The organism is Pseudomonas sp. S2_B07 (assembly GCF_054668435.1).
The window spans coordinates 3,812,756-4,271,373 of sequence record NZ_CP162769.1 but is presented as its reverse complement, the minus strand read 5'-3'; the positions used below and the strand labels follow the sequence as shown (position 1 = coordinate 4,271,373).

Annotated in this window: 416 protein-coding genes, 1 tRNA gene, 1 rRNA gene, 1 other RNA gene, 3 pseudogenes and 1 riboswitch (2 of these 423 running past the window's edge); of the genes and pseudogenes, 203 read left to right on the top strand and 219 right to left on the bottom strand. The window is 59.9% G+C overall.

What is annotated here, in order from left to right:
- Both AB4N43_RS19610 and tyrS read right to left on the bottom strand, forming a co-directional pair.
- Positions 1 to 163: ribosomal RNA gene (locus tag AB4N43_RS19610) — 16S ribosomal RNA — on the bottom strand (it extends 1,374 nt beyond the left edge of the window).
- A gap of 507 nt (positions 164 to 670) precedes the next feature.
- Positions 671 to 1,870 (bottom strand): tyrosine--tRNA ligase, encoded by a 1,200-nt coding sequence (gene tyrS, locus AB4N43_RS19605; RefSeq protein ID WP_027926761.1) that lies wholly within the window; start codon positions 1,868 to 1,870, stop codon positions 671 to 673.
- A 213-nt stretch (positions 1,871 to 2,083) separates the two neighbouring features.
- On the opposite strand from tyrS, the gene AB4N43_RS19600 reads away from it, so the two are divergent.
- On the top strand, positions 2,084 to 3,496 hold the full coding sequence (locus AB4N43_RS19600; RefSeq protein ID WP_027926760.1) for a peptidoglycan DD-metalloendopeptidase family protein: 1,413 nt from the start codon (positions 2,084 to 2,086) through the stop codon (positions 3,494 to 3,496).
- A 3-nt stretch (positions 3,497 to 3,499) separates the two neighbouring features.
- The gene (locus AB4N43_RS19595) at positions 3,500 to 4,591 is read left to right on the top strand and encodes an anhydro-N-acetylmuramic acid kinase (protein WP_027926759.1); all 1,092 of its coding nucleotides are present in this window, start codon (positions 3,500 to 3,502) and stop codon (positions 4,589 to 4,591) included.
- 69 nt (positions 4,592 to 4,660) lie between these two features.
- Here AB4N43_RS19595 and erpA read toward each other — a convergent pair whose 3' ends face one another.
- Positions 4,661 to 5,011, bottom strand: a complete 351-nt coding sequence (erpA, locus tag AB4N43_RS19590; protein WP_007947969.1) for an iron-sulfur cluster insertion protein ErpA — start codon at positions 5,009 to 5,011, stop codon at positions 4,661 to 4,663.
- A 168-nt stretch (positions 5,012 to 5,179) separates the two neighbouring features.
- Positions 5,180 to 6,214 (bottom strand): N-acetyl-gamma-glutamyl-phosphate reductase, encoded by a 1,035-nt coding sequence (gene argC, locus AB4N43_RS19585; protein WP_027926758.1) that lies wholly within the window; start codon positions 6,212 to 6,214, stop codon positions 5,180 to 5,182.
- Positions 6,215 to 6,349: 135 nt separating this feature from the next.
- Between argC and hemJ the strand changes: the two genes are divergently transcribed.
- The 6 genes from hemJ (at position 6,350) to coq7 (ending at position 10,866) form a co-directional block, all read left to right on the top strand.
- Positions 6,350 to 6,778: a protoporphyrinogen oxidase HemJ gene (hemJ, locus tag AB4N43_RS19580; RefSeq protein WP_027926757.1), complete on the top strand. Its 429-nt coding sequence runs from the start codon at positions 6,350 to 6,352 to the stop codon at positions 6,776 to 6,778.
- Positions 6,779 to 6,811: 33 nt separating this feature from the next.
- The gene (locus tag AB4N43_RS19575) at positions 6,812 to 7,780 is read left to right on the top strand and encodes an NAD(P)H-dependent flavin oxidoreductase (RefSeq protein WP_027926756.1); all 969 of its coding nucleotides are present in this window, start codon (positions 6,812 to 6,814) and stop codon (positions 7,778 to 7,780) included.
- Between the two features lie 92 nt (positions 7,781 to 7,872).
- Positions 7,873 to 8,859, top strand: a complete 987-nt coding sequence (locus AB4N43_RS19570) for a DUF805 domain-containing protein (RefSeq protein WP_410921279.1) — start codon at positions 7,873 to 7,875, stop codon at positions 8,857 to 8,859.
- A gap of 61 nt (positions 8,860 to 8,920) precedes the next feature.
- On the top strand, positions 8,921 to 9,709 hold the full coding sequence (locus AB4N43_RS19565) for an SDR family NAD(P)-dependent oxidoreductase (protein WP_027926754.1): 789 nt from the start codon (positions 8,921 to 8,923) through the stop codon (positions 9,707 to 9,709).
- 62 nt (positions 9,710 to 9,771) lie between these two features.
- Positions 9,772 to 10,110, top strand: a complete 339-nt coding sequence (locus AB4N43_RS19560) for a histidine triad nucleotide-binding protein (protein WP_027926753.1) — start codon at positions 9,772 to 9,774, stop codon at positions 10,108 to 10,110.
- Between the two features lie 108 nt (positions 10,111 to 10,218).
- On the top strand, positions 10,219 to 10,866 hold the full coding sequence (gene coq7 / locus AB4N43_RS19555) for a 2-polyprenyl-3-methyl-6-methoxy-1,4-benzoquinone monooxygenase (RefSeq protein WP_027926752.1): 648 nt from the start codon (positions 10,219 to 10,221) through the stop codon (positions 10,864 to 10,866).
- A gap of 118 nt (positions 10,867 to 10,984) precedes the next feature.
- On the opposite strand, the gene speD is transcribed toward coq7, so the two are convergent.
- Complete coding sequence (gene speD / locus AB4N43_RS19550; RefSeq protein ID WP_027926751.1) at positions 10,985 to 11,776, bottom strand: adenosylmethionine decarboxylase; 792 nt, start codon at positions 11,774 to 11,776, stop codon at positions 10,985 to 10,987.
- A gap of 238 nt (positions 11,777 to 12,014) precedes the next feature.
- Positions 12,015 to 12,437, bottom strand: a complete 423-nt coding sequence (locus tag AB4N43_RS19545; protein WP_007941657.1) for an OsmC family protein — start codon at positions 12,435 to 12,437, stop codon at positions 12,015 to 12,017.
- 237 nt (positions 12,438 to 12,674) lie between these two features.
- On the opposite strand from AB4N43_RS19545, the gene crp reads away from it, so the two are divergent.
- The gene (crp, locus tag AB4N43_RS19540) at positions 12,675 to 13,319 is read left to right on the top strand and encodes a cAMP-activated global transcriptional regulator CRP (RefSeq protein WP_027926750.1); all 645 of its coding nucleotides are present in this window, start codon (positions 12,675 to 12,677) and stop codon (positions 13,317 to 13,319) included.
- On the opposite strand, the gene AB4N43_RS19535 is transcribed toward crp, so the two are convergent.
- The 4 genes from AB4N43_RS19535 to AB4N43_RS19520 all read right to left on the bottom strand — a co-directional run bounded on the left by AB4N43_RS19535 (position 13,316) and on the right by AB4N43_RS19520 (position 16,633).
- Complete coding sequence (locus tag AB4N43_RS19535) at positions 13,316 to 14,017, bottom strand: lipoate--protein ligase family protein (protein WP_027926749.1); 702 nt, start codon at positions 14,015 to 14,017, stop codon at positions 13,316 to 13,318. The two genes, crp and AB4N43_RS19535, sit on opposite strands and share 4 nt — an antisense overlap.
- Positions 14,018 to 14,147: 130 nt before the next feature.
- The gene (gene trpC / locus AB4N43_RS19530; RefSeq protein WP_027926748.1) at positions 14,148 to 14,984 is read right to left on the bottom strand and encodes an indole-3-glycerol phosphate synthase TrpC; all 837 of its coding nucleotides are present in this window, start codon (positions 14,982 to 14,984) and stop codon (positions 14,148 to 14,150) included.
- Positions 14,981 to 16,030: an anthranilate phosphoribosyltransferase gene (trpD, locus tag AB4N43_RS19525; RefSeq protein ID WP_027926747.1), complete on the bottom strand. Its 1,050-nt coding sequence runs from the start codon at positions 16,028 to 16,030 to the stop codon at positions 14,981 to 14,983. Before trpD ends, trpC begins: the two co-directional genes overlap by 4 nt.
- A 9-nt stretch (positions 16,031 to 16,039) precedes the next feature.
- Positions 16,040 to 16,633 (bottom strand): aminodeoxychorismate/anthranilate synthase component II, encoded by a 594-nt coding sequence (locus AB4N43_RS19520; RefSeq protein WP_007906885.1) that lies wholly within the window; start codon positions 16,631 to 16,633, stop codon positions 16,040 to 16,042.
- Positions 16,634 to 17,043: 410 nt separating this feature from the next.
- Between AB4N43_RS19520 and estP the strand changes: the two genes are divergently transcribed.
- Complete coding sequence (gene estP / locus AB4N43_RS19515) at positions 17,044 to 18,954, top strand: esterase EstP (protein ID WP_027926746.1); 1,911 nt, start codon at positions 17,044 to 17,046, stop codon at positions 18,952 to 18,954.
- 177 nt (positions 18,955 to 19,131) lie between these two features.
- Here the strand turns inward: estP and trpE are convergent, their stop codons facing one another.
- From trpE to AB4N43_RS19465, 10 genes are all read right to left on the bottom strand, one after another.
- On the bottom strand, positions 19,132 to 20,613 hold the full coding sequence (trpE, locus tag AB4N43_RS19510; RefSeq protein WP_027926745.1) for an anthranilate synthase component I: 1,482 nt from the start codon (positions 20,611 to 20,613) through the stop codon (positions 19,132 to 19,134).
- A 71-nt stretch (positions 20,614 to 20,684) separates the two neighbouring features.
- Positions 20,685 to 21,503, bottom strand: coding sequence for a phosphoglycolate phosphatase (locus AB4N43_RS19505; protein ID WP_027926744.1), 819 nt, complete (start codon positions 21,501 to 21,503; stop codon positions 20,685 to 20,687).
- A complete protein-coding gene (rpe, locus tag AB4N43_RS19500; protein ID WP_460151835.1) occupies positions 21,500 to 22,174 on the bottom strand; it encodes a ribulose-phosphate 3-epimerase in 675 nt (224 codons plus the stop codon). The genes AB4N43_RS19505 and rpe overlap by 4 nt, the downstream gene beginning before the upstream one ends.
- Positions 22,175 to 22,291: 117 nt before the next feature.
- Positions 22,292 to 23,440 (bottom strand): iron-containing alcohol dehydrogenase, encoded by a 1,149-nt coding sequence (locus tag AB4N43_RS19495; protein WP_059182079.1) that lies wholly within the window; start codon positions 23,438 to 23,440, stop codon positions 22,292 to 22,294.
- A gap of 221 nt (positions 23,441 to 23,661) precedes the next feature.
- Entirely contained in the window at positions 23,662 to 24,486 is an 825-nt protein-coding gene (locus tag AB4N43_RS19490) for an ABC transporter permease (RefSeq protein ID WP_027926741.1), read from the bottom strand.
- A 12-nt stretch (positions 24,487 to 24,498) separates the two neighbouring features.
- Positions 24,499 to 25,746 (bottom strand): ABC transporter permease, encoded by a 1,248-nt coding sequence (locus AB4N43_RS19485; RefSeq protein WP_027926740.1) that lies wholly within the window; start codon positions 25,744 to 25,746, stop codon positions 24,499 to 24,501.
- 198 nt (positions 25,747 to 25,944) lie between these two features.
- On the bottom strand, positions 25,945 to 26,988 hold the full coding sequence (locus AB4N43_RS19480) for an ABC transporter substrate-binding protein (RefSeq protein ID WP_027926739.1): 1,044 nt from the start codon (positions 26,986 to 26,988) through the stop codon (positions 25,945 to 25,947).
- Positions 26,989 to 27,035: 47 nt separating this feature from the next.
- On the bottom strand, positions 27,036 to 28,160 hold the full coding sequence (locus AB4N43_RS19475; RefSeq protein WP_460151834.1) for an ABC transporter ATP-binding protein: 1,125 nt from the start codon (positions 28,158 to 28,160) through the stop codon (positions 27,036 to 27,038).
- A gap of 325 nt (positions 28,161 to 28,485) precedes the next feature.
- Entirely contained in the window at positions 28,486 to 29,127 is a 642-nt protein-coding gene (locus AB4N43_RS19470; protein WP_172825925.1) for a response regulator, read from the bottom strand.
- Positions 29,128 to 29,184: 57 nt separating this feature from the next.
- Positions 29,185 to 31,581 carry a PAS domain-containing sensor histidine kinase gene (locus tag AB4N43_RS19465; protein ID WP_194940400.1) on the bottom strand — a complete coding sequence of 799 codons (2,397 nt, stop codon included), beginning with the start codon at positions 31,579 to 31,581 and terminating at the stop codon, positions 29,185 to 29,187.
- A 73-nt stretch (positions 31,582 to 31,654) separates the two neighbouring features.
- Between AB4N43_RS19465 and AB4N43_RS19460 the strand changes: the two genes are divergently transcribed.
- Positions 31,655 to 32,647, top strand: coding sequence for an alpha/beta hydrolase family protein (locus tag AB4N43_RS19460; protein ID WP_460151833.1), 993 nt, complete (start codon positions 31,655 to 31,657; stop codon positions 32,645 to 32,647).
- A 140-nt stretch (positions 32,648 to 32,787) separates the two neighbouring features.
- On the opposite strand, the gene AB4N43_RS19455 is transcribed toward AB4N43_RS19460, so the two are convergent.
- Genes AB4N43_RS19455 through AB4N43_RS19445 form a run of 3 tightly spaced genes read right to left on the bottom strand, consistent with a single transcriptional unit; the run spans position 32,788 to position 35,244 of the window.
- Positions 32,788 to 33,555, bottom strand: coding sequence for a TerB family tellurite resistance protein (locus AB4N43_RS19455; RefSeq protein WP_460151832.1), 768 nt, complete (start codon positions 33,553 to 33,555; stop codon positions 32,788 to 32,790).
- A gap of 1 nt (position 33,556) precedes the next feature.
- Positions 33,557 to 34,228, bottom strand: a complete 672-nt coding sequence (gene murU / locus AB4N43_RS19450; RefSeq protein ID WP_027926733.1) for an N-acetylmuramate alpha-1-phosphate uridylyltransferase MurU — start codon at positions 34,226 to 34,228, stop codon at positions 33,557 to 33,559.
- Complete coding sequence (locus AB4N43_RS19445; protein ID WP_027926732.1) at positions 34,225 to 35,244, bottom strand: aminoglycoside phosphotransferase family protein; 1,020 nt, start codon at positions 35,242 to 35,244, stop codon at positions 34,225 to 34,227. The genes murU and AB4N43_RS19445 overlap by 4 nt, the downstream gene beginning before the upstream one ends.
- 130 nt (positions 35,245 to 35,374) lie before the next feature.
- On the opposite strand from AB4N43_RS19445, the gene AB4N43_RS19440 reads away from it, so the two are divergent.
- The 11 genes from AB4N43_RS19440 to AB4N43_RS19390 all read left to right on the top strand — a co-directional run bounded on the left by AB4N43_RS19440 (position 35,375) and on the right by AB4N43_RS19390 (position 49,488).
- Positions 35,375 to 38,185 carry an LPS-assembly protein LptD gene (locus tag AB4N43_RS19440; protein WP_460151831.1) on the top strand — a complete coding sequence of 937 codons (2,811 nt, stop codon included), beginning with the start codon at positions 35,375 to 35,377 and terminating at the stop codon, positions 38,183 to 38,185.
- Entirely contained in the window at positions 38,160 to 39,482 is a 1,323-nt protein-coding gene (surA, locus tag AB4N43_RS19435; RefSeq protein WP_460151830.1) for a peptidylprolyl isomerase SurA, read from the top strand. Before AB4N43_RS19440 ends, surA begins: the two co-directional genes overlap by 26 nt.
- On the top strand, positions 39,479 to 40,468 hold the full coding sequence (gene pdxA, locus AB4N43_RS19430) for a 4-hydroxythreonine-4-phosphate dehydrogenase PdxA (RefSeq protein WP_027926729.1): 990 nt from the start codon (positions 39,479 to 39,481) through the stop codon (positions 40,466 to 40,468). Before surA ends, pdxA begins: the two co-directional genes overlap by 4 nt.
- Positions 40,465 to 41,283 carry a 16S rRNA (adenine(1518)-N(6)/adenine(1519)-N(6))-dimethyltransferase RsmA gene (rsmA, locus tag AB4N43_RS19425; protein ID WP_027926728.1) on the top strand — a complete coding sequence of 273 codons (819 nt, stop codon included), beginning with the start codon at positions 40,465 to 40,467 and terminating at the stop codon, positions 41,281 to 41,283. Before pdxA ends, rsmA begins: the two co-directional genes overlap by 4 nt.
- Before the next feature lie 123 nt (positions 41,284 to 41,406).
- Positions 41,407 to 41,787, top strand: a complete 381-nt coding sequence (gene apaG / locus AB4N43_RS19420; RefSeq protein ID WP_027926727.1) for a Co2+/Mg2+ efflux protein ApaG — start codon at positions 41,407 to 41,409, stop codon at positions 41,785 to 41,787.
- Positions 41,787 to 42,704, top strand: a complete 918-nt coding sequence (locus AB4N43_RS19415; protein WP_460151829.1) for a symmetrical bis(5'-nucleosyl)-tetraphosphatase — start codon at positions 41,787 to 41,789, stop codon at positions 42,702 to 42,704. Before apaG ends, AB4N43_RS19415 begins: the two co-directional genes overlap by 1 nt.
- Positions 42,701 to 43,030, top strand: a complete 330-nt coding sequence (gene glpE / locus AB4N43_RS19410; protein WP_027926725.1) for a thiosulfate sulfurtransferase GlpE — start codon at positions 42,701 to 42,703, stop codon at positions 43,028 to 43,030. Before AB4N43_RS19415 ends, glpE begins: the two co-directional genes overlap by 4 nt.
- A 297-nt stretch (positions 43,031 to 43,327) precedes the next feature.
- Entirely contained in the window at positions 43,328 to 45,250 is a 1,923-nt protein-coding gene (locus tag AB4N43_RS19405) for a PrkA family serine protein kinase (RefSeq protein ID WP_010467160.1), read from the top strand.
- A gap of 114 nt (positions 45,251 to 45,364) precedes the next feature.
- The gene (locus AB4N43_RS19400; RefSeq protein ID WP_007947798.1) at positions 45,365 to 46,636 is read left to right on the top strand and encodes a YeaH/YhbH family protein; all 1,272 of its coding nucleotides are present in this window, start codon (positions 45,365 to 45,367) and stop codon (positions 46,634 to 46,636) included.
- Positions 46,633 to 48,195 carry a SpoVR family protein gene (locus tag AB4N43_RS19395; RefSeq protein ID WP_027926724.1) on the top strand — a complete coding sequence of 521 codons (1,563 nt, stop codon included), beginning with the start codon at positions 46,633 to 46,635 and terminating at the stop codon, positions 48,193 to 48,195. Before AB4N43_RS19400 ends, AB4N43_RS19395 begins: the two co-directional genes overlap by 4 nt.
- A 63-nt stretch (positions 48,196 to 48,258) precedes the next feature.
- On the top strand, positions 48,259 to 49,488 hold the full coding sequence (locus AB4N43_RS19390) for a multifunctional CCA addition/repair protein (RefSeq protein WP_027926723.1): 1,230 nt from the start codon (positions 48,259 to 48,261) through the stop codon (positions 49,486 to 49,488).
- Positions 49,489 to 49,571: 83 nt separating this feature from the next.
- Here the strand turns inward: AB4N43_RS19390 and folK are convergent, their stop codons facing one another.
- Positions 49,572 to 50,090 (bottom strand): 2-amino-4-hydroxy-6-hydroxymethyldihydropteridine diphosphokinase, encoded by a 519-nt coding sequence (folK, locus tag AB4N43_RS19385; protein ID WP_460151828.1) that lies wholly within the window; start codon positions 50,088 to 50,090, stop codon positions 49,572 to 49,574.
- The gene (gene folB / locus AB4N43_RS19380; protein WP_027926721.1) at positions 50,081 to 50,437 is read right to left on the bottom strand and encodes a dihydroneopterin aldolase; all 357 of its coding nucleotides are present in this window, start codon (positions 50,435 to 50,437) and stop codon (positions 50,081 to 50,083) included. Before folB ends, folK begins: the two co-directional genes overlap by 10 nt.
- A 74-nt stretch (positions 50,438 to 50,511) precedes the next feature.
- On the opposite strand from folB, the gene plsY reads away from it, so the two are divergent.
- The gene (plsY, locus tag AB4N43_RS19375) at positions 50,512 to 51,081 is read left to right on the top strand and encodes a glycerol-3-phosphate 1-O-acyltransferase PlsY (RefSeq protein ID WP_027926720.1); all 570 of its coding nucleotides are present in this window, start codon (positions 50,512 to 50,514) and stop codon (positions 51,079 to 51,081) included.
- A 23-nt stretch (positions 51,082 to 51,104) separates the two neighbouring features.
- Here plsY and tsaD read toward each other — a convergent pair whose 3' ends face one another.
- Positions 51,105 to 52,130, bottom strand: a complete 1,026-nt coding sequence (tsaD, locus tag AB4N43_RS19370; RefSeq protein WP_027926719.1) for a tRNA (adenosine(37)-N6)-threonylcarbamoyltransferase complex transferase subunit TsaD — start codon at positions 52,128 to 52,130, stop codon at positions 51,105 to 51,107.
- A gap of 199 nt (positions 52,131 to 52,329) precedes the next feature.
- Here tsaD and rpsU point away from each other — a divergent pair, with 199 nt between their 5' ends.
- The 6 genes from rpsU (at position 52,330) to AB4N43_RS19340 (ending at position 61,244) form a co-directional block, all read left to right on the top strand.
- Complete coding sequence (gene rpsU / locus AB4N43_RS19365) at positions 52,330 to 52,545, top strand: 30S ribosomal protein S21 (protein ID WP_002551877.1); 216 nt, start codon at positions 52,330 to 52,332, stop codon at positions 52,543 to 52,545.
- A gap of 482 nt (positions 52,546 to 53,027) precedes the next feature.
- Entirely contained in the window at positions 53,028 to 55,004 is a 1,977-nt protein-coding gene (gene dnaG, locus AB4N43_RS19360) for a DNA primase (protein ID WP_410921268.1), read from the top strand.
- A 67-nt stretch (positions 55,005 to 55,071) separates the two neighbouring features.
- Entirely contained in the window at positions 55,072 to 56,919 is a 1,848-nt protein-coding gene (gene rpoD, locus AB4N43_RS19355) for an RNA polymerase sigma factor RpoD (protein WP_027926717.1), read from the top strand.
- 122 nt (positions 56,920 to 57,041) lie between these two features.
- Entirely contained in the window at positions 57,042 to 60,788 is a 3,747-nt protein-coding gene (locus AB4N43_RS19350) for a bifunctional diguanylate cyclase/phosphodiesterase (RefSeq protein ID WP_460151827.1), read from the top strand.
- A gap of 15 nt (positions 60,789 to 60,803) precedes the next feature.
- A tRNA-Ile gene (locus AB4N43_RS19345) sits at positions 60,804 to 60,880 on the top strand.
- A 106-nt stretch (positions 60,881 to 60,986) separates the two neighbouring features.
- Complete coding sequence (locus tag AB4N43_RS19340; protein WP_460151826.1) at positions 60,987 to 61,244, top strand: hypothetical protein; 258 nt, start codon at positions 60,987 to 60,989, stop codon at positions 61,242 to 61,244.
- A 73-nt stretch (positions 61,245 to 61,317) separates the two neighbouring features.
- Here the strand turns inward: AB4N43_RS19340 and AB4N43_RS19335 are convergent, their stop codons facing one another.
- Positions 61,318 to 61,698, bottom strand: a complete 381-nt coding sequence (locus tag AB4N43_RS19335; protein WP_460151825.1) for a hypothetical protein — start codon at positions 61,696 to 61,698, stop codon at positions 61,318 to 61,320.
- A 253-nt stretch (positions 61,699 to 61,951) separates the two neighbouring features.
- On the opposite strand from AB4N43_RS19335, the gene AB4N43_RS19330 reads away from it, so the two are divergent.
- Entirely contained in the window at positions 61,952 to 62,737 is a 786-nt protein-coding gene (locus AB4N43_RS19330; protein ID WP_460151824.1) for a hypothetical protein, read from the top strand.
- 254 nt (positions 62,738 to 62,991) lie between these two features.
- Here the strand turns inward: AB4N43_RS19330 and AB4N43_RS19325 are convergent, their stop codons facing one another.
- The 7 genes from AB4N43_RS19325 to AB4N43_RS19295 form a co-directional block, all read right to left on the bottom strand.
- Complete coding sequence (locus tag AB4N43_RS19325; protein WP_460151823.1) at positions 62,992 to 63,267, bottom strand: hypothetical protein; 276 nt, start codon at positions 63,265 to 63,267, stop codon at positions 62,992 to 62,994.
- A gap of 11 nt (positions 63,268 to 63,278) precedes the next feature.
- Positions 63,279 to 63,587 carry a hypothetical protein gene (locus AB4N43_RS19320; RefSeq protein WP_460151822.1) on the bottom strand — a complete coding sequence of 103 codons (309 nt, stop codon included), beginning with the start codon at positions 63,585 to 63,587 and terminating at the stop codon, positions 63,279 to 63,281.
- A gap of 397 nt (positions 63,588 to 63,984) precedes the next feature.
- Complete coding sequence (locus AB4N43_RS19315; protein ID WP_460151821.1) at positions 63,985 to 65,163, bottom strand: tyrosine-type recombinase/integrase; 1,179 nt, start codon at positions 65,161 to 65,163, stop codon at positions 63,985 to 63,987.
- Positions 65,164 to 65,459: 296 nt separating this feature from the next.
- Positions 65,460 to 65,846: a hypothetical protein gene (locus AB4N43_RS19310; protein ID WP_460151820.1), complete on the bottom strand. Its 387-nt coding sequence runs from the start codon at positions 65,844 to 65,846 to the stop codon at positions 65,460 to 65,462.
- Between the two features lie 328 nt (positions 65,847 to 66,174).
- Positions 66,175 to 66,393, bottom strand: coding sequence for a helix-turn-helix transcriptional regulator (locus AB4N43_RS19305; protein ID WP_460151819.1), 219 nt, complete (start codon positions 66,391 to 66,393; stop codon positions 66,175 to 66,177).
- A gap of 149 nt (positions 66,394 to 66,542) precedes the next feature.
- The gene (locus AB4N43_RS19300; RefSeq protein ID WP_460151818.1) at positions 66,543 to 66,965 is read right to left on the bottom strand and encodes a hypothetical protein; all 423 of its coding nucleotides are present in this window, start codon (positions 66,963 to 66,965) and stop codon (positions 66,543 to 66,545) included.
- Positions 66,962 to 68,329 carry a tyrosine-type recombinase/integrase gene (locus AB4N43_RS19295; RefSeq protein ID WP_460151817.1) on the bottom strand — a complete coding sequence of 456 codons (1,368 nt, stop codon included), beginning with the start codon at positions 68,327 to 68,329 and terminating at the stop codon, positions 66,962 to 66,964. The genes AB4N43_RS19300 and AB4N43_RS19295 overlap by 4 nt, the downstream gene beginning before the upstream one ends.
- Positions 68,330 to 69,025: 696 nt before the next feature.
- On the opposite strand from AB4N43_RS19295, the gene AB4N43_RS19290 reads away from it, so the two are divergent.
- The 11 genes from AB4N43_RS19290 (at position 69,026) to AB4N43_RS19240 (ending at position 80,777) form a co-directional block, all read left to right on the top strand.
- Positions 69,026 to 69,694, top strand: a complete 669-nt coding sequence (locus AB4N43_RS19290; protein WP_410921266.1) for a hypothetical protein — start codon at positions 69,026 to 69,028, stop codon at positions 69,692 to 69,694.
- 176 nt (positions 69,695 to 69,870) lie between these two features.
- The gene (locus AB4N43_RS19285) at positions 69,871 to 70,332 is read left to right on the top strand and encodes an Lrp/AsnC family transcriptional regulator (RefSeq protein WP_027926714.1); all 462 of its coding nucleotides are present in this window, start codon (positions 69,871 to 69,873) and stop codon (positions 70,330 to 70,332) included.
- 221 nt (positions 70,333 to 70,553) lie between these two features.
- Complete coding sequence (locus tag AB4N43_RS19280; protein WP_027926713.1) at positions 70,554 to 72,236, top strand: flavin monoamine oxidase family protein; 1,683 nt, start codon at positions 70,554 to 70,556, stop codon at positions 72,234 to 72,236.
- Positions 72,237 to 72,248: 12 nt separating this feature from the next.
- Positions 72,249 to 73,043, top strand: coding sequence for a carbon-nitrogen hydrolase family protein (locus AB4N43_RS19275; protein WP_027926712.1), 795 nt, complete (start codon positions 72,249 to 72,251; stop codon positions 73,041 to 73,043).
- Positions 73,044 to 73,091: 48 nt separating this feature from the next.
- Entirely contained in the window at positions 73,092 to 75,515 is a 2,424-nt protein-coding gene (gene pqqF / locus AB4N43_RS19270) for a pyrroloquinoline quinone biosynthesis protein PqqF (protein WP_460151816.1), read from the top strand.
- Between the two features lie 155 nt (positions 75,516 to 75,670).
- Positions 75,671 to 75,745, top strand: a complete 75-nt coding sequence (gene pqqA, locus AB4N43_RS19265; protein ID WP_009045898.1) for a pyrroloquinoline quinone precursor peptide PqqA — start codon at positions 75,671 to 75,673, stop codon at positions 75,743 to 75,745.
- A 76-nt stretch (positions 75,746 to 75,821) separates the two neighbouring features.
- Complete coding sequence (gene pqqB, locus AB4N43_RS19260; RefSeq protein ID WP_027926710.1) at positions 75,822 to 76,733, top strand: pyrroloquinoline quinone biosynthesis protein PqqB; 912 nt, start codon at positions 75,822 to 75,824, stop codon at positions 76,731 to 76,733.
- A 74-nt stretch (positions 76,734 to 76,807) separates the two neighbouring features.
- Positions 76,808 to 77,560 carry a pyrroloquinoline-quinone synthase PqqC gene (gene pqqC, locus AB4N43_RS19255; RefSeq protein WP_027926709.1) on the top strand — a complete coding sequence of 251 codons (753 nt, stop codon included), beginning with the start codon at positions 76,808 to 76,810 and terminating at the stop codon, positions 77,558 to 77,560.
- Positions 77,557 to 77,832 carry a pyrroloquinoline quinone biosynthesis peptide chaperone PqqD gene (gene pqqD, locus AB4N43_RS19250; RefSeq protein ID WP_027926708.1) on the top strand — a complete coding sequence of 92 codons (276 nt, stop codon included), beginning with the start codon at positions 77,557 to 77,559 and terminating at the stop codon, positions 77,830 to 77,832. Before pqqC ends, pqqD begins: the two co-directional genes overlap by 4 nt.
- Entirely contained in the window at positions 77,825 to 78,979 is a 1,155-nt protein-coding gene (pqqE, locus tag AB4N43_RS19245; protein ID WP_177327636.1) for a pyrroloquinoline quinone biosynthesis protein PqqE, read from the top strand. The genes pqqD and pqqE overlap by 8 nt, the downstream gene beginning before the upstream one ends.
- A complete protein-coding gene (locus AB4N43_RS19240) occupies positions 78,945 to 80,777 on the top strand; it encodes a S9 family peptidase (RefSeq protein WP_460151815.1) in 1,833 nt (610 codons plus the stop codon). Before pqqE ends, AB4N43_RS19240 begins: the two co-directional genes overlap by 35 nt.
- Before the next feature lie 104 nt (positions 80,778 to 80,881).
- Here AB4N43_RS19240 and AB4N43_RS19235 read toward each other — a convergent pair whose 3' ends face one another.
- Positions 80,882 to 81,040, bottom strand: a complete 159-nt coding sequence (locus tag AB4N43_RS19235; protein WP_007904205.1) for a YqaE/Pmp3 family membrane protein — start codon at positions 81,038 to 81,040, stop codon at positions 80,882 to 80,884.
- A 205-nt stretch (positions 81,041 to 81,245) separates the two neighbouring features.
- Complete coding sequence (locus AB4N43_RS19230; RefSeq protein WP_460151814.1) at positions 81,246 to 82,481, bottom strand: aspartate aminotransferase family protein; 1,236 nt, start codon at positions 82,479 to 82,481, stop codon at positions 81,246 to 81,248.
- 169 nt (positions 82,482 to 82,650) lie between these two features.
- Here AB4N43_RS19230 and AB4N43_RS19225 point away from each other — a divergent pair, with 169 nt between their 5' ends.
- The gene (locus tag AB4N43_RS19225) at positions 82,651 to 83,580 is read left to right on the top strand and encodes a LysR family transcriptional regulator (protein WP_460151813.1); all 930 of its coding nucleotides are present in this window, start codon (positions 82,651 to 82,653) and stop codon (positions 83,578 to 83,580) included.
- A gap of 228 nt (positions 83,581 to 83,808) precedes the next feature.
- Here AB4N43_RS19225 and AB4N43_RS19220 read toward each other — a convergent pair whose 3' ends face one another.
- From AB4N43_RS19220 to bioB, 11 genes are all read right to left on the bottom strand, one after another.
- A complete protein-coding gene (locus AB4N43_RS19220; protein ID WP_059182061.1) occupies positions 83,809 to 85,587 on the bottom strand; it encodes an acyl-CoA dehydrogenase C-terminal domain-containing protein in 1,779 nt (592 codons plus the stop codon).
- A 188-nt stretch (positions 85,588 to 85,775) separates the two neighbouring features.
- Positions 85,776 to 87,572: an acyl-CoA dehydrogenase C-terminal domain-containing protein gene (locus AB4N43_RS19215; RefSeq protein WP_460151812.1), complete on the bottom strand. Its 1,797-nt coding sequence runs from the start codon at positions 87,570 to 87,572 to the stop codon at positions 85,776 to 85,778.
- A 90-nt stretch (positions 87,573 to 87,662) separates the two neighbouring features.
- The gene (locus AB4N43_RS19210; protein ID WP_027926701.1) at positions 87,663 to 88,952 is read right to left on the bottom strand and encodes a GGDEF domain-containing protein; all 1,290 of its coding nucleotides are present in this window, start codon (positions 88,950 to 88,952) and stop codon (positions 87,663 to 87,665) included.
- Positions 88,953 to 89,098: 146 nt separating this feature from the next.
- Positions 89,099 to 91,240, bottom strand: coding sequence for a cytochrome-c peroxidase (locus tag AB4N43_RS19205; protein ID WP_081744034.1), 2,142 nt, complete (start codon positions 91,238 to 91,240; stop codon positions 89,099 to 89,101).
- Positions 91,241 to 91,710: 470 nt separating this feature from the next.
- Positions 91,711 to 93,516 carry a phenylacyl-CoA dehydrogenase gene (locus tag AB4N43_RS19200; RefSeq protein ID WP_027926699.1) on the bottom strand — a complete coding sequence of 602 codons (1,806 nt, stop codon included), beginning with the start codon at positions 93,514 to 93,516 and terminating at the stop codon, positions 91,711 to 91,713.
- Between the two features lie 278 nt (positions 93,517 to 93,794).
- Positions 93,795 to 94,091, bottom strand: coding sequence for a pyrroloquinoline quinone biosynthesis protein PqqE (locus tag AB4N43_RS19195; protein WP_460151811.1), 297 nt, complete (start codon positions 94,089 to 94,091; stop codon positions 93,795 to 93,797).
- A 107-nt stretch (positions 94,092 to 94,198) separates the two neighbouring features.
- On the bottom strand, positions 94,199 to 94,879 hold the full coding sequence (gene bioD / locus AB4N43_RS19190; RefSeq protein ID WP_027926697.1) for a dethiobiotin synthase: 681 nt from the start codon (positions 94,877 to 94,879) through the stop codon (positions 94,199 to 94,201).
- Positions 94,876 to 95,688, bottom strand: a complete 813-nt coding sequence (bioC, locus tag AB4N43_RS19185; RefSeq protein ID WP_027926696.1) for a malonyl-ACP O-methyltransferase BioC — start codon at positions 95,686 to 95,688, stop codon at positions 94,876 to 94,878. Before bioC ends, bioD begins: the two co-directional genes overlap by 4 nt.
- Positions 95,681 to 96,412: an alpha/beta fold hydrolase gene (locus AB4N43_RS19180; RefSeq protein ID WP_194940419.1), complete on the bottom strand. Its 732-nt coding sequence runs from the start codon at positions 96,410 to 96,412 to the stop codon at positions 95,681 to 95,683. Before AB4N43_RS19180 ends, bioC begins: the two co-directional genes overlap by 8 nt.
- Entirely contained in the window at positions 96,405 to 97,583 is a 1,179-nt protein-coding gene (gene bioF / locus AB4N43_RS19175; RefSeq protein WP_460151810.1) for an 8-amino-7-oxononanoate synthase, read from the bottom strand. The genes AB4N43_RS19180 and bioF overlap by 8 nt, the downstream gene beginning before the upstream one ends.
- A gap of 174 nt (positions 97,584 to 97,757) precedes the next feature.
- Entirely contained in the window at positions 97,758 to 98,813 is a 1,056-nt protein-coding gene (gene bioB, locus AB4N43_RS19170) for a biotin synthase BioB (RefSeq protein WP_010467114.1), read from the bottom strand.
- A 92-nt stretch (positions 98,814 to 98,905) separates the two neighbouring features.
- Between bioB and AB4N43_RS19165 the strand changes: the two genes are divergently transcribed.
- From AB4N43_RS19165 to rarD, 5 genes are all read left to right on the top strand, one after another.
- The gene (locus AB4N43_RS19165; protein WP_460151809.1) at positions 98,906 to 99,646 is read left to right on the top strand and encodes a double zinc ribbon domain-containing protein; all 741 of its coding nucleotides are present in this window, start codon (positions 98,906 to 98,908) and stop codon (positions 99,644 to 99,646) included.
- Between the two features lie 184 nt (positions 99,647 to 99,830).
- Positions 99,831 to 100,595 carry a TOBE domain-containing protein gene (locus tag AB4N43_RS19160; RefSeq protein WP_059182057.1) on the top strand — a complete coding sequence of 255 codons (765 nt, stop codon included), beginning with the start codon at positions 99,831 to 99,833 and terminating at the stop codon, positions 100,593 to 100,595.
- A 57-nt stretch (positions 100,596 to 100,652) separates the two neighbouring features.
- Positions 100,653 to 102,554, top strand: a complete 1,902-nt coding sequence (locus tag AB4N43_RS19155; RefSeq protein WP_460151808.1) for a PhoX family protein — start codon at positions 100,653 to 100,655, stop codon at positions 102,552 to 102,554.
- A gap of 118 nt (positions 102,555 to 102,672) precedes the next feature.
- Positions 102,673 to 103,647: a serine/threonine protein kinase gene (locus AB4N43_RS19150; protein WP_059182055.1), complete on the top strand. Its 975-nt coding sequence runs from the start codon at positions 102,673 to 102,675 to the stop codon at positions 103,645 to 103,647.
- Between the two features lie 206 nt (positions 103,648 to 103,853).
- A complete protein-coding gene (gene rarD / locus AB4N43_RS19145) occupies positions 103,854 to 104,741 on the top strand; it encodes an EamA family transporter RarD (protein ID WP_027926688.1) in 888 nt (295 codons plus the stop codon).
- Positions 104,742 to 104,956: 215 nt separating this feature from the next.
- Here the strand turns inward: rarD and AB4N43_RS19140 are convergent, their stop codons facing one another.
- Positions 104,957 to 105,475, bottom strand: coding sequence for a glycine cleavage system transcriptional repressor (locus tag AB4N43_RS19140; protein ID WP_027926687.1), 519 nt, complete (start codon positions 105,473 to 105,475; stop codon positions 104,957 to 104,959).
- A 537-nt stretch (positions 105,476 to 106,012) separates the two neighbouring features.
- On the opposite strand from AB4N43_RS19140, the gene AB4N43_RS19135 reads away from it, so the two are divergent.
- The gene (locus AB4N43_RS19135) at positions 106,013 to 108,190 is read left to right on the top strand and encodes a malate synthase G (RefSeq protein ID WP_460151807.1); all 2,178 of its coding nucleotides are present in this window, start codon (positions 106,013 to 106,015) and stop codon (positions 108,188 to 108,190) included.
- Positions 108,191 to 108,383: 193 nt separating this feature from the next.
- Here the strand turns inward: AB4N43_RS19135 and AB4N43_RS19130 are convergent, their stop codons facing one another.
- A complete protein-coding gene (locus tag AB4N43_RS19130; RefSeq protein WP_027926685.1) occupies positions 108,384 to 108,845 on the bottom strand; it encodes a response regulator in 462 nt (153 codons plus the stop codon).
- A gap of 253 nt (positions 108,846 to 109,098) precedes the next feature.
- Here AB4N43_RS19130 and AB4N43_RS19125 point away from each other — a divergent pair, with 253 nt between their 5' ends.
- From AB4N43_RS19125 to AB4N43_RS19090, 8 genes are all read left to right on the top strand, one after another.
- The gene (locus AB4N43_RS19125; RefSeq protein ID WP_027926684.1) at positions 109,099 to 111,039 is read left to right on the top strand and encodes a putative nucleotidyltransferase substrate binding domain-containing protein; all 1,941 of its coding nucleotides are present in this window, start codon (positions 109,099 to 109,101) and stop codon (positions 111,037 to 111,039) included.
- Positions 111,036 to 111,743: a 3'-5' exonuclease gene (locus AB4N43_RS19120; RefSeq protein ID WP_027926683.1), complete on the top strand. Its 708-nt coding sequence runs from the start codon at positions 111,036 to 111,038 to the stop codon at positions 111,741 to 111,743. Before AB4N43_RS19125 ends, AB4N43_RS19120 begins: the two co-directional genes overlap by 4 nt.
- Before the next feature lie 222 nt (positions 111,744 to 111,965).
- Positions 111,966 to 112,484, top strand: coding sequence for an RNA polymerase sigma factor (locus tag AB4N43_RS19115; RefSeq protein ID WP_027926682.1), 519 nt, complete (start codon positions 111,966 to 111,968; stop codon positions 112,482 to 112,484).
- Positions 112,481 to 113,452, top strand: a complete 972-nt coding sequence (locus tag AB4N43_RS19110) for a FecR domain-containing protein (RefSeq protein ID WP_460151806.1) — start codon at positions 112,481 to 112,483, stop codon at positions 113,450 to 113,452. Before AB4N43_RS19115 ends, AB4N43_RS19110 begins: the two co-directional genes overlap by 4 nt.
- Positions 113,453 to 113,606: 154 nt before the next feature.
- Positions 113,607 to 116,033, top strand: a complete 2,427-nt coding sequence (locus tag AB4N43_RS19105; protein ID WP_460151805.1) for a TonB-dependent siderophore receptor — start codon at positions 113,607 to 113,609, stop codon at positions 116,031 to 116,033.
- Between the two features lie 73 nt (positions 116,034 to 116,106).
- Entirely contained in the window at positions 116,107 to 117,237 is a 1,131-nt protein-coding gene (locus AB4N43_RS19100) for a PepSY-associated TM helix domain-containing protein (protein ID WP_027926679.1), read from the top strand.
- Positions 117,234 to 117,413, top strand: a complete 180-nt coding sequence (locus tag AB4N43_RS19095) for a hypothetical protein (RefSeq protein ID WP_027926678.1) — start codon at positions 117,234 to 117,236, stop codon at positions 117,411 to 117,413. The genes AB4N43_RS19100 and AB4N43_RS19095 overlap by 4 nt, the downstream gene beginning before the upstream one ends.
- 76 nt (positions 117,414 to 117,489) lie before the next feature.
- Positions 117,490 to 118,119: a glutathione S-transferase family protein gene (locus tag AB4N43_RS19090; RefSeq protein ID WP_027926677.1), complete on the top strand. Its 630-nt coding sequence runs from the start codon at positions 117,490 to 117,492 to the stop codon at positions 118,117 to 118,119.
- Between the two features lie 210 nt (positions 118,120 to 118,329).
- Here the strand turns inward: AB4N43_RS19090 and creD are convergent, their stop codons facing one another.
- The 4 genes from creD to rloA2 form a co-directional block, all read right to left on the bottom strand.
- Positions 118,330 to 119,700, bottom strand: a complete 1,371-nt coding sequence (gene creD, locus AB4N43_RS19085) for a cell envelope integrity protein CreD (protein WP_027926676.1) — start codon at positions 119,698 to 119,700, stop codon at positions 118,330 to 118,332.
- Between the two features lie 134 nt (positions 119,701 to 119,834).
- Entirely contained in the window at positions 119,835 to 121,253 is a 1,419-nt protein-coding gene (creC, locus tag AB4N43_RS19080; protein ID WP_194940425.1) for a two-component system sensor histidine kinase CreC, read from the bottom strand.
- Positions 121,253 to 121,933 (bottom strand): two-component system response regulator CreB, encoded by a 681-nt coding sequence (gene creB / locus AB4N43_RS19075; protein WP_460151804.1) that lies wholly within the window; start codon positions 121,931 to 121,933, stop codon positions 121,253 to 121,255. Before creB ends, creC begins: the two co-directional genes overlap by 1 nt.
- A 74-nt stretch (positions 121,934 to 122,007) precedes the next feature.
- The gene (rloA2, locus tag AB4N43_RS19070; protein WP_027926673.1) at positions 122,008 to 122,514 is read right to left on the bottom strand and encodes a retropepsin-like aspartic peptidase RloA2; all 507 of its coding nucleotides are present in this window, start codon (positions 122,512 to 122,514) and stop codon (positions 122,008 to 122,010) included.
- 191 nt (positions 122,515 to 122,705) lie between these two features.
- Here rloA2 and AB4N43_RS19065 point away from each other — a divergent pair, with 191 nt between their 5' ends.
- Positions 122,706 to 123,593, top strand: coding sequence for an acyltransferase (locus AB4N43_RS19065; RefSeq protein WP_027926672.1), 888 nt, complete (start codon positions 122,706 to 122,708; stop codon positions 123,591 to 123,593).
- A 1-nt stretch (position 123,594) separates the two neighbouring features.
- On the opposite strand, the gene AB4N43_RS19060 is transcribed toward AB4N43_RS19065, so the two are convergent.
- Positions 123,595 to 124,149 carry a DUF2780 domain-containing protein gene (locus AB4N43_RS19060; protein ID WP_460151803.1) on the bottom strand — a complete coding sequence of 185 codons (555 nt, stop codon included), beginning with the start codon at positions 124,147 to 124,149 and terminating at the stop codon, positions 123,595 to 123,597.
- Between the two features lie 461 nt (positions 124,150 to 124,610).
- Between AB4N43_RS19060 and AB4N43_RS19055 the strand changes: the two genes are divergently transcribed.
- Complete coding sequence (locus AB4N43_RS19055; protein ID WP_027926670.1) at positions 124,611 to 124,994, top strand: DUF3757 domain-containing protein; 384 nt, start codon at positions 124,611 to 124,613, stop codon at positions 124,992 to 124,994.
- 45 nt (positions 124,995 to 125,039) lie between these two features.
- Here the strand turns inward: AB4N43_RS19055 and fdhA are convergent, their stop codons facing one another.
- The 8 genes from fdhA to AB4N43_RS19015 all read right to left on the bottom strand — a co-directional run bounded on the left by fdhA (position 125,040) and on the right by AB4N43_RS19015 (position 135,137).
- Positions 125,040 to 126,239, bottom strand: a complete 1,200-nt coding sequence (fdhA, locus tag AB4N43_RS19050) for a formaldehyde dehydrogenase, glutathione-independent (protein ID WP_460151802.1) — start codon at positions 126,237 to 126,239, stop codon at positions 125,040 to 125,042.
- 207 nt (positions 126,240 to 126,446) lie between these two features.
- A complete protein-coding gene (purU, locus tag AB4N43_RS19045) occupies positions 126,447 to 127,304 on the bottom strand; it encodes a formyltetrahydrofolate deformylase (protein ID WP_027926669.1) in 858 nt (285 codons plus the stop codon).
- Positions 127,305 to 127,495: 191 nt separating this feature from the next.
- A complete protein-coding gene (locus AB4N43_RS19040; protein WP_460151801.1) occupies positions 127,496 to 128,128 on the bottom strand; it encodes a sarcosine oxidase subunit gamma in 633 nt (210 codons plus the stop codon).
- A gap of 128 nt (positions 128,129 to 128,256) precedes the next feature.
- Positions 128,257 to 131,274 (bottom strand): sarcosine oxidase subunit alpha, encoded by a 3,018-nt coding sequence (locus AB4N43_RS19035; protein WP_027926667.1) that lies wholly within the window; start codon positions 131,272 to 131,274, stop codon positions 128,257 to 128,259.
- Positions 131,271 to 131,600, bottom strand: coding sequence for a sarcosine oxidase subunit delta (locus AB4N43_RS19030; RefSeq protein ID WP_007947734.1), 330 nt, complete (start codon positions 131,598 to 131,600; stop codon positions 131,271 to 131,273). Before AB4N43_RS19030 ends, AB4N43_RS19035 begins: the two co-directional genes overlap by 4 nt.
- Before the next feature lie 14 nt (positions 131,601 to 131,614).
- The gene (locus AB4N43_RS19025; RefSeq protein WP_007947735.1) at positions 131,615 to 132,865 is read right to left on the bottom strand and encodes a sarcosine oxidase subunit beta; all 1,251 of its coding nucleotides are present in this window, start codon (positions 132,863 to 132,865) and stop codon (positions 131,615 to 131,617) included.
- 23 nt (positions 132,866 to 132,888) lie between these two features.
- Positions 132,889 to 134,142: a serine hydroxymethyltransferase gene (gene glyA, locus AB4N43_RS19020; RefSeq protein ID WP_027926665.1), complete on the bottom strand. Its 1,254-nt coding sequence runs from the start codon at positions 134,140 to 134,142 to the stop codon at positions 132,889 to 132,891.
- A gap of 284 nt (positions 134,143 to 134,426) precedes the next feature.
- A complete protein-coding gene (locus tag AB4N43_RS19015) occupies positions 134,427 to 135,137 on the bottom strand; it encodes a TraX family protein (protein ID WP_027926664.1) in 711 nt (236 codons plus the stop codon).
- 133 nt (positions 135,138 to 135,270) lie between these two features.
- Between AB4N43_RS19015 and AB4N43_RS19010 the strand changes: the two genes are divergently transcribed.
- Both AB4N43_RS19010 and AB4N43_RS19005 read left to right on the top strand, forming a co-directional pair.
- The gene (locus tag AB4N43_RS19010) at positions 135,271 to 136,311 is read left to right on the top strand and encodes a threonine aldolase family protein (RefSeq protein ID WP_027926663.1); all 1,041 of its coding nucleotides are present in this window, start codon (positions 135,271 to 135,273) and stop codon (positions 136,309 to 136,311) included.
- A gap of 264 nt (positions 136,312 to 136,575) precedes the next feature.
- A complete protein-coding gene (locus tag AB4N43_RS19005; protein ID WP_027926662.1) occupies positions 136,576 to 137,400 on the top strand; it encodes an SDR family oxidoreductase in 825 nt (274 codons plus the stop codon).
- A 105-nt stretch (positions 137,401 to 137,505) separates the two neighbouring features.
- Here AB4N43_RS19005 and gbcB read toward each other — a convergent pair whose 3' ends face one another.
- The gene (gbcB, locus tag AB4N43_RS19000; protein ID WP_027926661.1) at positions 137,506 to 138,606 is read right to left on the bottom strand and encodes a glycine-betaine demethylase subunit GbcB; all 1,101 of its coding nucleotides are present in this window, start codon (positions 138,604 to 138,606) and stop codon (positions 137,506 to 137,508) included.
- A gap of 281 nt (positions 138,607 to 138,887) precedes the next feature.
- Here gbcB and gbcA point away from each other — a divergent pair, with 281 nt between their 5' ends.
- The gene (gene gbcA, locus AB4N43_RS18995; RefSeq protein WP_027926660.1) at positions 138,888 to 140,183 is read left to right on the top strand and encodes a glycine-betaine demethylase subunit GbcA; all 1,296 of its coding nucleotides are present in this window, start codon (positions 138,888 to 138,890) and stop codon (positions 140,181 to 140,183) included.
- A 775-nt stretch (positions 140,184 to 140,958) separates the two neighbouring features.
- On the opposite strand, the gene AB4N43_RS18990 is transcribed toward gbcA, so the two are convergent.
- The 8 genes from AB4N43_RS18990 to AB4N43_RS18955 form a co-directional block, all read right to left on the bottom strand.
- Positions 140,959 to 142,125, bottom strand: a complete 1,167-nt coding sequence (locus AB4N43_RS18990) for a retropepsin-like aspartic protease (RefSeq protein ID WP_460151800.1) — start codon at positions 142,123 to 142,125, stop codon at positions 140,959 to 140,961.
- A gap of 131 nt (positions 142,126 to 142,256) precedes the next feature.
- Complete coding sequence (locus AB4N43_RS18985) at positions 142,257 to 142,823, bottom strand: GNAT family N-acetyltransferase (protein WP_027926658.1); 567 nt, start codon at positions 142,821 to 142,823, stop codon at positions 142,257 to 142,259.
- Between the two features lie 125 nt (positions 142,824 to 142,948).
- Complete coding sequence (gene etfB, locus AB4N43_RS18980; RefSeq protein WP_027926657.1) at positions 142,949 to 143,719, bottom strand: electron transfer flavoprotein subunit beta; 771 nt, start codon at positions 143,717 to 143,719, stop codon at positions 142,949 to 142,951.
- 15 nt (positions 143,720 to 143,734) lie between these two features.
- A complete protein-coding gene (gene etfA / locus AB4N43_RS18975) occupies positions 143,735 to 144,955 on the bottom strand; it encodes an electron transfer flavoprotein subunit alpha (protein WP_027926656.1) in 1,221 nt (406 codons plus the stop codon).
- Entirely contained in the window at positions 144,955 to 146,904 is a 1,950-nt protein-coding gene (dgcB, locus tag AB4N43_RS18970; RefSeq protein WP_460151799.1) for a dimethylglycine demethylation protein DgcB, read from the bottom strand. Before dgcB ends, etfA begins: the two co-directional genes overlap by 1 nt.
- Positions 146,905 to 147,066: 162 nt before the next feature.
- Positions 147,067 to 149,127 carry a dimethylglycine demethylation protein DgcA gene (dgcA, locus tag AB4N43_RS18965; RefSeq protein ID WP_027926654.1) on the bottom strand — a complete coding sequence of 687 codons (2,061 nt, stop codon included), beginning with the start codon at positions 149,125 to 149,127 and terminating at the stop codon, positions 147,067 to 147,069.
- 15 nt (positions 149,128 to 149,142) lie between these two features.
- On the bottom strand, positions 149,143 to 149,673 hold the full coding sequence (locus tag AB4N43_RS18960) for a DUF5943 domain-containing protein (RefSeq protein WP_007947752.1): 531 nt from the start codon (positions 149,671 to 149,673) through the stop codon (positions 149,143 to 149,145).
- A 164-nt stretch (positions 149,674 to 149,837) separates the two neighbouring features.
- Positions 149,838 to 150,815 carry a dipeptidase gene (locus AB4N43_RS18955; RefSeq protein ID WP_008033250.1) on the bottom strand — a complete coding sequence of 326 codons (978 nt, stop codon included), beginning with the start codon at positions 150,813 to 150,815 and terminating at the stop codon, positions 149,838 to 149,840.
- Between the two features lie 234 nt (positions 150,816 to 151,049).
- Here AB4N43_RS18955 and AB4N43_RS18950 point away from each other — a divergent pair, with 234 nt between their 5' ends.
- From AB4N43_RS18950 to AB4N43_RS18935, 4 genes are all read left to right on the top strand, one after another.
- Complete coding sequence (locus AB4N43_RS18950) at positions 151,050 to 151,451, top strand: lysozyme inhibitor LprI family protein (RefSeq protein WP_027926653.1); 402 nt, start codon at positions 151,050 to 151,052, stop codon at positions 151,449 to 151,451.
- A gap of 213 nt (positions 151,452 to 151,664) precedes the next feature.
- Entirely contained in the window at positions 151,665 to 151,919 is a 255-nt protein-coding gene (locus AB4N43_RS18945; protein WP_027926652.1) for a type II toxin-antitoxin system RelE family toxin, read from the top strand.
- On the top strand, positions 151,903 to 152,226 hold the full coding sequence (locus AB4N43_RS18940) for a helix-turn-helix domain-containing protein (RefSeq protein WP_027926651.1): 324 nt from the start codon (positions 151,903 to 151,905) through the stop codon (positions 152,224 to 152,226). Before AB4N43_RS18945 ends, AB4N43_RS18940 begins: the two co-directional genes overlap by 17 nt.
- Before the next feature lie 32 nt (positions 152,227 to 152,258).
- Entirely contained in the window at positions 152,259 to 152,675 is a 417-nt protein-coding gene (locus AB4N43_RS18935; RefSeq protein ID WP_027926650.1) for a DUF3010 family protein, read from the top strand.
- Between the two features lie 136 nt (positions 152,676 to 152,811).
- Here the strand turns inward: AB4N43_RS18935 and AB4N43_RS18930 are convergent, their stop codons facing one another.
- A complete protein-coding gene (locus tag AB4N43_RS18930; protein ID WP_027926649.1) occupies positions 152,812 to 153,771 on the bottom strand; it encodes a GlxA family transcriptional regulator in 960 nt (319 codons plus the stop codon).
- Positions 153,772 to 153,979: 208 nt separating this feature from the next.
- On the opposite strand from AB4N43_RS18930, the gene choX reads away from it, so the two are divergent.
- The 6 genes from choX to AB4N43_RS18900 all read left to right on the top strand — a co-directional run bounded on the left by choX (position 153,980) and on the right by AB4N43_RS18900 (position 159,447).
- Positions 153,980 to 154,924: a choline ABC transporter substrate-binding protein gene (gene choX / locus AB4N43_RS18925; protein WP_027926648.1), complete on the top strand. Its 945-nt coding sequence runs from the start codon at positions 153,980 to 153,982 to the stop codon at positions 154,922 to 154,924.
- Between the two features lie 103 nt (positions 154,925 to 155,027).
- Entirely contained in the window at positions 155,028 to 155,915 is an 888-nt protein-coding gene (locus AB4N43_RS18920; protein ID WP_027926647.1) for a beta-keto acid cleavage family enzyme, read from the top strand.
- A 136-nt stretch (positions 155,916 to 156,051) separates the two neighbouring features.
- Positions 156,052 to 157,017, top strand: coding sequence for an L-carnitine dehydrogenase (locus tag AB4N43_RS18915; RefSeq protein ID WP_027926646.1), 966 nt, complete (start codon positions 156,052 to 156,054; stop codon positions 157,015 to 157,017).
- A gap of 123 nt (positions 157,018 to 157,140) precedes the next feature.
- Entirely contained in the window at positions 157,141 to 157,617 is a 477-nt protein-coding gene (locus AB4N43_RS18910) for a thioesterase family protein (protein ID WP_460151798.1), read from the top strand.
- A gap of 14 nt (positions 157,618 to 157,631) precedes the next feature.
- The gene (locus AB4N43_RS18905) at positions 157,632 to 158,795 is read left to right on the top strand and encodes a gamma-butyrobetaine dioxygenase (RefSeq protein WP_460151797.1); all 1,164 of its coding nucleotides are present in this window, start codon (positions 157,632 to 157,634) and stop codon (positions 158,793 to 158,795) included.
- Positions 158,796 to 159,183: 388 nt separating this feature from the next.
- A complete protein-coding gene (locus AB4N43_RS18900) occupies positions 159,184 to 159,447 on the top strand; it encodes a hypothetical protein (protein WP_027926643.1) in 264 nt (87 codons plus the stop codon).
- Between the two features lie 87 nt (positions 159,448 to 159,534).
- Here the strand turns inward: AB4N43_RS18900 and gbdR are convergent, their stop codons facing one another.
- A complete protein-coding gene (gene gbdR, locus AB4N43_RS18895) occupies positions 159,535 to 160,638 on the bottom strand; it encodes a choline metabolism transcriptional regulator GbdR (RefSeq protein ID WP_027926642.1) in 1,104 nt (367 codons plus the stop codon).
- Positions 160,639 to 161,178: 540 nt separating this feature from the next.
- Positions 161,179 to 162,555 carry an L-serine ammonia-lyase gene (locus tag AB4N43_RS18890; protein ID WP_027926641.1) on the bottom strand — a complete coding sequence of 459 codons (1,377 nt, stop codon included), beginning with the start codon at positions 162,553 to 162,555 and terminating at the stop codon, positions 161,179 to 161,181.
- Between the two features lie 435 nt (positions 162,556 to 162,990).
- Between AB4N43_RS18890 and AB4N43_RS18885 the strand changes: the two genes are divergently transcribed.
- The 3 genes from AB4N43_RS18885 (at position 162,991) to choV (ending at position 166,025) form a co-directional block, all read left to right on the top strand.
- The gene (locus tag AB4N43_RS18885; RefSeq protein WP_027926640.1) at positions 162,991 to 163,938 is read left to right on the top strand and encodes a choline ABC transporter substrate-binding protein; all 948 of its coding nucleotides are present in this window, start codon (positions 162,991 to 162,993) and stop codon (positions 163,936 to 163,938) included.
- Positions 163,939 to 164,004: 66 nt separating this feature from the next.
- Positions 164,005 to 164,850, top strand: a complete 846-nt coding sequence (choW, locus tag AB4N43_RS18880; protein WP_027926639.1) for a choline ABC transporter permease subunit — start codon at positions 164,005 to 164,007, stop codon at positions 164,848 to 164,850.
- Positions 164,847 to 166,025 (top strand): choline ABC transporter ATP-binding protein, encoded by a 1,179-nt coding sequence (choV, locus tag AB4N43_RS18875; RefSeq protein WP_027926638.1) that lies wholly within the window; start codon positions 164,847 to 164,849, stop codon positions 166,023 to 166,025. Before choW ends, choV begins: the two co-directional genes overlap by 4 nt.
- Before the next feature lie 199 nt (positions 166,026 to 166,224).
- On the opposite strand, the gene AB4N43_RS18870 is transcribed toward choV, so the two are convergent.
- Positions 166,225 to 168,174, bottom strand: coding sequence for a BCCT family transporter (locus AB4N43_RS18870; protein WP_231986537.1), 1,950 nt, complete (start codon positions 168,172 to 168,174; stop codon positions 166,225 to 166,227).
- Between the two features lie 378 nt (positions 168,175 to 168,552).
- On the opposite strand from AB4N43_RS18870, the gene betI reads away from it, so the two are divergent.
- The 9 genes from betI (at position 168,553) to yccS (ending at position 182,490) form a co-directional block, all read left to right on the top strand.
- Positions 168,553 to 169,146 carry a transcriptional regulator BetI gene (betI, locus tag AB4N43_RS18865; protein WP_027926636.1) on the top strand — a complete coding sequence of 198 codons (594 nt, stop codon included), beginning with the start codon at positions 168,553 to 168,555 and terminating at the stop codon, positions 169,144 to 169,146.
- A 108-nt stretch (positions 169,147 to 169,254) separates the two neighbouring features.
- On the top strand, positions 169,255 to 170,727 hold the full coding sequence (gene betB / locus AB4N43_RS18860) for a betaine-aldehyde dehydrogenase (RefSeq protein WP_027926635.1): 1,473 nt from the start codon (positions 169,255 to 169,257) through the stop codon (positions 170,725 to 170,727).
- 171 nt (positions 170,728 to 170,898) lie between these two features.
- Positions 170,899 to 172,602, top strand: a complete 1,704-nt coding sequence (betA, locus tag AB4N43_RS18855) for a choline dehydrogenase (protein ID WP_027926634.1) — start codon at positions 170,899 to 170,901, stop codon at positions 172,600 to 172,602.
- 285 nt (positions 172,603 to 172,887) lie between these two features.
- Entirely contained in the window at positions 172,888 to 174,330 is a 1,443-nt protein-coding gene (locus AB4N43_RS18850) for a TldD/PmbA family protein (RefSeq protein WP_460151796.1), read from the top strand.
- On the top strand, positions 174,330 to 175,667 hold the full coding sequence (locus AB4N43_RS18845; protein WP_460151795.1) for a TldD/PmbA family protein: 1,338 nt from the start codon (positions 174,330 to 174,332) through the stop codon (positions 175,665 to 175,667). Before AB4N43_RS18850 ends, AB4N43_RS18845 begins: the two co-directional genes overlap by 1 nt.
- A 157-nt stretch (positions 175,668 to 175,824) precedes the next feature.
- On the top strand, positions 175,825 to 177,252 hold the full coding sequence (gene mdtD / locus AB4N43_RS18840; RefSeq protein WP_027926631.1) for a multidrug transporter subunit MdtD: 1,428 nt from the start codon (positions 175,825 to 175,827) through the stop codon (positions 177,250 to 177,252).
- A gap of 183 nt (positions 177,253 to 177,435) precedes the next feature.
- Entirely contained in the window at positions 177,436 to 178,821 is a 1,386-nt protein-coding gene (gene dbpA, locus AB4N43_RS18835) for an ATP-dependent RNA helicase DbpA (RefSeq protein WP_059183049.1), read from the top strand.
- A gap of 84 nt (positions 178,822 to 178,905) precedes the next feature.
- Positions 178,906 to 180,084: a BaiN/RdsA family NAD(P)/FAD-dependent oxidoreductase gene (locus tag AB4N43_RS18830; RefSeq protein ID WP_027926629.1), complete on the top strand. Its 1,179-nt coding sequence runs from the start codon at positions 178,906 to 178,908 to the stop codon at positions 180,082 to 180,084.
- Positions 180,085 to 180,306: 222 nt separating this feature from the next.
- Positions 180,307 to 182,490 (top strand): YccS family putative transporter, encoded by a 2,184-nt coding sequence (yccS, locus tag AB4N43_RS18825; protein WP_027926628.1) that lies wholly within the window; start codon positions 180,307 to 180,309, stop codon positions 182,488 to 182,490.
- Between the two features lie 25 nt (positions 182,491 to 182,515).
- On the opposite strand, the gene AB4N43_RS18820 is transcribed toward yccS, so the two are convergent.
- Entirely contained in the window at positions 182,516 to 183,253 is a 738-nt protein-coding gene (locus AB4N43_RS18820; RefSeq protein ID WP_027926627.1) for a substrate-binding periplasmic protein, read from the bottom strand.
- A gap of 256 nt (positions 183,254 to 183,509) precedes the next feature.
- Here AB4N43_RS18820 and AB4N43_RS18815 point away from each other — a divergent pair, with 256 nt between their 5' ends.
- Positions 183,510 to 183,962 (top strand): GNAT family N-acetyltransferase, encoded by a 453-nt coding sequence (locus AB4N43_RS18815; RefSeq protein WP_027926626.1) that lies wholly within the window; start codon positions 183,510 to 183,512, stop codon positions 183,960 to 183,962.
- A 97-nt stretch (positions 183,963 to 184,059) separates the two neighbouring features.
- On the opposite strand, the gene AB4N43_RS18810 is transcribed toward AB4N43_RS18815, so the two are convergent.
- From AB4N43_RS18810 to AB4N43_RS18800, 3 genes are read right to left on the bottom strand one after another with little or no spacing between them, the layout of a single operon-like run.
- Positions 184,060 to 184,356: a winged helix-turn-helix domain-containing protein gene (locus AB4N43_RS18810; RefSeq protein WP_027926625.1), complete on the bottom strand. Its 297-nt coding sequence runs from the start codon at positions 184,354 to 184,356 to the stop codon at positions 184,060 to 184,062.
- Positions 184,357 to 184,381: 25 nt separating this feature from the next.
- Positions 184,382 to 184,873, bottom strand: a complete 492-nt coding sequence (locus AB4N43_RS18805; protein ID WP_027926624.1) for a M48 metallopeptidase family protein — start codon at positions 184,871 to 184,873, stop codon at positions 184,382 to 184,384.
- A gap of 45 nt (positions 184,874 to 184,918) precedes the next feature.
- On the bottom strand, positions 184,919 to 187,042 hold the full coding sequence (locus tag AB4N43_RS18800; RefSeq protein WP_027926623.1) for a putative bifunctional diguanylate cyclase/phosphodiesterase: 2,124 nt from the start codon (positions 187,040 to 187,042) through the stop codon (positions 184,919 to 184,921).
- Positions 187,043 to 187,365: 323 nt separating this feature from the next.
- On the opposite strand from AB4N43_RS18800, the gene AB4N43_RS18795 reads away from it, so the two are divergent.
- Both AB4N43_RS18795 and AB4N43_RS18790 read left to right on the top strand, forming a co-directional pair.
- Positions 187,366 to 188,034 carry a polysaccharide lyase family 7 protein gene (locus AB4N43_RS18795; protein ID WP_027926622.1) on the top strand — a complete coding sequence of 223 codons (669 nt, stop codon included), beginning with the start codon at positions 187,366 to 187,368 and terminating at the stop codon, positions 188,032 to 188,034.
- A gap of 627 nt (positions 188,035 to 188,661) precedes the next feature.
- Positions 188,662 to 188,955 carry a hypothetical protein gene (locus AB4N43_RS18790; RefSeq protein WP_059182039.1) on the top strand — a complete coding sequence of 98 codons (294 nt, stop codon included), beginning with the start codon at positions 188,662 to 188,664 and terminating at the stop codon, positions 188,953 to 188,955.
- Positions 188,956 to 189,068: 113 nt separating this feature from the next.
- Here the strand turns inward: AB4N43_RS18790 and AB4N43_RS18785 are convergent, their stop codons facing one another.
- The 7 genes from AB4N43_RS18785 to tkt all read right to left on the bottom strand — a co-directional run bounded on the left by AB4N43_RS18785 (position 189,069) and on the right by tkt (position 195,907).
- Positions 189,069 to 189,305 carry a ubiquitin-like protein gene (locus AB4N43_RS18785; protein ID WP_059182038.1) on the bottom strand — a complete coding sequence of 79 codons (237 nt, stop codon included), beginning with the start codon at positions 189,303 to 189,305 and terminating at the stop codon, positions 189,069 to 189,071.
- 348 nt (positions 189,306 to 189,653) lie between these two features.
- Positions 189,654 to 190,718 (bottom strand): class II fructose-bisphosphate aldolase, encoded by a 1,065-nt coding sequence (fba, locus tag AB4N43_RS18780; protein ID WP_007975467.1) that lies wholly within the window; start codon positions 190,716 to 190,718, stop codon positions 189,654 to 189,656.
- 128 nt (positions 190,719 to 190,846) lie between these two features.
- Positions 190,847 to 191,179: an MliC family protein gene (locus AB4N43_RS18775; RefSeq protein WP_059182035.1), complete on the bottom strand. Its 333-nt coding sequence runs from the start codon at positions 191,177 to 191,179 to the stop codon at positions 190,847 to 190,849.
- Between the two features lie 56 nt (positions 191,180 to 191,235).
- Positions 191,236 to 191,457 carry a hypothetical protein gene (locus tag AB4N43_RS18770; protein WP_027926617.1) on the bottom strand — a complete coding sequence of 74 codons (222 nt, stop codon included), beginning with the start codon at positions 191,455 to 191,457 and terminating at the stop codon, positions 191,236 to 191,238.
- Between the two features lie 34 nt (positions 191,458 to 191,491).
- Entirely contained in the window at positions 191,492 to 192,655 is a 1,164-nt protein-coding gene (locus tag AB4N43_RS18765; RefSeq protein WP_027926616.1) for a phosphoglycerate kinase, read from the bottom strand.
- Positions 192,656 to 192,672: 17 nt separating this feature from the next.
- Positions 192,673 to 193,734: an erythrose-4-phosphate dehydrogenase gene (gene epd, locus AB4N43_RS18760; protein ID WP_027926615.1), complete on the bottom strand. Its 1,062-nt coding sequence runs from the start codon at positions 193,732 to 193,734 to the stop codon at positions 192,673 to 192,675.
- 175 nt (positions 193,735 to 193,909) lie between these two features.
- Positions 193,910 to 195,907, bottom strand: coding sequence for a transketolase (tkt, locus tag AB4N43_RS18755; RefSeq protein ID WP_027926614.1), 1,998 nt, complete (start codon positions 195,905 to 195,907; stop codon positions 193,910 to 193,912).
- Positions 195,908 to 196,180: 273 nt separating this feature from the next.
- Between tkt and AB4N43_RS18750 the strand changes: the two genes are divergently transcribed.
- The 4 genes from AB4N43_RS18750 to AB4N43_RS18735 all read left to right on the top strand — a co-directional run bounded on the left by AB4N43_RS18750 (position 196,181) and on the right by AB4N43_RS18735 (position 200,749).
- Positions 196,181 to 197,176 (top strand): ArsR/SmtB family transcription factor, encoded by a 996-nt coding sequence (locus AB4N43_RS18750; protein ID WP_027926613.1) that lies wholly within the window; start codon positions 196,181 to 196,183, stop codon positions 197,174 to 197,176.
- An 18-nt stretch (positions 197,177 to 197,194) separates the two neighbouring features.
- Entirely contained in the window at positions 197,195 to 198,385 is a 1,191-nt protein-coding gene (gene metK, locus AB4N43_RS18745) for a methionine adenosyltransferase (protein WP_008033298.1), read from the top strand.
- A gap of 197 nt (positions 198,386 to 198,582) precedes the next feature.
- Entirely contained in the window at positions 198,583 to 200,256 is a 1,674-nt protein-coding gene (gene ligB / locus AB4N43_RS18740; protein ID WP_059182031.1) for an NAD-dependent DNA ligase LigB, read from the top strand.
- Between the two features lie 97 nt (positions 200,257 to 200,353).
- Positions 200,354 to 200,749 carry a DUF1090 domain-containing protein gene (locus AB4N43_RS18735; protein ID WP_027926610.1) on the top strand — a complete coding sequence of 132 codons (396 nt, stop codon included), beginning with the start codon at positions 200,354 to 200,356 and terminating at the stop codon, positions 200,747 to 200,749.
- Between the two features lie 57 nt (positions 200,750 to 200,806).
- On the opposite strand, the gene AB4N43_RS18730 is transcribed toward AB4N43_RS18735, so the two are convergent.
- Positions 200,807 to 201,256, bottom strand: a complete 450-nt coding sequence (locus tag AB4N43_RS18730; protein WP_027926609.1) for a c-type cytochrome — start codon at positions 201,254 to 201,256, stop codon at positions 200,807 to 200,809.
- A 127-nt stretch (positions 201,257 to 201,383) separates the two neighbouring features.
- Here AB4N43_RS18730 and mltA point away from each other — a divergent pair, with 127 nt between their 5' ends.
- Positions 201,384 to 202,568, top strand: coding sequence for a murein transglycosylase A (mltA, locus tag AB4N43_RS18725; RefSeq protein WP_027926608.1), 1,185 nt, complete (start codon positions 201,384 to 201,386; stop codon positions 202,566 to 202,568).
- Positions 202,569 to 202,689: 121 nt separating this feature from the next.
- On the opposite strand, the gene AB4N43_RS18720 is transcribed toward mltA, so the two are convergent.
- Positions 202,690 to 203,073 carry an MAPEG family protein gene (locus AB4N43_RS18720; protein WP_027926607.1) on the bottom strand — a complete coding sequence of 128 codons (384 nt, stop codon included), beginning with the start codon at positions 203,071 to 203,073 and terminating at the stop codon, positions 202,690 to 202,692.
- Between the two features lie 39 nt (positions 203,074 to 203,112).
- Entirely contained in the window at positions 203,113 to 203,946 is an 834-nt protein-coding gene (locus AB4N43_RS18715; RefSeq protein ID WP_027926606.1) for an EamA family transporter, read from the bottom strand.
- 219 nt (positions 203,947 to 204,165) lie between these two features.
- On the opposite strand from AB4N43_RS18715, the gene AB4N43_RS18710 reads away from it, so the two are divergent.
- Entirely contained in the window at positions 204,166 to 205,335 is a 1,170-nt protein-coding gene (locus tag AB4N43_RS18710; protein WP_027926605.1) for an MFS transporter, read from the top strand.
- A 115-nt stretch (positions 205,336 to 205,450) separates the two neighbouring features.
- On the opposite strand, the gene AB4N43_RS18705 is transcribed toward AB4N43_RS18710, so the two are convergent.
- Together AB4N43_RS18705 and AB4N43_RS18700 are read right to left on the bottom strand one after the other, a co-directional pair.
- Positions 205,451 to 206,335 (bottom strand): formate/nitrite transporter family protein, encoded by an 885-nt coding sequence (locus AB4N43_RS18705; protein WP_027926604.1) that lies wholly within the window; start codon positions 206,333 to 206,335, stop codon positions 205,451 to 205,453.
- Positions 206,336 to 206,517: 182 nt separating this feature from the next.
- Complete coding sequence (locus tag AB4N43_RS18700; RefSeq protein ID WP_027926603.1) at positions 206,518 to 206,922, bottom strand: acyl-CoA thioesterase; 405 nt, start codon at positions 206,920 to 206,922, stop codon at positions 206,518 to 206,520.
- A gap of 189 nt (positions 206,923 to 207,111) precedes the next feature.
- Positions 207,112 to 207,214, top strand: a riboswitch (S-adenosyl-L-homocysteine riboswitch).
- Between the two features lie 23 nt (positions 207,215 to 207,237).
- On the opposite strand from AB4N43_RS18700, the gene ahcY reads away from it, so the two are divergent.
- The 4 genes from ahcY (at position 207,238) to AB4N43_RS18680 (ending at position 212,725) form a co-directional block, all read left to right on the top strand.
- Positions 207,238 to 208,647: an adenosylhomocysteinase gene (gene ahcY, locus AB4N43_RS18695; RefSeq protein ID WP_027926602.1), complete on the top strand. Its 1,410-nt coding sequence runs from the start codon at positions 207,238 to 207,240 to the stop codon at positions 208,645 to 208,647.
- A gap of 191 nt (positions 208,648 to 208,838) precedes the next feature.
- On the top strand, positions 208,839 to 209,684 hold the full coding sequence (gene metF / locus AB4N43_RS18690) for a methylenetetrahydrofolate reductase [NAD(P)H] (RefSeq protein ID WP_027926601.1): 846 nt from the start codon (positions 208,839 to 208,841) through the stop codon (positions 209,682 to 209,684).
- Positions 209,685 to 209,808: 124 nt separating this feature from the next.
- Positions 209,809 to 210,624 carry a substrate-binding periplasmic protein gene (locus AB4N43_RS18685; RefSeq protein WP_027926600.1) on the top strand — a complete coding sequence of 272 codons (816 nt, stop codon included), beginning with the start codon at positions 209,809 to 209,811 and terminating at the stop codon, positions 210,622 to 210,624.
- Between the two features lie 223 nt (positions 210,625 to 210,847).
- Positions 210,848 to 212,725 carry a DEAD/DEAH box helicase gene (locus tag AB4N43_RS18680; RefSeq protein ID WP_027926599.1) on the top strand — a complete coding sequence of 626 codons (1,878 nt, stop codon included), beginning with the start codon at positions 210,848 to 210,850 and terminating at the stop codon, positions 212,723 to 212,725.
- 250 nt (positions 212,726 to 212,975) lie between these two features.
- Here AB4N43_RS18680 and AB4N43_RS18675 read toward each other — a convergent pair whose 3' ends face one another.
- The 3 genes from AB4N43_RS18675 to AB4N43_RS18665 form a co-directional block, all read right to left on the bottom strand.
- Positions 212,976 to 213,569 (bottom strand): YceI family protein, encoded by a 594-nt coding sequence (locus tag AB4N43_RS18675; RefSeq protein ID WP_027926598.1) that lies wholly within the window; start codon positions 213,567 to 213,569, stop codon positions 212,976 to 212,978.
- Between the two features lie 31 nt (positions 213,570 to 213,600).
- Positions 213,601 to 214,152, bottom strand: coding sequence for a cytochrome b (locus tag AB4N43_RS18670; protein ID WP_027926597.1), 552 nt, complete (start codon positions 214,150 to 214,152; stop codon positions 213,601 to 213,603).
- A 262-nt stretch (positions 214,153 to 214,414) separates the two neighbouring features.
- A complete protein-coding gene (locus AB4N43_RS18665) occupies positions 214,415 to 216,157 on the bottom strand; it encodes a flavin monoamine oxidase family protein (protein WP_027926596.1) in 1,743 nt (580 codons plus the stop codon).
- 223 nt (positions 216,158 to 216,380) lie between these two features.
- Between AB4N43_RS18665 and AB4N43_RS18660 the strand changes: the two genes are divergently transcribed.
- Positions 216,381 to 217,787, top strand: a complete 1,407-nt coding sequence (locus AB4N43_RS18660) for an adenosylmethionine--8-amino-7-oxononanoate transaminase (RefSeq protein ID WP_059182028.1) — start codon at positions 216,381 to 216,383, stop codon at positions 217,785 to 217,787.
- A gap of 129 nt (positions 217,788 to 217,916) precedes the next feature.
- Complete coding sequence (locus AB4N43_RS18655) at positions 217,917 to 218,636, top strand: 16S rRNA (uracil(1498)-N(3))-methyltransferase (RefSeq protein WP_027926594.1); 720 nt, start codon at positions 217,917 to 217,919, stop codon at positions 218,634 to 218,636.
- A 103-nt stretch (positions 218,637 to 218,739) separates the two neighbouring features.
- Here AB4N43_RS18655 and AB4N43_RS18650 read toward each other — a convergent pair whose 3' ends face one another.
- The 3 genes from AB4N43_RS18650 to AB4N43_RS18640 are packed head-to-tail and all read right to left on the bottom strand — an operon-like array spanning position 218,740 to position 221,299.
- On the bottom strand, positions 218,740 to 219,642 hold the full coding sequence (locus AB4N43_RS18650; protein WP_460151794.1) for a transporter substrate-binding domain-containing protein: 903 nt from the start codon (positions 219,640 to 219,642) through the stop codon (positions 218,740 to 218,742).
- A 37-nt stretch (positions 219,643 to 219,679) separates the two neighbouring features.
- On the bottom strand, positions 219,680 to 220,030 hold the full coding sequence (locus AB4N43_RS18645; protein WP_059182026.1) for a RidA family protein: 351 nt from the start codon (positions 220,028 to 220,030) through the stop codon (positions 219,680 to 219,682).
- A 27-nt stretch (positions 220,031 to 220,057) separates the two neighbouring features.
- Positions 220,058 to 221,299: a D-amino acid dehydrogenase gene (locus tag AB4N43_RS18640; RefSeq protein ID WP_027926591.1), complete on the bottom strand. Its 1,242-nt coding sequence runs from the start codon at positions 221,297 to 221,299 to the stop codon at positions 220,058 to 220,060.
- A 109-nt stretch (positions 221,300 to 221,408) separates the two neighbouring features.
- Here AB4N43_RS18640 and AB4N43_RS18635 point away from each other — a divergent pair, with 109 nt between their 5' ends.
- Entirely contained in the window at positions 221,409 to 222,326 is a 918-nt protein-coding gene (locus AB4N43_RS18635) for a LysR family transcriptional regulator (RefSeq protein ID WP_027926590.1), read from the top strand.
- Between the two features lie 44 nt (positions 222,327 to 222,370).
- Here AB4N43_RS18635 and trhA read toward each other — a convergent pair whose 3' ends face one another.
- Positions 222,371 to 222,988 (bottom strand): PAQR family membrane homeostasis protein TrhA, encoded by a 618-nt coding sequence (gene trhA, locus AB4N43_RS18630; RefSeq protein ID WP_027926589.1) that lies wholly within the window; start codon positions 222,986 to 222,988, stop codon positions 222,371 to 222,373.
- 152 nt (positions 222,989 to 223,140) lie between these two features.
- On the opposite strand from trhA, the gene AB4N43_RS18625 reads away from it, so the two are divergent.
- Positions 223,141 to 224,055, top strand: coding sequence for a LysR family transcriptional regulator (locus AB4N43_RS18625; RefSeq protein ID WP_027926588.1), 915 nt, complete (start codon positions 223,141 to 223,143; stop codon positions 224,053 to 224,055).
- A 113-nt stretch (positions 224,056 to 224,168) separates the two neighbouring features.
- Here AB4N43_RS18625 and madM read toward each other — a convergent pair whose 3' ends face one another.
- From madM to pilG, 15 genes are all read right to left on the bottom strand, one after another.
- Positions 224,169 to 224,933: a malonate transporter subunit MadM gene (madM, locus tag AB4N43_RS18620; protein ID WP_027926587.1), complete on the bottom strand. Its 765-nt coding sequence runs from the start codon at positions 224,931 to 224,933 to the stop codon at positions 224,169 to 224,171.
- A gap of 1 nt (position 224,934) precedes the next feature.
- Positions 224,935 to 225,351, bottom strand: a complete 417-nt coding sequence (madL, locus tag AB4N43_RS18615) for a malonate transporter subunit MadL (RefSeq protein WP_027926586.1) — start codon at positions 225,349 to 225,351, stop codon at positions 224,935 to 224,937.
- A 64-nt stretch (positions 225,352 to 225,415) separates the two neighbouring features.
- Positions 225,416 to 226,327, bottom strand: a complete 912-nt coding sequence (gene mdcH, locus AB4N43_RS18610) for a malonate decarboxylase subunit epsilon (RefSeq protein ID WP_194940442.1) — start codon at positions 226,325 to 226,327, stop codon at positions 225,416 to 225,418.
- Positions 226,324 to 226,944 carry a malonate decarboxylase holo-ACP synthase gene (locus AB4N43_RS18605; protein ID WP_410921232.1) on the bottom strand — a complete coding sequence of 207 codons (621 nt, stop codon included), beginning with the start codon at positions 226,942 to 226,944 and terminating at the stop codon, positions 226,324 to 226,326. Before AB4N43_RS18605 ends, mdcH begins: the two co-directional genes overlap by 4 nt.
- Entirely contained in the window at positions 226,938 to 227,741 is an 804-nt protein-coding gene (gene mdcE, locus AB4N43_RS18600; protein WP_460151793.1) for a biotin-independent malonate decarboxylase subunit gamma, read from the bottom strand. The genes AB4N43_RS18605 and mdcE overlap by 7 nt, the downstream gene beginning before the upstream one ends.
- Positions 227,738 to 228,589 (bottom strand): biotin-independent malonate decarboxylase subunit beta, encoded by an 852-nt coding sequence (locus AB4N43_RS18595; protein WP_194940445.1) that lies wholly within the window; start codon positions 228,587 to 228,589, stop codon positions 227,738 to 227,740. The genes mdcE and AB4N43_RS18595 overlap by 4 nt, the downstream gene beginning before the upstream one ends.
- A complete protein-coding gene (locus AB4N43_RS18590; protein WP_027926581.1) occupies positions 228,582 to 228,881 on the bottom strand; it encodes a malonate decarboxylase subunit delta in 300 nt (99 codons plus the stop codon). Before AB4N43_RS18590 ends, AB4N43_RS18595 begins: the two co-directional genes overlap by 8 nt.
- Positions 228,881 to 229,738: a triphosphoribosyl-dephospho-CoA synthase gene (locus tag AB4N43_RS18585; RefSeq protein WP_194940446.1), complete on the bottom strand. Its 858-nt coding sequence runs from the start codon at positions 229,736 to 229,738 to the stop codon at positions 228,881 to 228,883. The genes AB4N43_RS18590 and AB4N43_RS18585 overlap by 1 nt, the downstream gene beginning before the upstream one ends.
- Positions 229,738 to 231,408, bottom strand: coding sequence for a malonate decarboxylase subunit alpha (mdcA, locus tag AB4N43_RS18580; protein ID WP_027926579.1), 1,671 nt, complete (start codon positions 231,406 to 231,408; stop codon positions 229,738 to 229,740). Before mdcA ends, AB4N43_RS18585 begins: the two co-directional genes overlap by 1 nt.
- A 236-nt stretch (positions 231,409 to 231,644) precedes the next feature.
- Positions 231,645 to 232,103, bottom strand: coding sequence for a chemotaxis protein CheW (locus AB4N43_RS18575; RefSeq protein WP_460151792.1), 459 nt, complete (start codon positions 232,101 to 232,103; stop codon positions 231,645 to 231,647).
- Complete coding sequence (locus tag AB4N43_RS18570; protein WP_460151791.1) at positions 232,096 to 237,996, bottom strand: Hpt domain-containing protein; 5,901 nt, start codon at positions 237,994 to 237,996, stop codon at positions 232,096 to 232,098. Before AB4N43_RS18570 ends, AB4N43_RS18575 begins: the two co-directional genes overlap by 8 nt.
- Positions 237,997 to 238,045: 49 nt before the next feature.
- On the bottom strand, positions 238,046 to 240,103 hold the full coding sequence (locus tag AB4N43_RS18565) for a methyl-accepting chemotaxis protein (protein ID WP_027926576.1): 2,058 nt from the start codon (positions 240,101 to 240,103) through the stop codon (positions 238,046 to 238,048).
- A 68-nt stretch (positions 240,104 to 240,171) separates the two neighbouring features.
- Positions 240,172 to 240,705 (bottom strand): chemotaxis protein CheW, encoded by a 534-nt coding sequence (locus AB4N43_RS18560; RefSeq protein WP_027926575.1) that lies wholly within the window; start codon positions 240,703 to 240,705, stop codon positions 240,172 to 240,174.
- A gap of 10 nt (positions 240,706 to 240,715) precedes the next feature.
- The gene (gene pilH, locus AB4N43_RS18555; RefSeq protein WP_027926574.1) at positions 240,716 to 241,081 is read right to left on the bottom strand and encodes a twitching motility response regulator PilH; all 366 of its coding nucleotides are present in this window, start codon (positions 241,079 to 241,081) and stop codon (positions 240,716 to 240,718) included.
- A 57-nt stretch (positions 241,082 to 241,138) separates the two neighbouring features.
- Entirely contained in the window at positions 241,139 to 241,543 is a 405-nt protein-coding gene (gene pilG / locus AB4N43_RS18550; RefSeq protein ID WP_027926573.1) for a twitching motility response regulator PilG, read from the bottom strand.
- Positions 241,544 to 241,768: 225 nt separating this feature from the next.
- Here pilG and gshB point away from each other — a divergent pair, with 225 nt between their 5' ends.
- The 7 genes from gshB (at position 241,769) to AB4N43_RS18515 (ending at position 247,776) form a co-directional block, all read left to right on the top strand.
- A complete protein-coding gene (gene gshB / locus AB4N43_RS18545) occupies positions 241,769 to 242,740 on the top strand; it encodes a glutathione synthase (protein ID WP_027926572.1) in 972 nt (323 codons plus the stop codon).
- A 105-nt stretch (positions 242,741 to 242,845) separates the two neighbouring features.
- Positions 242,846 to 243,745, top strand: coding sequence for an energy transducer TonB (locus tag AB4N43_RS18540; RefSeq protein WP_027926571.1), 900 nt, complete (start codon positions 242,846 to 242,848; stop codon positions 243,743 to 243,745).
- 103 nt (positions 243,746 to 243,848) lie between these two features.
- Complete coding sequence (locus AB4N43_RS18535) at positions 243,849 to 244,421, top strand: YqgE/AlgH family protein (RefSeq protein ID WP_310261941.1); 573 nt, start codon at positions 243,849 to 243,851, stop codon at positions 244,419 to 244,421.
- Entirely contained in the window at positions 244,421 to 244,858 is a 438-nt protein-coding gene (ruvX, locus tag AB4N43_RS18530; protein WP_007945492.1) for a Holliday junction resolvase RuvX, read from the top strand. The genes AB4N43_RS18535 and ruvX overlap by 1 nt, the downstream gene beginning before the upstream one ends.
- Positions 244,859 to 244,957: 99 nt before the next feature.
- Positions 244,958 to 245,461: a bifunctional pyr operon transcriptional regulator/uracil phosphoribosyltransferase PyrR gene (gene pyrR, locus AB4N43_RS18525; RefSeq protein ID WP_410921226.1), complete on the top strand. Its 504-nt coding sequence runs from the start codon at positions 244,958 to 244,960 to the stop codon at positions 245,459 to 245,461.
- A gap of 27 nt (positions 245,462 to 245,488) precedes the next feature.
- Positions 245,489 to 246,508, top strand: coding sequence for an aspartate carbamoyltransferase catalytic subunit (locus AB4N43_RS18520; RefSeq protein ID WP_027926568.1), 1,020 nt, complete (start codon positions 245,489 to 245,491; stop codon positions 246,506 to 246,508).
- Entirely contained in the window at positions 246,505 to 247,776 is a 1,272-nt protein-coding gene (locus AB4N43_RS18515) for a dihydroorotase (protein ID WP_059182019.1), read from the top strand. The genes AB4N43_RS18520 and AB4N43_RS18515 overlap by 4 nt, the downstream gene beginning before the upstream one ends.
- 87 nt (positions 247,777 to 247,863) lie before the next feature.
- On the opposite strand, the gene AB4N43_RS18510 is transcribed toward AB4N43_RS18515, so the two are convergent.
- The gene (locus AB4N43_RS18510) at positions 247,864 to 248,295 is read right to left on the bottom strand and encodes an NINE protein (RefSeq protein WP_027926566.1); all 432 of its coding nucleotides are present in this window, start codon (positions 248,293 to 248,295) and stop codon (positions 247,864 to 247,866) included.
- 250 nt (positions 248,296 to 248,545) lie between these two features.
- Here AB4N43_RS18510 and AB4N43_RS18505 point away from each other — a divergent pair, with 250 nt between their 5' ends.
- On the top strand, positions 248,546 to 249,163 hold the full coding sequence (locus tag AB4N43_RS18505) for a C40 family peptidase (protein ID WP_027926565.1): 618 nt from the start codon (positions 248,546 to 248,548) through the stop codon (positions 249,161 to 249,163).
- Positions 249,164 to 249,295: 132 nt separating this feature from the next.
- Here the strand turns inward: AB4N43_RS18505 and AB4N43_RS18500 are convergent, their stop codons facing one another.
- The gene (locus AB4N43_RS18500; RefSeq protein ID WP_027926564.1) at positions 249,296 to 250,330 is read right to left on the bottom strand and encodes a type IV pilus twitching motility protein PilT; all 1,035 of its coding nucleotides are present in this window, start codon (positions 250,328 to 250,330) and stop codon (positions 249,296 to 249,298) included.
- A 57-nt stretch (positions 250,331 to 250,387) separates the two neighbouring features.
- Here AB4N43_RS18500 and AB4N43_RS18495 point away from each other — a divergent pair, with 57 nt between their 5' ends.
- From AB4N43_RS18495 to AB4N43_RS18450, 10 genes are all read left to right on the top strand, one after another.
- Entirely contained in the window at positions 250,388 to 251,074 is a 687-nt protein-coding gene (locus tag AB4N43_RS18495) for a YggS family pyridoxal phosphate-dependent enzyme (protein WP_027926563.1), read from the top strand.
- Between the two features lie 35 nt (positions 251,075 to 251,109).
- Positions 251,110 to 251,928, top strand: a complete 819-nt coding sequence (gene proC, locus AB4N43_RS18490; RefSeq protein WP_027926562.1) for a pyrroline-5-carboxylate reductase — start codon at positions 251,110 to 251,112, stop codon at positions 251,926 to 251,928.
- 24 nt (positions 251,929 to 251,952) lie between these two features.
- Positions 251,953 to 252,540: a YggT family protein gene (locus AB4N43_RS18485; RefSeq protein WP_027926561.1), complete on the top strand. Its 588-nt coding sequence runs from the start codon at positions 251,953 to 251,955 to the stop codon at positions 252,538 to 252,540.
- Positions 252,540 to 252,836, top strand: coding sequence for a DUF167 domain-containing protein (locus tag AB4N43_RS18480; protein WP_027926560.1), 297 nt, complete (start codon positions 252,540 to 252,542; stop codon positions 252,834 to 252,836). Before AB4N43_RS18485 ends, AB4N43_RS18480 begins: the two co-directional genes overlap by 1 nt.
- 182 nt (positions 252,837 to 253,018) lie before the next feature.
- Positions 253,019 to 254,158 carry a homoserine O-succinyltransferase MetX gene (metX, locus tag AB4N43_RS18475; RefSeq protein WP_027926559.1) on the top strand — a complete coding sequence of 380 codons (1,140 nt, stop codon included), beginning with the start codon at positions 253,019 to 253,021 and terminating at the stop codon, positions 254,156 to 254,158.
- 7 nt (positions 254,159 to 254,165) lie between these two features.
- Positions 254,166 to 254,786, top strand: a complete 621-nt coding sequence (gene metW, locus AB4N43_RS18470) for a methionine biosynthesis protein MetW (RefSeq protein ID WP_027926558.1) — start codon at positions 254,166 to 254,168, stop codon at positions 254,784 to 254,786.
- Between the two features lie 26 nt (positions 254,787 to 254,812).
- A complete protein-coding gene (locus AB4N43_RS18465; RefSeq protein WP_027926557.1) occupies positions 254,813 to 255,247 on the top strand; it encodes a DUF4426 domain-containing protein in 435 nt (144 codons plus the stop codon).
- The gene (gene rdgB, locus AB4N43_RS18460; protein ID WP_194940449.1) at positions 255,244 to 255,840 is read left to right on the top strand and encodes an RdgB/HAM1 family non-canonical purine NTP pyrophosphatase; all 597 of its coding nucleotides are present in this window, start codon (positions 255,244 to 255,246) and stop codon (positions 255,838 to 255,840) included. The genes AB4N43_RS18465 and rdgB overlap by 4 nt, the downstream gene beginning before the upstream one ends.
- A complete protein-coding gene (gene hemW, locus AB4N43_RS18455) occupies positions 255,837 to 257,042 on the top strand; it encodes a radical SAM family heme chaperone HemW (protein ID WP_460151790.1) in 1,206 nt (401 codons plus the stop codon). The genes rdgB and hemW overlap by 4 nt, the downstream gene beginning before the upstream one ends.
- A gap of 22 nt (positions 257,043 to 257,064) precedes the next feature.
- On the top strand, positions 257,065 to 257,388 hold the full coding sequence (locus AB4N43_RS18450; RefSeq protein WP_027926554.1) for a DUF3392 domain-containing protein: 324 nt from the start codon (positions 257,065 to 257,067) through the stop codon (positions 257,386 to 257,388).
- Positions 257,389 to 257,513: 125 nt separating this feature from the next.
- On the opposite strand, the gene trmB is transcribed toward AB4N43_RS18450, so the two are convergent.
- The 4 genes from trmB to AB4N43_RS18430 all read right to left on the bottom strand — a co-directional run bounded on the left by trmB (position 257,514) and on the right by AB4N43_RS18430 (position 259,766).
- Positions 257,514 to 258,239 carry a tRNA (guanosine(46)-N7)-methyltransferase TrmB gene (gene trmB / locus AB4N43_RS18445; RefSeq protein ID WP_027926553.1) on the bottom strand — a complete coding sequence of 242 codons (726 nt, stop codon included), beginning with the start codon at positions 258,237 to 258,239 and terminating at the stop codon, positions 257,514 to 257,516.
- A 9-nt stretch (positions 258,240 to 258,248) separates the two neighbouring features.
- Positions 258,249 to 259,043 (bottom strand): thiazole synthase, encoded by a 795-nt coding sequence (locus tag AB4N43_RS18440; protein WP_027926552.1) that lies wholly within the window; start codon positions 259,041 to 259,043, stop codon positions 258,249 to 258,251.
- A 60-nt stretch (positions 259,044 to 259,103) separates the two neighbouring features.
- A complete protein-coding gene (thiS, locus tag AB4N43_RS18435) occupies positions 259,104 to 259,304 on the bottom strand; it encodes a sulfur carrier protein ThiS (protein WP_007897898.1) in 201 nt (66 codons plus the stop codon).
- 90 nt (positions 259,305 to 259,394) lie between these two features.
- Positions 259,395 to 259,766, bottom strand: coding sequence for a DUF423 domain-containing protein (locus AB4N43_RS18430; protein WP_027926550.1), 372 nt, complete (start codon positions 259,764 to 259,766; stop codon positions 259,395 to 259,397).
- Positions 259,767 to 259,840: 74 nt separating this feature from the next.
- Between AB4N43_RS18430 and mtgA the strand changes: the two genes are divergently transcribed.
- On the top strand, positions 259,841 to 260,563 hold the full coding sequence (gene mtgA / locus AB4N43_RS18425; RefSeq protein ID WP_027926549.1) for a monofunctional biosynthetic peptidoglycan transglycosylase: 723 nt from the start codon (positions 259,841 to 259,843) through the stop codon (positions 260,561 to 260,563).
- Positions 260,564 to 260,688: 125 nt separating this feature from the next.
- On the opposite strand, the gene rpoH is transcribed toward mtgA, so the two are convergent.
- From rpoH to ftsY, 4 genes are all read right to left on the bottom strand, one after another.
- Positions 260,689 to 261,543, bottom strand: coding sequence for an RNA polymerase sigma factor RpoH (gene rpoH / locus AB4N43_RS18420; protein WP_007897890.1), 855 nt, complete (start codon positions 261,541 to 261,543; stop codon positions 260,689 to 260,691).
- 112 nt (positions 261,544 to 261,655) lie between these two features.
- Positions 261,656 to 262,678, bottom strand: a complete 1,023-nt coding sequence (gene ftsX, locus AB4N43_RS18415) for a permease-like cell division protein FtsX (RefSeq protein ID WP_027926548.1) — start codon at positions 262,676 to 262,678, stop codon at positions 261,656 to 261,658.
- Positions 262,675 to 263,346 carry a cell division ATP-binding protein FtsE gene (gene ftsE, locus AB4N43_RS18410; protein ID WP_027926547.1) on the bottom strand — a complete coding sequence of 224 codons (672 nt, stop codon included), beginning with the start codon at positions 263,344 to 263,346 and terminating at the stop codon, positions 262,675 to 262,677. Before ftsE ends, ftsX begins: the two co-directional genes overlap by 4 nt.
- Positions 263,343 to 264,854: a signal recognition particle-docking protein FtsY gene (gene ftsY, locus AB4N43_RS18405; protein ID WP_460151789.1), complete on the bottom strand. Its 1,512-nt coding sequence runs from the start codon at positions 264,852 to 264,854 to the stop codon at positions 263,343 to 263,345. The genes ftsE and ftsY overlap by 4 nt, the downstream gene beginning before the upstream one ends.
- A 345-nt stretch (positions 264,855 to 265,199) precedes the next feature.
- On the opposite strand from ftsY, the gene AB4N43_RS18400 reads away from it, so the two are divergent.
- From AB4N43_RS18400 to AB4N43_RS18380, 5 genes are read left to right on the top strand one after another with little or no spacing between them, the layout of a single operon-like run.
- A complete protein-coding gene (locus AB4N43_RS18400) occupies positions 265,200 to 266,555 on the top strand; it encodes a M16 family metallopeptidase (RefSeq protein ID WP_027926545.1) in 1,356 nt (451 codons plus the stop codon).
- The gene (locus AB4N43_RS18395) at positions 266,548 to 268,038 is read left to right on the top strand and encodes a M16 family metallopeptidase (RefSeq protein WP_027926544.1); all 1,491 of its coding nucleotides are present in this window, start codon (positions 266,548 to 266,550) and stop codon (positions 268,036 to 268,038) included. The genes AB4N43_RS18400 and AB4N43_RS18395 overlap by 8 nt, the downstream gene beginning before the upstream one ends.
- Positions 268,038 to 268,649 (top strand): 16S rRNA (guanine(966)-N(2))-methyltransferase RsmD, encoded by a 612-nt coding sequence (gene rsmD, locus AB4N43_RS18390; RefSeq protein ID WP_460151788.1) that lies wholly within the window; start codon positions 268,038 to 268,040, stop codon positions 268,647 to 268,649. Before AB4N43_RS18395 ends, rsmD begins: the two co-directional genes overlap by 1 nt.
- A 55-nt stretch (positions 268,650 to 268,704) precedes the next feature.
- Positions 268,705 to 269,703, top strand: coding sequence for a hydrolase (locus AB4N43_RS18385; RefSeq protein ID WP_059182015.1), 999 nt, complete (start codon positions 268,705 to 268,707; stop codon positions 269,701 to 269,703).
- A gap of 3 nt (positions 269,704 to 269,706) precedes the next feature.
- Positions 269,707 to 270,537, top strand: a complete 831-nt coding sequence (locus AB4N43_RS18380) for an AraC family transcriptional regulator (RefSeq protein ID WP_460151787.1) — start codon at positions 269,707 to 269,709, stop codon at positions 270,535 to 270,537.
- A gap of 50 nt (positions 270,538 to 270,587) precedes the next feature.
- Here the strand turns inward: AB4N43_RS18380 and AB4N43_RS18375 are convergent, their stop codons facing one another.
- Both AB4N43_RS18375 and AB4N43_RS18370 read right to left on the bottom strand, forming a co-directional pair.
- Positions 270,588 to 271,442 (bottom strand): sulfurtransferase, encoded by an 855-nt coding sequence (locus AB4N43_RS18375; protein ID WP_059182014.1) that lies wholly within the window; start codon positions 271,440 to 271,442, stop codon positions 270,588 to 270,590.
- 33 nt (positions 271,443 to 271,475) lie between these two features.
- Positions 271,476 to 272,147 (bottom strand): TetR/AcrR family transcriptional regulator, encoded by a 672-nt coding sequence (locus AB4N43_RS18370; protein WP_027926539.1) that lies wholly within the window; start codon positions 272,145 to 272,147, stop codon positions 271,476 to 271,478.
- A gap of 146 nt (positions 272,148 to 272,293) precedes the next feature.
- Here AB4N43_RS18370 and AB4N43_RS18365 point away from each other — a divergent pair, with 146 nt between their 5' ends.
- The 5 genes from AB4N43_RS18365 to AB4N43_RS18345 all read left to right on the top strand — a co-directional run bounded on the left by AB4N43_RS18365 (position 272,294) and on the right by AB4N43_RS18345 (position 277,000).
- Positions 272,294 to 273,724: a coniferyl aldehyde dehydrogenase gene (locus tag AB4N43_RS18365; protein WP_059182013.1), complete on the top strand. Its 1,431-nt coding sequence runs from the start codon at positions 272,294 to 272,296 to the stop codon at positions 273,722 to 273,724.
- 28 nt (positions 273,725 to 273,752) lie between these two features.
- A complete protein-coding gene (locus tag AB4N43_RS18360; protein WP_027926537.1) occupies positions 273,753 to 274,298 on the top strand; it encodes a hypothetical protein in 546 nt (181 codons plus the stop codon).
- 157 nt (positions 274,299 to 274,455) lie between these two features.
- Positions 274,456 to 276,051 (top strand): GMC family oxidoreductase, encoded by a 1,596-nt coding sequence (locus AB4N43_RS18355; protein ID WP_027926536.1) that lies wholly within the window; start codon positions 274,456 to 274,458, stop codon positions 276,049 to 276,051.
- 115 nt (positions 276,052 to 276,166) lie between these two features.
- The gene (gene coaD / locus AB4N43_RS18350) at positions 276,167 to 276,646 is read left to right on the top strand and encodes a pantetheine-phosphate adenylyltransferase (protein ID WP_007945531.1); all 480 of its coding nucleotides are present in this window, start codon (positions 276,167 to 276,169) and stop codon (positions 276,644 to 276,646) included.
- 102 nt (positions 276,647 to 276,748) lie between these two features.
- Positions 276,749 to 277,000: a YfhL family 4Fe-4S dicluster ferredoxin gene (locus AB4N43_RS18345; RefSeq protein WP_007945532.1), complete on the top strand. Its 252-nt coding sequence runs from the start codon at positions 276,749 to 276,751 to the stop codon at positions 276,998 to 277,000.
- Positions 277,001 to 277,140: 140 nt separating this feature from the next.
- Here the strand turns inward: AB4N43_RS18345 and AB4N43_RS18340 are convergent, their stop codons facing one another.
- From AB4N43_RS18340 to AB4N43_RS18330, 3 genes are read right to left on the bottom strand one after another with little or no spacing between them, the layout of a single operon-like run.
- A complete protein-coding gene (locus AB4N43_RS18340) occupies positions 277,141 to 277,464 on the bottom strand; it encodes a hypothetical protein (protein ID WP_059182012.1) in 324 nt (107 codons plus the stop codon).
- 54 nt (positions 277,465 to 277,518) lie between these two features.
- Positions 277,519 to 278,331, bottom strand: coding sequence for a bifunctional DNA-formamidopyrimidine glycosylase/DNA-(apurinic or apyrimidinic site) lyase (gene mutM, locus AB4N43_RS18335; RefSeq protein ID WP_460151786.1), 813 nt, complete (start codon positions 278,329 to 278,331; stop codon positions 277,519 to 277,521).
- Positions 278,332 to 278,359: 28 nt separating this feature from the next.
- Positions 278,360 to 279,175: an HDOD domain-containing protein gene (locus tag AB4N43_RS18330; RefSeq protein WP_172825965.1), complete on the bottom strand. Its 816-nt coding sequence runs from the start codon at positions 279,173 to 279,175 to the stop codon at positions 278,360 to 278,362.
- A gap of 229 nt (positions 279,176 to 279,404) precedes the next feature.
- Here AB4N43_RS18330 and AB4N43_RS18325 point away from each other — a divergent pair, with 229 nt between their 5' ends.
- The 5 genes from AB4N43_RS18325 (at position 279,405) to ilvD (ending at position 286,371) form a co-directional block, all read left to right on the top strand.
- Positions 279,405 to 280,601 (top strand): class I SAM-dependent rRNA methyltransferase, encoded by a 1,197-nt coding sequence (locus AB4N43_RS18325; protein WP_007945535.1) that lies wholly within the window; start codon positions 279,405 to 279,407, stop codon positions 280,599 to 280,601.
- A gap of 424 nt (positions 280,602 to 281,025) precedes the next feature.
- Complete coding sequence (locus AB4N43_RS18320; RefSeq protein ID WP_460151785.1) at positions 281,026 to 282,105, top strand: SagB family peptide dehydrogenase; 1,080 nt, start codon at positions 281,026 to 281,028, stop codon at positions 282,103 to 282,105.
- Positions 282,102 to 283,079, top strand: coding sequence for a diiron oxygenase (locus tag AB4N43_RS18315; RefSeq protein WP_059182010.1), 978 nt, complete (start codon positions 282,102 to 282,104; stop codon positions 283,077 to 283,079). Before AB4N43_RS18320 ends, AB4N43_RS18315 begins: the two co-directional genes overlap by 4 nt.
- A gap of 37 nt (positions 283,080 to 283,116) precedes the next feature.
- The gene (locus AB4N43_RS18310; RefSeq protein ID WP_256218516.1) at positions 283,117 to 284,256 is read left to right on the top strand and encodes an MFS transporter; all 1,140 of its coding nucleotides are present in this window, start codon (positions 283,117 to 283,119) and stop codon (positions 284,254 to 284,256) included.
- 273 nt (positions 284,257 to 284,529) lie between these two features.
- Complete coding sequence (gene ilvD, locus AB4N43_RS18305) at positions 284,530 to 286,371, top strand: dihydroxy-acid dehydratase (RefSeq protein WP_027926529.1); 1,842 nt, start codon at positions 284,530 to 284,532, stop codon at positions 286,369 to 286,371.
- 186 nt (positions 286,372 to 286,557) lie between these two features.
- Here the strand turns inward: ilvD and AB4N43_RS18300 are convergent, their stop codons facing one another.
- Complete coding sequence (locus tag AB4N43_RS18300) at positions 286,558 to 287,613, bottom strand: HAD family hydrolase (protein ID WP_027926528.1); 1,056 nt, start codon at positions 287,611 to 287,613, stop codon at positions 286,558 to 286,560.
- 242 nt (positions 287,614 to 287,855) lie between these two features.
- Here AB4N43_RS18300 and AB4N43_RS18295 point away from each other — a divergent pair, with 242 nt between their 5' ends.
- A complete protein-coding gene (locus AB4N43_RS18295; RefSeq protein ID WP_059182009.1) occupies positions 287,856 to 289,247 on the top strand; it encodes an L-cystine transporter in 1,392 nt (463 codons plus the stop codon).
- 122 nt (positions 289,248 to 289,369) lie between these two features.
- Here the strand turns inward: AB4N43_RS18295 and AB4N43_RS18290 are convergent, their stop codons facing one another.
- Entirely contained in the window at positions 289,370 to 289,882 is a 513-nt protein-coding gene (locus AB4N43_RS18290; protein ID WP_059182008.1) for a dihydrofolate reductase, read from the bottom strand.
- Between the two features lie 85 nt (positions 289,883 to 289,967).
- Here AB4N43_RS18290 and AB4N43_RS18285 point away from each other — a divergent pair, with 85 nt between their 5' ends.
- On the top strand, positions 289,968 to 291,347 hold the full coding sequence (locus AB4N43_RS18285) for a DUF2868 domain-containing protein (RefSeq protein WP_460151784.1): 1,380 nt from the start codon (positions 289,968 to 289,970) through the stop codon (positions 291,345 to 291,347).
- Positions 291,340 to 292,716 (top strand): GTPase/DUF3482 domain-containing protein, encoded by a 1,377-nt coding sequence (locus AB4N43_RS18280; protein ID WP_460151783.1) that lies wholly within the window; start codon positions 291,340 to 291,342, stop codon positions 292,714 to 292,716. The genes AB4N43_RS18285 and AB4N43_RS18280 overlap by 8 nt, the downstream gene beginning before the upstream one ends.
- A 119-nt stretch (positions 292,717 to 292,835) precedes the next feature.
- Here the strand turns inward: AB4N43_RS18280 and AB4N43_RS18275 are convergent, their stop codons facing one another.
- The 7 genes from AB4N43_RS18275 to AB4N43_RS18245 form a co-directional block, all read right to left on the bottom strand.
- The gene (locus AB4N43_RS18275; RefSeq protein WP_027926523.1) at positions 292,836 to 293,393 is read right to left on the bottom strand and encodes a phosphonate degradation HD-domain oxygenase; all 558 of its coding nucleotides are present in this window, start codon (positions 293,391 to 293,393) and stop codon (positions 292,836 to 292,838) included.
- Positions 293,393 to 294,526 (bottom strand): TIGR03364 family FAD-dependent oxidoreductase, encoded by a 1,134-nt coding sequence (locus AB4N43_RS18270; RefSeq protein WP_460151782.1) that lies wholly within the window; start codon positions 294,524 to 294,526, stop codon positions 293,393 to 293,395. Before AB4N43_RS18270 ends, AB4N43_RS18275 begins: the two co-directional genes overlap by 1 nt.
- A 122-nt stretch (positions 294,527 to 294,648) precedes the next feature.
- Positions 294,649 to 295,674, bottom strand: a complete 1,026-nt coding sequence (locus AB4N43_RS18265) for a putative 2-aminoethylphosphonate ABC transporter substrate-binding protein (protein ID WP_027926521.1) — start codon at positions 295,672 to 295,674, stop codon at positions 294,649 to 294,651.
- 53 nt (positions 295,675 to 295,727) lie between these two features.
- A complete protein-coding gene (locus tag AB4N43_RS18260; RefSeq protein ID WP_460151781.1) occupies positions 295,728 to 297,452 on the bottom strand; it encodes a putative 2-aminoethylphosphonate ABC transporter permease subunit in 1,725 nt (574 codons plus the stop codon).
- A complete protein-coding gene (locus AB4N43_RS18255; RefSeq protein ID WP_460151780.1) occupies positions 297,452 to 298,528 on the bottom strand; it encodes a putative 2-aminoethylphosphonate ABC transporter ATP-binding protein in 1,077 nt (358 codons plus the stop codon). The genes AB4N43_RS18260 and AB4N43_RS18255 overlap by 1 nt, the downstream gene beginning before the upstream one ends.
- Before the next feature lie 145 nt (positions 298,529 to 298,673).
- Complete coding sequence (locus tag AB4N43_RS18250; protein WP_460151779.1) at positions 298,674 to 299,537, bottom strand: LysR family transcriptional regulator; 864 nt, start codon at positions 299,535 to 299,537, stop codon at positions 298,674 to 298,676.
- A gap of 16 nt (positions 299,538 to 299,553) precedes the next feature.
- Positions 299,554 to 301,815: a heavy metal translocating P-type ATPase gene (locus AB4N43_RS18245; RefSeq protein WP_194940458.1), complete on the bottom strand. Its 2,262-nt coding sequence runs from the start codon at positions 301,813 to 301,815 to the stop codon at positions 299,554 to 299,556.
- An 85-nt stretch (positions 301,816 to 301,900) separates the two neighbouring features.
- On the opposite strand from AB4N43_RS18245, the gene cadR reads away from it, so the two are divergent.
- Positions 301,901 to 302,350 carry a Cd(II)/Pb(II)-responsive transcriptional regulator gene (gene cadR / locus AB4N43_RS18240; protein ID WP_027926516.1) on the top strand — a complete coding sequence of 150 codons (450 nt, stop codon included), beginning with the start codon at positions 301,901 to 301,903 and terminating at the stop codon, positions 302,348 to 302,350.
- A 121-nt stretch (positions 302,351 to 302,471) separates the two neighbouring features.
- Here the strand turns inward: cadR and AB4N43_RS18235 are convergent, their stop codons facing one another.
- From AB4N43_RS18235 to AB4N43_RS18225, 3 genes are all read right to left on the bottom strand, one after another.
- On the bottom strand, positions 302,472 to 303,443 hold the full coding sequence (locus AB4N43_RS18235) for a thymidylate synthase (RefSeq protein ID WP_027926515.1): 972 nt from the start codon (positions 303,441 to 303,443) through the stop codon (positions 302,472 to 302,474).
- A 50-nt stretch (positions 303,444 to 303,493) separates the two neighbouring features.
- Positions 303,494 to 304,306, bottom strand: a complete 813-nt coding sequence (gene lgt, locus AB4N43_RS18230; RefSeq protein ID WP_059182002.1) for a prolipoprotein diacylglyceryl transferase — start codon at positions 304,304 to 304,306, stop codon at positions 303,494 to 303,496.
- A 128-nt stretch (positions 304,307 to 304,434) separates the two neighbouring features.
- The gene (locus AB4N43_RS18225; RefSeq protein ID WP_460151778.1) at positions 304,435 to 305,169 is read right to left on the bottom strand and encodes a sulfite exporter TauE/SafE family protein; all 735 of its coding nucleotides are present in this window, start codon (positions 305,167 to 305,169) and stop codon (positions 304,435 to 304,437) included.
- A gap of 123 nt (positions 305,170 to 305,292) precedes the next feature.
- On the opposite strand from AB4N43_RS18225, the gene AB4N43_RS18220 reads away from it, so the two are divergent.
- Positions 305,293 to 306,039: an NRDE family protein gene (locus tag AB4N43_RS18220; protein ID WP_027926512.1), complete on the top strand. Its 747-nt coding sequence runs from the start codon at positions 305,293 to 305,295 to the stop codon at positions 306,037 to 306,039.
- Between the two features lie 114 nt (positions 306,040 to 306,153).
- Here AB4N43_RS18220 and ptsP read toward each other — a convergent pair whose 3' ends face one another.
- Together ptsP and AB4N43_RS18210 are read right to left on the bottom strand one after the other, a co-directional pair.
- Positions 306,154 to 308,433, bottom strand: coding sequence for a phosphoenolpyruvate--protein phosphotransferase (gene ptsP / locus AB4N43_RS18215; protein WP_027926511.1), 2,280 nt, complete (start codon positions 308,431 to 308,433; stop codon positions 306,154 to 306,156).
- Positions 308,434 to 308,455: 22 nt separating this feature from the next.
- On the bottom strand, positions 308,456 to 308,935 hold the full coding sequence (locus tag AB4N43_RS18210) for an RNA pyrophosphohydrolase (protein WP_007945562.1): 480 nt from the start codon (positions 308,933 to 308,935) through the stop codon (positions 308,456 to 308,458).
- Positions 308,936 to 309,078: 143 nt separating this feature from the next.
- On the opposite strand from AB4N43_RS18210, the gene AB4N43_RS18205 reads away from it, so the two are divergent.
- On the top strand, positions 309,079 to 309,735 hold the full coding sequence (locus AB4N43_RS18205) for a histidinol-phosphatase (RefSeq protein ID WP_027926510.1): 657 nt from the start codon (positions 309,079 to 309,081) through the stop codon (positions 309,733 to 309,735).
- 121 nt (positions 309,736 to 309,856) lie between these two features.
- Here the strand turns inward: AB4N43_RS18205 and AB4N43_RS18200 are convergent, their stop codons facing one another.
- Together AB4N43_RS18200 and ilvA are read right to left on the bottom strand one after the other, a co-directional pair.
- Positions 309,857 to 310,282: a DUF2269 domain-containing protein gene (locus tag AB4N43_RS18200; protein ID WP_027926509.1), complete on the bottom strand. Its 426-nt coding sequence runs from the start codon at positions 310,280 to 310,282 to the stop codon at positions 309,857 to 309,859.
- Between the two features lie 39 nt (positions 310,283 to 310,321).
- Entirely contained in the window at positions 310,322 to 311,836 is a 1,515-nt protein-coding gene (gene ilvA / locus AB4N43_RS18195; protein ID WP_027926508.1) for a threonine ammonia-lyase, biosynthetic, read from the bottom strand.
- Positions 311,837 to 312,248: 412 nt separating this feature from the next.
- Here ilvA and rpiA point away from each other — a divergent pair, with 412 nt between their 5' ends.
- Positions 312,249 to 312,923 carry a ribose-5-phosphate isomerase RpiA gene (gene rpiA, locus AB4N43_RS18190; protein ID WP_027926507.1) on the top strand — a complete coding sequence of 225 codons (675 nt, stop codon included), beginning with the start codon at positions 312,249 to 312,251 and terminating at the stop codon, positions 312,921 to 312,923.
- Between the two features lie 131 nt (positions 312,924 to 313,054).
- Here the strand turns inward: rpiA and AB4N43_RS18185 are convergent, their stop codons facing one another.
- From AB4N43_RS18185 to AB4N43_RS18170, 4 genes are all read right to left on the bottom strand, one after another.
- A complete protein-coding gene (locus AB4N43_RS18185; protein WP_410921206.1) occupies positions 313,055 to 313,972 on the bottom strand; it encodes an SdiA-regulated domain-containing protein in 918 nt (305 codons plus the stop codon).
- A 103-nt stretch (positions 313,973 to 314,075) separates the two neighbouring features.
- Positions 314,076 to 315,002: an SdiA-regulated domain-containing protein gene (locus AB4N43_RS18180; RefSeq protein WP_059182001.1), complete on the bottom strand. Its 927-nt coding sequence runs from the start codon at positions 315,000 to 315,002 to the stop codon at positions 314,076 to 314,078.
- Between the two features lie 207 nt (positions 315,003 to 315,209).
- On the bottom strand, positions 315,210 to 315,875 hold the full coding sequence (locus tag AB4N43_RS18175; protein ID WP_027926504.1) for a fumarylacetoacetate hydrolase family protein: 666 nt from the start codon (positions 315,873 to 315,875) through the stop codon (positions 315,210 to 315,212).
- 36 nt (positions 315,876 to 315,911) lie between these two features.
- Positions 315,912 to 317,306, bottom strand: a complete 1,395-nt coding sequence (locus tag AB4N43_RS18170) for an FAD-binding oxidoreductase (protein ID WP_027926503.1) — start codon at positions 317,304 to 317,306, stop codon at positions 315,912 to 315,914.
- A gap of 204 nt (positions 317,307 to 317,510) precedes the next feature.
- Between AB4N43_RS18170 and serA the strand changes: the two genes are divergently transcribed.
- Positions 317,511 to 318,740, top strand: coding sequence for a phosphoglycerate dehydrogenase (gene serA / locus AB4N43_RS18165; RefSeq protein ID WP_027926502.1), 1,230 nt, complete (start codon positions 317,511 to 317,513; stop codon positions 318,738 to 318,740).
- Positions 318,741 to 318,802: 62 nt separating this feature from the next.
- Here serA and AB4N43_RS18160 read toward each other — a convergent pair whose 3' ends face one another.
- The gene (locus AB4N43_RS18160) at positions 318,803 to 319,228 is read right to left on the bottom strand and encodes a DUF4399 domain-containing protein (RefSeq protein ID WP_027926501.1); all 426 of its coding nucleotides are present in this window, start codon (positions 319,226 to 319,228) and stop codon (positions 318,803 to 318,805) included.
- 135 nt (positions 319,229 to 319,363) lie between these two features.
- On the opposite strand from AB4N43_RS18160, the gene AB4N43_RS18155 reads away from it, so the two are divergent.
- Positions 319,364 to 319,948 (top strand): transporter substrate-binding domain-containing protein, encoded by a 585-nt coding sequence (locus AB4N43_RS18155; protein ID WP_410921205.1) that lies wholly within the window; start codon positions 319,364 to 319,366, stop codon positions 319,946 to 319,948.
- A 122-nt stretch (positions 319,949 to 320,070) separates the two neighbouring features.
- Here the strand turns inward: AB4N43_RS18155 and AB4N43_RS18150 are convergent, their stop codons facing one another.
- Both AB4N43_RS18150 and AB4N43_RS18145 read right to left on the bottom strand, forming a co-directional pair.
- The gene (locus AB4N43_RS18150; RefSeq protein ID WP_027926499.1) at positions 320,071 to 320,556 is read right to left on the bottom strand and encodes a 2-thiouracil desulfurase family protein; all 486 of its coding nucleotides are present in this window, start codon (positions 320,554 to 320,556) and stop codon (positions 320,071 to 320,073) included.
- A gap of 2 nt (positions 320,557 to 320,558) precedes the next feature.
- The gene (locus AB4N43_RS18145) at positions 320,559 to 321,191 is read right to left on the bottom strand and encodes a 2OG-Fe(II) oxygenase (protein ID WP_027926498.1); all 633 of its coding nucleotides are present in this window, start codon (positions 321,189 to 321,191) and stop codon (positions 320,559 to 320,561) included.
- Positions 321,192 to 321,299: 108 nt separating this feature from the next.
- Here AB4N43_RS18145 and AB4N43_RS18140 point away from each other — a divergent pair, with 108 nt between their 5' ends.
- Positions 321,300 to 322,052, top strand: a complete 753-nt coding sequence (locus AB4N43_RS18140; RefSeq protein WP_027926497.1) for a DUF2059 domain-containing protein — start codon at positions 321,300 to 321,302, stop codon at positions 322,050 to 322,052.
- A 104-nt stretch (positions 322,053 to 322,156) separates the two neighbouring features.
- Here the strand turns inward: AB4N43_RS18140 and bipL are convergent, their stop codons facing one another.
- Complete coding sequence (bipL, locus tag AB4N43_RS18135) at positions 322,157 to 323,104, bottom strand: phospholipase BipL (RefSeq protein ID WP_194940461.1); 948 nt, start codon at positions 323,102 to 323,104, stop codon at positions 322,157 to 322,159.
- Positions 323,105 to 323,200: 96 nt separating this feature from the next.
- Here bipL and AB4N43_RS18130 point away from each other — a divergent pair, with 96 nt between their 5' ends.
- On the top strand, positions 323,201 to 323,779 hold the full coding sequence (locus AB4N43_RS18130; RefSeq protein WP_027926495.1) for a DUF6436 domain-containing protein: 579 nt from the start codon (positions 323,201 to 323,203) through the stop codon (positions 323,777 to 323,779).
- 103 nt (positions 323,780 to 323,882) lie between these two features.
- Positions 323,883 to 326,294: a penicillin acylase family protein gene (locus tag AB4N43_RS18125; protein WP_460151777.1), complete on the top strand. Its 2,412-nt coding sequence runs from the start codon at positions 323,883 to 323,885 to the stop codon at positions 326,292 to 326,294.
- Between the two features lie 96 nt (positions 326,295 to 326,390).
- Here the strand turns inward: AB4N43_RS18125 and AB4N43_RS18120 are convergent, their stop codons facing one another.
- A complete protein-coding gene (locus AB4N43_RS18120; protein WP_027926493.1) occupies positions 326,391 to 327,356 on the bottom strand; it encodes a GlxA family transcriptional regulator in 966 nt (321 codons plus the stop codon).
- Between the two features lie 338 nt (positions 327,357 to 327,694).
- Between AB4N43_RS18120 and AB4N43_RS18115 the strand changes: the two genes are divergently transcribed.
- Positions 327,695 to 328,336, top strand: coding sequence for an HD domain-containing protein (locus AB4N43_RS18115; RefSeq protein ID WP_027926492.1), 642 nt, complete (start codon positions 327,695 to 327,697; stop codon positions 328,334 to 328,336).
- A gap of 142 nt (positions 328,337 to 328,478) precedes the next feature.
- On the opposite strand, the gene AB4N43_RS18110 is transcribed toward AB4N43_RS18115, so the two are convergent.
- The 8 genes and pseudogenes from AB4N43_RS18110 to AB4N43_RS18075 form a co-directional block, all read right to left on the bottom strand.
- Entirely contained in the window at positions 328,479 to 329,369 is an 891-nt protein-coding gene (locus AB4N43_RS18110) for an ABC transporter permease subunit (protein WP_027926491.1), read from the bottom strand.
- Entirely contained in the window at positions 329,366 to 330,247 is an 882-nt protein-coding gene (locus tag AB4N43_RS18105) for an ABC transporter permease subunit (protein WP_172825964.1), read from the bottom strand. The genes AB4N43_RS18110 and AB4N43_RS18105 overlap by 4 nt, the downstream gene beginning before the upstream one ends.
- Positions 330,248 to 330,282: 35 nt before the next feature.
- Complete coding sequence (locus AB4N43_RS18100; protein WP_027926489.1) at positions 330,283 to 331,425, bottom strand: ABC transporter ATP-binding protein; 1,143 nt, start codon at positions 331,423 to 331,425, stop codon at positions 330,283 to 330,285.
- A gap of 73 nt (positions 331,426 to 331,498) precedes the next feature.
- Positions 331,499 to 332,596, bottom strand: a complete 1,098-nt coding sequence (locus AB4N43_RS18095; protein WP_027926488.1) for a polyamine ABC transporter substrate-binding protein — start codon at positions 332,594 to 332,596, stop codon at positions 331,499 to 331,501.
- 245 nt (positions 332,597 to 332,841) lie between these two features.
- Positions 332,842 to 333,939, bottom strand: a complete 1,098-nt coding sequence (locus AB4N43_RS18090; RefSeq protein ID WP_027926487.1) for a polyamine ABC transporter substrate-binding protein — start codon at positions 333,937 to 333,939, stop codon at positions 332,842 to 332,844.
- A 183-nt stretch (positions 333,940 to 334,122) separates the two neighbouring features.
- The gene (locus tag AB4N43_RS18085; RefSeq protein ID WP_027926486.1) at positions 334,123 to 335,487 is read right to left on the bottom strand and encodes an aspartate aminotransferase family protein; all 1,365 of its coding nucleotides are present in this window, start codon (positions 335,485 to 335,487) and stop codon (positions 334,123 to 334,125) included.
- Between the two features lie 58 nt (positions 335,488 to 335,545).
- On the bottom strand, positions 335,546 to 336,904 hold the full coding sequence (locus AB4N43_RS18080) for a glutamine synthetase family protein (protein ID WP_027926485.1): 1,359 nt from the start codon (positions 336,902 to 336,904) through the stop codon (positions 335,546 to 335,548).
- 111 nt (positions 336,905 to 337,015) lie between these two features.
- A pseudogene (locus tag AB4N43_RS18075) lies at positions 337,016 to 337,306 on the bottom strand (gamma-glutamyl-gamma-aminobutyrate hydrolase family protein); the annotation flags it as partial.
- A 278-nt stretch (positions 337,307 to 337,584) separates the two neighbouring features.
- Here AB4N43_RS18075 and AB4N43_RS18070 point away from each other — a divergent pair.
- Positions 337,585 to 338,961, top strand: coding sequence for a glutamine synthetase family protein (locus AB4N43_RS18070; RefSeq protein WP_017341358.1), 1,377 nt, complete (start codon positions 337,585 to 337,587; stop codon positions 338,959 to 338,961).
- Between the two features lie 227 nt (positions 338,962 to 339,188).
- Positions 339,189 to 339,827 (top strand): TetR/AcrR family transcriptional regulator, encoded by a 639-nt coding sequence (locus AB4N43_RS18065; RefSeq protein ID WP_059181995.1) that lies wholly within the window; start codon positions 339,189 to 339,191, stop codon positions 339,825 to 339,827.
- 143 nt (positions 339,828 to 339,970) lie between these two features.
- Here the strand turns inward: AB4N43_RS18065 and AB4N43_RS18060 are convergent, their stop codons facing one another.
- From AB4N43_RS18060 to AB4N43_RS18020, 9 genes are all read right to left on the bottom strand, one after another.
- The gene (locus AB4N43_RS18060; RefSeq protein WP_003229256.1) at positions 339,971 to 340,186 is read right to left on the bottom strand and encodes a TOBE domain-containing protein; all 216 of its coding nucleotides are present in this window, start codon (positions 340,184 to 340,186) and stop codon (positions 339,971 to 339,973) included.
- A gap of 107 nt (positions 340,187 to 340,293) precedes the next feature.
- On the bottom strand, positions 340,294 to 341,100 hold the full coding sequence (gene ssuB, locus AB4N43_RS18055) for an aliphatic sulfonates ABC transporter ATP-binding protein (RefSeq protein WP_059181994.1): 807 nt from the start codon (positions 341,098 to 341,100) through the stop codon (positions 340,294 to 340,296).
- A complete protein-coding gene (gene ssuC / locus AB4N43_RS18050; RefSeq protein WP_460151776.1) occupies positions 341,097 to 341,879 on the bottom strand; it encodes an aliphatic sulfonate ABC transporter permease SsuC in 783 nt (260 codons plus the stop codon). Before ssuC ends, ssuB begins: the two co-directional genes overlap by 4 nt.
- Positions 341,880 to 341,887: 8 nt before the next feature.
- Positions 341,888 to 343,036 carry an FMNH2-dependent alkanesulfonate monooxygenase gene (ssuD, locus tag AB4N43_RS18045; protein WP_027926481.1) on the bottom strand — a complete coding sequence of 383 codons (1,149 nt, stop codon included), beginning with the start codon at positions 343,034 to 343,036 and terminating at the stop codon, positions 341,888 to 341,890.
- Between the two features lie 26 nt (positions 343,037 to 343,062).
- Complete coding sequence (locus tag AB4N43_RS18040) at positions 343,063 to 344,028, bottom strand: sulfonate ABC transporter substrate-binding protein (RefSeq protein ID WP_027926480.1); 966 nt, start codon at positions 344,026 to 344,028, stop codon at positions 343,063 to 343,065.
- Between the two features lie 89 nt (positions 344,029 to 344,117).
- A complete protein-coding gene (gene ssuE / locus AB4N43_RS18035) occupies positions 344,118 to 344,711 on the bottom strand; it encodes an NADPH-dependent FMN reductase (RefSeq protein ID WP_027926479.1) in 594 nt (197 codons plus the stop codon).
- 260 nt (positions 344,712 to 344,971) lie between these two features.
- The gene (locus AB4N43_RS18030) at positions 344,972 to 345,610 is read right to left on the bottom strand and encodes a peroxiredoxin (RefSeq protein ID WP_027926478.1); all 639 of its coding nucleotides are present in this window, start codon (positions 345,608 to 345,610) and stop codon (positions 344,972 to 344,974) included.
- Positions 345,611 to 345,902: 292 nt separating this feature from the next.
- Positions 345,903 to 347,243, bottom strand: coding sequence for an OprD family porin (locus AB4N43_RS18025; protein WP_027926477.1), 1,341 nt, complete (start codon positions 347,241 to 347,243; stop codon positions 345,903 to 345,905).
- 405 nt (positions 347,244 to 347,648) lie between these two features.
- Positions 347,649 to 348,977, bottom strand: a complete 1,329-nt coding sequence (locus tag AB4N43_RS18020; RefSeq protein WP_027926476.1) for an OprD family porin — start codon at positions 348,975 to 348,977, stop codon at positions 347,649 to 347,651.
- Positions 348,978 to 349,340: 363 nt separating this feature from the next.
- Here AB4N43_RS18020 and tauA point away from each other — a divergent pair.
- Positions 349,341 to 349,553, top strand: a pseudogene (gene tauA, locus AB4N43_RS18015) (taurine ABC transporter substrate-binding protein); the annotation flags it as partial.
- A gap of 191 nt (positions 349,554 to 349,744) precedes the next feature.
- On the opposite strand, the gene argA reads toward tauA, so the two are convergent.
- Positions 349,745 to 351,043, bottom strand: coding sequence for an amino-acid N-acetyltransferase (gene argA, locus AB4N43_RS18010; protein WP_027926474.1), 1,299 nt, complete (start codon positions 351,041 to 351,043; stop codon positions 349,745 to 349,747).
- A 205-nt stretch (positions 351,044 to 351,248) separates the two neighbouring features.
- On the bottom strand, positions 351,249 to 352,412 hold the full coding sequence (gene argE, locus AB4N43_RS18005; RefSeq protein ID WP_027926473.1) for an acetylornithine deacetylase: 1,164 nt from the start codon (positions 352,410 to 352,412) through the stop codon (positions 351,249 to 351,251).
- 156 nt (positions 352,413 to 352,568) lie between these two features.
- Here argE and AB4N43_RS18000 point away from each other — a divergent pair, with 156 nt between their 5' ends.
- Positions 352,569 to 353,936, top strand: a complete 1,368-nt coding sequence (locus AB4N43_RS18000) for a CYTH domain-containing protein (protein ID WP_059181989.1) — start codon at positions 352,569 to 352,571, stop codon at positions 353,934 to 353,936.
- 56 nt (positions 353,937 to 353,992) lie between these two features.
- Here the strand turns inward: AB4N43_RS18000 and AB4N43_RS17995 are convergent, their stop codons facing one another.
- A complete protein-coding gene (locus tag AB4N43_RS17995) occupies positions 353,993 to 354,457 on the bottom strand; it encodes an Lrp/AsnC family transcriptional regulator (RefSeq protein ID WP_027926471.1) in 465 nt (154 codons plus the stop codon).
- Between the two features lie 126 nt (positions 354,458 to 354,583).
- Here AB4N43_RS17995 and AB4N43_RS17990 point away from each other — a divergent pair, with 126 nt between their 5' ends.
- The 3 genes from AB4N43_RS17990 to AB4N43_RS17980 all read left to right on the top strand — a co-directional run bounded on the left by AB4N43_RS17990 (position 354,584) and on the right by AB4N43_RS17980 (position 357,188).
- Positions 354,584 to 354,922, top strand: coding sequence for a hypothetical protein (locus AB4N43_RS17990; RefSeq protein ID WP_027926470.1), 339 nt, complete (start codon positions 354,584 to 354,586; stop codon positions 354,920 to 354,922).
- Between the two features lie 90 nt (positions 354,923 to 355,012).
- Entirely contained in the window at positions 355,013 to 356,797 is a 1,785-nt protein-coding gene (locus AB4N43_RS17985; protein WP_460151775.1) for a GspE/PulE family protein, read from the top strand.
- A 73-nt stretch (positions 356,798 to 356,870) separates the two neighbouring features.
- The gene (locus AB4N43_RS17980) at positions 356,871 to 357,188 is read left to right on the top strand and encodes a DUF2388 domain-containing protein (protein ID WP_027926468.1); all 318 of its coding nucleotides are present in this window, start codon (positions 356,871 to 356,873) and stop codon (positions 357,186 to 357,188) included.
- Between the two features lie 85 nt (positions 357,189 to 357,273).
- On the opposite strand, the gene gcvP is transcribed toward AB4N43_RS17980, so the two are convergent.
- Complete coding sequence (gcvP, locus tag AB4N43_RS17975; RefSeq protein ID WP_027926467.1) at positions 357,274 to 360,147, bottom strand: aminomethyl-transferring glycine dehydrogenase; 2,874 nt, start codon at positions 360,145 to 360,147, stop codon at positions 357,274 to 357,276.
- A gap of 153 nt (positions 360,148 to 360,300) precedes the next feature.
- On the opposite strand from gcvP, the gene AB4N43_RS17970 reads away from it, so the two are divergent.
- Complete coding sequence (locus AB4N43_RS17970) at positions 360,301 to 361,440, top strand: DegT/DnrJ/EryC1/StrS family aminotransferase (protein WP_027926466.1); 1,140 nt, start codon at positions 360,301 to 360,303, stop codon at positions 361,438 to 361,440.
- A 53-nt stretch (positions 361,441 to 361,493) separates the two neighbouring features.
- Here the strand turns inward: AB4N43_RS17970 and gcvH are convergent, their stop codons facing one another.
- The 9 genes from gcvH to AB4N43_RS17925 form a co-directional block, all read right to left on the bottom strand.
- Positions 361,494 to 361,877, bottom strand: coding sequence for a glycine cleavage system protein GcvH (gcvH, locus tag AB4N43_RS17965; RefSeq protein ID WP_059181987.1), 384 nt, complete (start codon positions 361,875 to 361,877; stop codon positions 361,494 to 361,496).
- 50 nt (positions 361,878 to 361,927) lie between these two features.
- On the bottom strand, positions 361,928 to 363,010 hold the full coding sequence (gcvT, locus tag AB4N43_RS17960; protein WP_027926464.1) for a glycine cleavage system aminomethyltransferase GcvT: 1,083 nt from the start codon (positions 363,008 to 363,010) through the stop codon (positions 361,928 to 361,930).
- A 156-nt stretch (positions 363,011 to 363,166) separates the two neighbouring features.
- Complete coding sequence (locus tag AB4N43_RS17955) at positions 363,167 to 364,783, bottom strand: ABC transporter permease (RefSeq protein ID WP_027926463.1); 1,617 nt, start codon at positions 364,781 to 364,783, stop codon at positions 363,167 to 363,169.
- A 140-nt stretch (positions 364,784 to 364,923) separates the two neighbouring features.
- Positions 364,924 to 365,925 (bottom strand): extracellular solute-binding protein, encoded by a 1,002-nt coding sequence (locus tag AB4N43_RS17950; protein ID WP_027926462.1) that lies wholly within the window; start codon positions 365,923 to 365,925, stop codon positions 364,924 to 364,926.
- A gap of 155 nt (positions 365,926 to 366,080) precedes the next feature.
- Positions 366,081 to 367,298: a 2-octaprenyl-3-methyl-6-methoxy-1,4-benzoquinol hydroxylase gene (locus tag AB4N43_RS17945; protein WP_177327633.1), complete on the bottom strand. Its 1,218-nt coding sequence runs from the start codon at positions 367,296 to 367,298 to the stop codon at positions 366,081 to 366,083.
- A 9-nt stretch (positions 367,299 to 367,307) separates the two neighbouring features.
- On the bottom strand, positions 367,308 to 367,793 hold the full coding sequence (locus AB4N43_RS17940; RefSeq protein WP_027926460.1) for a DUF4442 domain-containing protein: 486 nt from the start codon (positions 367,791 to 367,793) through the stop codon (positions 367,308 to 367,310).
- Positions 367,786 to 368,973: a 2-octaprenyl-6-methoxyphenyl hydroxylase gene (ubiH, locus tag AB4N43_RS17935; RefSeq protein WP_027926459.1), complete on the bottom strand. Its 1,188-nt coding sequence runs from the start codon at positions 368,971 to 368,973 to the stop codon at positions 367,786 to 367,788. The genes AB4N43_RS17940 and ubiH overlap by 8 nt, the downstream gene beginning before the upstream one ends.
- Entirely contained in the window at positions 368,970 to 370,304 is a 1,335-nt protein-coding gene (pepP, locus tag AB4N43_RS17930) for a Xaa-Pro aminopeptidase (RefSeq protein WP_027926458.1), read from the bottom strand. The genes ubiH and pepP overlap by 4 nt, the downstream gene beginning before the upstream one ends.
- 27 nt (positions 370,305 to 370,331) lie before the next feature.
- Entirely contained in the window at positions 370,332 to 370,892 is a 561-nt protein-coding gene (locus tag AB4N43_RS17925) for a YecA/YgfB family protein (protein ID WP_027926457.1), read from the bottom strand.
- 127 nt (positions 370,893 to 371,019) lie between these two features.
- Between AB4N43_RS17925 and AB4N43_RS17920 the strand changes: the two genes are divergently transcribed.
- From AB4N43_RS17920 to AB4N43_RS17905, 4 genes are all read left to right on the top strand, one after another.
- Positions 371,020 to 371,229, top strand: a complete 210-nt coding sequence (locus AB4N43_RS17920) for a TIGR02449 family protein (RefSeq protein ID WP_007942437.1) — start codon at positions 371,020 to 371,022, stop codon at positions 371,227 to 371,229.
- The gene (locus tag AB4N43_RS17915; RefSeq protein WP_007942435.1) at positions 371,226 to 371,543 is read left to right on the top strand and encodes a cell division protein ZapA; all 318 of its coding nucleotides are present in this window, start codon (positions 371,226 to 371,228) and stop codon (positions 371,541 to 371,543) included. Before AB4N43_RS17920 ends, AB4N43_RS17915 begins: the two co-directional genes overlap by 4 nt.
- Before the next feature lie 30 nt (positions 371,544 to 371,573).
- Positions 371,574 to 371,752: non-coding RNA, 6S RNA (gene ssrS, locus AB4N43_RS17910), on the top strand.
- 86 nt (positions 371,753 to 371,838) lie between these two features.
- The gene (locus tag AB4N43_RS17905; RefSeq protein ID WP_027926456.1) at positions 371,839 to 372,444 is read left to right on the top strand and encodes a 5-formyltetrahydrofolate cyclo-ligase; all 606 of its coding nucleotides are present in this window, start codon (positions 371,839 to 371,841) and stop codon (positions 372,442 to 372,444) included.
- Positions 372,445 to 372,479: 35 nt separating this feature from the next.
- Here AB4N43_RS17905 and AB4N43_RS17900 read toward each other — a convergent pair whose 3' ends face one another.
- Positions 372,480 to 372,635 (bottom strand): hypothetical protein, encoded by a 156-nt coding sequence (locus AB4N43_RS17900; RefSeq protein ID WP_172825923.1) that lies wholly within the window; start codon positions 372,633 to 372,635, stop codon positions 372,480 to 372,482.
- Between the two features lie 200 nt (positions 372,636 to 372,835).
- On the opposite strand from AB4N43_RS17900, the gene AB4N43_RS17895 reads away from it, so the two are divergent.
- The 4 genes from AB4N43_RS17895 (at position 372,836) to AB4N43_RS17880 (ending at position 378,230) form a co-directional block, all read left to right on the top strand.
- On the top strand, positions 372,836 to 373,285 hold the full coding sequence (locus AB4N43_RS17895) for an EVE domain-containing protein (RefSeq protein ID WP_027926455.1): 450 nt from the start codon (positions 372,836 to 372,838) through the stop codon (positions 373,283 to 373,285).
- A 132-nt stretch (positions 373,286 to 373,417) separates the two neighbouring features.
- Positions 373,418 to 374,383 carry an HlyD family secretion protein gene (locus tag AB4N43_RS17890; RefSeq protein ID WP_027926454.1) on the top strand — a complete coding sequence of 322 codons (966 nt, stop codon included), beginning with the start codon at positions 373,418 to 373,420 and terminating at the stop codon, positions 374,381 to 374,383.
- The gene (gene rbbA / locus AB4N43_RS17885) at positions 374,380 to 377,112 is read left to right on the top strand and encodes a ribosome-associated ATPase/putative transporter RbbA (RefSeq protein WP_460151774.1); all 2,733 of its coding nucleotides are present in this window, start codon (positions 374,380 to 374,382) and stop codon (positions 377,110 to 377,112) included. Before AB4N43_RS17890 ends, rbbA begins: the two co-directional genes overlap by 4 nt.
- The gene (locus tag AB4N43_RS17880; RefSeq protein ID WP_027926452.1) at positions 377,112 to 378,230 is read left to right on the top strand and encodes an ABC transporter permease; all 1,119 of its coding nucleotides are present in this window, start codon (positions 377,112 to 377,114) and stop codon (positions 378,228 to 378,230) included. Before rbbA ends, AB4N43_RS17880 begins: the two co-directional genes overlap by 1 nt.
- Positions 378,231 to 378,359: 129 nt before the next feature.
- Here AB4N43_RS17880 and AB4N43_RS17875 read toward each other — a convergent pair whose 3' ends face one another.
- Entirely contained in the window at positions 378,360 to 378,767 is a 408-nt protein-coding gene (locus tag AB4N43_RS17875) for a flagellar basal body-associated protein FliL (protein ID WP_027926451.1), read from the bottom strand.
- Between the two features lie 150 nt (positions 378,768 to 378,917).
- Here AB4N43_RS17875 and AB4N43_RS17870 point away from each other — a divergent pair, with 150 nt between their 5' ends.
- Positions 378,918 to 379,895, top strand: coding sequence for an NADPH:quinone oxidoreductase family protein (locus AB4N43_RS17870; protein ID WP_027926450.1), 978 nt, complete (start codon positions 378,918 to 378,920; stop codon positions 379,893 to 379,895).
- 400 nt (positions 379,896 to 380,295) lie between these two features.
- Positions 380,296 to 381,645, top strand: a complete 1,350-nt coding sequence (glpT, locus tag AB4N43_RS17865; protein ID WP_027926449.1) for a glycerol-3-phosphate transporter — start codon at positions 380,296 to 380,298, stop codon at positions 381,643 to 381,645.
- Here glpT and AB4N43_RS17860 read toward each other — a convergent pair.
- Positions 381,621 to 382,289, bottom strand: coding sequence for a gamma-glutamylcyclotransferase (locus tag AB4N43_RS17860; protein ID WP_460151773.1), 669 nt, complete (start codon positions 382,287 to 382,289; stop codon positions 381,621 to 381,623). The genes glpT and AB4N43_RS17860 overlap by 25 nt on opposite strands.
- Positions 382,290 to 382,587: 298 nt before the next feature.
- Here AB4N43_RS17860 and AB4N43_RS17855 point away from each other — a divergent pair, with 298 nt between their 5' ends.
- Complete coding sequence (locus AB4N43_RS17855) at positions 382,588 to 383,064, top strand: sn-glycerol-3-phosphate transporter (protein ID WP_460154218.1); 477 nt, start codon at positions 382,588 to 382,590, stop codon at positions 383,062 to 383,064.
- Between the two features lie 14 nt (positions 383,065 to 383,078).
- Here AB4N43_RS17855 and AB4N43_RS17850 read toward each other — a convergent pair whose 3' ends face one another.
- The 6 genes from AB4N43_RS17850 to AB4N43_RS17825 form a co-directional block, all read right to left on the bottom strand.
- Positions 383,079 to 384,047 (bottom strand): CDP-6-deoxy-delta-3,4-glucoseen reductase, encoded by a 969-nt coding sequence (locus AB4N43_RS17850; protein WP_059181982.1) that lies wholly within the window; start codon positions 384,045 to 384,047, stop codon positions 383,079 to 383,081.
- The gene (gene ubiD / locus AB4N43_RS17845; protein WP_007942423.1) at positions 384,047 to 385,513 is read right to left on the bottom strand and encodes a 4-hydroxy-3-polyprenylbenzoate decarboxylase; all 1,467 of its coding nucleotides are present in this window, start codon (positions 385,511 to 385,513) and stop codon (positions 384,047 to 384,049) included. The genes AB4N43_RS17850 and ubiD overlap by 1 nt, the downstream gene beginning before the upstream one ends.
- A gap of 69 nt (positions 385,514 to 385,582) precedes the next feature.
- Positions 385,583 to 387,586 (bottom strand): acyltransferase family protein, encoded by a 2,004-nt coding sequence (locus tag AB4N43_RS17840; protein ID WP_460151772.1) that lies wholly within the window; start codon positions 387,584 to 387,586, stop codon positions 385,583 to 385,585.
- A gap of 148 nt (positions 387,587 to 387,734) precedes the next feature.
- Positions 387,735 to 388,994 carry a transcription termination factor Rho gene (gene rho / locus AB4N43_RS17835; RefSeq protein WP_007942421.1) on the bottom strand — a complete coding sequence of 420 codons (1,260 nt, stop codon included), beginning with the start codon at positions 388,992 to 388,994 and terminating at the stop codon, positions 387,735 to 387,737.
- A gap of 247 nt (positions 388,995 to 389,241) precedes the next feature.
- On the bottom strand, positions 389,242 to 389,571 hold the full coding sequence (gene trxA / locus AB4N43_RS17830) for a thioredoxin TrxA (RefSeq protein WP_003206727.1): 330 nt from the start codon (positions 389,569 to 389,571) through the stop codon (positions 389,242 to 389,244).
- Positions 389,572 to 389,691: 120 nt separating this feature from the next.
- Positions 389,692 to 390,399 (bottom strand): FadR/GntR family transcriptional regulator, encoded by a 708-nt coding sequence (locus AB4N43_RS17825; RefSeq protein WP_027926444.1) that lies wholly within the window; start codon positions 390,397 to 390,399, stop codon positions 389,692 to 389,694.
- A gap of 256 nt (positions 390,400 to 390,655) precedes the next feature.
- On the opposite strand from AB4N43_RS17825, the gene AB4N43_RS17820 reads away from it, so the two are divergent.
- The 5 genes from AB4N43_RS17820 to ppx all read left to right on the top strand — a co-directional run bounded on the left by AB4N43_RS17820 (position 390,656) and on the right by ppx (position 395,249).
- A complete protein-coding gene (locus AB4N43_RS17820) occupies positions 390,656 to 391,441 on the top strand; it encodes a transporter substrate-binding domain-containing protein (RefSeq protein WP_027926443.1) in 786 nt (261 codons plus the stop codon).
- A 21-nt stretch (positions 391,442 to 391,462) separates the two neighbouring features.
- On the top strand, positions 391,463 to 392,131 hold the full coding sequence (locus AB4N43_RS17815; RefSeq protein ID WP_027926442.1) for an amino acid ABC transporter permease: 669 nt from the start codon (positions 391,463 to 391,465) through the stop codon (positions 392,129 to 392,131).
- Complete coding sequence (locus AB4N43_RS17810) at positions 392,128 to 392,778, top strand: amino acid ABC transporter permease (RefSeq protein ID WP_027926441.1); 651 nt, start codon at positions 392,128 to 392,130, stop codon at positions 392,776 to 392,778. Before AB4N43_RS17815 ends, AB4N43_RS17810 begins: the two co-directional genes overlap by 4 nt.
- A complete protein-coding gene (locus tag AB4N43_RS17805; protein WP_027926440.1) occupies positions 392,765 to 393,502 on the top strand; it encodes an amino acid ABC transporter ATP-binding protein in 738 nt (245 codons plus the stop codon). The genes AB4N43_RS17810 and AB4N43_RS17805 overlap by 14 nt, the downstream gene beginning before the upstream one ends.
- Before the next feature lie 244 nt (positions 393,503 to 393,746).
- Entirely contained in the window at positions 393,747 to 395,249 is a 1,503-nt protein-coding gene (gene ppx, locus AB4N43_RS17800; RefSeq protein ID WP_027926439.1) for an exopolyphosphatase, read from the top strand.
- Between the two features lie 86 nt (positions 395,250 to 395,335).
- Here the strand turns inward: ppx and ppk1 are convergent, their stop codons facing one another.
- Together ppk1 and hemB are read right to left on the bottom strand one after the other, a co-directional pair.
- Complete coding sequence (gene ppk1 / locus AB4N43_RS17795; protein WP_059181977.1) at positions 395,336 to 397,564, bottom strand: polyphosphate kinase 1; 2,229 nt, start codon at positions 397,562 to 397,564, stop codon at positions 395,336 to 395,338.
- 18 nt (positions 397,565 to 397,582) lie between these two features.
- Positions 397,583 to 398,596, bottom strand: a complete 1,014-nt coding sequence (gene hemB, locus AB4N43_RS17790; protein WP_027926437.1) for a porphobilinogen synthase — start codon at positions 398,594 to 398,596, stop codon at positions 397,583 to 397,585.
- 476 nt (positions 398,597 to 399,072) lie between these two features.
- On the opposite strand from hemB, the gene AB4N43_RS17785 reads away from it, so the two are divergent.
- Positions 399,073 to 399,705 carry a DedA family protein gene (locus AB4N43_RS17785; protein WP_027926436.1) on the top strand — a complete coding sequence of 211 codons (633 nt, stop codon included), beginning with the start codon at positions 399,073 to 399,075 and terminating at the stop codon, positions 399,703 to 399,705.
- Here AB4N43_RS17785 and AB4N43_RS17780 read toward each other — a convergent pair.
- On the bottom strand, positions 399,686 to 400,921 hold the full coding sequence (locus tag AB4N43_RS17780; RefSeq protein ID WP_027926435.1) for a sterol desaturase family protein: 1,236 nt from the start codon (positions 400,919 to 400,921) through the stop codon (positions 399,686 to 399,688). The two genes, AB4N43_RS17785 and AB4N43_RS17780, sit on opposite strands and share 20 nt — an antisense overlap.
- 115 nt (positions 400,922 to 401,036) lie before the next feature.
- On the opposite strand from AB4N43_RS17780, the gene elbB reads away from it, so the two are divergent.
- Complete coding sequence (gene elbB / locus AB4N43_RS17775; RefSeq protein WP_027926434.1) at positions 401,037 to 401,705, top strand: isoprenoid biosynthesis glyoxalase ElbB; 669 nt, start codon at positions 401,037 to 401,039, stop codon at positions 401,703 to 401,705.
- Positions 401,706 to 401,760: 55 nt separating this feature from the next.
- Here elbB and AB4N43_RS17770 read toward each other — a convergent pair whose 3' ends face one another.
- Both AB4N43_RS17770 and AB4N43_RS17765 read right to left on the bottom strand, forming a co-directional pair.
- The gene (locus AB4N43_RS17770; protein WP_027926433.1) at positions 401,761 to 402,216 is read right to left on the bottom strand and encodes a YaiI/YqxD family protein; all 456 of its coding nucleotides are present in this window, start codon (positions 402,214 to 402,216) and stop codon (positions 401,761 to 401,763) included.
- Between the two features lie 107 nt (positions 402,217 to 402,323).
- Positions 402,324 to 404,222, bottom strand: coding sequence for an FTR1 family protein (locus tag AB4N43_RS17765; protein WP_027926432.1), 1,899 nt, complete (start codon positions 404,220 to 404,222; stop codon positions 402,324 to 402,326).
- Positions 404,223 to 404,390: 168 nt separating this feature from the next.
- Here AB4N43_RS17765 and AB4N43_RS17760 point away from each other — a divergent pair, with 168 nt between their 5' ends.
- From AB4N43_RS17760 to AB4N43_RS17745, 4 genes are read left to right on the top strand one after another with little or no spacing between them, the layout of a single operon-like run.
- On the top strand, positions 404,391 to 405,788 hold the full coding sequence (locus AB4N43_RS17760; protein ID WP_194940471.1) for a COG3014 family protein: 1,398 nt from the start codon (positions 404,391 to 404,393) through the stop codon (positions 405,786 to 405,788).
- A 12-nt stretch (positions 405,789 to 405,800) separates the two neighbouring features.
- Complete coding sequence (locus AB4N43_RS17755) at positions 405,801 to 406,172, top strand: YcfL family protein (protein ID WP_460151771.1); 372 nt, start codon at positions 405,801 to 405,803, stop codon at positions 406,170 to 406,172.
- A 23-nt stretch (positions 406,173 to 406,195) separates the two neighbouring features.
- Complete coding sequence (gene lpoB, locus AB4N43_RS17750; protein WP_027926429.1) at positions 406,196 to 406,786, top strand: penicillin-binding protein activator LpoB; 591 nt, start codon at positions 406,196 to 406,198, stop codon at positions 406,784 to 406,786.
- Positions 406,787 to 406,789: 3 nt separating this feature from the next.
- The gene (locus AB4N43_RS17745) at positions 406,790 to 407,533 is read left to right on the top strand and encodes a hypothetical protein (RefSeq protein WP_027926428.1); all 744 of its coding nucleotides are present in this window, start codon (positions 406,790 to 406,792) and stop codon (positions 407,531 to 407,533) included.
- Positions 407,534 to 407,589: 56 nt separating this feature from the next.
- Here the strand turns inward: AB4N43_RS17745 and rhtB are convergent, their stop codons facing one another.
- From rhtB to AB4N43_RS17730, 3 genes are all read right to left on the bottom strand, one after another.
- Positions 407,590 to 408,222 carry a homoserine/homoserine lactone efflux protein gene (gene rhtB, locus AB4N43_RS17740; RefSeq protein WP_027926427.1) on the bottom strand — a complete coding sequence of 211 codons (633 nt, stop codon included), beginning with the start codon at positions 408,220 to 408,222 and terminating at the stop codon, positions 407,590 to 407,592.
- 246 nt (positions 408,223 to 408,468) lie between these two features.
- Entirely contained in the window at positions 408,469 to 409,050 is a 582-nt protein-coding gene (locus AB4N43_RS17735) for a mechanosensitive ion channel family protein (protein ID WP_027926426.1), read from the bottom strand.
- Positions 409,050 to 410,960 (bottom strand): ATP-binding cassette domain-containing protein, encoded by a 1,911-nt coding sequence (locus AB4N43_RS17730; RefSeq protein ID WP_027926425.1) that lies wholly within the window; start codon positions 410,958 to 410,960, stop codon positions 409,050 to 409,052. The genes AB4N43_RS17735 and AB4N43_RS17730 overlap by 1 nt, the downstream gene beginning before the upstream one ends.
- A 50-nt stretch (positions 410,961 to 411,010) precedes the next feature.
- On the opposite strand from AB4N43_RS17730, the gene AB4N43_RS17725 reads away from it, so the two are divergent.
- The gene (locus AB4N43_RS17725; protein ID WP_027926424.1) at positions 411,011 to 411,475 is read left to right on the top strand and encodes a TIGR02444 family protein; all 465 of its coding nucleotides are present in this window, start codon (positions 411,011 to 411,013) and stop codon (positions 411,473 to 411,475) included.
- Here AB4N43_RS17725 and AB4N43_RS17720 read toward each other — a convergent pair.
- Positions 411,472 to 412,635 carry an AlgP family protein gene (locus AB4N43_RS17720; RefSeq protein ID WP_027926423.1) on the bottom strand — a complete coding sequence of 388 codons (1,164 nt, stop codon included), beginning with the start codon at positions 412,633 to 412,635 and terminating at the stop codon, positions 411,472 to 411,474. The genes AB4N43_RS17725 and AB4N43_RS17720 overlap by 4 nt on opposite strands.
- Positions 412,636 to 412,827: 192 nt before the next feature.
- Between AB4N43_RS17720 and AB4N43_RS17715 the strand changes: the two genes are divergently transcribed.
- Entirely contained in the window at positions 412,828 to 413,493 is a 666-nt protein-coding gene (locus AB4N43_RS17715) for an FKBP-type peptidyl-prolyl cis-trans isomerase (protein WP_027926422.1), read from the top strand.
- Positions 413,494 to 413,552: 59 nt separating this feature from the next.
- Here the strand turns inward: AB4N43_RS17715 and AB4N43_RS17710 are convergent, their stop codons facing one another.
- From AB4N43_RS17710 to AB4N43_RS17675, 8 genes and pseudogenes are all read right to left on the bottom strand, one after another.
- The gene (locus AB4N43_RS17710; RefSeq protein ID WP_027926421.1) at positions 413,553 to 414,011 is read right to left on the bottom strand and encodes an Rsd/AlgQ family anti-sigma factor; all 459 of its coding nucleotides are present in this window, start codon (positions 414,009 to 414,011) and stop codon (positions 413,553 to 413,555) included.
- Positions 414,012 to 414,188: 177 nt separating this feature from the next.
- On the bottom strand, positions 414,189 to 414,740 hold the full coding sequence (locus AB4N43_RS17705) for a disulfide bond formation protein B (RefSeq protein ID WP_027926420.1): 552 nt from the start codon (positions 414,738 to 414,740) through the stop codon (positions 414,189 to 414,191).
- A gap of 355 nt (positions 414,741 to 415,095) precedes the next feature.
- Positions 415,096 to 416,334, bottom strand: coding sequence for a heme biosynthesis protein HemY (locus AB4N43_RS17700; RefSeq protein ID WP_027926419.1), 1,239 nt, complete (start codon positions 416,332 to 416,334; stop codon positions 415,096 to 415,098).
- Positions 416,331 to 417,485: a uroporphyrinogen-III C-methyltransferase gene (locus AB4N43_RS17695; protein ID WP_027926418.1), complete on the bottom strand. Its 1,155-nt coding sequence runs from the start codon at positions 417,483 to 417,485 to the stop codon at positions 416,331 to 416,333. Before AB4N43_RS17695 ends, AB4N43_RS17700 begins: the two co-directional genes overlap by 4 nt.
- Before the next feature lie 16 nt (positions 417,486 to 417,501).
- Positions 417,502 to 418,269: a uroporphyrinogen-III synthase gene (locus tag AB4N43_RS17690; protein WP_027926417.1), complete on the bottom strand. Its 768-nt coding sequence runs from the start codon at positions 418,267 to 418,269 to the stop codon at positions 417,502 to 417,504.
- Entirely contained in the window at positions 418,266 to 419,207 is a 942-nt protein-coding gene (hemC, locus tag AB4N43_RS17685; protein WP_027926416.1) for a hydroxymethylbilane synthase, read from the bottom strand. Before hemC ends, AB4N43_RS17690 begins: the two co-directional genes overlap by 4 nt.
- A gap of 138 nt (positions 419,208 to 419,345) precedes the next feature.
- Positions 419,346 to 420,092 (bottom strand): LytR/AlgR family response regulator transcription factor, encoded by a 747-nt coding sequence (locus tag AB4N43_RS17680; RefSeq protein WP_027926415.1) that lies wholly within the window; start codon positions 420,090 to 420,092, stop codon positions 419,346 to 419,348.
- Positions 420,089 to 420,205, bottom strand: a pseudogene (locus AB4N43_RS17675) (sensor histidine kinase); the annotation flags it as partial. The pseudogene AB4N43_RS17675 and the gene AB4N43_RS17680, both read right to left, overlap by 4 nt.
- Positions 420,206 to 420,551: 346 nt before the next feature.
- On the opposite strand from AB4N43_RS17675, the gene argH reads away from it, so the two are divergent.
- On the top strand, positions 420,552 to 421,946 hold the full coding sequence (gene argH / locus AB4N43_RS17670; protein ID WP_027926414.1) for an argininosuccinate lyase: 1,395 nt from the start codon (positions 420,552 to 420,554) through the stop codon (positions 421,944 to 421,946).
- 133 nt (positions 421,947 to 422,079) lie between these two features.
- Here argH and AB4N43_RS17665 read toward each other — a convergent pair whose 3' ends face one another.
- Positions 422,080 to 422,739, bottom strand: coding sequence for a glutathione S-transferase family protein (locus AB4N43_RS17665; RefSeq protein ID WP_460151770.1), 660 nt, complete (start codon positions 422,737 to 422,739; stop codon positions 422,080 to 422,082).
- A 124-nt stretch (positions 422,740 to 422,863) separates the two neighbouring features.
- Between AB4N43_RS17665 and AB4N43_RS17660 the strand changes: the two genes are divergently transcribed.
- The 3 genes from AB4N43_RS17660 to AB4N43_RS17650 all read left to right on the top strand — a co-directional run bounded on the left by AB4N43_RS17660 (position 422,864) and on the right by AB4N43_RS17650 (position 426,656).
- A complete protein-coding gene (locus AB4N43_RS17660; RefSeq protein WP_027926412.1) occupies positions 422,864 to 423,148 on the top strand; it encodes a hypothetical protein in 285 nt (94 codons plus the stop codon).
- A gap of 226 nt (positions 423,149 to 423,374) precedes the next feature.
- A complete protein-coding gene (locus AB4N43_RS17655; RefSeq protein ID WP_027926411.1) occupies positions 423,375 to 423,620 on the top strand; it encodes a TIGR02647 family protein in 246 nt (81 codons plus the stop codon).
- Between the two features lie 192 nt (positions 423,621 to 423,812).
- Complete coding sequence (locus AB4N43_RS17650) at positions 423,813 to 426,656, top strand: class I adenylate cyclase (protein WP_059181969.1); 2,844 nt, start codon at positions 423,813 to 423,815, stop codon at positions 426,654 to 426,656.
- Between the two features lie 6 nt (positions 426,657 to 426,662).
- On the opposite strand, the gene rnk is transcribed toward AB4N43_RS17650, so the two are convergent.
- The 3 genes from rnk to cyaY all read right to left on the bottom strand — a co-directional run bounded on the left by rnk (position 426,663) and on the right by cyaY (position 427,888).
- Positions 426,663 to 427,073 (bottom strand): nucleoside diphosphate kinase regulator, encoded by a 411-nt coding sequence (gene rnk / locus AB4N43_RS17645; RefSeq protein ID WP_027926409.1) that lies wholly within the window; start codon positions 427,071 to 427,073, stop codon positions 426,663 to 426,665.
- Between the two features lie 259 nt (positions 427,074 to 427,332).
- Entirely contained in the window at positions 427,333 to 427,551 is a 219-nt protein-coding gene (locus AB4N43_RS17640; RefSeq protein ID WP_027926408.1) for a DUF1289 domain-containing protein, read from the bottom strand.
- A 4-nt stretch (positions 427,552 to 427,555) separates the two neighbouring features.
- Positions 427,556 to 427,888 (bottom strand): iron donor protein CyaY, encoded by a 333-nt coding sequence (gene cyaY, locus AB4N43_RS17635; RefSeq protein ID WP_027926407.1) that lies wholly within the window; start codon positions 427,886 to 427,888, stop codon positions 427,556 to 427,558.
- Positions 427,889 to 428,202: 314 nt separating this feature from the next.
- Here cyaY and lptM point away from each other — a divergent pair, with 314 nt between their 5' ends.
- The 6 genes from lptM to AB4N43_RS17605 are packed head-to-tail and all read left to right on the top strand — an operon-like array spanning position 428,203 to position 432,819.
- Positions 428,203 to 428,379 (top strand): LPS translocon maturation chaperone LptM, encoded by a 177-nt coding sequence (gene lptM, locus AB4N43_RS17630; RefSeq protein ID WP_032833701.1) that lies wholly within the window; start codon positions 428,203 to 428,205, stop codon positions 428,377 to 428,379.
- Between the two features lie 9 nt (positions 428,380 to 428,388).
- A complete protein-coding gene (gene lysA / locus AB4N43_RS17625) occupies positions 428,389 to 429,636 on the top strand; it encodes a diaminopimelate decarboxylase (protein ID WP_027926406.1) in 1,248 nt (415 codons plus the stop codon).
- Positions 429,637 to 429,640: 4 nt separating this feature from the next.
- Positions 429,641 to 430,471, top strand: a complete 831-nt coding sequence (gene dapF / locus AB4N43_RS17620) for a diaminopimelate epimerase (RefSeq protein WP_027926405.1) — start codon at positions 429,641 to 429,643, stop codon at positions 430,469 to 430,471.
- A 13-nt stretch (positions 430,472 to 430,484) separates the two neighbouring features.
- Positions 430,485 to 431,210: a DUF484 family protein gene (locus tag AB4N43_RS17615; protein ID WP_027926404.1), complete on the top strand. Its 726-nt coding sequence runs from the start codon at positions 430,485 to 430,487 to the stop codon at positions 431,208 to 431,210.
- A 2-nt stretch (positions 431,211 to 431,212) separates the two neighbouring features.
- Positions 431,213 to 432,112: a tyrosine recombinase XerC gene (gene xerC, locus AB4N43_RS17610; RefSeq protein ID WP_008040629.1), complete on the top strand. Its 900-nt coding sequence runs from the start codon at positions 431,213 to 431,215 to the stop codon at positions 432,110 to 432,112.
- On the top strand, positions 432,109 to 432,819 hold the full coding sequence (locus tag AB4N43_RS17605; protein WP_460151769.1) for an HAD family hydrolase: 711 nt from the start codon (positions 432,109 to 432,111) through the stop codon (positions 432,817 to 432,819). Before xerC ends, AB4N43_RS17605 begins: the two co-directional genes overlap by 4 nt.
- Before the next feature lie 195 nt (positions 432,820 to 433,014).
- On the opposite strand, the gene sutA is transcribed toward AB4N43_RS17605, so the two are convergent.
- From sutA to glnK, 4 genes are all read right to left on the bottom strand, one after another.
- On the bottom strand, positions 433,015 to 433,338 hold the full coding sequence (sutA, locus tag AB4N43_RS17600) for a transcriptional regulator SutA (RefSeq protein ID WP_008050867.1): 324 nt from the start codon (positions 433,336 to 433,338) through the stop codon (positions 433,015 to 433,017).
- A 103-nt stretch (positions 433,339 to 433,441) separates the two neighbouring features.
- Positions 433,442 to 433,867: a secondary thiamine-phosphate synthase enzyme YjbQ gene (locus AB4N43_RS17595; RefSeq protein ID WP_008030499.1), complete on the bottom strand. Its 426-nt coding sequence runs from the start codon at positions 433,865 to 433,867 to the stop codon at positions 433,442 to 433,444.
- 213 nt (positions 433,868 to 434,080) lie between these two features.
- Positions 434,081 to 435,418, bottom strand: coding sequence for an ammonium transporter (locus AB4N43_RS17590; protein WP_027926392.1), 1,338 nt, complete (start codon positions 435,416 to 435,418; stop codon positions 434,081 to 434,083).
- A gap of 37 nt (positions 435,419 to 435,455) precedes the next feature.
- Positions 435,456 to 435,794 carry a P-II family nitrogen regulator gene (gene glnK / locus AB4N43_RS17585; RefSeq protein ID WP_002555808.1) on the bottom strand — a complete coding sequence of 113 codons (339 nt, stop codon included), beginning with the start codon at positions 435,792 to 435,794 and terminating at the stop codon, positions 435,456 to 435,458.
- Between the two features lie 420 nt (positions 435,795 to 436,214).
- On the opposite strand from glnK, the gene AB4N43_RS17580 reads away from it, so the two are divergent.
- Entirely contained in the window at positions 436,215 to 436,475 is a 261-nt protein-coding gene (locus AB4N43_RS17580) for an accessory factor UbiK family protein (protein ID WP_046032213.1), read from the top strand.
- 413 nt (positions 436,476 to 436,888) lie between these two features.
- The gene (locus AB4N43_RS17575; RefSeq protein WP_460151768.1) at positions 436,889 to 437,416 is read left to right on the top strand and encodes a BRO-N domain-containing protein; all 528 of its coding nucleotides are present in this window, start codon (positions 436,889 to 436,891) and stop codon (positions 437,414 to 437,416) included.
- On the opposite strand, the gene AB4N43_RS17570 is transcribed toward AB4N43_RS17575, so the two are convergent.
- Complete coding sequence (locus AB4N43_RS17570; RefSeq protein ID WP_460151767.1) at positions 437,413 to 437,691, bottom strand: HigA family addiction module antitoxin; 279 nt, start codon at positions 437,689 to 437,691, stop codon at positions 437,413 to 437,415. The genes AB4N43_RS17575 and AB4N43_RS17570 overlap by 4 nt on opposite strands.
- 314 nt (positions 437,692 to 438,005) lie before the next feature.
- On the opposite strand from AB4N43_RS17570, the gene AB4N43_RS17565 reads away from it, so the two are divergent.
- The 3 genes from AB4N43_RS17565 (at position 438,006) to AB4N43_RS17555 (ending at position 443,011) form a co-directional block, all read left to right on the top strand.
- A complete protein-coding gene (locus AB4N43_RS17565) occupies positions 438,006 to 438,431 on the top strand; it encodes a hypothetical protein (protein WP_460151766.1) in 426 nt (141 codons plus the stop codon).
- Positions 438,428 to 441,130, top strand: a complete 2,703-nt coding sequence (locus AB4N43_RS17560) for a P-loop ATPase, Sll1717 family (RefSeq protein WP_460151765.1) — start codon at positions 438,428 to 438,430, stop codon at positions 441,128 to 441,130. The genes AB4N43_RS17565 and AB4N43_RS17560 overlap by 4 nt, the downstream gene beginning before the upstream one ends.
- Before the next feature lie 387 nt (positions 441,131 to 441,517).
- On the top strand, positions 441,518 to 443,011 hold the full coding sequence (locus AB4N43_RS17555) for a YifB family Mg chelatase-like AAA ATPase (protein WP_460151764.1): 1,494 nt from the start codon (positions 441,518 to 441,520) through the stop codon (positions 443,009 to 443,011).
- A gap of 6 nt (positions 443,012 to 443,017) precedes the next feature.
- On the opposite strand, the gene AB4N43_RS17550 is transcribed toward AB4N43_RS17555, so the two are convergent.
- Complete coding sequence (locus AB4N43_RS17550; protein WP_027926387.1) at positions 443,018 to 444,232, bottom strand: aldose 1-epimerase family protein; 1,215 nt, start codon at positions 444,230 to 444,232, stop codon at positions 443,018 to 443,020.
- Positions 444,233 to 444,499: 267 nt separating this feature from the next.
- Here AB4N43_RS17550 and AB4N43_RS17545 point away from each other — a divergent pair, with 267 nt between their 5' ends.
- The 9 genes in view from AB4N43_RS17545 to AB4N43_RS17505 are tightly spaced (at most 47 nt apart) and all read left to right on the top strand, a layout consistent with a single transcriptional unit that may run on beyond the window.
- Entirely contained in the window at positions 444,500 to 445,885 is a 1,386-nt protein-coding gene (locus AB4N43_RS17545; protein ID WP_460151763.1) for an SrfA family protein, read from the top strand.
- 17 nt (positions 445,886 to 445,902) lie between these two features.
- Positions 445,903 to 448,968, top strand: a complete 3,066-nt coding sequence (locus AB4N43_RS17540) for a virulence factor SrfB (RefSeq protein WP_059181964.1) — start codon at positions 445,903 to 445,905, stop codon at positions 448,966 to 448,968.
- Positions 448,965 to 451,676, top strand: a complete 2,712-nt coding sequence (locus tag AB4N43_RS17535) for a putative virulence factor (RefSeq protein WP_027926384.1) — start codon at positions 448,965 to 448,967, stop codon at positions 451,674 to 451,676. The genes AB4N43_RS17540 and AB4N43_RS17535 overlap by 4 nt, the downstream gene beginning before the upstream one ends.
- 3 nt (positions 451,677 to 451,679) lie before the next feature.
- A complete protein-coding gene (locus AB4N43_RS17530; RefSeq protein ID WP_027926383.1) occupies positions 451,680 to 452,717 on the top strand; it encodes a hypothetical protein in 1,038 nt (345 codons plus the stop codon).
- Positions 452,717 to 454,708, top strand: coding sequence for a vWA domain-containing protein (locus tag AB4N43_RS17525; protein ID WP_027926382.1), 1,992 nt, complete (start codon positions 452,717 to 452,719; stop codon positions 454,706 to 454,708). Before AB4N43_RS17530 ends, AB4N43_RS17525 begins: the two co-directional genes overlap by 1 nt.
- Positions 454,709 to 454,718: 10 nt before the next feature.
- The gene (locus AB4N43_RS17520) at positions 454,719 to 455,420 is read left to right on the top strand and encodes an ABC transporter ATP-binding protein (RefSeq protein WP_460151762.1); all 702 of its coding nucleotides are present in this window, start codon (positions 454,719 to 454,721) and stop codon (positions 455,418 to 455,420) included.
- A complete protein-coding gene (locus AB4N43_RS17515) occupies positions 455,404 to 456,627 on the top strand; it encodes an ABC transporter permease (protein ID WP_027926380.1) in 1,224 nt (407 codons plus the stop codon). Before AB4N43_RS17520 ends, AB4N43_RS17515 begins: the two co-directional genes overlap by 17 nt.
- Positions 456,617 to 458,161 (top strand): SUMF1/EgtB/PvdO family nonheme iron enzyme, encoded by a 1,545-nt coding sequence (locus AB4N43_RS17510; protein WP_460151761.1) that lies wholly within the window; start codon positions 456,617 to 456,619, stop codon positions 458,159 to 458,161. Before AB4N43_RS17515 ends, AB4N43_RS17510 begins: the two co-directional genes overlap by 11 nt.
- Before the next feature lie 47 nt (positions 458,162 to 458,208).
- Positions 458,209 to 458,618 carry the 5' portion of a hypothetical protein gene (locus AB4N43_RS17505; protein WP_027926378.1) on the top strand. Its footprint extends 325 nt past the window's final position, so the window shows 410 of its 735 coding nt (coding positions 1-410); it begins with the start codon at positions 458,209 to 458,211; the stop codon falls past the right edge of the window.

The window sequence follows — 458,618 nt, the reverse complement described above, 5'->3', positions numbered from 1 at the left end:
GCGTCCGTTTCCGAGCGTTATCCCCCACTACCAGGCAGATTCCTAGGCATTACTCACCCGTCCGCCGCTCTCAAGAGAAGCAAGCTTCTCTCTACCGCTCGACTTGCATGTGTTAGGCCTGCCGCCAGCGTTCAATCTGAGCCATGATCAAACTCTTCAGTTCAAACATCTTTGGGTTTTTAAGAAACCCTAAACTTGGCTCAGCAATCGTTGGTTACATCTTTGATTTCTCGCGGAGTAACTTGTGATGCTGATAATCTTGTTGACTATCAGTCTGACTCCACAAGCACCCACACGAATTGCTTGATTCAGTTGTTAAAGAGCGGTTGGTTAAGATCTTTCGTCTCAACCGAGGCGCGCATTCTACAGCAGCCTCTGTTGCTGTCAAGCGGTTATTTTCAGAAGTTTTCAAAGTTTCGCTTGGAAATCTTTAACAACTTCAACCACTTGCGCTTCCGATCACTCGGTAGCGGGAGGCGAATTCTACAGCGTTACACGCTGCTGTCAACACCTCTTTTTCAACTCCTTTCGCGCTTCGATGACCTGAAGCCGCTTGCTGCCGAAAACTGCGTAACTCTTTGTTTACCAAGGAGTTTTCCGTTTCGACTGCGCCGGAAGTGGGGCGAATTATAGACATCCAGAATCTGCCGTCAAGCAATGATTTGCAGCTTTACTCGGATTTCAGCGTAATACGCGCAAATGACTTCTTACCGGCCTGACAAACGTGCGTCGCGCCCAGTACGTATATAAAGGTGCGATCAACCACCTCACCATCTATACGTACACCGCCAGCATTCAACAGGTCACGCGCCACCGCCGAATTCTTCACCAAACCTGCCTTATTAAGAACAGCCGCAATCGGCATATCTTCAGCAGCAGTCAATTCGATCTCAGGCAGATCATCCGGCAGCTCACCCTCCTTCATACGATTGCCTGCTCCACGGTGAGCATTGGCCGCAGCCTCCTCTCCATGGAAACGCGCAACAATCTCTTCAGCCAGCTTGATCTTGATGTCGCGCGGGTTCGCACCAGCCTCGACATCGGCACGGAATACATTGATCTCTTCCATGGAGCGGAAGCTGAGCAATTCGAAGTAACGCCACATCAGTGCATCCGGAATGGAAACCAGCTTGCTGTACATGACACCCGGCGCTTCCTGGATACCGACGTAATTGCCCAGAGACTTGGACATCTTCTTCACGCCATCCAGGCCTTCGAGCAACGGCATAGTCAGAATGCACTGCGGCTCTTGACCGTACCCGCGCTGAAGCTCGCGCCCCATCAACAGGTTGAACTTCTGATCGGTACCGCCCAACTCGACATCTGCACGCAGCGCGACCGAGTCATAACCCTGAACCAGCGGATAGAGGAACTCATGAATCGCGATGGGCTGATTGGTTGTATAGCGCTTGTCGAAATCGTCGCGCTCGAGCATGCGCGCGACCGTGTACTGCGAAGTCAGGCGAATGAAGTCGGCCGGCCCCATCTGATCCATCCAGGTGGAGTTGAACGCAACTTCGGTTTTAGCCGGATCAAGAATCTTGAAGACCTGGGTCTTGTAGGTCTCGGCATTCTCGAGGACCTGCTCGCGGGTAAGCGGCGGACGAGTCGCACTCTTCCCGCTCGGATCACCAATCATTCCGGTGAAGTCACCGATAAGGAAGATCACCTGATGCCCCAGCTCCTGGAACTGGCGCAGCTTATTAATAAGCACGGTGTGACCCAGGTGCAAATCCGGCGCAGTCGGATCGAAGCCAGCCTTAATACGTAGCGGTTGGCCACGTTTGAGCTTCTCGATCAGCTCGGACTCGACCAACAGTTCTTCCGCACCACGTTTAATCAGCGCTAGCTGCTCTTCAACCGACTTCATAACAGACCCGCAAGGCTCGAATTCAAAGGGGACCAACCATACAAGATCACGCGTCAAATACAAAGTTTGGCCGGCGCAATGACGCCAATCCGCCGGCAGAGTGTCCGCGGACTTGCTTCAGAGATGATTTGGTTATATTTTATACAGTTATTTCATCTTCATCATGTCATTCATCTTTTCCAATTCATCTTTTTTCAAAGTCAAAAATCACTTATGACCAAAGAATCGTCTAAAGCGCCACCGCTTTACCCGAAGACCCACCTGCTCGCAGCAAGTGGCATCGCCGCTCTGCTGAGCCTGGCGCTTCTGGTATTCCCTTCCAGCGATGTTGAAGCCAAAAAGACCACCCTGAGTCTTGAACTGGAAACCCCTGCTGATCAACTGTCACAAGAACAAGACGCTGCAGAGGCTGCTCAAGCCACAAATGAACCCGTAGCCTCCCCTTTCGCGCAGATCGAAAACGCCGCCGAAGAACCGCAGGAAACCGCTCAGGCCGCGCCTGTGGTCGAAGAAAAGAAGGCTCCAAACCATAGGGAAGTGATCGTCTCCAAAGGCGATACGCTCTCCACACTGTTTGAGAAAGTTGGCCTCCCGGCCGCTGCGGTGCATGAAATCCTCGCCAGCGACAAGCAAGCCAAGCAGTTCAGTCAGCTTAAACATGGGCAGAAGCTCGAATTCGAACTGGACCCTAAAGGCCAGTTGACCAACCTGCACAGTAAGATCAGCGACGTCGAAAGCATTACCCTGACCAAGAATGACAAGGGTTATGTGTTCAACCGCATCACTGCCAAGCCCACCGTGCGTTCCGCCTACGTTCATGGCGTCATCAACAGCTCGTTGTCGCAATCCGCCGCTCGCGCCGGACTGTCCCACAGCCTGACCATGGACATGGCCAGCGTGTTTGGCTACGACGTCGACTTCGCCCAGGATATTCGCCAGGGTGACGAGTTCGATGTGATCTACGAGCAAAAAGTCGTCAACGGCAAGCCTGTCGGCAACGGCCCGATCCTTTCCGCACGTTTCACCAACCGCGGCAAGACCTACACCGCTGTGCGTTACATCAACAAACAAGGCAACAGCAGCTACTACACGGCTGACGGCAACAGCATGCGCAAAGCGTTCATCCGTACCCCGGTTGATTTCGCCCGCATCAGTTCGAAATTCTCCATGGGCCGCAAGCACCCGATCCTGAACAAAATTCGCGCCCACAAAGGCGTTGACTATGCAGCACCACGGGGCACGCCAATCAAGGCTGCCGGCGACGGTAAAGTATTGTTGGCCGGTCGCCGCGGCGGCTATGGCAACACCGTGATCATCCAGCACGGCGCCACCTACACCACGCTGTATGGCCACATGCAAGGCTTCGCCAAAGGCGTGAAGACTGGAGGCACGGTTAAACAGGGCCAGGTCATCGGCTTCATCGGCACCACCGGGCTCTCCACCGGCCCGCACTTGCACTATGAGTTCCAGGTCAACGGCGTTCACGTCGATCCACTGGGCCAGAAGTTGCCAATGGCCGATCCGATCGCCAAGGCTGAGCGCTCGCGCTTCCTCGCGCAGAGCCAGCCGCTGATGGCGCGCATGGATCAAGAGAAGGCCACCCTGCTGGCTTCGAGCAAGCGCTAAGCCATGACGCTCTATATTGGTGTGATGTCCGGAACCAGTCTCGATGGCCTGGACATCGCGCTGGTTGAGCTCTCCCCGGCGATCAAACTGATCGCCACGCACTACATTCCCATGCCGGAGTCCCTGCGCACCGAGCTGCTTGGCTTGTGCGCCAGCGGCCCGGACGAGATTGCCCGCTCCGCCATCGCCCAACAAAACTGGGTAAGACTGGCGGCCCAGGGCATTCACTCCCTGCTCGATCAACAAAACCTGAAGCCCGAAGACATTCGCGCGATTGGCAGCCACGGCCAGACCATTCGCCACGAACCGGCGCGCGGCTTTACCGTGCAGATCGGCAACCCCGCCCTGCTGACCGAGTTGACCGGCATCACCGTAGTCAGTGACTTCCGCAGCCGCGATGTGGCCGCAGGCGGGCAAGGTGCTCCGCTGGTTCCCGCCTTCCACGAAGCCTTGTTTGATGAAAGCGCAGGTCATCGCGCGGTGTTGAATGTGGGCGGATTCAGCAACCTTAGCCTGATTGAACCCGGTAAACCGGTTGCGGGTTTCGACTGCGGTCCGGGCAATGTGCTGCTGGATGCCTGGATTCACCAGCAGCGCGGCGACAACTTCGATCGTGACGGCCAATGGGCCGCCAGCGGCAACGTCGAACCGGATCTGCTCAATGAATTGCTCAGCGATCCCTTCTTCGTGACCAAAGGCCCAAAAAGTACTGGCCGCGAAGTGTTCAACCTGCCCTGGCTGACACAGCATTTGTCGAAGCTACCGACCTTCGCCGCCGAAGACGTGCAAGCCACGCTGCTCGAACTCACCGCGCTGACCATCGCTGAGTCACTGCAACACGCCCAGTCGAACACTCAAGAACTGCTGGTCTGCGGCGGCGGCGCGCACAATACGACGCTGATGAAGCGCTTGGCCGGCTTGCTGCCGAATGCGCAAGTCAGCAGCACCGCCACTCACGGTGTAGACCCCGACTGGGTTGAAGCCATGGCTTTCGCCTGGCTGGCCCATTGCTGCCTCGAAGGCATCGCCGCCAACCGCCCAAGCGTCACCGGCGCCCGCGGCCAGCGCGTACTCGGTGCGATCTACCCCGCATAAACCCCAGACAGCAAAACGCCGCATAACCCACAAGGTCCTGCGGCGTTTTACAGTGTGCTGAAGGTGCGATCAGATCGAGAATGAAGAACCGCAGCCACAGGTAGTGCTGGCGTTCGGGTTCTTGATCACGAAACGCGAACCTTCCAGACCTTCCTGATAATCCACCTCGGCGCCTGCCAGGTACTGGAAGCTCATCGGGTCCACGACCAGGCTCACGCCCTCGCGCTCGACGATGGTGTCGTCATCGGCCACTTCTTCATCGAAGGTGAAGCCGTACTGAAAACCTGAACAACCGCCGCCCGTAACGAATACGCGCAGCTTCAAGCGATCATTCCCCTCTTCATCGACCAGGCTCTTCACCTTGTGCGCGGCACCGTGGGTGAATTGCAAAGCCGTGGGGGTGAAGGATTCGACGCTCATGCTGACTATCTCCCGGCGTTACGCCGCCATAATGCGTGATGACGCGCATTATCCGCTTCTCCTAGAAAATCGGTCAACTATTGTTACGGTATATCAATCAAGCAAACTGTCCGACCAGAATGCAAAAAGGCCCATTCAATGGGCCTTTTTGCTCTCCGCGATTGCGCCTTACGGCAGCATGCCGGCGTGGGATAAGCCGAAGCGCTCGTCCAGGCCGAACAGAATGTTCATGTTCTGCACCGCCTGACCCGACGCGCCTTTGACCAGGTTGTCGATCACAGACAGCACGACGACCAGGTCGCCATCTTGCGGACGATGCACGGCAATACGGCACACATTGGCCCCGCGCACGCTGCGGGTTTCCGGGTGGCTGCCGGCTGGCATTACATCGACGAACGGTTCATTGGCGTAGCGCTTTTCAAACAACGCTTGCAGATCGACTGAGCGATCCACGACGGTTGCGTAAAGCGTCGAGTGAATGCCGCGAATCATTGGCGTCAGGTGCGGAACGAAGGTCAGGCCGACGTCCTTGCCTGCTGCACGACGCAGCCCTTGGCGGATTTCCGGCAAGTGACGGTGACCTTTCACCGAATAAGCCTTCATGCTTTCCGACGTTTCGGAGTACAGCGATCCTACAGAGGCGCCACGACCCGCTCCGCTGACACCGGATTTGCAGTCAGCGATCAAGCGCGTGGTATCCGCCAGGCCCGCTTCGAGCAGTGGCAGGAAACCCAATTGGGTAGCGGTCGGGTAGCAACCTGGCACCGCGATCAGGCGAGCCTCCTTGATCTGTTCACGATTGACTTCCGGCAAACCGTAAACCGCCTCTTCCAGCAGTTCCGGAGCACCGTGCGGCTGGCCGTACCACTTGGCCCACTCAACAGAGTCCTGCAGACGAAAGTCCGCTGACAGGTCGATGACCTTGGTCCCGGCTGCCAGCAGTTCGCCCGCCAACGCATGGGCAACGCCGTGTGGTGTGGCAAAGAACACCACGTCGCAAGCACCCAATGTCTTGATGTCCGGAACGCTGAACGCCAGGCCGTCGTAATGGCCTCGCAGGTTCGGGTACATGTCGGCCACGGCCAGGCCAGCCTCGGATCGGGAAGTGATCACTACCACTTCAGCTTGCGGATGCTGTGCCAACAGACGCAGCAGTTCGACACCGGTGTAACCCGTGCCGCCGACGATACCGACCTTGACCATAAACCTGCCCTCAACGAACCCACTGGAAAGCCGTCGATAATAGGGTGCGTATCGTCCTGCGACAACCGGCAAGGTGACGTGCGGCCGCTCAAGCCTCTACTATCCGGGCTACCGTGAACCTGGGAATAACTAAAAATGCTCTATTTGTGGCTCAAAGCGTTTCATATCGTCAGCATGGTCTGCTGGTTTGCCGGCCTGTTCTACCTGCCGCGCCTGTTCGTCTATCACGCACAGAGCGAGGACACGGTCAGCAAGGAACGCTTCAGCGTCATGGAGCGCAAGCTGTACCGAGGCATCATGGGCCCGGCGATGATCGCCACCCTGATCTTCGGCATTGCGCTGATCGCCCTCAATCCGAGCATCTTCAGTCAAGGCGCATGGATTCACGCCAAACTGACCCTGGTGGTGATCCTGATCGGCTACCACCACATGTGCGGTGCGCAGGTGAAGCGCTTTGCCCGTGGCGAAAACACCCGCAGCCATGTCTTTTATCGCTGGTTCAATGAAGTCCCGGTTCTGATATTGCTGGCTATCGTCATTCTGGTCGTCGTTCGGCCGTTCTAACTTTAATACGCACCACTTTCCGGGGTACTTCCAATGTCGCTGCCCGCTCTGCTCGAACAACGTTTGCGTCTGCCGGTCGTGGCTGCGCCGATGTTCCTGATTTCCAATCCGCAATTGGTGCTCGCCTGCTGCCGTAATGGCGTGGTGGGCAGTTTCCCCGCGCTCAACCAGCGCGAGAGCAGCGGGTTCAAGGCCTGGCTGGAAGAGATCGAGGCAGGCCTGGCGATACTGGAGAACCCGGCCCCTTATGCGGTCAACCTGATCGTCCACAACAGCAACCCACGCCTGCAAGCGGACCTGGCGATCTGCATCGAGCACAAAGTGCCGATTGTGATTACCAGTCTCGGTGCAGTGAAAGAAGTGGTCGACGCCGTGCACAGCTATGGTGGCCTGGTGTTCCACGACGTGACGACTCGCCGCCACGCGGAAAAAGCCGCCGAGGCTGGTGTGGACGGGTTGATCGCCGTGGCTGCGGGCGCCGGTGGCCACGCTGGCACCTGGAGTCCGTTCTCGCTGATTGCCGAAATTCGTCAGTTCTTCGACAAGACGCTGTTGCTGGCCGGCTGCCTGAACCATGGCCACGAGATTCTCGCGGCACAATTGCTCGGTGCGGATTTGGCCTACTTCGGTACGCGATTTATCGGCACCACTGAAAGTCATGCGCCTGACGCATACAAAGAAATGTTGCTGACTTCCAGGGCGGCGGACATCGTCCATACTCCTGCGGTGTCCGGCATACCGGCAAGTTTCATGCGCCAAAGCCTGGAAGCCGCCGGTTTCGACATGGCGGCCTTGCAAAACAAGGGTGAGGTCAACTTCGGTTCCAAACTGAAACCGGTCAGCGACGAAGCCAAAGCCTGGAAAACCGTGTGGTCTGCGGGTCAGGGCGTTGGGGAAATCGATGATTTGCCGAGTGTCGATCAATTGGTCGCACGGCTGGACGCGGAATACCGCAAGGCACTGGATCTGGCGGCACAGCTGCCAAAACGCTGGCCGCGCTGAGAGGAAAGTTTTGGCCAGCCCAACCCGGCTGGCCTTACACTCTGTAGCTGCAACACTTCTAACTCAAACACTCGCGACAAGGATGCCTCGCAATGAGCGAAAACCGTTTCAAGATCGTATTCGACGGCGCTCTGCTGCCAGGCGTCGACCTCACGACCGCCAAGCAGAATCTCGCCGCGCTGTACAAAAGCGAAGTCGCTGCGGTTGAACGGCTGTTCACCGGCAAGACCGTCACGCTCAAGCAGGATCTGTCGCACGTCGACGCACAAATTTACCTGCAGGCGCTGACGAAAACCGGCATCAATGCACGGATCGAAAGCGAGTCATCTATCGAGCTGAACCTGGCCGACGCGCACGAACACGCTCCCGCCAGGCCCCAGCCTGTCTTCGCCGAACCAGCCTCCCCCTACGCTCCGCCTCAGGCCAGCGTCGGCGAAAGCCTGCCGGCGTTCGCCACACTTAAGCCGTTCAGTGTCGAAGGTCGCATCGGACGCTTGCGTTATCTGGCGTGGACGATGGCCCTGACCCTTGTCTTGCTCGCCGTCGGTTCGGTCCTGGCCATCCTGGCGTTCGCGATTATCAGTGCCGATTCGACGGCAGGCTTGATCATCGGCGGTCTGGTCGCGTTCATTCTGTTCATTGCAGTGGCGGTCGTCAGTATCCAGTTCAGTGTTCAACGCTTGCACGACATCGGCTGGTCCGGCTGGCTATGGCTGTTGAACCTCGTCCCGTTCGTAGGCAGTTTCTTCCCGCTGGTGATTATGGTCGCCCCAGGCACCAACATCGCCAACCGCTACGGCCCGCCACCTCCGCCCAATACTACGGCGGTCAAAGTGCTTTCTTCGTTGTGGGTTGTGTTTATCGCCATCGTCATCGTGGGAGCTCTGGCCGGCGGTTACAGTGCGATTCAGGAAGAATACGAAAGCACCACGACAAGCAGCTACGACAGCGGCTCGGTGACCACCGAAGACGTTGAAGTCGAACCGGCCGAAGCAGCCGAAGCAGCCGAACCCGCACCGGATTCTGCAGACGATGAAGCCGAAGAAGCCCCGGCCCCTGTAGACTCTGCGAAAGAATAAACAGCGCTCCCCGCCCGTGACACCTGCGTCGCGGCGCGGAGCTGTTGCGATGGAGAACTGCATGACCCGTTACGCTCTGATCACTGGCGCTTCCAGCGGTATCGGCCTGGCGATGGCCGAAGCGCTGGCCCGCCGTGGCCGCAGCCTGATTCTGGTGGCCCGACAGCGTGATCAGCTGGAAAGTATTGCGATTGAACTGACTCAACGTTTTGGCGTGGAAGTGCTGTTCCGTGCCTGTGACCTTGGCGAGCCACTACGCCTGTCGGGCTTTCTGCTGGAACTGGAGGAAGGTGACCGGCAGATTGATCTGCTGGTCAACTGCGCCGGCATGGGCACCTGCGGTCCCTTTCTCGCTCAAGACTGGATGACCGAGCAGGACCTGATCGAAGTGAACATTCTGGCGCTCACCCGCCTCTGCCACGCCATCGGAAATTCCATGGCCTTGCAGGGTGGCGGGCAGATCCTCAATGTCGCCTCGGTCGCTGCGTTCCTTCCCGGCCCGTGGATGAGTACCTACTACGCGAGCAAGGCGTACGTGCTGCATTTTTCCGAAGGCTTGCGCGTCGAACTGAAGAAATGCGCGGTCAAGGTCTCGGTGCTGTGCCCCGGCCCGACGCGCACCGGTTTCTTCCGTACCGCGCAATTGGACACTGGCAAACTGACCAACAGCAAAATGCTCATGAGTCCTGAAGAAGTGGCGCTCTATACCGTACGCGCCCTGGAGAAAAATCGCGCCATCATCATCCCCGGCCGACGCAACCGCTGGCGCGCCTTCCTGCCACGGCTCGGCTCGCGCTGGCTGAATCGGACTATCGCCGGCATGGTCAACAAGGTTTACTGCCCACGCTGAATGGTCCTTCGGTAAAACCATGGGTACACTCAGGCCAGCCAAAAACAACGGAGAAAACAGCTGTGGATACTCTGTTCACCAAGATCATCAACCGGGAAATCCCGGCCAAGATCATTTACGAGGACGACCAGGTACTGGCCTTCCACGATATCGCCCCACAGGCACCTGTGCATTTTTTGGTGATCCCAAAGAAACCGGTGCGCACCCTTAACGAACTCACCGAGGACGACAAGGCGCTGGCCGGGCATATTCTGTTCACCGCACAGCGTCTGGCGCTGGAACTGGGTTGCGAAAAAGGTTTCCGCGTTGTCATGAACTGCAATGAAGAAGGTGGGCAGACTGTCTATCACATTCATATGCACGTGCTGGGTCAGCGTCAGATGCACTGGCCGCCGGGCTGATTGCCGGCTGCTCCAGGGGAGTGGCCAGCCACTCCCGCATGACCCAGCTCAAACCTTCCCCGGCCGATTGGGTTAAACTGGCCGCCGAGATTTTTCCCGGAGGTCAGCATGACTACCCAACGTCACTACTCGCCGATTGACCGTCTTCTGCTGCAAGCCGATGCCGCCATGCGCACCCTGCTGCCCTTCAGTGGCCAGCCTTACCGCCCGTCGCCGGCCATCGTCCAGCCCGATGCAAAATTGAGCGATGAGGACACCCGGCACGTTGCCGGCCTGATGCGCATCAACCATACCGGTGAAGTCTGCGCCCAGGCGTTGTATCAAGGGCAAGCCCTGACCGCCAAGCTCCCGCATGTGCGCGCCGCCATGGAACATGCTGCCGAAGAAGAAATCGACCATCTGGTCTGGTGCGAGCAACGCATTCATCAGTTGGGCAGCCATACCAGCATTCTTAACCCGCTGTTCTACGGCATGTCCTTCGGGATTGGCGCAGTGGCCGGGTTGATTAGCGACAAAGTCAGCCTCGGTTTTGTTGCCGCTACTGAACATCAAGTGTGCAAGCACTTGAATGAACACCTGGAGCAATTGCCGGCGGAGGACGAAAAGTCCCGGGCGATTCTTGAGCAGATGCGTATTGATGAAGAACATCACGCTGAGAGTGCGCTGGATGCGGGCGGGTTCCGTTTTCCGGCACCGGTGAAGTTCGGGATGAGTTTGTTGGCCAAGGTGATGACCAAGAGTACTTATCGGATCTGATAGATGCACTGCCCCGGAGGGCCCTATCGCGAGCAGGCTCGCTCCTACAGGGTTCTTCGTTTCAGCCATAAAAAAGGCGACTGCCGTGAGGGAGTCGCCTTTTTTGTGTTCGAGAATCTTACGCCATATTGCGTGCGTAGAAGATTTCGAGCATTTCGTGCTTCACACGCTCAGTCACCTGGGCACGTTGCTCAGAGGACAGGTTGCTGGTGGCGTCACCGAACAGGTAGTTATCCAGTTCGAAGTTCTTCAACAGCATTTTGGTGTGGAACAGGTTTTCCTGGTACACGTTCACGTCGGTCATCTGGTACGCGTCGCGGGTGTCGTCGGACAGGTAGTTCTGGATCGAATTGATCTCGTGGTCGATGAAGTGCTTTTTGCCTTCAACGTCACGGGTGAAACCGCGCACACGATAATCCACGGTCACGATGTCCGAATCGAACTGGTGAATCAGGAAGTTGAGTGCTTTCAACGGTGAGATGACACCACAGGTCGACACGTCAATGTCCACACGGAACGTTGCAATACCGTCCACCGGATGGATTTCCGGGTAGGTGTGCACCGTGATGTGGCTCTTGTCGAGGTGGGCCAGGATAATTTCAGGCAGCGGGCCCGGGGACTCTTCGATCTGGCTGTCGGTCGGGGTTACCGGCTCTTCAGAGATCAGAATCGTGACGCTGGCGCCCTGTGGTTCGTAGTCCTGACTGGCAATGTTCAGGATGTTGGCACCAATGATATCGACAACTTCCGTGAGGATCTGCGTCAGGCGTTTCGCGTTGTACTCTTTATTGATGTACTCAACGTAAGCCTGTTGGTCTTGCGGGGTTTCCGCGTAGCAGATGTCATAGATGTTGAAGCTCAAGGTCTTTGTCAGGTTATTGAACCCGTGGAGCTTGAGTTTGCTTTTCACCGTTAAAAACTCTCTATGTATTGCGGCCTGGCCGCGTGATCAAGCATGCCCGTCAAATGCGAACAACGCACCTGCGTAGGACGGTTAACACCTCTTCGCGATGGCGATTTTGGTTGTCAGTTCGGGGGCGCGGCCTGTCGGTTGACGGACCACTACCCTGAAAAAAGTGGCGCATTATGCAGACGTCAGCTTGGGTTCGCCAGAGTCTGCACCGCTTTTATGATAGTTGAATGTCGGCTCAACCGAGTTCGATGATCTCGTAGTCGTGGGTAATCGCCACGCCAGCGGCGCCCAACATGATCGAGGCCGAGCAATACTTCTCCGCCGACAGCTCAATGGCGCGCTTGACCTGGGCTTCTTTCAGCCCGCGGCCCTTGACCACGAAGTGCATGTGAATCTTGGTGAAGACCTTCGGGTCCTCGGTCGCACGCTCGGCTTCAAGGAAGGCTTCGCAGCTTTCAACGGCCTGACGGGACTTCTTGAGGATGCTGACCACGTCGAAATTGCTGCAACCGCCGACACCCAGCAGGAGCATTTCCATCGGCCGGACACCCAGGTTGCGACCGCCGGCATCGGGCGGACCGTCCATGACCACGACATGACCGCTGCCGGATTCACCGAGGAACATGGCTTCGCCAGCCCATTGGATGCGTGCCTTCATCGCCAAGACTCCACTGTCTAAAAAAGGGACGCCAGCTTAGCACAGGGCCCCTGATTGACAGCGTTTCACCTTCCTAGGACGCAGGTGTCCAAGCCGTAGGTAAATTCTCAAATATTGCAGGAAGTGTCTGTTAAGCTGACGCCAATTCGCTGGCGCATAGCCAGCTTTGCCTCGACCCTAGTCAGCAGCTCATAAGAAAACCAAACACACACCGTGACGTCTTTTCGGGATACAACCATGGTTGCTATTACCCCAATACCCAAAATCAAAAACCTCGACAAGCTGTTGATGCATTGCCAACGCCGTCGCTATGCGGCCAAGAGCAACATCATTTGCGCGGGTGATCGCTCGGAAACCCTGTTTTTCATCATCAAAGGCTCGGTCACGATCCTGATCGAGGACGACGATGGTCGTGAAATGATCATCGCCTACCTGAACGCCGGGGACTTTTTCGGTGAGTTGGGTCTGTTCGAACAGGCTGGCCTGGAACAGGCACGCAGCGCCTGGGTGCGCGCGAAGATCGAATGCGAAGTCGCGGAAATCAGCTACGCGAAATTCCGCGAGCTGTCCCAGCAAGACCCGGACATTCTTTACGTCCTCAGCGGACAAATCGCACAACGTCTGCGCAACACCACGCGCAAGGTCGGCGACCTGGCGTTCTTCGATGTGACCGGACGCGTCGCTCGTTGCCTGCTGGAACTGTGCAAGCAGCCGGATGCGATGACTCACCCGGACGGCATGCAGATCAAAGTGACCCGCCAGGAAATCGGACGGATTGTCGGTTGCTCGCGTGAAATGGTCGGCCGCGTGCTCAAGGATCTGGAGGAACGCAACCTGGTGGACGTCAAAGGCAAGACCATGGTGGTCTTCGGTACGCGCTAAGCCTTGAACAGGTCTGCCAGCAATTGGCGATAAAGCGCGTCGAGCCGCCCGAGTGCATCGGGCGCGGCGAACTTCTCATGCAGGGCGATGTGGCTTTCGGCGCGAACCCGCTGTTCCAGGCCGCAGGCTTCATTGAAACGATTGACCGCCGCAACCATCGATTCCCGCTCGTTATCCAGCAACAACGCACCATGCACCAATCCCACCGGACGCGTGCCGCCCTTGCTCTGGCGCCAACGCTGAGCTGTGCCGACCATCTTGCGGCCATCAAGGTTGACGTTGAAACGGCCATCGCAGAACGCGCCTTCGATTTCGCCGAGGGACGACACGCCGCCCAGCTCATCCAACAACTGGCAGATAGGATCGCAGAGTCGGTGATAGGCGGTTTCGATGCGGTTTTGGTCGCCTTCGCTGCGTGGCGGTGCGTAGACCAATGCGATGTTGAGGGTGGATGCCGATTGCGGCACGGGCTCACCGCCGGTTTCACGCAAGAGCACGGGCCAACCGGCAGCGGCCGAGACTTCGCACGCAGCTTCGAAACCGGATAAGCGGTTCAGGCGTCGGGGCATGACCAGGGCGCGGTCATTGGGTTGCCAGAACAGCAGGCCTAATTCCGAATCTCCGGTGCAGACCGCTGCCAGCAAGTCTTGTTCGGCTTGCAGGCCGGCTTCGACAGTCAAAGAGACGATTGAGGTCATAAGGCATTCCGTTGGACTTGAAGTCTGAGGTGCTATTTATGCCGCCATCGCGAGCAAGCTCGGCTCCTACATGGGTTCTCCTGCAGGAGCCGAGCTTGCTCGCGATAGGGTCGACTCGGTCTGCGTGTAATCAGTCGAGTGTAGAACCACTCACCGCAGTACCGCGCTCCGGAAAGAACAGTCGCTGCAACTCGGTCCCCGGGCTTTCGGCACGCATGAACGCTTCGCCGACCAGGAACGCATACACGTCGCTGATTTCCATCAATTCGACATCCGCACGGTTGAGGATGCCGCTTTCGGTAATCACCAGGCGATCACGAGGGATGCGCGGCAACAGGTCGAGGGTGGTTTCCAGGCTGACATCGAACGTGTGCAGGTTGCGGTTGTTGATGCCGACCAGCGGAGTGTCGAGGGTTTTCAAGGCCCGCTCCAGCTCGTCGCCGTCGTGAACTTCTACCAGCACATCGAGGCCGACACCTTTTGCCACGGCAGCCAGCTCGGCCATTTTCACGTCATCCAGTGCGGAGACGATCAACAACACGCAATCGGCGCCCAGCGCACGGGCTTCGACGATCTGATAAGGATCGATCATGAAATCCTTGCGGATCACCGGCAGTTTGCACGCCGCCCGGGCTTGTTGCAGATACGCATCGGCGCCCTGGAAGTAATCGATATCGGTCAGCACCGACAAACACGTCGCGCCGCCCTTCTCGTAGCTTTCGGCGATGTCGGCAGGAACGAAGTTCTCGCGGATCACGCCCTTGCTCGGCGAAGCTTTCTTGATTTCGGCAATCACCGCCGGTTGCTTGCGCTTGGCCTGCGCCAACAATGCCTGGGCGAAACCACGGGGTGCATCGGCCGCCTTGGCCAGACTTTCCAGCTCGGCCAGGCTCACACGAGCGCTACGCTCGGCGACTTCCTGGACCTTGCGCGCCAGAATGTTTTCCAGAACCGTCGGTACACTCATCCCTCATTCTCCACTCGAAATACCGCGGTAAATGCACCCAACTCCTCGAGTTTCTCCCGAGCAAGACCGGTGTGCAGCGCGTCGTGCGCCAGGGCAACGCCCTCTTTCAAACTGGTGGCATGGTCAGCGGCATACAGGGCGGCACCGGCATTGAGCATGATCATTTCGGCGGCTTTCAGACCGCTTTCGGTTTTGCGTTTGCCCAACGCATCGCGAATCAATTCCAGCGAGGCCGCCGGGCTTTCCACGGCCAGGCCATGCAGGCTCTGGCTCTTCATGCCCAGGTCTTCAGGCTCGACCCAATACTCGCTGATCTGGTCGTTCTTCAATTCCGCCACGAAGGTCGGCGCGGCCAGGCTGAATTCGTCCAGGCCATCTTTCGAATGCACCACCAGCACGTGCTTGCTGCCCAATCGCTGCAGGACTTCGGCCAATGGCCGGCACAGCGCCTGGTTGAACACGCCCACCACCTGATGTTTCACACCGGCCGGATTCGTAAGCGGGCCGAGCATGTTGAACAAGGTACGCAGGCCTAGATCCTTGCGCGGACCGGCGGCGTACTTCATGGCGCTGTGGTGAGTCTGGGCGAACATGAAACCGATGCCGACGTTGTCAATGCAACGCGCGACTTGAACCGGAGTCAGGTTCAGGTAGATCCCCGCCGCTTCCAGCAGATCGGCGCTGCCGCTTTTGCCCGAGACCGCACGGTTACCGTGCTTGGCCACGGTGCAACCGGCCGCCGCAACCACGAAAGCGGAAGCGGTCGACACGTTGAAAATGTTGGCACCGTCACCGCCGGTGCCGACCACGTCGACGACGCTGTCGAGGGTCTTGAGTTCGACCTTGTCCGCCAGCTCGCGCATGACCGACACGGCGCCGACGATTTCGTCGATGCTCTCGCTCTTCATGCGCATGGCCATCATGAATGCGCCGATCTGCGCATCTGTGCATTGGCCGGTCATGATTTCGCGCATCACATCACGCATTTCATCGGTGCTGAGGTCGAGGTGATCGACGATACGGCCCAGGGCTGTCTTGATATTCATGAAAGGTCCTTAGCGCGTGCCGCCGGTTTGTTTGAGGAAGTTAGCGAACAGTTCGTGGCCCTGCTCGGTCAGGATCGACTCAGGGTGGAACTGCACGCCTTCGATGTTCAGGGTTTTGTGGCGCAGGCCCATGATCTCGTCGACCGAGCCGTCTTCAAGCTGGGTCCAGGCGGTCAGCTCCAGGCAGTCGGGCAAGGTTTCACGCTTGACGATCAGCGAATGGTAGCGGGTGACCGTCAATGGACGATTCAGGCCTTCAAATACGCCCTTGTCCTCGTGGAATACCGGGCTAGTCTTACCGTGCATCACTTGACGGGCGCGCACCACATCACCACCAAAGGCCTGGCCGATGGACTGGTGGCCGAGGCAGACGCCAAGAATCGGCAGCTTGCCGGCGAAATGCTTGATCGCTTCAATCGATATCCCCGCTTCGGTCGGGGTGCAAGGACCGGGGGACACCACAATGCGCTCTGGGTTGAGGGCTTCGATTTCAGCGATGGTCAGTTCATCGTTGCGCACGACTTTGACCTGGGAGCCGAGCTCACCGAGGTACTGCACAACGTTGTAGGTAAAGGAGTCGTAGTTATCGATCATCAGCAACATGGCGTTTTTGAACCTCTTGAATTCACTGACTTTAAAGACAGCCTTCGAATGATTGACCCGCAGAGCGCTGCGCTTTGTCAGGTGCCGGGGTAGCGCCAGCAAAGCGGCATTTCAAACGGGTAAAGAAGGCAAAGCGGTACAGGTCCGGCGGAACCGGCAAAAGAATTCAGGCGCGCCAACGCCAGCGGGCGTGTGCCTTGATGACTTGATCCAGGAGTTTACTGATGATCAACACGGGGAAGGTCTCATTCATACGTCTCGGCACAGTAACTTAGCTGGGCAGAGCGTGCAATATGGCCGGGGCTGCTGCTCGCGAAACTCTCAAAGGCTTCGCGACGGATGGCAAAAGGCCGGACGTTTTTGGTACTGTCGTTTCGTTCTCCTAAAACAATAAATAAACGGACTTGCTCATGATCAAACAGACGTTGTTTGTACCGCTCGCAGGATGCTTGCTCGCCATGGCCTGCGCTCAAGCGTACGCCGCACCGAATCCGTACACCCATTTCGTCGTCTTCGGCGACAGCCTCAACGATGCCGGCACCTTTGCCGACACCGGCGGGCCTGCCGGAGCGACTCAGCGGTATACCAACCGGACGGGACCGGTTTATCTGGATGGCAGCGGCGAAGTCCGCTCGCTCAACTCCACGCAGATTCTCGGTGGCAAACTGGGGTACACCGCGGACCAGACCGCTTCATCGTCTTCGGCGGTGCGCGCCAGCAATGGCCAGCCCGATGGCAACAACTGGGCCGTCGGCGGTTATCGCACCGATCAGATTCTCGATTCGATCACCAGCACGTCCGCCACCGGCGATCGCACCCGTGCCGGATACTTGCCATCGAACAACTTCCGGGCTGACCCGAACGCGCTGTATTACCTGTCGGGTGGCGGCAACGACTTCCTGCAAGGGCGCGTGACCAGCCTGCCCCAGGCCAGCGCCGCCGCCGATCGACTGGCCAACAGCGTGCAGACGCTGCAAACCGCCGGAGCCAAATACATCATGGTCTGGCTGCTGCCCGACATCGGCCTGACGCCGGCAATCAACGGCAGCCCGCTGCAAGCGTTCACCTCACAGCTCAGCGCCCAGTTCAACACGGAGCTGGTGAGCAGACTGCAGAACATCAATGCCGAAGTGATCCCGCTGAACATTCCGGTGTTGCTCAATGAGGCGTTCGCCAATCCGGCGCAGTTCGGCTTGGCGACGGACCAGAACCTGACCGCGACCTGCTTCAGCGGTAGCGGCTGCACCGAGAACACCCGTTACGGCATCAACAGCGCCACCCCCGACCCGACCAAGCTGATCTACAACGACTCGGTGCACCCGACCGAAGCCGGGCAACGCCTGATTGCCGATTACGCGTATTCGCTGTTGTCGGCGCCGTGGGAGCTGACGCTGCTGCCGCAAATGGCCCAAGGCACCTTGCGCGCGCACCAGGATGAACTGCGCAACCAATGGCTGGCCGATTGGGAAAACTGGCAAGGCGTCGGCCAATGGCGCGCCATTGTTTCCGGCGGTGGCCAGCATCAGGACTTTGATGGTCAGGACAGCGTCGTCAGCGCCGACGGCAATGGTTACAACCTGAACATCGGCGGCAGCTATCGCCTCGACGATGCCTGGCGCGTGGGCGTGGCGGCCGGTTTCTATAACCAGAAACTCGAAGCCGGGACGAACGACTCCGACTACAAGCTCAACACTTACCTGGGCACCGCATTCGCCCAATACCAACAAAATCGTATATGGGCTGACATGGCGTTGACCGCCGGGCATCTGGACTACGACAGCCTCAAGCGTAAATTCCAGCTGGGCGCCAACGAGCGCAGCGAGAAAGGCGACACCAGTGGCTTCGTCGAAGCCTTCAGCGCCCGCATCGGCTATGACATCGCCCAACAGGCCAGCAGCCCTTGGCACCTGTCGCCGTTTGTCAGCGCCGACTTCTCCAAGGTCAAAGTCGATGGTTATTCAGAGGACGGCAATGATTCCACAGCGCTGACCTATGGCGATCAGGACAGTATTTCTCGCCGCCTCGGCATCGGTTTGCAGGGCAAATACCAGATCACCCCACAAACCCAGGTATTCGGTGAAATGGCTCACGAGCGTGAGTACAACGACGATACCCAGGACGTGGCGATCAACCTCAACACCCTGCCAAACAACCAGTTCACGCTGGAAGGCTACACCCCGCAAACCAACCTGAACCGGGTGAACCTGGGGGTGAGCCACAACCTCACCAAGGAACTGGCACTGCGCGCCAGCTATAACATTCGCAAGGATGACGACTTTACCCAGCAAGGGATTAATTTAGGGGTTGCGTTGGACTTCTAACTCGATCGGCCATAAAAAACGCGGCGCCTTCACAGGCGCCGCGTTTTTTTGGGTGTTCGCACGCCCCCTTGTAGGAGTGAGCCTGCTCGCGATGGCGATAGGCCAGGCGACATCTATGTTGGCTGTGCTGGCCTCATCGCGAGCAGGCTCACTCCTACAGGGAAGTATTGCGTGGACTCAGGTGTCCGGGGTTTGTTCGGCCAGGGCCACGGCGCGGAACATCGCGCGGCGTTTGTTCAGGGTTTCTTCCCACTCCAGCGCCGGTACCGAGTCGGCCACGATGCCGCCACCGGCCTGCACGTGCAGTTCGCCGTTCTTGATTACCGCCGTGCGAATCGCAATCGCGGTGTCCATGTTGCCGTTCCAGGCAAAGTAACCGACCGCGCCGCCGTAGACGCCACGTTTTACCGGTTCCAGTTCGTCGATGATTTCCATCGCACGAATCTTCGGCGCACCGGACAACGTGCCCGCCGGCAGGATCGCCCGCAGCGCGTCCATCGCCGTCAGCCCGGCCTTCAACTGCCCGGTGACGTTGGACACGATGTGCATCACGTTGGAATAACGCTCGATGACCATTTTCTCGGTGAGTTTCACCGAACCGATTTCCGAGACCCGACCGGTGTCGTTACGGCCCAGGTCGATCAGCATCAAGTGCTCGGCGATCTCCTTGTCGTCGGACAGCAGGTCTTTTTCCAGCGCCAGGTCGGCTTCTTCGTTGGCCCCGCGTGGACGGGTGCCGGCAATCGGGCGCACGGTGATCAGGTTGTCTTCGACCCGCACCAGCACTTCCGGCGAACTGCCGACGACATGGAAGTCGCCGAAGTTGAAGAAGTACATATAAGGCGTCGGGTTGAAGCAACGCAGCGCCCGGTACAGATCGATCGGTGCAGCCTTGAAGTCGATCGACATGCGCTGGGACGGCACGACCTGCATGCAGTCGCCGGCCAGGATGTATTCCTTGATGGTGTCGACGGCTTTTTCGTAATCGTCCTGGGTGAAACTCGAACGGAACACCGGATCAGCCGACTGCTGTTTGCTGAAATCCAGGCCACGGCGCGGCGTGATCGGCTGGCGAAGTTTTTCCAGCAGTTCTTCCAGACGTTCCAGGCCATGCTCGAATGCACCGTCTTGCGCCGGGTCGGCCAGCACAATCGCGTGCATCTTGCCGGCGAGGTTGTCGAACACCACCACCGCGTCGGAGACCATCAGCAGAATGTCCGGCACGCCCAGTGGATCCGGGTTCGGGCATTTGCCCAGACGCTTCTCCACATACCGCACGCAGTCATAACCGAAGTACCCCACCAGGCCGCCGTTGAAGCGCGGCAGACCGGCGATGGTCGGCACGTTGTAGCGGGCCTTGAAGGTTTCGACGAACGCCAGCGGGTCTTCCACGTCGTGGCTTTCGGTCTCGATGCCGTCGACGGTCACGCTGACGTGATGGTCATGCACGCGCAGCACGGTGCGGCATGGCAGGCCGATGATCGAGTAACGGCCCCACTTCTCCCCGCCCTGAACCGATTCCAGCAGGTAGGAGTTCGGCTCGTCGGCCAGTTTCAGGTAGATCGACAGCGGCGTGTCGAAGTCAGCCAGGGTTTCGCAGGCAAGCGGGATGCGGTTGTAGCCGGCAGCGGCCAAACGCAGGAATTCTTCGCGGATCATGGGGTAGCCTCGTGGCTTGAGGGTCTAACAGTCAGGTATGCAAACGCGCCGGTAGGCCGGCCAGGAACAAGTCAGGCGCGCCAACGCCAGCGGGCCAGGGCCTTGATGACTTTCATCCAGAGTTTGCGAGTGACCACCACGATGGCGTTTCCAGCAGGGGGTTGAACAGCGTCGGGCAACGTTATCTCAGCGGCCGGATCCAGGCAACCGGGAATTAGCTTGCGCAGATCGTCGATCACCAGCGCCGGCGATTCTTCGGCAATCGGCCGGCCATGGTTGTAGCCATAACTGAGCGCCACACACTTGACCCCTGCCGCTTTCGCCGCCAGCACATCGCTGCGCGAATCGCCGACGAACAAGGACTGCGAGGCCGGAATGTTGGCCATTTTCATCACGAAAAACAGCGCGGCCGGGTCAGGTTTCTTCTGCGGCAAGGTATCGCCGCCGATGATCCATTTGAAGTAGCGGCCGATTTTCATCTGATCCAGCAGCGGCGCGACGAAGCGTTCCGGCTTGTTGGTGATCAGCGCCATTTCCACGCCTTGTTTATTCAGCCACTTGAGGGTGTCACGCACACCGGGGTAAACCACGGTCAGCTCATGGCTCGCGCCATAGGCCTGCATGAAGATCTCCAGCGCGTGTTCAGCCTCGACGTCATCAACCGTCGAGTGCTCGATGTCACCCGCCAGCGCACGACGCACCAATACCGGCGCGCCGTTACCGACCCATTCCCGCACCGACTCGAGGCCGGCGGGTTTGCGGCCCAGCTTGAGCAGCATGTGATCCACAGCCGCTGCGAGGTCCGGGACCGAATCGATCAACGTGCCATCCAGATCGAACATCACCAGCCGCGGCAGACGCCCCGGGAACAGCTGCTCAAAGCCACTCATGGGCGAGCCAGCGCCAGTTCGGCACGCATCTTCTCGATCACTTCCTGATAGTTCGGCGCGTTGAAAATCGCCGACCCTGCGACGAAGGTGTCCGCGCCCGCCGCAGCGATTTCACGAATGTTGTTCACATTGACGCCACCGTCGATTTCCAGGCGGATGTCACGCCCCGAGGCGTCGATCAAGGCGCGCGCCTGGCGCAGCTTGTCGAGGGTGCTGGGGATGAATTTCTGCCCGCCGAAGCCTGGGTTGACGCTCATCAGCAAGATCATGTCGACCTTGTCCATCACGTATTCGAGCACACTCAGCGGGGTTGCCGGGTTGAACACCAGGCCCGATTTGCAACCGCCCTCGCGGATCAGTTGCAGGGAACGGTCGACGTGCTGTGAGGCCTCCGGGTGGAAGGTGATGTAGGTCGCGCCGGCTTCGATGAAGTCACCGACGATGCGGTCCACCGGGCTGACCATCAGGTGCGCGTCGATCGGCGCGGTCACGCCGTACTTGCGCAGCGCCGCGCACACCATCGGGCCGATGGTCAGGTTCGGCACATAGTGGTTGTCCATGACATCGAAGTGCACGAAGTCGGCACCGGCGGCCAGGACGTTGTCCACTTCTTCACCCAGGCGGGCGAAGTCGGCGGAGAGAATCGACGGAGCAATGACGAAGGGCTGCATGACGCACCTTTTTTGAGCAGAATCACGATGGCGCGCATTGTATACCTCATAGTTTGGCGCGCGCACTGTGACCGCGATGATTGGGGCTGCCTTCGATCAATTTGCGCTGGCAGCGCTCTAGTACGCTGCCCGGTAGATCTTCTCGATATCGACGGCGCTCAATTTGCGAGGATTATTGCGCATCAGGCGCTCGATCCCCGCCGCTTCTGCGGCCATGGCCGGGATCGCATCTTCGGGAACACCGAAACTGCGCAGGCCCAACGGGATTTCTACCGCAGTGCACAGAGCCGTCATCGCCTCCACGGCTTTGTCCGCCGCTTCGTTGGCGCTCAAATGAGCGGTCTTCACCCCCATGGCCTCGGCAATATCCTGCATGCGCTCGACACAGGCCATCTTGTTCCAGGTCATGACATAGGGCAGCAACAAGGCGTTGCTGACACCATGTGCAATGTTGAAACGTCCGCCCAGTGGATACGCCAACGCATGCACCGCACCGACCCCGGCATTGCCGAACGCCATGCCCGCCATCAGGCTGGCGGTGGCCATGTCTTCGCGCGCTTGCAGGTTGGACGGATTGGCATAGGCCTTGGGCAACGCCTTGGCGATCAGCTTGATGGCGCCGATGGCCAGGGCGTCGGTAATCGGCGAGGCGTTGACGGACAGGTAGGATTCGATGGCGTGCACCAGCGCGTCGACGCCACTGGCGGCGGTGACACTGCGCGGACAGGTCAGGGTCATTTGCGGACTGACCAGCGCCACGTCTGGCAATAGATAGTCGCTGACGATGCCTTTTTTCAGCTGCGCGACCTTGTCGGAAAGGATCGCCACGTTGGTGACTTCCGAACCGGTGCCGGCAGTAGTCGGGATCGCGATCAGCGGCGGCCCCTTGCGCGGCACCTGATCGATGCCGAACAAATCTTCCAGCGCACCGTGGTAACCGGCATACGCCGCCACGCTCTTGGCGATGTCGATGGCACTGCCGCCGCCCAGACCGATCAAGCCGTCATGCCCGCCGTCGCGGTATACCCGCATGCAGTCTTCGACGATGGCAATTTCCGGGTCTGGCAGCACCCGGTCGAATATCTCGTAGGACCGGCCCCCCAGCTGCGCCAGCGCCAATTCGACCGTGCCGGACTTGACCAGCGCGGCATCGGTGACGATCAGCGGGTTGTCGACATCCAGACGGGTCAGTTCAGCGGCGAGCTGCTCGATGGCACCTGCGCCGGTGATCAGTTTGTGAGCGATTTTGAAAGAGGAAAGACTCATCGTGCGCAGCCTCTTATAGATAGGGGAGCTGGGCACAATAGTAGCTGGGGATTGGGGTTTGTCTGCTATTCGGGTCGTGAATGACCAACGATCTCGAACACCGCACAAAACCAATGTGGGAGCGAGCTTGCTCGCGATGACTGACTAACATTCAACATTGATGTCGACTGATAGTCCGCTATCGCGAGCAAGCTCGCTCCCACAGGGGATGGTGTGTGGCGTTAGACCTGGGCGGTGCGCAGTTTTTCGCTGCGACCGCGCAGCCATTCCAGGGTCAGCAACAGGATCACCGAGAAGGCGATCAGCAATGTCGCTGCGGCGGCGATGGTCGGGCTGAGGTTTTCGCGGATCCCGCTGAACATCTGCCGTGGCAAGGTCGCTTGCTCGGGGCCGGCGAGGAACAACGTCACCACCACTTCATCGAACGACGTCGCGAAGGCAAACAGCGCCCCCGAAATCACGCCCGGCGCAATCAGCGGCAACGTCACCCGGCGAAACGCGGTCAGTGGCGAAGCACCCAGGCTTGCCGCGGCGCGCACCAGATTATGGTTGAACCCCTGCAAGGTCGCCGACACCGTGATGATCACAAACGGCACACCCAGCACCGCGTGCACCACGATCAGCGAGAAGAAGCTGTTGCCCAACCCCAGCGGGGCAAAGAACAGGTAACTCGCCACACCGATAATCACCACCGGCACCACCATCGGCGAAATCACCAGCGCCATGACCAGCGCCTTGCCGGGAAAATCACCGCGGGTCAGGCCAATCGCCGCCAGCGTCCCGAAGACCATCGCCAGCACCGTCGCCGCCGGGGCGACAATGATGCTGTTCTTCAATGCACGCATCCATTCGGCCGAGGCAAAGAAGTCCTGGTACCAGTGCAGCGAGAAACCTTGCAGCGGGTACACGAGGAAACTGCCCGAGTTGAACGACAGCGGAATGATCACCAGCACCGGCAGAATCAGAAACAACAGGATCAAGCCGCAGAGAATCCGCAAGCTGTAGAACCACACCCGCTCAACGGGCGACATATAAGGACTCAGCATTTCGTTCTCCCCTTAGCTCAGGCGCAGGCGACTGGCGCCCACCAGCCAGCTGTAAATCAGATAAAGCACCACGGTCGCCAGCAACAGCAGCCCACCGAGTGCGGTCGCCATGCCCCAGTTGATGCTGGTGTTGGTGTAGAAGGCGACGAAGTAGCTGACCATCTGATCGTTCGGGCTGCCCAGCAACGCCGGGGTGATGTAGTAGCCGATGGCGAGGATGAACACCAACAGGCAACCGGCGCCGACACCGGCATAGGTCTGCGGGAAGTACACCCGCCAAAAGCTGGCGAACGGGTGGCAGCCGAGGGAAATCGCTGCGCGCATGTACGTCGGCGAGATGCCTTTCATGACGCTGTAGATCGGCAGGATCATGAACGGCAGCAGAATGTGCACCATGGAGATGTAGACCCCGGTGCGGTTGAACACCAGTTCCAGCGGTTTATCGATGATGCCCATGGCCATCAGGCCGCTGTTGATCAGCCCGCCCGATTGCAGCAACACGATCCACGCAGCGACGCGCACCAGGATCGAGGTCCAGAACGGCAGCAGGACCAGAATCATCAACAGGTTGCTTTGACGCGATGGCAGGTTCGCCAGCAGGTAAGCCAATGGATACGCGAGCAGCAGGCAGATCACCGTAATGATCAGGCCCATCCAGAAGGTCCGGGCGAAGATGTCGAGATAGATCGCCTGGTCAGGTGTGGCCGGGGCGATTTCACCGAGGTCATCGATACGATGATCGACCGCCGCCAACAGGTAGAAAGGCGTGATGCTGCTGGCGTTGCGGCGCACCGCTTGCCAGTAGGCCGGGTCGCCCCAGCGTTCGTCGAGACCTTCCAGTGCTTCTTTATAAGAGGCCGGCTCGGTGGCAAACGGCAAGGCGCGGGCGGTTTTGGTCAGCAGGCTGCGGTAGCCGGCCAGTTCCATGTTCAGGCGCTTGGACAAATCGCCCAGGGTTTGATTCTTGCGGGCTTCGGCGAGGTCTTCGCTGGCCGCTTTGTAAACCGGTTCAGCGGGCAGGCCTCGGCCGTCCCAACTGGCGATGGCGGACACGGTGCGCGGCATACCGCCGACCACTTCCGGGTTGCCCACGCTTTTGTAGAGCAGCGCCACGATCGGCACCAGGAACACCAGCAACAGAAACAGCACCAGCGGCGCGATCAAGGCCTGGGCTTTCCAGCGGTTGACCCGCTCGGCGTGCCGGAGTCGCTGCTTCAAGGTGGGGTCAGTGCCCGCGTTCAGGGGAATGGCGGTGGCCATGGCGTACTCCGGAAATCTTTGATCGTTACAGAGGCGGTAAACACCGCCTCGAACTTTTAGTACTGATCGTTCCCACGCTCTGCATGGGAACGCATCCAGTGACGCTCTGCGTCACAGGGACGCGGAGCGTCCCGGGCGGCATTCCCACGCAGAGCGTGGGAACGATCATCCGGCGAACCGTCGTCCTGTGCGACTCGCTTACTTCGCAGCCCAGGAATTGAAGCGCTGTTCCAGTTGCTCGCCGTTGTCAGCCCAGAAGCTGACGTCGATCTGCACCTGGTTGGCGATGTTTTCCGGGGTGGTCGGCATGTCTTTCAGGACATCCTTGGACAGCAACGGCACGGCTTGGGTGTTGGCCGGGCCGTAAGCGATGTTTTCCGAGTAGGTCTTCTGCTGCTGCGGCATCACCGAGAAAGCGATGAATTTCTTCGCCGCTTCAGCGCGTGTCTTGTCCAGGCCTTTTGGAATCGCCCATGCGTCGAAGTCATAGATGCCGCCGTTCCACACGACTTTCAGGTTGCTTTCTTTCTGCACGGCAGCGATCCGGCCGTTGTAGGCCGAGCTCATGACCACGTCACCGGAAGCGAGGTACTGCGGCGGTTGTGCACCGGCTTCCCACCACTGGATGTTTGGCTTCAGCTCATCGAGCTTCTTGAATGCGCGGTCCTGACCATCCTTGCCGGCCAGTACTTTGTAGACGTCTTTGGGCGCAACGCCGTCGGCCATCAGAGCGAATTCCAGGGTGTACTTGGCGCCTTTACGCAGGCCACGCTTGCCCGGGAATTTCTTGGTGTCCCAGAAATCCACCCAGCTGGTTGGCGCGGAAGCCAGTTTGTCGGCGTTGTAGGCCAGCACGGTCGACCACACGAAGAAACCCACGCCGCACGGCTGGATAGCACCTTTGACGTAGTCTTCGGTTTTGCCGAACAGCTTCGGATCCAGCTGCTCGAACATGTCTTCGTCGCAACCACGGGACAGTTCTGGCGATTCAACTTCTACCAGGTCCCAGGACACGCTCTTGGTGTCGACCATGGCTTTGACCTTGGCCATTTCGCCGTTGTACTCGCCCGCCACGATCTTGCCGTTGCCTGCCGCTTCCCACGGTGCGTAGAAGGCTTTGACCTGCGCCGCCTTGTTCGCCCCGCCAAAGGACACCACAGTCAGGTCCGGACCCGCCGCCATCGCGTGTGCCGCACCGATCATGCCCATGACCAGGGCGGTGAATTTCAGGGATCTCAACATTTATTGTTCTCTCCACGTGCAGGGTTGGTGTTGGTATTGCGGGGGCGTTAGTGCGCCTCTAGAAGTGGGTCGAGCGCGCGAACGTGTTCGACCTGCCAGCCAAGCGGTACCACGTCGCCGACAGCCAGCGCGGGATCGAGCTCGGCAATCGGTTGTTTCACGAAGAAGTCGGTCTTGCCGCAGACTTCCAGGCGAACCCGGACGTGATCGCCCAGATAGATGAATTCCGCCACCCTCCCTGAGAAGCGGTTGACGCATGACTCGCTTGAACCGTTGAGGCTGATGCGCTCGGGACGAATCGACAGCGTGACCGGCTCACCGGTCTTGCCGACGTTGACCGCCAGCGCTTCAACTTTTTCGCCGCGACTCAGTTCAACGATGCAGCGATCACCGGTCTGACTGTGCAGGCGGCCGTTAAGGCGGTTGTTCTCGCCGATGAAGTTGGCGACGAAGGTGTTTTTCGGTTCTTCGTAAAGGGTGCGCGGCGGTGCGATCTGCTGGATCTCGCCCTGGTGGAACACCGCTACCCGGTCGGACATGGTCAGGGCTTCGCCCTGGTCGTGGGTCACGTAAACCACGGTCACGCCGAGGCGCTGATGCAGGTGCTTGATCTCCATCTGCATGTGTTCGCGCAGTTGTTTGTCGAGTGCACCAAGGGGTTCGTCCATCAACACCAGCTGCGGTTCGAACACCAAGGCACGGGCCAGCGCTACACGCTGTTGCTGACCACCGGACAGTTGTGCCGGATAACGCTGAGCAAAGGCGTCGAGCTGGACCATGCTCAGGACTTTTTTGACCTTGTCGCTGACGTCGCTTTTGTTCAGGCCACGCACGGTCAGCGGGAACGCGAGGTTCTCGGCGACGGTCATGTGCGGGAACAACGCGTAGTTCTGGAACACCATGCCGATGTCACGCTTGTGTGGCGGCACGTTGTTGATGGAACGCCCGGCCAGCAGGATTTCGCCTGCGGTCGGTGTTTCGAAACCGGCGAGCATCATCAGGCTGGTGGTCTTGCCGGAACCGGACGGCCCGAGCAAGGTGAGGAATTCGCCTTTGCGAATGTCCAGGTTGAGGTCTTTGACGATCAGGTTCTCGCCGTCGTAGCTTTTCTGCACTCCACGAAAGCTGACCAGAATGTCACTGACCCCTGCGCTTGAATCGACCTGGCTCATACCCACACCTTTGTTATTGATGACTGCTGTGGGACTAAGCCTAGTGGACCCTGCCGACCACGCAAATCGGGGCGCAGGAGAGAATCGCCTCAGCCGTATGGAAGGTTTGGGGTAGGGATCGCCCTACAAGGATGGCGCGTTTTGACAAACGCAGCTGCAAGCTTTCAGCTACAAGCCGCAAGAACAGGAAGAGGCGGGGCTCCAGGCATGTCGCAAATGGATATGGCGATGCTTCACCCGTTGTAGGAGCACAGCTTGCTGGCGATGGCGATCTCAAGGACGCCATCGCCAGCAAGCTGTGTTCCTACAAGGGGTAACAGGGCTTTTAGAGGAGTTTGTGCTCCATCGCGTACTTCACCAGTTCCGCCAGGGACGTAATGTTGAGCTTCTGCATCAACCGCGCCTTGTGGGTGCTGATGGTTTTGCTGCTCAGGGCCAGTTGCTGGGCGATGTCATTGACGTTGACGCCCTGGGCCAGGCGTTCGAACACCGAAAACTCGCGTTCCGACAGCAATGAATGCAACGGCCGCGAATCGGTCAGGCCGACTTCGAACACCATGCGGTCAGCGAGGTCCGGGTCGATGTAGCGCCCGCCCGCCGCCACTTTACGGATCGCGGTCAACAGCAGCGCCGGATCACTGTCTTTGGTCGCGTAACCCGCAGCACCGACCTTCAACGCCCGCGCGGCCATTTGCGCTTCGTCGTGCATCGACAACACGAGGATGGCGGGCGGATTGTTCAGCGCACGAATCCGCGGAATCGCCTCCAGGCCATTCACGCCTGGCATGGAGATGTCGAGCAATACCACCTCGCACGGCACATGCCGCAAGGTTTCGAGCAACTGTTCACCATTGCTCGCCTCCCCCACCACCAGCAAATCCTTGGCCAGGCCGATCAACTGCTTGATGCCTTCACGGACGATGGTGTGGTCTTCGGCTACCAGTACACGGATCACGTTCTTCTCCATTCTTTTTATTTCAGAGCCAAGATGTATCGCGAGCAAGCTAAAACACCACAAAAACCATCAGACTGCATCCAGCGGCACCCGCACACTCAGGGTCGTACCCTCCCCCGGTTCACTCTCAAGCGACAACCGCCCACCCATGATCAACACCCGCTCACGCATGCCCACCACCCCGAAGGAGGTCGGCCTGCCCGTCGCGGCAACAAATCCTACGCCATCATCACTGACGGTCAGGCACAACTCGTCGCCTTCCAGCGCCAGCGACAGTTCAACAGTATGCGCCTGGGCATGGCGCATGACATTGGTCAGGGCTTCCTGAAGGATCCGGAACAAGCCAATCGCCTTGGCATCGCTAAGCACCGGCAGATTCTCCGGCACCTGCACCAGACACGGAATCTGCGTGCGCGCCTCGAAACGCCGGGCCTGCCACTCGATGGCAGAAGCGATGCCGGCATCGAGAATCGGTGGTCGCAGCGCCGTGGCCACGTCGCGCACCAATTGGAACAACTGAGCGATCAAGCGCTTCATGCTGTTCAAGCGTTCGTGCAGGCCCGGGTCGAGTTGCGCGTAGGCCAGTTCGCACATCGACGTTTCCAGTTTGAGCACGGTCAGCATCTGACCCAGCTCGTCATGAACCTCCCTGGCGATGCGCGCCTTTTCTTCTTCGCGCACACTTTCCAGGTGAGCCGACAATTCACGCAACTGTTCGCGGGAGCTGGCCAGTTCCAGCTCAATACGCTTGCTCTCGCTGATGTCCCAGACGATCCCGTCCCAGACGTAGGCGCCATCTTCGAGCTTACGGGTGATGGCCTTGATCTCGGCCCAGCGTTGTTCGCCCGAACGGGTCAGGATCCGTCCTTGCCACGACCAGTCACTGTCAGTGTCCAGCGCATGGTCCTGCGTCTGGTGATAGCTGGCCTTGTCGTCCGGGTGCACCAGACTGCGCAGGCCTTTGTCGCGATGGGCCAGGGTGGCCGGTGAGTACCCCACCAGGGTTTCACTGCCTTCACTGATGTAGGCAAAGTCGATCTGCCCCGTCACCGGTGCGCGCTCCAGGCGAAAGACCAGTCCCGGAACGTTGGCCGCGATCCCCTGCAAACGCGCCTCGCTTTCCTGCAAAGCGGCCAGCGCGCGGCGGCGTTCGGTAACGTCGTTGAGGTAGACCACCAGGTATTCGCCATCACGAAAGCGCATGAAGCTCAACGAGACATCCGTCGGCAAAATACTGCCATCGGCCCGCACGCAGTGGGTTTCGAAGCTTTGCGGCCCTTCGTCACTGGCCCGTGCGCGCTTCCACAGATTCAACCAGCGGTCCATGTGCAGGCCGGGTTCGAAGTCAATCAGCGGCCGGTCGATGATCCCGCCCGGAGCGTAGCCGAGCATGTTTTCGGCGGCACGGTTGGCGTAGCGCACATGGCTGTCCCAGTTGACCCAGAGAATACCGACGGTGCTCTGATCGATGGAAAACTGCGTCAGGCGCAACGCCTCTTCGCTGGCCTCGCGCAACGCAATGTCTTCACGCGCAGCCAACAGACGCGCCTCCAGACTGTGCTGTTGCCGCCGCTGCCAAAACACGATGGCCATGCTGCTCAACAGCATGACGGCAAACAGCAGGCATAGGTTTTGCCAGAAACCGGGGGACTCGGTGAGTCGCGGGTACTTGGGTTGTAGCCATTGGTTGTGCAGTTGTTCCAGGTCCTTGGCCGGAATTGCCCGTAGCGCGCTTCCGACGATACTCGCCAGTTCCGGCCAATCCCGGCGAGTAGCCACGCGCAGCAATTGTGGCAGGCCGATGTCGCCCACCACGACCAGGCCGGCGAACTCCGGTTCGGCGGACAAACGCCCCAGTTGCGCCTCGTCGACCACGGCGTAACCCGCCTGTTGACTGAGCAACAGTTGCAGCGCCTGACGCTCGATGGGCACGCCTTGCAGGTTCAGATGGGGATAGTTGCTGCGCAGATAATCGGCGGTCGCGCTGGGCATGCGCACCGCGACGCGGGTCTGGCTGTCGAGCTTCTCCAGTTCCACGACACCGGTGCCTTTTTCATCACTGACCACCAGTTGCGGAACCCGCATGTACGGGTCGGTAAATTGCCACAGGCGCAAACCGGCCGGGGTTTGCGTCAGGCCCACGGCGATGTCGATTTCCCCCTCGCGCGCGGCGTCTTCCAGTTGCGCGACGTCCGGGAAATTTCTCCAGCTGAGCTCGACCTTGAGCGCACTGGCCAACCATTTCATCAGCTCGACGTTGACCCCGGACAAACGCTGCAAGCGGCGATCGTATTGAGCATAAGGCGCCTGCAACACCACGCCGACGCGCAATTCGTCATGGGCTGCGAGCCATTGTTGTTGCTCGGGTGACAAGGCCGCGGCATGCCCCGGCGGCGCGGAAGCCGCCCACCCCATCAAGGGAAACCACAAGCAGCCGATAACCCACAGGCAGCGTAAACGCATCATCGAAATCTCACACACTGACAAACACTGACTAACCCATTAGGCTGCCGGAATCACTTCTGGCCTGGAATATCCGATGCCCCCTGTCTACCGCCTGGCACTGCCAGCATTGTGCCTGTCGCTGATCTTGCCTTGTGCCTTTTCTGTCGAGGCCGCCGACCCGGCCCCTGCCACGGCAGAAAAACCCGCAGAAGAAAAACCGGTCGAACGCCAGCCACTGCCTGAGCGTAGTCAGGAAGAAGCGACAGCACTTGAGCGAAAAGTCCCCGCTCAGGAACAGCAACAGCTGCAAGCCGGCACCGATACTTTTCTCGCCCTGTGGAAGCCGGCCAACACCCCCGAGCCAAAGGGCGCGGTGATTATCATCCCGGGCGCTGGTGAAACTGTTGACTGGCCGCAAGCAATCGGTCCTTTGCGCCGTCAATTGCCGGACGCCAAATGGAGCAGCCTGAGTATCACCTTGCCGGACCTGCAAAGCGACGCCATTGCGCCACGCATCGTCGAAGTCGCGCCGGCGCCCAAAGCGCCGGAGACCGCCAGCAAGGACTCCACCACCGCGGCGCCTATCGAGCAGGCCGCCGGTGGTGAAGCGGAAGTGGCTGACAAGGCCGTCGCCGAAACAACCGAAGATCAGGCCAAGGCCGACGCCGAGCGCATCTTCGCGCGCATCGACGCCGCCATCGCTTATGCCGAACAGCAAAGTGCTCGCAGCATTGTCGTGCTGGGCCATGGCACTGGCGCTTACTGGGCAGCGCGTTATCTGAGCGAGAGACAGCCCTCGCAAGTGGAAAAGTTTGTGATGGTCGCGGCCCAGACACCGGTAACAGCAAAGCCTGAACTGGCCGAACTGACGCCGACTTTAAAGCTGCCGACTGCGGACCTTTTCTATGTGGATAAGCCGCTGGATCGCAAAGCGGCGCTGGAACGCCTGCAGGCCAGCAAACGGTTGAAGTCGTCGGCGTTCAGTCAGGTGGCACTCAAGGCGTTACCGGGGAATGCCAAGGCTGAGCAGGAGCAATTGGTGCGCCGGGTGCGCGGTTGGTTGAATCCGCAGAACGTGGCGGACTGATAGACCGCAGTGCCCTCATCGCGGGCAAGCCACGCTCCCACAGGATTTGAGTCGCACGCAACTTTTGCTATCGACATAAAACCTGTGGGAGTGTGGCTTGCCCGCGATGAGGGCATAACGGGCGACAGATCTCTTTCCTGCTACCGAAAATCCCGCCGCTCACGAATCAACGTATAAGCCGCATGCAATTCACGCGTCTTGTCCGTTGCCTCACGTACCTGCAACGCCGTCGCCCCGCTGCCGGCGATCTTGTCCGGGTGATGTCGACTCAGAAGGCGTCGATAAGCGCGTTTGATCTGCGCCGGCTCGCTGGTTGCAGACACCCCCAACAGCCGCAACGCATCCTGATAGGTGATCGCGCTGCTGACTTGCGCCCGCTTGTGCTGCTCATAATCGGCGGCCAGCGCCTGAACCTGATGCGGCGTCCAGCCCAGCCACTTACCCCACTGGGCGATCAGCTCGCGCTCATGACTGCCGGCACGACCATCGGCCCAGACCATCCGCCAACAGGCGCGCAATACACCTTCCGCCGCATGCGGCTGAGCACTCAAGCGTCGCAGATAGCCGCGTAACCGGTCATTGCCGGACTTGCCGCGATTGAACGCGGCAATGGCACGACGCTGCGCCGAATCTGTCATATCCAGAGCACGCATTTCCTGGCGGGCCTGCTGAATATGGCCATCCACTACTCGCCCGTCACTCTTGGCCAAGCGCCCCAACAACACGAATAGCAGCTCGTCATTGCGCAGCATCGGACGACCGCCGAGCTTTTCAAGCAAGTGCCCAACGCTTTGCAGGTGCAAGCGCCGATCCAGCGCCTGCCCCAACAAGGCGCCGAGCATGGCCCCCGGAATGCTGGCGATGGCAAAGCCTGCTCCGGCTCCGATCAGAGTCCCTGGCCACAGCATCTCAGCGGCTCGCTTCTATCAGGGTTTCAACGTCGGCCAGGCGTTGGTGCGTACCGACATCCACCCATTGACCTTTCAGGCGTTCACCCGTCACTTGCCCATCGGCCATGGCCTTGCGCAACAGCGGTGCAAGCTTGAAGGCTCCGTCCGAACAGCCGTCGAACAGGTGCGGATGCAGCACTGCGATGCCGCTGTACGTCAGGGTCGTCGTCTCCGGCCGACCGTCGTGCACATGCCCGTCGAGCAACGTGAAATCGCCCGTCGGGTGATGGGCCGGGTTATCCGCCAGCACCAGGTGAGCCAGCCCGTTGATGGGCTGATGCAGCACGCTGAAGTCGTAGTCGGTCCAGATGTCACCATTGACCACCACAAAGGCCTCGTCCCCCAGCAACGGCAATGCGCGGAAAATCCCGCCGCCGGTTTCCAGGGGCTCGCCTTCCGGCGAGTACTGAATGCTGACGCCATAGCGCGAACCGTCGCCCAGATAATCTTCGATCTGCTGACCGAGCCAGGCGTGGTTGATCACGATCTCGGTGAACCCGGCCGCCGCGAGGGCGCGCAGGTGGTACTCGATCAATGGCACGCCGCCGGCGCGAACCAGCGGTTTGGGGGTGGTCAGGGTCAACGGGCGCATGCGCTCGCCCTTGCCGGCCGCCAGAATCATTGCCTTCATGCATTCGCTCCGGCACGCAGACTCAGCAGCAACACATCCAGCTCGGCCAGTTCAGGACGGCGGGCGATCACGGCATCTATATAGGCAAAGAAGCGCGGCACGTCGGCGAGGTAGCGCGGCTTGCCGTCGCGATGGCAGATGCGGGCGAAGATGCCGATGACTTTCAGATGACGCTGCACGCCCATCAGGTCGCTGGCTCGCAGGAACTCTTCGAAGTCCGGCTGAACCGGAATATCGAGGGCGCCGGCTTGCTGCCAGTAAGTTTCGAGCCAGCCACGCACACGCTCTTCAGGCCAGCTGAGGAAGGCGTCCTTGAACAGGCAGGTCACGTCGTAGGTCACAGGACCGTACACCGCGTCCTGGAAATCCAGTACGCCCGGATTCGGTTCGCTGAGCATCAGGTTGCGTGGCATGTAGTCGCGATGCACCAAGACTTTGGGCTGGGCCAGGGCGCTGTCGATCAACAGATCGGTGACGTTTTGCCAAAGCATTTTCTGCGCCGCGTCGAACTCGATGCCCAACGCGTGTTTCACGTACCAGTCCGGGAACAGTTCCAGCTCGCGACGCAACAGTGCGACGTCATAACTCGGCAATGGCGCAACCATCGGCAACTGCTGAAAAGCCAGCAGTGCTTGCAGGGCATCGTTGAACAAATCGTCGGCATTTTCGCTGTCGATCACGTCGAGATAAGTCTTGTTGCCCAGGTCATTGAGCAAAAGAAAACCGCGCTCGAGGTCTTCGGCATAAATTTTCGGCACATTTATTCCGGATTTCGCCAGCAAAAAAGCGATATCCACGAAGGGTTTGCAGTTTTCCTGGGGCGGTGGCGCGTCCATCACAATGAAACTTTTGCCCTCGCCTTCCCAGCGGAAATAGCGCCGAAAACTCGCGTCGCTACTGGCCGCGGTCAACGTGGCCGGGGGTACGGCGCCCCAGCCCTGTTCTGCAAAGAGAATCGCCAACTGCTCATCGAGCCAAACTTTCAGGTGTTGCAAACGTACATCTTGGTCAGGCATTGCAAGGGTCTCCGACGGCGCTAGCCGTCAAGCGGGTCATGCTTTATTATCCAGCATCTTTTTCAGACCATCGAGAGGCGTGCGGCCCACACCGCGGGCAGATGGCACGCAGGAAGCCCGGACTAATAAGATGGCATTGAAATCCCCCGCGTTTCGTAAAAAATTTCCGTTGTTGGTTACCGGCAGTCTGCTGGCCCTGCAACCCCTAGCCACTTCATTCGTGGTCGCCGCGGAACAGTATGACTGCTCAGTCTCTGCTTCGGGTGCCTGGAACTGTGCGCCAAAATCGCCCGCGGCGGCATTGCCACCGCGCCCTGTCCATGAGGGCAGCGCCGTCTCCGCCACTGGCGAAGCGGCAGCCGAGAGCGGTTCCAGCGAAAGCACCGAAGCCAAGCCTGTACTCGTTACCGAGTCCAAGGGCCGCGGTATGAAGTCGCGTAGTGCAGACTACAGTCACCTCGACTGGGTTCCACGCGAGAACCTCACTGCCGCGCAACTGGCCGAAACCGGTCCTTATTGCTCTGGTTCCTATATCGAACCGATTCGTCCCGGCATGAATGACAAGACGAATAAAAGTGACGCACCGACCTTTATCGGCGCCAAGGCCTCGCGCTACAACACCGAAGATCAGATCGGCACACTGGCCGGTGACGTCGTATTGCGTCAGGGCAGCATGCAGGTCGAGTCCGACGAGGCCAGCCTGTATCAGGCCGAAAGCCGCGCCGAACTCACTGGCGACGTACGCATCCGCGACAACGGCGCACTGATCGTCGGCGACCACGCCGACGTGCAGCTCGACACCGGTGAAGCCAAGGTCGACAACGCCGAATACGTGATGCACAAATCCCGTATCCGCGGTAACGCGCTGTACGCCAAGCGTGCCGAAAACGCGATCATCCGCCTCAAGGATGGTACGTACACCACGTGCGAACCGAACAGCAACGCCTGGCAGCTCAAGGGTAACAACATCACCCTGAACCCGGCGACCGGCTTCGGCACCGCGACCAACGTGACACTGCGGGTCAAGGACATTCCTGTCCTGTACACGCCGTACATCTACTTCCCGATCGACGACCGTCGCCAGTCGGGCTTCCTGCCGCCGACCATCGGCACCGGCAGCGATACCGGCTTCATGCTGGTCACCCCGTATTACTTCAACCTGGCACCGAACTACGATGCCACGTTGTACCCGCGTTACATGGAAAAGCATGGCTTGTTGATGGAAGGCGAATTCCGCTACCTGACCAAGTCCAGCGAAGGTCAGTTCGGTGGGGCGTACCTCAATGATGAGGATACCCAACGCGACAAGCAGACCGACTTCCAGAAAGAACGCTACATGTATAACTGGCAGCACAAGGGTGGTCTCGATGAGCGTGTCCTCACGCAAGTCGACTACACCAAGATCAGCGATCCTTATTACTTCCAGGATCTGCAGACTGATCAGATTGGCGTGAAAAGCGCTGACTTCGTGAACCAGCAGGGTTCCGTTACCTACCGTGGTGACGACTACACCGCCCGCGTCAACGCTCAGGCGTATCAGCTGGCGACTGTTACCAGCATCACGCCGTATGACCGTTTGCCGCAGATCACCTTCAACGGTGCACTGCCTTATCATCCAGGCGGCCTGGATTTCAGCTACAACACTGAAATCGTGCGGTTCGATCGAGACCTGAACAAAGGCACGTACACCGACGAAGACGGCAACGTGTCCCCACGCCTTGACACCAACGTTCAAGGCCTGGCCCGTGCCAACGGCGATCGCCTTAACCTGGCTCCAGCCGTCAGCCTGCCGCTGGACTGGACGTATGGTTTCGTGAAACCGACGCTCAAGTACCAATACACCCAGTACCAGCTGGATCTGGACAGTATCGGCAAAAGCCAGATCGTGGCTCAGGATCAAGCCGCCGCTGCAGCCGGGACCAAAAACTTTAATGGCAATTTCGGCAGCAACCAGAACCGTGGCGTGCCGATTGCCAGCATCGACAGTGGCCTGTACTTCGATCGCAACACTCAATGGTTCGGCAAGAACTATCGCCAGACCCTTGAACCACGCCTGTTCTACCTCTACGTTCCCGAGGAGAATCAGGACGATATTCCGGTGTTCGATACCAGCGAATACACCTTCAGCTACGCATCGCTGTTCCGTGACAACCGCTTCTCTGGCGCCGACCGTATCGGCGACGAGAACAAACTGTCGTTGGGCATCACCAACCGCTGGATCGAAGACGACGGCTTTGAACGTCAACGCATCAGCGTAGGCCAGGCCATGTACTTCAAGGACCGCGAAGTCCAGTTGCCGGGCATCAATCCAAAAACCCGTGCCGATGCCCAAGCCAACGTTTCGCCGTATGCCCTGGAATACGAATACCGCTGGAACCGCGACTGGCGCACCACGGCCGACTACAACTGGGACCCGGACAGCCACAGCCCTCGCTCGGGCAGTGCGATGTTCCACTACCAGCCTGAAGACAACCCGAACAAGGTCGTCAACGCCGGCTATCGCTATCGTAACGACCAGGTGATCTACAACCAGAACACCGGTCAATGGCAGTTCGGCGGTGACTACGGCACCCCTGGCACGCCTGGTTTCGTCAAGGACTACTACAAGATCGAGCAACACGACTTCTCGGTTATCTGGCCGGTCGTGCCTCAGTGGAACGTTATCAGCCGCTGGCAGTATGACTACAACCGTAACCGTACCCTGGAAGCATTCGGTGGTTTCGAGTACGACAACTGCTGCTGGAAACTGCGCCTGATCAACCGTTACTGGGTTTCCTATGACGAATTCAGTCAGGACGCACCGCAAAATGAAAAAGGCGACCATGGCGTCTTCCTACAAATCGTTCTGAAAGGTCTCGGCGGCCTCACCGGCGCCAAAGTAGAGAGCTTCCTCGACAAAGGCATCCAAGGTTATCGTGAACGTGAAGACCAAGCTTTCTGATTGTCTGCGCCCGCTGCTGCTGGGCGCGCTGTTCCTGGGTACCGCGGCTAATGCCGCCGTACAGTCCATCGATAAAGTGGTGGCTATCGTCGACAACGACGTGGTCATGCAGAGCCAACTGGACCAACGCGTTCATGAAGTTCAGGCAACCATTGCCAAGCGTGGCTCCGCCGTGCCGCCAGCCAGCGTGCTGGAGCAGCAGGTGCTTGAGCGTCTGATTGTCGAAAACCTGCAATTGCAGATCGGCGAACGTTCGGGCATCCGCATTACCGATGAAGAACTGAACCAGGCGGTGGGCACCATTGCCCAGCGTAACAACATGTCGGTCGATCAATTCCGTGCCGCGCTGGCTCACGACGGTCTGTCTTACGACGACGCCCGTGAACAGATTCGCCGTGAAATGGTCATCAGCCGTGTGCGTCAACGCCGTGTGGCCGAGCGCATCCAGGTGTCTGAACAGGAAGTGAAGAACTTCCTCGCCTCCGACCTTGGCAAGATGCAATTGTCTGAGGAGTTCCGTCTGGCCAACATCCTGATTCCTACGCCGGAAAGTGCCAACTCCGACGCGATTCAGAATGCTGCCAAACAGGCTGACGCGATTTACCAGCAACTCAAGCAAGGCGCTGACTTCGGTCAGTTGGCCATCGCGAAGTCTGCCAGCGAAACTGCACTGGAAGGCGGCGACATGGGCTGGCGTAAAGCCGCTCAATTGCCACCTCCATTTGATCGCATGTTGAGCACCATGTCGGTGGGCGAAGTTACCCAGCCAATGCGCACACCGGGTGGCTTCATCATCCTGAAGATTCTCGACAAGCGTGGCGGTGCAACCCAGACGCGAGATGAGGTGCACGTGCGCCACATCCTGGTCAAACCAAGCCCGATTCGCGACGAAGCGAAAACCAAGGCCCTGGCCGAGTCGCTCTACTCCCGTATCGAAGCCGGTGAAGACTTCAGCGAACTGGCGAAAAGCTACTCCGAAGATCCGGGTTCTGCCCTCAACGGCGGCGACCTGAACTGGATCGACCCGAACGCACTGGTGCCCGAGTTCCGCGAAGTAATGGCCAAGACCCCGCAAGGTCAGCTGTCCAAGCCATTCAAGACCCAATACGGCTGGCATGTTCTGGAAGTGCTGGGCCGCCGCGCCACCGACAGCACCGCCCAGGCTCGCGAGCAACAGGCGATGACCGTACTGCGTAACCGCAAATACGACGAAGAGCTGCAAACCTGGCTGCGTCAGATCCGTGACGAAGCGTACGTAGAAATCAAACTCCCTGGTGCAAGCCAGGCAGCGCAGTGAAACCCAAGCGTTTCGCGCTGACACCCGGCGAACCGGCCGGCATAGGTCCCGACCTGTGCCTGCTGCTCGCCTCGCACGCCCAGCCACATCCCCTGATTGCCATTACCAGCCGCGACCTGCTCCTTGAGCGGGCCGCGCAGCTGGGTGTGGTTGTCGATCTGCTGCCGGTAACGCCGGACAGCTGGCCGGATGTGCCTGCGCCAGCGAACAGTTTGTATGTCTGGGACACACCGCTCAATGCGCCGGTCATCGCCGGCCAGCTGGACAAGGCCAATGCCGCTTTCGTCCTGGAAACCCTGACCCGTGCCGGCCAGGGCTGCCTGGACGGGCACTTCGCCGGAATGATCACCGCCCCCGTGCACAAGGGTGTGATCAACGAATCCGGGATCGCCTTTTCCGGCCACACGGAATTCCTCGCTGACCTGACCCATACAGCCCAAGTGGTGATGATGCTGGCCACGCGTGGACTGCGGGTAGCACTGGTCACCACGCACCTGCCCCTTCGCGAGATTGCCGATGCGATCACACCGGAGCGCCTGGAGCGGGTCACACGAATTCTGTACGCCGACCTGCAAGAAAAATTCGGCATCGCCCAGCCACGCATCCTGGTCTGCGGGCTTAACCCGCACGCCGGTGAAGGCGGACACCTGGGCCATGAAGAAATCGACATCATCGAACCTACATTAGAGCGCCTGCGCGGTGAAGGCATGGACCTTCGTGGCCCCCTGCCCGCCGACACTCTGTTTACCCCCAAATATCTGGAGCACTGCGACGCAGTGCTGGCGATGTACCACGACCAGGGCCTGCCCGTGCTGAAATACAAAGGCTTCGGCGCGGCAGTCAATGTGACCCTCGGCTTGCCGATCATCCGCACCTCGGTCGACCACGGCACCGCCCTGGACCTGGCCGGCAGCGGAAAAATCGACACCGGCAGCCTGCAAGTCGCCCTGGAAACCGCCTACCAGATGGCCGAGACCCGTTTATGACCGAGCATTACCAACACAAGGCGCGCAAACGCTTTGGCCAGAACTTCCTGCACGATGCAGGTGTTATCGACCGAATCCTGCGCTCCATCCATGCCAAGGCCGAAGACCGCGTGCTGGAAATCGGCCCGGGCCAGGGTGCCCTGACTCAAGGCCTGCTCAACAGCGGCGCACAACTGGACGTAGTGGAGCTGGACAAGGACCTGGTCCCGATCCTCAATCAGCAGTTCGCCAGTCGAAGCAACTTCAGCCTGCATCAGGGTGATGCGCTGAAGTTCGACTTCACCAGCCTGAATGCTGCGCCGGGCAGCCTGCGCGTGGTCGGTAACCTGCCGTACAACATCTCTACACCGCTGATTTTTCACCTGCTGCATAACGCCAGCCTGATCCGCGACATGCACTTCATGCTGCAAAAAGAAGTGGTCGAGCGCATGGCGGCGGGTCCTGGCGGCGGTGACTGGGGCCGCCTGTCGATCATGGTTCAGTACCACTGCCGGGTCGAACATCTGTTCAACGTCGGCCCGGGCGCGTTCAACCCACCGCCCAAGGTTGATTCGGCCATCGTGCGCCTGGTGCCTCACGCGGTACTGCCGCATCCGGCCAAAGACCACAAATTGCTGGAGCGCGTCGTTCGCGAAGCCTTCAACCAGCGCCGCAAGACCCTGCGCAACACCCTCAAGTTACTGCTGAGCAATGCCGAGATCGAAGCCGCCGGCGTCGATGGCAGCCTGCGTCCCGAGCAACTCGACCTGGCCGCCTTCGTGCGCCTGGCCGACAAGCTCAGCGAGCAAGCCCTGAACCCGCCCGCCGCCGACTGACAGGTGACGAGCGTTATCGGGTAGGACGCCAGACGCGATGTCTGGTTTACTACCCGGTACTTGGCCTAGACTGAACTCCATCAGCTACGCCCCGCGTCCCGCTTCGTTTTTAAGGCCTCTTGCATGTCCGATCCTCTTTATCAGGTCGACGTCAGCGTCGTCACCCGCTATCTGGCAGAACAATCGCAACCCGAGCAAAACCGCTTTGCTTTTGCGTACACCATTACCGTGCACAACAACGGCAAGCTACCGGCCACACTGTTGTCGCGGCACTGGGTCATCACCGACGGTGACGGGCATGTCGAGGAGGTCAAGGGTGCGGGCGTCGTAGGCTTGCAGCCGCTGATCCTGGTCGGCGAAAACCACACCTACAGCAGCGGCACGGTCATGACCACCAAGGTCGGCACCATGCAAGGCACCTATCAGATGATTGCCGGCGACGGTAAGCATTTCGACGCCGTCATCGCTCCATTCCGCCTGGCGGTGCCCGGAGCCTTGCACTAATGGCAACGTACGTCGTTGGTGACTTGCAGGGCTGCCTCGAGCCCCTGCAATGCCTGCTTGAGCAAGTCGCTTTCGATCCGGCCAAGGATCGTCTCTGGCTGGTGGGCGACCTGGTCAACCGCGGCCCGCAGTCGCTGGCAACCTTGCGCTTTCTCTATGGCATTCGTGAATCGCTGGTGTGCGTACTGGGCAACCATGACCTGCACCTGCTGGCCGCCGGGTACAACATTGAACGCCTGAAGAAAGCCGACACCCTGCGCGAGATCCTCGAAGCGCCAGATTGCGCGGAGCTGCTGGAGTGGCTGCGCCAGCAAAAGCTCATGCACTACGACGAACAGCGCGATATCGCACTGGTGCACGCCGGCATTCCACCGCAGTGGTCATTGCGCAAAGCCTTGAAGTGCGCCGCCGAAGTTGAAGAGGCCCTGCGCGACGACAACCGCATCGCCCCGTACCTCGACGGCATGTACGGCAACGAACCGGTAAAATGGGATAGCGACCTCAAGGGCGTGACCCGCCTGCGCGTCATCACCAACTATTTCACCCGCATGCGTTTCTGCACCAGCGAGGGCAAACTCGACCTCAAGAGCAAGGAAGGCGTCGGCACAGCGCTACCAGGCTACAAGCCATGGTTCACGTACAAGGAACGCAAGACCAAGGGCCTGAAGATTATCTTCGGCCACTGGGCGGCCCTCGAAGGCAACTGTGACGAACCGGGGATCTTCGCGCTCGACACCGGTTGTGTCTGGGGTGGAGCCATGACCCTGATGAACGTCGACACCTTCGAGCGCCTGCAGTGCCAATGCAACGATCAGGGCCACAGTGAACCCGCCGTCACTCCCCCCTTACCGAACAAACCCCAGCCAGCGCCCCGCGCTAGGCTGCGCTATCAGCCGAGCCACAGGAGCCCGCCATGAGCGAATTCAAACGTATCCCCCCGGAACAGGCACAAGCCCTGCGCGAACAAGGCGCAGTGGTGGTCGACGTCCGCGATCCGCAAACCTATGCCGCGCTGCACATCAGCGGCTCGAAGCATCTGGACAATCATTCCCTGCATGCCTTTATTCAGGGTGCAGACCTGGACGCGCCGACCGTAGTGGTCTGCTACCACGGCAATTCCAGCCAGGGTGCCGCCGCCTACCTCATCAGCCAGGGCTTCTCCGACGTCTACAGCATGGACGGCGGTTTTGAGCTGTGGCGTACGACGTATCCTGCGGAAACCGCGCAAGGTACCTCCGAATAATTTTTTTGTAACCTGCGAGCCCCCGCCCCCCGTGGGCTCGCGCGGTGGCAGACGAACGGTCTGCCACAACTAATTGCGTATCTCGCCTTTACCTCCCGAATTAGCAACTATCCTTAAGCGCAGGCCATCCAAAACAGGGGAGAGCCGGTACACCGGCGCGCGGGTCATCGGGAGTAGCTTTCGGAGTAGTCAGCTCCGTTAGAGTTCTGGGGGGTAAACAGCGACCGCCTGTTCGGTTGCTGCCAGCATCGACTGAGTGATCCGGCGTCGGCTCCACGTATCGAGCGAGGTGACGTCATGAGTATCTTTAGCCACTTCCAACAACGCTTCGAGTCCACACGCCAGGAAGAACTCTCGCTGCAAGAGTATCTTGAGCTGTGCAAACAGGACCGCAGCGCCTACGCCTCCGCAGCCGAGCGTCTATTGCTGGCCATCGGAGAACCGGAGCTGCTCGACACCTCGACCAACTCGAGACTGTCGCGAATCTTTTCCAACAAGGTGATCCGCCGCTATCCGGCCTTTGAAGACTTCCATGGGATGGAAGAATGCATCGACCAGATCGTGTCGTATTTCCGCCATGCGGCTCAGGGCCTGGAAGAGAAGAAACAAATCCTCTATCTGCTCGGCCCCGTCGGTGGCGGTAAATCGTCCCTGGCCGAGAAGCTGAAACAACTGATCGAGAAAGTGCCCTTCTACGCGATCAAGGGCTCACCGGTATTCGAGTCGCCCCTCGGTCTGTTCAACGCCACTGAAGATGGCGCGATCCTCGAAGAAGACTTCGGCATTCCGCGGCGCTACCTCAACACCATCATGTCGCCATGGGCCACCAAGCGCCTGGCCGAGTTCGGCGGCGATATCAGCCAGTTCCGCGTAGTGAAACTCTATCCGTCGATTCTCAATCAGATCGCCGTGGCCAAAACCGAGCCGGGAGACGAGAACAACCAGGACATCTCGGCACTGGTGGGCAAGGTCGATATCCGCAAACTGGAGGAATACCCACAGAACGACGCCGACGCTTATAGCTACTCGGGCGCACTGTGCCGGGCCAACCAGGGCCTGATGGAATTCGTCGAAATGTTCAAGGCGCCGATCAAGGTGCTGCACCCATTGCTGACGGCTACCCAGGAAGGCAACTACAACAGTACCGAAGGCCTCGGCGCGATTCCGTTTACCGGGATCCTGCTGGCCCACTCCAACGAATCGGAATGGCACACCTTCCGCAACAACAAGAACAACGAAGCGTTCATCGACCGGATCTACATCGTCAAAGTACCGTACTGCCTGCGGGTCAGCGACGAAGTGAAGATCTACGACAAACTGCTGTTCAACAGTTCCCTGGCCAAGGCCCATTGCGCGCCCGATACCTTGAAGATGCTCGCCCAGTTCACCGTGCTCTCTCGCCTCAAGGAGCCGGAAAACTCGAACATCTACTCGAAAATGCGCGTGTATGACGGTGAAAACCTCAAGGACACTGATCCGAAGGCCAAGTCGATCCAGGAATACCGCGACAACGCCGGTGTCGACGAAGGCATGAACGGTCTCTCGACCCGATTCGCGTTCAAGATCCTGTCGAAGGTCTTCAACTTCGATCCGCACGAAATCGCCGCCAACCCGGTGCACTTGCTGTACGTGCTGGAACAACAGATCGAACAGGAACAGTTCCAGGCCGAAACCCGCGAACGCTACCTGCGCTTCCTCAAGGAATACCTGGCACCGCGCTACATCGAGTTCATCGGCAAGGAGATCCAGACCGCCTACCTCGAATCGTACAGCGAATACGGCCAGAACATCTTCGATCGCTACGTGCTGTACGCCGACTTCTGGATCCAGGACCAGGAATACCGCGACCCGGAAACCGGCGAAATCCTCAACCGAGTGGCCCTGAACGAAGAACTGGAGAAAATCGAAAAACCGGCCGGCATCAGCAATCCGAAGGATTTCCGCAACGAAATCGTCAACTTCGTCCTGCGCGCCCGGGCCAACAACAACGGCAAGAACCCGACCTGGCTCAGTTACGAAAAACTGCGGGTGGTTATCGAGAAGAAAATGTTCTCGAACACCGAGGACCTGCTGCCGGTCATCAGCTTCAACGCCAAGGCCAGCAAAGAGGACCAGCAGAAGCACAACGACTTCGTCACACGGATGGTCGAGCGCGGCTACACCGACAAACAGGTACGGCTTCTTTCCGAATGGTACCTACGGGTCCGGAAATCGCAATGACGCAGCGGCAAGCCATAAGCTACAAGCGGCAAGAAAAAGCGCGTAAGCCCTGACATCCGGGCAGCTTCTACTTGCAGCTTGTAGCTCACAACTTGAAGCCGCCCGGAGGGCCCTATGAGCTATGTGATCGACCGACGTCTCAATGGCAAGAACAAGAGCACGGTGAACCGTCAGCGGTTTCTGCGACGTTACCGTGATCACATCAAAAAGGCTGTCGAAGAGGCGGTCAGCCGGCGCTCCATTACCGACATGGAACACGGCGAACAGATCAGCATTCCTGGCCGCGATATCGACGAGCCGGTGCTTCACCACGGCCGTGGCGGCAAGCAAACCGTCGTGCACCCCGGCAACAAGGAATTCACCAGCGGCGAGCACATTGCCCGCCCGCCCGGAGGGGGCGGTGGCAGAGGCCCCGGCAAGGCAGGCAACTCGGGCGAAGGGATGGACGAGTTTGTCTTCCAGATCACCCAGGAGGAATTCCTCGAATTCATGTTCGAGGACCTCGAGCTGCCGAACCTGGTCAAACGCAACCTGACCGGTACCGACACCTTCAAAACGGTACGCGCAGGGATCAGCAACGAAGGCAACCCATCGCGCATCAACATCATTCGCACCTTGCGCTCGGCCCATGCACGGCGCATTGCCCTGTCCGGCAGCAGCCGCGCCAAGCTGCGTGAAGCCAAAGAGGAACTGCTGCGACTCAAGCAGGAAGAACCGGACAATTTCGGCGATATCCAGAAAATCGAAGCCGAAATCGAAAAACTCAGCGCACGGATTCATCGCGTGCCGTTTCTTGATACGTTCGACCTCAAGTACAACCTGTTGATCAAGCAGCCCAACCCCAGCTCGAAGGCCGTGATGTTCTGCCTGATGGACGTGTCCGGCTCCATGACCCAGGCGACGAAGGACATCGCCAAGCGCTTTTTCATCCTGCTGTACCTGTTTCTCAAGCGTAACTACGACAAGATCGACGTCGTGTTCATCCGCCACCACACCAGCGCCCGGGAAGTGGATGAAGAAGAGTTCTTCTATTCACGCGAAACCGGCGGCACCATCGTCTCCAGTGCCTTGAAGCTGATGCAGGAGATCATGGCCGAGCGCTATCCGAGCAATGAATGGAATATCTACGCCGCCCAGGCGTCCGACGGCGATAACTGGAACGACGATTCACCGATCTGCCGCGACATTCTGATCAACCAGATCATGCCGTTCGTGCAGTACTACACTTACGTTGAGATCACCCCGCGCGAACATCAGGCCCTGTGGTTCGAGTACGAACGCATCGCCGAAGCCTTCTCTGACACTTTTGCCCAGCAGCAACTGGTCTCGGCCGGGGATATCTACCCGGTCTTCCGTGAACTCTTCCAGCGCAGGTTAGTGACATGACCGCCAAAGAGCAGAAGCGCCAACCCATTTCCACCGGCTCCGAATGGACGTTCGAGCTGATCCAGGCCTACGACAAGGAAATCAGTCGCCTGGCGGCTCGGTATGCCCTCGATACTTACCCTAACCAGATCGAAGTGATCACCGCTGAACAGATGATGGACGCCTACGCTTCTGTCGGGATGCCGTTGGGCTATCACCATTGGTCCTACGGCAAGCACTTCCTCAGCACCGAAAAATCCTACAGCCGTGGGCAGATGGGGCTGGCCTACGAGATCGTGATCAACTCCGATCCGTGTATTGCTTACCTGATGGAAGAAAACACCATCTGCATGCAGGCATTGGTCGTGGCGCATGCCTGCTATGGGCACAACAGCTTTTTCAAAGGCAATTACCTGTTCCGCACCTGGACTGACGCCAGTTCGATCATCGATTACCTGGTGTTCGCCAAGCAGTACATCATGCAGTGCGAGGAACGCCACGGCATCGACGCCGTGGAGGACTTGCTCGACTCCTGCCACGCGTTGATGAACTACGGCGTCGACCGCTACAAACGCCCTTATCCGATTTCCGCGGAAGAAGAACGGCGTCGGCAAAAGGATCGGGAAGAGCATCTGCAGAAACAGATCAACGACCTGTGGCGCACCATCCCCAAAGGCGCGGACAAGTACAGCGACAAGGACAATGCACGCTTCCCCGCTGAACCTCAGGAAAACATCCTGTACTTCATCGAAAAACACGCGCCGCTACTGGAACCGTGGCAGCGGGAAATCGTGCGGATCGTGCGCAAGATCGCGCAATATTTTTATCCACAGCGTCAGACCCAGGTGATGAACGAAGGCTGGGCCACGTTCTGGCACTACACGTTGATGAACGACCTGTACGACGAAGGCCTGGTCACCGACGGGTTCATGATGGAGTTCCTGACATCCCACACCAGCGTGGTGTTTCAACCCGGTTTTGACAGCCCTTACTACAACGGAATAAACCCTTACACCCTGGGGTTCGCGATGTACCGGGATATCCGGCGCATGTGCGAGAACCCCACCGACGAAGATCGCCACTGGTTCCCGGAAATTGCCGGCACCGACTGGCTGTCGACCATCAAGTTCGCCATGAGCAGCTTCAAGGATGAGAGTTTTATCCTGCAGTACCTGTCACCGAAAGTGATCCGCGACCTGAAGTTGTTCAGCATTCTCGATGACGACCAAAAGGATGACCTGCTCGTACCCGCGATCCACGATGAAGAAGGCTACCGCATCATCCGTGAAACCCTGGCGGCGCAGTACAACCTGGGCAATCGCGAGCCTAACGTGCAGATTTACAGCATCGACCGGCGTGGAGATCGCTCCCTGACCCTGCGTCACCAGCAACACGACCGCAAGCCGCTGGGCGAATCCACCGAGGAGGTGCTCAAGCACCTGCACCGGTTGTGGGGCTTCGATATTCACCTGGAAACGCTGCAAGGGGATCAGGTGATGAAAACCCACCATGTACCCCCCAGAAGCGAGCACAGCGAAGGGGATTACGGCCGACTGGACTTGGCCGTCATTCATCTTTGAGCCTGTTTGAACCTCCGCAAGTTCGACGCAACGGTTATTCTGTCGAGCTAACGGAGGTTTTTTATGCAGATTTATAAAGTCGGTGGCGCAGTACGTGATCGCCTGCTCGGCAAACCTGTCACCGATATCGATTGGGTGGTGGTGGGCGCCACGGCCGAAGAAATGCTCGCCAATGGCTTTCGGCCGGTGGGTGCGGACTTTCCGGTATTTCTTCATCCGAAAAGCGGCGAGGAATACGCCCTCGCCCGCACCGAACGCAAAAGCGGACGCGGTTATGGCGGCTTTACCTTCCACGCCAGCCCCGAAGTCACCCTCGAAGAAGACCTGATTCGCCGGGACCTGACGATCAATGCGATGGCCGAAGACGATCAGCAAAACCTGACCGACCCTTACCATGGCCAGCGTGATCTTGAAGCGCGCCTGCTCCGTCACGTTTCCCCCGCGTTCGCCGAAGATCCACTCCGTGTCCTGCGTGTTGCTCGCTTTGCCGCGCGTTATGCGGCGCTGGGTTTCACGGTTGCTCCCGAGACACTTGGGTTGATGCGCGAACTCAGCGAATCCGGTGAACTGGAAGCCCTGACTGCGGAACGCAGCTGGAAAGAAATCTCCCGGGCATTGATGGAAGATCAGCCGCAGGTGTTCATTGAAGTGCTACGCGAATGCGGTGCATTGAAAGTGTTGATGCCTGAAGTCGACGCGCTGTTTGGCGTTCCACAGCCCAAAGCTCACCACCCGGAAATCGACACGGGCGTGCACACGTTGAGCGTGCTTGAGCAATCGGCACTACACAAACAACCGCTGACCGTGCGTTGGGCCTGCCTGCTGCACGACCTCGGTAAAGGGCTGACCCCCGAGGAAGAATGGCCACGCCATATTGCTCATGAACACACAGGCCTGAAGCTGATCAAAACGGTCAATGAACGCTTCAAGGCGCCGAAAGACTGTCAGGAACTGGCATTACTGGTCGGCCAATATCACACCCACGGCCATCGCGCCCTGGAGCTGAAACCTTCGACCTTGCTGGAGTTGCTGCAAAGCTTTGACGTTTACCGCCGGCCGCAGCGGTTCGAAGAGTTCATCAGCGCGTGCGAGATGGACGCGCGCGGGCGCAAAGGGCTGGAGCTGAGAAGTTATCCACAGGCGGATTATTTGCGCGGGGCGGCGACGGCAGCTCGGAGTGTGGCGGTTCAGCCGCTGCTGGAGAAAGGATTCAAGGGGCCGGAGCTGGGTGAGGCGATCAAGCGTGAACGGCTTAAAGCGTTGAAAGCCTACAAGGAGGAGGCGTCTACCTGAAAGCATCGCGGGCAAGCCCTGCTCCCACAGGATTTAGGTGACCCCTGTAGGAGCCGAGCTTGCTCGCGATGGCGTTATCCGCCTCACAACAAATTCGAAGGGGTCAACGGCTTGCCGCGCCATTCAAAAGCCACCGGCGCCAACACCTGATCAATGTGCGCTTCACTCCACAAGGTCGCAAAGCTTTTGCCTACGCCCGGATGCACACGATCCGGCGCAATCAGCGATAACGGCCACAACACAAAAGCGTTCTTCAGAATCTCTGCCCGCGGCAAGATCAATCCATCGAAATTGCCCACCAGATCACCAAACAACAGGACGTCGATGTCCAGCGGCAAACCCTTGCGGTCCGGCGCATAACGACCATTGTCCGCCTCGATGAACTTCAATCGGCGGTCCAGCTCCATCAGCGGCAGATCGGTATACGCCGACACCACGAAATTGAAAAACGGCCCGCTCTTGATGCCCACTGGCTGGCTTTCGAAGACAGCCGAGCAGCGGATATCCACCAAAAACGCCGCCAAGGCGTCCAGCCCCGCCTGCAAATGGGTTTCACGCTCGATATTGCTACCGAGCCCGAGGTACACCTGAGTCAGCGACATCCGCGCTCGATCTCCACGCCCACACCGCCCTTGGCAGCCGGGACAGCGCCAGGCTTGGTCAGCTTGAGACGCACCCAGGTGATCTTGAATTCACTCATCAGCACTTCGACCAGACGCTCGGCGAAGGTCTCGACCAGTTGATACTGCGCCTGCTCGGCAAACGCCTGGATGCGCGACGAAACGCTCGCGTAATCGAGCGCCAGGGTCAGGTCATCACCGGCGGCGGCTGGGCGATTGTCCCAGGCGAAGCTCAGATCAAGACGCAGGCACTGTCGGATGCCTCGCTCCCAGTCGTAGGCACCAATTACGGTGTCGACTTCCAGGCCCTCGATAAACACTCTGTCCAAGCACTTTTCTCCGCTGCACGACAAGGGCGCAATGCGCCGTTAGAATCAGGGCGTCCTCGCCCGGAATAGTTAGCATGTTTTGGTTACTGGCGATCCTCGCCTACCTGCTCGGCTCTCTGTCCTTCGCCATTTTGCTCAGCCGCCTGACCGGGAATCCCGATCCGCGAATGAGTGGCTCGGGCAATGCCGGCGCCACCAACATGTTGCGCCTGGCCGGCAAAAAACTTGCCGTCCTGACCTTGCTTGGCGACCTCTGCAAAGGCTTGCTGCCCGTGCTGATCGCCGGCCTTGCGGGCCTTTCGCTGCAAGAACAGGCCTGGATTGGCATCTGCGCCGTCATCGGCCATCTGTTTCCAGTGTATTTCCGCTTTCGCGGCGGCAAAGGTGTCGCCACCGCTGCCGGCATGCTGCTGGGGCTTTACCCGCCTGCGGCACTGCTGGCGGTCTGCGCCTGGCTGCTGACGTTCTACCTGACCCGCACCAGCTCACTCGCTGCACTGATTGCCACACCGCTGACCCTGCCGTTGCTTGCCTGGCAGGAACCGGCGGCCTTGCTGCCCATGAGCGTGCTCACCGGGCTGATTGTCTGGCGTCATCGCGGCAATCTACGCGACCTGTTTGCCGGGCGCGAACGGCATTTTTAAATACCGGACGCGAGCGCGGCTCATCACAGCGCCGACAATTGCTCCATCGGCCAACGAGCCTGAACGCTAATGGCCAGGCTTTCATGCTGGCCGGCCTGCAAGCGCTGGCATCCGGCAAACGCGATCATTGCGCCATTGTCGGTGCAGAACTCCGGACGGGCGTAAAACACATCGCCCTTCATGTCGCCGAGCATTTTTTCCAGCGAGGTGCGCAGCGCCTTGTTCGCGCTGACGCCCCCTGCGATGACCAGGCGCTTCATGCCCGCTTGTTTAAGGGCTCGCTTGCACTTGATGGTCAAAGTCTCCACCACGGCCTGCTGGAACGCCAGAGAGATGTCGCAACGGGCTTGCTCGCTGTCGTCCCCGGCACTGACGCTTTGCTGCCAGGTGTTCAACGCGAAGGTTTTCAAGCCGCTGAAGCTGAACGCCAGACCCGGGCGATCGCACATCGGACGCGGAAACGTGAACCGCCCCGCAACGCCTTGCTCGGCAAGGCGCGCGATTTCCGGGCCGCCCGGGTAATTGAGCCCCATCATCTTCGCGGTCTTGTCGAAAGCCTCACCGGCGGCATCGTCCAGTGTCTCGCCCAACAGCGTGTACTGGCCGATTCCGTCGACCTGAACCAGCTGCGTATGGCCACCGGACACCAACAAAGCGACGAACGGGAATTCTGGCGGTTGCGTCTCCAGCATCGGCGCCAGCAAGTGGCCTTCCATGTGATGCACGCCCAAGGCCGGAATACCCCAGGCAAAGGCCAGCGCCTGGGCACAGGACGCGCCCACCAGCAACGCACCGACCAGGCCAGGACCCGCGGTGTAAGCGATGGCGTCGATCTCGGTCGGCACGCAGTCAGCTTCGGCCAACACCTGACGAATCAAGGGCAGCATGCGTTTGACGTGGTCGCGCGAGGCCAGCTCCGGCACCACGCCGCCATAGGCCCGGTGCAGGTCGATCTGGCTGAACAGTGCGTCGGCCAACAGCCCGCGTTCACTGTCATATAATGCGACACCGGTTTCGTCGCAGGAGGTTTCTAATCCCAGTACTAGCATGGGTTTGCGCCTTATTTAGGCTGAATTCGAAGGCGCGCATAATAGTCGCCACGTGATGCCCCGACCAGCGGTTTTCGATCAGAGGCTTTGCATTCCAAGCGATGAGGGGTTAACATCCGCAACCCTTAAAAACCGACGTCTTCAAGTGCTCTTTTGCCGCGAGGATGTTGACCCCGGTAATGAATGAAGGTAGCTCTGGATGCCAGCCGTCAAAGTAAAAGAGAACGAACCCTTCGACGTAGCTCTGCGTCGTTTCAAGCGCTCCTGCGAAAAAGCCGGTGTACTGGCTGAAGTTCGTAGCCGCGAATTTTACGAGAAGCCAACTTCTGAGCGTAAGCGCAAAGCAGCAGCCGCTGTTAAGCGTCACGCGAAGAAAGTTCAGCGCGAACAGCGCCGCGCCGTTCGTCTGTACTAATACACAGACGATCGTAGCAAGCTTCTGCCAAGCCCGGCTCCAAGCCGGGCTAATGGCATTTGCGTAAAACGCTTGATGCTTCACCGTCGAAGCCGCAGATGCGACCGAGACAAATCTGCTTCACAGCGTCAGACCTGGCTCTTTTGCCAGCGGTGCACGTCTTTTCTGACGAGCCTTCCAAGGCTACTGACGAGCACACCCACTGATTCCTCTCACGACGATCAGCCCAAGGCACCTGCTTGCGTGCCCGCTTATTGAGCTATCCGAGGCCATCGACAGGCCGCAGCGGACTCAGCGCAACACTTTCAAACAGTCGATTACTGATTGGTATTAACGTCAGTGGATTTTCGGCAGATACACTCCCCGATAGCGATTACGCAGACGACACCGGTCGAGCCGCATCTTTTGCGCGCCTCAAGCAACGACCCACGTTCGGCCGCCCTTCGTTATAGGTCCCTTTCAGCGCAGATGACGAGAACGCCATGGCCGGGCTAATTCCCCAGAGCTTCATTGACGACCTTCTGAACCGCACCGACATCGTCGATGTGGTCAGCTCGCGCCTGCAAATGAAAAAGGCCGGCAAGAACTACACCGCTTGCTGCCCGTTCCACAAAGAGAAAACCCCGTCTTTCAGCGTCAGCCCTGACAAACAGTTCTATTACTGCTTCGGTTGCGGCGCTGGCGGAAACGCCCTCGGCTTCATGATGGACCACGACAACCTGGATTTCGTCCAGGCCGTTGAGGAACTGGCCAAAGCCGCCGGCATGGAAATCCCCCGCGAAGAAAGTGGCCGGCCGCACAAACCGCGACAACCAACCGATTCGCCGCTGTATCCGCTGCTCACTGCCGCTGCCGATTTTTACCGTCAGGCACTGAAAAGCCATCCATCACGCAAAGCTGCAGTGGATTACCTGAAGGGCCGTGGACTGACGGGAGAGATCGCTCGCGACTTCGGCCTCGGCTTTGCTCCGCCAGGCTGGGACAACCTGTTCAAACACTTGAGCAGCGATACCCTGCAACAAAAAGCCATGGTCGACGCCGGCCTGCTGATCGAGAACGCCGAAACCGGCAAACGCTATGACCGCTTCCGCGATCGAGTGATGTTCCCGATTCGTGACAGCCGCGGGCGCATCATCGCTTTCGGTGGCCGGGTACTGGGCGACGACAAGCCGAAATACCTGAACTCACCGGAAACCCCGGTATTCCATAAAGGCCAGGAACTCTACGGCCTTTATGAAGCGCGCAAGAACAACCGCAACCTCGACGAAATCATCGTCGTCGAAGGTTATATGGACGTCATCGCCCTCGCCCAGCAAGGCTTGCGCAATGCCGTGGCGACCCTGGGCACCGCCACCAGCGAAGAGCATTTGAAGCGACTGTTTCGCGTCGTGCCTAACGTGCTGTTCTGTTTTGACGGCGACCAGGCCGGCCGCAATGCTGCCTGGCGCGCACTGGAAGCGACACTGCCCTGCCTGCAAGACGGGCGGCGCGCACGTTTCCTGTTCCTGCCGGAAGGCGAAGACCCGGATACGCTGATCCGCTCCGAAGGCACGGATGCGTTCCGTGCGCGAATCAACCAGCACGCGCAGCCTTTGGCAGATTATTTCTTCCAGCAGTTGACCGAAGAGTCGGACCCACGCTCGCTGGAGGGCAAAGCCCACATGGCCACCCTTGCCGCGCCGCTGATCGACAAAGTCCCGGGCGCGAATCTGCGCATCCTGATGCGTCAGCGCCTGACCGAAATTACCGGCCTCAGCGGCGAAGCGGTGAGCCAACTGGTGCAAAGTGCCCCTCAGGATGCGCCACCGGCATACGATCCGGGCATGGATTACGACGCCATGCCGGACTACAGCGACTACCATCAGCCGCAGTCACAAGATATGTATGTGCCGCAGCAGGAGTGGACGCCGAAGAAACCCGGCGCCAGCGGCAAGAAATGGGACAAGAAACCGTGGGACAAGAACGGCAAGCGCGCAGATCGTGACCAACCGAGCACCCCGCGCACACCGATTGCTGTCGAAGCGCCCACGCTGATCGCGCTGCGCACCCTCATTCATCATCCGGACCTGGCTGGCCGGGTAGAAACCGCCAACCATTTTGCCAATGAGAGCAATACCTACGCACAACTGCTCGTGGCCCTGATCGAGGCGGTGCAAAAAAATCCTAAGCTAAACTCAATTCAGCTAATGGCACGCTGGCACGGGACCGAACAGGGACGATTACTCAAAGCATTGGCAGAAAAGGAATGGCTGATTGCAGGTGATAACCTTGAACAACAGTTTTTAGACACCATTACTAGGTTATCGGCCGCTCAACACACGGATAGCCTGGAAGTACTTATCAGGAAAGCCAGACAGCCGGGATTGACCCCGGAGGAAGCAAATCAGATCGCAAATCAGATGCGCGACCTATTAAAACGCAATATGGCTGTATCAAACCCGACCTCAACTGGCGCGTGAGGTCATAGCTCAGGTATAATCCTCGGCTTGTTTTTTGCCCGCCAAGACCTTCAGTGGATAGGGTGTTATGTCCGGAAAAGCGCAACAGCAGTCTCGTATCAAAGAGTTGATCACACTTGGTCGTGAGCAGGGTTACCTGACTTACGCGGAGGTCAACGACCACCTGCCGGAGGATATTTCAGATCCGGAACAGGTGGAAGACATCATCCGCATGATCAATGACATGGGGATCAACGTATTCGAGGTTGCGCCAGATAAGGATTCCCTTATGCTGGCCGACGCCGATACTGACGAAGCCGCGGCCGAAGAGGCAGCAGCAGCGTTGGCAGCGGTCGAGACCGACATTGGTCGCACCACCGACCCAGTGCGCATGTACATGCGTGAAATGGGTACGGTAGAGCTCCTCACACGTGAAGGCGAAATCGAAATCGCCAAACGTATTGAAGAGGGCATCCGTGAAGTGATGGGCGCAATTGCGCACTTCCCTGGCACGGTTGATCATATTCTCTCCGAGTACACTCGCGTCACCACCGAAGGTGGCCGCCTGTCCGACGTCCTGAGCGGTTATATCGACCCGGACGACGGCATTGCGCCGCCTGCTGCAGAAGTGCCACCGCCGATCGATCCGAAAGCCGTGAAAGCGGACGACGACACCGACGACGATGACGCCGAAGCAACGGATGACGAAGAAGAAGCCGAAAGCGGTCCGGATCCGGTCATCGCAGCCCAGCGTTTTGGTGCTGTCTCCGATCAGATGGAAATCACCCGCAAGGCGCTGAAAAAGCACGGTCGTGGCAATAAGCTGGCAATCGCCGAGCTGTTGATCCTGGCTGAGCTGTTCATGCCGATCAAACTGGTTCCGAAGCAATTCGAAGGCCTGGTCGAGCGTGTTCGCAGTGCCCTGGATCGCCTGCGTCAGCAAGAGCGCGCGATCATGCAACTTTGCGTTCGTGATGCCCGCATGCCGCGTGCCGACTTCCTGCGCCAGTTCCCGGGCAATGAAGTTGACGAAAGCTGGACCGATGCACTGGCCAAAGGCAAAAGCAAATACGCTGAAGCCATTGGTCGCCTGCAGCCGGACATCATTCGTTGCCAGCAGAAGCTGACCGCGCTGGAAACCGAAACCGGTTTGACGATCGCCGAGATCAAGGACATCAACCGTCGCATGTCGATCGGTGAGGCCAAGGCCCGCCGCGCGAAGAAAGAGATGGTTGAAGCGAACTTGCGTCTGGTGATCTCCATCGCCAAGAAGTACACCAACCGTGGTCTGCAATTCCTCGATCTGATCCAGGAAGGCAACATCGGTTTGATGAAAGCGGTAGACAAGTTCGAATACCGCCGCGGCTACAAATTCTCGACTTATGCCACCTGGTGGATCCGTCAGGCGATCACTCGCTCGATCGCCGACCAGGCCCGCACCATCCGCATTCCGGTGCACATGATCGAGACGATCAACAAGCTCAACCGTATTTCCCGGCAGATGTTGCAGGAAATGGGTCGCGAACCGACCCCGGAAGAGCTGGGCGAACGCATGGAAATGCCTGAGGACAAGATCCGCAAGGTATTGAAGATCGCTAAAGAGCCGATCTCCATGGAAACCCCGATCGGTGATGACGAAGACTCCCATCTGGGTGACTTCATCGAAGACTCGACCATGCAGTCGCCAATCGATGTCGCCACCGTTGAGAGCCTTAAAGAAGCGACTCGCGAAGTCCTGTCCGGCCTCACTGCCCGTGAAGCCAAGGTTCTGCGCATGCGCTTCGGTATCGACATGAATACCGACCACACCCTTGAGGAGGTTGGTAAACAGTTCGACGTGACCCGTGAACGGATTCGTCAGATCGAAGCCAAGGCACTGCGCAAGCTGCGCCACCCGACGAGAAGCGAGCATTTGCGCTCCTTCCTCGACGAGTAATAACAGAACCCCCGGCCCAGGCCGGGGGTTTTGCTTTATGCAGATTAAATCCCTCGCACCTCCCCCCTGCCGCCTAGCCCGTCTACACTCGAAGCATTCCCCCGAGCCATAACGAGACCGTTATGCCCAGACTGCCGACCGTGCTTTTTTTGCTGTCGCTGATGACCTGGACCGCAACGGCTGGCGCGCTGACTCTGACTGATGACGAACGTAGCTGGCTGACCGCACACCCGGATTTGCGCCTGGGCGTGGACGCGTCGTGGCCGCCATTTGAGTTCCGCGATGAACAGGGCCGCTATCAGGGCCTGGCGGCGGACTACATCAATGTGATCCGCCAACGCTTGGCCATCAATCTCACGCCCATCGAACCGGTCAGCTGGACAGTTGTGCTGGAACAGGCCAAGCAAGGCAAACTGGATATTTTACCGGGCATCATGTCGACCCCGGAGCGCCAGTCGTACCTGTCGTTTACTCGCCCCTATCTCGACTTCCCCATTGTCATCCTGGCCCATGTCGGCGGCGCGCAACCGCACAAACTCGAAGACCTTTACGGGCTGAAGATCGCCGTGGTGGAAAACTATGCGCCCCATGAGCTGTTGCGCACCCACCACCCCGACCTGAATCTGGTGCCGATGCCCAATGTGAGCTCGGCGTTGCAAGCATTGGCCACCGATGAAGTGGACGCCGTGGTGGGCGATCTCGCGTCCAGCGTCTGGAGCCTTCGCCAGCTCAAACTCGAAGGGCTTTATGTCAGCGGCGAAACCCCCTACCGCTATCAACTGGCAATGGCCGTGCCTCCCGGCAACAAGGTGCTGGTCGGCATTCTGGACAAAGTGCTGGCGGACATGAGCCCAAGTGAAATCAGCGCCATCCAGGAACATTGGGTGGGCAACGTCCTGGATCATCGAACCTTCTGGTCGGATTTACTGGTCTACGGCTTGCCGGGGCTGCTGTTTCTGACGGTCATGCTGGCCGTGGTCATCCGGATCAACCGTCGACTGAGCTCTGAAATTGCGCGCCGGGTCGACCTCGAACAGGAACTGCGCAGCAGCGAGTACCACTATCGCGGGCTGGTAGAGAGTTTGTCGGCCATCGCCTGGGAAGCACGGATCAGTGATTTCACCTACAGCTACGTCTCACCCCATGCCGAAGAGCTCCTCGGTTATCCCCTGTCTCACTGGCTGATTCCGGGCTTCTGGCGCAACATCATCCACCCCGCGGACCTGACCCGGGCGCAGGCTTTCTGCGATCACGAAGTACTGGCCGGGCGCGATCACAGCGTCGATTACCGGGTCATTACCGCTGATGGTCGCTGCCTGTGGGTGCGCGATATCGTCAGCCTGATCGAGCACGGCCATGAACCGATCATGCGCGGGCTGATGATCGATATCAGTGATGCCAAGCGCACAGAAGAAGCGTTGAGTCTGTCCGAGCAAAAATTTGCTTCGGTCTTCCAGCAATGCCCGGACATTCTGGTGATCGCCCGACTGTCCGACGGCTGCCTGCTGGAAGTGAACAAAGCGTTCGAAGAGCAAATCGGCCTCAGGGCCGAAGACGTCATCGGCCAGACCGCCACCGACCTCAACATCTGGGGCATTCCCGGCGTAGGGCCGGGTCTGTTGCAGCGATTGCAGGCCGGCAGCATCCGCAACCTGGAGATGCCTTTTCGCCGCAGTAACGGCCACGTGTTCACCGGCCTGATTTCCGCCGAGCCTTTCGATCTCGACACCACCCCAGCCCTGGTGGTGGTGGTGCGCGATATCAGTCAGCTCAAGGAAACCCAGCAACAACTGCAAACCTCCGAAGAGAAATTTGCCAAGGCCTTCCACGCCTCCCCGGACGGATTGTTGTTGTCGCGCCAGAGCGACGGGTTGCTGCTGGAGGTCAATGAAGGTTTTAGCCGCATCACCGGCTTCAACAGTGCAATGTCCGTTGATCGATCAGCCCTGGACCTCGGGATATGGGTCAACCTCAACGAACGCAAACAGATGCTCGACCTGTTGCACCGGGATGGCTTCGTCCGCGATTTCAGTTGCCACATCCGCCGCAGCGACGGGCAAATTCGTCTCTGCGAAGTGTCGAGCCGTCCTTTGCCTATTGGCGATGAAGACTGCATGTTGACCATTGCCCGGGACATCACCGAGCGGCACCTGATGCAGGAAAAGCTGCAACAGGCCGCCACCGTGTTCGAAAGCACGGCCGAGGGTGTGCTGATCACCGACACTCAACAGCACATCAGCGCCGTCAATCGCGCGTTTACCGAGATTACCGGCTACAGCGAGAGCGAAGCACTGGGCCACACCCCTCGCCTGCTTGCCTCGGGCCTTCACGACAGCGCGTTTTATGCGGCGATGTGGCACCAACTGACTGCAGAAGGCCACTGGCAAGGCGAAATCTCCAACCGCCGCAAGAATGGCGAGCTTTACCCGAGCTGGCTGACCATCAGCGCCGTGCGCAACCGGGACAAGTTCATCACCCACTTTGTAGCGGTGTTCGCCGACATTTCCAGCCTCAAACACGCTCAGGCCAAACTCGATTACCAGGCGCATCACGACCCGTTGACCGGCCTGCCAAACCGCACACTGTTCGAGAGCCGACTGCAGACCGCCCTAAACACCCAACAGGAAAATGGTGGCCAGGGCGCCGTGCTGTTCCTCGACCTGGACCGCTTCAAACACATCAACGACAGCCTCGGCCACCCGGTCGGCGACCTGCTGCTCAAAGGCATCGCGGTGCGCCTCAAGGAGCAGTTACGCGATATCGATACCGTCGCGCGCCTGGGCGGTGACGAATTCATCATCTTGCTGCCGGGCCTGCAACAGAACAGTGATGCCGACAACATCGCGACGAAGTTGCTCAATTGCTTCGGGGCGCCGTTCCAGGCCGGTGAACACGAGTTTTTCATCAGCGCCAGTATTGGCACCAGCCTGTACCCCAAGGACGGCTGCGACGTCGCCACCCTGGTCAAGAACGCCGACGCCGCGATGTACCGCTCCAAGGCCAAGGGACGAAACCGGGTCGAAAGCTACACGCGCGACCTCACCGCACAGGCCAGCGAACGCGTGGCCCTGGAACATGAATTACGCCGCGCCATCGAGCGCAACGAACTGTTCTTGCACTACCAACCGAAAATCAGCCTCGACGACCATCGACTGGTCGGCGCCGAAGCGCTGATTCGCTGGTATCACCCGACCTTCGGCATGGTGCCGCCAGAACACTTCATTCCCCTGGCAGAAGAAAACGGCATGATTCTGCAAATCGGTGACTGGGTGCTCGAAACCGCCTGCCGGCAAATGAACGAGTGGAATCAGGTGTATGAATGCCTCGGCCCGCTCTCGGTCAACCTCGCAGGCGCCCAATTGCGTCAACCCAACCTGCTGGGACGGATCGAGCAACTGCTCAAGGACAGCCATCTGCAGCCCGGTTTTCTGCAACTGGAGATTACCGAAAACTTCATCATGAGCCAGGCCGAAGAAGCGCTCGAGGTGTTGCACCAACTCAAACAGCTGGGCGTGCAACTGGCCATCGACGACTTCGGTACGGGCTATTCATCCTTGAGCTACCTCAAGCGCCTGCCGCTGGATATTCTCAAGATCGATCAATCGTTCGTCCGCGGCCTGCCTGACGATCCGCATGATGCAGCCATCGTTCGCGCGATCATCGCCCTGGGCCGCAGCATGCAATTTACCGTCATCGCCGAGGGTGTGGAGACCCTGGCCCAACAGGAATTCCTCGCCGCCGAAGGCTGCGAACAGATCCAGGGTTACATCGTGAGTCCGCCTCTTCCCGCCGACGAATTCGCCGCGACGTTTCTTCGTATGGCCGTATCGGATTTTTCGGATAGCACAGCCGAGAAACCGTCGCTATAATCCGCGGCCTACTGAGGGCCTATAGCTCAGTTGGTTAGAGCAGAGGACTCATAATCCTTTGGTCCACGGTTCAAGTCCGTGTGGGCCCACCATACAAATCAACAACTTAGGTCAACCATTGCGGTTGGCCTTTTTTGTTTCCGATGACTTTGTAAGCACTTTGTAAGCACTTGGCGAAAAAAGCGGATCTTTAGCGGGGTGCGCACCAGTGCACTGTCGATCTGTTCGCATCCCTTGATTGAGGTACAGCAATTGAGAAGTCTGAAGCCATTCGAACTACGACTGAAACAGGATATTGATGCGCTTACCGAAGCCGAACGCATGAAGCTCAACGACTGGCAACGGGACTTTCTACAAGGTATTACCGAACAGCTTGAAGCTGAAACGCCGCTAACGCCTAGACAACAGATGTTCACCCTGGAAACACTGAAGCGCGTAAAGGGGCAAACCCGTTAACGACCCGGCCAACTCGCCGTTATTCAACACCCGATAAACACTGGTCGGCTGCATCGTCGCGCCCTCACTGGCGTTAGAACTGGGGGCCGGTGCATTGGCCGTTGAGCATCTGGCCATAGCAGGTTGCCATCGGTTGCGCTGCACCGGTACTGCCATGACACACACCATTGATCACAGCGCCGATGCAATCATGTTCGCGGTATACCGGTTGGCCGTACTGCTGCTGCGTCTGCATTTGCTGTTGCATCGGAGTTGTTTGTTGCGGCAAATCGAGCGAATCGACCCATTGCAAGTAGTCTTGGCGAGCATCTATCAGTTCGGCGCAACCGGCCGTGGACATTAATGCCAACGCCAGCAGGAATGGCGTAAGTTTGTGCATGTTGGCTCCCTTTGGGGTGAAGGCACCCAGGTTAATGAAGTGCTCCGTGATTGGCGGCTTGCTGATCTTGCTCATGCTGGCCCCTGGTTTGCTCGATGGCGTGGGCCCGATTGCGACCACCTGAAATACCCAGATTCTACCGGCGCGGGATCGCCACGACGCTGACATGGCGCAACGCGGAAGGACAATCGGCATGCAGGCGACGAAACGCTTGGAATCGAAAAAGGTGGGAGCAGGTGCAGCCCGGGGAATGGGCCGATAGCAATGCATGACCTATGTCACACTGGAACCAACAAACGAACGACTTCATTGTGTACGCGGAGTGAAAATGAAGGCTATCCCCGAAAACCTATCATTGCTCCACGCTGGCGAAGAGGATCTATGGGCTCAAGCCGTCAAAATCATCGAAAACGACACTGACTTATCAATCCATGTCGAGCTGATTGAGCGGGTAATGGACTTAATTCAGTTCTTTGTCCGAGAACATGTGGCTGATGACGCAGATCAAGAAACCATTCAACTATTAGGTATTCGCTTATTCAACGGCCTTGGCTCCGCGTTCCGCCTGATGACAGGAGGTTACTTTCAAAACGCAGCCATGATTCAGCGCGATCTTTTAGAAACAGTATTTCTACTCAACTATCTACATTTGCATCCAGAAAAAATCGTCACTTGGCGTACGGCGGACGAACGGACACTCATGAAGGAGTTCGCTCCTAAGGTCATTCGCAACGCCTTGGATAAACACCAAGGTGCCACCGAAAAGAAGCGTGCGTCGGCTTACAAGCTGTTCTGTGAATTGGCGACTCACCCAACTTATAAGGGGTTCCAAATGTTGGGACCAAAAGGTTTGGGGGCTCACTGCGGGCCGTTCCTAGATCCGCTGTCGCTGAAGGCACTCATTGAAGAACAGGCAAAACTAGGGATTCAGGCTGGCGAGTCGTTTACGGTATTTTTCCCTACCGTGACGTTGGCTGATGTAGAAAACAAGCTGCATTTCATGGAAGGTTCACGCGAGTGGATAGAGCGCTTTTACAATATTGCTTGCGACCCCTCAGAGCTTGCAGAAATACGCAGACGACTCAACGAAATTCGAGCGTGTAAGCCGAAATAGCCGCTGCCCCGACAGACAGTCCGCACCAGGAGTCGAGCAGGCAGACCCCGCGACCAGAAACAACAGCAGACAACTCAGAAGGTATCGCATGGAATCCCCTCGGTTATCGAATTCCAGCCCGTTACGAAGACACCTTCCAGCCATCGGCATCGACACCGACATTCACCGGGATCGACACTGACCTCCAACAGGATCGACACCGACGAAGACACCGACAACCACCGGTGGTCGACACCGACGAAGAAACCCTTTGCCTAGTCGTCGTCCGTCGTCCGGCTAGTAGTTACGACGTCGCCCGGATAGATAATCCGGTGGACTATTTTGGTGATGGGCTCATACCCGATCTTTTCAATCAGCTCTACCGACCTCAGGTTAGGCGTCAGCCGCGCCCTGATTATCCTGGCCGCATAGAGTTGCAGCGGCGTCAGAGCGAGCTTTCCAGCCGCGTGCTTTAACAGGGCTTTCTCAATCCTATCGGCCAGCTTCTTGTTAACCACGGCCTGACTGTCGGCTGTTTTTTTGGTCGTCATGGGCGCGCCTCTCAGTTGAGTTTGGTGGTGTAACCTTCGGCGGGCATCCCGTTCGCCCAAGCCTGTTCCCTATCCTCTGGCGGCCCCGGATCAATCACGTATCGCTCAACCTTTGGCCAAGCCGGTGGCGGACTCTCATCAATCACCGTTATCGCCTTGAGTGTCGGACTGGTCTTGTCCAACACATCCCGCAAGGCCGTAACCTGTGTGGCCGATAGATCGATCTTCCCGAAAAAGAAGTCTGTCAGTTTTTTCATTGCCGCCTTTGTTTTGCGGGCGTCAATTTCAAACTGGGTTCGCCCAGTCTTTCGTGCCGTCATAAGCCACCTCTTGCGCCGTTGAATGGCGCCCCAATATCGGTTTTTGGCACGACGCAGGCCCGTTTAGCCCGGATATTGCCCACTCGACGCCTCTAGAATGCGGTTCTCCCGGGTCGTGACCCCGAAAAAACCCCATAACTGCACACGTGAAAATTGTTCTTCTAAATGGCATATTTCCCGATATTGCCCCCTTTTTCAGTACCGTTTCCGGCACTTTCAGAAAGTGACGACCTTCGCTGAAACCCACGGCCTGCATGGTTAAACCGAAAATATCGTTGTAATCCAGCGCGGAGAACACGTACCACTTCCAACGCTGTTTCTGAAAACCCCGGAAAACCTTCAAAAAACCCTCAAAAAATCTCCTGAAAATTCTCCTGCTATCCCACCTGCGCCGACGTCAGGCCAGCCCGCACTCGGACAACCGAACATGCCACTTCACCAGCGACAGCCTCATCAAATCCCGCATATCCATCTGCCGATAAACCTGCTGCTTCTTAGCGTGCGCATGATTCAACAACGCCTCACCCACCAACCAATCCACCCCCAACTCGCCCCAACACGTCGCCGCCAACTTGCGGAAATCATGGCTAGACCATGCACCACCGCCCAACTTACGAATCCACAACCCGGCTTCCGTTGAACTGATCGGCTTACCCGCCACCCCGGGAAATAGGTACACGCTCCGCACCTCGCCCAAGACCAACCGGTAACGCGACAACAACCCCAGCGCCGCATCCGTCAACGCGCACTCATGCGGTGAACCCGTCTTCGTCGTCTCGGCACGCACCACCAGCAACCGTTCTTCAATCTTGAAATCAACCCAGCGCAATTGCCGGGTTTCACCCACCCGCAGCCCGAACAGCAACATCAACAGCGCCAACATTGCCGCCGCAGGATCGCTCACAAACCGTGACACCAACGTCGGCACCAACAACGGCAACTCCGTATCCCGCAGCCGACCTAACCGGGGCTCTATCTTGTCCAGCTTGTAACTCGAAAACAGCACCCCAACCAACGGATCAACCTCAAGCTTCTCGGCCTCCAGCGCACTGCGCAGCGCCGCGTGCAACATCACAAACATCTGCCGGATATAACTCACCGCGAACTTCTTCTCGTTCGGCTCTATCAACCGTTCAAACACCAGCCGCTTACTCAAATCATCAACCCGAACCCCCGCCAGCGCAGGCAGCAACCGAGTGCGAATCACTGACTTGATCACGGTCTTGCGCGCCTTCGACAAGCCAGCCTTTCCACTCTGGCGCCGTTCGTACCACTCCAGCACCTGACCCACGGTATCCATGTCACCCACAGGCACGCGCCCATCACCGCCGTTCAACAAACTGACCCGGCACAGCGGAAACCGCTTGAACATCGCCGCGCATCCCATCTCGGGCCAGCTCGCCACCTTCGACCACTTGCCACCGTGCAACACCGACCACGCTCCCTGCTTCCGATCATTCAAAAACCTGAACCGAAGAGTCGGGTAACGACTATCGCGCAAATCCAAAAACCCCGAATTCGCGCCCAAATCACGGATAAACACATCCGAAAGCTGCAAATATTTCGTTTTACTCATGCTTCCTCCAGAACGAACGGTGCAGGTTGGCGTTGTCGGCCTCGCGCACGTATGTACGACACACCACCGCTCTAACGCGCTTCGCTTGTTGGCTGTCAGCCAGCACAGCGCCCGTGCCGGTCACTGCACTGTCAGCCACCGTGATTGTGTTACCGCGCCTTGTCTTCGACTTGGAATGAAAAGCAGCAGCGCCGCAACGGCTTGCGACCGCGAAGCGGGCTGCACAAGCCGCGCCTTGAATCCCCCTTGGGGGGTTTGGGGGGGGCTCTTCTCTTCTCTTCTCTTCTCTTCTCTGGTCACGCTGCTGTCACGCTGCTGTCACGCTCAGTGCGTGACATCTTCTCGCGATGGTTTTTCTGCCTCTTCCCGTCTACGGCGCGCTTCTTGGCCGACTGCCCGTTGTGCCGGTTGAAGTTCGGAATCAAAATTCCGTCGCCTTCATCAATCAACCAGTCCACTTTTTCCATCGCTGCCGCAAACCCGTCACGGCGCACAAAACGGTCAATCCAGTTTTTTGTCACGCCAACAATGTGACCATCGCGTGACTGAGCATTGGCCCATGACCAGAAGTGAAGAAGCATCCCGACAACCTCGAACTCAGAACAATCCAGACTGGCGGCAATGCCGATAACAGCGGGATCAGTCGCGAGATCAACACGAACCTTGATCCAGTCACCCGCCATGGCTCATCCCTCGAACCAGACCATGGCGGTGCAAAATGAAAGTGCTATGCGAATGCGCCGACGACAGCAGCAGGTCGCCATCGGCGAGCCAGACGGCGAAGCCAGTGCGGTGACCCGGCTTGTCGCCAATTGCGGAAAAACGAAAAATTCTGCCAGCAGGCACGGGAGCACCCGCAGTTGACCCGCCTGGGGCCTTTATCTCGTCGTGGGGGATCATCGAACAGCCCTCGATAATTGTCGAAGGCCGGAAAAAACGCGACAATCAGCGTGCTTACCACCACTTGGCGGGGGTGATTGGCACAGCCGGACACGCTCACGTCCGGCTTTTTTATGCGACTGATTTAATCGGGCGCGCTACGTCCAGCAGAGCGCGTACATCAGCAGTCGGCCACGCCAGCCGACCACCAATGCGGACACACTTCACCGGCCCATCATTCCGAATGGCCCAGTTACGTAGGGTTTGCTGCTTACGATTGAGAAAGTGCGCGGCCTCAGCCGTTGTTAGGATTGGACGGTCGATTGCGTCCAAGGCTTGAAAGGTGTCCATGTGCTGCTCCCGATGGCTAGCCGATTTGTCCGGCTCTCGGGTTCATCATTATCCGCACCAAAACATTCAGGTCCACAAGGTAGCGGACAAGTACCCTAGGGGTAGGTGTCCGCTATCTGTTTGACGAGTACCCCAGAGGTGTGTTTCCGCTATGTTTTTTTCGTCAAAGTCTGCTTGGCGCGTCTGCCTTTCCTTCCCAAACTGTCAGTCATGTCCTTTGGGTCTGCACTAGCTAGCTTTTCTATCGTCCCTTCAGCCCTCAAGAGCTTATCGACTGCCAGAGTTTGCGAACGCTCATACTCCTGAAGCACTTTCAGCAGTTGTAACCCGGTCTTTTGACTAATCAAAAAACGCATAAGCAAACACATGGCTTCGCAGTCAACTTGGTCAATAACCGCGCCGCTGCCCATTTGATAAATGATTAAGTCCCACAGCTCGTACAACCCCCCAATTGTCAGGAAAGGCTCAAATTTTGGGAGTAGAGTTCCATCAAAATCAAGCGGCAGCGTCAATTCAACACTCGCAGCCATGGCTTCCAGCCGTACCACCATGGTTTGTTGTTTGCCAGTCACTGCACAACCCTCAAGCGCTGGCCATCAACGACCGGCAGCGGCACCCCTGCCTGCTCCAGCAGCCACACCTCGAAGCGCTCATGATGCAGGCGCAGCAGGTCAAGCGGGCGAACCTTGTAGTGCCGCTCCTGAGTCGCACTAGGTTTGTGGCCACCGATCTGTGCAATGACGCCTGACGGCAGCTCCAGCCACTCAGACAGACTCACAAACGAACGGCGCAGGTCATGCGGTGTTACCGACACACCGGCAACAGCACAGGCGCGGTCAAGCGCATGGTTGGCTTCGGATATGCGCCCGGTCGTGCTGGCAGGACTTGAGAATACCCATTGATTGCGCCGAGGCAGATCACTCAGCAGGCGTTCGACATAGGGCGTCATCGGAATTGTTCGGGTGCCGTCACGGCCACCCTTGCTGGCATCCTTGTCGCGGATGGTCAGGCTGTGCCACTTCCAATCAATGTCCGACCACTTCAAGGCCAGCAGCTCGCCTGGGCGCGAACCAATCAGAAGCAGCGTTTGCAGGTAGGCACTGATAACGATATTTTCGATGCCACGCACAGCAGCAAACCACGCTGGCAGTTGCTCCTTCAGCAGACAGCCCTGCTTTGCCTCGGCACGCCCCAAACGATCTTTGGCGCGCTTGGTGATGACCTGATCGCCAGCCACCACGGCCCGATACTTTGGCTCATCAGCGGCCCAGCGCAGGAATGCCTTTAGGCAACGCATGGCCAGCCTTGCGCGAGTTGGCCTAGTTGCGCCTTCCTGGGCTGCCCAGCGCTCCAGTGCCTCGCCACTCAACGCCGACAACGGCAACCCCATCAGAGAATGCAGCGGACCGGCGACCGTTTCACCGGCACCGCGCTTGCGCTTTTCGCCACCAGCCTTGGCCAACTGCACATGGTCTTGGTAATGAGCATCGCCCCAGTGCGAACGACGGTCGGCAAGGTAGTCGGTCCAACCATCGGCTAGCGTGACTGTCTCCAGGCGGGCCTGCTCAACCACAGCAACGGCAGCAGCCTCGTTGTCTTTTTTCAATTGCCGGGGATCGCGGCCTTGATCCAGCTCGGTTTGGAACGTGCGCGCCACCTTCTCGGCATCGCCGATGCTTTTACCCGGCCAATCACCGATGGTGATCCGAACAACCTTACCCAAGTAGCGGCCTTGCCAGATGAATGCCTTTTTGCCCGCAGTTACGCGGACAGCCAACCCTGCTTGGTCGGCGCTCCAGTAGAAATCCTGACCACCGACAGCGGCTGGCGGTATCAGGTCATTGATGCGCTTAACCGTTAGCCCGAATCGCTTTTTCTGCCCCATAACACCCCCGAATCTTTGTAAGCACTTTGTAAGCATCCGACCAAGATACATCGGTATGCAGATCAACAAAAGCGAATGGCAAAGCCCCGCCACTACTGGGATTTAAACCATATTCTATCAACGTTTCAGGGTATTTTGGGATAGCCATTTTGCAGGACTCATAATCCTTTGGTCCACGGTTCAAGTCCGTGTGGGCCCACCATATGAGTCAACAAGTTAGGCCAACCATTGCGGTTGGCCTTTTTTGTTTCCGATGATTTTGTAAGTACTTGGCGAAGCCGAACGCCTGAAGCTCAACGATTGCAGCAGGACTTCCTGCGAGGCATCACCGAACAACTTGAAGCTGAAACGCCGCTAACGCCCAGGCTGCAGACACTCACCCTCGAAACGCTTAAGCGCATAAAGGGGCAAACCCGTTAACGACCTGGCCAACTCGCCGTTATCTCGTTTCAGCGTGAACATGGTCAGCTTCTCGGGCTTGCTTGGGTAAGGCGTTGATTGACGATGTGGTGACGGTGCTTTCGCCGCGACCTGCGCGGACCACGACGGAATCCGAGTAACAGCACTCAACAGGATGGTGCCTCGATCATTCGGGGCCGTCAGTTCATCGTCACGGTGTGTCGCGACTCACCCTCCGATAGGCGACATGGCACTCACTGCTGGCCAATCACCATCAACGTTGTGTATGGTCGCGTCTCATCGTCGAAGGATGACGTTCGACTCAATCGAGACAAAAGGAATTTGCAGATGAACAAAGCCATTTCTTCCAGCCTGTTTACAGCATTGATTGTTGTAGCCAGCCCTGCGATTGCCCAAGCAAAAGCCAGTGTCGCCGATGTTTTTAATGGAAAAATGTTGGGCACCAATCTGCGTCACTTTGAATCGGTTGCCGGCGTCGCACGTGAGAGCTTGGGCGATCATCACTCTTATGAGATTCAAGGCTGCCAAATCACGGCGACTGCCGGTGGCGGCACGATCAGTGAACTGCGCATGGAGCTTTCGTCGACCTGCCAAGCCGATTTGAAGTCCTTCATTGGTGAATCGTTCGCTCCGGCTGCCAACAAGCCCCTGACCTTCGGTAACTTCCAGCAAGCGGCTGGGGACCTGAATTTCTACGCGGACTGCCTGACCATGTGCGGCAACGCTGCCGATCCGTCGGTTTTTGCAAAATGGGACGGCCCGCGAGCAGTGGACTTTCGTCAGGTGTTGCTGGAAGTTGTGCTGGTCAGCGATCAGGCGCTAAAGGCCTCTAACCAGTGGCAGGCCAGCATGACCAAGGTCAAGGGCGAAGATTTTGTAACAGACACCCGCTTCAACTGTGAGAGAGATTTCGACGCGCAGGCACAGCAAAGCTTTTCCGCTGTGCAAGTCACTGCGATTACCATCGGTACTGAACTGCCGACTCCTGGCTGCTGAATTGGCCAATCAGAAAAGCCGCGCAAATGCGCGGCTTTTTCATGCCCGTGATTCAGCCGTCACTTGGGCAATGTCTATGCAATCACATAGCCCAAGTTCGAATATCGCCCACAAGCGTCGCGCCAAACGAGCCTGTAACATGTTCAACCATTGTTCCACGCCACTGGAGACGCCCCTTGCCTGACACACGCCCACCGGTTCTTGACGAGATCGACCGCCAGTTGATCGCCGCCCTGCAGATCAACGCCCGCGAGAGCGTGGCCATGCTGGCCCGGCAATTGGGTATCGCTCGCACGACCGTCACCTCACGATTGGCGCGACTGGAAAAGACCCGGGTCATCACCGGTTATGGGGTGCGCCTCGGTCAGCGCGTGGTGGATGGCGGATTGCAGGCGTACGTCGGGATTACCGTGCAACCGCGCTCGGGCAAGGAAGTGCTGCGTCGGCTCAGTGCGATGGCGCAGGTTCAGCAGTTGTGTGCCGTGAGTGGCGAATTTGATTATGTGGCGTGGCTGCGGACTGACTCGCCAGAGCAGCTGGATCAGTTGCTGGATCAGATCGGCAGTGTGGATGGGGTGGAGAAGACGACGACGTCGATTATTTTGAGTAGCAAGATTGATCGGGGGCAGCCGGTTTGAGCGTTTGCCGATAGCTGTTTGGTGTCTGGAAGGGCCTCATCGCGAGCACGCTCAGCCCCCACATTGACGGTGTGTAGCATTCAATCGTCATTCTGATCAAACAATTATCAAAACGACGACACATTGCGTCTTATTAACGTGTTCTACGCTCACTAGAATGGCTGCCATCTTTTCCTATACTCAGACGCGCATCCTGCGTCGGGTCGCCAGCAAGGTCAGCCATGAACAAGAACAATCGCCATCCTGCAGACGGTAAGAAACCAGTCACCATTTTCGGTCCGGATTTTCCTTTCGCCTTCGACGACTGGATCGAACACCCGGCTGGCCTGGGCAGCATTCCTGCGCACAACCACGGTGCCGAAGTAGCGATTGTCGGCGCGGGCATCGCCGGTTTGGTGGCGGCCTACGAGTTGATGAAGCTGGGCTTGAAACCCGTCGTCTACGAAGCCTCGAAGATGGGCGGTCGTCTGCGCTCCCAGGCGTTCAACGGGACCGATGGAATCATCGCCGAATTGGGCGGGATGCGCTTCCCGGTATCGTCTACCGCGTTCTATCACTACGTCGACAAACTCGGCCTGCAGACCAAGCCTTTTCCGAACCCGCTGACGCCCGCGTCGGGCAGCACGGTGATCGACATCGAAGGCAAAACCCATTACGCACAGAAACTGGCGGATCTTCCTGCACTGTTCCAGGAAGTGGCTGACGCCTGGGCGGATGCACTGGAAGCCGGTTCACAGTTCGCCGATATCCAGCAAGCGATCCGTGACCGTGACGTGCCGCGCCTCAAAGAATTGTGGAACACCCTGGTTCCGCTGTGGGACGACCGCACCTTCTACGACTTCGTCGCGACCTCAAAAGCCTTCGCCAAACTCTCGTTCCATCACCGCGAAGTGTTCGGTCAGGTCGGCTTCGGCACCGGCGGCTGGGACTCTGACTTCCCGAACTCGATGCTGGAAATTTTCCGGGTGGTGATGACCAACTGCGATGATCACCAGCACCTGGTCGTCGGCGGCGTCGAACAAGTCCCGCAAGGCATCTGGCGCCATGTGCCAGAACGCTGCGTGCACTGGCCAGAAGGCACCAGTCTCAAGTCTTTGCACCGAGGCGCGCCGCGCTCCGGGGTTAAAAAAATCGCCCACGCCGCTGACGGTCGTTTCGCGGTCACCGACAACAACGGCGACACCCGCGAATACGCCGCTGTACTGACCACGTGCCAGAGCTGGCTGCTGACCACTCAGATCGAATGCGACGAAACCCTGTTCTCGCAAAAGATGTGGATGGCCCTCGACCGCACCCGCTACATGCAGTCGTCGAAGACTTTCGTGATGGTCGACCGCCCGTTCTGGAAGGACAAGGATCCGGAAACCGGACGCGACCTGATGAGTATGACCCTCACCGACCGCCTGACCCGTGGCACCTACCTGTTCGACAACGGTGACGACAAGCCCGGCGTGATTTGCCTGTCGTACTCGTGGATGAGCGACGCGCTGAAGATGCTCCCGCATCCGGTGGAAAAACGCGTGAAACTGGCGTTGGACGCGTTGAAGAAGATCTACCCGAAAGTCGACATCGCCGCGCGTATCATCGGCGATCCGATCACCGTGTCGTGGGAAGCCGACCCGCATTTCCTTGGGGCCTTCAAAGGCGCCCTGCCCGGCCACTACCGCTACAACCAACGGATGTACGCACACTTCATGCAGGACGACATGCCGGCCGAGCAACGCGGGATTTTCATCGCCGGCGACGACGTTTCATGGACGCCGGCCTGGGTTGAAGGCGCGGTGCAGACCTCGCTCAACGCGGTGTGGGGCATCATGAAACACTTCGGCGGTGAAACTCACGCCGAGAACCCGGGTCCGGGTGATGTGTTCAACGAGATCGGTCCGATCGCCCTGCCCGAGTAAGAGGAATCCGAAATGCGCGTAGCCCTTTACCAATGTCCACCGCTGCCCCTGGACGTCGCCGGCAATCTGCAACGCCTGCATCAACTGGCGCTGGAGGCCAAAGGTGCCGACCTGTTGGTGGTGCCGGAGATGTTCCTGACCGGCTACAACATCGGCGTCGATGCGGTCAGCATCCTCGCCGAGGTGCACAACGGTGAGTCGGCGCAGCAAATTGCGCGCATTGCCAAGACCGCCGGGATTGCCATCTTGTATGGCTACCCGGAGCGCACCGAGGACGGGCAGATCTACAACGCCGTGCAGTTGATCGACGCCCACGGTGAGCGGTTGTGCAACTACCGCAAGACGCACTTGTTCGGCGACCTCGACCACTCGATGTTCAGCGCCGGGCAGGATGATTTTCCGCTGGTGGAGCTCAACGGCTGGAAGCTTGGCTTCCTGATTTGCTACGACATGGAGTTCCCGGAAAACGCCCGGCGCCTGGCCCTGGCCGGTGCCGAGCTGATCGTGGTGCCGACGGCGAACATGATTCCCTTCGACTTCGTCGCCGACGTCACCGTCCGCGCCCGCGCTTTCGAGAATCAGTGCTACGTGGCCTACGCCAATTACTGCGGCCATGAAGGCGAGATCCACTACTGCGGCCAGAGCAGCATCGCCGCACCGGATGGCAGTCGCATCGCTCAGGCCGGCCTGGATGAAGCGCTGATTGTCGGCGAACTGGATCGTCAATTGATGGCCGATTCACGCGCGGCCAATCGCTACTTGATTGATCGTCGTCCCGAGCTTTATGGCGACCTTAACAAGCGCTGATCCCCTGTAATCCGCTAGCATTAGCGCTTCTCTGTACTGGAAGTGCTCATGCCTGCGCTGAATCACCCCCGCCCCCACACTGAAACCCTGGCTAACGGCTTGCGGGTGACGCTGCGTCATGCCCCGAATTTGAAGCGCTGTGCGGCGGTGCTGCGCGTCGCGGCGGGCAGTCACGATGTGCCACTGGCGTGGCCCGGTCTGGCGCACTTTCTGGAGCATTTGCTGTTTCTCGGCACCGAGCGCTTTCCTGCAGGCCAGGGATTAATGGCCTACGTTCAGGGACATGGCGGTCAGGTCAACGCACGAACCAATGAGCGCACAACCGACTTCTTTGTCGAGTTGCCGACTCAGGCGTTTGCCGGTGGGCTGGAGCGTCTGTCAGACATGCTCGCTCATCCGCGTATGAATGCGGACGATCAGTTGCGGGAACGGGAAGTGCTGCACGCCGAGTTCCTCGCCTGGTCGCAGGATGCGGTGGCGCAACAGCAATTGGCGTTGTTCGATGGGCTTTCTTCGACGCATCCCTTGCGCGGCTTTCATGCCGGCAACCGCGATAGCCTGCCGGTGCCACAGCCTGAGTTTCAGCAAGCGTTGCAGGATTTCCATCAGCGGTTCTACCTCACCGGACAGATGACACTGAGCCTGGCCGGACCGCAGACTCTCGATGAGCTGCGTGAGATGGCTCAGCGTTTCGGCACCGGGATTCCAGTCGGGCAACGAGTCCCGCAACAAGCACCTGACGCGCTGATGAACGCTTCGCAAACAACTTATCACCAGGCTGGCGAGCGCCGGCTGGATCTTCTGTTCGCGTTCGAAGCGTTACCTGAGTCATCGCCTGAGGCACTGGCATTTCTATGTCATTGGCTGAACGCCAAGAAACCCGGTGGGCTGGTGGCGACACTGCGAGAACAGGGTCTGGCCGACAGCCTGAACGCTGCGCCGCTGTATCAATTCGCCGGGCAAGCCTTGCTGCACATTGAATTCCAAAACGCTCAATCGGAAAGCGTGATTCGCCAAACACTTCTCGACTGGCTGGGCTTTTTTGCCTCCCATCAAGACTGGGCGGGCTTGCGCGAAGAGTACGCGGCCATGCTGCAACGCCAGCAGCAAGTCAGCGGTGCCTTGCAGTTGGCCCAACGGGACAGTGAGCAACTGGAGACCGGGTTATCCGCGCAGGGCGTTCTTGCTCTGAAAGACATCCTGAAGAAAATCGGTGCTGTGGATAACTTCAGCGGCGAATGGCAACTGCCGACGCCTAATCCGTTTTTACGCAGCGAAACGCCCGCGGCCAATGCCGGGCTGATTCGCGGCCAGACCAGCAAACACCGTGGTCTGCGCACGTTTGCCCAGGACCGCTCACGCAGTCGTCGTGAAAACTCCCCGATGCAGTTCAGTTCGGCGCTGCCAGATAACACCGATGAAGGCGCGATTTATCTGCGCTGGCGACTCGACTTCACACCTCTTGCCAGTCTTCAGTCGACATTGGAGAACCAGTTGAAACCTTTGCGCAAAGATGCGCATCAGGCCGGTGTCGACTTTTCCTTCAGCGCATCAGGCAAAGAATGGCTGCTGAAGATGACCGGGCTACAGGCACCGATGCCAACTGTCCTCGAACACGCATTGAAAGTGCTGACCACGCCAACAGCAGATTTCTCACAGAATGAACCGCCAAACACCCCATTGATGCCGATCAAGCAACTGCTGAAGGCGCTGCCTGGTCTTTGCCTTGAACCCGCGGCTGACTCAGGGGATTTGCAGCAGCTTTGGTCGAACGCACGTTGGGAAGGTCTGGCCGTTGGCCTGTCGGCACAGACCCAAGCGGCGATGGGTTTGGCCCTGAGCCGCGTGCCCGGTGTTGCGGATCAACCATCGGCGCCGCCCTCGATCAACGCGCAGCGTCTGTGGACAACTGTCGACGCTGACTCCAGCGAACACGCGCTGTTGCTGTTCTGTCCGACCGCCACGCAGGACATCGCCGACGAAGCCGCCTGGCGCCTGCTCGCGCACCTGTGCCAGACACCGTTCTATCAGCGCCTGCGGGTGGACTTGCAACTGGGCTATGCCGTGTTCAGCGCCTTGCGCCAGATCCATGGGCAGACCGGGCTTCTGTTCGGCGTGCAATCACCGAGCGTTGCACCGGCTGGGTTGCTGGAACACATCGAACACTTTCTAAGCGACTTGCCAGGCATGATCGAAGGCATGGACGAGGCGACGTTCACCCCCCAACGTCAATCCCTGGCAAACCAATTAGACCTGAACACTCTGCCTGTCCCTCAGGCCGCAGAACTGCTCTGGCAGGGCAAACTGGCTGGCCACTCGTCGGATTATCTGGAGCGTTTGCCTGAAACCATTTTGCTGATCGATCGCGACGCATTACTGGGCGCGGCAAAGCGATTGAATCAAGCGCTCGGCGGATGGCGCTGCCTGGCCAGCGGCCCAAGCCCGAGCGCGGTTTGGCAAGCGACAAAATGATCATTACAGGCGCTGCAATTAGCTTTCTCAAAGTTTCACGGGCAACCACGCTGTAATTTTGAGTAACATAGCAACCTAACTATCTGAACATCTCCGGCTGGAGGTGGACTATATGTATAGACCTCAACTGTCCCATCACCTGAAGGAGCGCTCCCATGTCCTGGTCCAAACCCGCTTACACCGACCTGCGTATCGGCTTTGAAGTCACCATGTACTTCGCAAGCCGCTAATCTTTTTGTATCGCAGTGCCAACGCCTCGGCTCGCCGAGGCGTTTTTATTTTCAGTTTTCGAATGATGGAGCGGCCATGTTTGTCCAGATTCTAGGTTCCGCCGCCGGCGGCGGTTTCCCCCAGTGGAACTGCAACTGCGTGAACTGCGCCGGTTTTCGCGATGGCAGCCTGAACGCCAAGGCGCGGACCCAATCGTCCATCGCCATTTCCGATGATGGCGTGAACTGGGTGCTGTGCAACGCTTCGCCGGACATTCGCGCCCAACTCCAGAGTTTCGCCCCGATGCAACCGGGCCGGGCCCTGCGCGACACCGGCATTAGCGCGATCATCCTGATGGACAGCCAGATCGACCACACCACCGGCCTGCTCAGCCTGCGCGAAGGGTGTCCGCATCAGGTCTGGTGCACCGACATGGTCCATGAAGATTTGAGCACCGGTTTTCCGCTGTTCACCATGCTGACCCACTGGAACGGTGGGCTGGACTGGAACCGGATCGAGCTTGACCGCAGTTTCAGCATTGCGGCCTGCCCGAACCTGCGTTTCACCCCGCTGCCGCTGCGCAGCGCCGCCCCGCCCTATTCACCACACCGTTTCGATCCGCACCCCGGCGACAACATCGGCCTGATCGTTGAAGACCTGAGCACTGGCGGCAAGCTGTTCTACGCACCGGGGCTGGGCAAGGTCGACGCGCCGCTGCTCGAGATCATGGCCGGCAGCGATTGCCTGCTGGTGGACGGCACAATGTGGGACGACGACGAAATGCAGCGCCGTGGCGTCGGCACTCGCACCGGTCGGGAAATGGGCCATCTGGCACAGAACGGCCCCGGCGGCATGCTGGAAGTGCTGGAGCAATTACCCAAGCAACGCAAGGTGCTTATCCACATCAACAACACCAATCCGATTCTGGATGAGGATTCGCCGGAGCGTGCCGAGCTGGTTCGGCGGGGTGTTGAAGTGGCGTATGACGGCATGAGTATTGTGCTTTAAGAGTCGAGACCGCTTTGCTCGCGATGAGGCCGGCACAAGCGCTACACACCTACGGTCATACCCGGAGAACCGCAATGACCAACACCCCAATGTCCCCCGCCGAATTCGAGGCCGCCCTGCGCGCCAAAGGCGCCTATTACCACATCCATCACCCCTACCACGTGGCGATGTATGACGGTCGGGCGACCCGTGAGCAGATCCAGGGCTGGGTCGCCAACCGGTTCTACTATCAGGTGAACATTCCCCTGAAAGACGCCGCGATCCTCGCCAACTGCCCGGACCGCGAGATCCGTCGCGAGTGGATTCAACGCCTGCTCGACCACGACGGCGCCCCCGGCGAAGACGGCGGCATCGAAGCCTGGCTGCGTCTGGGCCAGGCCGTCGGCCTCGACCCGGATCAGTTGCGCTCCCAGGAACTGGTCCTGCCCGGCGTGCGTTTCGCCGTGGATGCCTACGTCAACTTCGCCCGCCGGGCCAGTTGGCAGGAAGCCGCCAGCAGTTCGCTGACCGAACTGTTCGCACCGCAGATCCACCAATCGCGCCTGGACAGTTGGCCACAGCATTACCCGTGGATCGACCCGGCCGGCTACGAGTATTTCCGCACTCGCCTGGGCCAGGCGCGTCGCGATGTGGAACACGGTCTGGCGATCACATTGCAGCACTACACGACGCGGGAAGGCCAGGAGCGCATGCTGGAAATTCTCCAGTTCAAACTGGACATTCTTTGGAGCATGCTCGATGCCATGAGCATGGCCTACGAACTGAAACGCCCGCCGTATCACAGCGTGACCGAACAACGGGTCTGGCACAAAGGAATCACCTTATGAGTTTCGACCGCAGCAAGACCCCGACCTGGCGTACCGGCTACCGTTTCCAGTACGAACCGGCGCAGAAAGGCCATGTGCTGCTGTACCCGGAAGGCATGATCAAACTCAATGAAAGCGCCGCGCTGATCGGCGGCTTGATCGACGGCGAACGCGATGTCGCTGCGATCATTGCCGAACTGGACAAGCAGTTCCCCGGCGTGCCCGAGCTCGGTGAAGACATCGAGCAATTCATGGAGGTCGCCCGTGCTCAGCACTGGATCGAACTTGCCTGATTCCGCGTCAGGCACGTTACCGCCCAAACCGGAAATCGGCCTGCCGCTGTGGTTGCTGGCCGAGCTGACCTACCGCTGCCCGCTGCAATGCCCGTACTGCTCCAATCCGCTGGACTTCGCCGAGCAAGGCAAAGAACTGAGCACAGAGCAGTGGATCAAGGTGTTCCGCGAAGCGCGGGAGATGGGCGCGGCGCAGTTGGGCTTTTCCGGTGGTGAACCGCTGGTGCGCCAGGACCTCGCCGAGTTGATTGCCGAGGCGCGCAAGCTGGGTTTCTACACCAACCTGATCACCTCTGGCATCGGCCTGACCGAACAGAAAATCAGCGACTTCAAGAAGGCCGGCCTGGACCATATCCAGATCAGCTTTCAGGCCAGCGATGAGCAGGTGAACAACCTGCTGGCCGGCTCGAAAAAAGCCTTTGCGCAGAAGCTGGAAATGGCCCGCGCGGTGAAAGCCCATGGCTATCCGATGGTGCTGAATTTCGTCACCCATCGGCACAACATCGACAAGATCGACCGCATCATCGAGCTGTGCATCGCCCTTGAGGCGGACTTCGTCGAGCTCGCCACCTGCCAGTTTTACGGTTGGGCGCAGCTCAACCGGGTCGGCCTTTTACCGACCAAGGAACAACTGGTCCGAGCCGAACGCATCACCAATGAATATCGCGCCAAGCTCGAAGCCGAAGGGCATCCGTGCAAGTTGATTTTCGTCACGCCGGACTATTACGAAGAGCGGCCGAAAGCCTGCATGAACGGTTGGGGCAGCATCTTTCTGACGGTCACGCCGGACGGCACCGCCCTGCCCTGCCATGGTGCCCGGCAGATGCCGGTGCAGTTTCCCAACGTGCGCGACCACAGCATGCAGCACATCTGGTACGACTCGTTTGGCTTCAATCGCTTTCGCGGTTACGACTGGATGCCCGAACCTTGCCGTTCCTGTGACGAGAAAGAAAAGGACTTCGGCGGCTGCCGCTGCCAGGCGTTCATGCTCACGGGTGATGCGAGCAATGCCGACCCGGTGTGCAGCAAATCCGAACATCACGGCGTGATCCTCAAGGCCCGCGAAGAAGCCGAGCACGCGACCCAGACCATTGAACAACTGGCCTTTCGCAATGAACGAAACTCACGCCTCATCGCAAAAAGCTGAGCCCTTCAGCGCGGCTAAAGCTGTCGCTGCCGGTGTCGATTTTGCCGAGTTGCAGGTCGGCCGCAATGGCTTGTTCTGGAACGAATACCGGCCTGAAGACGCCGCCTGCCGGATCTGGCATTGGCGCGATGGCCAGGCACATTGCCTGACCCCCGCGGGTTTCAGCGTACGCAGTCGGGTGTACGAATATGGCGGTGGCGCGTTTTGCCTGACCGATGACGGGATAGTGTTCGTCAACGAGGCGGACCAGCAGTTGTATCGGCAATCGCTGAAGGGTGAAACGCCCGAAGGGCTGACCTCAGGCGGATGCCGTTTCGGTGACCTGCAATTCGCCAACGGACAGGTTTTAGCGGTTGAAGAGAACCACGACCGGCATCGATTGGTGGCGATTGATGTGAAGGACGGCACGCGTCACCTGTTGGCAGAAGGTGCCGACTTCTATGCAGCGCCAACCCTGAGCCCAGACTCGCAACGCCTCGCGTGGATCGAGTGGAGCCGGCCGGATCAGCCCTGGACCGCGACGCGGCTGATGGTTGCCGAACGTCAGAGCGATGGCGGGTTTGCATCGCCACGCTGCGTGGCTGGCGAGGGTGTTCAGGAATCACTGCAACAGCCTCGATTCGATAACAGTGGTCGACTGCTTTGTCTGACGGACCGTGGCGGTTTCTGGCAGCCATGGGTGGAGTCTGCAGACGGTTTGAGCCCATTGCCCTGTGCCGCAGCGGATCATGGGCCGGCGCCCTGGCAACTCGGTGGTTGCACCTGGCTGCCTTTGGGTGAAGACAACTACCTGGCCAGTTGGACCGAACAGGGTTTCGGCCGCCTGAGTCTTTGCGGTGAAACCACCGAAGAGTTCACCGGTGACTACAGTCGCTTCCGCCATCTGGCACTGGATGAGCAGTTCATTTATTGCATCGCTGCATCGCCAATCAGTTCATCGGCGGTGATCGCCATCGACCGCCACAGCCGACAGGTCAAGGTACTGGCCGGCGGGATTGCCCCGTTACCCGCCGAGCTGATCAGCGTCCCGCAAACCCTGTGCTACCCGAGCGGTTCAGGTGAAGCCCACGGTTTCTACTATCCAGCAATGAACGGGGATGCAACGCCGCCGCTGGTGGTGTTCATTCACGGCGGCCCAACATCGGCGTGCTACCCGATGCTCGATCCGCGCATTCAATACTGGGCGCAACGCGGTTTTGCCGTGGCCGATCTCAACTACCGAGGCAGCAGCGGCTATGGTCGGGCTTATCGCCAGGCACTGCATTTGAGTTGGGGCGACGTCGATGTTGAAGACGCCTGTGCGGTGGTCGCCCATCTCGCCGAACGTGGATTGGTCGACGGTGGAAAGGCGTTCATTCGCGGCGGCAGTGCTGGCGGCTACACCACTCTTTGTGCGCTGGCGTTTCAGAAGGTGTTCCGCGCCGGCGCCAGTTTGTACGGCGTCAGCGATCCCGTGGCATTGGGGCGTGCCACACACAAATTCGAAGGCGATTATCTGGACTGGCTGATTGGCGATCCGGTGCTGGATGCTGAGCGCTATGCCGCGCGCACGCCGCTGCTGCATGCGAGCAACATCAGCGTGCCGGTGATTTTCTTTCAAGGGGAACTGGACGCCGTGGTCGTGCCGCAACAGACCCGAGACATGGTTACGGCGCTGCGGGACAACGGCATTCTGGTTGAAGCGCATTACTACGCAGACGAACGCCATGGCTTTCGCAAGGCGGGCAATCAGGCGCATGCGCTGGAGCAGGAGTGGTTGTTTTATCGGCGGGTGATGGAGCTTGGGGACACTGCCTGATTAGCAGCGCGAGCAAGCTCGCTCCCACAGGGATTTCTGTACACCTTAGATCCAATGTTGGAGTGAGCCAGCTCGCGATAGCGGCCTATCTGACCCAGCAAACCTCAGCGCTTGGCGATGATATAAACCGCATGCACGATCCCCGGGATATAACCGCACAACGTCAGCAGAATATTCAGCCAGAACGCGCCGGCGAATCCGACTTGCAGAAACACACCCAATGGCGGCAATAGTATGGCGATGATGATTCGAATAAAGTCCATGGGGCAGCTCCTGATGGGAAGTGGCTCGTGTGAGCCCTACAGTTAATCGACCTGTGCCGTTCGTCAGGGTTCAGTCCCTTCCCCCTTCAGCCAAAACTTCGCCGTGCTTTGCAGACAAAAAAACGCCCCACGCGAAAAGAATCAAACGTGGGGCGATGCGTTATTACCGCGAGACGGTTCTGGAATGTGCGTGGGACAGCTCTGATCAGACCGCAATCCCTTTACGGCACTGCAATTGCGCGGTGCGTACACGGGAGAAGGCGCGAGTCAGGCGCAGAAGCATTTCGTCGATGTTGGCGTTGCTGACCGTCAGTGCGGGGGTGAAGCGCAGGCAGTCGGGTTGCGGGGCGCTGAGCAACAGGCCTTCGTACAGCGCAGCATTGACCACGGCGTCGGCCGAATCGTCCGACAGCGTCAGCCCCCAAAGCAGCCCTTGCCCACGCAATTCGCCGTGGCCATAACGATGAGCCAGACGCCCGAGGCCTTCACTCAGGTGCTGCCCGGCTTCCCTGACATGCTCAAGAAATCCCTTGTCCTGCACGCTGTCGAGTACCGCCAGCCCGGCCGCTGTCATCAGGGCATTGCCGTGATGGGTGCCGCTCAATTCGCCGATCTCGAAACAGCAGGCCTTGCCTCGCGCCAGCAACGCAGCGAGCGGCACGCCACCGCCCAGCCCTTCGCCGAGGACGACAATATCTGCCCGAACGCCGTAGGACTGTTCTGCGAGTAAGGCGCCGCAACGCCCGATACCGCTTTGCACTTCGTCGAGAATCAGCAGAATCCCCAGCTCACGACACAGGCGCTCCACACCCTTGAGGTAATGCTCGGTGGCCGGGATCACTCCCGCCGCGTTCTGGATCGGCTCAAGCATGATGGCTACGGTCCCGGCGTCGACCGCTGCATGCATTGCCGCCAGATCATTGAAGGGAACGGGGTGAAAATCCGCCAGCGTTCCGAAACCACGGCCTGGGCAGCCGTTGCCGACCATGATGATGCGCGAAGCCCCACCGCGATAGCGTTGGCCCCACTTACACGCCAGTTTGATCGCCGCATCACACGCTTCGCGGCCACTGTTGAGCAGGTACGCCTGATCGCTGCCAGTGGCGCTGCAGAGGCGCCCGGCAAGGTTGAGCATGCCGCGATTGTGCACAGCAAAACCGGGATTGATCAGTGATTGAGCCTGTTGCGAAATCACCTGGACCACTGCCGAGGGACTGTGCCCCAGGCTGTTGGGCCCCCCACCTTGAGTGAAATCCAGGTAAGCGCGGTCATCGCTGTCCCACAACCAGGAGCCTTGACCACGCACGAAAATCTGTTTCGGCCGCTCGACGCTGGGCATCAGGTACTCGCTGGAAAGATTGTCGCGGTGGGATGGCTGGAAAGTGTCCACCGCCAGGTCATCAAGACTCGGCGGATTACGCCGCAAATTGAACAGATTCATCCAAAAAAACCTCGATTGAGGTTTTTTGCCTTACCTATGCAAACACCTTCGGCGCAAACGATATTCATCGCGTTCTATGGCCCTGTAAGCCTTGTGAATGCGGTTAGACTAGGCGCTTGCACGGCCTTGAGCCATTTCGATTTCCGAGTATTTTCGATAAGCGCACCTTATGGATTTCAAGCAACTGCGTTATTTCGTCGCGGTCTACGAAGAAGGCCACGTCGGCCGGGCCGCCGAGCGGCTTTCAATCTCTCAGCCGGCGTTGTCCCAGCAGATTCGCCATCTGGAACAGAACCTCGATGTGAGCCTGTTTGAGCGCAGCAGCAAACGCCTGTTGCCCACCCTGGCCGCTCACACCTTGTATAACCACGCAGTGCCACTGCTCGACGGCATGCAGCGGGCACGCGAGGCATTGGGCAATTTCAAGGGACAGGCGCTACGCACATTGGCCATCGGTGTACTGCAAACCGTGCACACCAGCCTGGTGCCGCAGATGCTCGAACGCGTGCGCAAGGCTCAACCGCACCTGGTGGTGCAGATCTACGAACTGACCGGGCTGGAAATCGAGCGACGACTGCTTAATGGTTCGCTGGACATCGGCATCAGCTACCTGCCGCCGCGTCAGCCAGGGTTGCATGGCGTGATGCTGTACGAAGATGAACTGACCCTGGTCATCCCCGCCGATCACCCGCTGCGCGAATTCAAGAAAGTCTCCATGAGTCAGGCCGCCGAATTACCGATGCTGTTGCTGGGAGAAGAGTTCCAGGTGCGACAGATCTGGCAGACGCAACTGGCCAGCCTCGGCAGGCGCCCGCAGGTGCAGGCTGAGTTGAACAACATGGCGGGGATTCTCGACAGCTTGCCACATACCCGGCTGGCAACTGTGCTGCCCGGGCGCTCGCAAAAGGCGCTCGGCAATAACGAACTGCTGTGGAAACCGCTGACTGAGCCGCGGGTGCCGCTGAAAGTCGGATTGGTCTGCCGGGATGTACAGCGGCAACAGACCTCGATGGCCTTGTTACGCACGCTGCTGGAGGACGTGATGAACGGGCCCGAGGAACGCTTGAACAGCTCGAAAACCCTCGACGGGTTGAGCTGAACACTTTTCTGCGGGCAAAAGAAAACCCCGCCGAAGCGGGGCTTTGCAGACTGTTTCCCTGACATCCATTTCACTCCGCCGTCCTGGCAGAATCCTACGTGTCCGTGTTGTTGCTTTGCGCTTCCTGCGCGACGTCCATGTGAAGTAGATTAGCTGTGGATCCAATCTACGCCTATGGGAAAACAGCAGCACGTCATGTAAGAGAATGCTTACATGACGTCACATCTGTCAGAACTGCGCAGCATCCAGCAAAAACAGTGACTCGCTACCCGCCTTCACCGACGCGCTCAACGAGTGAATGCGTGGCAACAGACGGGCGAAATAGAAGCGCGCCGTGCCCAGCTTGCTGGCGTAAAAATCGTCCTGCTCTTCTTTACCCTGCGCGGCTTTGGCCATCAACGCCCACATGTAGGCGTACGCCACGTAACCGAAGGTTTGCAGGTACTCGACCGACGCCGCGCCGATTTCATTCGGATTGTTTTTCGCGCGGTCGAGCAACCACGCAGTCAGCTCGTCGAGGGTGGTCACGGCGTCGTTCAGCGGCTTGGTGAACTCGGCCAGATCGGCGCTGGCGGTCGCGGTGAAGTGACGGATCTCGTCAGCGAACAAGTTATAGAAAGCCCCGCCGGTACCGACAATCTTGCGCCCGACCAGGTCCAGCGCCTGGATGCCGTTGGTGCCTTCGTAAATCTGGGTGATGCGCACGTCGCGCACCAATTGTTCCTGGCCCCACTCACGGATGTAACCGTGGCCGCCAAACACCTGCTGGCCGTGGACGGTGGTTTCCAGACCGAGGTCGGTCAGGAACGCCTTGGCCACTGGGGTCAGCAACGCCACCAGATCTTCAGCGCGCTTGCGGGTGGTCGCGTCTTCACTGAACTTGGCGGTGTCCAGTTGCATGGCGACGTAAGTCGAGAAGGCACGGCCGCCTTCGTTCGAGGCTTTCATGGTCAGCAGCATACGACGCACGTCCGGGTGGACGATGATCGGGTCGGCGACTTTGTCTTTGTTCTGCGCACCGGTTGGCGAACGGCTTTGCAGACGATCGCGAGCGTATTCAACGGCGTTCTGGTACGAGCGCTCACCGGTGGCCAGGCCCTGGATACCGACACCCAGACGCTCGTAGTTCATCATGGTGAACATCGCCGCCAGGCCTTTGTTCGGCTCGCCGACCAGATAACCCACAGCTTCGTCGAAGTTCATCACGCAAGTCGCGGACGCCTGGATGCCCATCTTGTGTTCGATCGAACCGCAGTTCGCCGGGTTGCGTGCGCCCAGGCTGCCGTCGGCATTGACCCTGTACTTCGGCACCAGGAACAGCGAAATGCCTTTCGGACCAGCCGGTGCGTCCGGCAGTTTGGCCAGCACCAGGTGAATGATGTTTTCGGTCAGGTCGTGCTCGCCACCGGTGATGAAGATCTTGGTGCCGCTGACTTTGTAGGAACCGTCGGCCTGAGGTTCAGCCTTGGTGCGGATGATCCCCAGGTCAGTACCGGCGTGTGGCTCGGTCAGGCACATGGAACCGGCCCAGATGCCGGCGTACATGTTCGGCAGGTACGCGGCTTTCAGCTCGTCACTGGCGTGGGCGTTGATCGACAGGCAGGCGCCGGCCGTCAGCATCGGGTACAGACCGAACGATAGGCTGGCGGAGTTGACCATTTCTTCGACCTGAGCCGAAACAGCCTTGGGCATGCCCATGCCGCCGTAGGTCGGATCACCGCCGACGCCAACCCAACCGCCTTCAGCGTAAGTCTGATAAGCCTGTGGGAAACCTGCCGGCGTGGTGACGGCACCGTCCGCCCAATGGCAACCTTCTTCGTCAGCTGCACGGCTCAGGGGCGCGATGCTTTTGCTGGTGACTTTGCCGGCTTCTTCAAGAATGGCTTCGACGGTTTCCGCATCAACGGTCTCGGCCAGCGCGGGCAGTTCGGCCCACAGTTTGGTGACCTCGAAAACTTCATTGAGAACGAAGCGCATATCGCGCAGCGGCGCTTTGTAGTCAGCCATGGCAAACCTCGCAAGATCTAAACAGGTGATTCGTAGGGTGGTGCATTCGTTGGGTCCGAGTGTAACCCAACAACTTTTACGACACATAGGGTCAGCCCATGACCGTTTTGTAATGATTGGTCATTGACTATCGGGTCATAAAAAAAGCCCGCGGTTACGCGAGCTTTCTTTGTTGCTCATCTAAAAGGCTAAAGTGCAAACAACTCCGCCGGCAATTTCATCAGGCAATCACTGCCCGCTTCGATGGCGGCCCGATGAGCGGCTGTGCGTGGCAGCAATCGCTTGAAGTAAAACTCGTTGGTCGCGAGTTTGCTCTGGCAATAATCGGCATCACCGCTCCCCGCATCGAGTTGCGTCTGAGCCACCAGCGCCATGCGCAGCCACAGGTAGCCGAGGATGATGTAACCGCTGTACATCAAGTAGTCCACGGATGCCGCGCCGACTTCGTCCGCATTCTTCATCGCGGCCATGCCGACCTGGGTGGTCAGCTCGCCCCACTGCTGATTCAGCGTGTTGAGTTGCGCCACATAGCTGCCAAGCTGCGGGTGTTCAGCGTTCGCCGCACAGAACTTATGGACGATTTTGGTGAAGCCACGCAGCAGTTTGCCCTGACTGCCGAGCACCTTGCGCCCGAGCAAATCCAGCGCCTGGATACCGTTGGTGCCTTCGTAGATCGGCGCAATCCGGCAGTCGCGGACCAACTGTTCCATGCCCCATTCACGAATGAACCCGTGCCCGCCAAACACCTGCATGCCATGGTTGGTCACTTCCAGCCCGGTATCAGTCATGAAGGCCTTGCAGATCGGCGTCAGGAAGGCCAGCAGGTCTTCGGCGTCCTGGCGAGCGCTTTCATCCGCGCTCAGGTGCGCCACGTCCAGCAACTGCGCGGTGAAGTAAGTCAGTGCTCGGTTGCCCTCGTTGAAGGCTTTCATGGTGAGCAACATCCGACGCACGTCCGGGTGGACGATGATCGGGTCGGCGGCTTTCTCCGGTGCTTTCGGGCCGGTCAGGGAGCGCATTTGCAGGCGGTCGTTGGCGTATTTGATCGCGCCCTGAAAGCTCGCTTCACCCAGACACAAACCCTGCATCCCGGTGCCGAGGCGCGCGTGGTTCATCATGGTGAACATGCAGTTCAGGCCTTTATTCGGCTCCCCGATCAAGAAACCCTTGGCGCCATCGAAGTTCAGGACGCACGTCGCCGAAGCCTTGATGCCCATCTTGTGTTCGATCGAACCGCAGGAAACGCCATTGCGCTCGCCCGCCTCACCCTCGGCATCGGGCAGGAATTTAGGCACGATAAACAGCGAGATGCCGCGGGTGCCCGCCGGCGCGTCCGGCAGTTTCGCCAGCACCAGGTGAATGATGTTGTCGCTCATGTCGTGCTCGCCGGCGGAGATGAAAATCTTGCTGCCGGAGATCGCGTAGCTGCCATCGGCTGAAGGCACGGCGCGGGTCTTGATAATGCCCAGGTCGGTGCCGCAATGGGCTTCGGTCAGGCACATGGTACCGGTCCATTGGCCCGCAGTGAGTTTGCTCAGGTAGGTGTTTTTCTGGTCTTCGGTGCCGTGGGCGTGGATCGCCGACATCGCGCCGTGGGTCAGGCCCGGGTACATGCCCCACGAGGTGTTGCTGGAACCGACCATTTCGCTGATCACCAGACCCAACGAACTCGGCAAGCCCTGGCCGCCGTATGCCGGGTCCGCCGCCAGACCATGCCAGCCGCCCTCGACGTATTGTGCGAAAGCCTGCTTGAAGCCTGTAGGCGTTGTCACCACGCCATTGTCGAAATGGCAGCCCTCTTCGTCACCGCTGCGATTCAATGGGGCCAGAACGTTCTCACAGAACTTCGCGCCCTCTTCGAGGATGGCGTTGATCATGTCCGGGCTGGCCTCGGAGGCGCCCAGCGCAGCGTAGTTGCTGTGGAAGTCGAAGACGTGGTCGATCAGAAAGCGCATGTCGCGCAGGGGAGCTTTGTACTCAGGCATGGTCGTTTCTCCGTCAGCAGAGGCTTCAAACCTACTGCCGGCCACCACGCCTCACAATCACAGTCCAGACGCTGAATGCGCCATCATCACTCAACCCGCGGCGGCGTCCATTCGCACGGCGCCACGACGGGTCTGACCGAACGCCACCACGCAGTTTCGTCCGGCGCCCTTGGCGCTGTAGAGCGCTTCGTCCGCCGACTTGAGCACCTTTTCAGGGGTGCGCTGCTCGACGCGTTCGGCGACACCGATGCTGACCGTGACCGACACACTTGAAGCCCCAGGACCCGAGCGACGCTGACGACCTTGCTGGTCGTCCTGAGGCCGGTTGTCCTGATTGCGCAGCTGAATATTGTAGGTCGCGATGGATTCGCGGATGACTTCCAGGTGCGGCATGCACTCTTCGAGCGTCTTGCCTGCGAACACCAGCGCAAATTCCTCACCGCCGTAACGATAGGCCCTACCGCCGCCGCCGATTTTCGACAGTTTGCTGGCGACCAGTCGCAGCACTTGGTCGCCGACATCGTGACCGTGAGTGTCGTTGAATTTCTTGAAGTGATCGACGTCGCTCATGGCCAGCACGTAATTACGCCCCAGGCGCTGCATCCGCTCGTTCAAGGCGCGCCGGCCCGGCAGACCGGTGAGTTCGTCGCGGAAGGCCATTTGGTAGGCCTCATGGGCGACCGCCGCGGCAATCATCAGCATCACCTGACTGCACATGATGTTGAGGGTAAACGGAAGAATGAAGGTTTTCGGCAGCGCCCAGAACAACCCGAGCAAACCCACCAGTTGAGCGGCATGCAACGGTCGCGGGTTGCGCCAGTATTGCCAGCTCAGCAACAGGAACGACGCGAGGAACACCGGATAAGACAGCTGGATCAGGCTCATCCAGGCGCCATGCAGCGCTGGCCAGCGGATTTCCGACAGCCACATCAGCAAAGCCTGTGGGTAACTTTGCTCCAGCCCCAACGCGACACTGCCGACGGCCAGCAATACCGCGAAGCGCGCCACCATGTCCTGAAACAAATGCGTGCGTTCCTGCCAGGCCCCGAACACCCCGAACAACAGCGGCAGCAACAGGCAACACAGATGGAAAACCACGGCGGCGTCTTCACGGACTTTGCCGTTGTCGCGGTAATAGTCGGTCTGGGTATCGAGCAAAAAGTAGGCGATGTACACCGTGACCATCAGAAACAGCTCGCGCTGACGTCGGTAAACCGCGCAATACGCACCACCGAGCAACAGCACCAACGTCGGCAGGACGTTGAACAGCGAGGTGAAGAATACGTTCAGTTCCTTGATGTAGGCAGCCGCAAGCCCCGCAAGTAAAAGCAGTAACGACGGTAGGAAATGGCTGAAACGCACAGCGGAAGAACGCGGCAAGGGTAAAGCTCCGACCGTCACGACAATAGATGGCATTGTGCCCACCTACTGTAACGGCAGAAACGTCGACTTACTGAGCGAAATGTCAGGTTTTTTTAGCGGGTGCATGACTGGCCGCGAACAGCGCGGCCAGTCACCTCAGTCCATCAGAGGTCGTTGTAGAACGGCAACAGTGGCCCTTCCGTAGCCGGGCGCCCTTCCGCACCGACCGGTTTGAGTGTAATCAGCGCATCTGCCGCTTGTCGGGTAGTGATTTTTGGACTGACGGGCTTCAACGTCACGGCGTTTTCATCACCAATATGGCCTTGTGGAATGACCAGCGACGGATGATCGAAAGGCGCCTGTTCCCACGCCACGCGCGGATCGGTCAGCCCGACTTCCATGAACTTGACCAGTGCATCCACTTCATCAGGCGTCAGGTTCAGGGCGGTCATGTCCGGATCAAGGTTGGAGGTGTTGTGCTGATTCACACTCGGATGATCAAAGCCGCTGGTGTTGTTCGCTTCCGAGCCGCGCCGGTCGCCACCGCGGTTGTAGAACTCGACGACCTGCTTGAGCGTCGAGCGGCTGCCGTTGTGGAAGTACGGCCCGGTCAGCGCGATGTTGCGCAGCGTCGGGGTTTTGAAGGCGCCATCCACCGCATCGTGGAAGCCGACATTAGGTTTGAGCGTCGAATCGCAGGGTAATCCCGTGCTCAGTAGCGCTTCGAAGGTGCACACATCCACGTCCAGTGGATCCGGCACATGGATGCCCTGCAACTGGGTGTTGTATTCGCGAGTAAACGACAGCGGGTTGCCCCATGCATCAGATCCGCCGAGCCCCAGGTCTTCCGACGTCGGGCGCACACCGGTGTTGTAGAAGCCGTTGTCGTACAGCGCGGTGAGGTTGTCAGCCATCAGCATCCGTTCGATCCGCTCACGGGGATGGAACAGCAAGCGGCTGGCAGCGTTGGTCAGCTCTGCACCGCCGTGACAATTGACGCACTTGCCTTTGCCAAGGAACAGGTTCATGCCCTCGACCTGCTGCGCATTCATCGCCTGCTGATTGCCTTGCAAATAAGCATCCACGGGAGCCTGGTCGGAGATCAGGGTGGATTCGTACATCTGAATCGCCAGTCCGAAGAACAGCGGGAAGTTGGCCTCCATCTGAGTGTACGGCGCGCCGCCGAGCGAAACCTGTTGTGTGGCGTTCCACAGCCGAGGCTGGAAAGCGGCCTTGATCAATTCTCTGTAGGTCGGGCGGCGGGCACCGGAAACCGGGCCGAGTACAGAGTCGGCGGATGAAATCCGCTGCTGCTTGAGCATCAGCGTGTCGAGCATGCGTCGGCCAATGTCGGCGAAGGTGCGTCCGCCGCAGGACATCTCCACAGGGCTACCCGGTGGGCCGACAGCCTGCGAGGCGGCAGAGGCATCGTTGAGGGCCAGCCGAACTTTGGTGGCCACCCCGCTGCGATCGCTGGTGACGAAAATCCCGGCATCAGGGTCGCGATTACCGAACGGCGAAAAGCCGTTGAACACGTTGTTAGCCCGACCGTCCCAGAAGTTGCGTACGTTGAACGCGGCGTTGATCACCGTCGGGGCATTGCGTCCGGTGCTGCGCCGCACATTGATACCGCCGACCTGGAACACGCCGTCCGGTTGCTGTGTGCATTTGTCGAAGCGCGGTTGATTCGGCTTGACGAAGTTGGCGTCGAACACCCCTTGCGAGCCGACCACATCGTCGGTCGAATAGACAATCGGCGAGTTGCGATCCAGCGGATCGGCCAGCACGTGGGTCGGAAAGTCGGTTTTTTTCAGCGTGTAGTTCGGGCCGCCCTTGCCGGCGGACAGGGTCGCATAAGAAGGGACGTCGCCAGGAATATCGGAGGCTACAAACGGTTTGTTGAAGATCGACGAAACGTTGGCATGGGTGCTGGCCTGGCCTGGGTTGATCTGATTGGTGATCCGGTGATCGACACCCGCATGAAAGTGGCAGGAGGCACACGCCGTCGAACCGTCACTGCCGATCTCCATGTCCCAGAACAGCGCCTTGCCCAGGAGAATCGCCGCCGAGCGATTGAGCACGTAATCAGTCATGAGGTCGACTTTGCGCCCGCCTTCGGTGCCGGAAGGGTCAGGGGGTGTCATGCCGTGCAGCGTCTGCAGGGAAGGGACTTCCGGCACGGGCAGATCAACTTCCGCCGCCGTCGCCGCGAAAGCATTTTTGGCGGACAGACTGATAACGAGCAGCCCGCAGACGATCACGCAGGGCAGACGGACAGTTCGAACAAAAAGACTCAAGTTCACCATGATGACACCCCGATTCAGTGATGGAGTTGCCGGGCATGAGGCGTCACTCAACTGGCAAAGTTAGACTTTGTCGTCGCCGAAGTTGAAACGCTATGGGAGGCACCGTAGCAGGCGCTTAATCGAACTGTAGCTGTTACAAAAGATTTCAACAGCAAAAACACGAATTAATTCTGAGCTTTTATACAAGCCTCAACTTTGGTGAAAATCCCCCATTACCGGGGGGCAATCCCCCAGCCACAGTGGGCCTCACCGCCAAAGCCCACGTACCTGCGAGACCTTGAACCTTGGCCCCGTAATTGCAAACAAAGTTATTTTACTTATTTGACACCGAAAACAATTGCGCCCAGTTAGTTAACTAGACACAAAGGTTTAGTTGCACTACTCGCGAGCGCCTACTGTTTACACAACGCAAAAAAAAACCGCCACTCCCGAAGGAGCAGCGGTTTTTTTTGAAGCAACTGCGTTAAGGCTTAGTAGCCCAGGTCGAAGTTCTCTTCTTTCATGTCCATCAGGTTGTTGGCGCCCGACAGCATGGTTGCAACGTGAGTGCGGGTACGCGGCAGGATGCGCTGGAAGTAGAAGCGCGCAGTCTGCAGCTTGGCGGTGTAGAACGCCTCTTCGGAAGTGCCGGTAGCCAGTTTCTCGGCAGCCAGACGCGCCATGTCAGCCCAGAAGTAGGCCAGGCAGGCGTAACCGGAGTACATCAGGTAGTCCACGGAGGCCGCGCCCACTTCTTCGCGATCCTTCATGGCAGCCATACCGACCTTCATGGTCAGCTCGCCCCATTCTTTGTTCAGTGCAGCCAGCGGTGCGACGAATTCCTGAACGGCTTCGTTGCCTTCGTTGGTCTGGCAGAACTTGTGGACGATCTTGGTGAAGCCTTTCAGGGCCTCGCCTTGGGTCATCAGCACTTTACGGCCCAGCAGGTCGAGGGCCTGGATACCGGTGGTGCCTTCGTACAGCATCGAAATGCGGCTGTCACGAACGTTCTGCTCCATGCCCCACTCGGCGATGAAGCCGTGGCCGCCGTAGATTTGTACGCCGTGGTTGGCCGATTCGAAACCGACTTCAGTCATGAAGGCTTTGGCGATTGGCGTCATGAAGGCCAGCAGTGCGTCGGCTTTCTTCTTCTCTTCTTCATCCACGCCGTACTTGACGATGTCGACTTGCTTGGCGGTGAAGTAAACCATTGCACGGTTGCCTTCGGCGAATGCCTTCATGGTCAACAGCATGCGACGTACGTCTGGGTGAACGATGATCGGGTCGGCGGCCTTTTCCGGCGCTTTCGGGCCAGTCAGCGAACGCATTTGCAGGCGATCACGCGCGTATTTCAGGCCGCCCTGGAAGCCGATCTCGGCGTGAGCCAGACCTTGCAGCGCGGTGCCCAGACGTGCGGTGTTCATAAAGGTGAACATGCAGTTCAGGCCTTTGTTCGCCGGGCCGATCAGGAAACCGGTGGCCGCGTCGAAGTTCATCACGCAAGTCGCGTTACCGTGGATGCCCATTTTGTGTTCCAGGGAACCACAGCTCACCGCATTGCGTGCGCCGATCGAACCGTCTGCGTTCGGCATGAACTTCGGCACGATGAACAGCGAAATGCCTTTGGTGCCAGCCGGTGCGTCCGGCAGGCGGGCCAGTACGATGTGGACGATGTTATCGGCCATGTCGTGTTCACCGGCCGAGATGAAGATCTTGGTGCCGGAGACTTTGTAGGAACCGTCGGCCTGAGGTTCGGCCTTGGTGCGCAGCATGCCCAGGTCGGTGCCGCAGTGCGGTTCGGTCAGGCACATGGTGCCGGTCCACTCGCCGGATACCAGTTTGGTCAGGTACGCGTCTTGTTGCTCAGGCGTGCCGTGTTCGGAAATGGTGTTCATTGCGCCATGGGACAGGCCAGGGTACATGCCCCACGACCAGTTGGCCTCGCCAACCATTTCGCTGACAGCCAGACCCAGAGACTCCGGCAGGCCTTGGCCACCGTGCTCTACATCGTGCGCCAGACTAGGCCAGCCGCCTTCGACGAATTGCTTGTAGGCTTCTTTGAAACCCGTCGGGGTTTTAACGCCAGACTCGCTCCAGGTGCAGCCTTCGGTGTCACCCACGCGGTTCAGCGGAGCCAGTACCTGCTCACAAAACTTGGCGCCTTCCTCGAGAATGGCGTCAACCATGTCCGGAGTTGCGTCCGCACAAGCCGGAAGGCTCTGATAGTGCGCTTCGTAGCCGAGCAGTTCGTCACGAACGAAGCGAATATCACGCAAGGGGGCCTTGTAGTCAGGCATAGCGATAAACCTCTGCTGATGTAACCGGGAATGAACGACCGCGTTGATTTGTTGTGGCGGTCAAACAGTTGTTTGAAACATACGTTTACGCCCAAATCTTGTCAAGCGTCGATCTTTGGCCGTTTGTCATCGACTCATCGATCTGCCGGACACGCAGCAGCGCACCACCGATGCTCAAGCAAAGGTGCCGTGTAGAAAAGATTAGTTGAGGGAGAAGGACTTACGCAGAAAAACGCCGCGAAAAATCGCGGCGTTCAGAAAGCGGATTCAGCGAGGGATCACGCGAATGTATCGATCAACGTTCCGAGCATTTCGTCTGAAGCCTTGGCGACTTTAGCGCCCGCTTCCACCTGAAATTTGCCTTGGGTCATCTCGACGACATTACTGGTCAGGTCGGATCGCTGACTGCGATCAACCGAACGCAGGCGATCCACCTGAACTTCGGAAGACTGGCTGGTCACCGACCGTTCGATGGTATTGCTGGCGATCTGTCCGGCCGCTTGATCGACGCGGTTCTGCCCTGTCTGAATGGTGCTCAGACCCGCATAAAAAGCAGTGTTACCTGAAATCTGCATGGGAGAACTCGTCCGGCAAGAGGATCAATAGCGGGCATTGAATCAGACATGATGGCAAAACGCCCGACAAAAACACTAATGGCACTGTGCCTTGTGATAGCTAAAACCTAGTCCAGCAAATCCAGCTGCAAATGCTCCGCCACGGATTCAGCGGTGACCGCCTTGAGTTTCGGCACCCGCCCAAGGCACGGCGCGGGGATTCGCTCGGCGAGTGTCGCGAGGTTCTCCTCCAGCCGCGAGGTTTTGGGATCAATGATATTGGCCACCCAACCCGCCAGCTGCAATCCATCCTGGGCAATCGCCTCGGCCGTCAACAGCGCATGATTGATGCAACCCAGGCGCACACCGACCACCAGAATGACCGGCAAACCCAGCGCCATCGCCAGGTCAGACAAATTGTCCTGATCCGCCAACGGCACACGCCATCCGCCCGCCCCTTCAATCAGGGTGAAATCCGCCTGCATGTCGAGAATCGCGCGCATGGGCGTCAACAGCGATTGCACCGTCAGCGCCACGCCAGCTTCGCGCGCGGCCAGGTGCGGCGCGATGGCTGGCTCGAACGCCACCGGGTTGACCTGTGCATACGTCAACGGCAACGAGCACTCGGCCAACAGCGCCAGCGCATCGGCGTTGCGTAACCCCTTGGACGTCACGTCGCAGCCCGAGGCAACCGGCTTGCCAGCCGCCGTGCTCAAGCCTGCCGACCGTGCGGCATGCAACAAGCCGGCGGCCACGGTGGTCTTGCCGACATCGGTGTCAGTGCCGGTGATGAAATAGGCTGCGCTCATAAAGGCTTCTCCAACACGGCATAGACCACCTGATAAGTCGCCGGCAAACCTTCGGCCTGACGAAACTGCTCATACGCCTCGATCAAACCGAGGATCCGCGCCCGGCCAGTCAAACCACCCGGCCGCCCAGGGTTCAGGTTGTGCGCACCCAATGCCTTGAGTTCATGGGTCAGGCTGCGCACATCCGGGTAATGCAACACATGAGGACGGGTTTGCAGGCTGACGGTTTTCAAGCCGCTGGCCGCACACAGTTGCTGATAAACACCCAACTCGCGGAATCGATTGACGTGGACCATGCCATCGACCTGACGCCAACTGTCACGCAGCTCAAACAACGTCCCTACACAAAGACTAGCAAACGCGAAAATCCCGCCCGGTTTCAGCACACGCTGCGCTTCGCTCAGCACCGAGCCGAAGTCCGCGCACCACTGCACGGCAAGACTGGAGAAGATCAGGTCACAGGTCGAATCCTGCAGCGGCAAGCGTTCCGCATCACCTGCGATGAAGTGGGAGGCCCCCCCCAACGGCCGGGCGTGATTGAGCATGCCTTCGGCGATGTCGAGTGCGACGCCGTGACTGGCCGGAAAACGCTCACCCAGCGCCCGACTGAAATAGCCGGTGCCGCAGCCCAGGTCGAGCCAGCGACCCGGGACAAAATCCGCGGGCAAGCGACTCAACAACTGGCTGCCGACATCACGTTGCAACTCGGCCACGCTGTCATAACTCGCCGCGGCACGGGAAAAAGAGGCCGCCACCTGGCGCTTGTCGGGCAATCCGCCGGACAAGTTGTGAAGGGATAAATCAGTCATCACCGGACTCATGCAAAAAGGCCTGAATCGCCCCCGCCACACCGTGAGGGTCTTCCAGAAGAAACGCGTGGCCGGCCTGTTCAATCAGACCGATTTCGACATCCGGCAGCAGCGCCAGCAAGTCCCCCGCCGCTTCGGCCGGGACCAGGCCGTCGAGGCCGGCGAACAAGTGCAGTTGAGGGCCGCGAAACGCCTGCAAAGCTTGACGGGTATCCAGTTGTGCGAGGACTTCCAGCCCCCTCATCAATATCGATGCAGAAGCGTTTGGCGCGCCAGCGAGCAATAACCGCGACAGGCCACGCGAGTCTACGGCCCCTTGTGCGCACAGCAACGAAAACCGTTTCAACGTCATGCGCGGATCAGCCTTGCAGCCAGCCAGGAAGGCATCGAACGTCTCGCCGGGCATCGCGCTCGGCCATTGCTCATGGGCGACAAACGAAGGATTACTCGCCAGGGTCAGCAAGCCGCAGCAACGATCACCACGACGTGCCGCCAATTCGGCCGCCAGCATGCCGCCCAAGGACCAGCCGCCGAGCCAGGCATCCTGAGGCACTGTCGCATCGAGTTCATCGAGCCACTCTTCCAGATCGCTCGACTCCAGTTCCGGCAGCGGCTCGATCTCGACGCGCAGGTGTTCATCCAACCCCTGCAAGGCCGCCGCCAACGGTTCCAATGGCGAAATCCCGAGGCCCCAACCGGGCAACAGAATCAATCGATCACGCATGGCTTGGCTCCGGTTTCAGCTGGGCAAAACAATCGGCCAGTCCATCTAACAATAGTTGCACCTGGTCTTCGCTATGCGCGGCGGTCAGCGTCACCCGCAAGCGGGCGCTGCCGGTGGGCACGGTCGGCGGACGGATCGCGGTCACCATCAAGCCGCGCTCACGCAACATCTGCGACAGTCGAACCGCACGCCCGGCATCGCCGATCATGATCGGCTGGATCGGCGTGAAACTGTCCATCAGCTCCAGGCCGATTTGCTCGGCGCCTTGGCGGAACTGGCGGATCAACGTCTTCAGATGCTCACGTCGCCAATGTTCGGTGCGCAGCAGTTCGAGGCTTTTCAGTGTCGCGCAAGCCAGCGCCGGTGGCTGGCTGGTGGTGTAAATGTAGGGTCGGGCGAACTGGATCAGGCTTTCGATCAACTCTTCGTTGCCCGCGACAAAAGCCCCAGCGGTACCGAACGCCTTGCCCAGCGTACCGACCAACACCGGTACGTCTTCCTGACTGAGACCGAAATGCTCGACGATCCCTCCGCCATTGGCACCCAACGGACCAAAGCCGTGAGCGTCATCGACCATCAGCCAGGCGCCTTTGGTCTTGGCTTCGCGCGCCAGTGCCGGCAGGTCGGCAATGTCGCCGTCCATGCTGAACACGCCGTCGGTGACCACCAGCGTATTGCCGGTGGCTTTCTCCAGGCGTTTGGCCAGGCTGTCCGCGTCGTTGTGCAGGTAGCGGTTGAAGCGCGCGCCGGACAGCAGACCGGCATCCAGTAACGAAGCATGATTGAGCCGGTCTTCGAGCACCGTATCGCCCTGCCCGACCAGCGCGGTGACCGCGCCGAGATTGGCCATGTAACCGGTGGTGAACAGCAACGCACGCGGGCGTCCGGTCAGATCAGCCAGGGCTTCTTCCAGTTCATGGTGCGGGGTGCTGTGACCGATGACCAAGTGCGACGCCCCGCCACCCACACCCCAGCGAGCCGCACCGGCGCGCCAGGCTTCGATCACTTGCGGGTGATTGGCCAGGCCCAGGTAATCGTTGTTGCAGAACGCGAGCAATGGTTGGCCATCGACCACCACTTCAGGGCCTTGAGGGCTGTCGAGCAGCGGGCGCTGGCGGTAGAGATTTTCGGCACGGCGGGCAGCAAGGCGTGCGGCGAGATCGAAAGACATGCAGGCCTCGGGCGGTCAGTTCACATGAATAAAAGTGAATGCGGTCCCTGTGGGAGCAAGCTTGCTCGCAATTGCGGTGCCGCATTCAACATTGATGTCGACTGACCTGGCGCCATTGCGAGCAAGCTCGCTCCCACAGTGTTTTGCATTCCTTCAGAGGAATCGGTGGAGGCTTCAAACAGCCGCGTTATAGAACTGCTCGCTGCTCTTCTGCTCAACCAGCGCCTGCTCAATCGCAGCCTGATGCACCTCGTCCGCGTGCTCTTCGCGCGCTTCCGGCAGAATCCCCAGGCGCGAGAACAGTTGCATGTCCTTGTCAGCCTGCGGGTTGGCGGTGGTCAGCAGTTTTTCGCCGTAGAAAATCGAATTCGCGCCAGCGAAGAACGCCAGGGCCTGCATCTGTTCGTTCATCGCTTCGCGGCCGGCGGACAGGCGTACGTGGGATTGCGGCATCAGGATGCGGGCAACGGCGAGCATGCGGATGAAGTCGAACGGATCGATGTCTTCGGCATTTTCCAGCGGCGTGCCAGCAACTTTCACCAGCATGTTGATCGGCACCGATTCCGGATGCTCCGGCAGGTTGGCCAACTGGATCAGCAGGTTGGCGCGGTCATCGAGGGACTCGCCCATGCCGAGGATGCCGCCGGAGCAGATCTTCATCCCCGATTCACGCACGTAAGCCAGGGTTTGCAGGCGCTCGCTGTAGGTGCGGGTGGTGATGATGCTGCCGTAGAACTCAGGCGACGTATCGAGGTTGTGGTTGTAGTAGTCGAGGCCGGCGTCGGCCAGCGCAACGGTCTGGTCCTGATCCAGGCGACCAAGGGTCATGCAGGTTTCCAGGCCCATGGCCTTCACGCCTTTGACCATTTCCAGCACGTACGGCATGTCTTTGGCCGACGGGTGTTTCCACGCCGCGCCCATGCAGAAACGGGTCGAGCCGATGGCCTTGGCGCGAGCAGCCTCTTCGAGGACTTTCTGCACTTCCATCAGTTTTTCTTTTTCCAGGCCGGTGTTGTAGTGACCGGACTGTGGGCAATATTTGCAATCTTCCGGGCAGGCGCCGGTCTTGATCGAGAGCAGCGTGGAAACCTGGACGCGATTGGCGTCGAAATGCGCGCGGTGCACCGTCTGTGCCTGGAACAACAGGTCGTTGAATGGCTGAACGAAGAGTGCTTTGACTTCGGCCAAAGACCAGTCATGACGCAGGGTTGCAGAGGTGCTGGCGCTCATGGGCGTTTCCTTTGTTTTATGCTTGGCAAGCGGCTGGGGGATGGAATACCCACAGACGCGACACGGATGTTCGGCATATTTAAGGAAGACTCATGCGCTGTCAACCACGATACGATGGACCGGTTTACATCTGGTTAAAAAACATACAGCGCTGTTTGCTCTGTGCTGAACCGGCCGAGGAGCAGACTCCGATCTGCATGGCCTGCGAAACGGAGTTGCCGTGGCTGGGCGACCACTGCCAGACCTGCGCCCTGCCCTTGCCCGGCACAGGTTTGACCTGCGGTCAGTGCCTGAAACAGCCACCCGCTTTCGAGCGAGTCGCCGCGCCGTGGTCGTACAGCTTTCCGCTGGACACGCTGATCACGCGCTTCAAGCATTCGGCAAAATGGCCATTTGGCCGCCTGCTCGCCGATCTTCTCGCGCAATACCTGCAACATCGCTTCGACGAAGACCTGAATCGGCCCGACGCACTGGTTCCGGTGCCGCTGGCCGCTAAACGACTGCGCCAACGGGGTTTCAATCAAGCCGCGATGCTCGCCCGCTGGCTCGGCGGCCATCTGGACATTCCTTGCGACGAAACGCTGCTGTTGAGGATTCAAGACACCAGCGCACAGCAGGATTTGAATGCCGAGGCCCGCAAGAAGAACCTGTGCAACGCGTTCGCCCTGACACCCGGCGCGCAGATCAAGGGGCGCCATTTGGCGTTGGTGGACGACGTGCTGACCACCGGCGCCACCGCACAAGCCCTCGCCCGGCTGCTGATGGACGCAGGAGCGGCGCGGGTTGACGTCTACTGCCTGGCCCGCACACCCAAACCGGGCGACACGGCTTAACCCGCGAACACAAAACCTGTAGGAGTGCGCCTGCTCGCGATAGCGGTGAGTCAGGCGTCATCAATGGTGAACGTCCAACCGCCATCGCGAGCAGGCTCACTCCTACAGGGATTGCGACCTGACTTGACTACCGAGTTGCAAGCGGCCAACGTCTTCTCAATTGTCACAGCCAAAGCGCCTCGTCATGTCCTTGCCTACGTTGTTGTCCCAGCACATTGTCCGTCGTCCGCAGCGCATCGCGTTGCTGCAACACGTCGCCGAACAAGGCTCGATCACCCGCGCCGCTAAAAGCGCGGGCCTGAGCTACAAGGCAGCATGGGACGCCATCGACGAGCTGAACAACCTGGCGCAGAAGCCGTTGGTGGAGCGCAGCGTCGGCGGTAAGGGTGGCGGTGGTGCCAAACTTTCCAGCGAAGGCTTGCGCGTGTTGCGCCTTTATCAAAAGCTGCAAGTCCTCCAGGCCCAGGTGCTGGAGGCCGCCGAAGATGCCAGCGATCTGGACCTGCTCGGCCGCCTGATGCTCAGAACCAGCGCGCGCAATCAACTGCACGGCCGGGTTGTCGAGATCGAAGCTCAGGGACGCAACGACCGGATCCGGCTCGAACTGGCCGAAGGCTTGAATATTGATACGCAGATCACCCACGACAGCACCCTGCGCCTGGAGCTGGAAACCGGCACCGAGGTGGTCGCCCTGATCAAGGCCGGTTGGCTGGACGTGCTGGCTATCGAGCAACACGCAACACCCGGCAACAATTGCCTCAAGGGCATTATCGAAGAAATTCTCGACGCCGAAGACGGGCCCAGCGAAGTGCGCATCAGCCTGCCCAATGGCCAGACGCTGTGCGCCTTGGCCGAGCCACTGCACTTGCGAACCCAAGGGCTGACCACTGACAAACCGGTGCTGGTGCAGTTTTTACCCTCCAACGTCCTGTTGGGTACTCCGCTCTGAAACAAAAGCGTCATGTCCGCTCACTAAGGTGACTGCAAAAACCGCAGGGAGCCTGATGTGAGCCTATTAGAAGAAAACCAGTCCACCGACCTCGAAAAAATGGTCGGCCTCAGCCGTCGCGGTTTCATCAGCGCCGGCGCCCTTTGCGGTGCCGCCATGTTCCTCGGGGGCAACCTGCTGAGCCGCAGCGTCATGGCCGCGAGTGTCAGCGCCGGCACCAGCAAACTGTTGGGTTTCGACAGCATCCCCGCCGCCACCAGCGACGCCATTACCTTGCCGGCCGGCTACAAGTCCTCGGTGTTGATCAGCTGGGGCCAGCCTCTGCAAAAAAACGGTCCGGCCTTCGACCCGAGTGGCAACGGCACGGCCGAGCATCAGGAAGTCCAGTTCGGTGACAACAACGACGGCATGAGCCTGTTCGAATTTCCCGGTGAAAAAGACCGGGCGCTGATGGCAATCAACAACGAATACACCAACTATCGCTATCTCTACGCACATGGCGGCATGCCGCAGTCGGCCGAAGAAGTGCGCAAGGCACTGGCCTGCGAAGGCGTGTCGGTGATCGAAGTGCAGCGCAAGAACGGCCAGTGGCAGTTCGTCCAGGGCTCGCGCTACAACCGTCGTATTCACGGCAACGCGCCGATCAGCCTGAGTGGCCCGGCTGCTGGCCATGAACGGGTGAAAACCAGCGCTGACCCGCATGGCAAAAATGTCCTCGGCACCTTCCAGAATTGCGCCAACGGCAAGACGCCATGGGGCACGTACCTGACCTGCGAAGAGAACTTCACCGACTGCTTCGGCAGCAGCAATGCCGAGCAAAAATTCGACGCGGCGCAAAAACGCTACGGCGCGGTGGCGGCCAGTAAAGAGATCAACTGGCACCAGCACGACGAACGTTTCGACCTGGCGAAAAACCCGAACGAACTCAACCGTCACGGCTGGGTGGTGGAAATCGACCCGTTCGACCCGCAATCAACCCCGGTCAAGCGCACGGCCCTGGGCCGCTTCAAGCATGAAAACGCCGCCCTGGCAGAAACCCATGACGGCCACGCCGTGGTGTACATGGGCGACGACGAGCGCGGCGAGTTCATCTACAAGTTCGTCAGCCGCGACAAGATCAACCACAAAAACCCCAAGGCCAACCGCGACCTGCTCGACCACGGCACCTTGTACGTGGCGCGCTTCGATGCCGGCGACGGCAATGCCGATCACCCGAAAGGCAAAGGTGAGTGGGTGGAGCTGACCCACGGCAAAAACGGCATCGACGCCAGCAGCGGTTTTGCTGATCAGGCCGAAGTGCTGATCCATGCACGTCTCGCTGCCAGCGTGGTGAAAGCCACGCGCATGGACCGCCCGGAATGGATCGTGGTCAGCCCCAAGGACGGCCAGGTTTATTGCACCCTGACCAACAACGCCAAGCGCGGTGAGGATGGCCAACCAGTGGGCGGGCCAAACCCGCGCGAGAAAAACGTCTACGGGCAGATCCTGCGCTGGCGCACCGACCGCGATGATCATGGCTCGAAAAGCTTTGCCTGGGACCTGTTTGTGGTCGCCGGCAACCCGGGCGTCCACGCCGGCACGCCGAAGGGTGGCTCGTCGAACATCACGCCGCAGAACATGTTCAACAGCCCGGATGGCTTGGGTTTCGACAAGGCCGGGCGGTTGTGGATTCTCACTGACGGCGACTCGAGCAATGCCGGTGATTTCGCCGGGATGGGCAACAACCAGATGCTATGTGCCGACCCGGTGACCGGGGAGATTCGCCGGTTCATGGTCGGGCCGATTGGTTGCGAAGTGACGGGGATCAGTTTCTCGCCAGACCAGAAGACGTTGTTTGTCGGGATTCAGCACCCGGGGGAGAACGGGGGGTCGACATTCCCGGAGCATCTGCCGAATGGCAAACCGCGGTCTTCGGTGATGGCGATTTCCCGTGAAGATGGCGGGGTCGTCGGCGCCTGATCAACGTCCCCCCTAAGGATCGTTCCCACGCTCGCGTGGGAACGATCCCCCTAAAGAAGCCCGGTCTGCGCTACCATGCTTGGCCGGACGCGGCAGCCTGCTGCGCGCAGGAGTCAGCATGGCCCACCCGTTTGCAACCCTCACCCCAGACCTCGTGCTCGATGCCGTCGAAAGCATCGGCTTTCTCAGCGACGCGCGCATCCTGGCGCTCAACAGCTACGAGAACCGCGTCTATCAAGTCGGCATCGAAGACTCCGAACCGCTGATCGCCAAGTTCTACCGCCCGCAGCGCTGGACCAACGAAGCGATTCTCGAAGAGCACCAGTTCACCTTCGAACTCGCCGAGTGCGACGTGCCAGTGGTGGCGCCGATGATTCACAACGGCGCCAGCCTGCACGAACACAAGGGCTTTCGTTTCACCCTGTTCCCGCGCCGCGGTGGCCGTGCGCCAGAGCCGGGCAATCTCGATCAACTCTATCGCCTGGGTCAGTTGCTCGGTCGCCTGCACGCCGTGGGCTCCACCAAACCGTTCGAGCACCGTGAAGCGCTGGGCGTGAAGAACTTCGGTCACGATTCGCTGACCACCTTGCTCGAAGGCAATTTTGTCCCCAAGAGTTTGTTGCCCGCCTACGAGTCCGTGGCCCGCGATCTGCTCAAGCGAGTGGAAGAGGTCTACAAGGCCACGCCGCACCAGAACATCCGCGTGCACGGCGATTGCCACCCCGGCAACATGATGTGCCGTGACGAAATGTTCCACATCGTCGACCTCGATGACTGCCGCATGGGCCCGGCGGTGCAGGACATCTGGATGATGCTCGCCGGTGACCGCCAGGAGTGCCTCGGCCAATTGTCGGAATTGATGGACGGCTACAACGAGTTTCACGATTTCGATCCGCGGGAACTGGCGTTGATCGAACCGCTGCGCGCCTTGCGCCTGATGCACTACAGCGCCTGGCTCGCCCGCCGCTGGGACGACCCGGCGTTCCCGCACAGTTTTCCGTGGTTCGGCAGCGAGCGGTATTGGGGTGACCAGGTGTTGGCGTTGCGTGAGCAACTTGCAGCCCTGAACGAAGAACCCCTCAAACTTTTCTGACTCGCACAGTTCCCACCTGTGGGAGTGAGCCTTATCGCGATGGCGGCGAAATATTCAGCACATCAGTGGCTGACACACCGCTATCGCGAGCAGGCTCACTCCTACAGGGACTGTGTTCACAATTGCCCAACCTATTCAGGCAGGACATTCGTAGACAAATCTCCTTACAATCCCTTCTTTGTTAGCTGCCTAAGCAAGGATTCTGCATGCAAGCTGCCAACCCGCGTCGCGGGTACATTCTGGGCCTGAGCGCCTACATCATCTGGGGATTGTTCCCGCTCTATTTCAAAGCCATCGCCAATGTACCCGCCGTGGAGATCATCATCCATCGCGTGTTGTGGTCCGCGTTGTTCGGCGCCTTGTTGCTGATGGTCTGGAAACATCCCGGCTGGTGGCGCGAGTTGCGCGACAACCCGAAACGCCTGGGGATCCTGGCCTTGAGCGGCACGCTGATCGCGGCCAACTGGCTGACTTACGTGTGGTCGGTGAACAACGGGCGGATGCTTGAGGCCAGCCTCGGTTACTACATCAACCCGCTGGTGAACGTGTTGCTGGGGATGTTGATCCTCGGCGAACGCCTGCGGCGCATGCAATGGCTGGCGGTGGGTCTGGCGGCGGTCGGCGTGGCGCAACAGGTGTGGCAAGTCGGCAGCCTGCCGTGGGTGTCGCTGGTGCTGGCGCTGACGTTTGGATTCTATGGATTGATCCGTAAACAGGCACCGGTCAAAGCGCTGCCCGGTCTGGTAGTGGAAACCTGGATGCTGGTGCCGATTGCGGTCGCTTGGCTGCTGTTCAACCCGACGGCGGCCAGCGCGCAACCCGAGTTCTGGACCACCTCCGAAGCCTGGTGGCTGGTGGCCGCCGGCCCGGTCACGCTGGTGCCGCTGATCTGTTTCAACGCCGCCGCACGGCATATACCCTACACAACTTTGGGATTCCTCCAGTACACGGCGCCGACGTTGGTGCTGTTGCAAGCCGTACTGCTGTTTGGCGAAAAGCTGTCGTCCAGCACGCTGGTTGCGTTCATCTTTATTTGGGCAGGCCTGGCGGTGTACAGCGTTGATGCGTGGATAAGTTTGCGTCGTCGCAGCTGATCAAAAAACACACAAACCTCTACAGGCCACGTCTTCCGTGGCCTGCATCGATCCTTCCCAAGGTTATCCACAGCGTGATCCCCGCTGTTTGTGCGCAACTTGTTGAAACTGATGGTTTTTTGATCAGACCCTGAAGAAGCCCGGCCGGCGTGGGCTGGCGGGCTGTCTCTACAGGTTATCCACAGGCAGGTGCACGTTTAACTTGGATAACCCTTTCACGGTTCACTGCGCAGCACCAGTTCGACCATCAAATCGTCCGCCAGGGTTTCCAGGCGCGACTGCAATACGTCCAGCGACAAGGTCAGTGGCACGGCGAGGATTGCTTCAGCGTGGAACAGCGGCTCGCTGCTCATCGGCGCCGGGCGCACTTCTGTGACCAATCTTTCCAGGTTCACACCCTGCTCGCTGAGCAGACGGGTGATGTCACGCACGATCCCCGGACGATCGTTGCCCACCAACTCCATCGCAATCGGCTTCCAGGTGCAGGATTGTTCGATGCCGCTTTCGGCAATCAATACGCGTATGCCTTGGGCGGACAACGCCTGCAGGGCATCGACCAATTCATCGTAGGCCTCGGCCGGCACCCCCACCCGAAGAATCCCGGCGAACTGCCCGGCCATGCGCGACATACGGCTTTCCAGCCAGTTGCCGCCGTGTTCGGCAATGCACTGGGCGATGCGCTCGACCTGCCCAGCCTTGTCCGGAGCAAACACTGTGAGTACGAGGTGGTCCATGGCGCAGCCCTCTTTTGTTATAGAAACAGAAGTATAGGCAAGGGCTGATACTGCGTTGATTCGTCTGACGCCATCGCGAGCAGGCTCACTCCTACAACGTCTTGCGCGATCCTGTAGGAGTGAGCCTGCTCGCGATGGGAGCGCCGCTGAAGATCCTGTCAATAACAAATCGTGTACAACTTTTTATATTTAACTGGAACAATCCAATGGTTTTTTGAGAACATCCCGTTCCCCGACATGACTGCAATGCGTCATGGGGTCGCAGAACGACGTAATTAGTCTAATTTTCACAAGCGCAATTCATCATGTAGTATGCCGCAGCGCGCACTACATAACGTTGGATCGATGTCTGCCACCGGCACACTCGCAACCCTGAAAAGCCCTGTCAGCAAGGCCTACAAGCCGTTGATCGGACCGAACCCAGCCGCCCGCAAGGGCATGTACTGGCGGACGGGTTTGTGGTTTAAATGGCCTGAGGCTTCATTGTCAAAATTGAAGAGCTGAAAAGCGAAATAGCTGAGCAGAGTGAGGCAAGCAATGACTGAACACGTTCAAGTCGGTGGCCTGCAGGTCGCCAAAGTCCTGTTCGACTTCGTGAACAACGAAGCCATTCCCGGTACCGGCCTCACCGCCGATAAGTTCTGGGCCGGTGCCGACAAGGTCATTCACGACCTGGCCCCGAAGAACAAAGCCCTACTCGCCAAACGCGATGATTTCCAGGCTCGTATCGATGGCTGGCACCAATCCCGTGCCGGTCAACCACACGACGCTGTGGCTTATAAAGCCTTCTTGCAAGACATCGGTTATCTGCTGCCAGAAGCAGCCGATTTCCAGGCAACGACGCAAAACGTCGATGACGAAATCGCCCGCATGGCCGGTCCGCAACTTGTGGTTCCGGTCATGAACGCCCGTTTCGCGCTCAACGCCTCGAACGCCCGCTGGGGTTCGCTGTATGACGCGCTCTACGGCACCGACGCCATCAGCGAAGCTGACGGCGCGGAAAAAGGCAAAGGCTACAACAAGGTTCGCGGCGACAAGGTGATTGCCTTCGCTCGCGCCTTCCTCGACGAAGCCGCGCCATTGGCAGCCGGCTCCCACGTCGATTCCACCGGCTACAAAATCGTTGACGGCAAACTGGTGGTCGCCCTTAAAGGCGGCAGCAACACCGGCCTGCGCAACGACGCTCAGCTGATCGGTTTCCACGGCGATGCGGCCGCACCGACCGCGATTCTGCTGAAGAACAACGGCCTGCACTTCGAAATCCAGATCGATGCCAGCACCCCGGTCGGCCAGACCGATGCTGCCGGCGTCAAAGACATCCTGATGGAAGCCGCACTGACCACCATCATGGACTGCGAAGACTCCGTCGCCGCTGTCGATGCCGATGACAAAGTGGTGATCTACCGCAACTGGCTCGGCCTGATGAAGGGCGACCTGTCGGAAGAAGTCTCCAAGGGCGGTCAGACCTTTACCCGCACCATGAACGCTGATCGCACTTACACCGGTGTCGATGGTAAAGAACTGAGCCTGCACGGTCGTTCGCTGTTGTTCGTGCGCAACGTCGGTCACCTGATGACCATCGACGCGATTCTCGACAAGGGCGGCAACGAAGTGCCGGAAGGTATCCTTGACGGTCTGGTGACCAGCCTTGCCGCGATCCACAGCCTCAATGGCAACAGCTCGCGCAAGAACAGCCGCACCGGGTCGGTCTACATCGTGAAGCCGAAAATGCACGGCCCGGAAGAAGCCGCGTTCACCAACGAGTTGTTCGGTCGCATCGAAGACGTACTCGGTCTGCCGCGCAACACGCTGAAAGTCGGGATCATGGACGAGGAGCGCCGCACCACGGTCAACCTCAAGGCCTGCATCAAGGCTGCCAGCGAGCGCGTGGTGTTCATCAACACCGGTTTCCTCGACCGTACAGGCGATGAAATCCACACCTCCATGGAAGCCGGCCCGATGGTGCGCAAGGCCGACATGAAGGCCGAGAAGTGGATCGGTGCCTACGAGAACTGGAACGTCGATATCGGTTTGAGCACCGGCCTGCAAGGTCGCGCGCAGATCGGTAAAGGCATGTGGGCGATGCCCGACCTGATGGCGGCGATGCTCGAACAGAAAATCGCCCACCCGCTGGCCGGCGCAAACACTGCCTGGGTTCCATCGCCGACCGCCGCAGCGCTGCACGCGTTGCACTACCACAAGGTCGACGTGTTCGCCCGTCAGGCCGAACTGGCCAAACGTGCCCGTGCTTCGGTGGACGACATCCTGACCATCCCATTGGCGGTGAACCCGCAATGGACCGCAGAACAGATCAAGAACGAACTGGACAACAACGCCCAGGGCATTCTCGGTTATGTGGTGCGCTGGATCGACCAGGGCGTGGGTTGCTCGAAAGTACCGGACATCAACGACATCGGCCTGATGGAAGACCGTGCGACGCTGCGGATTTCCAGCCAGCACATCGCCAACTGGCTGCGTCATGGCATCGTCACACATGACCAGGTCATGGAAAGCCTCAAGCGCATGGCGCCGGTGGTTGACCGCCAGAACGCCAACGACGCGCTGTATCGTCCGCTGGCACCGAACTTCGACAGCAACATCGCCTTCCAGGCGGCGGTCGAACTGGTGGTTGAAGGCACGAAGCAGCCAAACGGCTACACCGAGCCGGTCCTGCACCGTCGTCGCCGCGAGTTCAAGGCTGCCAATGGCCTGTAACTAGTCGCCGATGCCGGACAAAAAAAGGCCCTGATCTTTCGATCAGGGCCTTTTTATTTGCGAATGCATTCCCTTGTAGGCGTGAGCCTGCTCGCGATGGCGGTGTGTCAGTAAACTTTTATATCGCCTGACACTTCGCTATCGCGAGCAGGCTCACTCCTACAGGGGGGATGCGTGATTCAGAGAGGACTACTTAAGGCTTGATTCCCAGCTCACGCTTGACCAGTCCCAACAACATCTCGGTGTCGATAGGCTTGAGCAAGAAATCCACCACACTCAAATGCATCGCCTCAATGGCGTCTTTCACGTCAGCGTCGCCGGAAACGATGATGATGGGCAAGGCCGCCCGAACCGACTCTCGGACCTGACGGATAAGGTCCAGGCCATCGACATTGCCCATACGCAAATCAGTGATCACCAGACCGATTGAAGGCTTTCTCACTTCGTCTTCCGCAACCAGCAACTTGAGTGCGCTTTCACCACTGGCAGCGGTGATGCAGCGAATACCGTCCAACGCAAGAATCTCCGACAACAACTCACGCGCGTCTTTATCGTCGTCAACGATCAGCACCCGCTGCGCCGGCAAATCGGGTTCGAGCATGACGGCACTCAGCGCCTCGCGCTCGGCATCACTCAAAATATCGTGGTCGGACATGGCGTTCTCTACGTTTTCAATGCAATCCCCTAGCTCAATCGTCAGACACCGCTAAGCAGACCATCAATGTGCACTTCGTCGGAAAGTATTTCTATAGCCAATGTAGGAGGTTTTTCCCACATTTGCGTCAGACATTTCCTAACTTCCGACACCTGCATGGCCTACCTAGACTTACGTCCAATGGGCACCCCGCACGCAGGGGCGGACGATGACAGCGTCATCCGACAACAACAATTCAAAAAAGACTGCGGTAATGGTTATGAGTAAAACGGACGCCTTCACACAGGCAGGGAAAACCGCCGTATTGCAAAACATCCAGGGCACTTTGCAATTCCTTCAGCGGTTCCCGCCCTTCAATCAGATGGAACACGCTCACCTGGCGTACCTGGTTGAACAATGCCAGCTGCGTTTTTATGCCCCCGGCGACAGCATTATCAAGCCCGCCGATGGCCCGGTTGAATACTTCTACATCGTCAAACAGGGCCGCGTCGTCGGTGAGCGCCCGCACACGGCCAAAGGCGGCACCGAAACCACGTTCGAAATCACCACCGGCGAGTGCTTCCCCCTCGCCGCGTTGTTGGGTGAACGTGCGACCCGCACCGAACACCTCGCCGCCGAAGACACCTTTTGCCTTCAGCTAAACAAGCTGGCGTTCATCAAACTGTTCGCGCTTTCCAGCACCTTTCGCGACTTTGCCCTGCGCGGCGTCAGCAGTCTGCTGGATCAGGTCAACCAGCAAGTCCAGCAAAAAGCCGTGGAAACCCTCGGCACGCAGTACTCGCTGAACACACGCCTGGGCGAATTGGCCATGCGCCACCCGGTGACCTGCAGCCCGGCGACGCCGCTGCGTGAAGCGGTGACGCTGATGCACGAGCAACAGGTCGGCAGCATCGTCGTGGTCGATGAACACAAAGCCCCGCTGGGAATCTTCACCCTGCGCGACCTGCGCCATGTGGTGGCGGCCGGTACCAATGACTTCAATGAAACGATCGAGCGGCACATGACCCAGGCGCCGTTTTTCCTGTCGCCGGACCACAGCGCTTTCGACGCGGCCATCGCCATGACCGAGCGGCACATCGCTCACGTCTGCCTGGTGAAAGATCAGCGCCTGTGCGGCGTGGTCTCGGAACGTGACCTGTTTTCCCTGCAACGGGTGGATCTGGTACACCTGGCACGGACGATTCGCAGCGCCCAGCGCATCGAAAACCTGGTGCTGATGCGTGGCGAGATCGGCCAACTGGTCGAGCGCATGCTGGCTCACGGCGCCTCGTCGACGCAGATCACCCACATTATTACGCTGCTCAACGACCACACCGTGTGCCGGGTGATCGAGCTGACCCTCGCCGATAAAGGTGACCCCGGTGTGCCGTTCAGTTGGTTGTGCTTCGGCAGCGAAGGCCGCCGTGAGCAAACGCTGCATACCGATCAGGACAACGGCATTCTGTTCGAGGCCCGAGACGCCGCGCACGCTGCCGAGATTCGCGGCAAGCTGTTGCCTATTGCCCAGCAGATCAACCAGAGCCTGGCGCTCTGCGGCTTCACGCTGTGTAAGGGCAACATCATGGCTGGCAACCCGGAGTTGTGCTTGTCGCGGGCCGAATGGGCGCGACGGTTTGCGGCGTTTATCCGCGAGGCGACGCCGGAGAACCTGCTGGGCTCGAGCATCTATTTCGACCTGCGCGTGGTCTGGGGCGACGAACAAGGGTGCGAGCAACTGCGTCGCGGGATCCTCGAGCAGGTCGCCGATAACCGGCTGTTCCAGCGGATGCTGGCCGAGAACGCCTTGCGCAATCGTCCGCCCGTGGGGCGTTTCCGTGAGTTCGTACTGGCGCGCAAGAACGGTGAAAAAGCCACGCTGGACCTCAAGGTGCAGGGCCTGACACCATTCGTCGATGGCGCACGGTTGCTGGCATTGGCCCACGGGATCGAGACCAACAATACCCTGGAGCGTTTTCGCCAACTGGTGGCCAAGGAAATCATTCAGCCGCTGGACGGTGCCGCCTATGAAGAGGCGTACCACTTCATTCAGCAAACCCGTATGCAGCAACATCAGCTGCAAACGCGGGAGAACTTGCCCTACTCCAACCGGGTCGATCCGGACAGCCTCAATCATCTGGACCGGCGGATCCTGCGGGAATCCCTGCGCCAGGCGCAACGCCTGCAAAGCAGCCTGGCCCTGCGGTATCAGCTATGAGCCTGTTTTCATGGCTGCGCCCGGCCACGCCGCTGCTGACGGAGGAGTTGCAGCAACGACTCAAGCGCTTGCCATCGGTGACCGAGCTGGGTGAATGCAGCCTGCGTGAACAGCGCTGGGTGGTGCTCGACCTGGAAACCACCGGGCTCAACCTGAACAAAGATCGGGTGTTGTCCATTGGTGCCGTGGTGATCGAGGACGGCGCCATCGACTTCAGCCAGCAGTTCGAACGCACGCTGCAGTGCGCCGACCTGAAGCTCGCGCCCAGCATGCTGATTCATGGCCTCGGCCCCAGCGCCATTGCGGCCGGCAGCGATCCGGCGCAAGCCTTGCTCGACTTCATGGAGTTCCTCGGCGACAGCCCGGTGTTGGCGTTTCATGCGCCGTTCGATCAGCACATGCTGGGCCGCGCGCTGAAAGACCACTTGGGCTACAAGTTGACTCATCCGTTTCTGGACGTGGCAGACATCGCCCCGCTGCTGTGCCCTCAGGCGCACATTCGCGAGGCCGGTCTGGATGAGTGGATCGACTGGTTCAAACTGGAAGTGTTCGAGCGACATAACGCCAGTGCCGACGCGTTGGCGACGGCTGAGTTGGCGTTGATCCTGTTTAGCCGGGCGCGGCAACAGCAGATTCATAGTCCGTTGAACTTGCAGCAGCGGTTGAGTCAGTGGAAACGCCGGCAACATGCGCCGTCCTTTTAACTATGCAGTGACTTTTCTGGTCTCATCGCGAGCAAGCTCGCTCCCACAGGGATACTCGGTCACCTGTGGGAGCGTGGCTTGCCCGCGATGAACGATAACGCGGTCGAACTGCATGCCTACCGCCACAATTCGCCCGACCAGCGCCAATTGCTTACCTTCCCCGCCTCTGCCACAATCGCGAACAATTCTCGTTAGTTAACACTTCCCAATCGGTGATGCTGCGTGTCGTCAATCCAAAGCCCCCACAGTGAGCTCGTTGGTGCGTTATATCGCGACCACCGCGGTTGGCTATTGGCCTGGCTGCGACGTAACGTGGCGTGCCCGCAGCGTGCCGAAGACCTGAGCCAGGACACCTTTGTACGGTTACTGGGCCGCGATGAGCTGAAAGAACCTCGCGAGCCGCGGGCGTTTCTGGTGGCGATTGCCAAAGGCCTGCTGTTCGACTACTTCCGCCGCGCCGCGCTGGAACAGGCCTACCTCACCGAACTGATGCTGATCCCCGAAGGCGAACAACCGTCGATCGAGGAGCAGCAGTTAATCCTCGAAGACCTCAAAGCCATTGACCGTTTGCTGGGTCAGCTGTCGAGCAAGGCTCGCGCCGCGTTTCTCTATAACCGCCTCGACGGCCTCACCCATGCCGAAATCGCCGAACGACTGGGCGTCTCGGTGCCGCGTGTCCGGCAATACCTGGCCCAGGGGATTCGTCAGTGCTACATCGCGTTGTACGGTGAACCGGTATGAGCCCGGTCAGTTCCAAACCCGTGTCGGCCAAGGTGCTGGATGCAGCGATTGCCTGGCAATTGTCCCTCGACTCCGGCAGCCCGGTGGAGCGCGAAGCGTTCAGCCAGTGGCACGCAGCCCACGAGGAACATGCCCGCGCCTGGCGCCAGTTGGGCATGCTCGACCAGCGTTTCAGCGTCGCCAACGGCCCGGCCCGTACGGCATTGCTGCAATCACGTGAAAGCATTCGCCGCCGCGTGCGCAAACTGGGCAGCGGCGTGGCCAGTGTTATCGCAGTGATCGGGCTGGCCTTGTTTGCCGGTGAGCGTTATCTGCCCCTCGACTACTGGCTGGCCGACCAGCGCACCGCCACGGGCGAGCAGCGCACCCTGCGCCTGGCGGATGGCACGCTGCTCAACCTCAACACCCACAGTGCCGTGGACATCCGTTTTGATGAGAAGCGGCGGCGGATCATCCTTCAGGAAGGCGAAATCCTCGTCGAAACCGGTCATGGCGATGCCCGACCGTTTATCGTCGAAACCCGCGAAGGTAGCATGCGCGCCCTCGGGACGTTGTTCCTGGTCAAGCGCGAGGAAGAAGGCACACGTCTGAGCGTGTTGAAGTCCGCTGTCGCCGCGCATCCCGAGTCGAGCGCTGAAGAACAGATTCTGCAAGAAGGTCAGCAAGTGCTGATGCGCAGCAATGGCCTGGGACCGATTGTCGCCGTGAATGCCGGCGCCGATGCGTGGACTCGCGGCATGCTGGTGGTCGATAACGCGCGCCTGAAAGACCTGGTGCACGAACTCGGCCGGTATCGGCCCGGGCACCTGGGGGTTGCACCCGAGATTGCCGACCTGCGGATCACCGGCAGCTTCCCGCTGCACGACACCGATAAAGCCTTGAGCGCCCTGTTGCCGACCCTGCCGGTGCAGATCGAACAGCACACGCCGTGGTGGGTGACGGTGGCGAAGGCTGACGCCCGGCCTTAAGTGATGATCGCTCCACACTCTGCGTGGGAACGATCATGTCGACAGATCAGCACCCGATTTCTGAATCGAAATTATTTTCATCCAGCCCTATCACTTTTCAATTCTCGTCCGGCACCTAAGCAATTGAGAAATGTTTCCATTCAGGAGCCGCCGTATGTCCCGTTCGCTGAACACCTTGTTGCGCCCCAGTCTGCTGGCAATTGCCATTGCCCTTTGCGCCCCTCTGGCCAGCACTCAGCTGATCGCCGCTGAACAGGCCTCCAGTGTTCACGCCTACAACCTGCCGGCCGCGCCATTGGCCAGCACCCTGAACCAGATCGCCAGCCAGGCCGGCCTGGCGCTGTCGCTGAATCCATCCCTGGCCGCAGGCAAGACCTCGGCGCCGGTGAAGGGGCAGTTCGACGCGGCCGCCGCCCTGCGTGAAGCCTTGCGCGGCACCGGTCTGCAACTGGAACAGAGCAGCGCCGGCACGTACAGCCTGGTCGCCATTCCCGAGGGCACACTGGCCCTGCCGGAAACCGCGGTCATTGGTGTGGAAAATACCGAAAGCGCCTGGGGCCCGGTAGACGGCTACCTCGCCAAACGCACCGCCGCTGGCACCAAGACCGATACCGCGCTGGTCGAAGCACCGCGCTCGATTTCCGTCGTGACTCGCGAGCAAATGGACGACCGCAACGTCCAGAACCTCGATGACGCCGTACGCTACATGCCCGGCACCACCGCCAGTAGCTACGGCAGCGACACCCGCGCCGACTGGTTGCGCGTGCGTGGTTTCGAACCGACCCAGTTCCTCGACGGCCTGCCCCTGCCTAAAGGCGTGTACGCCAACCCGAAACAGGAAACCTGGAACCTCGATCGCCTCGCCGTGCTGCGCGGCCCGGCGTCTTCAGTGTACGGCCAGACCCCGCCGGGCGGCCTGCTTGACATGGTCAGCCGCCGCCCATCAGCGGTGGATAGCCACGAGATCGAGGTGCAATACGGCAGCGACAACCATCGCCAGATCAACTTCGCCAGCACCGGCAAGATCGATGACGAAGGCCAGTTTCTCTACGGATTGAGCGGCGTGGTGCGCGACAGCGATACGCAGATCGACCACGTCGAGAACAAGCGCTACAACATCGCACCGAGCCTGACCTGGAACATCGACGAAGACACCCGGTTCACCCTGCTGACCCAGTTCACCCGTGACGATACCGGCATCACCAGCCAGTTCCTGCCGGTGCAAGGCACCAAAATCGACATGCCGTTCGGCGATATTTCCCATCACAAGAACCTCGGTGATCCGGACTGGGAATACTACGACCGCACCTACTACGCGCTGGGCTATGCGTTCGAACATCGTCTGAACGACGTGTGGCAATTCCGGCAGAACCTGCGTTACACCAAGTCGGACCTGTCGTTCCAGGCCGTCACCGTTGGCTCGTATCCGTTCACCCAGGTGGATGACGCCGGCAACGTGGGCCGCTCCACCACCAGCGTCGAAGAAGACATCAGCCAGTTCGCCGTGGACAACAACTTCCAGGCCGACTTCGCCACCGGCGAAGTGAATCACACCGTGCTGCTGGGTCTCGACCACCAGCGCAGCAACACCAACTACCTCTCCATTTTCGGCAGCGCACCGCCGATCAACGTCAACAACCCGATCCATGGCTTGCCGATCGAGCGTCCGGACCGTTCCACCGCGTTCTACGACTATGACCAGAAGACCTACCAGACCGGCCTGTACGTGCAGGACCAAATGGCCCTCGATCAATGGCGCCTGACCCTCGGCGGCCGTGAAGACTGGGTGCACACCGGCACCAAGTTCTTCAACAAGGGCGATGCCACCAACACCGAGCGCGACAAGAATTTCAGCGGCAACGCGGCGATCAGCTATGTGTTTGATTCGGGCTTTGTGCCGTACCTGTCGTACGCCGAATCCTTCCAGCCGACCACCGGTGCAGCGGCCTCGTCCACTGAATCGTTCAAACCCACCGAAGGCAAACAGTGGGAACTGGGCATCAAGTACCAGCCGCCCGGCAGCAATACCCTGCTGACCGCTGCAATCTACGACCTGACCCAGAAAAACGTCTCCGTCACCACCACCGTCGGCGCCACGCCAATCACCAGCCAGACCGGTGAAGTCAAAGTCAAAGGCCTGGAACTGGAAGCAGTTTCCGACGTGACCGAAAACCTCAAGCTCATCGCCGCGTACACCCTGGCCAAATCCGAAGTGCAGGATGGCGACTTCAAAGGCAATCGCCTGCAGCTGATGCCTAACCAACAGGCCTCGCTGTGGACTGACTACACCTGGCACAACGGCGTGCTGGACGGCTTCGGCGTAGGCGCTGGCGTTCGCTACACCGGCAATACCTACGGTGACCAGGCCAACACCGAACTGGGCAAGGCAGATGCCTACACCGTGTTCGACGCCGCCGTTCATTACGACCTCGGCCGCCTGGACAACACCCTGAAAGGTGCGTCCCTGGCGCTGAACGCCACCAACCTGTTCGACAAGGACTACATCTCGACTTGTGACAGTTTCTACTGCTACTACGGTGACCAGCGCAGCGTCGTCGCCAGTGCAACCTACAAGTGGTAATCGTCTGACCTGACATGCCCCACAACCAGGCCGTCCTCTTCAGGACGGCTTTGGTATTTCTGAAGGCCTGGAAATGAAAAGTAAAACAATTCGCCGCTGGTCCTTCGTCCACACCTGGACCAGCCTGATCTGCACGGTCTTGCTGCTGATGCTGGCATTGACCGGGTTGCCGTTGATCTTCCACCACGAGATCGACCATCTGCTGGGCGATGCCGCCGAGTTAAAGTCGATGCCGGCGGACACGCCGAGGCTGGACTTGCAGCAGTTGGTGCAGGCGGCTGAAAAGCACCGCCCCGGCGAAGTCATGCAGTATTTCGGTTTTGAGGACGACGAGCCCAACGGCGCCGTTACGATCATGGCGGCAACCGCCGGCACCGAGCCGAACGCCTCGCACACCTTCATGCTCGATGCCCGCACCGGTGAAGCCGTGGAAATGCCCTCGGCCAATGGCGGTTTCATGATGGTCATGCTGCGCCTGCATGTGGACATGTTTGCCGGTCTGCCGGGCAAGTTGCTGCTGGCGTTCATGGGGTTGATGTTTGTGGCGGCCATCATTTCCGGGACGGTGCTGTATTTGCCGTTTATGCGTCGTTTGAAGTTCGCCACCGTGCGCCAGGACAAATCCACCCGCCTGCGTTGGCTGGATCTGCACAACCTGATTGGTGTGGTCACACTGACCTGGGCGCTGGTCGTCGGCGTCACCGGCGTGATCAGCGCCTGTGCCGACCTGCTGATTGCTGCCTGGCGCAACGACAGCCTGACCGCGATGGTCGCGCCGTACCGCGACGCGCCACCACTGACGCACCTCGCACCGGCGAGCCGTCTACTCGACATTGCCACGGAGGTGGCACCGGACATGACGCCCGATTTCATCGCCTTCCCTGGCACGCGGTTTTCCAGCGAACACCATTACGCGGTGTTCATGAAAGGCAGCACCCACCTGACATCGCATTTGCTGACACCGGTGCTGATCGACGCCAGTACCCTGCAAGTCACCGCGGTGGCTGAAAGACCGTGGTACATGGACGCCATGGGCATGTCGCAGCCCCTGCACTTTGGCGACTACGGCGGCCTGCCGATGAAGATCCTGTGGGCGACCCTCGACGTGCTGACCATCCTCGTGCTCGGCAGCGGGGTTTACCTGTGGGTGGTGCGGCGCAAAGCGGCAAAACCTGTGCTCGAACCTGCCGAGGCTCATGCATGAAGCGCAGGCAATCGAACTTCTGGAAGGTCTTCGGCACGCCCGCGTTCATCGCCTTGCTCAGCGCCGCCGGATTGTTCGCCGCGCTGTTGGGTGATGGCGTGTGGGACGCCCTGAGCTGGCTCGGCCTGGGCGTGCCCGCCTTCTTTGCCCTGCGCGGCCTGCTGCAACGCCACTGAACTATGTAGGAGCGAGCTTGAGCTATCGGGTCAACGCGCTATGCTGCCCGACACTGCCACCGACCGAGACGTTGCCATGTCCGCCCCCAGCATGACCCTGTACCACAACTCGCTATCGCCCTTCGTTCGTAAAGTCATGGTGCTGCTGCACGAGACCGGTCAGACCGGCCGCGTGGCGTTGCAGGACTGTGTGCTCACGCCGGTCAACCCGGACCAGTCACTCAACGAAGACAACCCGCTGGGCAAAATTCCCGCCCTGCGCCTGGCCGACGGCAGTGTCATCCATGACAGCCGGGTGATCCTCGATTACCTCGATCACCAGCACGTCGGCAACCCGCTGATTCCGCGCGAAGGCTCGGCCCGCTGGCGGCGCCTGACCCTGGCCTCCCTGGCCGACGGGATCATGGACGCGTCGGTGTTGGTTCGTTACGAAATGGTCCTGCGCGACCCGCAGAAGCACTGGGACGAGTATCTGGATGCCCAGCGCGACAAGATTCGTCGCGGGTTGGCATTGCTCGAAAAAGACGCGATTGCCGAGCTGACCAGCCATTTCGATGTGGCGGCGATCAGCGTGGCCTGTGCGCTGGGCTACATCGACTTGCGCCATCCGGATCTGGAATGGCGCGAGGCGAATCCGCAGTTGGCGGCGTGGTATTTCGAGGTAAGTCAGCGGCCTTCGATGTTGGCGACGATGCCTAAGGTTTAGATTTTCGCTGACTGCACTGGCCTCATCGCGAGCAAGCTCGCTCCCACATTTGTTCTTTGGTGTGCGCAGATTTTGTGTTAACTGGAGATCCCCTGTGGGAGCGAGCTTGCTCGCGATGGCACCACACCGAATCCACCGGAAACAGCTCAAAAATCAGCGTCGCCAATACCTCCCCTTCACGCTGATCCTCACGCAACCCAATCGACCGGCTCATTCCACCGCCCCCAGATCAAACACCATCGGCTTGGCGCTTTTCTGCCCGATCCCGTACCAGTCCAGCTTGCGGGTCAGCACCATGAACACCCCGAGCAACCCGAACAGCAACAACGAGCCCATCAGCAACGCGTAATCCTCGGCACTCAGCAAGCCATAGAGCAAGCCGTACAACGCCGCCAACCCCGCCGAAAAACTCAAGCCATGGCGCACGCTGCGCAGCACATGGCAGACATAGAACCCGATCAACAACACACAGCCCGCCGACGACAACAGATACGCCAGGGCAAAACCAATGTGCTCGGACAGCGACAGCAACAACAGATAGAAGAACGCCAAAGCCACGCCGACCAACGCGTATTGCACCGGGTGCACCGCCAGGCTTTTCAGCACTTCGAACAGGAAGAACCCAGCGAAGGTCAGGACGATAAACAGCAAGGCGTATTTGATCGCCCGATCACTCTTCAGATATTGATCCACCGGATCGATAAAGCTCACGCCGAAACTGCGCCCGTTGTACGCCTCGCAACCACCGCCGGACACACAACTGCTCAGCGCTTCTTGCAGGTTGGTGGAGAAAAACGAGGTCTGCCAGTTGGCCGTAAAACCTTGATCGGTGACTTCACGCTGGGCCGGCAGGTAGTTGCCGATGAAGCTCGGATGCGGCCAGTTCGCGCTCAGCGAGACTTTGCTGGTCTTGCCCACCGGCAAAATTTGCAACTGCCCGGTGCCCTGCAACCGCAGGTCAAAACCGAAGGCCAGTTCCGTGACTTGTTTTGTGTCCAGCGCCGGCAGGGTTACGTGTACGCCTTCACCCAGCCAACCCACCTGACTGCCCGGAACGAAGTCCAGCGTCTGGCCATTCAGGTCCAGCTTCAACGCATTTTCGATGCCACGAATGTCGCTGATACCCACCGCCAGGAACGGCTGGTCGAACCGGTAATCCGCGAAGTCTTCCTTGATGCCCCATTGCGCCGGCACCGAGAAATGCCCGCTGATGTGGTTTTCCGCGTGGAACAGGCGCGCCTCGTAAATGCCTCGCGAGCGCAGCTCGGTCTGGATCTGGCCATCGAGCTCGAAACGCTCTGGCAGGAAGTACAAACGACCGCGCTCTTCGCCGATGTCCTGGTAGCGCTGGTTGGTTTTCTCGTTGAGCTTCCAGGTGCGCACCACTTTGCGATACGGCACCACCATCAGCGGGCCGCTCAGTTGCTGGCTGAAACTTGCGCTGCGGGCGATGTCTTCGAGTACACCGTCACGCCGTTGCTGGCGGTCCTGGATGAGGCCGTTGATCATCAAGAGCGGAATCAGTAGCAACAAAATCAGAAGGGCAATGGCCCCGAGTTTTAGGGTCAGGCTGCGGTTCATGGGACTCTCCCTGTTTGGATGGGGAGAGTCTGGGAGGGCTGTGTGGGGGATTTATGGGGGGAATGTGGAGATTATGTGGAGACTGCACCGCCCCCTGTGGGAGCGAGCCTGCTCGCGATGGCAACGACTCGGTCCTAAACCAGGCGCAACCTGACCTCAACACCACCTTCGACATTGCCAATGCTCAATGTCCCGCCATGCAACTGGACCACTTCTTCGACAAAATTAAGCCCCAGCCCAGTGCTTTTGCGACCACTGTCCGGACGCGGCAATGAGTAAAACCGCTCGCTCAGACGCGGCAAGGCATAGTCAGGAATCGCCTCCGCCTGGTTAAACAGCCTGAACTCAATCTGCTCCCCAATTCGCTCGGCGCTAAAACGCAGCACACCCTGAACCGGGGTGAAATCCAGCGCATTCTCCAACAAATTCCCCAACGCCTGACGCAACAGAAACGGCTCACCGGTTAGCGTCAGGTCCGCCGAAATCCGTTGCTCCACACGCAACTGCTTACCCTCGATCCGAGCCGCCTGAGCCTTCAACACTTCATCCACCAACCCGGCCAACGGCACCGCTACCCGTTCCTCCAGACCTTGCCGCTGTTCGACTTGAGCCAGGTTCAGCAGCCGCTCAATCAACTGCTGCATCCGCACACTTTCGCTATCGATATTGCTGACGAACCGCTGCTGCTGCGCCAACGGCATCTCGCCTTGCAGCAATTCCGCCGCCCCGCGAATCGCCGCCAACGGGCTCTTCAACTCATGGGTCAGCGTGTGCACATAACGCTCGACGTAGGCCTTGCCTTCGAGCTGCGTGCGCATGTGCTCCACCGCTGTCGCCAGTTGCTCCAGCTCACCGCCGCGATAATGCGGCACCTCGACCCGACGGCCGTCACTCACCGCTTGCGCATACGCGGTCAACCGGCGCAGTGCCGCGCTCAACCACCATGACAACAACGCTCCGAACAACAGACCAAGACCGATCAACCCGGCGCCATAGGCCAGCAATCTTCGTTCGGTGCGATCGACGTAAGGCTGCAACGAGCTGTTGGGCTTGGCCACGGTGACCACGCCGATGATCTGGCCGTTGTCGCGGATCGGTGCACCGACGTGCATCACCGAAGAGTGGGCGTCGTTCGGGTCGCTACGCGTGGAGCGAGCGCCGTATTCGCCGCGCAGGGTCAGGTAAACGTCATTCCAGCGCGAGTAATCCTGCCCCACCGCCGCCCCGCTGGAGTCCAGCACCACGATGCCTTTGGCGTCGGTGACGTAGATGCGGTGATTGACCTGATTCTTCGACAAGCCCCAGATGCTGGCTTTCGGTTGCCGCTCGCCGTAGGCCTTGAGCAACTCGGGCCAGCGATTCTGGTTGAGGGTCCCGGCCTTGAAGTCGTCGCGCAGGATTTCGGCCATCAGGTTGGCCGTGTCGACCAGGGTTTCTTCGGTGGACTGGCGCACACCGGGGCGGATTTCTTCCATCACGGTGTTGAGCACGAAGTAACCGGTCAGGCCGATGAACAACACATAGACCAGAAAAATCCGGATCCCCAGCGGCATCAGCTGTGCCCCGGGCTGTAGCTGTAGCCGAGGCCGCGATGGGTCTGGATCGGCTCCGCGTCTGCCCGTACCAGACGCAATTTGGCGCGCACGCTCTTGATGTGGCTGTCGATGCTGCGCTCGTAACCGGCATCGGCGGCGATGCCCCGCGCATCCAGCAATTGCTCGCGACTGAACACCCGCTCGGGTTGTTCCAGCAGGCATTGCAGCAGGCGGAATTCGTGACGGGTCAGGCTCAGCGGCTGACCGCGATAATTGATTTGCACCCGTTCGTTGTCGATCCGAAACAACGCCGATGAGGATTCGGCCACCGTCCTTGGCGCCATGCGTTTGAGAATGGCCCGGACCCGCGCGGCGACTTCCCGCGGGCTGAACGGCTTGACCACGTAATCGTCGGCACCGATTTCCAGGCCGACCACACGATCGATTTCGGCATCGCGGGCACTGAGAAAAATCACCGGCACTTCGCTGAAACGGCGCAATTGCTTGCAGGTCTCGAAGCCGCTGATGTCGGGCAAACCAATGTCGAGAATGATCAAATCGGCTGGCATGGCACGCTGATGATCCAGCGCTGCCGCGCCCAGGCTCAGCCAGGTCGTGGTGAAGCCTTCACCCTGTAACGCGAAAACCAGGGTGTCGGCAATCGCCGCTTCGTCTTCGACAATCAAGATATGAGGCATGGCGTCCTGGCCCGGTTATGAAGTGGGCGAACGGTGCCCCAAGGCTCACGTCACGTCAATGAGACCACTTGAATTCAGCAATCGGGTTTGTCGGCGGTAAAACGGCGTGCCGGGTTCACCGCCGCGCCGAATTCACGCAAGGCTTTGGCGCCGATCAGCAAAGGGTAGTTGAAGCTGCTGCGGTCGGTCAGGTTGACCTCGACGGTGCGCTTGACGTTGCCCAGGCACAGCTCCAGATCGACCACCGGACGCTTGGTGGGCTCGGTCGCCTCCTTGTCATCGTCCTCTTCTTCGGAACGGGTCTTGATCTTGCTGATCCGCGCGACCTTGTGTTCGTAGACCTTGTTGCTGGCGTCCTTGGTGGCAAGGCGAAAACGTACCCAGTCTTCGCCGTCGCGGGTGAAGGTTTCGATGTCCTTGGCCGACAGCGACGCGGTCAGGGCACCGGTGTCCATCTTGGCCTTGAGCACTTCGCCGCCGATTTCCGGCAGCGCGATGTATTCGTAACGCCCGTACAGGGTCGGCTCGGCGGCCAGGACTGGCAGGGCCACCAGGGAAAGCAGTGCGAGGATCGATTTCACGTAATGGGCATCCATAAGGAGTGGGCAGCGGGATTTTAGACCGTTGTCGAGTAGATCGTTCCCACGCTCTGCGTGGGAGCGAGCGTGTCGCAAGATTAACGCCCCAAAGGTGAAACATTCGTCACCCCCGATTTGGCCTCCCGCCCGAAGCTGCTTATCATGGCGCGCCCACATGATCCCAAGAGTTACTTATGCGCCGCCTGCTCACCGGCTGTTTCGTCACCCTGCTGCTGTTGCTCAACACCCTGGTCCTGATCGGGCCGCTGATGGTGTTTGCCCTGCTCAAACTGGTCCTGCCCGGTCGCTATCGCGACTACGCCTCATGGGCCGTGATGTGGATCGCCGAGACCTGGGCCGAGATCGACAAACTGATCTTCCGTCTATGCATCCCGACCCGCTGGGACATCCGCGGCGGCGAAGGCCTGCGCGTCGACACGTCTTACCTGGTGATCAGCAACCATCAATCCTGGGTTGATATCCCGGCGTTGATCCAGACCCTCAACCGGCGCACGCCGTTCTTCAAGTTCTTCCTCAAGAAAGAGCTGATCTGGGTGCCGTTCCTGGGGCTGGCATGGTGGGCGCTGGATTACCCGTTCATGAAGCGTTACACCAAGGCCTACCTGGCCAGGCACCCGGAGTTGGCCGGCAAGGATCTGGAGATCACCAAAGCGGCGTGCGAGCTGTTCAAGCGTCAGCCGGTGACGGTGGTCAACTACCTCGAAGGCACTCGCTACACCGCCGCGAAAAGCGCCCAGCAGCAATCACCCTTCACTCACCTGCTTCGGCCCAAGGCAGGCGGCGTGGCGTTTGTGCTGGCGGCATTGGGCGAACAGCTGGATGCCGTGCTCGATGTGACGGTGGTGTATCCGCAACAGGCGATTCCGGGGTTCTGGGATTTGATCAGCGGTAATGTGCCGAGGGTCATCATCGACATCAAGACCCGCGAACTAGACCCCGCGCTGTGGCAAGGCGATTACGAAAACGATCCGCTGTTTCGCGAAAAAATCCAGAACTGGGTCAACCAGCTCTGGATCGAAAAAGACCAGCGTATCGACGCATTGCGCGCCGAGCGCCGTTGAATCAACTGCCGGTGCCAGCGCCCCAGATCCCGCCCAGGCTTTCCAGCAACGAGCCACCAACGCCCTGCTGACCGAGGTATTGCAACAGCACCGGGGCAAACTGGCCGATCATGCCGCTGTCCATGCCCAACTCGCTAAAAGCGTTGTTCAGATCATTGGTGTTCTTCACGGCACCCAAGGCATTGTCCAGACCGGCCGCCTTGCCGGAAGACCCAAGCAGGCCGGCCAGCGCGCCCAGCTCACCGCCGCCGGACAACTTGTCGATGCCCGGAACGCTTTTGGCCAGTTCCGAGTAATCGGTCGAGCTCAACTGATTCTTCGCCAGCCCCAGCATCGCCCCAGTCCCGCCGACGGCCTGTTGAGGTGTCACGTTCAATTGGCTGAGCGCGCTCAACAAACCGGCCGTTTCTGAAGTCGGCGCCGCGGCGGCGGCTGTATTACCGCCCTGCATGCTTGAGGCCGCTTTAGTCACGTCGTCCAGGCTGAACCCGGCGAAGACCGGGCTGGCCGCAAGGGTCATCAGCGAAGCCAGTGCCAAACCGCGTGAAATCTTCATCCAGACATCCTCTTGTGCCATGAAAACCGCCTGTGAGCGGACGGGAAAACTGCCGGTTTGACCGGGGTTTTGGCGGTGTTGTTCCTGCTGGCGTTGCCATTTTTTTCGCTGTAACTAAGCAAGACCAGTAGCAATGAAAACATCAATGTCTGTCTCAAATTATAAAAAGGTTATTTATTACGCCGAACCTTCATAAAAAACTGTTAGATCTGACAGTAGCCAACCACCATCGCACAACTTAATCTCCCAGTTGCAGGGGATACCGTAACGTATAACATCGTCCCAGGTGATAACGGCCGGTACTACGCGACAAACATTCAAATAGTTAGACGCAAAAAACCCAATTAACTTGAGTTAGCTCTGACAGTCGGCACTTAGCTACCTGCCTATAACTTCACAACTCCACAGCACTCAACATTACTTGTGTGCCGCATGGACATTAAACACACAAGGATAGCGTTTTGCGCACAACTATTATTTCAAGCACCTTTGCGATTCTGACCATCAGCAACTTCGCCTACGCAGACACCTGTCCTGATCCATCAACTTTCAAACAGGCAGACAACGTTTTTACCGCAAAAGACAAGTCGGGCCGGATCTGGAAAGGTGAGTACTGGCAGACCGAAGCCCCCTCTTTCAGCTTCGAAAGCGCGGCCTACATCACCGAAGACGAAGGCGAGGACGGCCTCCCCATGACCGTCAGTCAAATGAGCTGTCGCTACGGGAAAATAGCGATGGTTCTCGATAATGTGAAAGATTGGAAGCCAGCACCTGGAGTTTGGGACAAATCAAATCACTGCACGAAGTCCATCAGCGAGTGCTCATTCAACAGCAGCAATAAATAAAAAAGGGCGACATCTCTGTCGCCCTTCTCCCGTCTTGCGTAACGCTTACGCCGCGCTGAACAGTTTGTGCGGATCGATCACAAACTTCTTCGGCACGCCCGCATCGAACTCGCCGTAACCACGTGGCGCGTCATCCAGGCTGATGACTTCCACGCCAACGATGTCGGCAATGTGAATGCGGTCCCACATGATCGCCTGCATCAGTAGGCGGTTGTACTTCATCACCGGCGTCTGGCCGGTGTGGAAGCTGTGGGATTTGGCCCAGCCCAGACCAAAGCGAATGCTCAGGCTGCCCATTTTCGCGGCGGCATCTACAGCACCCGGATCTTCAGTCACATAGAGGCCTGGAATACCGATTTTACCGGCGACACGAACCACCCCCATCAGCGAGTTGAGCACGGTGGCAGGGGCCTCGTGTTTCACGCCGTCATGGCCGTGACCGCGAGCTTCGAAGCCTACGGCGTCGACAGCGCAATCCACTTCCGGCTCGCCCAGCAGCGCAGCGATTTGTTCGTGCAGCGGCGTGTCCAGGGACAGGTCGGCGATTTCAAAACCCTGTGCCTTGGCGTGCGCCAGGCGAACGGTATTGACGTCACCGATGATCACCACTGCCGCGCCCAACAGGCGAGCGGAAGCGGCGGCTGCCAGACCGACCGGACCGGCACCCGCGATGTACACGGTGCTGCCTGGGCCAACACCCGCCGTCACGGCGCCGTGGTAACCGGTGGGCAGGATGTCGGAGAGGCAGGTCAGGTCGCGGATTTTTTCCATCGCGCGATCGCGATCCGGCAGTTTCAGCAGGTTGAAGTCGGCGTACGGCACCATCGCGTATTCGGCCTGGCCGCCGGTCCAGTCGCCCATATCGACATAACCATAAGCACCGCCCGGACGGGCCGGGTTGACGCTGAGGCAGACACCGGTGTGCATCTCTTTGCAGGAACGGCAGCGCCCGCAAGCGACGTTGAACGGTACGGACACCAGATCGCCGATTTGCAGGTTTTCGACGTCGCTGCCCTTCTCGATGACTTCGCCGGTGATCTCGTGGCCGAGCACCAGACCGGTCTGAGCGGTGGTACGGCCGCGCACCATGTGCTGGTCGGAACCACAGATGTTGGTGGAAACCACACGCAGGATGACAGCGTGATTAATCTTCCTGCCGCGCGGGTCCTGCATTTTCGGATAGTCGATTTTCTGTATTTCGACTTTGCCATTGCCGAGATACACCACACCACGATTGCCAGACATGCTTTCACCTCGCTGTTGTTTTTATGTAGCGGTCGCGTCGCCATGGAGCGGCGGCGCGTTGATTGCTCGGGTTATTGCCTGTGTGTCTTTGCTTTGTCTGTTGGGGCCTCATCGCGGGCAAGCCCGCTCCCACAGTGGCAGCGGTTGACCACAAGACTTGTGAACGACACAAAACCCTGTGGGAGCGAGCTTGCTCGCGATAGCAATCTAGAGAACGACGGTGCGATTGGCGTTCAAAAATACTCGTCGTTCAATGTGATAACCCACCGCCCGCGCCAGGGTCAGCCCTTCGATATCCCGCCCCTTGGCGATCAGGTCTTCCGGGTAATGACTGTGGTCCACCGCCTCCACGCCCTGGGCAATGATCGGCCCCTCGTCCAGGTCGTTGTTGATGTAATGCGCCGTCGCGCCAACCAGTTTCACGCCCTTGTTGTAGGCCTGGTGATACGGCTTGGCGCCCTTGAAACCGGGCAGCAGGGAGTGATGGATGTTGATCGCCTTGCCGTCGAGTTTGCGGCACAGCTCTGGCGACAGGACTTGCATGTAGCGCGCAAGAATCACCAGTTCGGCGCCGGACTCTTCGATCACCTGCCATACCTGACGCTCCTGCGACGGCTTGTCGTTGGGGTCCAGCGGGAAGTGGTAGTACGGAATCTGGTGCCAGTCGGCCAGCGGCTTGAGGTCGGGGTGGTTGGAAACCACGGCGGCCACGTCCATCGACAACTGGCCGATGCGCTGGCGATAGAGCAAGTCGTTGAGGCAGTGATCGGCCTTGGAGACCATGATCACCACTTTTGGCCGGTAGTTCGGTGGTGTCAGTTCGAAGACCATGCCGAAGGCTTTGCCACGTTCTTCCAGTCCGGCGCGGAAGGCTTGCTCGTCGAAGCCTTCGGGCTGACGGAATTCCACGCGAATGAAGAAGCGGCCCGAGAGCCGGTCATCGAAGGAGTGGTGCTCGGTGACGTAGCAGCCCTGCTCGAACAGAAAGCGGGTCACCGCGTCCACGGTGCCGAGGACGCTGGGGCAGTCGGCGGTCAGAATCCATGTGTCTGGGGCGCGGCTCATAGTGCGGTGACTCCTGTTCGAAAATACCTACACGGCTGCGAAGACCTGTGGCGAGGGAGCTTGCTCCCGCTGGGTTGCGAAGCGACCCCAAAATCAGCGACCGCACTCACTCAGGAGGAATGCGGGCTCAGGTTTTACGACTGCTGCGCAGCCGAGCGGGAGCAAGCTCCCTCGCCACAGGGGAACGATCATTAAGCCTGGACGCTCAGGCCGTATTCAGCGGCCGCATCCTGCAACCACAACCACCAGTAATCCGAGAAGCTGCGGCGGATCAGCAGTTCCCAAGTGTCTTCAGCGGTATGGCGAATCACCAGTTGCGACTTGGCGAACACCGTGCCCACGGCCTTGCCCACCGGGAAGCTGTTGGGGTGCACGTCGTAGCTGGTGGATTTCATCAGCACCTGGCGCACGTTCGGGCCGCTCAGTTCGAGGATCTGCTGGCCGCCGCTGACATTGGTGATTGCAATGTGCAAGTCGCCCAGCGCTTCACGCAGTTTTTGCTCGGTGGCAAATTCTTCACCGGTCGGCACGATCAGCAGCCATTCATCCGGTCCCATCCATTGCAGGCTGGTTTCGCCTTTGATGACGACGGTCAGCGCACCCGGCAATTCGATGCCAAGCGCCTTGTGTACGCCGGCGGCAAACGCAGCATCGTGGCCATCGCCACGGATGGTCAGGTGGCCGAGGAGTTTCTTCTCACGCACGGTCACGCCGGCGTTTTTGCGGCCCTTGCCCGCCAGGCTGGCGAGGTCGGCATGATGCAGCGACGACTCGGCCTTGGCCCCGGTGGTTGGGCGTTGTTGGTAAACATTGGCTGCGGTCATAAAGCACCTTTCCTGAATTCGTTTCCCTGTGGGAGCGGGCTTGCCCGCGATGGGAGCAACTCGGTCTGCCTGAGGCACCGCGTTATCGTTCATCGCGGGCAAGCCACGCTCCCACAGGTTCTGTGGTGTCAGATGTTCTGGCGATCACCCTTAGGATCGAAGAACACCGAAGAAACAATTTCCGCCTCGATCACGCTGCCATCCGCCAGCGGTGCGAACACACGCTCACCGATACGCTTCAACCCGCCTTTCACCACGCCCATGGCAAATGAATAGCCCAGGGAGTTGTGCAAGTAGCTGGAGGTCACGTGGCCAACCATGGTCATCGGGATCGCTTGCTTGGTGTTGAACACCAGTTGCGCACCTTCCGGCAGCCATTTGGTCGGATCGATCGGCTTCAGGCCCACCAGTTGCTTGCGTTGATCACGCACGCAGTCTTCGCGGTTCATGCCACGCTGACCGATCCACGAGAACGGTTTGGTGCGACCGACGCACCAGCCCATGTTCAAGTCATCCGGCGTCATCGAGCCGTCAGTGTCCTGGCCGACAATGATGAAACCCTTCTCGGCCCGCAGAATGTGCATGGTCTCGGTGCCGTACGGCGTCAGGTTGTATGGCTTGCCGGCCTCGACGATTTTCTCGAGCACGCCCATGGCGTAGTCGGCTTGCACGTTGACTTCGTACGACAGCTCACCGGTAAACGAAATCCGGAACACCCGCGCCGGCACACCACCGACCAGACCTTCTTTCCAGGTCATGAACGGGAAGGCTTCGTTGCTCAGGTCGATGTCGGTGACGTGGCTGAGCAGCTTGCGGCTGTTCGGCCCGGACAGGGTCATGGTTGCCCAGTGATCTGTCACGGAGGTGAAGTACACCTTCAGCTCCGGCCATTCGGTCTGGTGGTAGATTTCCAGCCATTGCAGCACGCGTGCAGCGCCGCCGGTGGTGGTGGTCATCACGAAATGGTTGTCGGCGAGGCAAGCGGTGACGCCGTCGTCGAAGACCATGCCGTCTTCTTTGCACATCAGGCCGTAGCGCGCCTTGCCTACGTCGAGCTTGGTCCAGGCGTTGGTGTAGATGCGGTTGAGGAACTCACGGCAATCCGGGCCCTGGATATCGATCTTGCCCAGGGTCGACGCATCCAGCAGACCAACACTGTCGCGCACGGCTTTGCATTCGCGTTTCACTGCGGCATGAATGTCTTCACCGCTTTTCGGGAAGTACCACGGACGTTTCCACTGACCGACATCTTCAAACTCAGCGCCGTTTTTCACGTGCCAGTGATGCAGTGCGGTGTGACGGACCGGCTCGAAGATGTGCCCACAGTGACGACCGGCCACGGCGCCGAACGTCACCGGCGTGTAGTTCGGGCGGAACATGGTGGTGCCCATCTGCGGGATGGTCACGTTCAGCGAACGGGCAGCGATGGCCAGGCCGTTGACGTTGCCGAGCTTGCCCTGGTCGGTACCGAAGCCCAGTGCGGTGTAGCGTTTGACGTGCTCGACCGACTCGAAGCCTTCGCGGGTCGCCAGTTCGATGGCGGCAGCGGTGACGTCGTTTTGCAGGTCGACGAATTGCTTCGGCGCCCGTGCGGTGGCTTTTTCGTGGGGCACCTGGAACAGCGCCAGCGTTGGCTCTTCCAGACGGCTCAAGGCTTTTGGCAGTACGCCTTCGACCGTTTGGAACCCGGCTTCGGCAGCGGCGCGAGCGCCCCCTTCAAAACCGTCGGCCAGGGAATCGCCGAGGCCGTAGACACCGTTGATACCACCGACGCACACGCGTTTTTGCGGTGCTTCGCCCGGTACGAAACCGAGGATGTCTTCGCGCCAGATCGGCTTGCCACCCAAGTGCGACGCCAAGTGAACCACCGGGCTGTAACCACCGGAGCTGGCAACCAAGTCGCATTCGAGCCACTCGCCAGGACTGGTCACGGCGTGTGCTTTGACATCAATCGCCGCCACACGAGCCGCCGTCACGTGCTTGCTGCCACGGGCTTCGATCACGGCGCTGCCGGTCAGGATGCGGATGCCTTTGGCACGTGCTTCTTCAACCAAAGCGCCACGAGGATTGCTGCGGGCGTCGGCGATAGCGACGACTTGCAGGCTGGCGTCGAGCCAGTCCAGAGCAACGCGGTAGGCGTGATCGTTGTTGGTCGACAGCACCAGTTTTTTGCCCGGTGCCACGCCGTAGCGGCGCACGTAAGTCGACACAGCACCAGCAAGCATGTTGCCCGGCACGTCGTTGTTGCCGTAGACCAGCGGACGCTCGTGCGCGCCGGTCGCCAGCACGACACGTTTGGCGCGAACGCGGTGGATGCGCTGACGCACCTGGCCAATCGGAGCACGGTCGCCGAGGTGATCGGTCAGGCGCTCGTGGATGGTCAGGAAGTTGTGGTCGTGGTAACCGTTGACCGTGGCGCGCGGCAACAGCAGCACGTCCGGGGTGTCTTTCAGTTCGGCGATGACGCTGGCGATCCATTCGGCAGCAGGCTTGCCGTCGAGGCTTTCGCGGGAGTCGAGCAGGCTGCCGCCGAACTCTTCCTGCTCATCGGCGAGAATCACTCGGGCACCGCTGCGCGCAGCAGCCAGTGCAGCCGCCAGGCCAGCAGGGCCAGCGCCGACGATCAGCACGTCGCAGTGCTGGTTCATATAGTCGTAGGTGTCCGGATCGTTCTCGGTTGGCGAGCGGCCAAGACCGGCGGCTTTACGAATGTACTTCTCGTAAGTCATCCAGAACGATTGCGGGTACATGAAGGTTTTGTAGTAGAAGCCCGGTGGCATCAGCTTGCCGCCGACCTTGCCGAGAATCCCCATCATGTCGTTGTTCACGCTTGGCCAGCCGTTGGTGCTGGTGGCGACCAGGCCTTGATACAGCGCTTGTTGCGTGGCGCGTACGTTGGGGATCTGCGTGGCTTCAGTCGCGCCGATCTGCAGCACGGCGTTTGGCTCTTCAGCGCCCGCCGCGAAGATGCCGCGCGGACGGGAATACTTGAAGCTGCGACCGATGATGTCGACGCCGTTGGCCAGCAGTGCAGCGGCCAGCGAGTCGCCTTCAAAGCCTTTGTAGCTCTGGCCGTTGAAGGTGAAGTTCAGCACTTTGTTGCGGTCGATCCGTCCACCGTTGGACAGGCGATTGATCTGGCTCATACCTTAGCTCCCAGAGCCTGCGCGGCCGCTTTCGGACTTTCAGTCTTGTCGGTGAACTGCGGCTTGGTGCCGATCTTGTAGGTCTCGAGAATCTCGTAGGTCACGGTGTCGCGGGTGACGTTGAAGTACTGACGGCAACCGGCAACGTGGTCCCACAACTCGTGGTGCAGGCCGCGAGGGTTATCGCGGAAGAACATGTAGTCGCCCCACTCCTCGTCGGTGCAGGTGGTCGGGTCCAGTGGGCGCGGGATGTGCGCCTGGCCGGATGCATGGAATTCCTCTTCGGAGCGCAGTTCGCCGCAGTGAGGACAGAAGATATGCAACATGGGGATTTCTCCTGTTAGTGGGCAACCGCAGCAGCGCCGTGTTCATCGATCAACGCACCGTTGTGGAAACGGTCGATGGAGAAAGGTGCAGCCAATGGGTGCATTTCACCCTTGGCCAGACTCGCGGCAAACACGTTGCCCGAGCCAGGTGTCGCCTTGAAGCCACCGGTACCCCAACCGCAGTTGAAGAACATGTTCGGTACCGGCGTTTTCGAAATGATCGGGCAGGCATCCGGCGTGGTGTCGACGATGCCGCCCCACTGCCGGTTCATGCGGACGCGCGACAACACCGGGAACATCTCGACGATGGCCTGGATGGTGTGTTCGATCACCGGGTACGAACCGCGCTGGCCGTAGCCGTTGTAGCCGTCGATACCGGCGCCGATCACCAGGTCGCCCTTGTCGGACTGACTGATGTAACCGTGTACGGCGTTGGACATGATCACGCTGTCGATAATCGGCTTGATCGGCTCGGACACCAGCGCTTGCAGCGGGTGCGATTCGATCGGCAGACGGAAACCGGCGAGTTTGGCCATGTGCCCGGAGTTACCGGCAGTGACCACACCGACGCGCTTGGCGCCGATGAAGCCCTTGTTGGTTTCAACACCGATGCACACGCCGTTTTCCTTGCGGAAACCGATCACTTCGGTCTGCTGGATCAGGTCCACGCCCAAGGCGTCGGCGGCACGGGCAAAGCCCCAGGCCACGGCATCGTGACGGGCCACGCCGCCGCGACGCTGGACGGTCGCGCCCATCACCGGGTAGCGGGTGTTTTTCGAGCAGTCGAGGTACGGAATCTCGTCGGCTACTTGTTTGGCATCGAGCAGTTCACCGTCCACGCCGTTGAGGCGGTTGGCACTGACCCGACGCTCGGAATCACGAATGTCCTGCAGGGTGTGGCACAGGTTGTAAACGCCGCGCTGGGAGAACATCACGTTGTAGTTCAGGTCCTGGGACAGGCCTTCCCACAGTTTCATCGCGTGTTCGTACAGGTGCGCCGACTCGTCCCACAGGTAGTTGGAGCGAACGATGGTGGTGTTGCGCGCGGTGTTACCGCCGCCCAGCCAGCCTTTCTCGACCACGGCCACGTTGGTGATGCCGTGTTCCTTGGCGAGGTAGTAGGCGGTCGCCAGACCATGCCCGCCACCGCCGACGATGACTACGTCATAGACCTTTTTCGGGGTCGGCGTGCGCCACATTTTCTGCCAGTTTTCGTGATGGCTGAGGGAGTGTTTGAAGAGGCCGAAGCCCGAGTAGCGTTGCATAGTCATTTACTCCAAAACCGCGCTCAGCGATAAACCGGGAAGTCCGCGCACAGGGCCGATACTTGCTGCGCAACATTGGCCTCGACATCGGCATCGCCGAGGTTGTCGAGGATGTCGCAGATCCAGCCGGCCAACGTGACGCACTGGGTCACCTTGAAGCCGCGCGTGGTCACCGCCGGGGTGCCGATGCGCAGGCCGGAGGTGACGAACGGCGACTGTGGATCATTCGGGACAGCGTTCTTGTTCACAGTGATGTGGGCGCGACCGAGTGCTGCATCCGCGTCTTTGCCGGTGAGGCCCTGACGGATCAGGCTGACCAGGAACAGATGGTTATCGGTACCGCCGGACACTACATCGTAGCCGCGTTTGATAAACACGCCGGCCATGGCCTGGGCGTTGTCGATCACTTGTTGTTGGTAAGCCTTGAAGCTCGGCTCCAGCGCTTCCTTGAAGCACACCGCTTTACCAGCGATCACGTGCATCAGCGGGCCGCCCTGGGCACCCGGGAAAACGGCGGCGTTGAGCTTCTTCTCGATTTCTTCGTTGGCCTTGGCCAGGATCAGGCCGCCACGTGGACCGCGCAGGGTCTTGTGAGTGGTGGTAGTCACCACATCAGCGTACGGCAGCGGATTCGGGTACAGACCAGCAGCGACCAGACCGGCAACGTGCGCCATGTCGACGAACAGCAGCGCACCGACCTTGTCGGCGATCTGACGGAAACGTGGGAAGTCCAGAGTCTTGGAGTAAGCCGAGAAGCCGGCAACGATCATTTTTGGCTTGCATTCGACGGCCAGGCGCTCGACTTCGTCGTAATCGATCAACCCGGTTTTAGTGTCGATGCCGTACTGCACGGCGTTGTACAGCTTGCCCGAGGACGACACTTTGGCGCCGTGGGTCAGGTGACCACCGTGGGCCAGGCTCATGCCGAGGATGGTGTCGCCTGGCTGGATCAGCGCCAGATACACAGCACTGTTGGCCGAAGAGCCGGAGTGCGGCTGGACGTTGGCGTAGTCGGCACCGAACAGTTGCTTGGCGCGTTCGATGGCCAGGGCTTCAACCTTGTCGACGTGCTCGCAGCCACCGTAGTAGCGCTTGCCCGGATAGCCTTCGGCGTATTTGTTGGTCAGGCCACTGCCTTGCGCTTCCATGACGCGTTTGCTGGTGTAGTTCTCTGACGCGATCAGCTCGATGTGATCTTCCTGACGTTGCTCTTCGGCATTCATCGCCGCCAGCAGTGCATCGTCGTAACCCTGGATCTGGTCTTGCTTGCTGAACATCGCGTCTCTCCCAGCGGCATCTATGCGCCATTCGTCTCGGTAAGGCACTGGTGTTTCGACAGTGCCCTTTGGATGCGATGGTATGACCGGCGCAGACAGGCCAAATGCCTACGGACGCCACGCAAAGGTGCGTTTACGACATGAGCCGAAATGCCTGACCGGACACGGTCCCCGAACCACCAGAGATCCCTGTGGGAGCGAGCTTGCTCGCGATGGCGGCGGGTCAGTCGATATCCCTGTTGAATGACAAACCGATATCGCGAGCAAACCCGCTCCCACAGCGGTCAGGTGACGATTTGGCGGACGAGTAGCAACAGGAAAAAATGCAGCGGATAGAGGGCATAGGCCCAACGCCGCATCGGCAGTGGATGAATGCCTTTGGCATGTCGCAAAAGCAGCGTCCCCAACAGTGGCGCAATCAGACAAGCGGCGATGCCTGGCACCGCAGCACTATTGCCCAGCTTCGCGGCTTGAATCAGCACCCGCCATTCATTGGCCGCCAGGCACACCAGCCCCGGCAGCAGCGCGAAATACCAGGGACGCCGGATCACCAGCAACATCGCCAGCGGCAACAACACCCCGAAGAAACCAAACATCAGTCGCTCCGGGAACACTGCCGCCAGCGTCAAAGCGGCGACCGCCAACAGTCGCGATTGCAGCGTCGGGTGCTGCCAGCCCCGCGCGACCAACAGCCCAAGCGCCAACGTGGGCAACACGTTCAAGGTGTCGGGATCAGGAATGTACAACCTGTAAGGGATCTCACTGATGGCACTGAACAGCAGCAACCAGCCCAGATAACGCCACTGATGGGGCACTTCCCGTGCACGGGAAACATTCACCGCCATCGCCAGACAGAACCACGGAAACGCCAGCCGCCCCGGCACATACAGCAGATCGACGGAATAACCGACATATCGCAGGTGATCGAGCACCATGCTCAACAGCGCCAGCCACTTGAGCAGATCCAGTGCCCCATCCCGTTGAGTCATGTGCATAATTGCCCGTCGTCTTTGTATTTTTCTGTCAGACGCATCGCGTGTGCTCCCCGGATGATCTTCGGTAAAGTGCGCACCATCATTGACCACGAGTCGCTTCACCATAGGCGTCTCGACCACGGAAAGCAGGGCCATGACCGATAAGAGCCAACAATTCGCCAGCGACAACTATTCCGGTATCTGCCCTGAAGCCTGGGCGGCCATGGAACAGGCCAACCACGGCCACCAGCGCGCATACGGCGACGATGAATGGACCGCTCGCGCGTCCGACGATTTCCGCAAACTGTTCGAAACCGACTGCGAAGTGTTCTTCGCCTTCAACGGCACCGCCGCCAACTCGCTGGCCCTGTCGTCGCTGTGCCAGAGTTACCACAGCGTGATCTGCTCGGAAACCGCCCACGTCGAAACCGACGAATGCGGCGCACCGGAATTCTTCTCCAACGGCTCCAAACTGCTGATCGCCCGCACTGAAAACGGCAAGCTGACCCCGGAATCGATCCGCGAAGTCGCTCTCAAGCGCCAGGACATTCACTACCCGAAACCGCGCGTCGTGACCCTGACCCAGGCCACCGAAGTCGGCAGCGTCTACACCCCGGAAGAAATTCGCGCCATCAGCGCCACCTGCAAAGAGCTGGGCCTGAACCTGCACATGGACGGCGCGCGGTTCTCCAATGCGTGTGCGTTCCTCGGCTGCTCCCCGGCAGACCTGACCTGGAAGGCCGGCGTAGACGTATTGTGCTTCGGCGGTACGAAAAACGGCATGGCGGTCGGCGAGGCGATTCTGTTCTTTAACCACAAGCTGGCTGAAGACTTCGACTACCGCTGCAAACAGGCCGGTCAACTGGCCTCGAAGATGCGCTTCCTCTCGGCCCCGTGGGTCGGGATTCTGGAAAACGACGCCTGGCTCAAATACGCCCACCACGCCAACCGCTGCGCACAGTTGCTGGCCGAACTGGTGAGCGACATCCCGGGCGTGGAACTGATGTTCCCGGTGCAGGCCAACGGCGTGTTCCTGCAACTCTCGGAACCGGCCATCGCCGCACTGACCGCCAAGGGCTGGCGCTTCTACACCTTCATCGGCAACGGCGGCGCACGCTTCATGTGCTCGTGGGACACCGAAGAAGAACGCGTACGCGAACTGGCCGCCGACATCCGCGAAGTCATGTCCCGCTGATTCCTTCAAACAGCAACCCGATCCCCTGTGGCGAGGGAGCTTGCTCCCGCTCGGCGGCGCAGCCGTCGTAGAACCAGCCAATGCGGTCTGCCAGACAGACCGCATTCTCAGTATTCGGGGCCGCTTCGCAGCCCAGCGGGAGCAAGCTCCCTCGCCACAAAACCCCTTTCCCCCTCCCCTGATCACTCACCCTGAAACTCTTGGTCTACATTGATTGGCGAGCCATTTCTATCCGCTCAGACAATAATAATCAGGAGCGTACGCATGTCCTTACAAGGCAAAACCCTGTTCATTACCGGTGCCAGCCGTGGGATTGGTCGTGAGATCGCGCTGCGAGCTGCGCGGGATGGGGCCAACATTGTGATTGCGGCCAAAAGCGCCGAGCCGCACCCGAAGTTGCCGGGCACGATTTTCAGCGTGGCGCAGGAAGTTGAGGCAGCGGGAGGCAAGGCGCTGGCCTTGCAGGTGGATGTGCGCGACGAAGATGCCGTGCGCAACGCGCTCGCCCAGGCCAACGAACATTTCGGCGGCATCGATGCGCTGATCAACAACGCCGGGGCGATCAAGCTGACCGGGGTTCAACACATCGAACTCAAGCGCTTCGACCTGATGCACCAGATCAACACCCGCGCCGTGTTGCTGTGCAGCCAGGCTGCCCTGCCCTATCTGAAAAAAACCGGTGGGCACATTCTCAACCTGTCGCCGCCGCTGAACCTGGCGACCCAATGGTTTGCCCAGTACAGCCCCTACACCGTGACCAAATACGGCATGAGCATGCTGACGATTGGCATGAGCGAGGAATTCAAAAATTACGGCATCAGCGTCAATTCGCTGTGGCCACAGACCATGATCGCCACCGCCGCTATTGAGTTTCAGCTTGGCTCACGGGAATCGTTCAAGCATGCGCGAACGCCCGAAATCATGGCCGATGCCGCCCACGTCATTCTGGACAGCAGCGGTCGCAGCATCACCGGGCGATTGCTGATTGATGAGGAGATTCTACGGGAGCATGGCGTGACCGAATTCGATCACTACCGCTTTGAGCCCGGCACCAACGACAAGCTGATGCCCGACTTATTCGTGGACTGAAACACAAACCACTGTGGGAGCGAGCTTGCTCGCGATGACGCCGGAACATTCAACATTGATATTGACTGATCCACCGCTATCGCGAGCAAGCTCGCTCCCACAGGTTTAGAACTCGATACGCACGTCGCCCTTCGGCACGCTGCAGCACGACAGGATGAACCCTTCGGCTTCGTCTTCCTCGGTAATCCCGCCGTTGTGGTCCATCTCGACCTCGCCACCCAGCTTCATCACCTTGCACGTACCGCAAATCCCCATCCCGCACGCTTTCGGTATCAACAGCCCAAGCTTGGCCGCAGCCGCGTGCACCGTTTCGCCCGGCGCCACACGAATGCTTTTGCCGGAGGCGGTGAATTCCACCTGATGCAGGTCTGCCACGTCGATTTCCGGTGCATCCGCCGCTTGCTCGGCTTGCTCCACGGCGTCTGCGCGGGCTTCCGGTGGCGTCGCACCGAACGATTCCTCGTGGTAACGCGACATGTCGAAACCGGCGGTCTCGAGCATGCGCTTCACCGCATTCATGTAGGGCGTCGGGCCGCAGCAGAAGACTTCGCGTTCGAGGAAGTCCGGCGCCATCAATTCGAGCATCTTGTGGTTCAGGTAACCGCGATAACCGGCCCACGGTTCGCCAAGACCATGCTTCTCGCAGATCAGGTGCAGGCTGAAGTTGTCGATCCGCGACGCCATGTGTTCCAGCTCGCGGTGGTAAATGATGTCTTTGGGCGAGCGGGCGCTGTGGATAAACACCATGTCGACGTTGCCGTTGGTGTCATAGAACCAGCGCGTCATGGACATGACCGGCGTGATGCCGACACCACCGCTGAGGTAGAGCACCTTCGGCGCGGTGAAGTCCATGGCGTTGAACAGCCCGACCGGGCCATGCACCGCCAGCTCCTGACCTTCATGCAGAGTGTCGTGCAGCCAGTTCGAGACCTTGCCGCCGGGCACGCGCTTGATCGTCACCGAGAAGCTGTAAGGCACCGATGGCGAGCTGGAAATGGTGTAGGAGCGCATGATCGGCACGCCGTCGATTTCCAGCTCCAGGGTGACAAACTGCCCCGGCTTGAAAAAGAACAGGATCGGCTGGTCAGCCATAAAGCAGAAGGTGCGCACATCCCAGGTTTCCTGGATGACTTTGACGCAACGGACGATGTGACGACCATTGGCCCAGGTCTGGGTCGTTACCGGATTCAGGAAGCTGTTGGACATGCTGTTCTCCACCGCCGATGCTCGGCCTTATGTTGGCGATTCTGCGTAACGTGCGAACCACCCATTTACCTATCTGCGACATTCACATACTTATCGCGACCAAGCCCCAACTACCGGGGGTTGCGCGTCGGGAACAGAGTGGGCCATGTCGCTCGTAGATAAGGTTCCGGGCAACGCCGGCCCCACACTCGCCCCATACCAAGACACATCCTTTACACCTTGCGTAGCAAACCTGATCAGCCACTTTCGCGGCCACGCAGATGGCCTTGAGGAAATACACGATGGACGTCACCACTACCCTGAGCCTGGGCGATCCACTGGAACCCGCACGCAAGGCCACCGCGCAGATGCTGCAAGAGCGCGAGCGGACTTTCTCGCTGCCGCAGCCGTTTTACTCTGACGAGCGGCTGTTTGATATCGACATGCAGGAAATCTTCCAGAAAGAATGGTTGATCGCCGGCATGACCTGCGAGATCCCGACCAAGGGCAACTACCTGACCCTGCAAGTCGGCAAGAACCCGATCATCGTGATTCGCGGCGCCGACGGCGTGGTGCATGCGTTCCATAACGTCTGCCGCCACCGCGGTTCGCGTCTGTGCACCAGTGAAAAAGGCAAGGTCGCCAAACTGGTCTGCCATTACCACCAGTGGACGTATGAACTGGACGGCCGCCTGCTGTTCGCCGGCACCGAAATGGGCGCCGACTTCGACATGAAGCAGTACGGCCTCAAACCGGTGAACGTGAAGACCGCCGGTGGTTACATCTTCATCAGCCTGTCGGAGAACCCGCCGGCCATTGATGACTTCCTGTCGACGTTGAGCCATTACATGGAACCGTACGACATGGAAAACACCAAGGTGGCGATCCAGACCAACCTGTACGAAAAAGCCAACTGGAAACTGGTGCTGGAAAACAACCGCGAGTGCTACCACTGCAACGCATCGCACCCGGAACTGTTGAAAACCCTGCTGGAATGGGACGACGTCACCGACCCGCGCGCCGACCAGGCCTTCAAGGACCACGTCGCCGCCTCCGCCGCTGCCTGGGAAGCCGAGAAGATCCCGTACGCCCACGCCAGTTTCGGCCTGCGTAACCGTATCGTGCGCATGCCGCTGCTCAAAGGCACCGTGTCGATGACCATGGACGGCAAACAGGGCTGCGCCAAGCTCATGGGCCGCATCAAGAACCCCGACCTGGGCTCGATGCGCATCCTGCACCTGCCGCACTCGTGGAACCACTGCATGGGCGATCACATCATCGTCTTCACCGTGTGGCCGATCAGCGCTCAGGAAACCATGGTCACCACCAAGTGGATCGTGCACAAAGACGCAGTCGAAGGCGTGGACTACGACGTAGAACGCATGCGCAAAGTGTGGGATGAAACCAACAACCAGGACCGTCGTCTGGCAGAAGAAAACCAGCGCGGCATCAACTCCACGGCGTACCAGCCTGGGCCTTACTCCAAGACCTATGAGTTTGGCGTGGTGAACTTTGTGGATTGGTACAGCGAGCGTTTGCTGAACAACCTCGGGGCTGAGCCGGCACCGTACCTCAAAGGCGTTCCTGTTCAAGGCTGACAGAGCTAAAAGCATCGCGAGCAGGCTCACTCCTACAGGGATTTGTGACCGACACAGATCAAATGTAGGCGCGAGCCTGCTCGCGATGGCGCCCTCCCCAACAACCCATCCTTCCCCGCCCCCGATACCCCTTCCCCGATTCAGAACTGTACGAAATATGATCTATTCCGTTCAGCGCTATGCCCTACGCACCTCCCAGCCTTCCACAAACAAGTTATCCACACCTCCACCCACAGCTATTGGGGACAAGTGTGGTTTTACACAAAACTTTCTCCACATAAACCGAAGAAAATCCGTGACTTATCCAGAAGCCTGGTTTTTAACAGTCGCTGGTTATTTTTTGATCGAAAGCTTGTGGGGCACGTTCTACGTGGCCTGCAGAGGATGGCAAACACCTTATCCACAGAAGCGCCAACAGACTTTGGGGGCAACTTCTGCACATCTGTGGAAAACCGCTGAAAGCCGCGATAAATAGGGGTATTCGGCATGTTTAGCGGTCCAAACCCATGATTTGATCATTTTTTAACCAATCACCCGAATCGCCCGGTTTATATAGCTTGTAGCGGTTAGCAAACATCTTATCCACAGAAGCGCCAACAGAGATTGGGGGCAAGTATTGAACAGTGAGAAACCTTATCCACCGCAAAAAGCCTGTAAAAACCGCACGTTAGGTTGGTTGTTTTTTGTACGAAGGCTTACAGGCCTTGATTTGCATAGGTCGTAGCGAGGGGCGAACACGTTATCCACAGAAGCGCTAACAGGCTTTGTGGGTAAATCAGATTTTATTCAGGCACGAGCGACCCGAAAGCGGGTCCAGGTTCAATTCATAGTCATTGAATGCCCGCCACCCGAGCAAAATCGAAGGCACGTACTGCCCGGACACCAAAGACGGAGGAATGGTGAAGCCTGGATAGTATTTGTAGGTGATTGCCCGGACGTCGCCAGACAAATCCAACTCGCCTTTGAACGTCTGGTGTCGCGAGTTTTCGGCGACGTGAACAGGCAAGTCACCGGGGGAGGCCGACGTCAAGTAATCCACATTACCTGTATCAAGAATCGCCAGCGTCGCCCGACGATCCAGCCGTGCAGCAATGGTCAGTCGTTGATTGATGTCTGCGCGCGAATAGGTCACCGGCGAATCGCACCGTGCGAGAGGTTGCGCGTTGAGTTCCAGGGTTTTTTTCGTGAGCTTCAAACGCCCCAGCTTGCCGACCAGATCCAGTCCTAACAAGTTATCCCGGTCACTGACAAACACCAGGACGTTGCGGAACTCGCTCCCGCCGACCGTCAACGAATGAAAAACCCCGAGCTTGGCCGACAGGTCATGTTCGCCATAAAACGTGCTGTAGCCGTAATGGGAGTCGGTTAACAGCGTGATGCCCATGCGCTTCGCAGTTTCGGCGTTGACCCGGGTTTGCGGTGCGCCGGTATCGACAATAAAGCGTGAAGAGACGCCATTGGCAGCTTTGACGTCGATGTACGGCAGCACTTCGTCCGTGACGTAACCGTCACTGGGGAGCGGATAAACCGTAAGGACTTCATGCCGTTTGGTACTGGACACCGAAAAATCGCCGACCGCGCGCAGGGTCGCGATCGATTGACGGCCAAACATGGAGAACAGGACGTTGAGCTCGGGGTCACTCGCAATGGCCTGAGCATGGCGGCGCTTGATTGCCAGATAGTAATCAGGCAATTGATTGGCGGCTTTGGCCTCGAACATGCGGGCGAACACGGACACTGAACAGTTGAGATTGTTTGTAGCGTCCACGACCTTGTCGCAGCGCTGGCGCAGTTGGGCCAAGGAGGCTGTTTGCCCTTGGTCCGACTCCAGCCACTGATAAAAATCCTGATCGGCTTCAGTGTTGGCAGCCGCCATCAACCCGGCCGGCACGCACATCACCCCACAGAGCAACCAGGCCGCACGCCAACGCAACGCCTTCATGTTCAACCCACGCCTGAAAACGGGTTTTACGACTCAGCGCTGAACGTCTGAAAGCTCCGTGAACCGTGCTGCACCCTTAACCAGCGCACAGCAAAACTGTAGTTCACCGAGCGGTAGGGCGGAAAGCAGCCCTACGGCCGGTACATCAGATAGGCTTCGCCTGTGACCCGGATCATCGGGTGGGGCGTGATCTGGCAGGTGTCGACGATACGGAAGCCATGCCGCTCGTAAAACCGCCGGGCGCCGGTATTGGCCGCATAGTCGATCAGGCTCAGGCCATTGAGGCCCAACTGGTTGGCGCGGTCGTAGGCGTAAGCGAGGAATTGTTTGCCCAGGCCCTGGTTCCGCCAGCCCTCATGCAGCGCCAGGCTGGAAATGTAGAGGGTGTCGGGGATTTCCAGGGTGGCGTACGGCGCCAGTACCGGGTCGGTGACGGGCGCCGCCATCGGGTCATGGCGCATCACGTAGCTGTGCATCATCCCGATGACCTCCCCGTTTGCCTCGGCGATCAGGCAATTTTGCCAGGAGAAGTCCACATCGTCGCGGGCATAGCGCAGGGCACCAACGTCCAACAGGTCCTGGCCGGGCTCTGCCATCTGGCTCCAGATGTAATCCGAAGCGCCCTCTGATGAAATCTGGAACAAGCGAGCAATCTCCCGCGCATCCGCGCGCAGGGCCGAACGAAATTCAACAGTCATTGTTTTTCCTTGTGGGAGCGAGCCTGCTCGCGAAGGCGGACGGACATTCAAGATAAATGTCGACTGAACCACCGCGATCGCGAGCAGGCTCACTCCTACAGTTTTAGAGGTGTGGGGGTGATCGGTTAGCGGACCACGCCTTCTTCGATCAGCAATTTGAGAATGGCCTCGGCCCCCGCTTGCGCCGTAACGCCTTTGAGCACCTGCCCGCCGCCGCCACTGGCCTTGGCTGTCGCCGCTTTCATCCGGTCGGCGCCGCTCTTGGCCTTGATCACCTTGAGGCGTTTAGGCCGGGGTTTGGCCGGTTGCAACGTGGCGACCGCCAACAGTTCATCGTCGATCACTTCGACATCATCGGCTTGCAACACGCCACGCCGGGCCGGGCCGTAAGCGCTTTGCCGAGGCTTCGGTGCAGCGTTATCCACCGTCGCGAGAAACGGCAGGCGCACTTTCAAGCGACGACGTTGACCCCGCGGCAAGGCTTGAAGCACCAGCGCCGAATTGCCGTCGATGGATTCCACCTGCGCCAAACCGACCACCAGCGGCCAGCCGAGACTTTCCGCCAGCAGGAACGGCAACATGCCCGAGCCTTCACCGGTTTCCGCCTGACTGCCGGTCAGCACGACTTGCGCCCCGGCATCGCGCAAATAAGCGGTCAACGCCGGCAAGGCATCGGCGCCTGACGGTTGTTCCAGCACCTGCAACTGCTCCAGGCCCATGCCCAGATAAGCGCGCAGCGCCGGTTCCGCGACGTCGCCGGCATGCAGCACTTGCAGGTTATCCCCAGCCAGTTGCAGGCCCAGTTCCACCGCTCGCGCATCCTGCTCCGCGCGACGTGGCCGGCCGGAGGTCGGGTGGGCGCCGATGGACACCAGGCTGATGATTTTCGTGCTCATAACCCTTTCCTTCCCTTAAGCCGCATCGCGCTTGGCGTCGTTGCGGTAAGCCGCTACCGCATCGATCAAGGCTTGAAGAATCTCGGCGCTCTCGCCGATCACCGACAGGTCGGCCCGTTTGATCATGTCGCAGCCAGGGTCGAGGTTGATCGCCACCACCTTGTCGCAGGCACCGATGCCTTGCAGGTGCTGGATTGCCCCGGAAATGCCCACCGCCACATAAACCCGTGCGGTGACCCAGGTGCCGGACGCGCCGACCTGACGGTCGCGCGCCATGAACCCATCGTCCACCGCCACACGGGACGCGCCTTCGGTGGCGCCCAGCGCCTCGGCGGTCCTGTGGAAAAGTCCCCAGTCCTTGACCCCGTTGCCGCCGGAGAAGATGAACTCGGCTTCGGCCATGGGAATGGCCGCCGGGTCCACCGCTACCGCGCCCAAGTCTTCGATGCGCGACAGGCTACGTGCCACGGCTGTGGATAACTCCACCGGCAGTGCTTCGTGACGGGTTTCGCTGACCGGTTCGGCGCATTCGGCCGCCGCCAGAATCAAGCGTGCAACCGGGCGCGCAAGGTCTTGCAACCCCGCACCGGCGCGGCCGATGCATTCCTCGTCCTTGACCTGCCAGACCCGCGTGGCCGGGCGTTCGCCCAGTGCGGCGGCAAAGCGCCGACCGAGTTCACCGCCACCGCTACGACTGTCCGGCAACAACCAATGACGTGGGTTGAACTGGTTATCCACAGCCCGCAGGCCCTGGACTCGTTGTTCCGGTGCATAACCGCTGAATTCTTCGCCTTCCAGCACCAGCAAGCGATCAACGCCCGCCGTCGCAAAGGCGTTTTCCTTGTGTTCACCGAAGACCACGGCCAACACCGCACCGTCCGTGCCAGCCAACTGATGAGCCAGGCCGAGCAAGTCGCGGTCGTGGCTGCTCAGGCGGCCGCCGACCATGTCCGGCACCACGCTGATGTAGAACGCCGGGGCCGGCACTTGATGCAGCGGCAATTGCACTTCAACAGCAGCCGTGCGCTTGGTCGCGCCGCCCTGCTGAGCGCCACTGCGGTCAATGCGCTTGATCCCGTTGGGACCGATAAAACCGATGCCGTGCAGATTCTTGCGGATGACCCCGTTGGGCCCCATCCAGCTGTGTTGCGCCGGTTGCATGGCCGCGTGCAGCGGGTGCAGACGGTTACGCGCAATCCATTCGGCGCGTGGGTCGCGGCGGATAATGTCGCTCATCAGTGGGCCTCCGCAGGTTCACGTTTGGCCGGTGCAGTCGGCTTGCCTGGCGCGGCGTCTTCGAGCAGCGCGTCGGCCACCAGTTCGGCGATGTCCTTGATCAACGGACGCGGCTCGACCACGCCTTCGAGCATCGCCGTGCACTGTGGACAACCCACGGCTACCAGCTCGGCGCCGGTCTCGCGGATGTCTTCCATGCGCATGTCGGGAATCCGCTGCTTACCCGGAATGTCGGTGATCGGCGCGCCGCCACCACCGCCACAGCAGCGCGAGCGGAACCCGGAACGTTGCATCTCTTTGACTTCGATACCCAACGCACGCAGCACTTCGCGCGGCGCCTCGTATTCGCCGTTGTAGCGGCCGAGGTAGCACGGGTCGTGATAGGTCACGCTGCTGCCTTTGTGCTGACCAAGGTTCAGGGCGCCAGCACCGATGATTTCGGCCATGTAAGTGCTGTGGTGCTGGACGAGGTAGTTACCGTCGAAGGCACCGTACTCGTTTTTCAGCACGTGGAAACTGTGCGGGTCGCAGGTGACGATGCGGTTGAAGCTGTATTTGGCCAGGGTCTGGATGTTGCGTTTGGCCAACAGCTGGAACGTTGCTTCGTCGCCCAGACGCCGGGCCACGTCACCGCTGTCGCGCTCTTCCAGGCCGAGCACCGCGAAGTCGACCTTGGCCGCTTTCAGCACTTTGACGAAGGCGCGCAGGGTGCGCTGGTTGCGCATGTCGAAGGCGCCGTCGCCGACCCAGAACAGCACATCGACGGATGTCTTCTCACTCATCAACGTCAGGTTCAGGTCCGCCGCCCAGTTCATCCGCCCGCCCGGCGCAAAGCCGCCCGGGTTGTCGGTGGCGATCAGGTTTTCCAGGACTTCGGCGCCCTTGTTCGGGGTCGCGCCTTTTTCCAGAGTCAGATGGCGGCGCATGTCGACGATGGCGTCGACGTGCTCGATCATCATCGGGCATTCCTCGACGCAGGCACGGCAAGTGGTGCAGGACCACAGGGTTTCAGCGTCCACCAGACCGTTGACGATCGGTTGATGCGGATTGCCCGCGTGCTCACCAATGGCTTTGCCTGGATACGGGCTACCGGCGAATTTCGCATCGGTGCCACCGGCCAGGCCGACGACCATGTCCTGAATCAGTTTTTTCGGGTTCAGCGGCTGGCCGGCGGCATAGGCCGGGCACGCGGCTTCGCATTTACCGCACTGCACGCAGGCGTCGAAGCCGAGCAGTTGGTTCCAGGTGAAATCCTTGGGTTTTTCCACGCCCAGTGGCGCAGTCGGATCGTTCAGGTCCAGCGGTTTCAAACCGGTGGAACGGCCGCCGTTAAAACGCTCGGCGCGACGGTGCCAGGCCAGGTGCAAGGCACCGGCGAAGGCGTGCTTCATCGGCCCGCCCCAGGTCATGCCGAAGAACAGTTCGCTAACGCCCCACAGCACGCCGACACCGAGGATCGCCGCCACCAGCCAGCCACCGAAGTTTTCCGGAAGGATGCCGGCGACCGGCAGGGTCAACAGGAAAAACGATGCCGAGAACGCCAACAGGCTTTTCGGCAGGCGCATCCACGGGCCTTTGGACAAGCGCGCCGGCGGGTTGCGTCGACGCAGGTAAACGAAGATCGCACCGACGAACATCACGGCCGTCATCAACAGCAGCGCGTAACCGAGGATGCGGTTATGCAGGCCGAAACCGTGCACCAGAATCGCCAGCACAATGGACGCCACCGCACCACCGGCCGTGGCGACGTGGGTGTTGGCGATGTATTTGTCCCGCGCGACGACATGGTGCAAATCGACCATGTAGCGCTTGGGCATGGCGAACAGGCCGCCGATCAGGTCGACTTTCGAGGCTCGGCCCCGGCGCCACATGGCCACCCGCCGCAACGCGCCCAGGACCGCAAGGCCCAGGGCGGCGAACAACAGGATTGGAAGAAGGGTGTTCAACATGGTGGAGCTCCCAAAGACCTCGGGGTCTTGCAGGTCGAGATGCCTGACTCGGTTCCTGTGGGAGCGGGCTTGCCCGCGATTGCATTTTGTCAGTCACATCTGCATTGACTGACCCACCGCTATCGCGGGCAATCCCGCTCCCACAGGGTCATGTGCAAGCCGTTAGAAATCCTTGCACAACCGCAGCGCGTCGTAGATCGCCGCATGGGTGTTGCGTTGCGCCACGCAGTCGCCGATGCGGAACAGCAAGTAGCCATCGCCCGCCTCGCTCAACGAAGGTTGCGGCTTGATCGCGAACAGGGCTTCGATGTCCATCTGGCCTTTGTTGCGCGAGCCTTCCTTCAGGGCATAGTAGATTTCTTCGTCCGGACGCACGCCGTTTTCGACGACGACCTGGTCCACCACCCGCTCCTCTTTGGCGCCGGTGTATTCGTTTTCCAGCACCGCCACCAACTTGTCGCCTTCGCGGTAGACCTTCTCCAGCATCATGTCCCCGGTCATGATCACTTCTTTGGGGTACATGCTGCGGTAGTACGTCGGGAACGAGGTGCCGCCAATCGCCACGCCCGGCTTGATGTCGTCAGTGACAATCTCAACCTGGCTGCCCTTGTCGGCGAGGAAGTCGGCGGTCGACATCCCGGTGAACTCGCAAATGGTGTCGTAGACCAGCACGTTCTTGCCCGGCGCCACTTTGCCGTCGAGGATGTCCCAGCTGCTGACCACCAGGCCTTCAGCCGCGCCCCAATGCTCGTTCTGCTCCAGGAACGGATGACCGCCGACAGCGAGTACCACCACGTCCGGACGCAGGTCGAGAATGGTCGCCGCATCCGCCGCCACGCCGAGGCGCAGGTCGACTTTCAAACGTGCCAGCTCCAGCTGGAACCAGCGGGTGATACCGGCGATCTGGTCCCGTTGCGGGGCTTTCGAAGCGGTGGTGATCTGGCCGCCAATGAATTCTTTCTTCTCGAACAGGGTCACGTCGTGGCCACGTTCCGCCGACACGCGCGCCGCTTCCATCCCGGCAGGACCGGCACCGACCACCACGACTTTGCGCTTCACACCGGTCGACTTCTCGATGATGTGCGGCACGCCCATGTATTCACGGGAGGTCGCGGCGTTCTGGATGCACAGCACGTCCAGGCCCTGGTACTGACGGTCGATGCAGTAGTTGGCGCCGACGCATTGTTTGATCTGGTCGACCTGGCCCATTTTGATCTTGGCGATCAAGTGCGGGTCGGCAATGTGGGCACGGGTCATGCCGACCATGTCGACGTAACCGCCTTCCAGAATACGGGTCGCCTGGTTCGGGTCCTTGATGTTCTGCGCGTGCAGGACCGGGGCCTTGACCACTTCCTTGATACCGGCCGCCAAATGCAGGAACGGCTCCGGTGGATAACTCATGTTGGGGATAACGTTGGCCAAGGTGTTGTGGGTGTCGCAACCCGAGCCCACGACACCGATGAAGTCGATCATGCCGGTGTCGTCGTAGTACTTGGCGATCTGTTTCATGTCCTCGTGGGACAAGCCGTCCGGGTGGAATTCATCACCGCACAGACGGATGCCGACGCAGAAGTCCGGACCGACTTCCTTGCGTACCGCTTTAAGGACTTCCAGGCCGAAACGCATGCGGTTCTCGAAGCTGCCGCCCCATTCGTCGGTACGTTTGTTGACGCGTGGGCTCCAGAACTGGTCGATCATGTGCTGGTGCACGGCGGACAGTTCGACGCCATCCAGGCCACCGGCCTTGGCCCGCGCTGCGGCGCTGGCGTAGTTGCCGATCACCCGCCAGATTTCTTCCGGCTCGATGGTTTTGCAGGTCGCGCGGTGCACCGGTTCACGGATGCCCGATGGCGACAGCAGGGTTGGCCAGTGCTCGCCGTCCCAGCGCGAACGACGGCCCATGTGGGTAATCTGGATCATGATCTTGGCGCCATGCTTGTGCATGGCATCGGCCAGGTTCTGGAAATGCGGAATGATCCGGTCGTCGGCCAGGTTGACCGACTTCCACCAGCCTTGCGGGCTGTCGATGGCCACACTGGAGGAACCGCCGCAAATCGCCAGGCCGATCCCGCCCTTGGCTTTCTCTTCGTAATACTTGACGTACCGGTCGGTGGTCATGCCGCCGTCGGTGGCATAGACCTCGGCGTGCGCGGTGCTGAGCACGCGGTTACGGATGGTCAGTTTGCCGATCTGGATCGGCTGGAACATTGCTTCGAAAGCCATGGCAGGGTCCTCGACTTACAACGGCTTGACGGTGAACAAACCGTCGTCGTGGCCTTCTTCGGAGCCACCGTAGACTTGCTCGGCAACCGTACGGATCTTGCTGCCGCGGGCTTGCAGAATCTGGTCCATGGCACCGGCAAACCAGCCCGTGAACATGTAGTCGACCTTGCGCCCGACCTTGCCATAGACGTAGACGAACGCCGAGTGTTCGAGCTTGACGCTGGCAGTGCCTTTGTCGAGGTCGATGTCCTGGATCTTGAACAGCCCCCAGCCGCGTTGCGACAGGCGCTTCATGTAGTGCTCGAACACCGCGACGCCTTCCAGGCCGTGGCATTCGGCTTCTTTTTCACACCAGTGCCAGGCGGATTTGTAGCCGGCCTTGTAAAGGATTTCGGCGTAGGCTTCGGCGCCCAGCACTTCCTCGATGCCCATATGGTTGTTGACGAAGAAGTGACGCGGTACGTACAGCATTGGCAGGGCGTCGGAGGTCCAGACACCGGTTTCGCTGTCGACTTCGATTGGCAATTGCGGGGCGATCTTGGCCATGGAAACTTAACTCCAGAAAAATTCGTTGTGCTGTTGTCCCGTAGCAGCTGTCGAGCCTGCGAGGCTGCGTTGGGCTGCGAAGCGGCCCCCGAGGGCGGTCCTGCGGACCGCAACGCAGCCTCGTACCTCGGCAGCTGCTACAGGAATCGTTGTTTGAAAGGGGTTTACTCGCCCCAGACATCCTTGAGGACGTTGACCCAGTTCTCGCCCATGATCTTGCGCACCACGCGCTCGGAATGACCGCGCTTGAGCAAGGTTTCGGTCAGGTTCGGGAACTCGCCGACGGTGCGGATGCCCAGCGGGTTGATGATCTTGCCGAAGCTGGTCAGGCGGCGGGCGTAGCCCTTGTCATGGGTCAGGTATTCGAAGAAGTCCTGGCCATGGCCCTGGGTGAAGTCGGTGCCGATGCCGATGGCGTCTTCGCCGACGATGTTCATGGTGTATTCGATGGCTTCGGCGTAGTCGTCGATGGTCGAATCGATGCCCTTGGCCAGGAACGGCGCAAACATGGTCACGCCGACGAAACCGCCGTGATCGGCGATGAACTTCAGTTCTTCGTCGGACTTGTTGCGCGGGTGGATTTTCAGACCCGACGGCAGGCAGTGCGAGTAGCACACTGGCTTCTTCGATTCGAGAATGACTTCTTCGGAGGTTTTCGAGCCGACGTGGGACAGGTCGCACATGACGCCCACACGGTTCATCTCGGCGACGATTTCACGGCCGAAACCCGACAGGCCGCCATCGCGCTCGTAGCAACCGGTGCCCACCAGGTTCTGGGTGTTGTAGCACATCTGCACAATGCCGACGCCGAGCTGCTTGAACACCTCGACATAGCCGATCTGGTCTTCAAACGCGTGAGCATTCTGGAAGCCGAACAGGATGCCGGTCTTGCCCTGCTCCTTGGCCTTACGGATGTCGGCGGTGGTGCGCACCGGAATCACCAGGTCGCTGTTCTCGCGGATCAGCTTCTGACTGGCGGCGATATTATTGACGGTGGCCTGGAAGCCCTCCCACACCGACACGGTGCAGTTGGCTGCGGTCAGACCGCCCTTGCGCATGTCTTCGAACAGTTCACGGTTCCACTTGGCGATAATCAGCCCGTCGATAACGATACTGTCGGCGTGCAATTCGGCTGGGCTCATCAGGCTGTCCCCTATTAGCAATTCATGCGCCGAATCGTGTGCCGGCGCTTTGGGGCCAGCATATGCCTGAGGGACGGGGCAGCCGGGTGCAAAAACGACAGGGGGTTTGCCGAAAGCGTCAATCCGCGACAAAGGGTCGCCGCGGGGCACGATTGCCCACCTGTTCAAGGGCCTGCGCATGGGCCAGAATTCGCGGCATTACTGAATGCACTATTGGATTGAGGCGGCGACGCAATGAAATCGATCTTCCTGGCTCTGGCACTGATAGCGACCGGCGTACACGCGGCAGAAGAGTCCGACGACAACCCCTGCGACAAAGTCGAAAACGACGTCCAGACCCTCGAATGCTCGGCCTTTAGCCGAACCACCGCCGAAGACCTGCTCAAAGAAAACTACCAGGGCCTGGCCGAACGCATGCAAACGGCCTACGGCAAGAACCCGGCACAACTGGCCGACATCACCGCCAAACTCAAAGCCGCCCAACAGCAATGGCTGAAGACCCGGGATGCGGATTGCGCGGTTGAAGCGTTTCCGGCGACCAGTGGTAGCAAGGCATTCACCATTGCGCAGAATGATTGCGTGGCGCGGATGAGTGATGAGCGGTCGGAGTTTTTGGAGTCGATTGGGCAGGAGTGACGCTGTATTTCCGTCAGAAGCTGGCACCTTCGCCGGCTTTCGATTCTCAAGAGATGCTGTTTCCTACAAACCTTGCTGACTGAACCTACAGCACTCCCTACACCTCGCAGCAGACCCTATTGCCTGGGTAACATCCCGACATGCTTCGTTAATTGGCCGAGAGAGAAATATAAGTAACGATTGGAAAATCTTATAAAAGACTTATATTCTCCCATGAACAGCATTCACTGGACTCGAAAGGCCGTTAAGCAGCTTCTGAAATTGCATTCCGTTCACCAGATCCAGGTTCGTGATGCCGTCACGGTGCTGACTGACATGCCTGATATAGGCAATGTCAAAGCACTGGTCGGTCATGACTACGCCTATCGACTTCGAGTGGGTAACTATCGAGTCATGTTCGACTGGGATGGCGCAATCAAAGTGGTCAGTATTCAAGAGGTCAAAAAACGCGATGAACGCACCTACTGACGTTCAAATCATCAATGACGCAGAGGGGAATCCTGCGTTTGTGGTCATTCCCTATGCGCAATATGTGGCGCAGAAGATTGAGCCCGATCTGATTCCCCATGAAGTGGTCAGCCGCATCGTCGATGGCGCGACGCCGATTCGCGCCTGGCGTGAGCACCTGAACCTTACACAGGATGAGGTGGCCAAACGCATGGGCATTTCTCAACCTGCTTTTGCCCAGCAAGAGACTGTAGCGAAGCCTCGCAAGGCCACCCGCGAGAAAATTGCCGCGGCGTTTGGCATCACGGCTAATCAACTTGAGCTGTAGGCTGCACACAACCATTTGTGAAAGGGATCGAAATGAAAATCTGCGGCATCGAAATCAAAGGCAGCGAAGCGATCATTGCCGTCGCGTCCCTGGACGGTCAGACGCTGAGTCACGTAGCCCTGCCCACCAAGAAAATCGCCCTCGACGATGACGACGAAGCCGCGAACGTCAAAGTCTTCGCCGCTCAGGTGGCGTCGTTTGTACGCGAGAACTCCATCGACCGGATCGCGATCAAGAAGCGCAGCAAGAAAGGCGAGTTCGCCGGTGGACCGACCACGTTCAAGATCGAGGGTGTGTTTCAGCTGCTGGAAAATTGCGAGGTGACACTGCTGTCGCCGCAGACGATCAATGCGCAGAGCAAGAAGCACAACGTGGAACTGCCGGCGACGCTGAACAAGTATCAGCATGAAGCCTACAAAGCAGCCTGCTCGGCTTTAATGAAGAAATAAGATCCACACCAAATCATAACTGTGGGAGCGAGCCTGCTCGCGAAAGCGGTGGGTCAGTCGACATCAATGGCGGCTGACAGATTGCATTCGCGAGCAGCCTCGCTCCCACAGGTTTTCTTGTTGTTGGAATCTGTGCTCAGACCAGCTCTCGCCCATCCCCTAGCCGTCGGCGATCCTCGCGCGGGCACCGCGCAAACTTCGCCCGATAGCTGCGGGTGAAATACGACGGCGATTCAAAACCGCACGCAATGCTCACCTCCAGCACACTCATGTCCGTCTGTCGCAGCAACTGCCGGGCCTTCTCCAGCCGCAAGCGCAGGTAGAAATTGCTCGGCGTGTCGTTCAGGTGCAACCGAAACAGGCGCTCCAACTGGCGCCGCGTCACCTTGATCGATTCGGCTAACTCAAGCGTACTCAGCGGTGGTTCGCTGTGCTGCTCCATCTCCCCAATCACATGCACCAACTTCTTGTTGCTGATGCCATAGCGCGTGGCGACTTCCATGCGCTGGTGGTCTTTGCGCGGGCGGATGCGCCCGAGCACGAATTGTTCGCTGACCTGGATCGCCAGTTCCGGGCCATGGGCCTGGGCGATCAGGTCGAGCATCAGGTCGATGGAGGCGGTGCCGCCGGCCGAGGTGATGCGGCGGCGGTCGATTTCGAACAGCTCCTGGGTGACGCTCAGCTGTGGATACGATTCCTTGAACGCGTCGATGGCTTCCCAGTGCAGCGTCAGGCGATGGCCGTCGAGCAGGCCGGCCTCGGCGAGAATGAAGCTGCCGGTGTCGATGGCGCCGAGGGTCACGCCTTCGTTGTCCAGCCGGCGCAACCAGTGTTCCAGCGCCGGGGTAGCGAATTTCAGCGGTTCGAAACCGGCGACCACCAACAGGGTTGCACCTTTCTTCAGCGGCTCCAGCGCCGCGTCGGCGTTGACCGACATGCCATTGCTGGCCAGCACCGCCCCGCCGTCGGCGCTCAATACATGCCAGCGATACAGCTCGCCGCGAAAGCGATTGGCGACCCGCAGCGGCTCGATGGCCGAGATAAATCCAATCGCCGAGAAACCCGGCATCAACAAGAAGTAGAAATCCTGGGACATGGAGCGCACTCGATAGGCGGGTAACGTCAGGGCGGGTAGCGTTTGACGTTGATACGCCACTTGCAAGCGGCATTCAAGAGGACAGGTCGCTGCAGTGCAAGAGCTGGTCGCCGTGGTGCGCTTTCATGGGGGCTTAGCTGCGTAACTTGGCATCACCGGCGCATCAGACACCGGAACTCACAATAAACGAACTGCCGAGGAACCTGAGATGAAACGACTGATCAGCAGCTGTGTTCTTGCACTCAGTGGTACCGCTTTGCTGAGCGCCAGCGTCATGGCCGCCGAACCCGCATCGTGCCAGAACGTACGCATGGGCGTAGTGAACTGGACCGATGTAATCGCCACCAGCGCCATGACCCAGGTCCTGCTCGATGGCCTCGGCTACAACACCAAACAAACCAGCGCGTCCCAGCAAATCATCTTCGCCGGGATCCGCGACCAGCGCCTGGACTTGTTCCTCGGCTACTGGAACCCGCTGATGACCCAGACCATCACCCCGTTCGTCGATGGCAACCAGGTCAAAGTGCTGCAAGCCCCGAGCCTGAAAGACGCTCGCGCGACCCTCGCCGTACCGACGTACCTCGCCGACAAGGGCCTGAAAACCTTCGCCGACATCGCCAAGTTCGAGAAGGAACTGGGCGGCAAGATTTACGGCATCGAGCCTGGCTCGGGCGCCAACACCCAGATCAAGGCGATGATCGCCAAGAACCAGTTCGGCCTCGGCAAATTCCAGCTGGTCGAGTCCAGCGAAGCCGGCATGCTGGCCGCCGTGGATCGCGCCGTGCGCCGCAACGAGGCCGTGGTGTTCTTCGGCTGGGCGCCGCACCCGATGAACGTCAACGTGAAGATGACCTACCTCACCGGCAGTGACGACGCCCTCGGTCCAAACGAAGGCATGGCCACGGTCTGGACCGTCACCGCGCCGAAATACGCCGAGCAGTGCCCGAACATCGGTCGCTTGCTGAGCAACCTGACCTACACCGCCGAAGACGAGAGCCGGATGATGCAGCCGCTGCTGGATCACAAGGACGCCTTCGAGTCGGCCAAGCAATGGCTGAAAGATCACCCGCAAGACAAGCAGCGCTGGCTCGAAGGCGTGACCACCTTCGATGGCAAACCAGCGGCTGAAAACCTGCAACTGACCAGTAAATAAATCCTGGAACCGAACCACCGATTCGCAGCCCGAGCGGGCTGCGAACGGGACTATTACGTCCGGCTTTTCTCCTGAAAAACACTCGCCTGTAAGGAACCGCCCAATGAACCACGACGTCATCATCACCTGCGCACTCACCGGTGCTGGCGACACGACCAGCAAGAGCCCACACGTGCCGGTCACCCCGAAACAAATCGCCGCCGCCGCCGTGGAAGCCGCCAAGGCCGGTGCCACCGTGGTCCACTGCCACGTGCGCAACCCCGAAACCGGCAAGTTCAGCCGTGACGTGGCGTTGTACCGTGAAGTGATGGAGCGCATCCGCGAGGCCGACGTTGACATCATCGTCAACCTCACCGCCGGCATGGGCGGCGACCTGGAAATCGGCGCCGGCGAGAACCCGATGGAGTTCGGCCCGAACACCGACCTGGTCGGCCCGCTGACCCGCCTGGCCCACGTCGAAGAGCTGCTGCCGGAAATCTGCACCCTCGATTGCGGCACCCTGAACTTCGGCGATGGCGACACCATTTACGTGTCCACCCCGGCCCAGCTACGTGCCGGCGCCAAACGCATTCAAGAGCTGGGCGTGAAAGCCGAGCTGGAAATCTTCGACACCGGTCACCTGTGGTTCGCCAAGCAGTTGATCAAGGAAGGCCTGCTCGACGACCCGTTGTTCCAGCTGTGCCTGGGCATCCCGTGGGGCGCACCGGCCGACACCACCACCATGAAAGCCATGGTCGACAACCTGCCGGCCAATGCCGTGTGGGCAGGCTTTGGTATCGGTCGCATGCAGATGCCGATGGCAGCGCAAGCGGTGCTGCTCGGCGGCAACGTTCGGGTGGGTCTGGAAGACAACATCTGGCTGGACAAGGGTGTACTGGCGACCAACGGCCAACTGGTCGAACGCGCCGGCGAAATCCTCAGCCGCCTCGGCGCCCGGGTTCTGACGCCGGCGCAAGGCCGGGAAAAAATGGGCCTGACCAAGCGCGGTTAACCCAAACCCTCTCTCTGTAGGAGCCGAGCTTGCTCGCGATTGCGGTATCCCGGCCGCAAAAATGTGCCGGATTTACCGACGCCATCGCTCGCAACTCGACTCCTACGGGACCACCGAATTCTTTCAGGACGTCGCCATGACTTTTATCACCGAAATCAAAACCTTCGCAGCCCTGGGCAGCGGTGTCATCGGCAGCGGCTGGGTGTCCCGCGCGCTCGCCCATGGCCTTGACGTGATCGCCTGGGACCCGGCGCCCGGTGCCGAAGCCGCCCTGCGCAAACGCGTCGCCAACGCGTGGGGCGCACTGGAGAAACAAGGCTTGGCGCCTGGTGCTTCTCAGGATCGCCTGCGCTTTGTCGCGACGATTGAAGAATGCGTACGCGATGCGGATTTCATTCAGGAAAGCGCCCCCGAGCGCCTCGATCTGAAACTGGAACTGCACAGCAAAATCAGCGCCGCCGCCAAGCCCAATGCCTTGATCGGCTCGAGTACTTCTGGCCTGTTGCCAAGCGAGTTCTACGAGAGCGCAACCCACCCGGAACGCTGTGTGGTCGGCCACCCGTTCAACCCGGTCTACCTGCTGCCGCTGGTGGAAGTGGTCGGTGGCAAAAACACTGCGCCCGAAGCCGTTCAAGCGGCGATGAAAGTGTATGAATCCCTAGGCATGCGTCCACTGCATGTGCGCAAGGAAGTGCCCGGCTTTATCGCCGACCGCTTGCTCGAAGCGCTCTGGCGTGAGGCGCTGCACCTGGTGAACGATGGCGTGGCAACCACCGGTGAAATCGACGACGCGATTCGGTTTGGCGCGGGGTTGCGCTGGTCATTCATGGGCACGTTCCTGACCTACACGCTGGCCGGCGGTGACGCCGGGATGCGCCACTTCATGGCGCAGTTCGGTCCGGCGTTGCAGTTGCCGTGGACCTATTTGCCAGCGCCGGAGCTGACCGACAAATTGATCGATGATGTGGTGGATGGCACCACTGATCAGTTAGGCACGCACAGCATTTCGGCGCTGGAGCGCTATCGTGATGATTGCCTGCTGGCGGTGCTGGAAGCGGTGAAGACCACCAAAGAAAAGCATGGGATGGCCTTCAGCGAGTAATGAACTGGCAGGACTGGCCCCATCGCGAGCAAGCTCGCTCCCACAGGTTTTGCGCAGTCCTTGTGGGAGCGAGCTTGCTCGCGATAGCGGCAGCCCGATCTCCCTATATTCTGGATCCTCATCATGCCCACCCTCACCACCTACCAAACACGCATCATCCCCGACTGGGTCGACTACAACGGCCACCTGCGCGACGCTTTCTACCTGCTGATCTTCAGCTACGCCACCGACGCGCTGATGGATCGCTTAGGGCTCGACAGCAACAACCGCGAAGCCAGCGGCCACTCGCTGTTCACCCTCGAACTGCACCTCAATTACCTGCACGAAGTGAAGCTCGACGCCGACGTCGAAGTGCACACGCACATCATCGGTCACGACAGCAAACGCCTGCACCTCTACCACAGCCTGCATCGGGTCGGTGACGACAAGGAGCTGGCCGGCAACGAGCAAATGTTGCTGCACGTCGACCTTGCCGGGCCGCGATCCGCGCCCTTCAGTGAACTGTCGCTGAGCAAGCTGCAAGCCATCGTCGCCGAGCAGACTGACTTGCCCACCCCCGAGTACATTGGTCGAGTGATCGCTTTACCCCAAAAAAAATAACAAGGAGATCGCCATTGAACACCGCCGCCGCTTTTGCCGACTTCCGTACCTACCCGTTGATCAGCGCGTTGACCGCCGTGCACACCCTGGCGGACCGAATTCAAGTGAGCTGGGCGGACGGTCGCGTCAGCCCCTTTCATCATCAGTGGTTGCGCGACAACTGCCCCTGCCCGCAATGCGTCTATACCGTGACCCGCGAGCAAGTGCTGGAAATCGTCGATGTCGCCGAAACCCTGTTGCCCTCCGACTCTCGCGTCGATGCTGAAGGTTGTCTCTGCGTCGATTGGCAGGACGGCCATCTCAGCCGCTTCGACCCCGGCTGGCTGCGCGCCCATGCCTATGACGATGAATCCCGCGCCGAACGGGAGGCGCGTAAACCCAAGGCCAGGCTGTGGCAGCAGGATTTGCAGCTGCCGGTGTTCGATTACCAGGCATTGATGAATGACAACGACGCCCTGCTGCAATGGCTACTGGCAGTGCGCGATATCGGCCTGACTCAAGTGCGCGGCGTACCCACTGAACCGGGCTCGCTGAAGCTGATCGCCCAGCGGATTTCCTTCATCCGCGAGAGCAATTTCGGCGTGCTGTTCAACGTGCAATCCAAGGCCGATGCCGACAGCAATGCCTACACCGCTTTCAACCTGCCGTTGCACAGCGATCTGCCGACCCGGGAGCTGCAACCAGGGCTGCAATTCCTGCATTGCCTGGTCAATGATGCCGACGGTGGCGAGAGTATTTTTGTCGACGGTTTTGCCATCGCCGATGCCTTGCGCAATGAGGACCCCGAGGCGTTTAAAAGTCTCTGTGAAATCCCTGTGGAGTTCCGCAACAAGGACCGTCACAGCGACTACCGTTGCCTGGCGCCGATCATCGCGCTGGATGCACGGGGGCAGGTGTCGGAAATCCGCATGGCGAACTTCCTGCGCGGACCGTTTGATGCGTCGGTGGAGCAGATGCCCGGGCTGTATCACGCTTACCGGCGGTTCATTGCGATGACTCGGGAAGCACGGTTTCGGGTGATGACGCGGCTGAGCCCGGGCGAGCTGTGGTGTTTTGATAACCGTCGTACGCTGCATGCGCGCAATGCGTTTGATCCCGCCAGTGGCGCCCGGCATTTTCAGGGGTGCTATGTCGACCGTGATGAGTTGTTGTCGCGGATCCTGGTGTTGCAACGCTAGACCGCGTCATCGTTCATCGCGAGCAGGCTCACTCCTGCCGTTGACCGGGTTCTTTCAGAGGAATACGGTTGAGTGTAGGCGTGAGCCTGCTCGCGATGGCTTAAATCCAGACACCCCATCCCGCCCTGATTCACAGGCAAAAAAAACCCCGATCAAGCCGTGACAGGATCGGAGCTGAGGAGGGTACTGTTGAGGAGCCGTTGCGCGAGGGTGACCAAACCTTCGTGTTGCCAGCTGAGTCCAGTGTGCCCACTCCCTTGATTCACAAGTTAGCCGAAAACGACATGCTCATAGGTATTGCGGCCATTGCGACAAATCGCCCTTGCCGCCACTTCGTCCCCCTACCAGAATCGAGCCAAGACACCGTTCCCTGAAGAAGGATTGCGTCATGATGTACGCCGATTTGATCGACCAGGAAGACCTGTTGGGCCAGCTGAAATCGTTGGGTTTTCAAGTGCCGAGCGGTGCCACAGCCGAACAGGCTTGCGAGTGTGCGGTAAGGGGATTGGACGATGCCCGGGCATATGAACTGCGCAAGATGGTCAAGAATATGTACACCAGCAGCGCGACCATCCTGCCGGCAGTGCGTCAGGCGATCGACAGGCAATTGCTGCCAGCGTTGGCGGAGTATCAACAGAGCCCTAGAACCTGATAAACCGCCATCGCGGGCAAGCCCGGCTCCTACAGTACAGCGTGATCCTGTAGAAGCCGGGCTTGCCCGCGATGAAGCCAGCGCGGTCTAGAGCCGTACGCTAGCGAAAGTCGACTCGTTACGCGCCTGACTCAACGCCGACAACGGCCCCGACAATGGCGACAGCACCAGTGCTTGCGGCAGCGGCATCATCGCCACCTGTTGCGTGGTGTTGGAACCTACGCGCTCGTCACGCGGCGGAATGCCGAAGTATTCGCGGTAGCACTTGGAGAAGTGCGGCGTCGACACGAAACCGCACACCGATGCCACTTCGATGATCGACATCGGCGTTTGCTTGAGCAACTGCCGGGCGCGGATCAGGCGCAGCTTCAGGTAGTAGCGCGACGGCGAGCAGTGCAGGTATTTCTGGAACAGGCGCTCAAGCTGTCGACGCGAAACGGCGACGTACACCGCCAGTTCGTCGAGGTCGATCGGCTCTTCCAGATTGGCTTCCATCAGCGCAACGATTTCCTGCAATTTCGGCTGGTTGGTCCCGAGCATGTGCTTGAGTGGCACACGCTGATGGTCCTGCTCGTTGCGGATGCGTTCGTAGACAAACATTTCCGAGATCGCGGCGGACAGTTCACGGCCGTGATCGCGGCTGATCAGGTGCAGCATCATGTCCAGTGGCGCGGTGCCGCCGGAGCTGGTGAAACGGTTACGGTCGAGGGTGAACAAGCGGGTACTCATGGCCACACGCGGGAAAGCTTCCTGCATCGAGGCCAGGCATTCCCAGTGCACGCTGCAATCGAAACCGTCCAGCAGGCCGGCGCAGGCCAGGGCCCAGCTGCCGGTGCATACCGCGCCGAGGCGACGGGACTGACGCGCCTGGCTTTGCAGCCACGACACGTGTTCACGGGTAACGGTGCGCTGGATGCCGATACCGCCGCAGACGATGATGGTGTCCAGGGGTGGGGCTTTGTGCATGGAGCAGTCGGGGGTGATCTGCAGACCGTCACTGGCCCAGACCTGGCCGCCATCGACGGTGAGTGTGGACCAGCGATACAGCTCGCGGCCGGACAATTGGTTGGCCATGCGCAGGGGTTCAACTGCGGAGGCCAGAGAAATAAGCGTGAAATTGTCCAACAGCAGAAAGCCGATGGATTGAGGCGCACGGTTCTGGGGTTGAGCCCCGGAGTTGGACGTCGTCATCGCGGTATCTCCTCACACAAAGCGGGTGATGGCCTCAGGCGGAGGCTCTTGTTATTGCCATCGTTCTCGCGTGGGAGACGGGCTTTGTAATGACAGAGCAAATGCCATGCCTAAAATTGAATGCGCGTTCAATAACTCCTGAAAACGACGTCGCGACATGTCTATATAAGCCGCGCGGCGACGGGTGGATATAAGTGCCATTATCGGCGATAGACGCCCTGCCTTGCGGGGCGTGAGCAAATCGGTAGCACTTGTGGGAACAGGGCTGCGAGGTGCCGGGACAGAGTGTCACCGCAAGCACGGGTGACGAGTGGTCAGGGCCGGTTTGGATCCCTGTGATTCGGAAAGGGGCTTATCTGTAAGCGACGCGCTAAAAGGTGGCGTGTTTTGAATCGGGTGTTCATTTAGCGCGCAGTTTTGACTGGTCTGACGCCATCGCGAGCAAGTTCGCTCCCACAGGGATTTGTGGTGCGCATCAGTTTTTGAATACACAACAAATCCTGTGGGAGCGGGCTTGCCCGCGATGGCGTCAACTCGGTCTCAACACTCCACCGCGCTCACCGCCAACCCACCCCGCGATGTCTCTTTATATTTGTCATGCATATCCGCGCCGGTATCACGCATGGTGCGGATCACCCGGTCCAGCGAGATAAAGTGCTGACCATCCCCACGCAGCGCCATCTGCGCCGCGTTGATCGCTTTCACCGCGGCAATCGCGTTGCGCTCGATGCACGGCACTTGCACCAGTCCACCCACCGGGTCGCATGTCAGGCCGAGGTTGTGTTCCAGGCCGATTTCCGCCGCATTGCACAACTGCTCCGGCGTGGCACCGAGAATCTCCGCCAGCCCCGCTGCCGCCATCGCGCAAGCCGAACCCACTTCGCCCTGGCAACCGACTTCGGCGCCGGAGATCGAGGCGTTCTTCTTGCACAGAATGCCCACCGCCGCAGCACTGAGGAAATAGTCGACCACGTTGGCGTCCGTCACCGCCTCGCTGAACTTCATAAAGTAGTGCAACACCGCCGGAATGATCCCCGCCGCGCCGTTGGTCGGCGCCGTGACCATGCGCCCACCCGCGGCGTTCTCTTCGTTGACCGCCAGCGCAAACAGGTTGACCCACTCCATGGCGCTCAAGGTCGAGCCGATCACATTGGGCTTGCCCAGTTCCTGCAGGCTACGGTGCAACTTCGCCGCGCGACGGCGCACATTCAGGCCGCCGGGCAGGATGCCTTCGTGCTTGAGGCCCTGGTCGACGCAATCCTGCATGGCACGCCACAACTTCATCAGACCGGCGCGGATTTCCTCTTCACTGCGCCAGACCTTCTCGTTCGCCATCATCAATTCAGCCACGCGCAGGTTGTGCGTCTGGCACAGGCTCAACAGTTCGACGGCGCTGGAGAAATCGTACGGCAACACGGTGCGGTCCAGATCGACCACGCCGCTGGACGCCTGGGCCTCATCCACGACAAAACCACCGCCGACGGAATAGTAGGTGTCGCGATGCAGCTCACCGTGATCGCCTTCGACGATCAGGGTCATGGCATTGGGGTGGAACGGCAGGTTTTCGTCGATCAGGCGCATGTCCCGCGCCCAAATGAACGGCACCGACAAGCGACCGTCGAGCAGCAACATGTGGGTTTCACGCAGGGTTTCGATGCGAATGCCGATTTGCGACGGATCGATCGCATCCGGCCATTCGCCCATCAGGCCCATGATGACGGCATTGTCGCTGCCGTGACCGATGCCGGTGGCCGACAGCGAACCATAAAGTTGAACTTCGACCCGTCGCACCTGCTCCAGTAGATGCTTGTCCCGAAGCGACTCGACAAACAGCGCGGCGGCCCGCATAGGCCCCACGGTGTGCGAACTGGAAGGACCGATGCCGATTTTGAACAGGTCGAAAACACTGATAGCCATTACTGCCGAACTCCTGGATGTGCCGACTCCAGACGCAAAGGCGCCCAGTGGCGGAGCTGCTACGCTCAAGCTGCAATCCGCCGAGATGGCCGCATCATCAGGCTTTTGTCATGTCGTTCGACGTCTCACACCGACGCACTCATGCCCACCAACGCCGCAGGGCGGCGACGCAATGTTTTCGCCGTTTTTTAGCGGATCAGAGGGGAAAAGAGGGCTGAAAAAAGCTGTAAACGACGTCACCGACACTGGATGCGACCCTCCCTGTACTGGTTACGACGCACCCTGTAGGCGTCAGATTTTCACTGGTACATGATCGTATCGACTCGATTGCAAGGCGCCGTGGTAGAGCTGTCTCCAAAACGCCATCCAACCGCAACCTATAAGTGCGGTGGTCCAGTCGGAACACTGCCAAAAAAAACACCAAGGAGTCCATCCATGAAAGGTTCCCCGTCGTTGTTGTTGGCCGCCATGCTGAGTCTGCCGTTACTGGCTCACGCTGCAGAACCCGCTCAGTGCAGTACCGTAAACTTCTCCGATGTCGGCTGGACCGACATTACCGCGACAACCGCTACCACCAGCGTCGTGCTCGACGCCCTCGGCTACAAGACCAAAACCACGATGATTTCCGTGCCGGTGACCTACAAGTCCCTGGCCGACGGCAAGAACATGGACGTCTTCCTGGGTAACTGGATGCCGACCATGGAAAACGACATCAAGGCCTACCGCGATGCCGGCACCGTCGATGTGGTGCGCACCAACCTGACCGGCGCCAAGTACACCCTCGCCGTGCCGCAAGCGTTGTACGACAAAGGGCTGCATGACTTCGCCGACATCGCCAAATTCAAGAAAGAGCTCGACGGCAAGATCTACGGCATCGAGCCAGGTAACGACGGTAACCGCCTGATCCAGAGTATGATCGACAAGAACGCCTTCGGCCTTAAAGACGCTGGTTTCAAAGTGGTCGAGTCCAGCGAAGCCGGCATGTTGTCGCAGGTCGATCGCGCGCAGAAGCGCGACACCGCCGTGGTCTTCCTCGGCTGGGCGCCGCACCCGATGAACAAGCGCTTCAAGATCCAGTACCTCACCGGTGGTGACGACTTCTTCGGCCCCGACTTCGGCGCCGCCACCGTGGCAACCAACACCCGCAAGGGTTACACCCAGGAATGCAGCAACGTCGGCCAACTGCTGAAGAACCTGGAATTCACCGTCGACATGGAAAGCTCTCTGATGGGCAACATCCTGGACGACAAGATGAAGCCTGACGCGGCCGCCAAGGCCTGGCTCAAAAAGAATCCACAGGTCCTCGATACCTGGCTCGCTGGCGTGACCACCATTGACGGTAAACCAGGCCTGGAGGCCGTGAAAGCCAAGCTCGCGCAGTAATCGCTTACGCCGGACGGCTTCGGCCGTCCGGGCTGTTTATTTCCTTGCATGCGGACGTTCACTACCATGCTGATTGATCAGAAAATCCCTTTAGGCCAGTACATCGCGGGCTTCGTTGAATGGTTGACGCAACACGGCGCCAACACCTTCGACGCAATCGCCGTGACACTGGAAACGATGATCCACGGCGTGACTTTTGCGCTGACCTGGTTCAACCCGCTGGCATTGATCGGCCTCATCGCACTACTGGCACACTTCATTCAACGCAAGTGGGGACTGACGGTTTTCGTCATCGCCTCCTTCCTGCTGATCCTCAACCTGGGGTACTGGCAGGAAACCATGGAAACCCTCGCCCAGGTGCTGTTCGCCACCCTGGTCTGCGTGGTCATCGGCGTGCCGTTGGGCATCGTCGCCGCGCACAAACCGATGTTCTACACATTGATGCGTCCGGTGCTCGATCTGATGCAGACCGTACCGACCTTCGTGTACCTCATTCCTACCCTGACCCTCTTCGGTCTGGGTGTGGTCCCGGGCTTGATCTCGACGGTAGTGTTCGCGATTGCCGCGCCTATCCGCCTGACTTACCTGGGCATTCGCGATGTACCGGAAGAATTGATGGACGCTGGCAAGGCCTTTGGCTGCTCGCGACGTCAACTGCTCTCACGGATTGAATTGCCCCACGCCATGCCAAGCATCGCGGCCGGCATTACCCAGTGCATCATGCTGTCGCTGTCGATGGTGGTGATCGCGGCACTGGTAGGCGCCGACGGCCTGGGCAAACCCGTGGTCAACGCACTGAACACTGCTGATATCGCCCTGGGCTTCGAAGCGGGCCTGGCGATCGTATTGCTGGCGATCATGCTCGACCGTATCTGCAAACAACCCGACGCCAAAGTAGGGGGTGACGCATGAGCATTATTCGCTTCGATAACGTCGACGTAATCTTCTCCAAAGATCCACGCGAGGCACTCAAACTGCTGGATCAAGGCATGACCCGTAACGAGATCCTGAAAAAGACCGGGCAGATCGTTGGTGTGGAAAAGGCCAGCCTGGACGTCGAAAAAGGTGAAATCTGCGTACTGATGGGCCTGTCCGGCTCCGGCAAGTCCAGCCTGCTGCGCTGCATCAACGGCCTCAACACCGTCAGCCGCGGCAAGCTGTTCGTCGAGCACGAAGGCAAGCAGATCGACATCGCCTCCTGCACCCCGGCAGAACTGAAAATGATGCGCACCAAACGCATTGCGATGGTGTTCCAGAAGTTCGCCCTGATGCCTTGGTTGACCGTTCGTGAAAACATCAGTTTCGGCCTGGAAATGCAGGGGCGTCCCGAGAAGGAACGCCGCACATTGGTGGACGACAAGCTTGAGCTGGTGGGCCTGACCCAATGGCGCAACAAGAAACCCAACGAGCTTTCCGGCGGTATGCAGCAACGTGTGGGCCTGGCCCGCGCACTGGCGATGGACGCCGACATTCTGCTGATGGACGAACCGTTCTCGGCACTCGACCCGCTGATCCGCCAGGGCCTGCAAGACGAATTGCTGGAACTGCAACGCAAGCTGAGCAAGACCATCGTGTTCGTGAGTCACGACCTCGATGAGGCCCTGAAGCTCGGCAGCCGCATTGCGATCATGAAAGACGGCCGGATCATTCAGTACAGCAAGCCGGAAGAGATCGTGCTGAACCCGGCGGACGACTACGTGCGGACCTTCGTCGCGCACACCAACCCGCTGAACGTGTTGTGCGGCCGCAGCCTGATGCGCACGCTGGACAACTGCAAGCGCATCAACGGTTCGGTGTGCCTCGATCCGGGCGGCGATTCGTGGCTGGACCTGGCTGAAGGCAACACCATCAAGGGCGCCCGCCAGAACGGCGCGAGCCTGGACCTGCAGAACTGGATTCCAGGGCAAGCGGTGGAAGGTCTGGGTCGTCGGCCGACGCTGGTGGACTCGAACATCGGCATGCGCGATGCGTTGCAGATTCGTTATCAGACCGGCAACAAACTGGTGCTTCACGACAACAACAAAGTGGTCGGGATTCTCGGCGACAGCGAGCTGTATCACGCGCTGCTCGGCAAGAACCTGGGGTAAGGCAGCAGACACAAAAACGCCGCGAGAGGATCGCGGCGTTTTTGTTTATCGGGACATCGGGTCAAGCTGCTTTGCTAGTGATGGCCCCTTCGCGGGCAAGCCCGCTCCCACAAGGACGGTGACAATCCTGTGGGAGCGGGCTTGCCCGCGATGGATAGGACGCGGCGTTTCAGACTGAAATACCGCGTCCTATCAAGGTTTAGCTATAGACACGGCCAAGGAGCTGCCGATGGCTTTCAAACTGATCGAGCACATCACGGGTGATCTGATCCTGGGTGAAGCCCATCAAGTCGTAATCCTGGCTGCCGTTGTGCAGGTACACCTCGGCGCGGTAGTAGCGTGCGCGCGGTTCATCAGCGCTTTCAGCCGACGCCGTGTCACTCGCCGCCGCCAGATAGCCGTCCAGGCTCACTTCGTAGACAAAAGGGTTGCCCTCTTCCATCTCGATCCGCACGCCCATGCAGCGTTTCGACTTGCCCAGCAACGTCTGCACATCCAGACCCTGACCGCGCAATTGCACCGCCGCATCTTCCAGCGCCGGGCTGACTTGTTTGTCCATGAAACGCTGAACAATCGACTGGTTCGGTTGCAGGTCCAACTGAGTCAAACGCTCGCTGAAACCACGACGACCGCGCGCAGCCAACTCCGCTTGCTCCTGCTCGATCTGCACATCCTGGCGCATGGCCTTGTGCAAGCCGAACATGAAGAACACCAGCACCACCGAGAACGGCAAACCGGCCAGCACCACCATGGTTTGCATGGCTTCGAAGTTACCGGCGAACAGCAGGCCGATGGTCACCAGGGTAATCACCGCCGACCAGAAAATCCGCAGCCAGTGCGGCGCATCTTCGTCGACATTACCGCCCTTGCACGAAAGGTTGGCCATCATCACCGCGCCGGAATCCGCCGGGGTCAGGAACAGCACAAAACCGACAAAAATCGACACGCCGATCACAACCTTCGACGCCGGGTAATGCTCAAGCAACTGGTAGATCGCCATGGACGGCTGTTCGAGCGCCGTCTTCCCCAGCTCCACCGCCCCATGGTTCATCACCAGGTCGAGGGCCGAGTTACCGAAGATCGACAGCCACGCCAGGGTGAAGCCCAGCGGAATCAGCAGCACGCCGGCCACCAGTTCACGCACCGTGCGACCACGGGAAATACGCGCGATGAACATGCCCACAAATGGCGCCCAGGAAATCCACCAGGCCCAGTAGAACAGGGTCCACAGGCCCAACCAGCGGTCGGACTTCTCACTGTCGCCTTCGTACACATAGAGGTCGAAGGTCTTCAGGACCACGCCGTTCAGGTAGTCGCCGATGTTCTGCACGAAGCCGTTGAGCAGGTGCAGGGTCGGGCCGAACAACAGGACAAAAATCAGCAAACCGCTGAACAGCACGATGTTCAGGTTGGACAAACGGCGGATACCGTTTTCCACACCGGACACGGCGGCGATGGTCGCCACGGTGCTCATCACAATGATCACGATCAGCAGGTTGGTGTTGCTGTGCTCCATGCCGAACAGGTTTTCCAACCCGGAAGACACTTGCAGCGAACCAATCCCCAGGTTCGTCACCAGCCCCAGCAAGGTCACGAACATGCCAAAGCCGTCCACCGCATGACCGGCCGCGCCTTTGACCCAACGCTCGCCCACCAGCGGATACAACGCCGAACGCAGCGCCAGCGGCTGGTTGTGGCGGTAGGCAAAGTAAGCCACGGCCAGACCGACCAGTGCGTAGATCGCCCAGCCATGCAGGCCCCAGTGCAGGAACGTCAGTTGAACGGCCTGACGGGCGGCCATGTTGCTCGCGGCCACGCCTTCGGGCGGGTTGAAGTAGTGGTCCAGCGGCTCGGAGGCACCGAAGTACAGGAGCGAAATGCCGATACCCGACGAGAACAGCATCCCCGCCCAGGCGCCGTAGCTGAAGTCCGGGGTATCGTCCTTGCTGCCCAGTTTCAGTTTGCCGTAGGACGAAAACGCCAGGCCCACCACAAACACCAGGTAAGCGGCGATCACCACCATGTAGTACCAGCCGAAGCTGCGGGACAACCAGGCCTGGGCAATACCGAGCACTCTGCCGGCCTCTTGCGGGGCGATGATCAGAATGGCGGTCAACAACAGGATCAACGCGGTAGAGGTGTAGAACACCCAACCGTTGACCGTCACCTTATCGGGTGGGGTCTTTATAAGAGAGGCAGAACTCATGGCACAGATGCTCCAGGCAGTGCGAGAGAAGAACACAAGGCAACGCGGTACCCGACTAATCGGTTAGTGGGCAGCCGACCGACGGGTGATATAAAGACACCCCGAAAAAAGCCCGAAGCCCGGAACGCCAAGGCGTAGGGGTTTCGAGCCGTTTTGGATGTCGGTTTATCGTCATTTACACGTAGGAAAAATCTGTAAGCAGCGACGAATTGTCGCAGATCTTATTCTTTGTTGATTGAACGTTCAATCAAAACAAAATAGACTGGCCCTCAAACCGATGGACGTCTTACGTCCGCCGGAAGGCCTAAGGAGATGTGCAAGATGCCCAAGGTCGGTATGCAACCCATCCGCCGCCAGCAATTGATCGAAGCCACCTTGCTGGCCGTCGATCAGGTCGGTATGGGGGACGCCAGCATTGCGCTGATCGCCCGTTTGGCCGGTGTCTCGAATGGCATCATCAGTCACTATTTTCAGGACAAGAACGGCCTGATCGCTGCCACGGCGCAGTACCTGATGAGTGTACTCAGCGAGAACGTCACCGCACGCCGTCAGGCGCTGACAGATGACAGCCCGCGGGCGCATCTGCAGGTGATCATCGAAGGCAACTTCGACGCCAGCCAGGTCAATGGCCCGGCAATGAAAACCTGGCTGGCCTTCTGGGCCACCAGCATGCACCACCCGTCTTTGCACAGGTTGCAGCGGATCAACGATCACCGTCTGTATTCCAACCTGTGCTGCCAGTTCCGCCGCGTATTGCCGCTCGATGATGCGCGCAGTGCAGCCCGTGGCCTGGCAGCGTTGATTGACGGTTTGTGGTTGCGCGGCGCGCTGTCGGGAGATGCTTTCGACACCGAGCAGGCGCACCGGATCGCTTACGAATACATGGATTTCCAACTGGCCAAGCGGGTGAGTTAGAGCACACACAAAACGCTCAATCCCCGAACCGCCACTGACCCGCGTGCCAGCGCAACACGGCACGCCCAGTGGTTAACGCCAACTAACTTATGCACTTGCGAGGACTTTATGGCCCGTTTCGAACTGCAAAAACTCTACATCGATGGCGGTTACTCCGACGCCAGCAGCGACGCCACTTTCGAAGCCATCAACCCGGCTAACGGTGAAGTCCTCGCAACAGTACAACGCGCGACCAAGGAAGACGTTGAGCGTGCTGTGGTCAGCGCCGAAAAGGGCCAGAAAATCTGGGCCGCGATGACCGCCATGGAGCGTTCGCGCATCCTGCGTCGCGCCGTCGACATCCTGCGCGAGCGCAACGATGAACTGGCCGCCCTGGAAACCCTGGACACCGGCAAGTCGTTCTCCGAAACCAAGTACGTCGACATCGTCACCGGCGCTGACGTGCTGGAGTACTACGCAGGTCTGGTCCCGGCCATCGAAGGCGAGCAGATTCCGCTGCGCACCACCTCGTTCGTCTACACCCGTCGCGAGCCGCTGGGCGTCGTGGCCGGTATCGGCGCGTGGAACTACCCGATCCAGATCGCCCTGTGGAAATCCGCACCGGCCCTGGCGGCCGGTAACGCGATGATCTTCAAGCCAAGCGAAGTCACGTCCCTGACGACCCTGAAACTGGCCGAGATCTATACCGAAGCAGGCTTGCCAGCCGGCGTGTTCAACGTACTGACCGGCAGCGGCCGTGAAGTCGGCACCTGGTTGACCGAACACCCACGCATCGAAAAAATCTCTTTCACCGGCGGCACCGACACCGGCAAGAAAGTCATGGCCAGCGCTTCTGCCTCGTCGCTGAAAGACGTGACCATGGAACTGGGCGGCAAATCCCCGCTGATCATTTTCGACGACGCCGACCTTGATCGCGCCGCCGACACCGCGATGATGGCCAACTTCTACAGCTCCGGCCAGGTCTGCACCAACGGCACTCGCGTGTTCGTACCGAGCCACCTGAAAGCCGCTTTCGAAGCCAAGATCGTTGAACGCGTAGCGCGCATCCGCGTCGGCAACCCGGAAGACGAGAACACCAACTTCGGTCCTCTGGTCAGTTTCGCCCACATGGAAAGCGTGCTGGGCTACATCGCCAAAGGTAAGGAAGAAGGCGCTCGCGTGCTGTGCGGCGGCGCTCGTCTGACCGACGGCGAATTCGCCAAAGGCGCATTCGTGGCCCCGACCGTGTTCACCGACTGCACCGACGAGATGACCATCGTGCGCGAAGAAATCTTCGGCCCGGTGATGAGCATCCTGACCTACGAAACCGAAGAAGAAGTGATCCGTCGTGCCAACGACACCGACTTCGGCCTGGCCGCTGGCGTCGTCACCAAGGACCTGAACCGCGCTCACCGCGTGATTCATCAACTGGAAGCCGGTATCTGCTGGATCAACGCCTGGGGCGAGTCCGACGCGAAAATGCCAGTTGGCGGTTACAAGCAGTCGGGTGTTGGCCGTGAGAACGGCATCAGCTCGCTGAACAACTTCACCCGCATCAAATCGGTACAGGTCGAACTGGGCGATTACGCCTCGGTTTTCTAAGGCGGTATTTGCTTCGCCTGCGAGATCGCTATCGCAGGCAAACCAGCTCCCACAGGTTTGGCGTCGTTCGCCAAATCTGCGGTGCCCCCCGATCCCTATGGGAGCGTGGCTTGCCCGCGATCGAGTGCGAAGCACTCGCTGACCTGACCAACTTCAAAGAGGGTGCATTCAATGTCCCAAGAATTCGATTACATCATCATCGGTGCCGGTTCGGCCGGTAACACCCTGGCGACCCGTCTGACTGAAGACGAAGGCGTCACCGTCCTGCTGCTCGAAGCCGGCGGCCCGGACTACCGTTTCGACTTCCGCACGCAGATGCCGGCCGCCCTGGCGTTCCCGCTGCAAGGCCGTCGCTACAACTGGGCATACGAAACCGATCCAGAGCCACACATGGACGGTCGCCGGATGGAATGCGGTCGCGGCAAGGGCCTCGGTGGTTCCTCGCTGATCAACGGCATGTGCTACATCCGCGGCAACGCGATGGACTACGACAACTGGGCCAAGTTGCCAGGCCTGGAAGACTGGGATTACCTGAACTGCCTGCCGTATTTCCGCAAAGCCGAAACCCGCGACATCGGCCCGAACGACTACCACGGTGGCGACGGCCCGGTCAGCGTGACCACGCCGAAAGCCGGCAACAATCCGCTGTTCCACGCCATGGTTGAAGCCGGCGTGCAAGCCGGTTACCCGCGCACCGAAGACCTCAACGGTTACCAGCAGGAAGGCTTCGGCCCGATGGACCGTACCGTGACGCCGAACGGCCGTCGCGCCAGCACCGCTCGCGGTTACCTGGACGTCGCCAAGAAGCGTTCGACCCTGACCATCGTCACCCACGCCCTGACCGACAAGATCCTGTTCGAAGGCAAGCGTGCGGTCGGCGTGCGTTACCTGATCGGCGCCGCCGAAGAGCGCGTTGAAGCCCGTGCCCGCAAAGAAGTGCTGCTGTGCTCCGGCGCCATCGCGTCGCCGCAGATCCTGCAACGCTCCGGTGTCGGCCCGGCCGAACTGCTGAACAAGCTCGACATCCCGGTGGTCCATGACCTGCCAGGCGTCGGCGAAAACCTGCAGGATCACCTGGAGCTGTACCTGCAATACGCTTGCACTCAACCGGTCTCGCTGTACCCGTCACTGCTCTGGTACAACCAGCCGGCCATCGGTGCAGAGTGGCTGTTCAACGGCACCGGCATCGGCGCCAGCAACCAATTCGAAGCCGGCGGTTTCATCCGTACCCGTCCGGAATTCGATTGGCCGAACATCCAGTACCACTTCCTGCCGGTCGCGATTAACTACAACGGCAGCAACGGTGTGAAAGAGCACGGCTTCCAGGCGCACATGGGTTCCATGCGTTCGCCGAGCCGTGGCCGTATTCAAGCGAAGTCGAAAGACCCGCGCGAATACCCGAGCATCCTCTTCAACTACATGGCCACCGAGCAGGACTGGCAGGAATTCCGCGACGGCATCCGCCTGACCCGTGAAATCATGCAGCAACCTGCGCTGGATGCTTTCCGTGGCCGCGAAATCAGCCCGGGCATCGACGTGCAAACCGATGAGCAGCTCGACAAGTTCATCCGCGAACACGCCGAAACCGCGTTCCACCCGTCCTGCTCGTGCAAGATGGGTACCGACGAAATGGCCGTGGTTGATGGCGAAGGCCGTGTGCATGGCATGCAAGGTCTGCGTGTGGTCGATGCCTCGATCATGCCGATCATTACCACCGGCAACCTGAACGCGCCGACGATCATGATCGCCGAGAAAATCGCCGACAAGATCCGTGGCCGCCAGCCGCTGCCGCGCAGCAAGGCTGCCTACTTCGTGGCCGGTGATGCACCGGTGCGTGGCAAGCCGATGCGTGATGTGAGTCCTACGGCGCAGTAAGACCGTTACACTGCGTCGCGGCCAATCGCGGGCAAGCCCGCTCCCACAGGTTTTCGGTTGGATTGCAGATATGTGATCAAACCTGAACCCTGTGGGAGCGGGCTTGCCCGCGATGGGTCCTACCAGACAACACATCCCTGGCTGACACACCGACGTAATCCTTTCCTACACCGCTCCACCCTTGATATCGCTCCCCGCACAGGCCTAATCTAGCGCCACGCAAACGTTTCACCTCCCCCTTCGCAACACCGCAACACCGCCACTCCATACCAAGGAGGTTCCCGAATGTTCGATTTCCACCCCCAGCTCAAGCAGCGCTTCGCTGCCTTGCGCACGGGCGCTGAATTCTTTTCGCTGCGTTATGTGCGCGAGTCCGGCCAATACCTGTCGGTGCGCAAGAATGTCGCCGAACCTCCCAGCCTGAGCCGTGATGAAGGCGCGATGCTGACCGTGCGCATCAACGGCGTCGAAGCCTACGCCGCGACCAACGACCTGTCGCAACACGGCCTGCAATCGGCCCTCGACCGCGCCGAGCAACAAGCCCGCCGACTCAAGCCCCACGCGCTGCTCGACCTGCGCGACCAAACCGTCTCCAGCGACCGCGCCGACTATTTTTCGCCCAACCTCGACCAGCCTTTCCCGTCCCTGAGTGATTGCTACCAATTGCTCGGCGCCGAATCTGCGTCCGTGCCCAAGGACGAGCGGCTGGTGAACTGGCAGGTCAGCATCGGCATCACCCACGTCGAGCAGATCTACCTCAACAGCGCCGGTGCCGAACTGCGCCAGGCCCAACGTTTCGTCTACCCGGGCCTCGACGTCACGGCCTATGACGGCAGCGACAGCCAGACCCGCAGCCTTGGCCGCGAGAACTTCGGCCAGCAGGGCGGCGCGGATGTGATCAGCCGGTGCGGCTTGATCGGCGCCGGCCCGCAAGTCGCCGATCAGGCGCTGCAATTGCTGCTGGCGCCGAACACCCCGCAAGGCCCGCGCGACCTGCTGCTGATGCCCGACCAGATGATGCTGCAGATCCACGAATCCATCGGCCACCCGCTGGAACTGGACCGCATCCTCGGCGATGAGCGCAATTACGCCGGCACCAGTTTCGTCAAGGCACAAGACTTCGGTCATCTGCAATACGGCTCGAAACTGCTCAACGTGACGTTCGACCCGGACATCCCCGAGCAGCTCGCCAGCTACGGTCATGACGACGACGGCACGGCCGCGAGCAAGCAATTCCTGATCAAGGAAGGTGTGTTGCTGCGCCCATTGGGCGGCGCGCTCTCGCAATTTCGCGCGGGCATGACCGGTGTCGCCAACAGCCGCGCCTGTGGTTGGAACCGTCCACCGATCGACCGCATGGCCAACCTCAACATCGAGCCCGGCGATCAACCGCTGGCGCAACTGATCGGCAACATCGAGCACGGCATCATGATGTCCACCAACCGTTCCTGGTCCATCGACGATGCGCGCAACAAGTTCCAGTTCGGCTGCGAATGGGCGCAGTTGATCGAAAACGGCGAACTCAAGGGCGTGGTGAAAAACCCGAACTACCGGGCGATTTCCGCGCAGTTCTGGAAAAGCCTCAGCGCCGTCGGCGACGCCAACACCGTCAAGGTCCTGGGCACGCCGAACTGTGGCAAGGGCGAACCGAACCAGGTGATCCGCGTCGGCCACGCGTCGCCAGCCTGTGTGTTCAGCAACGTGGATGTGTTTGGGGGAGACGCCTGATGAGTACGTCGAAAAATCAGGCCGATGGCTTCAAGGCCTTGGTCAACTGGCTACGCGACGCCATTGGCGAGCCGGAACAATTCACCCTCAGCTACGCCGCCGAGTCATCGGCCTTCGTGCGTTTCAACCACGCCAAGGTGCGCCAGGCCGGGCAGGTGCAGCAAGCGAGCATCGGCCTCAAGCTGATCAACGATGGCCGGCATGCCGACCTCGACATCACCTTGGCTGGCGACCCGGAAGTGGACCTGCAGCGTCTGGCCGAAGGTCTGCAACAGTTGCGCGAAATTCTGCCGTTGCTGCCGCAGGATCCGTACCTGCTGATCAACCACAACAGCTGGCAGAGCAAGAATGTGCAGGAACATCCACTGCCGGACACCGGGCAGGTGGTCGCTGAAATCACTCAGGCCGCGGAAGGGCTGGACCTGGTGGGCTTCTATGCGGCGGGCCCGATCAGTCGCGGTTTCGCCAGCTCTTCGGGTGCGTTTGGCTGGCATCAGGCCAACAGTTTCAACTTCGACTTCAGCCTGTTTCATGAAAATGGTCAGGCCGTGAAAGCCAGCTATGCCGGACATGACTGGAGCAGCGAAGGGTTTGCCAAGCGCTTCGCTCTGGCGCGCGAGCAACTGGCGTTTCTCGGTCGGCCGTTGCGCACGCTGGCACCGGGTCAGTACCGCGCCTACCTCGCACCGGCAGCCCTTGAAGAAATCATGGGCATGCTCGGCTGGGGTGGTTTTTCAGCGCAGTCGATTGCCAGCAAAACCAGCCCACTGCAAAAGCTGTATGCGGGGGACAGTGCGTTCAGCCCGCAGGTGTCCATTGATGAAAAAGTCAGTGGCTCGTTGAGCCCGGCATTCTCCGGCGAAGGTTATCCCCGCAGTGATCTGGGGTTGATCGTCGAAGGCAAAGCCGGCGCGCAAATGGTCAGTTCCCGCAGCGCGGCGGAATACGGCTTGACTGCCAACGGGGCGGGCGGTGGGGAGATGCCCAGTGCATTGAACATGGCGGCCGGGACGTTGCCTGAAGCCGAAATCCTCAAGCAACTGGGCACGGGGTTGTACATCAGCAACCTCTGGTACCTGAACTACTCCGACCAACCGGGGGCACGCATGACCGGGATGACCCGGTTTGCGACGTTCTGGGTCGAGAACGGCGAGATTCAGTCGCCGGTGAGCACCATGCGTTTTGATGACAGCGCCTACAGCTTGCTGGGTTCGCAGTTGGAGGCGTTGACCGAGGAGCGCGAGTTGTTGCTGTCGGCGAGTACCTACAGTCAGCGGGCCACAGCTTCGGCGTTATTGCCGGGCGCACTCATCAGTAAACTCACCTTGACCCTGTAAACACAAAACCCCTGTGGGAGCGGGCTTGCCTGCGAAGAGGCCATCAGCCTCAGCATTAATGTTGACTGACACACCGCCTTCGCGGGCAAGCCCGCTCCCACAGAGATTGTGGCTTGCAATGACCTTGCATTAACAACTCCAACCCGCAAGAGGTCCCATGCCCAACCGCCCGCCTCTCGACGCTGTCACCGCCCGCTGGGTGCCGTGGGTCGTCGCCATCGCGTTTTTCATGCAGTCCCTCGACGGCACCATCCTCAACACCGCACTGCCCGCCATGGCCCGCGACCTGGCGGAAGATCCGTTGCGGATGCAGGGCGTGATCATCGCCTACATGCTCACCGTCGCCTTGCTGATCCCCGCTTCCGGCTGGATCGCCGACCGTTTCGGCACCAAGAAAATATTCTTCGGCGCGATCCTTCTGTTCAGCCTCGGTTCGTTGCTTTGCGCCTTTTCGACGAGCCTGAGCCTGCTGATCGGTGCCCGGATCATTCAGGGCCTGGGCGGTGCATTGATGTTGCCGGTTGGGCGCCTTGTGGTGCTGCGCGCTTACCCGCGTTCGGAACTGGTGCGGATCATGGGGTTCATCACCATTCCCGGCTTGCTCGGCCCCTTGATCGGCCCAACCATGGGCGGCTGGATGGTGGAGTACCTGACCTGGCACTGGATCTTCCTGATCAACCTGCCCGTCGGGTTGGTCGGTTGCTACGCCGTGTGGAAATTCATCCCGGACCTACGCGGCACCGAGCGCACCCGTTTCGATAGCCTTGGGTTCGTGCTGTTCGGCGCGGCGATGATTCTGATCACCGTCGCCATGGAAGGTCTGGGCGAGCTGCACCTGCCCCACCTGCGCGTGATGCTGTTGTTGTTCGCTGGCATGGCCTGTCTGGCGGCGTACTGGTTACGCGCCGGGCATACTGAAAACCCGCTGTTCGCGCCGTCACTGTTCAAGACCCGGACCTTCGCCGTGGGCATCCTCGGCAACCTGTTTGCCCGCCTCGGCAGCGGCGCCCTGCCCTTCCTCGTGCCCTTGCTGCTGCAAGTGGCGCTGGGGTATTCGCCGTCACAGGCGGGGATGAGCATGCTTCCGCTGGCGGCGGCGGCGATGGTTGCCAAGTGGGTCGCACGTCCGCTGATCGAGCGGTTGGGCTATCGCATCGTGCTGACCGGCAACACCCTGGCGCTGGGCATCATGCTCGCGAGCATGGGCCTGGTCAGCGAACAGACACCGTACTGGCTGCTGCTGTGCCTGCTGGCGATTCTCGGGGCGATCAACTCGCTGCAATTCACCGCGATGAACACCGTCACCCTGATCGACCTCGACGATGCCAGCGCCAGTAGCGGCAACAGCCTGTTGTCGGTCGTCGCGCAATTGTCCCTGAGCCTGGGCGTTGCCTGCGCCGGTGCGTTGCTCGGCGGCTTTACCGCCGAGATCGGAAACGATGGCGTGGAAACGGTGTTGGGCGCGTTCCAGCTGACGTTTGTCACGGTCGGAATCATGGCCATGCTGGCGGCCACGATCTTTTCCCAGCTCTCACCAACGGACGGCCGACGGATGGTCACCCGCGAGCACGATATAGAACACTGACCTGTAGCCGCTGACGAGGCACGAGGCTGCGTTGCGCGTCCGCAGGACCGCCCTCGAGGGGCCGCTTCGCAGCCCAACGCAGCCTCGTGCCTCGACAGCTGCTACGGCTATTCGTCCAGAATTTGCAGGTAGATAGAGCGAGACTGGTACACTGCGCGACATTTTGTTTTGCAGGCCAGTCCCGTGACCACCATCGCCACCGCTTTTAATACTTTGCCGCTGTCCGCCGCCATGCTGGCTAACCTCGACTCCCTCGGTTATGCCCAGATGACGCCGATCCAGGCGCAAAGCTTGCCGGTGATCCTCAAGGGGATGGACCTGATCGCCCAGGCCAAGACCGGCAGCGGCAAGACCGCCGCCTTCGGTATCGGCCTGCTGAACCCGATCAATCCGCGCTTCTTCGGTTGCCAGGCACTGGTCATCTGCCCGACGCGCGAGCTGGCGGACCAGGTCGCCAAGGAACTCCGTCGTCTGGCCCGCGCCGAAGACAACATCAAGATCCTGACCTTGTGCGGCGGCGTGTCCTTCGGCCCGCAGATCGGCTCGCTGGAACACGGCGCGCACATCATCGTCGGCACCCCGGGCCGTATCCAGCAGCATTTGCGCAAAGGTTCGCTGGTTCTGCATGGCCTGAACACGCTGATCCTCGACGAAGCTGACCGCATGCTCGACATGGGTTTCTACGATTCCATCGAAGAAATCATTGCCCAGACCCCGGAACGTCGCCAGACCCTGTTGTTCTCGGCCACGTACCCGTCGGGCATCAAGCAACTCGCCGCGAAATTCATGCGCAACCCTCAGATCGTGAAGGCCGAGGCGTTCCATGACGACACTCAGATCGAGCAGCGTTTCTACGAGATCTCCCCGGATGACCGCATGAGCGCGGTGACCAAGGTCCTTGGCCACTTCCGCCCGGCGTCCTGCGTGGCGTTCTGCTTCACCAAGCAGCAGGTTCAGGAAACCGTTGATCACCTGACGTCCAAAGGCATCTCGGCCGTCGGCCTGCATGGCGATCTGGAACAGCGTGATCGCGATCAAGTGCTGGCCATGTTCTCCAACCGCAGCACCTCGGTACTGGTCGCCACCGACGTCGCCGCGCGCGGTCTGGACATCGATGCGCTGGACATGGTGATCAACGTCGAGCTGGCCCGTGACTCGGAAATTCACATTCACCGTGTCGGCCGTACCGGCCGCGCTGGCGAGAAAGGCATTGCGATCAGCCTGGTTGCACCGTCTGAAGCGCACCGCGCCCAAGCCATCGAGCAACTGCAGAAGGCGCCGTTGAACTGGGACCAGGTGGACAACCTCACGTCCCAGGGCGGCGGTCCACTGCTGCCGGTCATGAGCACGCTGTGCATCGGCGCTGGCCGTAAAGACAAGGTTCGTCCGGGTGACATCCTGGGCGCACTGACTGGCGATGCCGGCATTCCGGGCGCCCAGGTTGGCAAGATCGCGATTTTCGACTTCCAGGCCTATGTGGCCGTGGAGCGCGGGATCGCCAAGCAGGCCTTGCAACGCCTGAATGACGGCAAGATCAAAGGCCGTTCGCTGCGCGTTCGTATCCTGTAAGAACAACGCACTTCCCCTGTGGGAGCCGGCGCAACGCCGGCTCCCACAGTTTGTTTTGTGGTGACACACCAAGAGGACACCGTTTTGCGCTCTACCGAAGTCGTGATCATTGGCGCTGGCGCCGCAGGGTTGATGTGTGCGCTGACCGCCGCCGGGCGCGGGCGCAAGGTGATGTTGCTCGACCATGCGAACAAGGCTGGCAAGAAAATCCTGATGTCGGGCGGTGGCCGCTGCAATTTCACCAACATGTACACCGAACCTGGCAATTTCCTCTCGCAGAACGAACACTTCTGCAAATCCGCACTGGCGCGCTACACCCAGTGGGATTTCATCGGCATGGTCGCCAAACATGGCGTGCCGTATCACGAGAAAAAGCTCGGGCAGTTGTTTTGCGATAACAAATCCAGCGACATCCTCGAGATGCTGCTCAACGAGTGCGATCAGGTGGGCGTCAGCCTGCACCTGGACACCTCGATCCAGACCATCGAAAAGCTCGAAAGCGGTTACCTGCTGGACACCACGATGGGCCAGATCACTTGTGAGTCTTTGGTCATCGCCACAGGCGGACTGTCGATCCCGACGCTGGGCGCGACCGGTTTCGGTTATCAGGTTGCCAAACAGTTCGGCCACCAACTGCTGCCAACCCGCGCCGGCCTTGTGCCGTTCACCATTACCGATCAGTTGAAAGAGCTTTGCACCGAGCTGTCAGGCACGTCGGTGGATTGCCTGGTGAGCTGCAACGAGCAGAGTTTCCGCGAGAACATCCTGTTCACTCACCGCGGCCTCAGCGGCCCGGCGATTTTGCAGATTTCTTCGTTCTGGGAATCTGGCGACACGGTCGAGATCAACCTGATGCCGGACCACAACGCGCATGAGTGGCTGCAACAGCAGCAAGCCGAACGCCCGAACAGCGAACTGAAAACCCTTCTGGGGGAAATCTTCACCAAGAAGATGGCCAATCTGCTGGCGGACAACTGGTTCGTGTCCAAACCGATGAAGCAGTACACCCACGCGGAAATCGCCGACATCGCCGAAAAACTGGCGAGCTGGAAAGTGGTGCCGGCCGGTACCGAAGGCTATCGCACGGCGGAAGTGACCCTGGGCGGCGTCGACACCCACGAAGTGTCGTCCAAAACCATGGAATCGCTGAAAAGCCCCGGCCTGTACTTCATCGGCGAAGTGCTCGACGTGACCGGGCATCTGGGCGGCTTCAACTTCCAGTGGGCCTGGGCCTCAGGCTACGCTGCCGCGCAGTACGCCTGAAGCAACACAAAATCCATGTAAGAGTGAGCCTGCTCGCGCTAGCGGTGTAACAGTCGACAGAGATGTTGAATGTAGCGTCCTCATCGCGAGCAGGCTCACTCCTACATTGACCCTGTGTGATATCAAGGAACAGATTTTGCTGTCAGATGTGATCGACGCCATTGCGTCGGCGTCATTACTGGCTCAATTTAGCGTCATTGCCTCGGAAGGCCTTCGCACTTCATGTCATCGACTCCTCTCAGTCAGTCTCTGCGTCGCCTCTGGGCGCTGGATAAATTCAGCTACAGCGTGCGGGTGTTCATCGCCCTGACCGGCAGCATGGCGGTCTGTTGGTATCAGGATGAAATGGGCCTGCTGATCCCGTTGTTCCTGGGGATCATCGCCAGCGCCCTGGCCGAAACCGACGACAGTTGGCAGGGCCGCCTCAATGCGCTCGCCGTGACACTGGTGTGCTTCAGCGTCGCCGCGTTCTCCGTCGAACTGCTGTTCCCCTACCCCTACCTCTTCATCATCGCCCTGGCCCTCGCCAGTTTCGGCCTGACCATGCTTGGCGCCCTCGGCGAACGCTATGGCGCCATTGCCTCGGCGACGCTGATTCTGTCGGTCTACACGATGATCGGCGTGGACCAGCGCGGTGGCGCCGTCACCGACTTCTGGCATGAACCGGTGCTGCTAGTGGCCGGTGCGGCCTGGTACGGTTTGCTGTCAGTGCTGTGGCAGGCAATGTTTTCCAACCAGCCAGTGCAGCAGAGCCTGGCGCGGTTGTTCCGTGAGCTGGGTTTCTACCTGAAGCTGAAATCGTCGCTGTTCGAGCCGATCCGGCAGATGGACGTTGAAGCCCGGCGCCTGGAACTGGCCCAGCAGAACGGTCGGGTGGTGGCAGCGTTGAACGCCGCCAAGGAAATCATTTTGCACCGGGTCGGCAACGGACGGCCGGGCTCGAAAGTCAGCCGCTACCTGAAGCTGTACTTCCTCGCCCAGGACATCCACGAGCGCGCCAGTTCGTCACACTACCCCTACAACGCACTCGCCGAGGCGTTTTTCCACAGCGACGTGCTGTTCCGCTGTCAGCGCCTGCTGCGTCAACAAGGCAAGGCGTGCCGCGCCTTGGCCGAATCGATCCAGATGCGTCAGCCGTTCGTCTACGACGCAAGCTTCGCCGAAGCCCTGGGCGACCTGAACGCCTCCATCGAACACCTGCGCATCCAGAGCAACCCAGCCTGGCGCGGCCTGTTGCGCTCGTTGCGGGCGCTCACGGCCAACCTCTCGACACTCGACCGCTTGCTCAGCGACGCGAGCAACCCGGACGCCCTGGCCGATGCCACCGACAGCAGCCTGCTCGACCGTTCGCCGCGCAGCCTCAAAGATGTGTGGATACGCTTGCGCACACAACTGACGCCAACGTCGCTGCTGTTCCGCCATGCACTGCGTTTGCCCCTGGCGCTGAGCATCGGCTACGGCATGGTGCATTTGATTCACCCCTCGCAAGGCTACTGGATCATCCTCACCACGCTGTTCGTGTGCCAGCCGAACTACGGCGCTACCCGACGCAAACTCGGCCAGCGGATCATCGGCACGGCGATCGGCCTGACCTTGGCCTGGGCACTGTTCGATCTGTTCCCGAATCCGCTGATTCAGTCGTGCTTCGCCATCGCCGCTGGCGTGGTGTTCTTTATCAACCGCACCACCCGCTACACCTTGGCCACGGCCGCGATTACCTTGATGGTGCTGTTCTGCTTCAATCAGGTCGGCGACGGGTACGGACTGTTTCTGCCGCGACTGCTCGATACGTTGCTCGGCAGCCTGATCGCCGGGCTGGCGGTGTTCTTGTTCCTGCCGGACTGGCAGGGCCGACGCCTGAACAAAGTGCTGGCCAACACCCTGACCTGCAACAGCATTTACCTGCGCCAGATCATGCAGCAATACGCCGCCGGCAAAAGTGACGACCTGGCCTATCGCCTGGCTCGACGCAACGCGCACAACGCCGACGCAGCATTGTCGACGACGCTGGCCAACATGCTCATGGAGCCTGGGCACTTCCGAAAAGAAGCGGATGTCGGGTTTCGTTTCCTGGTGCTGTCGCACACCTTGCTCAGCTATTTGTCCGGGCTGGGCGCGCACCGTGAAACGGCGCTACCGGCGGATGTTCGCGAGCAGTTGATTGAGGGTGCCGGCGTGAGCCTGGCAGCGAGCATCGATGAGATCGCCCAAGGCCTGGCGAGCAAAACGCCGGTGGCGATTCAGAGTGATGAAGAAGAGGCCCTGGCCAATTCGCTTGAGCAGATGCCCGATGAAATCGATGAAGGGCAACGGTTGGTGCAGACGCAGTTGGCGTTGATTTGTCGGCAACTGGGGCCGCTGCGAACATTGGCGGCGCATTTGATCAAAGACACCAGTGAGGCTTGAGACTTGCGGAGGCATCGGATCAGCCTCACATCCCATGCTGTTTCATCAACCGCTGATAACTGCCATCCGCCTTCATCTCGGCAATCTCACGGTCAAACCCGGCAACGATCTGCTCATGCTGCGGGTTCTTCAGACTGACCAAAATATGCAGGCTGTTCTCACTCAACGGCTTGGGCAGAAACTCCACCGCATTACGCACTTTGGATGATTCACGCGCCAGGTAATAACGGGCGACGTACTCATCTTCCAGCGTCAACTTGACCCGGTCCGCCGCGACCATGCGCACGGCCATGGAAAAGTTATGCACCGGGACTTTCTGCAGTGATGCGTCGTCATCGAACTCTGGCGAATAGGCGTAGCCGCGCACGATCGCAATCGGATAGGTGTGCAGTTGCTGCAAGTTGTTGTATTCGATCGGCGAATCTTTGCGTTTCAGGAAGCGCACACGATTCACCAGATATTCGCCGGAGAACTGGCCCAGCTTGGTGCGATCAGCGGTGTACCAGGCGTTGACCAGCACGTCATAACGCCCCTCGCCTACACCCAATAACGCTCGGGCCCAGGGCACCTGCTCGAAATCACTGGCATAGCCTGCGCGTGCCAGCGCGGTCGTGACGATGTCCGTCGCCAAACCGCCGTTGACCAGCGTCGCGTCGGTAAAGGGCGGCCAGGCGTCGGCGACCAGTCGCAGCTTTTCCGCTGCCGCGCCTTGTGTCAGCCACAGCAATACGATCAAAGCAGAAGCTCGATGCAATCGCGGCATGCTAGAAAATCCTTAGCGAGCGGGTAGCCCGACGTGTTTTTCAGCCCAAACTCCAAGACCCGTGTACCGGCAGCCAGGTACTCAACATTAGCTCATTGAAGCCATTGCACAGCGCGTCATCGAAGATTACACAAAGAAGACGGCGCCGCGCGAAATGAATGATGGCATTTTGGCCTTTGTCACAGATTTCCCCGCCATAAAGACAATGATCCTCAGGACGCTTAGTATCGAGCGACGATGCTCAAGGAAAGTGAATATGACAATTGACTGGATCTGCAAACACCACAGCGATTTGGGCAAGGAACAGCTGTACGCCATTCTGCAACTGCGCTCAGAGGTGTTCGTCGTCGAGCAGAAATGCGTCTATCAAGACATCGATGGCCAGGACCTGGAAGGTGACACCTGCCATTTGATGGCATGGGAAGAGAATCGGCTGGTGGGTTACCTGCGATTGCTCGATCCGCAGCTACAAGGAGGAGATGTGGTGATTGGCCGGGTGATCGTTGCCCCGACGGCCCGTGGCACCGGGATTGGGCATGAGCTGATGGCGCAGGCGTTGAAGCAGGCTGAGAAACATTGGCCGGACATGCCGGTTTACCTGTCGGCCCAGGCGCATTTGCAGGGGTATTACGGGAAGTACGGGTTTGTGGTGGCGGGTGAGGAGTATGTCGAGGATGGCATTCCGCACATTGGGATGCGTCGGCCTTAAGGGCCCCATCGCGAGCAAGCTCGCTCCCACAGGGATCACCTCAATCCTGTAGGAGCCAAGCTTGCTCGCGATGGCATCAGCTGCAACACCGCAAAAGCTAGGGGTACTCAAGCACCTCTTTGATCTGCCGCAAATTCCGCTCGATCCACCCCCGATCAATCGCCCCCCACTCACGAATCCGATAACGCCCCGCATGATTGCGCGCACCTTCTTCCTGTTCGAACTCGCAAATGATGTCCAGGTCCGCCAACGCCGCAATCGTGTCCTGCGCCGTGCGCCGGGGCATGCCGGTGACTTCGGTCAAGGCCGGGACGCTGCTCGCCAGCCCGCTGTCGATCAAGTACGCCACGTACAACCGGCGGTAAAAACTGCTCTTGGTCTTGCTGACTTCCATTCAAACACTCCCGGCCGTTGATCCGTTATTGCATGTCCCGCCAGGTCAGGTACACCCGCAGGTCAAACTCCACCTGGTGATAGCCAGGCAGCATGTGTTCGCAGAGTTTGTAGAACGCTTTGTTGTGATCCGACTCTTTAAAGTGCGCCAGCTCATGCACCACGATCATTTTCAGAAACTCCGAAGGCGCTTCCTTGAACAGCGAGGCCACACGGATTTCTTTCTTGGCCTTGAGCTTGCCGCCCTGCACCCGCGAGATCGTGGTGTGCAAGCCAAGGGCGCGATGCGTGAGGTCCAGACGGTTATCGAACAACACTTTGTCGATGGCTGGAGCATTGCGCAGGTATTCCTGCTTGAGATCCAGCGCGTAGGTGTACAGCGCCTTGTCGCTCTGCACACCGTGCTTTTCCGGGTAGCGCTTGGTCAGGTAATCGCCCAGCCGATCGTCGGCGATCAACTGGCGCACTTGATCCTGCAATGCAGCAGGATAGGCCTGGAGGTATTTCAACGCGGTCATTGGGGCGGCAACACGAATCACGAAAAGGTCGCCAGTGTAGCGAATTCAACTGTTCAGTGCGCTCCAGTCGAACGGCTGCACAAAGTCGCCGACATCCTCGGCCATCATCGGTCGCGCCACCAGAAAACCTTGCACGTACTCACAGCCATTCGCTTGCAGCCATTGGTACTGCGCAACGGTTTCCACCCCTTCGGCGATCACCAGCATTCCATATTGCTTGCACAGGTCGATCACAGTGCGCACCAGGGCGGCATCCCTTGAGGACTCGGGCAGCCGGGAGATCAAATGCCGGTCGAGCTTGAGCGTGTCCAGTTCCAGGTCCCGCAGATGCGCCAGCGAGCAGGGCCCGGAACCAAAGTCATCGAGAGCCACCCGCACCCCAAGATTGCGCAGCAGACGCAGGGTCTTATGGGTTTCTTCCGGGTTTTGCATCAGCGCTTCTTCCGTTACTTCGACTTCCAGATGACGCGGTTGCAGGCCATGGCGCTCCAGCACCTGGCGCAACTCGGTGACCAGGTTGGGCATGCCGAACTGAGTGCTGCTCAGACTGACGCCGAGCACCAGATCTTCGGCAAACAGGGTTTCCCAGGCCTTTCGCTGCCCGGCTCCACGCTGGTAAATCCAGCTGCCCAGCCGACTGATCAGTCGCGCCTCTTCCAGCAACGGCAAAAACAGCCCCGGCGGCACATCGCCGACACTCGGGTGCTGCCAGCGCAGCAACGCCTCGAACCCGCGAACCTGTCCATTGGCAATGGACACTTGAGGTTGGTACACCAAATTGAAATCACGGTTTTCGATGGCCGTGCGCACGCTCTCTTCGAGCATCAGCCGCGAACGCGCCCGGCCGTTCATCTCGTGATCGTAGAAACGGTACTGCTGACGGCCCGCGCGCTTGGCTTCGTACATGGCAATGTCCGAGGCCCGCAACAAACCGTCGAGGTTCGCCCCGCAATCCGGAAACGTCGCAATCCCGATGCTGGCGCCCAAAGTGATTTCCAGTCCATCAATCTGCTGACAGATGGATACCCGCTCGATGAGTTTTTCCGCAATCTTCGCCGCCTGCTCGGGAAACTCCAGGTCCAGCAGCGCCGTAAATTCATCGCCGCCCATCCGCGCCAGAATGTCGAACGGCCGCAAGCAGGCCTTCAACTGCTCGGACACCCAGCGCAGCACGCGGTCGCCGGCATCGTGGCCGAGGGAGTCATTGACCCGTTTGAAGCCGTCGAGGTCCAGGTACAGCAGCACCCAGGCGCTGTCGGTGCGTTCACCGCGCAGCAACAGGTTTTCCACGGTCTGGTAGAAACCCCGACGATTGAGCAGGCCGGTCAATGGATCGGTCACGGCCTGGAACTCCAGCTGCTGATGCAGGTGGCGCACCACCGACATGTCCAGCACCGTCACCACCATCGCGTGCTGCTCCGCAGGCAATGGCGCGCATGACAGCGCCACCGGCACCTGTTGGCCGGGCGCAGTACGCAACAGCGCATCATGCAGGCGCAAAGTCTCGCCGCGCCGGTAACCGGTATAAATTTCGGATTCCAGCCAGACCGGGATGTGCGGTTTTTGCAGGAAGTCCAGAAAATCCCTGCCTTGCAGCTCCTGCACCGTTGCGTTCAGCAGCCGCGACATCGCCGGGTTGGCAAATTGGATAACCCCGTCCTCACTCACCACCAGAATGCCTTCGGCCGCGTTCTCCAGCACCGAGGCATTAAACGCGCGTGCGACTTCCAGGTCGTGGCTCAAGCGCTGCAAGGCACGGCGATTGCGCTGGTGTTCCAGCAGGGCCTGGACTTTAGGCTTGAGGATTTGCGGATCGAACGGTTTGAACAGGTAATCCACCGCGCCGCTGGCGTAGCCCTTGATCACCGCGTCCGGGGATTGTTCGTTGGCGGTGAGGAAGATGATTGGTGTAAGGCGGGTTCGCTGGCTGCCGCGCATCAGGCGCGCGACTTCAAAACCGTCCATGCCCGGCATTTGCACATCGAGCAGCACCAGGTCGACATCGTGTTCGAGCAAAAGGTTTAGCGCTTCAAAGCCGGAGGCCGCGGTCATCACCTGCCAGTCCTGGCGCTGAAGCAACGCGCGCATGCTGATCAGGTTTTCAGGGTAATCATCGACGATTAAAAGGACCGAGTTGCCTTCGGCTGGCGTGGGTTGCGCGCATTCCATGCTGCTTCTCTTGTTCGGGGACGTCAGGCCGGTTTCTCGTGAAAACCGGACAAATACTAGGCCTTCACTCTAGACCGGGATCCACAAAAGCAGAAGCCATCAGAGCGCCATCATTTAACTAACGCGTTCATTTGCCGACTAACGGTCGGTCCTGAAAGCCCCGAAAACCGGGAAAGATGGCATTTCGACAGGACGTTGACGCCAAATCTCTGCCGGATGGGCATTAACAAAGTGGCCTCGTACGCTTATAAAGACCGCCCCCCGATGCGCGGGCTAGAGCTTCTGGCACGCGCGTGCAGCAAAAATTTGTGGAAGCTTTGTCTATGATCGATCTCGCAACCTGGAACCTCAGCGTTCCCGTTGGCAATCCGCCGTATACCGTTGAAACCGCCAAACTGGTGGACGGCTTCAAGGACCAATACTTCCACTCAGACACCGGCACCTTGTTTTTCTGGGCACCCGTCACCGGCTCTAAAACAGCCAATGCAAAGTATCCCCGCACTGAACTTCGAGAAACCTACAGCAACGGCACCCTGAAAAACTGGCTCTACCCGGACGCCGACAACTCCCTGCGGGCGACGCTGGCGGTGAATCAGGTACCGAGTTCAGGAAAGATCGTTATTGGCCAGATCCATGCGTATGAAAGCCAAAGACCGATGGTGAAGGTCGAGTATCAGTACAAGACCAGCACCGCCACCGGCAACATCGTTGCCAAAGTGCGCATGCATCCGGATGACGATGAAGGTCGGGTGATCACCATCGCCACCGGGGTGAAACTTGATCAGGAGTTTTCCTACCTCATCCACCTGAGCCCCGGCGGTGCATTGGGCATCAGCGCGGCTGGCTACCAGTGGGACACCAACATCAGCGCGACGTGGCGCGACAAGCCGCTGTATTTCAAGGCCGGGGTCTATGTGCAAGACCACACCGGGTACACCAGCGAAGGCGGGAAAGTGACGTTCAGCAAGCTGGATATTGATCACGACAAGTAAAAACACCGCATCCCCTGTAGCAGCTGTCGAGCCTGCGAGGCTGCGTCCGAGGACGAAGTCCTCGCAATCCCGGTAAACCCCGCCCGCCTGAATGAATACGTTGCCTGATAGACGACTGCTGCGCTGCTGAACTCAGTCTTGCACGCTCGACAGCTGCTACCGACCAACTGAGCGTCCGAAAAACTTGTAGGACGCCTCCGGCCGTGGCGAGGGAGCTTGCTCCCGCTGGGCGGCGAAGCAGCCCCAAACCCTGCCACTCCTTTCCCACAGACACGCCACACCGCCCGGTTTACGGAAGCTGCCCCGCCGAACGGGAGCAAGCTCCCTCGCCACAATGACCGCATGCACGTCCTACAGCCCGGTTGTGAATGCCGAAATTGCTGCCTAAAGTTGGCCTGTCGCTGACCATTGTTGGCGATAGGGTTTCGCAGCCCTAGCGAGTTAGATCCACAACCGTCAAAATACGGCGCGGCAACTTTGCCTGTGCTCTTTTTATGGCGGCTGTGCGTGGGAGACCATCTGGTCTGCCGGGTCTTAACTCCTCGGTCTGCGAACCCGCGCGCAGTTGCCACCCAATTTGTTTCGCAGCAGACGGTGGCAAATTCTTTTTTGAGTTAAGGATTTTCCATGAGCAATCAGCAACCGCCACGCCGCTTTACCCCAATGTCCCAGCTGTCCACCGACTATCCCATCCTTCTCATCGACAGCGACGCCCCGCTACGCGAACTCCACAACTGCGTCAGCGAACGTCTCAACGCCGTCCTCAAGTACCTGAACCTGATGGCCTGCACCAGCCTCCCCGATTACGCCGAAAACGATATCAACACCGTCACCAACATTGCGCGAATCCTGGTCCAGGATATCGCTGACGTGTTTGGGGTAATCGAGCAGCGAGAGTTCGAATTACCTAAAGTTCGCTAGCAAATATTCACGCAATAAAAACCCGCGCATAGCGGGTTTTTATTAAAGGCACAAACACCAAATCTTAATACTTAAAACTCGAAGCTCGCCAACAACACTCAAACAACGCCTACTCAACGGAGGACCAACTGCAGCGTCGAGTTTGAAGCAATATTGTAATCAGCCAACGTAAGGCCATCCTCCAGTTGTCTTCCGGAGAAAATCAAACGCTGCTGATCTGGAGGAACTCCTGTTTTACCCTGACACTTCGCTTTTACGTTTTCGATCGAGTCAGATGGTTCAACCTCCAAGGTAAACTTCTGGATCACGTTTGTTGCACTGCCCTGCACTTGCTGAACTGAAATCTGCATATCTTCTCCCAGAAAATTAATTCAGAACCAAGCGGGTAGACCACGAGCACTGATCTCCTCATTAAATTCACTCCGCCGTCGAGTTACACGCAGACAATAGGTCGCAATCAGAGTTAAATCACCTGTAACAAATAACAGCTTTTAATATCAATTTGCGATAATAGTGATAACTTATAAACAGACAACCAACAGACACCCCCCGCACTAATGAATACTTGCCCGCCAACTCACAACCCGTTAAACCTTATTGAAAACTGGAAGCAGGTCTGAGGCCGCGAGCTAACACGGAAAATAATAAAAAAACCCGCCTCTCGGCGGGTTTTTTATGCAACTAAAACACTAAAGGCCTTAGTTAACCTTGGCGTTCAACTCACCCTTCAAGTAACGCTGATACATGCCTTCCAGCGAGATCGGCTTGATCTTCGAAGCATTACCCGCAGTACCAAAGGCTTCGTAACGAGCGATACACACATCACGCATCGCAGTGACGGTCGCGCCGAAGAACTTGCGAGGGTCGAACTCGCTCGGGTTGGTGGCCATCAGGCGACGCATCGCACCGGTCGACGCCAAACGCAGGTCAGTATCAATGTTGACCTTGCGCACGCCGTGCTTGATGCCTTCGACGATCTCTTCAACCGGCACGCCGTAGGTTTCTTTGATGTCGCCGCCGTACTGGTTGATGATCGCCAGCCACTCTTGCGGAACCGAAGAGGAACCGTGCATCACCAGGTGGGTGTTCGGGATGCGCTTGTGGATTTCTTTGATGCGGTCGATGGCCAGCACGTCGCCGGTAGGTGGCTTGGTGAATTTGTACGCGCCGTGGCTGGTGCCGATGGCGATGGCCAGGGCATCAACCTGAGTGCGTTTGACGAAGTCAGCGGCTTCTTCCGGGTCGGTCAGCATCTGGCTGTGATCCAGAACGCCTTCGGCGCCGATGCCGTCTTCTTCACCGGCCATGCCGGTTTCCAGCGAACCCAGGCAGCCCAGCTCGCCTTCTACCGAAACGCCGCAGGCGTGAGCCATGGCCACGGTTTGTTGGGTAACACGGACGTTGTAGTCGTAGTCGGTCGGAGTCTTGCCGTCTTCGCCCAGGGAACCGTCCATCATCACCGAGCTGAAGCCCAGTTGGATGGAGCGCTGGCAGACGTCAGGGCTGGTGCCGTGGTCCTGGTGCATGCACACCGGGATGTGCGGGAATTCTTCGATCGCCGCCAGGATCAGGTGGCGCAGGAACGGGGCGCCGGCGTATTTGCGAGCACCGGCCGAAGCCTGGACGATCACCGGAGAGTCAGTCTTGTCAGCGGCTTCCATGATGGCGCGCATCTGCTCAAGGTTGTTGACGTTGAAAGCTGGAACGCCGTAGCCGAACTCGGCTGCGTGGTCCAGCATCTGGCGCATGCTGATAAGTGCCATTGTGTGTGTCTCTCCCGGTTTGGGTCGTTAATCGTGCCAGCCTGCCGTAGCGGCGGCGGCTATTCAAGTTATTGCAGATCGGGGGTAAAGCCCGGGCTGCGAATTCGGGTGTTGCCTGAATCTGTCAATTACTGCGCTTTACAACCGCGGCCAATCAAATCATTGGTGGCGACCCAGTAAACCAGGCCTTCCTCACCTTTTATGTGAAACGCCAGCATGTCATTGCTGTACAGCGAACCTTCGGCGCCCGGCTCCTGCTTCAAGCGGTACACCTGATCGGCCCCGCCGAGGCGCACGTCGACTTCCTTGCGGCTGTCGTCGGTGTAGCGCCACAGCACTTTGGCCTGGCTGTCACAGGTCCAGGTGGTCCAGTTATCCACGGGGGCGGACGACTGGAACAGGTTCAACTGAGCGCAACCGGCCAGCAACGCCAACGCCGTAACGGCGATAAAACCTTTCATCCATGTTCCTCGACTGACGGCGCACGCCGCCAGCCCTGAGTAATGAGTCAGACCCGTCAAGGACAACCATGTTCCTTGGCGGGTGTCTGTGTCTCGTATTTATCCAGGCCATCGGGACCGGAACGCTTGTTTAGCACAGGATTGGTTTCCGCTTGCCAGTCGGCCTGGTAGCAGCCTTTTTCCTGCGACTGCGGCGCAGGCTCCGGCGTGGCTTTCGGGTTACTTCCGCAAGCCGCCAGCATGCCCGCTGCGATCAACAGCGTTAACGTCTTGACCATGTAAACACTCCTTTGCCTGGTCAAATGGGCGGCCTCAGGCCTTCGCCCGGCTTTCCAGGACTTCAACGGCTGGCAGCACTTTGCCTTCGACGAACTCGAGGAAAGCGCCGCCGCCGGTAGAAATGTAGGAGATCTGATCCGCAACGCCATATTTATCAATGGCCGCCAGGGTGTCGCCGCCGCCAGCGATGGAGAACGCCGAGCTTTCGGCGATGGCCTGGGCCAGCACTTTGGTGCCGTTGCCGAACTGGTCGAATTCAAACACGCCAACCGGGCCGTTCCACAGAATGGTCTTGGACGACTTCAGCAGCTCGGCGAAATTCGCTGCGGTCTGCGGGCCGATGTCCAGGATCATGTCGTCGGCAGCCACATCAGCGATCAGCTTGACGGTAGCGGTCGCGCTTTCAGCGAATTCCTTGGCAACCACAACGTCCACCGGCAATGGCACGCTGACTTTGGCAGCGATTTCGCGAGCGGTGTCCAGCAGGTCCGGTTCATACAGAGACTTGCCGACCGGGTGACCGGCAGCGGCCAGGAAGGTGTTGGCAATGCCGCCGCCAACGATCAACTGGTTGCAGATCTGGCTCAGGCTGTTCAACACGTCGAGTTTGGTCGAGACCTTGGAGCCGGCAACGATGGCAGCCATTGGCTGGGCCGGGGCGCCGAGGGCTTTGCCCAGTGCGTCCAGCTCGGCGGCCAGCAACGGGCCAGCGGCAGCGACTTTGGCGAACTTGGCCACGCCGTGGGTCGAACCCTCGGCACGGTGCGCGGTGCCGAAGGCGTCCATCACGAATACGTCGCACAGGGCGGCGTATTGCTGGGCCAGTTCGTCAGCGTTCTTTTTCTCGCCTTTGTTGAAGCGCACGTTTTCGAACAGCACGATGTCGCCGGCTTTCACGTCGACGCCGCCCAGATAATCAGCGACCAGCGGCACTTCGCGGCCCAGGGCCTTGCTCAGGTAGTCAGCGACTGGCTTGAGGCTGTTCTCGGCCGAGAATTCGCCTTCGGTCGGACGGCCAAGGTGCGAGCAGACCATCACGGCCGCGCCTTTCTCCAGGGCCAGCTTGATGGTCGGCAGCGAGGCCAGGATTCGCGCATCGCTGGTGACAACACCGTCCTTGACTGGGACGTTGAGGTCTTCGCGGATCAGTACGCGCTTACCTTGCAGATCGAGGTCGGACATCTTCAACACGGTCATGGGTCGCAATTCCTGAATTACTGTTTTGGAGAAGCTGTTGGAGTAGCTGTTTGCAGATAGTGTTCTGCAACGTCCAGCATTCGGTTGGCAAACCCCCATTCGTTGTCGAACCAGGCCAGGATGTTCACCAGCCGCGGGCCGGAAACTCGAGTCTGACTGGCATCGACGATCGCCGAATGTGGGTCATGGTTAAAATCACAACTGGCGTGAGGCAACTCGGTATAGGCCAGCAAGCCTTTGAGCGGGCCACTGGTGGCGGCCTCGCGCAGAATCCGGTTGACCTCGGTGGCGTCGGTGTCGCTGACGGTCTGCATCGTAATGTCGAGGCAAGACACGTTAACCGTCGGCACTCGTACGGCTTTGGCCTGAATTCGCCCGGCAAGTTCCGGCAGCAGGCGTTCGATGCCGCGCGCCAGACCGGTGGACACCGGGATCACCGACTGGAACGCCGAACGGGTACGGCGCAGGTCTTCGTGATGGTAGGCGTCAATCACCGGCTGATCGTTCATCGCCGAGTGAATGGTGGTGATCGACACGTATTCCAGGCCGATGGCCTGATCCAGCAGACGCAACAGCGGCACGCCGCAGTTGGTGGTGCAGGACGCGTTGGACACCAGCAGTTCGTCGCCGGTCAGGCAATCCTGGTTCACGCCGTAGACGATGGTGGCGTCGACATCCGCCTCGCTGGCCATCGGCTGGGAAAACAGCACGCGCGGCGCGCCGGCGTCGAGGAACCGCTGGCCGTCTTCACGGGTGTGATAAGCGCCGGAGCACTCCAGCACCAGATCAACGTCCAACGACGCCCAATCGATGCCTTCGGGGGTAGCACTGCGCAGGACCTTCACGCAGTCGCCATTAATATGCAGACAATCGCCCTCAACCCGCACTTCGCCGGGAAAACGCCCGTGAGTGGAGTCGAAGCGTGTCAGGTATTCGATGCTGGCCATGTCAGCCAGATCGTTGATCGCGACAATTTCAAACCCGGCCTTTTCGCCTCGCTCAAACAACGCACGCAAGACGCAACGACCAATCCGGCCGTAGCCGTTGAGTGCAACTTTGTAAGGACGCGGTTGAGGCATGGGGTTCTCGATTACCGTGGTGAAACCGTTAGCGTGGTGTTGCCCGAACCACCGCTTTCGCGGGCAAGCCCGCTCCCACAGGTTCGTTGGTGTACACAACATGTGTGAGCAACCGAAAACACTGTGGGAGCGGGCTTGCCCGCGAAGGCGTCGCTCAGGCGACACCTGATCCGGATCAGTCTTCCAGCAGCTCTTCAGCCTGACCCAGGATGTTTTCCAGGGTGAAACCGAACTCTTCGAACAAGGCAGGCGCAGGCGCCGACTCGCCGTAGGTGGTCATGCCGATCACGCGACCTTCCAGGCCCACGTACTTGTACCAGTAGTCCGCGTGAGCGGCTTCGATGGCGATACGGGCGCTGACTTGCAACGGCAGAACCGCTTGCTTGTAGTCGGCGTCCTGAGCATCGAACACGCTGGTGCAAGGCATCGAGACAACGCGCACTTTGCGACCCTGTTCGGTCAGCTTGTCGTAAGCCTGAACCGCCAGGCCGACTTCGGAACCGGTGGAGATCAGGATCAGCTCAGGCTCGCCGTCGCAGTCCTTCAACACGTAACCGCCACGGGCGATGTCGGCGATTTGCAGGGCGTTGCGATCCTGGTGCTGCAGGTTCTGACGCGAGAAGATCAGCGCCGAAGGGCCGTCCTTGCGTTCCAGTGCCAGCTTCCAGCACACGGCCGATTCAACGGCGTCGGCCGGGCGCCAGGTGTCAAGGTTCGGCGTGCTGCGCAGGCTGGTCAGTTGCTCGATTGGCTGGTGAGTCGGGCCGTCTTCGCCCAGACCGATGGAGTCGTGGGTGTAGACGAACACCACGCGCTTCTTCATCAGCGAAGCCATGCGTACTGCGTTGCGCGCGTATTCCATGAACATCAGGAAGGTCGCGCCGTAAGGCACCAGACCGCCGTGCAGCGCCACGCCGTTCATGATCGCGCTCATGCCGAATTCGCGAACGCCGTAGTACATGTAGTTGCCGCTGGCGTCTTCAGCCGTAACACCTTTGCAACCTTTCCACAGGGTCAGGTTGGAACCGGCCAGGTCAGCGGAGCCGCCCAGCAGTTCAGGCAACAGCGGGCCGTAGGCATTCAGTGCGTTCTGGCTGGCTTTACGGCTGGCGATGGTTTCGCCCTTGGCCGCGACTTCAGCGATATAAGCCGAGGCGTTTTCAGCGAAGTCAGCCGGCAGCTCGCCGCTCAGGCGACGCACCAGTTCGTTGGCCAGTTCAGGGAATTCAGCGGAGTAAGCAGCGAAACGCTGATCCCACTCGGCTTCAGTCGCGCGACCGGCTTCCTTGGCGTCCCACTCGGCGTAGATGTCAGCTGGAATTTCGAAAGGTGCGTAGTTCCAGTTCAGTGCCTTGCGGGTCAGAGCGATTTCCGCGTCACCCAACGGGGCGCCGTGGCAGTCTTCTTTGCCTTGCTTGTTCGGCGAACCGAAACCGATGGTGGTCTTGCAGCAGATCAGGGTTGGCTGATCGCTTTTGCGCGCGGTTTCAATCGCGGTCTTGATCTCTTCCGGGTCATGACCGTCGACGTTGCGGATCACTTGCCAGTTGTAGGCTTCGAAACGCTTCGGCGTGTCGTCGGTGAACCAGCCTTCGACTTCGCCGTCGATGGAGATGCCGTTGTCATCGTAGAAAGCGATCAGCTTGCCCAGGCCCAAAGTACCGGCCAGGGAGCCGACTTCGTGGGAAATGCCTTCCATCATGCAACCATCACCCAGGAACACGTAGGTGTGATGGTCGACAACGTTGTGGCCCGGACGGTTGAACTGCGCCGCCAGGACTTTTTCTGCCAGGGCAAAACCGACGGCGTTCGCAAGGCCTTGGCCCAGTGGACCGGTGGTGGTTTCAACGCCTGGCGTGTAGCCGAATTCCGGGTGACCCGGGGTGCGGCTGTGCAGCTGGCGGAAGTTTTTCAGGTCATCGATCGACAGGTCGTAGCCGGTCAGGTGCAGCAGCGAGTAGATCAACATCGAACCGTGGCCGTTGGACAGCACGAAGCGGTCACGGTCGGCGAACGATGGATTGCTCGGGTTGTGCTTCAGGTAGTCACGCCAAAGTACTTCGGCGATATCCGCCATACCCATAGGGGCACCGGGATGGCCGCTGTTGGCTTTTTGCACGGCATCCATGCTGAGGGCACGAATGGCGTTGGCACGCTCACGACGGCTGGGCATCGCTGTTCTCCTGCGGATATTGAATCGAGAGTGAATAAAACGAATCGGAAAAAAGGCGAGCATTTTCCCTCACCGGGCCGCCTCGGGGCAATGACAGATAGTCATCTGGAGGCGTTTTTCCATGTGATAACGGCGGTTTCGACGGGTGAAACCTTTCCGCTGTCCGTTTGTTGACAGAACCTAACGTCGAGAAGTGCTATCTATCGAGCAATATCAAAACTTTTTGATATTGCTCTTGCAGTGATTTCGACCCGTCACTAGACTGCTGGCCTTATGAATTTACGCGTGCCTTCCATTCAACATGACGATTGCGACGAGCTGGCGGCCCTCTGCAAGGCCGGCGGCGACCCTCTGCGTCTGAATGTATTGCGCGCCCTGGCCAACGATTCGTTCGGTGTGCTGGAACTGGCGCAGATCTTCGGCATCGGCCAATCCGGCATGAGTCATCACCTCAAGGTCTTGGCCCAGGCCGACCTGGTGGCGACCCGCCGTGAAGGCAACGCGATTTTCTACCGTCGTGCGCTGCCCCACACCGACCTGCTGGGCGGCAAGCTGCACGCCGCCCTGCTGGAAGAAGTGGACAACCTGACCCTGCCGACTGATGTGCAGTCGCGGATTGGTCAGGTGCACGGGCAACGAGCGGCGGCCAGCCAGGACTTTTTCTCACGAGTTGCGGAGAAATTTCGCGCCCAGCAAGACTTGATCGCCGGCCTGCCGCAATACCGCGAAAGCGTGGTGGCCTTGCTCGACAAGCTGGGTTTCGGCAAAGGCGCCACGGCCATTGAAGTCGGCCCCGGTGACGGCGAATTTCTGCCGGAACTGGCGCGCCGTTTCGCTGAAGTCACTGCGCTGGACAACAGCCCGGCGATGCTCGAACTGGCGCGCCAGGTCTGCGAACGTGAAAAGCTGGCTAACGTCAGCCTGCAATTGGCCGATGCATTGAACGGTGTCAGTCTTCAGGCCGATTGCGTTGTACTGAACATGGTATTGCACCATTTCGCCGCGCCGGCCGAAGCGCTCAAGCACATGGCCGACTTGCTGCAACCGGGCGGTAGCCTGCTCGTGACAGAGTTATGTAGCCACAACCAGAGTTGGGCCAGGGAGGCCTGCGGTGATCTCTGGTTGGGGTTTGAACAGGACGATTTGGCCCGTTGGGCCACCGCTGCGGGACTCGTTCCCGGGGAAAGCCTCTATGTAGGCTTACGTAATGGTTTCCAGATCCAGGTCCGCCATTTTCAGCGACCGGCTGGCGACACTCACCATCGGTAAATTCAGGAAAACATCGAGATGAGCGAATACTCCCTCTTCACCTCCGAGTCCGTGTCTGAAGGACATCCGGACAAAATCGCCGACCAGATTTCCGATGCGGTGCTGGACGCCATCATTGCTGAAGACAAGTTCGCCCGTGTGGCGTGCGAGACTCTGGTAAAGACCGGCGTTGCAATCATCGCCGGTGAAGTGACCACGTCGGCCTGGGTCGATCTGGAAGAAATCGTGCGTAACGTCATTCTGGACATCGGCTACAACAGCTCCGATGTCGGCTTCGACGGCGCCACTTGCGGTGTGATGAACATCATCGGCAAGCAGTCCCCAGACATCAACCAGGGTGTTGACCGTGCCAAGCCTGAAGATCAGGGTGCCGGCGACCAGGGCCTGATGTTCGGCTACGCGAGCAACGAAACCGACGTGCTGATGCCAGCACCGATCACCTTCTCGCACCAGCTCGTTCAACGCCAAGCCGAAGCCCGTAAATCCGGCCTGCTGCCTTGGCTGCGCCCGGACGCCAAGTCGCAAGTGACTTGCCGCTACGAAGGCGGCAAGGTTGTCGGTATCGACGCCGTTGTTCTGTCGACCCAGCACAACCCTGAAGTGTCGTACAAAGACCTGCGCGAAGGCGTGATGGAGCTGATCGTCAAGCACGTACTGCCTGCCGAGCTGCTGACCAAAGACACCCAGTTCCACATCAACCCGACTGGCCAGTTCATCATCGGTGGCCCGGTTGGCGACTGCGGCCTGACCGGTCGCAAGATCATCGTCGACAGCTACGGCGGCATGGCTCGCCATGGTGGCGGCGCGTTCTCCGGTAAAGACCCATCGAAGGTTGACCGTTCGGCCGCCTACGCCGGTCGTTATGTGGCCAAGAACATCGTGGCTGCCGGCCTGGCCGAGCGCTGCGAGATTCAGGTTTCCTACGCGATTGGTGTTGCCCAGCCTACGTCGATCTCGTTGAACACCTTCGGCACCGGCAAAATCAGCGACGACAAAATCGTCAAACTGGTTCGCGAAGTATTCGACCTGCGTCCATACGCAATCACCACCATGCTCGACCTGCTGCACCCGATGTACCAGGAAACCGCTGCGTACGGCCACTTCGGTCGCACCCCGGCGACCAAGACCGTGGGCGAAGACACCTTCACCACGTTCACCTGGGAAAAAACCGACCGCGCCGACGACCTGCGTTCGGCTGCCGGTCTGTAAGACTTCCCCGGCGGTACCCAAAGCCCTGCACGGTTCGCCGTGCGGGGCTTTTTATTGTCTTTCGCTTTGCACCGAGTCGCTGCCATCGCGAGCAGGCCCGCCCGGTCACCCCTGAAACACCAGGCAAAACACCCACCCTTCCCGCCCGAAAATATTGACTAGCCTTCCAGCATCCCACTTGAGCAAGGATGCTCACGATGCTTCTACGCCTGATGCCCGCTGTCTTCCTGACCGTGTTTTGCCTGAGCTCAAACGCTGCCGACTGCCCCGACTGGCCACCCGCACGCGCCTTGGACGAAATCACCGCCCTGCAAAAACAAATCGATTTCTGGGACGACCACTACCACCGGGGAGGACGCTCGCTGGTCGCCGATGAAATCTACGATCAGTCCCGCGCACAATTGATTGAATGGCGTGAGTGCTTTGACTTGGGTCTCGCACCCGAACCCTTGCGCACTGCCGCTGGCAAGATCGCCCACCCCATCGCCCACACCGGCCTCGACAAACTCCGCGATGGACAGACTGTGGAAAACTGGCTGCGCGGTCGCGAAGACATCTGGGTACAACCCAAAGTCGATGGCGTGGCCGTGACACTGACCTATCGCAACGGCTTGCTGCATCAGGCAATCAGCCGTGGCGATGGCATCAATGGCCAGGACTGGACGGCCTCGGCTCGCCTGATCCCCGGTATCCCCCGGCAACTCGCACAACCCGTGGACATACTGGTGCAAGGCGAACTCTATTGGCAGCTGACCGACCACATACAAGTCAAGGCCGGCAGCCAAAATGCCCGCTCCACCGTAGCCGGTCTGATGGCACGCAAGGTACTCGCGCCTGAACAAGCCGCCGGTATCGGATTGTTTGTCTGGGACTGGCCACAAGGTCCGACCCATTTGCCTGAACGAATAGCGGCTCTGGATGGGCTGGGGTTCCCAGGCACTTTGCCCTATAGCCAACCGGTCAGGACAATGGCTGATGCGCAACGCTGGCGCGATCACTGGTATCGCTCGCCGCTGCCGTTTGCCAGCGACGGTGTCGTCCTGCGCCAAAGCCTGCGCCCCTCGGCCGAACGCTGGCAGGCGAAATCACCCTTTTGGGCCGTCGCCTGGAAATACCCTTTCGCGCAGGTACTGGCCGAGGTGCGAACAGTCGACTTCAAGGTTGGGCGCACCGGGCGAATCACACCGGTACTGAACCTGAAACCGGTGACGCTCGATGACCGACAGATCAAACGCGTGAGCGTCAGCTCCTTGCAGCGCTGGGAGAAACTGGACATCCGCCCCGGCGATCAGGTGTCCATCAGCCTGGCCGGACTGACCATTCCCAGACTCGACAGCGTTGTACTGCGCAGTACCGAACGGGCTGAGGTGAGCGTCCCGCTGGCAGCCGACTTCCATCATTTGAGTTGCTGGCAGCCGACGCCGGGGTGTGAAAGCCAATTCCTCGCACGACTAACCTGGCTCAGCGGCAAGCAGGGGCTGGCTTTGCCCCATGTCGGCCCCGGCACCTGGGAGAAACTTTTAGAAACAGGCCGTCTGAATAGCCTTCTGGATTGGTTGACCTTCGATGCTCAAGAGCTTGCTACCATTAACGGCTTCGGCGAACGCAGCAGCGCTCGTCTTTTGAACAGTTTCAACAGTGCTCGACAGCGTCCCTTCAGTCGTTGGCTGAAAGCCTTGGGTTTACCACCGATGGGGCAGGCGCAGCTTGCCGATTCATGGCAGGCAATGGCGAACCGAAACACCGAACGATGGCAGGCTGAAGCCGGTATCGGCCCGGGACGTGCGGCGCAATTGAGCGCGTTTTTCCGCGACCCGCAGGTCCTGGCCTTGAGTGAAACATTAAGGGTTGCCGGGATTGACGGTTTCTAGAGACCTACAATCCACGGCAGCCGGGAACCCCCAGGGGCCGATGCGCTCCAACGCCCATTGCCACACCGACCCGCTTGCCTTTGCGCATGGAGCTTTTATGAAATTTCTTTCACCGCTAGCCCTGTTGACCCTCTGCAGCGTGCTGGCCGCTCCACTGATGGCGGCCGAAGAAGCGCCGGAACTGACCGGCTGCGCAGCCAAGAAACAGGGCATCATCAACCAGATCGAACTGGCCAAGTCACACGGCAACGCCGATCAGCAAGCTGGCCTGGAAACCGCCTTGAGCGAAGTCACGGCGCATTGCACCGACGCCTCGCTGAAGAAAGAACGGGAAAACAAAGTCCTCGACGCCAAGCATGAAGTCAGCAAACGTCAGGCCGACCTCGACAGCGCCATGAAAAAAGGCGACCCCGACAAGATCAACAAACGCAAAGACAAACTCGCCGAGTCCCGCAAGGAATTGCAGGACGCACTCGACGAACTGGATAAGTAGCTCGGTAGTGATGGTTCCCACGCAGAGCGTGGGGAACGATCAATTAGCCAGCGAGAATCAATGATCCCGAAACTGTTTATGGCAAGCACTGCAGGCATCTTCGACTTTCTGCACCGCCGGCCCCAGGTTGCTGGCCTTGTAAGGTTGAACCTGGCTGGCGATCACCAATTCACCGGTGGCGGCTTCAAGGTTGCGGGACATTTCCTGAAAACGAGCCTGCTGTTGCCAGACGTTGTCCTTGGCGCTGGTGTGATCTTCTTCGCGCACCTGTGGAAAATGTTTCCACGGCTCATGGGACAGCGCATCGAGTTTCACGGCGCCGTCGGCGAATTTCTGACCATCAAACGGAATGCGGCCACGCAACATGCCGCCCAGGTCTTCGCCGGTCTTGAGCATCTGCTTGAAAATCGCCTTGCGCTGACCCAGCGGCGAATTCGGATCGACACCGCCGCAAGCGGACAACGTCAGGCAGGCCAGCAATACAACAGAAAGTCTTTTAAGAGTCATGGTGGCTTCAGGTCACGGGAACGGCCGCCAGTATCCTCGCGTCATCGACAAAGACCAATAGCCCTATTATCAATACGGGTTGTTTGAGCGCATGGAGCACTCAGGCAACCGGCAAAGGAATTACTCCATGAACAGCCGTTTCAAGGCATGGCGTCACCACCTCGCGTGGACTCTTCCAATGGTGGCCGTCCTCGCCGGCTGCACCGGCGGCGATAACAACAAGCCAAAAACCCATGCACTCGCTACCTATTCCAGTGCCACCTGGGAAGCGCTGCCGGCGGTGTCCGACAGCGATCTGGTCGCCGGCTTCGGTTCGTGGCGCAGCGCGTGCACCCGGCTCAAGGCCGACCCGGTCTGGGGTGCAACCTGCACCGCCTCCGCCAACGTGCCGCAAACCGCCACCGATATTCGCGATTTCCTCAAACAGAATCTGGACGTCTATGGCCTGCGAGCCGCCAATGACAACCCCAACGGCTTGATCACCGGCTACTACGAACCGGTCTACCCCGGCAGCTTGACCCAAACCGCAGCAGCAAATATCCCGGTGTATGGCGTACCCGAAGACATGATCATTGTCTCGTTGGACAGCCTCTACCCGGAACTCAAGGGCAAGCGCCTGCGCGGTCGACTGGAAGGGCGAGTGCTCAAGCCTTATGACGATGCGGCAACTATTGAGAGCAAAGGGGTCAAGGCCCCGGTGGTGGCCTGGCTGACCGATCCGATGAACCTGCAATTCCTGCAAATCCAGGGCTCGGGGCGTATTCAGCTCGATGACGGTCGCCAGCTGCGCATCGCTTACGCCGACCAGAACGGCCATCCGTACCGTCCCATCGGCCGCTGGCTGGTGGAGCAAGGCGAGCTGAAGAAAGAAGACGTGACCATGGGCGCGATCAGCCATTGGGCCAAGGCCAACCCGACGCGCATTCCCGAACTGCTCGGCAGCAACCCCAGCTATGTGTTTTTCACCCGCAACCCGGACAGTAACGAAGGACCGCGCGGCTCGTTGAATGTGCCGCTCACTGCCGGCTTTAGCGCGGCGGTGGACCGCAAGGTCATTCCGCTGGGCAGTCTGTTGTGGTTATCCACCACCAAACCGGATGGCACTGCACTGGTTCGCCCGGTGGCGGCTCAGGATACCGGCGGCGCGATTGCCGGCGAAGTACGTGCGGATCTGTTCTGGGGCACAGGCGAGGCGGCCGGGCAATTGGCCGGGGACATGAAGCAGCAGGGGCAGATCTGGATGTTGTGGCCTAAAGGTGCGGCGTTGCCACAGGTGCCTCAGGTAGCTGATGCGGCGAACACCAAACCCTGAGATGTGCATGGGCAATTAGATAGCTATCGCGAGCAGGCTCACTCCTACAATTGATCTTCAGTGATCACAAACCTTGTAGGCGTGAGCCTGCTCGCGATGAGGCCAGCAAAATCACCGACTTTTAAACAGACACCACAAAGAAACTCACAATCAACCCCATCCCCACAAACCACACCAACGACCGCAATACCGCCCAGTCCGCCAGGTAGCAAATGATGTACAGCAACCGGCTGGTGATGAACAACACCGACAGCACATTGATCGTCACCAGCTCGGCATTGCCAGCCAGGTGCGCCACGATCACCGCTGCCGCGAACGCCGGGGTCACTTCAAAACTGTTCAGTTGCGCAGCATGCGCGCGTCGAGCCAAACCATTGAGTGACTCGAGAAAGTCCCGGGGATCATGGTTGTCTCTCAGCCCATACCGACCACCGGCCTTGGCAATCGCCGTGCAGACATAAGGCAGGAAAATCGCGATCAAAATGCACCACAGCGCAACCGTCATAAAGCAGTCCTTTCTTCAGTTTGGAAATTCGGGTTTCGGTTAAAACTTCATCACCAGGATGCCGATCAGCACCAGCCCACAGGCTAAGAGCCGTGGCCGACCGAAAGGTTCTTTCAGATAGCGCATGCCGAACAGCACCACCAGTATTACGCTGATCTCACGCAACGCCGCCGCTTCGGCAATCGAGCCCAGCTGCATGGCCCACAGCACCAAAGCGTAACTGAACAACACGCAAAACCCGACCGCCAGCCCCAGCCGCCATTGCTCCCGCCAGAACAGCATGAACGCCGGCCGCTTGCGCACCAGCGCCAGCAACGGAAATGGCCAGGCACTCAGCAACGTGACCCAGACCAGGTAATCCAGCGGGTGTGACCAGCGCCGCAACGCCTGGCCGTCAATGAACGTGTAGCAGCCGATGCACAGACCGATCAGCGCCACCACCGGCAGCATCGACCACGGCAAACGTGCGCCGCCACCGCCCTGCCACAGCAGGCACAGCATGCCGAACGGGATCAGCAGGATTCCGAAGATCTGCTGATTCGTCAGCACTTCCCCGGCAAAGATCAGTGTCAAGGCCAGCACCACCAACGGCGACAGCCCGCGCATCAAAGGATAGACCAGCCCCAGATCACCGACCCGATAGGCCTGAATCAGCAGATAGCGATACAGCAATTCGAACGCCGCCGAGGCTAGAATCCACGGCCAGATGTCGATGGGCGGCACGTTCACAAACGGCAGCATCACGGCGACAAACAACATCGCCACGCTGTCCATGCAGGCCACCACCAACAAACGTTCGGCACTGAATTTGATCAGGGTATTCCACGCCGCATGCAACAGTGCCGCGACTAACACCAGTGCTGTTGCAAGCACGGCCTACTCCTTCATTTGTTTTTTATTTCCGGCGGGACGCGCCCGGATAATTGATTCGCGATATGTCAGCAGCTGTTTATACTGCAAGCGACCACGCCGCACTCAGTTGCGCACAGACTAATTCCAAAAATTTCTGCCCAAGCCCGCTCTCACCGAGAACGGTCATCGGCATGCGTATGCCTGATCAAAGCGTCAAGACTACCGACAGAGACCTTGCGCATGCCACTCGCCTTGCTTGCCCTCGCTGTTGCCGCATTCGGCATCGGCACCACTGAATTCGTCATCATGGGCCTGCTGCCCGACGTCGCTCGCGACCTCGCCGTCAGCATTCCACACGCCGGCCTGCTGATCACCGGCTACGCCCTGGGCGTGGTGTTCGGCGCGCCGATCCTTGCGGTCGGCACGGCCAACATGCCGCGCAAGGCAACATTGCTGGGGATGACGCTGATGTTCATCCTCGGCAACGTCCTGTGTGCCCTGGCGCCGAACTACGCCACCTTGATGGCGGCTCGCGTGGTCACTGCGTTGTGCCACGGTGCGTTCTTCGGCATCGGTTCGGTGGTCGCGGCCGGTCTGGTCGCACCGAACAAACGGGCGCAAGCCATTGCGATGATGTTCACCGGCCTGACGCTGGCCAATGTGCTGGGCGTGCCCTTGGGCACCGCGCTTGGGCAGTACGCCGGCTGGCGCTCGACCTTCTGGGCGGTCTCGGTGATTGGTGTGATTGCCGCCATCGCACAATGGCTCTGGCTGCCGAAACACATCGCCATGGACAAGGCCAATCTGGCCAGCGAGTTCAAGGTGCTGGGCAAGGTCAATGTGTTGCTGGCGCTGGGCATGAGCGTGCTGGCGTCGACCAGTCTGTTCAGCGTGTTCACTTACATCGCGCCAATCCTGCAAGACATCACGGGCGTCAGCCCGCATGGCGTGACCATCATGTTGCTGTTGTTTGGCGTCGGCCTGACCGCTGGCAGCATGCTCGGCGGTCGACTGGCGGACAGTCGCTTACTGCCTTCGCTGGTGGGCATGGCGCTCGCTGTGCTGGTGGTGCTGGCGGCATTCACGCAGACCAGCCATTCGGTGATTCCTGCGGCAATCACGCTGGTGCTGTGGGGCATTTTTGCGTTCGCCCTGTGCCCGATTCTGCAGCTGCTGATCATCGATCAGGCACACGAAGCGCCCAACCTCGGCTCGACGCTGAATCAGAGCGCGTTCAACCTCGGTAACGCAGCGGGCGCGTGGATTGGTGGGCTGGTAGTTGCCAGTGGCGCCGACCTGGCGGACTTGCCGTGGACCGGCGCGCTGGTCAGCGGTTTGACGGTGCTGACGGCGTTGTTCTTTATTTACCTGCAGCGTCGGAGTGCGGCTGCGGTGAATGTGTCCGGCTGAATAGCTGCATCGTTTCGCACACGGCTATCGCGAGCAGGCTCACGCCTACAGGGACCGCGTCCTTCCCTTTAGAAGTGAGCCTGCTCGCGATGAAGTTGACGCGGTACACCTGTCTTTACTTCTCTTCGCGTCCGCGTGAATCCGGCGCCTGATCGGCACCCTTCTTTGGCGGCCCACTCTCGCTGCGAATCTGCGCATGACTGATCAGCGCAAAGATGCAGCTGCCGCCGATGATATTCCCCGCCAGCGTCGGCCCGGCGAACACCAGCCAGAAATCCTTCCACGGCAACTCGCCGGCAAACACCAGGTACGACACCTCGGCCGAACCGACCACGATGTGAGTGAAGTCACCCAGCGCCATAAGGTAGGTGATGAGGATGATGATCCACATCTTCGCGCTCTCCATGGACGGAATCATCCAGACCATGGTGGCGATCATCCAGCCCGAAACGATGCCCTTGGCGAACATCTGGCTGGCGTGGTTTTCCATGACTTTGCGGCCGATTTCGAGGAAGGCCAGGTCGGTTTTGCTGTCGAAAATCGGCAGGTTCAGCATCACGTAGGCCACCAGCAACGTGCCGCACAGGTTGCCTCCCAGCACTACCGTCCACAGGCGCAGTAATCGGCCGAAGTTGTTCAGTGTGGGTTGGGTCATGACCGGCAACACGGCGGTCAGGGTGTTTTCGGTGAATAACTGCTGGCGGGCGAGGATCACCGCAAGAAAACCGGCGCAGTAGCCAAAACTGGCGATCACCTTGAAGTGCTCGCCGTCCGGCAGCCGCGAGTTGAGCAATCCCATGGCCATCAGCGACAGGCCCATGGTCAGGCCGGCGGCCAGCGCCGACCACCACAACGCAGCGATGCTGCGCTCGAGTTCCTGGTCACCCTGTGTCCGAATGATTTCGTGCAGTACGGCCGCACGGGGCGGCTGGTTTTTGTCGACGTCGTGCTGTTCTTCAGCCGAGAGGTTCGGGGTCTTGCCGTCTTTTGGGGTGTCCATAGCGTTCCTGAACCGGTGGCGTGTCATGTAGGTACGACACGCGCGATTCGGCGCTGTTCAGTGTTCGAATAAACGAAGCCATTTCCGCAGGAGCCGAGCTTGCTCGCGATGGCGTCATTCGCATCACCGCCGAAACCGACGTGAATCGATCGCGAGCAAGCTCGGCTCCTACAGGGCTCGCATTACTCGCTCGCCACATCATCCTGAAACTGATCTTTGACGTACTTGATCTCGGTACGCCCGTGCGGTGCAGGCAAGCCGTCTTCGCCCAGATTGACGAACACCATCCTCTCTACTGTCAGGATGCTTTTGCGAGTGATTTTGTTGCGCACTTCGCAGGTCAGCGTGATGGAGGTGCGACCGAACTCGGTGGCGGTAATGCCCAGCTCGATGATGTCGCCCTGGCGAGAGGCGCTGACAAAATTGATTTCGGAAATGTACTTGGTGACGACGCGCTGGTTGCCCAGCTGAACGATGGCATAGATCGCCGCTTCTTCGTCGATCCAGCGCAACAGGCTGCCGCCAAACAGCGTGCCGTTGGGGTTGAGGTCTTCAGGTTTAACCCATTTGCGGGTGTGGAAATTCATAGGGGGCTCCGGGTTCGAGGCGTTTGAGCGCTAGGGTTCTGCCCCCAGCTTCAAGTTTTAAGCGACAAGCTGCAAGTAAAAGCAGATTCGCTGTTACTTGCCGCTTGTAGCTTGTCACTTGCCACTAGCCGGACAAAGAAAGCTATAATCGCCACCGATTTAGAACGGCGACTGCCGTTTTCCCGCCACCTGTCCGAGGGGCGCTGCAGCAGGTTCGACCTGTCAGGCTCGGATGGGGCGTTGCTTGGTCGTTATCGACCAGACACTAAACGCACAACGGCGCCCATTCGCATACATTACGAATGGAGGCTCATCATGAGCGCTGTTATCACGCCTGCAGATTTTAACGATTACAAAGTGGCCGACATGTCCCTGGCTGCCTGGGGCCGTCGCGAAACCATCATCGCCGAATCCGAAATGCCTGCCCTGATGGGTCTGCGCCGTAAATACGTCGGTGAGCAGCCACTCAAAGGCGCGAAAATCCTCGGCTGCATCCACATGACCATTCAGACTGCCGTGCTGATCGAAACCCTGGTTGCCCTGGGTGCCGAAGTACGTTGGTCGTCCTGCAACATTTTCTCGACTCAAGACCAGGCCGCTGCCGCTATCGCTGCTGCCGGTATCCCGGTTTTCGCCTGGAAAGGCGAGACTGAAGAAGAGTACGAGTGGTGCCTGGAGCAAACCATCCTCAAAGATGGCGCGCCTTGGGATGCCAACATGATCCTCGACGACGGCGGCGACCTGACTCAACTGCTGCACGACAAGTACCCACAGGTTCTGGACCGCGTCCACGGCGTGACCGAAGAAACCACCACCGGCGTTCACCGCCTGCTGGACATGCTGGCCAAGGGCGAGCTGAAAATCCCGGCCATCAACGTCAACGACTCGGTAACCAAGTCCAAGAACGACAACAAGTACGGCTGCCGTCACAGTCTGAACGACGCGATCAAGCGCGGTACCGACCACCTGCTATCCGGCAAGCAAGCGCTGGTCATCGGTTACGGTGACGTGGGCAAGGGCTCCGCTCAGTCCCTGCGTCAGGAAGGCATGATCGTTAAAGTCTCCGAAGTTGACCCGATCTGCGCCATGCAAGCCTGCATGGATGGCTACGAGCTGGTTTCGCCGTTCATCGACGGCATCAACGACGGCACCGAAGCAAGCATCGACAAAGCGCTGCTGGGCAAGATCGACCTGATCGTGACCACCACCGGTAACGTCAATGTTTGCGACTCGAACATGCTCAAAGCCCTGAAGAAGCGTGCTGTTGTCTGCAACATCGGTCACTTCGACAACGAAATCGACACCGCTTTCATGCGCAAAAACTGGGCGTGGGAAGAAGTGAAGCCACAGGTTCACAAAATCCACCGCACCGGCCCGGGCGCTTTCGACGCTCAGAACGATGACTACCTGATCCTGCTGGCCGAAGGCCGTCTGGTTAACCTGGGTAACGCTACCGGTCACCCGAGCCGCATCATGGACGGTTCGTTCGCCAACCAGGTGCTGGCGCAGATCTTCCTGTTCGGCCAGAAGTACGCCGACCTGTCGCCAGCCCAGAAAGCCGAGCGCCTGACGGTTGAAGTACTGCCGAAGAAACTCGACGAAGAAGTGGCCCTGGAAATGGTCCGCGGTTTCGGCGGCGTTGTGACTCAACTGACCAAGACCCAGGCCGACTACATCGGCGTGACCGTCGAAGGTCCGTTCAAGCCGCACGCTTACCGCTACTAAGAAACAGCAGCTGCGAGCTTTAAGCTTCAAGCGGCAAGCAAGGTCAAAAGCCGAACTTGCCGCGCGAAGCTAGAGAGCTCTGCCCCTATTCCAAAACAGTTTCAGGCAGCAGGCTCCAGGCACAAGAGATCAGCGCACCTCCGCTTCTCTTGCAGCTCACAGCTTGCAGCTTGTAGCTGGAGGTGCCCTCCATGTCCCAAGACCGTCGCTACAGCTTCGAGTTCTTCCCTACGAAGACCGACGCTGGGCATGAAAAGCTGCTTGCCACTGCTCGTCAGCTGGCCACGTATAACCCCGATTTCTTCTCCTGCACCTATGGCGCTGGCGGTTCGACCCGTGATCGCACCCTCAACACCGTGTTGCAGCTCGAAAGCGAAGTCAAAGTCCCTGCCGCACCGCACCTGTCTTGCGTCGGCGACAGCAAGGACGACTTGCGCGGCCTGCTGGCTCAATACAAAGCAGCCGGCATCAAGCGTATCGTTGCCCTGCGCGGTGACCTGCCTTCGGGCATGGGCATGGCCAGCGGCGAAATGCGCCACGCCAATGACCTGGTCGAATTCATTCGTGAAGAGACCGGCGATCATTTCCACATCGAAGTCGCCGCTTACCCGGAAATGCACCCGCAAGCGCGCAATTTCGAAGACGATATCGCCAACTTCGTGCGCAAGGCCAACGCTGGCGCGAATAGCGCGATCACCCAGTACTTCTTCAACGCCGACAGCTACTTCTACTTCGTCGAGCGTGTACGGGCAGCGGGCGTGAACATCCCGATCGTGCCGGGGATCATGCCGATCACCAACTACAGCAAACTGGCGCGCTTCTCTGACGCCTGTGGCGCAGAAATCCCGCGCTGGATCCGTAAACAGCTGGAAGCCTACGGCGACGACACCCAAAGCATTCAAGGCTTTGGTGAGCAAGTCATCACCGAAATGTGCGAACGCCTGCTGCAAGGTGGTGCACCGGGCCTGCACTTCTACACACTGAATCAGGCTGAAGCGAGTCTGGCGGTGTGGAACAACCTGAAGTTGCCGCGCTGAAACAGTGCAAAACCCCGAAAAGGCTCTGGCGAAATCCAGGGCCTTTTTTATGGAAGATGCCTTGCGCCAGAGCTTCTGGATCCAGTTTCTGGCTCTTTATGATTTCTCGTCGTAATCTCAAGCCATGCCCCTGATTTCGCGATGTCTGACCGTGCTGCTTTTTACTTGCCTGAGCTTCGCCGCCCGGGGCGAGAAGCTGCGCATTGTCACCGAACCGTGGGCGCCTTACGTCTACGAGGAAGACGGCAAAGCCCTGGGACTGGATTACGAAACCACCGCCATCGTCTTTAAACGCCTGGGGATCGAAGTGGACTGGCAGTTCCTGCCGTGGAAACGCTGCCTGTCGATGCTCGAAACCGGTCAGGCAGACGGCGCGCTGGACATTTTCCACAGCGATGAGCGTGACGCGACGCTGCTCTACCCCGGGGAACCGCTCTCGGAAGTCGAATTCGTGATGTTCTACGCCAATGACCGGCCCCATCCGTTTCGTACCCTCGACGACCTGAAAGGCCTGACCATCGGCACCTCGCCGGGCTATCTCTATAGCAAGGATTTCAGCGACTCAACGCTGTTCATCCGCGAGCCGGCGCCGACCCATGAAGCCAACTTCGGCAAGCTGGTACGTGGACGGATCGACCTGTTAATCACTGATCGCCGGGTTGGCCAGCATTTGCTCGATGAATTGGGTATCCGCGGCAGCATCACTGAAAACCCGACCGTTATCAGCCACCAGAGCCAGTTTCTGGCAGTACGCAAAAATGCCGGCATGGACCTGCTGGTGCAGCGTTTCGGTGCCGAACTCAAGCGTTTCAAACGCGAGCCCGCCTACGCGGAGTTGAGCGCCCGTTATGGCACCGATCCTGGCCCCGATGTGAAAGCCACCACCGCCACTTCGGCCACCATAAAAACCGTTGAGCAGCAGGAAAGCGGCGCGCAGTGATTGCTCTGTTATACTCCGGCCTTCCCGCCAGGCTCACGCCCGGACGCTCGGACTTGTTCAAGGCATCTCGATCCCGCTACAGCGCAGCTTTTCAGCCCGCGCGAGCGCTCCAGACGAGCTTTCAAGGCCCAGCAGGACCGGACGGGATTGCGTTCCTCTTAAACGCCATTCGCGCCAGGCAAGACTCCCATTGGGCCAAGCCCTAACTAAAACAGGATTACTCATGTCCTTTGCTTCCCTCGGTCTCTCCGAGGCTTTAGTCCGCGCCATCGAGGCAGCGGGCTATACCGAGCCTACTCCGGTGCAACAGCGGGCCATTCCCGCCGTGTTGCAAGGTCGCGACCTGATGGTTGCGGCTCAGACAGGTACTGGTAAAACCGGTGGCTTCGCCCTTCCGATCCTGGAACGGCTGTTCCCTAACGGTCACCCGGACAAATCCCAGCGTCACGGCCCGCGCCAACCGCGCGTCCTGGTCCTGACCCCTACTCGCGAACTCGCGGCTCAAGTCCACGAGAGCTTCAAGGTCTATGCCCGTGACCTGAAGTTCGTCAGCGCCTGCATCTTCGGCGGCGTCGGCATGAACCCGCAGGTTCAGGCCATGTCCCGTGGTGTTGACGTGCTGGTGGCCTGCCCTGGCCGCCTGCTCGACCTCGCCGGCCAAGGCAGCGTCGATTTGTCCCACGTGGAAATCCTCGTGCTGGACGAAGCCGACCGCATGCTCGACATGGGCTTTGTCCATGACGTGAAAAAGGTCCTGGCCCGCCTGCCGGCCAAACGGCAGAACCTGCTGTTCTCGGCGACGTTCTCCAAGGACATCACCGACCTCGCCGGCAAGCTGCTGCACAACCCGGAACGCATCGAAGTCACGCCGCCGAACACCACGGTCGAGCGTATCGAACAGCGCGTATTCCGCCTGCCAGCCAACCACAAGCGTTCGCTGCTGGCCCACCTGATCACCGCAGGCGCCTGGGAACAGGTGCTGGTGTTCACCCGCACCAAGCACGGCGCCAACCGCCTGGCCGAGTACCTGGACAAACATGGCCTCAGCGCCGTTGCGATCCACGGCAACAAGAGCCAGAACGCCCGCACCAAAGCCCTGGCCGACTTCAAGGCCGGTGAAGTGCGCATCCTGGTCGCCACCGACATCGCCGCTCGCGGCCTGGACATCGACCAGTTGCCACACGTGGTCAACTTCGAACTGCCGAACGTCGACGAAGACTACGTGCACCGTATCGGCCGTACTGGCCGTGCCGGTCGTTCGGGCGAGGCGATCTCGCTGGTCGCTCCGGACGAAGAGAAGCTGCTGAAAAGCATCGAACGCATGACCAAGCAGAAGATTGCCGACGGCAACCTGATGGGCTTCGACTCCAGCGCCGTAGAAGCCGAGAAACCTGAAGTTCGCGAGCGTCCGGATGTGCGTAACCCGCGCAACCCACGTGGCCCGCGTGGCGACGGCCCGAACGGCACCGGTGGTGGTGGCGGTCGCAAGGACAAAGGCAAGGACAAGGGCGGCAAGGAAAAACCTGCCGCCACTGGCCGTGGCGATCGCCCGGCCCGTGAACACAAGCCACGCGAAGGCACTCCGGCGCGCGAGCAACAGCGTCCGGCGCCACGCGCTGCCGCGGCTGACCGTGCTCCAGACGAGTTCCTGGACGACGATATCGATAACTTCGGTAACCGCGTTGATTACGTCCCTCAAGCCAAACCGGCTCAGGGCCGTGGTCGCCGTCCGGGTGCTCCGGCACAAGGCACGACGGCTGGTGCAGGTGCTCCGCGCACCGGCGGCAAGCCTCAGGGTCGCCAAAGCGGTCCGCGCAGCAGCGACGGCGCCACCACCGGCACGCCGCCGGCCAAGCGCAGCGGTCCACGCAGTGGCGCTCCACGTGACGGTCAGGCCCGTCGCGAAGAAGGCCGCAACCGTCGCCCGGCCCGTGACGATCAGCCGCGTTCGGAACCGGCCGTGCAAAACCCGCGCGGTCCAGCGCCGAAGATCATTCACAAAGAGTCGAAAACTGATCGTTTCCCGACTCCCGAGCAACTTGATCAACTGCCAGGCCGTCCGCGTGGCGAAAAACCAGCGTTGCTGACCCGCAATCGCTAAGTTATCGCCGCAATGAAAAATGCCCCTGATCTCACGATCCGGGGCATTTTTTTAGCCTGATGAAAAACCCTGTGAGAGCGGGCTTGCCCGCGATGGCGTCAGTCCAGCCAACACCTATGTTGCCTGATCCACCGTAATCGCGGGCAAGCCCGCTCCCACAATGTTTCGCATTGTCTGAACAGGTTTTGGTGGGCAATAAAAAACGCCCCCGACCGTGAGGTCGGGGGCGTTCTTATGTCTGCGGCGAAAATTACTTCGCTTTCACACCTTCAAAGGTGACGTACAGATCAACCGCGTCGGACTGTGGACCCAGGTCCATCATCTTGCCGAAATCAGAACGCTTGATGCTGGTGGTGCCTTCGAAGCCGGCACGGTAGCCGCCCCATGGATCCTTGCCTTCACCCAGGAAAGTGGCCTTGACCACAACTGGTTTGGTGACACCCGCAATGGTCAGGTCGCCGGCCACGTCGGCAGTGACTTTACCGTCGGCGTTTTTGCCGGTGGTTTTAACGCTGGTGGACACGAAGGTGGCTTTAGGGAAATCAGCCACTTTCAGGAAGTCTTTGCTGGAGATGTGCTTGTCACGCTCAGCATTGTTGGTGAAAACGCTCGCCGTGTTCACGTTGAACTCGATCTTGCTGTCTTCTGGCTTGGCAGCATCAAAGCTGAACTTGCCGTCGATGTCCTTGAAAGTACCGGTGATGTAGCTGTAACCCAGGTGGCTGATCTTGAAGTCGACGAAGGCGTGCTGGCCAGTTTTGTCGACGACGTAGTCAGCAGCCATTACGTTGGCGGACAACAGGGCAGAACCGATTGCCAGAGCGGCGAGAGTCTTTTTCAACATGTCTTGTATTCCTTGAGGGCTAAGTTGAACGTCAGGCTTTGCGACCCAGCATTCGTTTCAGGGTCACATCACGGTCGATAAAGTGGTGCTTCAATGCTGCCAACGCATGGAGACCGGAAAAAATTACCAATGCCCATGCCAGGTAGAGATGAATCGCACCTGCGTTATCTGCCTGGTCCGGTAGCCCGGAAACCAGTGCAGGCACTTCAAACCAGTCAAACACCGGAATCCCGACACCCTCTGCGGTGGAAATCAGGTAACCGGCAATCATCACAGCGAACAAACAGAGATACAGAAAAGCATGCCCGAACTTGGCGCCAAGACGCGTCATGCGGCTGTAGCTGGTCAGCGTTGGCGGCGGTGGGCTGATAAAGCGCCACACCACGCGTAACACCATGACAGCCAGCAGGATCAGACCGATGCTCTTGTGCAGGTCAGGTCCTGCCTTGCGCCAAGGGTCGTAGTAGCCGAGACCGACCATCCACAGACCCAGACCGAACAAACCGAACACTGCCAGCGCTACGCCCCAGTGCATGAAGATGCTGACCCAGCCGTAGCGAGAGGTAGAGTTTCGTAGTTGCATTGCCGAGTCCCTGTAAGTGCTGGCCCAAGACTATCGAGTTATCTATCGAATTAAAGCGGAAAATTTCGCTTTGAAATATCGAGAAATACGATCAAGAGCTTGAAATAGGCGTGTTAAGGAAAGATTAAAGACCCATGCGTAAGAAAAGATGAAGCCCAACTAAAGAACACCCTCGCCCCCGGTTTTATTCGATTCTTAGTACCGGCTTTTCTTCAGGCATAAAAAAACGCGGCATCTCTGCCGCGTTTTTTAGTCCAGACGCTTACTGCGCCTTGGTCTCCGTTGCCGGGGTTGCAGCCGGCTTGGCGGCTGGTTTTTTCGCCGGTTCGGTTTTCTTCACCGGGGCCTTGGCTGGAGCCTTTTTGGTATCGGTTTTGGCGGCAGGCTTTTTAGCCGGTGCCTTTTTGGCAGGCTCGGCTTTCACTGGTGTTGCAGGCTTCGGTGCTTCGACCGGCGCTGGTGCAACAACCGGGGCTGGATCCGGCGCCGGTGGCGTGTAAGGCGCAGGAGCCTTGACCGGCTCTGCCTTCTTGTCGTCATCCGAACCACCGAACAGGTTGCTGAAGAAGTTACCTTTCTTCGCCGCCACTGCACCGGCCGCTGCTGCCGGCACCACTTTCGCCGGTTCAAACGACTTGCCCGCCGCCAGGTCTTCTACCTGACTGGCCGCACGCTGGCCGGTGCGCAATGCGCCTTCCAGGGTGCCTGGGTACAAGGTATCGGTGTGTTCGCCAGCAAAGGCTACGCGCTGGATCGGGCGTTCCCACAGGCGCCAGTACTTGCTGATCTGGCCCGGGCCGAAGGCCAGGTAGGCGCCGCCCATCGAAGGATCGGTGCTATAGCGGCGGATTTCATAACCGGTGAACGAACCGCGCGCCTGTGGATAAAAGGCGTGCAGGCGAATCAGCACCTGATCGACCATCTGCTTGTCGCCGAACGCCTGCATCACACGAGCATTGTCGCCGGACAGGTTGATCACCACATTGGCGCCACCCTTCAACGCCGGCTCGATCCACAACATGCCGAGGCCGGTGTTGCTGAAAATCTCGCCGGACATGCGCGCCTTGGGTTCCCATACCGGCGTCTTGAACTTCAGCATGATCTGGTCGCGCCAACCGTAGTTGGTGCCTTTGATAGCGCCCATGTGCTGGGCATCCAGCGACGGGATCATCTGGATCTTGTTCAGTGCGCGCAGCGGCACCGCCAACACTACGTAGTCTGCCTGATAACCGACCGAGCCGACTTTGACGGTCACGCCGTCCTTGTCCTGGGTAATCGACGAGACCGGGGAGTTGGTCTTGATGGTTTTCAGCTGTTTAACAAACGCCTGGGCCAGCACTGTACTGCCGCCCACCAGTCGCGAAGCACGCAGGTCACGATCGGATGTGCCACGGTAAACACGGCTTTGCTGCGCGTAATACAGCAGCGACAGGCGCGAAGGTTCGTCGTAGCGGGTACGAATCTGCTGGTTGATCAGCTGACGCGCAGTGGCAGGCAGGTTCTGCTTGTCGAGCCAGTTGGATACGTTGATCTGATCCAGCGTTTGCAAAGTGCTGGTGGCGAGCGGGTTCTGCGGATCGTCAATCGAGCGCGCCAGATCATCCTGGGTTTTTTCGAAGCGCTTGAGCGCGTCGGCGGTGGCCGGTTGCTTGGTCGCCAGATCTGCCGCGGAGAAGTACTCACCGTCGATCAGATAACTTGGGGTACGCACGAATTCCGGGGCCGGCGCAGTGCTCAGCTTGAAGGTCGATACGTATTTGTTCAGCACCGGCTGGGTCTTGTCGTTGCCGATCCACTCACTGGTGGCCATGCCGGAGCGACCGCCCAGGCTCGGTTTGGCTTCCAGCAGGGTGACCTGCCAGCCTTTGTTCTGCAGCTCGTAAGCCGCCGTCAGGCCAGACAGCCCGCCGCCGATCACGATCGCGGTTTTATCCTTGGCCAGCGCAGACACGCTGAACAGCCCCAACATCACCAGCGCACAGGCGCGCAGCCAACCGACAGACATTCAGCGAACTCCGGAAATACATGAGGAAATAGCAGTTTTTACGAGTCAGGCGACTCCAGGAACCGCGAAGGATACGTCAGGCTTCAGACGCCCGCCAGCAACGTCTATCGCCCCATACAAAGTAGCTCAATCGTCACAATGGGTTGTCCCGGCGCGACGCATTGCATAGGCTTGCGCGATTGTTTACCCGCCTACGTCACGGGTAGCCTCGAGGAGACATAAAATGGGCCTGAATAAACAGTGGATGGAACGCGATCTCGCGGTGTTATGGCATCCCTGCACCCAGATGAAAGATCACGAACAACTGCCGCTGATCCCGATCAAGCGTGGTGAAGGCGTGTGGCTGGAAGACTTCGAAGGCAAGCGCTACCTCGACGCTGTCAGCTCCTGGTGGGTCAACGTGTTTGGCCATGCCAACCCGCGCATCAACCAGCGCATCAAGGACCAGGTCGATCAGCTGGAGCACGTGATCCTCGCCGGTTTCAGCCACCAGCCGGTGATCGAGCTGTCCGAGCGCCTGGTGAAGATGACCCCGGAAGGCTTGACCCGGTGCTTCTACGCCGATAACGGTTCATCCTGCATCGAAGTCGCGCTGAAAATGAGCTTTCACTACTGGCTCAACCGCGGCCAGCCGAACAAGAAGCGCTTTGTCACCCTGACCAACAGCTACCACGGCGAAACCATGGCGGCGATGTCGGTCGGCGACGTGCCGCTGTTCACCGAAACCTACAAGGCCCTGCTGCTGGACACCATCAAGGTGCCGAGCCCGGATTGCTACCTGCGCCCGGATGGCATGAGCTGGGAAGAACATTCGCGCAACATGTTCGCGGCCATGGAACAGACCCTGGCAGAGCATCATGACACTGTCGCGGCAGTCATCGTCGAGCCGCTGATCCAGGGTGCTGGCGGCATGCGCATGTACCACCCGGTGTACCTCAAACTGCTGCGCGATGCCTGCGACCGTTATGGCGTGCACCTTATCCACGACGAAATCGCCGTCGGCTTCGGCCGCACCGGCACGATGTTCGCCTGCGAACAGGCCGGCATCCGCCCGGACTTCCTCTGCCTGTCCAAGGCCCTGACCGGCGGTTACCTGCCGCTGGCGGCTTGTGTGACGACCGAAGACGTCTACAGCGCCTTCTACGACGACTACCCGACCCTGCGCGCCTTCCTGCATTCGCACAGCTACACCGGCAACCCGCTGGCGTGCGCGGCGGCATTGGCAACACTGGATATCTTCGAAGAAGACAACGTCATCGAGAACAACAAGGCCCTGGCCGAGCGCATGGCGTCCTCTACTGCGCACCTGGCTGACCATCCGAACGTCTCGGAAGTACGCCAGACCGGCATGGTGCTGGCCATCGAGATGGTCAAGGACAAGGCCACCAAGGAAGCCTATCCGTGGCAGGAACGTCGCGGCTTGAAGGTGTTCCAGCACGCACTGGACCGGGGTGCTTTACTTCGTCCGTTGGGCAGCGTGGTGTATTTCCTGCCGCCGTACGTGATCACGCCGGAGCAGATCGACTTTCTGGCCGAAGTGGCCAGCGAAGGGATCGACATCGCGACGCGTAACAGCGTCAGCGTGGCGGTGCCGAAGGACTTCCACCCCGGTTTCCGTGATCCGGGCTAGCACTGCTCGTCCCCACGCTCTGCGTGGGAATGCAGCCGGGGACGCTCCGCATCCCAAAAGCGGACGCGGAGCGTCCGATGAGGCATTCCCACGCAGAGCGTGGGAACGATCAAATTAAAGAGAACCCGCATGAGACTGTCCCGCTTCTTTATCGACGCCCCCCTGAGCACCGGCGAACACGAGTTGCCCGAAGCCCAGGCCCATTACATCAGCCGCGTGCTGCGCATGGCCGAGGGCGATGCGTTGCAGCTGTTCGACGGCTCGGGCCACGAGTTTCGCGCCACGCTGGTGGAGGTTGGGAAGAAGCGTGTCGTGGTGCAGATCGATGAAAGCTTTGCCGGGCAAGTCGAGTCGCCGCTGGCGATCCATCTCGGTCAGGGCCTGTCCCGTGGCGAGCGCATGGATTGGGCGATTCAGAAAGCCACCGAACTGGGCGTCACCGAAATCACCCCGATCTTCAGCGACCGCTGCGAAGTTCGCCTCAAGGACGAGCGCGCCGACAAACGCCTGATGCATTGGCGCCAAGTGGCGATCAGCGCCTGTGAACAATGCGGGCGTTCGCGGGTACCGGTGATTCATCCGCCGCTGCTATTGGCGGATTGGTTGAAGCAGACTGAAGCCGAGCTGAAGTTGGTGCTGCACCCGGTGGCCGAGCCGTTGGTCAGTCACGCCAAACCTTCAAGCCTGGCATTCCTGATCGGCCCGGAAGGCGGGCTCTGCGACGCTGAAGTCGAGCAGGCCAAAGCCGCCGGTTTCCACGCCGCCCGCCTCGGCCCGCGCGTGCTGCGCACAGAGACTGCGCCGGTGGTGGCGTTGGCGGTTGCCCAGCAATTATGGGGTGACTTCTAGGGCCCTTTCGCGAGCAGGCTCGCTCCCACAGGAAATGCATTCCAAGGTGGGAGCGAGCCTGCTCGCGAATGGCCGCGACACAGTCTAGCGACCGATCTGGCGGCTACTGAACCGGATCGCTCACCGGGTGGGCGATGATGGCCTTGAGTTCGCTGGTCATCGAGAACTCAAGGTTCAACCCTTTCGGCGGGATCGGCTGTTCAAACCAGCGCTGGTAGATGCCGTTGATCTCGCCCGAGCTGTACAGATCGGCCAACGCGCCATTCACCAGGGCAAGGAATTGCGGATCATCCTTGCGCACCATGCAGCTGTAGATTTCCCGCGATTGCTCCTCCCCGACCACCACCCATTTATGCGGGTCATGCGCCTTGGCGCGTTCGCCATAGAGCAGTGCGTCATCCATGTAGAACGCCGCCGCCCGACCTGACTGCAGCATCTGGAACGCTTCGCCGTGGTCCTTGGCGCTGATCACGAACATGTCGATCTTGTTGTCGACGTTGTAGCTCTTCAGAAAGCGTTCGTTGGTGGTGCCGGCGGTGGTCACCACGTTCTTGCCACGCAGATCGGCGAAGCTCTTGATCCCGCTGTCCCTGGCGGTCAGCAACTGGCCTTTGACGTAGATGAAGCCGTAGGAAAACGCCACTTGCTTCTGTCGTTCGGCGGTTACTCCAGTGGAGCCGCATTCGAGGTCGACGGTGCCGTTCTGCACCAGTGGAATCCGCGTCTGCGAGGTCACCAGGGTGTATTTCACTTTCAGCTCAGGCAGCTTCAATTGCTGACGGATGCGCTCGACTATCTTGCTCGCCAGATCCACGGAATAACCCATCGGCTGACCCGTGTGATCACCCACGTAGGAAAACGGCACCGACGCATCGCGGTAGCCCAGCGTGATGCTCTTGGCATTGGCAACCTTGTCCAGTGTGCCGGTCAGCGGCGCTTCATTGGCGTGAACCTGACCGCCCAGTAACAGCCCGAGGGTGCAGCCGAGCAACGTGATTTTTTGCATTGTTATTCTCCGTTGTGGGTATTGGGTCCTGATGGGTTCAGATGCGGGCGGCGGTGACGGTGATTTCCACCAGCACCTGCGGCCGCGCCAGATCGGCCTGCACCGTGGTGCGGCTCGGCGCTTGCCCCGGTGACAGCCAGGCTGACCAGACTTCATTCATTGCCGCGAAATCGGCATTGATGTCTTTCAGATAAATCGTCGCGCTGAGCACATGATCTTTGTCGCTGCCGGCCTCGGCCAGCAGAGCGTCGATTTTCGCCAGCACTTCCCGGGTCTGACCGCCCGCATCCAGGGCATCGCCCGGCACCTGACCGGAGAGAAACACCAGATCGCCGAAGGTCACGGCGCCTGACAGGCGTGGGTTGCTGTGAAAACGTTTAATGGTCATGACGGGGTCCTTTTCCAAGAGGGAAATTCAAGCGCCAGGGTGGCTGAAACCCAGCAGGTCAATGGACGTCTGGCGCTGACTGATCAACTCACTGAGCAACTGGCCACTGCCACAGGCCAGGGTAAAACCCAGCGCACCATGACCGAGGTTCAGCCACAGATTGCGGTAGGCCGTAGCGCCCAGCAGCGGCACACCGCTGGGGGTCGCCGGACGCATGCCGGCCCACTCCACGGCGGCGTCGTAATCGCCGGCATTCGGAAACGTGTCGCGGGCCTGGCGCTTGATCAGGTTCAAGCGCTCTGGATCGACGGCCGGGTCGAAGCCGACAATGTCGACCATCGCCGCCACGCGCAATTGCTCGCCGATGCGCGCGTACACGATCTTGCGGTCGTAGTCGGTGATGCTCAGCTCAGGCGCCCGGTGTTCGACACCAATCGGCAGCGTCAGGCTGTAACCCTTCAGGGGATAGAGCGGCAGCCGCAGACGGGGCAGCGCCAGCAACGGACTGCGATGGCCGGCGGCGATCACCAGTTGCTCGACGGGCAATGCCTCTGCGCCCAACTCAATGCCGGTGACCGTGCCATTGCTGTGTTGAATCGCGGTTACCGCGTGGCCGAGGCGAAATTCACAACGGCCGGACGCCTTCAGTCGCGCCACCAGTTGCTGGCAAAAACCATGGCAATCGCCGACCTCTTCGTCCGGCGTATAGATCGCGCCGACAAAAGGCGCACCCGCCAGCGCTGGTTCCAGCCGCATGCACTCGGCGGCAGACAACACCTGCTGTTGCTGCGGATCGGCCAGGCCTTGGCGCGCTTTCCCGAAGCTGGCCGGGTTGCGGAAGGTCACCAGTTTGCCATTGCGCCGCCATTGGAAATCGTTCAGCCCATCGACTTCGCGCCAGGCTTTCAGTGTGCTCTGGCTGAACAGCGCCAGGCGCAGCAGGTGCGCGGCGTTTTCACGGTTGACCGAGCGGCGGCACGCGGCGAGGAACGACGCCATCCAGCGCCATTGCACCGGATCGAGACGCGGACGCAGCTTCAACGGCGAGTCGCCGCGCAACATCCAGCCAATGGCCTGCAACGGCACACCGGCGTCCGCCAGTGGCGCCACGTAGCGATAGGACAACTGGCCGCCGTTGGCGAAACTGGTTTCGCTGCCCAGCGAATTCCGGGCCTCGACCACCGTCACCTCAATGCCGTCGCGCACCAGCGCATACGCCGTTGCCAGGCCAATCACGCCACCGCCGATGATGCACACACGCTGAACCATGTCCGTCCCTAAAACCGTTGTGAAGGCGAGGCCGAGGTTAGAGCCAGGTGACAGGCGGCGAACAATGAATAAAGATGCCGAACCCATAAACAAAGGTTATGGACTTGCCATGCGTCTTCGTCATATCGAGATATTCCAGGCCATTCGCCAGACCGGTTCGATCAGTGCGGCCGCGCAATTGCTCCACGTCTCCCAGCCGGCGGTGACCAAGGTGTTACAGCACGCCGAACAGCAATTGGGTTTTCCATTGTTCCTGCGAGTGCGCGGCAAATTGCAGGCAACGCCGGAAGCGCTGGAACTGGAGCGTGAAGTCGACAAGGTCACCGAAAGCCTGCAAGGGGTGCGGCGCCTGGCCCAGAGCTTGCGCCGCGAGCCCGGCCATAGCCTGCGCATTGGCGCCACTCCGGCGCTAGCCCTGTCATTGCTGCCGCCGGCCATTCACGAGTGGACCGAGCGCTACCCGGACATTGCTTGCGAACTGTCCAGCGCCCATAGCCGCGAACTGGTGCAGAACCTGCTGATGCGTGAAGTGGATGTCGCCCTGACCCTGCAACGCCCGGATCATCCTGGGCTCAAGGCCCAGGCGCTGGCGTCCGGCGTGCTGGTGGCGCTGGCGCCTACCGGTTACTGGTCGGCGGCAGAGGTTGGCACACCGTTGCCGTTGATGGCGCTGGCAGATGCCCCGCTGATTGGTTTGTCCAGCGCCGACCCGTTGGCCGCCCGACTCGACAGTTACCTCGAAGCGGTGGAGCCTCCGCCTCGGGTGCGCATCGCGGTGCAGACCTATTCACTGGCCCGGGCGATGGTGGAATCCGGCGCTGGGCTGGCGGTGATCGACCCGTTCACGGCCCTCGGCGCCTCCCCCGCCGCGACGGCGATTCGCCCGTTGACCCCGCCGCTGCCCATCACGCTGTACGCGGTAACCCGCGCCACCGAACCGCCGCCCCACACGTTGAATGACTTGTTGCAGGTGTTCAGTCGCAGGGCCCAGGAACAACTGGATCGCTTGATCCCTGCGCAACCTTAAATGTAGGAGTGAGCCCGCTCACTCCTACAGGGGATTGGGGTGGTTTAAAGGACGTAGAAGAAAATTGCCACGAAGTGCAGCAAGCTCCCGGCAATCACGAACAAATGCCAGATTCCGTGGGCGTGGCGCAGCCGATGATCGAGGGCGAAAAAGATAATCCCCACGGTGTACAAAATCCCGCCCGCCGCCAGCCACGCAAACCCCGCAGTGCCCAACGCCGCCAGTAGCGGTTTGACCGCGACCAGCACGATCCAGCCCATCACCGCGTAAATCACAATCGACAGAATCCGCGCTTCCGAACGCGGCTTGATCTCTTGCAGGATGCCGATCAGTGCCAGTCCCCAGACAATCCCGAACAGCGTCCAGCCCCACGGCCCGCGCAGGGTCACCAGGCAGAACGGCGTGTAGCTGCCGGCAATCAGCAGATAGATCGAAAAGTGATCCACCTTCTGCATGATCGCTTTCTTGCGCCCGCGCACGCTGTGGTAAACGGTCGAGGCGCTGTACAACACCATCAAGGTGAAACCGTAAATCGCCACGCTGACGATCTTCCATGGGCTGCCGTCCATGCTGGCGATCACCAGCATCCACACCACCCCGACCATTGCCGCCACCGCCCCGACCAAATGCGTCCAGGCGTTCAATCGTTCCCCGTGATACATGCGTCGCTCACCTCAACATTCGTTGCAACATCGCGCAAGACTACCTCAGTGACCTTTTGATCTAAAAAAAAACGCAGCCTCGTTTCACTCGGCGGCTGCTACAAAAGGTCGCATGCGTGCACAATCGAGCCATTCGAATAAGAGTCCGGGCCATGCTGATCGACGAAGAATTGACCCTGAAAAAACTCGAGGTGTTCCTGGCCTTCATGCGCACCGGCAACCTGGCCCGCGCCGCCGCCGAGTTGCAGACCAGCAACGTCAGCGTGCACCGCGCCATCCACTCCCTGGAAAGCGCCTTGCGTTGCCCGTTGTTCAAACATGAGGGCCGCAACCTCACACCGCTGGAGAGCGCTTACGTACTTGAAGAACGGGCGCAGAAGCTGATTCAGGACGTGGTCGAAACCGTGCGTCTGACCCGCGAAGCCGCCGGTTTTTCTGCGGAACGCTTCAAGCTGGGCTCACTGTATTCACTGACGGTGAAGACCGTGCCGCAGTTGATCATGGGCCTGAAGATCCGCCGCAGCGAACTCAACATCGACCTGATCCTCGGTTCCAATTTCGACTTGCTGTACAAGCTCAAGAACATGGAAGTCGACGCGATCCTGGTGTCGCTGGACGAGAGCGTCAACGACCCGGACTGCGAGCAGATCCCGCTGTTTTCCGACGACATCTTTCTTGCGACGCCAGCGGATTCGAAGTTTGCCCAACGCACGGAGGTCGACCTGGCTGAAGTGCGCGACGAGACGTTCATTACCCTGACCCAAGGCTTTGCCACGCACCAGGACGGTAATCGGGTGTTCAAGCAGGCGGGGTTCGAGCCGAAGGTGGCGATGCAAGTCAACGACATCTTCACCCTGCTGAGCATGGTCAGCTCAGGGGTGGGTTATGCCTTACTGCCAGGAAGGATTGCGGCGGTGTATGAGAACCGGGTGAAGCTGATTCCGTTGCAGGAGCGCTATCGGTTGCAGCAGCACATTGGCGTGGTGTTCCTGAAGGCCAAAGAGCGTGATCCGAATTTGCTGGCGCTGCTGGCTGAGTGCCGGATGTACGCCAATCGCCAGGCTTAAGACCGCGTCGCCTGCATCGCGGGCAAGCCACGCTCCCACAGGAACTGCGCTGTCCCTGTGGGAGCGTGGCTTGCCCGCGATGACGTCGGTACAGTCAGCCAGGATCCCGCGGTCTAGCCCACAATCCCGCGAACAATGAAGTACAGCAGCGAAGGCCCCAGCAAGCACCCAAGCCCGGTGTGAAACGTCGCCGTCAACGCGCCATAAGGCACCAATCGCCGATCCGTCGCCGCCAGCCCGGCAGTCACGCCGCTGACCGTCCCGGCCAACCCGCCGAACACCATCGCCGAACGCGGGTTATCCAGGCCCATCCAGCGCGCCGCCATTGGCGTGCCGACCATCACCAGAATCGCCTTGATCAACCCGGTGGCAATCGACAGCGCCACCACATCGGAACTGGCACCAATCGCCGCCCCGGTCACCGGCCCGACGATGTACGTCACCGCGCCCGCGCCAATCGTGGTCATGCTGATCGCATCGCGGTAACCAAACGCCCAGGCCATGCTCGCGCCGACAATGAACGGCAGGATCGTGCCCAGCAGCAACGCGATCACGCCAATCAGCCCGGCCTTTTTCGCTTCCGTGGCTTGCACTTCGAATGCCGTGGCAACGATGGCAAAGTCCCGCAGCATCGCGCCGCCCATCAAACCGATGCCCGAGAATAATGTCAGGTCCGCCAGGCCTTTCTGCCCGCCAGTCATGGTGCCGCCGACCCAGGCCAATACCAGGCCAATGACGATGGCAATCGCCGAGCCGTGAATCCGCCCGTAGGTCAGGCGCTTGGACAACACCACCGACACCCACATGATCACGCCAACGAACGCGAACGCGGTGACCAGGCCATTAGCGGTCAAGCCTTTATCAATGAGTTCCCACATATCAGCGACCTCCTACCGGTGTGCCGACCGGGGTGACTTCCACCGGTTCATCGGGCAAGGGTTCGCCTTTGTGGGTCCGGCTGATCAAGGCAATCGTGCAGCCGCAGATCACCACTGAACCAATCGCCGCGAGCACCGCCACCGGGCCGCCGTGCAGTGCGGTGACGACGTTCTGTTGCGCGGCCATTGCGACCACCACCGGAATGTACATGGCGCCCCAGAAGCCGACGCCCATCTCGCAATCCTTGGTCATGCCGCCGCGTTTTTGCATCCACAACCGCGCGCAAATCAGCAGGATCATCGCGATCCCGACCCCGCCGACGTTGGATTTGACGCCCAGCAACACGCCAAGCGCATCGCCCATGATCACCCCTGCCAGCGTACAGATCGCCAACAGCGCCACACCGTAAATAATCATTGTTGTAGTCCTCAAAGTGCATCGTCGAATGTTGTTTTTGTTGTTCGAAGGCCTGAGTCCGGGTCTAGAGTTGGCGGCTTCCCTCCTCACGCAACAGCGCCTGCAAGGTGTCGAGCCGCGCACCGTCGAATGCAATCACGGTGCCCTGCTCGAATACCCGGCGCGCCAGCCCGGTCAACACCGCACCGGGCGGCAGTTCAATCTGAAGTCTTACGCCGCGCTCATAAGCGCTTTGCACCGTGCCGCGCCAGTCAACGATGCGGCACATGTTGAACGCGAGGTCATCGCGCAAGGCGTCGGCATTGATGATAAGGCGGGCGCGGCTGCCGCTCAGGTAACCCAAAGTCGGCGTTTTCAGTGACACCTTGGCGAATGCTTCCGCCAGAATTTTTGCCGGACCCTCCAGCAACGGGCAGTGCGAAGGCACGCTGACCGCCAGCCGTTTGGCCAAGCCTGCACCGTGACCTTTTGCCATCGCCGCCACCGCTTTCATGGCCTCGTCGCTGCCGGCAATCACCACCTGGTTATCGGCGTTGATGTTGGCCAGGTAAACCGGCGCATCGAGGCTGTGGACCTGCGCCAGCAAACTTTCCACTGTGGACAACTCCAGACCGATGATCGCGGTCATGCCGTAGCCCTGTGGATAAGCCTGCTGCATCAACTCACCGCGCAGGCTGACCAGATGCAGCGCATCGCTAAAGCTCAAGGCACCGGCCACCACCGCCGCCGGGTAAGCGCCGATGGACAATCCGGCCACGTAATCCGGCGCCAGGGTTAATTGACGAGAAGCCGCGACTCCGGCGATCAACAGGCAAAGCTGAACCGCACGAGTCGACTTCAACGCCTCTGCCGAATCGAGCCGTAAAACGTCTTCACCCAGCACTTCACTCGCCTCGTTCAGCGTTTCGCGAGGCAAACGCTGGAGCATGCCCGGCTGCTGCGCGCCCTGGCCCGGAAACACCAACAGACTGCTCACGCAGCTTGCTCCTGTGGGTTCCAAGGATCGATCACCAGACAGGCTTCACGGGCATTTTTCAGCAACACACGACGAGCCGAACCGGCCCATTCGCGCAGGGCCACAGCGCCGAACGGTGTCTGCAACTGCATGTCCACCAAGCATTCGGCAGCCTCCAGAATCTTCACCAGATCCTGCGCTTGAGAACGGCCCAGCGCATGCGGGGTACGCAGGATCAAGTCGAGATCACTGCTCTCGTGCAACGCTGCAAACCCGCTGGCCAATTCAAACCCGGCACTGCCGCTGACACCCCACACCCAACCACAGTCATCGAGTAGCGGCCGCAGTTGATTGAGGGCACGCACGGCCGGCAAATTCCGACCAATCGAGACTTGGCAAAGGTCTTCCGGCTTGACCCGACGCTGAATGCCATCGACCGGCATCACCGTCGCAAAACGCTGTTCACGCAAACATCCACGCACACCAACCGCGACCAGACCCGGCGCACTCACCGCACGCCGAACCACCACGGGCTGGCCCGCGCTCAAGGATTCGGTCACCCACGCAGGCGCGTCCGCAGGCAACAGCTCCGGGGTCATGCCCCAGAGCAGATCGTGGGCCATAAACGTATTCACCACTGCGCCCTCAGCAGTTGGCGAACCTTGCTCGAGGCGGCACGGTTGCTCGCACCCAAGCGGCTGCTCAGGTCGCGACCGTTGGCCGCCACATCGCCAATCGCCTGATTCAGGCATTCAGTCACCCGCGTCAGATCGGCCGCCGTCGGTTGTTCAATCTGTTCCACCGACAGGGTTTCCCACAGCAAACCGAGGCTGGCGTAGCTGTCGATGTCATAGGCCATCGGCGGCACGCTGGCGGCCAACGCCTCAAGTTCTTCAACGCTGCGCAAGGTCACCCGCGCCGCCGACGCCTTGCCCATCGCATGCACCATCACTCCCGGATCACGCAGGGCAATCAGCCGATTGGCCTGATACCCGTGGGCCAGAAACGCGCCGGACATCGCCTTGCCCACCAGCAAACCAATCACCGCGTGGCCCGCCAACCGGGCGCGGGCATAACTGTCCGCCGCGCCGGCCAATGCCTGATGGATGCCGAGGGCCTCTTCGCGTCGTCCATAGGCCTGGCTCGGCACATCGACGAGGGCGATCACGGCGCGCTTGTGCGGTTTATCCACATCCGCGGCGATCACTTCATCCACCGCCTTGGCCAACCCCCAACCTTCCAGCAAACCGACTTCACCGTTGCGCGCACGGACAAAACGGTTGTCTGGATCCGCCACCACCGCGATAAAACGGACAGGCTGATCACCCAGCACGCCATCGGCCACCTTCAATGATGCCGGCAAGCCTTCGACCGGTTTCGCCCCGGAGCTCAACGCGTTGAACCAGTTCAAACCTCTCAGCGAATAGCTGTTCATGAGCGCGCTCCTTGATACAGATCACGAACCGTCGCCGCTTCGATTTGCGGCGCGGCGTCCAGACGGGCCAGCCGTTGCAGGTACAGATCGGCCTGGCGACTGCGTTGGTGCGCTGGCAAACCTTGCTGCAGCAATTCACTGACTTTTTGTTGAATCTGCGCCACATCATCGGCGGCATAACGATCCACCAGACCGCTGGCAAAACGCTGCTCGCCACCGGTCAGGCTCCAGATGAAAGGACGGTCACGGGAGTCGTATTCCTCAAGCCCGGCTTCCTGTTCGATGACTTGCGGGCCGTTCAGGCCCAGACGCGCTTCCTGGGTGACCACTAAATAACTGCACAACCCAGCCGCAATCGACATCCCGCCAAAGCAGCCGACGCTGCCGGCCACCACACCAATCACCGGCTGGTATTGGCGCAGGTCGACAATCGCTGCGTGAATATCGGCAATCGCCGCCAACCCGAGGTTGGCTTCCTGCAAGCGTACGCCGCCGGTTTCCAACAGCAGCACGGCGCGGGTCGGAATGCCGTTGCGGTTGTCTTCGGCGGCCAGTTCCAGCGCGCCCGCCATCTTCGCCCCGCCGACTTCACCAAGGCTGCCGCCCTGGAAGGCCCCTTCGATGGCCGCGATCACCACCGGCAAACCACCGAGGCTGCCCTTGGCGATCACCACGCCGTCATCGGCTTGCGGCACCACGCCCTGGCGCTCAAGCCATGGCGACATGATGCGTTGAAACGGGTCGAGCAATTCGCGGAAGGTGCCGGGGTCGAGCAAGGCTTTCGCGCGTTGCCGGGCACCGAGTTCGATGAAGCTGTGTTTGTGGAGGAGTTCTGCGTTATCAGTCATGACCGATCTCCTCAAAGCCTTGTTCCAGACGCAAGCGCACCACGCCCGGTGTCGCGCCGAAATCGTGGATGGCGATGTCCATCGCCGGCGGTGTCTGACCGTCGAACATCCGCGAGAACAAATGCTGCCAGCGCTGCTGCGCGCCATTGACCGAGGTCTGTACGTTGATGGTCAGCTTGCCGGCCTGACCCGGTTCGATCAGCACTTCCAGATCGCCCGAGCCGACACAACCCACCAGCGTGCGACCGCGTGGCGGCTGCCCGGCGGGGAATTCAAAGGATAAGGTTTCCATCAGAAAGCTCCGGACTCGAGGCGGTCGATAAACAGGCAGGCGGCGAGCAAGTCGGCGGCGCCGCCGGGCGAGGCATTCAACGCGATTAATTGTTCATCCAACTCATGCAAACGGCGGCGACCGGCAAGGCTGGCGCTGCCGCCCACGTCGAGCACGGCTTGTGCGCCGAGTTGCATGGTCTGCAGGCCTGCTTCGCCAGCGCGGTAGAGCACGCAGGTGTCGGCCAGTCGGGTCATGATCGCCAGCAAGGCATCGAGCCGGGCGTTCTGTTCACCGTGGCCGGCGGCGCGGCTGTGTTTGAGTTGCGGCAATGCCCGTTGCACCACTGAAGGAAAACCCAGCTGCGCTTCTTCACGGGCACCACGGGCGCCGAAACGCTGGGCGACTTGGGCGCCGTGGCTGAAAGGTCGTGGTGCATAACGGTCGTCGAGCAACGCCAGGCGTGCGGCGCGCAGAGTGATGGAACCGGCGGCGCTGGATTCGGGCTCAAGCGCGGCAGCCGTGACCAACAGGCCCAAGGCCCAGATCGCCCCGCGATGGGTATTCACCCCTTCCGTGGTAGCGAGCATCGCTTGCTCCCCTTCCCGGCCAATCCGCCCCACCGCTTCGCGCAGCGGCAAGCCGATTTCGCCAAGCTCGATAGCGGCCTCGGCCATTTCCTTGAACGCAGACCAGAGTGACAACGCCGAAGCGTGCATCAGCCCCAAGTGCAAGTCGGTGTGCGCGCCGTTGCCGCGGCGGTCGACCAGTGCCGGTTTCGGCGACAGGTCGGCTTCGTCGATCAGCGCGTCCACCGCCCAATCGGCCAGCCGTTCCGCGAGGGTCAGGGTTTTCGGTTGCAGGTTGAGTGCGTGCATTACCAGCTCCTGAACTTGGCGGGCGGGTTGTAGAGGCCACCGGACCACTCGACCAGATCGGCCACGCTTTTCGCGGCGAGCAGTTCGCGGGTGGCGTCGGTGCGGCGAATGCCGAGGTCTTCGGGCAAGGCAATCAGACCTTCGCGGCGCATGCGTGCGGTGTCTTTCGGGTTGTGGCGCAGGCCGATGGCGGTCACCCCGGCGACGGCGGCGATCATCGCCTGGCGTTCTTCCAGCGAACGCGCCTTGTACAAATAGGCGATGCCTTCTTCGGTCAGCAGGTGAGTGACGTCGTCGCCGTAGACCATGATCGGCGCCAACGGCATGCCGCTTTTCTTCGCCACATCAATCGCGTCGAGGGTTTCGACGAAGGTCGGTTTGCCGCCCTCCTGGAAGGTCTCGACCATTTGCACCACGAGTTTTTTGCCGCGTTCCAGCATCGGTTCGGCCACGTCGGTGTGGCGCATGTCGAGCCAGGCGGGCGTGCCGTGACGGCGACCGCGCGGGTCGTGGCCCATGTTCGGCGCACCGCCAAAACCGGCGAGGCGTCCGCGGGTCACGGTGGAGGAATGACCGTCGCCATCGACTTGCAGGGTCGCGCCGATGAACAGGTCCACCGCGTATTGCCCGGCGAGCTGGCTGAACATCCGGTTGGAACGCAGCGAGCCGTCTCGCCCGGTGAAGAACACGTCCGGCCGTGCGGCAATATAGTTTTCCATGCCCAGTTCGGTGCCGAAGCAATGCACGCTTTCGACCCAGCCGCTTTCGATGGCCGGGATCAAGGTCGGGTGCGGATTGAGCGTCCAGTTGCGGCAGATCTTGCCTTTGAGGCCGAGGGATTCGCCGTAGGTCGGCAGGATCAATTCGATGGCCGCGGTGTTGAAACCGATGCCGTGATTGAGCGACTGCACGTTGTGTTTTTCGTAGATGCCACGGATCGCCATCATCGCCATCAGGATGTGCACAGGCTTGATGTGCCGTGGGTCGCGGGTGAACAGCGGTTCGATGTAGAACGGCTTGTCGGCCACCACCACGAAATCGACCCACGAGGCGGGGATGTCGACGCGGGGCAAGTCACTGACATCGTCGACCAACTGGTTGACCTGAACGATGACGATGCCATCGCTGAACGCCGCCGGTTCGATCAATGCAGGGGTGTCTTCGGTGCTCGGCCCGGTGTAAATGTTGCCGGCGCGGTCGGCCATGAAACCGGCCGAGAGCACAACGTTGGGAATCAGGTCGACCACCAGCCGCGCATAGAGCTCGATGTAGGTGTGGATTGCGCCGATTTCCAGCAAACCGTCTTCCAGCAACTGGCTGATGCGCAGACTTTGTGTACCCGCGAAGGAGAAGTCGAGCTTACGGGCGATGCCGCGTTCGAACAGGTCCAGATGCTCGGCGCGGCCGACACTGGGCATGATCATGTGCAAGTCGTGGAGCTTGGCGGGATCGGCCTTGACCAGGGAGCGGGAGAGGAAATCCGCCTGCTTCTGGTTATTGCCCTCCAGCACCACACGGTCGCCGGGCAGGATCAAGGCTTCCAGCGCCGCGACGATGTTGTCGGTGGGCAGTACCACACCGTCGGCAAGATCCTTGACCAACGCCAGACGCCGCTGCTTTTCGCTGCGCCGCCGCGTCCATCGCGAGTCGGGGGATATTGTTGTTGTCATGACCACTCCACGGGTTCGCTGTCGTGGGAGTCACCTTAGGAGTGTTGGGTCGGCGGCATCAATCAAGCACAGAGACGGATCGTTACGCTTGGAGTAATGGTTGACTGGGCTGACGTCATCGCGGGCAAGCCCGCTCCCACAGTGTCCGTGCTGAGCCCACTGTCTGAGGCATCCACACTACCTGTGGGAGCGGGCTTGCCCGCGATGAGGCCAGCACAAATAACGCAAATCCAGGATCAATTGATCAACCCTGCACTCACAAGCAACTCCTCCAGCGCCAGCAAGTCCGGCACCTTGGCCACTTGCTCCCCCACCTGCACCGCCGCCTGTTCCAGCGAACACAGCGGCACGTCGACGTAACTCAACTGACTGTCGAGTTTGTAGGAGCGTGGAATCCCCTGCACCAGCAGCGCGATGAATTTCAGCTCCGGTCGTCCACCGAGGGCATTGAGAATCACGATCCGCGCCCGCTCGCCGATGACGATTTTCTGGCCGCACGCTGACTCAAAACTCAGCAACGGAATCTGCCGGTCCCGCCACTTCACCAAGCCCAGATACCACGGCGGTGTATCGAGGTCGAACGCCCCCGGTTGATAGTCGATCAGCTCCGCCACCGCGACATTGGGCACGATCAGGTTGCGGTCGGCCAAGGGCAGCAACAGGCCCGTGAGGTTGCTGGCGCGATGCTCAAGCATGGGATTTGCTCCACAGGGCGATGCTTTCGAGCAGCACCGATTCCTGGTACGGCTTGCCGAGGTAGTCGTTGACGCCGATGGCCATCGCGCGGTCGCGGTGTTTCTGGCCGGTGCGTGAGGTGATCATGATGATCGGCAGGTGCTGCAAACGCTCGTCTGCGCGCACCTGGGTCGCGACTTCGAAGCCGTCCATGCGCGGCATTTCGATGTCCAGCAGCATCACGTCCGGCATGTGTTCTGCGAGCAGCAACATGGCGTCGACTCCGTCCTTGGCGGTCAGCACGTTCATGCCGTGGCGTTCGAGCAAACGACTGGTGACCTTGCGCACGGTCACCGAGTCATCGACCACCAGCACCAGCAAGGGCTTGTGTGGCTCGACTTCGGTGTCCTGGGTCTGCACCTGTTGCGGCGCAGGCACCTGCATGGCGCGGATCGGCGCCAGCAAATCAAGAATCAGCACCACCCGGCCATCGCCCAGAATCGTCGCCCCGGACAATCCCTGCACCGCGGCGAACTGCGGGCCGAGGCTTTTCACCACGATCTCGCGGGTACCGGCCATGGAGTCGACTTGAACTGCAATGTGCCGCTCGTTGCATTGCACCAGCAACACCGGCAACGGCAGGCTTTGGCCCAACAGTTTCGGGCGGGTGCTGGTTTTCAGCAGCTCGCCGAGGTAGCACAGTTCGTAATCCTGCCCGGCGTATTTGTACCGCGGAGGATCGAGGCGGTAATGCCCTTCCAGCTCGTTGGGCAGCACGCGGACGATGCCGTCGATGGTGTTCAACGGGATCGCGTATTGATCATCAAAACACTGCACCATCAGCGCGCGGTTGACCGACACGGTGAACGGCAGGCGAATGCGAAAATGCACGCCCTGCCCCGGCACCGAGTCGATGACCATCGTACCGCCGAGCTGGCGAACTTCTTCATGAACCACGTCCATACCCACGCCACGTCCGGAAATCTGGGTGATCTTCTCGGCCGTGGAGAACCCCGGTTGCAGGATGAACTGCAACACGTCGCGGTCGCTGATCTCAGCGTCCGCAGCCAGCAAACCGCGCTTGATTGCCTTGCGCCGCACCGCGTCCAGCGGCACGCCGGCACCGTCGTCGCGGATGTCGAAAATCATGTCGCCGCCCTCCCGGGACAGATCGAGGGTGATCCGTCCCTTGGCCGGTTTGCCGGCAGCGATGCGCACCTCGGCCGATTCCAGCCCATGGTCCACGGCGTTGCGCAGCATGTGCTCCAGCGGCGGTGCCATGCGCTCGAGGACGTTACGGTCCATCTCGCCTTCGGCGTTGCCGACAATGAATTCCACGTCCTTGCCCAACTCGCTGGAGACCTGGCGAACGATGCGTTTCAAGCGCGGCAGCATCCGTTCGAACGGCACCATGCGTGTACGCATCAGGCCTTCTTGCAACTCGGTATTGATGCGGCCCTGCTGTTGCAACAGGTTCTCCGCATCCTGGTTGCGCCGGTCGAGGGTTTCCTTGAGGTCGAGCAAGTCAGAGGCCGACTCGAACAGCGCCCGCGACAGTTGCTGCAATTGCGAGTGGCGGTCCATTTCCAGCGGGTCGAATTCTTCGTAGCCCAGGCGTTCGGCGTCGACTTGCTGGCGGCTGAGAATCCGCCCCTGGGTTTCGGTATCGAGCCGGCGCAATTGGTCGCGCATCCGCTCGATGGTGGTTTCCATCTCGCTCAGGGTGACCCGCGCATCGTTGACCTGTTGTTCGATACGGCCGCGGAAGATCGAGGTTTCACCGGCCAGATTGACCAGATCGTCGAGCAGCTCCGCCGAGACCTTGACCATGTCGGCGCCCGCGTCGGCTTGCAGCGCGGGCGCCTCGGGCTTGGCGACAACAGGCGTTACAGCGGCCGGCTGAAGCACGGCCGGATGGCTGAAATTCCTGATCGCATCGATCAGTCGGTCGGCCGGCGGCAATGGCTGGTCGGCGCGGGTCGCATCGAGCATCTGCGCCAAGCGGTCGTGACTGCTTTGCAACAAGGTGAACAACGCCGCGCTCGGTTGCAGGGTGCCCGCCGAGAGGCTTTCGTAGAGAAATTCCAGCTCATGGGCCAGATCGCCAATCGGGGCGATTTCGACCATACGTGCACCGCCCTTGAGCGTGTGCAGATCACGCAGCAGGGTTTCGATTTCCTGCCGGTTCGACGGTTCGGCTTGCCAGCGCACAAGCGCAGCGCCGGAGTTTTCGATGATGTCGAAACCTTCCTCAAGGAAGATTTCCAGCAACTCTGGATCATGCCCCGGCGAATCCTTGGCTGGCGCTGGCTCCGGCACTTCGGCGGTGTTCGTATTGCCCTGACGAAACGCGCGAATCGCCTCGATCAGCTCGCCCGGGTTGCCCAGCGATTGCTGATTCTGCAACTGCTCCAGCAGCACCGCGAGCCGGTCATGGCTCTTTTGCAGTAACTGCGCCAGGGTTTCGCTGTAGGTGTAACGGCGGTCCACCAAGCCTTCGTACAGGCTTTCCAATTCATGTGCGAGGTCGCCGACCGGCTCGACTTCAGCCATCCGCGCCCCGCCCTTGAGCGTGTGCAAATCGCGCTGCAAGGACGACAGCGGCGCGGCGTTGTCCGGGTCACTCAACCAGCGTTGCAGGGCCTGGCCGGCGCTTTCGAGAATATCCACGGCTTCTTCGAGGAAGATCGAAACGATTTCATCGTCCAGATCCACCTGGGTTGCGGCCTGCTCCAGTTCGGCGGTGGCGCTGCTCAGTTCCCGAATGCTCAGGGTCCGGCTGCCATCACTGCGGATCAGACCCATGGAGGACGGATCCAGACTTTCATCGAGCAACCCGCGCAAGGCCCGGATGCGTTCTGGCTGCGGGCTGACCTCCTGGCCGGCGGCCAGTTCGTCGAGCATGTTGATCAGCGCTTCGTGAGCACTTTGCGCCTCATGGAAAAACCGTTCGCTGACCGCCAGGCTGCTCTCTTCCACTGCGCCGTACAGGTCGAGCAAGGCTTCGCAGAGCGCGTCCACCGGATGCAAGTCGGCGAGGTGCGCGCCTTCGCCGAGGGTGGTCAGTTCATCAAGCAGCGCGGTCAGTTCCTGACGTTCGCCGGGGTGCTGCTGCCAGCGCTGCAACAGGCTTTCGGCGTCCAGCAGGATGTCCATGCCCTGGGCCAGGAAGTTGTTGATCAACTGCGGATCACGCTTGGTTCGCAGCGCGGTATTGGGTGTGCTCAGCAGAGATTGCAGACGTTCGGCGAGCAACGACTGGGTGCGTTCGATCAATGAGCGGGCACCGCGAATCCCGGCCAGCGGATCGGTCTTGAGCTGGCGCAAGCCGAGCCGAAACAGCCCTTCGGCTTCCAGCAACAGCTCAACTTCGTCGAGGTCCAGCGCAATCAGGTGCGCCTTGTATTCGCGAGCCAGTTGATCCAGCGGCGTCGCCAGTTCGGCAATCGGCAACACGCCGGCCATCGAGGCGCTGCCCTTGAGCGTGTGCAAGGCGCGCTGCAACTCATCGCTGGCCTGCAGCGGCACATGCTCGGCGGCCTGATCGAGAAAGCGGTTGAGGCTGGCCAGATGGGTTTCGGCTTCTTTGCGGAAGATCTCCAGCAACAGCGGATCGAGGGCCGCGACGTCCTGCGTGTCTTCATCGCTGGCCAGCGCATCACCCTTGGCGAGGGCGTGCGCTCGCGCCGCCAATTGGTCGACATCGTTGCGTTGCCGCTGGGCATTGCCGGCGAACTCGGCCACCAGCTCCGGCAGTAAATTCAGTACATCGGTGAGCAGTTGTTGCACGGCGGCACCTGGCGCGACACTGTCTTCCAGCACGCGGTTGAGCAGGTTTTCCACCGCCCATGCCAGCTCGCCCAAGACCAGCGCCCGAACCATCCGGCCACTGCCTTTCAACGTGTGAAAGGCGCGGCGCAGCTCACTCAGGGCAGGCTTGTCGTCGGGGTTGGCGGCCCAGCGCGGCAAGAATTCCTGGAGGATATCGAGGACCTCATCGGTCTCTTCGAGAAAGACTTCGCGCAGCTCATCGTCGACCGGCTCTTCACCGACGGGGGGCGGTAACAGGCTGCCTGGCGTGGTCAGGGCCGGCGGATTGACCGAAGACACGGGACTGGCCAGCACATCGGCCAGCGACTGCACGGTCTCGGGGTCATCGAGCCCCTGCTGGTCCTGCATGACCTGCGCTTCACTTGGGCTGAGCACCTCATCGAGCATCGGCACATGCGTTTCGCTGGGGAAAAACCCGAGCGATGCCAGGCTTTTTTCGGCGACATCAAGGAGCTTTTCGCCCGAGGATTCGGGGTCGTCACTCAGGCGTTCCAGGTAATACTCGATGCTGGAAATCACGTCGGCGAGGCTGTCCAGTTCCTGCCAACCGGGCTGGTCCGGCTCCAGCAGCAGATGCTCGCGGATAAAGTGATTGCAGGTTTCGATCAGGCTCGCCGCCCGGCTCAACGGGATCATCGCCAACGCGCCGCGCACCTGCGTCAGCAAGGCCGGCAATGCCTGCAGATGCTGACGATCCCAGTCGGCGTCGATGTAGTCGACGATCATGTCCTTGGCTTCTTGCAGGCAGATGCGCGCTTCGCGGATGACGATCTGGTGAATCTGCGTCAGGTCGGTGGTCGGCAGGCGGCTTTCTTCCCGACTCTCGGGCTCCACGGTGCCGACCATGCCGGCCAGGGTGGCTTCGACATAGAGCAAGGCGCCCGCAACGTCCATGAGGATCGCGTCGTTGGGTTCGCGCTGGCCCTGAACCAGGCTCAGCACCACTGCCAGCTGATCGATGATGACTTTGCGCGGCTGACCAAACCCCAGCACCGCCAGGGTGTCGGCGATCTGCCGCAGCGGCGCCAGCAGGCTGTCGAGGTCCGAGGTGTGCTGGCGGTCGCTGCGCACGAACAGGTCGAGGCGCTCCTTGACCCGCACCAGTTCTTCGCAAAGCGCAGCCAGCACCGAACGCATGGCATCGCGGTCGGGGCCGGCCAGCCGTGCCCGTTCTTCATCGACCATCGCGCTGTCGGGCAACGCATCGTCCAGTGAGTAGCGATCTTTCATGGTCAGCATCTGCCCGGTGGGATGGTCGGCCTTGGCAATGTAGAACAGCAAACTCTTGAGCAGCTCCGGCGGTGCCGGTTGATTGATGCCGTGGAAGCCTTGCTCCAGCAGACGCTTGAGCTCATGGTCGGCTTCCTTGAACAGGCTGCGCAACGCCGGACTGTTGGCGATCACACCGGCGCACATGCCTTCGACCAGCGCCGAGGCGACTTGCCACAGCGGGCTCAGGGGCGCCCCTGCGCACAGCCCTTCGAGGCGCGAAAAAACCCTCGCCAGATAATCGAGGTGGGTCTGGTCATCCTGTTCGCGCAGCAACCCGACCAGCGCCACCTGCAGCATCTGCCGTAATTTACGCAACACGTTGGCGAAGTCCGCGGGTTCCAGCCGTGTCAGTGAAGCTTCGTCCAACGGCGGCAGATCCGCCAGTTGCGGGCTGAACAGGCTGGTTTCCGAGAGCAGGGTTTCACCTCGGGCACTGCGCAAATCGTTGAGCAGTGGCAACACCACCAAGGGCAAGTCCCGGCGCGCACTTTGCACCCGGTCGAGGTAAATCGGCAGTTGCCCGAGGGCTTGCAGCAACAGGTGCAGCGCCTCGTCACGATGGCTGACGCGGTCCTGCTGCAAGGCGCTGGTCAACTGTTCCATCTCTTCGGCGAGTAACGCCGCGCCGTAGAATTCGACCATCTGCAAACTGCCGTGAACCTGATGGATATACGCCAGGCAATCGTTCAAAGCGTACAACGCCTGTGGGTCATCAAGCAGGGTTTCGATGGCTTGATGAGCCAGCTTCAGCGTTTCGGCAATCTCGCCTTTGACCCACTCAAGGGCCACATAGTCGTGCCGATCACCCATAACCACTCCAGTCCCTACGCCAATCAAAAATCATACGCCTGTGGACGGTTCACGCTTTGTCTGCCGCCTGCGCCTTGGCGGCCGGCAAGGTGAAGCCGGACACCGAACGCCGCAGCTGACTGGCCATTTTCGCCAGGTTGCCGATGCTCTCGGCGGTGGCGGTGGAGCCGGACGAGGTCTGCGAGGTGATCTGTTGAATCACGTTCATCGTCAGGGAAATCTGCCCGGCCGAAGAGGTTTGTTGCTGCGCCGCGTTGGAAATACTCTGGATCAACGCGGCGAGGGTCTTCGATACCCCTTCGATTTCTTCCAGGGCCACACCGGCATCCTGCGCCAGCCGCGCGCCACGCACCACTTCGGTGGTGGTCTGCTCCATGGAAATCACCGCTTCGTTGGTGTCCGTCTGGATCGCCCGCACCAGGGTTTCAATTTGTCGGGTGGCGGCGGACGAGCGCTCGGCCAGGCGCTGCACCTCATCGGCGACCACCGCAAAACCACGCCCGGCGTCACCGGCCATCGACGCCTGAATCGCCGCGTTGAGCGCGAGGATGTTGGTCTGGTCGGCAATGTCATCGATCAGGCTGACGATGTCGCCAATTTCCTGGGAAGACTCCCCCAGACGCTTGATGCGTTTGGCGGTGTCCTGAATCTGTTCGCGAATGTTGTCCATGCCGTGGATGGTGTTGTGCACCACCTCGTTGCCCTTGTTGGCAATTTCCACGGAGCGCTCGGCCACCGCCGACGATTCGGCGGCGTTGGCCGAGACCTGATCGATGGACTGGGCCATGTCATTAATAGCCGTGGAGGCTTCGGAAATCTGCTGCGCCTGATGCTCCGAGGCCTGCGCCAGGTGCATGGCGGTGGCCTGGGTTTCCTGCACGGCGGCGGCGACCTGGCCGGCGGTGAGGTTGATGGTCGCCACCAGGTCACGCAATTGGTCGACGGAATAGTTGATCGAATCGGCGATGGTCCCGGTGAAGTCTTCGGTCACCGAGGCCGTGACGGTCAAGTCGCCGTCGGCCAGGTCTTCGATTTCGTCCAGCAGGCGCATGATCGCGTTCTGGTTGCGTTCGTTCTTCTCGGCGGTTTCCTGAAGCTGGCGGTTGGTTTCGCGAACCATCACCAGGCCGATCAGGATGATCGACGTCAGCGCCAGCAACCCCAGCACGTAGCCGCCGATGGTGTCGGTATTGCGCCCGCCGGCGAGGTTTTCGAAACCGGTGGCCAGGTGCGAGGCTTCGTCGAGCAGGGTTTGCGACAGGGTAAAAATGTTGGAGGCCGACTCGCGGACCTTGAACAGTTCCGGCGAGGTTTCGAGGATTTCATCCACCGAACCGGAGACGAATTCGAACAGTTCGGAGATCTCGGTCAAACGGGCGCGCGCATCGCGGTCCTCGACCTGGCTGATGCGCAGCGCCACGTTGCCCTGAAGCATGCCGTTGAGCACCTGGCCAAAACGCGCGGCGTCGCGACCGAAGGCATCCGCGGCTTGCTGCGAGTTTTCGTCGCCGGACAGCACAGTGTTCACCGCGCCCAAAATGCGCTCGGCCAGCAGCGATTGACGCTGGGCCATCGCTACCTGCGCTGCCGGGGCGCCACGTTGCAAGAGGATCTCGACGACTTTCTCGTACTCGACCTGCAACTGCGGCACGGTTTCGGCCAGGGTTGCGGCGACTTGATGCAGGGACAGCACGGTCTGTTCGCTGGAGAGAATGGCGTCGGTGTTTTTCAGCAGGCGTTCCCAATCGAGCTGCACGGCGCGCATTTCCGGGCGCACGGTGGACGGCGCGGGTGGCAGGCCGGTGGCCGGGTCGCCCTTCTTCAGGTAGCCCCAGCGCTGGGCGAAGTCGTTGCGCGCATCGCTGAGCAGCTTGAACGCCGCCGCTTTGCCGGCGGCGGCTTCGGTTGCATTTTTGGCGATGCGCTGGGACAGCACGCGCAGTTCACCGGCGTGGCCGATGTACTGTTTGTCGTACGTGGCCTGGGTGTTGAGGTAAGCGAAATTGGCGAACAGCAGCATGATGAACACGATCAGCGCGATAAACAGCACGATGATCTGCGAGCGACTGCGCGATCCTTCTGGCTTGCCTGTTTTTGTTTTTATCATCAGTCCTCGCCTGTTAACCAACACCCTTTAATGCTTGCCGAAAACCCTGTAGGAGCAGGGGATGGGGTTTACAGCGCCACATGCATAAAACCTGGCGACTGCGCCAGCGCAAACGGACTGAACACTTGCCAGGCCTGCTCGCGCTGGAACCGGCCTTTGACGAACGCCGACATCGGCCCGCTCGCCTGATCTGCCGGCTCCAGGCTGTCCTGGGCAAAGTGTTGCAAGCCGAAGACTTCGTCGACCAGCAACCCGGCAAACACCTCGTTATGGTCCACCACCAGTACCCGCCGCTGCTTGCGCGGCGCCGAGACTTCGTGGCCAAAGAAACCGCACAAATCCATGACCGGCAGCAATCGCCCACGCAGGTTGGCGACCCCTTTGACCCAGGATTTGACGCCCGGCAACTGAGTGAAACGCGGTTCATGCAGGACTTCGCTGACTTCGCCCATCGGCGCGACGTACCAATCCTCGCCCATGCGAAAACCGATGCCGCTCCAACTGTCCTGGCGGGTCGGTTGCGACGGCAGGTCCGCCGCCAGCAGACGACAGCGCTGGTCGATCTGCAGCAGCAGTTCGAAAGCCGTCAGCGACTCGGTCATGGCCGGACGATCAACCGGCCAGTACGTTGTTGAGGGTTTTGATCAGGGTCTCTTCGTCGACGGGTTTGGTCAGGTAGTCCTTGGCGCCCTGGCGCGTGCCCCAGACCTTGTCGGTTTCCTGATCCTTGGTGGTGATGATAATCACCGGGATGTGCCCGGTGTCCGGGTCTTTGGTCAGCTGGCGGGTCGCCTGGAAACCGTTGAGGCCAGGCATGACGATGTCCATCAGCACGGCGTCAGGTTTTTCCTGACGGGCCAGGGCCACGCCGTCGGCGCCGTTCTCGGCTTTCAACACTTCGTGACCGTGCTTTTCCAGCATGCCGGTCAGTTTGTACATTTCGGTCGGCGAATCATCGACGATCAGAATACGTGCCATGGTCTTCCCCATTCTTGTCGACGCCGGGCCCGCTGGCCGAGCGTCACTGTGCGTGTCCTACTGCGGCAAAACGGCGGCGAAGCCCGGAACATGGGCCTGGATCGCGTTCAGCAGTTCTTCCTTGCTGAAAGGCTTGGTCAAAAACTGGTCGGAGCCGACGATGCGCCCCTTGGCCTTGTCGAACAGCCCGTCCTTGGACGACAGCATAATCACTGGCGTGGACTTGAACGCACTGTTGTTCTTGATTAAAGCGCAGGTCTGATAGCCATCCAGACGCGGCATCATGATGTCGACAAAGATGATGCCGGGATGATTATCGGCAATCTTGGCCAGCGCATCGAAACCGTCGATGGCCGTAATGACTTCACAACCCACATTCTTCAACAGCGTTTCGGCGGTGCGACGAATCGTCTTCGAATCGTCGATCACCATGACCTTCAAGGCGCTGGAATGCTGATCCATAAATGCTCTACCGTCGCCTTTGCGAAACAAATTGTCCGTTTGGTGGCTGGAAACCCTTGATGCTCAAGGGCCAGCACGGCATGGCAGCCTTTTTAGCACAGTCTCCAAATGCAATCTATCGGCCGGTCTTTGCGGTGGTTTTTCCTTGACCGGGAACACACTCAGCGCCACTCTGACGCCACTTTTTCATGTCCGTTCGGACCATCCATTTTCGAGGAAAAACCCATGAGCGTTCGCGTCGGGATTGTCATGGATCCTATTGCCAGCATTTCCTATAAAAAGGATAGCTCGCTGGCCATGCTGCTGGCCGCGCAGAAGCGCGGCTGGGAACTGTTCTATATGGAACAGGGTGATTTGTACCAGGCTGAAGGCCAGGCGCGAGCGCGGATGCGACCGCTGAAAGTCTTCGCCAACCCGCAAAAGTGGTTCGAACTGGAAGCCGAGACCGATGCGCTGCTGAGCGATCTGGACGTGATCCTCATGCGCAAGGATCCGCCGTTCGACATGGAGTTTGTGTACTCCACCTACCTGCTGGAGCAGGCCGAGCGCGATGGCGTGCTGGTGGTCAACAAACCGCAGAGCCTGCGTGACTGCAACGAAAAGCTGTTCGCCACGCTGTTCCCGCAGTGCACGCCGCCGACCATCGTCAGCCGTCGCCCTGATGTGCTGCGCGAATTCGCCGACCATCATGGCGATGTGATTCTCAAACCGCTGGACGGCATGGGCGGTTCCTCGATTTTCCGTCACACCGCCGGCCACCCGAACCTGTCGGTGATCCTCGAAACCCTGACCCTGCATGGCAAGCAGCAAATCATGATCCAGGGTTATCTGCCGGCCATCGTCGATGGCGACAAGCGCATCCTGATGATCGACGGCGAGCCCGTGGATTACTGCCTGGCGCGCATTCCTGCCGCTGGCGAAACCCGTGGCAACCTGGCGGCCGGCGGTCGTGGCGAAGCTCGCCCATTGACCGACAAGGACCGCTGGATCGCCGCACAAGTGGGCCCGACCCTGCGCGAGAAAGGCCTGCTGTTCGTGGGTCTGGACGTGATCGGCGAACATTTGACCGAAATCAACGTCACCAGCCCGACGTGCATTCGCGAGATTGATAATGCGTTCGGCACCGACATTGGTGGTCTGCTGATGGATGCGATACAGAAGCAGCTTCAAGTTGCGAGCCGCAAGCCTCAAGTTTGAAACGCACGCCGGCAGCTTGTCGCTTACTGCTTGAAGCTTGAAGCTAAAAACCAACATTGCGTTATCATGCCGAGCCCGTAAAAACGCGATGTTGGTTTTTCTGCCATGACACTCCCGTCCGATCTGCCCGCTGAACTCGCCCATCGTGGCGTGCGCCCGGCCGATCGCCTCGGTTTTACCCTGTTTCTTGCAGCGTTGATTCACCTGGCCTTGCTGTTGGGCGTCGGCTTTACGATGGTCGAGCCCAAACAGATCAGCAAAACCCTGGAAATCACCCTCGCCACCTTCAAAAGCGAAAAAAAGCCCGAGAAAGCTGATTTCCTCGCCCAGGAAAATCAGCAAGGCAGCGGCACCCTGGATAAAAAGGCCATTCCCAAGACCACCGAGGTCGCGCCGTTCCAGGACAACAAGGTACAAAAAGTCACGCCACCGCCCGCCGCCAAGCCTGAAGTGCAGGAAGCGCCGCCCAAGGCTGCCGTGACGACCATCGCACCGAAGCCGAAAAAAGCCCCCGCCAAGAACGAAGAGGTCAAACCTCAGACCAAAGCGGAAGTGGCCGCGCCGACGTTTGACAGTTCCCAGCTGTCCAGCGACATCGCCAGCCTCGAAGCGGAACTGGCCAACGAACAACAGCTGTATGCCAAACGCCCGCGCATCCACCGCTTGAGCGCGGCCTCGACCATGCGCGACAAAGGTGCCTGGTATAAGGATGAATGGCGCAAGAAGGTCGAGCGCATCGGCAACCTCAACTACCCCGATGAAGCTCGCCGCCAACAGATTTACGGCAATTTGCGCTTAATGGTCTCGATCAACCGCGATGGCTCGCTGTATGAAGTGTTGGTGCTGGAGTCGTCCGGGCAGCCGTTGCTGGATCAGGCGGCGCAGCGGATCGTCAGGCTCGCCGCGCCGTTTGCGCCGTTTACCGGGGACCTTTCGGACATCGACCGCCTGGAAATCATCCGCACGTGGAAGTTTGCGCGTGGGGACAGACTGTCCAGTAACTGACACGCCCGCTCCCACAGGAATCTGTGTTGTTAGCGGGTTTTTGCGGCATTTCCTATGCATCCCCAGCTTGTCAGTTTGCCCCTCCAACGCCACACTAGCGCTCATGAAGAACGTCAGCCCCAGCTACCTCAAGCATCACTTCCTGATCGCCATGCCTCACATGGCCGACCCGAACTTTGCGCACACCTTGACCTACATCGTCGAGCACACCGCCAATGGTGCCATGGGGCTGGTGATCAACCGCCCGCAAGACCTGAACCTGGCCGAGATCCTCGAGCAACTGCGCCCGGACATCGAGCCGCCAGCGCTGTGCCGGCATGTGCCGATTTTCATCGGCGGACCGGTGCAGACCGATCGTGGTTTTGTCCTGCATCCCAAGGGCCAGGGCTATCAGGCGACCGTTGATCTGGAAGACGAACTGTCCCTGTCCACTTCCCAGGACGTGCTATTCGCCATTGCCGACGGCGTGGGTCCGGCGAAAAGCCTGATCGCCCTCGGTTACGCCGGCTGGGAAGCCGGGCAACTGGATGCCGAACTGGCGCAGAACGCCTGGCTGACCTGCCCGTACGACGCCGACATCCTGTTCAACACCAGCAGCGAACTGCGCCTGGAAGCGGCGGCCAAACATTTGGGCGTCAATCTCAGCCTGCTGACCAGTCAGGCGGGGCACGCCTGATGGCCCTGCGCCTGATCTTGGGTTTTGACTACGGCACCAAACAGATCGGCGTCGCGGTCGGCCAGGTGATTACCGGCCAGGCCCGCGAGCTGTGCACCTTGAAGGCGCAGAACGGCGTTCCCGACTGGAATCAGGTCGAAGCCCTGATCAAGGAGTGGAAACCCGACGCAGTGGTGGTCGGCCTGCCTTTGAACATGGACGGCACCCCGAGCGACATGTGCCTGCGCGCGGAAAAATTCGCCCGCCGCCTGAATGGCCGCTACAACCTGCCCTTCTATACCCACGATGAACGCCTGACCACGTTTGAAGCCAAAGGCGAGCGACGTGATCGCGGCGGGCAAAAAGGCAGTTACCGCGACAACCCGGTCGACGCCATCGCCGCCGCCCTGCTGCTGCAAGGCTGGCTCGACGAGAACAGCGCGCTGTTCGAATCCTGAAGCAACGAATCCTCAAGAGCCGCCGCAGGCGACTCTCTATAGCGACACCCCGAGCCACCCATCAAGCAGCACCCGGCTCGGGCCCAAGAAGGAGCAACCATGAGCCTGCCCAATCCCGCCGAACTGATCAGCCAGATGGCGATCCGTCTCAAGGCCCACCTGGAACACCGTGGCATCAGCGAACCGCGTTACATCGGTATCCGTACCGGCGGCGTCTGGGTCGCCCAGGCGTTGCTCGAAGAACTGGGCAACGACTCGCCGCTCGGCACCCTGGACGTGTCCTTCTACCGTGACGACTTCAGCCAGAACGGTCTGCACCCGCAAGTTCGCCCGTCGGCGCTGCCGTTCGAGATCGAAGGCCAGCACCTGGTGCTGATCGACGACGTGCTCATGAGCGGCCGGACCATCCGCGCCGCCATGAACGAACTGTTCGACTACGGCCGCCCGGCCAGCGTAACGCTGGTTTGCCTGCTGGACCTCGACGCCGGCGAGTTGCCGATCAGTCCGGATGTGGTTGGCGCGACGCTGTCGCTGGCCGCTCACGAACGGGTCAAGCTGTCCGGTCCCGAGCTCAAGCTTGAACTGCAAGACCTCGCCCTTTAATCCGCCCTATTGAGAGTCCCCCTCGCGATGACGCCTCTAGATACCAAGCGCCCGCTGCAGCTCAATGATCAGGGCCAGCTGCGCCACTTCCTCTCGCTCGACGGTTTGCGCCGCGAGTTGCTGACGGAAATCCTCGACACCGCCGACTCGTTCCTTGAAGTCGGTGCCCGGGCGGTGAAGAAAGTCCCGTTGCTGCGCGGCAAGACCGTGTGCAACGTGTTCTTCGAAAACTCCACCCGCACCCGCACCACCTTCGAACTGGCGGCCCAGCGGCTGTCGGCGGACGTGATCACCCTGAACGTGTCGACCTCGTCAGCCAGCAAGGGCGAAACCCTGCTCGACACCCTGCGCAACCTGGAAGCCATGGCCGCCGACATGTTTGTCGTGCGTCACGGTGATTCCGGCGCGGCGCACTTCATCGCCGAGCACGTCTGCCCGCAAGTGGCGATCATCAACGGCGGCGACGGCCGGCACGCGCACCCGACGCAGGGCATGCTCGACATGCTGACCATCCGTCGCCACAAGGGCGGCTTCGAAAACCTCTCGGTGGCCATCGTCGGCGACATCCTGCATTCGCGGGTGGCACGTTCGAACATGCTCGCGCTGAAAACCCTCGGTTGCCCGGACATTCGCGTGATCGCGCCGAAAACCCTGCTGCCGATCGGTATCGAGCAATACGGCGTGAAGGTCTACACCGACATGACCGAAGGCCTGAAAGACGTCGACGTGGTGATCATGCTGCGCCTGCAACGCGAGCGCATGGCCGGCGGCCTGTTGCCGAGCGAAGGCGAGTTCTACCGCCTGTTCGGCCTGACCACCGCACGCCTGGCCGGGGCCAAGCCGGATTGCATCGTCATGCACCCGGGGCCGATCAACCGTGGCGTGGAAATTGAGTCGGCGGTGGCCGACGGTCCGCACTCGGTGATCCTCAACCAGGTCACCTACGGTATTGCGATTCGTATGGCCGTGCTGTCGATGGCCATGAGCGGGCAGACTGCGCAACGTCAATTCGAGCAAGGCCAATTCGAGCAGGAGAACGCCCAGTGAAGCTCAGCATTCTCGGCGCACGCGTGATTGATCCAGCCTCTGGCCTGGATAAAGTGACTGACATCCACATTGAAGCCTGCAAGATCGTCGCCCTGGGCGCCGCGCCAGCCGGTTTTGTCGCGGTCGACACCCTTGACGCCCAAGGCCTGGTGGCCGCCCCCGGGCTGGTTGACCTGAACGTCGCCCTGCGCGAGCCGGGCTACAGCCGCAAAGGCTCGATCATCAGCGAAACCCGCGCCGCGGCCGCGGGTGGCGTGACCAGCCTGTGCTGCCCGCCGAAAACCAAACCGGTGCTGGACACCTCGGCCGTGGCCGAACTGATCCTCGACCGCGCCCGTGAAGCCGGCAACACCAAAGTCTTCCCGATTGGCGCCCTGAGCAAAGGCCTGGACGGCGAGCAACTGGCCGAGCTCGTTGCCCTGCGCGATGCCGGTTGCGTAGCCTTCGGCAACGGCCTGGACAGTTTCCGCAACACCCGCACCCTGTGCCGGGCGCTGGAATACGCAGCGACGTTCGACCTGACGGTGATTTTCAACTCGCAGGACCACGACCTGGCCGAAGGTGGCCTGGCCCATGAAGGTCCGACCGCGAGTTTCCTCGGTTTGCCGGGCATTCCGGAAACCGCTGAAACCGTGGCCCTGGCCCGTGACCTGTTGCTGGTCGAGCAAAGCGGCGTACGTGCGCACTTCAGCCAGCTCACCAGCGCTCGCGGTGTGGCCCTGATCGCCCAGGCCCAGGCCCGTGGGCTGCCGGTGACCGCCGACGTGGCGCTGTATCAGCTGATCCTGACCGATGAAGCCTTGATCGACTTCAGCAGCCTCTACCACGTCCAGCCGCCGCTGCGCACCCGCGCCGACCGCGACGGCCTGCGTGCGGCGGTGAAATCGGGGGTGATCTCGGCCATCTCCAGCCACCACCAACCGCATGAGCGCGACGCCAAACTGGCGCCGTTCGGCGCGACAGAGCCGGGCATCAGCAGTGTTGAGTTGCTGCTGCCGCTGGCAATGACGCTGGTGGAGGATGGTTTGCTGGACCTGCCGACGTTGCTGGCGCGGTTGAGTGCCGGGCCTGCCGAAGCGCTACGTTTGCCGGCCGGTAAGCTGGCGGTGGGTGGGCCGGCGGATATCGTGCTGTTCGACCCTGCAGCGTCGACCGTGGCGGGTGAAACCTGGCTGTCCAAGGGTGAGAACTGCCCGTTCATTGGGCATAGCCTGCCGGGTGTGGTGCGTTACACCTTGGTGGATGGGCGGATTAGCCACCAGGCGTAATACCGCGTCGCTGCAATCGTGAGCAGGCTTTGCTCCTACGGGATTGTGTATGAACACCCTGTAGGAGCATGGCTTGCCAGCGATGGCTTACTGGAAAGCGCCTCTGTTCTGGGCGTTACGCACCGAAACCTGGTCATTGAGCGTCCAGAAGTCATACAGCACCCCGACAAAGAACAACCCGCCCGTCACCAGGTACAGCAACCCGCTGATCCACTTCCCCTGATACATCCGGTGTACGCCGAACACCCCGAGAAACGTCAGCAGAATCCACGCCACGTTGTATTCGATCGGTCCCGCGGTGAACCGAAGGTCTGCTTCACGGTCCATTGCCGGAATCAGAAAAACGTCGATCAGCCAGCCAATTCCCAGCAAGCCAAGGGTGAAGAACCAGATCGTCCCGGTCACCGGCTTGCCGTAATAGAAGCGGTGAGCGCCGGTAAAACCGAAAATCCACAGCAGATATCCGATCACTTTGCTGTGCGTATCTTGATGCGCGGCGGACTGTTGATAGCTGTTCATGGAGCACCTCGATTCACACGATAGATAAATATTCTTTAAATCTTTGTGACTTTTTTACAGGTTGCCGACGTATGGCAAATGGTACCGTGATGTCCGTCAAAGCCTTATAGCACCTGACTTCTGTCCGACAATTGCGTCTATTTTCCGCTTGTTTGGTTCCATTGACCCCCAGGTTGAATCGACCAACGGCCTCGGAAGGACAAAAAAAGCTGTTATAAAGTTGCGCGTTCACCTATTCGAGCCCTGCCTAATGCGTCCATTTTTCAAGACATGGCTAACCATTTGCCTTTTGATGCCACTGGCCGCCCACGCCACCAATCGTGAGCAACGTCTTCCAAACGTTAATGGTTACACCCCAAAATCCCATGTTTCTGCTCCTTCGAGCAAAAACAAACAAAATACAAAACACTCGGCCCAGCTGAGCGACAACAGCAAGCTTGTTCCGCCGATGGCGAGCAAGACCAGCAGCAACGTGCTGAGCCGCGCTGTAAACGTCCTCGGTACTCCTTACCGTTGGGGCGGCAGCAGCCCAAGTAAAGGGTTCGACTGCAGTGGCCTGGTGAAATACGCGTTTAACGACGCCACGTTTGACCTGCCGCGCACCTCTAACGCCATGGCCAGTGGTCACGGCGAGAAAGTCGATCGCAGCGATTTGAAGCCGGGCGACCTGATTTTCTTCAACATCAAGAGTCGTCGGGTCAATCACGTTGCCATCTACCTGGGCAACGACCGCTTCATCCACGCGCCACGCCGTGGCAAGTCGGTGACCATCGACACGCTGAAAAAACCGTACTGGGAAAGCCACTACGTGGTCGCCAAGCGGGTTCTGCCGAAAGAGAAGAACACACTTCAGGTTGTTCAGCGCTGATCTGCTGACGCCTTCGCGGCTTTTGTGGCGAGGGAGCTTGCTCCCGCTGGAGTGCGCAGCGCTCCCCGTTTTTAGGTCTGCTTCGCAGCCCAGCGGGAGCAAGCTCCCTCGCCACAGGTCCGCGTTCACCCCTCAAAAGTTATCCGGTGACCGCGCCTTCTCCCGCGCCTGCTCGCGGCTGATCAAGCCTTTGGTCACCAAGTCCTTCAAGCACATATCCAGCGTCTGCATCCCCAGGTTCCCGCCGGTCTGAATCGACGAGTACATCTGTGCAACCTTGTCTTCGCGGATAAGGTTACGAATCGCCGACGTGCCGAGCATGATCTCGTGCGCCGCAATTCGCCCGCCGCCGATCTTCTTCACCAGCGACTGCGACACCACCGCCAGCAACGACTCTGACAGCATCGAGCGCACCATCGATTTCTCATCCCCCGGAAACACATCCACCACCCGGTCGATGGTTTTCGCCGCTGAGGTGGTGTGCAGCGTGCCAAACACCAGATGCCCTGTCTCGGCGGCGGTCAGCGCCAGGCGAATAGTCTCCAGGTCCCGCATCTCCCCCACCAGAATCACGTCCGGGTCCTCCCGCAGCGCCGAGCGCAGGGCCGTGGCGAAACTGCGCGTATCGCGATGCACTTCGCGCTGGTTGATCAGGCATTTGCGCGATTCGTGGACGAACTCGATCGGGTCTTCGATGGTGAGGATGTGGTGATGGCGATGGTTGTTCAGGTAATCGATCATCGCCGCCAACGTAGTGGACTTGCCGGAGCCGGTCGGCCCCGTCACCAGCACCAGCCCGCGCGGCGCGTCGGTGATTTTGCGAAATACCTCACCCATGCCGAGGTCGTCCATGCTCAGGACTTTTGACGGAATGGTCCGGAACACCGCGCCTGCGCCACGATTCTGGTTAAAGGCGTTAACCCGAAAACGCGCCACGCCGGGCACTTCAAAGGAAAAATCGGTTTCCAGGTGTTTCTCGAAGTCCACCCGCTGGGTGTCGTTCATGATGTCGTAGATCAGCGCCTGCACCTGTTTATGGTCGAGGGCCGGCAGGTTGATGCGTCGCACGTCGCCATCGACACGGATCATCGGTGGCAGGCCGGCGGACAAGTGCAGGTCGGATGCGCCCTGTTTAGCGCTGAAAGCCAGCAGTTCAGTGATATCCATAGCGCCCCTCAATTCCAGTAGAATGCCGCGAACCTTCAGACCGCTGGCGCACATTGAATGTCCACGATAGCAGACAACATTGCTCAGGTTAGTTCACGCATCCGTGCCGCCGCCCTGGCCGCCCAGCGCGATGAGCACAGCGTTCAGCTCCTGGCCGTGAGCAAGACCAAACCCGCCCAAGCCCTGCGCGAAGCCTACGCTGCCGGCCTGCGTGACTTTGGCGAGAACTACCTGCAGGAGGCTTTGGGCAAACAGCTCGAACTGGCCGACCTGCCCTTGATCTGGCACTTCATCGGCCCCATTCAATCGAACAAGACTCGCGCTATCGCCGAGCACTTCGCCTGGGTGCATTCCGTGGATCGATTGAAAATCGCACAACGCCTGTCCGAACAACGTCCTGCCGATCTGCCGCCCCTGAACATCTGCATCCAGGTCAACGTCAGCGGTGAAGCCAGCAAATCCGGCTGCACCCCGGCCGACCTGCCGGCCCTGGCCAAGGCCATCAGCGAATTGCCGCGCCTCAATTTGCGCGGGCTGATGGCGATTCCCGAGCCGACGGATGATCGTGCCGAACAGGATGCCGCTTTTGCTGCCGTACAACGCCTGCAAGCCAGCCTGGATCTGCCGCTGGACACACTTTCCATGGGCATGAGCCATGACCTCGAGTCGGCCATCGCCATGGGCGCCACATGGGTCCGCATCGGTACGGCCCTGTTCGGCGCCCGCGACTACGGTCAACCATGAACAATGGCCGACTCTTCTATTTATAAGGACCTGACATGAGCAAAACCCGTATTGCCTTTATCGGTGCCGGCAACATGGCCGCCAGCCTGATCGGCGGCCTGCGCGCCAAAGGTCTGGACGCCTCGCAAATCCGCGCCAGCGATCCGGGTGCAGAAACCCGCGCCAAGGTGGCCGCCGAACACGGCATCGAAGTCTTCGCTGACAACGCTGACGCCATCCAGGACGCCGATGTCGTCGTATTGGCGGTCAAACCTCAGGCGATGAAAGCCGTGTGCGAAGCGATTCGCCCGAGCCTCAAGCCGAATCAACTGGTGGTATCGATTGCCGCAGGCATCACCTGCGCCAGCATGAACAACTGGCTCGGCGCTCAGCCGATCGTACGCTGCATGCCCAACACCCCGGCGCTGCTGCGTCAGGGCGTGAGCGGTTTGTATGCCACCGCGGAAGTGAACGCCGATCAACGCCAGCAAGCTCAAGAACTGCTCTCGGCCGTGGGCATCGCCCTGTGGCTGAACGAAGAGCAGCAACTGGACGCAGTCACCGCGGTGTCCGGTTCCGGCCCGGCGTACTTCTTCCTGCTGATCGAAGCCATGACCGCCGCCGGCGTGAAACTTGGCCTGCCAGCAGACATCGCCGCACAACTGACCCTGCAAACCGCGCTGGGCGCCGCGCACATGGCGGTTGCCAGCGATGTCGATGCCGCCGAACTGCGTCGTCGTGTCACGTCGCCTGCGGGCACCACGGAAGCTGCGATCAAGTCGTTCCAGGCCGGTGGCTTTGAAGCCCTGGTCGAAACAGCACTCGGCGCCGCCGCGCATCGCTCGGCCGAGATGGCTGAGCAGCTCGGTCGCTAATCAGCTCTTACAAAGGAATCAACGATGCTCGGACTCAATGACGCTGCCATTTTCATCATTAAAACCCTTGGCAGCCTGTACCTGCTGATCGTACTGATGCGTTTCATCCTGCAACTGGTTCGGGCGAACTTCTACAACCCGCTCTGCCAGTTCATCGTCAAGGCCACGCAACCGCTGCTCAAGCCGCTGCGTCGGGTGATCCCGAGCATGTTCGGGCTCGACATGTCGTCGCTGGTGCTGGCGCTGATCATCCAGATGCTGCTGATCGCCGTCATCCTCGCGCTCAAAGGCTTCATGGTCGACTGGCTGCTGTTGGTGCCATGGGCCCTGATTGCGCTGTTCTCGCTGTTTTTGAACATACTGTTCTACGCCATGATCATCAGCGTCATCCTGTCCTGGGTCGCCCCGGGCAGCCATAACCCTGGCGCCGAGCTGGTCGCGCAGATTACTGAACCGGTGCTCGCGCCGTTCCGCCGGATCATCCCGAACCTGGGCGGTCTCGACATCTCGCCGATCTTCGCCTTCATCGTGATCCAACTGCTGCAAAGCTGGCTGATCCCGCGCCTGGCGTACTTTGCCTTCATGCCGCAGGGGCTGCTCGGCCTGATCTGATGAGCTACTTTCGCTGGGAAGGTGACGACCTGATTCTGGAGTGTCACCTGCAACCGGCGGCCCGCAGCGATGATTTCTGCGGGCTGCACGGCGATCGCCTGAAGATCCGCCTGACTGCGCCGCCGGTTGAAGGCAAGGCCAATGCGTATCTGATGGCGTTTTTGGCCAAGGCGTTTGGTGTGTCCAAGAGCCAGGTCAGTTTGATCAGCGGTGAGTTGAACCGGCAGAAACGGGTGCGGATTTGTTCGCCGAAGAAACTGCCGGAGTTGCCTGATCTGGTGCGTCCGGCGGACTGACCGCGTCATCGTTCATCGCGGGCAAGCCACGCTCCCACAGGGGATCGCATTCCATTGTGGGAGCGTGGCTTGCCCGCGATGGCCGTGCCTCGGTCTGACAGGGAAAATCAGCTCAGCCCTTTGCTTGCCGCTAACCCCACCGGTCTTTAGACTTACGCCTCATTTCAACGAGAGCAGGGTCGATGCCAACTGCCTTTCCCCCCGATTCTGTTGGTCTGGTGACGCCGCAAGTGGCGCACTTCAGCGACCCCCTGGCCCTGGCCTGCGGGCGTTCGCTTCCAGCCTATGACCTGATCTACGAAACCTACGGCACGCTGAATGCCACGGCGAGCAACGCCGTGCTGATTTGCCATGCGTTGTCCGGTCACCATCACGCTGCCGGTTTTCACAGCGCCGACGACCGTAAACCCGGTTGGTGGGACAGCTGCATCGGTCCCGGCAAGCCGATCGACACCACCAAATTCTTCGTGGTCAGCCTGAACAACCTCGGCGGTTGCAACGGTTCCACGGGCCCGAGCAGCATCAATCCGGAAACCGGCAAGCCGTTTGGCGCCGATTTCCCGGTGCTGACCGTGGAAGACTGGGTGCACAGCCAGGCGCGACTGGCCGACCGTATCGGCATCAGCCAATGGGCGGCGGTGATTGGCGGCAGCCTCGGCGGCATGCAGGCGATGCAATGGAGCATTACCTACCCGGAACGCATTCGCCACTGCCTGGCCATCGCCTCGGCACCCAAGCTGTCGGCGCAGAACATCGCCTTCAATGAAGTGGCACGCCAGGCCATCCTCACCGACCCCGATTTCCACGGCGGCTCGTTTCAGGAAGCGGGCGTGATCCCCAAGCGCGGCTTGATGCTGGCGCGGATGGTCGGGCACATCACTTACCTGTCCGACGATTCCATGGGTGAAAAATTCGGTCGTGGCCTCAAGAGTGAGAAGCTCAACTACGACTTCCACAGCGTCGAGTTCCAGGTCGAAAGCTACCTGCGTTATCAGGGTGAAGAGTTCTCCGGGCGTTTCGACGCCAACACCTACCTGCTGATGACCAAGGCGCTGGACTACTTCGACCCGGCAGCGAACTTCGACGATGACCTGGCGAAAACTTTCGCCAACGCCCAGGCCAAGTTCTGCGTGATGTCCTTCACCACGGACTGGCGCTTCTCCCCTGCCCGCTCGCGGGAACTGGTGGATGCGCTGATGGCGGCCAAGAAAGACGTCTGCTACCTCGAGATCGACGCTCCGCAAGGCCACGACGCCTTCCTGATTCCGATCCCGCGTTATTTGCAGGCGTTCAGCAACTACATGAACCGAATCAAGTTGTGAGAAAGCCATGAGAGCTGATCTGGAAATCATCCAGGAATGGATCCCCGCTGGCAGTCGCGTGCTCGACCTCGGCTGCGGTGATGGCGAACTGCTGACCTGGCTGCGCGACAACAAGCAAGTCACCGGTTACGGCCTGGAAAACGACCCGGACAACATCGCCGAGTGCGTGGCCAAGGGCATCAACGTCATCGAGCAGGACCTGGACAAGGGCCTTGGCAACTTTGCCAGCAACAGCTTCGACATCGTGGTCATGACCCAGGCGCTGCAAGCTGTGCATTACCCGGACAAGATCCTCGACGAAATGCTGCGGGTCGGCCGCCAGTGCATCATCACCTTCCCCAACTTCGGTCACTGGCGCTGCCGCTGGTACCTGGCGAGCAAGGGCCGGATGCCGGTTTCCGAGTTTCTGCCGTACACCTGGTACAACACGCCGAACATCCACTTCTGCACTTTTGAAGACTTTGAGGCGTTGTGTCGCGAACGTGAAGCCAAGGTCATTGATCGGCTTGCCGTGGATCAACAGCATCGGCACGGGTGGGCCAGTAAGCTATGGCCTAATCTGTTAGGTGAGATCGGTATTTACCGCGTCAGCAGCCCCGGGCTGCAGGATCACAAGGTCGCGGTCTGAACTACGACATTCCAAGGAGAAAGAACATGGGTCGTCTAGCGCTGTTTGTACTTACTGCCTGCCTGAGTATCACTGCCATGGCCGCTGACGTCATCAAGGGCGAACGCCAGGAAACCTTCGGCGACGTGACGGTGCACTACAACACCTTCAACTCCACGTACCTGACCCCGGACATCGCCAAAGCGGCGGAGCTGGTTCGCAGCAAGAATCAGGGCGTGATCAATGTGTCCGTGATCAAGGACGGCAAGCCGCTGGTAGCTTCAGTGACCGGCTCGGTCAAAGACCTGACCAGCCAGAGCGTGCCGTTGAACTTCAAACAGATCACCGAACAGGGCGCGATCTACTACATCGCCCAATACCCGGTGGACCAGCAGGAAATCCGCACCTTCGAGATCAAGGTGCAGAACGGCGACAAAATCAACACCATCAATTTCAACCAAGAGCTTTTCCCCGGCGAATGATCAATTTCACGCAACTCGTACTGGCCAGCCATAACGCCGGCAAACTCAAGGAACTCCAGGCCATGCTCGGCGACTCGGTGCAATTGCGCTCGATCGGCGAGTTCAGCAGCGTCGAGCCTGAAGAAACCGGCCTGTCGTTCGTCGAGAACGCCATTCTCAAGGCCCGCAACGCCGCACGCATTTCCGGTTTGCCGGCGCTGGCTGACGATTCCGGGCTGGCGGTGGATTTCCTAGGCGGTGCGCCGGGTATCTATTCGGCTCGTTATGCTGACGGCAAGGGCGATGCGGCGAACAACGCCAAACTGCTCGACGCCTTGAAAGACGTGCCGCAAGCCGAACGCGGCGCGCAGTTCGTCTGCGTCCTCGCGCTGGTTCGCCACGCCGATGATCCATTGCCGATCCTCTGCGAAGGCCTGTGGCACGGGCGGATCCTGACGGCCGCCAGTGGCGAGCACGGGTTTGGTTACGACCCGCTGTTCTGGGTCCCGGAGCGCGATTGCTCCAGCGCCGAGCTGAGCCCGAGCGACAAAAACCAGATCAGCCACCGCGCCCGTGCAATGGATCTGCTGCGCCAGCGTCTGGGACTGAAATGACCCACGACTCATCCGCGTCACCGCTGATCTTCGGCGGCGACGCCCAATCGCCACGGGCAGCGCTGCCCGTGCTGCCGCCTCTGGCGCTGTACATCCACATCCCGTGGTGTGTGCGCAAATGCCCTTATTGCGACTTCAACTCCCACACCGCCAGCCCGGTGCTGCCGGAAGAAGAGTACGTCGACGCCTTGCTCACTGACCTCGATCAGGACCTGCACGCGGTATACGGCCGTGAGCTGAGCTCGATCTTCTTTGGCGGTGGCACGCCTAGCCTGTTCAGCGCCGTGGCCTTGGGCCGCTTGCTCAAAGGCGTCGAGCAACGGATTCCGTTTGCCAGTGACATCGAAATCACCCTGGAAGCCAATCCGGGGACGTTCGAGCAAGAGAAATTCGTCGCCTACCGCGCACTGGGCATCAATCGCCTGTCGATCGGCATCCAGAGCTTTCAGGAAGAGAAACTCAAGGCGCTGGGGCGGATTCACAACGGTGACGAAGCGGTGCGTGCCGCCGGCATGGCCCGTCAGGCCGGGTTTGATAACTTCAACCTGGACTTGATGCACGGTTTGCCCGATCAGTCGCTGGAAGATGCCCTGAACGACCTGCGTACAGCCATCGCCCTGAAACCGACTCATCTGTCCTGGTATCAGCTGACGCTGGAGCCGAACACGGTGTTCTGGAATCAGCCGCCGACGCTGCCCGAAGACGACACGTTGTGGGACATTCAGGAAGCGGGTCAGGCGCTGCTTGCTGAACACGGTTACGCGCAATACGAAGTCTCGGCCTATGCGCAACCGGGTCGCCCGGCGCGGCATAACCTCAATTACTGGAGTTTCGGCGACTTCATCGGCATCGGCGCTGGCGCCCACGGCAAGCTCAGTCATCCGGACGGGCGCATCGTGCGCACCTGGAAGACCCGCCTGCCCAAGGATTACCTCAACCCGGCGAAAAGCTTCAAGGCCGGCGAGAAAGCGCTGACCCATGATGAGATGCCGTTCGAGTTCCTGATGAACGCGCTGCGCCTGACCGAGGGCGTCGAATCGCGGCTGTATCCGGAGCGCACCGGGATGTCCCTGGAAAGCCTCGCCGAAGGCCGCCGGGTCGCCGAACAAAGTGGCTTGTTGCAGGTCGAACCGTCACGTCTGGCGGCCACCGAGCGCGGACAGCTGTTTCTCAATGACTTGCTGCAGACATTTCTGAGCTGATTTCAGCCTTAAGGGAAAACGAATGGATTTGATACTCGACCTGCTCGCCACCGTGTCCCGCTGGAGCCGCAGTAACCTGTCGGAAATTGCCCTGGCCTTGGTGGGCTGCTTGCTGGTGCTGTTCGGTTCGGATTTCAAAACCTGGGTCGAGCAACGCCTGGGTAGCATCGCCGGTGCCTTGCGCGTCCCGCTGATGGCCCTGTTGTGCATGATCGGCAGCGGCGCCGCGCTGATCTACGCCACGCCGTGGGTCGTGCGCGGCCTGAGCCAGTTCAACAACTACAGCCTGGCGCCGGTGTTGTTGGTGGTGCTGGTGCTGATCGGTGTAGTCGCCGACCGCCGCTGATCTTTGGTCACACCCAAAACAACTGTAGGAGCCGAGCTTGCTCGCGATGGCGGTTTAACAGTCAGCATAAATGTTGAATGTCAGGGCCTCATCGCGAGCAAGCTTGGCTCCTACAGTTTTACAGCTCAGGACTGTTTTTCGAACTTCAGGTCCCACACGCCATGTCCAAGCCGTTCGCCGCGGCGTTCGAACTTGGTGATTGGGCGTTCGGTCGGGCGCGGTACGCACTTGCCGTCTTCGGCGAGGTTGCGATAACCCGGCGCGACGCTCATCACTTCCAGCATGTACTCGGCGTACGGTTCCCAGTCGGTGGCCATGTGCAGCACACCGCCGACCTTCAACTTGCTGCGCACCAGTTCAGCGAACGATGCCTGAACGATACGGCGCTTGTGGTGACGGCTCTTGTGCCACGGGTCTGGGAAAAACAGCATCAGACGGTCGAGGCTGTTGTCGGCGATGCAACGGTTGAGCACTTCAATCGCGTCGCAATCGTAGACCCGCAGGTTGGTCAGGCCCTGCGTCAGAACGCCATTGAGCAGCGCGCCAACACCCGGACGGTGAACTTCCACACCAATGAAATCCTGTTCCGGCGAGGCCGCGGCCATTTCCAGCAGCGAATGGCCCATGCCAAAACCGATTTCCAGCGAGCGCGGCGCCGAACGGCCGAACACCTTATCGAAGTCCACCGGCGAGTCAGCCAAAGGCAGGACGAACAGTGGCGTGCCCTGCTCCAGACCTTTTTGCTGGCCTTCGGTCATGCGCCCGGCGCGCATCACAAAGCTCTTGATGCGGCGGTGTTGGCGCTCTTCGCCTTCTTCCGGCTGGACAGGCGTTTCGTTTGATTCAGTCATCAATGGCTCTTACTTGATCAGACCATCCAGCGGCGAGGAGGCGCTGGCATAGAGTTTTTTCGGCATGCGGCCGGCGAGGTAGGCCAGGCGACCTGCAACGATGGCGTGTTTCATGGCTTCAGCCATCATGACCGGCTGCTGGGCGTGGGCGATGGCCGAGTTCATCAGCACCGCTTCGCAACCCAGTTCCATGGCGATGGTGGCGTCGGACGCGGTGCCGACACCCGCATCCACCAGCACAGGAATCTTGGCTTCTTCGAGGATGATCTGCAGGTTGTACGGATTGCAGATCCCCAGGCCCGTGCCGATCAGACCGGCCAGCGGCATCACTGCGATAACGCCGATTTCCGCCAGTTGACGGGCAATGATCGGGTCATCGCTGGTGTAGACCATCACGTCGAAACCTTCCTTGACCAGCACTTCGGCGGCCTTGAGGGTTTCGATCACGTTGGGGAACAGGGTTTTCTGGTCGGCCAGCACTTCCAGCTTCACCAGGTTGTGGCCGCCGAGCAACTCACGGGCCAGGCGACAGGTGCGCACGGCCTCGGTAGCGTCGAAGCAACCCGCGGTGTTCGGCAGGAAGGTGTAGCGATCCGGCGACAGGACTTCGAGCAGGTTCGGTTCGCCCGGGTTCTGACCGAGGTTGGTACGGCGCACGGCGAAGGTGACGATCTCGGCGCCCGAGGCTTCGATGGCCAGGCGGGTTTCTTCCATGTCGCGGTACTTGCCGGTGCCTACCAGCAAACGCGACTGGTAAGTACGACCGGCCAGGACGAAGGGCTTGTCGCTACGAACGATGCTCATGGGAAATCCTCTGTTGGGGTGAGGTTCTTGCAGAATTCTGTGCCCTTGCGGGCCGGGCGGCTAGCCGCCGCCGATGGCATGAACCACTTCGACGGAATCGCCGTCGTTCAGTGTGGTTTCAGCGTGCTGACTGCGCGGGACGATATCCAGATTGAGTTCGACCGCCACCCGACGTCCGGTCAGTTCCAGACGGGTCAGCAGGGCCGCAACGGTTTCACCGTCGGGCAGTTCAAGGGATTCGCCGTTCAACTGAATGCGCATGCCGGAAGCCGCCATCATTTTTAGGGGCTGGCATTCTAGCCCGATCAGTCTTGGCGACCCAAGCCATTCGTCATGAAATGGACCACCCGGTCAGCTCAACCGCCAGGCGGCAAGCCCCAGGCACGCCCAGCCCACCAGGAATGCGAGCCCGCCGAACGGCGTAATGATTCCGAGCTTGCTGATACCGGTCAGGGTCAGCAGGTACAGGCTGCCGGAAAACAGCAGGATGCCGATGACAAACGAGGCCCCGGCCCACGTAACCAAACGCCCGGGAATCTGCGTGGCCAGCAGCGCTACGCCCAGCAACGCCAGGGTGTGCACCAGTTGATAGGTGACGCCGGTATGGAAAATCGCCAGATACTCGGGGGTCAGACGGTTTTTCAGGCCATGCGCGGCGAACGCGCCGAGGGCAACGCCCGTGAAGCCAAAGAAAGCGGCCAGCATCAAAAAGCCACGCAGCATGAAGAACTCCAGTCAGACTCGATCAACAGGGTCTGTATAATGGCCCGCTCAACGGGTTCGGCCAAGCCATCTCTATGCTGCGTATATTTTTACGACGATTCACTAAGGCCGTGCTCTGGTTCGCGGGCGGCAGCGTCTTGCTGGTGCTGATCTTTCGCGTGGTGCCGCCGCCGGGAACCGCGCTGATGGTCGAACGCAAGATCGAATCCTGGTTCGACGGCGAGCCGATCGACCTGCAACGGACCTGGAAGCCGTGGGATGAAATCTCCGACGACCTGAAAGTCGCGGTGATTGCTGGTGAGGATCAGAAATTCCCGGAGCACTGGGGTTTTGACTTCGGGGCGATTCAGGCGGCACTGGCTCATAACGAGTTGGGCGGCTCGATTCGCGGCGCCAGCACCCTGAGCCAGCAGGTGTCGAAGAACCTGTTTTTATGGTCGGGGCGCAGTTGGCTGCGTAAGGGTCTGGAAGCCTGGTTCACCGGATTGATTGAGGTGTTCTGGCCCAAGCAGCGGATTCTTGAGGTGTACCTCAACAGCGTCGAGTGGGATGACGGGGTGTTTGGAGCAGAGGCTGCGGCACGGCATCACTTTGGCGTGAGCGCTAAAAGCCTGAGCCGCCAGCAATCGAGCTTGTTGGCTGCCGTGTTGCCCAACCCAAGAGTGTGGAGTGCGAGCCATCCGACCAACTACGTCGCACGACGGGCCGGGTGGATTCGGCAGCAGATGAGTCAGTTGGGGGGTGACAGTTATCTGTTGGGCCTCAATGATTCACGGCGGGCGCCTTGGGCCCAGTAGCCGAACACATTCTTCTGAACACTCAAAGCCCTCTTCTGTAGGAGGCTGAGGTGAAGCAGAAAACCGGACCCAAACAAAAACGCCCCGATCAATGATCGGGGCGTTTTTTATTGCCGGTTCGCAGGTTATGCCGCGATCGACAGCTTGAGCTTGTTCATCGCGCTTTTCTCAAGCTGACGGATGCGCTCGGCCGACACGTTGTACTTCTGCGCCAGGTCGTGCAGCGTGGCTTTCTCTTCAGCCAACCAGCGCTGATAAAGGATGTCACGGCTGCGGTCGTCCAGCACTTCCAGCGCTTCGTGCAGGTTGTGGTTGGAGTTGTCGCTCCAGTCGGCGTCTTCCAGTTGACGGGCCGGGTCATACCGGTGGTCTTCCAGATAGTTGGCTGGCGACTGGAAAGCACTGTCGTCGTCCGCTTCTGCGGCCGGGTCGAAGGCCATGTCGTGGCCGGTCAGGCGACTTTCCATCTCGCGCACTTCCCGAGGCTCTACACCAAGGCTTTCCGCCACACGGTGGACTTCCTCGTTGTTCAGCCACGCCAGGCGTTTCTTCTGGCTGCGCAGGTTGAAGAACAGTTTGCGCTGGGCCTTGGTGGTCGCGACTTTCACAATACGCCAGTTGCGCAGGATGAACTCGTGGATTTCCGCCTTGATCCAGTGCACGGCGAACGACACCAGACGCACACCCATTTCCGGGTTGAAGCGCTTCACGGCCTTCATCAGGCCGACGTTGCCTTCCTGGATCAGGTCAGCCTGAGCCAGACCGTAGCCGGAATAGCTACGGGCGATATGTACGACAAAACGCAGGTGGGCGAGCACCATCTGCCGAGCCGCCCCCAAATCCTGCTCATAATAGAGACTCTCGGCCAGTTCACGCTCCTGCTCCGGCGTCAGCAATGGAATGCTGTTCACGGTGTGCACATAGGCCTCCAGGTTCGCACCCGGGACCAGAGCATATGCAGGTTGCAAAGAATTGGTCATACGACAAAACCTCCGACTTACAAACTCGTGCAGTTCAGCACTGCGAAAATTGACCGGAAACCGAAAGACAAGTTCCCATAAACGCTGAAAGGTCAATACGAGCAAAATGATACTACTTAGGCGCAAGCTCCCTCAGGTGGCGTGCGACTGCAATCCATGCACCGATATACCCCAACAGCACTGCACCAAGCAAGAGAGACAGACCGTCGGCAACTGGCACTCCGGCCAGCGCGAAATCACTGCCGTACAAACCGGCCAGTCCAACCACAGCGTCGTTCAGCCAGTTCAGGCCAAACGCCAGCACGCCCCAAGACAGCATCCCCGCACCGAAGCCATACAACGCGCCCATATAGAGAAAGGGCCTGCGCACATAGCTGTCAGTGCCACCGACGAGTTTAATCACTTCTATCTCTGTGCGGCGGTTTTCAATATGAAGACGAATGGTATTGCCTATCACCAAAAGTAATGCAGAAACCAGAAGCACGGTCAGACCGAAGACAAAACGGTCGCCCAGCTTGAGGATCGCTGCCAGACGCTCGACCCAGACTAGATCAAGTTGCGCCTGTTGTACCTTCGGCAGCTCGGATAGTTTTTGTCTTAATGCTTCAAGCGCGGGCTTGTCGACTTCGTTCGGCGTCACCAGGACCACGCCCGGCAGCGGGTTTTCCGGCAACTCCTTCAGCGCTTCGCCCAAACCGGACTGCTGCTGAAACTCCTCCAGCGCCTGGTCGCGACCGACATATTCAGCATCAGCTACGCCCGGCATGCCTTTGATCTGGTCACGCAGCGCCTCACCCTGTTCTGGACTGGCTTCCAGTTGCAGGTACAGGGAAATCTGCGCCGCACGCTGCCAGGATCCGCCCAGACGCTCGACGTTACTTAGCAAAAGTGACAGGCCCATCGGCAAACTCAGCGCAACGGCCATCACCATGCAGGTGAAAAAGCTGCCAATAGGCTGTTTGCCCAAGCGACGCAAACTGTCGAGCAGGCTCGCGCGGTGACTTTCAACCCAGGCACGGAACAACGTTGCAAAGTCCGGACCGTCGTCATCGTCGCGTTTTTTCTTCTGCGGTTGCGGATCGGCGGCCTTCGGGGCTACCCGTTCGGAAACTTTGGGGCTGCGTGTCGCACTCATTCGCCCGCCTCCCCGTCGCCGATCAATCGGCCACGCTGCAGCGTCAACATGCGGTGACGCATACGGGCGATCAGCGCCAGGTCGTGACTGGCGATCAGCACACTGGTGCCCAAGCGATTGATGTCTTCGAACACGCCCATGATTTCGGCGGCCAGTCGCGGGTCGAGGTTACCGGTCGGTTCGTCCGCCAGCAGCAAGGCCGGGCGGTGAACGATGGCGCGGGCGATGCCGACGCGCTGTTGCTGACCGGTGGACAAGTCGCCTGGGTACAAATCGGTCTTGTCCGAGAGCGCCACGCGCTCCAGGGCCGAATCCACGCGCTTGACGATCTCGGCCTTCGACAGACCCAGGATCTGCAAGGGCAGCGCGACGTTGTTGAACACCGTCCGATCGAACAGCAGCTGGTGATTCTGGAACACCACGCCGATCTGCCGGCGCAGGTAAGGAATCTGCGCGTTGCTGATGGTGGCGAGGTCCTGGCCGGCCAGCAGCAATTTGCCGGTGGTCGGACGTTCCATCGCCAGCAGCAGGCGCAACAAGGTGCTTTTACCGGCGCCAGAGTGGCCGGTCACAAACAAGAATTCGCCCCGACGGACTCGAAAGCTCAGCTCATGCAAGCCGACGTGACCGTTCGGGTAGCGTTTACCGACCTGTTCGAAACGAATCATGAACGCTCCCGCTCGGCAAACAGTGCCTGGACAAAGGGTTCTGCTTCAAAAGTACGCAAATCGTCGATGCCTTCCCCGACGCCGATGTAGCGAATCGGCAGGCCAAACTGCTTGGCCAGGGCAAAAATCACCCCACCCTTGGCGGTGCCGTCGAGCTTGGTCAGCGCCAGGCCGGTCAGTTCGACGGTCTGGTTGAATTGCTTGGCCTGGCTGATCGCGTTCTGGCCGGTGCCGGCATCGAGCACCAACAGCACTTCGTGCGGCGCATCGGCGTCGAGCTTGCTGATCACCCGGCGAACCTTCTTCAGTTCTTCCATCAAATTGTCTTTGGTGTGCAGACGACCGGCGGTGTCGGCGATCAGCACATCAATGCCACGGGCCTTGGCGGCTTGCACGGCATCGAAGATAACCGAAGCCGAGTCGGCGCCCGTGTGCTGGGCGATGACCGGAATCTTGTTGCGCTCACCCCAGACCTGCAATTGCTCGACCGCTGCAGCACGGAAGGTGTCACCGGCCGCGAGCATGACTTTCTTGCCTTCGAGCTGCAGTTTCTTCGCCAGTTTGCCGATGGTGGTGGTCTTGCCGGCGCCGTTGACGCCCACCACCAGAATCACGAACGGCTTGTTCTGCGAGGTGATTTTCAGCGGTTGCTCGACCGGCTTGAGCATGGCGGCCAGTTCGGCTTGCAGAGATTTATACAGGGCATCGGAATCGGCCAGTTCCTTGCGCGCGACCTTTTGGGTCAGGCGCTGGATGATCACCGAGGTGGCCTCAACGCCAACGTCGGCGGTCAGCAGGCGGGTTTCGAGGTCTTCGAGCAGTTCGTCATCGATGGCCTTTCTGCCCAGAAACAAGCTGGCCATCCCTTCGCCGATGCTGGCGCTGGTCTTGGACAGGCCTTGCTTGAGGCGGGCGAAGAAACCGGCTTTGGATTCTTCAGTACGCGGCGGCTCGACGGACGTTTCGACGGGCGCGACGACGGGTGCAGGTGCTTGAGCAACCGGAGCAACCGGAGCAACCGGAGCAACCGGAGCAACCGGAGCAACGAAAGCAGGAACCACAGGCTCTGCAACCACCGGTTCAGGCTCGGCCACAACCACTGGCGCCACAACCGGTTCAACCACCGGAACCTGAACTGGCTCAGGCACAAACGCAGTCGGGGCTGGAATCGGCGGCGTAACGTGCGGTGCCAACTCGTCTTCAACGAGGGCAACCGGCTCTTCGGCCACCGGCAGCGTCAGCCAGGGCTCGGCAATCGGGGTCAGGGTGGGTTGTGCAACGGCTTCGGCAACGTGATCCGGCTCGACCACCGGTTGCAACACCGGCTCGGCGATCGGCAAGACAATCGGCGCGAGCTCTTCTTCTATTACCGGCGCCGGCGTGGGCTCAGAAAGTGGCTGTGGCTGTTCGACGGCGGGTTCCTGCGGCTTTTTGCGCAGCCATCCGAACAGGCTTTTCTTCTCGCCAGCCGCAGCTGGGGCTTTCTTGTCGTCGTTGGAACCAAACATGGAGGACGGCTATCTCACGGTAGCGACGCGCCAAAGGGCGCCTCGGCAAATAAATATTCGATGCAGAACAGACTGCGATTGATCCAGCTTGTTCACGCGCAACATTTTGTCGAGGTGCAAACCGCACCCCAAAGGTCGACTAATACGAAGGACTGGAACGGCATCGTCGGCGAAAACGCAGAGTTTAGCTGTCAAACTCATAGCTTGCGCCGCGAACCCAAACAACCTGCAAACCGATCAAAGGCCTGATAGGCGTGGCCGCCAGTAAAACGGACCGTTATCCTAGCACCCTCTCGCCCGCTGACGCTAAGACCAAGCGGGCAGCCCAACAGGTTTAAAAAACGAATGAATGCTCTAGCCCGCCGCGCTGCAGGCCTGCTGCTCAGCACAGTTTGTCTGCCACTGTCAGCCTTGGCTGCCGATCCACAACCCACCCACGAATTCACCCTCGATAACGGCTTGAAAGTTATCGTGCGCGAAGACCATCGTGCGCCGGTGGTGGTGTCCCAAGTCTGGTACAAGGTCGGCTCCAGCTACGAAACACCGGGGCAGACCGGTCTTTCCCATGCGCTGGAACACATGATGTTCAAGGGCAGTGAGAAAGTCGGCCCCGGCGAAGCCTCGCTGATCCTGCGTGACCTCGGCGCCGAAGAGAACGCGTTCACCAGCGACGATTTCACCGCCTACTACCAGGTGCTGGCCCGCGACCGCCTGGGCGTTGCCTTCGAACTGGAAGCCGACCGCATGGCCAGCCTGCGCCTGCCGGCTGACGAGTTCACTCGCGAGATCGAAGTCATCAAGGAAGAACGTCGCCTGCGCACCGACGACAAACCGATGTCCAAGGCCTACGAACGCTTCAAGGCGATGGCTTACCCGGCCAGCGGATACCACACGCCGACCATCGGCTGGATGGCCGACCTGGACCGCATGAAAGTCGAAGAGCTGCGTCACTGGTACCAATCCTGGTACGTGCCGAACAATGCCACGCTGGTGGTGGTCGGTGACGTAACCCCGGACGAGGTCAAAGCCCTGGCCCAGCGTTACTTCGGTCCTATCGCCAAGCGCGACGTGCCCCCGGCGAAAATCCCGCTGGAACTGGCCGAGCCCGGCGAGCGCCAGATCACCCTGCACGTGCAAACCCAATTGCCGAGTCTGATGCTGGGCTTCAACGTGCCCAGCATCGCGACCGCCGAAGACAAACGCTCGGTAAATGCCTTGCGCCTGATCTCGGCCCTGCTCGACGGCGGCTACAGCGGTCGCATTCCGGCGCAGCTGGAACGCGGCGAAGAGCTGGTGTCCGGCGGTTCGTCGAGTTACGACGCCTATACCCGCGGCGACAGCCTGTTCACCTTGTCGGCCACACCGAACACGCAGAAAAAGAAAACCATGGCCCAGGCCGAAGCCGGCCTGTGGAAGCTGCTTGAACAACTGAAAACCACTGCGCCGTCGGCCGAAGAGCTGGAGCGCGTGCGAGCTCAAGTGATTGCCGGTCTGGTCTTTGAGCGTGATTCGATCACCAGCCAGGCCACGTCCATCGGCCAACTCGAAACCGTCGGCCTGTCGTGGAAGCTGATGGACACCGAACTCAGCGACCTGGAAAGCGTGACTCCGCAAGACATCCAGAACGCCGCCAAGCTGTATTTCACCCGCGAACGTCTCAGCGTCGCCCATGTCCTGCCACTGGAGACGACTCATGAGTGAGCGTAAAAAACCACGCCTGGCCCTGATCGGTCTGATCACTGTCGCCCTGATCGGCTCCGCGGCTTTCTACTTGTCCAGAACCGATGAGTCCAACGCCAGCGAGGCCCTGGACAAAGCCAAATCCAGCCAGAAACTGCAATCGCTGACTGAACTCGACGGCAAGGCGCCAAGCCACCGCACGCTCGACGTACAGACCTGGAACACCGCAGAAGGCGCCAAGGTGATGTTCGTCGAAGCCCGTGAGCTGCCGATGTTCGACATGCGCCTGATTTTCGCCGCCGGCAGCAGCCAGGACGGCAATGCACCGGGCCTGGCCTTGCTGACCAACGCGATGCTTAACGAAGGCGTGGCCGGCAAAGATGTCGGCGCCATCGCTCAGGGCTTCGAAGGCCTGGGCGCTGACTTCGGCAACGGCGCGTTCAAGGACATGGCTCTGGCTTCCTTGCGCAGCCTCAGCGCCAAGGACAAACGCGAACCCGCCCTGAAGCTGTTTTCCGAAGTGATCGGCAAACCAACCTTCCCCGCCGACTCCTTCGCGCGCATCAAGAACCAGATGCTCGCCGGTTTCGAATACCAGAAACAGAACCCCGGCAAACTGGCGAGTCTGGAGTTGATGAACCGTTTGTACGGCGATCACCCTTACGCGCACTCCAGCGATGGCACGGCGAAAACCGTTCCTGCGATCACCTTGGCGCAGCTCAAAGCGTTCCATGAGAAAGCCTACGCCGCCGGCAACGTGGTAATTGCGCTGGTCGGCGACTTGTCCCGCGCCGAGGCCGAAGCGATTGCTGCGCAAGTCTCCAGTGCACTGCCAAAAGGCCCGGCGCTGGCGAAAATTGCACAGCCGCAGGAACCGAAAGCCAGCGTCGGCCACATCGAGTTTCCGTCCAAGCAAACCAACCTGATGCTCGCCCAACTGGGCATCGACCGTGAAGATCCGGACTACGCCGCACTGTCCATGGGCAACCAGATCCTTGGCGGCGGTGGTTTCGGCACCCGTCTGATGAGCGAAGTGCGGGAAAAACGCGGCCTGGCCTACGGCGTGTACTCGGGCTTCACCCCGATGCAGGCGCGTGGCCCGTTCATGATCAACCTGCAGACCCGCGCCGAGATGAGCGAAGGCACGCTGAAACTGGTGCAGGACGTGCTGGCCGACTACCTTAAAACCGGCCCGACGCAGAAAGAACTCGATGACGCCAAGCGTGAACTGGCCGGCAGCTTCCCGCTGTCCACCGCCAGCAACGCCGATATCGTCGGCCAGTTGGGCGCCATGGGTTTTTACAACCTGCCGCTCAATTATCTGGATGACTTCATGCGTGAGTCCCAGAGCCTGACCGTCGACCAGGTCAAGACCGCACTGAACAAACACTTGAGCACGGACAAAATGGTCATCGTCAGCGCTGGCCCGACCGTGCCACAAAAGCCGTTACCGGCCCCATCTGATAAACCTGCCGAGCAGCCGCTCGGGGTTCCGGAGCATTAATGGCCACGCGTCCTAAAAAACCTGTTCACAACGTCCATAACGGCGTGAATCAACTGCGCATCATCGGCGGCGAATGGGGCAGCCGAAAGCTGAGCTTCCCCGATGCCCCAAGCCTGCGCCCGACCCCGGACCGGGTGCGTGAAACCCTGTTCAACTGGCTCGCGCCGTATGTCGCGGGCGCCAAGGTGCTGGACCCGTTCGCCGGCAGCGGCGCACTGTTCCTCGAAGCCCTGTCCCGTGGCGCGGCCATGGGCCAAGCGCTGGATGCCAGCAACATCGCGGTCGCCAGCATCAAGGAGCATCTGGGCACACTGCGTTGCACCACGGGCCAGATTCAGACCGCCGACGCCCTGCGCTACCTGGAAACCCAGACCGCCACGGCGTACGACCTGGTGTTCCTCGACCCACCGTTCAACCAGAACCTGCTGCCGGGCGTCTGCACGCTGCTGGAAGAGCGCCAGTGGCTGGCCGACGAGGCCTGGATCTACACTGAAAGCGAAAACGCGCCGTCGTCCCTTGGTTTGCCAGGCAACTGGCGCCTGCACCGTGAGCAGAAATCCGGGCGGGTTTACTACGCGTTGTGGCAACGTATGGCAGAGATCGCCGGTTAATCGACCGGCCTGAAAAGGTGCGCACCCGTTGCGCACCGCTGCATCGAGAGCAATCGTGTCCCATCCGCCAGACCGCTTCACCCCCGCCTTGGGCCTGGGCAATCCGCACTTGCAAACCTTGTGGGGACCGCTTTGGCGCAAAACCACGCACATCGAACGCGAGCGCGAACGCTTGTGGCTCGAAGACGGCGACTTTCTCGACCTCGACTGGCACGGCCCACACAGCGCGACAGCGCCTCTGGTGCTGGTGTTGCACGGGCTGACCGGTTCGTCGAATTCACCGTATGTGGCCGGCGTGCAAAAGGCCCTCGCCACCCAAGGCTGGGCCAGTGTCGCGTTGAACTGGCGCGGCTGTTCGGGCGAGCCGAATCTGTTGGCGCGCAGTTACCATTCCGGCGCCAGTGAAGACCTCGCCGAAACCATCCGGCACCTACGGGCCAAACGTCCGTTGGCGCCGCTGTATGCGGTGGGTTATTCCCTGGGCGGCAACGTCTTGCTCAAGCACTTGGGCGAGTCCGGCAGTGACAGCGGCGTGACCGGCGCGGTGGCGGTGTCGGTGCCGTTTCGCCTCGACCAGTGCGCGGATCGTATCGGCCAAGGTTTTTCCAGGGTCTATCAGGCGCATTTCATGCGCGAGATGCTCGCCTACATCAAGAACAAACAACGCCAGTTCCAGCATGACGGACGCGAAGATGGCCTCGCGGCGTTGGCGGCACTGGGTTCGCTGGAGAACATGCGCACCTTCTGGGACTTCGATGGCCGGGTCACGGCGCCGTTGAATGGTTTTATCGATGCCGAGGATTACTACCGTCGCGCCTCGAGCCGGTATTTTCTTGGGGAGATTCGCACACCGACCCTGATCATTCAGGCGGCCGACGATCCCTTCGTCTTCCCCCACAGCCTGCCGCAGGCCGACGAATTGTCGGCCTGCACGCAACTGGAATTACAAACCAAGGGCGGGCATGTCGGCTTCGTCGATGGTTCGTTCCGGCAACCGGGTTATTACCTGGAACGGCGTATCCCGCAGTGGCTGGCCGCCGTGGGGCGCATGTAGCCGATGGACGTCGATCAGGGCGAGTCGATCCGCTTCTGGCAAACCGCGCCGCTGGCCGGGGTCGAGTTGCTGTCCGCGCGCTATATCGAACACCGCTTCGCACCCCATGTGCACGATGGTTATGTGATCGGCATGATCATGGCCGGCGCCCAGCGCTATCGCTATCGCGGCGTCGAACACCTGGCTGGCAGCGGCACCTTGGTGTTGATCAATCCGGATGAACTGCATACAGGCCACAAAGGCACCGAGGATGGTTGGCTGTACCGGGCGTTTTATCCGGACAGCGGGCAGTTACTGTCGTTGCTGGCCGAACTGGAATTGCCGACCCATCACTTACCCATGTTTGGCGCCACGCTGTACCGCGACCCGGACCTGGTGAAGGGTTTTTGCCAACTGCATCGTTTGCTGGAAAGTCCGACCACGGCGCTGCAACAGCAAACGGTCTGGCGGGAAATGATGTTGTCGTTGCTGCAACGACACGCGGCCGTGCCGATTGCCGGCCAACCCGGCAAGGAGCACCGCGCCGTGACACGGGCCAAGGAATTGCTGCATGCGCAATTGGCGGCGCCACCGTCTCTTGAAGAGCTGGCGGCGGCGGTGAATCTTTCGCCTTTTCACTTTGCCCGGGTGTTTCGCCGAGCCACCGGCATGCCGCCGCACACCTGGCTGATGCAACAACGCATCGCCCAGGCCCGGGCGCTGTTGCAGAACGGTTGTTTGCCGCTGGAAGTGGCCACGCAATTGGGGTTTGCCGACCAGAGTCACCTGAGCCGGCAGTTCAAGCAGGTTTACGGGGTGGGACCGGGGGCGTATCGAAGTGCCCGACTGTTTTGAATCGCCTGATACCCCTGTGGGAGCGAGCTTGCTCCCACAGGGGTTCGGGGTTATTCGCCGATGGCGATGCCGTGTGCGGGATCGTTGATCCACTCGCTCCACGACCCGGCATACAACGCCCCCAACGGATAACCCGCCAGGCACAGTGCAAACAGGTTATGGCAAGCCGTCACCCCGGAACCGCAGTACGCCACCAGATCGGTCGGCGAACGATCCCCCAGTTTCTCGGCAAAACGCTGCTTGAGCTGATCAGCCGGTAAAAACCGCCCATCGCCGCCGAGGTTGTCGGTAAACGCCGCACATTGCGCCCCCGGAATGTGTCCGGCAATCGGATCAATCGGCTCCACTTCACCTTTGAAACGCGGCAAGGCACGAGCATCCAGTAACGTCAGCGCGGGTTGACCGAGGCGTTTCTGAAGCTGTTCAGCACTGAGGATCAACGCGTTATCCGGCGTCCCGCTGAAGGTGCCCCGTTTGGTGTCGCACGCATCCAGACTCAGCGGCAAACCCGCCGCATGCCAGGCCTTGAGCCCGCCATCCAGAATGAACACGCCGTCACGCTTGCCCAGCCATGCCAGCAACCACCAGGCCCGCGCCGCAAAGGCACCGGGGCCGTCATCGTACAAAACCACTTCGCTGTCGGCGTTGATGCCCCAGGCTTGCAAGCGCTCGATCAAGTCATCCGCTTCAGGCAGCGGATGACGCCCGGTCACGCCCTTGACCACCGTCCCGCTCAAATCACGCTCGAGATCGGCAAACTTCGAACCGGCGATGTGCCCTTCGGCATAACTACGCTGGCCGTAATCCGGGTCTTCGAGGGCAAAACGACAATCGAGAATCACCAACCCCGGCTGGTCCTTTTTCAGGTCCAGTGCTTGCGGGCTGATCAATTGCGCAATGGGCATAGCGGGCTCCTGTGACTAAGTCGGTGTTCGATCCTACTGCACTTCTTCAAGGGCTTGGGCCAACGGCACGTAAAACTCTTCGTACAGCGCATTCACCGCATCACGCGCCTGATCCGTGACGAAACCGGCTTCAAGCACCAACACCTGATACACACCTCGTTTAATGGCTTGTTCACTCAGGTGATTGGAGTTTTCCCGCGTGGTGCACAGGAACCGCACCCAGGACGTCAGGATGATCCACGCGTTCAGCGTCAGGGACTCGATCTGGACCTTATCCATTTGCAGGATGCCGGCCTCGACGAAACCCGCGTAGATGTGCGTGCCATGGATCAGGCAGCGCTGGGAAAACCGTCGGTAACGGGCAGCCAATTCCGGATCGCTGTCGAGCAAGTGCTCAAGATCGCGATGCAAAAACCGGTAGCGCCACATCGCCGCCAGCAGCTCCTGAAGGTAGAAGCGCTTGTCGTCCACCGTCGACGCACGCCCCTGAGGCGGGCGCAGGAAGCTGTCCACCAGGCTTTCGTACTCACTGAACAACACGGCGATGATCGCCTGCTTGTTGGGGAAGTGGTAGTACAGGTTGCCCGGTGAAATTTCCATGTGGGCAGCAATGTGGTTGGTGCTGATGCTGCGCTCACCCTGCTGATTGAACAGCTCCAGGCTGTTCTGCACGATGCGCTCGCTGGTTTTGATCCGAGGGGCCATGGCTTGAGCTTTAATTCAGAGTGCGATGACAGGCATCTTACGACCTATCCGCGAGTGGATAAAACAAAGCTGTTCCAGGATGCCATTTGACTTTCTAGAGCATAGACTCTAAAAAGTCACTCATTACAATAAATCCGGAGCCGACAATGACTGCTGACATCGCCTACCTTCAGAACTTGAATCAGCCTCTGGAAGCAATGCAGGCCCTGTTCGACGCCCAACGCGCCGCCTACGCCGCCAACCCGATGCCGCCGGCCGCCCAGCGCCAGCAATGGCTCAAAGCCTTGCGCGATCTATTGAGCAGCGAGCGCCAGGCACTGATCGAGGCGATCAGCCAGGATTTCAGTCACCGCAGCGCCGATGAAACCCTGCTCGCCGAACTGATGCCCAGCCTGCACGGCATTCATTACGCCAGCCAGCACCTCAAAGGCTGGATGAAGGCCTCGCGGCGCAAGGTGGGCATCGCTTTTCAACCGGCGGCGGCCAAAGTCGTTTACCAACCGTTGGGCGTGGTCGGCGTGATCGTGCCTTGGAACTACCCGCTGTACCTGGCCATCGGTCCATTGGTGGGCGCGCTGTCGGCCGGCAATCGGGTGATGCTCAAACTCAGCGAATCGACCCCGGCCACCGGTTTGCTGCTCAAGGAATTGCTCGCCCGGGTCTTTCCTGAAGACCTGGTGTGCGTGGTGTTGGGCGAATCCGATGTCGGTGTCGCGTTCTCCCGCCTGCGTTTCGATCACTTGCTGTTCACCGGCGCCACCAGCATCGGCAAACACGTGATGCGTGCGGCGGCCGAGAACCTCACCCCGGTAACCCTCGAACTCGGCGGCAAGTCCCCAGCCATCGTGTCCCATGACGTGCCGCTGAAAGACGCCGCCGAACGCATCGCCTTCGGTAAAACCCTGAACGCCGGGCAAACCTGCGTGGCTCCGGACTACGTGTTGGTGCCCGAAGACCGTGTCGATGGTTTCGTCGAAGCCTATCGTCAGGTGGTTCGCGGGTTTTATCCGACGCTGGCTGACAACCCTGACTACACCGCCATCATCAACGAGCGGCAACTGGCGCGTCTCAACGGCTACATCAGCGATGCCACCAGCAAAGGGGCACAGTTGATTCCGCTGTTCGACCAGGGTCAGGGCCGACGCATGAGCCACAGCCTGCTGCTTGACGTCACCGACGATATGACCGTGATGCAGGACGAAATTTTCGGCCCGCTGCTGCCGATCGTGCCGTACAAGCATCTGGATGAGGCCTTTGCCTACATCAACCAACGCCCTCGCCCACTGGCGCTGTACTACTTCGGCTACGACAAACGCGAACAGAACCGCGTGCTCCACGAAACCCACTCCGGCGGTGTCTGCCTCAACGACACGCTGCTGCACGTCGCTCAGGACGACATGCCATTCGGTGGCATCGGTGCGTCGGGCATGGGCCATTACCACGGCCATGAAGGCTTCCTGACCTTCAGCAAGGCCAAAGGGGTGTTGATCAAGCAGCGCTTCAATGCTGCGAAGCTGATCTACCCGCCGTACGGAAAATCCATTCAGAAACTGATCCAGAAGCTGTTCATCCGCTAACGCTCACCACCACCGGGTAACAACAATAATGAGCCCAAGCCTGTCCGATACACCCGCGCTGTCACGGCGCGGCCTGCTGAAATTCAGCCTCGGCGCCAGCGCCTTCCTGGCCACCGCCGGGTTGGGCGCAAGCCTCAGCGGCTGCTCGTCGAGTACCGCAGCGAACGGCTTCGTGATCCTGCGCAGCGGCGACCTGCTGTTTTTGCGCGCACTGACTCCGGTGATGCTCGAGGGTGCGGTCGCTGCCGAGAAAATGCCGGCATCGGTCGACCAGACCTTGCACAGCCTGGATAACAGCCTGAATCACCTGTCGCCGGAAATGCTCAAGCTGACCCAGCAACTGTTCGATGTGCTGGGGATGGCCGTGACGCGCGGACCGCTGACCGGGATCTGGGGCAGCTGGGAAAATGCCAGTGCTGATGAGATCCGGCACTTTCTCGATCGCTGGGAAAACAGTTCGTTGAGCCTGTTGCGCATGGGCCATAGCTCGCTACAGCAACTGGTGATGATGGCGTGGTACACCCGGGCGGAGTCTTGGGTGCATTGCGGGTATCCCGGGCCGCCTACAGTTTGAGACCGAGTCGACGCCATCGCGGGCAAGCCACGCTCCCACAGGGTTTGAGGCGAGCCATCCTTTTGTGAACAACCCAAAACCTTGTGGGAGCCGAGCTTGCCCGCGATGGCGTCAGCCGCCTCATCACCGCCAATAAAAACAACAAGAGAACCTGAGAATGCCTGTACCCGACCCGTTCCGAGAAGGCCTGTCCCGTGGCTGGAAAACCTACAACGGCGCGCAATTGACCCAAGACCTGACCCTCGAAGCGGACGTCGCGATCATCGGCAGCGGTGCCGGCGGCGGCACCACGGCGGAAATCCTCAGCGCGGCCGGCTACAAAGTGCTGCTGATCGAAGAAGGCCCGCTCAAGACCAGCAGCGACTTCAAGATGCTCGAAGACCAGGCTTACACCAGCCTCTATCAGGAAGGCATCGGGCGCATGAGCAAGGATGGCGCAATCACCATCCTCCAGGGCCGCGCAGTAGGCGGCACCACGCTGATCAACTGGACTTCGAGCTTTCGCACGCCTACTCCGACACTCGAACACTGGGCCAGCGAACACGATGTTAAAGGTCACTCGCCTGCCGACATGGCGCCGTGGTTCGAGAAAATGGAACAACGCCTCGGCGTGGCGCCGTGGAGGGTGCCGCCCAACGCCAACAACGACGTGATCCGCAAAGGCTGTGAAAAACTCGGCTACAGCTGGCACGTCATCCCGCGCAACGTGCGCGGCTGCTGGAACCTCGGCTACTGCGGCATGGGCTGTCCGACCAACGCCAAGCAATCGATGCTGGTCACGACCATTCCGGCGACGCTGGAGAAAGGTGGCGAGCTTCTGTACCTGGCTCGCGCCGAAAAACTGTCGATCAAGGATGGCAAAGTCACTGGCCTGCAATGCGTGGCGATGGACGACCGTTGCGTCGCGCCGACCGGGCGCACGATCACGGTCAAGGCGCGCCATTACGTACTGGCCGGCGGCGGGATCAACAGCCCCGCGTTGCTCCTGCGTTCTGATGCGCCGGATCCGCACAAACGTCTGGGCAAGCGCACGTTCCTGCATTTGGTGAACATGTCCGCCGGGCTGTTCGACGAGGTGATCAACCCGTTCTACGGCGCGCCACAGTCGATCTATTCCGACCATTTCCAATGGCAAGACGGCACCACCGGCAAGATGGCCTACAAACTCGAAGTCCCGCCGCTGCACCCGGCGCTGGCGACGACCCTGCTGGGCGGCTTCGGCAAGGAAAACGCCCAGCACATGGAGCACCTGCCCCATACCCACGCCATGCTCGCGTTGTTGCGCGACGGTTTCCACCCGGACAGCCCCGGTGGCAGCGTCGAACTGCGCGGCGACAATACGCCGGTGCTCGACTATCAGGTCTCGCCCTACGCGTGGGACGGTTTGCGCCGAGCCTTCCACAGCATGGCCGAAATCCAGTTTGCCGGGGGCGCCAATGCAGTGATGCCGATGCACGCCGATGCACGCTACGTGAAAACCCTGGCTGAAGCGCGCACGCTGATTGATGGCTTGAGCCTTGAGTTGTATCGCACACGCCTGGGCAGCGCCCACGTGATGGGTGGTTGTGCGATGGGCGAAGACCCGAAAAACGCCGTGACCGACAGCCTCGGCCGTCATCACCAGCTGAGCAATCTGTCGATCCATGACGGCTCGCTGTTTCCCACCAGCATTGGCGCAAACCCGCAATTGTCGGTGTACGGGCTGACAGCACAACTGGCCACTGCCCTGGCCGAACGTTTGAAAAACCCATGAAAAGGGAGAATATTCGTATCGTCTATAGTGCTTTCTTACCCAACAGGCGACTTGGCCGACCGGGAAGGCTGCGATACCATCCGACTCCCCAACGGACTCCCGCCAGGACGACGCGATGAACCGAGTGTTGTACCCAGGTACCTTCGACCCTATTACCAAGGGCCATGGCGACTTGGTCGAACGCGCCGCGCGCCTGTTCGATCATGTGATCATTGCCGTCGCCGCCAGCCCCAAGAAAAATCCGTTGTTTCCTCTGGAACAGCGTGTGGAGCTGGCCCGCGAGGTCACTAAACATCTGCCGAACGTTGAAGTCGTCGGTTTCTCGACGCTGCTCGCGCATTTCGCCAAAGAGAAGAACGCCAACGTGTTCCTGCGTGGTTTGCGTGCGGTCTCGGATTTCGAATACGAATTCCAGCTGGCCAACATGAACCGTCAGCTGGCGCCGGATGTGGAAAGCCTGTTTCTTACGCCTTCCGAGCGTTATTCGTTCATTTCCTCAACGCTGGTCCGTGAAATCGCGGCGCTGGGCGGTGATATCACCAAGTTCGTCCACCCTGCGGTGGCGGACGCTCTCACCGAGCGCTTCAAGAAGTAAAGACCGCTCAAGCGGCGCCCGCGTGCACTGCGGGCGCCAATGCGGCACAATTGCGCGCATTGGTTTATTGCGCCCGGGCCTGTCGCCCTGGCTGGAGTTAGCATGTCCCTGATCATCACCGACGATTGCATCAACTGCGACGTCTGCGAACCCGAGTGCCCGAACGCCGCCATTTCCCAAGGCGAAGAGATCTACGTCATCGACCCGAACCTGTGCACGCAGTGTGTCGGCCACTACGATGAACCTCAGTGCCAGCAAGTGTGCCCGGTGGATTGCATTCCGCTGGACGAAGCGCATCCGGAGACTGAAGACGAGTTGATGGAGAAGTACCGGAAGATTACCGGCAAGGCTTGAGTCAGATAGTTTTGTAGAGCCTGTTCGGGCCTCATCGCGGGCAAGCCTGCTCCCACCGTGTTTCGTGTCGTACACAAAACCAATGTGGAGCGGGCTTGCCCGCGATGAGGCCATCAGCCACACCAAAGACGTAACTGCCTTCACTTCCGCTGCTCAAACCCCTCGCCGACACACCCCAGACACCGCACAAACGCCGCTTTCGCCGGGTCAACCACCAACGCCTGCCCCGCATCGCCAACGCCGCCACCCAGCGCGGTAAACGGCAACGACACCACAAACACGCCAGCACCGATCACCGTCGCCACGACCAGCAACGGTCGGGCAATCAGCAAATCACCGATCATGGCGTACGCCGGGGGATTCTGGAGGGTGTAGAGCGGGTCGCCGCTGCCGCTCTCTGCCGCAAACGCGCCGGCATTGGCGCCCAGCAGGCAGACAACGACAAGGATTCGAAACAGGTTCATGGCACGGTCCTTATGCGAGGCAGTGAGAACACTGACTATAGACCGCGCGAGTTTTCAGCTCTGACAGCGAGGGCAAAAGACGCTGGCGCGCTGCCCGAGTTTCACATCCCGCAGCTCCGTGCCGCAGACCTTGCAGGGCTCATGGCCCCGGCCATACACGAACAGTTCCTGCTGGAAGTAACCCGGCTGGCCGTCACCGCCGATAAAGTCGCGCAACGTGGTGCCGCCGCGCTCGATGGCGGCGGCGAGGATGCGTTTGATCTCGATCGCCAGTTTCAAATAACGCGCCCGGGAAATGCTCTTGGCTTCGCGGCGCGGATCAATGCCGGCGGCGAACAGCGCTTCGGTCGCATAGATATTGCCAACGCCCACCACCACGGCGTTATCCATGATGAACGGCTTGACCGCCATGGAGCGTCCGCGAGACTGCTGGAACAGGCGCTCGCCATCGAACAGGTCGGTCAATGGCTCAGGCCCGAGGCGAATCAGTAATTCGTGGTTGAGCGGGTCAAGGCTCCAGAGCATCGCGCCAAACCGTCGCGGATCGGTGTAACGCAGTGCCAGGCCGGATTCCAGCTCGATGTCCACATGCTCATGCTTGGCCGCCGGCAGGCCGGCTTCCACCAGCCGCAAATTCCCCGACATGCCCAAATGGCTGATCAACGTGCCGACTTCGGCATTGATCAACAGGTACTTGGCGCGCCGTTCCACCACCACGATGCGCTGCCCGGACAACCGCACATCAAGGTCTTCGGGAATCGGCCAGCGCAGCCGCCGGTCACGCACGATCACCCGGCTGACCCGTTGGCCTTCCAGGTGCGGCGCAATTCCGCGGCGGGTGGTTTCGACTTCCGGCAGTTCAGGCATGGTGCACTCGAATCAGGCTATCCGGCTCTCAGCGATGAGCGCCAAGGTCGCGAATGGTTTGCTTGAGCGTCTCGAAGTCGTAATCCGAGAGGCCGACATAGTCGAGCACCAGAGGCCCGATGCTGTTCCATTCGTGGTCTTCGTTCTGGTTGCCCAGCACTCGATAGGACGCACAAATGTGTTCGGCCATCTTGAGGATCGCCAGCAGGTTCTTCAGCTGGGCATTGCGCGACGACTCATCGCTGAAAATCGCCAACGCGTTGTGGTGATTGGCGATTGCGGCGGTTACGTGGTCCGGCAGGCGCCAGGATTTGGCGGTGTAATAACCGACCACGGCGTGGTTGGTGTTGAACACGCGGTTCTCGGTGTCCACCACCCGGCATTCGGCGCTGGCGTTGGCATATGCCTCTTCCAGAACCGTCATGTAGTTGGGGAAACGCTGCAGCATCAGCGGCACACCGCAATCGTGGAACAGGCCCAGCGCGTACGCTTCGTCGCCGGCCTGGGCACCAATGCGCTTGGCCAGCGTCAGGCAGGTCATTGCCACATCCTGAGCCGTGTCCCAGAAGCGGTTCAAGGTGACGATGGTGTCGTCATTCATCTCGCCCTTGATCGACTGCGCGTTGATCAGGTTGATGATTGAACGGCTGCCCAGCAGGTTCACCGCCCGCTGGATCGAAGCAATCTTGTTGCTCAAGCCGTAATACGGCGAGTTGACGATCTTCAGCAAGGCGCCAGAAAGGCCCGGGTCTTGGGAGATCAGCTTCGCGATCACTTCCAGGTCCGGGTCGGGCATGTACTGCTCCATCTGCAAATCCACCATGATTTGCGGCTGGGCGGGCACGCTGATGCCTTGCAGGGACTGTTGGATCTGTTCGGTAGTCAGCTCTTGGGACATAAGTACACACTCTGGGCCAGGCGCAGATTCTAGCTTCTAAAAGTTGGATCCGACACCTTGGAGGGCGCATCTGCTGAAGTTTCATCTTTGGCGCGACCTTCACCGCATGTCCATCCACCAAACCGTGGCCTTGCGCAACACGCTATACTCCCGCTCTTTTTTCCGGAGCGACGTCATGTCCCTGCCTAGCCTGCGCCTCAAAGCCAACGCCGACCGTCGCCTGCGAAACGGCCACTTGTGGGTCTACAGCAACGAAATCGATGTCGCCGCCACCCCATTGCACGGCTTCAAGGCCGGTGATCAGGCGATCCTCGAAGCCGCCGGCGGCAAACCGCTGGGCATTGTTGCCATGAGCCCGAACAACCTGATCTGCGCCCGCCTGCTGTCGCGCGACATCAAGTTGCCGCTGGACAAGTCGTTGCTCGTCCACCGTATCAACGTCGCCCTGTCGCTGCGCGATCGCCTGTTTGACAAGCCGTTCTATCGCCTGGTCTACGGCGATTCCGACCTGCTGCCAGGCCTGGTGGTCGACCGTTTTGGCGACATCCTCGTGGTGCAGATCGCCTCGGCGACCATGGAAGCCCATAAAGAAGACGTGATCGCCGCGTTGACCCAAGTGCTCAAGCCAAGCGGCATTCTGTTCAAGAACGACTCCGCCGCCCGTGATGCCGAAGGCCTCAACCGCTACGTCGAAACCGTGTTCGGCCTGGTGCCGGAGTGGGTAGCGCTGGAAGAAAACGGCGTGAAATTCGAAGCACCGGTCATGCAAGGCCAGAAAACCGGCTGGTTCTACGACCACCGCATGAACCGTGCACGCCTGGCCCCGTATGCCAAAGGCAAACGCGTACTGGACCTGTACAGCTACATCGGTGGCTGGGGTGTACAAGCGGCCGCCTTCGGCGCCAGTGAAGTGTTCTGCGTCGACGCGTCGGCCTTCGCCCTCGACGGCGTCGAGCGTAACGCCGCGCTGAACGGTTTCGCCGACAAAATGACCTGCATTGAAGGCGACGTGTTCGAAGCCCTCAAAGAGCTGAAAGCCAGCGAAGAACGTTTCGACGTGATCGTGGCCGACCCGCCGGCGTTCATCAAACGCAAGAAAGACATGAAGAACGGCGAAGGCGCCTACCGTCGCCTGAACGAGCAAGCCATGCGCCTGCTCAGCAAAGACGGCATCCTGGTGAGCGCTTCGTGCTCGATGCACCTGCCCGAAGATGACCTGCAAAACATCCTGCTGACCAGCGCGCGTCACCTGGACCGCAACATCCAGTTGCTGGAGCGCGGAGCTCAGGGCCCGGATCATCCGGTTCACCCGGCCATCGCTGAAACCCGCTACATCAAGAGCATCACCTGCCGCCTGCTGCCAAACAGCTGATCACGCCGGTTTGACGGGGAGCCCATCGGCTCCCCGTTCTATTACTCGATATTAATTTCTACAACTTCCTACACTTGCAATCCTTGCGACTTGCAGGACATTTCTCTGTGCTTTGCACTTTGGAGAATATGCCTTACAAAATTCAGGTGTCATTTCGATTGATCCGACAGAATAACTAGAACATTCCTACTCAATCTCTCCTTGATAAGAATTCATTACCAACTATGATTGAGTTGTCACATTGAAGTGACGCTCATTATCAATGACAAGGAGTTACAAACATGAAAGCAATTACTCTGGAAGCAAACACCATCGCCAACCTGGCTTTTCTGGTTGCGCCGAAAGCCCGCTAAGTAAATGAAGCGCTGGGGAGTGCCGGCTACCCAGCGTTCTCTAAGAAAAACCCCAGAGTGAACCGCCCATCATGCAGATAAACCCTTATCTCTTCATACTTCCGCGCACGCCCGATCAAATAGTATGGGATTATAAAAATCACAAACAGTACGAACTGGATCTTGACTATTCAACCCGACTGGCAGAACTGACCAACAACCCGAACAAGTTCAATCACAACAACAGTATAGACACCCAACTTCTCGAAGCAGGAATACTCACAACATCACCCCCCACTCTTATTGAATGGGGCTGGGATGAACTGTCGAAAATATTCCATATCGGCACCAAGAACATCCCTTGCCAACATACCCCACAAGATATTCATGAATGGTCCAGAGAATATCTGAACCATTGCAGCGAAGTACTGGCCACACCGCCCCCGGACACCCGTCTGGCGGAACGTCTGGCAGACGAAAAGATTTCATTGCCGAAACCTGGATGCCTGCCGCAAAGCACTCTGGCAAATACCCTGATTGACCGAAAAACCTGCCGAACCTTCACCGGCGAGCCCCTCTCACTCGAAGCGGTCAGCACGTTGCTCTACTTGTCCCTCGGTTACTTGCGAGAACGTGAGGACGACGTCGACGAAAGCATCGCCGAAGGACTTGGCGCCCGCCGCACCAGCCCCTCCGGGGGTGGGCTAAACGCCTGTGAAGGCTTCCTGCTCGTACAAAACGTCAGCGGCCTGAAACCTGGGCTCTATGCCTACCATCCAAGCGAACATGCGTTGAGCTTCGTCAACCCGCTGCCAGGTCGACCGCTGGGGCAACTGCTGTGCGGGCAACACTTCATCAATAACCTGCCGGTGGGCCTGTTCATCACCAGTCGATTCGACAAACTGTGGTGGAAATATGAACACTCACGCGCCTATCGAATGGCCTACGTTGAAGCCGGGCATATTTCCCAGACCTTTCAGTTGGTGGCCACCTCGCTCGGCTTTAACACCTGGCTGACCGGCGCCCTGACCGATGATCAGGTCGAGACGCTGCTCGGCCTCAATGACAGCGCAGAACAGCCTTTGTTTTTTGTCGGTTGCGGCAACAGCGACGGGGACGTGCTGTGCAAGGAACTGAAAACGTTGCTGAACCGAAAGGCCCCGCAATCATGACCGACACCCGCCTTGAACAGGCAACACTTCCCACTGGCTGGGCCGATCGCTTTACCCTCGGCGACTGGGATAACCGCGCCGCGGTGCGAACCAGCAAACACACCTATTTATTGCCGCCCGATATTGAACAGCAACTGGAAACCCGGCATTGGTTCCCGCCCGCCTTCCTGCCGTATTTGAACCACCCGGCCGTCAACGACGCGGGCCGGGCGATCACTCATCGACTGTCGGCCAATCATCTGGTGTATTTCCTCGACTACACCACCTTGCTCGAACACCGTATCGTTAATCGATCTGTCGAAACCATCGTCCATGACGAACTCGGTGTGAGCATTCCCCCGCGGATGAAAAACGCTGCGCTGCAGCTCTACACCGACGAGGGCTATCACGCCCTCTTTTCCAATGGCCTCGCCGAGCAGATTGCCGCGTTCTACGGCATGTTCGATCGGCCCGTCATGCCGCAGCGAATCACCCGGCTGCACGCCCTGCTCGAGCGCACACCTGACAAGCACAAGCCGCTGGCCTGGTTCCTCACCGGTTTCGTCTCCGAGACAATCATCGCCAAGGATCTGCTCGACATCTGTCGCGATGCGTTGGTGGACGGCGTTCAGGAAATGCTCAGGGACCACCTCGCCGACGAGGCGCGACATAGTCGCTATTTCTGCGAAGTGTTCCATTATCTGTGGCTGCACCTGACCAGCGCCCAACGCCTGTTCTGCGCGGGTCTGCTCCCGGAGCTCATTCGGGTTTTCTTTGAGATCGATGAGCATTGGCTGAGGGCAAGCTTTCGCGGTGTCGGCCTCAGGGAGACAGTCTGCCTGGAAATCACTGAAGGACTGTCCGATGCGCATGCCACTCTGCAACGGACCCGTTCGGGCGCCAGCGCGACCCTGAGCGCCCTGAAAAACGCCGGGTTCTTCGACCTGCCTTACAACCGGAAACTCTTCACCAAAGCCGGGCTTCTTGATGAATAGTGTTATCGACGCAACCCAGGTCAAAGAAAGCCGGGCCATGGTCATTCTGTTGATGGCCATGACGCTGCTTGCTGTTTTCCCCCTCGACGTCGTGCTTCCTTCCTTTCCCGCGCTCTCCGACCACTTCCGCACTACGCCTGTCGATATAGCGTTGTCCGTCAGCCTCTTTGCCATCGGCCTGGCGTTTTCACTGCTGCTGATCGGACCGCTGTCCGACAGGTTCGGCCGCAAAAAACTGCTGCTAGGGGGAATTGCTCTGGCTGCCCTGGGTGCAACAGGTTGTCTGCTCGTCAGCGATTACGCCTGGTTTCTGTTCTTTCGCGTTATACAGGCGATGGGCTGCGGGTCGTTTGCCTTGTCACAGGCACTGGTCCAGGACCTGTTCTTCGGCCGCGAACTGGAACGACTGCGAATCTGGATGGCAACCGCCGGCGGGATATTCATTTCCAGTTCGCCGCTGATCGGCACCTGGCTACAGTTGCATGTGGGCTGGCAGGGCAGTTTTTATGTGTTCATCGGCCTGGCCATTATTGTCTGGTTGAGGTCCTGCTTCCTGCTGAAAGAAAGCCGTAGCAGTGTTCCATCGCCCCGGCGAATCTTCGGCGCTTATTGGCTGCTGCTTGGCGACATCCGCTTTACGGGTTACTGGCTGATATCCGGTCTCGCCTTCGCCTGCCATTTCTCGTTCATTGTCATTTCCCCACTCCTGTTCATGGAGCACCTGAAGCTTTCCGCCTATCAGTTCGCCTGGGCGCTGTTGCTGTACGGCGTCGCGTATGTGGTCGGCGGAATTATCGCCAGCCTCCTGCATCGCCATATGGAGGGCGACAGGCAAATCAATATCGGCTTGGGCCTGATTGCCCTCTCGGGCCTGGTGATGCCATGGCTGGTCTGGCAGTTTGGCCTGTCCGCCGCCACGGTGCTGATTCCCATGCTGATCTGTACTGCCGGCACCACCATTTGCCGCCCCATCGCCAACTCCAGGGCGATGAGCCTCTACCCCCAATACGCGGGTACCGCGACCTCGGCCGGCAGCCTGCTGATTTTCATGTGTGGCGGCTTGATCAGCGCCGTGATCAACCTGGCCAGCGCCTACCTGACCACGGCCCTGGCCGTGTGCTTTTTGATTTTGAGTGCGGTGGGTATCGGCCTGAACGCCCTGATCAGTCGCCGCTAACTGCGCATCAGGGCAACATGCCGACAACCCTGTCCACACGTCTTGTCAGCACTATCTCCAAAGCGGCAGCCATTCCCTCCTGACGCCAGCCGTGTAGAATCGCGACATTCATCGCCAGTCATCCCCCGGCGGGTTTATGAGCTCAAGCTGAAGCGCGCGGCGATCCCGCAAAGTTATCGGCAACTTCCGGACACACGGCCATTTCTGAGTGTTCCAGACGTCAATAGAAGCTCACTTCCCTTTTGATAACTGATTAACCGCCCGGAGTGCTTCATGCCTGATTACCGCTCGAAAACATCCACCCACGGTCGCAACATGGCCGGCGCCCGCGCACTGTGGCGCGCCACGGGGATGAAAGATGACGACTTCAAAAAGCCGATCATCGCCATTGCCAACTCCTTCACCCAGTTCGTACCGGGCCACGTCCACCTCAAGGACCTGGGCCAACTGGTCGCCCGCGAAATCGAACGCGCCGGCGGTGTAGCCAAAGAATTCAACACCATCGCCGTGGATGACGGCATCGCCATGGGCCACGACGGCATGCTGTATTCGCTGCCGAGCCGGGAGATCATCGCCGACTCCGTCGAGTACATGGTCAACGCCCACTGCGCCGACGCCATCGTCTGCATCTCCAACTGCGACAAGATCACCCCTGGCATGTTGATGGCGTCCCTGCGCCTGAACATCCCGGTGATCTTCGTGTCCGGCGGCCCGATGGAAGCCGGCAAGACCAAACTGGCCAGCCACGGTCTCGACCTCGTCGACGCCATGGTGATCGCCGCCGACTCCAGCGCTTCTGACGAGAAAGTCGCTGAGTACGAGCGCAGCGCCTGCCCGACGTGCGGTTCGTGCTCCGGCATGTTCACCGCCAACTCAATGAACTGCCTGGTCGAAGCCCTGGGCCTGGCATTGCCGGGCAACGGTTCGACCCTGGCCACCCACAGCGACCGTGAGCAATTGTTCCTGCAGGCCGGGCGCACCATCGTCGAGCTGTGCAAGCGTTATTACACCGAGAACGACGAGTCGGTACTGCCGCGCAACATCGCCAACTTCAAGGCGTTCGAAAATGCCATGACGCTGGACATCGCCATGGGCGGTTCCACCAACACCATCCTGCACTTGCTGGCCGCGGCCCAGGAAGCCGAGATCGATTTCGACCTGCGCGACATCGACCGCCTGTCCCGTCACGTGCCGCAACTGTGCAAAGTCGCGCCGAACATCCAGAAGTACCACATGGAAGACGTGCACCGTGCCGGCGGGATCTTCAGCATCCTCGGCTCCCTGGCCCGTGGCGGCCTGTTGCACACCGACCTGCCGACCGTGCACAGCAAGACCCTGGCCGAAGGCATTGCCAAGTGGGACATCACCCAGACTGACGACGAAGCGGTGCATCACTTCTTCAAGGCCGGCCCGGCAGGCATTCCGACGCAAACCGCGTTCAGTCAGTCGACCCGTTGGGAAACCCTCGACGACGACCGTGAAAACGGCTGCATCCGCAGCGTCGAGCACGCTTACTCGAAAGAAGGCGGCCTGGCCGTCCTCTACGGCAACATCGCATTGGATGGCTGCGTAGTGAAAACCGCGGGCGTCGACGAGTCGATCCACGTCTTCGAAGGCAACGCGAAGATCTTCGAAAGCCAGGACAGCGCCGTACGCGGCATTCTCGCTGACGAAGTGAAGGCCGGCGACATCGTGATCATTCGTTACGAAGGCCCGAAAGGCGGCCCGGGCATGCAGGAAATGCTGTACCCGACGTCTTACCTGAAATCCAAAGGCCTGGGCAAAGCCTGCGCCCTGCTCACCGACGGCCGCTTCTCCGGCGGCACCTCGGGCCTGTCCATCGGCCACGCTTCGCCAGAAGCAGCAGCGGGCGGTGCGATTGGCCTGGTGCAGGACGGCGACAAAGTGCTGATCGACATTCCAAACCGCTCGATCAACCTGTTGATCAGCGACGAAGAAATGGCCGGGCGTCGTGCCGAGCAAGATCAGAAAGGCTGGAAGCCTGTGGAAAAACGTCCACGCAAGGTGACCACCGCACTGAAAGCCTACGCCCTGCTGGCGACCAGCGCCGACAAGGGTGCTGTACGTAACAAGGCGATGCTCGACGGGCTGTAAGCGTCAATCGCAGAAATAAAAATGCCCCGCCAAGTGCGGGGCATTTTTTTGACCACGATCCCCCAAACACTGGAGATCAACGGTGGGAACTGGCTTGCCTGCGATGCGGACAACTCGGTCTATCTGACTAACCGCGTCGAGGCTATCGCAGGCAAGCCAGCTCCCACATGGACCGTGCGTTTACCTTTACTGGATCTCTTCCGGTTTCACGATCACCCAGTTCTTGTCCGCCGTAACCTCAAGCCCTTCCTTGGCCTGGGCCGCCGCATTCTTGGCCATCATGCCGTTAATCTGGGTCATGTATTTGTCCTTGCGGTTAACCCACAAGTGAATGCCACCCTTGGCCACGTCGACGCTGTGGAACAGCATGTAACCATCGCTGCTCGGGGTGTCGCCGCCAACCAGGACCGGTTTTTTCCACTCATCGATGTAAGTCAGGATCGCTGCTTGCTTACCCGCCATCCAGGTCGCAGGGGTCCACAGGTACGGGGTCAGTTCAAGGCCAAGGTTAGCCTTCTCGTCATACTTGCCGGCGGTGATCTGTTTGCGCGCGGTGGTCAGCTCGCCAGACTTCGGATCCTTCAGCAGCAGGCTCACGCCGATGACGTTCTGCGGTTTGACGTTGTAGCCGTACTTCGGATCGGAAGCGACCATGCGCACCAGCTCTTCGGAGGCGGCGGTCATCACATAGACCTCGATGCCGTTCTCCATCAGCTTGTTGTACAGCTCAGCCTGGCCGGTGAAGACTTTCGGCGGGTTGACGTCGAGTTTCTTGACCACATCACCGTCGTAGTAAGTAGCCGGCACCGGTTTGCCGGACGCCATCAGCTCGTCGACATAACCTTTGAGTTCTTTAAGGGTGAAGCCGGAGAACACTTGCGCAACCCATGGGTAGCACACCATGTCGTCAATTTCGCAGAGGCGGTAGTAGTAGCTGAACAGGCTTTCCTTGTGGTCAGCAGTGTCCTTGAACGGAATCAGTTTCAGGGAAGGGTCGAGTTTGTCGCGGGTGATCAGGCCCTTGTTCTCCATATAGGGCAGCAACGACTCTTCGAGGTCGTAGCGGTAACTGGTGTTGTCCATGTCGAACACCGCGTAGTTACCTTTGTTGGCGTTGGCGGCAATCATTGCATCCAGCGCCTTGGCCTGATCGGCTGGCCAGTGTTTCAAATCGGTGGCGAATGCCTGGCCCGCAAGGCCCAGGCAAATGGCTGCAGCCAGCATTTTTGGTATGAATTTCATCGACGACTCTCCCTGAATGTGAAAGACATCGACGCTAACAAATAAGTGTGACAGTCCTCGTCTGTCAGCGACCGTTACCGTACCCATCGCGCCAGCTGCATCCCCGACAGCGACACCGGCTTATTCCAAAAACGACAGTTCACCTCTGATTTTGGTATTAATTCATTAGATATCAAGCTGTTAGGCTTTCCGGTTCGCGGCTGCCCCGGAAGGTAGCTGGCACATGTCTGATCGGAGTTTTTATGAATCTGCCGCTGATCCTCAATCTGCTGGTGTTCCTTGCCCTGCTTTTTGGCCTGGCACAAACCCGCCACACCACCTGGAGCCTGGCAAAAAAAGTCCTGCTCGCCCTGGTGTTGGGCGTGGTGTTTGGTGTGGCGCTGCACACCGTTTATGGCGCCGGCAATCCGGTCCTGAAAGCCTCGATCGGCTGGTTCGATCTGGTGGGTAACGGTTACGTGCAGTTGCTGCAAATGATCGTGATCCCGCTGGTGTTCGCCTCGATCCTCAGCGCCGTGGCCCGTCTGCACAATGCGTCGTCATTGGGCAAGATCAGCTTCCTGACCATTGGCACGCTGCTGTTCACCACCGCCATCGCGGCGTTGATCGGCATCGGTCTGACCAACCTGTTTGGCCTGACCGCCGAAGGCCTGGTGGCCGGCACCCAGGAAATGGCGCGCCTGCAAACCATCCAGACCGACTACGCCGGCAAGGTAGCGGACCTGAACGTGCCGCAGCTGTTGCTCTCGTTCATCCCGCAAAACCCGTTCGCCGATCTGGCGCGCGCCAAACCGACCTCGATCATCAGCGTGGTGATTTTTGCGGCTTTCCTCGGTGTCGCCGCCTTGCAATTGCTCAAGGATGACGTCGAGAAAGGTCAGAAAGTGATCAACGCCATCGACACCCTGCAAGCCTGGGTGATGCGTCTGGTGCGCCTGGTGATGAAACTGACCCCGTACGGCGTGCTGGCGCTGATGACCAAAGTGGTCGCCGGTTCCAACCTGCAAGACATCATCAAGCTCGGCAGTTTTGTCGTGGTGTCCTACATCGGCCTGGGTCTGATGTTTGTGGTCCATGGTCTGCTGGTGTCGGCGGCCGGGATCAACCCGTTGCGGTTCTTCCGCAAAGTCTGGCCGGTGCTGACGTTTGCGTTCACCAGCCGCTCGAGCGCGGCGACGATTCCGTTGAGCATCGAAGCACAGACCCGCCGTTTGGGTATTCCGCAATCCATCGCCAGCTTCGCCGCGTCGTTCGGAGCGACCATTGGCCAGAACGGCTGTGCCGGTCTGTACCCGGCGATGTTGGCGGTGATGGTCGCGCCGACCGTGGGCATCAACCCGCTGGACCCGCTATGGATCGCGACGTTGGTAGCGATCGTGACGCTGAGTTCGGCCGGTGTGGCGGGTGTGGGCGGCGGGGCGACATTCGCCGCGTTGATCGTGTTGCCGGCGATGGGCTTGCCGGTGTCACTGGTGGCGTTGCTGATTTCGGTCGAACCGCTGATTGACATGGGACGCACGGCGCTGAACGTCAGTGGATCGATGACGGCGGGGGCGATTACCAGCCAGATCATGCAGCAGACGGATAAAGAATTGCTGGATGCGGATGAGCATTCGGAGTTGGCTCACGCTTAAGTCTTCATCAACAGGACCGGCCCCATCGCGGGCAAGCCCGGCTCCCACAGGGATCAGTGGTGCTCACACATTGTGTGTTTCACCTCAAACCTCTGTAGGAGCCGGGCTTGCCCGCGATGCTTTTAGGCTTTTTCCCAGACTTCGAAGTTGTATGCCGGCTTATCGCCTTCAGCTGGATTCGGGGTGTTGGACACCAATTTCCACTGGCCCAAATCAAACTCCGGAAACCACGCATCCCCTTCCGGGCTCAGCGCCACGCGGGTCAGATACAACCGGTCCGCCTGCGCCATCCCCTGCGCATACAACTGCGCGCCGCCAATCAGCATCAGCTCATCGACGCCCTGCGCCTTCGCCCATTCTTCGGCGCGAACCACCGCGGCTTCGAGCGACGGGTAAACCTCGGCGCCTTCCAGCACCAGGTCCGCCTGACGGCTGACCACGATGTTCAACCGGCCCGGCAGCGGCCGACCGAGGGAATCCCAGGTCTTGCGCCCCATGATGATCGGCTTGCCCAGGGTGGTGGCCTTGAAGTATTTGAAGTCCCCCGGCAAGTGCCAGGGCATGCTGTTGTCGACGCCGATCACGCGGTTTTCACCGAGGGCTGCGATCAGGCTGAGGGGAAGTGATTTAGTCATGCCGGCGAGGATACCAGAGCCATCCGTACCCCGATAAGCGCCACAGCGGTTATGCTCACAGCTCAATGGAGCGATGGGATCGCGCGTGACTGAACTGACTGGACTGCAAAATCTCTGGCTGACCGAAACCGTGCGTCTGCGTGAAGAACACGCCGGCCCGCTGGAAGACACGGAAGCCAACCGACTGGCCCGAAGTGCTGGTGGTGACTTGTCGACACGGATTCAACGGCGGGCCGTGTGGCTGGCCGAACGCGATGGTTTGGCCAACGCCCTGCAACACTGGCTGCAAGGTGCACGACTGGCGCTGATCGTGATGGCGGTGCTGGCCGTGGTGAGCGGTGCCGGTCTGGCTTTCGCCGCGATGGGTGACGGGCAAACCCCGGTGAATGTGTTCTGGGCCCTGGGCAGTCTGCTCGGGCTGAACCTGATTCTGTTACTGAGCTGGGCGCTGGGCCTGATGTTCGCGGGTGAACACGGCGCCACCCTCGGGCGCTTATGGTTGTGGCTCAGCGAAAAACTCGCCCGCGACGCCAAAGCCGCGCAACTGGCCCCGGCCCTGCTGCTGTTATTGCAACGACACAAACTCAATCGCTGGGCGGTCGGTACGCTAATCAACGGTTTGTGGCTGCTGGCGATGCTCAGCGCCTTGGCGATTCTGCTGACGCTGATGGCGACCCGACGCTACGGCTTCGTCTGGGAAACCACCATTCTGAGCGGCGACACCTTCGTCGCCATGACTCAGGCCCTCGGCGCGTTCCCGGCCCTGCTCGGCTTCAGCGTGCCTACCGTGGAAATGATCCGCGCCAGCGGCGATGCCGCGCTGAACATCGAAAGTGCTCGACAGGCCTGGGCCGCCTGGCTGGTTGGCGTCCTGTTGATCTACGGTGTGCTACCGCGTTTGCTGCTGATGCTGTTTTGTCGGTGGCGCTGGAAAACCGGCCAGGCAAAACTGCATCTGGACCTGAACCTGCCCGGCTACGCCCAGTTGCGCGAGCGATTGATGCCCACCAGCGAGCGCCTGGGCATCAGCGACGCCGCACCGGAGAAACTGCATCGCGTCGAAAGCGGTGTCACCGACCAGCAAAGCGACGGTGCCCTGCTGGTCGCCATCGAACTCGATGACCAACGCCCGTGGCCACCGCAATTGCCGAAGACCGTGGGCAACGCCGGAATACTCGACAGCCGTGAATCGCGCCACCGACTCCTCGAACAATTGAGCCGCTTTCCGCCCGCACGCCTGCTCATCGCTTGCGACCCGCGGCGCTCGCCGGACCGCGGCAGCCTGGCGCTGATCGCCGAGCTGGCGCGCAATGCTGCCGCCACTCGCGTCTGGCTGCTGCAAGCGCCACCCGGCGAAGCGCTGGACGCCGAACGGCTGGGTGACTGGCACGTCGCATTGCAGCAACTGGAGTTGCCGTTCGCCGATTGTGCGCCGATGAACTGGCTGGAGACCGGTCATGAGTAACGCCTGGAAGGCCCCGTTGAAGCTCGCTGTGGTTGGCCACACCAACGTCGGCAAAACCTCATTGCTGCGCACCCTGACCCGCGACGTCGGCTTCGGCGAAGTGTCCCATCGTCCCAGCACCACGCGTCACGTCGAAGGCGCACGCTTGTCGGTGGAGGGCGAGCCGCTGCTCGACCTCTACGACACCCCCGGCCTGGAAGACGCCATCGCCCTGCTCGACTACCTCGAACGCCTGGATCGTCCCGGCGAACGCCTCGACGGCCCGGCGCGCCTGGCGCGATTCCTTGAGGGCAGCGAAGCCCGGCAGCGCTTTGAGCAGGAAGCCAAAGTGCTGCGGCAACTGCTCACCTGCGACGCCGGCCTCTACGTGATCGACGCCCGCGAACCGGTGTTGGCCAAGTACCGCGACGAACTGGAAGTGCTGGCCAGTTGTGGCAAGCCGCTGCTGCCGGTGCTGAATTTTGTCAGCAGCGCCAACCACCGCGAGCCGGATTGGCGTGAAGCGTTGGCGCGTTTGGGCTTGCATGCACTGGTGCGTTTCGACAGCGTCGCACCGCCGGAGGATGGCGAACGTCGCCTCTATGAAAGCCTCGCGCTGCTGCTGGAAAATTCCCGTGAACAGCTTGAACGCTTGATCGCCGATCAACAGGCCCAGCGCCTCGCCCGTCATCAGAGTGCAGTCCGGTTGATTGCCGAATTGTTGATTGATTGCGCCGCCTGCCGACGCAGCGTCGCCAGCGATGCAGAGCAGGAACGGCACGCCATCAGCGAACTGCACAAAGCCGTGCGCCAGCGCGAACAACGCTGCGTTGAAGCGCTGCTCAAGCTTTACGCCTTTCGCCCACAGGATGCGGCGGCCAGTGATTTACCGCTGCTCGATGGCCGTTGGGGCGATGATTTGTTTAACCCGGAAACCTTGAAACAGCTGGGTGTACGGGTCGGCAGCGGGATCGCCGCTGGCGCGGCAGCCGGGGCCGGGGTCGACTTGCTGGTGGGCGGCCTGACCCTGGGTGCGGCAGCATTGGCCGGCGCGATTGCCGGTGGCGCACTGCAAACCGCGCGCAGCTATGGCAGCCGGTTAATCGGCAAGATCAAAGGCCAGCGAGAACTGACCATCGATGACAGCGTATTGCGGTTGTTGGCGTTGCGTCAGCGTCAGTTGTTGCAGGCGCTGAACGCGCGCGGGCATGCGGCCATGGACAGCATTCAGGTCGCCACGCCCCAGGACAAGACCTGGCGCGAAGGCAAGTTACCCGAGGCACTGAACAAGGCGCGGGCGCATCCGCAGTGGTCGTCGCTGAATCCACAGGTGAAGTTGAATCAGGCGCAAAGGCAGGAGCAGGTAGAGGTGTTGGCGCAGCAGTTGTGAGCCTTGATGCCTGGGGTGTTTGGGCGGCCCCTTCGCGAGCAGGCTCGCGCCCACATGGGAATGCGTTCCCCCTCGAGGAGTGAGCCTGCTCGCGATGGCAGCCACCTGGTCATGAGGCTCTACTCCGCCAACAGTCGCGCCGCCTTTTCTTTCAAGAGACGAAGGTCCATCACCGGTACGCCCATGCCCTTGGCCAACTCATCCCACTGCCGCATGCGCAAACTGACCTCGCACAGAGGGTCCTGTTCGAAGGCTTCGGCCTCAGCCGGTGTCATCACGCCACCCTGATACTCCAACGTGCGACGGCTGGCCTCACTCAAGCGCTCGTAGTACCCCGGCTCTTTGAGCGTCAGATAACGCTTGGCCTGCACGTGGTATTCCACCAGTCGCGCCATGCGTTCGCCGAAACCGGCACGGCGCAGGTAATCGGCACCTAGTCGTTCGTGGCTGACCACGCCAAAGCCGCCCATGTTCTCGGCGCTTTCGGCACAGATGTGCCCGATGTCGTGAAAAAAAGCAGCCAACACCACTTCATCATCGAAGCCTTCGGCCATCGCCAATTGTGCGGCCTGAGACATGTGCTCGATCTGCGACACCGGTTCGCCGATGTAGTCGCTGTCGCCAAAACGCTCGTACAGACCGAACACGTCGGCAATCACCTGTTCGTGGTTGCTCATCAACGCTCTCCCAACAAAGTCGCCACATTACGTTCAGCCATTGCAGGCCCGACGCTCATACCGACGCCGGTGTGCATCAGCGCCACGCTCAATCCCGGTGCCGGACGCAGGAACGAAAACGGCCCCGGCCCCCGTGAACCATAGACACCCTGCCAGCGTTCGACCACTTGCACCTTGCAGCCCAGCGTCTGTTCGGCCAGTTCGATCATCCAGTCGTCCACTTGCTCGGCGTTGAACGGCGATGGATCGCTGCCGTAATGGTGGGAGTCGCCGATGATCAATTCGCCGTACGGCGTCGGGCTGATCAGCAGGTGAATGCCGTTGTCATGCAGGTGCGGCTCGTCTCGCAGAATTTGCGCCTGCACCGCCGCCGCTTCCGGCAGATCGGCAAAGGCGCCGTAATGCACGCAACTCAAACCGGTGAGCAACGCGTGTTGCAGGTTGAGGTTGATCTGCGGGCGGGCGCGAAGCATTTGCAGGCGACAGATTTGCGGGTTGAGTGCTGCAATCTGTTCGGCCAGCAACGTCTGATAATCGTGGCCGGAACAGACGATGATCTGCTCGGCGCTGAAAGTGCCGGCGGTGCTGTGCAAGCGGCCCGGTTCGATGTCGCGGACCAGGGTCGAAAAGTGAAAGGTTACGCTGAGTTCGCGGCGCAGGTAGTCGATCAGCGCCGGAATGGCTTCGCGGGAATACAACTGCTGATCGTCCATCCCGTGCAACGCGGCGCGGTGATGGGTGAACTGGCCGCGGTACAGATCACGCAAGGCAGCGCCGCGCAGCAGTTCGACGCGGTAGCTGTGCTCCACGGCGCGACCGGCGCAGAACGCTTCCAGCAGGTGTTCTTCGGCTTCGGTGCGGGCGAACAGGTATGAGCCGTTGCGCTTGAGTTGCAGGCCGGCGAGTTGTGCCCATTGGCCCCAGATCTCGCGGCTGGCCTTGGCCAGTTCAAGCATCGGGCCCGGCGGCTGGCCGGTGACGAGGGCCTGGCCGAAGTTGCGCACCGAGGCGCCCAAGGGCGTTTCGCTGCGTTCGAAAACGGTGACTTTCAGACCGCGTCGGGCAGCGGCGTAAGCGTGGGACAGGCCGAGGATGCCGGCGCCGACGATCAGCAGGTCGTTGTGGTGTGTCATGGCGTAATCCCGCTTTTTGTGGCGAGGGAGCTTGCTCCCGCTGGGGCGCGTAGCGGCCCTGAAAATGGGCCTGCTGCGCAGTCCAACGGGAGCAAGCTCCCTCGCCACAGAATGTGAGTCGGTTACTTGGCAACCACTTTCTCGGACTTGCCGTCATAGCGCTTGCGCCATTCGGTCAGGATCTCGTCACGGTTCTTGGAAGCCCAGGCAAAGTCGTTCTTGATCAGACGCTGCTCATAATCCGCCGGCAATTCAGTCTGCGGCTTGGCGATACCCGGCTGAGCCAGTACCGCGAAGTTCTCTTTGTAGAGCTCCATCGCCGCAGGGCTTGCCGAGAAGTCAGCCAGTTTCTTCGCCGCCTCTTCATGCGGCGTGCCTTTGATCACAGCCGTTGCCTCGATCTCCCAGCCCAGGCCTTCTTTCGGCAGGATGATGTCCAGCGGTGCGCCTTGGCGCTTCAGCTGCACGGCCGGATATTCAAAGGAAATACCGATCGGGAATTCGCCGGCAGCCGCCAGTTTGCAAGGCTTGGAGCCGGAGTGAACGTACTGGCCGATGTTCTGGTGCAGGTCGTCCATGTACTGCCAGCCCTGCTTCTCGCCGAAGGTTTGCAGCCAGGCGCTGACGTCGAGGAAGCCGGTGCCGGACGAGGCCGGGTTAGGCATCACGATTTTGCCTTTGTACTCAGGCTTGGTCAGGTCTTGCCAGCTCACGGGTTTGCTCAGGCCCTGCTTCTCGGCTTCGACGGTGTTGAAGCAAATGGTCGCGGCCCAGACATCCATGCCGACCCAGGCGGGTGGGTTGGCGGCGTCGCGGTAGTTGCCGCCGATTTTGCCCAGGTCTTTCGGCGCGTAGCTTTGCAGCATGCCTTGCTGGTCGAGGATCGCCAGGCTCGAAGCGGCCAGGCCCCAGACGGCGTCGGCTTGTGGGCGAGCTTTTTCGGCCAGCAACTTGGCAGTGATGATGCCGGTGGAATCACGTACCCACTTGATCTCGACGTCCGGGTTGGTCTTTTCGAAAGCGGCCTTGTAAGCGGTCAACTGCTCGGCTTCGAGGGCGGTGTACACCGTCAACTCGGTTTTCGCCGCGAAGGCGTTCAGGCTAAAAGCGGAGAGAACAGCAGCGGCCAGGGCCAGGGGCTTGAACATGATCGTTTTCCTGTTTTTTGAGTTGAGGCTTGAGGGTTGAGTCACGGGCAGAATCAGTGGCCAGGCGCGGTCTGCCGCCAGGCTTGGGAACGGCGCAGCAAACCGCGCGAGGCCCAGGCCAGCATCAGCGACACACCCGCCGAGGTGAACAGAATCAGGGTCGACATCGCCGCCGCGCCGCCGACGTTGCCGGCGTCGTCCATGTTCAGCACCGCCACCGCCGCGAGGATGGTGTCAGGGCTGTAGAGGAAGATCGCCGCCGAGACAGTGGTCATGGCCGAGACGAACAGGTAGCGCACGATGTCCAGCAGCGCCGGCAGGCAGATCGGCACGGTGACGCGCAGGTAGTGTCGATACAGCGGCGCCTTGAGCGACAGCGCGGCGGCTTCAAACTCGGCGTCGAGCTGACGCAGTGCGGTGGTGGCGGTCATCTGCGCGGTGGTCAAATAGTGAGCAATGGTGCAGACCACCAGCAAGGTCATGGTCCCGTAAAGCACATGCAGCGGGTTGCCGGTGAGGTTGAAGAAGAAGACGTAACCCAGGCCCAGCACCAGTCCCGGCACCGCCATCGGTACGAAACTGAGCATGCGCAAGGTGAGATTCAGTCCGCGCTGGCCCTTGGTTTTTTCCATCAGGTAAGCGCCGGTGAAGATCAGCACGCTGCCGATCAACGCCGTGCACAACGCCATCTTCACGCTGTTGCTATACGCCAGCCAGCCGCCACCCGCCGTGTCGTTGAACTGGTAGTGGTTGAGCGAGAGCGACAGGTTGTACGGCCAGAATTTGACCAGCGAAGAGAAGATCGCCATGCCGAACACCAACAGCAACGCCGCGCTGATCAGCAACACGATGCCCAGGTAGCAGCCGTCGCGCAGTTTCGATGGCGCGGGTTTGAAGACTTGCGCACGCCCGCTCATGGAGTCGCCCTGACGTCGACGCAACCACGCATCGACGCCGAAGCTGAACAGCGCCGGCAACAGCAGGACCATGCCGATCAACGCGCCGCGACCGAACTGCTGCTGGCCGACCACCGCTTTATAGGCTTCCAGCGCCAGCACCTGGTAGTCGCCACCGACCACCACAGGCACGCCGAAGTCGGTGATGGTCAACGTAAACACCAGGCAGAACGCGGCGAACACAGCCTGACGCGTCGCCGGCCAGGTAATGCTGCGGAAAGCTTTTGCCGGACTCGCACCCATGCTGGAGGCAGCATCGAACAGTCGCGCATCCGCCAGGGACAGCGCCGACAGCAGGATCATCAAGGCGTGTGGGAAGGTGTAGATGACCTCGCCGAGCACAATGCCCCAGAAGCCGTAGATGTTGTCCGAGAGCAAACCACGCAACATGCCCTGGTTGCCGAACAGATAGACCAGTGCAATACCAGGCAGCATCGACGGCGCCATCAACGGCAGCAGCGAAATCCCACGCCAGATGCCTTTGCCGGGAATCAATGTGCGTTGCAGGGCGTAGGCAAACAGATAGGCCAGCGGTACGACAATCGCCGCGACGCTGAGGGAAACCTTGAGGCTATTACCCAACAGCCAGTGAAAATTTTCGCTGGTGACCAACTCCCGTGCGGCCACCAGACCACCGCCCTGCCCGGCTTCGGAGCTGAAGCCGCGCCAGAAGATCGCAAGCAACGGCATCAACACCGCGACGCCGAGCAATACCAGCAACAGGACTTTGCCGCCGACCACGAACACCCGGTCGCCGATTTCGGCACGGGAGGTCTGCCGAACCTGCTTGTGCGGTATCGGCAGCGCGATGTTCGCGCTCATCAGGCAAACACCTGCAGGCTGCGCGGCGGCAAGGCAACCATGATCTGCTGGGCGCCGAGGCGCGGCATGGCTTCCGGTGCCAGTTCGGCGAGCAACGGATGGCCCGGCAATTGGTCGAGTTCGAAGCTCATGCGGCAGCGGTTGCCGAGGAAAGTAATCTCGCGAACCTTGGCCGGGAACAGGTTTTCTTCATGCACCAGCGGGTTGACGTTGATCGCCTCCGGGCGGCAGAACAAACGGCCCGACGCAGTTTTTGCGCTGCCATCGGCCAGGCGCATGTTCAGCCCGCCGACCTGGGCGTGGCTGTCACTGCTGCGGCGAAACGGCAGCCAGTTACCCTGGCCGACGAACTCCGCCACAAACGGCGTGGCCGGACGGTCGTAGATTTCCTGCGGCGTGGCGTACTGCTCGACCTTGCCGTTGTTCATCACGGCGATGCGGTCGGCCATCAGCATGGCTTCGTCCTGATTGTGCGTGACCATCAGGGTGGTGATGCCGAGGTTGCGCTGCAATTGGCGCAGTTCGGTGCACAGGTGCTCGCGAACCCGGGCGTCGAGTGCCGACATCGGTTCGTCCAACAGCAATAACGAAGGCGCCGGCGCCAGGGCCCGAGCCAGGGCGACGCGTTGCTGTTGGCCGCCGGACAATTGGCCGGGGTACTTTTTCTCGCTGCCGATCAGGCCGACCAGTTCCAGCATCTGACCGACACGCTTGCGCACTTCGTCGCGACCGCTGCCGGCGAGGCCGTAGGCAATGTTCGCTTCGACGGTGAGATTGGGGAACAATGCGTAGGACTGGAACAGAATGCCGTAGTCCCGCGCCTGGGGGGCCAAGTGGGAAACGTCGCGATCACCGAGGTACAACTCGCCGCTGTCCTGTTTTTCCAGGCCGGCGATGCAGCGCAGCAAGGTGGTTTTGCCACAACCCGACGGGCCCAGCAGACACACCAGTTCGCCGGCCGCCACGTCGAGGGAAACGTTATCCAGCGCAGTAAAGGCGCCGAAGCGTTTCTGTACGCCGCGCACCGTCATCGGGGCGCCGGGGTTGATCAGGGCAGTTACGATCGAGTGGTTCATGGACAGGCCTCATCAAGCAGATGAAGGCCATCCTAGGGATGCAATGCGTCCGTCATGTGGCAGTGAGGCAAAAATGGCTGATAGTGGTATTCAGGGATTTTGGTTCACCGTCGATCGTTCCCACACTCTGCGTGGGAAACGATCATCAGGCAGGTGCCATTTCCTGCGCCAACCCGAGAAACGCCGCTGGCAGCCGCGCGCCTTTGCGCTCCTTGAGGCAATACAGGTACTCGGGAATCTGCGGCGCATTCTCGATGGTCAGCACCCGCAGTTGCGGATCGTGCGGCACTTCCTGCCGGGCAATGATGCTGATGCCGATGTTGCGCAGCACCGCCTCCCGGATCGATTCACGGCTGCCAATCTCCAGCAGCGGCCCGAAACTCACCCCGGCGCTGGCCAGTAACTCTTCAGTCAGACGCCGAGTGGTCGAGCCCGATTCGCGCATCAACAACGTATGCCCGGCCAATGCGCTCAGCGGCACATGGTCGTGAACCGCCAGCGGATGATTGCGATGCACCGCCAACACCAACGGATCGCTGCCCAGCACCCGGTGAATCAACCGCGCATCGTCGAGCAATTGCGAGGACGCCGCGACATCCACCCGGTAGTCCTCCAGCGCTTCGAGCACTTGTTGGGAATTGCCGATTTCCACCGACACTTCCACTTGCGGCAGGCGCTCGCGAAAGGCCTTCACCAGATCAAGGATGTAATACGGCGCCGTGGCCGCGATGCGCAACGTGCCCTGGACCTGACCACTGTTGCGCAGGAAAAACTCGATGTCGGCTTCCTGCTGCAACAATGCCTTGACCATCGGCAGCAGCCGCGCGCCTTCTTCGCTGACGCTGAGGCGGCGGCCGCCACGGTAGAACAGTTCAACCGAGTACTGACTTTCCAGATGGCGGATCTGCGTCGTCACCGTGGGCTGGCTCAGGCCAAGCTTCTTCGCCGCCAGGGTAATGCTGCCCAGGCGGGCCACCATGTAAAACGCCTTCAGCTCGGCACTCAGCACACCCGCTCCTCATCGCTTATTTGCGCAACAGGCGCAAACCATTGAACACCACCAACAGGCTCACGCCCATGTCGGCGAACACCGCCATCCACATGGTAGCGATCCCGGCGAAGGTTACCCCAAGAAAGATCGCCTTGATGACCAAAGCGAGGGCGATGTTCTGTTTCAGGATGCTGGAGGTCTGGCGCGACAAGCGGATGAACGCCGGAATCTTGCGCAAATCGTCGTCCATCAAGGCGACATCAGCGGTCTCGATGGCGGTATCGGTACCGGCCGCCGCCATGGCAAAGCCGATCTCGGCCCGGGCCAGCGCCGGCGCGTCGTTGATGCCGTCGCCGACCATGCCGACGTTATGGCCCTGTGCATAAAGGGCTTCGATGGCTTGCAGTTTATCGGTCGGCAGCAGGTCGCCCTTGGCCTCGTCGATACCGACTTGTGCGGCAATCGCCTGCGCGGTGTGGACGTTATCGCCGGTGAGCATCAGGGTTTTCACGCCCAGCTCATGCAACTGGCGGATCGCTTCACGGCTGCTCTCTTTAACGGTGTCGGCCACGGCGAACAGCGCCAGCGGACCGGACGGGTCGAGCAGCAGCACCACGGACTTGCCCTGCTTCTCCAGCGCGAACAGTTTTTCTTCCAGTTGCGGCGAGCACAGGCCCAGCTCTTCGACCAGACGATGATTGCCCAAGTGGTAGGTCTGGCCGTTGACTTGCCCCTTCACACCGCGACCGGCCAGCGCTTCGAAGTTATCCACAATCAGCGGCGCAAATTGTTTATCGGCAGCCGCGTTGGCAATGGCCAGCGACACCGGGTGATCCGAGCGACCGGCCAGCGCTGCGGCAATCGCCGGGGCAGTGGCGTCTGCGGTGGGCTCAAGCGACAAATAATCGGTCTGCACCGGTTTGCCATGGGTAATCGTGCCGGTCTTGTCCAAGGCCAAGTAATCGAGCTTGTAACCGCCCTCCAGATAGACGCCGCCCTTGACCAGAATCCCTTTGCGCGCCGCCGCCGCGAGGCCGCTGACGATGGTCACCGGAGTGGAAATCACCAACGCGCATGGGCAAGCCACCACCAGCAACACCAGCGCGCGATAGATCCAGTCAAACCAGACGGCGCCCATGAACAGCGGCGGAATGACCGCGACCGCCAGAGCAAGAATGAAGACCGCCGGGGTGTAGATTTTGGAAAACTGGTCGACGAAACGCTGGGTCGGCGCCCGGGCACCCTGAGCCTGTTCGACGGCGTGGATAATGCGCGCCAGCGTCGAGTTGTTGGCCGCTGCGGTCACCGCATATTCCAGAGACCCCGCCTGATTGATGGTGCCGGCGAAGACTTTGTCGCCGACGGTCTTCTCCACCGGCAGGCTTTCGCCCGTGATCGGCGCCTGATCGATGGTCGAACTGCCCGACACGACTTCGCCGTCCAGGCCAATCCGCTCGCCGGGACGCACCCGCACTCGCGCACCGAGCTCGATGGTTTTGACCTCTTGCGTGACCCAGCTGCCGTCGGCTTGCTGCACCGTCGCCTGTTCCGGGGTCATCTGCATCAAGCCGCCAATGGCGTTACGCGCCCGGTCCAGCGATTTGGCTTCGATCAACTCGGCCACGGTGAACAGGAACATCACCATCGCCGCTTCCGGCCATTGCCCGATCAGGATCGCGCCGGTGACCGCGATGCTCATCAACGCGTTGATGTTCAGGTTGAGGTTCTTGAGCGCGATCCAGCCTTTCTTGTAAGTGGTGAGGCCGCCACTGAGGATCGAAATCAGCGCGATGATCGCCACCACCCAGTCCGGCGCGGCGCTAGTGAAGTGGATCACTTCTGCCGCCAGCGCCCCCACGCCGGACAGTGCCAGAGGCCACCAGTGCTTTTTCTCGGGGATCGGCGCTGGCGCTTCGACGCCCTGCTCCAGCGGTTCGGCCACCATGCCCAGCGACTTGATCGCCTCGATGATCGGCGCAGTGCTCGGCAGGTCATGGGTCACGCCCAAGACCCGATTGATCAGGTTGAATTCCAGCTGTTGCACACCCGCAAGCTTGCCCAGTTTGTTCTGGATCAGCGTCTGCTCGGTCGGGCAGTCCATGGCGTCGATGCGGAAGCTGCTCAGCCGCGCACCGGCGGTTGGCGTTTCGCTCAACTTGATCAGCGATGGCGCCGCCACTTTGGCGGAACAGCAGGAATCACCGTGCCCGCCATGCTCATGTTTCTGCACAGGCTGCAGTTTGTGGCTGTGATCGTGCCCAGCCTCGTGTGTGTGGGTGTGTCGGGAATCGCTCATCGGGTCGCGTCCATGAAGGTGCCTGTTGCCAAGTAAAGACCCTGTAGCCACTATAGGGTCAAGCACCCATTTGGAGATTGCCGTCATGAAGATCGGAGAACTGGCCAAACTCACCGACTGCGCCGTCGAAACCATCCGCTATTACGAGCGCGAAAACCTGCTGCCGGAACCGGCCCGCAGCGACGGCAACTACCGCGTCTACACCCAGGCCCACGCCGAACGCCTGACCTTCATCCGCAACTGCCGCACCCTCGACATGACCCTCGAAGAGATCCGCAGCCTGCTGGCCTTGCGCGACAGCCCGCAGGATCAGTGTGAAAGCGTGAATGCGCTGATCGATGAGCACATTCACCACGTCAAGGCGCGGATTGATGGGTTATTGGCATTGCAGACACAACTGCTCGACCTGCGCCAACGCTGTGGCGAAGGGCCGGAGATTGATCAGTGCGGGATTTTGCAGCGGTTGGAAGTGAGTGGCGGGGTTGTGGCGACGGAGGTTGAGCATTCTCATGTCGGGAGAAGCCACGGGCATTAAAGCCCCCCTAAAACCTGTGGGAGCGGGCTTGCCCGCGATGACGGCGGCACATCCAACGTTGATGTGACTGACAAACCGCTTTCGCGGGCAAGCCCGCTCCCACAGGGTTATGTGTTAAGGCTTAGACCGCCATTGGCGCGGTCATTGGCGCGTGGTGCTGATACCCCTCAAGCGAGAAATCGCCCGGCTCGATCAACTCCAGCCATTCCGGCTGATACACGCCAGTCTTGGCAAACTCCGGTACACGATCACTGATCACCAGTTTCGGCATCGGGAACGGCTCGCGCTTGAGCTGTTCATTCAGCATGTCCAGGTGGTTTTCGTAGACGTGCGCATCACCAATGAAATAGGTGAACCAGCGCGGCGTATACCCGGTCAGGCGACCGATCAGGCTCAGCAGCGCGGCGCCCTCGGTGAGGTTGAACGGTGTGCCCAGGCCCAGGTCGTTGGAGCGGATGTAGAGGGTCAGGGAGATTTCCCTGGTCTCGACATTCGGGTGGAACTGGTACAACAGGTGGCACGGCGGCAGGGCCATTTCATCGAGCTGGGCAACGTTCCAGCCGTGGAACAGGATGCGGCGGCTGCCCGGGTCCTTGATGATGGTGTCGACGCACTGGCGGATCTGGTCGATCGCCTTGTACAGCACCACGTAGGCCTGGCCGTCTTCTTCACCCTCCGCGATCTGGCGGTAGCCCTGACTCAGAGTCTGCTCGATGGCGGCCTGGTTGCTGACCGGGATCTGCTTGTACGCCGGCCATTTACGCCATTGCACGCCGTAGATCTCGCCGAGGTCGTCGTCGCCCTGGCGGAACGGGTTGGCCAGCCACTGCGCGTTTTCGTTGGCGTTCTGGTCCCAGACCTTGCAGCCCAGTGCACGGAATTCGGCGGCGTTGTTCACGCCACGCAGGAAACCGCACATCTCGCCGATGGCCGATTTGAAGGCCATCTTGCGCGTGGTGATCGCCGGGAACCCTTCTTTCAGGTCGTAACGCAGCATCGCGCCCGGAAAGCTGATGGTGTTCACGCCCGTACGGTTGGCTTGCTTGGTGCCGTTCTTGATGACGTGGGCGACCAGTTCGAGATATTGCTTCATGAGTTACCTGTGTCCTTGAACCCGGAGGCCGTCGCCCCCGGGGTTCGAATTTATACGGCTGCCGCTGGGGTCGCCGGGGCGCGGTGATACGCCAACCAGATCAGGAACAGACCACCGACGATCATCGGCACGCAGAGCACCTGACCCATGGTCAGCCAGTTCCAGGCCAGATAGCCCAGTTGCGCGTCCGGTACGCGGACGAATTCGACGATGAACCGGAAGATGCCGTAGAACAGCGCGAACATCCCCGATACCGCCATGGTCGGCCGCGGCTTGCGCGAGAACAGCCACAGGATCAGGAACAGCGCGACGCCTTCCAGCGCGAACTGGTACAGCTGCGACGGATGGCGCGGCAACTGCGACGGATCGCTGAACGGCGGGAAGATCATCGCCCATGGCACGTCGGTCGGCTTGCCCCACAACTCCGCGTTGATGAAGTTGCCGATACGCCCGGCGCCCAGGCCGATCGGCACCATGGGTGCAACGAAGTCCATCAGCTGGAAGAACGACTTGTTGTTCTTCTTGCCAAACCACAACGCCGCCAGCATCACGCCAATGAAACCGCCATGGAACGACATGCCGCCCTTCCACACTTCGAAAATCAGCGTCGGGTTGGCCAGGTAGGCGTGCAGATCGTAGAACAGCACATACCCCAAACGGCCGCCGACAATGACGCCCATCGACATCCAGAAGACCATGTCGGAGAGTTTCTCCTTGGTCCAGGTCGGGTCGAACCGGTTCAACCGGCGGGACGCCAGCAGCCAGGCGCCGCCAATGCCGATCAGGTACATCAAGCCGTACCAGTGGATTTTCAGCGGACCGATGGCCAGGGCCACCGGGTCGATCTGCGGGTAAGGCAGCATTGCGACTCCTCGTTAGAGTTGAAACCAAAATTCCCGGGTGACGCTGCCACCTCAGGATTAAGCCAGGATTGCGAAACGTGTCAGAGCAGAAAGCTCAGGCCCACGCAGAACAGCAAAGCGGCAAACAGTCATTTCAGCAACTTCGGCGACAGCCTGTGGGCCAGTCGCGCGCCGATACGGGCGAACACCATGCTGGTCAGGGCGATCCCCAGCAGCGCCGGCAAGTACACAAAACCGAGACTATGGGCCGGCAGCAATGGATCGTGCCACCCCAGAATCATGAAACTTAATGCACTGGCCAAGGCGATCGGCAGACCACAGGCCGACGATGTGGCCACGGCTTGCTGCATCGGTACACTGCGCCAGGTCAGGAACGGCACGGTCAAGGAGCCGCCGCCAATCCCGAAAATCGCTGAGGCCCAGCCAATCACGCTACCGGCCAGGGTCAGACCGAGTTTGCCCGGCACCGTTCGGCTGGCCTTAGTTTTAACGTCCAGCGCCAGTTGCGCGGCGATGACCAGGGCGAACACGCCGATGATCTTCTGCAGGTTCGGGCCGGAGATCGCTTCGGCGGTCAGCGCGCCGAAACCGGCGCCCATCAGAATGCCGACGGTCATCCAGACGAAAATCGGCCAACGCACCGCGCCACGACGATGGTGTTCGCGTACGGCGTTGACCGAGGTAAAGATAATCGTCGCCAGGGACGTGCCGACCGCCAGGTGGGTCAGGATCGATGCGTCAAAGCCCTGCAAGGTGAAACTGAAGACCAACACGGGGACGATGATGATCCCGCCGCCGACCCCGAACAGCCCGGCCAGCACGCCTGCGCAGGCGCCCAGCGCCAGGTAAAGCAGAAATTCCATGGATGCATCCCCGAAGAAGGGGGCATGGTAACGGATGGAGGGGGCAACGCTCCACTGCGCAAGGCGATGGAACGACGGGCGAGGACTGCGTAGAGTGAGCAAAAAACACACAAGGACCACCTTATGTGCCTGATTGTCTTCGCCTGGCGGCCTGGCCACGCCCAGCCGCTGATCGTGGCGGCCAACCGCGACGAATTCTATGCCCGCCCTAGCCTGCCTCTGGCGCAGTGGCCCGAAGCGCCCAACGTTTACGCCGGCCGAGACCAGGAAGCCGGCGGCACCTGGCTGGGTATTGGCGCCAATGGGCGCTTTGCGGCACTGACCAATATTCGTGATCCGCATCAGCCGCCATCGCGTAAATCCCGCGGTGAACTGGTGGCGGGGTTTCTGTTGGGTGACCGCTCGATTGATGACTATTTGAGCGATGTTGTCCGACGTTACATCGAATATGCCGGGTTTAATCTGCTGATCGGCAATACCAACGAGCTGTGGCACTTCAATGCGCGGGAATCTGAGGCGGTGATGCTGCCCCCGGGTGTTTACGGATTGTCGAACGCCGGGCTCGATACGCCATGGCCAAAACTGCTCAAGGCCCGGGCGGCACTGGAAGAAGTCTTGGCAGACCCGCAACCCCAGGCGTTGCTGGCATTGTTGGGGGATGCGCAGACGGCGCCGTTTACCGAACTGCCGGACACCGGGGTCGGGCTGGCGACCGAGACGTTGTTGTCGAGTGTATTTATAGCCAGCCAGAGTTATGGGACGCGGGCGAGTACGGCGTTGATTGTTCAGGCGGATGGGACGCGACATATGGTCGAAAGGAGTTTCGGGCCGTATGGGGGGCATCTGGGGGAAGTGGAGATCAGGCTTTAGTTGTGTGTTGTGAGGACTGACCCTATCGCGAGCAGGCTCACTCCTACACTGGATGTGCGTCGGTCACAGTTCCAATGTAGGAGTGAGCCTGCTCGCGATGGAGCCAGCCAAGTTTTAGAGGGTCTTCACTGAAGCCGGATTGATCATCTTCGCCAACCCAAGGTTCTTCAGCGCCAGTTGCAGGGAGCTGTGGATAACTTGCGGGTTGTCGATGGTCATCAGCTCTGCGAGCAAATCCTTGGCCTTGCTCAGGTTGATCTGACGCAGCATCCACTTCACTTTCGGCAAGTTGGTGGCGTTCATCGACAGGCTGTCGAAGCCCATCGCCATCAACAGCACCGCTGCTGCCGGATCACCGGCCATCTCACCACAGATGCTTACCGGCTTGCCTTCGGCATGGGCATCACGCACCACGTTCTGCAACGCCTGAAGCACCGCCGGGTGCAGGTAGTCGTAAAGGTCGGCCACCCGTGGGTTGTTGCGGTCCACGGCCAGCAGGTACTGAGTCAGGTCGTTGGAGCCGACCGACAGGAAGTCCACTTGCCGCGCCAGTTCCTTGGTCTGGTACACCGCCGCCGGAATCTCGATCATCACGCCAATCGGCGGCATCGGCACGTCGGTGCCTTCGTCGCGGACTTCACCCCAGGCCCGGTGAATCAGGTGCAGGGCTTCTTCGAGTTCGTGGGTGCCGGAGATCATCGGCAGCAGAATCCGCAGGTTGTTCAAGCCTTCGCTGGCCTTGAGCATGGCGCGGGTCTGCACCAGGAAGATTTCCGGGTGATCGAGGGTGACGCGAATCCCGCGCCAGCCGAGGAACGGGTTGTCCTCCTTGATCGGGAAGTACGACAACGCCTTGTCGCCGCCAATGTCCAGGCTGCGCATGGTGACCGGTTGCGGATGGAACGCGGCGAGCTGCTCGCGGTAGATCGCCAACTGCTCCTTTTCGCTCGGAAACCTCTGGTTGATCATGAACGGCACTTCGGTGCGGTACAGACCCACGCCTTCCGCGCCACGCTTCTGCGCCCGCGCCACGTCCGCCAGCAGGCCGGTGTTGACCCACAGCGGCATGCGGTGACCGTCGAGGGTCACGCACGGCAAGTCGCGCAGGGAGTCGAGACCGAGTGCCAGCTGCTTCTCTTCTTCCACCACTTCGGCGAACTGCTTGCGTAGCACGTCGCTAGGGTTGGTGTAGACCTCGCCGCGATTACCATCGACGATCAATTCGATGCCGTCGACCTTGGCATAGGGCAGGTCGACCAGGCCCATCACCGTCGGGATGCCCATTGCCCGGGCCAGGATCGCGACGTGGGAGTTGCCTGAACCGAGGACCGAGACCAGACCGACCAGCGTGCCTTCCGGCACCTCGCCGAGCATCGCCGGCGTCAGTTCTTCGCTGACCAGAATGGTTTTTTCCGGGTAGACCAGATTCTGCTGACGCTCTTCCTGCAGATACGCCAGCAAACGCCGGCCAAGGTCCTTGACGTCCGAGGCGCGCTCACGCAGGTAGGCGTCGTCCATCAATTCGAAACGGTTGACGTGCTCAGTGACCACTTGGCGCAACGCACCCTGGGCCCACTGGCCGGTCTTGATCACCGTGGTCACTTCGCTGCCCAGCGCCTCGTCGGCGAGCATCATCAGGTAGACGTCGAACAAGGCCCGTTCTTCGGGGCGCAGTTGCGAGGCCAATTTGGCGGACAACGCGCGCATGTCGGCGCGCACGCCTTCGATGGCCGTCTTGAACAACGCCAGTTCAGCGTCGATGTCGGTGATGGTCTTGTCCGGCACCACGTCCAGATCAGCCGGTGGCAGCATGACCACCGCCGTACCGACCGCTGCACCCGGTGAACCCGGCACACCGACGAACTTGGCTTCCTGGATGCCTTTGCCCTGACGGCCCAGGCCGCGGATCGAACCGGTGGCCTCGGCGTGAGCAATAACGCCGGCAAGCTGCGCGCTCATGGTCACGAGAAAGGCTTCTTCACCTTCATCGAACTGGCGGCGTTCTTTTTGCTGGATGACCAACACGCCGACGACGCGGCGGTGGTGAATGATCGGCGCCCCGAGGAAAGAGGCGTAGCGCTCTTCACCGGTCTCGGCGAAGTAGCGGTAGCGCGGGTGATCCGCGGCGTTTTCGAGGTTCAGCGGTTCTTCACGCGTGCCGACCAGGCCGACCAGACCTTCATTGGGCGCCATGCTGACTTTGCCGATCGAGCGCTTGTTCAAGCCCTCGGTCGCCATCAGCACGAAGCGGTTGGTCTCGGGGTCAAGCAGATAGACCGAGCAGACCTGGCTGCCCATGGCCTCTTTGACGCGCAATACAATAATGCCCAACGCCGCCTTGAGATCCTTGGCGGAGTTAACTTCCTGGACGATCTTGCGCAGCGTATTGAGCATGGCTCGGGGTCGAACTCCGTCGTCAGTCGCGCGTTAAAAGGCGCGGGGCAAGCTCTTTGAGAGCGCGTCGATACACCTCGCGCTTGAATGTCACCACCTGGCCCAACGGATACCAATAGCTGACCCAGCGCCAGCCATCGAATTCCGGTTTACCGGTCAAATCCATCCGCACCCGCTGCTCGTTGGAGATCAGGCGCAGGAGAAACCACTTCTGTTTCTGGCCGATGCACAGCGGTTGGCTGTGGGTACGGACCAGACGTTGCGGCAAACGATAGCGCAACCAGCCCCGGGTGCAGGCGAGAATTTCAACATCTTCACGCTCAAGACCCACTTCTTCGTTCAACTCGCGGTACAAGGCGTCTTCCGGCGTCTCCTGGGGGTTGATCCCGCCCTGAGGAAACTGCCAGGCATCTTGATTGATACGGCGAGCCCATAGCACCTGTCCGGCATCATTCGTGAGAATGATCCCGACATTGGGGCGGAAACCATCGGGGTCGATCACGGCAACAACCTCGCAAACGCATGTCGCCGCATTGTTCCACAAAGGTTGTGAAAGCAGCAACGCGCCGACCGACCTTATGTGCACTCTTGTGAAAAGTCCGTATTCTGGGCGCCTTTCTACAGACTTTTCAGCGAGTAACTGCAATGCGTCTGGCTTTATTCGACTTGGACAACACCCTGCTGGGCGGCGACAGTGACCACGCCTGGGGCGATTACCTGTGCGAGCGCGGCTTTCTCGACGCCGTCGCCTACAAGGCACGCAACGACGAGTTCTATCAGGATTACCTGGCTGGCAAGCTGGATAACGACGCTTACCTGAACTTCTGCCTGGAAGTGCTCGGGCGCACCGAAATGGCCACGCTGGATCAATGGCACCTCGATTACATGCGCGATTGCATCGAGCCGATCGTGTTGCCGCAGGCCATCGAATTGCTGGCCAGACACCGCGAGGCCGGGGACAAACTGGTGATCATCACCGCGACCAACCGTTTCGTGACCGGGCCGATCGCCCAGCGCCTGGGGGTTGAAACCCTGATCGCCACCGAGTGCGAGATGGTCGATGGCCGTTATACCGGGCGTAGCACCGATGTGCCGTGCTTTCGCGAAGGCAAGGTGACGCGGTTGACTCGTTGGCTGGAAGAAACCGGGCATTCGTTGGAAGACAGCTATTTCTATAGCGACTCGATGAATGATTTATCGTTGCTGGAGCAGGTAACGAATCCGGTCGCGGTGGATCCGGATCCGAATTTGCGCGCCGAGGCCGAGAAGCGTGGATGGCCGGTGATTTCGTTGCGCGATTGAAATCGCCATCGCGGGCAAGCCCGCTCCCACAAGGTTCTGCTGCGTGACATAGAAAGCATTTACAGCAGTGAACCCTGTGGGAGCGGGCTTGCCCGCGATTGGGTCGACTCAGTCTCTACCCTTAAACAGGCTTGGCACCCATCAACCCCGCAATGGCGACAAAGCAGACAAAACTGAACAACGCCAAGGCAAAGGTAAATCTCCCCACCCCTCCCGGCGTCTTGCGCAGCTTGTTAAGCCGCACCAACAGCCAAAACCACGCCAACGCCGCCACGGTGTAAAGCACACTCGACGCCAACAACCACGTCTGCCCCAACGGCCAGCCCACCAGATGCACCATCCCCCAGCCGGTGAACGGCATGCTCAACAGCGCCAGGCCCATCAACAACCAGATGAACACCCGTGGCCGTTGCAGGGTGCGGCTGCCGGCCGTCGCGTCACCTTTGCGTCGCGCGATAAAAACCCAGATCCCCAAGCCCAGCGCACTGATCAGCAACACCACCGTTGCAACCATGTGCGCCACTTTCAGGGCAGTTAACGTTTCCATTGTCCGATTTCCTTATGACCTGCCCATCAGCGTAGCCGCTCAGCCCAGAAACAGCTTATAGGCCGGGTTATCGCTTTCGTCCCAGTACGGGTAACCGATTTCTTCCAGCGCCGCCGGTACCAGATGACGCTCGTCGTGCGGTACTTGCAGGCCCGCGACCACTCGACCGTCCGCCGCGCCGTGGTTGCGGTAGTGGAACATCGAGATGTTCCAGCGCCCGCCCAGCTTGTTGAGGAAGTTGAACAGCGCACCCGGACGCTCCGGAAATTCGAAGCGCAGGATCACTTCGTCGACCACCTGCGCCGCACGACCACCGACCATGTGACGGATGTGCAACTTGGCCAGTTCGTTGTCAGTCAGGTCCAGCACCGGGAAGCCCTGCTCGGTCAGGCTCGCCAGCAGCGCACTGCGCGGATCGGTTTCCGGGTGCGTCTGCACGCCCACGAAAATGTGCGCTTCGCTGCCGGTGTTGTAGCGGTAGTTGAATTCGGTGATCTGGCGCTTGCCGATGGCTTCGCAGAACGCCTTGAAGCTGCCCGGTTTCTCGGGGATGGTCACGGCGATGATCGCTTCACGGCCCTCGCCCAGTTCGGCGCGTTCGGCGACGTGGCGCAAACGGTCGAAGTTGACGTTGGCGCCGGAGTCGATGGCCACGAAAGTGTGGCCGGTGACGCCGTTCTGCTCGACGTATTTCTTGATTCCCGCCACACCCAACGCGCCGGCCGGCTCGGTGATCGAGCGGGTATCGTCGTAGATATCCTTGATCGCCGCGCAGATCTCATCGGTACTGACCGTGATCACGTCATCGACATAGTCTTTGCAGATGTCGAAAGTGTGCTGGCCGATCTGCGCCACCGCCACGCCGTCGGCGAAGATGCCCACGGTCGGCAATACCACGCGCTCGCCGGCCGCCATCGCCGCTTGCAGGCAATTGGAGTCGTCTGGCTCGACACCGATGATCTTGATTTCCGGGCGCAGGTATTTCACGTACGCCGCGATGCCGGCGATCAGGCCGCCGCCACCGACCGGAACGAAAATAGCGTCGAGACGGCCAGGGTGTTGGCGCAGAATCTCCATCGCCACGGTGCCCTGCCCGGCAATGGTGTGGGGATCGTCGTACGGGTGGATATAGACGTAGCCTTTTTCGTCGACCAGTTTCAGCGAGTAGGCCAGGGCTTCCGGGAACGAATCCCCGTGCAGCACCACTTTGCCGCCGCGCGAACGCACGCCTTCGACTTTGATTTCCGGGGTGGTCTTGGGCATGACGATGGTGGCTTTCACGCCCAACACTTTCGCCGCCAGGGCCAGGCCTTGCGCATGGTTGCCCGCCGACGCCGTGACCACGCCGCGAGCACGCTCTTCATCGGTCAACTGGGTCAGCTTGTTGTAAGCGCCACGAATCTTGAACGAGAACACCGGCTGCAAGTCTTCGCGCTTGAGCCAGACACTGTTGCCCAGCCGCTCGGAGAGCTGGCGGGCAGTCTGCAATGGGGTTTCTACGGCAACGTCATAAACGCGCGAGGTGAGGATCTTTTTGACGTACTGTTCGAGCATCGGAAAGCATCACTGAGCGGGCTGGGCAGGGTTAGGGTCTGTTGACGTTTGGTGGCGGGCCGCGACGGAGGCCAATTTTGCGCAGGGCAAGGCGCGAGGAACGCAGTTTGGTTGTTCCAAATAAGTTCCGAGCAACGCAGCCCTGCGCAAAATTGGCACCGTCCCTTCGGGTTGTGCGCCAAATTGCGCGAGGCTGCGTTGCGGGATTTGCCAAGGGAACGACCATGGGCGGCATCCCGCGCCTTGCCTCGCGCAATTTGGCGCACAACGCGGCCCACCACCAAACGTCAACAGACCCTCGGAGTCTAACCCGGCTTTCGGCCGGGCGACCACACGAATCAAGAGGTTTTAACCCCGCATGGGGCTATAATGCCGGCCTTTCCGTTTCCCCCTGCCCGCTTTCGGAGCCCGCATGACCCAGGATCAACTCAAACAGGCAGTGGCTCAGGCCGCCGTCGACTTCATCCTCCCGAAACTCGACGACAAGAGCATCGTCGGGGTCGGCACCGGCTCCACTGCCAACTGCTTCATCGACGCCCTGGCCAAGCACAAAGGCGCGTTCGACGGCGCGGTCGCCAGCTCCGAAGCCACTGCCGCCCGCCTTAAAGGCCATGGCATTCCGGTGTATGAGCTAAACACGGTCAGCGACCTGGAGTTCTACGTCGACGGCGCCGATGAAAGCGACGCGCACCTGAACCTGATCAAGGGCGGTGGCGCTGCCCTGACCCGCGAGAAGATTGTCGCGGCCGTGGCCAAGACTTTCATCTGCATCGCCGACGCCAGCAAACTGGTGCCGGTGCTCGGTGAGTTCCCGCTGCCGGTCGAAGTGATCCCGATGGCCCGCAGCCACGTGGCCCGCGAGCTGGTGAAACTGGGCGGCGACCCGGTTTACCGCGAAGGCGTGCTGACCGACAACGGCAACATCATCCTCGACGTGTTCAACATGCAGATCACCAATCCGGTTGAACTGGAACGCCAGATCAACGCGATTGTCGGCGTGGTCACCAACGGCCTGTTCGCGGCGCGTCCAGCGGACCTGCTGTTGCTGGGCACCAGTGAAGGCGTGAAAACCCTGCGCGCCGAGTAAGCCCGCCGCAACGCCAACCTGTGGGAGCCGGGCTTGCCCGCGATGGCGGAATATCAGTCACAGATTTATCGACTGACACGACCTCATCGCGGGCAAGCCCGGCTCCCACAGTGCTTTTTTAGGGAGGGGTTTTAGGGTTGCGCGGGTTTTTTGAAGGCGTAGAACAGGTTCGGCTCACTGACGAGGTACATCGTGCCGTCGTCGTCCATGGCGATGCCTTCCGCTTGCGGCACGGTCTTTTGCAGGCCCTGGCGCCCCTTGTTCAGTGACATTGTACTCAGCGGTCGACCGTCCACATCCAGTTCAATAATCAGCCGCGACTCGTCGGACAGCGCCAGCAAATGGCCGCTGCGTTCGTCGTATTGCAGGCTCGACAGGTCTCGCACAAACATCCCGGCATCGCGCTTGGGGTTGTTCACCACGTGCACGGCGTAGGATTTCTCCGGGTTGTAATGGGGGAAGCCCTGCACTTCGTAGATCAGCATTGGGTCGCGCTCCTTGGCGACGAACAACCGTTTGCCCACCGAATCGTAAGCCAGCCCTTCAAACCCTTTGTTACTGCCCATGTGCACGCCGAGAACCATCTGCTCGGCATCCGCCCCGTCAAGGAACGTCGTATCCGGATCCAGGCGAATCTTGATCAGCCGTTGCTGGCTCTCATCGGTGATCACGTAAGTGTCAGCGCTGATGAACTCCACCGCCTCCGGATCACCGAAACCAATCAAGGCCACGCGCCGCAGGATCTTGCCCTCAAGCGACAACTCGATCAGCTCGGAATCTTTATTGGTGACCGTGAACAGGCTTTTGCGCACCGGATCGAACGTCAGCGCCGAAACGTTATCGTCCAGCCCGTCGATCACCCGTGCCTCGATGTCGACCCGATATTGATCCAGGCCAATGGATACGCTGCTCTGCGGCTGCCAAAGCGTATGCAGGTTGAACCAGGCACGCTCGAACAGGCGCATGTATTGGCCGACCGCAACCAGCGCGATCAGCGCAATCACTGACAGGATCAAAACGAGGGGTTTGGGACGGGCAAGTCGGCGCATTCAGGCGAGCTCGAAAACAAAACGGGCGGATGAAATATCACGCCCGTATGAATTCAAGCTTAATGGTCAGTGGCTTGCGACCACAACCGCGGGTGTGTGGCGACTATTTCTGCTGTTCGAAGCGGTAGAACAGGTTGGGTTCACTGACCATGTACAAGTTGCCCGCTTCGTCCATGGTCACGCCTTCGGCCCGGGGAATGGTGTTCTTCAGGCCGTTGAAGCCGCGCAACAGGGTGATGAAACTGACTTGCTCACCCTTTTTGTCCAGCTCCATCAACAAGTGCGAGTCGGCAGACAGCACCAGCATGTGGCCCGTGCGCGGATCAATGGCCAGCGCCGACAGGTTGCGCATGTCCAGCGCATGACTGGCCAGCTTCAGCTTGTCACCGGTCAGGACCCGGCCGTCACCTTTCCAGGCAAACAAGGCCGGCGGACGCTCTTCGCCCAGCAGCAGCTGCTGGTTTTGCGAATCCCAGGTAACCCCTTCAAAGGCCTTGTTCTGGTCTTTCGAAGGCCCGAGGTCGTACTTCGTAAAGTCGGCGATGTTCAATTCACGGGTGTTGGCATCGACCTTGACGACGGTGATCAAGTGCTCGCGCTCATCGACAATCGCCAGCAGGCCGTTGCCCAGCACCGTGACACCTTCCGGGTTGCTCCAGCCCACCAGCGGCATTTTGCGCAGGACATCGCCTTGAAGATTCAGCTCGACCAGAAACGGGTTCTTGCCCATGACCGAAAACAGCGTTTTGGTCTGAGGATCGTAAGCGAGGTCCGAAGCTTCGTCCTTTTCCATGCCCGGCAATACCTTGGCATCGATCACTGCCCGGTAGTCCGGAAGCCAGATACTGGCCTGACGCTCGGCCGGGCTCTTGAATTGCTCTTTCACCCAGAGCACGCCGCGATTATCCCAATGCATTGCAAAGGCAACGCCGTACGCAATGACCGCCACCAGCAACAGCCAGGCATACCAAGGCAGCGCGAAGCGCGAGCGGCGGGTTGTTTTGAGAGTCGACAGCGGGGGGGTGGCCATTGAGGGATGCGTTCCAGAAATTCAGGCTAGGGGTAATAGCACAATTGGGGCCGGCTCAGACGCCGCAAGCCCCCGGAATTATCCAGACGAAATGTGAAAAAAACGGGAAATGGCGGGATTGCCCTACCTGTCGCAGGACTTGAAACCACTAAATACCAATGTGGGAGCGAGCTTGCTCGCTCCCACTGGGTTTTTGCAGTATTGGGGTTAGCGCACGTTGCTGGTGAAGCTACTCGCACCAGGCAACTCCAGAACAATCTCATCGCCGACATTCAACGGACCAACGCCCACCGGCGTGCCGGTCAGGATCACGTCACCGGCCTGCAGCGAGAAGCAGCCGGCCATGTGCTGGATCATCGGCACGATCGGGTTGAGCATCGCGCTGCTGTTGCCATCCTGGCGCACTTCGCCGTTGATGGTCAGGCGAATGCCAATATCGGTCAGGTCGGCAAAGGTGCTACCAGACACGAACGGCGCGATCACCGCCGCGCCGTCGAACGACTTGGCGATTTCCCACGGCAGGCCCTTGGATTTCAGCTCCGCCTGCTTGTCGCGCAGCGTCAGGTCCAGTGCCGGAGCGAAACCGGAGATGGCGTCCAGCACTTCTTCGCGGCTCGGCTTGGTCGACAACGGCTTGCCGATCAACACAGCGATTTCCGCTTCGTAGTGCACCGAACCGCGCTCGGTCGGAATGGCAAAACCACCTTCCAGCGGCACGACGCAACTGCCCGGCTTGATGAACAGCAGCGGCTCGGTAGGCACCGGGTTGTCCAGTTCCTTGGCGTGTTCGGCGTAGTTACGGCCGATGCACACCACTTTCCCCAGCGGGAAATGAATACGCGTACCGTCGACATACTGGTGCTGATAGCTCATTACCGACTCCTGATTCGTGCTCTGAACATTCGAAAATCAAACAGCAAAGATCTTGCCCGGGTTCATGATGCCGTTCGGATCGAACACCGCTTTAACCGCTTTCATGTACTCGATCTCGACCGGCGAACGGCTGTAGGTCAAGTAATCACGTTTGGTCATGCCCACGCCGTGCTCGGCGGAAATCGAACCGTTGTACTTCTCGACGGTTTCGAACACCCACTTGTTGACGGTCGCGCACTTGGCGAAGAACTCGTCCTTGCTCAGGTTCTCCGGCTTGAGGATGTTCAAGTGCAGGTTGCCGTCGCCGATGTGGCCGAACCAGACGATTTCGAAATCCGGGTAGTGTTCGCCGACGATCGCGTCGATTTCCTTGAGGAACGCCGGCACTTTCGACACGGTGACCGAAATGTCGTTCTTGTACGGCGTCCAGTGGGAAATGGTTTCGGAGATGTATTCGCGCAGCTTCCAGAGGTTCTGCAGCTGGGTTTCGCTCTGGCTCATCACGCCGTCCAGCACCCACCCTTGCTCGACGCAGTGTTCGAAGGTTTCCAGCGCGTGGTTGGCCACTTCTTCGGTGGTCGCTTCGAATTCCAGCAATGCGTAGAACGGGCAATCGGTTTCGAAAGGTGCCGGAACATCGCCACGGGCCATGACTTTGGCCAGGGCTTTGTCGGAGAAGAATTCGAAGGCGGTCAGGTCGAGTTTGCTCTGAAACGCGTGCAATACCGGCATGATCGAGTCGAAATCGGTGGTGCCGAGGACCATCGCGGTGAGGTTTTTCGGGGCACGATCCAGACGCATGGTCGCTTCGACCACAAACCCGAGGGTGCCTTCGGCGCCGATGAACAGCTGACGCAGGTCGTAACCGGTGGCGTTCTTGATCAGGTCGCGGTTCAGTTCCAGCAGGTCACCCTTGCCGGTCACGACTTTCATGCCGGCAACCCAGTTACGGGTCATGCCGTAGCGAATGACCTTGATCCCGCCGGCATTGGTGCCGATATTGCCGCCAATCTGGCTGGAACCTGCCGAAGCAAAATCCACCGGGTAGTACAGGCCTTTTTCTTCCGCGACATTCTGCAAATGCTCGGTCACGACGCCTGGTTGACAAACGGCAGTGCGGTCGGTGAGGTTCACATCGAGAATCTGGTTCATGTAGTCGAACGACACAACCACTTCGCCATTGGCTGCCACCGCTGCGGCGGAAAGCCCGGTACGTCCACCGGACGGCACCAGCGCCACCTTGCGTTCATTGGCCCAACGGACAATGGCCTGCACCTGTTCGGTGGTCTTGGGAAACACGATGGCGGTCGGGGCCGGAGCAAAATGCTTGGTCCAATCCTTACCGTAAGCATTCAGGGAGTCGGCATCGGTCAGCACCTTGCCAGGCTCAACCAGGGTCTTCAGCTCATCAATCAGCGCAGGATTGGTCATCGACAGAACTCTCGAACAATTCATGGTCATCCTGAGAACGCTTCACGTCGCAGGAATGAGTGTTTAGCGGGGTGCGTATGCTAGCATACCGACCCCGCAGCATAGTGCCCAACGGCCAATCTGCGGCGACGGCTTTCCTGCCGTCCGGGTCAGCGTCTGCTGGCTATTTCCTGCCATTTTTCTCCGGGATACAGGTTTACGCAGATGAGCAAGACTTCTCTCGATAAGAGCAAGATCAAGTTCCTTCTTCTCGAAGGCGTCCACCAATCGGCTGTCGACGTTCTCAAGTCGGCGGGCTACACCAGCATCGAGTACCTCACCGGTTCTCTGCCGGAAGCCCAGCTGAAGGAAAAGATCGCTGATGCGCACTTCATCGGCATTCGCTCCCGCACTCAACTGACCGAAGAGATCTTCGATCACGCGAAGAAGCTGGTCGCGGTCGGCTGTTTCTGCATCGGCACCAACCAGGTCGACCTGAACGCAGCGCGCGAACGCGGGATTGCGGTGTTCAACGCACCGTACTCCAACACCCGTTCCGTCGCCGAGCTGGTGTTGGCGGAAGCGATCCTGCTGCTGCGCGGCATCCCTGAGAAGAACGCTTCCTGCCACCGTGGCGGCTGGATCAAAAGCGCGGCCAACTCCTTCGAGATCCGCGGCAAGAAGCTGGGCATCGTCGGTTACGGCTCGATCGGTACGCAACTGTCGGTCCTGGCTGAAGGCCTGGGCATGCAGGTGTACTTCTACGACACCGTGACCAAGCTGCCACTGGGTAACGCCACCCAGGTCGGCAACCTGCACGAGCTGCTGGGCATGTCCGACATCGTCACCCTGCACGTTCCGGAAACCGCAGCCACCCAGTGGATGATCGGCGAGAAGGAAATCCGCGCCATCAAGAAGGGCGGCATCCTGATCAACGCCGCTCGCGGCACCGTGGTCGAACTGGACGCCCTGGCGGACGCGATCAAGGACAAGCACCTGATCGGCGCGGCCATCGACGTGTTCCCGGTGGAGCCACGCTCCAACGACGAAGAGTTCGAAAGCCCGCTGCGTGGCCTGGACAACGTGATCCTGACCCCGCACATCGGTGGTTCCACCGCTGAAGCGCAAGCCAACATCGGTCTGGAAGTGGCAGAAAAACTGGTCAAGTACAGCGACAACGGTACGTCCGTATCGTCGGTGAACTTCCCGGAAGTGGCCCTGCCGGCTCACCCTGGCAAGCACCGTCTGCTGCACATCCACGAGAACATTCCGGGTGTGATGAGCGAGATCAACAAGGTGTTCGCCGAAAACGGCATCAACATCTCCGGTCAGTTCCTGCAGACCAACGAGAAAGTCGGCTACGTCGTGATCGACGTCGACGCCGACTACTCGGAAATCGCCCAAGAGAAACTGCAGCACATCAACGGCACCATTCGTTGCCGCGTGTTGTTCTGATAGCGACTTGAGCGACAAAAAAAGGAGACCTTCGGGTCTCCTTTTTCATGCCTGCGGAAACGTTATTTCACTGTCACGGTAATCTTTTCCGAAACGATTGGAGGATCGAAAGCCATGTGGTTCTTGTCACCCAGCTCCAGCTGCAAAGTGTGCTTGCCCGGGGTCAACTCCAGCTCGGTTTCGGTCTGAGCCTTGCCGAAATGGATGTGGTTGGCATCTGCCGGAATCAAAGAGCCAGCAGGGATCGTACTCTTGGCGTCGACCAACAGGTGATGATGGCCAGTGTTCGCGGTAGCGTCGCCTGCCGGCGCCAGCGCAATACCTTTTACTTCAAACTTGACCTTGAATTTCGTACCCACGACGGCACCACTGCCAGGCTCAACGATACTCACGGAAGCACCCGCCGGCGCCGGCGTGGCCGCACTGGCCAGCAGTGAGACACCCATCAGCAGGCCAGCCAAGGCAGCACGAGACATAAACGTTTTCATTCTCTTCTCCAGTTTTTTCGTAAAATCCGCGTGACCATGACAACTTCATGGTCAATCGTTGTCGAAGGCACTCGACAACCATAGCAAAGCGAGCCCGACCCAGAGCATCGCGATAATGAATTCAAAGGAGTGACCATGCGCTTTTTGCCTGGCCTGATTTGCCTGCTACCCCTTTTGAGCCCTTTGGCTCATGCCGAACTGATTGACGACATCAACGACCGTGGCGAACTGCGTATTGCTCTTGAGGCTAATACACCGCCTTTCAATTTCAAGGATGAAGGCAAGCTCAGCGGGTTCGAAGTCGAGCTGGGCCAACTGCTGGCCGACGAACTCGATGTCCGCTCCGACTTCGTCGTCACCGATTCGGGCGATCTGTTGACCGGCGTAGAAAGCGGCAAGTACGACGTCGCCATCAACCACATAGCAATGACCCCGGATCTGAAGGATCGTTTCGATTTCAGCGAACCTTACCTTCAAACCGATGCGCAATTGATCGCGAAGAAAGAAGAGCCGCGCTCGATGCTGCTGGCGCAGTCGTTTGCCGAAGAGAAACCCAAGGCCAATCCTCCGGTGGGTTTGGCGATTCCGTTTCAGAAGGGCAACCCGGCGTTTCATGCCAGCCTGGAGAGTGCGCTGCAGCGGATCAAGGATGATGGCCGGATGGCGGCGCTGGAGAAGAAGTGGTTTGGGGCGGATGCGAGCGTGGCGCCGAAACCCTGACTCAGGGCAAATGACTACCCCTGTAGGAGTGAGCCAGCTCGCGATAGCGTTGGATCAGTCAGCAGAGTTGTTGAATGTTAGTCCGCCATCGCGAGCAGGCTCACTCCTACAGGGGGGTGGTGTCAGTCGAGAGCGCTCAGGGCGGCAGCCGCTTGCGGCAACTCCAACTCACTGAAAACCTGCACACCATTGCGCTTGAGCAACGCCGCGGTCACACCCTCACCCGCCACCTTCACGCCGCTGAAGCTTCCGTCATACGTCAGCAAATTCCCGCATGACGGGCTATTGGCCTTGAGCACGGCAATGCGGATACCGTGCTTTTGCACCAGTTCCAGCGCCTGATAAGCCCCCGACAGAAACTGCGCACTGACATCCTCGCCGTCGGTGGTGATCACGCTGGCGTGGCCATCCAGCACTTCAGCGCCCTGCCCGCCAGGAATTTCCGCCGCCGCCCTCGGTGTCGGCAAACCGCCAGCCACTTCGGGGCACAACGGGATGACCCGGCCTTCATCCAGCCACTGCTGGAGCTGATCGAATGGCCCGCTCGCCCCGCCGTCGTAACGTACGCGGTGGCCCAGCAGGCAGCGGCTTACCAGAATCTTTGGCATGATCAGAACGGCTCGTTACCCCGGCGTCGGAACCAGCCGGTCAACGACAGGCGATCCCGGGTCGCGGGCAGGACTTCGTGGGGGACTTCGCCGGACAGAAACACCACCAGGCATCCGCCGACAGGTTCCACATCGTAGGCCCGGTCTTCCTCCAGATACATGCGCAACTGTCCTCCGTGCTCGGGCAGCCAACCGTCATTGAGGTACACCACGGCCGAGACCATGCGCCGGTCGTCATCGCGGAAACGGTCGACGTGCCGGAGGTAAAACGCGCCCGGCGGGTACAGCGCGAAATGGCTTTCGAAATCCTCCAGGCCCAGAAACAAACCGCGATTCATCGCTTCGCGCAGGCTGTCCATCAAGGCCAGATAGCTGTCGCACGCCTCCGCCTGGCCGGGATCGATCCACTGGATATGGTCGCCACGAATCCCTTCGCGAACCTCCGATGACGGCCCTCGGCCTACCGCTGCGGGGGCCAGTTCACCCTCGGCTGCACGTTTACGGCACTCAGCCGCCAGCGCCCGGGTCAGATCCTCAGGCAGGAAAATGTTCTGTTGCGACCAGCCGTTTGCAGCCAGGTCGTCAACGATACGTAACAGCAGCGGGTGATCAGAGGGTATTTGCATGCCGCGCATAGTATTCCTGTGCCTGAAAATCCGACAGAGCCACGCAGCGGGTTGATACGAATTCTCGACAAGTACGGATGCCACACGGAGAATAGTCGCCTGCTGACAGGAGTCCCTATGCGCCGGTTGCTTTTTTCACTGTTGATGCTCTGTGTTTTGCCCGCTTGGGCAGACGGCCACGACCAGTTGTATAAAGTCGCCGGCTGGCCAGACCAACGTGCGCATTTCAACGATGCCCTGACAGCCGCGCAACAACGCTACGAAAGCAGCCTGCCACCGGCGGTGTTTCAGGCACTGGTCAACAACAGCAATCAGCGATTCGCTCCGCAGTCGGTCGATCAACGCGCCGAAGCACAATTACGTAAAAGCCTGGCCGACCCAAAACCGGCACTGACCTTCTTCCAATCGCCCTTGGGCAAAAAAGTCGTGGCTGCCGAGTTGCTGGCCACCCGTCGCGACCAACTGGCGAAAAACGCCAAGGGCCTGCCGAAGATGCAGGCCAGCGACAGCCGTCAACTGATCATCGGCCACCTGGCCCAGGCCCTGCCCGCTCGCGAGGCGGGTGCTGAGGTCAGCCTGGCGATTGCCGGTGTCGCGGCTGACAGCCTGAGTTCGATGATCCCCGGGTTGCTCGGCAGTGGACAGTCGCAAGGGATCTTGAACGGTCAGCGCCTGCGTTTGATGGACCAGATCGGCAGCGACCTGAACAACACGCTGCTGTATGTCTATCGCGACCTGTCGGATAACGAACTGGAAGAGTTCGCTACGTTTGCCGAGTCCACTGAAGGCCAGGCGTATTACCAGGCGGCGCTGGCGGCGATTCGGGCGGGGTTGGCGGTGGGGCAAAGCACTTCGAACCTTTCCCAGTAAACTTCGGTGTCTGGGAAATCGCTATCGCGAGCAGGCTCACGCCTACAGGGGGAACGCGATCAACTGTAGGAGTGAACCTGCTCGCGATGAGGCCATCACCGGCGCTATAGATTCCGGCCCTTGATCCGCTTGCTCAAAAACCCGAAATACTCCTCCCGCATCACCAACGTTTCATTCGCCAGATGATGCCGCGCCTCCGGCAACATCAACACCTGAGGCCGATCGAACTTGGCCTTCAGTACCCCAAGGTTATGTTCCCAATCCACCGTCATGTCCGCCTGCCCCTGCACAATCAGCGGCCGGCGCGGGCTGTTCGGTGCGGCTTCGATCCGCTTGATCCAGCGCGCCAATGCCCCGACCCACGCCGTGGGCAGACGCAACGGCTGCAACGGATCGGCCTGCAGGAATGGCAGGAAATCAGGGTCGTTGGAGTTCTCGCTGAAACGTCGGGCGATGGCTTTGACGAACGGTTTGAGCAGGTAATAGCTGAGCTTTGACCACCCCCAGGCACGCGGCCGGACCAGGGGTGACAACAGGATTACCTGACCTTGAGCCGGGCTGTTCGTGCCGTGGTTGAGCACATGATCGATCACAATCGCCCCGCCCGTGCTCTGCCCGCACAGGTGCCAGGGCTGCGGCAGGTCAATGGACAACGCCTCGGCGAACAATCCTTGCAGCGTGTCCTGATACTCGGCGAATTCCTTGATGCTCGCCCGCTCGCCGCTGGACAGACCGTGCCCCGGCAAGTCGCAGGCAATCACGGCAAAACCCTGATCCAGCGCCCACTCGATCACATGACGGTAGAGCCCGGTGTGATCGTAGAAACCGTGGAACAGGAACAGCGTCGCCTTCGCCCGCTCAGGCCACCAGAACTGACTGACCAACTGATAGCCATCGACCTCGAAACACCCTAGCCCGCTTCGCAGTGTACGTCCTGGAAAATCCAGCCCGTAAAAGTGCTGATACGCCATGGCCTCGGTCGACAGCGCCTGCCCTTCAGCCAATGGCCGCAGGCTGGCGCGCAAATGATCGGGGGCAAACGTGGCTGACATGAAAGATTCCAGAGCGTTAAACAGACTTTATAGGCCTGCGATATTCATCTGTCGCAGCAAGCATGGCAAGCTAGCCGGCCTTCGAGGATGAAACCCATGCGCCCGGCCTACCGCACCACACTGCTTGCCAGCCTGCTCGCCCTCGTGTGTGCCGGTGTCCTGTGGGCCGCGTATGACTGGTTTCAAGGACGTTACTTACGGGCGTTCAGCGAACACACCGCGGTATTTTCCGGCGACCCGCTGCGCCTGCCCGATGACCTCGCCGGCCCGGGCGCCATTCGCCTGGTGCACTTCTGGGACCCGGCCTGCCCGTGCAACGTCGGCAATCAGCAACACCTGAGCGAACTGGTTGAGCGCTATGTGCCACAGGGCGTCGAGTTTTATGCCGTGCAAAAACCCGGCAGTCACGGCCAGCTCCCCACCACATTGAGCAGCCTGAAAACCATTACCGTCCTGCCCGGCTCTGAACAGATACCTGCCAGCCCGGCCGTAGCGATCTGGGACCGCGCCGGCAAACTGGCTTACTTCGGCCCGTACAGCGAAGGCCTGACCTGCAATTCGAACAACAGCTTTATCGAACCCATCCTGCAAGCGCTGAGCGAAGGTCGCGCAGTGAATGCAACGCATACGCTGGCCATCGGTTGTTACTGCCCATGGCCCGTTGAAGTGAAATAAGGCATTACTGACTTTTGCAGGACCGCGATGCCCGGCACAGGAGGTCTGTGCTACATGTTGGCAGCCCACACGGGCGGCAATCCAAAAAGAACAAGGAGTCACCATGAAACGCGTCCTGACCGTACTTGCCTTGCTGATTGTCGCGCTCGCCATCGGGGTCGGCGGGTATGTGTACAGCAAGCAGCCGACGCGCCAGGGTCAAGTGGAATTGCAACACCTGCAAGGTTCGGTGAGCGTGCGCTACGACGAGCGCGGCGTTCCGCATATCCGCGCGGAAAACGAGACCGACCTCTACCGTACCCTCGGTTATGTGCAGGCCCAGGACCGTTTGTTCCAGATGGAAGCCATGCGCCGCCTGGCCCGTGGTGAACTGGCCGAAATCTTCGGCCCGAAACTGATCGACACTGACAAGCTGTTCCGCAGCCTGCGCATCCGCGAGCGGGCTGACAGCTACGTCGCCGCGCTGGATCGGCAGTCCCCGGCGTGGAAGGCCCTGGAAGCTTATCTGGACGGTATCAATCAATATCAGGACACGCATGCAGCGCCTGTCGAGTTCGACGTGCTGGGCATCCACAAACGCCCGTTCACGGCGCAAGACAGCATCAGCGTCGCCGGTTACATGGCGTACAGCTTTGCCGCGGCGTTTCGCACCGAACCGTTGCTGACGTTCGTGCGCGATCAATTGGGTGCCGACTACCTGAACATCTTCGACCTCGACTGGCAGCCCAAAGGCGTCCTGGCCAAAGGGCATTCCACGCCTGCGCCAAGCCTGTCCAGCAGCGACTGGAAAGACTTGAACGCCCTCGCCCGCCTGAGTGAACAGGCACTGGCCGACAATGGCCTGCCGCAATTCGAGGGCAGTAATGCCTGGGTGATTTCCGGCAACCGCACCAAAAGCGGCAAGCCGCTGCTGGCCGGCGACCCGCATATTCGCTTTTCCGTGCCGGCAGTCTGGTACGAGGCACAACTCTCGGCGCCAGGCTTTGAGTTGTACGGTCACCATCAGGCGTTGGTGCCGTTTGCGTTTCTGGGCCACAACCTGGACTTCGGCTGGAGTCTGACGATGTTCCAGAACGACGATCTGGACCTGATCGCCGAGAAGACCAACCCGGACAATCCGAACCAGGTCTGGTACCGCGGCAAGTGGGTGGACATGGTCACCACCGAGCAACAGATCGCCGTGAAGGGGCAGGAGGCGGTCAAGCTGACGCTGCGTCAATCACCCCACGGCCCGATCATCAACGATGCGCTTGGCACGGCGGCCGGCAAGACGCCGGTGGCGATGTGGTGGGCGTTCCTTGAAACACCGAACCCGATTCTCGAAGGCTTCTATCAGCTCAACCGCGCCGACACCCTGGCCAAGGCGCGCGCCGCTGCGGCCAAGGTTCAGGCACCGGGTTTGAACATCGTCTACGCCAACGCCAAGGGCGACATCGGCTGGTGGGCTTCGGCCCTGCTGCCCAAGCGCGCGGCCGGGGTGAAACCCGGTTTCATCCTCGACGGCAGCACCAATCAGCCGGACAAGGACGGTTTCTACCCGTTCAGCGCCAACCCGCAAGAGGAGAACCCGGCGCGCGGCTATATCGTCTCGGCCAACTTCCAGCCGCTGTCGCCGACCGGCATGGAGATTCCCGGTTATTACAACCTGGCCGATCGCGGCCAGCAGCTCAATCGCCAGCTCAGCGACAAAAACGTGAAGTGGGACATCGACGCCAGTCAGAAGCTGCAACTGGGCACCACCACCGCCTACGGTCCAAGGCTGTTGGCGCCGTTGTTGCCGGTGCTGCGTGAGGTGGTGACTGATCCCGCCGGACTGAAACTGGTGGAACAACTGGCGCAGTGGAAAGGCGACTATCCGCTTGATTCGACCAGCGCCACGCTGTTCAACCAGTTCCTGTTCAACCTCGCTGACGAGACGATGCACGATGAACTGGGCAATGATTTTTTCGAGACCTTGCTCTCGACCCGCGTGATCGATGCCGCACTGCCGCGCCTGGCTGCCACGCCTGATTCACCGTGGTGGGACAACCGCAACACCCTCGGCAAGGAAACCCGCGCCGACACCGTCAAGGTGGCCTGGCAAGCGAGCATCGCCCACCTCAAGACCACCCTCGGCGCGGATTCGGCACAGTGGCAGTGGGGCAAGGCGCATACCCTGACCCATGGTCATCCACTGGGCGTGCAGAAGCCGCTGGATCGGGTCTTCAACGTCGGGCCGTTCGACGCACCCGGTACCCACGAAGTGCCGAACAACCTCTCGGCCAAAATCGGCCCGGCACCCTGGCCGGTGACTTATGGCCCGTCGACGCGGCGCCTGGTCGACTTCGCCGACCCGGCTCACAGCCTGACCATCAACCCGGTCGGCCAGAGCGGCGTGCCATTCGACAGTCATTACGATGACCAGGCCGAGGCGTATGTCGAAGGGGTGTACTACGAAGCGCATTTCAACGACGAAGAAGTCACGGCCAATACGCGCAGTACGTTGAAGTTTTTGCCGGCCAGGGCTGCGCCTTAAATCTTCAGTGTCTGGACTGACGCTATCGCGAGCAAGCTCGCTCCTACATTGGAATGCGTTTCAACTGTAGGAGTGAACCTGCTCGCGATGGGGCCTTCAAACCATCGCCGCAAAGTTCAGCCTGAACTGCTGTGGCGTTACCCCCAATCGGCGGTTGAACACGCTGCGCATGTGCTGGGCATCGCGGAATCCACATTGGTAGGCCACGGTCTTGAGCGGCGAATGCGTGCTCTCCAGCAGCACCCGCGCCGCATCCACCCTCGCCCGCTCGACGAATTCCGCCGGGGTGATTTTGGCTTCCTTGGCGAACACCCGGGAAAAATTGCGGGTGCTCATGTTGGCCGCGTTCGCCAGGTCCGCGATGGTCAGGTCGCCGGTAAGGTTGGCCAGCACGTAGAGCTGAACCAGCGCCACGGCAGAGGTGGGTTCAGCGTGGGGCGTGAGAAACGGGCTGAACTGCGATTGCCCGCCCGAGCGTTGGGTGAACACCACCAGGCGCTTGGCCACGTTCAATGCGACTTCCGGTCCGTGGTCCATGGCCAGCAGATACAACGACAAATCGATCCCCGCCGTGACCCCGGCCGAGGTGTAGAGCTCACCGTCCTGCACGTACAAGCGATCCGCTTCGACCTGAGTCGACGGACATAACTGAGCCAGCGCGGCAGCGTCACCCCAGTGAGTCGTCACGGTTCGCCCCTCCAGCAATCCGGCCCGGGCGAGGATGAAGGCGCCGTTGCAGATCGAGCCAAAGCGTTGCGCCCGCGCGCAGGCAGATCGCAACCAGGTATCGAACGCCGCGCCGAAATCCATGAACGGCAACTGCGGCCCACCGGCCACCAGCAGCAAGTCATACGCCTCAAGCGCTTCGCTGAAGTGCCGGTGCGCATTGAGCGACAGACCGTTGGAACACGGCATCACCCCGCGCTCGACGCCGATCACTTCCAATCGATAGTGATCCGCTGGTTCGAGGAAACGATTGGCTTCAGAAAACACATCCATGGGACCGGTGACGTCCAGGGACTGAACGCCGGCGAAGACCACGATGGCGACGGTTTTACTCATGGAAACAAACGCCCTCAATTGTTAGCCATTACGCGACCGGTAGCAGCTGTCGAGCGTGCGAGGCTGCGTTCGGCTGCGCAGCAGTCGTGAAATCAGGCACCGCGGTTTTTCAGGTAAACCGCGTACTCCGGGTTTACGACTGCTTCGCAGCCGAACGCAGGCTCGGCAGCTGCTACAGATCCGTCCAACTTAGCCAATCCAGGCGCAACAAGCGAGGTTGGCGCGATATGCAGGTTCATTGGCAAGGATCGCAGCCATGGATCGATTGTCCGGTTTCAGGGGGCGGCACAGACTTTACCCATCAGCGCCGCCACGGCGTTCCCCACGAGGAAATCACCATGAGCAGCATCATTGCCGGTATCAAAATCCCCGACAGCGCACTGGCCAAGGCCACCACCGAATACATCCGCGACGTCGAATCCGACCTGCTGTATCACCACTCCCGCCGGGTGTTCCTGTTCGGTGCCTTGAGCGGCGAACGCAAGCAACTGGCCTACAACCCGGAGCTGTTGTACGTCGGCGCAATGTTCCATGACCTCGGTCTGGTGGAAGGTCATCGCAGCGCTGACGAGCGTTTTGAAGTCGACAGTGCCAATGCCGCCAAGGCGTTCCTCAAGCCTTATGGGCTGAGCGATGACGATATCGAGCAAGTCTGGCTGTCGATTGCGCTGCACACCACACCGGGCGTGCCGCAGCACCTGCGGCCGAACGTGGCGCTGGTGACCGCCGGGGTTGAAATGGATGTGCTGGGAATCGACTACGCGGCGTTTTCCACCGTGCAGCGCGAGGCGGTGGTGCATGCGCATCCACGCGGTGATGGGTTCAAGGAGTGCATCCTGTGTGCGTTCGCCAACGGCTTCAAGCACAAGCCGGACACGACGTTCGGCACGGTGAATGCGGATGTGCTGGTGGACAGCGAGGTGGGGTTCAAGCCGATGAACTTTGTCGAGATCATCCGCAAATCCCCTTGGGTTGCCTGAAACAACTGTGGGAGCGAGCTTGCTCGCGATGGCGGACTAACATTCAACATCTTCGCTGAATGTAATGGCCTCATCGCGAGCAAGCTCGCTCCCACAGGGGAGTTGGGTTGGCCACGTATTTGTGGTCAACCCGGCATTGCGCTTAAGCCGCTTCCGGCGCCGGGGCGCGGCGTACGTCCGGTTGTTTCCAGGAGTCGGCAGCGCCTTCTTCGATGGCTTGCTGAATCGCACGCTTGCGGCTTTCTTCGGCGCGGCGGCTGAAAAACCAGACCAGGAAGGTCACGATCGACACCGCCAGCAGAATCAGGCTGGCCACCGCGTTGATCTCCGGCTTCACGCCCAGGCGCACCGCCGAGAACACTTCCATCGGCAAGGTCGTCGAACCCGGGCCCGACACGAAACTCGCCAGCACCAGGTCATCCAGCGACAGGGCAAACGACATCATGCCGCCCGCCGCCAGCGACGGCGCGATCATCGGGATGGTGATCAGGAAGAACACCTTCCACGGCCGTGCACCGAGGTCCATGGCCGCTTCTTCGATGGACAGGTCCAGCTCACGCAAGCGCGCCGACACCACCACCGCCACATACGCGGCACAGAACGTCGTGTGCGCAATCCAGATGGTGATGATCCCGCGTTCCTGTGGCCAACCGATCATCTGCGCCATCGCCACGAACAGCAGCAACAGCGACAGACCGGTGATCACTTCGGGCATCACCAACGGTGCGGTCACCAGACCGCCGAACAGCGTACGCCCCTTGAAGTGGGTGATACGGGTCAGGACGAACGCCGCCAATGTACCGAGCGCAACCGCTGCAATCGCCGTGTAGCAGGCGATTTCCAGCGAGCGCACCACCGAGCCCATCAGTTGGCTGTTGTCGAGCAGGCCGACGTACCACTTGATCGACCAGCCGCCCCACACCGTCACCAGTTTCGAGGCGTTGAACGAGTAGATCACCAGGATCAGCATCGGGGCGTAGATAAACAGCAAACCGAATACCAGCATCAGGCTGGAGAAACTGAAGCGCTTCATTCTTTGCCCTCCATTTCTTTGGCCTGACTGCGGTTGAACAGGATGATCGGCACAATCAGGATCGCCAGCATCACCACCGCCAGGGCAGACGCCACCGGCCAGTCACGGTTGTTGAAGAACTCTTGCCACAGCACTTTACCGATCATCAGGGTTTCCGGACCGCCGAGCAGTTCCGGGATCACAAACTCACCGACCACCGGGATAAATACCAGCATGCAACCGGCGATGATGCCGTTTTTCGACAGCGGAATCGTGATCTTCCAGAAACTGTTGAACGTGCTCGAACCGAGGTCCGAGGCGGCTTCCAGCAGGCTCTGATCGTGCTTCACCAGGTTGGCGTAGAGCGGCAGGATCATGAACGGCAGGTAGGAATAAACAACACCGATGTACACCGCGAGGTTGGTGTTGAGGATCTGCAGCGGTTCGTTGATCCAGCCCATGCTCATCAGGAAACCGTTGAGCAGGCCGTTGTTGCTGAGGATACCCATCCACGCATACACGCGAATCAGGATCGCGGTCCAGGTCGGCATCATGATCAGCAGCACCAGTACCGTTTGCAGCTCTTTACGGGCGCTGGCGATGGCGTAGGCCATCGGGTAACCGATCAGCAGGCAGAGGATGGTGCTGAACAACGCCATCTTCAACGAGCCGAGGTAAGCGGCGATGTACAACTCGTCGTCGCCGAGCATCGCGTAGTTGCCGAGGTTGAGCAGCACCTGCAGCTTCTGGTCGACGAAGTTGTAGATCTCGGTGTACGGCGGAATGGCCACGTCGGCTTCGGCGAAGCTGATCTTCAAGACGATGAAGAACGGCAACATGAAGAACATGAACAGCCAGATGAACGGAACCCCGATGACCAGCTGACGGCCACCGGGAATTATTCGATTGAGGCGGCGTTTGAATTTGCGCATGTTCATGAACGAAGCACCACGCCGCTGTCGTCTTCCCAGTACACGTAAACCTGGTCACCCCAGGTCGGGCGCTGGCCACGGCGCTCGGCGTTGGCGACGAACGACTGGACGATCTTGCCGCTCGGCAGTTCGACGTAGAACACCGAGTGGCCGCCGAGGTAGGCGATGTCGTGCACCTTGCCGCTGGACCAGTTGTATTCACAGGTCGGCATGGTCGGCGTCACCAGCAGTTTTTCCGGGCGGATCGCGTAGGTCACGGATTTGTCCTGCACCGAGGTGCTGATGCCGTGGCCCACATAGATCTGGCGGTCCAGGTCCTTGCAGGTGATGGTGGCGTGACCTTCGGCGTCGTCGATCACTTCACCGTCGAAGATGTTGACGTTGCCGATGAACTCGCAGACCAGGCGACTGGTCGGGGTTTCGTAGATGTCGATCGGGCTGCCGATCTGGGCGATCCAGCCCAGGTGCATGATCGCGATGCGCTCAGCCATGGTCATGGCTTCTTCCTGGTCGTGGGTCACCATGACGCAGGTTACGCCGACGCGCTCGATGATCTCGACCAGCTCCAGTTGCATTTGCGAACGCAGCTTTTTATCCAGTGCACCCATCGGCTCGTCGAGCAGCAACAGCTTCGGTCGCTTGGCCAGGGAACGCGCCAGGGCCACACGCTGACGCTGGCCACCGGACAACTGATGCGGCTTGCGCTTGGCGTACTGGCTCATCTGCACCAGCTTGAGCATGTCGGCCACGCGGGCATCGACTTCAGCGGCCGGCAGTTTGTCCTGCTTGAGTCCGAAGGCGATGTTCTGCGCCACGGTCATGTGCGGGAACAAAGCGTACGACTGGAACATCATGTTGATCGGTCGCTCGTACGGCGGCATCTCGGTGATGTCGACGCCGTCGAGGTAAATGCGCCCCTCCGTGGGCCGTTCGAAGCCTGCGAGCATGCGCAGCAAGGTGGATTTGCCCGATCCCGAACCGCCGAGCAGGGCGAAAATCTCGCCTTTCTTGATTTCCAGGGACACATCGTCCACGGCAATCGTCTCGTCGAACTTCTTCGTGACCCGGTCGATTTTGACCAACACCTGTTTAGGTGACTGGTCGCCCTCGAGGGCTTTCTTATAGGCGCCGGAGGCAACTGCCATTTACGAAACTCCCAGAAAAAAAGAGTGCAGTTCGCTCAAGGTGAGCCAACCTTGGATAGTTTGAGCCTTGAAGCTATTTACCCGTCTTGACCTTGGTCCAGCTACGGGTCATCAAACGTTGAATGTTCGGTGGTAACTCGACCGACACGTAGGTCTTGTCGAGGACTGCTTGCGGTGGATAAACCGCTTCGTCGGTGCGAATGGACTGTTCCATCAGTTTGTCCGACCCGGGGTTAGGGTTGGCGTAGCCGACGTAATCACTGACCTGGGCAATCACCTCAGGTTTCAGCAAATAGTTGATGAAGGCGTGGGCTTCCTTGACGTTGGCCGAGTCCTTTGGAATCGCCAGCATGTCGAACCACAGCGCGCCGCCCTCTTTCGGAATCGTGTAGGCGATCTTCACGCCTTTCTTGGCTTCGTTCGCACGGTTGCGAGCCTGGAACATGTCGCCGGAGAAACCGATCGCGATGCAGATATCGCCATTGGCCAGGTCGGTGATGTATTTGGAAGAGTGGAAGTACGTCACGTAAGGCCGCACGGCCAGCAACTTGGCTTCGGCCTTTTTGTAATCTTCCGGGTTGGTGCTGTTGGCGTTCAGGCCCATGTAGTTGAGGACCGTGGGCATCATTTCGTCAGCCGAGTCGAGGAACGCTACACCGCAGCTGTGCAGTTTCTTGATGTTCTCCGGCTCGAACAGCACGCTCCAGGAATCAATCTTGTCGACGCCCAGCACAGCCTTGATCTTGTCGACGTTGTAACCGATGCCGTTGGTGCCCCACAGATACGGCACAGCGTACTGGTTACCCGGATCGTTCTGCTCCAGGCGCTTGAGCAGCACCGGGTCGAGGTTGCCGTAGTTCGTCAGTTTGGAGCGGTCGAGCTTCTGGAAAGCGCCTGCCTTGATCTGCTTGCCGAGGAAGTGGTTGGACGGCACGACGACGTCGTAACCGGTACGCCCGGCCAGCAACTTGCCTTCCAGGGTTTCGTTGGAATCGAAGACGTCGTAAACCGGCTTGATGCCGGTCTCTTTCTGGAAGTCTGCCAGGGTGGTAGAGCCGATGTAGTCCGACCAGTTATAAACATGCACAGTGCCGGCGGCCTGGACATTGACGGCCAGCGTCAACCCGGCTGCGACCAGCATGGCATTGCGAAACAAAGAAAAAATAGGCAAGTGGAGGTCCTCTAAAATTAGTTGGGCCCAAGTTGCCCCGCGTTACATGACAGCCATGGCTGCCCGGCAACAAAACCGGCGCGCAACTTACCCTCGAAAAACCGTTCCAGCAAAACTTTTATGCAGATACCTGTAGCAGCTGCCGAAGGCGGCGTTAAGGTCCGAAGGACCTTCCCGCGTTTTCAACAGCACAACTGCTCCGCAGTCGGACGCAGCCTGCGGCAGCTGCTACAGGGTTTTACGTCTTATTTACCCGATTTGATCTTGGTCCAGCTGCGAGTCAGCAGACGCTGGGTCGCGGCCGGCAAGTCGGCAATCGCGTACAGCTTGGCCATCACGTCCGCTGGCGGGTAGATGCCCGGGTCGCTGGTGATGTCTTTATCAACCAACGGTGTGGCAGCTGCGTTACCGTTCGGGAAACGTACGGCGTTGGTGATTGCAGCCATGACTTCCGGCTTCTGCAGGTAGGTCATGAACTTGTAGGCGCCTTCGACGTTTTCGGCATCTTTAGGGATGGCGACCATGTCGTAGAAGCTGCCGGCACCTTCTTTCGGAATGTTGTAGCTGACTTTCACCTTGTCACCGGCTTCAGCCGCGCGGGACTTGGCCTGGTACACGTCACCCGAGTAACCCACGGCTACACAGATGTTGCCGTTGGCCAGGTCGGAGATGTACTTGGACGAGTGGAAGTAGGCGATCGAAGGACGAACTTTCAACAGCAGGGCTTCAGCCTTGTCGATGTCTTCCTTCTTCTGGCTGTCGGTCGGCAGGCCCAGGTAGTGCAACGCCGCCGGAATCATCTCGGTTGGCGAATCCAGCAGGCTGATACCGCACGACTTCAACTTGGCAGCATTTTCAGGCTTGAAGATCAGGTCCCAGGAATTGGTTGGTGCGTCGGCGCCCAGTGCCGCCTTGACCTTCTCGGCGTTGAAGCCGATACCGATCGAACCCCACATGTACGGGAAGGCGTGCTCGTTACCCGGGTCACTCACCGATACTGCTTTGAGCAGTTCAGGGTTCAGGTTTTTCCAGTTAGGCAGCTTGGACTTGTCCAGCTTCTGGTAAACGCCGGCCTTGATTTGCTTGGCCAGGAAGTTGTTCGACGGCACGACGATGTCGTAACCGGACTTGCCTGCCAGCAACTTCGCTTCGAGGGTTTCGTTGCTGTCGAAAACGTCGTACACCACCTTGATCCCGGACTCTTTTTCAAAGTTCGCGATCGTGTCCGGAGCGATGTAATCGGACCAGTTATAGACGTGCAACACCTTGTCGTCCGCCTGAACTGCACCCGCCATCGCGCCCAACAGGGACATGGCGAGAAGGGTCTTGCCAGCTATCTTCATACCTAATGCCTTCATCAGTAATGCTCCAATTTTTTCTTTTTAACCACGTGCTCAGCGGCCTTTTACTGGGCATCCGAACAACCGGTAGTCTGGCAAGTTCCGAGGCAGGCTTTCAAGGAAAGACCCATCCTTAATTTGCCCTGAGCGAAGTGCCAGCTTCGCACCCCGCTCAGAGCCTAGCACTTAGCCCTGCAACGCACTCAGGGTCAGGTCCAGACACTTGCGTGCCTTGGTCACCAACTCGTCGATTTCAGCCGGTGTAATCACCAGTGGCGGAGCAATGATCATGGTGTCGCCCACGGCACGCATGATCAGGCCGTTGTCGAAGCAGAACTGGCGGCAGATCATGCCGACGCCCTTGCCTTCGTAACGTTTACGCGTGGCTTTGTCCTGAACCAGTTCAATGGCCCCCAGCAGACCGACCCCACGCACTTCCCCCACCAGCGGGTGATCGTTCAGTTCCCGAAGACGCTTTTGCAAATAGGGTGCCGTTTCTGCATGAACGCGCTCGATAATTTTTTCTTCGCGCAGGATGCGGATGTTTTCCAGCGCCACCGCAGCCGCCACCGGGTGACCGGAGTAGGTGAAACCGTGGTTGAAGTCGCCGCCTTCGTTCAGTACGGCAACCACTTCGTCACGCACGATCAGGCCACCCATAGGGATGTAGCCGGAGGTCAGGCCCTTGGCGATGGTCATCATATCGGGCTTGAGGTCGTAGTAATCGGTACCGAACCACTCACCGGTGCGGCCGAAACCACAGATCACTTCGTCTGCCACGAACAGGATGTCGTACTTGGCGAGGATTTCCTTGATGCGCGGCCAGTAGGTCTCAGGCGGAATGATCACGCCGCCGGCACCCTGGATCGGCTCGGCAATAAAGGCGCCGACGTTGTCCACGCCGATTTCCAGAATCTTCTCTTCCAGCTGATTCGCCGCCCAGACGCCGAACTCTTCAGGCGTCATGTCGCCGCCTTCGCCGAACCAGTACGGCTGCGCGATGTGGACGATGCCCGGGATCGGCAAGTCGCCTTGTTCGTGCATGTACGTCATGCCACCCAGGCTCGCGCCGGCCACGGTGGAACCGTGATAACCGTTCTTGCGGCTGATGATGACTTTCTTTTTCGGCTGGCCCTTGATCGCCCAGTAGTGACGAACCATACGCAGCATGGTGTCGTTGCCTTCGGAGCCGGAACCGGTGAAGAACACGTGGTTCATGCCTTGCGGCGCGATGTCGGCGATGGCCTTGGCCAGTTCCAGTACCGGCGGGTGAGCGGTCTGGAAGAACAGGTTGTAGTAAGGCAGTTCGCGCATTTGCTTGCTGGCCGCGTCGGCCAGTTCATCACGCCCGTAACCGATCGCGACGCACCACAGGCCGGCCATGCCGTCGAGGATCTTGTTGCCTTCGCTGTCCCACAGATAAACGCCCTTGGCGTTTGTGATGATGCGCGGGCCTTTCTCTTTCAGCTGCTTGAAGTCGCTGAACGGGGCCAGGTGGTGATCGTTGCTCAGGGTTTGCCATTCACGGGTTTGCGGATTATTGCTGGTCATACCAATCTCCAAAAAAATCAGGTGAAAGCGCCGCCCGACAACGACGGCGCCCGGCGTATCAGACGGCGAAGAGCAGGAATTCACGCTCCCACGAACTGATGACGCGCTTGAAGTTTTCATGCTCGGCCCGCTTGACCGCGACGTAGCCAGTGATGAAGTTTTTGCCCAGGTATTTCTCGATGGTCGTGCTGTTTTCCATGCGTTCCAGCGCGTCCTCGATGGTCAGTGGCAGGCGCAGGTTGCGGCGCTCATAGCCACGACCCACCACCGGTGCGCTCGGGTTGAGCCCTTCGACCATGCCGATGTAGCCGCAGAGCAAGCTCGCGGCAATCGCCAGGTACGGGTTGGCGTCAGCGCCCGGCAGGCGGTTTTCCACCCGACGGTTTTGCGGCCCGGCATCCGGAACCCGCAGGCCCACGGTGCGGTTCTCTTCGCCCCACTCCACGTTCACCGGTGCCGAGGTGTCCGGCAGGAAGCGGCGGAACGAGTTCACGTTCGGTGCGAACAGCGGTAACAACTCAGGGATCAGCTTCTGCAAGCCACCGATGTGGTGCAGGAACAGTTGGCTCATGGTCCCGTCTTCATTGGAGAAGATGTTCTTGCCGGTTTCGATGTCGATGATGCTCTGGTGCAAGTGCATCGCGCTGCCCGGCTCGCCGGTCATGGGCTTGGCCATGAACGTCGCCGCCACGTCATGCTTGAGCGCGGCTTCACGCATGGTGCGCTTGAACACCAGGATCTGGTCGGCCAGGGACAGGGCATCGCCGTGACGGAAGTTGATTTCCATCTGCGCCGTGCCGTCTTCGTGGATCAGCGTGTCGAGGTCCAGTTCCTGCAATTCGCACCAGTCGTAGACGTCTTCGAACAGCGGGTCGAATTCGTTCGCCGCTTCGATCGAGAACGACTGACGCCCGATTTCCGGACGCCCGGAACGGCCGATTGGCGGTTGCAGCGGGTAGTCGGGGTCGTCGCTGCGCTTGGTCAGGTAGAACTCCATTTCCGGCGCCACGATGGGCTGCCAGCCGCGGTCGGAATAGAGTTTGAGGACCTTCTTGAGCACGTTGCGCGGCGACAGCTCGATCGGGTTGCCTTGCTTGTCGTAGGTGTCGTGGATCACCTGGGCGGTGGGCTCGATGGCCCACGGCACGAGGAATACGGCGTTCTGGTCGGGGCGGCAGATCATGTCGATGTCGGCCGGGTCGAGCAGTTCGTAATAGATGTCGTCTTCGACATAGTCGCCAGTCACGGTCTGCAACAGAACGCTTTCGGGCAGGCGCATGCCTTTTTCTGCAATGAACTTGTTGGTCGGCGAGATCTTGCCCCGGGTGATCCCGGTCAAGTCGGCGATCATGCATTCGACTTCTGTGATCTTGTGGTCTTTCAACCAATCGGTGAGCTGGTCGAGGTTGTTACTCATAAATGCCTCTAGGCTTTGAGTTTCCTGACGCTTGCTCGCATCAGGCAATAGTTGACGCATCGGCGTCGCGTTGAAACGGGTGTCTACGTCAGGCTATCGTGTTTCCCCGGACGGTGCGGCAAACGCCGGGCGTGCAGAATCACGAGCAATGCCCTGAGCGAAAGCCGGGCCGCTATTGTGAATCGGTTCTATATTGAATGAAGTAACCGTAATGGGGGGGCCATCTCGGCCGTCCAGAATATCGGACGGAGACAGGCAATCCGTCAGGGACGGCAGAAAGACCAGCCGTCCCGGAGCCTTCGAGGCCACGGCGCGGACGAAGGTGTCGCCACTGATGTGATAAGCATGCAGACCAATCTGCCTAGAGCAGTTGGTGACGCCGATTAACGGCAGGCGAGACATGAAGCACCCCGGTATTATTGGTGTTATGGGTTTGAATCGAGCTTAGCCTTGTTCATTTTTTTACACAACACCCCCGTAAAAAATACAACACGCCCCGCTCAAGCCCGCGGCAGCCAAAGCGTTCAAAGGCATAAAAACGCTCCAAAGTGCCCCAAAAAAGCCTTACGAGCGCTTTTTTAGGGCAAAAAAGGCCTCGCTTGACTTCGGCATGCCGTTCGGGTTGACTGGAATCCGAAGAGATCAATGATTGATATTTTTAACAACAAAGGTGTTGCATCATGTCGGTACCCCCGCGTGCCGTTCAGCTTAACGAAGCGAACGCGTTCCTTAAGGAACATCCTGAGGTTCTGTACGTTGACCTTCTGATTGCGGATATGAATGGTGTGGTGCGCGGCAAGCGCATTGAACGCACCAGCCTCCACAAGGTTTACGAGAAAGGCATCAACCTGCCGGCCTCTCTATTTGCTCTGGATATCAATGGTTCGACGGTGGAAAGCACCGGCCTGGGCCTGGACATCGGTGATGCTGACCGAATCTGCTATCCAATCCCTGACACCCTGTGCAATGAGCCTTGGCAGAAGCGCCCTACCGCGCAACTGTTGATGACCATGCACGAACTCGAAGGTGACCCTTTCTTCGCGGATCCCCGTGAAGTCCTGCGTCAAGTTGTGACCAAGTTCGACGAGATGGGCCTGACCATCTGCGCAGCCTTCGAACTGGAGTTCTACCTGATCGACCAGGAGAACGTGAATGGCCGCCCACAACCTCCGCGCTCGCCGATCTCCGGCAAACGCCCGCACTCGACTCAGGTCTACCTGATCGACGACCTCGACGAATACGTCGACTGCCTCCAGGACATTCTGGAAGGTGCGAAAGAGCAAGGCATCCCGGCCGACGCCATCGTCAAGGAAAGTGCCCCGGCGCAGTTCGAAGTGAACCTGCACCACGTGGCCGACCCGATCAAGGCCTGCGACTACGCGGTCCTGCTCAAGCGCCTGATCAAGAACATCGCCTACGACCATGAAATGGACACCACGTTCATGGCCAAGCCTTACCCGGGCCAGGCGGGCAACGGTCTGCACGTACATATCTCGATTCTTGATAAAGACGGCAAAAACATTTTTGCCAGCGAGGATCCCGAGCAGAACGCCGCACTGCGTCACGCGATCGGCGGTGTGCTCGAGACCCTACCCGCGCAGATGGCTTTCCTCTGCCCGAACGTCAACTCCTACCGTCGTTTCGGCGCACAGTTCTACGTGCCGAACTCGCCGTGCTGGGGCCTGGACAACCGTACTGTAGCGATCCGCGTTCCAACCGGTTCCTCCGATGCCGTACGCATCGAACACCGTGTGGCCGGCGCCGACGCCAACCCATACCTGTTGATGGCTTCGGTCCTGGCAGGCGTGCATCACGGTCTGACCAACAAGATCGAGCCGGGCGCGCCCGTGGAAGGCAACTCCTACGAGCAGAACGAGCAAAGCCTGCCGAACAACCTGCGCGACGCATTGCGTGAGCTGGACGACAGCGAAGTCATGGCCAAGTACATCGATCCTAAATACATCGATATCTTCGTGGCCTGTAAGGAAAGCGAGCTGGAGGAGTTTGAACACTCCATCTCCGACCTTGAGTACAACTGGTACCTGCATACCGTGTAAGCGGTTGCAGTAAAAAAGAACGCCGTCGGCTTTACAGCTTACGGCGTTTTTTTATGGCCGCCTTCGGCGGGTCGCGAGCAAGCTCGCGCCCATAGGGATCTATGGCGTACGCAAAATCTGTGTTTCACATCGATCAACTGTGGGAGCGAGCTTGCTCGCGATGGCGTCCTGGCAGACAACATCAAACCCTGCTCGTACAATGCCCGCTGCCCCCGCAGGAGACTTCAATGACCCGACTCGCCACCCCACGCAAACCCCGCGCCCGCAGTCAGGCGCGGATCGATTCGATACTCGATGCCGCCCGCACGCTGCTGGCCGCCGAGGGCGTGGCCAGTCTGTCGATCTACAGCGTCGCCGAGCGCGCGGAGATCCCTCCCTCCTCCGTCTACCACTTCTTCGCCAGCGTCCCGGCGCTGCTTGAAGCGCTGACGGCCGACGTCCACGCCGCGTTCCGCGCCTGCCTGCAAGCGCCCATCGATCATGGCGCCCTCAGCGGCTGGCGTGACCTGTCGCGCCTGGTGGAGCAGCGTATGCTGGCGATCTACAGCGAAGACGCCGCCGCCCGCCAATTGATCCTCGCCCAGCATGGCCTGACCGAAGTCACCCAGGCCGACCGCCAGCACGACATCGAACTGGGCGACCTGATGCACAAACTTTTCGATCACCATTTCGAATTGCCGAAGCTGCCAACGGACGTGGATGTGTTTGCGCTGGCGATGGAGCTCGGTGACCGCGTTTATGCGCGCTCGGTGCAGCAGCATGGTCAGATCACGCCGCGGATGGCCGAGGAAGGGATGCGGGTGTTTGATGCTTATCTTGGGTTGTACTTGCCGCCGTACTTACACAAGCGCGTTATCCCTGCCTGAATTTCGCGGGTTTTAATGGCCCCATCGCGAGCAGGCTAACTCCTACAGTTGATCTTCAGCGCACACAGAATGTGTGTACGACAAAAATCCCTGTAGGAGCGAGCCTGCTCGCGAAGGCCGCACCGCCGATTTCACTGAATAAGTTACAACTTGGCGATCGACACTTCAGTGGATTTCACAAACGCAATCACTTCACTGCCGACCACCAGTTCCAGCTCTTTCACCGAGCGGGTGGTGATCACCGAAGTAACGATGCCGGATGCGGTCTGAACGTCGATTTCCGACAGCACGTCGCCCAGTACGATTTCCTTGATCGAGCCTTTGAATTGGTTACGAACGTTGATGGCTTTGATAGTCATACGATTTCTCCTGAGGTCGAAATGAGCTGCAAGTGGCAAGCTACAAGCAGCAAGTAAAAGCGCTCTGCTTCCTCTTTCCGCTTGAAGCTTGCAACTCGCCGCTGCGTCTATTGCGCCCAACGCAATTGCGTAGGCAAGGGTGAAACGGGTTCCGGTTCCGGCGGTTCGCCGGGCTGTGCGAGGACGCGATTGAGGACTTCGGTTTCCAGTGCCGCCAGCCGATGCGAGCCGCGCACCCGAGGGCGCGGCAGTTCCACCATCAGGTCGAGGCCGACTTCGCCCTCTTCGATCAGGATCACCCGGTCGGCAATCGCCACCGCTTCACTGACGTCGTGGGTCACCAGCAACACGGTGAAACCATGCTTGCGCCAGAGCCGCTCGATCAGTTGCTGCATCTCAATTCGGGTCAGGGCATCCAGCGCGCCCAGCGGTTCGTCGAGCAGCAGCAAGCGCGGTTGATGGATCAACGCACGGGCCAGCGCCACACGTTGCTTTTGCCCACCGGACAAGGCCGCCGGCCATTCATTGGCGCGATCCGCCAGGCCGACCGACTCCAGTGCTTCAAGGGCTTGCGCACGCCAGTCGCCATTAAGGCCGAGGCCGACGTTGTCGATGACCTTTTTCCACGGCAGCAAACGCGCTTCCTGGAACATCAATCGGGTGTCTTCCCGCGCATCACTCAACGGCGCAGCGCCGGCGAGCAAGTCACCGCCCGTAGGCTTGTCGAGGCCCGCCAGCAAACGTAGCAACGTACTTTTGCCGCAGCCGCTGCGCCCGACCACCGCAACGAATTGGCCCGCCGGAATGTGCAGATCGATCTCGCGCAATACCTGCCGCGAGCCAAAGGTTTTTTGCAGCTTGCGCACCACCAGCGCAATCCCGCGCAGCAGGCGTGGAGGTTGCTGAGCGGTCATGCCGCACCTCCTTTGACTACCTGATAAGCCGGGTGCCAGCGCAGCCATACGCGTTCAAGTCCACGGGCCGCGAGGTCGGCCAGTTTGCCAAGCACCGCGTACAGAAGAATCGCCAGCACCACCACGTCGGTCTGCAAAAACTCTCGGGCATTCATCGCCAGATAACCGATACCGGAACTGGCCGAAATGGTTTCCGCAACGATCAGCGTCAGCCACATGAAGCCCAACGCAAAACGCACACCGACCAGAATCGAAGGCAGCGCACCCGGCAGAATCACCTGGCGAAACAGGCTGAAACCAGACAAGCCATAACTGCGCGCCATCTCCACCAGTGCCGGATCGACGTTGCGGATGCCGTGATAGGTGTTGAGGTAAATCGGGAACAACGTGCCCAGCGCCACCAGGAAAATCTTCGCCGACTCGTCGATGCCGAACCACAGAATCACCAGTGGAATCAGCGCCAGGTGCGGCACGTTGCGGATCATCTGCACCGAACTGTCGAGCAGGCGTTCGCCCCATGTCGACAGGCCGGTGATGAAGCCCAGCACCAGGCCGATGCAGCCGCCGATAGTGAAGCCCAGCGCGGCGCGCCAGCCGCTGATTGCCAGGTGCGTCCAGATTTCACCGCTGCGCACCAGGCTCACACCGGCTTCGATCACGGCGATCGGTGCTGGCAGGATCCGCGTCGACAACCAGCCCGCCGATACCGACAACTGCCACACCGCCAGCAGCAACACCGGCAACGCCCACGGCGCGAGGTTGTGGATGATTTTTTTCATGGCGCGCCTCAGCTCCGGGACGCGGCTTTGGGAAGGATGTCGTTGGCGACCATCTCGCCGAACGGGCTGACGTAGTTGGCCCCCTTCGGCAACTCCGGACGTTGAATGTCCAGATGCGGAAAGAGCAATTCGGCCACGCGGTAAGACTCTTCAAGGTGTGGATAACCGGAGAAGATAAAGGTGTCGATGCCCAGGTCCGCGTACTCCTTCACGCGGGCGGCCACGGTCGGGCCGTCGCCGACCAATGCCGTACCGGCACCGCCACGCACCAGACCGACACCGGCCCACAGGTTGGGGCTGACTTCGAGGTTGTCGCGGCTGCCGCCATGCAGGGCGGCCATGCGTTGCTGGCCGACGGAATCGAAACGCGCCAGCGAAGCCTGGGCACGAGCGATGGTTTCATCGTCCAGATGCGAGATCAATTTATCGGCGGCTTGCCAGGCTTCGGCGTTGGTCTCGCGAACGATTACATGCAGACGAATACCGAAGCGCACTGTGCGACCGAGCTTCGCCGCTTTGGCGCGCACTTGCTCGATTTTTTCGGCCACGGCGGCCGGCGGTTCGCCCCAGGTCAGGACCATTTCCACTTGCTCTGCCGCGAGGTCTTGCGCCGCTTCCGACGAGCCACCGAAGTACAGCGGCGGACGCGGTTGCTGGATCGGCGGATAGAGCAATTTCGCCCCTTTCACGCTGATGTGCTGACCGTCGTAATCAACGGTTTCGCCTTCGAGCACGCGACGCCAAATGCGGGTGAACTCCACCGAGGCCTGATAGCGCTCTTCGTGGCTGAGGAACAAACCGTCGCCGGCCAATTCGTCCGGATCACCGCCCGTGACCAGATTAAACAACGCACGACCGCCAGACAGACGATCCAGGGTCGCCGCCTGACGCGCGGCCACCGTCGGGGAAATGATCCCGGGGCGCAGAGCGACAAGGAATTTCAAACGCTGGGTCACCGGGATCAGCGACGCGGCCACCAGCCACGAGTCTTCGCAGGAGCGCCCGGTAGGAATCAGCACCCCGCCGAAACCCAATCGATCCGCCGCTTGCGCGACTTGTTGCAGGTAACCGTGGTCGACGGCGCGAGCGCCTTCGGCGGTGCCAAGGTAATGGCCGTCGCCGTGGGTAGGCAGGAACCAGAAAATATTGAGGCTCATGGAGTGGTCTCCTTCAAAGAATCGAATTACTGCGCTTTCGCAACGGCTGCCGGTGGCGTCCAGATCACGTCTTTGATGCTCAACGGCTTCGGAATCAGCTTGAGCTGGTAGAAGGTGTCGGCGATTTTCTGTTGCGCGGCGACCACTTCAGGCGTGAGGAACAGCGCGCCATAGCCCTGGCGTTTCACCGAGGTCAGGGTAATGTCGGCCGGCAGACCGAGCAGTGGCGACACCTGTTGGGTCACGTCTTCGGGATTGGCCTTGGACCATTCACCGACCGCGCGCACTTCTTCGACGAGGGTCTTGATCACCTCAGGATTTTTCTGTGCGTAAGGTTTGGTCGCGAGGTAGAACTGATGGTTGTCGACGATGCCCTGGCCATCGCGCAAGGTGTGCGCTTGCAGTTGTTTCTCGGCAGCGGCCTGGTACGGGTCCCAGATGACCCAGGCGTCGACGCTGCCACGCTCAAAGGCAGCGCGAGCATCGGCTGGCGGCAGGAACACGGTCTGGATGTCGGTGTATTTGAGGCCGGCGTCTTCCAGCGCACGCACTAACAGGTAGTGGACGTTGGAGCCTTTGTTGAGCACGACTTTCTTGCCCTTGAGGTCCTTCACCGATTTGATCGGCGAGTCCTTCGGCACCAGGATCGCTTCGCTGTGGGGCGCCGGTGGTTCGTAGGCGACGTAGAGCAGATCGGCGCCGGCAGCCTGGGCGAACACCGGCGGGGTTTCACCGGTCACACCGAAGTCGATGGAGCCAACGTTCAGGCCTTCGAGCAGCTGCGGGCCGCCGGGGAATTCAGTCCATTGCACGTCCACGCCTTGGGCGGCGAGACGTTTTTCCAAGGTGCCCTTGGCTTTGAGCAGCACCAGCGTGCCGTACTTTTGATAACCGATTCGCAACGTCTCGGCTTGAGCTTGAGTAATGGCGCCGAAGGACACAGCCGCAACAAACAGAGCGACCAGACCACGACGCAAAATGACAGTGCGCATAGCGCTCTCCTTTTTGCAGTTGGGTGTTGGCTGCACCTGCTTGGCCGTTGGCGGCTGAGTAAGGTGAGTGGATCAATGTCGGGTGAGGCTCAAATGCTCCAGCGAGCACTCAACAAACGTTCATTCAACAAGTTCGGATCGAGCGGCTTGGGCCGTCGCGCCATGGCGCTGCAAAACAGTTCCAGCGACTCGTTCAATCGTTGTTCCAGCTCCGGCGCCAATTGCGCCTGGGCACTGCCTTCGCCGTAAGCGATCTGGCTATCTACCGCAAAAATTCCGTGAAGCATTTCCTGGGCTTTCAGTGCCGACAGCACGGGCTTGAGTGCGTAGTCCACCGCCAGCATGTGGGCGATGCTGCCGCCGGTGGCCATTGGCAATACGACCTTGTGGGCCAGGGCGCGCTCGGGCAGCAGGTCCAGCACGGTTTTCAGTGCGCCGGAGAACGACGCTTTGTAAACCGGTGTGGCGATCAGCAGGCCATCGGCGTTTTCAATCTGTTGCAGCAGGTCGATGACCTTGGGGCTGTCGAAGCGTGCGTGCAGCAAGTCTTCCGCCGGGAAATCCCGAATCTGGTAACTCACCACTTCTACCCCTTGCTCCTGCAACCAGCGCTGGGAGCGTTCCAGCAGCACCCCGGATCGGGAGCGTTGGCTGGGACTGCCACCGAGTGAGACGACCAGCATTCAGAGGATTCCTTGAACGGTGTTGGCGATTCGCGGTTTGCGATCTCGCTGGGATGGGAGTGACCTTAACAGCTGATTGTTATATCCATAAATCATATTTATTCATTTGGTTATGCCTTATGGAGATATATAAATCAGTGCTTTCCTGGCATAAAAAAAGGCCGTCGAAACGGCCTGAAATCCCCCTGCTATTGGATCTGGGTTCTGCAGTGCCTGTCAGGGCCTCATTGCAATGGCGATTCAAGCCGCGCAGAAAATGTTTAGCGATTCGGCTGCGGCGTCAGGCGCAGATACGGTTTCACCGTCCGATAACCCTTGGGAAAACGTTGCTTGATTTCATCTTCGTCCTTGAGCGACGGCACGATCACCACTTCATCACCGTCCTGCCAGTTGGCCGGGGTCGCCACCTTGTAGTTATCGGTGAGTTGCAGCGAATCAATGACCCGCAGGATTTCGTGGAAGTTGCGGCCGGTACTCGCCGGGTAGGTGATGGTCAGCCGAATCTTTTTGTTCGGGTCGATCACGAACAGCGAGCGCACGGTCAGGGTGTCGTTGGCGTTGGGATGAATCAGGTCGTACAGGTCCGACACCTTGCGGTCGGCATCGGCGAGGATCGGGAAGTTGACGAGGGTGTTCTGGGTTTCGTTGATGTCCTCGATCCACCGGTGATGCGAGTCCACCGGGTCAACCGACAGGGCGATGGCCTTGACCCCGCGCTGGGAAAATTCGTCCTTGAGCCGGGCGGTGAACCCCAATTCGGTGGTGCACACCGGGGTGAAGTCCGCCGGATGGGAAAACAGCACACCCCAGCTATCGCCCAGCCATTCGTGGAAACGGAGGGTGCCGGCGCTGGAGTCCTGTTCAAAGTCGGGGGCGATATCGCCCAGTCTGAGGCTCATGATGCTGCTCCTGGTGAATGCGTGTTGAGCTCGACTTTGCCTGCATCCGAGAATAATTAAAAAGAATAATTATCGATTTATTTAGATCATAAAGAAATATTAAAGATCTGTTCACTGGACGCGAACAGACAACGCGCCCAACATCGCCCACAAGGTTCGAGAAGGCCTTGAGTGCTGCAAAAGAGGGGAATTTCGAGGCGGGTTTACGGGGGTGACCCCGCCTTGAAACGCAAAAGCCCCGCCGGGCGAGATGCCGGGCGGGGCTTTTTTTGTCTCGGTTACAAGAGCGCTATTACAACAGCGGGATCGAGTAGCTGAGGATCAGGCGGTTTTCGTCCTGGGAGCGAGTGCCCGGCAGGTCAGTGCGCCACATAGCGTTTTTCCAGGCAACACCAAGGTTCTTCAGCGGGCCGTCCTGAAGGACGTAGGCAACGCTCAAGTCGCGTTCCCACTCGGAAGCGCCGTTGGCCAACTCGCCACCTTTTGCGTTGACGGTGTCGATGTTGTCACCGCGCAGGTAAACCATACCGGCGGTCAGGCCTGGTACGCCAACCTTGGCGAAGTCGAACGAGTAGCGTGCTTGCCAGGTTTTCTCGCCGGCACGGCCGAACTTCTGGATTTGCGAATCGGTGATGGTGTAGTTCGACGAACCGTCACCCTGGTTCAGCCAAGGGAAGTCGCTGCTGCCGTTGCTGACCTGGTAACCGCCACCGAAGGTATGACCGGCAACCGAATACAGGAACAGGCCGCTGTACAGGTTGTTGTCGACCTTGCCTTTACCGTTTGGCGCGTTGTAGTTGCCAGTGGTGTAGTACAGCGGGTCGTGACCGTTGGCACCGTCGTCAGAGCTGTTGAAGTAACGGAAATCCGACTTCAACACGCCCGGGCCGATTGCCCAGTTGTGAACCAGACCCAGAAAGTGTTGCTTGTAGAACTCTTCCAGGTTGCCGTAGTAGTACTGGGCCGTCAGGTCCTTGGTGATTTTGTAGTCACCACCGGCGTAGATGAACTTGTTGCTGTCGCGGAATTTGGTCCCACGGGAGTTCGCGCCCGAAATGGACATCTGCTCGTTGTTGCTGGAGTTACGGCCTTTAACGGCTTCGATCTGACCACCGACCAGGGACAGGTCCTTGATCTCGGCAGAAGTGATCTGGCCACCCTGCCACGTTTGCGGCAGCAGACGACCATCGTTGGTCACGATGACCGGGTTTTTCGGCTGCAAGGTGCCCAGTTTCAGCTCAGTCTGGGAAACCTTGGCCTTGGCCGTCAGGCCCAGGCTGGAGAAGTCATCAACCGCTTCGCCGTTGGACTTGCTCGGGAACACAGTGCCGCCGTACGAGGTGGCAGTCGCGCCGTTGGTGCCGCCGCCCGAATCCAGCTTCACGCCCAACAGGCCGATCGCATCGATACCGAAGCCGACGGTGCCTTGGGTGTAACCGGAGATGAAACGCAGATCGAAGCCTTGGCCCCACTCTTCGTTTTTGTTCGGACCGGTACCGTCACGGTTATCGGTGTTGATGTAGAAGTTACGCAGCCCCAGGGTGGCCTTGCTGTCTTCGATGAAACCAGCGGCGCCTGCTTGCTGCGCCAAAACCCCAACGGCCACAGCGATGGCCAAGGTGGACTTGTTCATTGTTTCGCTCCTCATTACTAATGCTTGTGGTCCTGGTCCTGGGTCGAATGCCCTGGATCCTAAGACGCGCAATTGTTGCCGAGCCTTCTAGGCCGGTCATTTTGGCCGTGCAGGATACACAGCTTCATAAAGCCAAAAAGAATTTTGTTTTTCTTTTTAATACCGTTTAGGTATATGCCTGCACAGCACAGATCCGAGGTATCGGCATGAAAGCCAATTCCTTGACCTGTTCTACTTACGAGGTTTTTCAACTAACGCCGGCCACGATGAGGACCGGTCGGAGCCCACTTTAGGTGCCCGTGACAAAAACCAAAAAGAATAAAAAGTACGCATAACTGCAGTTATTGGAATATTGACAGGCAAAAAAAAGCCTCGCCAGTTGGCGAGGCTTTTTCTGAAAACGTATTACATGAAGCTGTAGGTGTAGTTGAAGATCAGACGGGTCTGGTCCTGGCTGGCGATACCGGTATCGCTGCCACGGTAAGTGCCATGACGCAGTGTTGTGCCGAAGCCTTTGAGTACGCCTTGCTGGATGGTGTAGTCCACACGCAGGTCGCGTTCCCACTCGGACTGATCAGGGCTGGTACCGTTTTTGGCCTTGATGTTATCGCCATACAGGTAGGCGGCCGAGGCTTTCAGACCTGGCACACCCAACGCAGCGAAGTCGTAGGAGTACTGACCGAACGTGGTGTTTTCACCGGCCCGGACAAAGCCGTTGATCATGGAATCGGTGAACAGGTAGAAGCTCGCGCCGCCCGCTTCTTCACTGCGACGGTTGTCATTCACAACGCTACCCTGGTTCAGGTAGACGAAACCGCCGTCATCATTGACGCGTTGATGACCCAGCAGGAACGCGTTGCCACCCAGGGTGTAGGTGAACATGGCGCTCCAGGTCTTGTTGTCGACCTCGCCCGGGGTCTTGGCGTAACCACCGTTGTTGTTGAACTGATAGCCCGCATCGCCGTTCTTGCCATCGGAACCGCTATCGAAGTAGCGCAGGTCCGTCTTGAAGGACTGATTGGTACCAATCGGCCAGACATGTACCAGACCCAGGAAGTCCTGTTTGTAGTAGTCCTTCAGATTCGCGTGGTAGTACTGCAGAGTCAGGTCTTTGGTGACCTTCCAGTCGGCACCGGCGTAACGGAACTGGTTGCTCTCCTCGGTACCACCAGCCACGGCCAGACCGGTGCTGTTGGAAGAGGCGCGACCCGCCGCGTGCTCCAACTGACCAACGTTGAAGGTAACGTTGTCGATTTCCTTCGAGGAGATCGTGCCACCCTCAAAGGTCTGTGGCAGCAGACGGCTGTCGTTCGCGACCAGAATCGGCATGTTCGGTTGCAACGCGCCGCCCAAGTGGGCCTCGGTCTTGGAGAAGCGTGCCTTTACGTTAGCTGCCGCACGGCTCCACTCACTCGCCGCCGAACCATCGGAGTCGCTTGGGAAGAATGAGCTCGGGTACGGGTGATGCCCCTTGCCGCCGTCCAGATGGATACCGACCAGTGCTTGAGCGTCGATACCGAAGCCGACAGTACCTTGGGTGAAACCGGACAGGTAATCAAATTTGAGGCCTTCAGCGGTCTCTTTCTGATCGGCACCGCCGTCACGGTTATCGTTGTTGAAATACATGGTGCGGGAACTGACGGAAGCCTTGCTGTCTTCCAGGAAACCGGCGGCGCCTGCCTGCTGCGCCAAAACCCCTACGGCCACGGCCAAGGCCAAGGTGGACTTGTTCATTGTTTAGCTCCTCTCGTTTCTAATTCTTGTGTTCCTGGCCCCAAGTCGATGCTTGGAATCCTAAGATGCGCGATTAGCGCCAGAGCGTGACCCACAAGTCAATCGTAACTATGTGTGTCTACGACCATGGTCTAATCCCCCGTTTTTTGGTCCATGCAGGTCATGAGTTCGTCATAAACCTGAAAAGAACTAGCTGCCTCTTTTCTCATACCCTTTAGGAATTAAGCTCTGCGCCGCTCCCAGCCCCCCAGAATAGGGCCCTCAGCTCATAAGCTAATTCCTAAACAGTATTTACTAGCCGTTTTTTAGATCGTTTAGCGTTTGAAGCAATTCGGAAACAAAACCTTACCGAAAGGCCCCGCCATGACGACCAAACGCGCACTATCCAGTCCAATTGTTACAGTTTGTGTATCGCGATTATTTACGCTCTCCGCTCAGGCGACCAACTTGACCGTGGGCTACCCAACCGGTATCGCCCCCAGCAAAGTCCCCAGGCAGACGGTCCGTACGAAAAAAACAATCGGCGAGAAAATTGACTGGCGTCGCTTCAACAGCGGCCCGGAAGTGGTGACCGCGCGCACTCAGCAAACCACTGCGCTACTGGAGGGCGGCACGGCGAAGGCGATTGGCGAGACGGCGAAGCTCTTGAAAGAGCAAGGGAAGGTACAGACGGTGCTGCCGGATTATTCGGCGTATGTCAGTGCGAAGTTTGTGGCTGACTGATGATCGTTCCCACACTCTGCGTGGGAACGATCACTGCCACAGGATCACAGGGTTTTTTCGAAGATCTTCGAATTACGCTGATAGTTGTACAGCGAAGCCCGTGCTGACGGCAGGCGTTCAACGCTGCTCGGCACGAACCCGCGCTCGCGGAACCAGTGAGCGGTGCGGGTCGTCAGCACGAACAGGGTTTTCAACCCCTGGGCCCGGGCACGGGTTTCGATGCGCTCCAGCAGCTCATCACCGCGACCGCCATGCCGGTATTCCGGGTTCACTGCCAGGCACGCCAGCTCCCCGGCGTCCGAGTCGGCAATCTGATAAAGCGCCGCACAGGCGATGATCATGCCTTCGCGTTCAACCACGCTGAACTGCTCGATCTCCCGCTCCAGCACTTCGCGGGAGCGACGCACCAGAATCCCCTGCTCTTCCAGCGGGCTGATCAGGTCCAGCAAACCGCCGACATCTTCGATCGCGGCTTCACGCACCACTTCGAATTGTTCCTGCGCCACCAGCGTACCGCCACCGTCACGGGTGAACAGTTCGGTCAGCAGAGCACCGTCTTCGGCGTAGCTGACGATATGGCTGCGCGCCACGCCGCCCCGACAGGCCTCAGCGGCTGCATCCAACAATTCAGCCTGATAGTTGCTGCCCAGCCGCTGCAAATGCGCCGGCACTTGTTGCGGACGCAATTCGCGCACCAGACGACCGTTTTCATCGATCAAGCCCGGGTCGGCGCCAAACAGCAGCAGCTTGTCCGCGCCCAGGTCGATGGCCGCGCGAGTGGCGACGTCTTCACAGGCGAGGTTGAAGATTTCACCGGTCGGCGAGTAGCCCAACGGCGACAGCAACACGATGGAGCGTTCGTCCAGCAGGCGATTGATGCCTTTGCGGTCGACCCGACGCACTTCGCCGGTGTGGTGATAATCCACACCTTCGAGCACACCAATCGGCCGCGCCGTGACCAGGTTGCCGCTGGCCACCCGCAGGCGCGAGCCCTGCATCGGCGAAGAGGCCATGTCCATGGAAAGGCGCGCTTCAATAGCAATACGCAACTGGCCGACTGCATCGATCACACACTCCAGCGTCGCAGCATCGGTGATGCGCATGCCGTGATGGTAATGCGGGGTCAGGCCACGCGTGGCGAGGCGGGTTTCAATTTGCGGACGGGAACCGTGAACCAGCACAAGGCGCACACCCAGGCTGTGCAACAGCACCAGGTCGTGAACGATATTGCCGAAATTCGGATGCTCCACCCCATCGCCGGGGAGCATGACGACAAAGGTGCAATCGCGGTGGGCATTGATGTAAGGCGAAGCGTGACGAAGCCAATTAACGTATTCGGGCATGAACCTGGGCCTGTAATAAATAGCAGCCAAAAAATGGGCGAAACTGAAAACGCACAGCGGGCTGATGGTTATCGTCGGAACAGGCTTGGCGACACGCGCGCTCTCCTCATGAATACGGGTTGGGACACTGGCAATTTATACGGCATGTCAGGCAAAGCACAGACCCTGTGGGCGCGGGCAGGCTCGCTCCCACATGGATTTGCGCTCAACTGACGGGCATTGCGGCCGGTGTCAGGCAGTAATGTTGAATCAGTTGACGTAATAGATGCACCGTAGGCTGCAAACGTGACATTTCGAGGTATTCCCCCGGTTGGTGGGCGCAGGCGATATCGCCCGGGCCGAGCACCAGTGTCTCGCAGCCAAGTTGCTGAAGATAAGGCGCTTCGGTGCCGAACGCCACTGCTTCGGCACCATGGCCGGTAAGCTTTTCAGCGATCCGCACCAATTCCGCGTCTTCGGCCTGCTCAAAGGGCGGCACCTCAGGGAACAGCGGCGCGTAATCGATCTTCACCTGATGGCGCTCGGCAACCGGTTTGAGCCGCTGCAAAATCTCCGCGCGCAAGGCCTTGGGATCCATGCCCGGCAAGGGCCGCAGGTCGAATTCCAGCGAACACTGGCCGCAGATACGGTTAGGGTTGTCGCCGCCATGGATGCAGCCGAAGTTCATGGTCGGCGTCGGCACGCCAAACTGCGGATTGCGGAATTCGCGCTGCCACAACAGGCGCAGACCACGTAATTCGCCGATTGCATCGTGCATCGCTTCAAGGGCGCTGTGGCCCAGGCGTGGGTCCGAGGAATGGCCACTCTGACCGAGAATGTCGATGCGTTCCATCATGATGCCTTTGTGCATGCGGATCGGCTTCAGCCCGGTCGGCTCGCCGATAACCGCTGCGCGGCCCAATGGACGCCCGGCCTTGGCCAGGGCGCGAGCACCGGACATCGAGCTTTCTTCATCGCATGTAGCGAGGATCAACAACGGTTGCTTGAACGGCTGATCGAGCAGCGGGATCACCGCTTCGATGGCCAAGGCGAAAAAGCCCTTCATGTCACAACTGCCCAAGCCCACCCAACGACCATCGACTTCGGTGAGCTTCAGCGGATCGGTCTGCCACAACGCGCCATCGAACGGCACCGTGTCACTGTGGCCGGCCAACACCAGGCCGCCGGGGCCGGTACCAAAACTGGCCAGCAGGTTGAACTTGCCGGGGCTGACTTGCTGGATATCACAGGCAAACCCCAGATCACCCAGCCACGTCGCCAGCAAATCGATTACCGGGCGGTTGGTCTGATCCAGGTTCGGTTGGGTGCAGCTGACCGACGGCGCAGCGATCAGTGCAGCGAACTGATCTTTCATGGACGGCAAGGGCATCGCTGACTCCAACTCCCGGATTGAAGTCCATCATAGAACCATCTGGCGACAGGAATAAACCGTCGCGGGGCGTAGGAACGTTCACTCCTGTACACTGCACGACCTTGGCAGCCACACATTCCCCCGGCTGCGCTCCCGATCCTGGATTTTCCGGCCATGCAGAAAGAAACCGAAATCAAGCTCCGCGTCAGCCGCGAAACCCTCGCGGCCCTGCGCGAGCACCCGCTCCTGAAAAAACGCAACAAAAGTGGCTGGGAACGCCGTGAGTTGATGAATCAATACTTCGACACGCCTGAGCGCGACCTGGCCCGCGCCAAGGTTGCCCTGCGCCTGCGCCGCGATGGCGAAGAAGTGATTCAGACGCTCAAGACCCGCGGCCACAGTGTTGCCGGCCTGTCCGAGCGTAACGAATACGACTGGAACCTGCCCAAAGCCAAGCTCGACGTGAAAAAACTCGACGGCGAATGCTGGCCTGAAGAGCTGGCCGAGCTGGACAAGAAAACCCTCAAGCCGATCTTCACCACCGATTTCGTTCGCGAACGCGCTGAAATCGCCTGGGGCCGTGGCAAGACCAAAGTGGTCATCGAAGCCGCGCTGGACCTGGGCCACGTGATCGTCGGCAAGCAGAAAGAAGAAATCTGCGAACTGGAACTGGAATTGCGCGAAGGCGAGCCGGCCGCCCTGCTGGAACTGGCCGCAGAACTGGCCGCAACCCTGGCCCTGATGCCGTGTGACATCAGCAAGGCTGAGCGCGGCTATCGCCTGTACGACGCCAACAGCTATTCGTTGAGCCTGCCGGCGCCGCAAATCACCGCCGAAACCCCGCTGGACGACGCGTTCGCCGCGCTGAGCTGGCACTTGCTGGGCAGCAGCCAGCGTCTGGCTGAGCAATATCGCTTCAACGGCCACTGGCGCCTGTTGCTGGACTGGGTCGAAAACCTCGCTGAATTGCGTGCTTTGCTTAGCAGCCTGGGTCAAGCCGCGCCGCGTCAGTCCACCCACGACCTGCGCCTTGCGCTGGATGCGTTGCTGGAAGACTGGCGTCCGCTGGTGCAAGCCGGCATTGAGGACGAAGACGTGCGCAAAGCCGCGCCGGAGCAATTCCTCGAAGAACTGGAAGACCCGCGCTGGGGCCTGTTCTCGCTGAACACCTCACGCTGGTTGCTGGCCCGCACCTGGGCGGCTGATCGCAACGTTCGTGGCAATCGCCAGGGTGCCGCGCAACTGGGTAGCTGGTTGCCGCGGTTGCTGGGTGAAGAAGCAACGTCCCTGCAATTGCAGCGTTATCAGCAACAGCCGGAAGACCTGGCCGAGCAACTGCCGCGCATCGAGCGCATTCAGGCGTGGCTGCACCATGCCCGTGGCGTGCTGGACATCCCGGAAATGGATCGCCTGTACGGTGAGCTGAAACAGCTGGCGCAACTGGCCAACGAGCCGATCACCGATGAATCGCTGGATGCGCGTAAGCAGCAGGCGATTGCGGTGTACCAGAATCGTGCCTGGAAAATGCTGCTGCGTATGTAAGTACACAACTGTGGCGAGGAGGCTTGCCCCCTCGCCACAAAAGCACTCTGCCGGTGTTACACCGGCAAACTCGTCGTCGACTTGATCTCCGACAACGCCACAATCGAATTCACTTCCTGTATCCCCGGCACCATCGACAACTTTTCGAAGAAAAACCGCTCATACGCCTCAATGTCCGCCGTGACGATCCGCAGCAAAAAATCCACCGACCCCATCAGCACATAACACTCCAGCACTTCGGGAAAACCGCGGATCGCCTCAGTGAACTCAGTGAAGTTCGAACGCCCGTGCGCATTGAGTTTGATCTCGGCAAAGATCTGCGTGTTCAGGCCGATCTTCTTGCGGTCCAGCAGCGTCACCTGCCCACGAATGATTCCCTCCTCCTTCATCCGCTGAATCCGCCGCCAGCAGGGCGACTGCGACAGCCCCACCTGTTCGGCGATCTGAGCGCTGGAGAGCGAAGCGTCCTCTTGCAGCAACGCGAGAATCTTGCGGTCGTAGCCATCGAGCTCGCTTTGCATAGAAAAACCTTCAATCGTTCGTTATTCGAATTACACGATTCGATAAATCGCCAATAAGCCCAATCATAGATAAGAAATGCCCGGCACCGAATGTAAAAATTCCTCCATTGAATTTGGAGCCCGACCATGCCGCCTCTCGAAGCCGTCTACACCCCGCCCACCCGCGCCGATGTCTGGAACGCCAGCAACGCCCACTGCCGCGTTCATTACCAACTGCTGGCGGAGGCCGAGCCGGATCTGCTGTGCCGAGCGCTCAATCTGTTTGCCTTGCAGTTCTTGACGCCGCAACAGGTGAACGTGCAGCGCCAGGAGGATTTGCTGTCGATCGACATCGTCATGGACGGTCTCAGTTGGCACCGCGCCCAAGTGATTGCGGAAAAATTACGCAACCTGATCAGCGTCTGTTCGGTCGAGTTGCAAACGGCTGATGTGATGTGGGATCAACCGGCCCAGGCAGCGGGCTGAAAAATCCCGACACGGCTTCGTCGGGTAGTGGCCCAACGGTCGAGGGCTGCGCGACTATCCTTTGCGGACTGTTGTTCATGAGGAGCCCGCATGTCCGTTCAACTTGCCATTCAGGACCGCTGGCTGGATCTCAATGATTTGCTGCGCGAACTGGTCGCCCAAGGTTTCATCAGCCAGGACTCGGCCGAGCACGCGCTCAATGCCCGCCGCCGCCACGCCGCCAATGGCCAGATGCACCCGCTGGAATTCATAGCCAGCCAACACCTCGACGATCTCAGCCGTCCCGGCAAACACCTGGACCTGGAAAGCCTGACCCTGTGGCTGTCGCAGCAAGCCGGCCAGCCTTATTTGCGCATTGATCCACTGAAGATCAACGTCGCGGCCATCACGCCGTTGATGTCCTACGCCTTTGCCCAGCGCCACAAGATTCTCGCGGTATCGATCGACCGCGACGCGGTGACCGTGGCCAGCGCCCAGCCCTACGTCAGCGGCTGGGAAGCCGACCTGACCCACGTGTTGAAGTTGCCGATCAAACGGGTCGTGGCCAACCCGGTGGACATCCAGCGCTTGAGCGTCGAGTTCTTTCGTCTGGCCAAATCGGTCAGCGGTGCGACCGCTGCCGATCAGCAAACCAGCACGTTGGGCAACTTCGAACAACTGCTCAACCTCGGCGCCAGCGACCAGGAGCCGGACGCCAATGACGCGCACATCGTCAACATCGTCGATTGGCTGTTTCAGTACGCCTTCCAGCAACGCGCCAGCGATATCCACATCGAACCCCGGCGCGAACAAGGCACGGTGCGTTTTCGCATCGATGGCGTGTTGCACAACGTCTATCAATTCCCGCCCCAGGTGACCATGGCCATTGTCAGTCGCCTGAAAAGCCTCGGGCGGATGAACGTCGCGGAAAAGCGCAAACCCCAGGACGGCCGGGTGAAAACCAAGACCCCGGACGGCGGCGAAGTCGAACTGCGGCTGTCGACCTTGCCAACGGCATTTGGCGAAAAAATGGTCATGCGAATTTTCGACCCGGAAGTGCTGCTCAAGGATTTCGATCAGTTGGGCTTTTCCGCTGAAGACCTGCGCCGCTGGCAGGACATGACTCGTCAGCCCAACGGCATCATTCTGGTCACCGGGCCGACGGGTTCCGGCAAGACCACCACGCTGTACACCACCCTGAAGAAACTGGCGACGCCGGAGGTCAACCTCTGCACCATCGAAGACCCGATTGAAATGGTCGAGCCCGCATTCAACCAGATGCAGGTCCAGCACAACATCGAACTGACCTTCGCCGCTGGCGTGCGCGCGTTGATGCGACAAGACCCGGACATCATCATGATCGGCGAGATTCGCGACCTCGAAACCGCCGAGATGGCGATTCAGGCGGCGCTCACCGGTCACTTGGTGCTCTCGACGCTGCACACCAACGACGCGCCGAGCGCGATCAGTCGCCTGCTGGAACTCGGCGTGCCGCATTACCTGATCAAAGCCACGGTGCTCGGCGTCATGGCCCAGCGCCTGGTGCGTACCTTGTGCCCCCATTGCAAGGCACCACTGACACTGGGCGAAGAGGATTGGCAGACCCTGACCAAACCCTGGCAAGCCCCGCTGCCGACCAACGCGCAACGCGCCATCGGTTGCCTGGAGTGTCGCGACACCGGCTATCACGGCCGCGCCGGGGTCTACGAAATCATGCAGCTGACGGACGGCGTCAAAGCGTTGATCAATCCGGACACCGACCTGCTGGCGATCCGGCGTCAGGCGTTCAAGGAGGGCATGCGCAGCTTGCGACTATCAGGCGCTCAGAAGGTGGCGGCAGGGCTGACCACGATCGAAGAGGTGCTGCGCGTGACGCCGCAGAGCGAGCAAAAGTAGGCACGGGTGTATGGAACTGGATGGGGGGATGGCTATCCAAGGCCGTGTAGTTAACCCAGTGGAGTCACCCATCATGCGTTTCAAACTTGCTGTCGCCACCGTCGCGCTGCTGTCCCTTCCAGTCGGTTCCGCGATGGCCGATAGCTTTTGGACTAACGTCCTTTCGTCGGGCGCGACCACCGGCTCGACTTACCTGACGTTCAAGGATCACAAGCTGATCGTCGCGGCCCAGGACGATGCCGGTAGTTTTGTTGCCAGTGACGGCGGCATTCGCGGCCCTTACCTGGAAGCGGCGATGCAGAAAGTCCGCGCCGACAACCCGGGCCTGCAGGCGACGGACATGGAACTGGCGAATGCGATTCTGGCGAAGAACGCCGTCGCTTCGAAGTAAGTCTATCGATACAAAAATGCCGCTCATATGAGCGGCATTTTTTTGCCCAAACACAAATCCCCCCTGTAGGAGTGAATTCGGGATCTCAGCGGTAATCGTCGACAGGCACACAGGCGCAGAACAGATTCCGGTCGCCGTAAACGTTATCCACCCGATTCACCACCGGCCAGTATTTGTGCTGTCGGGTGTGCGCATCCGGCGTCACCGCTTGCTCGATGCTGTACGACCGCTCCCACACTCCGGTGATGTCCGCCAAAGTATGTGGCGAACGCTTCAGCGGATTGTCCTCGGCTGGCCAGTTGCCGTTTTCCACCTCGCTGATTTCCGCACGGATGCTCAGCATCGCTCCGATAAACCGGTCCAGTTCGGCTTTTGATTCACTTTCGGTCGGCTCGACCATCAACGTCCCCGGCACGGGAAACGACATGGTGGGCGCATGGAAACCGTAATCCATCAAACGCTTGGCAACGTCTTCTTCACTGATGCCGGTCAGCGCCTTCAGTGGCCGCAGATCCAGGATACATTCGTGAGCCACCCGCCCGTTGCGCCCGGTGTAGAGCACCGGGAACGCACCGGACAAATGCTGCGCCAGGTAATTCGCGGCGAGGATTGCCACTTCGCTGGCGTCTGCCAGTTGCGGCCCCATCATCGCGATGTACATCCAGCTGATCGGCAAAATGCTCGCACTGCCCCAGGGCGCCGCGCTCACTGCGCCGTTCTGCGGCAACGGCCCGTCGATGGGTACCACCGGGTGATTGGCCACGAACGGCGCCAGGTGCGCCCGCACACCAATCGGCCCCATGCCCGGCCCACCGCCGCCATGGGGAATGCAGAAGGTCTTGTGCAGGTTCATGTGAGACACATCGGCGCCAATGTCCGCCGGGCGAGCCAAGCCGACTTGCGCGTTGAGGTTAGCGCCATCCATGTACACCTGACCGCCGTGGCTGTGGATAACTTCACACATCTCGCTGATGCCTTCCTCGTAGACACCATGGGTCGATGGATACGTCGCCATCAGGCACGCGAGTTTGTCCCCCGCCTCCGAGGCTTTTTGCTTGAGGTCATCCAGATCAACGTTGCCGGCTTCGTCGCACTCGACAATCACCACGCGCATCCCGGCCATTTGCGCCGAGGCCGGGTTGGTGCCGTGGGCCGAGGACGGAATCAGGCAGACGTCCCGCGCCCCTTGGTGACGGCTCTCGTGGTATTTGCGGATCGCCAGCAACCCGGCGTATTCGCCCTGGGCGCCGGAGTTGGGTTGCATGCAAATCGCATCGAAACCGGTGATCGCGCAGAGCCAGCGTTCCAGCTCTTCGATCATCAGCGAATACCCCACGGCCTGCTCCTTCGGCACGAACGGGTGCAGGTTGGCGAACTGCGGCCAGGTGATCGGGATCATCTCGCTGGTGGCGTTGAGCTTCATGGTGCAGGAGCCCAGCGGGATCATCGACTGGTTGAGGGCGAGGTCCTTGTTCTCCAGTTGCTTGAGGTAACGCAGCATCTCGGTTTCGCTGTGGTGCGCATTGAACACCGGATGACGCAGATAAGGCGAGGCGCGCAGCAGCCCGTCAGGAATGCCGGACGCCAGCGTTTCGGCGTCCAGATCGTCGACATTCAAACCATGATCGGCGCCAAGGAACACATCGAACAACTTGGCGACGGTGGTCTCGTCTGAGGTTTCATCGAGGCTCAACCCTAACTGTCCTCGCCCCAGAATCCGCACATTGATCTGCGCCGCCCGAGCACTTTCGATGATCGCGGTCTGGGTGCCGCCAACCTCCAGGGTCAGGGTGTCGAAGAAATGCCTGTTGAGACGGCTGACGCCGTGCCGCTCAAGGCCGGCAGCGAGGATGCAGGTCAAGCGATGCACACGCTGGGCAATGCGCTTGAGCCCTTCAGGTCCGTGGTACACCGCGTAGAAACTGGCGATGTTGGCCAGCAACACCTGAGCAGTGCAAATGTTCGAATTGGCCTTCTCCCGGCGGATATGTTGCTCGCGGGTTTGCAGGGCCATGCGCAAGGCAACATTGCCGCGAGCATCCTTGGACACGCCGATGATCCGCCCGGGAATCGCCCGTTTGTATTCATCGCGACTGGCAAAAAATGCCGCGTGCGGCCCGCCGTAGCCCATGGGCACACCAAAACGCTGGGATGAGCCGAACACCACATCGGCGCCCAACTCTCCCGGCGGAGTCAGCAGCAGCAAACTCAGCAAATCAGTGGCAACACACGCCAGGGCTTGCTGCGCGTGCAGGTGATCGATCAACGGCCGCAGATCGTGGATCTCGCCATGGGTGTCGGGGTATTGCAGCAGGGCACCGAACACCTGGTGCTGTTTCAAGTTATCCACAGTGTCGATGATCAGCTCGAAACCGAAGCCTTCGGCGCGGGTCTGCACCACCGAAATGGTCTGCGGATGGCAGTTCTGGTCGACGAAGAACAGATTGCTTTTGGACTTGGCGACTCGCTTGGCCAGCGCCATCGCTTCTGCGGCGGCGGTGGCTTCATCCAGCAAGGACGCGTTGGCCAGTTCCAGGCCGGTGAGGTCGATGGTCAGTTGCTGGAAGTTCAGCAGCGCTTCGAGCCGGCCCTGGGCAATCTCTGGCTGATAAGGCGTGTACGCGGTGTACCAACCGGGGTTTTCCAGGACGTTACGCACAATCACGGTCGGGGTGAGGGTGCCGTGGTAGCCCATGCCGATCAGGCTGGTCCAGACCTGGTTTTGCTCGGCGTAACCGCGCAACTTGGCGAGCGCGGCTTGTTCATCGAGGGCGGGCGGCAGGTCGAGCGCGCGGTTCAGGCGAATACCCGGCGGCACCGTCTGCTCGATCAATTCGACCCGGCTGCCGAGGCCGAGGCTGTCAAGCATGGCCTGCTGCTCGACGGCATCGGGCCCGAGGTGGCGGCGCAGAAAGGCATTGGGGTCGCGTAACTGGCTCAAGGACGGCAACTGGGACATGACGGGCTCTCTCTTGACTGGCGCTCAACGTCGATGCAACACGGTCAAACCAGCATAGCAGTCGATATCCGGGCGGATGGCTTGGCGCCGACGACCATTGCAGACATCATGCTCGGCATCTGCCAAATGTCCGCTGATCAGGTGCCTGAATTTATGAGCCCACTGCCTTTCCTGCCGTTTTCCAAACCCACCATCGATGAAGCGACGATTGCCGCGGTCGGCGACGTGTTGCGCTCGGGCTGGATTACCAGCGGCCCCAAGGTCCAGGCCTTTGAACAACAACTCTCGGCATTTTTTGGCGGGCGCCCGGTGCTCACGTTCAATTCCGGCACCTGCACCATGGAAATCGCCCTGCGCATTGCCGGGATCGGACCGGGCGATGAAGTGATCACCACGCCGATCTCCTGGGTGGCCACCGCCAACGTCATTCTCGAAGTCGGCGCCACCCCGGTGTTTGCCGATATCGACCCGGTCACCCGCAACATCGACCTGGCTCAACTCGAAGCCGCCATCACCCCGCGTACCAAAGCGATCCTGCCGGTATTTCTCGCCGGACTGCCGGTGGACATGACGCGCCTTTACGCACTGGCCAAGCAGTACAACCTGCGGGTGCTGGAAGACGCGGCCCAGGCGCTGGGCTCCAGCTGGAACGGCCAGCGCATCGGCTCGACCGGCGACTTCGTGTCCTTCAGTTTCCAGGCGAACAAGAACGTCACCTCGTCAGAGGGCGGCTGCCTGGTGCTGAACAATGATGAGGAAGTGCGACTGGCGCAGAAGTACCGTTTGCAGGGCGTGACCCGCAGCGGCTTCGATGGTTTGGATGTCGATGTGCTGGGCGGCAAGTTCAACATGACCGACGTCGCGGCGGCCATCGGCCTTGGGCAATTTGCTCACATCGAAGCCATCACGGCCCATCGCCGTGAACTGGCCCGGCACTATTTCGCGTGTTTTGGTGAGGTTTTCGAGGCGCAATACGGGGCTCAACTGCCCCCGGCGGATTTCGAGAACAGCAACTGGCATTTGTTCCAGCTGGTGTTGCCGGAGCGCGGGGATGGCCTGCCGGCACGGGCGACGTTCATGGAGCAGATGCAGGCGTTGGGCGTCGGTATCGGCTATCACTACCCGCCGATTCACTTGCTGAGCCTTTACCGCGAGCGCGGTTTCAAGGAGGGCATGTTCCCGGTCGCCGAGCGGGTCGGCCGCTTGATTGTCTCGTTGCCGATGTTCACGGCGATGAGCAAAGCGGATGTCGAGCGTTCGGTGGCGGCGGTCAAGGCTGTTCTAAAGCCTTAAACACCTGTGGGAGCGAGCTTGCTCGCTCCCACAGCGATTTCGCAGAGCGGGGACTATTCGCCGATCGCAGCCTTGTAGCCGGCGGCGTCGAGCAGTTTTTCCAGGTCCGCGGTGTTGCTGGGCTTGAGCTTGAAGATCCACGCGCTGTACGGGGCGGAGTTGAGCGATTCCGGAGTTGCGCTCAGTTCTCCGTTGACCGCAATCACTTCACCGGCAATCGGGGAGTAGATGTCGGAGGCGGCTTTCACCGATTCAACAACGCCTGCCTGATCTCCAGCCGCAAACTTGTTGCCCACTTCGGTCAGCTCAACGAACACCACGTCACCCAGCGCTTCCTGCGCGTGATCGCTAATGCCCACGGTGACGGTGCCGTCGGCTTCCAGGCGGGCCCATTCGTGACTTTCGGCAAAACGCAGGTCGGCAGGAATATCGCTCATGTTCTGTGTCCTCAAGAAAAATGTCAGCGGTTTTAGTCCGCCAAAAAAGGTTAGATCAAGGTTTTGCCATGGCGTACGAAGGTCGGCTTGACCACTCGGACCGGGTACCACTTGCCACGGATTTCCACTTCTGCGCGGTCGGCAGTTGCCATCGGCACGCGCGCCAGTGCTATCGACTTGCTAAGCGTAGGAGAGAAACTACCACTGGTGATCTCCCCTTCGCCAACATTGGCGATGCGGACCACTTGATGAGCGCGCAAAACCCCTCGCTCCTCAAGGACCAGTCCCACCAGTTTGTGCTGTACGCCGCCGGCCCGTTCGGCCTCTAGGGCGGTGCGCCCGATGAACTGGCGAGAGGCCGGTTCCCAGGCAATGCTCCAGGCCATATTGGACGCCAGTGGCGATACATCTTGATGAATGTCCTGACCGTACAGGTTCATGCCGGCTTCGACCCGCAAGGTATCCCGCGCCCCAAGGCCGATGGGGGAAATGCCCGCGCCGACCAGATCGTTGAAAAAACCCGGTGCCTGATCAGCCGGTAGAACGATTTCCAATCCATCTTCGCCGGTGTAACCGGTACGGGCGATGAACCAGTCACCTTCCGGCTGGCCTTCGAAGGGCTTGAGCAGCTGAATCAGATTGCTGCGGGCCTGGGAGACCAGTTCGCAGATTTTTTGACGGGCATGCGGGCCTTGAATCGCCAGCATCGCCAGCTCTGCACGCTCGTTGAGCTGAACATCGAAGCCGTCGAGGTGAGCCTGCATCCAGGCGAGGTCTTGATTGCGGGTGGAGGCGTTGACCACCAGGCGATAACCGTCGTCGAGGCGATAGACGATCATGTCGTCGACGATGCCGCCGCGCTCATTGAGCATGGTGCTGTAAAGAGCACGGCCGGGGCTGTGCAGGCGCTCGACATCATTGGCCAGCAAGTGCTGGAGCCAGGCCTTGGCCTGGGGGCCGCTGATATCGATCACGGTCATGTGGGATACATCGAAAACCCCGCAATCGCGGCGCACCTGGTGGTGTTCCTCGACCTGCGAGCCGTAATGCAGAGGCATATCCCAACCGCCAAAATCGACCATCTTCGCGCCGAGGGCGAGATGAAGGTCATACAGAGGCGTACGCTGTCCCATGGGTTTCTCCTTCCGGGCGTGGCGAAGGTGCGGACAGGCGCTGCACGGGGTGAAAACCTTGAACTAGAAGGCTTTCAGCCGATTTCAGCTACCGGGTCTGTCAGACGGACCGCACCGAATGCCGCGCATTGTAGCCGCAAGGTGTAGGACTGGCACCTAGCTGTTTCGATGCGCCGAACGTCGAATCAATCCGATGACCGGTAACAGGCCGACCAAAACAAGCGTCAGTGCCGGCAAAGACGCCCTCGCCCACTCCCCTTCGCTGGTCATTTCAAAGATCCGCACGGCCAGCGTGTCCCAGCCAAACGGGCGCATCAGCAGGGTTGCGGGCATTTCCTTGAGCACATCGACGAACACCAGCAACGCGGCGCTCAACGTGCCCGGCAACAACAACGGCAGATACACCTTGAAAAACAGTCGTGGCCCACTGACGCCAAGGCTACGTGCTGCTTCGGGCAAAGATGGCCGTATACGCGCCAGGCTGCTTTCCAGTGGCCCGTATGCCACCGCAATGAAACGCACCAGATAGGCCAGCAACAACGCCGAGAGACTGCCCAGCAGCAAAGGCTTGCCAGCGCCGCCTAGCCAGCCGGACAGCGGGATGACCAGCTCGCGATCCAGGTAACTGAACGCCAGCATGATCGACACCGCCAATACCGAACCCGGCAAGGCATAGCCCAGGTTGGCCAGGCCAATGCCGGAGCGGATCGTTCGGGTCGGTGCGAGGCGCCGGGCAAACGCCAACACCAAGGCAACGCTGACCGTGATCAGCGCCGCCATGCCGCCCAGGTACAAGGTGTGAAGAATCAGTCCGGTGTAACGCTCATCCAGATCGAAACGCCCGCGCAGCCAAAACCACACCAGCAGTTGCAGCATCGGGATGACGAACGCACAGGCAAACACCAGGCCGCACCAGCTCATCGCCGCCAGCGCCTTGAAGCCACGCAGGTGATACAGCGCCTTGACCCGCGGCCGTTCGTTGCTCGCCCGGCTGGCCCCACGAGCACGACGTTCGCCGTACAGCACGACCATCACCACCAGCAGCAACAGGCTGGCCAGTTGGGCGGCGGTGGACAGGCTGAAGAACCCGTACCAGGTTTTGTAAATCGCAGTGGTGAACGTGTCGAAGTTGAACACCGACACTGCACCGAAATCCGCCAGGGTTTCCATCAACGCCAATGCCACCCCTGCGCCGATGGCCGGGCGCGCCATCGGCAAGGCCACTCGCCAGAACGCTTGCCACGGCGACTGGCCGAGCACCCGGGCGGCTTCCATCAAGCCTTTGCCCTGGGCGAGGAACGCCGTACGGGCCAGCAGATAGACGTAGGGATAGAAAACCAGCACCAGCACGACAATGACCCCGCCGGTGGAGCGCACGCCCGGCAACCTCAGGCCCGTGCCAAACCACTCGCGCATCAGGGTTTGCACGGGGCCGGCGAAATCCAGCAGGCCGACGAAGACAAACGCCAGTACGTACGCCGGAATCGCAAACGGCAGCATCAGCGCCCAGTCCAGCCAGCGCCGGCCGGGGAACTCACAGAGACTGGTCAGCCACGCGAGGCTGACGCCCAGCAGCGTGACGCCAACCCCGACGCCGACTATCAGGGTCAGGGTGTTGCCCAACAGGCGCGGCATCTGGGTGGCCCAGAGGTGGGACCAGATCTGTTGATCGATGGTTTGCCAGGACAGCAGTAAAACACTGAGGGGCAACAGGACCAGCGCAGCGATGGCGAAGACCAGGGGATACCAGCGACGTTGGGCGGGGTGGGCCAAAGGGGTTCTCTAGAAAATGTTAAATGATTGTGCCCACGCTCTGCGTGGGCACATATTTTGTGACGTTCTGCGTCACGCTTCGACGCGGATCGTCGGAAGAGGCATTCCCACGCAGGGCGTGGGAACGATCAGCAGCAATGTCAGTTCCAGCCAGCGCGATCCATCATGCGGATTGCTTCGGCCTGACGCTTGCCGGCCACTTCCACCGGCAGGGTATCGGCCACGAACTTGCCCCAAGCCGCCACTTCTTCCGAAGGCGCCACCGCCGGGTTGGCCGGGAATTCCTGGTTCACGTCGGCGAAAATCTTCTGCGCCTCAGGAGTGGTCATCCACTCCACCAGTGCCTTGGCCGCTTCCGGGTGCGGCGCGTGTTTGGTCAGGCCGATACCCGACAGGTTGACGTGCACACCGCGGTCAGCCTGGTTCGGCCAGAACAGTTTCACGCCCAAATCAGGCTTCTGCTTGTGCAGGCGACCGTAGTAGTAGGTGTTGACGATACCGACATCGCATTGACCCGCGTTGATCGCTTCCAGCACTGCGACGTCATCCGAGAACACGTCGGTGGACAGGTTGCTCACCCAACCCTTGAGGATTTTCTCGGTTTTTTCGGCGCCGTGGACTTCGATCATGGTGGCGGTCAGGGACTGGTTGTAGACCTTCTTCGCCGTGCGCAGACACAGGCGCCCTTCCCAGTTCTTGTCGGCCAGTGCTTCGTAGGTGGTCAGTTCGCCCGGCTTCACGCGATCCGTGGAGTAAGCGATGGTCCGCGCCCGCAGGCTCAGGCCGGTCCAGGCGTGGGAGGCAGCGCGGTATTGCAGCGGAATGTTGGTATCGATCACTTGGGAGGTGAATGGCTGCAGGATGCCCATTTGCTCGGCCTGCCAGAGGTTGCCGGCATCGACCGTCAGCAGCAGGTCGGCGGTGGCGTTCTCACCCTCGGCCTTGATGCGCTGCATCAGCGGCGCTTCCTTGTCGGTGATGAACTTCACCTTCACCCCGGTCTTGGCGGTGTAGGCGTCGAAAACCGGTTTGATCAGCTCGTCGATACGCGAGGAGTAAACCACCACCTCGTCAGCGGCCTGGGCGGCGGTGCTGCCAATCAGGGACAGGGCGAGTGCGGTCAGTAGACGCTTCGGCAACATGGGAGCGATCTCTCGATTGAAAAAGTGAGGCCAAATGATAAGGACTCACATTTAGCTTCTCAATCAATCAGTTCGCGGAGGCGTTACCAGATGTTGCATCGTCAGAAATCTGCGGCGAATGTGCTCGCGATGAGGCCATAAGCCTCACCCAATACCTAGGCCTTGGCCAACGCCGGCAAATCCCCGGTCAACCCAAGCGCCTCACGCACAAACAACGCCTTGGCCTCGGGCATCTGCTCAACCATCTTCAACCCGGCATTGCGTAACCAGCGCACCGGCAGCGGATCAGCCTGGAACAACCGCTCAAACCCTTCCATCGCCGCCATCAACGCCAGGTTGTGCGGCATGCGCCGGCGCTCGTAACGGCTCAGCACTTTGACATCCGCCAAGCGTTCACCGCGCTCAAACGCTTGCAGCAGTACTTCGGCCAACACGGCTGCATCGAGGAAACCAAGGTTCACGCCCTGCCCGGCCAGCGGGTGAATGGTGTGCGCCGCGTCGCCGATCAATGCCAGGCCTTCGGCCACATAACGCTTGGCGTGACGCTGACGCAGCGGCACGCACAGACGCGGGTCGGCGCTGAGCACGGTGCCGAGTCGCCCTTCAAAGGCGCGTTCGAGCTCGCGGCAAAAGCCGTCGTCGTCCAGCGCCATCAGGCGTTCGGCTTCACTCGGTGTGGTCGACCAGACGATCGAACACCAATCCTGCTGCCCATCACGCTCCAGCGGCAAAAACGCCAGCGGGCCGTTGTCGGTGAAACGCTGCCAGGCGGTCATTTGATGCGCTTTGGAGCTGCGCACACTGGTGACAATCGCGTGGTGCATATAGTCCCACTCGCGCGTCGCCATGCCGGTCAGGCGCCGAACGGCCGAGTTGGCGCCGTCCGCCGCAATCACCAACGGTGCGCGCAAGGTGCGGCCGTCCGCCAGGGTCAGCAGCCAGTCATCGCCCGAGCGACGCATCTGTTCCAGACGCGCATTGGCCAGCATCCCGAGATCGCAGTCGTGCAAACGGTCAAGCAAGGCGTCCTGAACCACTCGGTTCTCGACGATGTGCCCAAGCACATCGGCATGCACGCTGGCGGCCGAGAAATGGATCTGCCCGGTGCCGCTGCCATCCCAGACGTGCATGTCGGTGTAGGGGCTGCTGCGTCGTTTGGCAATGCCGTCCCACACGCCCAGGCGTTCGAGAATCCGCTGGCTGGCCGCCGACAAGGCGCTCACTCGCGGTTCGAACGGTGCCTGGTCATCGAAGGGTTTGACGCTCAGGGGGCTGCCGTCCAGCAACAGGACTTCCAGCCCGCTGTCCTGCAACGCCAGCGCCAAGGCGCTGCCGACCATTCCGGCCCCGACAATCAGCAGATCTGCGCGCATGTCCATGCTTTAAACCTGTCTCGCTTGCGGCTTGAGCCGCACGTAAAGGGTTTTTTCGACCCGCGCCACCAAGGTGCCGGCGCCGTCGTGAATATCGACCTGCAATTGCGGCAGGTACTTTTCGCCATCGGCCGTTTGCCGACGGATCTCGTCGAGCAAGGTCTCGTCGATGCGGAATCTGGCGAACACCGGGCCTTTGCCCGGCGAAATGAAATCGATGTCAGCGGCTTTGTCCCAGACGATGTAACGGTGCCCGAGGTTTTCCATCAGCATCAGCATGTAGAACGGGTCGACCATCGAATACAGGCTGCCACCGAACTGGGTGCCGACGTAATTGCGGTTGTACCAGCTCAGGCCCATGGACACCGTGATGTCGCGAAAGTCATCGCTGATGTGCCGCACCCGAACCCCGGCGCCCATGTACGGCGGGTAAAAGGACATGAACCAACGCATCAACCGCGCCTTGCCGAACCTGCTCGTCAGCCACTTAAGCATCGGGGCGTGTACCCAGACCCATGGCCTGCCGGGCGAACCAGCGCTTGGCCGGCGGCAGCAGATCGAGACCAAGCAGGCCGAGATTGCGGCCCAGCGACACCAGCGGCTGGGTGCTGCCGAACAATCGGGTGACCTGATCGGAGAAGCCCACCGTCAGGTTTTGATCCAGACGCTGGCGCTCGCGGTAAGCCTGCAAGGTGGCAAAGTCGCCCGGCCCGTTCTCGCTGGCCAACAAGGCCTCCGCCAAGGCTTGGGCATCACGCAGCGACAGGTTGAAACCCTGGCCGGCAATCGGGTGCAGGCTGTGAGCCGCATTGCCGAGGATCGCCAGATGTGGACGCACCTGCTCTTCCGCTTCGATCAGCGTCAGCGGGTAAAGATGACGTGCGCCAACCTGTTTCAACGTGCCGAGGCGATAACCGAACACACCCTGCAACTCGCTGAGAAAGCTCTTTTCATCCAGTGCGGCCAGCCGCTGTGCATCCATACCCAGACGGGTCCAGACCAAGGCGCAGCGGTTGTCCGGCAGCGGCAACAGCGCCATCGGGCCGTCGTCGGTGAATCGCTCGAACGCCATGCCGTTGTGTGCTTCGCTCGGCGTGATATTGGCGATCAGCGCGCTCTGGTTATACGGACGCTTCTTGATGCCGATCCCCAGTTGCTCGCGCAGGCCCGAACGGCCACCATCCGCCAGCACCGCGAGGTCGCATTCCAGGGTGGTTTCATCATTGAGGGTCAGGCGGTAGCCATCGCTCAGCGGTTCCATGCGCGTGACTTCCGCCGGGCAACGCCAGGCGACCACGTCCTTGTCCAGACCTTGCCAGAGGCATTGGCCAAGCCAGGCGTTTTCCACCACGTAACCCAACGCAGGAACGCCTTCTTCCATCGCCGACAATCGTGCGGTGGAAAAGCGTCCACGGTCAGAGACATGAATCTGCTTGATCGGCTCGGCGCGGCGGGAGATTTCCTGCCACACACCCAACCGTTGGTAAATCTGTTTGGCGCCATAGGACAGCGCCGAGGAGCGGGCGTCGTAGCTCGGCTGATAAGTATCGCCGGGAGCAAAGGGCTCGATCAGGACGATCTTCCAGCCACGCGCTTTAGCCCCGGCCTGCAATGCCAAGGCGAGACTGGCGCCGACCAGGCCGCCACCGATGATTGCCAGATTGACCCGGCTCATGCTGCTTGTGTCCGCGCTTGCGCCATCAGGGCCTCGATGTCGGCGACCGTTTTCGGCACGCCTTTGGTCAATATTTCACAACCGGTCTTGGTCACCACCACGTCGTCCTCGATGCGTACGCCAATGCCGCGCCATTTCTTCGCCACGTTCTGGTTGTCCGGGGAAATGTAGATCCCCGGCTCCACCGTCAGCGCCATGCCGACCTCCAGCACCCGCCATTCACCGCCGACCTTGTACTCGCCGACGTCATGCACATCCATCCCCAGCCAGTGGCCGGCGCGGTGCATGTAAAACGCTTTGTAGGCTTCGCTGGCGATCAGTTCGTCGACGTCACCCTGCAACAGGCCGAGCTTCACCAGCCCGGTGGTAATCACCCGGACCGTGGCTTCGTGCGCCTGATTCCAGTGTTTGTTCGGGGCGATTTCGGCGAAGGCGGCTTCTTGCGAGGCCAGTACCAACTCGTAGATCGCTTTCTGTTCCGGCGAATACTTGCCATTGACCGGCCAGGTGCGGGTGATGTCGCTGGCGTAGCAGTCGATCTCGCAACCGGCGTCGATCAGCACCAGGTCTCCGTCCTTGAGCACCGCGTCATTCTGCTGGTAATGCAGGATGCAGCTGTTGCGCCCGGCGGCGACAATTGAACCGTAGGCCGGCATTTTCGCGCCGCCCTTGCGGAACTCGTAATCGAGTTCGGCTTCGAGGCTGAACTCGTGCAGCCCCACGCGGCTGGCCTGCATCGCGCGGATGTGCGCCTGGGCGGAAATCCGTGCGGCTTCGCGCATCACCTTCACTTCTGCCGCCGATTTATACAGGCGCATGTCGTGAAGCAGATGATCCAGGGCAACAAATTCGTTCGGCGGCTGGGCACCGAGGTGCGCTTTAGAGCGGATCACGTTGATCCAGTCCATCAGGTGCCGGTCGAATTCGGGGTTGCTGCCCATGGCCGAATACACCCGGTCGCGCCCTTCGATCAGGCCCGGCAGGATGTCGTCGATGTCGGTGATGGGGAAAGCGTCGTCGGCGCCAAAGTCGCGGATCGCGCCTTCCTGGCCGGCGCGCAAACCATCCCACAGCTCTCGTTCGGCGTTGCGCTCACGGCAGAACAGGATGTATTCGCCGTGGGCACGCCCCGGCATCAACACGAGGACCGCTTGAGGCTCGGGAAAGCCGCTCAGGTACTGGAAATCGCTGTCCTGGCGATAGACGTGCTCGACGTCGCGGTTGCGGATGGCGACCGCGGCGGCGGGCAGGATCGCGATGCTGTTGGGTTCCATCTGCGCCATCAGGGCCTTGCGGCGACGGCTGTATTCCGATTTCGGGATATGAATCATGGGCAGATGGCTTTTCCTGGCACGCGATTAATGCAACGACGGTTTGGCGGCTGGCGGCACGTCCGCTTTCTTGGTTTCGGAGAACAGCAGCAGCGGCGCGACGCGCAGGTATTCCATGACTTCCATGTAATCGGTTTCGCCGTCTTCGGACTCTTCCAGGGCATCTTGCACCTGAGAAATGGCCGCCAGGTCCTGCAATACTTCGGTGGCTTCAGTGCTGAGTGTGCTGCTGTCCCGGCAGTTCAAGCCGAAACCGCTGAGGAAGCCCTGGCACCACTCACCCAGTGCGACGGCACGGTCAGTCAGGGGGGCGTCATCGGTCGGCAGCAGCAGAACAACGGTCACGTCGTCGCCGGTCAGCTCGCCCTTGACCATCTCCTGCAAGCCGATCAGGGCATTGCGGACATTGTCCTGCGGTTCGCTTTCCAGCAGTTCGGCGGCATCGATCAACCACTCCTCGGCATTGAAGCCGGCACCGGCGCAACTGCGGCCGAGCAACAGGCCATGCAGTTCGGCAGGCGAGACGTTATGACCGCTGGAGGTCAGCAGTGTGGCGAAGGCTTGGTACGGGGAATTCTGAATGGTCATGGGCAGCTAGGCGCCAGACGGCGCTATGTCTAGAATGAAGGCCTTGTATCCTACATCGACAGACTCGCCAAGACTATTAAAGGCTGTCCGCCAGCTACCCCCATCAAGCACACATTCAGTGGACACAATGGAAGACACCGACCTGCAAGCGCTGATGGCCAGACTCGAACTGCTAATTAGTCGAGTCGAGCAACTAAAGAGCCAAAACGGACTCTTACTAGCTCAGGAAAAGACCTGGCGCGAGGAACGCGCGCACCTCATTGAAAAAAACGAAATCGCCCGGCGTAAGGTTGAATCGATGATTTCGCGCCTCAAGGCCCTGGAGCAAGACTCATGAGTTCAAGCAATAGCGTTACCGTGCAGATCCTCGACAAAGAATATTCGATCATCTGCCCCCAGGAAGAACGCAGCAATCTGGTGAGCGCCGCCCGCTACCTGGATGGCAAAATGCGCGAAATTCGCAGCAGCGGCAAAGTCATCGGTGCCGACCGCATTGCCGTCATGGCCGCGCTGAATATCACGCACGACTTGTTGCACAAGGAAGAACGCCCGGATGTACAGGCCAGCGGCTCGACTCGCGAACAGGTTCGCGACCTGCTGGACCGCGTCGATCTGGTGCTCGCCACCGATCCGGACGTCACCAAGGGCTGAAACACGAAACCGCTTGGGGTATACTCGCTTCACTCCCTGGGGTGCTTGCCAGTTGACCACGTCCCTGAGCCGATTCGCACTACCCTGGAGGCTGCACGTTGGGCTGGTGTGCATGTCCGCTAGACGGAAAGCCTTAAAGCCTACTGCATCTTCCACCTTGAACTTTCGGGTTCAAGGGCTAAGTCAGCAGCGGTTCATCCGGGGAGCCTGATTTCAGTCCGATGCCGGTTTAAATACCGGCATCGGCTTTTTTACGGGTACGCTTTACGTATTCGTCCTGTCGAAGCCTGAATCCATGACCGAACCTGCGCTGCTGCCCCGCCCGCAACTTCGACGCATGCTGCGCAAGGCCCGTCGCGCACTGACACCCAGTCAACAGCGCCAGGCTGCTCGCGGGCTGTACAAGCAATTGGCCCAACAGCCGTTGTTTCGCCGCGCCAAGCACATCTCCCTGTACCTGCCAACCGACGGTGAAATCGACCCGCGCATCCTGCTGCGTGCCGCTCAACGCCGGGGCAAGGCCACGTATCTGCCGGTGCTCAGTGCCTGGCCGCGCACCAAAATGGTCTTCCAGCGCATTCGCCCCGGCGAAAAACTCAAACCCAACCGCTTTCGAATTCTCGAACCCCGGCACAACCTCGCCCGACAACGTAAAGTCTGGGCACTGGATCTGGTGCTGTTGCCGCTGGTGGGGTTTGACGATGTCGGCGGGCGTCTGGGCATGGGCGGCGGCTTCTACGATCGAAGCCTGGCGTACCTGGCCCGCCGCAAAACCTGGCGCAAGCCGACGCTGCTGGGGCTGGCCCATGAATGTCAGAAAGTCGAACGATTGGCTCAGGCGAGCTGGGATGTGCCGTTGCAAGGCACGGTGACAGACAAGGCGTGGTATTTCGCAGGGTAGACGCCACTGCGATCAGCGGCGTCCAAAAGACAGGTTTAGCGCTTGAACGCCGATGGCTGCTGTTGCTGCTGCGCGATTTCGATCGGCGCATCGGTCTTGTTATTCCACAGGCTTTGGGCATAACCGGTGGTTACGACGCCAAGGCCGAACAAAATAACCAAAATCCATAGTAAATCCGGTTTGCGTTTCATCGATTGCCCCCCAAAGGCACATCAACACGATGACAGCAGCGGTTCCGTTTCAGGTGTAGGCCGTGCAGCAGCGTCAAGCTTAGAAGGCCGGCATTTTGCGACAACGTGAACTGACACGCAAACGCTGGCGTCAACCGACTGTCGGTTTGTCATAAAATTGCCTGACAACCTGTCCACTCACCTCGCAAGGAGCAAAATCCATGGCCTATTGGCTGATGAAGTCCGAGCCCGACGAACTCTCGATCAAAGGTCTGGAGAAACTTGGCCGAGCGCGCTGGGACGGGGTTCGTAACTATCAGGCGCGTAATTTTTTGCGCGCCATGGCGGTCGGTGACGCGTTTTTCTTCTATCACTCCAGCTGCCCGGAGCCGGGAATTGCCGGCATTGGAAAAATTGTCGAAGCGGCGTATCCGGACCCGACGGCGCTGGAGCCGGAGAGTCATTACTACGATCCAAAGGCCAGCGCCGAGAAAAACGCCTGGAGCGCAATTGATGTCGAGCATGTCGAGACGTTTGCCAAGGTGTTGAAGCTGGATTATTTGAAGCAGCAAGCGGCGTTGGCCGAGATGCCACTGGTGCAGAAGGGGTCGAGATTGTCGGTGATGCCGGTGACGGCCGAGCAATGGGCAGCGGTACTCGATTTACGTTAAATCGGGCAGAACCACCCGGTCATCCTCTTTTCTGCGCTCAATAGCGTTAGGCTTGGCCCTCAGTTGACTGGTATCAACTCGCCCCGGCGTTCGATCAACCAGACTAGGACGCAACAGCCGCAGGATGCCCGCATGTCTACGCACAGTCGCTCTTCAATATTGTTTGCCAGTGCTTTAGTGATACTGCTGCTGGGCGCCGGGGGCTTTGGCTACTGGAAGTCGATGCATGACCGCTTGCCCGAAGGCTTGTATGTCGGCAATGGCCGCCTCGAAGCCACCGAAGTACAGATCGCCAGCAAAACACCCGGGCGACTGGCCGAAGTACTCGTCGATGAAGGCGACAAGGTCAGCAAAGGCCAACTGCTGGCCCGCATGGACACCCGTACCCTTGAAGCCCAACGCAACCAGGCCGAAGCCGAAGTATTGCGCGCCCGGGAGAACCTCACCGCCGCACAAGCCAACGTGCAATTACGCCTGAGCGAGCAACTGCTCGCCCAACAGGAACTCAGTCGTTCCGAGACGCTGTTCAAACACGGTTTCGTGAGCGGTCAGATCATCGATCAGCAGCAGGCGCGTATTGGCACGGGCAATGCCGCCGTTGCAGCGGCCCGCGCACAAGAGTCTGCGGTCGGTGCTGCCATTGGCGCTGCGCAAGCGCAAGTCGCGCAGTTGAACAGTGAAATCGACGACAGCAGTTTGCGAGCCCCTATCGACGGAGTGATCCAGCTGCGCATGGCCGAACCGGGCGAAGTGCTCGGTGCGGGCGGACGCGTATTAGTGCTGATCGACCCGAACGATCAATACATGAACCTCTACCTGCCGACCTCCGTGACCGGACGCCTGGCGGTGGGCGATGAAGCGCGAATTTTGCTTGATGCCCTGCCCGACCGCCCGCTGCCGGCGAAGGTCAGCTTTGTCGCGGCCAAGTCGCAGTTCACCCCCAAAGAAGTCGAGACCCGCGATGAGCGGCAAAAACTCGTGTTTCGGGTCAAGTTACGTTTGACTGATCCCGGGGCCATGCCCCAGGCCAAACCCGGCATGCCCGGCGCCGGTTATGTGCGCACCGCCCCTGTTGGCTGGCCGGCTAATCTGCAATGACCAGCCTGGCGGTTCAAGCTTGCGCAATCGAACATCGTTACGGCACATATCAGGCGCTGAATGACATCACATTCAGCCTGCCCGCCGGAACCCGGTGTGGGTTGATTGGTCCCGATGGGGCCGGCAAATCGAGTCTGCTGGGACTGATCGCCGGCGTGAAAAAGCTGCAGCAAGGGCAACTGAATGTACTCGACGGGGCGATCCAGGACCGCCGCCATCGCAACACCCTCTACGCGCGTATTGCCTTCATGCCCCAAGGCCTGGGCGGCAACCTTTACCCTGAGTTGTCGATCAGCGAGAACATTCAGTTTTTCGCCACCTTGTTTGGGCTGTCAAAAGCCGAATGCAATCAGCGTATGCACAATCTGTTACTGGCCACCGACCTGTTGCACTTCGCCGATCGACCGGCAGGCAAATTGTCCGGTGGCATGAAACAGAAGCTGGGCCTGTGTTGTGCGCTGATCCATGAACCGGACCTGTTGATCCTCGATGAACCGACAACCGGCGTCGATCCGTTATCCCGTCGGCGGTTCTGGGAGCTGGTTGACGATGTGCGGCGCCAGCGTCCACAACTGACGTTATTGGTCGCCACCGCCTATATGGAGGAAGCCGAGCAGTTCGAACATTGCCTGATGCTTGATGGCGGCAAGCTGATTGCCACTGGGTTGACCAAGGAATTACGGGCTGTAACAACGAGCGGCAAACTCGACGAAGCCTTCACCCATTATCAGGGCGACGGCAGCCATGACCCGCAGCCTCTGGTGATTCCACCGGGAACCGGCACCGCCACCGATATCGCCATCGAGGCCCACGATCTGACCCTGCGCTTCGGCGACTTCACTGCCGTAGACAAGGTCAGCTTCGCCATCGGTCGTGGCGAAATCTTTGGCTTCCTCGGGTCCAACGGCTGCGGCAAAACCACCACAATGAAAGTCCTGACCGGGCTGATACCGGCCAGCGAAGGCAGCGCCACGCTGCTGGGCAATCCGGTGGATGCCAAGGATTTGGCCACCCGCAAACGCGTCGGGTTCATGTCGCAGAGCTTTTCGCTGTATGGCGAACTCAGTGTGCGGCAGAACCTGGAGCTGCATGCACGGCTGTTCGATTTGCCTAAAGTCGACAGCGCACAACGCATCGAAGAGCTGATCCAGCGTTTCAATCTGGGCAGCGTGTGCGAACAGCAGTCCGCAGCATTGCCATTGGGCTTGCGCCAACGCCTGTCCCTGGCGGTAGCGGTGCTGCATCGGCCGGAAGTCTTGATTCTCGACGAACCGACCTCCGGTGTAGACCCGGCGGCACGGGACGATTTTTGGCGACTACTGATCGAGTTGTCCCGAGAGCAAGGTGTGACCATCTTCCTCTCTACCCATTTCATGAACGAAGCCCAACGCTGCGATCGCATCTCGTTGATGCATGCCGGCAAGGTACTGGCTTGCGATACACCGGCAGCCCTTCAACAACAATTCAAAGGTGAGACGCTGGAAGCTGCGTTCGTCACCTGCCTGGAGCAAGCCCAAGGCACCTGCGAACCACCCAAACCGGCAGAGCCTGCAAATGCGCCTGTCACGCCGGCCACGCCGGCCACGCCCCTGAAGGATCGCGGTTTCAGTCCCGGCCGCCTGATGGCGGTGGCCAGTCGTGAGGGCAAGGAACTGCTGCGCGACAAAGTGCGGATGGCGTTTGCCCTGCTCGGGGCCATCTTCATGATGGTGATCTTCGGTTATGGCATTTCCCTGGACGTCGAGAAGCTCGCGTTCGCTGTCTACGATCAGGATCAGACACCACAGAGTCGCGCGTACCTGGAGGCCTTCCGCGGCTCTCGGTACTTCGACGAGCAAGCGCCCATCCAGGACGCCAAAGAACTGCATCGTCGCCTTCAGCGCTCTGAAATCAAACTGGCACTTGAGGTGCCTCCCGGTTTTGGCCGGGATCTGTACGCCGGACGCCAACCTGCCGTGGCGGCCTGGCTCGATGGCGGTATGCCGTTTCGCGCCGAGACGAGCCGCAACTACGTCGAGGCGGTGCACCAGGCCAATATCGAACAACTGGCCGAACAAAGCAGCCCGGCGTTGAGCCGGCCAGCTGCCGCTCGACTGGAAACCCGCTTCCGCTACAACCAGGACGTGGTCAGCGTCAACGCCATCGGGCCCGGCGTCATGGCGCTGATTCTGGCGTTCATCCCGGCCATGCTCACGGCGCTGGGCATCGTGCGGGAGAAAGAACTGGGTTCGATCACCAACTTCTACGCCACACCGCTGACTCGACTCGAGTTCCTGTTGGGCAAACAGGCGCCCTATCTGGCAGTCAGCCTGATCAACCTTGCAGTGCTGGTCGCGATGAACCGATGGCTGTTTGGTGTGCCGTTCAAGGGCAGTTTCCTGACCCTGGCCTTCGGCGGGCTGCTCTATGTATTGGCGACAACCAGCATGGGTTTGTTGATTTCGGCCTTCACCCGAACCCAGATCGCCGCCATCCTCGGCACCATGATCATTACCAGCCTGCCCACCATCCAGTTTTCCGGCCTGATCGTGCCTCGTTCCTCCCTCGAAGGCGCTGCCGCCACAATGGGGATGCTGTTTCCGGCCGGGCACTTCCTTGATATCGCTGTAGGCACTTTCACGAAGGCTCTGGATATACGCCAGCTTTGGCCGCAATGCCTGGCGCTGTGCGGATTCTTCCTCGGGTTCACCGGGCTCAGCCTGGTCATGCTGAAAAAGCAGGAGGCCTGATGCACAAGTTTGCGCACATTCTGCGCCTGGGTCTCAAGGAACTGACAAGCCTGCGACACGACAGCGTGCTGCTGCTGTTTCTTTTTTACGCCTTTACGGTGGCGATCTACATGCCGGCTGCGGGCTCGGTAATTGGCGTACATAACGCCAGCGTGGCAATCGTGGATGAAGATCACAGCCTTGTGTCGCGACAACTGGCGCAGGCGCTGCAACCTCCGGAATTCCAACGGCCGGTCTTGTTGCCGTACGGGCAACTGGACCAGGTCATGGACAGTGGCAAGTACACATTTGTCATCAATGTGCCGGCAAACTTTCAGACCGACCTGCTGGCCGGTCGTCAGCCTGCCGTGCAAGTCAATGTCGACGCCACCGCCATGAGCCAGGCATTCATGGGCGCGGGGTATATAGGGCGAATTTTCCAGCGCGAGTTGTTGACCTACAGCGGTCAAAGCGATGTGGCGAGCAAAGCGCCCGTAATGTTGACCACCCGCTCCCTGTTCAACAGCAATCTGGAAGGCGGCTGGTTTCTGGCGGTGATTCAAATCGTCAACAACATCACGATCCTCGCCATCATTCTGACCGGCACAGCACTGCTGCGTGAACGGGAACACGGCACCCTCGACCACCTGTTGGTGCTACCGCTGACGGCGCTGGAAATCATGCTGGCGAAAATATGGAGCAACATGCTGGTGGTGGTGCTGTGCACCTGGCTGTCGCTTGAGGTGATAGTCAAAGGCGCGCTCGGTGTGCCGCTGGCCGGCTCCCTGAGTTTGTTTTTGCTGGTGACGGCGGTCTATCTGTTCGCCAGTACCGCACTGGGGATCTTTCTCGCCACCCTGGCTCGCTCGACGCCGCAATTCGGACTGCTGGCCATTCCGGTGATTATCCCGATGTTGCTGTTATCCGGCGGCAGCACACCGCTGGACAGCATGCCGCAATGGCTGCAATGGGTGATGCAGGGCTCGCCATCAACGCATTTTGTCAGCCTGAGCGCCGCCATTTTGTTTCGCGACGCCGGGTTGAGCGTGGTCTGGCCGGACTTGCTCGCGCTCACTGCCATAGGGATGCTGTTCTTTGCGATAGCGCTGATGCGGTTTCGCAAGAGTCTCGCGTCCTGAGGGGCCGAGTCGCCCCCTTCGTGAGCAAGCCCGCACACATTGGAGATGTGGCGTTCACAAAACCAATGTGAGAACGAACCTGCTCCGGGCGGCGTTCCGACGATGAGGCCAGCCCGGACAACGAATGACTTATTGAATGATGAGGTTGTTGAACAACAAATCTTCAACCACCGGCTTGCCGGTTTCGTCGTTCATCACTTGCTGAGTCTGCTTCAGGGCTTCCTGGCGCAGTTTTTCCTTGGCTTCGACGTTGCTCATCGTCTCGGCAGTCTGCTGTGCAAACAACGCCACCAGCTGATTGCGGATCAACGGTTCGTTGGCCTTCACCGCTTTGGTGGCGTCATCACCGGTCACGCGCAAGGCCACATCAGCCTTGTAGACCTTGAGCTTGGGCGTACCGTCCAGCCCGTAGTTACCCACGAACGGCGGGCTCAGGGTGATGTAATTGACCTTCGGAGCTTCACCTTCTTTGGCTTCTTCGGCCATCGCTGCCACAGGCAGAGACAGGGCCAGCAACAACATGATCCACGCTTTCACAATTCGCTCCTTATCCGGTTTGCGGCCTAGCATAACGACCCGCCGCTCAAGCACAAGCTTATGGCTGACTATCAGGGTCGGGCATGCTCGTTGACCCATCGACTCACACACCTACACTTATCGGCCATCACTCCCAAAGGAATAGCCCTGATGAAAGCCGTGCTGTGCAAAGCCTTCGGCCCTGCCGAATCGCTGGTGCTGGAAGACGTCGCCAGTCCTGTTGCGAAAAAGAATGAAATCCTGCTGGACGTGCACGCCGCCGGGGTGAATTTCCCGGACACGCTGATCATCGAGGGCAAATACCAGTTCAAACCGCCCTTCCCGTTTTCGCCGGGCGGTGAAGCGGCCGGCGTGGTCAGCGCGGTGGGCGAAAAGGTCAGCCACCTCAAGGTCGGCGATCGCGTCATGGCCCTGACTGGCTGGGGCAGCTTTGCCGAACAGGTCGCCGTGCCAGGCTACAACGTGCTGCCTATTCCATCCTCGATGGATTTCAACACCGCGGCCGCCTTCAGCATGACCTACGGCACGTCGATGCACGCGCTCAAGCAACGGGCAAACCTGCAACCGGGCGAAACTTTGCTGGTTCTCGGCGCTTCCGGCGGCGTAGGCCTGGCCGCCGTGGAAATCGGCAAAGCCATGGGCGCCCGCGTGATTGCCGCCGCCAGCAGCGCTGAAAAACTTGCCGTGGCCAAGGCGGCCGGTGCTGACGAACTGATCAACTACAGCGAAACCAGCCTCAAGGACGAGATCAAGCGCCTGACCGATGGCCAGGGCGCCGACGTGATCTACGACCCGGTCGGCGGCGACCTGTTTGACCAGGCCGTGCGCGCCATCGCCTGGAACGGCCGCCTGTTGGTGGTCGGTTTCGCCAGCGGACGCATTCCGGAATTCCCGGTCAACCTCGCGCTGCTCAAAGGTGCGGCCGTGGTGGGTGTGTTCTGGGGTTCGTTTGCCCAGCGCCAGCCGCAAGACAACGCGGCGAACTTCCAGCAACTGTTTGGCTGGTTTGCCGAGGGCAAGTTGAAACCGTTGGTGTCGCAGGTGTATCCGCTGAGCAATGCGGCGCAGGCGATCAATGATCTCGGCCAGCGCAAGGCGGTCGGGAAAGTCGTGGTTCAGGTTCGCTGAGCCGGAACATGCGGTCTGGAGTGTCCAGACCGCATTTTTATTGGCCGGGACTAAAGCAACGTCCGAACGTCCTCCGGCAGCAAGCTCACATACCTGCGCATCGGACTCGCCCGGCATTCCCTGACGATTCTAAATGCCTTTCCTGCAGAACGCCGCGACGTCCCATTCCACCGCAGGACATTTCTCAAAGCCTCGTCCTACCCCGGACTGAAATGGTCGTTAGAGCCTGCAAAAGACATTTCCCACACCGCCCTTCACTTATACCTGTGCGACATGTTCATAAAGGAACACTCGATTGCCCACATTTCCGCTGTTTTGCTAATGCGAACCGGTGCTATTTTCGGTAACGAAACTGTAACATTCGCATCCGCAGTCAAAACAAGAAATCTGGAGCTCTTGAATGTTTGCTTTCTTTCGCCCTGCCGCACATCAGGCTCCATTGCCTGACGAACAAATCGATGACACGTACAAACGCCTTCGCTGGCAGATCTTTGCCGGGATATTCATTGGCTATGCGGGTTACTACCTGCTGCGCAAGAACTTCACCCTGGCGTTTCCGGACCTGATTGCCCAAGGCTACACAAAGGGTCAACTGGGCGTGGCCATGTCGGCGATTGCCATCGCCTACGGCCTGTCCAAGTTTTTGATGGGTATCGTGTCCGACCGCTCCAACCCGCGTTACTTCCTGCCCTTCGGCCTGGTGGTCTCCGCCGGGGTCATGTTCGTGTTCGGTTTCGCACCTTGGGCAACGTCCAGCGTGACCATGATGTTCATCCTGTTGTTCATCAACGGCTGGGCACAAGGCATGGGTTGGCCGCCAAGTGGCCGGACCATGGTGCACTGGTGGTCGCAGAAAGAACGCGGTCAAGTGGTGTCGGTGTGGAACACCGCGCATAACGTGGGCGGCGGTTTGATCGGTCCGTTGGCGATCCTCGGCATGGGCTGGTTCAACGACTGGCACAGCAAGTTCTATGTACCCGCCGCCGTGGCGCTGCTGGTCGCCGTGTTTGCCTTCATTGTGATGCGCGATACACCGCAATCGACCGGCCTGCCGCCGATCGAGAAATACAAAAACGATTACCCCGACGGCTACGACGCCAGCCACGAAGAAGAATTCAGCGCCAAGGACATCTTCGTCAAATACGTGCTGCGCAACAAAATGCTCTGGTTCATCGCCCTGGCCAACGTTTTCGTCTACCTGCTGCGCTACGGCATCCTCGACTGGGCGCCGACCTACCTCAAAGAGGTCAAGCACTTCGACTTCGACAAGACCTCGTGGGCTTACTTCCTGTACGAGTGGGCCGGTATTCCGGGCACGCTGCTGTGCGGCTGGATGTCGGACAAGATCTTCCGTGGCAACCGTGGCCTGACCGGCATGGTGTTCATGGCGTTGGTGACCGTCGCGACGATCGTGTACTGGCTGAACCCGCCCGGTAACCCGATGATCGACATGATCTCGCTGTTCGCCATCGGCTTCCTGATCTACGGCCCGGTGATGCTGGTCGGCTTGCAAGCGCTGGAACTGGTGCCGAAGAAAGCTGCCGGTACTGCCGCGGGCTTTACCGGTCTGTTCGGTTACCTGGGTGGTTCAGTCGCGGCCAGTGCCTTGATGGGCTACACCGTGGACTATTTTGGCTGGGATGGCGGCTTCATTCTGCTGGTGGTGGCCTGCCTGCTGGCGATGGCGTTCCTGGCGCCCACGCTGGGCCACAAGAACGTCGCCAGTCAGACCCGCGAAGCGATCGCCTGATCGGATTTTGATTTGCAGCGTTTGAGTCGCGCCTCCAGATTTCGGTCCGGCATGGCGTGGCTACGCAGGGCGTGGGCGGTCTGCTCGACATAATCGCGAGTGGTGCCGTAGCGCCCGCAAGCGTTTTCAAACACCTGGCTCAGCACGTGATCCGGCAAGTTGCCGGCATAGCTGGGCAGGTGGCGCTCCAATACAAACCCCAATGCCTGAACCTGGCTTCCGTCTTCAAGACGGCAGTTGAGCCAGTGTGGGCGATAGGACGGGAATGGCATTTCACGTTGCCACAGCGCATAAAGTGAGGCTTCAAGTTGTTCTTCGGGCAAGCGATAAGCGAAGCCGCTGCAAGAACCGCCACGATCCAGACCAAACACCAGGCCTGGCACTTCGGGCGTGCCGCGATGTTCGTGGGACCACAGGTACAAACCGCGATGGTAACCATGCACCTGGCCGCGCTTGCGTTCTACCGCGGCGCATTCAGGACGCCAGATCAGCGAACCGTAAGCGAACAACCAGACCGGCCCGCCCTTGTGGCGCGCCATGGTTGACTGCATGGAGCAGAGTAATTGTTCGTGCGTGAGTTGCGGCCCCAGATCGAGCCGCGGAGGGTAAGCCAGATTCAAAAAAGCAGATTCAACGGCATTCATGGCAATGGAGTTTCGGCCCTGCGAGTATTGCAAAATGTAAGCAACATTAACGTTATAGAACATATAGCAGTAATGGTGAAACGAAAAGTGCTAAAGGACGTATGCCCAATAAACAACAGAAGGGTTCAGGAACTGTTCATATACCCTAAGGTAATCTTGGCAATATTCTAAATACCAGAATGAAATATACATAAGCCATAGGCTCGATCAGATAGAACGCTACTGCCAGACTCCTCCTACATCCTCTTCTGATTTTCCGCCTGCTCGTACGCTGACGGCTATCACAAGAGACTGAATGATGAAAAAACCGTGGATTTACGGACTACTGGCAATGCTCTTGGCGCCGCTTTCACTGGCTGCCGAGACACCCCCCAAGGACACCGGCTCCTGGTATCTGCAGACCAGTGTTTACACCAAACACTATTCGCCCGACCCCGAGCACAATAACAATCAGGACCTGATTGGCCTTGAACGTGAGGCCCCGTCAGGCTGGGTGTTGGGCGGCGCCACTTTTCGCAACTCGTTCAGCCAGCGGTCTTATTACGCCTATGTGGGCAAACGATACGAGAGCGCCAACTATCCGGTGTATATAAAACTTACCGGTGGTCTCCTGGAGGGTTACAGCGGCAAGTATCAGGACAAGATCCCATTGAATCACTTCGGGGTGGCGCCGGTGATCATCCCCTCACTCGGCGCGCATTACGGACCGCTGGCGGCCGAACTGGTGTTGCTCGGCTTCAACGCCGCCATGGTGACGACTGGCGTGCGCTTCTGACACGCCACAATGGCCTAGGATCTTGGCGCATACGCAAACACATCCGCACGCATTTGATGAGCATCCATCCCGGCTTCCACCAACGCATCCAGCGTGCCGTAGACCATGGCCGGTGAGCCGCTGGCGTAGACATGCAAGGCTTTGAGGTCCGGGAAATCCTCACACACCGCCTCATGCAGCATCCCGCAGCGCCCCTGCCAACCGCACTGATCACTGACGACCCTGTGCAGGAACAGATTGGGCAGCTTCAACCATTCATCCCAATGCTCGATCTCGTAAAAGTCTTCAGGACGACGCACGCCCCAGTACAGGTGCACCGGGTGCTTGAAGCCGCTGGCGCGGCAGTGTTCGATCAGACTGTGGATCTGGCCCATGCCCGTGCCAGCGGCGATCAGTACCAACGGGCCATCCGGCAATTCCGCGAGATGGGTATCGCCGAAGGGCAGTTCGACTCGCACCATCCGATTGCGTTGCAGCTGCTCGATCAGGCTCAGCGCACTGCTTTCGCGTGCCAGCACATGAATTTCCAGATCGCGCCCGCCATGGGGAGCCGAGGCCAGCGAGAACGCGGACTTTTCGCCATTCTCACGTTCGATCATCAAATACTGACCTGCGTGATAGCGCGGTGGCTTGCCGGCCGGCGCGCGCAGACGCACACGCCAGGTATCGCCGCCGACGTCCCTGCATTCAATGACCTGACACGACACGCTGCGCACCGGCAGTTCTCCCAGCGCAAGCACGCCATCCCACAGCAAAATGCAGTCTTCCAGCGGCTCTGCTATGCAAGTGTAGAACTCGCCATGGTCGTGCACATTGCCGCTTTGTTCGACCCGCCCTTCCACCAGCAACGCCGCGCACACGTGGCAATTGCCGTTGCGGCAGCTTTGCGGGCATTCATAGCCCAGGCGCCGCGCACCATCGAGAATCCGCTCGCCGGGCAGAATATCCAGCACCGCTCCGGAGGGCTGCAAGGTTACACGCATCAATCTATTCCTAACTGATTCCAGATGGCATCGATCCGTTGGGTCACGGCGTCGTCCTTGACGATCACCCGGCCCCACTCGCGAGTGGTTTCGCCCGGCCATTTATGCGTGGCATCCAGGCCCATTTTCGAGCCCAGGCCTGAGACCGGCGAGGCGAAGTCGAGGTAGTCGATCGGCGTGTTGTCGATCATCACCGTGTCGCGCTTGGGGTCCATGCGCGTGGTGATGGCCCAGATCACGTCGTTCCAGTCCCGCGCGTTGATGTCGTCATCGGTGACGATAACGAACTTGGTGTACATGAACTGTCGCAAAAACGACCAGACACCGAGCATTACCCGCTTGGCGTGCCCCGGATACGACTTCTTCATGGTCACGATGGCCATGCGGTACGAGCAGCCTTCGGGTGGCAGGTAGAAATCGGTGATTTCCGGGAACTGTTTCTGCAGGATCGGCACGAACACTTCGTTCAGCGCCACGCCGAGAATCGCCGGCTCATCCGGCGGACGGCCGGTGTAGGTGCTGTGATAGATCGGCTTGATCCGGTGGGTGATGCGCTCGACGGTGAACACCGGGAAGCTGTCGACTTCGTTGTAATAACCGGTGTGGTCGCCGTACGGGCCTTCATCGGCCATTTCGCCCGGATGGATCACGCCTTCGAGGATGATCTCGGCAGTCGCCGGAACTTGCAGGTCGTTGCCACGGCACTTCACCAGCTCGGTTCGGTTGCCGCGCAGCAGACCGGCGAAGGCGTATTCGGAGAGGCTGTCCGGCACCGGCGTCACGGCACCGAGGATGGTCGCCGGGTCAGCGCCCAACGCCACAGACACCGGGAACGGCTGGCCGGGATGCTTTTCACACCATTCGCGGTAATCCAGCGCGCCGCCACGGTGGCTCAACCAGCGCATGATGACCTTGTTGCGGCCAATCACTTGCTGACGGTAGATGCCGAGGTTCTGGCGGTCCTTGTTCGGACCTTTGGTGACGGTCAGGCCCCAGGTGATCAGCGGACCGACGTCGCCCGGCCAGCAGGTTTGCACGGGGAGCATCGCCAGATCGACGTCGTCGCCTTCGATGACCACTTCCTGGCACACCGCGTCTTTGACGACTTTCGGCGCCATGGCGATGATCTTGCGGAAGATCGGCAACTTTGACCAGGCGTCTTTCAGCCCTTTCGGCGGCTCGGGCTCCTTGAGGAACGCCAGCAGCTTGCCGATTTCGCGCAGCTCGCTGACCGCCTCGGCGCCCATGCCCATGGCGACCCGCTCGGGGGTGCCGAACAGGTTGCCGAGCACCGGAATGTCGTAGCCGGTCGGGTTCTCGAACAGCAGCGCCGGGCCTTTGGCCCGCAGTGTGCGATCACAGACTTCGGTCATCTCCAGCACTGGAGAGACGGGGATCTGGATGCGTTTCAACTCTCCGCGCTGCTCAAGCTGCTGCACGAAATCCCGAAGGTCCTTGAATTTCATTGACGATGGCACCCCTAAAATAGGCGTACATCCTACCTGCTCTGCCGTCCGCTGGCAGCTTATCGCTGATTACCTGACCGCATTTGAGTTGCCATTGCCGAGTGTTGCCCGGGCTTGCAAGCGCCTGAACAACGGCTCAAGTGCCGGCGCGATGAAGCGAGCCCCGACCTCGGACAGGTGATTGTCGTCGGTGTACAGCGAATGACCGTCGAGTTCGGCGCGGCAAAGACCTTCGTCATTACACAGCAGCGGTGCCGGATCGACCACGGTCACGCCCGGATTGGTGGCCGCTATTTGCGCGAACAACTGGCTGATGAAAGCCTGACGCTTGAAGTGCTCGGTCACCGGCAACCCAACGTCATCGGTTGGACGATGCAACATCGCCAGGCGGCTGAGGCGGTAAGGCGGACTGAACTGTTGCAGCGGCGCCTCCTTGACCAGCCAGACGCGATGCCCGCCATTGCGCAGTTGCCGGACGGTTGCCTGCAACCCTTCGGCCAGGCGTTGCTCGGCGATCGCCCGGTCATAACGGCCGCTGGAATCGCGCAGCACAAACCCGAGGTCGCCTTTCACATCGCCATAGAGGTACAGGCTCCAGCGTGCGACCAGCACGACATCGCCCACCGATTGTGGCTTCAAGGCCCGCTCGACCCGACGGTTGAAGCGGGCACACTGTGGCTCGTGTTCCAGCCCTTCAACCGGAATGCAGCCAGGGGAACTGGCGAGTATCACGCTGACCCCGTGTTTTTGCGCGCCGTCGTCGAATACCGGAATCAACGCCGTGGCATGACTGTCGCCCCAGACCAGCGCTTTTGATGCGGTCGGCGTGGACGTCCCGTAATGACAAAACAGCTTTTCGTCAGGGGTTTGGTCGTTGGCCAGGCAGCGCATCAGTTCCGGGCGCCATTCTTTCCCTTTGGCGTATTGCAGGGCCTGGTCGGGCAGGCGCACGGGCAAACCATCGGTCCAGCGCAACGTCTGTCCGGCCAGCCCCAGCACCAGCACACCACACGCCGCCGCGAGCAGAATCTGCCGACGCCCCGCCAACAATCGCCGCTCGCGCAACGGCGTTTCGACGAACCGCCACGACAGATAACCCAACACCAGACTGAGCAGAATCAACCCCGAAATATCGAACGGGCCTGGCTCATCGACACTGGCATAGCTGGCAAAGACAAATACCGGCCAGTGCCACAGGTACCAGGAATAGGAAATCAGCCCGAGCCCGACCAACACACGGCTGGCGAGCAAGGCACCGACCAGCGTTTGCCGATGACCGTTGGCCCAGATCAACGCCACCACACCCAGCGTCGGCAGCAACGCGGCTGCGCCTGGGAACGGTGTGCTTTTGTCATAGCAGAACACGGCCAGCAGAATCAGAGCGGAGCCGGCCAGGCTCACCACTTGCGCGCCCGTAGAGGTCAGACGCCAACCGGTTCTTGGCGCAACCGCCAACATGGCACCGGCCAACAACTCCCAGGCGCGCATCGGCAGCAGGAAAAAGGCTTTCTCGGGATGATGTGCCACGGCCCAGACGCTGAGCCCGAACGACACCAGCAACACGCCGAACAGCGCCAGTCGCCAATGCTTGAGGCGACTCGACAGCACCGTCAGCAGCAGCGGGAAGACAATATAGAACTGCTCTTCAACCGCCAGCGACCACGTGTGCAACAACGGCTTGAGGTCGGAAGCGACATCAAAATAACCGTCCTGACGCATAAACAGGAGGTTGGAAACGAACATCACCTGGTAACGCACCGAGCGGCCAAGCTCTTCGTAATCCTTGGGCGCCATCAGAAACCAGCCCACCGCCAGCACCGCGAGAATCATCACGAACAGCGCCGGCAGGATCCGCCGCGCACGACGTGCCCAGAAATCCACAAAGCTGAAGCGCCCGGCCTGGCGCTGATTCCAGATGATCGAGGTGATGAGATAGCCGGAAATCACAAAGAATATGTCGACACCGACGAAGCCGCCGGTGAAGCCAGGAACACCAAAATGGAACAGCACCACCGCAATCACCGCGATTGCGCGCAAGCCGTCGATGTCCCTTCGGTAAGCAAGTGTGCTCATAAACAGGAATGCCAGTCAGTTGAAGTTGTTTGGGTCGCAGGCCCAATTCGCTTCTGTACTGACAAATCGCAGTCGCAAACCTCCCTTTTTTTTGCAAAAAAAATGGCGCCCCGAAGGACGCCATTTTTTAGCGGTTAAAAAAACCGTTTTACTTACGCTTCATCGACAAGAAGAACTCGTCGTTGGTCTTGGTCGTTTTCAGCTTGTCGACCAGGAACTCGATGGCAGCGATTTCGTCCATCGGGTGCAGCAGCTTGCGCAGGATCCACATGCGCTGCAACTCGTCGTCGGCCGTCAGCAACTCTTCGCGGCGGGTGCCGGAACGGTTGATGTTGATAGCCGGGAAGACGCGTTTTTCAGCGATACGACGGTCCAGAGGCAGTTCCATGTTGCCGGTGCCTTTGAATTCTTCGTAGATCACTTCGTCCATCTTCGAGCCGGTTTCAACCAGCGCGGTGGCGATGATGGTCAGCGAACCGCCTTCTTCGATGTTCCGCGCGGCGCCGAAGAAACGTTTCGGTTTCTCCAGGGCGTGGGCATCGACACCACCGGTGAGCACTTTGCCGGAGCTCGGGATCACGGTGTTGTAGGCGCGAGCCAGACGGGTGATGGAGTCGAGCAGGATCACCACGTCTTTCTTGTGTTCGACCAGGCGCTTGGCCTTCTCGATCACCATTTCGGCAACCTGCACGTGGCGGGTTGGCGGCTCATCGAACGTCGAGGCAACCACTTCGCCGCGCACGGTGCGCTGCATTTCGGTTACTTCTTCCGGACGTTCGTCGATCAGCAGCACGATCAGGTGAACTTCAGGATTGTTACGGGCGATGTTCGCTGCGATGTTCTGCAGCATGATGGTTTTACCGGCTTTCGGCGGTGCAACGATCAGACCGCGCTGGCCTTTGCCGATCGGGGCGCACAGGTCGATGACACGACCGGTCAGGTCTTCGGTGGAACCGTTGCCGGCTTCCATCTTCATGCGCACAGTCGGGAACAGCGGGGTCAGGTTCTCGAAGAGAATCTTGTTTTTCGCGTTCTCGGGACGATCGTAGTTGATCGTGTCGACCTTGAGCAGCGCGAAATAACGCTCGCCTTCCTTTGGAGGGCGGATCTTGCCAACGATGGTGTCACCGGTGCGCAAGTTGAAACGGCGGATCTGGCTCGGCGAGACGTAGATATCGTCCGGGCCGGCGAGATAGGAAGCGTCAGCGGAGCGCAGGAAGCCGAAGCCGTCCTGGAGAATCTCCAGCACGCCATCACCGGAGATTTCCTCGCCGCTTTTAGCGTGCTTTTTGAGCAGGGAGAAAATCACGTCCTGCTTGCGCGAACGGGCCATATTTTCTATGCCCATCTGTTCGGCCAATTCGAGCAGTTCGGTAATCGGCTTTTGCTTGAGTTCAGTCAGATTCATATAGGAATGACGTAATCATTTATGGAGGGGGGAAATTAAGCTTTTGGCTTAATGAGGCCGCGCCGCAGAGAAGGCGACAGGATCGCGTACTTATTCGAAAAGGAGTGCGTCGGCGACGGCTAGCAGGGGGCAATGGAGAAACCAGTGCGGGGCCGAATGTACCACCTGAGTTTCGGAGCGTCTAGCCCTGAATAACGAAAAGGCCCCGCAATGTGCGGGGCCTTTTTGATGACGCTTTGATCAACGCTTAGATGTTGGCGTCGAGGAAGGCAGCCAGTTGCGACTTGGACAGTGCGCCGACCTTGGTCGCTTCAACGTTGCCGTTCTTGAACAGCATCAGCGTCGGGATACCACGCACGCCATGCTTGGCCGGGGTTTCCTGGTTTTCGTCGATGTTCAGCTTGGCAACGGTCAGCTTGCCTTTGTAGGTTTCAGCAATCTCGTCCAGAACAGGAGCGATCATTTTGCATGGGCCGCACCATTCAGCCCAGTAGTCGACCAGTACAGCGCCTTCGGCCTTGAGTACGTCGGCCTCGAAGCTAGCGTCGCTAACGTGTTTGATAAGATCGCTGCTCATGGAAGTCTCCAGGTTGTAAGCAAAAAAACGTGGCCCATCATAGCCGCCCTTCCCTCGTTCAGGAAGGTGCAGATGATTGAGTCTCGCTATGGTGGTCCATGAGTTTGGGTATAGCTCAAGTCATGAGGTGGCGGGAGCGACGAAGGCAATACCTGTACGCAGCGCCGCGTTTCGTACATGTTCGTGCATCGCCTTCTGCGCAGCGCCAGAGGCCCGTCGAGTCAGCGCGCGGAGAATTTTGCGATGCTCTTGCCAGGTTTCCATGGCCCGCTCAGCCCGGATGAACGGTAGCTTCTGACTCTCCAGAAAGATCTCGGCGCTGGCGGTCAGGATGCTCAGCATCGCCTGATTGCCGCTGGCCAGCAGGATGCGCCGGTGAAACTCGAAATCCAGCCGCGCCGCCGCCTCGAAGTCGCCGGCCTTCAATTCCCGGCGCATGGCTGCGACATTGTCTTCCAGCGCATCGAGCTCTTGTGTGCTCAAGGTAATGGCCGCCAAACCGGCGGCAAACCCCTCAAGGGCATAACGCAACTGGAAGATATCCAGTGGTGAGGCCTGGGCAGCGAACGGCCAGCTCACCGCCGCCTCGTCACCCGACAGGTCCACCGGCGCCTGCACGAACACACCTTTGCCTGGCTGGATACTGATCACGCCCAGCGCACTCAGCGACGACAACGCCTCACGCAATGACGCGCGACTGACCCCCAACTGCACCGCCAGGTCCCGTTGCGAGGGCAAGGCATCGCCTGGCCCGAAGCCTTGCTCGGTGATCAGTTTGCGGATGGCCTGCAGGGCCACTTCAGGAACGGCGCGGGAGATCGAATTCATGGTTTTTCAAACAAGCCAGGCCAATGAGTGCTCAGTTGTAAAGCTAATCGCGACGCCCGGCAAGTCGTGCCCCATGGGGGTTCGGCCGTTTCCGGCGGTGCGCTATCGGGGTGCGAAACACAAGTTGACTGTTCAGACCAGTAAGACCGATCGACGCCAGTAAACCCGCGGCCTGCGCCCCCTGAAACCGACTCTTGGCATGGCCCGTGCTCTGTCGATCCGCAGCATTCACTTTTCGCCGATCCGGAGATTTGCCATGACCCAGCGTTACAGCGCCCTCCTTGCCGCCCTGTTTGCCAGCCTGATGCTGAGCCAGGCGCCCGCCCACGCCGACGGTCTGGAGGATGTGGTCAAACGCGGCATTCTCAAAGTCGCCGTGCCACAGGACTTCCCGCCATTCGGCTCGGTCGGCCCGGACATGAAACCGCGCGGCCTGGACATCGATACCGCAAAACTGCTGGCCGATGAGCTCAAGGTCAAACTCGAACTGACCCCGGTCAACAGCACTAACCGTATCCCGTTCCTGACCACCGGCAAGGTGGACCTGGTGATCTCCAGCCTCGGCAAGAACCCCGAGCGCGAGAAAGTCATCGACTTCTCCAGCGCCTACGCGCCGTTCTACCTCGCCGTGTTCGGTCCGCCAGACGCTGATATCAAAAGCCTGGACGACCTCAAGGGTAAAACCGTCAGCGTCACCCGTGGCGCCATCGAAGACATCGAACTGACCAAGGTGGCCCCCGAAGGCGTGACCATCAAGCGCTTCGAAGACAACAACTCGACCATCGCCGCCTACCTCGCCGGCCAGGTTGACCTGATCGCCAGCGGCAACGTGGTGATGGTGGCGATCAGCGAGAAAAGCCCGAAACGTGTGCCCGCATTGAAAGTGAAGCTCAAGGATTCGCCGGTCTACGTGGGTGTGAACAAGAACGAGCCGGCGCTGTTGGGCAAGGTCAACCAGATCCTCGCCACCGCCAGGACGGATGGCGCACTGGAGAAAAACTCCCGGACCTGGCTGAAAGAACCGTTGCCGGCCGATCTCTGATTTTCGCCAAGGAGACTGAGCATGGCTTATCAGTTCGACTTTCTGCCGGTGGTGCAAAACACCGACCTGTTGCTGCGCGGTGCGCTGTTCACCCTTGAGTTGACGGCCATTGGCGCTGTGCTCGGCGTCAGTCTGGGCATCGTCGGCGCGCTGGTACGGGCGTGGAATATTCGCCCGTTCTCGACGATTTTCGGGGTTTACGTCGAGCTGATCCGCAACACCCCGTTTCTGGTGCAGTTGTTTTTCATCTTTTTCGGATTGCCCTCCCTGGGTGTGCAGATTTCTGAATGGCAGGCCGCCGTGCTGGCGATGGTGATCAACCTGGGCGCCTATTCCACCGAGATCATCCGTGCCGGCATCCAGGCGATTCCCCGTGGGCAGCTTGAAGCCGCAGCCGCCTTGGCGATGAACCGCTTCGAAGCGTTCCGCCACGTCGTCTTGCTGCCAGCCCTGGGCAAAGTCTGGCCGGCGCTGAGCAGCCAGATCATCATCGTCATGCTGGGTTCGGCCGTCTGCTCGCAGATCGCGACAGAAGAGTTGAGTTTCGCCGCCAACTTCATTCAATCGCGCAACTTCCGCGCCTTTGAAACCTATGCCCTGACCACCCTGCTCTACCTGTGCATGGCGCTCGTGATCCGCCAGTTACTGAACTGGATCGGGCGCCGCTACATCGCCAGGAGCAGCCAATGAGTGATTTCACCTTTTGGGACGTCGTGCGCAACTTGCTCACGGGCCTGCAATGGACCCTGGCGCTGTCGCTGGTGGCATTTATCGGCGGCGGCTTGATCGGTTTGCTGATCATGGTCATGCGCATTTCGAAAAAAGCCCTGCCGCGTAACATCGCCCGCACGTACATCGAGTTGTTCCAGGGCACGCCGCTGTTGATGCAGCTGTTCCTGGTGTTCTTCGGCGTCGCCTTGGCCGGTGTGGACATTTCGCCATGGATGGCGGCGGCGCTGGCCCTGACGCTGTTCACCAGCGCCTATCTGGCGGAAATCTGGCGCGGTTGCGTCGACTCGATCCCCAACGGCCAGTGGGAAGCATCATCAAGCCTGGCGCTCAATCCGTTGGAGCAACTGCGTTACGTGATCCTGCCGCAAGCGCTGCGGATCGCCGTGGCGCCGACCGTGGGGTTTTCGGTGCAAGTGGTCAAGGGCACCGCCGTGACCTCCATCATCGGTTTCACCGAACTGACCAAGACCGGCGGCATGCTCGCCAACGCCACCTTCGAACCCTTCATGGTGTATGGCCTGGTTGCCCTCGGCTACTTCCTGCTCTGCTACCCCTTGTCCCTCAGCGCGCGCTACCTGGAAAGGAGACTGCATGCCTCTGCTTAGAATTTCCGCCCTGCATAAATATTATGGCGATCACCATGTGCTCAAAGGCATCGACCTGAGCGTCGAGGAAGGCCAGGTGGTGGCGATCATCGGCCGCAGCGGCTCGGGCAAATCCACATTGTTGCGCACATTGAACGGCCTGGAGTCGATCAACGATGGCGTGATCGAAGTCGACGGCGAATACCTCGACGCCGCCCGCGCGGACTTGCGCAGCTTGCGGCAGAAAGTCGGCATGGTGTTCCAGCAATTCAACCTGTTCCCGCACCTGACCGTGGGCGAGAACGTCATGCTCGCGCCACAGGTGGTGCAGAAAGTACCGAAAGCCAAAGCAACCGAGCTGGCGCGGCAGATGCTGGAACGTGTCGGGCTGGGCGAAAAGTTTGACGCCTTCCCTGACCGGCTGTCCGGCGGGCAGCAACAGCGGGTGGCCATTGCACGGGCGCTGGCGATGTCGCCCAAGGTGTTGCTGTGCGATGAAATTACCTCGGCACTGGACCCTGAACTGGTCAATGAAGTGCTGAGCGTGGTTCGGCAACTGGCCAGGGATGGGATGACGCTGATCATGGTCACCCACGAAATGCGCTTTGCCCGGGAGGTAGGGGACAAGTTGGTGTTCATGCATCAGGGCAAGGTGCATGAGGTGGGGGATCCGAAAGTGCTGTTTGCCAATCCGCAGACGGCGGAGCTGGCGAATTTCATAGGGACGGTGGAAGCGGCAGGCTGAAGAATATTCAGGGCCTTCGAGGCCACCTTCGCGGGCAAGCCCGCTCCCACAGGGTTCTCTGTTGGAACGCGATCATGTGCTCGACGCAAAAACCTGTGGGAGCGGGCTCGCCCGCGAAGAGGCCATCTGCAACGCCACGAATGCCCCCGCGATAAAAGATCGCAGCCTTCGGCAGCTCCTACGCGTTGGCGCCAGCCTTTGATCGTGGCACGATGTCGAGGTTATCGACCGAGACCCCCTGACCATGCCGCAATCCCAAGCCAAGAATCTGTCCCTGATCGCCGCAATCGACCTGGGCTCCAACAGCTTTCACATGGTCGTGGCCAAGGCCCAGAACGGCGAAATCCGTATTCTCGAGCGTCTCGGGGAGAAGGTTCAGCTGGCCGCCGGCATCGACGAAGAGCGCCATCTCAACGAAGAATCCATGCAACGCGGGCTCGACTGCCTCAAGCGCTTTGCCCAACTGATCAACGGCATGCCCACGGGCGCCGTGCGGATCGTCGGCACCAACGCCCTGCGCGAGGCCCGTAACCGCGCCGAATTTATCCGCCGCGCCGAAGACATCCTCGGCCATCCGGTGGAAGTCATCTCCGGCCGTGAAGAAGCGCGCCTGATTTACCTCGGCGTGTCCCACACCCTCGCCGACACCCCGGGCAAACGCCTGGTGGCCGACATCGGCGGCGGCAGTACCGAGTTCATCATTGGCCAGCGCTTCGAGCCGCTGTTGCGCGAAAGCCTGCAAATGGGCTGCGTCAGCTACACCCAGCGCTATTTCAAGGACGGCAAGATCACCCCGGCCCGTTACGCCCAGGCGTACACCGCGGCACGGCTGGAGATCATGAGCATCGAGCACGCCCTGCACCGCCTGACCTGGGATGAAGCCATCGGCTCCTCGGGCACCATCCGCGCCATCGGCCTGGCGCTGAAGGCCGGCGGCCACGGCACGGGCGAGGTGAATGCTGAGGGCCTGGCCTGGCTCAAACGCAAACTGATCAAGCTCGGCGACGTCGAGAAAATCGACTTTGACGGTATCAAGCCCGACCGCCGGGCGATTTTCCCGGCGGGTTTGGCAATCCTCGAGGCAATTTTCGACGCCCTCGAACTTCAGCGCATGGACCACTGCGAAGGCGCCCTGCGTGAAGGCGTGCTCTATGATCTACTGGGCCGTCATCACCACGAAGACGTCCGTGAGCGCACGCTCAGCTCGCTGATGGAGCGTTATCACGTCGACCTGGAACAAGCGGCGCGGGTCGAGCGCAAGGCCCTACACGCCTTCGATCAAGTGGCCAAGGATTGGGACCTGGATGACGGTGTCTGGCGCGAACTGCTGGGCTGGGCCGCCAAGGTCCACGAAGTGGGCCTGGACATTGCTCACTATCAGTACCACAAGCATGGCGCCTACCTGATCGAGCACTCGGACCTCGCCGGGTTCTCCCGCGAGGACCAGCAAATGCTCGCACTGCTGGTGCGCGGCCACCGACGCAACATTCCCAAGGACAAATTCGCCGAGTTCGGTGATGACGGCATCAAGCTGATTCGCCTGTGCGTGCTGCTGCGCTTTGCGATCCTGTTCCATCACATCCGCGGCACCCAGCAAATGCCTCAAGTGGAACTGCACGCCAATGGCAACAGCCTGGAGGTGGTGTTCCCGGACCAATGGCTGGACGAAAACCAACTGACCCAGGCCGACTTCGCCATCGAAGCGGAATGGCTCACCCGCGTCGACATTGTCCTGAACGCCCGCTGAAAACCCGCTAAACGTAAAAAGGGCGATCCAATGGATCGCCCTTTTTTGTGCCCGCGATTCAGCGAGCGACACACCTCCCCTGTGGGTTAGCGCACCGTCAGGATCGGGCTGCCCAAACGCTCCAACAAGGTTGCCTGCGCACTGCGCGGGTTCTGGTTGCCGGTTGGCGTGTTACGGATGTAACGACCGTCAGACTGCAGGCTCCAGCTGTGCGTGTTGTCGGTGAGGTACAGCTCCAGCTCTTTCTTGACCCGCACAATCAGCTTGCGACCTTCCACCGGGAAGCAGGTCTCGACGCGCTTGTCGAGGTTGCGCTCCATCCAGTCGGCACTGGAGAGGAACATCTGCTCGTCGCCGCCATTGAGGAAGTAGAAGACCCGGGTGTGCTCCAGAAAACGGCCGATGATCGAGCGCACGTGGATGTTGTGCGAAACCCCGGCGATGCCCGGACGCAAGCAGCACATGCCGCGTACGACGAGGTCGATGCGCACGCCCGACTGGCTGGCCTTGTACAGCGCGCGGATGATCTTCGGATCGGTCAGCGAGTTGAACTTGGCGATGATGTGCGCCGGTTTGCCGTCGAGGGCGAACTGAGTCTCCCGGGCAATCATGTCGAGCATGCCCTTCTTCAGCGTGAACGGCGCATGCAGCAGCTTCTTCATGCGCAGGGTTTTGCCCATGCCGATCAGCTGGCTGAACAGTTTGCCGACGTCTTCGCACAAGGCGTCGTCGGAGGTCAGCAGGCTGTAGTCGGTGTAGAGGCGCGCGTTGCCGGCGTGATAGTTGCCTGTGCCCAAGTGCGCGTAACGGACGATTTCCCCCGCCTCGCGACGCAGGATCAGCATCATCTTGGCGTGGGTCTTGAAACCGACCACCCCGTAGATCACCACCGCACCGGCCGCTTGCAGACGGCTGGCCAGTTGCAGGTTCGACTCTTCGTCAAAGCGTGCGCGCAATTCGATCACCGCCGTGACCTCTTTGCCGTTACGCGCGGCATCCACCAGCGCATCGACGATTTCCGAGTTGGCGCCCGAACGGTACAGGGTCTGGCGCACGGCCAGAACGTGCGGGTCCTTGGCGGCCTGACGCAGCAGGTCGACCACCGGGGTAAACGATTCGAACGGGTGCAACAGCAGGATGTCCTGCTTGCTGATCACGCTGAAGATGTTCTCGCTGTTTTGCAGCAGTTTCGGGATCTGTGGCGTGAATGGCAGGTATTGCAGCTCGCGCTGGCTGTCCAGGCCGGTGATGCTGAACAGACGCGTCAGGTTCACCGGACCGTTGACCTGATACAGCTCGGACTCGCTCAGGTTGAATTGCTTGAGCAGGTAGTCCGACAGGTGTTTCGGGCAGGTATCCGCCACTTCCAGACGCACCGCGTCACCGTAGCGACGCGAGAACAACTCACCGCGCAGTGCGCGGGCCAGGTCTTCCACATCCTCGGAATCCAGCGCCAGGTCGGCGTTTCGGGTCAGACGGAACTGATAGCAGCCCTTGACCTTCATGCCCTGGAACAAGTCATCAGCGTGAGCGTGGATCATCGACGACAGGAACACATAGTTGTCGCCGGCGCCGCCGACCTCTTCCGGCACCTTGATCACTCGCGGCAGCAGGCGCGGTGCCGGGATGATCGCCAGACCGGAATCGCGACCGAAGGCGTCGATGCCTTCGAGTTCGACGATGAAGTTCAGGCTCTTGTTCACCAGCAACGGGAACGGGTGCGTCGGGTCGAGGCCGATCGGGGTGATGATCGGCGCGATCTCGTCGCGAAAATAACGGCGGACCCAGGTCTTGAGCTTGGTAGTCCAATAACGACGACGGATGAAGCGGACCTGATGTTTCTCCAGTTCCGGCAACAGAATGTCGTTGAGGATCGCGTACTGGCGGTCAACGTGACCGTGCACCAGCTCGCTGATGCGGGCCAGGGCCTGATGCGGTTGCAGGCCATCGGCGCCGGCTTGTTCACGGGCGAAGGTGATCTGCTTCTTCAGGCCGGCCACACGAATTTCGAAGAACTCGTCCAGGTTGCTGGAGAAGATCAGCAGAAATTTCAGCCGTTCCAGCAAAGGATAGGACTCATCCAGCGCCTGTTCCAGCACGCGGATGTTGAATTGCAGTTGCGAGAGCTCGCGGTGGATGTACAGGCTGCTGTCATCCAGACCGGGAATGGCAATCGCCGGCGCCGCGGCTGCGACAGCGGTTTCGGCCACCACCGCAGGCGGAGCAGGCTCCAGCTCCGGCGGGGTTTCGGCGATTTGCTCGACCAGGGGTTGAGCCTCTTTTACGGCAACTTCAGTGAGTCCTTCGGTATTCATGGAATGTTCCTGGGAGGGCTATTTCTGCTCTCGTAACAGTTGAGCGGCACGGACGGCGAAGTAAGTCAGGATGCCATCGGCGCCTGCACGTTTAAAAGCGGTCAGGGATTCGAGAATCACTCCTTCGCTCAACCAGCCATTCTGGATCGCCGCCATGTGCATGGCGTATTCGCCGCTGACTTGATAAACAAACGTCGGCACTTTGAATTCTTCTTTGACCCGGTAAAGGATGTCCAGGTACGGCATGCCTGGCTTGACCATGACCATGTCCGCGCCTTCTGACAAGTCCGCCGCCACTTCGTGCAGGGCTTCGTTGCTGTTGGCCGGGTCCATCTGATAGCTGGCCTTGTTGGCCTTGCCCAGGTTCAGCGCCGAACCGACCGCATCGCGGAACGGGCCATAGTAGGCGCTGGCGTATTTTGCCGAATAGGCCATGATCCGCACGTTGACGTGATCCGCCAGCTCCAGGGCTTCGCGGATCGCCTGGATGCGGCCGTCCATCATGTCCGAGGGGGCCACCACTTGGGCGCCGGCTTCGGCGTGGGACAGGGCCTGCCGGACCAGTGCATCGACGGTAATGTCGTTCTGCACGTAGCCTTCTTCGTCGATGATGCCGTCCTGACCGTGGGTGGTAAACGGGTCCAGGGCAACGTCGGTGATCACCCCCAGTTCCGGGAACTGTGCGCGTAAGGCGCGCGTGGCGCGTTGGGCGATACCGTTCGGGTTCCAGGCTTCGGCGGCATCCAGTGTCTTGAGCTCCGGTGGCGTGACCGGGAACAGCGCCAGCGCCGGAATCCCCAGCTCGACCCATTTGGCCGCTTCTTCCAGCAACAGGTCGATGGTCAGGCGTTCGACGCCCGGCATCGAGGCCACCGCTTCGCGACGGTTTTCACCGTCCAGGACGAACACCGGAAGGATCAGGTCGTCGACGGTCAGAACATTTTCACGGACCAGTCGACGCGAAAAATCATCACGGCGGTTGCGGCGCAGGCGGGTTGCGGGGAACAGACGGTTGGCGGGGGTAAAGCTCACGACAGACTCCTGAGCCCGCGCTTACGGGCGAGCGTGACAGTTATAAGCGGCCATTATGACGAACGTATTACAGTTATGTGCACCCCTGTGACTAGGGGGCGTTCTCAATTAGTTCCCCCCCCCGCGTTGTCGCCTTAAAGCGGGCCAGGCAAGACGCAGGCCGCTGGGAATGGTTGTTCCCTTTCCAAGGCCTGCAACGCAGCCTGGCCCGCTTTAAGGCACAACCCGAAGGGCCGGGGCTGCTGTTGTGCAGGGCTGCGTTGCTCGAAGCTTATTTGGAATGACCCAACCGCGCTTCTCGCGCCTTGACCTGCACAGCAGCAGACCCGGCGCGGTGGGGAAACTGATTGAGAACGCCCCCTATAGTCGCATTCCATTGTCGTTGTAGGAAATGTTCACGTCGAGACACATTTGGACACTTTCATGAATGTGCACGAAGGGTTAGGCTGCGCGTTCATTTCGCCAGCACCCAGACAATGCTCCAACAATTTCTGCATGACTTCGGCTACTTTGCCCTGTTTCTCGGCACGTTCTTCGAAGGCGAAACCATTCTTGTGCTCGCCGGCTTCCTCGCGTTCCGCGGATACATGGACATTAACCTGGTGGTAGTCGTGGCGTTCTTCGGCAGTTATGCCGGTGATCAGCTGTGGTACTTCCTGGGGCGCAAGCACGGGCGCAAACTGCTGGCCCGCAAGCCGCGCTGGCAGATGATGGGCGATCGGGCGCTGGAACATATCCGCAAACACCCGGACATCTGGGTGCTGAGCTTCCGCTTTGTCTACGGTTTACGCACGGTGATGCCGGTGGCCATCGGCCTGTCAGGCTATCCACCGGGACGTTATCTGCTGCTCAACGGCATTGGCGCGGCGGTCTGGGCGGCAGCCCTGGCGGCAGCGGCTTACCACTTTGGCGCCGTACTGGAAGGCATGCTCGGCAGCGTCAAGAAGTACGAACTGTGGGTGCTCGGCGCCTTGCTGGTACTGGGCCTGGGCCTGTGGCTGCGTCGGCGCTTCAAGAATGCCCGTCTGGCGAAAAAGATCTACGCCGACGAGCAAGCCCTGAAAGCCGCACGGGCTCACGCCGAAGTGCCTAAGACGCCAAACGAGTGAAGCGGTTTCTGCAGCAGTAGAGACCGATAACGCTCAGCAGACTGTAGCTGAGCAGGCCGATCCAGCCCACTGCGCTGGCCGGCCACAGCCCTGCCAACGGCGCCAGCCACACCAACGGCACGTTCGATACCAACCTCAGCAGCTCCAGCTTCAACGCCCACGGGCGATTTTCCAGGGCCACGCCCAACGTAAACAATCCCAGCGCCACCGCGCTCCAGCCGAGCACCAACGCGGCGGTTGGCAGGCTGCGCTCCAGATTCATCAAGTAGCTGCCCAGCGCGATGTAAGTGCAGAACTGTAACGCCACATACAGTTGCTGACGCCCGTCCAGCGGCACCTCGAATTTGCGGAACAGGTTCAAGTCGGGCTTGTTCATCGGGTACCTGGCCGCCACATCCGCCGGACGCCAACCGGTGCGCATGAACCAGATCCGCAGCTTGTCCCATGTGCGCTCGGCTCGCCGCGCGTCATTCCACAACTGCACATAGAACTGCACGTTGGCCCACAGCGGATTCCAGCTTGCCAACGGCGTAGTCACCCCGAAAATCACCGGTTCGTTATCGTCCTCTTCCTGGAACGAGCCAAACAGACGGTCCCAAATAATGAACACCCCGCCGTAGTTGCGATCCATGTAGAGAGCGTTCTGCGCATGGTGAGCCCGATGATTGGACGGCGACACGAAGAACCATTCGAACCAGCCGAGCTTGGGAATGTGCCTGGTATGGACCCAGAACTGATACAGCAGATTCAGCGCTGCGACGCTGACGAAGACCAGCAGCGGCACGCCGAGCACGGCCATCGGCAGGTAGAAAATCCAGCCCAGCAGGAAGCCGGTACTGGTCTGGCGCAAGGCCGTGGACAGGTTGTACTCCTCGCTCTGGTGATGCACCGAGTGCGCGGCCCAGAGGATATTGCGTTCGTGGCCCATGCGGTGCAGCCAGTAATAGCAGAAGTCGTAGAGAAAAAAGGCCAGCACCCAGACCCAGACGCTGTCGGCCGAGAGTTCGAACAGCGCCACATGCTCAAGGGCAAACCCGTAGGTCAGCAGCCCGACCCCCTTGGTCAACAAGCCCGTGGTGGTCGACAGCACACCGGTGCTCATGCTGTTGATCGCATCGGCCACGCGATAATGGCTGACTCCGCGCCAACGATCGGCCAGCAGTTCGACAGCGATCAGCACAATGAAAAACGGCACCGCATACAGAATGAAGTCCATGACGCGCCCTGATCGGAATCTTGAGGACAGATGCTAGGTGTAGCCGCCCATTTACCCTATGGCAACGAGCGACAAATTAGTGGACATTTAACGCCATGAATCTGGAGAACAACCCATGAGCAAAAAAATTGCAGTGATCCTTTCCGGCTGTGGCGTGTACGACGGCGCCGAGATCCACGAAAGCGTGATTACCCTGCTGAGACTGGACCAGCGTGGCGCACAGGTGCAGTGCTTTGCGCCGAACATCGCGCAATTGCATGTGATCAATCACCTGACCGGTGAGGAAATGCCCGAGTCGCGCAACGTATTGGTGGAATCGGCGCGGATCGCCCGGGGCAATATCAAGGACATTCGCGACGCCGACGTCGACGATTTTGATGCGTTGATCGTGCCCGGCGGATTTGGCTCGGCCAAGAACCTGTCGAACTTTGCGATTGAAGGCGCCGGTTGCACGGTGCAGCCGGATGTCCTGGCGCTGACCGAAGCCTTCGCTGAGGCGGGCAAACCGGTCGGGTTGATGTGCATATCGCCCGCGCTGGCGGCGAAGATCTACGGCCCGGGGGTGAACTGCACCATCGGCAACGACGCCGAGACCGCGGCAGCCATGAACAAAATGGGCGCGACGCATACTGACTGCGCCGTAACTGAAATCGTCGAGGACAGGGCGCGAAAACTGGTGAGTACCCCAGCGTACATGCTGGCGCAAACCATCAGCGAAGCGGCGTCCGGTATCAACAAAATGGTCGACCGCGTCCTCGAACTGACCCACGAAAACGACGCCTGACCTCAATCCACTGTGGGAGCGAGCAGGCTCGCTCCCACAGGGGTCGACGCAAGGCTCAGGGCTTACGGGTCAGCCGGGTGAGTATCCGGTCCAGTGCATTGGCGAACGCCTGCTTCTCGCGCTCGCCAAACGGTGCCGGGCCACCGCCCATCTGCCCTTGTTCACGCAGATCGGTGAACAGGTTGCGCACCGCCAGCCGATCGCCCATGTTCTGCGCATCGAACTCCTTGCCTCGCGGGTCGAGTGCGGCCACGCCCTTCTTCACCAGGCGATCCGCCAATGGCACGTCGCTGCAAATCACCAGCTCACCCGGCACCGCATGCTCCACCAGGTAATCATCGGCGGCGTCCGGGCCACTCGGCACCACGATCAATTTCACCAGCGCCAGCCCCGGCTTGATCTGCGGCTGCCCCGCCACCAGCACCACTTCGTACTGGCGCTTGAGGGCGAATTTCACCACCAGATCCTTGGCCGCCCGAGGGCAGGCGTCAGCGTCGATCCAGACTCGCATCATGTTTTCCTCTTCAAAAAAAATCGCGGGCAAGCCACGCTCCCACAGGTTATACGCAATCCTGTGGGAGCGTGGTTTGCCCGCGATGATGAGCGCAGCGAATGCTGTTAAGAGGCGGCCACCCGCTGCTTCTCCGCCATCCGACTACGGCTATACAACACAACAATCGCAATGATCGCCACCGCCTGAGCACTCAGCGAATACGCATCCGCATGAATGCCCAGCCAGTCAAAATCAAAGAACGGCACCGGCCGCGTGCCGAAGATCCCCGCTTCCTGCAGCGCCTTCACGCCGTGCCCGGCGAACACCACCGACAACGCGCAGAGCAGGCCGGCGTTGATGCTGAAGAACAACGCCAGCGGCAACTTCGCCGAACCGCGCAGAATCACCCACGCCAGCCCCACCAACAGCACCAGCGCCGTCGCGCCGCCGGCCAACACCGCGTTGTGCCCCGCAGGCCCGGCCTGCAGCCATAGGGTTTCGTAGAACAGAATCACTTCGAACAACTCGCGATACACCGAGAAGAACGCCAGGATCGCGAAGCCGAAACGCCCGCCACCACCCACCAGGCTGCTCTTGATGTAATCCTGCCACGCCGCCGCATGGCGACGGTCATGCATCCACACGCCGAGCCAGAGCACCATGACCGAGGCAAACAGCGCCGTCGCGCCTTCCAGCAATTCGCGTTGCGAGCCGCTGACATCGATCACGTACGCCGCCAGCGCCCAGGTTCCCAGGCCGGCCAACAACGCCAGGCCCCAGCCGACGTTAACGCTGCGCACGGCCGATTGCTGGCCGGTGTTGCGCAGGAAGGCCAGAATCGCCGCCAGCACCAGAATCGCTTCCAGGCCTTCACGCAGCAAAATCAGCAACCCGGAGATGTAACTCAAGGTCCAGCTCAGGCCATCGCTGCCCAGCAAGTCGGCGGACTGCTTCAGCTTGGCCTTGGCCGTGTCCAGACGCTGCTGGGCCTGAGCCACCGGCAAACCATCCTGCAACGACTGACGGTACGCCATCAGCGATTTTTCAGTGTCTTTGCGCACGTTGGCGTCGACGTTGTCGAGGGAGCTTTCGACCAGCTCGAACCCTTCCAGATACGCCGCCACCGACAGGTCATAGGCCTGATCGTGATCGCCTGCACGGTAGGCGGCGATGCTTTTGTCCAAGGTGGCCGCCGTGTAATCCAGCAACTGCCCCGGGCCGCGCTTGACCTGCGGCGGTTGCGCCCGTTGCGCGCGGAAGGTCGCGGCCGCTTGCGGACCTTCAGCGGCCTGCACTTCGGCTGGCGTCTGACGAGCCAGGTCGGCGATGTTGTAGGTTTTCTCGGATTTTGCCGCGGCCGGATCGGCGCTGAAGCTGGCGATGTAGGTCGCCAGGTCCCAGCGCTGACGATCATCGAGCTGGTCAGCGAAGGACGGCATGTCGGTGCCTTCAACGCCCATGCCCAGCGTGTTGTAGATCGCATAGAGGCTCAGACGGTCCAGTCGCGCGGCATCGCGCAGATTGGCCGGCGGTGGCGTCATACCGACACCTGCCGGGCCGTCACCAGCGCCCGCATCGCCATGGCACACCGAGCATTGCTGGGCATACAGCGGCGCGCCGCGGGTCGGATCCGGCGTGATGACCGGGGCCTGGCTGACCTCATAAGTCACCGCCAGTTTTGCCCCCAACTGCCGCGCCTGATGGGCGACGTCCGCGCCATCTTTGCGAGCGGAGATCGCAGCGCCAAGACTGCTGACGCCCTGCTCCAGTTCTGCGCGTTCAGGTTTGGCCGGCAAATCGGCGATCAAACCTTGCAACACCTTTAGGAATTCCTGCTGTTCGCGGTATTCAGACTCATCGATGACTTTGCCCGCCTCGACCGTCGCCGGGTAATCAGCGCCAATGTAATCGAGCAAATGCAGGGCCTTCGGCGCACCTTCCGTGGTTTCGGCCTGCGCATTGAAGCTGCAAAACGCGATCACCGACAGCACGAGCCACGCCGGAAAACGAGAGGAGGCAATCATGAATAAATCTCAAATGGAAATACGAAGTAACACATTGTTCACTCTCAATGAGTTTCACTCAAGCTTTGTCTGCAAGAAGAGATCAGAGGGCGCGGAACAAAGTGCCATCATTCGCCTCTATAGTTTGCCGCCTCTTGGCGGCTTATCTTCAAGGAAGACACACAGCAAATGGCTACCCGCCTGCGCTTCTTGTTTTTGCTCGGTGCATGCTTGCTACTGAGCGGTTGCCCCACCCTGCGGGACTACAACGCGGAGTTGAGCGAGACCCTCGACTATTTCAAAGCCGGCCAGGTCGACTCCGCCGTTGCTGTCCTGGACCGAAACAATCCCATTGCCCCGGGCGACTTGCTCTATAACTTCGAGAAGGGCGAACTGCTGCGGCTCACTGGCGATATGACCGGTAGCTACGCCAGCTGGGATTACGCCGACCGGCTGATTGAGGGGTGGGAAAACTCGCCGCGATTCGGCGCCTTCAAAGCCTTCACCGAGTTCAACAGTTACGGCGCCAATGACAAAGTGCGTTTGTACGATGGCTACGATTTCGAGAAGGTCGCCCTGACCACGCAAATGGCCTTGACGTGCCTGTCCAGTGCCGAAGTCGACCTCGCTCGGGTGATGATCAAGAAAACCCACGAGCGCGAGGCAACCATTGCCGAAAAGCGCGACGTGCAATACCTGGCACTGGAGAACCAGGCCCAGGAGCAAGGCGTACCCCTGAAATACCAGAACCTTCAGGGCTACCCGGTGGCGACCCTCGATGCGCCTGAAGTGACTGCCCTGAAAAACAGCTACCAAAGTGCGTTCAGTCATTACCTGGCAGGTTTCGTCTATGAAACGCTTGACGAAAAAGACCTCGCCGCGCCGGGGTATCGCAAAGCCCTTGAGTTGCGCCCCAACACACCGCTGCTTGAGCAGGCGCTGCGCAATCTCGACAAGTCGCCGCTCAAGGCCGGCGAAAGCGATGTCTTGCTGATCGTGCAAACCGGCCTTGCACCCGCGCGCAACTCGGTGCGTGTGCCGATTTCGGTGGATGTCGAAGGCGAAACCTACATCACCAACATGTCGTTCCCGATCCTTGTCCCCGATGCGTCTACGCCACCGGTGGACTTCGTCATGGTGGACGGCAAAAAACATAAGCTGACCTTGCTCAACAGCTATGGCGACATGTCACGGCGAACGTTGCGCGACGACATGCCTGGCATCATCCAGCGCACGCTCCATCGCGCCCGGTCCAATGTCGAGTACCTGGCCTATTTGAAAAAAAACAAACCCGAAAAGCTTGAGGAAACCCTCGTGCAGCAAACTCAACGTGAAGATGCCGACACACGAGGCTGGCGCACGCTACCGGACAAGACGCTGATCGCTCGCCTGCGACTCAAGAAAGGCGAGCATCAACTGACCCTGCCCAATGCCCCGGAACAACTACCGGTCAGGTTCAGGATCGACCAGACACATCAAGCCTTCAGCCTGCGCGCAGTGAGCAACCGGATTTTCGCCGCTGATGTTGCTCTGGAGCTCAACCCCCCTTCCGCACCGCAGGCTGTCACCCGCCGCGCTCAACCCTGAACGGAGATCTTCATGGGATTGAAATGCATCGCCGTTGTCGCGCTGGCCCTGTTGGCCGGTTGCACCACCCCACCGCCGCCGGAACCGGGCAGTGCCGCCAGCAAAGTCCTGGCCACGGGACCGATCGAGGACCTGGCTATCGGCCCCATGCGCATGGCCCGGGAAAACGGTTTCCTCACCGTCAGCACGCAGCTGAGTAACGCCGACACCCGTAACAAAACGCTCTACTACCGCTATCTGTGGCTCGGCCCCGAAGGTTTTCCAGTGGCCGAAGCCGAGTCCTGGAAAAGCCTGACCCTGTATGCCGAGCAGACGAGCTTCCTGCCGGCGATCGCTCCCGTGCCAAAAGCCGTGGATTTCCGTCTGGAGATCAATACGCCGTGAACCGTCCACACGAGAACCTGCCCATGTTTGTACGCTTGTCGTCCCTCGCCCTTAGCGCCCTGCTGATTGGCGGCTGCGCGGTCAATCACTCGCCGGTACTGGGCAGCGGCAACATCAGTTACGGCGACCCGAAAGCCGTGGAGCTGGTGACCAACGAATTCGGTTCCACCGACCTGCAGATGATCGCTGAAAGCATGACCCGCTCGCTCGCCCAGTCCGGGGTCCTGAAAGGTCGTCCAGTCGTTCAGGTGTACGACGTACGAAACAAGACCAGCGAGTACATCGACACGCGCGACATCACCACGTCGATCAAGACCCAGCTGATGCGCTCCGGTACCGCCCGCTTTGCCAGCGACAACACCGACATGCAGAGCCAGGTCGATCAACTCAAACTGCAAAACCAGAGCGGCCTGTACAAGAAAAGCACGGTGGCCAAGACCGGCAACATGATCGCCGCCCGCTATCGACTGGAAGGCTCGATCAGCTCGATCGTCAAGCGCAGCAATGATTACAAGGACGTCTTCTACAAATTCAGCCTGCAGTTGATCGATGTCGAAAGCGGGCTGGCCGAGTGGATGGACGAGAAAGAAATCCGCAAGACCACGGAGCGCTGAACAATGCGTGCATGGATTGGCATCATGGCCCTGACCTGCGCCCTGGGCGTTCAGGCGGCCCCGAAAATCGCTGTCACCGACATCGCCTATGAGGCCAGCGTGGATCAATACGTCCACGTGATTTCGTCTAGGGATGATCATCAGCAGGATTATTACGGCGCCAGCGGCTCGTCCAGTTATGACGAGTACACGACGCAGAACAGCTATCTGGAACAGACCGAAATCCGTCGATTCAGCGGTGACATCAAGGGTCAGATGCTCAAGACCGGGATGTTCCAGCTGGTTCAGGGGACGCCCTATACCGCCAACGCCAAACGCGATGTGTATGACGTGATCCAACGCATCAAGGCCGGTGATTTCGAGGGAGCCGACTACGTGCTGTTCGGCACGCTGTCAGACATCGACTTCACCCAGGACATGAACGAACTGGCCAATACCGACAGCTATTCAGCGGTGCTGGCGCTGACCCTGGTGGCTGACTTCAGCCTGATCAACACCAAAACCTACGAGATCACCTCGGCCTTCACCGCAATGGGTGAGGCTCAGGACACCAAACTGGTGAATGACCGGGATATCCACGTCTCGCTGAACCGGCCGCGGGTGGTGCGCGAAGTATCCAGGTCGCTGGGTGAGGATGTGGCGCGGCAATTGAGCGAGCAGCTCGGTGATGGCAGTTATCAACCGCCGGGGCCACCCGAGCTACGCAATGACCTGCCGCCGGATACCGCGCCGGTCATTCTGCGCTGACACCCGAAATGAAAAAGGCGACCTCTAAAGGTCGCCTTTTTTGTGCCTGACAGCTTTTATACCGCGGCTTTACGCAGAGTCGCCATAAATGCCGCCGCGCCAATAAACAGCCCGGCAAACGTACGGTTCATGCGTTTTTGCTGCTGGGGCGTGCGCAACAGACGCAGCACCTTGGACGCCAACCCGGTGTAACCGGCCATGACAATCAGGTCGACGCAGATCATGGTCACGCCAATGATCAGGTACTGAGCCAGCAACGGAGCGTGCGGGTCAATGAACTGCGGCAACACCGCGAGCATGAACACCAGCGCCTTGGGGTTGCTGATGTTGACCAGGAAACCACGGAACACCAGCGCCATCGGCTTGCCGATCTGACGCACAGCCGCGTCATCGCTCATGTCGCTGGGCAACGCGCGCCATTGCTTGATGGCGAGGTACACCAGATACGCCACGCCGAACCATTTGATCGCATAGAAGGCGGACGCTGAAGCCGTGAGGATCGCGCCCACACCGGCGCCGACAATCGCGATCTGCACCGCCAGGCCCAATTGCAGGCCCAGGGCATTCCAGTAACCGCGCCAGAAACCGTATTGCAGACCGCTGGACATCGACGCAATGGCGCCGGCACCAGGCGACAGACTGATCACCCAGCAGGCAGCAAAAAACGCCAGCCATGTTTGAAGCTCCATTGCACACCTCGACTCAGACTCGTGACAGACGTCTAAGCTAATGCGGCTTTGGGCGGATGACTATCGATTTTTTGCAGGATGTTACGGCTGCCGACCAGCGTTTACAGCTTTAGGACCCCTTCGCGAGCAGACTCGCTCCTACATTGAATCCTCGGTGGACACCTATTTAGTGAACAGCCGAAAACCCTGTAGGAGCTCGCTCCGGGCGGCGTTCCGACGATGGCGATCTATCAGACTACAGCAGCCTTACTTCTCGAACCCGCTCGAGGGGAACACATCACTCCCCCGCCAGCGCCGAACCGATCGTTGGAAGAAGAGGCTGTTAGGCACCTGAACCATCGCACTGCCAGTCCCGAGTTCTTCCGCTTCGATCAACGTGGTGTACAGCAGATTGATCGCCACCACCCGGCCTTTGACGCCGGGCTTGTCAGTGGTGTCCACCAACTCGACCACATCGCCGAGGCGGAATGGGCCGACGGTGAAAATCAGGATCGCGCACAGCAGGTTGGAAAGCACACTCCACATGGCGAAGAACGCCACCGCCGCCACCGCGACGAAACCGGACAATGCGGTCCAGAGTACGGTGGCCGACACCCCGAGGCGCTCCAGCACGAAAATCAGCGCACTGCCCATGATCAGCCAGCGCAGACCGCCTCGCAGCGGCATCAGCAATTGCGGCGGAAACGGATAGCGCTCGCCCAGCCGGGTCAGGCCCTTGGCAACGAAACGCTGGGTGAAGTAGCCGGCCAGCAGAATCAGCAGGATCTGCACGACCAGCCAGAGGGGCTCGATCCACACCGCCGGCAATGGCAGCTTGAACGCCTCCATCAAGACAGTGCCTCCAGCTCCGCCTGCATGCTTTCCAGCAGCTCCAGCGCTTCCATCCAGGATTCTTCCAGCTCGGCTTCACGCACCTTCAGCTTGGCCTGTTCAGCCAGCAGATCGCGCAGATCATTCTTGCGCGCCGGCTCGTAAATATCGCTGTCGCCAAGGCTGGCATCGATCTTCGCCAGCTTCTCGTGCAGCTTGCCCAGCTCGGCTTCCAGCTTGTCAGCTTCACGCTTGTGCGGCGCCAGTTGCTGACGCAACGCAGCCGCAGCCTGGCGCTGGGCCTTCTTGTCGGTCTTGTCCGGATTGACCGGCGTGTTGTTGACCGGTGCATTGCGCTGGCGATAGTCGACCAGCCAACGGGCGTAGTCTTCCAGGTCGCCGTCGAACTCCTCGACCTTGCCGTCCGCCACCAGATAGAAATTATCGGTCGTGCTTTTGAGCAAATGACGATCGTGGGAAACCACCAGAACCGCGCCACTAAACTCCTGCAGCGCCATGGTCAACGCCAGGCGCATTTCCAGGTCCAGGTGGTTGGTCGGTTCGTCGAGCAGCAGCAGGTTCGGCCGATCCCAAGCGATCAACGCCAGGGCCAGACGGGCCTTTTCGCCGCCGGAGAAATTCAGCACCGGCTCATCGATGCGCGCACCACGGAAGTCAAAACCACCGAGGAAGTCGCGCAGGGTCTGTTCACGCTCGGTCGGGGCCAGACGCTGCAAGTGCAGTAAAGGGCTTGCCTTGGCGTCGAGAGAATCCAGTTGATGCTGGGCGAAGTAACCCACGACGGTGTTCTCGCCACGGGTCAGTCGGCCGGACAACGGTTCGAGTTCACCGGCGAGGTTTTTGATCAGGGTCGATTTACCGGCGCCGTTCGGGCCGAGCAAACCGATGCGCGCGCCAGGGGTCAGTTGCAGCTTGACCTTCTCCAGCACAGCTTTGTCGCCGTAACCCAAACGGGCATCGGACAGGTCGATCAGCGGGCTGGAGATTTTCTGCGATTCACGGAAAACGAAATCGAACGGCGAATCGACGTGGGCGGCGGAGAGTTCTTCCATCCGCTCCAGCGCCTTGATCCGGCTCTGGGCCTGGCGGGCCTTGGTGGCCTGGGCCTTGAAGCGGGCGATGTAGCTTTCCATGTGCGCACGTTGCGCCTGCTGCTTCTCGTAAGCCTGCTGCTGCTGGGCCAGACGTTCGGCGCGGGCGCGCTCGAAGGCGCTATAGCCACCGCGATACAGCGTGATCTTGCGTTGATCGACGTGAGCCACGTGATCGACCACGGCATCGAGAAAATCCCGGTCGTGGGAAATCAACAACAATGTGCCGGGGTAACTTTTCAGCCACTCTTCGAGCCAGATGATGGCGTCGAGGTCCAAGTGGTTGGTTGGTTCGTCGAGCAGCAGCAGGTCCGAAGGGCACATCAAAGCCTGCGCCAGATTCAGACGCATCCGCCAGCCACCGGAGAAATCTCCTACCGGGCGATCCATCTGCTCGTTGGTGAACCCAAGGCCGGCCAACAACTTTCTGGCCCGGGCGTCGGCGGTGTAACCGTCGGCGCTGTCGAGTTCCGAGTGCAGGCGGGCCTGAGCGGCACCGTCATGGGCTGCTTCGGCTGCGGCGAGGTCGCGTTGCACCTCACGCAGGCGCAGGTCGCCATCGAGCACGTAGTCGACCGCCAGGCGTTCGAGCGTCTCGATTTCCTGACGCATGTGGGCGATGCGCCAGTCGGCCGGCAGGAAGCAGTCACCCGAGTCCGGGTGCAGTTCGCCCCGGATCAAGGCGAACAGGCTCGATTTGCCGGCGCCGTTGGCACCGATGAGGCCGGCTTTGTGGCCGGCGTGCAGGGTCAGCTCAGCGTCTTCTAGCAGACGTTGAGGGCCACGCTGTAAAGTCAGGTTCTGAAGTCGAATCATAATGGCGGCGGAGTCTACCAGCTTCGCTCGCAACTGGCGCGAGTAGCACTATGTCCTCTGACCTGTGGAGCTTTTCCCTGACCACTTACGCCCGTCCCGGCGTCGAACGCGCATGCCTGCAGTTGCAGTCAGCCGGCGCCAATGTGTGTTTGCTGTTCTGTGGAGCGTGGCTTGGACAGCGTGGCGTCGTCTGCAATGAACAGCGAATCAAGCTACTGCGCACCGTGGCGGAGCCTTGGGATGGAGACGTCGTGCAACCGTTGCGCGCCTTGCGCATGCGATGGAAAGTCGTCGCGACTGACGATGCCGAGCTGAAAAAGCTGCGTGAACAAGTGAAGGCGCTGGAGCTGGAAGCCGAACGGCATCTGTTGTTGCGGCTGGAGCGAACGGCGCAGAGCTGGCCGCAGGGTGAGGCGACCGATCTGACGGCCTGGCTGGAAGGTGTGGCGGCAGGCGCCGCCAACCTGGACCGCGACGCGCTGCATCAGCTGCGCGTCGCGGTAACCGGCACTTAGGAAGCGCTGGTTGGGGTGGTGCTGGCGCTCGACGGTGCGGCTGGCGTTGGCGCAGCCGTGGCTGTCGAGGTGGTTGCTGCGGGTGCAGCCGATGCTGCTGGCGCCGGAGTCACTGGCTTGGCAGCAGGCGCTGGAGTCGGCTTGGCAACGGCAGGTTTTGCAGCAGCTGGTTTGGCCGCTGGTTTTGCAGCCGGTTTGGCAGCGGCAGGTTTGGCGGCTGGTTTTGCAGCCGGTTTAGCAGCGGCAGGTTTAGCGGCTGGTTTAGCAGCGGCTGGCTTGGCGGCAGTAGCGGGTTTCGCGGCAGCCGTTTTGGCGGCAGGTTTAGCAGCCGGTTTGGCAGCAGCTTTTACAGCGGGTTTAGCAGCTGGTTTGGCAGCAGCTTTTACAGCCGGTTTAGCGGCAGGCTTGGCAGCAGCGGTTCGCGCAGCAACTGGCTTGGCAGCAGGTTTTGCAGCAGCCGTTTTGGCGGCTGGTTTAGCAGCCGGTTTAGCGGCTACGGCTCTTGCAGCAGCAGGTTTGGCAGCAGGCGATTTTGCAGCAGGCTTGGCAGCAGCGGTTCGCGCGGCGGCTGGCTTGGCGGCAGGTCTCGCAGCGGCTGTTTTAGCCGCCGGTTTGGCAGCGCTGGCAGCGGCTGGTTTTTTCGCAGCGGCAGGTTTTGCAGCAGTTTTCACCGCTGGCTTGGCAGCAGGCTTGGCCGGCGCTTTTGCAGCAGCTGGCTTGGCAGCGGCTTTCTTGACCGGTACTGCAGCAGGTTTGGCTGCACGCAGGGACAACGCCTTGCCGACAGCCTCTTGTACACGACCGACGCCTTGGGCCAGTTTCAGGCTTTCTTGAGCATCGCGTTTGAGTTGCAGAATGTAGGCACGGGTGTCGGACTGACGATCCTTGAGGGCATCGAGCACGTCTTCGAGTTGCTGCACGCTGTCCTTCGCCTTGGCTTGTGCCTTGGCCTTGCCGGCCGACGCAGCGTCCTGCAATTTGGTACGGGACTTGTGTAATTTTTCCTGTGCTTTTCCGCGCTGTTTTTCCAGTTTGGCGAGCAGTTTTTCAGCATCAGCCAAGGCTTGGGAACAAGCGTTTTCCAAATGCTCGAGCAGGCTGCCCGACAGTTGTTGGAGTAAGTGCAACGGGGTATTTACAGGCTTCTTGGTGGCCGACATGGTTTACCTCCTGGCTGACGTGGGTGCGGCTCATACTAGACCTCTGCTGCTACCGCCGCTAGGGCATGTTGACAGTATCGAAAGCGTTGCGTTGCAACGGATCGAAAAACTTCTGCGCTTGTGCAAAACCAGTTCACCTTTGTGCGCATTCTCACTGGCATAATCCACCGCATTCCAGGTCGGAGAGTGCCCATGTCGCGCTACCTTTTTTTATCGCTGTGCGTGTTTTTTTCAGTGGCTCAAGCCGACGAAAAAACCTCCGCAAATAACCCTCACGATCTTGCTTACAGCCTGGGCGCGAGCCTCGGTGAACGCCTGCGTCAGGAGGTTCCCGATCTACAACTTCAGGCACTGCTGGAGGGTCTGCAACAAGCGTATCAAGGCAAGCCACTGGCGCTGAAGGACGAGCAGATCGAGCGAATCCTGGCCGAGCATGAAGCCCAGCTCGCCGAGCAACCGGCGCTCCCGCAAAGCGAAGCCGCACTGGAAAAAGAGCAGCGATTTCTCACTGAGGAAAAAGCCAAACCGGGTGTTCGCGAATTGGCCGATGGCGTGTTGCTGACAGAGCTGACTCCCGGCACCGGTGCCAAGGCCGGCCCAAATGGCAAGGTCCAGGTTTTGTATGTCGGGCGCCTGCCGGACGGCACGGTGTTCGATCAGAACAATCAGCCGCAGTGGTTCAGTCTCGACAGCGTGATCAGCGGCTGGCGCAGCGCACTGCAAAACATGCCGGTGGGTGCGAAATGGCGCCTGGTGATTCCATCGTCTCAAGCCTATGGCGCGGACGGTGCCGGCGACCTGATCGCCCCCTTCACCCCGCTGGTTTTTGAAGTCGAATTGCGCGGCGCTACCAGCTGAAAAACAGGCATAAAAAAACGGCGCGCAGTGCGCACCGTTTTTAACTTGCCGGGAGGGATTCAGGCCTGAACCGAGTCCTCTTCCTTGTGAGCGGTATGCAGCACTTCGATCAGGCAATCTTCCAGTTCGAAGCGTTCATGCAACAAGCCGCCCAACTCCTTGAATTTCTCCGCGACGCACTTGCCTGCATCACACAGGTCGTTGAACGCCAGCAGCTTCTCGGTGATGACATCGATGCGCGGGTAGAGGGTCTCGGCCAGTTCCAGACCACGCTTGTCGTTGAAAGCCTTGGCCTCCCCCGTCAACTGCTCGTAGATCTCGAAGTGCCCGGCAGACACGTAATCGACCAGCACTCCGCAGAACTCCTGCAAGGGCTTTCGATCCTCGCTCAGTGCTTCAGGCTTTGCACCGAGCTTGTCGTAGGCATCAATCAGATCTTTGCGCTCCTGCAACCAGCGATCGATCAGCAGGTGCACTCCGCCCCAGCGTTCCTGAGCATTCTGACAACTTTCGAGCATGGTGATCTCTCTTCCCTTGTGGGTCAGCTGCTCTATGCCTGCTCGCCTCTTGTTACGTCAGTGGGCGGTCGGGCAGAGCGTCATCGAGCAACATAATTCCAATGACACGTGCGGGCCAGATTATGCCCGCGCGACTGTGGCTTCAAGGTACGCAGGAGATAAAGTTCATACAAGTGTTTAATCACCCATCTGCACCCGGTGCGACGACACGCCGCTGAGCGGTCGCTCACACGCGAGCCAGACGACGCGCAGCAACTGATAAACCCCCAGAATCGTCACCCCGACAAAGAACAGCAGGCTCCATTCCGGAATGCTCAGGTCGAACAATGTCCAGGAAATCTCGGCACAATCAGCGTTCCCTTTGAACATCTCCGTGACCCGGCACAACCAGGGCATGTTCTCGTACGAGCCTTCCAGGTCTGGCGGGCACGTCGACAGCACATGTGATGGGTCACTTTGCAGCAAAATCTGCCGCCACGCCGTAATCATGCCCGCGAGGCTGCAGAAGAATCCAAGTAACCAATACAGGAACGATCCAAAGCGTCCGGGGCCCTGCACGGAGGCTGTCAGACAAACACCCGTCAGCAACGCCAGACAAACCCGCTGCAAAACGCACAGGCCGCAAGGTTTGAGTCCGACCGCATATTCCAGGTAATAGGAAACGCCCAAGGCCAGGGAACCTGTAATGAAAACCATGAAAAACAAGGAGCGTGAGCAGGCCAAAGACATGGCTTTTCCGTACCAGTAGAGACAGGTGGTTACGGTAGAGGAAAGCGCGCCAGCCTTTCAAGGCAGGCCGGCACGGACACTTCACCAGAAGTGTAGGGAATTCCCGACAGTGTCGAGAGGAATCGGTGTAGCCCTCTGTAGGACGTTGCCGATCAGGGACTACAAAGCCAAACACACGACGCGTTTCGAGCCCCCTGAGAACGCCGCCCCGCCCATGTAGCAGCGGCCGAAGGCTGCGTCCGGCGGCGCAGCAGTCGTAAAATCAGGCGCTCTGGTTTATCAGGTCGACCGCGTTATCTTTATGACGACTGCTTCGCAGCCGGACGCAGCCTTCGGCAGCTGCTACAGACCAGCCTCAGGCGTAAACGGGAGTGGGCAACGGTGCCGCCAGCAGGCGCTCATCGAGCATGCCCAGGCCTTCCTGGAACAACTGATTGCTGCGTTCCGTATCGCCCAGTTGCGCCAGCAACCGCGCCAACTCCGCACAGGCTTCCGGATTGCGCTGAACCCGCAGACTGCTTTCAAGATAGTCTCGCGCCTTGCCCCACAAGCTGTTTTGCAGGCACAAGCGGCCCAGTGTCAGCAACAGGCTTGGGTCAGCCGGATGATCCTTGAGCCACCCCTCGGCAGTCTGCAGTTGCCGAGCCGGATCGCTGCCGCGAACCAATCCGTACAGGCGCGCCAGATGGCTGTCGTAATTGCGCTTGAGGGCCGTGCGCAGAACCTCCTCCGCCTCGACCTGCGCCCCCAGTTGTCGTAGCTGCTCGGCATAGGCCAGCACCAATTGCGGTTCCTGACGCTGAGCCGACGTAAGCTGTTGCCAGGCGCGAGTGAGCGATTGCAAACCGACCTTGCCGTCCTCTTCCTGATGCGCCGCCAGCGACAGGTTTTCACCCCACGCACGACGCTCCAGCTCGGCCAGTTCGGCGGGCGGCAGGACTTTATCCTTGCGCAACTCGGGCAACAGGCGAATCACCGCTGACCAGTCGCCACGCTGCTGAAGCAGGCGCTGTAACTGGCGCAATGTCTGGGCGTTATGGGGATGACGCTCATGCATGGCCTCAAGGGTGGCCAAGGCTCCGTCGGTATCGCCACGGTCGGTCTGCAATTGCGCATGACTCAAGGCAATCGCCAGTTCAGCCTGCGGTTGACGTTCGAGGGCGCGCTCCAGCAAGTTGTCGCTTTCTTCGTAATGACCCTGCTCGTTGGCGGCACGTGCCGCGCCGAGGTAATAGAGCAGTGGCTGGCGCTCGGCTTCGGCCGCCCGATGCAAATGACGCTGCGCACTGGCCCAGCGACCTTCCGCCAGATCCAGCTGACCGTGCTCGATCGCCACTTGCACCCGGCGGCTGCGATTGCGCCGCGACCAGGGATTGACCACGCCACTGGAGGTCATCACCAGCTCAACCAGCACCTTGATGCCCCAGAACAGTAGCCACAACACCGCGATCAATGCGAGGGTCGCCCACAGGCTCGATTCGTAACGAAAGCTCTTGTAGGCAATCAGCACGTATCCGGCATGCTCGGCAATCGCCAGTCCCAGCGCGGCAGCAGCGGCGATCACCAGGAACACGATCACATAGAGGCGTTTCATGGCGTTGCCTCCTGGGCGGTACCCGCAGCAGGCTTGGCCATTGGCTTGATCGAGTCTTCAGCGTTGACATTACGCCGCTCCAGATACCCCTGGACCGCGCTCAGGGTACCCGTCAGATCCGGTGTCACGACCGTGACCCGTTGTTTGCTCAACTCGCCAACCTGCTCCAGCATCACTTTGCTCTGGGGGTTGTCCGGGTTGAAGTTGCCGGTCAACACGTCCCGCGCCTCCGCCAGCGCCTGGGTGTAAACCGCGGCCTGGCCATTGAGCGCGGCCCATTGCGCCTGCTCCAGCGCCAGGCTCAGGGCAAGGCGCACCTGGCTCAGGCTCTGCCCGGCCAACAGTGGACGGACATTTTTGTCAGCATTGAAGTCGATACGGATGTAACGGGAGATCTGATCCCACCACTGCGCCCAGCGACTGGCACCGTCGCCATCAGCGGTCAGGCCCAGCAGTGATTCACCCCGGTCCTTGTACTCGGGCGCCAGCTCGGTGAGGTCGATCACTTGATCACGCAATGCGCCCAGGCGCAGGAACAAGCCGGTGCGATCCGGCTGTTCTGTACTGCGCAACGCCACGAGGGTTTTGGCCACTTGCTCGCGAGCGGCGAAGGAACCCGGATCGTTCTGTTCACGGAGTATGTCGTCGGCACCCTGCACCAGCGCCTGGGCGCTGCTGATGTCCTGCAAGGCAGAGAGGCGCAGGCTGGCCAGACGCAGCAAGTGCTCGGCCTCGGCCAGGCGCCAATCCTTGCGGCTGGCACCGAGGACGGTTTCCAGGCGCTGGTTCAGACGCTGTTGATCGCCCTGCAACTGCGTGACCAGACGGGCGCGAGCATCCAGTTCATCAACGGCGGGCAACTGCTCCAAACGTGCGCTGATGCGCTGTTCATTGAGCCTGAGGCTTTGCGCCTGGTCGTTCAGCGCTTGCACCTGAGCCAGTTGCTGCTGGTTATTGGCTTGCAGGTGTCGCACCTGCCAGACACCCCAACCGCCCACGGCAACACCGGCAGCGCCGAGCAGCAGCGCGACGATTGCCAGGCCATTGCCTCGGCGCTGCACGTCAGCGGGTGTCGCGGTTTCAACCGGAGTTTCAACCGGCGCATCAAGCACTGGCTGGACGTCATCTTTAGGCAAGGCAGTTTCGCTCACGTATCCATCCTTTGCATTAGAGAACGGGTTCGGGATGCTCCCGTAACGCCGTCAGCAAAGCCGCGGCACTGGCGCCGCGACAATCCACAACTGTTTGGGCCCCGGCGGCACGTGCCAGCCCGGCGACCCTGGGACTTGGAACAAACAACGGCAACCGCGCCAATTGTGGCCAGGCAACGCCAGCCAGTTGATGCAGGTGCTCAAAACCTTGTCCACTGCTGACCACCAGCCCGTTCAAGCGTTCCGCTTCAATCCGGTCAGGCAGTGCCGCCGGCGGGTAATGCGGCAAGCCGCGACGGTACAACTCCAGATACTCGACACTAGCACCAAGCTCGCGCAAACGCTCTGCCAGGAGTTCACGCCCACCTTCCCCGCGCATGATCAACACGCGCGGATCGGGCCGGTTGATAGCCTCGCGCAACCCGGGAAGTTCCAGCAAGGCTTCGCTGTCATCACCCTCGGCCGGAAAGCTTACGTCCAGCCCGCGGCCCTCGAGGATCTGCGCAGTGGCGGCGCCGACACTGAACCACTTCAACGCAGGTGACTGCGGCCAATACCGGTCAACCAGATCAACACCGATTCTGGCCGCGGGTTTGCTGACCACGATCACCGCACAGAAGCGATCCAGTGTCTGAATCAGCGCGCGCATTGTGTCAGAGGCCGGGATTGGCTCGATTTCCAAAAGCGGCAAGCTGCTGCTGAAAATCCCCGCTTGCGCCAGAACATCGCTCAGCGCTGCGGATTCATCCGCAGGGCGCGTCAGCAGCAAGCGCCAGCCAGTCACTCGTGACCTGCCTCGCCATACACCGCTTTCAGGATATCGTCGGCGCCCTGGCTCAAAAGGTCCTCGGCGACTTGCACGCCCAAGGTTTCAGCGTCAGCGCGTGGCGCACGGGCCTCTGCGCTGAGCAACAGGCCGCCACTTGGGTCTCCGACCAGGCCACGCAACCAGATCTGCTCGCCTTCCAACACGGCGTAGCAGGCAATCGGCACTTGGCAGCCACCGTTCAAATGTTTGTTGAGTGCACGTTCGGCGGTCACGCGAGTGGCAGTGTCCAGATGGTGCAGCGGTGCCAACAAGGCATGGATTTCGCTGTCGGCGGAGCGGCATTCGATACCGACTGCGCCCTGGCCACCGGCCGGCAGGCTGTCGTCGACACTGATGGCCGAGGTGATGCGGTCTTCGAAGCCCAGGCGAATCAGGCCAGCGGCAGCGAGGATGATGGCGTCGTACTCACCCGCATCGAGCTTGGCCAGGCGCGTATTGACGTTGCCACGCAAGAAGCGGATCTGCAGGTCCGGACGACGGGTCAGCAGTTGAGCCTGACGGCGCAGACTGGAGGTACCGACGACGCTGCCTTTCGGCAACTCATCCAGGCTGGAGTAGGTGTTGGAGACGAATGCATCGCGCGGGTCTTCACGCTCGCAGATGCAAAACAGGCCAAGGCCTTCGGGAAAGTCCATCGGTACGTCTTTCATCGAGTGCACAGCGATGTCGGCTTCATTTTCCAGCAACGCGGTTTCCAGCTCTTTGACGAACAGGCCCTTGCCGCCGATTTTCGACAGCGGCGAGTCCAGCAGCTTGTCGCCACGACTGACCATGGGCACCAGCGTCACGAGCAGACCGGGATGGGCCTCTTCCAGACGGGCTTTGACGTATTCGGCCTGCCATAAGGCCAGGGCGCTTTTGCGGGTGGCGATGCGGATTTCGCGAGAGGACATGGATCAATCCGTACTGAATAGATACGGCGGATAATAACAGCTCAGCCAAATCCACTTTGACTTGAATCAGATACTGCGTGGCCTCCCTGGCCTGTATGTGCGGCAAGCGGGTGTGAAGTTCGCCCTGTGAACGGCGAATTAAAGCTGCTGCATCATCTTGCGCACGCCGGCCACATGGCGTCGGCTGACGATCAATGCGTCGCCGTTCAGACCTTTGAGGAACAGCTGAAAATGCCCCAGAGGTGTGCGCTGCAAGCGTTCGATACGCTCGCGGGCGACCAGGGCGTTGCGGTGGATACGCACGAATCGGTCACCAAATTCGTCCTCAAGGGCCTTGAGCGGTTCATCCAGCAACACTTCGCCGCTTTCATGGCGCAAGGTCACGTATTTGTGGTCGGCAATGAAGTAGACCACCTGATCCAGTGGGATCAGCTCGATACCCTTTCGGGTTCGTGCACTGATGTGGCTACGCGGTCCGCTACCACTTTCGGCGGCGGGACGCGTCAGGGCGGCGAGCTGGAGACGATTGGGGCGCTCGGCTTTTTTCAATGCTTCGTGAAGATGTTCAGTACGCACAGGTTTCACCACATAGCCTACGGCGCTGGCCTGTAAGGCTTCCACGGCAAATTCATCGGGTCCTGTACAAAACACCACAGCGGGCGGAGTTTCGCGTTCGCACAACCGCGCAGCCACTTGCAGGCCGTCAAGGCCTGGCATGCGGATATCGAGCAACACGATATCCGGCTTGTGGCTGTCGATCAGTGCCAACGCCTCTTCGCCGTTCGTGGCGCTCGGCTCCAGGACACTGTATCCCTCGAGTTCGCCGACCATTCGGCTCAGGCGCTCGCGGGCCAAGGGTTCGTCATCAACGATCAGGACATTCATATTGCGCTGGATTCCTGCGTGAGTCTCGCACAAGGATAACGTAGACAGGTGAAGTGACGTCCGTCACCGCGATCCACGCTAAGACTAGCGCGAGGGCCAAAAAGTGCCGCGAAATCGGCGGCTAAATTTTCAACTGCCGCGTGATTGGAGGCTCTGGCCCGCGTTGGCGAGGGATCGCCGTAGGGTTTGCCGATACACAATATGAACACCCCCTCTTCTTATAGTCAGTAATCGCACCAGAAAGTGCGGTGATCCTACTGTCCAACTGTAGACGGTTGCCGGGACGTTATTGCTCAAATGAAAAATATCGTTGCGCAATTTCCCGAAGGCTCACCTTGAGTATGGACCGCGCAATAAGAAAAAAACGTATCGACCAGTGTCAGCGACAGGATTGGCAACCCTGTTATTATCCGCGACAGCTTTCAACGTCACTTTTCTCCAGCCGATACGAGCGAATTCATGAGCACTGACAAGACCAATCAGTCCTGGGGCGGCCGCTTCAGTGAACCCGTCGACGCCTTCGTCGCCCGCTTCACCGCCTCCGTCACTTTCGACCAGCGCCTGTATCGCCACGACATCATGGGCTCGATCGCCCACGCCACCATGCTGGCCAAGGTCGGCGTGCTGACCGATGCCGAGCGCGACAGCATCATTGACGGCCTGAACACCATCCAGGGTGAAATCGAGGCCGGCCAGTTCGACTGGCGCATCGACCTCGAAGACGTGCACATGAACATCGAGGCGCGCCTGACCGATCGCATCGGCGTCACTGGCAAGAAGCTGCACACCGGCCGTAGCCGTAACGACCAGGTTGCCACCGATATCCGCCTGTGGCTGCGTGACGAGATCGACCTGATCCTCGGCGAAATCACCCGCCTGCAAAAAGGTTTGCTGGAGCAGGCAGAGCGCGAAGCTGGCAGCATCATGCCCGGCTTCACTCACCTGCAAACCGCACAGCCCGTGACTTTCGGGCACCACATGCTGGCCTGGTTCGAAATGCTCAGCCGCGACTATGAGCGTCTGGTCGACTGCCGCAAGCGTACCAACCGCATGCCATTGGGCAGCGCTGCGCTGGCGGGCACCACCTACCCGATCGACCGCGAATACACCGCGCAGCTACTGGGCTTCGACGCCGTCGGCGGCAACTCGCTGGACAACGTGTCCGATCGCGACTTCGCCATCGAGTTCTGCTCGGCGGCCAGCATCGCGATGATGCACCTGTCGCGCTTCTCCGAAGAGCTGGTGCTGTGGACCAGCGCGCAATTCCAGTTCATCGATCTGCCAGACCGCTTCTGCACCGGCAGCTCGATCATGCCGCAAAAGAAAAATCCGGACGTGCCGGAACTGGTTCGCGGCAAATCCGGCCGCGTCTTCGGCGCACTGATGGGCCTGCTGACCTTGATGAAGGGCCAGCCGTTGGCCTACAACAAGGACAATCAGGAAGACAAAGAGCCGCTGTTCGACGCCGCCGATACCCTGCGCGACTCGTTGCGAGCCTTTGCCGACATGATCCCGGCGATCAAACCCAAGCACGCGATGATGCGCGAAGCGGCGCTGCGCGGTTTCTCCACTGCCACCGACCTGGCCGACTACCTGGTGCGCCGTGGCCTGCCGTTCCGTGACTGCCACGAAATTGTTGGCCATGCGGTGAAGTACGGTGTGGAAAACGGCAAGGACCTGGCGGAAATGAGTCTGGAAGAGCTGCGTAAATTCAGCGACCAGATCGATCAGGACGTGTTTGCCGTGCTGACCCTGGAAGGCTCGGTGAATGCCCGTGACCATATCGGCGGCACTGCGCCAGCACAGGTCAAGCAGGCAGTGGTTCGCGGCCAGGCGTTGCTCGCCAGCCGCTAAAAGCTTCGTCGGAACGCCGCCCGGAGCCGGCTCGCCTCCACAGTGGCCCGGTGTGTTCAGCACTTTCCACTGTGGGAGCGAGCTTGCTCCGGGCGGCGCTCCGACGATGACTGACTTCAGAACGCTACAAATTTCATTTCTTGGACGCGATCATCGCCATAAACGCTGGCATCGCCGCTTCCTTGTCCGCAGCAATCCTCTGCACATTCGGATTCGCCTCCAGACGCTCCAGCAGCGCCCTGGCTTCTGGCATCTCGGCCAACAAATCCAGGCCAAACAACTTCTGCCCCACCGCAGCGGCCAATGGCACGCTATACAGGAAATACAGATCGGCAACGCTCAGGCTGTCACCCGCCACATAAGGGGCGAACTTGCCGTGTCGCGCCAGCGAGGCGAACCCCAGCAGCAACTCGGACCTGGTCCTGTCCTTGATTGCCTCTGGCACTGGCGAGCCAAAAAACGCCTCGCCGTAGCACATGCGCCCCGGCAACTCGATGTACAGCTCGATTTCCTTGGCCAGCGCCAGCACCTGGGCGCGCTCGAAAGGATCGCTTGGCAACAGAGGAGTGCCTTTCTGGCTTTGTTCGATGTATTCGAGAATGATGGCGGTTTCATTAACGAAACCCTGTTCGACGCCCAGCACTGGCACCTTGCCGCGCGGACTGATGGTCAGCGCTTCCGGGCTCGGGCCAGGGTAAAACAGCACTTCTTCGAACGGCAGTCCCTTCTCCAGCAGCGCCAGTTTCACCATGTTGTAGTAGTTGCTGACGGAAAATCCATAAAGCTTGAGCATCACAAAGCCTCCAGGCCGTGCGGGGTTGGCAGTCCTGTTTTATAGAACGCCGAAGCGATTCTTGCCAGCAGCATCACAGCGCTGAATGCAGGTAAACTGGCCGCCTTAACTTGAGGAGCCTGCCATGAGCGAGCCAATCGACATCGATAGCGACGAAGAAGAATTTACCGAAACCACCCTGATCGAAGCCATCGAAAACCAGATCGAAAGCGACAACCCGCCGGCTGCCAAGGCCACCTTCAACAAGTTGACGCTGGTCGGTTACGAACGTGAAGAAATCCTCAACATGATGGCTCACGTGTTAGCGGTAGAAATCGACGCGATCCTGGAAGAAGACCGCGCGTTCAACACCGAATGGTACGAAACAGCGCTGCGTGCGCTGCCGGAATTGCCGCCGGAAAAGAAGTAAGCGAACACCATGCGGGAGCGGGCAATCCGCTCCTACACAAATTGTCACCCATCCATCCTGCCTTCCCCCATGCCCTGACTACACTGGTACGCACCCCGCTGCCGCACCAGCCGCCGGGGAATGCTTCCCGAGGTGAAAAAACCCTGATGCAGGCACTGGACATGCCGCACGAGTGGGCTCACCTTAGGGGCGCTGTCGTCCAATTCCTAGAAAGTCTGGAGTCCTTATGTCGCTTACCCCTGAGTTGGTTGCCGAACTGGAAATCCTCGCACTCTTCAACCTGGACAGTTCCCAGGAAGGTTTGAAAATTCATCAGACCGCTGCCCCGAAAGCCATTGCCGCCGCCCAACGCCTGTTTGAAAAGGAACTGATCGACCAGCCCGATGGCGGTTACCTGACCAGCCTGGGGCGTGACGCCGCGCAAAACGTGCAAACGCTGCTGACCATTCTGAACGTCCGAGAAACTGCCTGAGATCACCGCTTCGCCCACGGAAACCCCTGCCACGGGATTTCCGCGGGCAAACCCGGCGGCCTGCTGTCGCCTCGCGATAAAAATCTGACGTCAAAAATACAAATTCAGCTTAAAGGTGGCGGGCCCGAGGCGCTAAACTGCCCCTCATCCGCCGCCCCCACGTCCGAGCCTCGCGAGCCGGTTTGAGCTGACATGACCCGCACCCATGAAATCCGCCCCGATCTGGACGAGGGAATCGACCGCAAGGTTCTCAGCCAACTGCGCGCACGCTTTCTAAAACTCAATGAAGGCCGCATGGCCCGGGCCATGGAAGGGTTGTCGACCCGCCAGCAAACGGTGCTGACGCTGCTACCGCTGTTTTTCCACGTCAATCATCCGTTATTGCCCGGGTATGTTTCCGGCGCTACGCCGGCCGGGCTGTCGAACTTCGAGCCGGACGCCAATGCCCTCGCTGAAGCCCAGCGCCTGACCCGCTCGTTCTCTTACAAGCCGCGCCATGGCAGCAATCCGCCGCGACCGATCCACGGCCTGTTCCTGATGGGCAGCCTGGGTACGCTGGCTCAAGCCGATCAAAGCGACATGGACGTTTGGGTCTGCCACGCGCCGGACCTCGGCGAAAGCGAGCTCGCGGAGCTGCGTAAAAAGTGCCAGCTGCTGGAGGTCTGGGCCGCAAGCCAAGGCGCCGAGGCGCATTTCTTCCTGATCGACCCGACGCGCTTCGTGCTCGGTGAGCGCGACACCCAGTTGAGCTCCGAAGACTGCGGCACCACCCAGCACTACCTGCTGCTGGACGAGTTCTACCGCACCGCCATCTGGCTGGCCGGCCGCACGCCGATCTGGTGGCTGGTGCCAGTCTATGAAGAGTCCGCCTACGACCGCTACACCCACACGCTGCTGTCCAAACGCTTCATCCGTGCCGACGAAAGCCTGGACCTGGGGCATCTGGCATTCATACCGCCGGGGGAATTCATCGGCGCCGGGCTCTGGCAATTGTTCAAGGGCATCGAGTCGCCCTACAAGTCCGTACTCAAGCTGCTGCTGACCGAGGTCTACGCCAGCGAGCACCCCAAGGTTCATTGCCTGAGCCTGCGCTTCAAGCAAGCCGTTTTCGCCAATCAACTGGACCTCGACGAGTTGGACCCGTACATCGTGGTCTACCGGCGCATCGAGGAATACCTCAAGGCCCGGGGCGAGCCGGAACGGCTGGAATTGGTGCGCCGCGCGCTGTACCTGAAGGTCAATCGCAAACTGACCGGCAACACCCGCACCCAGAGCTGGCAGCGTTCATTGCTTGAGCGACTGGCCCAGGAATGGGGCTGGGATCAGCGGCAACTGGCGCTGCTCGATAGCCGCAGCCAGTGGAAAGTCCGCCAGGTCAGCGCTGAACGTCGCGCCTTGGTCAACGAGTTGAACTACAGCTACCGCTTCCTGACCCAGTTCGCCCGCACCGAAGACACCGTCAGCCTGATCAACAAGCGCGACCTCAACGTGTTGGGTCGCCGGTTGTACGCGGCCTTCGAGCGCAAGGCTGACAAGGTCGAATTCATCAACCCGGGCATCGCCCCGGACCTGGCCGAAGACACGCTGACGCTGGTGCAGGCGCCCAACAAGAAAGAACCCGGGCAAACCCAGTGGGGCTTGTACAACGGCAGCCTGGCAGCCCACGAGTGGGAACATTTCGCGCCGATCAAGCGCAGCCGCCAATTGCTGGAACTCCTGACCTGGTGCCACCGTAATGGCGTGATCGACAGCAGCACGCGGCTGGCCTTGCACCCAGGCACCAGCGATTTGAGCGAGTTCGAACTGTTCAACCTGCTCGGCAGCCTGCAACAGAGCATTGCCCTGCCCCTGACCACCGTCGCGGAAGAACCCTTGCTGCGCGCCAGCGTACCGAGCGAGGTGCTGATCCTCGTGAACGTTGGCGTCGACCCGCTCAAGCACCATCGCGATTTAAACATCCTGATGACCACCGAGCGCACCGACTCGCTGAGCTATGCCGGGGTTCGCGAGAACCTGGTGCTGACGCTGGACCAGGTCACGCTCAACAGCTGGAACGAAGTGCTGGTCAGCCGCTACGACGGCCCTCATGCCCTGCTCGACTGCCTGCGCGCCTACCTCAACAACCTGCCGAGCGGGCCACAGCAGCCCAAGCTGCGGGTTCGGTGCTTCTGCCATAACCGTGCGCAATTCATTGCCCGCCGGGTAGAAGAGGTGATCGACTCCGCGCAGAACCTGCTGTTAAGCAACCTCAATCACCGTTACCTGATCCAGGTCCAGCAGCACTATCACGTGCTGGAACTGGTGCCGGGCCAGGTCAACCACGTCGCCATCGCCACCTTGCCGGCGCTGATTGATTACCTGGGTGAGGAACTGACAGGCTACAGCCCGCTGCACCTGGACCCGATGGCGCTGGAAGACCACGACCTCGCGCTGATCCTGCCGATGGGCCAGCCCGAGTGCATTCAGGTGTTCTACAGAATCAATGAGGATCAGGCTGATCTCTACGTGCTGGATGAGCTCAATGCGCTGTGGCAACAACGCCTGCCCTATCACGACGAACAAAGCCTGTTGGTGCCGTTGCAACGCTTCCTGCAATCGATCCAGTACCGGCGCGATGCCTTGTTGCCGATGGATGCCGCGCAGCCGTTGACCCTGGACACGTTGTACTACCAACTGCTGCCGTCCGGCTCCGGGCGCGCGCGCCGGGTAGAAACGCGGCCAGCGCCGCAAACGCCAGTCAACAAACCGTTCTACGACGTGCAGGCCATCATCGGCAAAGCCGCGCCGGGCGAGGTACAGGTGACGCTGTATTGCAATCAGCGAGAGTTTTCAGAGCTGGAACATGGCGACCAACTGTTCAGCGTGGTCGCGCAAGAGATCGTCGAGCAACGCCGCGAGACCGAGCGCTATCGCTGTTACATCACCGACCTCGACCTCTCGGGCCTGCTCGGTGACGGTCAGAGTTCAAGCAATCTGTATCTGCGTTACAAGGCTGACCTGGAGCGCTCGTTGAACGAGGCGCTCGAACAGGTCTGAGGAGCGTTACTCCGGGAAGTCGCCGCCATTGGCCGGCTGTGACTCGACTTCCAGCAACGTCAGCTTGAGGGTCTTGCCGCCGGGTGCCGGCCAGTCGATGTGTTGACCAACCTTGAGACCGAGCAGTGCACTGCCGACGGGCGCCAGTATGGAAATCTTGCCTTCGTCGGCATTGGCGTCTTTTGGGTAAACCAGCGTCAGGTGATAGTCCTTGCCGCTGCCTTCTTCACGGCAATGCACACGGGAATTCATCGTTACGACATCGGCAGGCACGTCTTCGTGACCGACCAGCGTATCGGCGCGGTCCAGCTCGGTTTGCAGCGCAATAACGCCCGGCAGCGTGTCATCCAGGCTGTCGATCAGGCGCTCCAGACGTTGCACGTCCAGACGAGTAAGGGTGATGGAAGGTGCGGTCATGATTAAGGCAGACTCCTTTCTTCTGCACAGAAAAAGCAAAACCCCGCCAGAAAAAGGCGGGGTTTTCACGAGCCTCGATGGGTTGAGGCGTTTCTGGACACTATCACAGCTCAATAAATATACAAGTGAGGGGCGACCAAGCCCCGATATGGGTATTTCGAGCTGAGCCAAAGGAGACCCTGCTCGCGATAGCGGCGTGTCAGACAACATCAAAGCTGAATGCTAGACCGCAATCGCGAGCAGGCTCACAGGTTTTGGGTCAGGCGGAAGTTTTGCGCTGGTGCGCCTGGGCGCAGATAACCCGGCGGCGATCATCGTCGGCCGAACGCCATTCGCGGATGTCTTCGACATGGCGAAAACACCCCAGGCACACCTTTTGTTCATCCAGCCGGCACACACCACTGCACGGCGAAGGGACCGCCGGGCTGACATTGCTGTAGAGCGGCTTCGGTGGGCGAACGACGGCAGGCTCGGTCACAATCTCACAGACCTTCGAAATCGAGTTCGACGTCCGCTTGCAGCTTGACGATGCGCTCGAGCATTTCGCCCAACTGCTCTTCGCTCTTGTCGCACATCCAGCGCTCGCTCTCTTCGTCGTAGTCAAAGTGGAAACCACCGGAGACCGCCGCCAGCCACAGCTGACGCAGCGGCTCCTGACGACTGAAGATCAACTGGCTGCCGTTTTCGAACTTGACGGTGAGCACACCGGCCGAACTCTCCAGATCGATATCCAGGTCACACTCGTCAAAAATATCCTCCAGCGTCTGCTGGGTGGCATCGACCAGATCGTGGAAACGGGCTTCGGTCAAACTCATTGCGGCAACCTCAAAAAGTGTCTGTTCACGCTCAAGCGCCGCAAGATACGGGCGAGCCCCGGTGATTGCAAAGGATAACGACCCAAGGTGATCACTAAACCTGTTGGACCGAGCCTGCTCGAGAAGGGCCCATCATATTCAACATCAATGTTGACTGACACTACGCCTTCGCGAGCCGGCTCGCTCCCACAGGGATTGCGCCCGGCTGACCGGCATCGTGCCAAGCCCCGCCGGACGGGAGCCCCGTCGCATAGGCAAGCTGACGGGTGGCCGGTATACTCCGGCGCAATTAACGCATTTTCAAGGATTTCGCCATGAAGCGCCTGATCTCTTCCCTTGCTGCGCTCGTCGCGGTTGCCTGCCTTGTGTCGGCCTGTGGTCAAAAAGGCCCGCTGTATCTGCCAGACGAAGACCAGGACCCTGTCGAACAGGCCAAGTCCTCGCAAAAACAGCCTGTCTCCAAAGCACACAAGCACGACGTCTACCAATAAGGGAACGCCATGGACGCTTTTAACTACCGTGGCGGGGAGCTGTTTGCCGAAGGTGTGGCCCTGTCGGCCATCGCCGAACGTTTCGGCACACCGACCTACGTCTACTCCCGCGCGCACATCGAAGCCCAATACCTGGCATACGCCGATGCACTGGCCGGTATGCCGCACCTGGTCTGCTTTGCCGTCAAGGCCAACTCCAACCTGGGTGTACTGAATGTCCTGGCGCGTCTGGGCGCCGGTTTTGACATCGTCTCCCGTGGCGAGCTGGAACGTGTGCTGGCCGCTGGCGGCAGCGCTGACAAGATCGTGTTCTCCGGTGTCGGCAAGACCCGTGACGACATGCGTCGCGCCCTCGAAGTCGGCGTGCATTGCTTCAACGTCGAATCCACCGATGAGCTGGAACGCCTGCAAGTGGTCGCCGCCGAGCTGGGCGTTCGCGCACCGATCTCGCTGCGTGTGAACCCGGACGTTGATGCGGGCACGCACCCGTACATTTCCACCGGTCTCAAAGAGAACAAGTTCGGCATCGCCATTGCCGACGCCGAAGACGTGTACATCCGCGCCGCGCAACTGCAAAACCTGGAAATTGTCGGCGTCGATTGCCACATCGGTTCGCAGCTGACCACCCTGCCACCCTTCATCGATGCCCTCGACCGCCTGCTGGGCCTGGTCGACCGCCTCGGCGATTGCGGCATCTACCTGCGCCACATCGATCTCGGTGGTGGTTTGGGCGTGCGTTACCGCGACGAAGAGCCACCGTTGGCTGGCGACTACATCAAGGCTGTGCGCGAGCGTCTCGACGGGCGTGACCTGGCACTGGTATTCGAACCGGGCCGCTTCATCGTGGCCAACGCCGGCGTGCTGCTGACCCAGGTCGAGTACCTCAAGCACACCGAACATAAAGACTTCGCCATCGTCGATGCGGCCATGAACGACTTGATCCGCCCGGCGCTGTATCAGGCCTGGATGGACGTCACCGCCGTGCGCCCGCGTGACACCGCGGCGCGTGCCTACGACATCGTCGGCCCGATCTGCGAAACCGGCGACTTCCTGGCCAAGGATCGTCAGCTGGCCCTGGAAGAAGGCGACCTGCTGGCCGTACATTCGGCTGGCGCCTACGGGTTTGTCATGAGTTCCAACTACAACACCCGCGGCCGCGCCGCTGAAGTGTTGGTGGACGGTGATCAGGCAATTGAAGTGCGTCGCCGTGAGACGGTAGCCGAGTTGTTTGCTGGCGAAAGCCTGCTGCCGGAGTAACCCCATGCTGCTGCGTTTTACCAAGATGCACGGCCTGGGCAATGACTTCATGGTCCTCGACCTGGTCAGCCAGCACGCGCACATTCTGCCCAAGCACGCCAAACAATGGGGCGATCGGCACACCGGCATCGGTTTCGACCAGTTGCTGATCGTCGAGGCGCCGAGCAATCCGGACGTGGATTTCCGTTATCGGATCTTCAACTCCGACGGCTCCGAAGTGGAACAGTGCGGCAACGGTGCGCGTTGTTTCGCCCGCTTCGTGCTCGACAAGCGCCTGACCGCAAAACGGCAGATTCGCGTCGAGACCAAAAGCGGCATCATCGAACTGGATATCCGCAGCGACGGCCAGATTGGTGTCAACATGGGTGCACCGCGCCTGGTACCGACCGAGATTCCATTCGACGCGCCAGAACAGGCCTTGAGTTATAAGCTCGATGTCGAGGGTACGACCGTCGAACTGGCCGCCGTGTCCATGGGCAACCCCCATGCCGTGCTGCGGGTCAGCGACATCAATAACGCACCGGTGCATGAACTGGGGCCGAAAATCGAACACCACCCGCGCTTCCCGGCGCGGGTCAATGTCGGTTTTCTCCAGGTCATCGACCGGAACCGAGCGCAGTTGCGCGTCTGGGAACGTGGCGCCGGGGAAACCCAGGCCTGCGGCACCGGTGCCTGCGCAGCTGCAGTGGCCGCGATCAGCCAGGGGTGGATGGATTCGCCGCTATTGATCGACCTGCCTGGCGGGCGCTTGTCCATTGAGTGGGCAGGCCCTGGCCAACCGGTCATGATGACCGGCCCGGCAGTCCGCGTATACGAAGGACAAGTGCGTCTTTGAGTGAGCGAAATCCATGACCGACAAGCCCCAGGTTCCCGCCCTGCAGCCCGACGAATCCCCTTCCGAAAGCCTTGAGGCGGCGGCGATTGCCGCGTACCTGGAGGCTCATCCGGATTTCTTCATCGAGCACGAAGAACTGCTCCCGGCCATGCGCATTCCGCACCGTCGCGGCGACACCATTTCGCTGGTCGAACGCCAGATGACCATCCTGCGCGACCGCAACATCGAGCTGCGGCATCGCCTGTCGCACTTGATGGACGTGGCCCGCGACAACGACCGTCTCTTTGACAAGACCCGCCGCCTGATTCTCGCGCTGATGGACGCCACCAGCCTGGAAGACGTGGTGATCAGCGTCGAAGACAGCTTGCGCCAGGATTTCCAGGTGCCTTTTGTCAGCCTGATCCTGCTGGGCGACAACCCGATGCCGGTGGGCCGCTGGGTGACTCACGCCGAGGCGCAAACGACCATCGGCGGCTTGCTCTCGGAAGATAAAAGCGTCAGCGGCAGCCTGCGCGAACACGAACTGGACTTCCTGTTCGGCGAAGAACAGCGCAAGCAAATCGGCTCCACCGCCGTCGTCGCGATCAGCCATCAAGGCATTCACGGTATTCTGGCCATCGCCAGCCGTGATCCGCAACACTACAAAAGCTCGGTCGGCACCCTGTTCCTGAGCTACATCGCCGAAGTCATGGGCCGCGTGCTGCCACGGGTCAACAGCTCCCTGCGCTCGGTCCGCTGAGCATGGAACGGCAACTGGACGCTTACTGCGAACACCTGCGCAGTGAGCGGCAGGTGTCGCCTCATACGCTGTACGCCTACCGTCGCGACCTCGATAAGGTGCTGGGCTTCTGCGTCAAACAGAACATCGGCAGCTGGGCCGCGCTGGACATTCAGCGTCTGCGCAGCCTGATCGCGCGCCTGCATTCACAGGGCCAATCGTCCCGCAGCCTCGCGAGACTGTTATCAGCGGTTCGCGGGCTCTATCACTATCTGAATCGCGAAGGCCTGTGCGACCACGACCCGGCCAATGGCCTGGCGCCGCCCAAAGGCGAACGCCGCCTGCCGAAAACCCTCGACACCGACCGCGCGCTGCAACTGCTGGAGGGCGCGGTGGAGGATGATTTCCTGGCGCGGCGGGATCAGGCGATTCTGGAGTTGTTCTATTCCTCGGGATTACGTCTTTCAGAGCTGACCGGGCTCAATCTGGATCAGCTGGATCTGGCCGACGGCATGGTTCAAGTGCTGGGCAAGGGTAGCAAAACCCGTCTGTTGCCGGTCGGCAAGAAAGCGCGCGAAGCGCTGGAGCTGTGGTTGCCCCTGCGCGCGATGACCAACCCGGCCGACGACGCCGTATTCGTCAGCCAGCAAGGCCGACGCCTCGGGCCACGAGCGATTCAGGTGCGAGTCAAGGCGGCCGGCGAGCGGGAGCTGGGGCAAAACCTGCACCCGCACATGCTGCGGCACTCCTTTGCCAGCCACTTGCTCGAGTCCTCGCAGGACTTGCGCGCGGTGCAGGAACTGCTCGGCCACTCGGACATCAAGACCACCCAGATCTACACCCACCTGGATTTCCAGCACCTGGCCACGGTTTACGACAGCGCCCATCCACGGGCCAAACGCATTAAAGGCGATGACTCATGACCATCCAATTGATCACCTTCGACCTCGACGACACCCTCTGGGACACCGCCCCGGTGATCATCAGCGCCGAGGCCGTACTGCGTGAATGGCTGACCGAGCATGCGCCGAACCTTGGGGGCGTACCGGTAGAGCATTTGTGGGCGATTCGTGAGCGGATCCTCAGTAGTGAACCGGGGCTCAAGCACCGCATCAGCGCGTTGCGTCGTCGAGTGTTGTTCCACGCCCTGGAAGAAGCCGGTTACGACGATCACCAGGCAAACGATCTCGCCGACCAAAGCTTTGAAGTGTTTTTGCATGCGCGGCATCAGATCGAGGTGTTCCCGGAAGTCGAGCCGACCCTGGAAACCCTGGCCAAACACTACGCCCTCGGCGTGGTCACCAATGGCAACGCCGATGTGCGTCGGTTAGGGCTGGCGGACTACTTCAAGTTTGCCTTGTGCGCCGAAGACATCGGCATCGCCAAACCGGATGCGCGCTTGTTTCATGAAGCGTTGCAACGTGGCGGGGCAACACCTGAAACGGCTGTGCACATTGGCGATCATCCAGGTGATGACATTGCCGGTGCGCAGCAGGCAGGGCTGCGGGCGATCTGGTTTAACCCGCAAGGTAAAGCGTGGGAAGCGCAGAAGGCTCCGGATGCCGAGATTCGCAGTTTGACCGAACTGCCAGCGTTGCTGGCCCTGTGGAATTCCCGACACCCATCCTGAAACCACCGATTTTCCCTTGTAGAAGTGAGCCCGCTCGCGATTGCGGTGTGACATTCAGCATTTATGTTGCCTGACACACCGCAATCGCGAGCAGGCTCACTTCTACAGGGGATCGTGTCGAGCTCAAGCGTTTTGCACCGCCCATGAAAAAGCCCGCAGCGACGGCGGGCTTTTTCAGCAAGCAAGGGCAGACGCTTAGATAGGCCGGCTGCCGTACTTGTTATCAGGCTTCTTGGGAGGATCGGCGACCACGTTGGCCTCCACTTCCTGCACCTTGCCGCCCTTGGCCAAAAACTCTTCCATGGCCCGCGCGAGAGCATCGCGTTCCTTGTTCTTGGCTTCGACACTCGGCAGCTCATCGACCGATACCGCTGCCTTGGCTTTGCCTTTGGCGGTCGGAACGGGCGCGTCGCCACCGTCGTCTTCAGCGACGTCTTCGGCCGCTGCTTCCAGACCTTCTTCGGTTTCGTCGTCGTCGCCTACTTCGAGGTCGTCGTTTTCCAGATCATCGTCGCTCATGTTCTACCTCATGACTCTTGCGAAAAGCAGATTAGTTATAGCCCAGCTTTACCGTCTGTCGACAGTTGCCGGAAAAATTCAATAACCGCTGGTGACCAGCGGTTCATGCCTCTTCACCGTGCACGGTGGCGAGGACTTTACGGGCACCGCCAAAATCACGGTGCTCGCCCAGATAAACACCTTGCCAGGTCCCCAGCGCCAGTCGGCCTGCCGAGATCGGCAAACTGAGCTGACAGCCAAGCACGCTGGCCTTGAAGTGCGCCGGGAGGTCGTCCAGGCCTTCGTCGTTATGCTCATAGCCGTCTGTTCCTTGTGGGATCAGACGATTGAAAAATCGTTCGAAGTCGCGACGTACCGCCGGATCGGCGTTCTCGTTGATGGTCAACGACGCCGAGGTATGCTGTAGCCACAAATGCAACAGACCGACCCGACACGCCTTGAGTTCAGGCAAGCCGGCGAGTAACTCGTCCGTTACCAGATGAAAGCCCCGGGGCCGTGCCCGCAGGGTAATCAGAGTCTGTTGCCACATACAGTTCTCCGCACGTTCGGGGCGCATTCTAGCGCGCTCTGGGAAAAAACAAAGGCCCTAATATTCCTTCAATCATGTAAGCCATTGCCTGCAGAAAAACGCCCGTCGCAAACGCCCCTGAACGTGTACGAAAAAACCTTTCAGCAGGTCCTTCACTGACAAACGCCAGACAAAAAAATGCCCGGCAAGCCGGGCAAGTTTTTTATGCGCGTCTTACAAGTTGTAGCCGCGTTCGTTATGGAGTGCCAGGTCGATGCCGACAGCCTCTTCTTCTTCCGTGATACGCAGGCCCATGACAGCGTCCAGGACCTTGAGAATGATGAAGGTGACGATCGCGGTGTAGATCACCGTGAAGCCCACGCCTTTGCACTGGATCCAGACTTGTGCGGCGATGTCGGTGACGGTGCCGAAGCCACCCAGCGACGGTGCAGCGAACACACCGGTCAGGATCGCGCCGAGGATACCGCCGATACCGTGCACACCGAAGGCGTCCAGGGAATCGTCATAACCGAGTTTGCGTTTCAGGGTGGTGGCGCAGAAGAAGCACACCACGCCCGCTGCCAGGCCGATCACCAGCGCGCCCATCGGGCCCACCGTGCCAGCGGCTGGCGTAATGGCGACCAGACCGGCGACCACACCCGAAGCAATACCCAGTGCACTCGGTTTGCCGTGAGTCATCCACTCGGCGAACATCCAGCCCAGTGCGGCCGCAGCGGTTGCGATCTGCGTTACCAGCATCGCCATGCCGGCGGTACCGTTGGCCGCCGCAGCGGAACCGGCGTTGAAGCCGAACCAGCCGACCCACAACATCGCGGCGCCCATCAGGGTGTAACCGAGGTTGTGCGGGGCCATCGGAGTGGTCGGGAAGCCTTTGCGCTTGCCCAGTACCAGGCAGGCAATCAGACCGGCCACACCGGCGTTGATGTGCACCACGGTGCCGCCGGCGAAGTCGAGTACGCCCCAGTCCCACAACAGGCCGCCGTTACCGGACCAGACCATGTGCGCAATCGGTGCGTAAACCAGGGTGAACCACACGCCCATGAAGATCAGCATGGCGGAGAACTTCATCCGCTCGGCGAAGGCACCGACGATCAGCGCAGGAGTAATGATGGCGAAGGTCATCTGGAAGGTAACGAACACCGCCTCAGGGAACAGCGCCGCAGGACCCGTCAGGCTGGCTGGCGTGATGCCGGCGAGGAAGGCCTTGTTCAGGCTCCCGAAGAACGAGTTGAAATTGATGACGCCCTGTTCCATGCCGGTGGTGTCGAACGCGATGCTGTAGCCATAAATGACCCACAGGACGCTGATCAGGCCGGTAATGGCGAAGCACTGCATCATCACGGAAAGAATGTTTTTGGACCGAACCATGCCGCCGTAGAACAGCGCGAGGCCGGGAATGGTCATGAACAGCACGAGGGCTGTCGAGGTCATCATCCAGGCGGTGTCGCCAGAGTTGAGGACTGGGGCCGCCACTTCGTCTGCCGCCAAGGCCAGGCCGGGCATTACGAGGGACAACAGGGCTCCTAGCCCTGCGAATTTACGCAGAGTCATATTGTTTTCTCCTGGGGCGTTGGGTTTGTGGCGGCGTTTAAATCGCGTCGGTATCGGTTTCGCCGGTACGGATGCGAATCGCCTGTTCCAGATTGACCACGAAGATCTTGCCGTCACCGATCTTGCCGGTGTTGGCTGCCTTGGTTATCGCCTCGATAACCCGGTCCAGATCCTTGTCGTCAATGGCGACATCGATCTTCACCTTGGGCAGAAAATCGACCACGTATTCCGCGCCGCGATATAGCTCGGTGTGACCCTTCTGCCGACCGAAGCCTTTGACTTCAGTAACGGTAATGCCCTGCACGCCGATCTCGGACAGCGACTCGCGCACGTCGTCCAGTTTGAACGGCTTGATGATGGCAGTGACTAGCTTCATGAAAACTCTCTCCCGAATTGGTGGACTTGCCCCAGGAAAACAAACCCGACTCAAGTCTAAGCGCAGTGCCTGGCTTTGTAACGCATCGTCGGCCTTGAATGCCCGTACGACCCCAGCTAACCACCCCGTACGAAACACTTCCCCCGTTTCGCCTGGCGCACTGCATTCGTCACAGCGACTGCATCAGTGCATGGGTTGATAGTCACTAAGCAGAAAGCTTGCCATCTCGCCAAAACCCACTGAATTCAATCCCTTGGCCAATACCACGAGCCGGCGCCCTCCATTACCCGCGAACTAACGCACAACAACAGTGCGCTGCCGTCCGTCCGCATGCGCGAAAAGCGTGCGTCGACGACCCGCCGAAATTGACTATAGACACTGCGTGATACACTGCCCGCCATTGTTGACAGGACATTTGCCATGCTCGCACCCAAAGACTTCCTCGACGCCCTGACCGGCACCGCCTCACGCCTCTTCAGCGGCGAAACCCCATTGCCGAAAAGCGAAATCGAAAGCCAGTTCAAGGCTTTGTTGCAGAGTGGCTTCAGCAAGCTGGATCTGGTGAGCCGGGAAGAGTTCGATAGCCAGATGGTCGTGCTCGCACGCACCCGGGCACGGCTGGAGAGTCTTGAAGCCAAGGTGGCGGAGCTGGAAGCGAAGCTGAATCCACCTGCCGAGTAACACTGCAAATCCCTGTGGGAGCGGGCTCGCCCGCGAATAGCGTTACCTCGGTCTACCAGCCCTCCCACACTGGATAGACCGCCCCCTGTAGGAGCTGCCGTAGGCTGCGATCTTTTGATCTTCCGCCCCGCCACAATCTCGGCAACGTCCTACAAAGATCACCACCGCCGTCCGATAGCGCCGCGAAGCCCAGGTTCCTAAGCTCATCCCCAGCTGAATATTCAGCACTGGGTTTGGCGACCTGGAAGCTTAAGGTGCACGACGACCATCTCTCGAGTCATGGCGGCTGTGCGTGGGAGACCTTCGGGTCTGCCGGGTTCCTTTTGCTCCGGTTCGCCAACCCGCGTACAGCTGCCACCCCAATCGTTTGGCGACGATTGCCGGCAGCCCCATTAGCAAAAGGAGCTGTATCAATGAATAGCGATGACGCTTATCTGTCCCCACACATCTTTATCCGCCACAAACTCTATCTCCACGCCCTGCTGTTGGAAAACCAAGCCTGGTTTAGCGCCCGTGATCTAGGCCGTCTCTTGCGCCTCTTCCTCGACGAACGCGCCGTCCGCAAACTCGATCCTGATCAACATCAATCCGCGCGAGTTCTCATCCACGGCACCCTCGAAAACACCCTGCTAATCAGCGAATCTGGCGTCTACGCCCTGCTCGTCTACCACTACTGCCCCGAATACCGAGGCCTGCGTGAATGGCTGACCCACGACGTAGTGCCAGCCCTCAGAGACGCTCAACATCCGGCAACAAGCGAACGCCCGATTCTGAGTCTGTTGAACTGGCCGGAGATGTCGCTGAGTTTGCTGCACTGGAATAACCAGCCGTGGATTCGGTTGCAGGATGTTCCGCAGATGCTGCCGGAAGGTGAGCGGACGCAACGTGCGGTGAATGCGCCGTGGTGGAAGCGTGCTTCGCGAATGCTGCAATCGCGTTAAGTGGCTAAAGCGCGACCACGTTCGATTTCGGCTTTACGCAGATCGTAAGTCAACTGCAGGTTCAGCCAGAACTCGGGCGTGGTGTTCAGGTGGCCGGACAGCATCTTGGCTAAATCAGGGCTGACATTTCTGGTCTTCGCCAACAGCTCAATTACTTCAACTACGAACGTACCCCATCGGGACGGAGGAGCAGCCAACTCAATCCCCAACGGCTCAAGAAATTCCTTTGCAAGGATTTCTCCAGGATGAATCGGCCGCATTCCATTAATGTCCATTTCCCCTCCTGAGGGCCTGATGTGCTGCAATCATAATCAACAATCGCCAGCAAAAAAAATCGCCCCAGAGTTCTCTCGCCGAAGTCCTTCATGTTTCTCGGCACAGTCCTACAAAACCAACCCCTTGCCTGGTTACGCTATCCAAGAATCTCACGCACCTTCACCACCAGAGGCCAAGCAATCGGTAACAAGGTTTGACAGGGACAAGAATCAAAGCTCAAAAATGCGGTGCTCATAGACCACCTGTTGATGGGACTCAGGACGGGATCGAAAGCTGCTGGTACTATCGGCGGATACCTATGAGGAGCCGCTGGATGGTACCAATCACAAGACGTGAACTCGTTAAAGCCTGGGGGGAGTTACGGCAAGCTTCAAAGGCGACCAGTCGTGTAAACCCCCATCGATTGCTCCTTTTTTACGCGGTTGAGTGTGGGTTGAAAGCCATTTATCTGCGGGAAAACAATTCAGATGTTTTGGATGAAACCACTGTTGGACTCAAAAACCATGATCTGAACCAGGTTATGGATAAGCTCCGCATGGGTAAAGAATATCGACTGCCGCTGAGCCTTACCCTTCCAGAACTACGTTCTCCAGGGAGCGTGCAACCCAGAAAATGTGGTTCAGGCTCACTGAATCAAGTGTGGAGATATGGATCGAAATGTGAGATTCCTGCGGATGACGAGCAGTTGGAAGCAACGCTGGAAAAAGTAAATGACTGGATTGCAGGAGAAATAAGATGAGCCTTGATCAGAATGAGCGCATGCCTTTGACCTGGCTCGACGTTGAAAGGGGATTCAAGCGGTCTACAGAAAACTTCACAGCTTTTCCCGAAGGCGTGACACGTATTCGTTGCTTTTATGACGGCGCTGAAATCGAAGCAGCTGTTTCAACACTAGCAAGGGATTGGGTTTCACAAACATTCCAGTCCGCTTACAACGAAACCAACAATTCAATAACGTTGGCCATCGGGGATTGCGACTATCCAATTTCATTTGTCACTCCAAATGATGAGCCAGAAACACCTATTCAATATCCATTATGGAAAGAACAGGCATATCTGAAACCACAGGTAGGAAAACACTACCCCCCTAAATTTAGTGACGGACCAAGAATGGTCTCATTCCACTCTTTTAAGGGTGGTGTAGGTAGAACTACCGCCTTAATGACGTATGCTTCAGCGATTCTGAACGCACCTACCACAAAAAATATAAAAGTTTTGCTGGTAGATGCTGACTTAGAAGCTCCTGGAATTAGTTTGTGGCTCGAAACCCCAAGTATGCCAACGGTTTCATTTGTAAAATTTCTCGAGGCAATGCACTACCCTCCTGAGAGCACGGATCAGGCATTGAACTATTTCGCCTCGGAGCTCCGTAAAACGTCTTTAAATTTAGACGGCAGTCGAAAAGAAATTTTTATTCTCCCATCCGCTGTAAAGCTATCCGAAATAATGGATATGCCGGTGTTACCCTCGCACATTGCAAAAAACCCAAAAAATCCGTGGCTATTAACAGATCACCTGCACGAGCTAGGTAAAAAACTAGATGTTGATATGGTTTTTGTAGATCTACGAGCAGGACTCAGCGAACTCTCAAGCCCTATATTGTTTGACACCCGAGTGGAGCATTTTTTTGTAACCACGGTCGCTCATCAATCAGTATTAGGCATGGCCTCGATATTAGAGCATGTTGGACGCTTCCAGTCGGGCATCCAACGAGATAGTGAGTCGCTAACTAAACCATCGGTGGTTTTAAGTCTACTGACACCGACACTCAGAAAGCTACCGGACTATACCCTGGCGATTGAAAAGTTGAATGGCGCTTATATCAGCTCCGACATCAACATAATCGATGACGCAGAAGATATCTCGCCAAGCATAGACTGGGTAGAGGCAGAATTCGAATCAACTTTAATGAGCATAAGCTCAGTAAAGCAAGCGCTAGAACTTCTAACGAAAGCACCATTGTATGAAAGCGCATCAAAATGGGCTATAACTCGTACAGAGCACCAAGAGAAAGATACTGAAGATCAGCAGGATGAAAGGCCTAAGTTAAAAACTGACATAGCCTCACTACACCAAGTGTGTGAAGGCTTCCAGTTTGCTGAAAAATCTACTAGTTCTGAGATGCTTGTAACAGACCCATTGCGCAACTTGGCCAAGCATTACAACTCGGACTTGCCAAACATCGTATCCGTTGGCGCCAAAGGCGCAGGAAAGACCTTTACCTTTCTCCAACTATGCAGAACAAAGACCTGGGATCAATTTTTAGAAAAGATCAATATAACCGACCCGGAAATTGTTAACTGTCATATTTTTCCTGCTATAAGTTCACAGAATATTGATGGAGATTCGCTGACTATAGTCAAAGACGCCGTCGAGAGCTTTAGCGATACCCTAGCAGTGCCATCTATTCCTTTGAATAGTATTCAGACAAAGATCACTAAACTCGTTAGCCAACATGACATCGACTGGAATGACACGTGGGAAAAACTGCTTGTAGAAGCCATCGGCCTTCCAAGCAATAATTTTGTCGAGCTCAACACCTGGCTAATCGCGAACAACAAATCGATAGTTTATGTCATCGATGGTATTGAGGACTTATTTGATAGCCCTGCTATAGAAAACCAACGAATGGCAATAAAAGCACTTTTGGAAATTCCGAATTCTCTAAATGCACTAAGGCAGCGAAAAATTGGATTCGTGTGCTTTGTCAGGGCTGACTATGTACAGGCCTCAATTAGACAGAATATTGCTCAGTATCTGTCACGATTCCAACCTTTTAGGTTGGAGTGGACGCCAGAAACATTTCTGCGCCTCGTATATTGGCTGTGTAGTAAATCCAATATTATCCAAGCGAAAACAGAGCTTGCTGAAACATTGTCAATGGAAGAACTACTCAGCGCTCTAGAGGAATTGTGGGGCAAAAAGATGGGAGGGAATTCATCAAAAGAGGCTAATAGTGCTCGCTGGGTATTTGCCGCTCTTTGTGACCTTAACGGCCGCCTTCAAGCTCGAGATGTAGTTCGTTTTCTTAAGTTCTCTGCAAAACAGATGCAAACGAAGAGGACAGAAGGATGGCCTGACAGACTGCTTTACCCGGAGGCGATCAGACAATCGCTGTCCGAATGCAGCAGGGAAAAGGTAGAAGAAGCCAGCACGGAAATTTTGCCGCTAAGGGAATGGCGTGTAAAACTTTTGGAAGTATCAGACGAGTTCAAAAAAGTCCCATTCAACCCTGGCAATGTGGGCCTATCTGACGAGCTGATACGCTCACTGAAAGACATCGGTGTTATTTACGAAGACATAGATCGCCTAGAGGATTCCGATCGATTCTATCTGCCCGAGATCTACCGTACGGGATTGGGCTTTAAATCAGCTGTAGGGGGGAGACCAAGAGTTCAAGCCTTGCTCAAACGTAACTTGGGGGGGATGCCATTCTAATTCCACACGCTTGCTCCAGTGGCGCTTGACAATGGCAGGCTTATACGCGGCTGTAGAAAGCAAAATCGTCAATGACCGCTGAATCCCATGCCCCATTTGCTCCGTGGGGCTAGGAACCATTTCGGCGAGTCAATTCCGTTTTATGAAAGTAGCAGCGACTCACAGCAAAGAGCTTTAGCTTAATAGCTTACTTGCAGGTGCAGGAACCTGACTAAGCTCCCCAACGAAACCGCCTGACCGGCGGTTTTTTTTGCATGCGAATAGCTCGCCAGCACTCGTAACATCCTGCGAAAGTTTGGCGCCTCCATCGCCACGCGAAATCACCACCTCCCGACTACCCTTCAAAAACCGCAGGAAGCGGTTCCCGTAAAAGCTCAAGGAACGACCATGTCCCTCTCAATCGTCCACAGTCGCGCCCAGATTGGCGTGGAAGCGCCCGCCGTCACCGTCGAAGTCCATCTGGCCAACGGCTTGCCCTCGCTGACGATGGTCGGATTGCCCGAAGCGGCTGTTAAGGAAAGCAAGGACCGGGTACGCAGCGCGATTATCAACTCAGGCCTGCAATTCCCGGCTCGGCGTATCACCCTGAATCTTGCCCCAGCGGATTTACCGAAGGATGGCGGACGGTTTGATCTGGCGATTGCCCTGGGGATTCTGTCGGCCAGTGTGCAGGTGCCAACGTTGACGCTGGATGACATTGAATGCCTGGGAGAGCTGGCGTTGTCCGGCGCGGTACGTGCCGTGAGAGGCGTGTTGCCGGCTGCACTGGCTGCACGCAAGGCCGGACGCTCGTTGATGGTGCCACGGGCGAACGCCGAGGAAGCGTGCCTGGCCTCGGGGTTGAAGGTGTTTGCCGTGGACCATCTGCTGGAAGCCGTTGCTCACTTCAACGGACATACGCCGGTCGAGCCCTACGTTTCCAATGGCTTGCTCTACGCCAGCAAACCCTATCCGGACTTGAATGAAGTGCAGGGGCAAATCTCGGCCAAGCGCGCATTGCTGATTGCGGCGGCTGGGGCTCACAACTTGCTGTTTAGCGGGCCGCCGGGGACCGGGAAAACGCTGTTGGCGAGTCGTTTGCCAGGTTTACTTCCTCCCTTGGCCGAAAACGAGGCGCTGGAAGTCGCTGCCATTCAATCCGTCACCAGTTGCGTGCCCTTGAGCCACTGGCCGCAAAGACCATTCCGCCAGCCCCATCACTCCGCCTCGGGGCCGGCATTGGTTGGCGGTGGCTCGAAGCCGCAACCCGGCGAGATCACCCTCGCCCATCATGGCGTGCTGTTCCTCGACGAACTTCCGGAATTCGATCGCAAGGTGTTGGAGGTTTTAAGGGAACCGCTGGAGTCCGGGCACATCGTGATTTCCCGCGCCAAGGATCGCGTGAGGTTTCCGGCGCGCTTTCAACTGGTGGCCGCGATGAACCCGTGTCCCTGTGGATATCTTGGCGAACCCAGCGGCAAATGCAGTTGTACACCGGACATGGTCCAGCGTTATCGCAACAAATTGTCGGGGCCTCTGCTGGATCGGATCGACCTGCACCTGACTGTCGCCCGAGAAGCCACGGCTCTGAATCCTGCGCTCAAACCCGGTGATGACACCGCCACTGCTGCGGTACTGGTCGCCGACGCCCGGGAGCTTCAAAACAAACGCCAAGGCTGTGCCAACGCATTCCTTGATTTGCCAGGGCTGCGTCGACACTGCAAGTTATCCACAACCGACGAGGCGTGGCTGGAAACTGCTTGCGAGCGTTTGACCTTGTCACTCAGGTCAGCCCATCGACTGCTCAAAGTCGCACGCACTTTGGCAGACCTTGAACAGGTCGATGGCATCACCCGCGAACATCTGGCGGAGGCATTGCAGTATCGGCCAAGCACAAACTGACGAAAGTCATTCCTTGGTCAGATCAACCAATGGCACCTGCCGCACCTCAGTCTCCCGCCCACCCTGAATCTCGCTCACCCGCTTCAGCGCCTTATCCACAGCCCCTTTATCTGCCAACAGGCTGTAATGAATCTGAAACTGCTTCTGCTCTTTAACCCCAATCATCGGCACCAAACCAAGCGGCCGCTGGTACCGACGGTTGTAGGAAAAACTCGTCCCTGGCTCCAATCCGGTGACATACCCCTGCCCTTGCGTATCGGTGTTTTTCCACAGCGAAAACACTGGCAACTGCTGAGTATTAAACCCAACCGACACCCCAAGGCTCCCGGCCTTGTTATGCAGCACGGTCAGCGTATCGCCCTTGGCGTCGCCGTAGGGCACGACGTTGTAAACCGTCTCGTCGTAGTCCTTGGTCGGCGCACGGTAAGTCTGCCAATCCGGCAAATCCCCTTTGGCCTTGTCGTTGAATGGCGACACCTGTTTCACCGGTGCCACAAACCGCGCGCCCTGCTCCAGGAACGGCGTGCTGAAGTTGCTGTGGTACAGCGCCTGGTATTCCTTCGGATAATCCCCGTTGTTGGTCAGGGTGTCGTTGAGGGCAAACGTGACGCTACCGGGCTCTGTGACCAGTTCGGTCATCACCGAGAAGTCGACTTTCTTGAACGCCTGTTCTTTAAGCTCGCCACGCAGGCTGATGGCGTAAGGCGGTTTCTCATCGATGTGCAGGGTGACTTTGCTGGCCGGGATGTTGGCCGCGCGGCCATGGAGGGTCAGCAGTTCGCCGTTGTCCATGCCGGGATGGCCGACCCATTCGTAGCCGCAGCGGGCGACCAGTTCGTTGAAGCCTTCGAGCCAGCCCAGGCCGCCGCGGCCGTTGAGTTCGATGAAGGACGGATTGACCACATCCTTGACCGGCGAATCCCAGCCCATGCGCACAGTACCAACCGACGCCTGCAAGACGTTCATCCCGCGGGTCGGTACCACCGAGAGTTTCATCGTGCCGTTATCGATGTCGACGATGCTGACGCCCTCTTGCCGACCGCCGTGCAAGGTGCGAAGGGTCACGGAAAAAGGTCGGTCGGTTTTCAGTCCGAGTTGTTGGCTGGTGATCTGCCAATTCTGGGGAGCCTTGTCGCTGTCGAGCAATACGTAATCCCAGGCCAGGGCGTGAGAGGCAGCGGTGAGCGCGCCAAGTGCGACAGCGAATTTGAGCGGGGTCATGGGGAAAGCCTTTCTTGGAGTTGTGGGTTTTTTATAGCGCTGATGAATCGTTTCAGCAAGCTTAAAAAAGCACACCACCAAACCTTCCCACGTCAATTCAAATTGACCTCATGCAACCTCTGCGCACTTACGCTAGTCTCATACGGTTTTGGACCTCCGCTAATTGACGGCGACATCATTATGACATTAAGGTCGCCAGCTAATTGCAGGAGCAAGCGCAGACGCTTTTGTCTGTCATTTTTGCGCAACGGAACATAGGGAGTTTGAATGCGCGGGGCATTATTACGCAGCGGTAAGAGCGGGTCATTCATTGCCCTGGGTGAAACAGGTCAGCCGGTCTACCGGGCTGCCTTGCAATTGCGCGAAGCCATTCGCCGCAAAAATCCTGAGTTGGTCGATCATCTGGCCATCCCCCAAAGCGATGAGCTCGGTAACCAGATCGACTGGTACAGCGGCCTCGACGGTGATGTGATCCCGTGGAGCAGTGCGACCGAAGAAGAACGCGCCCCTGCCCGCCGCCAACTTGAAGCGCTGAAAACCGCGCTCGAGGAACTGAGCCAGCGTTTCCTGGTGACTGATTCCGGCGAACCGCAGCAAGGCGACAAAGCCGTGTTCGGCAAGCTGCTCAAGCGCGTCATTCATTTCCCCGACGAGAATTTCGTCTACCTGGTGCAAGGCAAACCGGTGCTGACCTTTTGGGGTTTCGAGCATGCCGGTAACGGCACTCGCGATCCCCTGCACTGCCTCTATCAGGTTCCGCCCGCGTTCACGCTGCCACCTGAGGTCGAACCCGCGCCTGTTGTTGCGCCCGTCGTACCGGCGGTTGCTCGTCCATGGTGGCGTCGCTGGTGGTGGCTGTTGCTGCTGCCGCTCCTGCTGCTGCTTTTGTGGTTGCTGCTCGGCCTGCGCGGTTGCGTGCCGATTCCGTCGGTGGCGGTAGATCTGTTGCCTGAGGGCATCGTGCCGGTGGAAAAACGACTGGAAGAGCCGCAAGTGACTGGCAATGTCACGACGCTGAATGGCGTTCCGGTGAATGGCACTGTCGTGGGCTCCACCACAGGAACTGGCACCGCCGTGACCGGTACTCATGGAGTAGAAGCGCCCGCGGTCGAAGGTAGCGAGGCTGACACGGCGCCCGCCGGCGTGACCCAAGACCCCGCCAAAGACCCGGCAGCAGACCCGGCCGCCGAATCGCCAACCACACCACCCGAAAACAAAACCGCGCCGCCGGATATCACATCCCCCGAGGGCGAAAAACCCGCCGCTGCCGCAAAACCCGGCCCTCCCCTGAGCATTCCGCCAGACGCCGCTGACGGTGCCGCCAAGTTCCTCGACGGTCAGTACCGTGCCGGGGCGGGTATTCAGGATCGCCGGACCGGCAAACCGCTGCGTCTGGAGTACCAGCTCAAGGACGGCAAGGGCGAAGTCACCGTGCATCAGGCCGACGGCACCAAGTGCAGCGGGCCAGTGAGCGCTACCATGAAGGGAGGCAGCCTGGCCATCGACAGCCAGGGTCAGGCCGTGTGCGCTGACGGCAGCACGTACGACATGCCCAAGGTCAACTGCCGCAAAGGGGCGACCACGGTCGCGGACTGCACCGGCGGTTACGGAAAAGATCAATTCCCCATGTCCATGCGGCACGTGGCCGAATAAAAACGGAATAACCCGACATGTTGCCTGAAGTCACCCAATTCGAAGACACCGTCACGCTGGTCAGCGACACCGGCATCCAGTTCATGGATTTCGCCCTGCGCCTGGATCCCCGCAAGGAACCGGCGGGCGAATTCGCGCCGATGATCAGCGGGTTGATCTGCCGCCTGGCGTACAACGAAGAGAAAGACTTCTTTTTCTACGAGCCCGAACCGGAAAAGATCGAGAAAGCCAAGCCTGCGTTCAGCGTCGACATGAAAAGCAGCCTCGAATTGCTCGACGGTGTCTGGCTGCCGACTCCGTTTTTCCGTTTCATGCCGCCTCATCGCTTCGATGAAGGTCCGACCAACTGGTCGCGCATGCGCCTGGTGAAACTGGCGACACCCGACATTGACGGCAACACTCACCGTCTGACGATGGCGTTCGACAGCCGCGTCATGCCCAAGCGTGACGGCACCGCTTACCTGGCGCCAAATGAAGAGGACATCAGCTCCGGTGTGTCCTTCAAACTGGCAACCAAGGCCAGCGAAACCCGCTGGTTCCTGGCGCAGCCGTGGGTCAACGAGTGGCTGCTGGAAGTCTTCAACGAAGGCAATGCCCACCGTTCGCGCGCGGAGCTGGACACCGATATCCGCGCCAACTATCACCTGGCGCACTACCTCAATTTGCTCAGCCTGTTGGGCGCACCGTCCGCCGCCCAGCAATCGACGGCCCGTGCGAAAGTTGAAATCCCCGAGCTGAAAGTGGTCGCCAACGACAGCAATGGCCTGGTCAAACCGATTCCGGTGGACCTGGTGCTGGACGTCGGCAACTCGCGCACGTGCGGCATCCTGATCGAGAACCACGGTCAGGCCGGCTCCGGGCTGAAGCAGAACTACGTGCTGGAACTGCGCGACCTGATCACCCCGGAACACACCTACAACCTACCGTTCGAAAGCCGCGTGGAATTCGCTCAGGCGTACTTCGGCAAGGACCACTGCTCGGTCAAGAGCGGCCGGCACGATGCGTTCCAGTGGGCGACGATTGCCCGCGTCGGCAATGAGGCCAGCCGTCTGGCCAGCCGTCGTCGCGGCACCGAAGGCTCTACCGGCCTGTCCAGCCCGAAACGCTACCTGTGGGACGAAAATGCCTACGGCCACGGCTGGCGTTTCAACTGCTCGTACATCAAGACCGACAGCGAGCCGTACGCCACCGCCGCGCCGTTCTCGCACTTGATCAACGAAACCGGCGAGGCGCTGTACAGCCTTGAAGAAGATGATCGTCTGCCAGTGTTCATGCCGCGTTATTCGCGCAGCTCGCTGATGACCTTCATGCTCGCCGAAGTGCTGGCCCAGGCGCTGTCGCAAATCAACAGCCCGGCCCAGCGCTCGCGCCAGGGTCACACCCGCGTGCCGCGCCAGCTCAACAGCATCACCCTGACCGTGCCGCCGGGCATGCCCCAGGCCGAGCGCAGCATCCTCAACGAACGCATGCTGCAAGCCATCGGCCTGGTGTGGAAAAGCCTCGGCTGGCATGCCGGCGAGGAAGACCCGCATCTGGATCAGGCTGTCAGCCCGCGCACGCCGATCCCGAGCATTCGCGTGGAATGGGACGAAGCCTCCTGCGGACAGTTGGTGTACCTGTACACCGAGGTCAACGAAAACTTCGCCGGTCACCCGGAAGAGTTTTTCGACACCATCGCCCGGCCCGACAAAACCGACCGCGAACGCATCACCCTGGCGACCATCGACATCGGCGGCGGCACCACCGACCTGGTGATCACCGACTACCGCCTCGACCGCGCCGGCAACACCGGCAGCGGCAGCAACGTGCACATCGTGCCCGAACAGCGTTTTCGCGATGGCTTCAAAGTGGCCGGTGACGACATCCTGCTGGACGTGATTCAAGACTTCATTCTGCCGAGCTTCGAAAAAGCCTTGCAGAACGCGGGCGTGAAAGCCCCGGATTCACTGATGTCGCGTCTGTGTGGCGACGAGTCGGTCAGCGCTCAGGACATGATCCTGCGCCAGCAATTGAACCTGCAGGTGTTCGTCCCACTGGGCCTGGCGCTGCTCAAGGCGTACGAGCACTACGATCCGCAGGTCCCTCAAGAAGTCACCCCGCAAAGCTATCGCCAATTGCTCGGTGACAACGCGATCAGCCAGACCGTGCTCGACTACGTCAACGCCGCCGTGCGCCGCGATGTCGGGGGCCAGAGCGGTTTCGACCTGTACGAATCGCTGATCGGCTTCGACCTGCAAAAGCTCCACGCCGCGTTTCTCAACGATCAGATCAACATCACCAAGATCCTCGGCGCACTCTGTGAAGTGGTCGCGCACTATCCGTGCGATGTTCTGCTGCTGACTGGCCGCCCTTCGCGTCTGCCCGGCATCCAGGCGTTCATTCGCAAGGTGCTGCCGCTGCCACCCGGGCGCATTCTGGCGCTGCAAAACTATCGCACCGGCGGCTGGTACCCGTTCCACAAGAACGGCCGCATTGACGACCCGAAAAGCACCGCTTCGGTGGGCGCAATGTTGTGCCTGTTGTGCGCCAACCACAGCGTGCCGAACTTCTACTTCCGCTCTTCGGCGCTCAAACCGTATTCGACGGTCAAGCACATCGGCGTCATCGACCTGAACAACGTGATCAAGGATGCCGACGTGCTGTACCGCGACATCCAGTCCGAAGACTACAAAATCAAGTTGCCGGAAATCGGAACGGGCGATGACGCCGACACGCCGCAGCTGGAAATGCGCGGCGACCTGCGTCTCGGTTTCCGCCAGTTGGCCGCTGATCGCTGGGCGGCTTCGCCGCTGTACATCCTGCGGTTCACCAAGGCCGGCCGGGAAAAGTTCTCCCGGGCGATTGGAGAAAACGGCAGCGCGCCGCTGCTCAAGGTGCGCTTCGAGGTCAAGGCGGCCGACAAGTACACGCGCAAGCAGGATCTGGTCAGCGACCGCCTTTCGGTTCGCGACATCGAATCCAACAGTAACAACGTCAACTTCAACCCGCGCAGCGACCTCGAGCTGGAACTCAACACCATGCTCGACGCCGGCCTGCGCGAGACCAAGTACTGGCTCGACAGTGGAAGTGTGAAACGCAAATGAATGACCTGACCCCCGATCAAACTCAGCTCTCTGCCAGTTGGGCCGCTGTTTATGAAGGTGCCGGTCAGGCGCTGGACTGGATCGCCCAGACGCGCGGCAACGCGCCGCGCCTGGACAGCGAAGCCGATAACCTGAACATCCGCCTGCACCGTGCCCGCAACCTGGCTCACAGCCTCGGCCGCGTGGCCTGCACGCCGATGACCATTGGCTTTTTCGGCTTGTCCCAGGCCGGCAAGTCCTACCTGATTTCGGCCCTCGCGGCAGGTCAGAATGGCAAACTGGAAACCGATTTCGGTGGCCAGCGCCTGGACTTCATCAAGCACATCAACCCGGTCGGTGGCGGCAAGGAAGCCACCGGTCTGGTGACACGCTTCAGCCGTCGCGCGACGGAAAGCCAGGACAATGACTTTCCGGTACAGCTCACGCTGTTCAAGGAAATCGAGCTGGCGAAGATTCTCGCCAACTCCTGGTTCAAGGATTTCGACCTTGAGCGCATTTCCTACGAGATCGACGAAGAGCGCATCCAGCGCGTGCTCAAACCGTTCGAAGGCCGCGAAACCGGGCCGCTGCAAACGGGCGTCAACGCCGACGATCTAGTGTCGCTGTGGGATTACCTGCGCGACAACTTCCGCAACTCGGTGAAAAAACTTGAGCACCTGTACTGGCCCAAAGCGTTGCAGTTGGCGCCACGCCTGAATTTCCAGGAACGGGCCGAGCTGTTTTCGATCCTGTGGGGTGAGCAAAGCGAGCTGACGCGGGTGTACCAGCAACTGGCCGGTGCGCTGCACGCGCTGGGCCTGCCCGAAACCGTGTTCGCACCGCTGAAAGCGTTGGTGAGTTTCGAAAACGACACCTACAGCCAGCGCGACAGCATCATGAACGTCGACATCCTCGAACGCTTCGGGAGCCCACGGGACTTGCCGATCGAGGTTCGCCCCCTGATTGGCGGTCGCCTGCAAAACAGTCAGGGCATCCCGGTCGCGCAACTGGCGGCACTGACGGCCGAAATGACCTTCCGCCTGATCGAAGCGCCGCTGGATGACATCGTCAATCAAGTCGACCTGCTGGATTTCCCCGGTTATCGCGGGCGCAAGAAACTGCACGAGATCGCCGACTCCAACGATCCGCAATCCGCCACCAAGGACAACTCCGTTTCGCAGCTGATCCTGCGGGGCAAGGTCGCCTACCTGTTCGAGCGCTACACCGACAACCAGGAAATGAACGCGCTAGTGGTCTGCACCGGTTCGACCAAGCAGAGCGACGTCAACGACGTGGGCCCGGTGCTGACCCGCTGGATCGAAAAAACCCAGGGCGCCGACTCGGCCGCTCGCAGCAAACGCGACACCGGTCTGATCTGGGCGCTGACCATGCTTGACCTGCGCATCACCAACTCCCTGAGCCTGACGCCGGATCAGTACGACGAGAGCTGGAACGGCATGGTCAAGCTGACCATGCTGGAGCGCTTCGGCAGCCTGAGCTGGATGAGCGACTGGGCCGGCACGCCGTTCCAGAACACCTTCCTGGTGCGCAAACCGCGCATGGACGCGGCGTTCATCGAGCAAGACGCGAGCGGTGCGGAAACCGGCCTCAATGCCATCTATCAGGAGCGTGTTGACGCACTGGGCAGCAGCTTCGCCAGCAACGCCCTGGTGTGCAAACACATCAAAAATCCGGTCAATGCCTGGGCGGAAATGCTGCGCAACGATGACGGTGGTATCAGTCACTTCAGCAGCAGCTTCACCGGCGTGGCCAACATCGAATTCAAATTGCAGCGCATCCGCGAACAATTGAGCGAATGCCTCGAAGGCCTGACCACTCACGGCTTGAGCACCTGGTACCACGCCGATGGCGATGGTGCCGCCGCCGCGAAGAAAGCCCAGGCGCAGATGATTCTGACTGGTCTGGGTCGGCGCCCGGCCGTGCTCGGCGAGCTGATCGATCAACTCGACATGCCGAGCGAAGAAGTGCGCGACCTGTACCTCAGCGGCGTGTATGAAACCGATGACGAGCCAGCCGCGAACGACGAGCCGGCCGCCCCGACGCCGAGCCAGAGCCTGTACGGCAACGACGCCGGTTTCGATTTCGATTTCGGTGACGACACGAGCCTTGACGCACCGGTCAGCAGCAAAAACGGTACCCCCGCGCCCGAGCTGCAAAGCAACGAGCACCGATTCGCCAAAGCGGCGTTCAAGGCCTGGATCGCGCACCTGCGCGAGCTGACCACCCGCCAAAGCCTGCTCAATCTGCTCGGCCTGGAAAAGGCCTTGCTCGAAGCGGTGGTCGACGAACTGATCACCGCCGGCTATCGCCAGGACTTGCCGGGGCAACTGAGTCGCGCCGTCCTCAAGCGTGCACAAAGTGGCGCGCGACGCGATCAACTGGTCGAACGCCAGGTATTCGAAGTGCAACGTGTGCTGCGCGATTTCGTGTCCTGGTTCGGCTACCTGCAGAAGCCGGTGAGCGAGCGTCCGAACAGCCGCGCCGGGGCCAAGGCGCCGCTGTTCTCGTTCTACACCGACGTTGGCCCGGGACAAGTGCCCGTGCTGCCGGCACAACCGGCGAACCAGGCGCAGCGCTACCTCGGCGACTGGCTCTCGGGCCTGGCCTACATCACGCAGGACAATGCCGGCCATGGTGCCGGACGTGAAATCACCCCTGAACAGAACGAACGGCTGGGCAAAGTGCTCACAGCCTTCGCAGCGAGATAAGTAATGCCAATTCGTGTCGACCTGCTCGCGTTAGAGCCCAATGTGCCTGGCAAGGCCCGCCTGACTGTGAAGAAATGGCAGGGTGGCGAGGAACAGCTGGAGTTTTCCATTCAGCGTAACCAGGACGGTTTTTACCTCCAGGACCACAAGGCCTGGAGCAACAATCCATTCTGGTTCAAGGTCTCGCGCTTCAACGTCACGGACAGCGGCGATGGCCTGGAAGCGCAGGTCGGCCCGGACGTGGTCGACCCACTGCTGGAAGGTGGCGCCAACTCGCAATTCCAGATCGAACTGCGCGAGCAGAGCCACGGCCACACCGACAAAGGCGTGGTTCGTCCAGGCGTTGGCGTGTTGCCGTCCACGGCCGGCGGCCAGACGCGCTCGACGTATGGCGGCGCCGAACTGACGGCGCCGAGTGCACCGGCACCAGCACCGGAAATCCTGGAAATCCCGGAGCTGCCGGAACTGGTCCTGTCCACCGCCGAGCCCGAAGTGGAGCTGGAGTCAGTGCCCCACGAGCCCGACTACGCACCACCTCCCCCGCCGGTGAAGAAAAGCAACAAAGGCCTGATCGGCCTGTTGGTTGTCGTGCTGTTGCTGCTGGCCGCGGGTGGCGGATTCTGGTTCTACAAACGCACCCCGGCGCCTGCCCCGGTGGCCGCCAACCCTGCCGCCGCACCGGCCGGCGCTGATGCTCAAGCCTGTACCGTGGAGAGCATGAACAGCCTGCCTGAATTAACCTTCGTCCAGACCTGCATCAAGGCGGCGCCCGACAGTGCCAAGTTGCTGGAGATCATCAACCAGGCCAAGGCCGGCAAACACTGCGGTGTCGCCCAACGGCTGTACGCCAACCGTGCCCAGGCCGGTGACGCGCTGATCGCCAACGCTTATGCCCGTGAATACGACCCTAAATACCTGAAGGCCAGCGAGTGTTTCCCGACCGCGGACAACGCCACCGCCGCCTACTGGTATGAAACGATCCTGACCCAGGACCCGAACAACGCCGAAGCCAAGCAGCGTTTCGAGGAGTTGCAGAAGTGATGCGCTCTCCCCTGAGTCGTTTCCTGCTGAGCGGCGCCGCCCTGTTGGCACTGTGCATCAGCCCGTTGTCCCAGGCCGATGACAAACCGCTGATCCAGGCCGGTAAAAAGACCCTGTTCCAGCGCGTGCTGACCACACCCGGCTGCAAGATCAGCCCGACGGCAGGCGGTGCCGCCGGTGACGAACAGCCGGTGTTCAGCCGCTTTTACGTGTACGAGCGCGCCCAAGCGAACAACGCCGAGTGGCTGAAAGTCGGCCCCGACAGTTATGGCAAAACCATTGGCTGGTTGCCGGCCGGCTGCACCACAGACTGGAAGATGCAGCTGACACTGGCCTTCACCAACCCGGCCAATCGCGACCGGCTGCTGTTTTTCAAGGACCGCGCCACCGTCGAAGCCATCCTCGATGCGCCGGACCCGGTAAGCAAAGTTGCACCGCTGCGGGCCAAGCTGAAAAAGGGTCAGCAGGCGCCAGGCGTGCTGGCGGAAGAGCCTGAATTCTTCGTCGACCTGCAAAAGCAGTTCTACCTGCTGCCGGTGCTCAGCGGCGAAGAAGTGATGACCGAAAGCGGTTTCCGCACGCGCCTGCTGAACGTCGCGTCGGTCAGCAAACCGGATGACAAGAACGCCAAGCCCGGTGCTGCCAACAGCGCTGCCGGTGGCAAGGAAGCCGAGGACAAAAACACCAACCAACTGAAGGAGTTCAGTGCGGCCGTGGTGTTTGTCATCGACTCGACGATTTCGATGGACCCGTACATCGACCGCACCCGCGAGGCGATCCGCAAGGTTTATCAGCAGATCGAAGCGCAGAACCTCGGCAAGCAGGTCAAGTTCGGCATGGTCGCTTTCCGCTCCAACACCCAGGCGGTACCGGGGCTGGAATACACCACCAAGATGTACGCCGACCCGACCAAGGTGAAAGACAGCGCCGACTTTTTTGCCAAGATCGCCGACCTCAAACAGGCCACCGTGTCGAGCAGTAGCTTCGACGAAGACTCGTTTGCCGGTGTCATGGAGAGTATCGACAAGGTCGACTGGAGCCAGTTCGGCGCGCGCTATGTGGTGCTGATCACCGATGCCGGCGCCATCGAAGGCGACGACAAGCTATCGAAGACCGGGTTGAGCGCTGCGCAGGTGCGTATCGAGGCCGCCAACCCCGGCGTGGCGATTTACACCCTGCACTTGAAAACCCCGGCCGGGGCCAAGGACCACGCCAAGGCTGAGGCGCAATACAAGAACCTGTCGACTTACCCGGGCACCAACACCTCGCTGTACTACCCGGTGGACGCGGGCGATGTGCATGAGTTCGGGCGCAAGGTCGACGCACTGGCCGCCGCGATCACCACCCAGGTGAAAGCCGCCTACATGGGTGAAGACGCCATCGGCAGTGCGGCGAACGCCAAGCAGGACCCGGCCGAGAAGAAAATGCTCGAGGACGCGGCGCTGATCGGCCACGCCATGCAACTGGCCTATCTCGGCGAGAAGACCAACAGCAAGGCCCCGCCGGTGTTCAAGGCGTGGATCACCGACCGCGACCTGATCAAGCAGAACATCCCGACGACCGATGTGCGGGTACTGCTGACGAAGTCGCAGCTCAGCGACTTGAGCGACGTGATGAAGCAGATCCTCGATGCCGCCAACGAAGGTTTGATTTCGCCAACGGAAATGTTCGATCGCCTGCGTTCCGTGGCGGCGACCATGGGCGCCGATCCCAATCAGCTCAAGCAGAACAGCAACGCCAAACTGGCGGACATGGGCGTGCTCGGCGAGTACCTCGAAGACCTGCCCTACCAGAGCGAAGTGCTGAACCTGGATGAAGAGACCTGGAAGAGCTGGGACGGTCTGGCGCAAGAGAAATTCATCCGCACGCTGAACACCAAACTGCGGCATTACCAGCGTTACAACGCTGACGTCGACCGCTGGGTTGCTTTAGCCAAAGACAGCGATGCGCGGGACAACGTGTACCCCGTGCCACTGGAAATGATGCCTTAACGAGACGCTGATGCTCGATATCAAGAACCTGCTGGTGCGCCGTGGTGAGGGCGCGCTGGCTCATCATGTACGCCTGCCGCATTTGCAGATCGGTGCCGGGGAAATCCTCGCCATCACCGGCGAGAGCGGTAGCGGCAAAAGCACCTTGCTCGAAGCCATCGGCCTGTTGCTCGCGCCGGTGGAGCTCGAGCGCTTTCGGTTGGGCCCGACGCACGCTCAGGATATCGCCCACCTGCTGGCGACCGACGACCAGCCGGCGCTCGCAGCGGTGCGTTCACGGCACTTGGGCTTCATTTTGCAGAGCGGCGGTTTGCTGCCGTTCCTGAGCGTGCGCGACAACATCAGCCTGCCGCGCCGTTTGCTCGGGATGTCGGCGAACAGCGAACACATCGACCACGCCGTCGACGTGTTGCGCCTGCAAGGGTTGCTGGATAAACAACCGCAGGCCTTGTCGATCGGCGAGCGCCAGCGCGTGGCCTGCGTTCGGGCGATTGCCCATCAACCGCTGCTGCTGTTGGCCGACGAACCGACCGCCGCGCTCGATCCGCACAGCGCCCGGCGTTTGTTCGAGTTGCTGCTGAGCCTGGTGTCGAGCATGGGGTTAAGTGCGCTCGTGGTGTCCCATGACTGGGCCTTGCTGAAGGATTTCGGCTTGCCGCGACTCGGCGCTATCAGCCATCAGGGAGAAACACTGTTTGAACCGATGGATTGATCGCTTGCGCCTGCTGGGCTCACTGGCGCTGCAAGACCTCTGGCACGACCGCAAGGTCTCGCTGTGCATCGCCGCGTCCCTGGTGGCGGTGATAGCGCCGCTGTTGCTGCTGTTCGGGCTCAAGCACGGGGTGGTCAGCCAGTTGCAGGACGAACTGCTGCGTGACCCGCGCAACCTTGAAGTGAAGATGCTCAGCAACGGCAACTACGACACGGCCTGGATCGAGCGTTTGCGCCTGCGCCCCGAAACCGGTTTTGCCCTCGGCCAGACCCGCTCGCTCAATACCCAGGCAGACCTGCTGATCGGCATGCAACGGTTTGTCGAAGGTGCGGAAATCATCGCCACGGAACCTGGCGATCCACAGCTGAACCTGCCGTCGCTTACCCCCGTCGGCAATCAAGTGATCCTCAGCGCCAGCGCCGCGCAACGTTTGCAGGCCAAGGTTGGCGACAGCGTGCAACTGCGGGCGTTGCGGCGCCTGGAAGGGGTCAATGAACGCGGCGAGATGACGCTGACCGTGCTGGCGGTGCTCGACGGCGCCCGGTTCGGGCGTGCGGCCGGGTTTGTCGCCCCGCCGCTGCTGCTGGACCTGGAGCACTTTCGCGACGGTTATCAGGTCAGTGCGTTCGGCGTCGCCACCGGCAAGCCGCTGGGCAATCTGCAACCGCTGTACGCCCGCGCCCGCGTGTATGCACGCAACATCGATCAGGTCGCACCGCTGGAGCACTGGCTCAACGAACAACACATCGAAACGTCGAGCCGGCTGGCCGACATCGACAACGTCAAAGCCATCAACCATGTGCTGGGACTGATCTTCGGCGTGATTGCCGTGGCGGCGCTGATCGGTTGCGTGGCGTCGATGGTCGGCGCGTTCCTGGCCAACATCGACCGCAAGCGTAAAAGCCTGGCGGTCCTGCGCCTGCTGGGATTCAAGCGTCGGGCCGTCGGTGGTTTTGTGGTCTTGCAAGCGCTGATACTGAGCCTGGCCGGTTACATCGGCGGGCTGGGGTTTTATGCTGTCGGCAGCCATTTGTTCGACTACTTGCTGGGCAGCAGCCAGGCCACCGGCACCTTCGTTTGCCACATCACCGTCTGGCATGGCGTTGCCGCCCTGCTCCTGACCTTTCTGGTCGCCGCATTGGTGGCCGTGGTCGGCGCCCTGCGAGCCATCAACATCCAACCTGCGGAGAGTCTGCGTGAGCTATAAACGTTTTGGCTTGCTGTTGCCCCTGAGCCTCGGCTATTTGCTCGACGCCTCGGCGGCGGGCTGGGAAGAGAAGTATTACAACCCGATGCCGGACGCCGCCGACGTGGTGCTGCCGATGCCCTGCGAAGGCTCGATGGTGTTTCGCAAGGTGTTCATCCCGGTGGCCGGGCCGCTCGACGACTACCCGATCAACATCGGTCAGGACGGCGCGGAATACGGCTATGTCGAGCAGACCCGGCCGACGTTCATCGCCGGTAGCTTCACGGGCGGCAAGAACGACAAATCCCGCTATTACCTGATGGCCAAGTACGAGATGAGTCAGCTGCAATACGCCGCGCTGACCGAAGCCACCTGCCCCATCGCTGCCACCAAACTGCGCGTGCCGCAAACGGCCGTGAGCTGGGTGCAAGCCATCGAAGCCGCCGACAAGTACAACCTGTGGCTGCGCAAAAACGCGGCCGACAAGTTGCCCAAGGAAGACGGCGCGCAGGGCTTCCTGCGCTTGCCGACTGAAGTCGAGTGGGAGTTCGCCGCACGCGGAGGGCTGGAAGTCAGCGCCGCTGAATTCCGCGATACGCATTACCCGATGCCGGACGGCATCAATGCCTACGAGTGGTTCGCCGGGGCGCAATCCTCCAACGGCAAAGTGCAGTTGTCCGGTCTGCAAAAGCCCAATCCGCTGGGCCTGCATGACATGCTCGGCAACGTCGACGAAATGATGTTCGAGCCGTTTCGCCTGAACAAGCTCGACCGCCAGCACGGTCAGGCCGGCGGCTATGTGGTGCGCGGCGGCAACTACCTGACCGCTCAGGCCGACCTGCGCACGGCATTGCGCAAGGAAGCGCCGTATTACAACGCCGACGGCCAGGTGAAGAACAAAACCACGGGCCTGCGCCTGGTCATGGTCTCACCGACCCTGACCTCTCGCGAACGGGTCGCCAGCATCGAATCCAGCTGGAAGAAACTCGGCACCGGCAGCAAGGAAACCGAATCCGCCGACAAAGGCACGGTGCAATCCCTGAACAGCCTCGCTTCGGGCGTCGAAGACAAAGCGCTCAAGGAAAAACTCCAGGCCCTGGAGAACCAGTTGCGCGCCAGCAACCAGCAGCAGGAAGAAACCCGCGACCAGGCGATTCGCGCCAGCCTCAATCTGGGCGCATTCTTGTGCACCAAGATGCTCGACGACGGCCAGTACGTGGACTTCCTGCAAAAGAACTACAAGCTCAACTGCGAAAGCGCGGACAAGGACGCGAGCTGCGACATGCGTAAAACCAAGCTCGACGAGCAAAAGGATCGCCTGCACAAACTCAGCCGTTACTACGCCAGCAGCCTGGTGGAATCGGCGACCTTGTACGGCCAGCCACTGCTTGAAACTCAGGTGCCGGTGATGGAAGAAATCATCACCCGCAACAAACAGCTGCAAGACCTGAAACCTTACTTGCGCACCCACTGGGCCAATCAGAAAGCGTTCCTCCAAAAACAGAAGATCGACACTGAAGCCTGGCTGAGCAGCTGCAAAGCCGTCACTCAATAACTCACCTCAATAAAAACGCGTCAACACCGTCACCTAGGAGTTTCACCATGTCGCGCAGCCTTTGGACTCGCTTCAAGCTACAGATCGCTTTCGTTGTTGCCGGCAGCCTGCTGCTGACCGGTTGCGCCAACACCGGTAGCTCCATGCTCGGCGAAAGCGGCGGGGCCGACCCGCGCCTGACCCAGGGCCAGGACGCAGAGTTCTTCAGCAAGTCCGGCTACCAGGCCTGTGCCATGGGCGCCGGTGTCGGCATCCTCGCGTGCGCACTGTCCAACAGCAACAACAAAGCGGTGTGTGCCGTCGCCGCCGGTATTACCGCGTGTGGTGTGGCCATGGGCGCGAACTACTATCTGGATCAGCGTCGCAGCGAATACGCCGACACCACCACCCGCCTGGCTAAAATGAACAGCGACGTCGAACAAGACACGCAGAACGTGATCGCCCGTACCGCGACCGC

Coding starts and splice junctions, on each gene's coding strand:
- AB4N43_RS17900 (WP_172825923.1), bottom strand. CDS start 372,635: ATGAAACGCAAACCGGATTTACTATGGATTTTGGTTATTTTGTTCGGC.
- dgcA (WP_027926654.1), bottom strand. CDS start 149,127: ATGGCTTTCGAAGCAATGTTCCAGCCGATCCAGATCGGCAAACTGACC.
- AB4N43_RS19535 (WP_027926749.1), bottom strand. CDS start 14,017: ATGACCTCAATCGTCTCTTTGACTGTCGAAGCCGGCCTGCAAGCCGAA.
- AB4N43_RS18200 (WP_027926509.1), bottom strand. CDS start 310,282: ATGGAAACGTTAACTGCCCTGAAAGTGGCGCACATGGTTGCAACGGTG.
- AB4N43_RS19600 (WP_027926760.1), top strand. CDS start 2,084: ATGACCAAAGAATCGTCTAAAGCGCCACCGCTTTACCCGAAGACCCAC.
- epd (WP_027926615.1), bottom strand. CDS start 193,734: ATGCCTCAACCGCGTCCTTACAAAGTTGCACTCAACGGCTACGGCCGG.
- AB4N43_RS17855 (WP_460154218.1), top strand. CDS start 382,588: ATGAAAAAACCGTGGATTTACGGACTACTGGCAATGCTCTTGGCGCCG.
- AB4N43_RS19440 (WP_460151831.1), top strand. CDS start 35,375: ATGGCATTGAAATCCCCCGCGTTTCGTAAAAAATTTCCGTTGTTGGTT.
- AB4N43_RS18540 (WP_027926571.1), top strand. CDS start 242,846: ATGACACTCCCGTCCGATCTGCCCGCTGAACTCGCCCATCGTGGCGTG.
- AB4N43_RS18315 (WP_059182010.1), top strand. CDS start 282,102: ATGACCGACACCCGCCTTGAACAGGCAACACTTCCCACTGGCTGGGCC.
- choX (WP_027926648.1), top strand. CDS start 153,980: ATGAAACGACTGATCAGCAGCTGTGTTCTTGCACTCAGTGGTACCGCT.
- ruvX (WP_007945492.1), top strand. CDS start 244,421: ATGGCCCTGCGCCTGATCTTGGGTTTTGACTACGGCACCAAACAGATC.
- rpiA (WP_027926507.1), top strand. CDS start 312,249: ATGACCCAGGATCAACTCAAACAGGCAGTGGCTCAGGCCGCCGTCGAC.
- AB4N43_RS18340 (WP_059182012.1), bottom strand. CDS start 277,464: ATGAACCTGTTTCGAATCCTTGTCGTTGTCTGCCTGCTGGGCGCCAAT.
- AB4N43_RS19010 (WP_027926663.1), top strand. CDS start 135,271: ATGACCGATAAGAGCCAACAATTCGCCAGCGACAACTATTCCGGTATC.
- AB4N43_RS18145 (WP_027926498.1), bottom strand. CDS start 321,191: ATGCGCGGCATGCAAATACCCTCTGATCACCCGCTGCTGTTACGTATC.
- gbcA (WP_027926660.1), top strand. CDS start 138,888: ATGGACGTCACCACTACCCTGAGCCTGGGCGATCCACTGGAACCCGCA.
- AB4N43_RS18990 (WP_460151800.1), bottom strand. CDS start 142,125: ATGAAGGCGTTGCGTTGGCGTGCGGCCTGGTTGCTCTGTGGGGTGATG.
- etfB (WP_027926657.1), bottom strand. CDS start 143,719: ATGAGCACGAAAATCATCAGCCTGGTGTCCATCGGCGCCCACCCGACC.
- AB4N43_RS19125 (WP_027926684.1), top strand. CDS start 109,099: ATGGTTATGAGTAAAACGGACGCCTTCACACAGGCAGGGAAAACCGCC.
- AB4N43_RS18400 (WP_027926545.1), top strand. CDS start 265,200: ATGAATGCTCTAGCCCGCCGCGCTGCAGGCCTGCTGCTCAGCACAGTT.
- AB4N43_RS18500 (WP_027926564.1), bottom strand. CDS start 250,330: ATGGATATCACTGAACTGCTGGCTTTCAGCGCTAAACAGGGCGCATCC.
- hemJ (WP_027926757.1), top strand. CDS start 6,350: ATGCTCTATTTGTGGCTCAAAGCGTTTCATATCGTCAGCATGGTCTGC.
- AB4N43_RS18115 (WP_027926492.1), top strand. CDS start 327,695: ATGAGCAGCATCATTGCCGGTATCAAAATCCCCGACAGCGCACTGGCC.
- AB4N43_RS17880 (WP_027926452.1), top strand. CDS start 377,112: ATGCACAAGTTTGCGCACATTCTGCGCCTGGGTCTCAAGGAACTGACA.
- AB4N43_RS19565 (WP_027926754.1), top strand. CDS start 8,921: ATGACCCGTTACGCTCTGATCACTGGCGCTTCCAGCGGTATCGGCCTG.
- mutM (WP_460151786.1), bottom strand. CDS start 278,331: ATGCCTGAACTGCCGGAAGTCGAAACCACCCGCCGCGGAATTGCGCCG.
- argE (WP_027926473.1), bottom strand. CDS start 352,412: ATGCCCTTGCCGTCCATGAAAGATCAGTTCGCTGCACTGATCGCTGCG.
- AB4N43_RS18120 (WP_027926493.1), bottom strand. CDS start 327,356: ATGAGTAAAACCGTCGCCATCGTGGTCTTCGCCGGCGTTCAGTCCCTG.
- AB4N43_RS17735 (WP_027926426.1), bottom strand. CDS start 409,050: ATGGAGGCGTTCAAGCTGCCATTGCCGGCGGTGTGGATCGAGCCCCTC.
- lpoB (WP_027926429.1), top strand. CDS start 406,196: ATGTTTGTACGCTTGTCGTCCCTCGCCCTTAGCGCCCTGCTGATTGGC.
- gbcB (WP_027926661.1), bottom strand. CDS start 138,606: ATGTCCAACAGCTTCCTGAATCCGGTAACGACCCAGACCTGGGCCAAT.
- AB4N43_RS18320 (WP_460151785.1), top strand. CDS start 281,026: ATGCAGATAAACCCTTATCTCTTCATACTTCCGCGCACGCCCGATCAA.
- AB4N43_RS18395 (WP_027926544.1), top strand. CDS start 266,548: ATGAGTGAGCGTAAAAAACCACGCCTGGCCCTGATCGGTCTGATCACT.
- AB4N43_RS18205 (WP_027926510.1), top strand. CDS start 309,079: ATGCGTCTGGCTTTATTCGACTTGGACAACACCCTGCTGGGCGGCGAC.
- mdcA (WP_027926579.1), bottom strand. CDS start 231,408: ATGACAACAACAATATCCCCCGACTCGCGATGGACGCGGCGGCGCAGC.
- AB4N43_RS19330 (WP_460151824.1), top strand. CDS start 61,952: ATGAAGGCTATCCCCGAAAACCTATCATTGCTCCACGCTGGCGAAGAG.
- AB4N43_RS19575 (WP_027926756.1), top strand. CDS start 6,812: ATGTCGCTGCCCGCTCTGCTCGAACAACGTTTGCGTCTGCCGGTCGTG.
- AB4N43_RS18495 (WP_027926563.1), top strand. CDS start 250,388: ATGTCCACGATAGCAGACAACATTGCTCAGGTTAGTTCACGCATCCGT.
- bioB (WP_010467114.1), bottom strand. CDS start 98,813: ATGAGCGCCAGCACCTCTGCAACCCTGCGTCATGACTGGTCTTTGGCC.
- AB4N43_RS17590 (WP_027926392.1), bottom strand. CDS start 435,418: ATGACTCTGCGTAAATTCGCAGGGCTAGGAGCCCTGTTGTCCCTCGTA.
- AB4N43_RS19295 (WP_460151817.1), bottom strand. CDS start 68,329: ATGTATCTTGGTCGGATGCTTACAAAGTGCTTACAAAGATTCGGGGGT.
- AB4N43_RS18950 (WP_027926653.1), top strand. CDS start 151,050: ATGAAATCGATCTTCCTGGCTCTGGCACTGATAGCGACCGGCGTACAC.
- rpoD (WP_027926717.1), top strand. CDS start 55,072: ATGTCCGGAAAAGCGCAACAGCAGTCTCGTATCAAAGAGTTGATCACA.
- rhtB (WP_027926427.1), bottom strand. CDS start 408,222: ATGGAGCTTCAAACATGGCTGGCGTTTTTTGCTGCCTGCTGGGTGATC.
- rsmA (WP_027926728.1), top strand. CDS start 40,465: ATGACCGAGCATTACCAACACAAGGCGCGCAAACGCTTTGGCCAGAAC.
- metK (WP_008033298.1), top strand. CDS start 197,195: ATGAGCGAATACTCCCTCTTCACCTCCGAGTCCGTGTCTGAAGGACAT.
- AB4N43_RS18480 (WP_027926560.1), top strand. CDS start 252,540: ATGAGCTACTTTCGCTGGGAAGGTGACGACCTGATTCTGGAGTGTCAC.
- AB4N43_RS17995 (WP_027926471.1), bottom strand. CDS start 354,457: ATGCAAAGCGAGCTCGATGGCTACGACCGCAAGATTCTCGCGTTGCTG.
- metW (WP_027926558.1), top strand. CDS start 254,166: ATGAGAGCTGATCTGGAAATCATCCAGGAATGGATCCCCGCTGGCAGT.
- AB4N43_RS17805 (WP_027926440.1), top strand. CDS start 392,765: ATGCCTCTGCTTAGAATTTCCGCCCTGCATAAATATTATGGCGATCAC.
- AB4N43_RS18380 (WP_460151787.1), top strand. CDS start 269,707: ATGGACGTCGATCAGGGCGAGTCGATCCGCTTCTGGCAAACCGCGCCG.
- AB4N43_RS17565 (WP_460151766.1), top strand. CDS start 438,006: ATGGTACCAATCACAAGACGTGAACTCGTTAAAGCCTGGGGGGAGTTA.
- AB4N43_RS19455 (WP_460151832.1), bottom strand. CDS start 33,555: ATGCTGTGGCCAGGGACTCTGATCGGAGCCGGAGCAGGCTTTGCCATC.
- choW (WP_027926639.1), top strand. CDS start 164,005: ATGCTGATTGATCAGAAAATCCCTTTAGGCCAGTACATCGCGGGCTTC.
- ssuC (WP_460151776.1), bottom strand. CDS start 341,879: ATGAAAAAAATCATCCACAACCTCGCGCCGTGGGCGTTGCCGGTGTTG.
- AB4N43_RS17950 (WP_027926462.1), bottom strand. CDS start 365,925: ATGTTGCCGAAGCGTCTACTGACCGCACTCGCCCTGTCCCTGATTGGC.
- elbB (WP_027926434.1), top strand. CDS start 401,037: ATGAGCAAAAAAATTGCAGTGATCCTTTCCGGCTGTGGCGTGTACGAC.
- AB4N43_RS18280 (WP_460151783.1), top strand. CDS start 291,340: ATGAGTAACGCCTGGAAGGCCCCGTTGAAGCTCGCTGTGGTTGGCCAC.
- AB4N43_RS18245 (WP_194940458.1), bottom strand. CDS start 301,815: ATGAGCGATTCCCGACACACCCACACACACGAGGCTGGGCACGATCAC.
- fdhA (WP_460151802.1), bottom strand. CDS start 126,239: ATGTCTGGCAATCGTGGTGTGGTGTATCTCGGCAATGGCAAAGTCGAA.
- crp (WP_027926750.1), top strand. CDS start 12,675: ATGGTTGCTATTACCCCAATACCCAAAATCAAAAACCTCGACAAGCTG.
- ubiH (WP_027926459.1), bottom strand. CDS start 368,973: ATGAGCCGGGTCAATCTGGCAATCATCGGTGGCGGCCTGGTCGGCGCC.
- bipL (WP_194940461.1), bottom strand. CDS start 323,104: ATGTCAGCCACGTTTGCCCCCGATCATTTGCGCGCCAGCCTGCGGCCA.
- AB4N43_RS17700 (WP_027926419.1), bottom strand. CDS start 416,334: ATGAAACGCCTCTATGTGATCGTGTTCCTGGTGATCGCCGCTGCTGCC.
- madM (WP_027926587.1), bottom strand. CDS start 224,933: ATGTGGGAACTCATTGATAAAGGCTTGACCGCTAATGGCCTGGTCACC.
- AB4N43_RS18300 (WP_027926528.1), bottom strand. CDS start 287,613: ATGAAATTCATACCAAAAATGCTGGCTGCAGCCATTTGCCTGGGCCTT.
- AB4N43_RS18175 (WP_027926504.1), bottom strand. CDS start 315,875: ATGAGCTATCAGCACCAGTATGTCGACGGTACGCGTATTCATTTCCCG.
- AB4N43_RS18960 (WP_007947752.1), bottom strand. CDS start 149,673: ATGGCCAAGATCGCCCCGCAATTGCCAATCGAAGTCGACAGCGAAACC.
- AB4N43_RS19160 (WP_059182057.1), top strand. CDS start 99,831: ATGTCCTTGCCTACGTTGTTGTCCCAGCACATTGTCCGTCGTCCGCAG.
- plsY (WP_027926720.1), top strand. CDS start 50,512: ATGTTTTGGTTACTGGCGATCCTCGCCTACCTGCTCGGCTCTCTGTCC.
- rho (WP_007942421.1), bottom strand. CDS start 388,994: ATGAATCTGACTGAACTCAAGCAAAAGCCGATTACCGAACTGCTCGAA.
- AB4N43_RS19520 (WP_007906885.1), bottom strand. CDS start 16,633: ATGTTGCTGATGATCGATAACTACGACTCCTTTACCTACAACGTTGTG.
- AB4N43_RS17850 (WP_059181982.1), bottom strand. CDS start 384,047: ATGCGTGTAACCTTGCAGCCCTCCGGAGCGGTGCTGGATATTCTGCCC.
- AB4N43_RS18560 (WP_027926575.1), bottom strand. CDS start 240,705: ATGACCGAGTCGCTGACGGCTTTCGAACTGCTGCTGCAGATCGACCAG.
- ppk1 (WP_059181977.1), bottom strand. CDS start 397,564: ATGAATACCGAAGGACTCACTGAAGTTGCCGTAAAAGAGGCTCAACCC.
- AB4N43_RS17820 (WP_027926443.1), top strand. CDS start 390,656: ATGACCCAGCGTTACAGCGCCCTCCTTGCCGCCCTGTTTGCCAGCCTG.
- argA (WP_027926474.1), bottom strand. CDS start 351,043: ATGCCCGAATACGTTAATTGGCTTCGTCACGCTTCGCCTTACATCAAT.
- serA (WP_027926502.1), top strand. CDS start 317,511: ATGAGCAAGACTTCTCTCGATAAGAGCAAGATCAAGTTCCTTCTTCTC.
- AB4N43_RS17555 (WP_460151764.1), top strand. CDS start 441,518: ATGTCCCTCTCAATCGTCCACAGTCGCGCCCAGATTGGCGTGGAAGCG.
- AB4N43_RS18645 (WP_059182026.1), bottom strand. CDS start 220,030: ATGACCATTAAACGTTTTCACAGCAACCCACGCCTGTCAGGCGCCGTG.
- AB4N43_RS19240 (WP_460151815.1), top strand. CDS start 78,945: ATGAACGAAACTCACGCCTCATCGCAAAAAGCTGAGCCCTTCAGCGCG.
- AB4N43_RS17980 (WP_027926468.1), top strand. CDS start 356,871: ATGCGTTTCAAACTTGCTGTCGCCACCGTCGCGCTGCTGTCCCTTCCA.
- AB4N43_RS18220 (WP_027926512.1), top strand. CDS start 305,293: ATGTGCCTGATTGTCTTCGCCTGGCGGCCTGGCCACGCCCAGCCGCTG.
- AB4N43_RS19005 (WP_027926662.1), top strand. CDS start 136,576: ATGTCCTTACAAGGCAAAACCCTGTTCATTACCGGTGCCAGCCGTGGG.
- hemC (WP_027926416.1), bottom strand. CDS start 419,207: ATGTCCTCTCGCGAAATCCGCATCGCCACCCGCAAAAGCGCCCTGGCC.
- metF (WP_027926601.1), top strand. CDS start 208,839: ATGTCCCAAGACCGTCGCTACAGCTTCGAGTTCTTCCCTACGAAGACC.
- gcvP (WP_027926467.1), bottom strand. CDS start 360,147: ATGTCCCAGTTGCCGTCCTTGAGCCAGTTACGCGACCCCAATGCCTTT.
- AB4N43_RS19480 (WP_027926739.1), bottom strand. CDS start 26,988: ATGTTGAGATCCCTGAAATTCACCGCCCTGGTCATGGGCATGATCGGT.
- tsaD (WP_027926719.1), bottom strand. CDS start 52,130: ATGCTAGTACTGGGATTAGAAACCTCCTGCGACGAAACCGGTGTCGCA.
- argH (WP_027926414.1), top strand. CDS start 420,552: ATGAGCACTGACAAGACCAATCAGTCCTGGGGCGGCCGCTTCAGTGAA.
- AB4N43_RS18890 (WP_027926641.1), bottom strand. CDS start 162,555: ATGGCTATCAGTGTTTTCGACCTGTTCAAAATCGGCATCGGTCCTTCC.
- AB4N43_RS19470 (WP_172825925.1), bottom strand. CDS start 29,127: ATGGAGAAGAACGTGATCCGTGTACTGGTAGCCGAAGACCACACCATC.
- murU (WP_027926733.1), bottom strand. CDS start 34,228: ATGAAGGCAATGATTCTGGCGGCCGGCAAGGGCGAGCGCATGCGCCCG.
- AB4N43_RS19350 (WP_460151827.1), top strand. CDS start 57,042: ATGCCCAGACTGCCGACCGTGCTTTTTTTGCTGTCGCTGATGACCTGG.
- AB4N43_RS17840 (WP_460151772.1), bottom strand. CDS start 387,586: ATGAGCACACTTGCTTACCGAAGGGACATCGACGGCTTGCGCGCAATC.
- trxA (WP_003206727.1), bottom strand. CDS start 389,571: ATGAGCAGCGATCTTATCAAACACGTTAGCGACGCTAGCTTCGAGGCC.
- AB4N43_RS17915 (WP_007942435.1), top strand. CDS start 371,226: ATGAGTTCAAGCAATAGCGTTACCGTGCAGATCCTCGACAAAGAATAT.
- proC (WP_027926562.1), top strand. CDS start 251,110: ATGAGCAAAACCCGTATTGCCTTTATCGGTGCCGGCAACATGGCCGCC.
- thiS (WP_007897898.1), bottom strand. CDS start 259,304: ATGCGCATTCAGTTGAACGGCGAATCCCTTGAACTGCCCGACGGTGAA.
- AB4N43_RS18150 (WP_027926499.1), bottom strand. CDS start 320,556: ATGCCAAAGATTCTGGTAAGCCGCTGCCTGCTGGGCCACCGCGTACGT.
- AB4N43_RS19460 (WP_460151833.1), top strand. CDS start 31,655: ATGCCCCCTGTCTACCGCCTGGCACTGCCAGCATTGTGCCTGTCGCTG.
- AB4N43_RS17810 (WP_027926441.1), top strand. CDS start 392,128: ATGAGTGATTTCACCTTTTGGGACGTCGTGCGCAACTTGCTCACGGGC.
- AB4N43_RS17525 (WP_027926382.1), top strand. CDS start 452,717: ATGCGCTCTCCCCTGAGTCGTTTCCTGCTGAGCGGCGCCGCCCTGTTG.
- hemW (WP_460151790.1), top strand. CDS start 255,837: ATGACCCACGACTCATCCGCGTCACCGCTGATCTTCGGCGGCGACGCC.
- AB4N43_RS19315 (WP_460151821.1), bottom strand. CDS start 65,163: ATGAGTAAAACGAAATATTTGCAGCTTTCGGATGTGTTTATCCGTGAT.
- AB4N43_RS17825 (WP_027926444.1), bottom strand. CDS start 390,399: ATGAATTCGATCTCCCGCGCCGTTCCTGAAGTGGCCCTGCAGGCCATC.
- AB4N43_RS17745 (WP_027926428.1), top strand. CDS start 406,790: ATGCGTGCATGGATTGGCATCATGGCCCTGACCTGCGCCCTGGGCGTT.
- AB4N43_RS18810 (WP_027926625.1), bottom strand. CDS start 184,356: ATGGAAGTCAGCAAGACCAAGAGCAGTTTTTACCGCCGGTTGTACGTG.
- AB4N43_RS18325 (WP_007945535.1), top strand. CDS start 279,405: ATGTCCCTGCCTAGCCTGCGCCTCAAAGCCAACGCCGACCGTCGCCTG.
- AB4N43_RS18520 (WP_027926568.1), top strand. CDS start 245,489: ATGACGCCTCTAGATACCAAGCGCCCGCTGCAGCTCAATGATCAGGGC.
- AB4N43_RS18955 (WP_008033250.1), bottom strand. CDS start 150,815: ATGAGCCCAGCCGAATTGCACGCCGACAGTATCGTTATCGACGGGCTG.
- creD (WP_027926676.1), bottom strand. CDS start 119,700: ATGAACCGCAGCCTGACCCTAAAACTCGGGGCCATTGCCCTTCTGATT.
- coaD (WP_007945531.1), top strand. CDS start 276,167: ATGAACCGAGTGTTGTACCCAGGTACCTTCGACCCTATTACCAAGGGC.
- AB4N43_RS17560 (WP_460151765.1), top strand. CDS start 438,428: ATGAGCCTTGATCAGAATGAGCGCATGCCTTTGACCTGGCTCGACGTT.
- AB4N43_RS19015 (WP_027926664.1), bottom strand. CDS start 135,137: ATGCACATGACTCAACGGGATGGGGCACTGGATCTGCTCAAGTGGCTG.
- bioD (WP_027926697.1), bottom strand. CDS start 94,879: ATGAGCGCAGCCTATTTCATCACCGGCACTGACACCGATGTCGGCAAG.
- AB4N43_RS18265 (WP_027926521.1), bottom strand. CDS start 295,674: ATGTTCAAGCCCCTGGCCCTGGCCGCTGCTGTTCTCTCCGCTTTTAGC.
- fba (WP_007975467.1), bottom strand. CDS start 190,718: ATGGCACTTATCAGCATGCGCCAGATGCTGGACCACGCAGCCGAGTTC.
- yccS (WP_027926628.1), top strand. CDS start 180,307: ATGTCATCGACTCCTCTCAGTCAGTCTCTGCGTCGCCTCTGGGCGCTG.
- estP (WP_027926746.1), top strand. CDS start 17,044: ATGATCAAACAGACGTTGTTTGTACCGCTCGCAGGATGCTTGCTCGCC.
- rsmD (WP_460151788.1), top strand. CDS start 268,038: ATGGCCACGCGTCCTAAAAAACCTGTTCACAACGTCCATAACGGCGTG.
- AB4N43_RS18675 (WP_027926598.1), bottom strand. CDS start 213,569: ATGTTGAAAAAGACTCTCGCCGCTCTGGCAATCGGTTCTGCCCTGTTG.
- rdgB (WP_194940449.1), top strand. CDS start 255,244: ATGATCAATTTCACGCAACTCGTACTGGCCAGCCATAACGCCGGCAAA.
- AB4N43_RS17895 (WP_027926455.1), top strand. CDS start 372,836: ATGGCCTATTGGCTGATGAAGTCCGAGCCCGACGAACTCTCGATCAAA.
- AB4N43_RS17725 (WP_027926424.1), top strand. CDS start 411,011: ATGTCCTCTGACCTGTGGAGCTTTTCCCTGACCACTTACGCCCGTCCC.
- AB4N43_RS19030 (WP_007947734.1), bottom strand. CDS start 131,600: ATGTTGCATATCTTCTGTCCTCACTGCGGCGAACTGCGCTCCGAAGAG.
- AB4N43_RS18020 (WP_027926476.1), bottom strand. CDS start 348,977: ATGAACAAGTCCACCTTGGCCTTGGCCGTGGCCGTAGGGGTTTTGGCG.
- apaG (WP_027926727.1), top strand. CDS start 41,407: ATGTCCGATCCTCTTTATCAGGTCGACGTCAGCGTCGTCACCCGCTAT.
- AB4N43_RS17905 (WP_027926456.1), top strand. CDS start 371,839: ATGACCGAACCTGCGCTGCTGCCCCGCCCGCAACTTCGACGCATGCTG.
- trmB (WP_027926553.1), bottom strand. CDS start 258,239: ATGACTGAATCAAACGAAACGCCTGTCCAGCCGGAAGAAGGCGAAGAG.
- AB4N43_RS17760 (WP_194940471.1), top strand. CDS start 404,391: ATGGCTACCCGCCTGCGCTTCTTGTTTTTGCTCGGTGCATGCTTGCTA.
- AB4N43_RS18910 (WP_460151798.1), top strand. CDS start 157,141: ATGCCCACCCTCACCACCTACCAAACACGCATCATCCCCGACTGGGTC.
- AB4N43_RS18535 (WP_310261941.1), top strand. CDS start 243,849: ATGAAGAACGTCAGCCCCAGCTACCTCAAGCATCACTTCCTGATCGCC.
- AB4N43_RS19310 (WP_460151820.1), bottom strand. CDS start 65,846: ATGGCGGGTGACTGGATCAAGGTTCGTGTTGATCTCGCGACTGATCCC.
- AB4N43_RS19110 (WP_460151806.1), top strand. CDS start 112,481: ATGAGCCCGGTCAGTTCCAAACCCGTGTCGGCCAAGGTGCTGGATGCA.
- AB4N43_RS18820 (WP_027926627.1), bottom strand. CDS start 183,253: ATGCCGCGATTGCATCGAGCTTCTGCTTTGATCGTATTGCTGTGGCTG.
- AB4N43_RS17655 (WP_027926411.1), top strand. CDS start 423,375: ATGTCGCTTACCCCTGAGTTGGTTGCCGAACTGGAAATCCTCGCACTC.
- AB4N43_RS17985 (WP_460151775.1), top strand. CDS start 355,013: ATGTCCGTTCAACTTGCCATTCAGGACCGCTGGCTGGATCTCAATGAT.
- AB4N43_RS18370 (WP_027926539.1), bottom strand. CDS start 272,147: ATGGCCCCTCGGATCAAAACCAGCGAGCGCATCGTGCAGAACAGCCTG.
- cadR (WP_027926516.1), top strand. CDS start 301,901: ATGAAGATCGGAGAACTGGCCAAACTCACCGACTGCGCCGTCGAAACC.
- AB4N43_RS18065 (WP_059181995.1), top strand. CDS start 339,189: ATGACCCGACTCGCCACCCCACGCAAACCCCGCGCCCGCAGTCAGGCG.
- AB4N43_RS18575 (WP_460151792.1), bottom strand. CDS start 232,103: ATGCTTGAGCATCGCGCCAGCAACCTCACGGGCCTGTTGCTGCCCTTG.
- AB4N43_RS17680 (WP_027926415.1), bottom strand. CDS start 420,092: ATGAATGTCCTGATCGTTGATGACGAACCCTTGGCCCGCGAGCGCCTG.
- AB4N43_RS19335 (WP_460151825.1), bottom strand. CDS start 61,698: ATGAGCAAGATCAGCAAGCCGCCAATCACGGAGCACTTCATTAACCTG.
- AB4N43_RS18025 (WP_027926477.1), bottom strand. CDS start 347,243: ATGAACAAGTCCACCTTGGCCATCGCTGTGGCCGTTGGGGTTTTGGCG.
- AB4N43_RS19595 (WP_027926759.1), top strand. CDS start 3,500: ATGACGCTCTATATTGGTGTGATGTCCGGAACCAGTCTCGATGGCCTG.
- AB4N43_RS17580 (WP_046032213.1), top strand. CDS start 436,215: ATGCTCGCACCCAAAGACTTCCTCGACGCCCTGACCGGCACCGCCTCA.
- AB4N43_RS19220 (WP_059182061.1), bottom strand. CDS start 85,587: ATGGCTGACTACAAAGCGCCGCTGCGCGATATGCGCTTCGTTCTCAAT.
- AB4N43_RS18685 (WP_027926600.1), top strand. CDS start 209,809: ATGCCCCTGATTTCGCGATGTCTGACCGTGCTGCTTTTTACTTGCCTG.
- mdtD (WP_027926631.1), top strand. CDS start 175,825: ATGCCCAACCGCCCGCCTCTCGACGCTGTCACCGCCCGCTGGGTGCCG.
- AB4N43_RS19180 (WP_194940419.1), bottom strand. CDS start 96,412: ATGCGTGATCGATTGATTCTGTTGCCCGGTTGGGGCCTCGGGATTTCG.
- gbdR (WP_027926642.1), bottom strand. CDS start 160,638: ATGACGACGTCCAACTCCGGGGCTCAACCCCAGAACCGTGCGCCTCAA.
- trhA (WP_027926589.1), bottom strand. CDS start 222,988: ATGTATCACGGGGAACGATTGAACGCCTGGACGCATTTGGTCGGGGCG.
- AB4N43_RS19505 (WP_027926744.1), bottom strand. CDS start 21,503: ATGAGTGGCTTTGAGCAGCTGTTCCCGGGGCGTCTGCCGCGGCTGGTG.
- AB4N43_RS18900 (WP_027926643.1), top strand. CDS start 159,184: ATGATGTACGCCGATTTGATCGACCAGGAAGACCTGTTGGGCCAGCTG.
- AB4N43_RS17990 (WP_027926470.1), top strand. CDS start 354,584: ATGCCGCCTCTCGAAGCCGTCTACACCCCGCCCACCCGCGCCGATGTC.
- AB4N43_RS17575 (WP_460151768.1), top strand. CDS start 436,889: ATGAATAGCGATGACGCTTATCTGTCCCCACACATCTTTATCCGCCAC.
- AB4N43_RS18080 (WP_027926485.1), bottom strand. CDS start 336,904: ATGAGTAACAACCTCGACCAGCTCACCGATTGGTTGAAAGACCACAAG.
- AB4N43_RS17940 (WP_027926460.1), bottom strand. CDS start 367,793: ATGCTTAAGTGGCTGACGAGCAGGTTCGGCAAGGCGCGGTTGATGCGT.
- AB4N43_RS18945 (WP_027926652.1), top strand. CDS start 151,665: ATGAACAGCATTCACTGGACTCGAAAGGCCGTTAAGCAGCTTCTGAAA.
- AB4N43_RS17755 (WP_460151771.1), top strand. CDS start 405,801: ATGGGATTGAAATGCATCGCCGTTGTCGCGCTGGCCCTGTTGGCCGGT.
- gshB (WP_027926572.1), top strand. CDS start 241,769: ATGAGCGTTCGCGTCGGGATTGTCATGGATCCTATTGCCAGCATTTCC.
- AB4N43_RS18090 (WP_027926487.1), bottom strand. CDS start 333,939: ATGAAGATAGCTGGCAAGACCCTTCTCGCCATGTCCCTGTTGGGCGCG.
- AB4N43_RS18365 (WP_059182013.1), top strand. CDS start 272,294: ATGACTGCTGACATCGCCTACCTTCAGAACTTGAATCAGCCTCTGGAA.
- AB4N43_RS18700 (WP_027926603.1), bottom strand. CDS start 206,922: ATGAATTTCCACACCCGCAAATGGGTTAAACCTGAAGACCTCAACCCC.
- AB4N43_RS17780 (WP_027926435.1), bottom strand. CDS start 400,921: ATGGACTTCATTCTGTATGCGGTGCCGTTTTTCATTGTGCTGATCGCT.
- AB4N43_RS18720 (WP_027926607.1), bottom strand. CDS start 203,073: ATGACGGTTGCGCTGTGGTGCATTTTGATCGCGATTTTCCTGCCTTAT.
- AB4N43_RS19465 (WP_194940400.1), bottom strand. CDS start 31,581: ATGATGCGTTTACGCTGCCTGTGGGTTATCGGCTGCTTGTGGTTTCCC.
- AB4N43_RS17530 (WP_027926383.1), top strand. CDS start 451,680: ATGCCAATTCGTGTCGACCTGCTCGCGTTAGAGCCCAATGTGCCTGGC.
- glnK (WP_002555808.1), bottom strand. CDS start 435,794: ATGAAGCTAGTCACTGCCATCATCAAGCCGTTCAAACTGGACGACGTG.
- AB4N43_RS18505 (WP_027926565.1), top strand. CDS start 248,546: ATGCGTCCATTTTTCAAGACATGGCTAACCATTTGCCTTTTGATGCCA.
- AB4N43_RS18310 (WP_256218516.1), top strand. CDS start 283,117: ATGGTCATTCTGTTGATGGCCATGACGCTGCTTGCTGTTTTCCCCCTC.
- AB4N43_RS19065 (WP_027926672.1), top strand. CDS start 122,706: ATGCGCCGCCTGCTCACCGGCTGTTTCGTCACCCTGCTGCTGTTGCTC.
- AB4N43_RS18130 (WP_027926495.1), top strand. CDS start 323,201: ATGCGCCCGGCCTACCGCACCACACTGCTTGCCAGCCTGCTCGCCCTC.
- ilvD (WP_027926529.1), top strand. CDS start 284,530: ATGCCTGATTACCGCTCGAAAACATCCACCCACGGTCGCAACATGGCC.
- AB4N43_RS19200 (WP_027926699.1), bottom strand. CDS start 93,516: ATGCCTGACTACAAGGCCCCCTTGCGTGATATTCGCTTCGTTCGTGAC.
- purU (WP_027926669.1), bottom strand. CDS start 127,304: ATGAGCCGCGCCCCAGACACATGGATTCTGACCGCCGACTGCCCCAGC.
- ppx (WP_027926439.1), top strand. CDS start 393,747: ATGCCGCAATCCCAAGCCAAGAATCTGTCCCTGATCGCCGCAATCGAC.
- gcvT (WP_027926464.1), bottom strand. CDS start 363,010: ATGGGACAGCGTACGCCTCTGTATGACCTTCATCTCGCCCTCGGCGCG.
- AB4N43_RS18270 (WP_460151782.1), bottom strand. CDS start 294,526: ATGACACACCACAACGACCTGCTGATCGTCGGCGCCGGCATCCTCGGC.
- ftsY (WP_460151789.1), bottom strand. CDS start 264,854: ATGTTTGGTTCCAACGACGACAAGAAAGCCCCAGCTGCGGCTGGCGAG.
- AB4N43_RS19415 (WP_460151829.1), top strand. CDS start 41,787: ATGGCAACGTACGTCGTTGGTGACTTGCAGGGCTGCCTCGAGCCCCTG.
- AB4N43_RS18345 (WP_007945532.1), top strand. CDS start 276,749: ATGTCCCTGATCATCACCGACGATTGCATCAACTGCGACGTCTGCGAA.
- AB4N43_RS19390 (WP_027926723.1), top strand. CDS start 48,259: ATGCAGATTTATAAAGTCGGTGGCGCAGTACGTGATCGCCTGCTCGGC.
- AB4N43_RS17925 (WP_027926457.1), bottom strand. CDS start 370,892: ATGACCATTCAGAATTCCCCGTACCAAGCCTTCGCCACACTGCTGACC.
- AB4N43_RS18275 (WP_027926523.1), bottom strand. CDS start 293,393: ATGAGCAACCACGAACAGGTGATTGCCGACGTGTTCGGTCTGTACGAG.
- AB4N43_RS17650 (WP_059181969.1), top strand. CDS start 423,813: ATGACCCGCACCCATGAAATCCGCCCCGATCTGGACGAGGGAATCGAC.
- ssuB (WP_059181994.1), bottom strand. CDS start 341,100: ATGACCGCTCAGCAACCTCCACGCCTGCTGCGCGGGATTGCGCTGGTG.
- AB4N43_RS18800 (WP_027926623.1), bottom strand. CDS start 187,042: ATGGAATGCGCGCAACCCACGCCAGCCGAAGGCAACTCGGTCCTTTTA.
- AB4N43_RS17715 (WP_027926422.1), top strand. CDS start 412,828: ATGTCGCGCTACCTTTTTTTATCGCTGTGCGTGTTTTTTTCAGTGGCT.
- AB4N43_RS18775 (WP_059182035.1), bottom strand. CDS start 191,179: ATGAAAGGTTTTATCGCCGTTACGGCGTTGGCGTTGCTGGCCGGTTGC.
- AB4N43_RS18650 (WP_460151794.1), bottom strand. CDS start 219,642: ATGCAAAAAATCACGTTGCTCGGCTGCACCCTCGGGCTGTTACTGGGC.
- AB4N43_RS18785 (WP_059182038.1), bottom strand. CDS start 189,305: ATGCAGATTTCAGTTCAGCAAGTGCAGGGCAGTGCAACAAACGTGATC.
- AB4N43_RS18815 (WP_027926626.1), top strand. CDS start 183,510: ATGACAATTGACTGGATCTGCAAACACCACAGCGATTTGGGCAAGGAA.
- AB4N43_RS17660 (WP_027926412.1), top strand. CDS start 422,864: ATGAGCGAGCCAATCGACATCGATAGCGACGAAGAAGAATTTACCGAA.
- AB4N43_RS18765 (WP_027926616.1), bottom strand. CDS start 192,655: ATGACCGTGTTGAAGATGTCCGACCTCGATCTGCAAGGTAAGCGCGTA.
- AB4N43_RS17815 (WP_027926442.1), top strand. CDS start 391,463: ATGGCTTATCAGTTCGACTTTCTGCCGGTGGTGCAAAACACCGACCTG.
- AB4N43_RS18705 (WP_027926604.1), bottom strand. CDS start 206,335: ATGGACACCCCAAAAGACGGCAAGACCCCGAACCTCTCGGCTGAAGAA.
- ahcY (WP_027926602.1), top strand. CDS start 207,238: ATGAGCGCTGTTATCACGCCTGCAGATTTTAACGATTACAAAGTGGCC.
- glpE (WP_027926725.1), top strand. CDS start 42,701: ATGAGCGAATTCAAACGTATCCCCCCGGAACAGGCACAAGCCCTGCGC.
- ubiD (WP_007942423.1), bottom strand. CDS start 385,513: ATGAAATTCAAGGACCTTCGGGATTTCGTGCAGCAGCTTGAGCAGCGC.
- AB4N43_RS19275 (WP_027926712.1), top strand. CDS start 72,249: ATGCGCGTAGCCCTTTACCAATGTCCACCGCTGCCCCTGGACGTCGCC.
- ligB (WP_059182031.1), top strand. CDS start 198,583: ATGCTTCTACGCCTGATGCCCGCTGTCTTCCTGACCGTGTTTTGCCTG.
- AB4N43_RS19060 (WP_460151803.1), bottom strand. CDS start 124,149: ATGAAGATTTCACGCGGTTTGGCACTGGCTTCGCTGATGACCCTTGCG.
- AB4N43_RS18935 (WP_027926650.1), top strand. CDS start 152,259: ATGAAAATCTGCGGCATCGAAATCAAAGGCAGCGAAGCGATCATTGCC.
- AB4N43_RS18440 (WP_027926552.1), bottom strand. CDS start 259,043: ATGAGCATCGTTCGTAGCGACAAGCCCTTCGTCCTGGCCGGTCGTACT.
- AB4N43_RS17785 (WP_027926436.1), top strand. CDS start 399,073: ATGCTCCAACAATTTCTGCATGACTTCGGCTACTTTGCCCTGTTTCTC.
- AB4N43_RS18375 (WP_059182014.1), bottom strand. CDS start 271,442: ATGCCCATTGCGCAATTGATCAGCCCGCAAGCACTGGACCTGAAAAAG.
- ftsE (WP_027926547.1), bottom strand. CDS start 263,346: ATGATTCGTTTCGAACAGGTCGGTAAACGCTACCCGAACGGTCACGTC.
- AB4N43_RS18465 (WP_027926557.1), top strand. CDS start 254,813: ATGGGTCGTCTAGCGCTGTTTGTACTTACTGCCTGCCTGAGTATCACT.
- lgt (WP_059182002.1), bottom strand. CDS start 304,306: ATGCTGCCTTACCCGCAGATCGACCCGGTGGCCCTGGCCATCGGTCCG.
- AB4N43_RS19215 (WP_460151812.1), bottom strand. CDS start 87,572: ATGCCTGAGTACAAAGCTCCCCTGCGCGACATGCGCTTTCTGATCGAC.
- AB4N43_RS17970 (WP_027926466.1), top strand. CDS start 360,301: ATGAGCCCACTGCCTTTCCTGCCGTTTTCCAAACCCACCATCGATGAA.
- ftsX (WP_027926548.1), bottom strand. CDS start 262,678: ATGAGTGCGACACGCAGCCCCAAAGTTTCCGAACGGGTAGCCCCGAAG.
- AB4N43_RS19035 (WP_027926667.1), bottom strand. CDS start 131,274: ATGAGCCAGATCAATCGCCTGTCCAACGGTGGACGGATCGACCGCAAC.
- etfA (WP_027926656.1), bottom strand. CDS start 144,955: ATGAGCGACATTATCCGCCGCGACCCACGCGCCGAATGGATTGCGCGT.
- rnk (WP_027926409.1), bottom strand. CDS start 427,073: ATGACCGCACCTTCCATCACCCTTACTCGTCTGGACGTGCAACGTCTG.
- AB4N43_RS18110 (WP_027926491.1), bottom strand. CDS start 329,369: ATGAAGCGCTTCAGTTTCTCCAGCCTGATGCTGGTATTCGGTTTGCTG.
- AB4N43_RS19280 (WP_027926713.1), top strand. CDS start 70,554: ATGAACAAGAACAATCGCCATCCTGCAGACGGTAAGAAACCAGTCACC.
- AB4N43_RS18770 (WP_027926617.1), bottom strand. CDS start 191,457: ATGGTCAAGACGTTAACGCTGTTGATCGCAGCGGGCATGCTGGCGGCT.
- AB4N43_RS18000 (WP_059181989.1), top strand. CDS start 352,569: ATGCAGAAAGAAACCGAAATCAAGCTCCGCGTCAGCCGCGAAACCCTC.
- AB4N43_RS17720 (WP_027926423.1), bottom strand. CDS start 412,635: ATGTCGGCCACCAAGAAGCCTGTAAATACCCCGTTGCACTTACTCCAA.
- xerC (WP_008040629.1), top strand. CDS start 431,213: ATGGAACGGCAACTGGACGCTTACTGCGAACACCTGCGCAGTGAGCGG.
- AB4N43_RS17765 (WP_027926432.1), bottom strand. CDS start 404,222: ATGATTGCCTCCTCTCGTTTTCCGGCGTGGCTCGTGCTGTCGGTGATC.
- gcvH (WP_059181987.1), bottom strand. CDS start 361,877: ATGAGCGATATTCCTGCCGACCTGCGTTTTGCCGAAAGTCACGAATGG.
- trpC (WP_027926748.1), bottom strand. CDS start 14,984: ATGAGTGTACCGACGGTTCTGGAAAACATTCTGGCGCGCAAGGTCCAG.
- pilH (WP_027926574.1), bottom strand. CDS start 241,081: ATGGCACGTATTCTGATCGTCGATGATTCGCCGACCGAAATGTACAAA.
- betI (WP_027926636.1), top strand. CDS start 168,553: ATGCCCAAGGTCGGTATGCAACCCATCCGCCGCCAGCAATTGATCGAA.
- AB4N43_RS17945 (WP_177327633.1), bottom strand. CDS start 367,298: ATGCGCGCAGATCTGCTGATTGTCGGGGCCGGAATGGTCGGCAGCGCC.
- AB4N43_RS18915 (WP_027926646.1), top strand. CDS start 156,052: ATGACTTTTATCACCGAAATCAAAACCTTCGCAGCCCTGGGCAGCGGT.
- AB4N43_RS19305 (WP_460151819.1), bottom strand. CDS start 66,393: ATGGACACCTTTCAAGCCTTGGACGCAATCGACCGTCCAATCCTAACA.
- creC (WP_194940425.1), bottom strand. CDS start 121,253: ATGCCGCTGGGGATCCGGATTTTTCTGGTCTATGTGTTGTTCATCGGC.
- AB4N43_RS19490 (WP_027926741.1), bottom strand. CDS start 24,486: ATGCTGAGTCCTTATATGTCGCCCGTTGAGCGGGTGTGGTTCTACAGC.
- mdcE (WP_460151793.1), bottom strand. CDS start 227,741: ATGAACAGCTATTCGCTGAGAGGTTTGAACTGGTTCAACGCGTTGAGC.
- AB4N43_RS19400 (WP_007947798.1), top strand. CDS start 45,365: ATGAGCTATGTGATCGACCGACGTCTCAATGGCAAGAACAAGAGCACG.
- AB4N43_RS18790 (WP_059182039.1), top strand. CDS start 188,662: ATGAGCAATCAGCAACCGCCACGCCGCTTTACCCCAATGTCCCAGCTG.
- AB4N43_RS18180 (WP_059182001.1), bottom strand. CDS start 315,002: ATGGCCACCCCCCCGCTGTCGACTCTCAAAACAACCCGCCGCTCGCGC.
- AB4N43_RS17545 (WP_460151763.1), top strand. CDS start 444,500: ATGCGCGGGGCATTATTACGCAGCGGTAAGAGCGGGTCATTCATTGCC.
- AB4N43_RS19395 (WP_027926724.1), top strand. CDS start 46,633: ATGACCGCCAAAGAGCAGAAGCGCCAACCCATTTCCACCGGCTCCGAA.
- lptM (WP_032833701.1), top strand. CDS start 428,203: ATGAAGCGCCTGATCTCTTCCCTTGCTGCGCTCGTCGCGGTTGCCTGC.
- AB4N43_RS18510 (WP_027926566.1), bottom strand. CDS start 248,295: ATGAACAGCTATCAACAGTCCGCCGCGCATCAAGATACGCACAGCAAA.
- AB4N43_RS18485 (WP_027926561.1), top strand. CDS start 251,953: ATGCTCGGACTCAATGACGCTGCCATTTTCATCATTAAAACCCTTGGC.
- AB4N43_RS18450 (WP_027926554.1), top strand. CDS start 257,065: ATGGATTTGATACTCGACCTGCTCGCCACCGTGTCCCGCTGGAGCCGC.
- AB4N43_RS18930 (WP_027926649.1), bottom strand. CDS start 153,771: ATGTCCCAGGATTTCTACTTCTTGTTGATGCCGGGTTTCTCGGCGATT.
- AB4N43_RS18655 (WP_027926594.1), top strand. CDS start 217,917: ATGAGACTGTCCCGCTTCTTTATCGACGCCCCCCTGAGCACCGGCGAA.
- AB4N43_RS17570 (WP_460151767.1), bottom strand. CDS start 437,691: ATGGACATTAATGGAATGCGGCCGATTCATCCTGGAGAAATCCTTGCA.
- mtgA (WP_027926549.1), top strand. CDS start 259,841: ATGCTGCGTATATTTTTACGACGATTCACTAAGGCCGTGCTCTGGTTC.
- AB4N43_RS18260 (WP_460151781.1), bottom strand. CDS start 297,452: ATGAGCGCGAACATCGCGCTGCCGATACCGCACAAGCAGGTTCGGCAG.
- AB4N43_RS18295 (WP_059182009.1), top strand. CDS start 287,856: ATGAATCTGCCGCTGATCCTCAATCTGCTGGTGTTCCTTGCCCTGCTT.
- AB4N43_RS18030 (WP_027926478.1), bottom strand. CDS start 345,610: ATGAGCCTCAGACTGGGCGATATCGCCCCCGACTTTGAACAGGACTCC.
- AB4N43_RS18160 (WP_027926501.1), bottom strand. CDS start 319,228: ATGAAAACGTTTATGTCTCGTGCTGCCTTGGCTGGCCTGCTGATGGGT.
- AB4N43_RS18845 (WP_460151795.1), top strand. CDS start 174,330: ATGAGTACGTCGAAAAATCAGGCCGATGGCTTCAAGGCCTTGGTCAAC.
- AB4N43_RS19475 (WP_460151834.1), bottom strand. CDS start 28,160: ATGAGCCAGGTCGATTCAAGCGCAGGGGTCAGTGACATTCTGGTCAGC.
- pqqC (WP_027926709.1), top strand. CDS start 76,808: ATGACCAACACCCCAATGTCCCCCGCCGAATTCGAGGCCGCCCTGCGC.
- coq7 (WP_027926752.1), top strand. CDS start 10,219: ATGACTACCCAACGTCACTACTCGCCGATTGACCGTCTTCTGCTGCAA.
- AB4N43_RS18795 (WP_027926622.1), top strand. CDS start 187,366: ATGATCGATCTCGCAACCTGGAACCTCAGCGTTCCCGTTGGCAATCCG.
- AB4N43_RS19445 (WP_027926732.1), bottom strand. CDS start 35,244: ATGCCTGACCAAGATGTACGTTTGCAACACCTGAAAGTTTGGCTCGAT.
- mltA (WP_027926608.1), top strand. CDS start 201,384: ATGAACAGCCGTTTCAAGGCATGGCGTCACCACCTCGCGTGGACTCTT.
- AB4N43_RS17920 (WP_007942437.1), top strand. CDS start 371,020: ATGGAAGACACCGACCTGCAAGCGCTGATGGCCAGACTCGAACTGCTA.
- tkt (WP_027926614.1), bottom strand. CDS start 195,907: ATGCCCAGCCGTCGTGAGCGTGCCAACGCCATTCGTGCCCTCAGCATG.
- AB4N43_RS18595 (WP_194940445.1), bottom strand. CDS start 228,589: ATGACTGATAACGCAGAACTCCTCCACAAACACAGCTTCATCGAACTC.
- rpsU (WP_002551877.1), top strand. CDS start 52,330: ATGCCAGCCGTCAAAGTAAAAGAGAACGAACCCTTCGACGTAGCTCTG.
- AB4N43_RS18040 (WP_027926480.1), bottom strand. CDS start 344,028: ATGCGCACTGTCATTTTGCGTCGTGGTCTGGTCGCTCTGTTTGTTGCG.
- AB4N43_RS19325 (WP_460151823.1), bottom strand. CDS start 63,267: ATGACGACCAAAAAAACAGCCGACAGTCAGGCCGTGGTTAACAAGAAG.
- AB4N43_RS18360 (WP_027926537.1), top strand. CDS start 273,753: ATGAGCCCAAGCCTGTCCGATACACCCGCGCTGTCACGGCGCGGCCTG.
- AB4N43_RS17730 (WP_027926425.1), bottom strand. CDS start 410,960: ATGATTCGACTTCAGAACCTGACTTTACAGCGTGGCCCTCAACGTCTG.
- AB4N43_RS18185 (WP_410921206.1), bottom strand. CDS start 313,972: ATGCGCCGACTTGCCCGTCCCAAACCCCTCGTTTTGATCCTGTCAGTG.
- pyrR (WP_410921226.1), top strand. CDS start 244,958: ATGAGCCTGCCCAATCCCGCCGAACTGATCAGCCAGATGGCGATCCGT.
- trpD (WP_027926747.1), bottom strand. CDS start 16,030: ATGAATATCAAGACAGCCCTGGGCCGTATCGTCGATCACCTCGACCTC.
- choV (WP_027926638.1), top strand. CDS start 164,847: ATGAGCATTATTCGCTTCGATAACGTCGACGTAATCTTCTCCAAAGAT.
- AB4N43_RS18680 (WP_027926599.1), top strand. CDS start 210,848: ATGTCCTTTGCTTCCCTCGGTCTCTCCGAGGCTTTAGTCCGCGCCATC.
- AB4N43_RS19090 (WP_027926677.1), top strand. CDS start 117,490: ATGTCCGCCCCCAGCATGACCCTGTACCACAACTCGCTATCGCCCTTC.
- rbbA (WP_460151774.1), top strand. CDS start 374,380: ATGACCAGCCTGGCGGTTCAAGCTTGCGCAATCGAACATCGTTACGGC.
- AB4N43_RS19040 (WP_460151801.1), bottom strand. CDS start 128,128: ATGACCGCAGCCAATGTTTACCAACAACGCCCAACCACCGGGGCCAAG.
- AB4N43_RS18750 (WP_027926613.1), top strand. CDS start 196,181: ATGAATTTACGCGTGCCTTCCATTCAACATGACGATTGCGACGAGCTG.
- AB4N43_RS18585 (WP_194940446.1), bottom strand. CDS start 229,738: ATGCACGCACTCAACCTGCAACCGAAAACCCTGACCCTCGCGGAACGG.
- ssuD (WP_027926481.1), bottom strand. CDS start 343,036: ATGAGCCTCAATATTTTCTGGTTCCTGCCTACCCACGGCGACGGCCAT.
- ilvA (WP_027926508.1), bottom strand. CDS start 311,836: ATGCTCGAACAGTACGTCAAAAAGATCCTCACCTCGCGCGTTTATGAC.
- AB4N43_RS19195 (WP_460151811.1), bottom strand. CDS start 94,091: ATGCAGATTTCAGGTAACACTGCTTTTTATGCGGGTCTGAGCACCATT.
- creB (WP_460151804.1), bottom strand. CDS start 121,933: ATGCCTCATATCTTGATTGTCGAAGACGAAGCGGCGATTGCCGACACC.
- AB4N43_RS17770 (WP_027926433.1), bottom strand. CDS start 402,216: ATGCGAGTCTGGATCGACGCTGACGCCTGCCCTCGGGCGGCCAAGGAT.
- AB4N43_RS18235 (WP_027926515.1), bottom strand. CDS start 303,443: ATGAAGCAATATCTCGAACTGGTCGCCCACGTCATCAAGAACGGCACC.
- dnaG (WP_410921268.1), top strand. CDS start 53,028: ATGGCCGGGCTAATTCCCCAGAGCTTCATTGACGACCTTCTGAACCGC.
- AB4N43_RS18730 (WP_027926609.1), bottom strand. CDS start 201,256: ATGACTCTTAAAAGACTTTCTGTTGTATTGCTGGCCTGCCTGACGTTG.
- AB4N43_RS18885 (WP_027926640.1), top strand. CDS start 162,991: ATGAAAGGTTCCCCGTCGTTGTTGTTGGCCGCCATGCTGAGTCTGCCG.
- glyA (WP_027926665.1), bottom strand. CDS start 134,142: ATGTTCAGCAAGCAAGACCAGATCCAGGGTTACGACGATGCACTGCTG.
- AB4N43_RS19105 (WP_460151805.1), top strand. CDS start 113,607: ATGTCCCGTTCGCTGAACACCTTGTTGCGCCCCAGTCTGCTGGCAATT.
- AB4N43_RS18155 (WP_410921205.1), top strand. CDS start 319,364: ATGCGCTTTTTGCCTGGCCTGATTTGCCTGCTACCCCTTTTGAGCCCT.
- AB4N43_RS17615 (WP_027926404.1), top strand. CDS start 430,485: ATGACCGACAAGCCCCAGGTTCCCGCCCTGCAGCCCGACGAATCCCCT.
- AB4N43_RS19570 (WP_410921279.1), top strand. CDS start 7,873: ATGAGCGAAAACCGTTTCAAGATCGTATTCGACGGCGCTCTGCTGCCA.
- AB4N43_RS18635 (WP_027926590.1), top strand. CDS start 221,409: ATGCGTCTTCGTCATATCGAGATATTCCAGGCCATTCGCCAGACCGGT.
- betA (WP_027926634.1), top strand. CDS start 170,899: ATGTCCCAAGAATTCGATTACATCATCATCGGTGCCGGTTCGGCCGGT.
- sutA (WP_008050867.1), bottom strand. CDS start 433,338: ATGAGCGACGATGATCTGGAAAACGACGACCTCGAAGTAGGCGACGAC.
- ptsP (WP_027926511.1), bottom strand. CDS start 308,433: ATGCTCAATACGCTGCGCAAGATCGTCCAGGAAGTTAACTCCGCCAAG.
- AB4N43_RS17550 (WP_027926387.1), bottom strand. CDS start 444,232: ATGACCCCGCTCAAATTCGCTGTCGCACTTGGCGCGCTCACCGCTGCC.
- AB4N43_RS18735 (WP_027926610.1), top strand. CDS start 200,354: ATGAAATTTCTTTCACCGCTAGCCCTGTTGACCCTCTGCAGCGTGCTG.
- AB4N43_RS18060 (WP_003229256.1), bottom strand. CDS start 340,186: ATGACTATCAAAGCCATCAACGTTCGTAACCAATTCAAAGGCTCGATC.
- AB4N43_RS19120 (WP_027926683.1), top strand. CDS start 111,036: ATGAGCCTGTTTTCATGGCTGCGCCCGGCCACGCCGCTGCTGACGGAG.
- AB4N43_RS18430 (WP_027926550.1), bottom strand. CDS start 259,766: ATGCTGCGTGGCTTTTTGATGCTGGCCGCTTTCTTTGGCTTCACGGGC.
- pilG (WP_027926573.1), bottom strand. CDS start 241,543: ATGGATCAGCATTCCAGCGCCTTGAAGGTCATGGTGATCGACGATTCG.
- AB4N43_RS19150 (WP_059182055.1), top strand. CDS start 102,673: ATGGCCCACCCGTTTGCAACCCTCACCCCAGACCTCGTGCTCGATGCC.
- AB4N43_RS17890 (WP_027926454.1), top strand. CDS start 373,418: ATGTCTACGCACAGTCGCTCTTCAATATTGTTTGCCAGTGCTTTAGTG.
- erpA (WP_007947969.1), bottom strand. CDS start 5,011: ATGAGCGTCGAATCCTTCACCCCCACGGCTTTGCAATTCACCCACGGT.
- AB4N43_RS18640 (WP_027926591.1), bottom strand. CDS start 221,299: ATGGTTCAGCGTGTGTGCATCATCGGCGGTGGCGTGATTGGCCTGGCA.
- pqqD (WP_027926708.1), top strand. CDS start 77,557: ATGAGTTTCGACCGCAGCAAGACCCCGACCTGGCGTACCGGCTACCGT.
- AB4N43_RS19100 (WP_027926679.1), top strand. CDS start 116,107: ATGAAAAGTAAAACAATTCGCCGCTGGTCCTTCGTCCACACCTGGACC.
- AB4N43_RS19320 (WP_460151822.1), bottom strand. CDS start 63,587: ATGACGGCACGAAAGACTGGGCGAACCCAGTTTGAAATTGACGCCCGC.
- AB4N43_RS18590 (WP_027926581.1), bottom strand. CDS start 228,881: ATGGAAACCTTATCCTTTGAATTCCCCGCCGGGCAGCCGCCACGCGGT.
- madL (WP_027926586.1), bottom strand. CDS start 225,351: ATGATTATTTACGGTGTGGCGCTGTTGGCGATCTGTACGCTGGCAGGG.
- AB4N43_RS17520 (WP_460151762.1), top strand. CDS start 454,719: ATGCTCGATATCAAGAACCTGCTGGTGCGCCGTGGTGAGGGCGCGCTG.
- AB4N43_RS18710 (WP_027926605.1), top strand. CDS start 204,166: ATGCCACTCGCCTTGCTTGCCCTCGCTGTTGCCGCATTCGGCATCGGC.
- AB4N43_RS19485 (WP_027926740.1), bottom strand. CDS start 25,746: ATGGCCACCGCCATTCCCCTGAACGCGGGCACTGACCCCACCTTGAAG.
- AB4N43_RS17605 (WP_460151769.1), top strand. CDS start 432,109: ATGACCATCCAATTGATCACCTTCGACCTCGACGACACCCTCTGGGAC.
- AB4N43_RS18170 (WP_027926503.1), bottom strand. CDS start 317,306: ATGACCAATCCTGCGCTGATTGATGAGCTGAAGACCCTGGTTGAGCCT.
- metX (WP_027926559.1), top strand. CDS start 253,019: ATGCCAACTGCCTTTCCCCCCGATTCTGTTGGTCTGGTGACGCCGCAA.
- AB4N43_RS18290 (WP_059182008.1), bottom strand. CDS start 289,882: ATGACTAAATCACTTCCCCTCAGCCTGATCGCAGCCCTCGGTGAAAAC.
- AB4N43_RS17710 (WP_027926421.1), bottom strand. CDS start 414,011: ATGCTCGAAAGTTGTCAGAATGCTCAGGAACGCTGGGGCGGAGTGCAC.
- AB4N43_RS17535 (WP_027926384.1), top strand. CDS start 448,965: ATGAATGACCTGACCCCCGATCAAACTCAGCTCTCTGCCAGTTGGGCC.
- AB4N43_RS17860 (WP_460151773.1), bottom strand. CDS start 382,289: ATGAATGCCGTTGAATCTGCTTTTTTGAATCTGGCTTACCCTCCGCGG.
- AB4N43_RS19225 (WP_460151813.1), top strand. CDS start 82,651: ATGGATTTCAAGCAACTGCGTTATTTCGTCGCGGTCTACGAAGAAGGC.
- AB4N43_RS17665 (WP_460151770.1), bottom strand. CDS start 422,739: ATGCTCAAGCTTTATGGATTTTCCGTCAGCAACTACTACAACATGGTG.
- pepP (WP_027926458.1), bottom strand. CDS start 370,304: ATGATTCATATCCCGAAATCGGAATACAGCCGTCGCCGCAAGGCCCTG.
- pqqF (WP_460151816.1), top strand. CDS start 73,092: ATGCCTGCGCTGAATCACCCCCGCCCCCACACTGAAACCCTGGCTAAC.
- lysA (WP_027926406.1), top strand. CDS start 428,389: ATGGACGCTTTTAACTACCGTGGCGGGGAGCTGTTTGCCGAAGGTGTG.
- AB4N43_RS18625 (WP_027926588.1), top strand. CDS start 223,141: ATGCTGATCGACGAAGAATTGACCCTGAAAAAACTCGAGGTGTTCCTG.
- AB4N43_RS19135 (WP_460151807.1), top strand. CDS start 106,013: ATGACTGAACACGTTCAAGTCGGTGGCCTGCAGGTCGCCAAAGTCCTG.
- AB4N43_RS19230 (WP_460151814.1), bottom strand. CDS start 82,481: ATGAATCTGTTCAATTTGCGGCGTAATCCGCCGAGTCTTGATGACCTG.
- AB4N43_RS18805 (WP_027926624.1), bottom strand. CDS start 184,873: ATGACCGCGTTGAAATACCTCCAGGCCTATCCTGCTGCATTGCAGGAT.
- AB4N43_RS18665 (WP_027926596.1), bottom strand. CDS start 216,157: ATGTCTGTCGGTTGGCTGCGCGCCTGTGCGCTGGTGATGTTGGGGCTG.
- cyaY (WP_027926407.1), bottom strand. CDS start 427,888: ATGAGTTTGACCGAAGCCCGTTTCCACGATCTGGTCGATGCCACCCAG.
- AB4N43_RS18140 (WP_027926497.1), top strand. CDS start 321,300: ATGCGCCGGTTGCTTTTTTCACTGTTGATGCTCTGTGTTTTGCCCGCT.
- rpoH (WP_007897890.1), bottom strand. CDS start 261,543: ATGACCAATTCTTTGCAACCTGCATATGCTCTGGTCCCGGGTGCGAAC.
- AB4N43_RS19545 (WP_007941657.1), bottom strand. CDS start 12,437: ATGAAGGCACGCATCCAATGGGCTGGCGAAGCCATGTTCCTCGGTGAA.
- AB4N43_RS18570 (WP_460151791.1), bottom strand. CDS start 237,996: ATGGGTGATCGGCACGACTATGTGGCCCTTGAGTGGGTCAAAGGCGAG.
- AB4N43_RS18070 (WP_017341358.1), top strand. CDS start 337,585: ATGTCGGTACCCCCGCGTGCCGTTCAGCTTAACGAAGCGAACGCGTTC.
- AB4N43_RS17705 (WP_027926420.1), bottom strand. CDS start 414,740: ATGTCTTTGGCCTGCTCACGCTCCTTGTTTTTCATGGTTTTCATTACA.
- AB4N43_RS19130 (WP_027926685.1), bottom strand. CDS start 108,845: ATGTCCGACCACGATATTTTGAGTGATGCCGAGCGCGAGGCGCTGAGT.
- AB4N43_RS19205 (WP_081744034.1), bottom strand. CDS start 91,240: ATGGTGAACTTGAGTCTTTTTGTTCGAACTGTCCGTCTGCCCTGCGTG.
- AB4N43_RS18100 (WP_027926489.1), bottom strand. CDS start 331,425: ATGGCAGTTGCCTCCGGCGCCTATAAGAAAGCCCTCGAGGGCGACCAG.
- rarD (WP_027926688.1), top strand. CDS start 103,854: ATGCAAGCTGCCAACCCGCGTCGCGGGTACATTCTGGGCCTGAGCGCC.
- dapF (WP_027926405.1), top strand. CDS start 429,641: ATGCTGCTGCGTTTTACCAAGATGCACGGCCTGGGCAATGACTTCATG.
- AB4N43_RS18670 (WP_027926597.1), bottom strand. CDS start 214,152: ATGCAACTACGAAACTCTACCTCTCGCTACGGCTGGGTCAGCATCTTC.
- AB4N43_RS18850 (WP_460151796.1), top strand. CDS start 172,888: ATGTTCGATTTCCACCCCCAGCTCAAGCAGCGCTTCGCTGCCTTGCGC.
- dgcB (WP_460151799.1), bottom strand. CDS start 146,904: ATGTTGAACACCCTTCTTCCAATCCTGTTGTTCGCCGCCCTGGGCCTT.
- AB4N43_RS19025 (WP_007947735.1), bottom strand. CDS start 132,865: ATGCAACGCTACTCGGGCTTCGGCCTCTTCAAACACTCCCTCAGCCAT.
- AB4N43_RS17870 (WP_027926450.1), top strand. CDS start 378,918: ATGAAAGCCGTGCTGTGCAAAGCCTTCGGCCCTGCCGAATCGCTGGTG.
- AB4N43_RS19235 (WP_007904205.1), bottom strand. CDS start 81,040: ATGGACTTTATTCGAATCATCATCGCCATACTATTGCCGCCATTGGGT.
- AB4N43_RS17595 (WP_008030499.1), bottom strand. CDS start 433,867: ATGTGGCAACAGACTCTGATTACCCTGCGGGCACGGCCCCGGGGCTTT.
- AB4N43_RS19140 (WP_027926687.1), bottom strand. CDS start 105,475: ATGGACCACCTCGTACTCACAGTGTTTGCTCCGGACAAGGCTGGGCAG.
- AB4N43_RS19095 (WP_027926678.1), top strand. CDS start 117,234: ATGAAGCGCAGGCAATCGAACTTCTGGAAGGTCTTCGGCACGCCCGCG.
- AB4N43_RS19405 (WP_010467160.1), top strand. CDS start 43,328: ATGAGTATCTTTAGCCACTTCCAACAACGCTTCGAGTCCACACGCCAG.
- bioF (WP_460151810.1), bottom strand. CDS start 97,583: ATGTCTTTCGATCTCGCCGCACGCCTTGCTGCCCGCCGTGCCGAAAAT.
- AB4N43_RS18355 (WP_027926536.1), top strand. CDS start 274,456: ATGCCTGTACCCGACCCGTTCCGAGAAGGCCTGTCCCGTGGCTGGAAA.
- AB4N43_RS18940 (WP_027926651.1), top strand. CDS start 151,903: ATGAACGCACCTACTGACGTTCAAATCATCAATGACGCAGAGGGGAAT.
- AB4N43_RS19290 (WP_410921266.1), top strand. CDS start 69,026: ATGAACAAAGCCATTTCTTCCAGCCTGTTTACAGCATTGATTGTTGTA.
- AB4N43_RS17540 (WP_059181964.1), top strand. CDS start 445,903: ATGTTGCCTGAAGTCACCCAATTCGAAGACACCGTCACGCTGGTCAGC.
- folK (WP_460151828.1), bottom strand. CDS start 50,090: ATGTCGCTGACTCAGGTGTACCTCGGGCTCGGTAGCAATATCGAGCGT.
- glpT (WP_027926449.1), top strand. CDS start 380,296: ATGTTTGCTTTCTTTCGCCCTGCCGCACATCAGGCTCCATTGCCTGAC.
- AB4N43_RS18085 (WP_027926486.1), bottom strand. CDS start 335,487: ATGACCAGCAATAATCCGCAAACCCGTGAATGGCAAACCCTGAGCAAC.
- betB (WP_027926635.1), top strand. CDS start 169,255: ATGGCCCGTTTCGAACTGCAAAAACTCTACATCGATGGCGGTTACTCC.
- pqqB (WP_027926710.1), top strand. CDS start 75,822: ATGTTTGTCCAGATTCTAGGTTCCGCCGCCGGCGGCGGTTTCCCCCAG.
- AB4N43_RS19165 (WP_460151809.1), top strand. CDS start 98,906: ATGCGCTGTCAACCACGATACGATGGACCGGTTTACATCTGGTTAAAA.
- AB4N43_RS18225 (WP_460151778.1), bottom strand. CDS start 305,169: ATGGAATTTCTGCTTTACCTGGCGCTGGGCGCCTGCGCAGGCGTGCTG.
- bioC (WP_027926696.1), bottom strand. CDS start 95,688: ATGACTGATTTATCCCTTCACAACTTGTCCGGCGGATTGCCCGACAAG.
- rpe (WP_460151835.1), bottom strand. CDS start 22,174: ATGCAGCCCTTCGTCATTGCTCCGTCGATTCTCTCCGCCGACTTCGCC.
- argC (WP_027926758.1), bottom strand. CDS start 6,214: ATGGTCAAGGTCGGTATCGTCGGCGGCACGGGTTACACCGGTGTCGAA.
- AB4N43_RS18920 (WP_027926647.1), top strand. CDS start 155,028: ATGAACCACGACGTCATCATCACCTGCGCACTCACCGGTGCTGGCGAC.
- AB4N43_RS18125 (WP_460151777.1), top strand. CDS start 323,883: ATGAAACGCGTCCTGACCGTACTTGCCTTGCTGATTGTCGCGCTCGCC.
- AB4N43_RS19495 (WP_059182079.1), bottom strand. CDS start 23,440: ATGAGTCTTTCCTCTTTCAAAATCGCTCACAAACTGATCACCGGCGCA.
- AB4N43_RS18255 (WP_460151780.1), bottom strand. CDS start 298,528: ATGAACCACTCGATCGTAACTGCCCTGATCAACCCCGGCGCCCCGATG.
- trpE (WP_027926745.1), bottom strand. CDS start 20,613: ATGATCCGCGAAGAATTCCTGCGTTTGGCCGCTGCCGGCTACAACCGC.
- AB4N43_RS18565 (WP_027926576.1), bottom strand. CDS start 240,103: ATGATAAAAACAAAAACAGGCAAGCCAGAAGGATCGCGCAGTCGCTCG.
- tyrS (WP_027926761.1), bottom strand. CDS start 1,870: ATGAAGTCGGTTGAAGAGCAGCTAGCGCTGATTAAACGTGGTGCGGAA.
- AB4N43_RS18660 (WP_059182028.1), top strand. CDS start 216,381: ATGGGCCTGAATAAACAGTGGATGGAACGCGATCTCGCGGTGTTATGG.
- ssuE (WP_027926479.1), bottom strand. CDS start 344,711: ATGCTGGTCGTCTCACTCGGTGGCAGTCCCAGCCAACGCTCCCGATCC.
- AB4N43_RS18985 (WP_027926658.1), bottom strand. CDS start 142,823: ATGACTGTTGAATTTCGTTCGGCCCTGCGCGCGGATGCGCGGGAGATT.